Here is a 455,060-nt window from a genome sequence, read left to right as displayed (position 1 = left end):
AGTCCAGGTACTGGTCAGGGTGCTGCATGTAGCCCTTGTAGTGATCCAGGCCGTCGTCCCTGGTCAGCTGCTTGGCCTTCTTGAACGCCTCGTCGTAGGTCATCCCGGGCGAGGGGTACTTGACGCGGAACTTGTCGAAGATCTTCTTGTTGTAGAGCAGCACGTGCTCGTCGATGAACAGCGGCACGCCGTAGATCCCGCCGTCGGAGCGCGACTTCGTCAGCTCCACGGCGGCCTGGTTCAGCGTGTTCAGGTCGATGCCGGCCTTCTGGAGGTCGGCGGTGAGGTCGCCGACCCAGCCCATCGGCTCCAGGTCGCGGTCGATGCGGTTCTTCGGGTCCTCGATGACGATGTCGGGCGTGACGCCGGCCTTCTTGAGGTCCTCGTACCGTACGGGGTAGTCCCACGTGGCGTACTTGATCTTCACGTCGGGGAACGCGGCCCGCAGCTTGTTGCCGATGATCTCGTCGAAGACCCTGGTCGCGGCGCCCTGCTCGTCCTCGACGGTCGCCTCGAACGGCTTGTAGTTGGCCGCGAAGATGAACAACTCGTCGTCACAGACCTGGAACGGCAGGTTGTACTTGTTCCCCACGTCCTTGCAGGCCGCCGCCGAGGCGTCGGCGGGGACGGCGGTCACGGACAGAGCGAGCGCCAGCAGCGCGATCCCACGAACCTTGCTCATCATTCACTCTCCTTGACGGGGGAATAACTGCACTGACGCACGACATTGCGCCGGACGCCGTTCTTGAATTCGGTGATCGTGTGCTCGGGCCAGTTCGAGAGCAGGCCCACGGCGTTGCGCAGGAATTCCTCGTTGAAGACCACGTGCCGGATGTTGTTGCGGTTGTAGGAATAGACCAGGTGAATGAATCCGTCGGCGCTCTGGGTGAGCACCGGGTAGGTGAACTGCGGGCCCGACTGGGCCTCCACGTCCACCGTGTTCTCCCACGTGCGCCCCTTGTCGGGAGAGAGCGACAGGCGCATGGGGGAGCGGTGCTCGACCCACGGGTTGTAGGCCAGCACGAGCTTGCCGTTGTCCAGCTTCAGCGCGGCGACGCGGGAGTTCGGGTTGCCGATCGGCTCGGCCACGGGAGCGCTCCACGTGCGGCCGAAGTCGGTCGACTCGCTCTTGTAGATCGCCTTGTCGCCGGTCCGCATGTACGCGGCCAGCCGCCCGGGCTCCACCTCCACCACGGTCGGCTGGATCGAGCCCCCCGGCGTGCGGATCCAGGCCCCGGTGTCCTCCGGGTACGCCTTCCACGTGCTCAGGTCCTGGCTGAAGACGTAGAAGCCGGACCTGGACTCGGACTCGTCGTAGATGGGCAGCAGCACCTCGCCGTTCGACATGCGGATCGGGTTGGTGCCGACCATCCAGCCCCACTCGGAGCGGATGACGGTGGGCTCGCTCCAGGTGCGGCCCCCGTCGTCGGAGGACTTGAGCCGGATGGAGGCCTGCTCCCAGCCGTGCCCCTCGATGACGACGTAGAACAGGTGGACCCGCTTGCCGTCCGACCACAGCACGGGGTTGCCGTCGGCCTTGCCCGGCTCGTCGACCACGACCTCGGGCTTGGACCAGGTCTTCTTTCCGGGCGCCAGCCGTGACAGGTAGAGCGCCTGGTTGGCGGCGCCCTCCGACGTGCCGCCGTAGTAGACGGTCAGCATGTCACCCGTCGGGGCCTGCGTGATGGCCGCCGCGTGCACCTTGGGGACGTTCGGGTCGGGCGCCGCCACGTCCTGGCGGCAGGCGTACGCGCCGGTGGGCGCCACCTGCACGTCGTCGTCACCGTGCGCGCCCGTCACGTACGAGGGCACGCCGACGGCCACCGCCAGGGCGCCGTATAAAAGGCTCTGCCGTATTTTCATGAAGCGTCGATCTCCAGATACTTGATGGTCTTCCGCAAATAGGAGAAGGCGACGTCCAGCCGTCCTTCTCGGCCGTCGATGACGCTCGGATAGGAATAGCCGAGCTCGTTCTGCCAATATTCGGAGTCGGAATCCTGCAGTACGCGCCGGTGCGGCCAGTTCGCGCCGCCGTCCTCGGAGACGGCGACGGCCAAGGGGGTGCGCAGCGCCTTTCTGCGCCGCTCCCCGTTCTTGGTCACCCACCTGAACTGGTCGCGCTCCAGGCTCGCGTCGTTGTAGACGAGCGCGAGCCGGCCGTCGCCGAGCCTCGTGAGCTGGACGGAGGAGTCGTTGTTCGGCAGCCCGGTCCGCGTCGGAGCGGACCAGGTGCGGCCGTCGGAGGAGGTGGAGGCGTAGATCTGCCCCGCCCGCCGGTCGCGGAACATCGCCAGCAGCCGCCTGTCGGGCCGCCGCGCGATCGTCATCTGGACCAGGTCCGCGCTCGCGGGAACCTGGTGCTCGGTCCACGTGCGGCCGCCGTCCGCGCTGACCTCGACCACGCTGTGGTCGCCGTCGGCGGTGCAGTGGTAGGCGGGCAGCACCCACGCGCCGTCGTCCAGGACGACCGGCGGGTGCCGCACGAAGAGGCCCGGCTCGGACAGCAGCACGCGCGGCTCGCTCCACGTGCGGCCAGCGTCGGCCGAGGTGCGGGCCACCACGTGCGCGGTGGTCTGGTCGTGCGGCTCCATGGAGGTGTGCAGCAGCCACACCAGCCCGTCTCCGTCCTCGAACAGCACCGGGTTCTGCTCGCTGCGCGCCGGGTCGGCCGCCACGAGCAGCGGCTCCTCCCAGCGGTCGCCGCTCAGGCGCGAGACCACCACGTTCGTGCCGGGATCGCCTTCCTGGGGGCCGCTGAACCAGGCGCACAGCAGCTCGCCGCCGCGCGTGCGCAGCAGGTTGGCCGCGTGGTTGTCGGGGCCGTGCGGCGCCGGCAGCAGCGCCTCGCGGGCGCCGGGCAGCACGGCCGAGGGCCGTACCAGCCCGTCGAAGCGGGGGTCGATGCTCATGCGGTCACCTCTCGCACGTCGGGGTCGGGGACGCCACGCAGGTCCAGCTCCTCGGCGAAGTGGCAGGCCACGCGCCGGCCCTGGACCTCGCGCAGGGGCGGCCGCTCGGTGCGGCACTCGTCCCTGGCGTACACGCAGCGGGGGTTGAACGGGCATCCGGCCGGCACGTGCGCCGGGTCGGCGATGTCGCCCAGCAGCTTGATCCGCTCGCGGTGCCGCTTGGCCGCCGGGTCCGGGTCGGGCACGGCCGACAGCAGCGCCTCGGTGTAGGGGTGCAGGGGCCGCGTGTACAGCTCCTCGGTCGGCCCCTGCTCGACGACCCGGCCCAGGTACATGACCGCGACGACGTCCGCGACGTGCTCGATGATGCCCAGGTCGTGGCTGACGAACAGGAAGCCGAGGTCCGACTCCTCCTGCAGATCCATGAGCAGGTTGAGGATCTGGGCGCGGACCGACACGTCCAGCGCGCTGACCGCCTCGTCGGCGACGACCAGGCGGGGCGACAGCGCCAGCGCCCGCGCGATGCCGACCCGCTGCCGCTGGCCGCCGCTGAACGCGTGGGGGTAGCGGTCGGCGTACTCGGGGCGCAGGCCGACGCGTTCGAGCAGCTCGCCGACCCGGGCGTCGATCTCCTCCTTGGTGCCGACCTGGTGCACCCGCATCGGCTCGCCGATGATCTCGCGCAGCGTCTTGCGCGGGTTGAGCGACGAGTGCGGGTCCTGGAAGATCATCCGCACCTCGGCCCGGTACGGCTTGAGCTCCTTCTCCTTCAGCCCCGCCACGTCGATCACCGAGCCGTCGGGCCGCCGGTAGAGCATGCGCCCGCCGGTCGGGTCGTGCGCCCGCACGATGCACCGGCCCAGCGTGGTCTTGCCGCAGCCGGACTCCCCGACCAGGCCGAGCGTGGTGCCCGCGGCGATGTCCAGATCGACCTCGTCCACGGCCTTCACGGTGCCGACCTGCCGGCCCAGCAGGCCGCTGCGGATGGGGAAGTGCTTGGCCAGGCCTTCCAGCTTGAGCAGGGGTTCCTTGCTCACTTGTCCTCCTCGTAGAGCAGGCAGGACACCTCGCGGTCGCCCACGGGCAGCAGGCGCGGCTCGACCGCGTCGCACCGCCCGGCCACCACGTGGTCGCAGCGCGGGTGGAAGAAGCACCCGTCCGGCCGCGCGTACGGGGGAGGCACCATGCCCTTGATCGCCGTCAGGCGCCGCTGCCTGGCCCGCCCCAACCGGGGCATCGAGCGCAGCAGCGCCTGCGCGTAGGGGTGGCGGGGCGCGGCCAGCACCTGCTCGGCGGAGCCGTACTCGACCACCCGCCCCAGGTACATGACGGCCATGCTGTCGGCCACCTGCGCCGCCACCCCGAGGTCGTGCGTGATCAGCATGATGGCCATGCCGAACTCGCTCTGAAGGTCCCGCAGCAGCTCCAGGATCTGCGCCTGGGTGGTGACGTCCAGCGCGGTCGTCGGCTCGTCGGCGATCAGCAGGCTCGGGTTGCACGACAGCGCCATCGCGATCATGGCCCGCTGCCGCATGCCGCCGCTCAGCTCGAACGGGTAGGCGTCCACCCGCCGTTGCGGCATGGGGATGCCGACCCGGTCGAGCATCTCGATCGCGCGCCTGCGGGCCGCGGTCTTGCCGACGTTCTCGTGCAGGCGCACGGCCTCGACGATCTGGCTGCCGATGGTGTGCACCAGGCTGAGCGAGGCCATCGGCTCCTGGAAGACCATCGCGATGTCGTTCCACCTGATCTGGCGCAGCAGCTTCGGGTCCGCGCCGACCAGCTCGACCGGGCCGCTCCCGCGGTGCAGGGTGATCTTCCCGCCCTCGATCTGCCCCGGCGGGTCCACCAGGCGCAGGATCGAGCGGGCCATGACGCTCTTGCCGCAGCCGGACTCGCCGACGATGGCCAGCGTCTCACCCCTGCGGACCTTCAGGTCCACGCCGTCCACGGCGCACACGACGCCGTCGTCCAAGAGGAAGTGCGTGCGCAGGTCCTCGATCTCAAGCAGCACGTCGTCTGCGGGCACGCCTGCTCACCTTCCTGTCGCTGTGTTGATGGTCGCGCTCGCTCGTCGCCCTGCGCGGTCACGCCAGAAGGGCTTCCTTCTCCGGGCTCGGCTCGCCGCTCCGTACGGGTCGGCGGCGTCACGAAGCCCGTCACCGAAGAAGTTCATGGCGACCACGACGACCACCACCGCGACGCCCGGAGCCAGCAGCCACGGCGCGTTCGCGACGACGCGCACGTTCTGCGCGCCCTCCAGCAGCACGCCCCAGCTCACGGCGGGGGCCTGCAGGCCCAGGCCGAGGAAGCTCAGGCTGGTCTCGCCGAGGATCATGGCCGGAATGGCCAGCGACAACGAGGCGATGATGTGGCTGGCGAAGGACGGGATCATGTGCCGGAAGATGATCGACAGCCGGCCCACGCCGTCCAGCCGGGCGGCCGTGACGAAGTCCTCCTCGCGCAGCGACAGGAACCGCCCGCGCACGTCCCGGGCCAGGCCGGTCCACCCGATCAGCGACAGCAGCACCGTGATGGCGAAATATCGGGTCAGCGGCCCCCAGTCGGTGGGCAGCGCGGCCGACAGCGCCATCCACAGGGGCAGCGTCGGGATCGCCATCAGGAACTCGATGATCCGCTGCACGACGTTGTCGACGCCGCCGCCGAAGTATCCGGAGATGCCGCCGATGAGCATGCCGAGCAGGAAGCTGGCCGCCACCCCGACCAGGCCGATCGACAACGACACCCTGGCGCCGTGGATCAGTCTGGACAGCAGGTCCCGCCCGTTCTGGTCGGAGCCCAGCAGGAAGAACGGCTCACCCTTCTGCACGGGCCCGATCAGGTGGATGTCGGACGGGATCAGGCCGAGCAGCTTGTACTCGTCGCCGTGCACGAACAGCCCGACCTCGATCACCTGCGTCGGATCCTCGGTGTAGCGCTGCTCGAAGGTGTTCGGGTCGCGCTCGGTCGTGTACCCGTACACGTGCAGGCCGTGCTCGCCGGACAGGTGCAGCACCTGCGGCGGCGCGTACGTCATCGACGTGTTCGCGGTCGAGCTGGACATCGGCGCGAAGAACTCCGCGAAGATCGCCACGAAGTACACCGGGATGAGGATCGCCGCGCCGGCCATCGCGAGCCGGTGCCGCCGGAACTGCCGCCACATCAGCCGCGACTGCGGCAGCGTCCCTGCTTCCTTCGTCGTGGGTCGCCTGAGAAACATGCGGCGCTACTCTCTCTTGTACCGTTTGCGAATTCGCGGGTCCCACCACGCCAGCGCCAGGTCGCTCAGCACGGTGCCGACCACGGTGAGCAGGCTGAGGATCATGATGAAGCTGCCGACCAGGTACATGTCCTGGTTCATGACCCCGCTGAGCAGCAGCGGGCCGCCGGTCGGCAGGCTCATCACGACCGAGACGATGGTCTCGCCGCCGATCAGCCCCGGCAGCAGCCAGCCCACCGTGCTGAAGAACGGGCTGAGCGACATCCGCACCGGGTACCTCAGCAGCAGCTTCCACTCCGGCAGCCCCTTGGCCCTGGCCGTGTGCACGTAGGGCCGGTAGAGCTCGTCGAGCAGGTTCGCCCTGGTCACCCGGATCATGCCGGCCGTTCCGGAGACCGCGATGACCGCGATCGGCACCCAGAGATGGCCGAGCAGGTCGAGGACCTTGCCCAGGTTCCAGGCCGCGTCCTGGAACTCCGGTGAGAACAGCCCGCCGACGCTCTGCCCGAAGTAGCGGAACCCGACGTACATGAGGACCAGCGCCAGCATGAACTCGGGGATCGCCATCCCGATGAAGCCGAGGAAGGAGAAGCCGTAGTCGCCCCAGGAGTACTGCTTGACCGCGCTGTAGATCCCGATCGGGAACGCGATCGCCCAGACCAGGAGCAGCGAGGCGATCGACAGCACCGCTGACAGGAAGACCCGCTCGCCGATCAGCGTGGCGACCGGCTGGTTCCAGGCAAACGATTGACCGAAATCGCCGTGCAGCACGATGGCGGAGATCCAGCGCCAGTACTGGACGAAGATCGGGTCATCCAGGCCGTAGCGCTGCCTGAGGTTGGCGGCCTCCGCGGGAGTGATGCCCTCGCCGCCCGACTCCGCGTTCGCGACCAGGGTCGAGACGTAGTCGCCCGGCGGCAGGTTGATGATGACGAACGTGACGATCGAGATCGCCCAGAGCGTCACCACCACGTAGAGGAGGCGGCGGCCGAAGTAACCCAGCACGTCGGCCCCTCAGAGGGAGTACTGCTCGGGCATGGTCGGCCCGGGGTTCACCGGGGCGGCGGCCATGGACTCGGGCACGTTCTTGAAGCTGTTGGAGACGATGCCGTACTCGTTCGGGTACGAGCTGATCCCGATCGAGTAGAACTGCTCCCTGGAGATGCGCACGACCTCCTTGGCGTGCTCCAGCGCCTTGGTGAAGTCGGGCTCGGTGCGCATGGTGGTGAACGCCTCCAGCTGCTTGCGCACCTCCTCCGGCGGCTCGTCGCCGCTCTTGCCCTTGCTGCCGTACCACTGGGCCCAGCGGATCGCGTAGCGGGCGCTGCCGGAGTTGCTCGGCACGTAGTAGTGGTCGCCGCCGGTGCCGGTGATCACGTCGAAGTCGCTGCACGTGTACGCGGACGCCTGCGGGTTGTTGCCCATCGTGCGCTCGTCGTACAGCGTGGACGACACCGGATCGACCCGCAGCCCGACCCCGACCGCCTCCCAGTCCTTCTTGACGAACTCCAGCGCCTGGACGTGGTGGGGGAACTCGGTGTCGGCCATGATCGTGATCATCAGCGGCTTGCCGTCGGGGCCGAGCCGCTTGCCGTCCGCGTCCTTGTCGGTCAGCCCGGCCTTGTCCAGGAACTCGTTGGCCCTGGCGACGTCGTACTCGGTGTACTGCTTGGCGAAGTCCGCGTCGTACAGGGCGTTGGCCTTGGAGGGCGCGCCCTGCCAGGGCTCGCCCTGGCCCGCGTACACGCCGTCGATGATCTGCTTGCGGTTGATCGCGTACGACAGCCCGACCCGGAAGTCCTTCTTCCTGAACAGCTCGCGCAGGCCCTCGTCGGAGATGGTCTGGTTGAACTGGATGATCATCGTGTTGCTCAGCCGGCTCTGCACCTCGAACAGCCGGTACTTGCCCTTGCCTGCGTTCTGCGCGACCAGCGGCTTGTTCTCCGGCGTGTTGAAGTTGCGGAGCTGCATGTGGAGCTCGCCGTTCATGATCTTCAGCAGCTCCACCTCGACGTCGCCGAGGATCTCCGACCTGAACCGGTCGATGTAGGGGAGCTGGCGCCCCTGCTGGTCGACCTTCCAGTAGTACGGGTTGCGCTCGGCCACCACGGCCGTGCCCGTGCCGATCGCGTTACTGATCTTCCAGGCGTGCAGCGTGGGGATGTCGGCGTTGTGCGGGACGTCGTTCTTCTGCATGAACAGCTGGGTCCAGTCCTCCAGCTGCTGCTCCTTGGCGAGCTTGTCGGCGTCCGGGTTGTACTTCTTGTGGAACTGCTTGAGGTAGTGCTTGGGCAGCAGGAACCCGCTCGCCCCGCCCCGCTCGAACGTGGCGACCGCGATCTGGAACAGCAGGCCGGCCTTCGGCTCCTTGTAGACGTAGCGGACGGTCCGCTCGTCCACCTTCTCGACCTTGACCCGCTCGGTGGTGCTGCCGTTCTCCAGGTAGAGGTCGTAGATGCCGGTCGTGTGCAGGTCGTGGTAGGTGGCCACGTCCTCGAAGGCGAACAGCAGGTCGTCGGCCGTGCAGGGCTGCCCGTCGGACCACTTCAGGCCCTCGCGCAGCCGGAAGACGTATTCCCGGCCGCCGTCCTTGACCTCGAACTCGGCGACGTTGGGGATGATGTCGTCCGGGCCCTTCTGGCCGTTCGTGCCGGGCTTGAGCCGTACGAGGGGCTCGTAGAGCGTGAAGATCAGCCAGTCCCAGTCGTCCTCGCCGACCAGGGCCGAGCTCCACGTGCCGCCGTACTTGCCCGGCTCCTGCAGCGGGGTGACGGTCAGGGGGTTCTTCGGCAGGCGCTGCTCCAGCGGGGGCAGCTTGCCGGCCTTGACCAGCTCCGCCAGCGCCGGCGCCTCCTTGGCGGACAGGTCGGCGGCCTGGGCCGTGCCGGCGGCGGCGCCCGTGTCCGGGCTGGTGTCGAAGAAGCTGCAGCCGCTCACCGTGGCGAGCGCGAGCAGTCCCCCGCCGCGGAGCAGGCTCCTCCTCGTCAACGCTTGCTCTGTCATGGGTGGTGCTCCGTTCTGGGGGTCTAACGATTGACCTTGACCTGGCTGAAGGTCGCGGTGGTGTAGACGTGGACGCCGTTCGCCTCCTGGTTGCCGTCCACGGCCAGGCCGACGTAGAAGCGGCCGGTCCGCATGACGATGCGCTCGTAGCCGATGCGCTCCCAGTTGAGCGAGTTCTCCGAGAGGAAGGCCTCGAACTCGGTGTCCCCGCCGGTCGGCAGGCTGCGGCAGACCAGGCGCAGCCAGTACGGCTTCTCGTCCAGCGGGTCCTCGCTGGTCGGCGGGTACACGCCGACGCTCGGCGCCGTGCCGTGGGAAGCGACCCTGATCGCCTTGGCGCGCTTGCGGGACCCGTCCTCGTTGCTGGCCGAGTATCCGATGCCGGCCATCATGAACGGCGAGTCGGGCTCCAGGTCCTGCCGCACCATGATGCCGGCGACGGCGTCGACGTGGTTCTTGCTCACGCCGTCCAGCCGGGCGGTGATCTCCAGGACCTCGCCGCGCTTGCTGAACCCGACCGCCTTGTAGGCGAAGTGGAAGGCGTCCTTCCAGCCGGCGATCTTGCCGGACCCCTTGATGGTGAACACGCCGTCCTTGAGCGCCGTGTTGCCGGGGATCGGCACCTCGCCGATGTCCTTGACCTGCCAGCCCGGGTGCGTCCTGGTGCGGTTGACGTGGATCGGCACCAGCGAGGAGGTGGTGGCCGAGCCCGTGCTGTCGGTGGCCCTGGCCGTCAGGAAGTAGGTGCCGTCGGTCACGCCCTTCCAGGTCGCCTGGTACGGCGCCGCCGCCGACTCGCCGATCTTCTCGTCGCCGTGGAAGAACTCGACGAGGGCGATGCTCGCCCCGTCGAGGGCCTTGGCGTCGGCCGTGATCGCGACCGGCTGCTTGTCCTTGCCGGCCGCGAACACCTGGTCGATCCTGGGGGAGGTGATCGTCACCTCGGGGTTGCGGGCCCCGGCCCGCTGGATCGAGTTCAGGTACCGCTCCAGGTTCGTGTACCCGTCGGCGCCCGCCGTCCTGGCGTCCTCGGCGTTGTTCGGGTCCAGGCCCTGCGCGCTCTCCCACTCGTCCGGGATGCCGTCCTTGTCGGTGTCGGCCGGCGCGGGCACCTCGGTGGGTAAGGGGAGGAAGCCGCCCACGTCCTTCTGGGAGTTGATGTGCCGGCCCGTGCCGGTGCGCGCCTCGCCGACCAGCCGGGCGTCGATGGCGTCCCGCCGCGGCAGGGTGGCCCCCGCCTGCTCCAGGACGGCCGCGTACGCCTGCTGCGCCGTCTGCTCGGTGACGCCGTTCTCGAACTCCACCGGCTTGGGCAGCAGCGTGATGCCGCCGATCGGGTAGGTGATGCCGAGCGTGTTGTCGGCCGTGACGTCGGCGTGGCCCTCGATCTCGTTGCCGCTGAGGTGCCACTGGCCGAACCGGCCAGGGGCGACGATCTCCCTGGCGGTCTTCGGCAGCGTGTTGGGGCCGGGCTTGTAGTAGTTGCCGACCAGGTTGATGCCGTTGGACCACTCGCCGCCGTAGCAGGAGGTGATGCCGTGGTTGTAGATCACGTTGTTGCGGTGGTCCACCACCAGGGCCATGCCCTCTTCGAAGCTGAAGCGCGGGTTGCGCGCGTTCTCGTGGATCAGCAGGTTGTGGTGGTAGGTGACGTTGTCGCCGCCCCACAGCCCGCCCATGCCGTGCCGGCCCTTGTCGTGCACCGAGTTGGTCAGGCCCTCGGAGATGATGCACCACTGCACGGTCACGTTGGTGTTGCCGTAGACCGAGAAGCACTCGTCCACGCCCCAGGAGAAGGAGCAGTGGTCGATGATCAGGTCCTTGACGCCGCGGGCGGCGAACGTGTCGATCGGGGTGCCCATCTCGTCACCGCCGCGGAAGCGCAGGTGGCGCAGGATGATGTTGTCGCCCTTGATCGCCGTCTCGTTGCCGGCGACGGTGACGCCGTGACCCGGGGCGGTCTGGCCGGCGATCGTGAGGTTGGACCCGGTGATGTCGAGCCCGCCCTTGATCCTGATGGTGCCGGCGACCCGGAAGACGATCGTGCCGTCGGACTTGGCGGCCGCCTCGCGCAGCGAGCCCGGGCCGTCGTCGGCCAGGGTGGTCACCTCGTACACGGCGCCGCCCCGGCCGCCGGTCGTGTACTTCCCCGCGCCCTCGGCGCCGGGGAAGGCCGGGATCTTCGGCTTGGCCGCCGTGGTCGCCTGCGTGCTCGGACTCGGCGACGGTGACGGCGTGGGCGCCGAGGCGGCGGCGGCCGTGCCGGCCTGCCCGGCCAGGGCCACGGCCGGCGTGGCCAGCGCCGCCGAGCGCACGAATGCGCGGCGGCTGAATTCTGATTGCTGGGGATCGAAGCCAGGGGCCTCGGTCATCGAAACGCTCTCTTTCCGCCCCGGGAATAGGCAGGGCTGTGCCGTGGATCGGCACACTCCGGACCACGCTGTCGATAGGTGAGAATTTTTATTCAGCCATGAATGGAGTGGATTGCATCACATCGTGAACGACACGGATGTGACTGTCAAGAGCGGTTTCTCGGCCAGATGACGCGCCGGTAAATTCTCAGGACTCGTCCAGGAACGGCGAAGGCCGCCGTGCGGCGTGCGCACGGCGGCCCTGTCCTGGGGGTGGGGCTAGTCCTTCAGCAGCTCCTCGGCCACGCCCACGTCCGTGATGAGCGTGTTGACCCAGCCGCCCCTGAGCGCGGCCCTGATGGCGGCGGTCTTGCGCCGCCCGCCGGCGATCGCGATGCGCCGCGGCACGCGCAGCAGGTCGGCAGCCGTGATGCCGAGGATGCGCTCCTCCAGCGGCGAGTCGACCAGCCGCCCCTCGGCGTCGAAGAAGCGCAGGCACACGTCGCCCACGGCGCCGAGCCCGCGCAGCGTCTCCATCTCCTCCTCGCCGATCGCGTTGCCGCTCTCCTGCAGCAACGGCGACGGGTTGAGGCTGCCGATGCCGACCAGCACCGTCGTCAGCCGCGACCAGGCGTCCACCACCTGCCGCACCACGTGGTCGTCGGACAGCGCCTGCCGCGCCACCGCCGAGCCGACCAGCCCCGGCGCGGGCAGGAAGACCGGCTCGGCGCCGGTCAGGTCGGCCAGGTGGGCTGCCAGCCGGGTGGCCTGCACCTGCGCCGAGCCCTTGCCCACGCCGCCGATGAGCTGCACGACCTCCTCGGCCACCCGCACCGGGCGGCGCTGCATGGCCTCCACCGTGGCCAGCAGGCTCGCGCTCCACGAGGAGATGCCGAGGTGCTCGCCGCCGATCAGCGTGGCGTCGAGGTACGTCGCGCCCGCCGAGCCCAGCGCGGCCACCACGTCGTGGCTGTCGCCCGAGGCGTCCACGACGATGATCTGCTCCACGCCGTACTTGCGCTCCAGGTCCTCCTCCAGCAGCGCGTGCACGCCGCTGGGCACCACGACCACCGTGCGCACGATGCCGATCTCCGCGGCCTCCTTCAGCAGCCGGGACACGCGCGGCTGCGAGATGCGCAGCTGGGCGGCGATCTGCGGCTGCCGCACGCCGTGCTCGTGGTAGAGCCGGGCCACGCGGACGAGCAGCCGCATGCGCTCGGACTCCTGGCTGAGCCGGCGCCCGCCGAACCGCACGGACTCCGCGCGGTTCTTCTCGAACTGACTGTCAGCTCCCACGATCGCTGGCCTCCGCTTCGGCTCCGCCGCTCCTGCTGGTCCGGTGGCGAGCCCGGGCCACTGCCGAGTGCCATTCTGCTAGGGCGCGACGCCGTTCGCACACCGGCAGAACGGGGGTGTAGCGCCGGCCATGGCGGGGCAGCCCGGACAGCTCCCGGCCGGACCATACACCGGATGCGGCCCCGGCGAGGTGCGCTGCGCCGAGCGCCGACAGCTCGGGCCGGCGCGCCACGAGCACGTCGTGACCGGTCACGTCGGCCTGCCACTGCATGAGGTCGGCGTTGGCGGTGGGCCCGCCGTCGGCCAGCAGCTCCGCCACCGGCCCCGCCGCGCGCTCCATGGCCGCCACGACATCACCGACCTGCAGGCCGACCGAGTCGACCGCCGCCCTCGCCATGTCCTCCCGCCGGCTGTCCAGGCCGAAACCCGTCATGATCGCCTCTGCCCGGTCGTCCCACCACGGCGCCCCGAGGCCGCCGAACGCCGGAACGATCTGCAGCCTACCCCGGCGGCCGGCGGCCGCGAGCCGCGCAAGCTCCTCGGCCTCCGTGCCCAGAACCCCGGCCAGCCAGGCGATCGTGGCCCCGGTGGACAGGATGTTGCCCTCCAGCGCGTACGCGGGCACGCCGTCGTCCCAGCCGATCGTCAGGCACAGCCCCTCGTCGCTCGCCGTCTCCGGCCCCGAGGTCAGCCCCATCACCGACGAGCCGGTGCCGTACGTGACCTTGACCCGCCCAGGCTGCCCCGCCGCGTGCGCGAACAGGGCGGCGTGCGAGTCGCCGAGCACCGCCGCGACCGGCACCCCGGCCAGGGCGGGATGCAGGCCCTTTGCTTCGGCGTGGGTCCCGGTGGAGGCCACCACGCGCGGCAGCGACTCCACCGGCACGCCGAACAGGTCGAGCAACTCGGGGCTCCACGCCCGCCGCCGCACGTCCAGCAGTTGCGTGCGGGAGGCGCACCCCACCTCGACGACGTGCCCGCCGCCCAGCCGGTGCAGCAGCCACGAGTCCACCGTGCCCAGGCACAGCTCGCCCCTCAGGGACCGCGTCCGCCCGGGGTCGTGGCGGTCGAGCAGCCAGGCCGCCTTGGCCGCGGAGAACATCGGGTCCAGGGGCAGGCCGCTGGTCCGGCGTACCAGGGAGGCGGCGCCCTCGGCGGCCAGGCGGGCGCACAGGGCGGTGCCCCGGCGGTCCTGCCAGCTCACCAGCGGTCCCAGCGGGGCGCCCGTGGCCCGGTCCCAGAGGATCACCGACTCGCGCTGCACGCTCAGCCCGACGGCGGCGATCCGCCCCGGGGGCGCCTGCGCGAGGCAGCCGGCCACGGCGTCGAGGACGCCGCGCCACAGCTCCTCGCCGTCCTGCTCGACCAGGCCAGGCTCGGGGTGCCGCCTGGACAGCGGCGCCGAGGCCCGCGCCACCGGCTCGCCCGCCGCGTCCACCAGGATCGCCTTGGTCGCGCTCGTGCCCTGGTCGACCCCCAGGACGAACCGTCGTTCAGCCGTGGTCAAGCCCCAGCACCTCCAACGCGGACCTGGCGATGCCGTCGGCGGTGAGCCCGAAGTGCTCCAGCAGGAAGCCCGTCTCCCCGGTCGGCGCGAACGTGCGGGTGCCGAGCAGCCGCATCGGCACCGGCCGCGTCTCCAGCACGACCTCCGCCACCGCCGCCCCGAGCCCGCCGGTCGGCACCGCCTCCTCGGCCGTCACGACCGCGCCCGTCTGCCGGGCCGCCGCCACGATCTCCTCCCGGTCGAGAGGCGAGACGGTGGACACGTTCACCACCCTGGCCTGCACCCCGCGCTCCTCCAGCAGCGCCGCGGCCTGCATCGCCCGGCTCACCATCGTGCCCGTCGCCACGATCGTCGCGTCCACGCCCTCGCGCAGCCGCACCGCCCGCCCGTACGTGAAGGCGGGGGCGCCGGGCGGCGACACGTCCGGCACGGGGAACCGGCCGATCCGCAGGAACACCGGCCCGTCCGTCTCCGCCGCCCACCTGATCGCCGCGCGGGTCTGCGCGGGGTCGGCGGGCACGATCACCGGCAGGTCGGCGATGGCCCGCAGCCACGACAGGTCCTCCGTCGAGTGGTGCGTCGGCCCCAGCGCCCCGTACGCCAGCCCGGGGCTCATCCCGCACAGCTTGACGTTCGCCAGGCTGTAGGCCACGTCGGCCTTGATCTGCTCCAGTGCCCTGGCCGTCAGGAACGTCGCCGCCCCGCACACGAACGGCACCAGCCCCGCGTTGGCCAGCCCGGCGCCGATCCCGACCATGTCCTGCTCGGCGATGCCCACGTTGACCAGCCGGTCGGGGAACTCGGCGGCGAACGTGCCCAGCTTGCTGGAGCCCACCGAGTCGTTGCAGACGGCCACGACGCGACTGTCGGCGCGTGCCAGCCTGACCAGCTCGTCGGCGAAGGCGTCCCGGCAGTCGTGTGTCTCTTCCAGGATCAACGCAGTTCCTCTAGTGCCAGGCGGGCCTGCTCGGCGTCCGGCACCTTGTGATGCCACTCCACCCGATCCTCCATGAACGAAACCCCTCGGCCCTTGACGGTCCTGGCGATCACGCAGCGCGGCCGGCCCGCGTCGTGCGGCGCGGTCATGGCGTCCAGCAGCGCCAGGTGGTCGTGGCCGTCCACCTCGACCGCCTCCCAGCCGAACGCCCGCCACTTGTCGGCCAGCGGCTCCAGCTCGTTGGTCGCGCTGGTCCTGGCCCCCTGCTGGAGGCCGTTCCTGTCGATCACGGCCGTGAGCGACGTGAGCCCCCGATGCCCCGCCGTCATGGCGGCCTCCCAGTTGCTGCCCTCCTGCAGCTCGCCGTCGCCCAGCACCACCACGGTCCTGGCCGCCGAGCCGCGCAGCCGCAGGCCGACCGCGATGCCGACGCCCACCGGCAGGCCGTGCCCGAGCGGGCCGGTGCTGGTCTCGACGCCGGGCACCGACCTGCGGCTCGGGTGGCCGTTGAGCGGCGACAGCGGGGCCGCGAACGTGCTCAGCCGCTCCGCGGGGAAGTAGCCGCACGTGGCGAGCGTGGTGTAGAGGGCGACCGAGCAGTGGCCCTTGCTCAGGACCAGCCGGTCGCGTTCCGGCCAGCCGGGGTCGGCCGGATCGACGCGGAGCACCGCGCCGTACAGGGTGGTGAGGATGTCGGTCACCGACAGGTCGCCGCCCGCGTGGCCGAGGCCCGCCGCCGCGATCGTGCTGATCACGGTGCGGCGGATGCCGCCGGCCAGGGCCGCCAGCGTGGCGGCCGAGTCGTCCCTGCCGGCGCGCGCCAGCCGCTCGCGCAGCCGCCGCCACTCGGCGATGGCGTCGTGGTCGGGCAGGAGGCCGGTGACGTCCGGTCCGGGCGGGGCGGCGGTGATCGTCGTCTGGCTAGGTCGCACGTGCCATCCCGATCGCCGACCAGAGGATCGCCTGCGCCGCGAGCGCGTCCTGGCGCTCCTGCGCGTCCGCCAGCTCTTCCAGGTCGATCCGGTCGCACACCTGCTCCAGCGCCCGGATGGTCCTGATGCTCTCGGACAGGGCCCGCACCGGGTCCTCCCTGAACGGGAACTGGTCGAGCAGGACCGGCTTGTCCCAGCCGATCCGGCGCACGGCCAGCAGGTACTCGACGGTCTCGAACAGGTGCACCGAGGCCACCGGCAGGTCGTCGTCCCAGCCGCGCCAGTTGTCGTTCAGCTCGACCGAGACGAGCCTGCCGCGCCGGTGCACGAGCTGCACCGCCTCGGCCGGCGTCTCGCCGGCCAGCAGCGAGTGGCCGAAGTCCATGACGATGCCGACGTTCGGCTGCCCGGCCTCGTCGATGGCCAGCAGCGTACGGGCCGCGTCGGCGAGCGTGATGCGCACCCGCGGCTCCTTGGCCTTGTACTCGATGGCGAACTGCACGTCGGGATGCGCCGAGGCGAGGTCGCGGATCGCGCTCACCGTCAGCTCCCACAGCCGCGCGTAGTCGGCCTGCCCCGGCAGGTCGAACCCGTCCTGACCAGGCCAGAACTTCACGTAGTCGGCGCCCAGCTCCCTGGCCACGGCGACGGCCTCGTGCACGCGCTCGGCGGCGCGGCGGCGCACCTCGGGCTCGGGGTTGGTGAAAGCTCCTCTGGCGAACTCCCTGGTGTAGAGGTGCGGCGTGATCGCCCTGGCCCGCAGCCCGCGCTCGGCCAGCGCCGGAGCCAGCTCCGACGCCTTGGAGATCCCCTCGGCGAACGGCACGTTGATGTCCAGGCACTCCAGCCCGTCCACGGCCGCCGCCAGGTCAAGCATCTGCGTCATCGTCCTGGCCGGGCCGTAACCGTCGGTCGCGTACCGGTCGACGATCTGCCCGAACGCCCATATTCCGGCGCCGAACGTCAGCATGGTCCTCGTCCCTCCCTGTCAGCGGTGATCCGCGAAGGCGCGTAGCTTCGCGAAGAAGTCCTCATGGATGAAGCGCGCGTCGATCGAGCCGTACGTGCGGATCGGCCGGTTGGCGGCGGAGAAGTCGTGCGTGCCGTCGTGACGGAAGTTCGGCGCCGGCCGCTCCACCCAGGTCCCGCAGTCGGGGTGCAGCATCAGCCCGATCGCGGGGGAGTCGCCGAGCACGCGGAACTCGATCGACCCGCCGTGCTGCCGCTCGTTCCACTCCACGAGCTGGCGGACGAGGTAGTCGCCGAGCTCGCCGCACGGCGCGACCTTCGCGTCGAGCTCGGCGTAGCCGACGGCCGTCATGCGGTACGTCGGCGCCGGGATCTGCCACACCTTCAGCGCCGAGGAGAAGACGATGTTGGCCGCCACGATGTCGTTGGACAGGTTGAACTCCGGCCTGCCGTTCTGCGGCCCGGCGCCGTCGTACCCGCCGCCGCCGATCCAGATCACGGTCACGTCCCGCTCGGCGATGCGCGGCTCCAGCATCAGGGCCGAGGCCATGTCGGTCAGCGGGCCGAGGAAGGCCACGTAGAGCGGCTCGGCCACGTCGCGCATGGCCTCCTCGACGATCAGCTCGACGCCCGGGGCCGGGACCGGGGTGCCGGCGTCGGGCAGCGCGTACGGCGCGCCGTCCGCCACCGGCACCCGGCCGTCGAGCTTCATGAGCCGCAGCAGCAGCTCGATCTCCGCCCGGCTTTCCTCAAGACTCGACCGGGTGCGCCGGCTGCCGAAATGCGCGGCCACCAGACCGCGGATGTCCAGGCTCGGGGAGAGCAGGGCGTGCACGATGGCGAATTGGTCGTCCGCCTCGTTTTTCGCATCGGTGTTGACGATCACTCGGCGCCGATGGGAAAACGTTCTGTCCGCCATGCGACCTCCGCCTGAATATCTATTCAGCAATGTATCTATATTCCGATATTATGTTGTGACATTTGTTGTGTCAAGATCCCAGAGGATCACGGAAAGCGCGTGCGGCGAGATGGTGTGGTCGTCGTGCGTGGCGTCCTCCAGCAGGTCCCACCGCCCGCGCTCGGGCCGCCCGCCGGCGAGCAGCGCCACCCGGTCGCGCACCGCGGCCTGGTAGACGCGGTGGCTCACGCCGTTGAAGCAGCAGTCGTCGAAGCGGTTGAGTATCTGGAGCTGCCCCCTGTTCTCGCCGATGGAGGCCATCACGTACATCTCGAGGTAGTCGTCGGCCGTGCCCGCCGTGATGGAGGAGTAGAAGCCGGGGAACGACGCCCTGGTCTGCTCCCAGTCGCCCGTGGTGGGGCTGGGCTTGGGGGAGGCGGCCCGCAGGAAGAACGGCAGCGAGCCGGCCGTGGGGTAGCTGTGGTTGATCCTGGGGTCCAGCGCCGCGTACACCGTGGTCGTCCAGCCGCCGCCGGACAGGCCCAGCATCTCGACCGACGCCGGGCGGTAGGCGGCCTGGGCGTGGTTCAGCGTGACGACCAGCGGCTCCAGGAAGAACGTCAGCGTGGAGAAGGCGTCGCTCTCCCACGGCACGAGCTCGCGGTGCGAGGGGCTGGGCAGCATCGTGCCCGGGCTCTCCGGGTCCTCGATCTGCTGGCCACCGTTCCAGTGGTGGAACGGCATCGCGTACGCCATCACGCGGTAACCCCGGTCGAGCAGGGCCTGGACGGTGCGGAGCATGGTGTCGAGCGGCTCGCCGTGGCCGTTGTGGTAGAGGGCCAGGCGGCGGTTCCACGCCTTGCGGGGCAGGATGTCGTACACCTTGGCGGTGATCCTGTACTTCAGGGGGACCGTGAGCCGGTCGATCCTGCGTACGCCGGTGAGCGAGGCGAACTCGGGGGCGCTCACCCCCGTCTCGACGGTCGGGACCGTCCTCGGCAGTCCTTCGCCCTTCCAGATGAAGTCCACCATCTTCTGCCGGCGGGCCGCGATGTCCGCGCCGCTCGTGATGCCGATCAGCGGCTCGATGTCCACGCCCGCCACGGCCTGGGGCAGCGTCCTGTACTCGGGACCGAACCTGGCCGCCGCCTCCTGGTTCACCGGCGCGACCGGGCGCGGCGGACGCCTGCCGCCGTGCCGCGTGACGTCGCTCCCGCCGGCGGCGGTTTCTGCCGCGCCGTTCCCGCCGGAAACCGCCGCCGCCGCGGCGCCCGCCGGCACGCCGGCGGCCAGCGCGACGCCGAGGCCGCCCAGCACGCCCCCGAGCACCCTGCGCCTGCTCGTCTCGTTCTCCGTCATCGCGTCGTCACTCCATCCAGAGGATTCCAGCCGCCCAGCACGAACGAGGGGTCGCTCCACTGCTTCGCCTCCTCGGGCGTGAGCTGGCGGGAGCAGGCCAGCCGCTGCGAGGTGTCGATCGGGCGGCCGTCCAGATCGGTGCTGCCGTACTCCCAGAACGAGGCGGACCCTGCCTGCGCGCAGTCGTTCGGATCGATCTGCCAGCCCACCGGCGCCACGTGGGCGTCCATCTTCGTGTCGATGAACACCGCCTGGCTGTGGGTGAACCGCCACACCGCGGTGCGCCCCAGCACCACGGACGCGTCCGGCACCCCGGGCGCCCGCGTCAACCTGGTGCGCACGAAGACGTAGCCCGGCCGCGTCGCGTCACTGCGGCTCTGCGAGATGTAGCCGCGGTCGGTGGACTCCAGCACCGAGTCCTGGATGAACACCGTGCCCGTGCCCCACACGAAGTCGGTGTCGCCGCGGATGTGGCTGTCGGTGACGAAGCCCTTGCCCTGCAGCCGCAGCGTGTCCTGGTTGCTGAAGAGATTCACGCGCTCCAGCGCGATGCGGTCGTTGTTGCCGCGGAACGCCTCGGCCTGAGAGCCCCCGTCCGGCGTGGTGTTGTGCACGGTGAGGTCGGCGAGCCGGAAGTCGGCCGCGTCCACGCCGAACGTCTGCCGCCAGCAGTTGTGCAGGTCGGAGGTCTCCAGCACGCGGCGCGGGCACACGTCGGCCGGGCCGCCGTTCGCCAGCGCCTTGTCGCCGTTGCGCAGGTCGTTGTTGGGATACCGGATCACGGTACGGCCCTGGCCCGCGCCCTTCACCGTCAGATGCGGCCGGTCCTCGCGGACGTACACCATCTCGGTGTAGACACCGCGCTTGACATCGATGGTGACCGGCCGCGTGTTGCCGGTGGGCACGGCGTCGATGGCGCCCTGCACGGTGCAGAAGTCACCGGACCCTTCGGCGGAGACGGTCAGGTGGCGCAGGTTGCGCGGCTTGTGCTTCCTGGTCGTGAACTGCCGGCTCGCCGCGCCGTGCCCGGGGAAGACGCCGGCGTCGACGGTGACGGTGTACCGCCGGCCGTACTCGAGCTGACGGTGGGGATAAACGGTGGCGGTGTTTCCCTCCATCATGATCGATTCGTACGAGAAGTCGTGCGGCAGCCCCGTGTCCGAGATCGCCTGGCCGATGTTCTTCTTGTCCGTCTTGGCGGTGGCCGCCTCGATGCGGTCGGCGAGCGTGCCGTCCGCGCGCCGGATCTCGATCGCTCCCGAGGATCCCAGGGTGACGGGCTCGGGGAAGGTGATCGTCAGGGGAGCGTCCACGCAGGTCCCGCCGCGTCCCGGCGCCGAGATGACCGGGGCGGTCTCCGCGGCGGCGGGGGTGGTGACCAAGACGAGCGCTGTGACGAGAACGGGGATCGATACCTTCACATTCGGCCTCTCTGTGCGCGAATGGATAATGGAGGGTGAATATATATGTAGACCGGTTAACAGGTCCGGTCAAGAGTTGTGAGCCATGTCCTCGCGCATGACGGCTATCGCCTGCCCCTGGCCGCCGGCGGCTTCTACGCCGGATGATCGATCGCGCGGACGGCGAGATGACGGAAGCGCGGCGACTGGCCGAAACTCGGCCCAAGGGCCGGCGACCGCGTCGGAACACTCAGGAGTAGAGCCGCTCCGGCGTGACCAGCATGAGCTCGCTGCTCTTCGCCGCCAGCAGATCGGCGGTGAACCCCGCGGCCTAGAGCAGCCGTAGAGCGTCAGGCTCGGCGCCCTTGTGCCGGCTCAGCTCGACGATGGCCGTCCACATGCCGGCCGTCCCGATGACCATGAGGGATGGATCGTCGGGAAACCTCTTCTGCAGGAGCTGGGCCCCTGATCGACCATGGCCCGTAGCCCTTGGCTGTCGGCCGCGGCCACGAAAAAAGGTGAAAAGAAATCCGCGGGCCGTGTCGAAATCGGCCTCGCTCGTTCGCTGCCTGGTCAGAGGGCCGGATGAGCCGGCCCCGCGACGCAAGGTGGACGACCATGGCTCAGCTCGCCCAGACCTCCTCCCGCCCGATCTCCCGCCCCCGCCTGCTGCTCGGCTGCGGCATCCTGGCCGGCCCCCTGTACGTGACCGTCGCCCTGGCCCAGGCGCTCACGAGGGAGGACTTCGACCTGGCGCGACACCCCTGGAGCTTCCTGGCCAACGGCGACCTCGGCTGGATCCAGACCCTCAACTTCGTCCTCACCGCCCTGGCCACCATCGCCGCCGCGGCCGGCATGCGGCACGCCCTGGCGCCGGGACGCGGCGCGCGGTGGGCCCCCGTCCTGGTCGGCGCGTTCGGCGCCAGCATGATCGGCGCCGCCCTCTTCCCCGCCGACCCCGCCATGGGCTTCCCCGCCGGAACCCCGGAGGGCCCCGGCGCCATCACCCTCTCCGGCACCCTGCACATGGCCGTCGGCGGCGTGGGCTTCCTGTGCGCGGTCGCGGCCTGCTACGTCCTCGCCTCCCGCTACGCCCGCGACGGCCGCAAGGGCTGGGCCTGGTACTCCCGCGTCACCGGCACCCTGTTCCTCGGCTCGTTCGCCGGCATCGCGAGTGGTGGTGGGATCACCTGGTTCAACCTGGCGTTCGTCGTCGGCATCCTGGCCCTCTGGAGCTGGATGTCGCTAGTGTCGCTGGACCTGTCCCGCTCCGCCTGAAATCCCTCCCTCACCGAAAGGCATCGCAACCATGCGTTACCTCGTCACCCTCAAAGTCACCGCCCAGCCCGACGGCCCGCCCCCGGCCGACCTCATGGAGGCCATCATGAAGCTCGGCCAGGAGGCCACCGAGTCCGGCGCCCTGCTCGACACCAGCGGCCTGGCGCCCAGCTCGGAGGGGGCGCGCGTCGAGGTCGGCGGCGGCCGGCTGATCGTCAGCGACGGCCCGTTCGCCGAGGCCAAGGAGATGATCAGCTACGCCCTGTACGAGGTCAGGACCAAGGAGGAGGCCGTGGAATGGGCCTCCCGCTTCGTCAGGCTGCACCGCGACCTGTGGCCCGGCTGGGAGGGCGAGGCCGACGTGCTCCGGCTCTTCGGCCCCGCGGACTTCGCCCCGCCCGCCTGATCGCGATAATCAGGACGCATGACGGTAGCCGATTCCCACCGGGCGGTCGAGGCGGTCTGGCGCATCGAGTCCGCCCGGGTCATCGCGGCGCTGGCCCGCATGGTCAACGACATCGGGCTGGCGGAGGAGCTGGCCCAGGACGCCCTGGTGGCGGCGCTCGAAGAATGGCCGCGTAACGGCGTACCGGACAATCCCGGCGCCTGGCTGACGCTGACCGCCAGGCACCGCGCCATCGACCAGTTCCGCCGCCGCGACACCTACCAGCGCAAGCTGCAACAGATCGGCCGCGACATGGAGCTCCGCCAGGAATGGGCAGAAGCCGACCTCGACGACGCCCTCGACGACCACATCGGCGACGACCTGCTACGTCTCGTCTTCACCGCCTGCCACCCGGAGCTCCCGGTCGAGGGGCGCCTCGCCCTCACCCTCCGGCTGCTCGGCGGCCTGTCCACCGCCGAGATCGCCCGGGCGTTCCTCGCCCCCGAGCCCACCGTCGGCCAGCGCATCTCCCGCGCCAAGCGCACGCTCGCCGACAAGAGGATCCCCATCGAGCTGCCGTCGCCCGCCGAACTGCCCGCCCGGCTGGCCTCCGTCCTGGAGGTCATCTACCTGATCTTCAACGAGGGGTACGCGGCCAGCGCGGGCGAGGACTGGATCCGCCCGACGCTCTGCCAGGAGGCGATGCGGCTCGGCCGGGTGCTGGCCGGGCTCATGCCGGCCGAGCCCGAGGTGCACGGCCTGCTGGCCCTCATGGAGATCCAGGCGTCCCGAATTCCGGCCAGGACCGCCCCCGACGGCTCCCCGATCCTGCTGCCCGACCAGGACCGCAGCCGCTGGGACCGCCTGCTCGTCCGCCGCGGCCTGGACGGGCTGCGCCGCGCCGAGCATCTGGGCACACTCGGCCCGTACGGCCTCCAGGCCGCCATCGCCGCCTGCCACGCCCGCGCCCTCACCCCGCAGGCCACCGACTGGCCCCGGATCGCCGCCCTCTACCGGCTGCTGGTCCACCTCACACCCTCACCCGTCGTCGAGCTGAACCGGGCGGTGGCGGTCGGCATGGCCGAGGGGCCGGAGCGCGGGCTGGAGATCGCCGACGCCCTCCTGGACGAGCGCGCGCTACGCGACTACGCGCACCTGCCTGCCGTTCGCGGCGACCTGCTGGCCAGGCTCGGCCGTGACGAGGAAGCGGCGGCCGAGTTCCGCCGCGCGGCCGGGCTGACTCGCAACGTTCGTGAGCGCGAGCTGTTCCTCCAGCGCGCCACCGGGCTTGATTGACCGACCCTCACGTGCGGCTGAACAGGTCCTGGAGCGTGTCGGCGGTCGCCGCGCGGATGAGCCATGTGTGGAGTTGAGCGAGGTCGGTACAGGTGGTGATCATGGTGCGGATGTCGTCCGAGATATCGAAACCACGAGCGCCCAAGACCAGCAGCACCGACTTGGCAGCCTCTTCCGCCTTGCCTTCTTCCCGGCCACGGCCGAAGTGCTCGCGGGCGAAGGGGCTGTAAACCGGCCAGGCAGTGGACGCCATGATCTCCTCCAAGAGCTGCCGGATCTCGTGCCCGGACATGCTGTACGCGTATTCATAGTACTTCGTAGCGTGTTCATCGGAAGCTCTGTTCAGCGCGGCGGCGAACGCCTCGACGACCTTGCGGTCCCGGCCTTGAGTCATGACGGACATGACAGCGAGTGGCAGGTCCGCCGCAGCTTCCTGGGGGTCGATGATGGCTGGAATGTCCCGCGGCCCCACCACCCGAGGCTGGAAGCGGTAGCCGTTGAGTCCTGATTCAACTGGTTTCGCGTAATGGTCGGCGTCTGATTGGTTCGGACAGACGACCAGAACTGTGACGTCGCACTTCAACAGCAGCCAAGCGGCGGCGGCGTAGCGGGCAAGCTGCCGGGCCTCCTTCTTGTTGTCCTGCTGAACTTCCACGATGATCGCGTGCAGCGGGCTCTGTCGCGGCCCCAGGGTGAAGACCAGGTCAGGCTCGATGTCGTCGGAGATGCGTGTGTTGAAGGTGCGCTCCTCCTCTTGGATGATCGAGGTGGCAGGCAGCTCGACGTGCAGGAGGTCGCGCAGAATCTCCGTCACCAGTTCGGGGCGGTCGGAGAACAGTTGGACGAGAGCGTCATGCGGAGGGGACGGCATGGCGCATAGCGTATCGGTGTGCTCACCATCGGTGATGACATTTCGTGGTGGGGGCAAGCTCGCTACTTCGGCCCATCGGCCGTTGCCGTGGCTGATTCCGCGGACGCGCTCGAAGGCTCGGGGCCGGTCGGGCGGGTGGTCCAGATCAGTACGGCCAGCCCGGCGAAGATGACCGCCGCGACACCCCCGTTGACATGCACGCCCACGGTGAACGCCTCCCGCGCGGTGTGCAGCAGCTCCGCGGCCTCGGCCGACGGCAGGTGCCCGCTTGTGGCGATCGCGCCGGCCAGCGAGTCGGACGCGCCGTCCATCCGGATGCGGTAGACCACCGTGGCCGTCAGCCCGAGCAGCGCGAAGCCGAGCGAGCCGCCGAAGTAGTTGCCCGTCTCCGACAGCGACGCCGCCGACCCGGCGCGCTGCGGCGGGACCGATCCGACGACCAGGCCGGTGCCGAGCGCGAAGAGCGGGCCGGTGCCCAGTGCCAGCACGGTGATGCCGATCATCACCTGCGGCAGGGCGCTCGCCTCGACGGCGACGCCGACCAGCAGCAGGCTGCCCAGCGCCGACACCACCAGCCCGCCGGCGATCGCGGCCGGCTGCCTCATGTGCCGGGCCAGCGCGGGTGCCGCCATGGTGCCGGCCGCCGTGCCCAGGCCCATGGGGGCGAACAGCAGCGCCGACGCCACGGGCGAGAAGCCCAGCACGCTCTGCAGGTACTGCGTCACCAGCAGGCCCGTACCGGCCATCACGACGCCCGCGAAGACCAGCGCGACGATCACGGCCGTGAACGGGCGGTTGCGGAACAGGCGCAGGTCCAGCAGCGGTGACTCCAGGCGCAGTTGCCGGCGTACGAACACGAACCCGATGACCGCCCCGGCGGCGACCGCCATCGCCGGCACGACCGCGACGCTCCCGACCGTCAGCTGCTTGATGCCGTAGACCATCAGGAGCACGGCGGCGAGGGACAGCCCGACGCTGGCCGGGTCCAGCCGTCCGGCCTGGTCGCCGCGGTACTCGGGAGGCAGGGCCGCCCCGGCGAGCAGCAGCGCCGCCATCGCCGGCACGGCCACCAGGAACACCGATCCCCACCAGAAGTGCTGCAGCAGGAATCCGGCGAGCACGGGCCCGAGCGCGCCGCCGGTGAACTGGCAGGTCGCACAGATGGCGATGGCCCGCCCGCGCTGACGGCCGTCCGGGAACATGTTGGTGATCAGGGCCAGGGTGGACGGCATCAGGGTCGCGCCGGCGACGCCCAGCAGGGCCCGCGCGACGATCAGCATCAGCGGGCTCGCCGAGAAGGCGGCCACGGCCGACAGCGCCGCGAACGCCGCCGCCCCGATCATCATCAGCAGCCGCCGGCGGCCGATCCGGTCGCCGAGCGTGCCCATCGTGATGACCAGACCGGCCACCATGAAGCCGTGGCCGTCACTGATCCACAACTGTTCGACGCCGGTGGCGCCCAGCTCGGCGCTCAGCTGCGGGAGCGCCAGGAACAACGCCGTCATGTCCATCGCGACGAGCGGGGTCGGCAGCAGGAGAACGACCAGCCCCCACCACGCTCGATTGCTTCGCATACTCGAAAACTCCCTGTTCTCTCGACATTTCGGGAGTTGGTCGGAGTGGGCGGGAGCTTTCGACATCGGTACGGAGGGGCGGCGGCCGCAGGGATTCGCGTCGTCAGCGGGTGATGAGCACGACCAGCAGGCCCAGGCCGAGCACCAGGTCCACCATGCCGCACCACTCGGCGAACGTCCGGGCGACGATCTTGCCGGCCCGCCAGTGGAAGCCGTCCCAGACGGCGTGACCCACCAGCCCCGCCGCCACCAGATAGCCTCCGATCGCGGGAGGAACCGACAGCACCAGCAGGCCGGCGGCCATGAAGGCGATCGCGCCCGGCGCCTGCACGGCGTGGACGCGCGGCCCGCGCAGCCGGCCGTTGACGAGGCCGAGCGCGGCGAGGGCGATCACGACGAGCGCCAGCGGCGGCCACGGGTCGATGTCCAGCGCGCGCAGGATCACGACCGTCGCCAGCAGGGCGAGCACCACCGCCCACGTGATGCGGGGCCGGTCGGCCACCGCGAGGAACAGGTAGCCCGCGGCCGGCAGGACGAACAGGATCATGTACTCCAGGCCGTCGCCGACGTCGGAGAGGCTGTAGACGGCCCAGGCGAGCGCCAGCAGGCTGGGCCAGCGGCGGCCCACAGCGGTCAGCGCGCGCAGCCACGGGGGCCGGGGTGCGGCGGGCCGGGTCTCGGCCGGGTCGTCGGCCGCGCCGGGAGCGGGGGCAGCAGAGTCAGTCATGGCCATCACTGTGGTCCGGGCCGCGCGGCGCATCGCCGTCTGGCCCGCAGGCGGTCCGGAATCCTGGGCTGCCGGTCCTTCGCCGCCCTCGCGGCCGGCGGATCCAGGCGTGCCGGCGGGCCGCCCCTTCCCGAGCCTCCTGCCCGGCGGGCCCGATCGCGGCGGGCCTGGTGCCGGCGGGCCCGGTTCCGGCGGGCCCGTTTCCGGCAGTTCGGGTCAGTACGTCACGCGGCCCACGGCGTCGCCGGTCTCCGTGCCGAGGTAGAGCGTGCCGTCCCGTTCGGTGACCGCGCTCACCGCCGTGAACGCACCCTCGCCCGAGTCCTGGAGGTTCGCGGTCACCGAGCCCCGCGCGTCGAGCCTGATCACGAAGCCGATCGGCGCCGGCTCCGGCAGCCACGTGTACGGCAGCCGCGTGATGGCTCTCCGCACCCCCGGCCAGGCGCCGAGCCCGTCGAGCAGCGGCGAGCGCAGCGACATGAGCGCCACCCAGTGACCGCCACCGGCGGCCGGGGAGATGTCGTTCGGGTAGCCGGGCAGGTTGGCGGCGAGCGTCTCCGTGGCCCCCGCCCGCGGCCCCGACAACCAGTGCCTGATGACGCGGTACGCGCCGGTCTCCGACACGAGCAGGTGCCCGCCGTCGTCCGACAGCACGATGCCGTTGGGCAGGTGCAGCCCGTCGCGCACGACGCCCGTGCGCCGGGTGCGCGGGTCGTAGGCGTGCACGGCGCCGTCGCCCGCGTGCTCCAGCACGATCCAGCGGGAGCGGTCGTAGTGGAAGCGGGAGGAGGACTCGGTGAGGTAGACGGTCCCGTCGGCCGCCACCGTCACGTCGTTGACCAGGCGAAGCCGCCGCCCGTTCACGCTGTCGGCGAGGGTTTCCGGCGGCCCGCCGCCGGGCGGGATCCGCAGGAGGGCGCCGCGCGGCTCGTCGGCCGCGATCAGCGCGCCGTCGGGTGCGAAGGCCATCCCGGTGGGCCGGCCGCCGGTGTCGGAGAACACCTCGGCCCCCGTCCCGTCGGCGGCCATGCGGGAGATCCTGCCGTCGGCCGAGCTCGTGTACAGCCTGCCCGCGCCGTCGAAGGCCACGGCGTCGGGGGCGCGCACGTGGCCCTGTGCCAAGCGGGTCACGCCCGCCAGCCGGTCGTTCGGTGCGTACGCGCCGGTCAGGCCCTGATCGGCGGGCGGATCCCAGGCCATCGGATCGACCGGAGTGGGCCAGAACGTGAGATAGCCGGCCAGCAGCACGACCACCGCCAGCCCTGCCTGGAAGAACCTGCGCACCCCAACTCCCTTAACTCGATATCGGTTATATCTAGTTATGGCGAAAAAAATCAGGTGGCGCGGTGGAGGTCGGCGATCGTGGTGCCGGCCAGGCTGGCCTTCATCGCCTCCTCCGCCTGCCGCAGGTTCGCGGCGACGCGCCGGCGGATCACCTCAGGCCGCCCGCCGGGCAGCGAATGGTCGAGGTCCGTCCTGAACAGCGGCCGATCCTGCTCGCCCGCGCGCAGCACGTCGAGCAGCGTGATCCTGTCGGACGGCCTGGCCAGCCTGATGCCGCCCCTGGCGCCCTCCCTGGTCTCGACGAGCCCGGCGCGCGTCAGGCTCTGCACGATCTTCGTCGCGGTCGGCGGCGCGATGCCGAGCGCCGCCGCGAGCTCTCTCGTGGAGATGAAGTCGGTGAAGCCCTCCTCGACCTTCACGGCGATGTAGACGACCACGGCGATCGCCTGCGTGAGGGTGAGGGGATACGTCACAAACTCACTATCTAGTGCATCCAGTTGGAGATCGTCAACAGCTTGACGATGTGACAATCTTGCTTAAGATTGTCACGATGTCACAGAGTACAGAGAAGCAGCAGCAGATCCTTGATGCCGCGCTCCAGGTGTTCGGCCGCTACGGCTTCCGCCGTACGTCGATGGAGCTGATCGCGCAGGCCGCCGGGGTCTCCCGTCCCGCCCTCTACAAGCACTACGCGGGCAAGGAGGAGATCTTCCGTGCCGTGGCGGAGGGGGCCATCGACCGGCTCGTCGGCCAGGCGGCGGAGATCGGCAAGGAGGGCGGCGACGTCGCCGACCGGGTGTTCCGTGCCCTGAACCTGAAGCTGGAGTTCGTCACGGGCAGCGTCGAGGCGGGGTTCCGGGGGGAGATGCTCGCGGAGGTGAGCGTGCTCGCCCCCGACCTGACGCGCTCGTTCAAGGATCGGCACGCCGCCGTCATCAAGTCCGTCCTGCTCGCCGCCGGGGACGACCTGCCGCAGCTCGGCACCGTCCTGTCGGCCGACGACGCCGCCGAGTTGCTGCTGGCGGCCCTGACCGGCATCTCCCAGCAGGAGGACGAGGCGCACGTGCTGCGCACCCGGCTGCGGCAGCTCGTCGACATCACCGTCCGAAGCCTCACCTGATCACAGGAGTCCTCATGACGCAGACGATCCTGCTCAGCTTCGTCGCGGGCGTTCTCGCCGGCAACGCCACACCGCACTTCGTCAAGGGCATCACGAAGGAGGAGTTCCCCACGCTCTTCGGCCCCAGCCCGCTGATCAACCTGGTCGCCGGCTGGTTCATGTACGTGCTGGCCGCGATCCTGACGATCCTGGCCGACGTCGGCGCCCACCCGATCGCCGCGCTGGCCGCGGGGGCGGTGGGCGTGCTGGGCATGGGCGTCTTCCACGCCCAGGTCGGCGCCGCCCGCCTCGCCAGGCAGCCGCGTGCCGCCCATGGCCGTACGACGTGAGGCCGGCGCCGGCCATGCCCACGATCGTGATCACCCCACCTGCCGGCCAGCGGTACGCGTCGCTGGTGCGGGGCCGGCTGACCTGGCCGCGACCGTCGAGGACGGCATGCGATCCCGCGGCCGGCGAGGCACTCTGGCAGGACAGCGCCGCCTTGACCGCGGAGGCGTGATGCCGGTGCGAGAGGTGCGCATCCCGTTGCCGGACGGCGCTGCGCTGGCCGCGACGCTGGCGCTGCCAGAGGGGGCCGCACCGGTCTCCGGCTGGCCCGGAGTGGTGGTCGTGCACGAAATCTATGGCGTCGAACCGGACATGCTGGACGTGGTGCGATCGTTCGCCGAACACGGGTACGCGGCGGTCCTGCCCGATCTCTACAGCCACGGCTCCAGGGTCAGGTGCCTGGCCCGAGCCCTCCACCAGCTCGCCACGGGAAGGCCGGGCGGCCCCGCCGCCGACCTCGACGTCACCCGGCGATGGCTCGCCGGCCGGGAAGAGATCGACGGCGGGAGACTGGGCGTGATCGGGTTCTGCATGGGAGGAGGCTTCGCCCTGGCCTACGCGGCCGGCGCACCGCCCGGCGTGCGGGCGGCGTCGGTGAACTACGGCGCGGTGCCCCGCCGCCAGGAGGAGCTCAGCTCCGTATGCCCGGTCGTGGCCTCCTACGGCGGTCGCGACCAGGGCTTCCGCGCGCACGGCAGCCGGCTGCGCGAGCACCTGCGGGCACTCGGCATCGACCACGACGTCACCGTCTACCAGGAGGCCGGCCACTCCTTCATGACCGACGGGCACCACCCGATCGCCGGGCTCGCGCTGTTCCCGCTCCGGCACGGCCTGGTCCGGCCGGCGGCGGACGACGCCTGGCGACGCACCTTCGCCTTCTTCGACCGGTACGTCGCCGGCCAGGGGGTCACCGGATCGGCGCCTCCCGGTACGGAACCAGCCTGACCGGCCCGACCAGCCCGTACGGCTGCCGCGCCAGCCCGCCGTACACGGCCGGGTCCGCCACCCTGAGCCGGTTGCCCAGCGGGGTCGCCACCTCCACCTGGATGGTGTTGGGCCCGCGCCCGAGGTGCGGGCCGAGGTCGAGGACGGGGTGGATCTGGTCCACCGGGTCCAGGCGCCGGCCGTTGACGCTCACCCGGCAGGTGTCGCTCACCTCGCCCAGCTCCAGGTAGGCGGGACCGTCCGCCTCGACGGTGGTCGTGTACGTCCCGACGCCGGACACGTCGGCCAGGCCGGGGATCTGCGACCAGGGCACGAGCCGGTCGAGCCGCAGGGAGTGCACGGCCGGCTCGGGGCCCCGGTCCTCGACCCGGAGGTGCCAGGCGCCGAGCTCGACCGGTGCGGGGACGGGGCCGATCTCGGAGGCCAGCGTGCGGCCGTCGGACAGGGTGGTGGTGTAGACGCCCGCCCCGGCGGCCCGCACGACCAGCCGGCCGCCGGCGTACCTCACCAGGTCGGCGTCCGTGCTGGTGGCGTGCGCGCGCCGGCCCGTGCGGTCGCCGAACAGGCCGGGCCGGCCGAGGGCCACGATCCTGGCCTGGCCGGGCTGGAGGGTGACGCGCAGGCGGATGGTGTCGCCGTCCGCCACGTACCGGGCGATGCGGGAGGCGCGGCCCGTCCACGGGTCGAGGAGGTACGGGACGCTGTCCCGGTTGCCGCGGGTCAGCGTCACCTCGTGGTCGATCGTGGTCACGGGCGGTTTGGCGTTCTCCTGGTGCTTGCCGTTGCACAGGTAGTAGTAGTCCACGTCGCCGTCCACGCGGCGCATGGTGAGCAGGGTGGACGGGACCGCGTACCGGATGTCGGGGTGGACGCCGAGGGAGGCGAGGGCGGCGGGCACCTCCGCGGCGGTCGCGATCATCCGCGTGGCGGGCCGCGCGAGCAGGTCCGACAGGACCGCGCGGAGCCGCTCGTTCGCGCCGTCCGCGTCCTGCCGGCCGCCGTCGTGCGGGATGCCCGGCACCGAGGCGTTGCGCCAGTCGCCGAGCAGGACGATGGGCAGGCCGGCGTCCGCGTACTCGAGCAGGCGCCGCGCCACGCCGACCGTCATCGTGCACTCGCCCGAGTAGAACTTGTCACCCTCGACGAACAGCGCCTTGTACGCGGGCCGGCCCAGCCGCCCGCCCGTGACCCGCGCGGCGGGCAGGCCGAGCAGCGGACCGCTGACGAACTGGTGAGTCCAGCCGCCCGGGACACCGCTCGCGGTGAACCAGGAGGCCCCGATGCCGGTCTTGGTGTATCCGGTCTGCCGGAACACCGCCACGTCAGCACGAGGCACGCCCTGTCGCATGATCAGGTGAATGCGCGCGAGATAGGTGGAGATGTCGTCGATGTGGTCCCAGGTCGGCTGGCGGGGGCCCCACGACTCCGCGTACCCCACCGTCCCGTTGTACGGCGTGAACGCCGCGAACCCCGGCCACGCGGCGCCGGGCGCCTGCGCGTACGAGAAGCCGTGCAGCACTGTCTGGTTGAGGCCCGCCGCGTACGCCCCGCCCATCGTGCGCAGCAGCTTCTTCCACGTCGTCGTGTACGCCCCGCCCTGGTACGCCCCCGCCTCGCAGGACAGCACCTCCCGCCCGGCCAGGTCCCGGCCGCCGGCCAGGCAGCGGTAGTCGTCCAGGTTCCTGAACCCCAGCGACTCGCCTTCCGGCACGTCGAGAATGGCCGCGGCCTCGATGGCGTCCGTCCGCAGCCCGTACGGCTGCGCCCGCAACCGCAGGCCGATCGAGTGCGCCCAGTCGCGCAGCGCGGTGAAGTGGTGCTCGTTGAACAGCTCGGACACCGTGTCCCAGAAGTCCTTGCGGGCGTGCCGGGTGCGGACGGGGTCGAAGGCGAAGACCGGGTCCTCGTTGGCGAGCATGACCACCGGCAGGATGGACGCCAGCGGGTAGCCGCGCCGCCGCTCGAACTCGGCGGGCAGGTCCGGCGTCCACGGCAGGGCGTCGGTCTCGATCTCGATGGAGTCCTCGAACAGCGCTCCGCCCGCGCGCCTGAGCAGCCTGCGGACGGCGGGGGTGAGCAGCTCCGACTCCCAGTAGTCGATCACCGCCTGGGTGCCGGCGCGGCTGAAGTGGTCCACGACGTACGCCTCGGGGGCGGTGTGCGGGCCGGACTCGGGGCGCTGGCCGGACCCGCGCTGCCAGGAGGAGATGAGCAGCCAGTCGCCGTCGGCGGGGGCGGTCCAGGTGATCGTCTGGTCGTCGGTGACGCTGATGGTCCGGAGGGAGGCGGGGTCGAGGCCGGTCTCGTCGCGGGTCGAGTGGGCGGGGTCGATCCTGGCCGCCTGGACGAGCAGCAGCTCACGGTCCGCGACGGTGGCCGGGGCCTCGGTGGGGCGGGCGGCCGCGGCGATGGCGGCGCGGGCGGTCGGAGAGATGGCGGGATGGGCGGCCGGGGCGATGGCGGGTGGCGGGATCGGGCCGGAGTAGGTGGTGCCGGCGGGGACGGTGACGGAGCCGTGGGCCAGCTCCTTGGCCGCCGCCGCGCTGCCGGGCGTGATCGTGGGGACGGCGGCGGGCCAGGCGGGGCCGATCGTGAGGTCGATCGTGATGCCGCGCTCGGCCGCCTGTTCGAGTGCGGCCTCGACGGCGGTGTTCCAGGCGGGGGTGCCCCAGCCGTGGCCGGCCGGGTCGAGCACGGACTTGTCGCGGATGCTGTGGTGCACGGCCGCGATCTCCGCGCCGCCGAAGCCGGCGTCGGCGAGCTGGTCCACCTCCCGCCGGATCTGGGCGGGGTCGACGTGGGCGTCGGGCCACCACCAGCGCACCATCGGGCGCACCTCGCGCCGGGGGCGGGCGAACCAGGCGGCCGAGGGCGGTGCGGAGGCCGCGACGGCGGGGGAGGGGCCGTCGAAGGCCAGCGCGGCGGTGGTGGCGGCGCCGAGCGCGAGAAAACCCCGCCGCGTCACCGCGAGCACACCGGCCGCGGGCGGGTGGTGACGGAGCGTGGGGGATGAGGCGTCGGGTGTCGTAGGAATGCCGTGCTGCGTCAGATCGTTCACGGGCGCTCCAGGAAGCCGGTCCTGTGGGGGTCGCCGGCCGGAAGGGGCGCCGGGCAGGCCCGGCGCCCCGGCCGGCTAACTCGGGATCGGGTACGGGAACGCGCTCGTCACGCCGATCTTGTCGTACTCCATCTTCGAGGCGTCGAACCCGTCGACCCAGTTCGCGTTCGTCACCTCGTTGCACTGATAACTCTGGTAGGACTGGTCGGTCGTCCTGCCCACCTCGATGTTGTCGAAGGCGAAGCCGCACCCGCCGGCGTCCATGTGCACCCCGCGGGTCCCGCTGTCGGGCATGGACGCGTCGGGGATGACGTCCCCGATGACGACCTGGGAGACGTGGTTGGTGATCTCGTGCGGGTCGAGGTTGGAGACGCCGTAGGTGTAGAAGGCGCCCATGTCGCCGCTGTCCAGCCCCGTCTCCTCCAGCCGCAGGTACTTGAACACGTTCCCGTGCGCGTACCCGTCGCCGTCCTTCACCTCGGGCCGGACCTCCAGGCTCACCCCGTACCGGGCGCTGTGCTTGACGACGGTGTGGCTGACCTCGTTGTTCCCGGTGTTCATGAGCTCGACCCCGGACGCGTCCCCGGGCACCAGCTCGCCGATGTGATGGATGTAGTTGTTGGTGAACACGTTCTGCCCGGCGATGTCGCCCTCGCCCGGGTACGGGCCCTCGACCTTGATCCCGTCGGCTCCGACGTTCTCCAGGAGGCTGTCGGAGATCCGTACGTGGTCGTTGGCGAACAGCAGGTAGAACCCTGTGAACCCGGTGTCCGACAGGTGCAGCCGGGTCAGGTCGATGCCGCTGGTGTTGGTGAGCGTCACCGCGCCGAAGCGGTTGCGCGGCATCTCGATCTGCCGGTCGTACTCGGGGTACTTGTGCGGCTCACCGGCGTCGCCCGCGCTGATCCAGCCGTTGCGGTACCAGCTCACGAAGTCGCTGTACTGCAGGGCGAGCCCGTCGAAGGACACGTTGCGCACCCGCTTGGAGGGGGAGCTGCCCTTGAGGGAGAGGATCGTCTTCACGGTCGGCGCCATGACCTTGTCGATCGAGCCGCGCGGCCAGTAGTAGACCTCGCTCTTGTCGAAGTCGAAGTAGTACTCGCCGGCCTGGTCGAGGAAGTCCAGCGAGTTCTGCAGGAAGTAGCGCGAGCCGCCTCGGCTGTTGACCAGGGCGTAGCGCGTCCAGTGTTCGAGGGTGAGCTGGTTGTCGTCCCACGACGGGTTCTGGATCGGCACCGTGTCGGTGAACCAGCTCCACGAGCCGCCCGACCAGACCATGACCTGCGCGTTGTCGAGGTTCCAGCTCTTGTCCCAGTCACCGGGCTTGGAGTACAGCCACTGGTAGACCGCCTCCTTCTCCGGCTCCTTCAGCACCGAGGTGAGGTACGGCGCCCACACGTCGTCCGAGCGGCGGTTGGGGTAGCGGGCGGTGGTGGCCCGCTTGCCGTCCTCGAACAGGGTGTAGAAGGCGCGGTCGACCTTCGTCTTGTAGATGTCGCCCTTGTACTTCTCCCACCCGGTCACCGGCCGCGCGCCCAGCAGGCGGGCCTTGCCGGGGCCGTCCGCGCTGCGGTAGACGACGCGGTGGCCGTTTTTGCCGGAGTCGGCCTCGGTGAACTCGATGGTCTTGTCGACGACGTAGTCGCCGGCCTTCACGTTCACCACGATGTCGCAGCTCTGGTGCCTGATGGCCCTGATCTGGTCGCGGGCGTGCTCGATGGTCTTCCACGGGCGCTGGGCGCTGTTGCCGGGGCCCCGGTCGGCGCCGTTGGGCGCGACGTGGAAGTCGATCGGCTTGCACGGCGCCTGGGCGGAGGCGGTGGGGGCGACGAGCAGCGCGCCGAGGGTCACCGCCACCGTGATCACCGCCTTCACTGCGCGGCCCCGGGGATCGGGTACGGGAACGCGCTGGTCACGCCGATCTTGTCGTACTCCATCTTGGAGGCGTCGAACCCGTCCGCCCAGTTGGCGTTGGTCACCTGGTTGCACTGGTAGCTCTGGTACTTGTCGTCGCTGACCTTGCCCACCTCGATGTTGTCGAAGGTGAAGCCGCAGCCGCCGGCGTCCATGTGCACGCCGCGGGTGCCGCTGTCCGGCATCGCGCCGGCCGGGTCGTTGATGACGTCCGTGATCACCATCTGCTTGACGTGGTTGTCCATGGGATGCGGCTCGACGTTGCTGACGCCGTAGGTGTAGAAGGCGCCCATGTCACCGCTGTCCAGGCCGGTCTCCTCCAGCTTGATGTAGGAGAAGGTGTTGTTGCGGGCGTAGTTGTCCTCCGGCTTGATCTCCGGGCGGACCTCCAGGCTGATGCCGTACCGCGCGCTGTGCCTGACGTTGATGTTGCTGACGGTGTTGTTGCCGGTGCTCAGCAGCTCGATGCCGGCCGCGTCGCCGGGCACCAGCTCGCCGACGTGGTAGATGTAGTTGTTCGTGATCGTGTGGTGGCCGGAGATGTCGCCCTCGCCGGGGTAGCCGCCCTCGACCTTGATGCCGTCGGCGCCGATGTTCTCCAGCAGGCTGTCCGACACCTTGACCCGCTCGTTGGCGAAGAGCAGGTAGACGCCCATGAAGCCGCTGTCGGAGAGGCGCAGCCTGGTCAGGTCGATGTCGCGGGTGTTCTCCAGCGTGACCATGCCGAACCGGTTGCGCGGCATCTCGATCTGCCGGTCGTAGACGGGGTACTTGTGCTCGTAGCCCGAGTCGCCCTCGCTGATCCAGCCGGCCCGGTACCAGTCGACGAAGTCGCTGTACTGCAGGGCCAGGCCGTCGAAGGACAGGTTCTGCACCCGCGCCTCGGGAGTGCTGCCCTTGAGCGACAGGATGGTCTTGACGGTCGGGGCCATGACCTTGTCGATCGAGCCCTTGGGCCAGTAGTAGACCTCGCTGTTGGCGAAGTCGAAGTAGTACTCACCGGGCTGGTCGAGGAAGCGCAGCGTGTTCTGCAGGAAGTAACGCGAGCCGCTGCGGCTGTTCATGAACGCGTAGCGCGCCCAGTGGTTGAGCGTGAAGAAGCCCTTGCGGAAGTCGGCCCCGCCCAGCGGCACCGTGTCGGTGAACCAGCTCCACGAGCCGCCCGACCAGACCACGATCTGCGAGTTCCTGTCGAAGTCGGCGTCCCACTCGGCGGGCACGTCCTCAGGCTTGAAGTACAGCCACTGGCGCACCGCCTCCTTCTCCGGCTCCCCGAGCCGCGAGAACAGGTACGGCGACCACAGGTCGTCGCTGGTCCGGTTGGGGTAGCGGGCGGTCGTGGCGCGTTTGCCGTCCTCGAACAGCGTGTAGAAGGTACGATCGACCTTGGTCTTGTAAATGTTGTCCTTGTAGAGCTGCCATCCCGTCACCGGCTTGGCACCCAGCAGGCGGGCCTTGCCCGGGCCGTCCGCGCTGCGATAGGTGATCCTGTGGCCGTCCCTGCCCGAGTCGGCCTCGGTGAACTCGATGGTCCTGTCCACGACGTAGTCGCCGGCCTTGACGTTGACGACGATGTCGCAGCTCTGCCTGCCCTTCTTCGCCCGGAGGGCGTCGCGGGCCTGCTCGATGCTCTTCCACGGGCTGCGGGCGCTGCCGTCGCCCTGGTCGCCGCCCTGGGTGGACACGTAGTAGTCGCAGTTCGGTCTGGCCGCCGTCGCCGGCGTGGGGGTGGTCAAGCCGCCCACGAGTAAGACGATCGCGCCCACGGACCTGAGTATCACTGGCTCTCCTTTACGTCCCGCCACCGCTCGTACTCGGCGCGGGTCTCGGGGGTGAGTGGGTAGTAGTCGGAAAGCGCCCCGCCCTCCTCGATGCGGGCGCGGCTGTAGCGCTCCCACTGCTCGTGGTCGGCGGCGGCCTCGAGCACCTGGCCGGCCCGGCGCAGCGGCACCACCACGGCGCCGTCGTCGTCGGCCACGCACAGGTCGCCGGGCAGCGCGAGCGCGCCGCCGACGGCCACCGGCACGTCGTAGGCCCAGGGGAACAGCTCCGCCTGCGAGGCGTAGTGCGGGGTGGCGCCGGTGGACCAGATGGGCAGGCCGATGCCGCTCACGCGGGGCAGGTCCCTGATCCGGCCGTCGACGACGATGCCGGCGCCGCCCTTGCCCTTGAAGTAGCGCACCAGCATGTCGCCGAAGCAGCCGGTGTACGCGCTGCCGTACGCCTGCACGACGAGCACGTCGCCGGGCTCGATGTCCTCCAGCACGTGCCACAGGGCCGTGTGCCGCTCGACGTACTCCTGGCCGAGGCCGGAGGCGATGTCCTCGCGCTGCGGCATGAACTGCAGCGTGCGGACCCGGCCGGCGATCTTCTGCCCCGGCGCGATGGGCCGAGGCCCCTCGACGAAGGTCCGCCGGATGCCCTGCGCGTGCAGCTTGGCGCAGGCGGTGGCCGAGCTGATCCGGGACAGCCCCGCCACGAGGGCGGGATCGGGTGCGGCGGGCAGTTTCCCGCGTACGGGCAGCTCCCAGATGGCGTCGTCCATGAAACTCCTCTTGCGACTCAGTAGTGCTGGTGCGACGGCGTGCGGACGCGCGCGGTCGTGTGCAGGTCGAGGCGGATGCGGCGGCCGGGAGGTAGCTCCACGAGCAGGCGCGGGCCGTTCACCGTCACCTCCTGCTCGCTCTGCGGGATGGGGGGTGAGGTGTAGGAGCGGGGGTCGCCCGGATAGTCGTCGCCGTCGCCGCGGCTGACGGTGGCGCGGTCGATGCGGTCCTCGCCGAACTGGCCGGCCTGCACCACGACGCGCCGCGTGTGGGTGAGGCTCAGGTTGACCAGCTCGACGCCGGCGCCGTCGGGGCGTACGGAGTCGACCAGCGCGGCCACGTCGCGGGGCAGCCCGGGGCGGGCGCGGTCGGCGTCGAAGTAGGCCAGCCGCGTCGGCAGCAGGCCGCCGTTGTAGAGCACCTGAGGGGTGCCGGTGACGAGTTGCAGCAGCGCCTCCGTGAGCACGGGGTTGAGCCGCTGCCAGTGGTGCACGTGGATGGTGGCCAGGTCCGCCTCGTCGGCGTCGATGAGCGCCATGCGGCGCTGCACCTGCCCGAGCGCGGTGGCGAGCATCTGCTCGGGGAAGCCGGGGTTGGCGCCGCGCAGGAACTCCAGCCACGGCGCCTCGTGCCCGGCCTCCTCCTTGTTGCGGAACGGCCGCACCGTCGCCCAGTCGTAGCCGGACGCCTTGCGCAGCCGGTCGAGCCGGTCCGCGTCGCCCCGGCTCCGCGAGAGGTGCCAGAGCCACACGGGCAGGCCGAGCTGCGGCGGCTGGAAGTCGAACCAGCCGCTGTCGTCGTGCCGGTTCGGCACCAGCATGGTGGGCTTGGCGGCCTCGTCGCCCAGCTCCGCCAGCCAGCGGTCGCTGATGCTCATCTCGGTCTCGGTGACGGCGGCCTGGACGGCGCGGCCGTACACGGCTTCGAGGGGGTCGCGCCCGATGGCGAGCGCGGCGTCGTCGCCGGTCAGCAGGTGCGCGTTGACCGCGGCGATCGCGGCGGCGGCGCCGACGCTGTAGAGGCCGTGCGGCCACTGCCAGCCGTAGTTGCCGCCGTACCAGCGGCCTCCGTGCAACTCGCCGACCACGCCCGAGGGGCCGACGTTGTCGGGGATGACGCCGTCGTTGGCCTCGGCCCTGCGCTGCCAGGCGCCGATGTAGCGCAACGCCCAGTCGCGGTAGCGGTCGTCGCCGTCGTACAGCCAGGCGTTGACGGCCAGGCTGGTCGCGGCCAGGTTGACGGCCACGTCGCCGCGGCCGATGCGCTCGCTCATCGCCGCGCCCATCCGGGCGGCGTTGCTCGGGTCGCCCAGGTCCTCCCAGCGTTCGATGCCGGGCAGGTCGCGCAGCGGCAGGCCGAACGGCCGCATGCTGGTCAGGTCGGTGTGGTAGGAGGCCCACTCCCACTGCAGGCCGTAGCGGGGGCCGACGGCGCCGTTGTGCGGGGCGCGGATGATGTCGTGCTCGGCGTCGTAGTTGGCCGAGCCGGGCAGGTACAGGTCGGCGAAGCGGCGGGCCCGCTCGCGGAAGAGCTCGTCGCGCGGGTCGGCCGCGCAGATGCCGTAGAACAGCAGCATCGACTCGCCCTGGTGGAACCAGTCGTAGCCGCGCTCGTACTCCTCCACCAGGTAGCCCAGCTCGGTGAGCTGCCTGGTGATGCCCTCCCAGTGGTGCTTGGCGGCGTCGAGCAGGTCGTCGGCGCCGCCGAGCTGGTAGAGCGTCGGCCAGTTGAAGAACGCCTCGTAGAAGTCGTCGGCCCCGTCCCGGTCGGCCGCCGGGCCGTGGTAGATCAGCCGGCCGTCGGGCCCGCAGTAGCGGGCGGCGAAGCCGCGCCACGCCTCGTCGAGGGCGTCGAACAGCCTGCGCTCGAGCACCGCCCACGCCGGCGGCTCGCCGAGCGGCACCGTCGCTTTGATCTCGCGCATGGTCAACCTTTCGTTGCTCCTGCCGTGAGGCCGCTGATGATGTGCCGTTGCATGAAGACGAAGAAGATCAGCAGGGGCGCGATGGCCAGCAGCAGCGTCGGGAAGACCACCGTGTAGTCGGTGGAGTACTGGCTGACCGCCGCGTACACGCCGGTGGTGACCGTGTAGAGGCCGCTGCCGGGGCCCAGGATGATCTGCGGGTTCACGAAGTCGTTCCACACCGAGAAGGTGTTGAGGATGACCATCGTGGCGACCGCGGGCCGCATCAGCGGGAAGACGATCTGCCAGAACGTGCGCAGCCTGCCCGCCCCGTCCACCGCCGCCGCCTGGTCGAGCACGGCCGGGACGGTGGCGATGTAGCCCGCGTACAGGAAGATCGAGAACGGCAGCGTGAGCGTGGTCTCGAACAGCACGAAGCCCTGGATGGTGCCCATCAGGCCGAAGGTCTTGAGCACGTACACGACGGGGATGACCAGCACCTGGCCGGGGATGAACGTGCCGGCCAGGAAGAACAGCATGAGGACACGGAAGCGGCGCTTGGGGCTGCGGGCGATCACGTACGCCGCGGGGGCGGCCAGGCCCACCGACAGCACGTTGACCGCCACCACGAACAGCAGCGTGATCGCGTAGCCCTTGAACACGTTGAAGTTCGGGTTCGTCAGCGCCCTGCCGAGCGGTTCGAGGGTCAGCCCGCCCAGGCCGAACGGGTTGGACAGGATGTCCTGCTGGCCCTTGAACGCGTTGACGGTCAGCACGTACAGGGGGATGAGCATGAAGGCGACGGTGGCCCACAGGAAGGTCTTCTTGGTCATTGGTGCACCGCCAGCTCGCCGCGTCTGCGCAGCTTGGTCACCACGAACGCCAGCGCCGCCGTCACCAGCATGAGCAGGACCGACTGGGCGGAGCCGAAGCCGAGGCGGGCGTCGTGGAAGGAGTTCCACAGGATGAGGTAGGCGACGGTCTGCGTCTGACCGGCCGGGCCGCCCGCCGTCAGCGAGACCACCAGGTCGTACGTCTTGAGCAGCGTCACCAGCGACAGCACGATGTTGATGGTCACCGAGGGGCCGAGCGCGGGCAGCGTCACGTTCCTGAACACCTGCCAGCGGGTGGCGCCGTCGATGCGGGCCGCCTCGATCAGCGAGTGCGGCACCGCCTGCAGGCCCGCCAGGTACAGCACCACGTTGACGCCGAACCCGGCCCACACCAGCACCGCGATCATGGAAACCGTGGCCCACGCCGGGTCCGACAGGAACGGGATGACCTCGCCGCCCCAGGTCGTGACCAGGTTGTTGACCGCGCCGCCGGTGCCGAGGATGGCCGACCAGAGGAAGCCGACCACCAGGGCGCTGAGCACGTGCGGGTAGAACAGCACGATCCGGAAGAACGTGTTGGCCCTGGAGTTGCCGTTGACCAGGAGGGCGAAGCCGAGGCCGAGCAGGTTCAGCCCCGCGGTGCCGGCCGCCGCGACCAGCAGCGTGACGAGGGAGGCGCGCTGCAGCTCGGGGTCGTCCAGCAGGTCGAGGTAGTTGGCGGCGCCGACGAAGGCGGGGTCGGCGCTGAAGCCGTCCCAGTCGGTCAGGCTCAGGTAGAGGGCCAGGCCGACCGGGACGATCAGGAGCACGGTGTAGAGGATGGTGGCGGGGGCCACCATGAGGGTGGTGGCCAGCCCGTCGTGATTCCTGCGCTTCGGAACGGGCGCCTTCACGGCGACCGGAGGTGCCTGCTCGCGGGTGAGCGTCATGAGCGTCCGGCCAGCCAGCGGTCCACGCCTTCGGCGACCTCCTTGGGCGACTTGCCCACGTACAGGCCCTGGACCTCGGTGTTCCACGCGGAGTTGAAGCCCTTGGGCAGGGTGGCGTCACCGTAGCCCTCGCCCTGCGGCACCCCGGAGGGGGCCTGGTCGAGGATCTCCTGCACCTGCTTCTCCAGCGGGGTGAACTCGCGCTCCACGCCGGTGCGGAAGTTGCCGTCCTGGGCGAGCTGGCTCTTGACCGCCCCCGGGTCGGTGACCAGCCACTGGACCAGCTTGAGCGCCGCGTCCTTGTTCGGCGTGGACTTGAGGATCATGTACGGGGCCGCGAGCGTGGCGCCCTGCGGGCCCGGGTAGGCCTGGCCCTTGTCCACCGGGGCCGGGAAGACGCCGACCTCGAAGTCCTTGTCGGCCTTGGCCTCGGTGGCGGTGAACCAGCTTCCCATGACGTACATGGCCGACTTGCCGGACAGGAACTGGGTCTCGGCGTCGGCGTACTTCAGGCCGAGGGCGTTCTTGTCGACGTACCCCTTGTCGATCCAGCCCTGGTAGCGCTCCAGGTAGGGCAGCAGCGACTCGCCCGCCTTGGTCTTGCCGGCCTTGACGTCCTGCTGCCAGGCGGGGTGCGTCTGGGCGCGGCTGGGGTTGGACAGCTGCAGGAGCTGCAGGCCGGTCAGGAAGTCGCCGCCGGTCTGCAGCGGCAGGTACCCGGCCTTCTTGAGCTCGCCCATCGCGGTCTCGAGCTCGTCGAACGTCTGCGGCGGCTGCTCGATGCCCGCCTTGTCGAAGGCGGCCTTGTTGTAGAAGACCAGCGACTGGGCCTGCACGCCGACGCCGACCTGGTAGAGCTTGCCGCCCAGCTTGGCCTGCTCGGCCAGCGGGGTGTCCTTGGTCCACGCCTGGTCGGTCAGGTCGAGCATCTGCTTGGCCAGCGTCTCGTCGGCCATCAGCGTCTCCACCACGTCGGGCGCGTTGCCGGCGGCGAGCTGCTGCGGCAGCGTGTCGGCCACGCCCTTGCCGGTCGGGGCCTCGATCTTGACGTCGATGCCGGGGTTGGCCTGCTCGAACGGCTTGACCAGGCCGTCCCAGTAGGTCTGGGTGAGGTTCGGGCTGATGTTGACCAGCATCCGGACGGTGACCGGGCCGCCCTCGCTCTGCTGTGCCTGGGATTCGCCGGCGAAGCCGCCCCCGCCGCAGCCGGTGACGAGGAACAGGCAGCCGAGGGCTGAAAGGGCGAGGGATGAACGGGGGGAACGCATCGCACCTCCAAGGGGGCGAGATCTGCGACGCCTTTTAATGGGTCGATACTCGATTAGCGATTATTTAATACGTTGGTCACATGGGCCCGTCAAGGGCAAACGTGACGCTACAAATACGTGTCCTGCGAGTAGCTGAGTCATAAGTACGTTAAAGTTGCTGCGTGGCAGGACATGAGGACGACAAACGGCTGGTATTGGGGGCGGAGGAGCTCGCCACCCTGCGCGAGTGGGCCGGCCGCGAGCCCCGCGGCGGGCTGGCGCTGCGCAGCAGCATCGTGCTGGCGTGCGCGGAGGGGCTGCCCCGCAAGGACATCGCGAGCCGGCTGTCGGTGAGCCCGGCGACCGTGGCGAAGTGGCGCGCCCGCTTCGTCGAGCGCGGACTCGACGGCCTGGCCGACGCGCCCAGGCCGGGGCGCCCGCGCAGCGCCGAACGGCAGGAGGCCGAGCGGGTGATCGCCGCCGCGGCCGGAGGCGGCGCCGTGCCGTCCACCCGCACGATGGCCACCCAGCTCGGGCTGTCGCAGTCGACGGTGGCCCGCATCTGGCAGGAGCAGCAGATCGCGCCGGACGCGGCCCAGGTGCTGCCCAGGGAGCTGCTGTCGGACCGCGTCTACGCGCTGCTGCGCGGCTGGATCGTCTCGGGCGAGCTGGTGGCCGGGCAGCGGCTGGTCGAGGCGGAGATCGCGCGCCGGGTGGGCACCAGCCAGGCCCCGGCCCGGGAGGCGATCAAACGGTTGGCGCACGAGGGGCTGGTCATCTCCTATCCCAACCGGGGGAGCTACGTCGCGGAGATCTCGGACGAGCAGGCTCGCGAGGTGCGCGACATCAGGGTGTTGCTGGAGGAGTATGCCGCACGCGGCGCCGCCGCCCGCATCCAGCCCGACACGTTGCGGCAGCTCTCGGCCGACGTGATGGCCATGCGGCAGGCGGCCCGCGACGGTGACATCGGCGCCTTCCGCGACGCGGACCTCGCCTTCCACCGCCGGGTGTGCGCGGCCTGCGGCAACTCCTTCCTGCTGCGGTTGTGGCGGACGATCGAGTCGAACCTGTGGAGCCTGCACGTGGTCGGCAACCCGCTCTACGCCGGTGACTGGTCGGCCATGGCGGGTCACCATGACGACCTGGTGGCGGCGCTGGCGGCGGGCGACCCGGAGGAGGCGGCGCGGTTGTTCGCCGCGCACGCCCGGGGCGAAGCCTCCCGCACCCGGCCCCGCGCTCCACGCCCCGCCTGAGGTCCTTCCGGCACGTCAGGTGGACGGCGCGACGTCGTAGACCGCCCCCTTCCGCGTGTCGAGGACGACCACGCCCGCCTCCGGCCGCTCCACCCTGACCGCCCGCCCGCGTTCCGTGACGGTGACGGGCACGGCCGTGCGGAGGGTCAGCCTGCGCCCCAGCCGGGACCGCACGCGCCCGCGCCGCAGCGCCCCCGCGGCCCACTCCACGTCCACCTCGAACCCGCCGCGAGCCAGCAGCCCCCGGTACGACCCGGCGGGCCAGGCGGCGGGCAGGGTGGGCAGCAGGTGCACCTGGTCCCCGTGGCTCTGCAGCAGCATCTCGGTGATGCCCGAGGTGCCGCCGAAGTTGCCGTCGATCTGGAACGGCGGGTGCAGGTCGAACATGTTCGGCGCCGTCCGCGCGGGCACCAGCAGGTTGCTCAGCCGCTTGTAGGCCTCGACGGAGTCCAGCAGCCGCGCCCAGAAGTTGATCTTCCAGGCCAGCGACCACCCGGCCCCCGCCTCGCCCCGCAGCTCCAGCGTCCGCCGTGCCGCCGAGGCCAGCTCGGGCGAGAGCCGGGGGTCGATCTGGTGGCTGGGGAACAGACCCCACAGGTGGGAGATGTGCCGGCTGCGCGACAGCGCCGCGTCGCCCCGGTAGTCCTCCTGCCACTCCTGGATCTGCCCGAGATGCCCCACCTGGTTGGGCACCAGCCGCGAGCGGGCCGCCGCGGCCTCGGCCCGCATGCCCTCCTCGACGCCGAGCACCTGTGACGCCTCCTCGAAGGCGGTGAACAGGTCCCGCAGGATCTGCATGTCCATGGTGGGCCCGGCGCAGATGGAGACGTTCTCGCCGTTGTCCTCGTGGTGGCCGACCTCGGGGGAGTGCGACGGGTTGGTGACCAGGTAGCCGGTGCGGGGGTCGGTCTGCAGGGTGGCCAGGAAGTACTCCACCGAGCCCTTGATCAGCGGGAAGTGCTCGCGCAGCCGCCGCTCGTCCCCGGTGTACTGGTAGTGCTCCCAGAGCGTCAGGCACAACCACGCCCCGCCGGTCGGCCACACCCCGTAGAAGGCGAAGTCCACGGGGGCGGTGCCGCGCCAGCCGTCGGTGTTGTGATGGGCGACCCAGCCGGGCGCCCCGTAGGTGTCCCTGGCCGTGCGGGCGCCGGTCTCCGACAGGTCCTTGATCAGGTCGAAGAGCGGGTCCATGCACTCGATGAGGTTGCCGGGCGCGGCGGGCCAGTAGTTCATCTGGCAGTTGATGTTGATGGTGTACTTCGACTGCCACGCCGGTTCTAGCGAGTCGTTCCAGACGCCCTGGAGGTTGGCGGCGTAGCCGGGGGCGCGCGAGCAGGAGATCAGCAGGTAACGGCCGTACTGGAAGTACAGGGTGGCGAGCTGCGGGTCGGTGTCGAGCTGCTTGCGCTGGATGCGCTCGTCCGTGGGCAGCGCCGCCGCCTCCGAGGTGCCCAGGTCGATCGAGACCCGGCCGAACAGCCGCTGGTAGTCCTGTACGTGCCTGCGCCTCAGCACCTCGTACGGCCGCTCGGCCGCCTTCGTCAGATGCCGGCCCGCGACCTGCGCCGGGTCGCCGCCGACATCCTGGTAGCTGCGGTAGCTGCTGCCCATGGAGATCAGCAGCGTGACCTCGTCCGCGCCCTCGACGATCAGCGTGCCGCCGTCCACGCGCACGGTGCCGCCCTTGGCCTCGGCCCTGGCCAGGGCCTGGAAACGCACCTCTCCTGCCATGCCCTCGGTCTGGCCGCTGACGCCGTTCAGCGCGATCGTGGCCCGCCCGGCGCCGGCCGAGCCGGACTGCTGCGGGCTGGAGAAGGCCGCCGTGAACGAGATCGAGCCGGGCTGGTCCGCGGTGTGCCGCAGCACGATGACCTGGTCGGGGTTGCTGGCGAAGACCTCGCGCTCGTGCCGCACGCCGTCGCGGGTGAACCGCACGGTGGTGACGGCGTCGGTCAGGTCGAGCTCGCGCCGGTAGCCGGTGAACTCGGCCGAGCCGGGATAGGTCAGCGTGAGGTCGCCGAGCACCTGGTACCACGCCTGTTCGCTGGGCGTGCCGAGCAGCTTCTCGTCCGCCAGGTTCTGGGCGGCCTGCCACTTGTCCTCCCAGACCAGCCGCCTGATCTCCGGCAGCGCCTCCAGCGCGCCCGGGTTGTCGTAGTTGTGTGGCCCGCCGGCCCAGATGCTGTCCTCGTTGAGCTGCAGCCGCTCGGTGGCCACGCCGCCGAACACCATCGCGCCCAGCCGCCCGCAGCCGACCGGCAGCGCCTCCAGCCAGACCTCGGCCGGGCGGGTGTACCAGAGGGTCAGCGGCGCGGCCTGCTCGTCGTCAGCCCATGCCGGGAGGGCGTCGGCACCGCTCACGATCAAGGAACCGGCCGCCGCGCCTAACCCGGTGGCGAGCACTCCGCGCCGCGTGTATCCGTTGCTGGTCACTGTTGATCACTCCTGTCGCATACATAGGATGTCTGTCGTGAATCGCATCGATGCCCACCATCACGTCTGGGACCTGTCCGCCCGCTCCCACGCTTGGCTCGACTCCGCCAAGATGGCCCCGGTACGTCGCACGTTCACCCTCGATGACCTCGCAGAGCACGCTGCCGCCAACGGTGTGGGCGCAACCGTGCTGGTGCAGGTGCTGCCCGATCTCGACGAGACCAGAGACTTCCTGACGCTGGCCGCCGAGTCAAGACTTGTGTCGGGAGTCGTCGGATGGATCGACCTGACCGAGCCCGGCGTCTCCGACACGCTGGCCGCCCTGCCGGAGGGGCTGGTGGGCGTGCGCCACGGCGTGCAGTCCGAGGCCGACCCCGCCTGGCTCAACCGGCCCGACGTGCGCCGGGGGCTGGCCGCCGTGGCGGAGGCGGGGCTGGCCTACGACCTGCTGACGCTGCCCCACCAGCTCCAGGCCGCCATCGACACGGTGAGCGCGCTGCCGGAGCTGACGTTCGTGCTCGACCACCTGTCCAAGCCGCCGATCGCCTCGGGGGAGCTGGAGCCGTGGCGCGGCCGGATCCAGGAGCTGGCCGCGCGGCCCAACGTCTTCTGCAAGCTGTCGGGGATGGTCACCGAGGCCGACTGGGGTTCGTGGCGCACGTCCGACCTGCGGCCGTACGCCGGGACGGTGCTGGAGGCGTTCGGCCCCGAGCGGGTCATGTTCGGCTCCGACTGGCCGGTGTGCCTGCTCGCGGCCGGGTACGACCAGGTCGTTTCGGCCGCGGACGAGCTGTGCGCCGGGTTGTCGGAGGGTGAGCGGGGGGAGGTGTTCGCCGGGACGGCGCGGCGGGCGTACAGGCTAGGAGGCTGATTCCACCCGGAACGTCGTGTGGTAGCTGCGCGACTCCTGCGGCCCGAGCCAGATCATGCTGCCGTCCTGCCGGGCCGCGGCGTCGCCGGACACGTGGTGGGTGGAGGGCTCCAGGCCGACCGCGTAGTTGCCCGAGCGCAGGTTCAGCCACTCGAAGAAGTGCGGGAACTCCTCCGCCCGCCACTCCACGGCCACCCGCATGCCCAGGCGGTCGTTGACCACGGCCACCCGGTGCAGCCCGTCGGGCCGGGGGACGAGCGCGTGCTCGTACACCTGCTCCACGAACCCCGGCACCGGGCCGGGGAAGGTGATGTGGTCGGCCTTCTGCTCGGCCACGCTGTCGCTCTGCCACAGCGTCTCCCGGATGTCGGCCTCCAACCTGGCGCCCTCGTCGAGCAGCGGCCAGCCCAGATTGATGTGGTAGAGGTACATGTGCGGCGTCGGCTCGAACCCGGCGTTCGTCACCGTGTCGATCAGCCTGATCTCGTCGCCGCCCAGGTCGGCCTCGATCCGCCGCACCAGCCGCAGGTTCTCGGCGAAGACCGCCGCCTGCCGTACCTCGCCCTCGGCCCACAGCACGCACCGCTCGCCGTCCCACCGCTCGCCGTAGCCGGTCAGCCTGGCGGGCAGGTTGCCGGCGCGGCCGTGCAGGCCGTGCCGTACGGACTCGCGCGGCGGATACCGGTAGGCGTCCGCCGGCACGTCACCGCCGAACAGCGTGTGGTCCAGCCCGGCCGTCACGATCAGCCCGGAGAACGAGCGCAGCCACGACAGCCCGTCCTCGTCGTCGTTCTCGTGCAGCCCCGGATGCCGGAAGCCGGTGGGGGAGCGCCAGCCGAACGCGCGCCCGGCGTGCTCGGCGTGCCCGATGTCCATGCACCGGTCGACCAGCACCTCGAACGCCAGCCCTGAGCCGGTCCTGAACTCCAGCGCCCTGATCCCGCGCTCCACGCCGTCGCCCAGCGTGACCAGGCGGACCCCGCCGGCCGCGCTCAGGTCACCCGTCAGCTCGGCCAGCCGCCTGCGGTCCGGCATCATGCCATCACCCACCCTCCGTTGACTTCGATGCACTGGCCCGTGACGAACGAGGCGTCCGGGCCGGTCAGGAACGACACCACGCCGGCCAGCTCGTCCGGCGTGCCGCGCCGCTGCAGCGCCTGCCGCTCCAGCACCATCCGGTTGTACGCCTCCAGGTCCTCGTGGATCTCCTCGGCGGCCGTCGGGAACGCGCCCGGTGAGACGCAGTTGACCCGGATCTCCCTCGGGCCCAGCTCGCGGGCCAGCGCCCTGGTGAGGGCCGCCGCCGCGCCCTTGGTGGACACGTACGCGGCCAGGTCCGACCAGCCGCCGTGCATGGTGATCGAGGCGACGTTGACGATCGCCCCGCCGCCCAGCTCCGCCATCTGGCGGGCCGCGTGCTGCGCGCACAGCCAGTAGGCGCGCTGGTTGACCGCGATCACGTGGTCGTACTCGTCCAGCGGCACCTCGAGGAACGGCCGGGCCGGGTAGACGGCGGCGTTGTTGACCAGGACGCCGACCGGGCCGAGCCGCGCGGCCGTCTCCTCGAACGCGGCCTCGATCGCCGCCGGGTCGCGCAGGTCGGTCTTGAGGTTGAGCGCGCCTTCCAGCCCGCCCGCCTCCACGTCGAGTGCCGCCACCTGATGGCCGTCGGCGGCCAGGCGGCGCACGATCGCGCGGCCGAGCGCCCCGGCGGCGCCTGTGACGAGCGCCGTGGTCATGGTGTCCTCCATTCCTCGTGCAGGGTCTTGAGCAGGTCGCGGGCGGGCGTCGCGGCGAGCAGGCCCTCGCGGATCAGCGCGGACGACCGCTCCTGCAAGGCGATGTAGCCGGGGAAGCGCGGCCTGATCCAGGCGGCCTCCATGGTGGCGAGGGTGTCGCGGTAGAAGGCGGGCGGGCCCACGGTCGCGCCGGGTGCCCGCCGGCCGGGCCCGCCCGTCCACACCGACCGCGCGGCCGGCTGCCCGCCGGTCGCCGGAAAGAGCGTGCCCTGCACCGGCTCCGACGTCAGCCGCAGCAGGTGCGCGCGCACCGCGTCGCATATCTCCCCGATGCGCCGCCGGGAGACGACCAGCCCGGTGCCGCCGAGCACGCTGCCCGGCTTGCGGCCCGGCCAGGCGGGCGCGTCGCTGAAGGTCAGCGGATAGGTGACGTAGCCGTACAGCAGCGGGCAGAAGTCCACCTCGCCCGCCGCCATCGCGTCCAGCACCCCGATCGGGTTGCGCAGCGACAGCGCGGGGTCCGCGAGCGCGAGCAGCCCGGCCATCAGCTCTAGCGCGCGCTCCCCGGCCTCCTCGTCGAGGAAGTCCCCGCACGTCACCGCGCAGAACATGAGGAACGCGTGCGGCCCGCCCAGGCACAGCGCCATCCGCCCGGACCGCGCCGCCTCGACCACCCCGGGCCACGATCCGGGCACCACCACACCGGGACGGGCGGCGGCGACCTGCGTGGCGGCGTCCAGCGGCAGCGCCCACTGCCGCCCGTCCAGGTGGTAACTCTCGTAGGAGCGCCCGGCGAACCGCAGCCCGGCCAGCTCCTCCGCGGTGAACAGCTCCTCCATCGGCACCAGCGCGCCCGTCGCCGCGCCCAGCCCAGGGTGATCGATCACCATCACGTCGTACGTCCGGCACAGCTTCGCGATCGGCTCCGACTCGAAGCCTTCGAGGGGCTGCCGGTCCCACTCGATCGGCTCAGGGACGTCCCCGTACGGGTTCGCCCCCGCGAGGTCGAGCCGCGTGAGCTCGTCCAGCGGCGCGTACCCGCGCGGATGGTCCCAGGTCAGTCCTCGCATGCCAGCACGCCCTCCGCCGCCAGCTCGGCGGTGCGCTCCGCGGAGTAGCCCAGCTCCGCCAGCAGCTCCGCGGTGTGCTCGCCGACCAGCGGCGCGCCCCTGCGCACCCCGGGCGGGGTGGCGCTGAAGCGGTAGGGGAAGCCGGGCGTGGTGACCGTGCCCTCGGTGCGGTGCTCGTAGGTGACGAACGAGCCGTTGTGCTCGACCTGCGGATCCTTCACCAGGTCCGCGTAGCCGTAGACCGGCCCCGCCCACAGGTCGTGGCGGGCCAGGATCTCCAGCCACTCGTCCGTCGTGCGCTCGGGCAGGCGGCCGGCCACCAGGGCGGTGATCTCGTCGCGCCGGGTGTGGCCGTCGGCGTCGCCGTCCATCTCGGCCAGCGCCGGCAGGTCCAGCGCCACGGCCAGGCCGTCCAGGCGGGGCATGCCGAGCGCGATGAAGCCGTCCTTGGTGGCGAAGACGCCGTACGGGGCGCGGATGTAGGTGTGGCCGTGCGGCTCGCGCCCGCGCCGCTGCGGCACCTTGCCGACCGTGAAGATCGACAGCTCCTGCATCTGCACGGCGACGGCCGCGTCGAGCATGTTCACGCTCACCCGCTGGCCCTCGCCGGTGCGCTCGCGGTGCAGCAGCGCGGCCAGCGCGCCCTCGAACGCGCTGTAGGCGGTGATGGCGTCGATCGCGTAGGAGCCGGCGGGCGCGGGCGGGTCGCCCTCGCGGCCGGTGCTCAGCATGGCGCCGCTCATGGCCTGCAGCAGCAGGTCCTGGCCCGGGCGGGAGATGTAGGGGCCGGTCTCGCCGTAGCCGGACATCGAGACGTACACGATGGACGGGTTCAGCCCGCTGATCGTGTCGTAGTCCATGCCGAGCCGCTCGGCCACGCCGGGCCGGTAGTTCTGCAGGAACACGTCGGCCGTCGCCGCCAGCCGGTGCACGATCTCGCGGCCCTCGCCGGACTTGAGGTTCACGGCGAGGCTGCGCTTGTTGCGGTTCAGCGACAGGAACGAGGCGTTGACCCGGTTGCCGTTGGCGCCGCCCGCCGGGGCGTGCCGCTGCCACTCGCCGGTGACCGGCTCCACCTTGACCACGTCGGCGCCCAGGTCGCCCAGCCGCATGGCGGCCAGCGGGCCCGCCATCGCGATGGACAGGTCCACGACGCGGTAGCCGTCGAGCACTCCCATGTCAGCGCCCCTCGAAGACGGGCTCGCGGCGCTCGGCGAAGGCGGCCCTGCCCTCGGCCGCGTCGGCGGTGGCGAAGCAGACGGTCTGCAGGTCGCGCTCGTACTGGATGGCCTGGTCGAGCGGCATCGAGTAGGCGGCCTTCAGGTTGGCCTTGGCGGTCTGGGCGGCGATCGGCGGGCGCTTGGCGATGGTGTGCGCCAGCGTCCTGGCCGCCTTCAGCAGCTCGTCCCGCGGATGGACGTCGGTGACCAGCCCCCACGCCTGGGCGCGGGCGGCGTCGATCGGGTCGCCGGTGAGCAGCATCGTGGCCGCGTTGCCCGGGCCGACGGCGTGGGCCAGCAGCGCCGACTGGCCGCTGCCGCCGATCCAGCCCAGCTTGATCTCCGGGGCCGCGAACGTCGCCGTCTCGGCGGCCAGCCGGATGTCGCAGGCCATGGCAAGCTCCAGGCCGCCGCCGTAGGCGTAGCCGTTGACGGCCGCGATGATCGGCTTGCGCAGGGCGCGGACGGCGTCGCCGTAGTCGCCGCGGTTGCGGAACTCCCACGGGGTGGCGTACTCGTCGAGCTCGCGGATGTCGCTGCCGACGCAGAACGAGCGCTCGCCCGCGCCGGTCAGCACGGCCACGCGGAGGTCGGGGTCGGCGTCCACCCGGGTCAGGCAGGCACGCAGCGCGGCGGCCATGTCGGGGGTGATCGCGTTCAGCTTGGCGGGTCTGTTGAGGGTGACGACGGCCACGGGGCCGTCGACCTCGAGGAGGACGTCCAAGGGGAGCCTTTCCAGCTAACAGCAGAGACGTACGTGCTGCTCGGCGTCGGCGCGGGCCACCTCGACCACCGTGCGCATGGCCTCCTCGGCCTTGCGGTGGTGCCGGCGCCTGATCGCCTGGGCCACGCGTTCGTGGCCCGGCAGCGTTTCCTTGTTGTGCGCCACCGAGCGGGTGTGCACCTGGCGCACGGACCGCAGGGCGATGCTGATCATGTCGTAGACGTAGAGCAGCAGGTCGTTGTCGGCGGCGGCGAAGATCGCCTGGTGGAAGGCCAGGTCGGCCTCGATGAACGGCTCGGGGTCGTCGGCCGTGGCGTACAGCGCGGCCATGGCCTCGTCGATGCGCCGCACGGCCGCCGCGTCGGCCCGCTCGGCGGCCACCCTGGCCGCCCCGGGCTCCAGCGCGACCCGCAGGTCGGCCAGCACCCTGATGTCCTCAGGCCGGGGCTCGGGCTCGAAGCGCCAGCTCAGCACGTCGGCGTCGAGCAGGTTCCAGGACTCGCGGGGGCGCACGATCGTGCCCGCGCTCCTCCTGGTCTCCAGCAGGCCCTTGCCGGCCAGCACCTTGACGCCCTCCCGCACCGCGGAGCGGCCCACGCCGAGCTCGCCGACGAGCTCCTCCTCGATGGGGATGGACGTGCCGGGGGCCAGCGAGCCGCCGACGATGCGGGCGCCGAGGGCGTGCACGACCTGGACGTTCCTGGCCGAGTCCCTCTGGGGATCAGTTGCCACGGCTCCGCACGCTATCCCGCGCGCGCCCGTTTTCATAGACTTTCATCAGATGAAGTTAGTTTTTCATCTGATGAAGTGACATTGAAGCATTTTGGTCGTACCATTCACCAGAATGGTACGACCAATCGAGGTGATCGCCGTCGACCCCGTCTCCGACGCGCTGTCCGGGCTGATCAGGGAGCTCGGCGAGGGCGCCAGGCTGCCTCCCGAGCGCGAGCTGGCCGAACGCCTCGGCGTCAGCCGCACCGCGCTGCGCGACCGCCTGCGGCTGCTCGACGCGTTCGGCGTGCTGAGCAGGCGCCAGGGCTCCGGCACGTACGTCCAGCGGCTCGACCCCCAGGGGCTGGAGACCGCGCTCGACCTCGCCCTGTCAGCCAGCCACCTGACCATCGAGTCCCTGCACTCCGTACGCGTCGCGCTCGAACGCCAGGCCGCCAGGGAGGCCGCCCGCAGGGGCGACCCGGTCGCCATCGCCCACGTCGGCAAGGCCCTGGCCGAGATGGAGGCCGCCGCGGACGCCGAGGGCATCGACCGCGCCGACTTCGCCTTCCACCAGGCGCTGCTGCATGCCACGGGCAACCCCGCGCTCACCTTCTTCGCCGACGCGATGACCGGCGTGCTCTTCCGCGCCGTACGCCAGCGCCGCGACCGGCTCAAGACCCACCCCCGCGACAAGGAGGTGTCGGTGGCCGCCCACCGGCCCCTGTACGAGGCACTGCTCGCCGGCGACGCGGACGCCGCCGGGCAGGCCAGCGACGACCACTTCCAGGTCTGGCACGACCTGTTCACCCACCCCCGGATGGAGCGGCCTTGACGGCAACCCTCGGACTCGTCCACACCTCGGCCACGCTGGTGCCGGTGTTCGCCGAGCTGTGCGCGCGACACCTGCCCGGCGTCGAGACGTTCAACATCGTCGACGACAGCCTGATCAAGAACACCATCGCCGCCGGCCGCCTCACCCCCGGGACGGCCCGCCGCGTCGCCGGCCACATCGGCTCGGCGGAGGCCGCCGGCGCCTCCCACATCCTCGTCACCTGCTCCTCCATCGGCCCGGCCGTGGAGGCGTCCGAGCCGCTGACCGGCGTGCCCGTGCTCCGCGTGGACCGGCCGATGGCCGACCGCGCCGTCGCGCTCGGCCGCCGCGTCGGCGTGCTCGCCACCCTGTCCACCACCCTGGAACCCACCGCCGACCTCGTACGGCGCCGCGCCCTCGCCGCCGGGGCCGAGATCTCGCTGGAGGCGCGGCTGTGCGAGGGCGCGTTCGAGGCGCTGATGAGCGGCGACGCCGCCGCCCACGACACCCGCGTGGCCGAGGCGCTGAGCGAGCTGGGCGGGCAGGTGGACGTGGTCGTGCTGGCCCAGGCGTCGATGGCGCGGGTGGCCGGGACGGTCGCGGTGCCCGTTCCCGTCCTGGCCAGCCCGCCCCTGGCCATGGAGCACCTGGCGAAGGAGCTGCATGCGTGAGCTGACCGTGGCCACGTACCAGGTGGTGACCCGCCTCCCCCTGGAGCAGGCCGTGAGCGCCATCGCGGGCGAGCAGAGCACCGGGACGTTCGTCAGCGTCGCCGGCGAGACCGACGACCTACGGGCCCGGCACAGCGCGGTCGTGCTCGACATGACCGAGATCCCCGCCCCGATCACCGAGGCCCTGCCCGGCGCGCGCGGAGACAAGCCGCTGCACGCCGCCCTCGTCCGCATCGGCTTCCCGCTGGACAACACCGGCCCTTCCCTGACGAACCTCTTCCCCGTGGTCGCGGGCAACCTCTACGAGCTGCGCGAGCTGGCCGGGCTCAAGCTGGTGGACCTGGAGCTGCCCGCCGCGTTCGGGCGGGCGTACCTGCCGGCGGGGTTCGCCGTGGAGGGCACCCGGCGGCTCGTCGGGCGGCCCTCCGGGGTGCTGATCGGCACCATCGTCAAGCCCAACGTCGGCCTGCGCCCGTCCGACTACGTGGACCTGGTGCTGGAGCTGGGGCTGGCCGGAGCCGACTTCATCAAGGACGACGAGGTGAACGCCGACTGCCCGCCCGCGCCGCTGCCGCAGCGCGTCCGGGCCGTGACGGGGGCGCTCGACGAGGTGGAGCGGCGTACGGGGCGGCGGCCGATGTACGCCTTCAACATCAGCGACGAGCCCGACCGCATGCTGCGCAACCACGACCTGGTCGTGGCCGTCGGCGGGACCTGCGTCATGGTCAACCTCAACGTCGTCGGCTTCCCCGCCGTGGCCATGCTGCGCCGGCACGCCAGGGTGCCCATCCACGCGCACGTCACCGGCATCGGAGCGCTGGCCAGGCACGCGGGGCTGGGGATCGGGCACGCCGCCTACCAGAAGCTGGCCCGGCTCACCGGGATCGACCACCTGCACTGCGGGGGCTTCCACAGCAAGTTCTACGTCACCGACGACGACGTGGCGGCGATGGTGGCGGCCGTGCGCACGCCGCTGCTCGGCGGCTTCGACTGCCTGCCGGTGCTGTCGTCGGCGCAGTGGGCGGGGACCGCGCCGGTCACCCTGGAGCGCACGGGGACGGACGACCTGCTGGTGCTGGCCGGCGGGGGAGTGCTCGGCCACCCGGACGGGCCGGCGGCCGGGATCACGAGCATCCGCCAGGCGTGGGCGGCGACGGTGGCGGGCGTGCCGCTGTCCGAGGTGGACTCGCCGGAGCTGCTCAGGGCGCTGGAGCACTTCGGCGGGGCGGTGCCACGGTGAGGGCCGCGTCCGGGAGGGGCGGGGCCTCGGGGCGTGGCGCGGTGGTGCCGTCGTGACGCTCGTCGCCTTCGTGGCCGACGACTTCACCGGCGCGACGGACGCGCTGTGGCAGTTCCGGCGGTTCGGGCTGAGCGGGTCGCTCGTCACGGACGTCGCCCACCTGCACGACCGGGACGACGTCATCGGCGTCGCCACCACCGCGCGGGCGTCGGCCGATCCGGTGGCGTCGGCGCTGCCCGCCCTCAGGGCCGTGGCGGCGCTCGGGCCGCTGGCCGTGCAGTACAAGATCTGCTCGACGTTCGACTCCTCGCCCTCGCACGGCAGCATCGGCGCGGTCGTCGCCGCGCTGCACCGCGAGGGGCTGGCTCGCGGCGCGGTGCCGGTGCTGGCCGCGCAGCCGGAGTTCGGGCGCTACACGTGGTTCGCCAACCACTTCGTCCGGGCGGGGGAGGAGGTGGTCAGGCTCGACCGCCACCCGCCTGCCCGCGACCATCCGGTCACCCCGGCGACCGAGGCCGATCTGCGGGTGCGGCTGGCCGAGCAGGGGGCGGGCCGTACGGGGTGGCTGCCCGCGGGGGCGTCGCGGGAGGCGTACCGGGCGCGGGGCGGCGACGCGGCCTTCGTCGCGGACGCCCTCACCGAGGAGCACCTGCGTGCCCTCGGCGCCCTCATGATCGCCGACGCGCGGCGCCCGGGCCCTCTGTACTGCGTGGGCTCGGGCGGCCTCAGCTACGCCCTCGCCTCGGCCCTGGCCCCCGACCGCCCCTCACCCGCGGATCGCCCTTCGCCGCGCGACCGCCTCTCGCCCGCCGATCGACCTTCGCCGTGCGACGGCCTCTCGCCCGCGGATGCCCCTTCGCCGCGCGACCGCCTCGCGCCCGCGGGCCTTGTGTCGCCGGACGCGGGCGGCGTGGTGCTCGGGGCGGCCGCGCCGGTGCTGGTGGTGTCCGGGAGCCGGTCGCCGGTCACCGCCCGGCAGATCGACGCGGCCGAGCGTGCCGGATGGGCGGTGCTGGACGCCGGCGGGCCCGACGCGATCGCGCACGCCGAGGCGAGCCTGCGCCAGGGCCGGCACACCATCGTGCAGACCACGCGCGGGCCGTCCCGCGACCCGGCGGGCGTCGGCGAGCTGCTCGGCCGGGTGGCCGCCGCGGCGGTGCGGGCAGGGCTGGCGCGGCGGCTGGTGGTGGCGGGCGGCGACACCTCCGGCCAGGTCGTGTCGGCGCTCGGGGCCCGCGCCCTGGACGTGGTCGGCACGCTGGCGGTCGGCGGCCCCGTGTGCGTGCTGGCGTCGGACGACCCCGCCTGCGACGGGCTGCAGGTGGCGCTCAAGGGCGGCCAGGTGGGCGGCGAGGACTTCTTCCTGAGCGCCGCCTCGGGGATCGGGCCGGCCCGGTGAGATCATCCGGCCCCGCGTAACGGTAACCCGAGCGGATATGATATAGAGGCTTTGTCCGCTCGGCGATTTATGTTCGGATTCTGTGACACAGGGCCTTATGGGCCGGTCTTGCGGAGTCACCGGTAAGCAGTATTTCCGCAGGTCGGCAGCAGCCTTGAGGCCCCTGAGCTGGCTTGTCGATCTATTGTAGGTGACCTTACCGTTATATATCGCCGTTTCTAGCTGTTATATTTTTGCTTATATTCTGCGCCCTGATCGCCATCCCGACATCGCGTTGACATTTCACGATGCGAGATGGGTTTTCGTTGCGGGGGGTGCCTCTCCGTCAAGGAAGGTTGTGCCCCCGGTCAGCGCGAACGGAGAGTGATGGGCAAGTACCTGCTCCGCAGGTTGGCAATAAACGTGATATTGGTCGCCATCGCGGCCAGTCTGGCGTACATCCTCGCGGCCTCCACCATGAGCCCGCGCGGCGCGTACGAGGGGCGCCAGCCCCCGGTGGCCGAGGAGGTCATCGACGCCACACTTGATGCCTACAACCTGAACGACAAGACCCCGGTGCTGGAGCGCTACGCGACCTGGGCCAAGGGTGTCGTCACCGGAGACTTCGGCAGGACCTGGAACGGCGGCTCGGTCAACGACGAGATGGGCCGCCGGATCATGGTCAGCGCTCGCCTGCTGCTCATCGGCACGCTCCTCGGCTTCGCCGTGGGTGTGGCGCTGGGCGCGTTCTCGGCGGTGAAGCAGTACAAGCTCAGTGACCGGTTAATAGGTGTCACCTCCTTCGTGATCATGGCGATTCCCGTGTTCGTGCTCGCCACGCTGCTGGCGATCGGCACGTACAACCTGAACAGGGGGCTCGGGTTCACGCTGATCGAGTACACCGGCGAGTACAACCCGCAGTTGTCGGGCTGGGACCAGTTCCTCAACCGGCTGAACCACCTCATCCTGCCGACGATCTCGCTCAGCCTCGGCTCCATCGCCTTCTACAGCCGGATCCAGCGCAACATGATGCTCGACGTGCTGAACCAGGACTTCGTGCGGACCGCGATCGCCAAGGGCCTGCCACGCAGGAAGGCGCTGATCAAGCACGCGCTGCGGACCGCGCTGATCCCGTCGGCCACCTACTTCGCGTTCGCGTTCGGGACGATGTTCACGGGCGCCACGTTCACCGAGAAGATCTTCGCCTGGCACGGCATGGGCGCCTGGCTGGTCGACTCGATCAACCAGAACGACGTCAACTCCGTCGCCGCCGTGACGTTCTTCGCCGCCGTGTGCGTGCTGGCCGCGTCGTTCCTGTCGGACCTGCTGGTGGCGGCCCTCGATCCTCGGGTGCGGGTGAGCTGAGATGCGATCGAAAGTCGTCTTCAAGCGCCTGCTGGCCAACAAGCAGGCCCGTTACGGGTTCCTCGCGCTGATCCTGCTGGTGGCGCTGGCCTACATCGGCCCCTTCTTCGGCCCGTACGACTGGACCGAGAAGGACTTCATGGCCTTCCTGTCCGCCCCCGGCCCCGACCACTGGTGGGGAACCACCTCCATCGGCGCCGACATGTACGCGGTGACGCTGCGCGGCATGCAGAAGTCGATCATCATCGGCCTGCTGGTGGCGCTGATCTCCACCGGCCTGGCCGCGATCGTGGGCGCCTTCGCCGGCTACTTCGGCGGCTGGATCGACAAGATGCTCATGTGGGGCGTCGACCTGCTGCTCGTCCTGCCGAGCTTCCTCATCATCGCCATCGTCTCGCCCCGGCTCAGGGAAGGCGCGTCGTGGTTGTGGTTCGTGGCGCTGCTGGCCGCGTTCTCCTGGATGATCACCTCCCGGGTGGTCCGGAGCATGACGCTGTCGCTGCGCGAGCGGGAGTACGTGCTGGCCGCGGTCTACATGGGCATCCCGCGCTGGAAGATCATCTTCCGGCACATCGTGCCCAACCTGTCCTCCTTGCTGATCATCGACGCCACGCTCAACGTCAGCGGCGCGATCATCGGTGAGGCGGCGCTGTCCTTCTTCGGCTTCGGCATCCAGCCGCCGGACGTCTCGCTCGGCACGCTGATCGCGGAGGGCTCCCGCAACGCCACCGGCTACCCGTGGCTGTTCGCCTTCCCCGCAGGTCTCCTGGTCGCGCTGGTGCTCAGCGTGAACCTGATCGGCGACGGCCTGCGTGACGCACTCGACCCGGGGAGCAACTCGTGAGCATCCTGGAGGTCAAGGACCTCACCGTCACCTTCCCGGGCGGCATCCAGGCCGTGCGCGGCGTCAGCTACGAGGTCGAGCGCGGCGAGGTGCTCGGCATCGTGGGCGAGTCCGGCTCGGGCAAGTCCGTCACCTCGCTCGCCGTCATGGGGCTGCTGCCACGCAACGCCCAGGTCAGCGGCTCGGTCAGGCTGCACGGCCAAGAGCTGCTCGGCATGAAGGAAGACGACCTGGTCAAGGTGCGCGGCAAGGCCATCAGCATGATCTTCCAGGATCCGCTGTCGGCCTTCACGCCCGTCTACACGATCGGCGAGCAGATCGCCGAGGCCGTCCGCATCCACCAGAAGATCGGCAAGGACAAGGCGGCCAGGCGCGCCGTCGAGCTGCTCGACCTCGTCGGCATCCCGAACCCGAATCTGCGGGCCAAGTCGTTCCCGCACGAGTTCTCCGGCGGCATGCGGCAGCGCGCCATGATCGCCATGGCCGTCGCCAACGACCCCGACCTGCTGATCTGTGACGAGCCGACCACCGCGCTCGACGTCACCATCCAGGCGCAGGTCCTGGAGGTGCTCAAGACCGCGCAGCGGGAGACGGGCGCGGGCATCGTGATGATCACCCACGACCTGGGCGTCATCGCCGGCATGGCCGACCGGGTGCTCGTCATGTACGCGGGCCGCCCGGTCGAGCAGGGGCCCGTGGACGACATCTACTACCGGCCGCGCATGCCGTACACGATGGGGCTGCTCGCCTCGATCCCCAGGATCGACGGCGAGGAGGGGCCGCTCGTGCCCATCGAGGGCAACCCGCCCTCGCCCGCCTCGCTGCCGCCCGGCTGCCCGTTCGCACCGCGCTGCCCGATGAAGGTGGACATGTGCGACGACGAGGAGCCGCCGCTGACGCCGTTCGGCGGCGGGCGTCACGTCGCCTGCATCCGCGCGCACGAGATCGAGCACAAGGGCCTGACCGGCGCCGACGTGTTCCCGGTGCCGGTGATCCCGCCGAGCGACGTCGTACGCGTGCCGCGCGCCGAGCGCGCCACCGTGCTGGAGCTCGACGACATGAAGCGGCACTACCCGCTGATGAAGGGCGCGGTCTTCAAGCGCCGCGTCGGCACCGTGTTCGCCGTGGACGGCATCAGCTTCGACATCGCCGAGGGCGAGACGCTCGCCCTGGTCGGCGAGTCGGGATGCGGCAAGACCACCACGCTGCAGCAGATCATGCAGCTCGAGCCGCCGCAGGGCGGCCGGGTGGTGGTGCTCGGCAAGGACAGCGCCAAGCTGGACAAGGCCGCGCGCAAGGCGCTGCGCGGGGACCTGCAGATCGTCTTCCAGGACCCGATGGCCGCGCTCGACCCGCGCATGCCGATCGGCGACATCATCGCCGAGCCGCTGCGCGCGCACGGCAAGACGGGCGACGTGCGGGCCAAGGTCGCCGAGCTGCTGCAGCTCGTCGGGCTGGCCGCCGAGCACGCCGAGCGGTACCCGCAGCAGTTCTCCGGCGGTCAGCGTCAGCGCATCGGCATCGCCCGCGCGCTGGCCCTGGAGCCGAAGGTGCTGGTGCTGGACGAGCCGGTGTCCGCGCTCGACGTCTCCATCCAGGCAGGTGTGATCAACCTGCTGGAGGAGCTGAAGAACAGGCTCGGCCTGTCGTACCTGTTCGTGGCCCACGACCTGGCCGTGGTGCGGCACCTGGCCGACCGTGTGGCCGTCATGTACCTGGGCAGGATCGCCGAGATCGGGACGGTCGAGAACGTCTACGACCACCCGGCGCACCCCTACACGCAGGCGTTGCTGTCGGCGATCCCACTGCCCGACCCCGAGATGGAGCGCACCCGCAAGCGGATCCTGCTCGAGGGCGATCTGCCGAGCCCGGCGGATCCGCCGTCGGGGTGCCGGTTCCGTACTCGCTGCCCCAAGTTCGCCCGGCTCAGCGAGGCGGAGCGGCGGCGGTGTGTGGACGAGGAGCCCTCGGTTGCCCGGCTGGCGAACCGCGTCGACCACGGCGCCGCCTGCCATTACGCGGAGGAGATCGAGGTCATCACGGCCTCGGACAATCAGGAGGAAGAGTGAAGGTTCGTTACCGTGCGGCCGCTGGGCTGGCGGTCCTGGCCCTGGCCGCCTCGGCCTGCGGCGGAGGCGGCGGCTCCACCGACAACAGCCAGCCGAACGCCCAGCAGTCCCAGCAGGCGCAGCAGCAGATGGCGGAGACCCCGGCCATCAGCATCAACCCCGTCCCCTACGAGCAGGTCAAGGACGGCGGCACCCTCACCCTCAGCATCGGCCAGTGGCCGAGCCAGTGGAACCCGATCCACGTGGACGGCAACCAGCGGGACACGGCGGACATGCTCGACCCGGTCCTGCCGATCCTGATGAGGTCCGACCAGGAAGCGACCTTCACCCCGAACCCCGACTACCTGGCCGACATCAAGAACGACCTGTCGTCGGGCAAGCAGGTCGTCACCTACACGCTGAACGACAAGGCCGTGTGGTCCGACGGCACGCCGATCACGTGGAAGGACATCGAGGCCCAGTGGAAGGCCCAGAACGGCGAGAACAAGAAGTTCAAGCCGGCCTCCACCGAGGGCTGGGACCAGGTCGAGTCGGTCACCAAGGGTGACACCGACAAGGTCGCGATCCTCACCTTCAAGAAGCCGTACCCCGAGTGGAACAGCATGCTGTCCCGCTCGCCGCACCTGATGCCGGCCAAGTACATCACGGAGCCGGACGCCTTCGACAAGGACTACCTGCAGAAGATCCCGGTCACGTCCGGGCCCTTCAAGGTCGAGAGCATCGACGAGGGCACCAAGACGCTCACGCTCGTGCGTGACGACAAGTGGTGGGGCAAGAAGGCCAAGCTCGACAAGATCATCTTCCGTGCCATCGAGACGCCCGCCGCGCAGGTCAACGCCTTCGCCAACGGCGAGCTCGACATGGTGGAGATCCCGCCGGGCAGCCCGGCCGACCTCAAGAGGGCCAAGGAAGTCCCGAACGTGGACATCCGCAAGGCGCTCAGCCCGAACTGGCGGCACATCACGGTCAACAACCAGAGCGACTTCCTGAAGGACAAGTCGGTCCGGCAGGCCGTGCAGTACGCGATCAACCGTGACGTGATCACGCAGTCGGACCTGAAGGACATGGACTGGCCGCTGCAGACGCTCGGCAACCACGTCTTCATGAACAACCACAAGGGCTACGTCGACAACTCCGGCGACCTTGGCAAGTACAACCTGGACAAGGCCAAGCAGCTCCTCGACGCCGCCGGCTGGAAGCAGGAAGGCGAGTACCGCAAGAAGGACGGCAAGGAGTTCGAGCTGAGCTTCGTCGTCCCGTCGGGCCTGCCGTACGCCAAGACCGAGGGCGAGCTCACCCAGGCCATGCTCAAGGAGGCCGGCGTCAAGGTGACGATCCGGCCGGTGCCCGATGACAAGTTCTTCACCGACTACATCATCAAGGGCGACTTCGACCTGGTGCCGTTCTCCTGGATCGGCGACCCGCAGCCGATCAGCAGCCTGCAGCAGATCTACAAGTCCGGCTCCGAGAGCAACTTCCCGAAGGCGAGCGACCCGGCCGTGGACGCCGCCATCGAGGACGCCGTGGGCGAGATGGACCCTGTCAAGGCGATCGAGAAGGCCAACGCCGCTGACAAGCTCGTCTGGGACATGGTGCACACCATCCCGCTGTACCAGCGCCCGGACATCCAGGCGGCCAAGAAGACCCTGGCCAACCTCGGCGCCAAGGGTTACTCCTTCTACGACTGGACGGCGGTCGGCTTCACCGGCTGATCCCCGCTGACTGACCGAGACCCCCGGCCCACCGGCCGGGGGTCTCGTCGTTCCGGGATCAGTTCACGGCGCGATGTTGTCATGAAAGGGGCGGTTCCAGCCGGCGGCGAACTCCCGCAGGGTCATGGGAGGCCGGCCGCCGTGCCGCTCGATGGTGTCGGTGACGCGGTAGAGCGGATGGTCGCCGGCGCCGATGGCGCGGAAGATCGCCCACAGGTGGGTGAGGTGCTCGACCGCGTACGGATCCCCGTACACGTCCATCGCCCCCGCCTCCCACTCCTCGGGCGGCAGGTCCGCGTACTCCACGCCGAGCGCCTGCGCCGCCTCCCCGGCGGTGGACATCTGCCCGGTCAGCAGGCACACCGGATCGGCCGGAGCCGGGTCCAGCAGCAGCCCCGCACCCACCGCGGCCACGTCGGCGGCCGCGATCAGCGGGATGCGCGTGGCGGGCGGGCCCAGCGGCAGCGCCAGCCGGCCGGCGGCGGCCGCGACGACGGCCAGGTTCTCGAAGAACACCGCCGCGCGCAGGTGCACCGCGCCCACCCCGGCCCAGTCGAAGACCTCCTCCGACAGCCAGTGCCGGCGCATGCGCGGCGTGCCGGCCTCGGGCTGGGCGTCGAGCTGCGACACCTCGACGACGCGCTCCACCCCCTCCTGCCTGGCGGCGGCGGCGAACGCGGCGGTCGCGTCCAGCAGGCCCGCCGTCACCGGATAGGTGAAGAACGCCCGCGTGACCCCGCGCATGGCGGGGCGGACCGCGGAGATCTCGCGCAGGTCGCCCACCACCACCTCCGCGCCGAGCTTGCGCAGCTCGGCGGCCCGCTCGTCGTCGGCGCGCACGAAGGCCCGCACCTCCTCGCCGCGCTCCAGCAGCAACTCCGTGACGAGCCGCCCGGTCGAGCCCTGCTGCCCGCCGGCCGCTCCGGTGACCAGAATCATCTCTCCTCCTGAAGGGTGAGCCTGAACAGGCCGAGGCGCTCCAGGTCGCGCAGGAACGGCTCGGCGGGGAACGCCTCGGCCGGGCCGAAGACGCCGGGCCCCGGGCCCCGGCCGCCGGCCAGCCGGACGGCGGCCTCGACCGACGCCAGCGCGCTCATCCGCCACAGGTCGTGCCCGCGCGCCTGGCCGGCCCGGTTGCCGTCCGGCGTGATCACCTGCGCGGCGACCGTGAAGTGGGAGCCCGCTCTGGTGGCAGCGTCCACGTGCTCGCTGGTGAACGCCTGCTCCTCCTCGAACGTGTGCGCCGTGAGCTGTGCCTCGACCTGCCGCGCCGCGACGTGCCTGGGCACCGTGACGACCTCGGGGAACGGCACGGGCGCGATCATCGTGCGCGGCCCCAGCGGCGGCGGGAACGGGAAGACGGCGTTGCGCGGCTCGACGTAGCCGACGTGCTCGGCGCCGTCGGTGTAGGTGATCCGCCGGGTGTCGGCGAACAGCAGCTCGGCGGTCTTCCTGGCCCCCGTGGTCAGGCGCCAGCCCGTCACCGAGTACGCGGTGATCACCCGGTCGACGCCCGTCATGCCGGCGGCCGCCGCGCCGGCGAGCAGGTCGCCGAGCCCGCCGTAGAAGCTCATGGCGGTGACCATGGTGATGCCCGCCTCGCGTGCGGGCCGCCCCATCGTGTCGAACATCCACTTCGTGTGATGCTGTTCCAGTGCGTGGTCCACGTAGTGGCAGCCGGCCTGCGCGGCGGCCGTGGCCAGGGCCCTGCCGGTGTCCGTGAAGGGGCCCGCGCAGTGGATCAGCACGTCCGCCGAGCCCGCCAGATCGCGCAGCGAGGCGGGCTCGTCGAGCGCGGCCTCGTGCACGAGGGCGCCGCTCAGCTCCTCGGACATGGCCTTGAGCGCGTTGCCGTCGCGGCCGGCCAGGATGACCTCCGCGCCCCGGTCGCGCAGGTCGGCCGCCACCAGGCGGCCGGTGTGCCCGGTCGCGCCGTAGACGGCGATGTGCGGTGGTGACATGAGTGCTCCTCGTTGGGATACTCGGAGTACGTAACTATGTTCGAAGTTACGTACTCCGAGTATGTAAGTCAATGGGAGCAGGATGATTCGCCGTACCCAGGCAGAGCGCTCGGACGAGACCACCGGGCGGCTGGTGGGCGCCGCGCGGGAGCGGTTCGGAGCCACCGGATACGCGCTGACCTCGATCGACGCCGTCGCCGCCGCGGCCGGGGTGACCAAGGGGGCCGCCTACCACCACTTCGGCGGCAAGGCGGAGCTGTTCCGCGCGGCCTTCGTGGCCGAGCTGGAGGCGGTGGACGCCAAGCTGCTGGGCATCGCCGCCGAGGAGGCCGAGGTGTGGGCCGCGTTGCGGCGGGGCTGCCGCACCTTCCTGGAGCACTGCCTGGACCCCGGGTTCCGGCAGATCGTGCTGCTGGACGCGCCGGCGGTGCTCGGGTGGGAGACCGTACGCGAGATCGAGCACGACCACATGCTGCGCATCCTGCGCGACGGGCTGCGCATGGCCGTGGCCGCCGGCCAGGCGCCGGACGGCGACCTGGACGCCCGCGCGCAGCTCGTCTTCGGCGCGCTGTGCGAGGGCGGCATGCTGCTGGCCAGGTCGAAGGAGCCGGCGGCCGACCTGCCGGGCATCGCCGCGGAGGCCGACCGCCTGCTGTCGGCGCTGGTCACGCCCCCGCGGTGAGTGCGCCGCCGGTCAGGCGCAGCGACCCGCCCGTGCCGGCCGAGGCGATGGACGGGGACGCGGAGACCGGGGCGGCGCCGTGGTGCGCGTCCGTCCACCAGACATGAGGTCCCCCGAGGCCGGTCGTGCTGCTTGGACCTCGGGGACGACAGAGGGCGCTCAGGCGGGTGACCGGGGCGACTTCAGCGGGGTTGATCAGATGCTGACCGCTTCATGCCCCTATCCGATCTTGCCGACGCCGGCGCCCGCCCGGACCGCTGACGGGACGGTCTGTGGCGCATCGAGCGTGTAGGCGTAGTACGTCCGGGGCTCGGTCACGGTGCCCGCCACCTCGGGGGTGCCGGAGTTGACGAAGACGTTGTTGCGCTGCACCGCCCTGCCGGGGCCGCTGTCGGCGTACCCGCCGGCCGAGTGGAGCGGGTGCGGCACGTTCTCGAAGTAGTTGCCCTCGACCACGGCCCCGGCGTTCTCGGTCGAGGCCACCCCGTACAGCTCGTTGCCCAGGAAGTAGTTGTTGTAGATGTGCACCGGCTCGCCGAAGCGGATGCGCGGGTGCCGCTGCCTGCTGTGGTCGAAGAAGTTGTGGTGGATCGTCACCTTGAGGTGGCCGATGTCGGTGCCGCCCGCGCCGTCGGAGTGGCTGATCAGCATCGACTTGTCGGAGTGGTCGAAGTGGTTCCAGGAGACGGTGACGTAGTCGGCGCCCCGCACGACGTCCACCGAGCCGTCCACCGCGCCGGAGAAGGTGTTGTGGTCGATCCAGATGTGGTGGGAGTTCTGGCCGATGTTGACCGCGTCGTCCTCGGCGTCGGTGAACCGGAGGTTGCGCACGATCACGTTGTACGACCGGTAGAAGTCCAGGCCGCCGCCGGTGATGTGGCCCGAGGCGCCGACGCCGACGATGGTCTTGTTCGGGCGGACGCCCTGCTTGCTGGTGATCGCAATGGTGCCGGGGACCTGGATGATCAGGGGTTCGAGGCTGTCGATGTACTCCAGGAACTGGTCGGCGTTCGTGGCGGTGACGGTCCTGCCGTCGGCGCCGCCCGTGGTGCCGTTCTGGCCGAGCGCGTTGACGGCGGCGAAGCCGGCAGGGGTGTCCGCCGCAGCCTGGGCTTCCGTGGCGGCCGGTGGCAGCAGGAGGATCGCCGCGAGGACGGCGGCCAGGAGCGAGGGGCGTGACGCGGTCAAGGGCATGGTGCTCTCCGGTGGACGTCGGTCGAGGTCGGAAAGCGCTTTCCTGTGTGTATTATCGGCACCGCCTCACAGGCGGTAAAGCGGCGATGAAAGTTTCACCGGATCGCGCCCCGTTTTCCCTGGTGCCCGGGGATCGGCGGGGCGCCGGTCGCCGCGGCCCCGGGAAACTCGGCAGATGTGACCTAGAGTGCGTTTGGGAGCGCTCCCAAAACCACCCTTCGAGCCGAGCGCGGAGCAGCGTGCCATGAGCAACCCGAGCAGAAGATGGACGAGCAGGGCCGCCGCGCTGGTGCTCGTCGCCGCGAGCCTGGTGACGGCGCCGCCCGCGGCGGCCGTCGCGGCCTTCCCCTACCAGGATCCCACCCTCCCCGTCGCCACCCGCGTCACCGACCTCATGTCCCGGATGTCGCTGGATGAGAAGCTCGGCCAGATGACCCAGGCCGAGCGCGGCTCGGTCAGCGAGGCGGACGTCACCACGTACCGGCTCGGCTCGGTGCTGTCGGGCGGCGGCTCCGCGCCCTCCCCGAACACGGCGACGGGCTGGGCCGACATGTACGACAGGTACCAGAACGCCGCCCTGGCCACGCCCCTCGGCATTCCCATGATCTATGGCGTGGACGCCGTGCACGGGCACAACAACGTGCACGGCGCCACGATCTTCCCGCACAACATCGGCCTCGGCGCCACCCGTGACCCCGCCCTCGTCGAGCGGATCGGCCGGGCCGTGGCCGAGGAGGTGTCCGGCACCGGCATCGACTGGAACTTCGCGCCCTGCCTGTGCGTGGCCCGCAACGACCGGTGGGGCCGCACGTACGAGTCGTTCGGCGAGACCCCCGACCTGCCCTCCTCGATGGCGTCGATGATCACCGGCCTGCAGGGCGGCACGCTGAACGGCCCCGCCTCCGTGCTGGCCACCGCCAAGCACTACGTCGGCGACGGCGGCACGACGAACGGCACCGACCAGGGCAACACACAGCTCACCGAGGCCGAACTGCGGGCGATCCACCTGCCGCCGTTCGAGGCGGCCGTGGAGCGCGGGGTCGGCTCGGTGATGATCTCCTTCAGCAGCTGGAACGGCGCCAAGCTGCACGGCCACCAGTACCTGATCACCACGGTCCTCAAGGGCGAGCTGGGCTTCGACGGGTTCGTGGTCTCCGACTGGAACGGCGTCGACCAGATCGACGGCGCTCCCGGAACCTCCGCGCAGGACGTGCGCACCGCCGTGAACGCCGGCATCGACATGGTCATGGTGCCCGTCGAGTGGCGGCGCTTCATCGACCTGCTGCGGGCCGAGGTGCAGGCCGGGCGGGTCACCACGGCGCGCGTGGACGACGCCGTACGCCGCGTCCTGACCAAGAAGTTCGAGCTGGGGCTGTTCGAGCAGCCGCGCACGGACCGGTCGTACACCTCCACCGTGGGCAGCGCGGCGCACCGGGCGCTGGCCCGCGAGGCGGTCGCCAAGTCGCAGGTCGTGCTGAAGAACGCGGGCGGGGTGCTGCCGCTCGCCAGGACCGGCGGCAAGCTCTTCGTGGCCGGCAAGAGCGCGGACGACATCGGCAACCAGAGCGGCGGCTGGACGATCTCCTGGCAGGGCTCGTCGGGCAACATCACGACCGGCACCACCATCCTTCAGGGCATCAGGAACACCGTGGGCTCCGGCACCACCGTCACCTACAGCCGCGACGGCAGCGGCATCGACGGCAGCTACCGGGCCGCCATCGCCGTCGTCGGCGAGACCCCGTACGCCGAGACCCAGGGCGACCGCCCCGGCGGCCTCGGCCTGGACACCGCCGACCTGAACACCATCAACACCCTGCGCGCCTCCGGCGTCCCGGTCGTCGTGGTGCTCGTCTCCGGCCGTCCCATGGACGTCGCCTCCCAGCTGTCCGGCTGGAACGCGCTGGTGGCCGCCTGGCTGCCGGGCACCGAGGGGCAGGGCGTGGCCGACGTGCTGTTCGGCGCCGCGCAGCCCGCGGGGAAGCTGCCGATGACCTGGATGAGCAGCGCCTCCCAGCAGCCGATCAACGCGGGTGACGGCAAGGCGCCGCTGTTCGCGCAGGGGTTCGGCCTGACGTACGAGCCGTCCGGCGAGGACGACACCAGCCCGCCCACCGCGCCGGGCACGCCCGCCGCCTCCGCCGTCACCTCCACCTCGGCCACCCTGACCTGGCCGGCCGCCACCGACGACGTGGGCGTGACCGGGTACGACGTCGTCCGCTTACAGGGCACGGCCGAGACGGTGGCGACCACCTCCACCACCGCCTCCGCCTCGCTCACCGGCCTGACCGCGAACACCTCCTACACGTTCGCCGTCTACGCCAGGGACGCGGCCGGCAACCGCTCGCCGCGCTCGGGCACGGTCACGCTGACCACCACGGGCGGCACGGGCGGTGGTTGCACGGCGGCCCCGTCCACGCAGAGCCAGTGGAGCACCGGGTACGTCATCCAGGTCACGGTGACCAACACCGGCACGGCGCCCCGCAACGGCTGGACCGTCACCTTCACCCTGCCCGCCGGCCACGCGATCAGCGGCGGCTGGAACGGCACGTTCACCACGTCCGGCCGGACGGTCACGGTCCGCGACGTGGGGCACAACGGCTCGCTGGGCCCGGGCGCGAGCACGTCGTTCGGCTTCCAGGGCACCCGCCCGAACGGCGACACCTCCCTGCCGTCCGGATACACCTGCGCCTGAGCGCGGCCCCGGCCGGTGGTGCGAGCCCCGCACCACCGGCCGGCCGGCCTCTTACCGTTCCTCGTACAGCCGCCCGAACTCCACCTGCGGCGTGCCACCGGCGAAGTTCCGGTCCACCGCGGCTCGCTCGGCGGCGCTGGGCGTCGCGTTCCTGCAGCTCACGGGCGCGCTGGAGCCCGACATCAGATCGCTGCAGAGCCCGGTGCGCCGGTCGGGCAGTCCGAGGATGTGCCCGATCTCGTGGGTGGCGATCCGCAGCGGGTAGTAGCCCTGGTTGACGGCCTGCCGGCCCATCCAGATCGTGCCCCGGCCCAGGCTGGTGGGCAGGGCCCGGGGCCAGCCGTTGTCGGCGTACACGACGAAGTGGGCGGGCGTGCCGCGGACGAGCCGGACGTTCACCACGTTGGCGTTCCAGACCTGGGCCGCCTGGTCGATCGTGGCGCTGAACTCGGCGGCCCGGCCGGCGTCGTACCTGAGCACCGTGACCAGGGCGGTGGCTTGAGCGGGCGCGTTGACCAGCAGGAACGCCAGGCTGAGGACGACGGAGAGCATGATGCGGAGAGGTCTTGACACGGGGCCTCCTCCAGGAGTTGGGGGTGTTGTGACGGTATGCGCACCCCCTCGTCCTGGAGACGTAGCAAATTGCCCCTATCGCCGTGATATGGCCGCTCAGCAGATCGTCTGTCGGCTGTTGACCAGCGTGTTGTTCCTGAAGGTGGTGTTGACGCCGCACGGGTTCTCCGTGATGGCGGAGTTCGTCACCGTCAGGTTCTGGATGACGATGTCGGAGGTGTTGGGGAACTCCGAGCGGGCCGCCAGCCGGATGTCGCCGGGGCCCGTCACCGTGCCGCCCTGGGCGGCGATGTTCACGTTGTGGCAGTTCTCGATGAGGATCGCGTTGTTGCCGGTCTGCGCGAGGTCCACCCGGTCGATCACCGCGCCGCCGCTCTCCGAGACGCAGAAGACGCCGCGCCCGCCGCCGCGCGCGATCACCTGGCCGACGCGGATGTTGGTGGGGTAGGAGCTGCCGATCCGGCCGTTCCTGTTGGCCATGCGGAAGGCCGCGTAGCCGGTGCCGGTGCCGGCGCCCTGGGCGTCGACCGTGCTCACCGTGGCGTTGATGGTGTCGTTCAGCAGCAGGCCGGAGTGGCCGGTGTTGCGGGCCGTGACGGTGCCGACGGTCAGGCCGTCCACGCCGTACGTCTCCACGCCGTGGGTGCTGGTGCCGGAGACGTAGACGTTGCCGATGCGCACGTTCCTGGTGCGCACGCTGCGGTCGCCGTGGTTGTCGACGCGGATGCCCAGGCCGCCGGACAGGCGCAGGTCGATCTGGCCGAGCGTGACGTTGACGCCGTTGCGCACGAAGATGCCGTAGAGCGGGGCGCCGGTGACGTTGAGGTGCTGCACCTCGACGTCGGTGACGCCTCTGGCGTACACGACGGCCTGGTCGCCGGAGCCCGAGCCGGTCACGTTCACGGTGCCGCAGACGTCCAGCACCGTGTAGCTCGGCAGGGACAGCCGCGAGCCGGCGCTCATCGAGCCGGAGCCGCGGACCACGACCCGCTGCTTCGACGTGCGGCCGGCGGTGAGGCTGCCGACGGCGGCCTGCATGGCCGACAGCATGCTGGTCCCGGTGTAGACCGTCCTGCTGCCGTTGCGCGCGGTCCAGGTGCTGCCGCTGAGCACCGCCTCCGCGTTGTACGAGCCGTCGCCGCACGCGAGCGCGGACGTCGTGGCGCCGGCCGGGGCGGACAGGGGAGCCGCCACGAGCGCCATCGCGGTGAGCCCGGCCGCCAGGCCGAAGGTCCTGGGCTTGCTACTGCTTCGCATACTCAGCTCCTGGAGGTGGGGGATTCCGGAGGAGAATGAATCGATTCATCACCCTGCAAGCCTCTCAACTGCGCGGATATCCGGCGAGAGGAAGGCTTGCGGCGGAAGAACCGTGGGGAGTATTGCAACGTTCAAATCGGCCGTCAACAAGCCGTGAAAGTTACATGACTCCGCCAGTCATCCGCCATCGGAAACTGTCGGTGGTCGCGTGCACACTCAATGCATGCAGAACGAGCCACTCGAACTCGGCGAGATCTCCTTCTCCTCCTGGTACGCCCACACCGACAAGATGGCGGAGGTCGGCTTCCTGACCATCGCCAGAAGGCTCCCCTCGCTCGTCGGCCAGGCGATGCGGATGGCCTGGCAGGCCAGCCCGCGCGACGCGCTGGCCACGGTCGCGCTCAACCTGCTCGGCGGGGTGTTCACCGCGTTCGGTCTCCTGGCCACCACCGGCGTGCTGACCGCCCTGTTCAGCGAGGGCCCCACCCCCGGCCGCGTCATGGCCGCCCTGCCCGGCCTGGCCCTCGTCGCCGGCGCCGCGGTGCTGCGCACGGCGACGCAGGCCGGCGCGGGCTGGGCGCAGTCACGCCTCACCCCGCAGATCGCCCGCCTCACCGAGGAGCGCCTGTACGGCCTGACCAGCCAGGTGGAGCTCGTCGCCTACGACGACCCCGACTTCCACGACGCCATGGAACGCGCCGGCAGCCGCGGCGTGTCCATGGCGAGCTCGGTGGTGACGTCGGCCGTCGACACGGTCACCGCCGCCGTCGGCATCGTGGCCGCCGCGGGCGTGCTCGGCGTGCTGCACCCGGTGCTGCTCCCGCTCCTCCTGCTGGCCGTGCTCCCCGACGCCTGGGCCGCCGTCCGCAGCGCGCGGATGCGCTACTCCACGATGTACGCGCTCATCCCGGCCCGCCGCCGCAAGTGGATCATCGGCCAGCTCCTGGCGGAGCGGGAGCCGGCCGCCGAGGTGCGCGCGTTCACCATGCGCGGCTTCCTGCTGCGCATGTACGACGCGGTGGCCAGGGCCGAGCAGGACGTCATGCTCGGCCTGGCCCGCCGGCAGATGGCGGCCAGGCTCGTGGGTGAGGCGCTCGGCGGCCTCGGCACGGCGCTCGTCTACGTCGCGCTCGGCGTCCTGCTCGCCGTCGCCGCCATCCCCCTGGCCGTGGCCGGCACCGCCGTCCTGGCCATCCGCTCGGGCCAGACCTCCCTCGGCAACCTCATGTACGCCACCAACCGCCTCTACGAGGAGGGCCTCTACTTCACCGACTTCCTCGACTTCTGCGCCGAGGCCGAGCGCCGCCTGACCGTGCCGCGCCCGGCCCCCGCCCCCGAGGGCTTCGAGTGCGTCACCGCGTCGGAGGTGACCTTCACCTATCCGGGCGCCTCCGCTCCGGCCCTGCGCGGGGTGTCGATCGAGATCAAGCAGGGCGAGGTGATCGCGTTCGTCGGCGAGAACGGCTCCGGCAAGACCACCCTGGCCAAGATCCTGTCCGGCCTGTACGAACCCGACACCGGCACCGTCCGCTGGGACGACACCGACCTGCGCCAGGTCAGCCCCGAAGCCCTGCGCCTGCGCACCGCCGTCATCGCCCAGGACCACACCCGCTGGCCCCTCACCGCCCGCTACAACATCACCATGGGCACCGGCAAGGGCGAGCCCGCCCTGCACGCCGCCGCCGCGGTCGCCGGCGCCGACGAGGTCATCGCCGGCCTCCCCCACGGCTACCGCACCCTGCTCGACCGCCGCTTCAAGGACGGCCACGAGCTGTCCGGCGGCCAATGGCAGCGCATCGCCGTCGCCCGCGGCTTCCACCGCGACGCCGACCTGCTCATCTGCGACGAACCCACCGCCGCCCTCGACGCCCGCGCCGAACACGCCCTCTTCGAACGCATCCGCCACCACGCCGACGGCCGCACCGTCCTGCTCATCACCCACCGCCTGGCCAGCGTCCGCTACGCCGACCGCATCTACGTCCTCGACCACGGCCGGATCACCGAACAAGGCGACCACGACACCCTCATGTCCCTCGACGGCCTCTACGCCGACCTCTACACCCTCCAGGCCACCGCCTACCGCTGAGCCGGCTGGGCGTGGGCGGTGCCGCCTCGCTCAGGCCACGCTGACGTCCAGGAAGATGGGCTTCTTGGCGGCCAGGAGCGGGGTGCCGTGTTCGTCGGTCATCTTCCAGAAGATCTTGCAGCGGCCGGGGGAGTCGGCGGCGCGCACGCGTACCGTGATGTCGACCGACTCGCCCGGCAGGACCGGGACGATCGCGACCCGCTTGGGGGCCTTGCAGGGAGTGTCGTTCATGCGGGTGAGGTAGCGGTCCTGCCAGTGGACGTTGCCCGCGTTGCGGATGCGCCAGGTCTTGTCGAAGGACGTGCCCGGCTGCACGACGGTGCCGTCGGGGTAGGTCACGTCCTGCTCGAAGACCGAGTCGTCGTGCGGGGTGATCGGCGGGGTGATCGGCAGGCTGATCGGCGGGGTGGGGCGGGCGGCGGGCTCGCTCGGCGCGTCGTCCGCGACGTACGGGAGGATCCAGCCGATGAGGACGGCTGCCGCGCCGGCCACCGCGCAGATCGCGGCCAGGACGGCGGCCCGCCTGCCGCGACGGGATCGGCCGCCACCGGGCGAAGGGGGGTCCTCTTCGGTGGAGGCGCGGTCGCCGTAGGGGTGGGCGTTTTCAGGTGAGGGGCGGTCGTCTCCAGGTGGCGGCGGTGAGGCCCCGGCGCCGGGGGCGCCGGACGTGGACATGTGCGTGTCGTCGCGTCTCGTGTCGTCGCGCGTCGTGTTCTCGCGCCTGGCGGCGGGGCCGCCGTGCGCGGCCTCCTCCCAGTACGCCCGCCACTCGCGCCTGACCTCGTCCGCGTCCCGGCCCAGCCGGTCGACGGCCAGCACGCGGACGAACTCCCAGGTCGTCTCCCAGCTCGGCAGCGTGCTGCCCCGGGCCGCCGCCGCGAGGGAGGACTTGGAGGCCGCGGCCCCGAGACGGGAGGCCATGTCCGCGAAGGACGGGTCGCCCGCCTGCTCCTTGAGCTCCCACAGCCGGTGTGCGAGGAGCGCGACGGGGCCGGAGCCCGGGTCGGGCCGGACGGGGCGGCGGCCACGCCGCGCCCCCGTGCCCTCGTCCTGCGATCCGGGCGACTGCGTCATCCCACCTCTGTTCCGCTCGGCCGCGCCGTGCGGCCCCGTGCCGCACGGCGTCAAGACCCATGGAGATTACCAAAACCGCTTCATTCGGCCCTGACGTTGTCGATGAGCACCTCGCCTCCGGTGTTGAGGAACACCCACACCGCGCGGACGTCGCTCCGGTCGAGGGTGACACCGGCGGGGCAGCTGAGCTGGTCGAACCGCTCGGTGACGGTCTTGCTGGAGTGCGGGTTCGTCCAGGTCCACAGGCCGCCCTGGCACCACGAGAAGCCCTCGCCGACCTGGACGGCGATCTCGCCGACGGTGCCGACGTCCCCGGCCTTCAGGTCGAACCTGAGCATCGTCGCGCCGGACAGGTCGAGCGGCGTGGACAGCGGCCTGCCGAACCAGTTGCCGGCGACCGGGGTGGACACCTTGAGGCCGTTCGCGCCCTCGGTGTGGAAGAGGGGTGACTGTGCCACGGTGCCGCCGTCGCCCGGGTTGGCGATGGTGAAGCCCTCGGTGCCGGTCTCGAAGGAGAACAGGGTCCGCGACTCCGGCAGGACCGGGCTGTCGTCCGGTACGCCGCCGCAGGTCAGCACGGGTGTTGCCCAGTCGGCGTGAGTGCCGGTCGCCGCGGACTCCGCCACCAGGCGCAGCCACGCCGCGCCGGTCAGGTCGGCGGTGAGGGTCTTCGGCGCCTCGCCGGCGGCCACGGGGCCGCTGGCCGCGGCGGCGGTGTCGTCGGCGTACACGGTGAACGTGGCGGGGCCGCCCGCCGCCTCGTCGTCGATGCCCACGTCGGTGACGAGGCGCGAGCACCGGCCGCCGAGGTAGTAGCGCAGCTCGCTGCCGGTCGTGGTGCCCAGGCCGCGGGTGTGCACCTGGCCGGCGATGGTGATGAGGTTGCCGTCGTTCTCCAGAGGGCCGCCGTTGCTCTGGTCGGCCTCCACGGGGCCGGTCGCGTTGGCCGAGGTGACGGGGGAGATCGTGCTCAGGTGGCGGCGGCCGTCCTCGGGGGCGGTCACGACCACGGCGATGATCTGGCTGGAGGTGGTGGCGGCGCGTTGCCGGGGGCCCCACCTGTAGGAGGCTGTGACGTCGATCGGGTAGCGGCCCGCGGGGGTGTCCGCGGGGACGCCGATCTGCCAGGTGGTCTCCAGCGTGGCGTCCGTGGCCAGCCGGGCGCGCCGCGCCGGGGTCGCCGGGGCGGCCGTCCAGCCCGCCGGCACCTCCGCCGCCACGGACAGGTCGCGGATGGCGCCGACCCCGCGGTTGGTCACGGTCGTCGTCAGCGCGCCACCACCGGCAGGTTCGGGCCCTGCCGTCGCCGGCGTGTCGTCGCCGGCGGGTTCGGATGCGGCGGTTGCCGGTGTGGCGCCGTCCGCTGACGCGGGCCCGGTCGTCGGCGGGGTGGTGTCGCTGGTGGGGCCGGGGACGACCGTGCCGAGTCCGGCGCCGACCGCGACCGCCGGCGCGACCGTGGCGGGGTCGCGCAGCGGGCGTACGCGGTAGACCACGGTGCCGTGCGCCGGGACGCCCGCCGAGATCGTGGAGCGGACCTGGGTCGTGGCGCCGGTCCAGACGTCCGTCAGCCGGTACGCGCCCGCGCGCCGCAACCCGGTCTCGCCCGTGGCGACGCCGACCGTGGCCAGCGTGTCGGTGGAGTTGTACAGGGCGATGGCCCGGTCGCCGCCGGCGAGGGGCTTGTCCAGCACCATGAGGCCGTTCTCGTCCGAGACGACCGCGCCCTGCACACCTAGCCGGTCCTGGTCGATGGCGATGAGCTCCCTGTTGCCGAGGATCGCCATCGTCTCGGCGGAGGCGGTGCGCAGGTCGGTGCCGATGATCAGCGGGGCGGCCATCATGGCCCACATGCTCATGTGGGTGCGGTACTCGGTGGCCGTCATCCCGCCGTTGCCGATCTCCAGCATGTCGGGGTCGTTCCAGTGGCCGGGCCCGGCGTACGGGGCCAGCGGCGCGTTCTGCCGGATGATGGAGCGCAGGCTCGCCCAGTTGTCGCTGATGTCACCCGTCGTACGCCACAGGTGCCCGATGCCCTTGGCCCACGTCCACGGCTGCGAGGTGCCCCACTCGCAGATCGAGTACACGATCGTCCGCCCGGTCCTGTCGAGCGCCTGGCGCATGGCGGTGTAGCGCCGGACGTAGTCCTCCTGCGAGCCGTCCGACTGGTTGTTGCAGTTGTCGTACTTCAGGTAGTCGACGCCCCAGTCCGCCCAGGTCTGCGCGTCGAGCTCCTCGTGGCCGAGGCTGCCGGGGTAGCCGGCGCACGTCTTGGTGCCGGCGTCGCCGTAGATGCCGAGCTTGAGCCCCTTGCTGTGGACGTAGTCGGCCACGCCCTCGATGCCGCTCGGGAACTTCGCCGGGTCCGGCACGAGCCGGCCGTCCGGGCCGCGCTCCCGCAGCGACCAGCAGTCGTCGATGTTGACGTACTGGTAGCCGGCGTCCTTGAGCCCGCTGGAGACGAGGACGTCGGCCGTCTCCTTGATCAGTGTCTCGTTGACGTCGCAGCCGAACGCGTTCCAGTTGTTGAAGCCCATGGGCGGCGTGGCCGCCAGGGGCGGGGGAGGGGGTGCCGCCTGGGCGGCGGGTGGGGTGAGGATCGGCCAGACGAGTGCCAGGGACAAGACGAGGGCCGCGACGGGCCGTCCCCGATTCCGCATCATGCGCCTCCAGGGTGACATGCGGTCAGCGACTGTGGACGCTATAGACGCGGCCAAGGGGCGTCAATACGTGGATTAACTGGTTCATCAAGGCGCTGCGGCGTTGTCGAACCATTTCGATGGGCGCGAGCAGGGCGGATCGCCGTGGGTGACGGAGCCGTACGCTGTGAATCGGTTAAGTGACGACCCGCCCAGGCGCGCTCAGACCACCGTGCCCGCGGGCCCGGTGAGCAGCGTGGCGCCCTTCCCGGCGAAGTTCGCCAGGTCGGCCACCGCCGCCTGGCCCTCCTCGCTGGTCGCGGCGGCCTCGAACGCCTGCTGGTCGTCGAAGGTCAGCACGGCGACGAGGTGGTACGGGGGCTGCTCGCCTCCGGTGGCGGCGGGCCGCATGGTCGTGTACGAGCGCACGCCCGGCATGCGGGACGCGAGCGGGGCGTGCGTCTCGTCGTAGTGCTTGTCGAACGCCGCGGCGTTGTCCGGCTGGTTGTACAGCACGATGAGCTGGTAAGCCACTGTCGCCTCCGGAGGCAGATGGATGTGCCCTCTGATCAAACCTCCGCTCCCGGCCTCGGCGATAGGGTCGGCGGCGGGGTCGTTCGCGCTCTACGGTGAACGCAGGAGTGCGTTCGAGGGAGGGGCCGCATGGACCGGATCGTGGTGGCGGCGGGCAGGGCCCTGGTGGCCGCCATGGCCGGCGACGACTGGCAGGCCGCGCGCGACGGCACGGTGTCGCTGTGGCGGCGGGCCCGTCCCGCGGAGGCCGAGGCCGTCGGCGCGGAGCTGGAGATCGTCCGCGAACAGGTGCTGGAGGCCCGCGCCGACGGCGACGAGGACACCGAGCGGGCGCTGGCCGGGCCCTGGCAGCTGCGGCTGCAGGCGATGCTGCGCGCGGACCCGGCGATGGCCGGGGAGATCCAGCGGGTGCTGGACGAGGTGCTGCGGCCCGCGCCGGCTCCGGCCGAGCAGGCCCGCGTCGGCTCCATCGTGATGGAGGCCAGGGCGAGCGGCCAGGGCCGGATCTACCAGGCGGGCCGGGACCTGCACATCAACGAGGGGTGATGGCGTTGCGGTCCAGGGTGAGCGGCTCGTCGCCTTCGGGCTGGGCGAACGGGCCCTCCAGGTCGTCGAAGGAGACGACCTCCTCCGCCGGCGGCGGCGTGATCTTCACCTTGGCGCCGTAGCCGGTGTAGCGGGTGTCGATCAGCGGGTGGGCGGAGTCCTTGACCGTGTTGCCGTCCATGTCCACGCCCACGCTCGTGTAGGAGTACTCCGTGATCAGGCGGACGGGCAGCCCGCGGCGGTCGAGGAAGAGCCGGTAGGAGACCTTCTTGAACCACGCGTGGTCGTACTTCTCGTACAGGTCGTCCCTGGTGACCACGCCGCGGTACTCGCCGCCCTCGCGGACCGTCGCCTTGGCCAGCAGCGTGCGCAGGATCCGGGGGTTGAAGACGTCCACGACCTGGTCGCCCCGCTGGCCGGTGTTGCCCCAGGACGCCACCCCCGGGCTGAACCGGATCCACGTCTTGCCCTCCGGCATCGGGCCCCACTCGAAGCCGCGCACGTACGTGTGGCGGCCGACCTTCACCGCCCGCAGCTCCTGCGATGACCGCTTGTCCCCGACGGTGATCCGCCACGACGTGGCGAGGTCGTAGTCCACGGCTCCCGACCTGCCGAAGCCGATCGTGCCGGTGGTTCTGGCCGGCTCCAGGTTCTTGTCCGAGGGGAGCTTGCTGACGGTGGTCTCCGAGACCCGGACGCCGCGGCCTTCGGCGAAGTACTCGCGCAGGCTCTTGACCGGGTCGGGGGGAGCGGGCGCGGCGTGGGCCTGGCCGCCGGTGAGCGTGGCGGCGGCCAGGCCCGTGGCGAGGAGCGCGGTCGTGAGGCGTCGGTGCATGGGGGATTCCTCCGCTGTCGATGGGGCGCAGGAGAATCCTGGCCGCATGCGATCACGGACGGATCTCACATGCCGCGAGGGCCGGGGGACGAGCTAGCCGAGCCAGCCGGGGACGACCAGGACGGCCCAGGCCGCCAGCGGGCCCACCAGGACGATCACGCCGCCGTAGGCCAGCAGCTTGCGGTAGAAGTCGTCGCGCTGCATGCCCCTGACGTTGGCCGTCAGCAGCGCCCCCGTCGTCGAGAACGGGCTGACGTCCACGATCGCCGACGACACCGACAGCGCCGCGATCATCGCGATCGGGCCCAGCGTGCCCTGCGACAGCAGCGGCACGGCGAGCGGCACCAGCGCGCCCCAGGATGCCCACGGTCGAGGCGAAGGCCGACGCGACGCCGCCCACGTAGCAGATGAGCAGCGCCACCAGCAGCGGGATGCCGATCGCGGCCACCGCCGAGCCGACGTAGTCCACGGTGCCGATCTCCTGGAGGACGCCGACGTACGTGACGACGCCGCAGATCAGCAGCACGGTCGGCCAGGCCACCTTCTCCACGGCGCCCTTGTTGGACCTGGGGGAGGTGAGCATGAGGACGACGGCCACGGTGACGGCGGTCAGGCCGACGTCCAGCTTGAAGGCCAGGACGGCCAGGCAGAGGGCGAGGATGCCGGTCAGCGTGAGGGCCTGGTGCGGGGTGAGGCGCAGGCTGCCGCCGGTCGCGGGCTCCGCCTCGACCTCGCCCCCGCCACCGGGGGTGGTCGCGGTCGCGGTGCCGCTTCGTGCGGCGCTCGCGGCCGGAGCGGGGGAGGGCGCGGGCTCTTCGGACGGCGTGCCGTTGCCGGTCGCGGTGGGGCCGGTGGCGGTGGGGCCGGTGGCGGTGGGGCCGGTGGCGGTGGGGCCGGTCGCGGTAGTGCCGGGGGTGCCGCCCTCGGGGGCGGCCGGGCTCAGGGCGTCGCGGCCCACGAGGTGGCGCCCGCCGAAGACGAAGAAGACGGCCACGGCCGCGGCGGCGTTGAAGGCGAAGCTCGACAGGAACAGCACCAGGTTGTTCCCGGGCAGGTTCGCCTCGCTGGTGACGCCGTTCACGATCCCGCCCAGCACGCTGATCGGCGAGAACGCGCCCGCCTGCGTCCCGTGCGCCACCATGAGCCCGATCAGCATCGGATGGATCCTGTAGTCGGCCGCGAACCCGAACGCGATCGGCGCCAGGATCGCCGCCACGGCCGGCGCGGGCGCGCCCACGGCCGTCAGCAGCGCCGAGATGACGAAGACGACCAGCGGGATCGCGGCCAGCCGCCCCCGCACGAGATGCACCGCGGCGCGGACGAGCCAGTCGACGGTCCCGTTGTTGGTGGCGATCGCGAACAGCAGCGTCACCCCGACCAGGATCACGAACAGGCTGCCGGGGAACGCGTCCAGGATGGCGTCGGTCTCCATGCCGGCGGCCAGCGTGCCGACCAGGAAGGCGCCGACGAGGGCCAGCGCCCCGAGGTTCACGGGGAAGATCGTGGCCACGACGAACATGGCGATGAGGGCGAGAATGGACAGGAGCTCTGCGGACACTGCGTACTCCGATCTCCCCCGAGGCGTTATGGCAGGCCGGCCGCCCAGCGGATGAGCTCGACCGGATGGCGGGCGGCGCGTCCCGCCCCGTGTGCGATCTGCTGGCGGCACGAGACCCCCGTGGCCGCGAGCAGCGTGTCGGGTGAGGATGCGGCGATCGCCGGGAAGAGCCGGAGAGCGCCGATCTTCATGGACAGGTCGTAGTGCTCGGTCTCGAAGCCGAACGATCCGGCCATGCCGCAGCAGCCGGCGTCGATCTCCGTCACCTCCGCTCCCGGGATCCTGGACAGCAGCTCGCGCGTGGCGGCGGTGCCGGTGACGGCCTTCTCGTGGCAGTGGCCGTGCAGGAGGATCCGCCGCCCGCGCAGCGCGTCGCCCAGCGCCAGCGAGCCGTCGTCGACGGCCTCGGCGAGCAGTTCGGGGACGAGCCTGGCGCGGGCCGCCACGGCCGCCACGCGCGGATCGCCGGGGAGCAGCGCGGCGTACTCGTCCTTGAGCGTCAGCAGGCAGGACGGCTCCAGGCCGACGATCGGCGCGTCGGAGCCGGACAGGCGGGCGACCATGTCCCCGGCCATCGCCCGCGCCCGGTCGAGCAGGCCCTTGGAGAGGCTGGAGCGGCCGCAGCAGCCCTCGGAGGCCAGGCGCACCCGGTAGCCGGCGCGCTCCAGCAGCTCGACGGCGGCGCGGCCGACGGCGGGCTCGGTGTAGGTGGTGAAGGAGTCCGCCAGCAGGATCACCTCCCGGCCGGTCCCCTTGACGGGCCGGCGGGCGTACCAGCGAAGGAGGTTGCCGCGCTGGAAGCGGGGCAGCGGGCGACGCCGGCTCAGGCCGAGCGGGCCGCGGGCGGCGCCGGCCAGCCAGTTCGACAGCGGCGCGGTGGCCGAGCCGAGCCGGTTGAGCGCCCTGATCGCGCCGAACGCGCGCGCCCGCAGCGGCACGCCGTGCTGCTGCTGGTACTGGTGGAGGAACTCGCTCTTCATCGCCGCCATGTCGACCCCGAGAGGGCACTCCGACTGGCACGCCTTGCACTCCAGGCAGAGGTCCAGGATGCCGTGCAGCCGCTCGTCGCCCAGCGCCTGCCGCGGATCCGGCGACGACAGCGCCTTGACCAGGGCGTTGGCCCGGCCGCGGGTGGAGTGCTCCTCCTCGCGGGTGGCCATGTACGACGGGCACATGACGCCCGTGTCGTCCTTGCGGCACACGCCGACGTTCATGCACCGGTCGGCGGCCCCGTGCAGGCCGCCCGTCCCGAACGAGAGGGTCGTGGCCAGCGGGGGCGGCGCGGGCATGGCCGGGTCGCGCAGGTGCTCGGTCATCGGCGGGGCGTCCACGATCTTGCCGGGGTTCAGCCGGCCGTGCGGGTCGAAGACGTGCTTGACCTGCCGCATCGCCTCGTAGACGGCGTCGCCGAACAGGCGCCGGTTGAACTCGGAGCGGGCCAGCCCGTCGCCGTGTTCGCTGGAGTTCACCCCGCCGTGCCGGGCGGCCAGGTCGGCGATCTCCTCGGCCACGGCCCGCATCGTGCCGATCTCGCCCGGCTGCCGCAGGTCCACGAACGGGCGGACGTGCAGGCAGCCGACCGAGCAGTGGCCGTAGAAGCCGGCCCGCAGCCCGTGGCGGCCGAGGATCCGCGCGAACTCCTCGACGTACGGCAGCAGCCGGTCCGGCGGCACGGCCGTGTCCTCGACGAACGCGAGCGGCCTGCGGCTGCCCACGCTGGAGGCCATCAGCAGCCCGAGCCCGGCCTTGCGCACCTTCAGCACGGCCGCCTGCTGCTGCGCGGTGACGGCGCGGAGCGTGTGGTAGCCGTGGCCGTTCGACTTCCAGATCGCGGCCAGCTTGTCCACCCGGTCGGCCACCTCGGCCGGGGTGTCGCCGAAGAACTCCACGAACAGCAGCGCCTCCGGCTCGCCCGCCAGGATGTCGCCGAGCCCGGCGTAGTCCACGCGCTGCTTGGACAGCTCCAGGATGGCCTTGTCGAGCAGCTCGACCGAGGCGGCCTCGAAGGCGAGGGCGTCGGCGGTGGCGGCGATGGCGGCCGGGGTGGAGGCGAAGTGGCCGACGGCGATGGCCTTGGCCTTCGGCAGGTCGACCAGCCCCACCGTGGCCTCGGTGACGACCGCCAGCGTGCCTTCCGAGCCGACGATCAGCTTGGTGAGGTCCCCCCGCGCGGCGGCGTCGAGGCGGTAGCCGCCCGAGTGGCGCCAGAAGCGGGGGAAGCCCGACAGGTCGAGGCCGCCCAGGATCCGCGCGACGGCCGCGTTCAGCCGGGCGTCGGTGGCCAGGTCGGGCGTGGTGGCGTCGGCCAGCACCACGCGCAGCGCCTGGACGTGGTCGATCGTGGAGCCGTACAGGATGGAGTGGCTGCCGGCCGAGTTGTTGCCGATCATCCCGCCGATCGTGGCCCGGTTGCTGGTGGAGGTGTCGGGCCCGAACATCAGCCCGTGCCTGCGGGCCGCCCGGTTGAGCTGGTCCTGCACGACGCCGGGCTGTACCCGCGCGGTCCTGCCGTCGATCTCCAGGATGCGGTTCATGTGCCGCGAGAAGTCGACGATGACGGCCGCGCCCACGGTCTGGCCGGCCAGGCTGGTGCCCGCGCCGCGCGGCAGCACCGGCACGCCCAGCTCGCCGCACGCCAGCACCAGGGCCTGCACGTCCTCCGCGTGCCGGGGGAAGGCGACGGCGAGCGGCTCGATGGCGTACATGCTGGCGTCGGAGGAGTACAGGTGCCTGGTGTAGGGGTCGTCCCGGACGTCGCCGGCGATCAGCGGGGCCAGCGTGCGGGCCAGACTCACGAAGAGACCTCCAGGTACGCCAGCGCCGCCCGCGCCCCGCCCTCCTTGATCGGCACCCCGGCCGCCGACAGCCCCATCTCGACGCCGCTCAGCGTGCCCGCGAGCATCAGATCGTTGAAGTGGCCGAGATGCCCGATGCGGAAGACCCTGCCGGCCAGCCGCCCGAGCCCGGTGCCGAGCGACATGTCGTACCGTTCCAGGATCAGCCGCCTGACCGCGTCGGCGTCGTGCCCGTCGGGCATCAGCACGGCGGTCAGCGAGCTGGAGTGCTCGCGCTCGTCGGCGCACAGCACCTCCAGCCCCCAGCCGCGCACGGCCCGCCTGGTCGCCTCGGCGTGCCGGTCGTGCCGGGCGAAGACCGCGTCCAGGCCCTCCTCCTCCAGCATGATCAGCGCCTCGCGCAGGCCGTACATGAGGTTGGTGGGCGGCGTGTACGGGAAGAAGCCCTGCCGGTTCGCGGCGATGATCGGCTCCCAGTCCCAGTACGACCGGGGCAGCCGCCCCCGATGGGCCAGGGCCTTCGCGCTCACCGCGTTGAACCCCATGCCGGGCGGCAGCATCAGCCCCTTCTGGGAGCACCCGACGGTGACGTCCACCCCCCACTCGTCGTGGCGGTGGTCCATCGAGCCGAGCGACGAGATCGTGTCCACCAGCAGCAGCGCCGGGTGCCCGGCCCGGTCGAGGGCCGCGCGGATCTCCGGGACGCGGCTGCGCACGCCGGTCGAGGTCTCGTTGTGCACCACCATGACGGCGGCGACGTCGGGCGTGAGCCGGCCTGCCAGCGCGTCCGGGTCGGCGCCGTGCCGCCAGTCGCCCGGCACGACGTCCACGACCAGCCCCAGCCTGGCGGCCAGCTCGCACCACAGCGCGGAGAAGTGCCCGGTCTCGAACGCCACCACCTTGTCACCCGGCGACAGCGTGTTGACCAGCGCCGCCTCCCACGCCCCCGTGCCCGAGGACGGGTAGACGACGACGGGCCCGGCGGTCTTGAACACGGTCTTCAGCCGTTCGAGCAGCTCTGCCGCCAGCCGGGCGAACGCGGGCCCCCGGTGGTCGATCGTGGGCTGGGCGATGGCCCGCAGCACCCGATCGGGGACGTTCGTCGGCCCGGGAATCTGCAAGAAGTGCCGGCCCACTGTCTGACCACCTCCGTGCCATCACACGGCACGGCGTGCCGCTGTGCGGTTCATTAACATTAAAATCGGTCCGCAGAGGAGTCAATGCATGCAGAACGTGATCAACGCCCTCCGTGTGCTCGAAGAGGTCGCCCACCGGCAGCCGATCGGCGTGGGGGAGCTGGCACGCGGGCTCGGCCTGCCCAAGAGCACCGTGCAGCGCTCGCTGAAGACGCTGCACGAGGCCGGGTGGATCAGGCCGGCCGGAGGCGAGGTCACGCGCTGGCAGGTGACCAGCAAGGCGCTCCAGGTGGCCCGCCGCACCGAGCTGGGGCTGCGTGACGCGGCCGTGCCGGTCATGGAGGAGCTGCGCCAGCGCACCGGCGAGACGATCCACCTCATGGTGCCCGAGGGCGACGCGGTCGTGCTGATCGAGCGGCTGGAGACCGACAAGCCGCTGCGCATCGTGCTGCCGCTGGGCATCCGGCTGCCGCTGCACGCCTCCGCCAACGGCAAGGCCGTGCTGGCCCACCTCGGCCGATCGCCCGACGAGCTGCCCGCCTACACCGGCACCACGATCACCGATCCGGGCGCGCTCCGCGCCGAGCTGGACGCCGTGCTGCGGCGCGGGTACGCCGACAACCGCGGCGAGTGGCGCGCCGACATCGCCGCCGTCGCCGCCGCGGTCCTCGGCCCCGGCGGCCCGATTGCCAGCCTCAGCGTCTCCATCCCGGCCAGCCGCATGACGGAGGAGCTGCGCGCGGAGTACGGCAAGCTCGTCACGCAGGCCGCCAGGACGCTGGGCCGGGAGCTCGTCAACGCGTAGGGCTGGGCGAGCCGGTGGGCGGCGCGGTGACCCCCGGCGACGGCGACGGCGGGCCCGCCGGCGCGGACGGCAGGTCGGCGAAGTGACCCGTCCGCGTCATGACCGGCACCATCAGGCGCACCGGCTCGGCCTCGCGGAAGGTGAACGTCATCGGCACCACGTTGCCGCGCACCCCGGTGGCCGTGCCGATCGGCTTGTTGCCGGTGCCGACGGCCTGGTCGGGCGGCAGAGCGAGCGGCTGCCCGGCGAGCTGCACCGTGCCGCCGCCCTCCATGGTGATCCGTTCGAGCTGGTCGGGCCGCTGGGCGTCGTTGACGATCACCCCGAAGAGCGCCTGCTGCGCGGGCGGCGAGGCCGAGTCGGTGCCGGCCAGGAGGAAGATGTTGCGCAGGCTCAGGCTGTCGCCCACGTTGGCGTTGGCCCCGTCGTTCTGCGGGACCCTGTTGGCCTCGTCGAAGCCGGCGATCGTGCAGCCGCTGACCGCCAGGGTCACGACCGCCACGACGGCGGCGATTGGACGCATCACGTCAGCTTCTCCCTCCGGACGGTAGTCGTTCCAATACCCCCGAACACCGCCCCGAACCAGCACTTTCAGCCTGGTGACCATCGATGATGCATCATGTACCGTCACCGTTAACGCGTGACCTACCCCAGGAGCGGTAGATGGTTGAGCAAGGACTCGACGCGACAGGTCAGCAGAAACGACGGCAACTGGTCCGCGCGGTGGTCGCCTCCGCCGTGGGCACCTCGATCGAGTGGTACGACTTCTTCCTCTACGGCTTCGCCGCCAGCACCATCTTCGCGGAGCTGTTCTTCCCCACCAGCGATCAGACGACGGGCCTCCTGCTCGCCCTCGGCACCTACTTCGGCGGCTTCGCCGCCCGCCCCATCGGCGCGGCGATCTTCGGACACTACGGTGACCGCATCGGGCGCAAGGCCACCCTCATCATCACCCTCATGACCATGGGCGTCGCCACCGCCCTCGTCGGCCTGGTGCCCACCTACGAGCAGATCGGCATCTGGGGCGGCATCCTGCTCACCCTCCTGCGCCTGCTCCAGGGCATCAGCGTCGGCGGCGAGTGGGGCGGGTCGGTGCTGCTGGCCACCGAGTGGGGCAAGTCGCGCGGCGGGCGGCGCGGCTTCCTCGGGAGCTGGCCGCAGTTCGGCGTGCCCGTCGGGCTCGTGCTCGGCTACCTGGCCCTGCAGGTGTTCGAGCCGCTGGACCCGTACTGGGGCTGGCGCATCCCGTTCCTGCTCAGCGTCGTGATGGCGGCCATCGGCCTGTACATCAGGCTCGGCATCCTGGAGACGCCGGTCTTCGCCAAGGTCGTCGCGGAGAACAAGGTCGAGCGGGTGCCCGTCCGGCAGGTCCTCGTCATGAACTGGCGGGAGATCGTGCTCAGCGCGCTGCTGCGCACCGGGCAGCAGGCGCCGTTCTACATCTTCACGGTCTTCATCCTCACCTATGCCACCAGGACGCTGGGCTTCGCGGCGAGCGACGTCTACACGTACGTGATCGTGGCCGGGATCGTGTCGCTGTTCACGGTGCCGTTCTGGGGTTACATCTCCGACCTGGTCGGGCGCAGGAGGCTCTACATCGTGGGCGCCCTGGCCATGCTGGCCTGGTCGTTCGTCTACTGGCCGCTGCTCGACACCCGCGTGCCCGCGCTGGTCTTCCTGGCCATCGTGCTGGCCGCGCCCATCCACGACATCCAGTACGGCCCGCAGGCCACGTTCATCGCCGAGAGCTTCACCGGGCGGCTGCGCTACAGCGGCGCCTCGCTCGGCTACCAGCTCGCCTCCATCACGGCGGGCGGGCCGGCGCCGCTCATCGCGGTCTGGCTCTACGCGACGTACCAGAGCTCCATGGCCATCGCGATCTACATGGCCATCTGCGCAGCGATCAGCGTCGTGGCGGCGTACCTGCTGAAGGACCGCTCGCAGCAGGACTACGCCGTCGAGTACGACGAGCCGCCGGCCAAGGCCGGTTAGGCGAGCCGTTCGAGGGCGGCCATGGTCGCGTCGAGGTGGCGCAGCACGATCTCCACCGCCTCCTCGGCGCGCCGCCCCCTGAAGGCCGTCACCAGCTCGCGGTGGTCGCGGTCGGCCTCCGCCCGGCGCGCCCGCTCCTGCCCGCGCAGGGACAGGCCCACGTAGACGGCGGCGCCGTCGCGCAGGCCCTTGAGGATCGCGCACAGCCGGGGCGAGCCGGCCGCGTCGCCGAAGACGGCGTGGAAGCGGCGGTTGAGCTCGACCCATTCGCCCGGGTCGAGCTCGTCGCGCATGCGCCGCCGCAGCCCCTCGGCGCGGTCGATCTCGTCGTCGGTGATACGTTCCACGGCCTTGCGGATCGAGACGGGCTCCAGCATGCGCCGCAGCTCGTAGATCTCCCTGACCTCGGACAGGTCGAACTCGCGCAGCATCGCGCCCTTGTGGGCGTCGATCCTGATCAGCCCCTCGCCGGCCAGGTCGCGCAGGGCCTCGCGGACGGGCGTGATGCTCACCTTGAGCTGGGCGGCGATGTCGGCCTGGACGAGCCGGTAGCCGAGGGGCAGATCGCCGCCGAGGATCGCCCGCCGGAGCGTTTCGTAGACGAAGGCGTGCGCGGTGCGCGCGGGCGGGCCGGGCTTGAGCACGACGGTCGTCACGATTGCCACTATATGGCGCGCTCCACCGCGGCGACCTGGCGGCACCCGGCGGTGTCACAGCGCTGTCACGGCTCCTCCGCCACCACCGGATTGCTCAGCTCGCCCAGCCCCTCCACCGCCACGGTCATCGTGTCGCCCGGCTGCACCGGGCGCACCCCCGGCGGGGTGCCGGTCATGATGACGTCGCCCGGCTCCAGCGTGGAGAAGGCCGACACGTACGCGATCAGCTCGGGGATGCCGAAGATGAAGTCCCTGGTGCGGCCGTCCTGGCGCAGCTCGCCGTTCACCGTGCAGGTGACGCGCACGTCCGACGGGTCGAACCCGGTGTCCACCCACGGGCCCAGCGGGCAGAAGGTGTCGAAGCCCTTGCCGCGCGTCCACTGCGGGTCGCTCTTCTGGATGTCGCGGGCCGTGACGTCGTTGCCGATGGTGTAGCCGAACACCACCGACATCGCGTCCTCGGGCCTGATCCGGCGCCCCGCGCGGCCGATCACCACGACCAGCTCCGCCTCCGGGTCGAGCCGCCCCGACAGCGACGGGTAGACGACCGCGTCGCCGGGGCCGGCGATCGACGACGGCGGCTTGAGGAAGATCAGCGGCTCCTTCGGCACGGGGTTGCCGAACTCGGCCGCGTGGTCGGCGTAGTTCCGGCCGACGCACAGGATCTTGCTCGGGGTGACGGGGGCGAGCAGCCGCACGTCGCCGCCCACGGGGTCGCCGGGGACCAGCGCCGTGTACGGGTCTCCGGCGGCGGCGCGCACCGTGCCGCCGGCCTCGATCACCCCCCACCGCGCCGTGCCCGCGTCGTCGTACCTGATGATGCGCATCTCGCTCCTCAGCAGCCGTTGTACTCGTTCGTCCAGAGGCGGCCCTCGGCCGCGTCCGCTCGGTCCTCGAGGATTCTCAGCCTGAGCATGACATCGAGCGTGCGCCGGACCACGGCCGGGTCGAAGCAGCCCCGGTCGGACAGCGCCGAGGTCATCGCCTTGACCGTGCGCAGCACCGTCGCCTGGTCGCTGCTGCCCAGGTCGTCCATGATCTGGGCGGCCACCGCGTCGGGCTGCTGCTTGACCTTGACGGTCGCCTGCGCCAGCACCCGGCTGAAGGCTGCCGCGGTCGCGGCGTTCTCAGCGGCCCACTGGCGCGAGGTGGCCCAGGCGGTGTAGTCGAACTTGTCCAGCTCCGGCACCTCGCCCTTGGGCCCGTCGATGAGGACCACGCCGAAGCCCTTCTCCGCGGCCACGTACGGGGTCGGCGGCGACAGGTGGTAGGCGTCGATCTGGCCCTGCTCCAGCGCGGCCAGCAGCGCGGACCCGCCGCCGAGCGGCACCAGCTCCACGTCGCGCTCCGGGTCCAGGCCGACCGAGCCCAGGTAGTAGCGCATGTACGTGTCGGTGGGGGAGCCCGGCGAGGTGATGCCGATCTTGAGCCCCTTGAGCGCGCCGAGCCGGTCGCGCAGCGGCGAGGCCGCGGTGACGTTCTTGCGCTCGGCGACCTCCTTGCGCATGACCAGCGTGAGCGTCACCCGGTTCAGGATGTCGTGGGCCATGACCACCGAGTCGTCGCCGGCCTTGCTCAGCTCGGCCAGGTCCTCGAAGCCGACGTCGGCGTACTGGGCCTGGCCGGAGGCGAGCGCGGCGATGCTGTCGTTGCCGCTCTCCACCTCCACGATCTCGACCGTGAGGCCCTCCTTGGCGAACAGGCCGTCGTCCTTGGCGACGTACAGGGCGGACAGGAACACGTTCGGCGCGGACGCGATCGTGATCCTCTTCGCCTCCTGCGCCGGCTCCCCGGCGCCGCCGCAGCCGGCGACCGCGGCGAGCAGCACCACGGCCGTTCCTGATCGGGCTCTCATGAGACCTCCTCACCGCGCAGCCGGACCTCCGGCCGCCAGCGCAGCACGCGGGACAGGGGACGCAGGGCCAGCGACAGGAGCAGGACGATCGCGGCCAGCACGATCGTGCCCGCGATCACCCCGGCGGTCTGGTAACGCCCGGCCGCCGCCCTGGTCAGGTAGCCGATGCCGCGGTTGGAGGCGATGAACTCGCCCACCACCGCGCCGATCATCGCGGCGGGCAGCGTGACGCGGAAGGCCGCCAGCACGTACGGCAACGCCCCCGGCAGCAGCACCGACCGCATCGTGACCCACCGGTCGCCGCCCAGCACGCGCGTGACGTCGATGAGGCCCTGCGGCACCTGCCTGATGCCCTCGACGGTGTTGATGAAGACGACGAAGAACACGAAGTACGCGGCCAGCACGACCTTGGGCGTGAGCCCGATGCCGAACCAGAGGATGAACACCGGCCCGAGCGCCACCGCCGGCACCGAGTACGCGATGAGGAAGTACGGCTCCACCACCCGGTAGGCCACCCGGCGCAGCGCCAGCGGCCAGGCCAGCAGCACCCCGAGCAGCGCGCCCGCGAGGAAGCCCAGCGCGGCCGAGGTGAGCGTGAAGCGGGCGTGCGCCCAGAAGCCGGGGGAGAGCGCCCACTCGGCCAGCCGCCCGGCCACGGCCGACGGGCTGCTGACGAAGAACGGCCGGATCAGGGTGCCGGAGGCCAGCTCCCAGGCCACGACGGCGCCCGCCGCCAGCCCGATCCGGCCCGCCCACACGATCGCCCGCCGGGTCGTGCGGCGGCGCGCGTGCCTGGCGACCTGATCAGCGAGCACCCGCTCACCCGCCGGCGCGGCCCCGGCGCGCTCCTCGGGCGCGCGCTCTTCGGGCGTCCGCTCGCTCATCCGTGCGGCCCTTGCGCGCACCACGGCAGGGCCCGTGACTCCACGGCCCTGATCACCGCGTTGACCAGCATCACCAGCACGGCCACCACCACGATCCCGGCGAACACGGTCGCCGTCTCGAACTGGCGCGACGACCGTACGATGAGGAAGCCCAGCCCCTGGGTCGCCGCGATGAACTCGCCGAGAACGGCGCCGACCATCGCCCGCGAGAACGTCAGCCGGATGCTCGCCACCACGGCGGGCGCCGCGCCGGGCAGCACGACCGTCCGCACCAGCCTCGCTCCCCGCGCCCCCATCACCCGTGACACCTCGACCAGGCCCGGGCTGATGCCGCGCACGCCCGCGACGGTGTTGGCCAGCACGATCAGGAACACCATCAACGCCGCCAGCAGCACCTTCGGCAGCAGCCCGAGCCCGAACCACATGATGAACATGGGTGCCAGCGCGATCTTCGGGATCGAGTAGAACGCCGCCAGGAACGGCCCCGCGATCTCGTCCAGCACCGGCACCGCCACCAGGATCAGCGCCGCCGCCAGCCCCACCGCGATGCCGATGAGGTAACCCGCGCCCGCCTCGCCCAGCGTCACCCCGATGTGCCCCCACAGCTCACCGTCGAGGACGAGCCCGGCGAGGCGGGCCGCCACCTCCGACGGGGAGCTGACGTAACGGCGCTCCACGACCAGCGGCGCCCCGAACTCCCAGAGCGCCAGCAGCGCCACCCCCAGCAGCACGATCCCGGACCGCACGAGCAGCCGCTCCCTGGCCGCGGCGGTCCGGGACCGGGCCGCGGCCTGCGCGAGCACCTGCGCCGTGGCGTGCTCCGTGGTCCCGCGGGCGTCCCTGAGCGTCATGTCGCCGCGATCTCCATGCGGATGTCGTCCCACAGCGCGTCGTAGAGCTGCCTGAACTGCGGGACGTCGTGGATGTGGAAGACGTCCCGGGGACGGGGGAGCCGCACCTCGTACTCCCGCTTGATGCGGCCGGGGCGGCAGGTGAAGGTGATGATCCGGTCGCTCAGCGCGATGGCCTCGACGAGGTCGTGGGTGACGAACAGGACCGTCGGCCGCTTCAGCTCCCACAGCTTGAGCAGCTCGTCCTGGAGGATCACCCGGGTCTGCGCGTCCAGCGGGCCGAACGGCTCGTCCATGAGGACGACGTCGCTGTCGTAGACGAGCGTGCGCACGATCCCGGCCCGCTTGCGCATGCCGCCTGACAGCTCGTGCGGGTAGTGGTCCTCGAAACCCGCGAGCCCGACCAGCTCGATGAACTCCCGAGCCCGGCGGCGCCGCTCGGCCTTGGGGACGCGGCGCAGCTCCAGGCCGTACTCGACGTTGCGCAGCATCGAGCGCCACGGCAGCAGGTTGTCGTCCTGGGTGATGTAGCCGACGTCGGTGTTGATGCCGGTGACCGGCCCGCCGTGGTGCACCACCCGCCCCGCGGACGGCTGGATCAGCCCGGCGAGGAGGTTGAGCACCGTGGACTTGCCGCACCCCGACGGGCCGACCAGGCTGACGAACTCGCCGGGCCGGGCCTCGAAGCTCACGTCCTCCAGGGCGAGCAGCGGCTGCGCGGAGCGCCCTCGCGGGACGAACGCCTTGTAGACGGCCTCCAGGCGGACGGCCGCTGCCTGATCTGCCATGCCTATCAGCTCCATACCGGATACCGAAGATGGTAGACCGTCTACCGGCGAGATCAAGGTGTCACATGGTGCACCGCGCGGCCGTAAAGCGACAGACTGCCCGCAACCGGGACTTAAACCCCACACCTGTAGTCTGCATGTCGACGCGGGACGCCGGAGGTGCCCGGTGCGGGCCACTCGAAGCGGTGTCCGTCATGGCGGCGCCTCACTCGTTGTTTCCGAAAGTTTCGGGAAATTTATCGCCCCGCTGAGCCGGGACGAGCCTGTGATCAGGACGGACCGGTCGCGGGCGGGATCTGCAACATAGCAGGTTGGCCCCACTCTTGACACGATTCAATGGGCCCCTTATGTTGCCGCAATATTAAAGAGATCTGCTTGAAAGTTTCGGCGTCACCCCCGCGTAACACCCCCCGCTCTCGCCGCGGACGGCGCCGTCATGGCCGAAGGGATGGCATGAGGGGCCAGGAACCAATCGACACGCGCTCGGCGCCCGGCGAGAGCGAGCCCTGGCGGGACGCCCGGCTGTCGCCCGCCGAACGGGCCGACGCGCTCATCCCGCTCATGACCCTTGAGGAGAAGATCGCCCAGCTCGTCGGGGTGTGGGTCGGCGCCGACTCATCGGGGGGCGGCGTCGCCCCGCACCAGACGGACATGGGCGCGGGCCCCGAGTGGGACGACGCCATCCGGCAGGGTCTGGGCCAGCTCACGCGCCCGTTCGGGACGGCGCCGGTCGATCCCGTCGCGGGGGCGCGCTCGCTGGCCGCCTCCCAGGCGGAGATCGTCCGGGCCAGCCGGTTCGGGATCCCGGCGCAGGTGCACGAGGAGTGCCTGACGGGCTTCGCCGCCTGGCGGGCGACGGTCTACCCGGCGCCGCTGAGCTGGGGCGCCTCCTTCGACCCCGAGCTGGTCGAGCAGGTGGCCGCGCAGATCGGCCGGTCCATGCGCCGCGCGGGCATCCACCAGGGCCTGGCCCCGGTGGTGGACGTGACCAGGGACTATCGCTGGGGCCGTACCGAGGAGACGATCGGCGAGGACCCGTACCTCGTCGGCACGCTCGGCGCCGCGTACGTGCGCGGCCTGGAGGGCGCCGGCATCGTCGCCACGCTCAAGCACTTCGCCGGCTACTCCAACTCGCGCGGCGGGCGCAACCTCGCGCCGGTCGCGATGGGCCGGCGGGAGCTGGCGGACGTGCTGCTGCCGCCGTTCGAGATGGCGCTGCGCCTGGGCGGCGCCCGCTCCGTCATGAACTCCTACGCCGAGATCGACGGCATGCCGGTGGCGGCCGACGAGAGCATCCTGACCGGGCTGCTGCGCGACGAGTGGGGCTTCGAGGGCACCGTGGTCGCCGACTACTTCTCGGTCCGGTTCCTGGAGCGCCTGCACAAGATCGCCGCCGACGGCGGGCAGGCCGCCGGGCTCGCGCTGAAGGCCGGGATCGACGTCGAGCTGCCCACGGTGGACACCTTCGGCGCGCCGCTGGTCGACGCGGTCAAGGCCGGGTCGGTGGACGAGGCGCTGATCGACCGCGCCCTGCGCCGCGTGCTCATCCAGAAGGCCGAGCAGGGCCTGCTCGACGAGGGCTGGCAGCCGCTGCCCGGCCCGGCCGAGGACGTGCGGCTCGACGACGAGGAGAGCCAGGAGCTGGCCCTGCGGCTGGCCCGCGAGGCCGTCGTGCTGCTGCGCAACGACGACGCCGTCCTGCCGCTGAACCCCGCGGCGAAGGTGGCGCTCATCGGCCCCGTCGCCGACGACCCGATGGCGATGCTGGGCTGCTACGCCTTCCCCAACCACGTCGGCCCGCACCCCGAGCAGGGCCTCGGGCTCGACCTGCCGACGCTGCGCGAGTCGCTCGGCGCGCTGGTCCCCGGCCTCGCCTACGCGCCCGGCTGCGCGATCACCGGCGCCGACACCGCCGGCTTCGCCGAGGCACTCGAGCTGGCGGGCGGCAGCGACGTGGTCGTGCTGGCCGTCGGCGACCGGGCCGGGCTGTTCGGGCGCGGCACCTCCGGCGAGGGCTGCGACGCCACCGACCTGCGCCTGCCCGGCGTCCAGGCCGACCTGGTGCAGGCCGTGCTCGCGACCGGCACCCCGGTGGTGCTGGTGCTGCTGGCGGGCCGCCCGTACGCGCTGGGCGACGAGGTGGCCGCGGCCAAGGCCGTGCTGTACGGCTTCTTCCCCGGCCAGCGCGGCGGCCAGGCCCTGGCCGAGGTGCTGACCGGCGCCGTGAACCCGACCGGCCGCCTGCCGGTCAGCGTGCCGCGCGACGCGGGCGGCCTGCCGGCGACGTACCTGGCCCCGCCGCTGGGCCGCCGCTCCGACGTGTCGTCGGTGGACCCGACGCCCGCGTACCCGTTCGGGCACGGCCTGAGCTACACCGCCTACGAGTGGAGCGACGCGAGCGCCGGTGCCACCGAATGGGCGGTGGACGGCGAGGTGAGCGTCGGGGTGACGGTCCGCAACACCGGCGAGCGCGACGGCGCGGAGGTCGTCCAGCTCTACCTGCACGACCCGGTCGCGCAGACGACCAGGCCGGTGGTCCGCCTGGTCGGCTACGCCCGCGTCCCGCTGGAGGCGGGCCAGGCCGCGCGGGTCACCTTCACCGTCCCGGCCGACGTCACGTCGTTCGCCGGGGCGAACGGCCGCCGCGTCGTCGAGCCGGGCGACGTCGAGCTGCGCCTCGGCCGCTCCTGCGCGGACGCCGTGGCGGCCCTGCCGCTGCGCCTGACCGGCCCCGAGCGCGAGGTCGGCCACGGGCGGCACCTCCTGGCGCCGGCGCACATCGACCGCAACCCCCCGGAGGGCCGAGGATGAGCACATCCGAGACGCTGAGTGTCGGCACGGCGCGCGAGCCCGAGGCCGAACCCGCCCCCAAGCGCCATCGGCGCGAGGGCGGCAGCTCCTGGGGGCGCGCGCTGCGCCGTGACTGGCAGCTCTACTCGCTGGCGGTGCTGCCGCTGCTGTTCTTCCTGGTCTTCCGGTACGCGCCGATGATCGGCAACGTCATCGCCTTCAGGAAGTTCGAGCCCGGCGGCAACATCTTCGGCGAAGAGTGGGTGGGCCTGCGCTACGTGAAGCTGTTCCTGAACGACCCGACGTTCTGGAACGTGTTCACCAACACGCTGGTCCTCGGCGGGCTGACCCTGCTCTTCTGCTTCCCGCTGCCGATCGTGCTGGCCCTGCTGCTCAACGAGGTGCGGCGGCGCGCGCTCAAGCGGTTCCTGCAGTCGGTGACGTACCTGCCGCACTTCCTGTCGATCGTCATCGTGGCCGGTCTCGTCATGCAGATCACCTCGATCGACGGGCCGATCAACGCGTTCCTGGGCTACATCGGCAGCGAGAAGATCTCGTTCATGCAGGACCCGGACTGGTTCCGGACGATCTACGTCGGCTCGGAGGTCTGGCAGACCGTCGGCTGGGGCACGATCCTCTACCTGGCCGCGCTGACCACCATCGACGACCAGCTCTACGAGGCCGCCAGGATGGACGGCGCCGGCCGGTGGCGGCAGATCTGGCACGTGACACTGCCGGGCATCCGGCCCACGGCGGTCACGCTGCTGATCCTCAACATCGGCACGTTCATGGCGGTGGGCTTCGAGAAGGTCTTCCTGCTGTACAACCCGCTGACGTACCCGACGGCCGACGTGATCTCGACGTACGTGTACCGGATGGGCCTGGAGGCGAGCAACTTCAGCTACGCCGCCGCGATCGGCCTGTTCGAGGCGCTGGTCGGCCTGGTGCTGATCCTCTCGGCCAATGTGATCTCCCGCCGCACAGTTGGGACGAGCCTGTGGTGACAACGCACGACATGACCCGGGGCTACCGCGTCTTCCAGTGGTTCAACGGCGTCGTCCTGGCGCTGGTCGTGGTGGTGACGCTCTACCCGTTCGCCAACATCCTGGCCCGCTCGTTCAGCTCGCAGAGCGCCATCGCCGCGGGTGAGGTGAACCTCGTTCCCAAGGGGTTCAACCTGACGACGTACAAGATCGTCGCGTCGGACCCGATGTTCTGGACGAACTACTGGAACACGGTCGTCTACACGGTCATCGCGACGCTCATCGCGATGGTGATGACCACGTGCTACGCGTACGTGCTGTCCAAGAAGCACCTCAAGGGCCGCAAGTTCCTCGTCGGCGTCGCGGTCTTCACCATGTTCTTCTCCGGCGGCCTGATCCCGAACTACGTGCTGATCACCAGCCTCGGCATGAAGAACTCGATCTGGGCGATCGTCCTGCCCAACGCCATCAGCGTGTTCAACCTCCTGGTCATGAAGGCGTTCTTCGAGAGCCTGCCGCAGGACCTGGAGGAGGCCGCCGCCATCGACGGGCTGAACACCTACGGCATCCTGTGGCGGATCGTGCTGCCGCTGTCGAAGGCGGTCATCGCCACGATGATCCTGTTCTACGCGGTCTCGTTCTGGAACTCCTGGTTCGGGGCGTTCCTGTACATGGACCGCTCTGACCTGTTCCCCGTGACGGTCTATTTGCGCAACCTCATCGCCGGCGCGACCGGCGCGGACTCCTACGGCGCGGCTGCCGCCGAGGTGACGCAGGTGGGGGCCAACATCCAGGCGGTGACGATCGTGCTCACCGTCCTGCCGATCCTGGTCATCTACCCGTTCGTCCAGCGCTTCTTCGTCTCCGGCGTCATGCTCGGCGCGGTCAAGGGCTGACCTCCCGGCGCCTCCCAACCCCCAGAAAGGATCCCCCCATGCGCGACATCTCGCGGCGTCAGGCGATCATCGGCCTCGGTGCCTTCGCCTCCCTCGCTCTGACCGCCTGCGGCAGCGACAGCGAGACCCCGGCCAAGGCCACGGACGCGGCCAACAAGGCGGGCTCGATGGCGTCGTACGGCGTCGGCCAGCAGTTCAAGGCCACCGAGCCGCTGTCGTTCGACGTGCTCTACAACAACCACTCGTTCTACCCGAACAAGCCCGACTGGCTGTTCTGGTCGGAGCTGACCAAGCGGACCAATGTCACGTTCAAGCCGGTCGAGGTGCCGCTCAGCGACTACGAGAAGAAGCGTGGCCTGCTCATCGCCGCCGGCGACGCCCCGCTGATCATCCCGAAGACCTACCACCCGCAGGAGGAGGCGTTCGTCTCCTCCGGCGCGATCCTTCCGGTCAGCGACTACTTCAACCTGATGCCCAACTTCCAGGACAAGGTCGCCAAGTGGCAGCTCCAGCCGGAGCTGAACTCGATCATGCAGACGGACGGCAAGATCTACCTGCTGCCCGGCCTGCACGAGGCCGCCTGGGCCGACTACTCCTTCGCGGTGCGCACCGACATCCTCGAGAAGCTGAAGCTGGAAGTCCCCAAGACGCTGGACGACTTCTACAACATGCTCAAGGCGATGAAGGCCGAGTACCCCGACCTCTACCCGATGACCGACCGCTGGGGCGTGCCCACGCCCGGCGGTAACCTGATCAAGCTCATCGCGCAGGCGTACGGCACCAAGGGCGGCTGGGAGTACCAGCACGCGACGTTCGACGCCGCCCAGGGCAAGTTCGTCTACACCGGCGCCATGCCGCAGTACAAGCAGGCGATCGAGTACCTGAACAAGCTGGTGAAGGAGAAGCTGCTCGACCCCGAGAGCTTCACCCAGCAGGACGAGGCCGCCAAGCAGAAGTTCATCTCCGGCAAGTCCTTCGTGATCAGCACCAACGCGCAGGTGCTGATCAACGACTACCGGGCGGCGCTGACCGAGAACATCAAGGACGCCAAGATCGTCAAGATTCCGGTGCCGACCGGCCCGGCGGGCGACGTCAAGGTCGCCACCCGCCTGGAGAACGGCATCATGATCTCCAAGAAGGCCCTGGAGAACAAGAACTTCGTTGCGATGATGCAGCTCATCGACTGGCTCTGGTACTCCGACGCGGGCCTGGAGTTCGCCAAGTGGGGCGTCGAGGGCACGACGTTCACCAAGGAAGGCGACAAGTACAAGCTGGCCGACGACATCGACTACGTCGGCCTGAACCCCGGCGCGCCGAAGCACCTGCAGAAGGACTTCGGTTTCGGCAACGGCGTGTTCGCCTACGGCGGCCCCACCAAGCTGCTCCAGTCCACGTTCTCGGACGAGGAGATGGAGTTCCAGAACGTGATGAACGCCAGGAAGACCTGGCCCGTCGAGCCGGCCGCGCCGCTCAGCGAGGAGGAGCGCGAGCAGGTCTCGCTCTGGGAGACGCCGCTGAAGGACCACGTCACCCAGAACACGCTGAAGTTCATCCTGGGCGAGCGTGACCTCGCCGAGTGGGACGCCTACGTCAAGGAGCTGGAGTCCAAGAACTCCACCCAGTACGTCACCCTCGTGAACGGCGCCTACGACCGCTTCAAGAAGGCACACGGCGGCTGACCCCCTGTCCCGGCCGGGCCGCCCCCAACCTGCCGAGGGGGCGGCCCGGCCGCCTATTTTCCAAGGACTGACCCATGCGCAACCTCGTCCCCGGCGAGCCCTCCGGGCGGCTGTCCGACGCCTGGCGCTTCTGCGTCGGCACCGGACGCTTCGACCTCGCGCTGCGGCGCGACTACCAGGACTCGCTGGCGCTCGTCCAGCGGGAGATCGGCTTCCGGCACATCCGCGGCCACGGCCTGTTCAGCGACGGCGTCGGCGTGCACCGGCCCTACGAGTACGGGGGCGAGCGGCACGTCCGGCACTCGTTCACCTACCTGGACCAGGTCGTCGACGCCTACCTGGAGCTGGGCATCGAGCCGTTCCTGGAGCTGGGCTTCATGCCCTCGGGGCTGGCCTCCGGCGAGCAGACCGTGTTCTGGTGGCGCGGCAACGTCACCCCGCCCAGCTCGTGGCAGGAGTGGGCCGAGCTGGTCAGGGCCACGCTCACCCACCTGATCGACCGCTACGGCCTCGACCGGGTGCGCCGCTGGCCGATCGAGGTCTGGAACGAGCCCAACCTCAAGGACTTCTGGCAGGGCGCCGACGAGGCCGCCTACCACCGCCTGTACGAGATCACCGCCCGCACGATCAAGGACGTGGACGCGTCGCTGCAGGTCGGCGGCCCGTCCATCTCACCCGGCTCCGACGAGTGGATGCCGCGCTTCGCCGACTTCGTCACCGCCCGCGACGTGCCGGTGGACTTCCTCAGCCGCCACGCCTACACCTCGGGCCCGGCCCAGCATGTGCCGTTCGGCGTGCACCAGACGATGGGCCCCGCCTCCGGCCTGCTGGAGCAGTTCGCCACCACGCGCCGGCAGCTCGCGGGCGGCCCGCTGGCGGAGCTGCCGGTGCACATCACCGAGTTCAACTCCTCCTACCGCCCCGACAACCCCGTCCACGACACGGCCTTCAACGCCGCCTACCTAGCGCCCGTGCTGGCCGAGGGCGGCGAGCTGGTGGACTCCTTCTCGTACTGGACGTTCAGCGACATGTTCGAGGAGGTCGGGATCCCGACCTCGATCTTCCACGGCGGCTTCGGCCTGCTGACGCACCGGCAGATCAAGAAGCCCACCTACCACCTGTACGCGTTCATGGCGCGCATGGGCGACCAGCTCCTGACCAGGGGCGAGGACCACCTCGTGACCAGGGACTCCGGCGGCCGGGTGACCGTGCTGGCGTGGGCTCCGGTGGACGTCACGGGCGGTCCGGCCGTCGCCGGGCACACCGTGCGCCTGGCCGTCCCGGTCCAGGGCGGCTCGGCGTTCATGCTGCGCTCGTCGGTGAGCGAGGAGATGGGCAACGCGTGGACGGCCTGGTCTGAAATGGGGCGCCCCCGGTCACCGCACCCCAAGCAGCTCGATATCCTCCGAGAAGCGGCGGAACCGGTCCGCCGCCACCGGAGCCTGCCGGTCACCGGCGGAATGGTCGAGCTCGACCTGACGCTCGACCGCCACGAGGTCACGCTCGTCGAGCTCAGCCCGGTGGTGGACGAGACCCCGCCGTGGTGGGACGACCGCCGGCTGCTCGGCCTGGCGGAGAGCACGTGACCGGCGACGGCCCGGGGCGCCTGGAGAGGGGCACGCGATGGGCGACGTGACGACCTCACGCCAGTTCGGCAGCGGCCCGCTCTCGCGGATCTCCGCCCTGATCTACACCCTGCTGGTCGTCGAACTGCTCGTCCTGCTCACCGCGGTGCCGGGCCTGGTGGCGCTGGTCCTGCTCGACCGCTCCGCCGGCAACGTGCCGCTGATGGCCGCCTGCCTGCTGCCCGCCGGCCCGGCGCTGTCCGCCGCCCTGTACGCGCTGCGCCATCGCGGCCGGGAGCTGACCGAGCTGCGCCCGGCGCCGGCGTTCTGGCGCGGTTACCGGCTCAACTTCGGCGCGGCCATGAAGATCTGGGTCCCCTGGCTGGTGGTGCTGGCCCTGGTCGGGACGAACCTGGGCAACTTCTCGGCCGCCGGGGTGCCCGGCTGGTGGGCGGCGCTGCTGGTCGTCCTGGCGGCGGGCGCCACGCTGTGGGTGGCCAACGCGCTGGTCATCACGTCACTGTTCGCGTTCAGGGCGGTGGACGTGGCCAAGCTGGCGGCGTACTCGCTGGGCCGCTTCCCGGGCGCCACCCTGGCCAACACGTGCCTGCTCATCGTGGCGGGCGGCGTCACGGTGCTCGCCACGGAGGCGGCGCCGGCGCTGCTGGCCTCGGTGCTCACGGCGACGCTCCTGTGGAACAGCCGCGCGATGATCACCGAGGTCCAGCAGCGCTTCACCCGTCAGTAGATCTGCCTGCCCCGGGCGTCGGGCACTCCGGACTTGCGCAGGAAATAGGTGTTGACCTGGTCGCGCCACTCCTCCGCGCACCGGACCTGCTCGTCGAGGCGCTCCTGGACCCGCGCGTACAGCGCCGGGTCCACGGAGCCCGCCAGCTTCTCCCACGCCAGCCGGATCCCGGCCGCCTCCTCGGCGCCCGCGAAGTGGGTGTCGTAGATGTGCTGGACGACCGTGACGCCGCTCTGCAGCACGTGCTCGTACGGCACGTGGTGGAAGAAGAGCAGCAGCTCGTCGGGGCACTCGGCGAGCGACTCGTACACCTCCGACCACGGCGCCGGGTACTGGCCGGTGTAGCCGGTGCCGGTCGCGCGGGTGCGGTCCACGCCCACGCCGTCGCGGTCGGCGAAGTGGTAGGTGCCCCACGGCGTGTACTCGTAGCCGTCCACGTCGGGGCCGTAGTGGTGGCCGGGGCGCACCATGAAGCCGACGCCGAGCGGCGCGGTGTAACGCTCGTAGGTCTCCCAGGAGCCGTCCATCATCTCGTGCAGCGTGTCGCGCACCAGGCCGGACGCGCCGGGGAAGGTCAGGCCGATCCACTCGTCCAGGATCGCCGCCGGGTCGAGCTCGGGGGACCAGGCGAGCCGGCCGAACGCGTACAGGTTGGCCTGGGCCAGCGGGTGACCCGTCCAGTACGGGTCGTCGCCCACATTGGAGACCGCCACCAGGCCGCCGCCCGCGGCCACGTCGGCGACCGCGCGCTCGCCCGGCCCCCAGAAGCGGAACCCGAGCACCTCGCTCCACATCGGGCCGAGGTAGCACACGTGCCGCTGCTGGCCGGTGTACTCCTGCGTCACCTGCAGCTCCACCGCGAGCCTGGTGGCCGGCATGGCGGCGATCACGGGGGAGACCGGCTCGCGCGTCTGGAAGTCCATGGGGCCGTACTTGACCTGGAGGATCGCGTTGTCCCTGAACCGGCCGTCCAGCGGGGCGAAGTGGTCGTGGGCCGCGCGGGCGCGGTCGGTGGAGCGGTCACGCCAGTCCTGGCGGTGGTTGTAGACGAACGCGCGCCAGAACACGACGCCGCCGTGCGGGGCCAGGGCGTCGGCCAGCATGTTCGCGCCGTCGGCGTGGCTGCGCCCGTACGCGAACGGTCCCGGCTGGCCCTCCGAGTCGGCCTTGACCACGTAGCCGCCGAAGTCGGGGATCGTCTCGTAGACCCGCCCGGTCGTGCGCGTCCACCACTCGCGCACGGCCTCGTCCAGCGGGTCGGCGCTGTCCAGGCCGCCGAGCGTGATCGGGGAGGCGAAGTTGACCGACAGGTGCACGCGGATGCCGTACGGGCGCAGCTCCGCCGCGACGGCGGCGACCTCGCCGAGCCGGTCGGTCAGCAGGTGGGCCTCGGCGGTGTGCACGTTCACGTTGTTGATCGCGACCGCGTTGACGCCGGTCGCGGCGAGCAGCCGGCCGTACGCGCGCACCCGGGTGAGGTCCGCGCGCAGGGCGCCGTCCAGCCAGAAGATCGAGCCGCCCGAGTAGCCGCGCTCGACCTGGCCCATCACCGGGTGCACGTCGATGTTGTCCCAATGGTCCAGCATGCGCCGGCGCAGCGCGGGGCGGTGCGCCCGGGCCGGTCGTGCCTCGCCGAACGCAGCCTCGCCCAGCCGGGCCACCTCGAACCAGCCGTACAACAGGCCCGCGGGGTCGTCGGCGAGCACCACCGTGACGCCGTCCCGCCGGGCCAGCACGAAGCCCTCGGCGCCGATCTCCGGCCCCAGCAGCGCCCGCGCCTCGGCCGGCAGGCCGGCGGCCGAGGAAAGGGCGAGCACCAGGTCGCACGCCTCGCCGGGCGCGGCCACGGCGCCGCCGTGCCGCTCGCAGGCGTCGGCCACCTCGGCCCGCACGGTCTCGGCCGGCGCCGAGTCGTCGCCGAGCACGAGCACGCGGCGCGCGCCGGCCGCGCGGAAGGCCTCAGGAGGCAGCCAGGCTGGATGCACGTCGGGCACATGGGGAACGGTCACGGGGGCTCCTTGGAATCGGCGAGCAGGCGGGACACGCCGCCTGGTCACGCGCGGCGGCGGAGGTGCACGCACGCAGCGGTTATGTGCCGAATCTATCGGTTCCCGCCGAGCCGCCCCGCACCGCCTCACACCCTCGCGCCCGACCGTGTGGGGCGGTCGGGAGGGGCGCCGGCGCCGGCACGGTGGCGCGCCCCCTGGCCCGGCCCTCAGGAGCCGGGGGGCGCGTCCGTTCTCACGGTGTCACGAGTAGAGGAAGTAGTAGCGATACTGGTTCATCCACTCGCACCGCCAGTCGTCCCACCAGCCTTGGTCGTCGCCGTAGCTGCCGACCCGCTGACATTCCGAGTAATCCCGGTAGATGCCGTTCAGCGTCTCCGCGTGCGCCGGGGCGGCGCCGAGGGACAACGACATTCCGGTGGCCAGAACGGCCGAGACGAGAACCGCGCGTGCCTTGCGCATCAATCCTCCTGCGACGCACCGGATCATGGCGTTCAAGATTATTGCTGACCGGGTGCCGGAAAAGATAGTCATCAGGCGCGCAAACCCTGTTTCATCGCGTCCGCGAGCTGATCCGTTCCCATTCACGCAACGCGGCCGGCGCCCACTTCGCGTGCTGCTCGCGGAAGAGCCGCGCGGCGCGGGCGCCGCGCCACTGCGCGGGCAGGAGCTCCGCGGGCAGCTCGGGATCGACGAGCGCGAGACGGCGCCAGTCGTGCACGAGCCTGGTGAGCCGGACCAGCGGATCGCTGAACGGCGGGCGGGCGAACGCCGCGAGGAACGCCTCGTACTCCCGCTCGACCTCGTCGAAGTCCCACGCCTGGCGGACGAGGGCCGAGGCTTCGCCGCCCGACAGGTGCTCCGTGACGAAGATCTGCGCCTGCCCGCGCACCCCGGCCTCGTCGAGGACGAGCCCGGCCTCCCCGGCCCGGTCGGTGTGCGTGTTGACCCAGGTCCCCGGCGCCGGGTTGCCGAACCCCGCCCACCGCAGCCGCGTGCGCAGCAGGTGGCGGCCCGGCCGGTTCGTCTCCGCGGCGCGCGCCAGGACCACCAGCCACCGGCCGTCCCAGTCGGGCTGGGTCGCGGTGAAGCGCAGGATCCGCTCGGCGCCCAGCCGCAGGAACTGCTCGAAGGCGGGGCTGAGGCGCCACCACGTGTACCGTCCCTCGCGGCTCGGGCGCAGCCAGCCGTCCGCGGTGGCGCGGGCCAGCGCCTGCCGGCAGGCGTCCTCCTTGACGCCGAAGCGGCCCAGCGCGTCGACGAAGGCCGAGGTGGGCGTGGCCTGCCCGGCCGAGCGCACGTAGCCGCCGAGCAGCGTGACCAGCAGCCCCCGCACGCCGCTCGTGCCCGCGGCGAACCGCCGGGAGCGGCCGGGCTCCGGCCCGCCGCCGCTGTTGACCGCCGGCGTGACGCCGCTGTCAGAGCGCATGTGGGGATTGTAGGACCGGTCACCAGGTCGTCGCTGTGCGTTCGGGAAGGCCCTTCATTTGACGAAACCTTTGACCGCCGTCACATCCCTGTCATATCGTCACGTCGGCCCGCGGCGATCATCCGAACACCGGAGGCGCACCATGCACGCTCGTAAGCGCACGGCCTCGATCCTCGGCATGGTCATGACGATGCTGGCCACCCTCGGTGTGTCGCTCGTCCTGTCGCCACCGGCTCGCGCGGCGGCGCAGGTGATCAGCGACATCGCCTACGCGCCCGCGCAACCGGCCGGCTCCAGGGGACACCTGCTGGACCTCTACCTGCCGGCCGGCGGCATCACCCCCCGGCCGCTGCTGATCTGGCACAGCGGCTCCGCCTGGTCGAGCGACGACGGCAAGAACGGCGCGGACGCGATCGCCGCCGTCTTCAACGCCAAGGGGTTCGCGGTGGCCGGCGTCAGCGTCCGCTCCAGCGCGCAGGCGGTCTTCCCCGCCCAGGTGCACGACGTCAAGGCGGCCATCCGGTGGCTGCGGGCGAACGCCGCCACGTACCAGCTCGACCCCAACCGCTTCGCGATGATGGGCGACTCCTCGGGCGGCTGGCTGACGGAGATGGCCACCCTGACCGGCGGCGTCGCGTCGCTGGAGGGCACCGTCGGCACCACCGGCGTCTCCAGCGCCGTGCAGACGGGGCTCGCCTTCTACAGCCCGACCGACTTCCTCCAGATGAACGCGCAGAACCTGCCGGGTGGAGGGCTGGACCACAACTCTCCCGTCTCGCCCGAATCCCTGCTGATCGGCTGCGCGATCCAGACCTGCCCCGACAAGGTGGCGCTGGCCAACCCGATCAACTACGTCGACGCCAACGACCCGCCGCTGATGTTCCTGCACGGCCAGGCCGACTTCCTGGTGCCGCACGGGCAGAGCGTCCTGCTCTACAACAAGATCAAGGCGAGCTGCGGCAACGCCCTGTTCATCTCGATCCCCGGCGCGGACCACGGCAAGAGCGACGTCATGGACCCCGCCCGCTTCGGCACCCAGACCAGCTACACCACCACCAACTGCTACGGGACCACCCAGGCCGGCACGCCCAACCCCACCTGGGACACCTTCGAGTGGTTCCTGCGCGGCGGGCTCAAGATGGGCACCTCCTGCCAGGTCTCCTACGCCACCACCACCTGGAGCGGCGGCTTCACCGGCAGCGTGACCATCAGGAACACCGGCACGACCCCCATCGACCGCTGGGTCGCGACGTGGACCTGGCCCGGCAACCAGCAGGTCACGACCGCCTGGAACGCCACGGTGACCCAGTCGGGCGCCCAGGTGACCGCACGCGACGCCGGCCACAACGCCGTCATCGGCGCCAGCTCCAGCACCAGCTTCGGCTTCGAGGCGACCTACAGCGGCACGAACGCCACACCGGCCGAGTTCAGGCTCAACGGCATCCCCTGCACCAAGGTGTCCGGCTGAGCCGGGCGCAATTTCGGAAACGCACTCTGGAACCATCCAGCCGGAGAAACCGCAGCTCGGCGCGGAAAAGTGCATTTCCTAACTCGACACGTTCCGCCGATCGCCGATCACGGAATGACGTCGTCCAGATTTCGGACGTTATATTGATTTACTCGGGGGGCCGCCCTATCCTTTCCTCTGTGCCGACCGATGAAAGAGCGGAATCCGTGACGGCCATTGGTTCCGGCTCTTCGCCGACCGGCGGAAATTGCAGAACCCACCAGCCGACCCTCGTCTGACCGCCGACTCCGTATTCACGAAATATTTCGTCGGCCCCTGCGTGCGCCTGGCCGAATTCCCCGTACATATCGCCTGGCGGCGAATTCTCCGGGATGTGCGTCGCCCATCCCGCCGCCGTCCTGTTCCACGCCGTTCTCCCTGGTGCTCCGTCGGATCGACGGCGCCCTTCCACGCCGTGCCCGCAGGCGCGGCGATCGTCGACGAGTTAGGGGACGTGTGCGTACAACCAACATGTTCGTCAGGAGCCTCGGCGTCTTCGTGCCGGACATCGTGAGCGTCGATCAGGCGGTTCGGGAGGGCCGGTACCCGGCCGAGGAGGTCGAGCGGTTCCAGCAGCTCGGCGCGGCGGTCGCCGGCGACGTGCCCGCGCCGGAGATGGCCCGGCGCGCGGTCCTGGACGCCTACGACCGCTGGGGCGAATCCTCCCCGCGGGAGCTCGACCTCCTGCTCTACCCGTCGGTCTGGCACCAGGGCCCCAACGGCTGGCAGCCCCAGCACTACCTGCAGATGCACCTCCTCGGCGGGCACGTGCCCGCGTTCGAGATCCGCAGCGGCTGCGTCGGCATGATCAGCTCGATGGAGCTGGCGGCCAGCTACCTCCAGGCCGACCCGCGGCGGGAGACCGCGATGGTGGTCTCCGCGGACAACCACGGCACCCCGCTGGTGGACCGCTGGCGCATGACGCCCGGAGCGGTCATCGGCGACGCCGCCTGCGCGCTCGTCCTCGGCAAGGAGTACGGCATGGCCGAGCTCCTCGCGGTCAACGCGACCACGATCCCTGAGGCCGACGCCGTCAACGACGGCGGCTACCCGCTGTTCCCCCCGGACGCCACCGTCGGCAGGGGCCTGAGCTTCGGGGACCGGCACGAGGAGTTCCGCCAGCGGCTGCTCAAGGCGCACGGGACCGGGATCCACCTGACCATCCAGAAGACGATGATGCAGCAGGTCGAACAGACCCTGGAGGAGGCCGGCATCGGGTTCGCCGACATCACGCGGGTGGCGTTCCCGCACGGCCGCCGCGAGGACCTGGACGGGCAGATGTCCTGGCTGGGCATCGAGGAGGAGCAGACGACGTGGGACTACGGGCGGCGCGTCGGCCACTGCGGCGCGGTGGACCAGTTCATCGCCTTCGAGCACCTGATCGCGACCGGCGGGCTCGTCGCCGGTGATCACCTGCTCATGGTCGGGTTCGGCTCGGGCACGTCGGTCGCCGCGGCCGCGTTCCGGGTCCTGTCCGGCGTTCCCGTCACGAGAGGAGCACGCGCATGACCGAGCTGACGCAGCGGCTGGTCGGCTTCATCCAGGACAACCTCGTCCTGGACGGCGACGACATCGAGGTGGACGAGACGACCCCGCTCCTCGTGTCGGGCCTGCTGGACTCCCTGCGGACGGCGCGGCTGCTGAACTTCCTCAGGAAGGACGTCGGCGTCCCGATCCCGGCCGCCAAGCTCGACCCCGAGAACTTCAGGGACGTGGTGACCATCGTGGCGATGGTCAGAGAGCTCGAATCCGTCTAGCCGGAGCGAGGGGCGCAGTCATGCAGTGGGCGGACACGTACATCAGCGGAGTGGGAGCCTTCATCCCCCGGACCGTCGTCAGCGTCGAGAAGGCCGTCGCCAAGGGCTGGTACCCGGCGGAGGAGGCGGAGCTGCACAACCTGGCCGGGGCGGCGGTGGCCGGCGACGTACCGGCTCCGGAGATGGCGCTGCACGCGGCGCAGAGCGCGCTCAAACGCAGTGGCCGGGCGCCGTCGGATCTCGACCTCCTCCTGTACGCCTCGACCTGGCACCAGGGCCCGGACGGCTGGCCGCCGCACTCCTACCTGCAGCGCCAGCTCGTCGGCGGGGACGTCGTGGCCACCGAGATCCGGCAGGGCTGCAACGGGATGTTCGTCGCGCTCGACCTCGCGGCGAGCTACCTCGACGCCGCGTCCGGCCGGCAGGCCGCCCTGCTCGTCGCCGCCGACAACTACGGCACCCCGCTGATGGACCGGTGGCGCATGGGCCCCGGCTACGTCGGCGGCGACGCCGCCAGCGCGCTCGTGCTCACCAAGGAGAACGGCTTCGCCCGACTGATGTCGGTCTGCACGGTGACCGTGGCCGAGGCCGAGGAGCTGCACCGCGGCACCGAGCCGCTGTTCCCGCCCGGCGTCACCGTCGGGCGCCGGATGAGCTTCGGGGCCAGGAACGACCAGTTCAGGCAGCAGGTCATGCCCAAGGGCGAGGCCACCGCCGCCCTGTTCAAGATCCAGCGGGCGCTGATGGACGTCGTCGAGCGCGTCCTGGCCGAGAGCGGGATCGAGGCCGGCGATCTCACCCGGGTGGCCTTCATGAACTACTCGGAAGAGATCGTCGAACAGCGCTGCATGGCCGTTCTCGACCTGCCCATGTCCCGATCGACCTGGGATTACGGCCGCACCATCGGCCACTGCGGGGCCAGTGACCAGGTCCTCGCCCTCGACCGGCTGCTGCTGACGGGGGAGCTGGGCCCCGGTGACCACCTGCTGATGCTCGGCACCGGCCCGGGAGTCACCGTCTCCGGCGCCGTGATCAAGATTCTCGACACGCCCGCATGGTCGTGAAACGTCGTCATCGAAGGGAAACGAACGCGATGGCCGATAGTCCGAGCGGAGTACGCGTGGAACCGGTGGCGGTGGTCGGGATCGGATGCCGCTTCCCCGGCGACGCCGGCTCACCGGACGCGTTCTGGGACCTGCTGGGCGCCGCCGGGAACACGACCCGGCCGCTGCCCGCCGAACGCTGGCGCCCGTACGAGAACCACAGCCCCGAGTACGCCGCCGCGCTGCGCGACGCCGTGCGCCACGGCAGCTTCCTGAACGACATCGAGGGCTTCGACGCGGAGTTCTTCGGCCTTTCGCCCCGCGAGGCCGAGCTGATGGACCCGCAGCAGCGGATCCTCATGGAGACCGCGTGGGAGGCGCTGGAGCACGCCGGCCTGCCGCCGCACGAGCTGGCCGGCACCGACGCCGGGGTGTTCGTCGGGGTCTGCACGGCCGACTACGGCGGCCGCCTGCTGGAGGACCTGCCCCAGATCGAGGCGTGGACCGGGATCGGCGCGGCCACCTGCGCCGTCGCCAACCGCATCTCCTACTCGCTGGACCTGCGCGGCCCCAGCATGGCCGTCGACACCGCCTGCTCGGCGTCGCTGGTCGCGCTGCACCTGGCCGCGCAGAGCCTGCGGCTCGGCGAGAGCGACGTCGCCCTCGCCGGCGGCGTCAACCTGCTGGTCACCCCCGGCCAGACCCTCACGCTCGGCACCGCCGGAGCCCTGGCCCCCGACGGGCGCTCGAAGTCGTTCGACGCCACGGCCGACGGCTACGGGCGCGGCGAGGGCTGCGGCGTCGTCGTGCTCAAGCGGCTGTCCGACGCGCAACGAGACGGCGACCGGATCCTCGCGCTCGTCATCGGCAGCGCCGTGAACCAGGACGGGCACACCAACGGCATCATGGCCCCGTGCGGCGCGGCCCAGGAACACGTGATGAACAGGGCCTGCCGGCAGGCGGGCGTCTCGCCCGCCACCGTGGACTACATCGAGGCGCACGGGACCGGCACCAGGCTGGGCGACCCGCTCGAAGCGGAGGCGCTGGCCGCCGTGTACGGCACGGGACGCGCCCCGGACGACCCCTGCCTGATCGGCTCGGTCAAGTCCAACATCGGCCACCTCGAAGGCGCCGCGGGCATCGCCGGCGTCATCAAGGCGGTGCTCGCCCTCCACCGCGGCGAGATCCCCCCGAGCGTGCTCACCACCCCCAACCCGGCCATCGCGTGGGAGACCTCGGGGCTTCGCGTGGTGACCGAACGGTCGGCCTGGCCGGACCGCGGCCACCCGCGCCGGGCGGGCGTCTCCAGCTTCGGCTACGGCGGCACCGTCGCGCACATCCTGCTCGAACAGGCTCCGCCGGCACCGGAGGCGCCGTCGGCCTCGCGCGCTCCCGGGCAGCGGCTGTTCCCGCTGTCGGCCGCCTCGCCCGCGGCTCTGCGGCGGTACGCGGGCATCCTGGCCGACCGGCTCGACGACGGCCTCGACCTCGCTTCGGCCGGGCACACGCTGGCGCTGCGGCGCACCCACCTGGCCCGCCGGGCCGTCGTCAGCGCGGCGGACCAGGGCGAGCTGTCCGCGAGCCTGCGCAGGCTCGCGGAGGACCTGCCGTCCGAGGACGTCCACACCGGGGACGTGCTGCCCGACCCCGGCCCCGGGCCGATCTGGGTGTTCGCCGGGCAGGGCTGCCAGTGGCGCGGCATGGGACGGGAGCTGCTCGCCACCGAGCCGGAGTTCGCGGCCCTGGTCGACGAGGTGGAGCCGATCTTCGCCGAGGAGATCGGCTTCTCTCCCCGGCAGGTCCTGACCGAGGGCGAGCTCGACGGGATCGACCGCGTACAGACCATGATCTTCGTGATGCAGCTCGGCCTCGCCCGGCTCTGGAACGCGTACGGGGTGACGCCCAAGGCCGTCATCGGGCACTCCGTCGGCGAGATCGCGGCGGCGGTGACGGCCGGCGCGATGTCGGTCGCCGACGGCGCGCGCCTGATCTGCCGCCGGTCCCGGCTGCTGCGCCAGGCCGAGGGCAAGGGGGCCATGGTCATGGTCGGCCTGCCCTTCGAGGAGGCGGCCGAGCGGCTGGCCGGCCGTACCGACCTGGTCGCCGCCATCTCGTCGGCGCCCGGCTCCACCGTGCTGTCCGGGGACGTCGCCGCGGTCGAGGCGGTGCTGAACGAGTGGCCGGCCGAGGGCATCGTGGCCCGCCGGGTGGCGTCGGACGTCGCCTTCCACAGCCCGCACATGGACCCCTTGGCCGTCGAACTGGCGGCGGCCACCGCCGATCTGGCGTTCGGCGCGCCCCGCATCCCCATGTACTCGACCGTGCTGGCCGACCCCCGCTCGACGTCCGTCCTGGACTCCGCGTACTGGGCGAAGAACCTGCGCGACCCCGTCCGGCTCCGCGCGGCGACCGAGGCCGCCGCCCAGGACGGTTACCGCGCGTTCCTGGAGATCTCGCCGCACCCCGTGGTCGCGCACTCCCTCAACGAGACGCTCTCGGAGAGCGGGTTCGAGGACGTGTTCATCGGCACGTCGCTGCGCAGGAACCAGCCGGAGCGATCCGCCCTCCTCGCAGCGGTGGGCCTGGCGCACTGCCACGGCGTCGAGGTGGACTGGACGCGCCTGCAGCCGTCCGGCGGCCTGGCCGACCTGCCGCCGTACGCCTGGCAGCACCGCCGCCACTGGCGTGACGGCTCCGGGGGCGACGACGAGAACCGCGGGCACGACGTGCGCTCCCACACCCTGCTCGGCGCCGGGACGAGCCTCGCGGGCAGCCGGACGCGGCTGTGGAAGACCAGCCTGGAGGACGCGAACCGGCCCTATCCCGGCAGCCACACGCTGAACGGGGTCGAGATCGTGCCCGCCGCTGTGCTGGTCAACAGCTTCCTGCGCGCCGGCGAGGACGGCGTCCTTCCCGTCCTCACCGATGTGGAGATGATGCATCCGCTGATGACCTCGGAGCGCAGGCAGATCCAGGTCGTCCACGAGCCTCCCTCGATCCGGCTCGCGGCGCGTACGCCGGCCGGGCCTGGAGAGCCGGAACCGGCCTGGTTGGTGCACGTCACGGCGTGCGTGGGGGGCGGCGGGGGTGCGGCGGGCAGGAGCAACGGGGCTGTTCCCGTCAAGGGAATCGCCCAGAGCAACGGAACCGCCCAGACGAACGGAGCCGCCCAGACGAACGGAGCCGCCCACACCACCGGAGCGGCACAGACGAACGGAGCGGCACAGACCAACGGGGCCGCACAGGCCACCGGGGCCGCCTCAGGCCATGGAGCCCCTCACAGCAACGGGGTTGCCCAGGGCAATGGAGTCGCTCAAGGCGATGGGGTGGCTCTGGACCACGTGCATGCGTTGCCCGAGGCGCTGCCTGACGCCGCTGCGGCCGGGCTCACCCCGCTCGACACCGGGTTCGTTCACCAGCGTCTGGCTGCGGTCGGCGTCCCCTCGACGGGCTTCGCTTGGACGATCCAGGCGCTGTCGGGCGGAGACGGCGTGCTACGCGCCACGGTCCGCACCGGGCACCCGGAGGGCGGGCACGCGGAGGACGGATACTCGGAGAGCGGGCAGCCGGGAGGCGGGCGCGCGGAGGACGGATACTCGCAGGGCGGGCAGCCGACGTGGGCGCCGGCGCTGGACGCGGTGATGTCCGTGGCTCCCTGCGTGTTCCCCGGCGACCCCGTGCTGCGCATGGTGGTGCACATCGACGAGGTGGTGCTGACCGGCCCGCCACCGGAGACCGTGATCATCCACACGGCCCTCGACCCGTCGCGCGACGACACCGTACTGGCACTCCTGGCCGACGCCGACGGCCGCGTGGTGGGACACCTGTCCGGACTCCGCTACCCGGTGATCGACGCCCCCGTGGCGGCCGAGGACGACCTCCGGGAACCCGCGGACTCGTTCGCCGGCCTGCCGCCGGAGGAACTGCGCGAACACGTCCAGACAGAGGTCCGCGCGGAGATCGCCGCCGTGATGAGGCTCGCCACGGAGGACCTGGCGATCCGGCGCCCCCTCATCGAACAGGGGCTGGATTCGGTGATGACGGTCATGGTCAGGCGGCGGTTGGAGAAGCGCTTCGGCTGCCGTCTCCCCGCGACCCTGCTGTGGCAGCAGCCCACCATCGCCGCGATCGCGGACCACCTGGTGGGCATGCTCACAACCCTGCCCCCGAAACAGGACACCGCGGCGACGGCCGTCCTCGATGGCGTCCCGGCCATCGGAGGCTGAGACCCGCACGCGCGGCGGCCGGCCGGGGGTGGCGATCCGCAGAGTGATCCGGCGCCCCCGGCCGCAAGCGCATTCCCCCGGCCCTGCGCCCTGCCCCCTGCCCAGGCCCTCGCTCCGGTCCCCGGTCTCCAGTCCCCAGTCCCCGGTTCTCGGTTCTCGGTTCTCGGTCAGAGGTACGCGGCGGCGTTCAGAGGAGCCGGTTGCGGGCGTAGTCGGCGGCCTCGGTGCGGTTGCGTACGCCGATCTTGGCGAAGGCGTTGTTGATGTGCGTCTTCACCGTCGTCGCGGCGATGAACAGGCGGGCGGCGATCTCGGCGTTGCTGAGCCCGCGGGCGATCAGCCGCAGCACCTCCACCTCCCGCACCGTCAGCCCGTCGGGGCAGACGGTCACCGGCTCAGCAGCGCTCCGCGACAGCACCTCGACCAGCCGCTTCGCCGCCGCGGGCGAGAACGTCGACTGCCCAGCGGCGGCCGAGCGCAGCGCCGCGGCGATCTCGGCCCGCCCCGCGTCCTTGGTCAGGTAACCGCGCGCCCCGGCCAGCAGCGCCGCGTCCACGGACCGATCGTCGTCGTACGTGGTCAGCACCACCACGGCCACCCCGGGATACTCGCGGACGATCCGCCGCGTCGCCTCCACGCCGTCCATGACCGGCATCCGCAGGTCCATCAGCACCACGTCCGGCCGCAGCTCCGCCACCAGCCCCAGCGCCTCCTCACCCTGCCCGGCATCCCCCACGACCTCGACGCCGTCCACCAGATCCAGCAACGCCACGAGCCCTTCACGCATCACCTGCTGGTCATCCACCACCAGCACCTTCACTCCGGCACCTCCGCCCGTACCTCCCACGTCTCGCCGACGGGTCCGGCGCCCAGCGTGCCACCCGCCAGCGCCACCCGCTCCCGCATCCCGGCGAGCCCGTAACCGGTGCGGTGCGCAGGCTGTTCTCCCACGTGCTCCGGGACCGCCGGAAGGGGATTGCGGACCGTCAGGTGGACGGAGTGCTCGCCGTACGACAGGTCGAGCGTGACCGGCCGGCCTGGCGCGTGCTTGGCGGCGTTGGTGAGTGCCTCGCGGGCCGTGCGCAGCAGGCAGACCTCGGCCGCCGGGGTGATCGGCCGCCGCGTCCCCGTGGTGTGCAGCTCAGCCTGTACGGAGTGGTCCCGGCGGTGCTCGGTCACCAGCAGGCCGAGGGCGTCCGGCAGCGGGGGCACGTCCTCGCGCAGCGCCGCCACCGCCGCTCGTGCCTCCACCAGCCCTTCCCTGGCGAGTCCGCGCGAGCGGCGGATGCGGGCCACCGCGCCCGCCACGTCCCCTCGCTCGGTCAGCAGCGCCTCGGCCACGTCGAGCTGCACCCCCAGGGCGCCCAGCGAATGCGCGAGCACGTCGTGCAACTCCCTGGCGATGCGGGCCCGCTCGTCCAGCGCCATGGCGCGGGCCCGGTCCTGGAGGGCGCGGCGGTACTGGCGGCGATGCAGCGCGAACAGCACCGCGCACACCATCACCACACCCTGGACCACGATCGACGTCCGCGGCCGGTCGAACCAGACGAGGCTCCCGGCCATCAACCCCAGGTCGGCCGCGGTGACCAGGCAGATGGTCGTCATGCTCGGCGTCATGTGCGCGGCGTACAGCAGCAGCATCGCGAACAGGAACACCGTGGGCGCCGCCGACTCCGACCCCGTCACCGCAGCCGCCACCGCGGACCCGACCGCGAGCAACACCGTGGGCGGCACAGAGAAACGCCGGACGAATGACGCCTTGCCGGCGGTCGCAGCGGAGACCCCGCCGGACGACGCCACGACGGAGGCGGTGAACGAGTCGTGTGCTGGCGTCTCGGCGGCAAGGGCGGGGAAGCCGTGGTCGGCTGGCGTTTCCTGCAGAACGGGAGAGCGACGATCGGCTGGTGGCGTCTCATCAAAGGCGAGAGGGCGGTGGTGGGATGGCACCTCGGTGAAGGCCGGAGAGTCGTCGTCGTCAACCAGTGCCTGATCAGGGGCGGGATCGTGGTTGTTGGACGGCGCCTTGGTCGGTGTAGGAGACCGGTCGCCGGGCGGTGCTTCGGTGGGTGCGGGAGATCGGTTGCCGGGCAGTGCCTCGGCGGGTGTGGGGAAGGGGGTGTCGAGTCGTGGCCTGGTGGGGGCGGGGTGGCGGCCGTCGAGCAGGACGAACGCCAGCCAGCAGACCATCGCCACGCCCAGCGCCGACCACACGGGCGCCGCCGCCCGGCCCGGCGAGGCGACCACCAGCGACCAGGCGAGGACCATGGTCAGCAGGGCCCTGGTCAGCCGCCCGGTCTCGGGGTCGTCGGCGGCCAGCAGCCGCGTGACCCGCCCCCACACCTCGCGCATGTGCTAGCGGGCGTCCCGCAGGCTGAGAATCATGTCCACCAAGATAAGGCGGAACGCGAGGAACCCGACGACCACGATCAGGGCCACGACGATGACCGCGATCAAGAACTTCCCGTTCACTTTGCCCCCATTGGCGTCCAGCAGGCGTTGCAGCAGTTCAAGCCGTTTGTCCATGCCAGGACGCTAAGCAGGCGGGTGGGTGGAGCGGCACCTCAGAAGGGTGGAACCGAGGGTGGAGCCAGCACCCGACCGCCCCGACCCGACCGCCCCGACCCGATCGCCTCGGCCGGCGGTCTCGTCCGGCCGCCTCGACTGCCGCGCAACACCCACGCCCTACCTCCGCACGGCTTCGCGCGTGCCGATCGTCGCGGAGTTCTGCGCCGCACGTGCCATGCGGGTTCGGGTATCGCGGCCTGCCTACCGGTTCACGTGCGCGCCGACGTGCGGCGGCGGGGCATCGGCGTGCCGTGCAGTGCTACTTGTTGTGTCCCGGTGGAGTGGCGGGGCCGCTGCCACGGATTCGGCCCGGCGGCTCGCGGGTCTGGCCAGGAGGGGCGTACTCCGGGCTGGGGGCGACGGCCGGGGTTCGGGCTGGGCGGGGCGGCCTTGTGTTGACGATGGTCGGCGGGATCGCTGGGGCGATCTTGGATGCCTCACGGACGCCTTCCGACGGTGGTACGGCGCCCGTCGCGCGTAGCCGACTGCGGCTGGGGGCGGGGGTGGCCTGTGAGGTGGAGGGAGCGGGGGCGGTGGCGGCCTGTGGGGCGGTCGAGGGGCGGGTGGCGGCGTGCGGGGTGGTGGGCGGGTGGGTGGAGGTGGTGGGGTCGGCGGGGGCGGAGGTCGAGCGGGGGTCGGTGGCGGCCACTGGGCGTCCGGTGCCGGGGGCGGCGGTGGTCTCCTCGTCGGCGTCAGGTGCCGGTAAGGGATGGAGGGACGGGGAGCTGCCGGGGAGGGCGATCAGGATGGCGGCGAGCACCAGGTGGAGGACGCCCACCAGCAGCGTGGAGATCCGCAGCGCCAGCCCGCGGCGGTGGCGCCGCCGCTCTTCGGCGTGGTCGTTCAGCATTCGCGGCACGTTCCTGCCGATGCCATGCGGGGGTGTCCTCCGGAGCAGGGGGCGGGTGAGTCTCTTGATCTAGGCATGGATGGTCTCGGGGGTCAAGCCCATCGTACGAAGATCACGATCCGGCATCCGCCGCACCCTCATCTCGCGGCACGCAGCCGCGCGCGGTACCACAGTAAGACGCCCGCCCCCGCCGCCAGCAGGACCCAGCCGGCCGGGCGGCCGACCGCCAGGAAGACTCCGGTGGGCAGCCGCAGGGCGAGCACCAGCAGGACGAGGGCGTGGACGGCCAGCGTGGCGCCGACGATCGTGGTCATGACGCTCGCGATCCGGTGGATGTCGGGGCGCCGCAGCGTGGCGGCGGCGCGGGCGTTGCGGGGTGCAAGCCGGTGCAGCAGCACCAGGTGGAGCGGCCTGCCCACTGCCACCGAGACGAGCCCGAGCACGCCCAGCGGCCCCGTCAGCACGGCCTCGTGGAGCTTGAGCACCAGCGGGTCCCCGCCGCTGAGCAGCAGCACCACCAGGGCCACGGCGTAGCCGAGCACGGCGGTCACGCCGATCGGGTCGAGCCGCCGGTGCCGGGCGAACTCGGCGGCCGTCCAGACGAGGGGGATGCCCGCCGCGACGGCCAGCGCGGTGGCGTCGGCGCCGGTGTGCGGGCGGATCAGCGCGTACGCCGCCGGCGGGACGAGGAAGCTCACCACCCCGCTGATCACCACTGAACTCTTCGAGCGCACCCTTGACTTCCCTTCGGCCGGGGCTGACGTGGACCTTCCACAGGGTGGCGTGGAGGGGGCCGGTGGGGCGTCGGAGCCAGGGTGGAATTTCTGGGTCCACCCACGGGTGGAGGTCAGAGCGGGGCATCACGGCGTGAACGGGCGCGCAGATCAGGACGATGATGCTGCCGGCGCACTGCATCGACGACGACCGGCAGTTCGGAGGCCAAGCCGCCGAAGGGCGAGGGCGGGGTGGAGCTGTTCGAGGCGGGCTGGACGGGCGACGAGACCGGCGTGCCCGCCGCCGGGCAGAGCATGAAGGAGCGTGCTCAAATCGTTCCAAACCCCTCTGAACGGCTGCGCTATGATCACAGCGACGAACACGCTCGCGCCGCTCACGGGACTCGAGGAACGATGTCGAGCATGAAAGAGGTCGCCCGGCTCGCCGGGGTCTCCGTCGGCACCGTGAGCAACGTGCTCAACCGGCCGGAGATGGTCGCGCCCGACACCCGGCGGCGGGTGCAGGAGGCGATCGAGCGGCTCGGCTACGTGCGCAACGGCTCCGCCCGCCAGTTGCGAGCGGGGCGCAGCCGGATCATCGGGGTGGTCGCGCTGGATCTCGCCAACCCGTTCTTCATCGACGTCCTGCGCGGCGTCGAGACCGCCGCCCAGCAGGCCGACGTCACCGTGATGGTGTTCAACAGCAACAAGGACGCCGGTCGCGAGGCGGGCCTGCTGGAGACGTTCGAGGAGCAGCGGCCCCTGGGCGTGCTCATCACGCCGGTGAACGACAGGGGCGAGGAGGAGCGGCTGAGCAGGCTCGTCGCGCGCGGCATCCCGGTGGTGCGCTTCGACAGCTCGGCGGGGCACAGCGGCGGCTGCTCCGTCGCGGTGGACGACGTGCTCGGGGGCCGGCTGGCCAGCCTGCACCTGCGCGAGCGGGGGCACCGCCGCATCGCGTTCGCCGGCGGCCCGTTCACCGTCCGGCAGGTACGCGAGCGGCGCGACGGCCTGGCCCGCGTGCTCGGCCCCGACGACACGCTGACCGTGATCCCCCTGCCCGACCTCACCGTCGCCACCGGCCGCACCGTCGGCAAGGAGATCGCCGGCCTGCCGCCCGGCGAGCGGCCCACCGCGGTCTTCTGCGCCAACGACCTGGTCGCGATCGGGGTGCTGCAGGAGATGACGCTGCGCGGGCTGCGGGTGCCCGCCGACCTGGCCATCATCGGGTACGACGACATCGACTTCGCGGCGGCGGCGGCCGTTCCGCTGTCGTCGATCAGGCAGCCGCGCGAGCAGCTCGGCCACACCGCCGCCACGCTCCTGCTGGAGGAGGCCAACCAGGCCGGCGACCACGAGCACCGCCAGGTCATCTTCCAGCCCGACCTGATGGCGCGCACCTCCACGACGGCCTGCCTGCGCGTGACCGAGGCCCCCGCGTGACGGTCAGGCGCGCGTGACCCAGGCTCCCGCGTGATCCAGGCTCCCGCGTGATCGCCAGGCGTCCTCGTGATCCAGGCCCACGCGTGACCGTCAGGCGCCGTGCCCGTGGTGCGGGGGAACGTCCAGCGCCGGGTTGCGGTCGAAGAAGCCGGCCGGCTTGAGCGTGAAGCCCGTGTGCTCCACCGGCATGACCGGCCAGTCCTCCGGCCGCGGAACGTGCGTGAGCCCGAAGACGTGCCAGACGACCAGCGAGCGGCCGTCGAGGTCGCGGTCGGCGGCGGCGAAGGCGGGCAGCCCGGCCCCGCCCGGGTGCTGGTTGACCAGGTAGCCGGCCGGGTACCGCTCGTCCGGGTCGTACGCGGTGACCCACAGGTGCCTGGTCGCGAACGCGGCCCGCGCCGCGATGGAGGAGCCGGGATCGGCCAGCAGCAGCGGCCTGCCCTCGGGGTGGAGCACGTAGGCGACGGGCCGGCCCAGCGCGTTGAGCGAGGCGGGGTTGGTGATGTGCCAGGTGCGCGCGGCGGACGGGTCCGCGTCGCGCTGGGCCTGGCTCTCCCTCGTCAGCGGGGTGCGCCGGTAGGTGAAGGCGTTGCCGCGCGGGTTGCCGTCGCCCATCGGGACCCGGACCACCTCGACCTCCTCCACCCGGTTGGCCGGCCCGTCGACCGCCATGTCCAGGCGGGCGCAGAACAGGTGCTGGTGGTAGGGGGCGGCCAGGCCGGGCGCGACCTCCGTCGCGTACGCGGAGCCGCCCCGCGGGTAGGCGGAGGTGAACAGCACGCCGGTCGCCTTGACCTCGAAGCCGATGGTGCCGTCGAGGTAGAGGTACCAGTAGAAGCCGTAGTCGTAGTTGCCGACCGTGGTGAAGAACGACAGCACCAGGCGGCGCTGGCGGCGGACCTCCGCCGAGCCCGTCCACAGGTCCGTGTGCTTCCACAGGATGCCGTGGTCCTCCTCGTGCAGGCAGATCGCGTTCGGCAGGGTGCGCGCGGCGCCGTGCTCGTCGGCGATGACGGCGTCGAGGTAGGTGATCTCGCCGACGCAGTCGCAGCCCCGCTCCAGGGCGTTGGCGTACTGGCCGAACAGGTACTCGCCGGCGTCGAAGTAGTTCTGCCAGGAGCGGATCGGGGAGGGGTCGGCGTAGGGCACGACCATCTCGGCGATCGAGGCCCGGTGCACGATCGGGCGCTCGCGGCCGGCGTCCCGGTCGTGGAAGGCGATCTGGTGCAGGACGAGCCCCTCGCGGACGTCGAAGCCGATCCGCAGCGACCAGTTCTCCCAGCGCAGCAGGCCGCCCTCCAGGGTGAAGCTGGGCCCCTCCGGCTGGGTGATCTCGATGGGCCGCTGCGTGGTGCGCGGGGGGCCCGTGACGGCGGGGTCGTCGAAGTTGCCCGAGACCGACGGGATCGGGACGGGACCCGAGTCGATCACCTGGTCCACGGTGCGGTTCAGCACGTCCACGTACGCGACGAGGCCGTCCACGGGGTGCGCCCAGGCATGGTCCTTCTCGTGCTCCTGCACGAAGGCCAGCCCGCGCAGGATGCGGCGGCCCGACTCGCCGGGGTACTCCTCGGCGTACACGCCGGCGGACAGCGGGGCCACCCTGACCTTGGAGACGTCCAGCCCGCGGCTCTTGAGCGCGGCGATCCACCGCTCGTCGGTCGCCAGCACCTCCTCGACGACCCCGAACTCCGCGTCCAGCACGGGCGGCTGGCCGTCGACCGCGGGGTCCAGCGTGCGGTCGGCGTCGATCGTCCCCCTGGTCAGGGAGACGACCACGTCGCGAGGCGCCGCCCCGGCGAGGTCGAGCAGCAGGACCCGGACCCTGCGGTCGAGCGGGACCCCCGGCGAGTGGGCGAGCACCGCGTCCTTGGGCGGCTCCTCCAGCCCGGTGTACGCGAAGCGGGTGGTGTCCTTGACCAGCCCGGCGGCGCTCAGCACGGTCCGGGCGGCGTCGATCTCGCCGGGCGTCAGCGGGTCGAGCGGGTGCGGCGTGGCGGTCATGGCTTCTCCCTCGACGCAAGGATCGTCGCCGTCAGCGAACACCACCACGGCCGCGATTACCAGGGGCCGGCCGCTTCACGGTTGCGGCGGCGGGGCCAGGGCGGTGACGATCCGGGACAGCAGCGCCGCCCACTCCTCGTCGCCGACCCCGTGCAGGTCCGGGGTGACCAGCGCACTGCCCATCCCGAGCAGCAGGCAGAAGTGCGCCACCGCGTCCGGCGACAGCTCCGGGTCCAGCTCGTCGTCGCCCTGCGCCACCCGTACGAGGTCGGCGATCCAGGCGGCCCGCTCGCCGACGTAGTCGCGCATCGGCCCGGCCACGTCCTCGTCCCTGCGCGCGGCGACCAGCGCCTCCACGATGAGATGGCCGAGGGGGTCGCGCCGGCGGGTCAGCGTGCGCCCGATGGCGAGCAGCAGCTCCGTGGCCGACCGGTCGGGGTCGGCGACGAACAGGCTCGCGAGCTGGTGGCGCCCGTGCGCGCGCAGGGCGGCCACCAGCAGCTCCGCCTTCGACCCGAAGTGCGCGTACAGGGCGCCGTTGCTCACCCCCGCGGCGGCGGCGATGTCCGCCACGCGCGTGCCGTCGTACCCGCGCTCGGCGAAGACCTCGGCGGCGGCGAGCAGCAACCGCTCGCGCGTCTCCGCGGCCGTGACTCCCGCGATGCGTCCCATGACCGAATTTAAAATTTTGTTCAATTGTCTCGTCAAGCGCGGACCGGGAGAGACCTCCGGGCGGCGGCACGTCCTCCCCTGATCTAGTCTGAACCCGGCGAGGGGAGTACTTCTCAAGAGCCGGCCCGGTCAGTACGGACGTCCCGCACGTCCCCGGACGGCCGCCCGCACGGGTGAAGGAGACCTCGAACGGCTGGAACTGTTCGAGGGGGTACTTCCCATGTCCGCGGGGACACTCGCGCATGCCGTCGAGCTGCGCACCATCGCTTCGCCGACGCTCTGGGCCGTCACGGTCGCGGCCCTGCTGCTGCTCCTGCTGGTGGACCTGCTGATCACCCGGCGCCCGCACGAGGAGAGCATGCGCGCGTCCGTCGGCTGGTCGGTCTTCTACCTGCTGCTTCCCGTGCTCTTCGGCTTCTACCTGTGGGCCGGGCACGGCGGCGGGGCGGCGGTCGAGTTCTTCACGGGCTTCGTGGTGGAGAAGTCGCTTTCGGTGGACAACCTGTTCGTGTTCATGCTGCTGCTCGCGGCCTTCGCGGTGCCGCCCGCGCTGGCCCGGCAGGTGCTGCTGTACGGCATCGTCGGGGCGCTCGTCCTGCGGGTCGTCTTCATCTGGCTCGGGGCCGCCGCGCTGCAGAGCGGCACGTGGGCGTTCCTGCTGTTCGGCGGGATCCTCATCGTGACCGCAGGCAAGATCATCAAGGGCGTGCTGAGCGGCGGCGAGCAGGAGGTGGACATCTCCTCCATGCGCACGGTGCGGCTCGTGCGCCGCTTCGTCCCCGTCACGGAGGACTACCGCGGCTCGCGGCTGGTCGTCCGTGACCGCGGCCGGCTCGCGCTCACCCCGCTGGCGCTGGCCGCCGTCGCCATCCTGGCCACGGACATCGTCTTCGCCGTGGACTCGGTGCCCGCCGTGTACGGGGTCACGGAGGATCCGTTCCTCGTCTTCGCCACCAACGCCTTCGCGCTGCTGGGGCTGCGGGCGCTGTACTTCGTCCTCAAGGGCGTGCTGACCAAGCTCCGCCACCTCAACCACGGGCTCAGCGTCATCCTCGCCTTCATCGGGGTGAAGCTCGTCCTGCACTGGGCGCACGGCATCTGGGCGTGGGTGCCGGAGATCCCGACCCTGGCCTCCCTCGGGATCATCGTGTCGGTCCTGGTCGTCGTCACGGTGACCAGCCTGCTCGCCAACCGCCGCGACCGTCTCCGCGCGGCCCCCGCGCGGCCGGAGCCGGTGGAGGAACCGGCGGGCGAGCGCTGATCCCGCGCCCGCGGGGCCCTTCCGGACGCCCCGCGGGCGCCCCGGCCGCCGCTCGATGCTCCGGCCGCGGCTACACGCCCCGGGATCGGGGAAACGTCAGTGGGGGAGATTAACCTGAGCGGTGTCGTCCCGCGATGGGGCGGCGCCGGGCTCGGGTCCGGCTCCTTGAGGTGAGACGTCCCAGCGACCGACCGGAGGGGGAGCGATCGTGGGGTCTTTCGAGGGCGGTGGGCTGCCCCCGGATGACGTCGTCGTCAGGGCCCTGCGCGCGGGCGACGAGGCGATGTTCGCGGCGCTGCTCGACACCTGGTCCAGGGGCATGCTCCGGGTCGCCAGGTCCTACGTGTCCACCGACCACTCCGCGGAGGAGGTGGTCCAGGACACCTGGCTGGCGGTGATCGACGGGATCGACGCCTTCGAGGCGCGTTCCTCGGTCAAGACGTGGGTCTTCCGCATCCTGGTCAACACCGCGAAGAAACGCGGCGTGCGGGAGAGCCGCACGCTGCCGTGGAGCGCGTTCGGGCAGGGCGGCGGCCCGTTCGGCGATTTCGGCGCGGCCCAGGGCGGCCAGGCCGGCTTCGCCGCGGCCTGGCCGACGCCCGAGGGCGAGGCGCTGGCGGCGGAGGTGCGCGTGCTGATCGCCGAGGCCCTCGGCCGGCTGCCACCCCGGCAGCGGGTCGTGATCACCCTGCGCGACGTGGAGGGCTGCACCTCCGACGAGGTCTGCGAGATCCTGGAGATCACCGCGGCCAACCAGCGGGTCCTGCTGCATCGCGCCCGCACCGCGGTGCGCGGCTGGCTGGCCGACTACTACGAGTCAGTCAAACAACCCGAATGACATCGTGCGGCCCCACCGGGCCCGCACAACGACGACAATGAGTGAAACGGTTCATCCCAGAGACGAGGGCGGTCAACGTCGTGAAGCGGTTCACCTGCGACGAGCTGGCGGAACTTCTCACCGCCTACCTGGAGGACGCCCTCGACCAGCCGTCCCGCGACGGCATGCGGGCGCACCTGTCCTGCTGCGAGGGGTGCGGGCGTTACTTCGAGCAGTTCCGCGCCACCATCAAGGTGCTGGGAGACCAGCCGCCGGAGAAGTTGTCGGCGCCCGTGCGCGACCGGCTCATGTCCGCCTTCCGCGAGCGCCACCGCCATCACTCCTGATCCCCCGTCCCGCGAAGCTCTCCCGCAACGCCGCCAGCACCGGCGGTGAGACGACCCCCTCGCGCAGGCAGCCCAGGGCCGCGATCGTCGCCAGCAGCTGCGCCAGCCACGCCGAGCACCCCGGGCACGCCTCCAGATGGCCCGCGACCGTCCGATGCCGCCCCGGCGGGAGCGCCGCGTCCAGGTAGTCCGTGACCAGGGCGAGCACCTCGGCGCAGCCCGGTGAACCCTCCTCCATGTCACACAGTGCCCGCCGCGCCCCGTCCGTTACGCGGAAATTCATGTGTAACGATCGCGCGCCTCCCGGGTCTGTAGTCCCGTGCGCACCCGCACGAGGGCGGCGAAGGGGAGACGATGATCGGGGTAACGGCCGAGAGCACGCCGCTGCGCGACGCCACGGAGGTGACGGACCACGCGCGCCGGTGCTTCCGTCCCGCCGGCGACCGGGTGGGCGTGGAGCTGGAGTTCCTGGTCTTCGACCGCGCGGACCCCGGCGCGCACGTCCCGATGGAGCGGACGCGGGAGGCCCTGCCCGCGGACCTGCCGGGCGGCAGCCGGGTGACGTTCGAGCCGGGCGGCCAGGTCGAGCTGTCCGGGCCCGCCGGCCCGCTGCCCGGCACGGTCGCCCGCCTGACCGCCGACGTGACGGCCGTGCGTGACGGGCTGCGCGCCGCCGGGCTGGCGCTGGGCGGGGTCGGGCTCGACCCGGTGCGTGCCCCGTGCCGCCAGCTCGGGCTGCCCCGCTACGAGGCGATGGCCGAGTTCCTGGGGGCGCCGTACGGGCCCCTCATGATGTGCTCCACCGCCTCCATCCAGGTCAACCTGGACTTCGGGCGCCGGCCGGCCGTCCGCTGGGAGCGGGCGCACGCGCTCGGGCCCGTGCTGCTCGCCGCCTTCGCCAACTCCCCGCTGAGCGGCGGCAGGCCGTACGGGTGGATGTCGGGGCGCCAGGACGTCTGGAACAACCTCGACCCCACCAGGACCGGGCCGGTCCCGGTCACGGGCGACCCCGTCGCCGACTGGGCCGCCTACCTGCTGGACTCCCGGCTGATGCTGGTGCGGGAGGCCGCCGAGCGCTACCGCCCGGTGCGCGACGGCTCGACGTTCCGCGACTGGCTGGCGGGCGGCGGCGGCAGACGGCCCACGCTGGACGACCTCGCCTACCACGCCACCACCCTCTTCCCACCGGTCCGGCCCAGGGGCTGGCTGGAGATCCGCTACCTGGACGCGCAACACCCGGCCGCCTGGCCGGTGTGCGTGGCCGTGACCCACGCCCTCATCACCGACGACCGCGCCGCCGACGCCGCGATGGCCGCCGTCGAGCCCCGCCGGGCAGTTCCGCACCAGGAGGAATGGGACAGGGCCGCGCGGTGCGGGCTGGCGGACCCGAGGCTCAGGAACGCCGCCGAGGCGTGCTTCCGCGCCGCGCTGGAGGCACTGCCGCGGCTCGGCGCCGACGCCGCCCTGACCGGCGCGGTGGCCGCGTTCGCCGACCGGCACGTGAGCACCGGCCGCTCGCCGGCCGCCGATCTGATCGACCCGGCGGCGCATCCGGCCCCGGCGTGGCTGGACCACCACGCCCCTGACGAGCCCAGGCACGACCAGCTCAGGCATGACCCCGACGAGCTCAGGCACGACCACGGACACGAAGGACGCGCATGAACGACATCAAGGAACGCATCGCCAAGGAGCTCATCGCGGTGCGCGACCGCTCGCTCGCCTACACGGCCGCCGAGGACGACCTCCTCGTGCGCCAGCACTCGCCCCTCATGTCCCCCCTCGTCTGGGACCTGGCCCATGTGGGCAACTACGAGGAGCTCTGGGTGCTGCGCGCCGCCGCCGGCATCACCCCGCTCCGCCCCGAGATCGACGACATCTACGACGCCTTCAAGACCCCGCGCAAGGACCGCCCCAGCCTGCCGTTCCTGCCCCCCGCCGAGGCGCGCGGCTACATCGAGGGCGTACGCGGCCGCGTGCTCGACGTCCTCGACGCGATCGACCTGGAGAGCCCGTCACCGCTGCACCGCGACGGGTTCGTGTTCGGCCTGGTGATCCAGCACGAGCACCAGCACGACGAGACCATGCTCGCCACCCTGCAGCTCTCCGGCCAGCCGGGCCTGGTCAGCGACGGCGACCTGCCGCCGGGCCGCGCCGGCGGCCCCGAGGAGGTGCACGTCCCGGCCGGGCCGTTCCTCATGGGCACCGACACGCTGCCGTGGGCCTACGACAACGAGCGCCCGGCCACCTGGGTCGACCTGCCCGGCTACCGGATCGACCGGCTCCCGGTCGGCAACCGCGCCTACCTGGCGTTCATCGAGGACGGCGGCTACGACGACCCGCGCTGGTGGACCCCCGAGGGCTGGCAGTGGCGCCAGCGCCGCGGCATCACCGCCCCGCTGTTCTGGACCAGGGACGGCGGCGCCTGGCACCGCACCCGCTTCGGCCGCGTCGAGCCCGTCCCGATGGACGAGCCCGTCCAGCACGTGAGCTGGTACGAGGCCGACGCCTACGCGCGCTGGGCGGGCAAGCGGCTGCCCACCGAGGCCGAGTGGGAGAAGGCCTGCGGCTGGGACCCGCGGGCGCGCCGGTCCAGGCGCTACCCGTGGGGCGAGGCCGACCCCGGCCCCTCCCTGGCCAACCTCGGCCACCGCTCCTCCCACCCCGCCCCGCTCGGCGCGTACCCGGCGGGGGCCAGCGCCTACGGGGCCGAGCAGATGGTGGGGGACGTGTGGGAGTGGACCGGCTCGTGGTTCCACGGGTATCCGGGGTTCCGCAGCTTCCCGTACAAGGAGTACAGCGAGGTGTTCTTCGGCGAGGAGTACCGCGTGCTGCGCGGCGGCTCCTGGGCGGCCGACCCGGCGGCGGTGCGCACCACGTTCAGGAACTGGGACTACCCGATCCGCAGGCAGATCTTCACCGGCTTCCGCTGCGCCCGGTCGGAGCTGGTGTAGATGTGCAGGCACGCCGCCTGGCTGGGCGCCGAGCGCCCGCTCACCTCGCTCATCGACGAGCCCGAGTACGGGCTGCTCAAGCAGTCGTACGCGCCCCGCCGCCAGCGGGCCGGGCTGATCAACGCCGACGGGTACGGCATGGGCTGGTACGCCCCCGGCCGCCCCGAGCCGGTGCGTTACCGACGTTCCGTGCCCATCTGGACCGACGCGAACCTGCCGGACCTGTCCTCGGTGGCCCGCTCGACGTGCCTGCTTGCCGCCGTGCGCTCGGCCACCGTGGGCATGCCGGTCGAGGAGAGCGCCACCGCGCCGTTCACCGACCGGACCTGGCTGCTCAGCCACAACGGCCGCGTGGCCCGCGACGCGGTCAAGGGCCTGTGCGACGGAGCCGAGAGCACCTGCGACGCCGCCTGGGTCGCCGGCGCCGTGTTCCAGCGCGGGCGCGCCGGCGCCGGCCTGGGCGAGGCGCTGTCCGAGGTCGTCGTCCAGGCCGGGGAGAAGGATCCCGTCGCCCGGCTGAACCTGCTCGCCACCGACGGCACGACCATCGTCGCGACCGTCTGGGGCGACACCCTGTTCCACCACCGATCCCACGACGGCGTGCTGGTGGCCAGCGAACCGCTCGACGACCTGCCCGGCTGGCAGGCCGTGCCCGAGCGGAGCCTGCTGACCGTCACCCGCGACGACGTGACCGTCCAGCCGCTGTGAACCCGTCTCCAGGAGGCCTCGTGCCCGTCACCCAGTCCACCGTGCGCGTCATCAGCCATCTTGACCGCGACTACCTGCGCCAGGCCCTCGAACACGACGTCACCGCCGGCCTGACGTCCAGCCCCAAGTGGCTGCCGCCCAAGTGGTTCTACGACGCCGCCGGCAGCGAGTTGTTCTCCCGTATCACCCGGTTGCCCGAGTACTACCCGACCCGGCGCGAGCTGACCATCCTGCGGTCGCGGGCCGCCGACGTGGCCGCCGTCTCCGGTGCGGACACGCTGGTCGAGCTGGGCTCGGGCACCAGCGAGAAGACCGTGCTGCTGCTGGACGCGCTGGCGGAGGCCGGCACGCTGCGCGGCTACACGCCCGTGGACGTGGACGCCGTCACCCTGGAGTCGGCGGCGCACCGGCTGGCCGGACGCTACCCCGGGCTGGCCGTACGGGCCGTGTGCGCCGACTTCGAACGCCACCTGGCGCTGCTGCCGCGCAACGGGCGGCGGATGGTGGCCTTCCTCGGCGGCACCATCGGCAACCTCGAACCGGGCGCCCGCGCGGTGTTCCTCAAGGAACTGCGGGCCACGCTGCGGGCCGGGGACACGTTCCTGCTCGGGGCCGACCTGGTGAAGGACAGGGGGCGGCTGGTGGCCGCCTACGACGACGCCGCGGGGGTGACGGCCGAGTTCAACAGGAACGTGCTGCGCGTGATCAACAGGGAGCTGGACGCGGACTTCGAGCCCGAGGCGTTCGAGCACGTGGCCCTGTACGACGAGCGGCACGACTGGATCGAGATGCGGCTGCGGGCCTCGCGGGAGATGCGGGTACGGGTCGGCGGGCTCGGGCTGGCGGTGTCGTTCGGGGCGGGGGAGGAGATGCGGACCGAGATCAGCGCCAAGTTCCGGCCGGAGGGGCTGCGGGCGGAGCTCGCGGCGGCGGGCTTCGAGGTGCGCCGCCACTACACCGACCCGTCGGAGGACTTCGCCCTGGTCCTGGCCGCGGCGTGATCCCCGGCGCGCCCCCCGGCCCCGCGTCCGGTGCCGGTCCCGCCCCCGCGCCTGGCCCCGCGCCTGGCCCCGCGTCCGGTGCCGGTCCCGTGCCCGAGGTCGGGTGCGGGGCCGCGTCCGAGGCCGTGGCCGGGAGGTGGCGGGCGGCGCGGGGTGTGGTGCCGCCCGGGCATCTCGACGCGGCCGGGTGCAACGTGCCCAGCGATCGGGTGCTCGGCGCGATGACGGCGCACCTGCGGCTGGAACGCGAACGTGGCGGCTACGGCGCCGTCCCCGACCTCACCGCCGCCCGCACGGCCCTGGCCGCCCTCGTCGGCCCCGCACCGGACGGCGGCCCTCCGCGCGAGGCGGCGGGCGCGGGGCAGGTGGCGTTCCTGGAGAGCGGGACGGCGGCGATGGCGGCGCTGCTGGGGGGATGGCGGCTCGGCCCGGGCACTCGCGTCGGCTGCGCGCGCACCGAGTACGGCAGCACGCTGATGCTGCTGCGCCGCCTGGCCGCCCGGCGCGGCTGGCGGCTCGTCGAACTGCCGGTGGACGGCGACGCCCGCATCGACCCCGACGGCGTACGGGCCCGGCTGGCGTCGGGGCTGGACCTCGTGATCGTCTCGCACGTCGGCTCCCACCACGGCGTCATCCAACCGGCGGCGCAGCTCGGCGCCCTGTGCCGGGCGGCGGGGGTGCCGTTCGTGCTGGACGTCTGCCAGTCGCTGGGCCACGTCGAGACACGGGGAACGGGGGCCACCGCCTACGTGGGCACCTCCCGCAAGTGGCTGGCGGGCCCACGCGGCGCCGGCTTCCTGATCGTGCCGGACCCGACCCCCGCCATGGACGCCCCGGCCCCCACCCTCAGCGGCCACCTCTGGAACGCCCACCCGCCGGAGCCCGGCGACGTGTGGGCCGAGCCGTGGGAGGACGGCGGGCCCACGAGTGCCGGGCGGGCGCCGGGCGGGCCCTGGCCGGAGGGCGGCGGGCCCACGACGGACGGGCGGGCGCCGGGCGGGCCGTGGCCGCAGGGCGGTGGTCGGGTGCGGGACGACGCGGTGCCGGTGGAGGGGGCGGCACGTTACGAGAGCTCGGAGGGCCCCATCGCCGCCAGGGCGGGCCTGGGCGTCGCGGTCCAGGAGCTGCACGCGCTCGGCCCGGCCGCCGTCCACGCCCACCTGGCCGACCTGGGCCGCACGGCCCGCGCCCTGCTGGACGGGGCGGGCGGCTGGCGGGTGGCGGAACCGCTAGACGAGCCCTCGGCCCTGGTCACGCTCACCCCACCGCCCGGCGACACGGCCGAGCGCGCCGCCGCCCGCGCCGCCGAGGCGTCCCTGCTGGTCGGCGTCGTGCCCACGGCCCGCGCCCCGCTGCACCTGCGCGAGCCCGTCCTGCGCGTCTCACCGCCACCCGGCACCGCCCCGGACGCGCTCCGGGCCCTGGCCCGTGTCCTCGCCGTCACCTGACCGCCCGGCTCAACGGGCGGCGGGCAGCCCCAGGGAGTCGATGAGGTCGCGGATCTCCTCCCGGTACAGCTTCTCCGGATGCCGGGCCTGCGTACGCAGATGCCCGTGCACCTCCAGCGCGACCAGCCCGTGCATGCGCCCCCACACCCGCAGCGCCAGCGCGACGGCGGCGGGCGGCAGCCCCGGATGCGACGCGCGGACCTCGTCGGCGAGCCCGGGCCCGAAGTCCGCCCAGTCGTAGCCGCCCTCGGGCCGCCGGCCGGCGGCGTGCGGCCAGGCCGCGGCCACGAGGGCGACGAGCCCGGCGCAGGCGCGGCGCTCCGCCTCCGGGGCGGGCCCGCCGGGCGGCGGCCGGTAGTCCGGGACCGGCTCGCCGTAGACCAGCCGGAACCCCTCGGGATGGGCGGAGGCCCAGCCGCGGAACGTCTCCGCCCACGCCAGCAGCCGCCCGGCGGCGTCCTCGGCGGGCAGGGCGCCGCACGCCTTGTCGATCTCGTCCATGAGCCCGGTGTACACGTCGTCGATGAGCGCGGTGAGCAGGTCGTCACGGGTGGCGTAGTAGCCGTAGAGAGCCCCGGCCGTCATCCCCATCCGGCGCGCGATGGCCCGCAGCGTGACCGCGCCGGGCCCGCCCTCGGCCAGCAACGCCATGGCGGTCTCCTTGATCTCCCGGGCCGTCTGGGCCCGGAGCCGTTCCCGCCTGCTCCCCTCGATCACGTTGACACCCTACCGCGTTCAGTGTCTAAGCTGTGTTCAGTAACTACACGGTGTTCAGTAAATGAACGCCGTTTATCAAAGGAGCTGGATATGCGCATCGGAGTGTTCGGCGCCACGGGGGTCATCGGGTCGCGGATCGTCGCGGAGGCGGTGCGGCGAGGGCAGCACGTCACCGCGTTCACCAGGGACGCCTCCCGTTTCCCCGCCGACGCGGGAGAGGTCGGGTGGCGCGTCGCCGACGTCCTGGACGTGCCGGGCGTGACGGCCGCCATCGCGGGCCTGGACGTCATCGTGAACGCCCTCAACGCCGGCCGCGGCGTCCCGGAGACGATCGCCAACGCCCACGTGCTGCCCGCCATCGCCCGGTCGCTGCTCCAGGCGCTGGAGCCGCACCCCGCCGCCCGGCTGATCGTCGTCGGCGGGGCGGGAAGCCTCGAAGTGCGCCCCGGGCTCCAGGTGGTGGACACCGAGGGCTTCGCCGAAGGGCTGCCGCAGCTCCTCGGCGTCCCGGAGGAGTACGTCAAGGTCGTGCTCGCCCACCGCGAGGCGCTGGCGCTCTACCGCCTGTCCGACCGCAACTGGACCTACCTCAGCCCCTCGGCGGCCCGCGTCGGCCCCGGCCCGCGTACCGGCAGGTTCCGGGTGGGCGGCGACCGGCTGCTGGTCCGCGAGGACGGCACCAGCGACATCTCCGCCGAGGACCTGGCCGTCGCCGTCGTCGACGAGGCCGAGCTGCCCCGCCACGTTCAGCGGCGGTTCACCGTGGGTTACTGATCCACGAGGTTGGCCGCGGCGCCCGCGTGGGGATCATCACTGCGAGATGGAGGCGATCATGCTGAGATTACGCACGCTGGGCGCCGCGATCGGCGCCGTCGTGGCCGTGGCGATCACCGCCTCGCCCGCCGCCGCCGCCCAGCCGCCCACCCGCACCTGGCACAAGCAGACCCTGTGGAGACAGTTCACCAGCACCGACTCTGCCACCGGGACGACGGTCACCACCTGCTACCGGCTCCCGGCCGTCGTGAGGTCCGCGAGGAACGTGCTGCTCGCCTTCGCGGAGCGGCGCAACCGGAACAACTGCGCCGACCACGGCGCGTTCGACGTCGTCATGCGCCGCTCCACCGACAACGGCGTCACCTGGGAGGCGAGCAGGACCGTCCTGGCGAGCACCGCGGGGGCGGCCCTCCAGGGGAACGCGACCGTGGTGGCTGACTCGGCCGGGCCGGTGTTCCTGTTCACGACCTCCGAGCCCACCGCGACCCAGACCACGCCCCGCACCCCGAAGGTCCAGGTCAGCACCGACGACGGGCGCACCTGGTCGGCGCCCGACGACCTGTCAGGCGAGATCAAGGCGCCGGCGGGGGCGGGCGACTGGTTCGCCACGGGCCCCGGGCACGGGATCCAGCTCACGCGCGGCGACCACGCCGGCCGGCTCGTCGTGCCCGTCTACTTCGCCGTGGGGAGCCGGCAGAGCGTACGGCTGGTCTACAGCGACGACCACGGCGGCTCGTGGCGGACCGGCGCGACCGCCACGTACGACAAGTCGGTGCTCAAGCTGGGCGAGCAGACGCTGGTCGAGCGGACCGACGGCAGCATCCTCGTGATCGCCCGCAACGGCGCCGTCCCCGACGACCAGACCTCCGTGCGCGGCCTGGCCCGCGGCGTCAGCAGGGACGGCGGGCTGACCTTCGACGGCGCCTTCCGCGCCGACGGCGCCATCATCGCCCCGCCCACCCACCCCGCCCTGCTCCGCCAGCGCTGGGACGGCGGCCCGTACACGCGCATCCTGCTGTCGGCGCCCGCCACCCCCAAGACGGACAACAACGCGGTGGGCATGAACGTGCGCTCCTCCTTCGACGAGGGCGCGACCTGGCGCGACCACGACGGCACCACGAACAACGCCGGGGTGCGGATCGACGACGACCACGCCGGGTACTCCGACCTGGCGCTGCTCGGCAACGGCGCGATCGGCGTGCTGTACGAGGCGGGGGCGAACCGCTTCCGCGACGAGATCCGGTGGAACTGGTTCTGGGAGAGCGCCATCGGCCTGCGCTGAGCGGCCGGCCCCGGCGCGGCTCATGCGGGGATGAAGAGGCGTTCGACGGCGGCCGACACCCGGCGCGTGAACGGCGACGCGGCCGCCGGGCCGTGGAAGGGCTGCGTGGCGCCGTCCGTGACGGCCTCCACGGTGGCGAGGTCCGCGCCCGGATGGCAGACCACGCCCGCGGGCGGCAGGTCGGCGAGCAGGAACTCGCCCTGGTCGGCGCGGGCGGCCGACGGGTGGGCGGCGCGGCGGACCCAGCGCGGGCGGTCGTCGCGGTCCAGCCGGTAGACGCCGGGCCCCTGACCGGCCGCGACCCGCACGGGAGCATGGCCGCGCAGCCGGACCCGCAGGGAGAACGGGCCGCCGCGCTCGGTCGCGCGCAGCAGGCTGACGTGGTTGAACCCCTGTGGGTCCGTCAGCCAGCTCACCCGCCCGCCCAGCATCACCACCAGGTGGGCCAGCAGGAACGGGGGCGTGCCGACGGCCTGCTGGTTGGCCGCCGACACCTCGGTGCTCTCGTCGCAGCGCCACCTGATCGCCGACAGGTAGACCCGCTCGCCCGGCGTGATCAGGCCGCGCAGGCCGAACAGCCCCGCGACGCCGTACCTGCGCCATCCCCAGACCGCGATGCGCTCGGCGCACTCGATGAGCAGCGCGGCGGCCGGCACCGGCCACGGGCGCGACCAGTCGTGGCCGGCGCTGCACAGCGGGCCCACGCCCAGCTCGGCGACGCCGGTCGTCTCGTGCGAGGGCCGGTCCACGTACACGATGACCCCGCCCGCGCCGTCCGGGACGCTGAGCACGGTGACGGCGCACGGCCAGCCGTCCACGTACGCGGCCACCCGGTACGGGCCCAGCAGCCGCGCCGCCCTGGCCATGTCGTCGTCGCTCGAGACGATCACGGTGCCGCGCCCGCCGGAGACCCCGCCCGCCTGCACCACGACCCGCTCGGCGCCGACCGCGCGCCGCAGCTCCGCCAGGCTCGGCAGCCGCTCCGCCGGCACGCAGCGGATCCGCGCCACGGCGGGCACCCCGGCCGCCCGCAGCAGGTCGTCGAACAGGTGCCTGGCCTCGATCGTGGCACGCACGCCCGCGTCGATCGCCGCGACCGTGCCGCCGGGGCCCGCCAGCTCCTGGAGCTGGGCGCCCGTGTGGCAGGTGGCGATGACGGGCGGGCGGTCCAGCTTGACCAGGTGCCGGGCGGCGTCGTGGCGCACCCGCCGCAGCCAGCCGCGCCGCTCGGGCACCGAACGGCTGCCGGTGTGCTCCTCCGCGGCGACGACCATGCCAGGCAGCGCCGGGTCCCACGCCGAGTAGCAGCCGATGCCCAGTGCCGGGCGCAGCGCCTCGATGGGCATCGGCCCGGTGTATCCGGCGCGCAGGGCGGTGCTGTACCGGTCGACGACGACCAGGGGCCTGCCCGCCAGCGCGGCCAGTAACTCGGCGTGGGCCACCTCGGCCGCCGCTCCGTCCATCCCTGCCATCCCGCCTCCTGCTCGTCCGCCGGTCAGGTCACCGTCCGCTCTCTTGACGGTGCGCTGCGTACGGCGCATCGTCGAGAGCACCGCGATGTGAAGCGATGTGAAGCTGAGATGCCGCCACGGCGCACCCGCCCCGTCGTGAACCGCGCCCTGGCCGCGCTGATCGAGCAGGCCGGCTGGACGCACGCGGCCACCGCGCAGCACGTCAACGCCGTCTCGGCGGAGAGCGGAGAGCGCATCCACTACGACCGCTCGGCGGTGGGGCACTGGCTGACCGGCACCGTGCCCAGGCCCGAGGCGGTGCACGCCGCCGTGGAGGCGTTCCGCCGCCGGCTCGGCCGTCCGGACCTCTCCCCGCGGCACCTCGGCTGGCCGGACCCCGCCGTCGCCGCCCCCGCCGACGACCCCTGGGGCGGAGACCCGGTCGCCCGGCTGGCCACGCTGGGCGAGGACGACCTGCTCAACCGCCGTACCGTGCTGACCGCCGGCACGTTCACGCTGGCCGCGCTGTCCGGCCTGACCACCAGGCGCGGCCTCCCGAAGCCGCCCGGCCACCCCTCCCGCGCGGGCGCCGGCGACGTGGTCCGCCTGCGCGCGGCCACCGCCGCCTTCGCCGACCTCGACGACCAGTACGGCGGCGGCCACGCCCGCGCCGCCGTCGCCGCCTACCTGTCGCGCGAGGTGACCCCGCTGCTGCGCCGGGCGAGCGGGCGCAGCCGCCCCGACCTGTTCACGGCGGCGGCCGAGCTCAGCTACCTGGCCGCCTACATGGCCATGGACGCGGGCGCGAACGCCCTGGCCCAGCGCTACTACATCAGCACCGTACGGCTCGCGGACGAGGCCGGCGACCTGGTGCTGCGCGCGACGGCCCTGCGCAGCATGGCCGTGCAGGCGGCCGAGCTGGGCCACGACGGCGAGGCGCTCGCGCTGGCCGACGCCGCCGCCTCGGCCCTCGGCGGGCGCGGCCCCCGGCGCACGCTGGCCTGGATCACCGGCATGCGGGCGGAGGCGCACGCGGCGGCCGGCACCCGCTGGGACGCGCTGAACCTGCTGCACCGCACCGAGACCCAGCTCGAACGGGCCGACTCCCCGCCGGAGACCGAGTGGCTGGGCAACTACCGGCGCGAATCCCTGGAGCACCAGATCGGCCTGACCCTCACCCAGCTCGGTGACCACGCCACCGCCGCCCGCCACTTCACCGCGTCCATGCAGGCGCGGCGGCCGGTGGAGCTGCGCACGCGGGTGCTGATCGGGCTGCGGGCGGCGCACGCCTGCCTCCGCGCCGGCGATCCGGAGCAGGCCGCCGTCACCGCCCTCGGCCTCAGCGACGACGTGCGGCTGATCGCGTCGGCCCGGGTGCACGACGAGCTGCGCCGCCTGCGGGCGGGCTGGCAGCGGTACCGCGCCAGCCCGCTCGTCGCCGAGGCGGACGGCGCGATCTCGGGCCGCGACCCCGCCTGATCCAGGCGGCCTGTTCGGGGTCGCGGCCGAAGCAGTAGAGCATGACCTCGTCCGCCCCGAGATCCCCGAGCTGCGCGATGGCGCCCCGGATCGCGCCAGGAGTGGTGAGCATCCCCGAGACCATGTAGTCGGCGACGCCGGACGAGGCGTAGTAGGCGGCCATCGCCGCCCGGGCCTCCTCGACCACGGGCTCGGGCCCGAGGGCGGCGCCGACCTGGGCGACGATCCGCGGCGAGCCGTCCCGCCCGTGCGCCGTCCAGGCGGTCCGCACGGTGTCGAACAGCCCGCCGGCCCAGGAGGGCGGCGCGGCGGCCAGGAAGCCGTCGCCCCAGCGGGCCACCCGCTCCAGCGCGCGGGGCTTGAAGCCGCCGATCAGCACCTCGGGGCCGCCGGGCCGGAAGGGCGCGGGCCCGATGGGGCCGGCGCCCGGTCCGTACGGCTCGCCGGACCACAGCCGCCGCATCGTGGCGAGCTGCTCGTCCATGCGGCGGCCACGGGTGCGCAGGTCGGTGCCGGCGGCCACGTGGTCGTCCGCCCGGCCGCCGACGCCGACGCCGAGGACGAACCGGCCGCCGCTGAGCCGGTCGAGGGTCGCCGCCTGCTTGGCGAGCAGCGCGGTCTCCCGCAGCGGCGGCAGGAGGACTTCGGTCTGGAGCCGGATCCTGGTGGTGGCGCCGGCGAGGACGGCGAGGGTGACCAGCGGCTCGGGGTTGTCGTAGACGAGACGGTCGAGCAGGCCCAGGGTGGTGAAGGGGCCCGCTTCGGCCCTGCTGGCCCAGTCGAGCAGCGACTCGGGGTCGGTGACGGGCAGGCCGAGGCCGACGTGCATGGAATTCCTCCGAACGAAGAGACGGCAAAGGACCGTGCCGCCCCTTCGGCACCCCGTGGCGCGGGGTGTGCGCTTCCGCTCTGCGGCGTACCTCTGGAAAGCGCTGATTCGAGTGGTGATCACCCTACAGCAGCCGCGGCGGGCCCCGCACGACGCGGGGCCCGCCGGACGGTCAGGGCCGCAGGATCGTCCGGGAGGCGACCAGCTCGCCGCCCTGGAACCCCTCCACCCGGATGACGTGCGCCGGCCCGGCACCCGGCACCGGCACCGTCGTGACCTGCTGCGTCACGTCCACCGACGCCGTGGGCCTGCCGTCGAGGTAGATGTCGGCCCGGTCCACGAGCGCGGTCGTGAGCGTCACCTGCGCGGCGGAGATCTGCACGTCGAGCCGCCGCACCGGCTGCCCGGCGAGGATCTCGCCGGCCCTGGCGAGCAGGTCCTCGTTGCCCTGCAGCACGTCCCTGCGGGTCATCCGGTGGCGGAAGTCGGGCACCACCCCGAGGTCCTCGACGGGCGTGCCTGCCAGGTCGTGCACGCGCAGCGTGCGCCTGATCGACACCCGCATGCCCGCCCCGCCGGGCAGCGGCTTGTACGGGCTTTCGGCGGCTGGGGAGGGCAGTTCGAGCAGGAGCTTGAGCAGCTCGTGCGTCCACACGTTGGCGCCGCCCGCGCCCGTGTTGTCGTCCGTGCCGAGGATCTTGCCGATCTTGTGGTCCTGGAAGCCGCCGGCGAAGATGTCGGTCGCCGAGTAGCAGAGCGCGTTGGTGATCAGCACGACGGGGCCGAAGTACTGCTGGCCGATCGCGTTCGCCCCGCCGGCCGGGGTGATGGAGAACGCGCCGGAGAACACGGCGCCCGTCTCCAGCGCCTGCTCCATGGACGGGCACCAGGGGCCGAGGTCGATGCCGGACGGGTTCTCCTGGTGCTGGCGGCAGATCCGCAGGTTCAGGTTCGAGGTGATGAACTGCGTCGGCTCCGGCACGATCGGGCGGGGCGTGAGCGTCTGCAGCAGGAACTCGCTGGCGAAGATGTGCCCGCCGCCGTTGTCGCGGACGTCCAGGATCAGCCCGTTCTGCGGCAGCAGCCCGATGAGCCTGCAGAACTCGCGGACGAACGCGTCCGGATCGTTGACGCCGAAGCTGAACACGCGGATGTGGCCGAACGTGCCCGACGGCGTGACGACGCTCCTGGCGCGGAAGAAGGCGGGCATGGACGTGGGGATGTCCGCGCCCTCCTCGGCGGGCTCGGCCGTCAGCTCGGCGCCGCCCAGACTCTCCTGCGGGGTGACGGCCTCGGGCACGTAGAGCAGCTTGATCGCCCGGGAGATCTCGTCCGCGCCGAGGTCGAGGCCCTGGGCCATGGCGGCGACGGACACCTCGTCGGCGTTGACGAACGGCGGCAGGTTGTCGCTGACGCGCCAGGTCTCGCTCAGCTCGCGGCGGATCCCGTCCTGGCCGACGTAGGTCAGCACCACCCACGACTCGTCCGGAGGCACGTGCACCCGCAGCGGCCTGATCGTCATCGACTGCAGGCCGCGCGCGTGCCGGGCCGCCGGGTTGCTGCCCGCGAACCTGCTCGCGTTGATGTCGACCGCCCGATCGATCGGGATGCCGTTCCAGTGCGTCACCTCGACGCCGGGGCCGAAACCGGGGGCGGAGAAGTCCTGCAGCGTCCTGGTCACCACGTAGTGGCGCCGGTCGCCGTCGTAGTGCTCCTCGATGAGGTACGGCAGGAAGGCGATCTTGCCGGAGAACGGCTGGGGCAGCAGGTAGTTGGTGTGCAGGTCGCGTACCCCGTGGAAGATCTCGGACAGCTCCGCGTGGAAGCGCCATTCCGGGCCCATGGTCTGCGGGGTCTGCCTGCTCAGGCGCACGGCGAGCAGGCGCAGCCGCTGCACGGGGTTCACCGCGTGCATCGCGGCCTTGAGCGGCAGGTGCACGTAGTTCTGCTCGATGAGCACCAGCGCCTGCTGGACCAGCAGTCTCCTGTCGTCGAGTGTGAGTTTGTCCGCCGCGCGCAGGAAGTCGTCCAGCTCCTGCTTCGCGACGCCGCTCGTGGGCTCGGTCATCTTCGTCCACCCGTTCCGTCGTCCGCGCGGAAATCGTTCCCGCGCTCGAATACCGGCACGCTCTCACCGAGGGTGCGCGTGCCGCCACGGGTGGCGTCCTAGGGGTTTCCCTAGCGTGCGGGGGCCGTGCGCAGCAGCGTGCGGCCGGGCCGGGCGCCGGTGGGCGTGCCGTCGCCGAGCACGAGCTCGCCCGCCACCAGGACGTGCCGCGCGCCCGACGCGTACCGCCACGGATCGCCGTAGGTGGCGTGGTCCGCCGTGCTCTCCGGGTCGAACACCGCCAGGTCCGCGACCTGCCCCGGCGCGACGGTGCCGCGCTCTCCCAGCGCGAGGCGGGTCGCGGGCAGCGCGGTCATCTTCCGTACGGCCTCGGCCGGCGGCACCACGCCCGCACCACGGACGCTGGGGCCCAGGACGCGGGCGAAGGTGCCGAAGTTGCGCGGATGCGGGTGCCCGTCGCCGGGGGCCCGCAGCACCCAGCCGTCGCTGGCCACGGCGCCGGCCGGGTGCCGCAGCACGTCCTGGACGTCCCGCTCGGCCATCGCGTGGTTGACGATCGTCACCGCGGCGTCGTGCGCCGCCAGCACGTCCAGCACGGCCTCGGCCGGCTCCACGCCCGTGTCCCGCGCGATGGCGGCGATGCTGTCGCCGACGCGGGCGCCGTACGGGCCGGGGGAGAGCTCGGCGATGATCACCCCTTCGGGCAGGAACGTCCGCCCTACGGCCGGCCGCAGGTCGGCCAGCACGCGCTCGCGGGTGGCGGGGTCGGCGAGGCGGGCGAGCAGGGCGCCGGTCCCGCCGTCCATGGCCCAGCCGGGCAGGCGGGAGGTCAGGGTGGTGGACGAGGCCGTGTACGGGTAGACGTCGCAGGCCACGTCGAGCCCCCGCGCGGCGGCGGCGTCCATCAGGGCCAGCGCCCGGGCCACCTTGCCGTGGTTGGCCGGGCCCATGGCCTTCAGGTGGGAGATCTGCAGGCGTACGCCCGAGGCGCGGGCCACGGCCAGCGCCTCCTCGACGGCCTCGATCAGCCGGTCGCCCTCGTCGCGCATGTGCGTCGCGTAGAGCAGGTCGTGCCGGGCGGCCACGGCGGCCAGCGCCTCGATCTCGTCGGTCGCCGCGAACGAGCCGGGCGCGTAGATCAGGCCCGTGGACAGGCCGAACGCCCCCTGCTCAGCCGCCGTGGCCAGCAGGCCGCGCATGCGGTCGAGCTCGTCCTGGTCCGGCGCGCGGCGTTGCTGGCCGAGCACGGCGGCGCGCAGGGCGCCGTGGCCGACGAGCGGGGCGAGGTTGACGGCGGGGCGCGCCGCGTCCACGGCGGCGGCGAACCCGGCCAGGTCGGGCCAGGGGCTGCCGCTGGGGCCCGGGAAGGGGGACATGCCGCAGTTGCCGGTGACCAGCGTGGTCACGCCCTGGTACAGGCAGGACTCGGCGGTGGGGGCACCGAGGACGGTGAAGTCGGCGTGGGAGTGCAGGTCGATGAGGCCGGGGGTGACGATGAGGCCGGTGGCGTCGATCACCCGGGAGGCCGTTCGCGGCCCGGAGCCGCCCACGTGGACGACGCGGCCGGATCGTACGGCGACGTCGGCGTGGCGGGGCGGGGCGCCGGTGCCGTCGATCAGCAGGCCGCCGGTGATCAGGACATCGTACGAGGGGTTCAGCGTCTCTCCTCCGCGCGTTCCGCACGATCATGCCACCGGACGCGGGCGCTGTCGTGGTGGGCGGGACACGTGCTATCTAAAGATCAGTAAGCGTGGCTTTGGGTGGTTAGGGGTGGGTATGGAAGTCGGCTTCAACGAGTTGTACGCGGCCTGCCAGCCGATCGTCTACGGGGACATGGCGCGGGGGCGGCAGGCACTGGCGGCGCTGCTGCCCGAGGCGTGGCGGCGGGGGCCGCGCTGGGGCCTGGCGATGATCCACGCGATGCTCGCCGACCTCCACGGCCGGGTCGGGGACGTGCAGGGCGGGATCGAGCACTTCCGGGCCGCGGTCGACCTGGGGTGGAACGACTGCCTGTCCATCTGGTCCGATCCCGGCTTCGCGTCCCTGTCCCGCAGCCCGCACTACGCCGGCATCTACGCTCGCGTGTGGATCTCACCCGCCGACCTGGAGGAACTGCGGTGGCTGCGCGCCGAGGCCACCACGATCTCCCAGCATCTCAGCTGGATCGCGGCCGAGAACATCGGCCGCGTCGACCACGGCTCCACCGACGTCTTCTACGCCCCCCTGCCCACCCGCGCCCCCGACGGCGCGGGCGTGCCGGCCGCCCGCATGTCGCTGGCCATCATGCAGCGCATCGGCCTCGACCTCGTCGCCTCCTCGGACATCACCCGCATCAGCGGCCAGATAGCCGTGGACGCCATCGGCGAGTCGTCCTACACGCAGGGGGCGATCTGGCGCTCCGCGGACCTCGCCGGGTCGCGCGCCGCCGCCCGCCACGCCTCCGCCCAGGCCCGCGCCTTCCGGCCCACCCCCGGCCTGTCCACCGTGCCGGTGCCCGCCTCCTCCCTCCCGCGCGGCGGCTGGTGAGGATTATTTTACGAGTAAAACACCTGGTAAGCTTTATGGGTGAGTGCCATCCCCTTCCACCCGTTCAGATCACGTGTCCGCATGCCCGTCCGAGCCGCGCTGCGCCTGGCGCCCCTCGGCGACATCTGGCACAAGCCCGCCCTCAGCGGGGTGGCCGCACTCGCCGTGGTGCTGCTCGCGCTGCTCCTGGCGGGACGGCTGGACCTGACCCTGTACGCCTCCGCCGGGGCGATGTGCGCCCTGTACGGGCACGGCCTGCCGTACGCGGCCCGGGCCAGGGCGCTGGGATGGGTCGTGCTGGGGATGCTGGCCGGCACCGCCGCCGCCCTCGTCACGGCGGCGCTCACCGACTCGGTCGCCGTCCGCGTGGCCGTGGCCGCGCTGCTGGCCGGGCTGCACAAGGCGGTCTGCGACGCGACCAGGATCGGGCCGCCCGGGAACGTCGTGCTCACCTTCATCGCGGCCAGCGCCGCCTTCGTGCCTGATCAGCGCCTCGCCGACGTGCCCGTGCACGTGGGGCTGGGGGTGCTCGGCGGGCTCGTGGCCTGGGCGGTGGGGATGGCGCCGGGCCTGCTCCGCCCCGACGGCCCGGAGCGCGTCGCGGTCGCCCGCGCCCTGGAGGCGACGGCCCGGCTCCTGCACGCCCGCGACGCGGACCCCGGCCGCGGGAAGGGCGGTGACGCTCAGCAGGAGCGCCACGCCGCGGCGACGGCCGTCAACGCCGCGTGGCAGACGTTGCTGCGCGCCGGCGATCAGCGCGCTGGGCTGCGGCGGCTGCTGGTGCGAGCCGAGTCGGTCGCCGTCACCGGCGTCGGCGGCCGAGGGGGCGATGCCGGCACGCTGCTGGCCTGGGCGCACGAGCTGCGCAAGGGCCGCCCGGTCCCGGAGGCGCCGGTCTGCGACGCGCCGACGCAGGCCGCCGAGCAGGCGGAGCTGGCCGGTATCGCCGCGGAGCAGGCGGAGCGGGCGGGGCCGGCCGGCGGCGCCGCCGAGCGCGTTGCACGGAAGAGGCTCGCACGGTCGCCGATCGCGCTGCTGGCCCGCTGGTGGCGGGTCGTGGTGATGGTGGCCGGAGGGGCGGCGCTGGCGGGGTGGGTGTCGATGGCGCTCGGCGTGGGCAGGCCGTACTGGGCCGTCGTGACGGCGGCGGCCGTGTTCGCCGCGAACACCACCATGTCGTGGAGCCGCGCGCTCCAGCGCGTGGTGGGAAACCTGCTCGGCGTCGCCCTGTTCACCCTGGTCGTCCTCGTGACGAGGTGGGGCGCGGTGGCACTCGTCGTGGCCGTGCTGGTCATGCAGTTCGTCACCGAGGCGGCGATCACCCGCAACTACTGGCTGGGCAGCGTGTTCGTCGCCCCCATGGCCATGCTGATGACCGAGTTCGCGGGGGCCGAGCCGGTGTCGGCGCTGGTGGCCGACCGCTGGCTGGACACCTGCCTCGGGGCCGCCGCCGGGTTGCTGGCCTGCGTGTTGCTGCCCGACCGGCGGGCCGCCGCCCGCGTACGGGACGGGCTGGAACGGCTGGAGCGGCTGGTCGGCGAGCCGCTCACCGGGGGCCGCGTGGCTCGCGACCGGTTGCGTGCCGCCCTGGTGGAGCTGCGCGAGGCGGCCGACATCGCGGCGGGCGAGTGGTGGAGCGCGGCGCTGCCGCAGGAACGCATCGCCGCCGCCGAGCGGGCGGGCCACCACCGGCTGGCGGAGCTGTCCACGTGACCCCGGCCGCCGGCGCGTACGATCGGAAGCCGTCGGACACCCCAGGCACAGGAGGGACAGCGCGCGTGGAGGACGCCGTGGCGATCGCGCTGCGCCAGTGGCGGAAGGTCCTGCCCGACGCCGACCTCGACACGATCGCCGTCATCGGCCGGCTCAACCGGTGCACCGCACTCCTCCACCAGGCCACCGACGCCCCGCTCGGCCGCGCCGGGGTCAACAGGGCGGAGTTCGACCTCCTGTGCGCACTGCTCAGGGTCGGCGGCGAGCTGACGCCGGGGCGGCTGGCGCGCGAGACGTTCGCCTCGGGGGCGGCGGTGACCAAGCGGGTGCGGCGGCTGGAGGAGGCCGGCCTGGTGGCCCGCCGCGTGGACGGCCGCGACCGCCGCGTGGCCCACCTGTCGCTCACCGAGCAGGGCAGGGAGTTCATCATGCGGTTGATGCCCGAGCAGCTCGAGTACGAGACCGCGCTGCTGTCGGGCCTGCCCGCCGAGAAGGAGCGGGAGCTCGCCGCCCTCCTGGCGGAGCTGCTGCTGATGCTGGAGGGCCGCCTGGGCGGGACGCTCGGCTAGCCGCCCCGAGCCGGGGCAGGCCCGCGCCGTACGTGTCGGCCGGGCGGGAACGACGCCGTCGCCACCACGCCCCGGCGAGCTCAGAAGGCGTAGTTGCGCAGCACGGCGAGCGCTTCGGCGCCGTGCGGGCCGGTGGCCTTGAGCGCCGAGCCGGCGGGGGTCAGGCGGCGTGCCCCCACGCGGCAGAAGTCGCCCGCCGGCCCGGTGATCATGGACGGCGCGCCGGGGTCGCCGAAGTGCCACAGCTCGCCGTCCGGCGCGGTGAGCTCGCAGTGCACGGGCCCGCCCGCCACCCCCTCCACGTCGAACGCGTACGGCAGCGTGCGGTGTCCCAGCCAGGCGATGTGCCGCAGCCGCGCGGTGTCGGGGTAGGGGATGCCGAGCGGGTCGGTGATGTCGAGGGCGTGGGCCCAGTGCTCGGCCAGCCGGGTGGTGGCCAGGGTGGCGGGCGACAGGCTGGCGGCGACCCAGGTCAGGCGGTTGCCCCTGGGGTGGGCGCGCAGCGCGGCGGGCATGAACGCGGTGGCCGCGCGCCAGCGGGCCAGCAGGTCGGCGGGGGCGATGTCGCGCTCGGCGGCCACGGCGCTGTCGGCCATGGCGTCCACCTCGCCGCGGGCGCGCGGGCCTGCCAGCTCGCCCCGGATCGAGGCGGCGGCGAGCTCCTCGGTCTGGGCGAGGTGGAGGACCACGTCGGAGACGGTCCAGCCGGCGGCGGCCGACGGGTGCGACCACTGCGCGGGCGTGAGGGCGGCCAGGACGGTGTCGAGTTGCTCGTACTCGGCCTGGAGGTCATCGAAGATGTCCGTCATGTCCCACCACACTACAGAACAAAGTTCGGGTTGGCGTGGTCTCAGGTGAGAAGCGGGAGCTCGGCGAACGGGTGCGACGCCCAGATGCGCCGGGAGGCCTCCTCCGGGTACGGCACGACGGCGGGCTCGACGTCGAACAGCCTCGTCAGGCGCCTTTCCGGCGTGTACGGCTCCCACCCGGGCCCCTCGCCCGCCGCGAAAGCGGTCCACGCGCGCCGGAAGGCGGCCGACACGGCGGCGGCCTCGGGCGGGGCGCTCTCGCCGAGGAAGAACGTGCCCATCCCGCTGCCCGGGTTCCCGAACACCAGCGGCACGTCCAGCCCGTGACAGGCCCCGCCCAGCGCCGGGCTCTCCCAGGTCAGCTCGTACGCGTGCACCCGCCCGCCCCCGGCGGCCTGCGCGTCGGCCATCCGCAGGGACGGCATGCGGAACAACCAGTCGGACTGGACCAGCTCGTCCAGCAGCTCGGGCCCCGCCGAAGGGAAGGCGTCGCGATAGGCCTGCTCCCGCCCCGGCGCGAACACCTCCAGGAGGTCGTGCCCCTCCACCCGCCCCGTCCGCGTGAACAGCCGGTACTCGTCCCTCGTGTGTCCCACGATCAGCTCGATCCCGCGGCCCGCCCCGTCGGCCAGCGCGCTCCAGGGGTCGCGCGGCAGCACGTCACCGTCCACGACCGGCGAGAACGGGGTGACGGTGTGCGCGACCGCGCCCCAGCGGTCCTCGTGCAGGCGCATCCTGGCCGTCGCCGCCTCGGCCGCCGCGACGAGCAGGCCGGGCTCGACGGCGGCCAGCGCGCCGGCGTCCGGCGGCAGGCCCAGCTCCGCGGCCAGGACGGCGGCGATGTCCGAGGCCAGCGGCGCGGAGAAGTACGTGCCGGGGACGCTCTGCGCGATCGCCCGCCCGAACAGCCCGGCGGCGCGCGGCATGGCCATGAGCGCGGCGATGCACCCGGCCCCGGCCGACTCCCCGAACACCGTCACCCGCCCGGGATCGCCGCCGAACGCGGCCACGTTGTCCCGCACCCACTCCAGCGCCGCCACCTGGTCGAGCAGCCCCCGGTTGGCCGGCGCCCCCTCGACGTGGGCGAACCCCTCCATGCCGACCCGGTAGTTGAGGGTGACGACGATCACGTGGCCCTCCCGGGCCAGCACCGCGCCGTCGTACACGGGCTCGCCGGACTCGCCGCCCCGGTACGCGCCCCCGTAGATCCACACCATCACCGGCAGCCGCGCCGTGCCGAGCGACGGTGACCAGACGTTGACCGTCAGCCAGCTCTCGCCGATGCGCCCCGCCACGGCGGAGGCGAGCGTGGACTGCTGGGGCGGCGGCGGGCCGAACGCCGCGCAGTCGCGCACCCCGTCCCAGGGCCCGGCGGGCTCGGGCGCGCCGAAGCGCCGCGGCGTGGCGAACGGGATGCCGCGGAAGACGGACAGGCCCTCTTCGGCGCGGCCCCGTACGGCCCCCGTCGCGATCCGGACCTCGGGCTCTGTGGACGTCCCCATGCTCAGCCGCCTTTCTCGAATACCACTCCAAGATTACGGGCCGTTCATCGACAGGATCTGACCGTTCGCCGTAAAGATCGTCCGCATGCCAAATACTGCATACCGTATGTGTGGTAGCCGTGTTCCGTGTCACTCAGCACGAGGTTCGCGAGTCCCTCCGGTTTCCTCAGTCGATCCCGTACCGTGGCGGCGCCCACCTGGAGCCGTTGGCTCGTGCCGCCCGCGGCGCTCTCCGTGCACCTGGCCATCGGGCAGGCGTACGCGTGGAGCGTCTTCAAACCCCCGCTCGAATCCGCGCTCGGGCTCTCCGGCACCCAGAGCGCGCTGCCCTTCCAGCTCGGCATCGTCATGCTGGGCCTGTCGGCCGCCTTCGGCGGCACGCTCGTCGAGCGCAACGGGCCCCGCTGGGCCATGTTCGTCTCGATGACCTGCTTCGCCTCCGGCTTCCTGCTGTCGGCGCTCGGCGTGTACACCCGGCAGTACTGGCTGGTCGTGCTCGGCTACGGCTTCGTGGGCGGCATCGGCCTCGGCATCGGATACATCTCGCCGGTCTCCACGCTGATCAAGTGGTTCCCCGACCGGCCCGGCATGGCGACCGGCATCGCGATCATGGGGTTCGGCGGCGGAGCGCTCATCGCCTCGCCGTGGTCGGCGCAGATGCTGGCCTCCTTCGGCCCGACCACGGACGGGATCGCCACGACCTTCCTCGTGCACGGCGTGGTCTACGCGGTGTTCATGACGATGGGCGTGCTGCTCGTGCGGGTGCCGCCGGACGGCTGGGCCCCGAAGGGCTGGAGCCCGCCCGCGGCCCGGTCCAGGCCGCTGATCACCTCGGCCGACGTCTCGGCGCGCAACGCCATCCGCACCCCGCAGTTCTACTGCCTGTGGGTCGTGCTGTGCTGCAACGTCACCGCCGGCATCGGCATCCTGGAGAAGGCCGCGCCGATGATCACGGACTTCTTCACCGGCACCCCGGCCGCCGTCGCGGTGGGGGCGGCGGCCGGCTTCGTCGCGCTGCTGTCGCTGGCCAACATGGCGGGCCGCTTCGTCTGGTCGTCCACCTCCGACCTGATCGGGCGCAAGAACATGTACCGCGTCTACCTGGGCGTCGGCGCGCTGCTGTATCTCGCCATCGCCCTGGCGGGCGACACCTCCAAGCCGCTGTTCATCGTGTGCGCGCTGGGCATCCTGTCCTTCTACGGCGGCGGTTTCGCCACCGTGCCCGCCTACCTCAAGGACCTCTTCGGCACCTACCAGGTCGGCGCCATCCACGGCCGCCTGCTCACGGCCTGGTCCACGGCGGGCGTGCTCGGGCCGCTGATCGTCAACGCCATCGCCGACGCGCAGAAGGCCGATGGGCGCTCGGGCCCCGAGCTCTACACGACCTCGCTGTTCATCATGATCGGGCTGCTCGCGGTGGGCTTCCTCGCCAACGAGCTGATCCGGCCCGTGCACGAGAGACACCACGAACGGCCCGTGCGGGCGGTGGAGGAAGGACAGGCCGTATGAGCACCAGGGAACGGCGCACCGGGCTGATGGCGCTGGCGTGGGTGTGGGTGGGGCTGCCCTTCGCGTACGGGGTGTACGAGCTCTTCCTCAAGCTCACCCAGCTCTTCTCGGGCTGAGTCGGTAAGCGAAAACTAAGCGGCGGCAGGAGTCCGCCCTCAGCGTCGGCTAAGCGGGGCGTGCCAGGTTGACGGGCACGCGGGACACTGAGCCCGCCCGACGCGAGGGGCAGATCAATGTCGATCACCGACGTGAGGACCGCCACGCACCAGCAGATCGCGGACCTCCAGCCGAACCAGGAAACCCGGGACCTGCTGGCGGACGACCGGATCCGGCAGGTCATGCGGGAGGCCGTGGCCGGCCTCGACCGTTACACGGCGCAGTACCGGCAGAAGTACCGCGAGCTGCAGGAGCGGGCGGCCCACGCCCAGTTCCAGGCCGCACCCGAGCAGCAGCGCGCGCACGACCCCGCCCGCGCGGCCGAGTACTCCCGCGGCCCCGAGTACTCCCGCGCGGCCGAGCAGATCCGCGCTCCCGAGCAGCAGCGCGCCGCCCAGCAGTTGCCCACGGCCGAGCAGCTCCGCGCGCCGGAGCAGCAGCAGCCGCGCATGGCCGAGCAGGCCCGCCCGCTCCAGCGCGGCGACCTCCAGGCCGCCACGCCGATGACGCCGACCAACCCGCCGTACCTCTGGTTCGACCTCATGGCCCTCGGCCCCTACCGGGAGCCCTACTTCGGCGGCCCGCTCCAGCCGGCCAGGGTCGTCCACTACGGCGAGAACGTCTACCTCTTCGCCGTGCTCTGGCGCAACCCCATGTCGCTGCTCGGCGGCCCCTCGGCGGCCGAGGTCATGGCGCCCTTCGTCTACCAGGTGCGCGGCGTCTCCGTCGAGCTCAACTCCGTCACCCCCGGGCCCACGCTCAGCCCGAGCCCGGCGGCGTTCGGCCCCGACTACATCAACATCATCCCGATGCGGATCCCGACCGACCCCAGGCCCGCCGAGGGCCGGCCGCGCCCGCTGGAGATCCACCTCACCGTGGACATCCTCGGCGTCGGCGTGGGCCTGCCGCCGTTCGCCGGGTTCGCCAGCCGGTGGTACCGGCCCGACCTGCAGCCGGGCTTCCTCGGGTTCCCCGACCTCCTGCCGGGGATCGTCGAGGAGACGCCGGTCAGGATGCTGATCTACTCCTGACCCCGGTGGCCGCACGATGAGGAACGCGCGGTGAGCCAGGAGGCGCGGAGGCCGGCGACGGGGCCGGCACGTCCATTCTCCGGCTCACCGCCGTCCGGCCGCGCCGCGCGCGACTCGCCGAGCCGCGCGCGGGCGGCATGAGGACGTACGCAGCAGGAGCCGCCGTCACCCGGCCGCCCCTGCGGACCGAGCCGTCCCGCTGGGGGCGCCAGGAGCAAGGGCAGGGAAGAGCATGACAACGCTGGACGCACGCCTGCGGCACCTCCTCGCGCGGGCCCGGGAGCAGGGCGGGATCGAGGGCACGGCGCTGGCGGAACGGGTGGGCTGGCAGCCAGGGCCCGGGGAGGACCCGGCTGAGGGCACTCCCGAGGGCGCTGTCGAGGGCGCTGCCGAGGGCACGGTCGAGGGCACGGTCGAGGTGCTGGTCAGCGGCGGCGACCGCCGGTGGCTCGACGACGTGCCCGGCGTGACCGTCCACCTGTTCCAGCCGGACACGAGCCCATCGGAGTCCGGCCCATCGGAGTCCGGCCCATCGGAGGCCGGCCCAGTGGCAGCGGGCTCAGTGGCAGCGGGCTCAGCGGAGGCCGGGCGGCCGTACCCGGGCGGCGGCCTTTACGCCGCGCGCGTGCCTGTCGCCAGGCTGGAGGAGCTGGCCGGGCACGAGTCGGTGCGGCGTGTCGAGTCGTCCAGGCCGCTGTTCCCCGAGCTGAACATCTCCCGCCGCGACGTACGCGCCGCCGTCGAGGCCCCGAACGGCTCGGGACCGCTCAACGGCGAGGGCGCGATCGTCGCGATCATCGACTCCGGCATCGACTACACGCACCCGGCCTTCCGCCACCCCGGAGGCGCCTCGCGCATCCTGCGCCTGTGGGACCAGTCAGCCCCCGCGACCGCCGGCGGCTCCGTGCCGTACGGCGTCGAGTACGCCAAGGAGGACCTCGACAAGGCGCTCGGCGACCCGCGCCCCACCGACATCGTGCCGCACGAGGACACCGCGGGCGGGCACGGCACCCACGTCGCCGGCATCGCCGCGGGCGACGACACCCAGCTCGGCGGCCTCTACCAGGGCATCGCGCCGCACGCCGACCTCATCGTGGTCGCGCTGGCGGGTGAGCCCGGCGGCACGCTCGGCCGCACCACGCAGCTCGTCGCCGCGGTGGACTACGTCGTGCGGCGGGCGGAGGGCCGTCCCGTCGCCGTCAACCTCAGCCTGGGCATGAACGGCGGCGGCCACTGCAGCGAGTCGCTCGCCGAGCGGGCGCTGGACGCCTACGCCCGCCGCCCCGGCGTGGTCGTCATCACGTCGGCGGGCAACGAGCGGGAGCGGCGCACCCACGCGGGCGGCACGATCGCGCAGGGCGAGGTCGTCGCGCTGGACCTGGTCGTCCCGCCGGGGGACGCCGAGGACGAGTTCGTGGAGGTGTGGTTCGACGGCGAGGACCGGGTCAGCGTGGCCGTGGCGCCGCCGAGCGGGCCCCAGTCGGCGTTCACCGCGCCGGGGGAGCAGCAGACGTTCACCACGCGGCACGGCGGCCGGGTCACGATCGACAGTGAGAACGACGCCTCGGCCAGCGGCGACACCGCGACCACGGTCATCATCTCGGGGCCGGCCGGGCAGGGGGCCGAGCCGGGGGTCTGGCGGCTGCTGCTGCGCGGCGGCCCCGTACGCCACGGGCGTTACGACGCGTGGATCGAGCGCGCGCCGCGCCGCGCCGGCGAGCAGAGCCGCTTCGCCGCCGCCTCGGCCGACCCGGCCCGCACGGTCACCGCGCCGGGCACCGCGCGGCGGCTCGTCACCGTCGGCTCGTACGCCACCCGCCCCGCCGACTGGAGCCTCGGCCACGGGGCGCTGTCCTCCTTCAGCGGCCACGGCCCCAACCGGCTGGGGGAGCCGAAGCCCGACCTGACCGCGCCCGGCGAGACCATCGCCGCCGCCCGCTCCACCGGCAGCGCCCTGCCGCCGCAACCCGATCTCCTGCACACGCTCATGGCCGGGACCAGCATGGCCGCGCCGCACGTCTGCGGCGCCGCGGCCCTCGTCATGGCCGCCCGCGCCATGAGCGGGCTCGGCCGGCTCACGGGCGAGCAGACCGGCCAGCTCCTGCGCCGCGCCGCCCGGCCCGCGGATCGAGCGACGGACGCGCCGGTCCCCGCCGGTGACCCGGCAAGCGCGCCGGTCGGCGCTCAGGCGTGGGACGCGGCGGGCGCGCCGGTCGGCGCTCACGGGTCTCAGGAGGCGGGCGCTGTCGCGTCCGATCACGCCTGGGGAGCCGGGAAGCTGGACGTGGCGCGCGCGGTCGAGTTCGCCGCCACCGCCGCCTTCCCGCGCGTGGTCAACCCGCGCGCCGAGGGCGCCACGCTGGTGTGGGAGACGGACGTGGACTGCTCGTGGCGCGTACGCTGCCACACCGTCCCGGCCCGGCTGGCCCTCGGCAAGCACGTGGCGGAGCGCACCGACACAGGCTTCGGCCGTACGCACCGGGCGGACCTGAGCGGGCTGCCACCCGGCCGGTACTGCTGCGAGATCCTCGTCACCGACCGCTCCGGCCTGTGGACGCGCGACGACGCCGGCGGGCCCGGCCACCAGGTGGCGGTGGAAGGCGCCCCGGCCGGCACCGTCCCGGCCGAGGACGACTTCCAGCGGGTCAAGGGAGTGGGGCCGAAGCTCTCGGCCCTGCTGCACCAGGCCGGGATCACCACGTTCGAGCAGCTCTCCGCCCTGTCGGCCGAGGAACTGGCAGGCGTCCTGCACCCGGCGGGCATCGGCGCGGAACGCGTGGCCAAGCAGGGCTGGATCGGCCAGGCCGCCGCGCTGGCCGCCGAGGGGCGGCGGGCCGTGCCCGAGCGGCACACGTTCACGCTGACGGTGACCGCGGACAGCGGGACCAGGGAGGTGCTCAACTGCGAGCTCCGCCACCACCAGACGGACGACGTCACGCGCGTGCGCGGCTGGGACGCCGAGCGCCTGCTCGCGTTCATCGGCGAACGCGCCCGCCTCCGGAACCGGTGACCGGCGCGGCGCGCGACCGGCCCGGGGAGGCGGTGACCGGCGCGGCGCGCGACCGGCCTGCGGAGCCGGTGACTCAGACGGCCAGGTGGCGGCGTACCGAGTCGTACAGGGTGTGCGTCTCCGGGCTGGGGGTCATGCCGAGGACGGCGTCGAGCTCCCTGCGGCAGGTCTCGTACTGGGCGAGCGCCTTGTGCGGCTGGTTCTGGCGGGCGTGGCAGCGCATGAGCAGGCGGTGGGTCTGCTCCCTGCACGAATCGCGCGCCAGGACCTGCCTGCAGGTGTCCACGCACTTGGCGTGCGCGCCCGTCTCCAGGTAGAGGGCGGCCAGCCCGTCCAGCAGGTCCACGTGCGCGGCGCTCAGCCGCTCCCGTTCCGGCACCACCCAGTCCAGGTAGGGGGCGTCCTCCAGGAGGTCGCCCGAGTACAGCGCCCTGGCGGCCTCGTGCCGCGCGATGGCACCCTCGCGGTCGTCGCGGTCCTCCGCCCTGAGCCGGGCCGCCGTGGCGCAGCCCTCGGCGAACTCCTTGATGTCCAGCCAGATCGACAGGTCCGGCGCCAGGGCGTAGGTCTCGCGTTCGTACACGACCACCTGCCGGTCGGGGCACGCCTTGCGCAGGTCGGCGCGCAGGGCGTGCATGGCCGCGTTGAGGCGGTTGCGCGCGGCGCCCTCGGGGACGCCCGGCCAGATCGCGTCGATCACGACGTCGCGGCGGATGGGCTTGGGGTGGGACAGGAGCAGGTACATCAGGACGGACCTGCCCAGCTTCCCCGACCACTCCACCACCGCCCGCCCACCCACCCGCACCCGGAACGTCCCCAGCAACCACGCCTCCACCTCGGCCCGCCCGCTCTCCCCGAGCGCCCCCGCCGGCCCCGACGTGCGGCTCCCGCCCCGCGGCCCCTCCGCCCAGGGGATGGGCGCCCGCTCCGGCGTGGCGTGCGCGGGCGCCCCGTCGTCCGGCCCGGAGGCCGCCGGAGTCGCGTGCGCGGGCGGCGCGCCCTCGGGCGCATGTGCCGTCGGTGGTTCCGGCGCGTTGCGCGCGGGGGTGCCCGACCGGCTTCGCGGTGTGCGCCTTGCCGCCCGGCCGCCTTCATCACCCCACCCGTCGCGCTCGGGTGGTGCCGTGCCGGGCGGGGGCCAGGCGGTGGCCTCCACGGCCTGGAGCAGCAGCGTCATGCGCTTGCGAGCCGAGCGCGCCCGCATCGTGCGGCGGATGAGGCGCAGCGCGTAGCGGCCCCGGACCGTGGGCTCCTGCCCGGAGGCGAGGTCACGGGCCCGCCGGCCGAGCTCCAACGCCTCGCCCAGCCGCCCCGTGACCAGCGCCGCCCTGGCCCGGCCCCACGCCTCCCGCTCCCCCCGCCGGACACCCCCGCCCTCCGCGTCCCCGCTCGCCGTGACGCCCGAGGACGTGTCCCCGCCCGCCGTGATTCGCAGGTCCTCGTCCAGGTCCGTCTCCGCCAGGAGCTCGGCCAGGAGGCCCGGGTCGTCCGCGCGGCGGGACAGCTCCACCGCCTCCCGTACCGCACGCGCCCCCACCAGCTCGCCCGCCAGCAGGGCCAGCCGCCGGCGAAAGGCAGGGGACCGTCCGGGCCGCAGGGCGCACAGCGCGGTGGACCAGAACGGGAGCATGCGGTACCAGCCGCCCGTGAGCGGCTCCCACCAGGGCTCCTTGCCCGGCTCGCGAAGCGCGGGCCGCAGCGCCGACAGGTCCTCGTGCGCGTATCCCAGCCGCGCCGCCAGCCCGAGCGCCTGGAGCCGGGCCGGCTCGGCGTCCCGGAGCAGGGCGACCGTGACGGAGGCGACGAGCTCGGACAGGCCGCTCGCCCGCATGACGCACCCGCCCACCCCGCCGTCCCGCAGGCAGGCGGCCCGCAGCACCGAGTCGATGACCGCCGGCCGCCCGCCCGTCACGGTCACCAGCCGGCCGACGACGTCGTTTCCCAGCGGGCAGTCGAGCTGCCCGGCCGCCGCGAGCGCGGTCGTCGCCCCCACCGCCAGCCCCCGATCGCCTGCGCACGGCGACAGGACGACCTCGCTGGCGGCCAGCGCCGGGGCGGGACCGCCGGGCTCGCCGGCGTCCGCGAACGGCCGCTGGATCACCACGGTGCCGGCGGGCTCGCTCGCCGCCGCCAGCCGCCGCAGGCCCGCGGCCCCCAGCTCGTACGGCTCGGGCCGCAGCCACCCCAGCCCCCCGCCCGCCCGCAGCAGGTCCGCGGCCAGCCGCCCCTCGACCAGGTACCCGTCGGGGACGAGCAGGTGCAGCCGAGCCCTGTCACCGAGCCCGTCGAGCGAGAACTGCGCCGGCCACCTCAGCTCCGGCATCGGCGCGGCCACCTTGGCGAGCAGCATCGTCGCACCTCCGGGGACGGAAGGTCCGCGCAGGACGATAGGCTCCGCCGCACCGGCCGGCAACAGGGTGACGGCCAGGGTTCTCCCTAGGGCGGACGGCCGGTGACATCAGGCTTACCGCCCAGGTCGCGAGCTCACTCCAGCCGCCGCTCCACCGCCTCGGCGATCAGGTCGAGGGCGGCGGCGCTGCCCGGCAGCACGTTCACCAGGGTGAAGAAGACGTGCATCTGCCCCTCGAACCGCCGCAGCTCGACCGGCACGCCCGCCTGCCGTAACCGTTCGGCGTACTCCTCGCCCTCGTCGCGCAGCACGTCGTGCTCGGCGGTCAGGACGAGCGCGGGCGGCAGGCCGGACAGGTCGGCGGCGCGCAGGGGAGCGACGTCGGGGTTGGCGCGCTGCGCGGGGTCGGGCACGTAGTGGTCCCAGAACCAGGTCATGGCGTCGCGGGTGAGCATGAGCTGGTTCTCGGGGGCGAGGTAGGAGGGCCTGTCGAAGTCGCAGTCGGTGACCGGGTACACGAGCACCTGCAGCGCGATGCCGGGGCCGTTCTCGTCCCTGGCGCGCTGGGCGATCACGGCGGACAGGTTGCCGCCCGCGCTGTCGCCCGCCACGATGATCGGCAGGCCGGGCATGCGGGCGGCGGCCCAGCGCAGCGTCGCGTAGGCGTCGCGGGCGGCGGCCGGGTAGCGGTGCTCGGGGGCGAGCCGGTAGTCGGGCAGGACGACGGTGCAGCCGGTGCGCGCGGCCAGCTCCCTGGCCAGGGTGTCGAACTCGTCGAGCGCGCCGAGCACCCAGCCGCCGCCGTGGAAGTAGAGCAGGACGCCGCGCGGCGTGCCGGCGGGGACCAGGACGCGGGCGGGGAACGTGGCGCCGTCCTCGGCGGGGATGGTGGCCTCCTCGACGCGGGCCATGTCGGGGCCCTTGCCGGACAGCTCGCCCAGGACGGTGCCGAGGGCGCGCGCCTCGGCCACGGTCATCTCGTGCAGCGGCTTGCCGCCCGTGTCGGCGAGCTGCTTGAGGAAATCGGTCGTCGCGTGGTCAAGTGCCATGGGACGTCACCTCGTGCGGGGGGTCGGTGGGTCACCCCGAACGTAGGATCCGCCGCGGCGGTTGTCGAGACCGGCGGGTGTGAAGCGGGTGAGCAGGGGCAACGCAATCGGGGTGAGGATGGTTACGGTGTCGTCCTGGAGGGAGCTGGACGACGCGGTCGGCGAGGCGGGCCGGAGCGATGAGGTCGGGCCCGCGCATTCGACGCTGGTCTTCCGCGGGCTGGCGCGCAGCACGTACACGCACATGTCGGGGCTGGCCCGGCTGTGCGGCGACTACGCGACCGTCGAGTCCCACCTCATCCGAAATTTCCGGAAATATGCGCACCGACAGGTCCCGGGGCCGACGGTCTGGGACTGGCTCGCCCTGGGCCAGCACCACGGACTGCCCACGCGCCTGCTCGACTGGACGTTCTCCCCGCTCGTCGCCCTGCACTTCGCCACCGCCTCCTGGCCCGAGGACGACGCCGTCCTCCTCGCGGTCGACTGCGCGGGCGCGCACGAGCTGCTGCCGGAGCCGCTGGGCGAGCTGCTGGCCGCCGAGGGCGCGCTGCTGTTCACCACCGAGATGCTCGCCAAGGTCGCGGCCGACCTGCCGTGCTTCGACGAGCTGGGCGGCGACCGGCCGTTCCTGGCCTTCTTCGAGCCGCCCTCGCTGGACGAGCGGGTGATCAACCAGTCCTCGGTGCTGTCGGTGCTCTCGGACCCCGCCTTCCAGCTGGAGCAGTGGCTGGAGGAGCATCCGGGGCTCGCCCGCGCGTGGCTGATCCCGCCCCCGGTCAAGGCCGAGATCAGGCAGCGGCTGGACCAGGCGAACATCACCGAGCGCGTCCTGCTGCCCGGCCTGGACGGGCTGGCCGACTGGCTGCGGCGCTACTACTCGCCCGGCTCCATCGAGTACGGCGGCGCCGGCGCGTCGATGGCGGGCCAGGAGGAGCGCCACCGCCAGGACGGCCGCATGGCGGGGTGAGGGTGCGTCAGGCCCGATGGGCGGCCGGGCGCAGGCGGCGGACGGCGAGCAGCCCGCCGATCACCGGGATCCAGGAGCGCCACCGGGCCCCGGTCGAGGCGCTGCCGGGGACGAGCACGGTGCAGGCGATGACGGCGAGGTAGGCCCCGCCGTGCAGCGGCCCCACGAGCGAGGCAAGGCCCGCGACGTGCACGGTGAACAGGTTGACCAGCAGGACCGCCAGCGAGACCGTCTCGACGGCGACCGCGATGCGCAGCGCGCGCATGCGCCGCTCACGCCCCTTCCGCGGCGCCGGGACGGACGATCATCAGCACGACGACGACCGTCCACAGCACGTTGTAGATCCCGGCGAACATGGACAGGGACCGCAGCCGGTCGCGGGCGCCGGGGGTGGCCAGGGCGTCGCGCTGCCGCGGGTAGATCTGCACGGCCAGCAGGAAACCCGCCGCCGCGGTCAGGATCATGGCCAGGACGACCCAGAACTCACCGGTACGGCCCTGCACGAACGCCAGCACGATGCCGGCCGCGGGCACGATCAGCCCGGCGATGCTGTAGCCGCGGGTGATGCGGTGCAGCGCCGCGGCCACGGCCCGGCTGCGCTCCTGGGACACGTCCTCGCCGGTGACCGGCACGTACCGGGGGAAGAGGCTCGTCGCGATGGCCGAGCCGCCCACGAACAGGATGCCGGCGACCACGTGGACGGACAGCAGCAGAGGCTCCACGAAGTACTCCCTCCAAACCTTCAGGTGGCCTGAAGCCTAACACGCAACCTTCAGGGTCCCTGAAGGAGGGAAGGCATGGCGGTACCCACGGAGCACCGTCGTCGCGGGCCTATCCGGAGAACGCGGCGCGGATCGTGTCGCCCACCTGCCGCTGGATCGGGTCGGCGGCCTCCCCGAACAGGCGCTCGTCCACCTCGGCCACCGCCGCGCGCGCCCGCTCCATCAGGCGCGCGCCGTCGGGAGTGACCTCGATGGCCGACGCCGACCCCGCGCGGGCGGTGTTGTCGCGCACCAGCCCGGCGCCGGCCAGCGCCTTCACCGCCGCGTGCACGCTCTGCACCGTGATGCCCGACATCCGCGCCAGCTCGCTGAACGACGTGCCCGGCATGGCCGCGATGTGCCCGAGCAGCCCGAGCCTGCTCACGGTGAGGTCGAGCGGCGCGAGGGCGGCGTTGAGCTCGGTCTCGACCGTGCGCGCCAGCGTGAGCACCACGATGGAGGCGCTGGTCGTCGGGGGAGCGGGGCGGTCGTTCTCAGAGCTCACCCCCCAAGTCTCCACTAGGGTCAGGCGTCATGGCGAACGACGACGGCGTGCCGGAGAAGGTGGCGTGGGTGCTGGTGCGCGATCACCGGGTGCTGATGACGCGCAGCCACGGCCGTGAGGTCTTCTACTTCCCCGGAGGGATGCGCGAGCCGGGGGAGTCCGACAGCCGGACCCTCGTCAGGGAGATCGACGAGGAGCTGCTGACGGCGATCGACGCGGACTCGATGGTGCACTTCGGCACGTTCGAGATCCCGGCCGGGCATCCGGAGCGCGGGCCGTTCCGGATGATCTGCTACACCGCCGACCACAGCGGGCCGCTGACGCCGTCCATGGAGATCGCGGAGAAGGCGTGGCTCGGCTACGCCGACCGGCACCGGGTGTCGTACGTCGACTCGCTGGTCCTCCAGGCGCTGCACGAGGCAGGGCTGCTGCGCTGAAACGGGCACTTCACCCGTACCAGACTGATCGCTAGGCTGGCCGCACCTCGGTGCAGGGAGACGACGCGTGAGTGCTGTTGAGCCGGACGTGCCCGGTGTTGACCCCACGGTTCCCAGCGTGGCCCGCATGTACGACTACTACCTGGGCGGAAAGGACCACTTCCCCTCGGACCGGGAGGCCGCGGAGAAGATCATCGCGATCGTTCCCGAGGTGCGCGAGACGGCCCGCGACAACCGCGCCTTCATCGGCAAGGCCGTACGGCTGATGGCCGAGCAGGGCGTGCGCCAGTTCCTCGACATCGGCGCCGGCCTGCCCACCCAGGAGAACGTCCACCAGGTCGCCCAGCGGATCGTCCCGGACGCCCGAGTGGTCTACGTCGACAACGATCCGATCGTCCTGAGCCATGCCCGCGCCCTGCTGGCGGACAACCCGCACACCGTCGCGGTCTGGGGCGACGTCACCGACCCCGCCGCGCTCCTGCGCGACCCCGAGGTGGCCGCGCACCTCGACTTCGGCCGGCCCGTCGGGCTGCTGATGTCGGCGGTGCTGCACTTCGTGCCGGGCGACCAGCAGACCAGCGACATCGTCAAGACGCTGCGCGCGCCGCTCGTACCGGGCAGCCACCTGCTCATCTCCCACTTCTACACGCCGGACACCGACGACCCCAAGGTCAAGGCGGGGCAGCAGGTGTACAGGGCGACCAGGCCGGGCGCGCTGATAGCCCGCTCGTTGCGGCAGATCGCCGCCTACTTCGACGGGCTGAGCCTGCTGGAGCCGGGCCTCGTCCCGGTCAAGTCGTGGCGGCCGGACTCCGAGCTGGACCGGGAGATCGCCGTCGATCTCGCCGTGCCCGGGCTCGTCGGAGCGGTGGGCCGGCTGGCTTAGGGACTTCCCTAGGCCGGGCCCTGAGGACAGGGCACGACCGGCTGCATAGTGTCGGCACCTCTCACCCCCTGTGAAGAAGGTGCCGGGCCATGACCACTCCCCGTCCCGAAGAGAGCGAATTCAGCTACGTCGACAAGACCAGCGGCCAGCTCACGTCCTTCGCCGCCAAGCCCGACGAGGCCATGGTGACGTTCGCCCCCCGGGCCCGGGCGGAGATCGACACGCTCAACCGGATCGTCGCGGATCCGGCGCTGCTGTCGGTCAGCCAGGGCTACGACCTGGAGCGGGGCTTCGCCGCCGTCTTCGTCAGCCCTGCCCGCATGGCCGACGTGGCGGCTCAGGACGAGGTCACGAACTCGCTCCCGGTGATGATCGACGAGTACGGCGCGTCCCGGTACTTCCTGCCGGACGAGCTCACCGTGCAGTTCAAGGCCGGCGTCGACCCGGCCCGCGCCGAGGAGATCATCGCCGCGCGCGGTAGCCGGGTCGTGGTCCGGCAGCGCACGCCCGGCTACTACACGGTGTCGGTGCCCGAGGGGCGGGGCCTGTTCGAGGCGATCCGCGAGCTGTCCGCGCTGGACGAGGTGGCCTTCGCCGAGCCCAGCGAGGTGGGCTTCAACAGCAAGCTGCTGTTCGTGCCCGGTGACGCGGACTTCGGCAGGTTGTGGGGCATGCGCAACACCGGGCAGACGGTGAACGGCGTGGCCGGGGCCGCGGGCGCCGACATCCACGCCTGCGAGGCATGGGAGATCACCAGGGGCGACCCCGAGGTGATCATCACGGTCATCGACACCGGCGCCGCGCTCACCCACCCCGACCTGCAGGCCAACCTCCTGCCCCGCGGTGCGGAGGACTGGGACTTCGGCGACCCGAACGACTCCGTGCCGGAGGACGAGGACGGGCACGGCTCGCACGTCTCCGGCACCTGCGCCGCCGTGAACGACGCGATCGGCGTCGTCGGCGTCGCCCCGTTCTGCCGCGTGATGCCGCTGCGCGTGGACCTGACCACCGGCATGAACCAGAACCGCGCCGACGCCATCAACTACGTGGCCGCCCAGGCGAACGCCCACGCCGAGCGCCGCTACGTCGTCAACTGCAGCTGGCGGATGAACGGTGACCACGCGGGCGTGCGGACCGCGATCCAGAACGCCGTGGCCGCGAACGTCGTCGTGGTGTTCGCCGCGGGCAACGCCGGCACCAACACCGACATCACCCCGCAGTTCCCCGGCGTCTACCCGGACGTGATCGCGGTCGCCGCGCTCGACCAGTCCGACCGCAAGGCCACGTTCTCCAACTTCGGCACGAACGTGGACGTCTCCGCGCCCGGCGTCAACATCTGGTCCACCTTCCCGGGCGGCGGCTACGCCTTCCTCGACGGCACGTCCATGGCCTCGCCGCACGTGGCCGGGGTCGCCGCGCTGATCTGGTCGCGCAACCGCAACCTGACGAACCTCCAGGTGCGCCGGATCCTGGAGAGCACCTGCGACAACATCGACGCGACGAACACCGGCTTCGTCGGCATGCTGGGCGGCGGCCGGGTCAACGCGATGAGCGCGGTCACCTCGCCGCTCCTGTTCGCCACGCACGTCGAGCACACCGCCGACCTGACGGGGGACAGGCGGGCCGACGTCGTCGGCTTCGGCGACGCGGGCATGTACGTCGCCAGGAACCAGGGCAACGGCAACTTCGACGCGCCGCAGCTCGCGATCGCCGACTTCGGCCACGAGGCGGGCGGGTGGCGCGTCGAGCGCCACCCGCGCTTCCTGGCGGACGTCACCGGCGACAGGCGGGCCGACGTCGTCGGTTTCGGCGACGGTGGCGTGTGGGTGTCGCGCAACAACGGCAACGGCACGTTCCAGGCCCCGCAGCTGGTGGTGCAGAACTTCGGGTACGAGGCGGGCGGCTGGCGGGTGGAGCGGCACCCGCGCTTCCTGGCGGACCTGACCGGGGACGGCCGGGTGGACATCGTCGGTTTCGGCGGCGCTGGCGTGTGGGTGTCGCGCAACAACGGCAACGGCACGTTCCAGGCCCCGCAGCTGGTGGTGCAGAACTTCGGGTACGAGGCGGGCGGCTGGCGGGTGGAGCGGCACCCGCGCTTCCTGGCGGACCTGACCGGGGACGGCCGGGCGGACATCGTCGGGTTCGGGCACGCGGGTGTGTGGGTCTCGCTCAACAACGGCAACGGCACCTTCCAGGCCCCCAAGCTCGTGGTCGGCAACTTCGGCCACGGCGCCGGCGGCTGGCGTGTCGACCGGCACCCGCGCTTCCTGGCCGACGTGACCGGCGACAGGCGGGCCGACATCGTCGGCTTCGGCGACGGCGGCGTGTGGGTCTCGCTGAACAACGGCAACGGCACCTTCCAGGCCCCGCAGCTCGTCGTGCAGAACTTCGGGTACGAGGCCGGCGGCTGGCGCGTCGAGCGGCACCCGCGCTTCCTGGCGGACCTGACCGGCGACGGCCGGGCGGACATCGTCGGGTTCGGGCACGCGGGTGTGTGGGTCTCGCTCAACAACGGCAACGGCACCTTCCAGGCCCCGCAGCTCGCGCTCGGCAACTTCGGCTACGACGCCGGCGGCTGGCGCGTCGAGCGGCACCCGCGCTTCGTCGCCGACCTCACCGGCGACGCCCAGGCCGACATCCTCGGCTTCGGGCACGCGGGCGCGTGGGTCTCGCTCAACAGCGGCAAGGGCGCGTTCGGCAACCCCGACCTGAAGATCGGCGACCTCGGCTACGGCGCCGGAGGCTGGCGCGTGCACAAGCACCCGCGCCACGTCGCCGGACCCCGCTGACTTCGCGCCGTCGCGACGGGGCCGCGGTGCCCCGTCGCGACCCGTGTCACGACCCGGCCGGCGTGCGGCAGAACCGCTTGTCCAGGCCGGTCATGTGCAGGAGCCGGGTGAGCCGCGGCTGGAGCCCGCTCAGCCGGATCGAGCCGCCGGCCGCCTCGACGGTGTTGGCGGCCCAGATCAGGGTGTTCAGCCCCGACGAGTCGCAGAAGGCGACCTCTTGCAGGTCGACGACCACGGACGGCGGTCTGAGGCAGGACATCGCCTCGGCCAGCCCGTTGCGGAACTCCTCCTTCGAGGCCAGATCCAGGTCGCCGGCAGGACGCAGGACAGCCGCGTCGTCACGCTGGGTGACGACCCAGGAGAAGCCGGTGCGGTCAGCGCTTCTCATTCCACCCCTCCGCTTTGCAACGGTTCGCACTTTTATAATTGCACAGTGCAATGGAACTCGGAAGTGACACTCAAGGGGCCCGGCGCGAGCGAGGGCCGGCTGCGGTGAGGTGACAGGTGAACCAGCTCGGCGGCGGCAACGACGCGGGCGCCTGCCGCGTGGGGGGCACCGTCAGGCGACCGGTACGCGACTGGACGGCGTCGGTGCACGAGCTGCTCCGGCACCTGGAGCGCGAGGGGTTCGAGGGGGCGCCGCGGGTCCTGGGCGTCGGCGCAGTCCCCTCCGCCGGAGCCCGCTGGCGCACCGGCGTGACGTGGACGCCGGGCACCGTCGTCGTGCACAACGACGCCACCCCGTTCAACGCCGCCTGGCACGAGGGCCGGCTGACCGGCTTCTTCGACTGGGACTTCGCCGGCCCCGTCACCGCCGGCTCGGACGTCGCCTGGATGGCGCACGCGTGGGTGCCGCTCTACGCGCGCCGCGTCACCGCGCTGGAGGGCCTCACCGACTTCGCCGCCCGGCCCGCGCGGCTGCGGCGGCGTCGCCGACGACCTCGACGAGGCCATCAGGGAACTCGACGACTTCCCTCGCTGAAACCCCCTCGCCCGAGGGAATCAATGCGTCCTCATGGGGTAGCCGAGCGCGGATGCGCAACAAGGGAGAGCAGCGTGGCCGGCCCGGGAGCCGCGGCCTGGGGCCGCGGCTGACCCTGGCCGGCCTCGCCGCATGGCTCATCCTGATCCCGTTCAGCCTGCTGCTCGTCGTGGCGAAGATGCCGCTGAACGACCTGGACGCGGGGGTCGCCGCCGAGCTGCACGCGTACGCCCTCGACAACCCCGCCGTGACCAGGGTGCTCATCGTATGGACGGACGTGTTCGGCCCGTGGCCGTGGCGGATCGCCGTCATCGCCTGCGCCGCCTGGCTGCTCCACAAGGGCGCGACCAGGGCGGCCGTCTGGGCCGTCACCACCGTGACCGTCGGAGGCCTGCTCGGGCTCGCGATCAAGGTGATCGTCGACCGGGCCAGGCCGCACCTGCCGGACCCGGTCGCGCTGGCCCCCGGCGACAGCTTCCCGTCCGGCCACACGGTCAACGCGACACTCGGCGCGGGCGTGATCGTCCTGATCCTGCTGCCCGTGCTGCCCCGCTGGGGGCGGCGCGTGGCCTGGGCCGTGGCGGCGTTCCTGGCGCTGTCGGTCGGTTACACCAGGGTCGCGCTCGGCGTGCACTGGGTGAGCGACGTGGTCGCGGGGCTCGTGCTGGGGGCGGCGGTGATCGCGGCGACGGCGGCGGCGTTCGAGACGTGGCGGCGGGACCAGGGCCGCAGGCCCTCCTCGCCGGTGGCCGAGGGAGTGGAGCCCGAGTCGGTGCGGGCGCTTCGTGAGTGAAGGAGTGCTTGGTGAGCAGAACCGAGAAGCTGAGATATTACGCGCTGACGATCTTATCGCCGATGTTGCTGATGGCGGCGGCGACGTACGGCGCGGGCCTTGCGGTCCTGGCCTGGCCCACAGGCGAGGCGGCGCTGAGCCGCGAGCTGGCCGCGGGCCGCGACCCGGCCTGGAACGCCGCGACGGACCTGGGCAGCAGCCTGTCCGACACCCCCTACATCGTGGCGCTCACCGCGGTGACCGCGATCGTCTTCAGGCTCTGGCTGGGGCGCTGGCGCGAGTCGGTCTTCCTCGTGGCGGCCGTGTGGAGCCAGTCGCTGGTCTTCCTGGCCACCACCGAGCTCGTCGGGCGGCACCGGCCGCCCGTGAAGCACCTCGATCCGGCGCCGCCCACCTCCAGCTTCCCGTCCGGGCACGTCAGCGCCGCCGTCGCGTTCTACTGCGGGGTCGCGGTCGTCCTGGCCACGCGCGTGCGCAGCACGGCGGCGCGGGTGGCGATCTGGACGCCCGCCGTCATCGCGCCCCTGGCCGTGAGCTTCTCCCGGCTCTACCGCGGCATGCACTTCCTCACCGACGTCGTCTGGGGCCTGCTCCTAGGCGCCGGCTGCGTCGTGATGGCCGCCTGGGCGATCCTGCGCCGGCCCTCCGCCCGCAGCTCGCCCTCCTCGAGGCCGGCGGTGCGGGCAGGGCTCGGGCAACGCTCCTCGTGAACGGCCGCGCGCGGGCCCGCGTTACAGCAGGTCCTCGATGCGGATCGGGAGGCGGCGCACGCGGCGGCCGGTGGCGTGGAAGACGGCGTTGGCGATGGCCGGGGCGACGCCCGCCAGGGCCACCTCGCCGAGGCTCTTCGCGCCCATCGGGTTGAGGGCGAAGTCGGGCTCGTCGATGAAGCCGACCTCGATCCCGCCCACGTCGGCGTTGACCGGGATGACGTAGTCGGCCAGGTCGGCGTTGACGAAGCCGCCGAAGCGGGGATCGACCTCGCTGTGCTCGCTCAGCGCCGCGCCGATGCCCCACACCACCGCGCCGCGCACCTGCGCGTCCGCGGTGACGGGGCTGGCCACGCGGCCGCAGTCGGCCACGCTGACCACCCGCGAGACCCGTACGCGCGGCGCGGCCCGCTCCACCCGCACCTCGACGAAGTGCGCGATGAAGCTGAACGCGACATGATCGGGATAGTCGGGGCCCGCGGGGGCGACCAGGCCCGCGCGCATGCGGCCGATCGCCTCGGGCGGCTGGCCGGCTCCCTGGGTGACGGCCTCGGCCACCACCTCCTCCGTGCCGGCCGCCCTGACGGCGGCGGCCACGTCCACGGGGCCCTCCGGCGGCACGCCCAGGCGTTCGCGCAGCTCGCGCAGGGCGGCGTGGACCGCCAGCAGCGTGCTGTTGGTGCCCCACGCACCCGCCGTCAGGTGGTGGGGCACGACCCGGGTGTCGCCGACGACGGCGCGCACGGCGTCCGTGCCGATCCCGAGGTCACCGGCGACGGCGCGGACGAGGGCGGTCGTGATCCCCTGACCCATCTCGTGCCCGCCCACCTCGGCCAGCACCCCGCCGTCCGCGCGGGCACGCAGGCGGGCGAGCACGGGCACCGTCATCGCCGGGTACGCTCCGGCCGCCACCCCCCAGCCCACCGGCGTGCCGTCGGGAGCGCGCATCGAGCACGGGTCCGGCGAGCGGCCCGCCCAGCCGAACAGCTCCGCGCCGCGCCGCAGGCACGCCGCCAGGTGCCGGGAGGAGAACGGCTTGCCCGTGACAGGGTCCACGCCGGCGTCGTTGGCCAGGCGCAGCTCGACCGGGTCCCGCCCGGCGGCGTGGGCGAGCTCGTCCACCGCCGACTCCAGCGCGAACGCGGCCGGATGCTCGAACGGCGCGCGCATGTAGCCCGGGGTCTGGGTGTCGGTCCTGACGTGGCGCTGGCGGCCGCGGAAGTTCCTGATGTCGTACAGGCGGGAGGTGATCTCCGTGTACGAGCAGGGCAGCAGGTCGTGGCGGGAGGCCTGCTGGTCCACCTCGTGGATCGCGGCCAGCAGCCGGCCCGACCGGTCGGCGCCCAGGCGCACGCGGTGCCGGCTCACCGGGCGGAAGCTGGCCGCGTGGAAGGTGTGGGCGCGCGGCAGGACCAGCTTGACCGGGCGGCCGAGCCGGCGGGCGGCCACCGCCAGCGGCGCGATGTGCGGCTGCAACGAGTTCTTCTGGCCGAACCCGCCTCCCACGTACGGCGCGATGACCTCGACGTTCTCCGGGGCGATGCCGAGCTGGCGGGCCAGGCCGCCGCGCAGCGCGCCGACGCTCTGGGAGCCCTCGTGGACGACGAGCGTGTCCCCGCGCCACGCCGCCACGCCGCCGATCAGCTCCATCGGCACCTGGTGCTGCGGGCCGGCCTCGTAGACGGCGTCCACGCGCAGCGGGCTGCGCTCGTACGCGCCGTCGGCGTCGCCCACCACGACGTCGGCCAGGAACGGCAGCGGCAGGGCCTCCTGCTGGAGCACGGTCTCGGTGCCGTCCGCGTCCAGCTCCACCGCGAAAGGCTCCTCCTCGTACGCGGCCCGCACCAGCCCGGCCGCCTCGGTGGCGGCGACCAGCGTGTCGGCCACGACCAGCGCGATCGGCTGCCCCCGGTAGGCGACGCGGTCGTCCAGCAGGGGCTGCAGGCTCTGGAAGGCGTAGCCGTCGGCCATGATGTAGCCGGCCGGGGTGATGTCCAGGTCGTCCAGGTGCGACAGGATGAGCAGGACGCCGGGGACGGCGGCGGCCTCGGCGGTGTCGAGGCCGGTGATGCGGCCCTTGCCGACGGTCGAGACGACCGGCATGGCGTAGGCGACGCCGGGCGGCGTGTGGTCGGCGCCGTAGGGGGCCGTCCCGGTGACCTTCTCCCGCGCTCCGACGCGCGGTGTTCCTGCGTGCGTCATCGTCCGGCTCGCTCTCCCGCGCGTGGTGTCCTTGAGCTCGTCATCGCGCGGCCGCTCTCGGCGCTCGTCATTGAACGGCCCGCTCTCCGGCGATCCGCAGCGCCTCGGCGACGGTGCGGATGCCCAGCTCGATCCGGAACGCGTTGTGCGTCCCCGGACGCGCGCCGGCGAACGCGGATTCCCCGGCCCGCCGCGCGCTGCGCCTGTCCAGCACCGCCCCCACCAGCTCCCGCTCGGCGTCGTGGCAGCGCCAGGGCCGGGTGGCGACGCCGCCGACGGCGACGCGGCACTCCCGCACCGTCCCGCCCTCGCCCAGCGTGACGGCCACGGCCGCCGAGGCCAGCGCGAACGCGTACGACTCCCGGTCCCTGACCTTGTGATACGTCGATCCGCGGCCGGCGGCGGTGACCGGCACGCGGATGCGGGTGATGATCTCGTCCCAGGCCAGCGTGTGCTCCTGGTCCGGCCTGTCCCCGGGCTCGACGTGCAGGCCGGCCAGGGGCAGCGTGCGCGGGCCGTGCGGCCCCGTGACGTCCACGGCGGCGTCGAACGCGATCAGCGCGACCGCCCAGTCACCCGGGTAGGTGGCGATGCACGCGTCGCTGCCGCCGAGCAGGGCGTGCCCGCGGTCCAGGCCGCCGATCGCCGCGCACCCGCTGCCCGGCCGCCGCTTGTTGCACGGGAACGCGGCGCCGCCGCGGAAGTAGGCGCAGCGGGTGCGCTGCAGCAGGTTCCCGCCCACGGTGGCCATGTTGCGCAACTGCTGCGACGCCGCCTTGGCCAGCGACTCGGCCAGCGCCGGGTAGTCGCGCCGCAAGACCGGGTCCGCCGCCACGTCGGCCATCAGCGCGCCCGCGCCGAACGACAGCTCGCTAGGCCCGGCCGTGTCGATGCCGGCCAGCTCGGGCAGCGCGCGGATGTCCACGACGGCGGGCGGGGTCTCGACGTCCAGCTTCATCAGGTCGTACAGCGTGGTGCCGCCGGCCAGCAGCCTGGTGCCGGGGCCGGACTCCGCCAGGGCCCGGACGGCGTCGTCGAGGGTGGCGGGCGCCGTGTAGGCGAACGGGCGCACGCCTCAGCCCTCCCGCCGCCCGGTGGCGCCGCTCTCCCGCGCCGCCTCTTCAGGACGCCCGGCCGCTGCGCGGATCGCCGCCAGGATGCCCGTGTACGCCCCGCACCGGCACAGGTTCCCGCTCATGTGCTCGCGGATCTCGTCGTCGTCACCGGCGTTGCCCTCGGCGATGCAGGCCAGCCCGGACATCACCTGCCCGGGCGTGCAGTAGCCGCACTGCAGCGCGTCGTGATCGACGAACGCCTGCTGGAGCGGGTGCAGGCCGCCGCCGGGGCCCGCCACGCCCTCGATCGTGCGTACCGACCTGTGGTTCGCCTGCACGGCGGGGAGCAGGCACGACACGACGCGGCGCCCGTCCACGTGGACCGTGCACGCGCCGCACTGGCCGTGATCGCAGCCCTTCTTCGACCCGGTCAGGCCCAGCCGCTCGCGCAGGACGTCGAGCAGCGACTCCCGTGGGTCGAGGTCCAGGCGCACGTCCTGGCCGTTGACCGTCAGCTCGGTCGCTACCTCCGAGGTCATACGCGCCACGCTAGTGCCGAATGCCGCTTTTATCCCCATATGGCCGGGTAAGGCCCGGTCAAGAATGACCCCATCGGCCTCATAGGGCAGGACACCTAGGGCAGCGCCGACCCCGTGAGCCGCCCGGCGCGGCGGTAGACGGCGCACATGATGTCGCGGTCGCCGTCCGCCCACGTCTCGGCCGTCGGCATGATCGGATAGTAGGGCAGGCCGGCCCGCTCCCGCCCCCACAGCCCGGCGTAGCGCTCGCCGCAGCTCTTCCAGGCGAACGCCGACAGCGCCGCCCGGTCGTACGGGCCGTCGGAGGCGTGGGTGAAGCCGTACGACTGGTTGTCCGCCCCGTCGGCGCACGGCGTGTAGAGCACGATCCGCTCGCCCGCTCCCGGCGAGTACGTCGGATCGCTGAAGCACTCGCCGCCCTCGATCAGCAGGATCCCGGTCGTCTCCGCCGTGATGAAGGCGTCCGTCTTGGTCACCGGCTGCGCGGGCGGCACCACGAACAGCGTGCCCAGCGCGGCCACGGCGGGCAGCAGCCCCCAGCGGCGGGTCGCCGCCATCCGTTCACCTCCCGCTCACACGCACGATCATCCGCGGCCGATCGTAGGCGGCGGCCGGAGAACGGCGGGCCAACGCCCGATGACGACCACATTTCCGATCCTGAATTCATCCGGCGGACAGTCCCGGGACAGATGAGCGTCAGCGATGCCTGGGTGAATGCGCTGGCGCCCATCTCGCACTCGCGGATGGGCGAATACCGCTTCTCGATGGAGTGAACCAGAAGTGAATCAGCCCAAGAAGCCGCGGGCCTTCGGCTCCCGGCAGACGAAGCTCGCCGCGACCGGCGCCGGCGTGCTGCTGGTCGGCGCGTTAGCGTTCGGCCCGGCGGCCGTCGGTGCGGCGGCGCCGCCCGTCTATCCGGCTGCCGAGGTGCACAAGCCCACCCCGATCCCCGACCGCGTCATCCTCATCCCGACGACCACGCCCGCCACCAGCCAGCGCGTGTCGTGGCGCGCCGAGGCCACGGCCGACACCGCGCAGGCCCAGATCCTGGAGGCGCCGCGGGCGCTCGGCCAGGTGCAGCCCGCCGCGGGCGCCGTCGCCACCGTCCAGGCGCTGGCCAGCACCCCGGTCAACACCACGCTCGGCTACGCCTCCACGTACCACACCGCCGAGTTCACCGGCCTCAAGCCCGGCACCCGCTACACCTACCGGGTCGGCGACGGCACGAACTGGAGCGCGTGGACCGACTTCACCACCGCCGCCGAGGGCTTCGAGCCGTTCTCGTTCATCTACTACGGTGACGCGCAGAACTATCTCGACTCGGCCGTGCCGCGCGTGTTCCGCCAGGCGTTCGCGGACCGGCCGCAGGCCAAGGCGATCGTCAACGCCGGCGACCTCATCGACTCCGCCAACAGCGAGGAGCAGTGGGGCCAGTGGTTCAAGGCCGGCGGCTTCATCGACGGCCAGGTCAACAACATCTCGATCCCGGGCAACCACGAGTACAGCGGCGGCCTGTCGACGTTCTGGCGGCCCCAGTTCCCGTATCCGGACAACGGCCCCGGTAACGCCGAGCTGAAGCAGACCGTCTACACGCTCGACTACCAGGGCGTCCGCTTCATCGGCCTGGACACCAACCACCAGAGCAACGCCACCCTCATGGCCGCGCAGACCGCGTGGCTGGAGAACCTGCTCAAGGACAACCCGAACAAGTGGACCGTGGTGACCTTCCACCACCCCGTCTACTCGACCACGGGCACCCGCAACAACCCGAACGTCCGCGCCCAGTGGGCGCCGCTCTTCGAGAAGTACGGCGTGGACCTGGTGCTTCAGGGCCACGACCACTCGTATGGGCGCGGCAACCCGGTCTCGGCCCGCAAGTCCGCGACGGTGCACAACGGCGTCGCGTACGTCGTGTCGGTCTCGGGCGGCAAGATGTACGCGCTCAACGGCGGCGAGAACTGGACCGGCAACGGCGCCGAGGTGCGCAGCACCAGCCAGAACACGCAGCTCTACCAGCTCGTCGACGTCACCGGCGACGCCGTCACGTTCGAGGCCCGCTACGCCAACGGCGAGCACCACGACGGGTTCGTGATCCGCAAGAACGACAAGGGCGAGCGCACCGTCAACGACCTGCGCACTCCCGAGAACACGGTCGGCGAGCAGGTCACCGTCGACAAGACCTCGGTCCGGCGGCTGGAGACCCTGAAGGTCTCGGCCTACGGGTACGACCCGGGGGAGAAGGTCGCCGTCTGGTGGCGCGAGAAGGACGGCGACGCGGCGCGCCGCGGCCGCAACGGCACGCTGATCGGCTACGAGAAGGCCGATGAGCTGGGACGCGTCGAGGAGAGCGTCCGCGTGCCCGCGCTGGTGAAGAAGGGCGGCGTCTACGAGGTCTACCTGGACAGCCAGAACCAGAAGATCACCAGCCCCGCCGTCACCGTGACCAAGTGATCCATCCTGGGTGGAGCCGCGACCGGCGCCTGACGCGGCGGGGCGGTGTCCCGTGCCGCGTCCACGGCCGGTCCCGCTGTGCGGTGTCCCATGCCGCGTTCGCGGCCGGCCCCGCCGTGCGGCGGCGCGGCTCCGCCCAGGCCATTGCGCACAGGAGCTTCCCCTTGACCTTCCCGCTCTCAGCGCGCCGCCTGTGCGTGCTGCTCATCACCGCCGCGTGCGCCGCCCTGGTGCCCGCGCACGCGGCCGTGGCGCATCCGTTCGGGCCGCCGTCCACGGCCAAGGTCGGCGCCGACGGCAACCGCGTGACCCTGGCCTGGCTGCCGGCCGAGGACGACTGGGTGGCGCTCGGCCGCTCGGTCGGCGCGTTCGAGGCCCCCACCACAGCCGCCGACACCTCCCTGACCGGTGAGCAGAAGCTGGCCCGCTCCACCGCCGTCCGCGACTACCTGCTGGCCCACGTCGGCGTGACCCAGGCGGGCCGGCCCTGCGCCGCCGAGCTCGCCCCGCTGGAGCGGCTGCTCGCCGAGGGCGCCCGGTTCAGCTTCGAGTGCCCGGAACGGGTGGTGGACGTGGACGTGCGCGTCGGCGCGCTGGCGGACCTGCACGAGGCGTACCGCACCATGCTCACCGCCGAGACGCCGGCCGAGCCCGCCAAGGCGCTGCTCACGGCGGAGGCCGACACCCGCAGGCTGCGCTTCGACCCGTCGGCGACCGGCGGCACGTCGCTCGTGGCGCCCGCCGTCGCGCTGGTGGCCGTGCTCGGCGTGCTGGCCGCCCTCCTCCTGCGCCGTCGGCGGTACTCGGACGTGCGCGCATGAGCGGCATCACCGGGCCCGAGAACTACCTGATCGGGTTGTTCGACGGGGCGGGCGCGTTCTGGCTCGCGCTGGTCGTGGCGCTCGGCGTGGGCGCGCTGCACGCCGTCGCGCCCGGGCACGGCAAGAGCGTGACGGCCGCGTACCTGATCGGCACGCACGGGCGCTATCGCGACGCGCTGCGGCTGGGGGTGGTCGTGGCGCTGATGCACACGGTGTCGGTGCTGGCGCTCGCGCTGGCGTGGGTCGGCCTGAGCAGCGCGGCGGCCGTCGGCACGGAGTCCGTCACGGCCTGGCTGCAGGTGGTGGCGGGGATGGTGGTGATCGGCGTCGGGGCGCACCTGACCTACCGCCACCTTCGCGACCGCAGGACGCACTCGCACGGTCACGGTCATGGGCACGGTCATGGGCACGGGCATGGGCATGGGCACGGGCATGGGCACGGGCATGGGCATGGCCACGGGCACGGTCACGGGGAGCCGGATGATCCGTGGTCGGCGCGCGGGCTCACCGCGCTCGCGCTGTCCGGCGGGCTGGTGCCCTCGCCGTCGGCGTTCATCGTGCTGGTCAGCGGCCTGCTCACCGGGCGGTCGCTGGACGCGGTCGTGCTGGTGCTGGCGTTCGGGGCCGGGATGGCCGTCACGCTGACCGCCGTAGGGGTCGTGACCGTGCGCGGGGCGGCGGTGCTGAGCAGCCGTGCGCCGCGCGTGCGCCTGCTGCGGACGGTGGCGGCCTGGACGCCTGCGCTGGCGGGCGTCGGTGTGGCGATCGGCGGCTGCCTCTACCTGGCGACCGCCGTCACGACCCTGGCGTCATGACCGTGATCACCACGTTGCCCGTCTTCTGCCCCGTCTCGACATAACGGTAGGCGGCCACGATCTCGTCCAGCGAGTAGTGCCGGTCGATGACGGGCCGGAACGCGCCGGACTCCATCAGCGCCTTGAGTTCCTGCGCCATTGCCGCGTCATGCCGGGGATAGGGGAACCGGACCCGCCTGCCGCCGAACAACGGCGTGATGAACGTCAGGGGCAGGTTCTGCCATAACGGCCCCACGTCGGAGGCGATATAGCTGCCGCGCGGCTTCAGCAGCCGCCGGCACCGCCCGAACGTGCTCTTGCCCACCGCGTCGATGACGACGTCATATCTCTGCTCGTCCGCGGTGAAATCCGTGGCCGTGTAGTCGACGACCTTGTCCGCCCCCAGCCGTCTGACCAGGTCGAGATGTTTCGTGCCGCAGACCGCGGTGACCTTCGCGCCGGCGTGTTTCAGCAGTTGCACCGCCGCCGAGCCGATGGCCCCGGTGGCGCCGTAGACGAGCACGTCGTGCCCGGCGCGGACCTTCGCCGACCTGATCAGCGACAGGGCGTAGTGCGCGCCCTCCGTGCCGGGAGCGGCCTCCTCGTGCGACAGGCCCTGCGGGAGCAGCGCCAGCGTGCCGCTCTGCGGGATCACCAGGTATTCCGCGTGGGCGCCGAATCGGGGGTCGTTGTAACCGAACACCGCGTCGCCCGGCTGGAACGCGGTGACGCCGCCGCCCACCTCCTCGACGTCCCCCGCGAATTCCGTGCCGAGAACGGGGACGTGCGGCCTGACGAGCCCGGTGAAGAACCGCCAGAGAAAGGGCTTGGCGGCCCGCATCGCGCAGTCCGTACGGTTGACGGTCGTCGCCCGCACCCTGACCAGGACGTCGCCGTCCTTGACGACCGGCCTTTCGGCCTCTGAAACGCTCACCACTTCCGGCGGGCCATATCTGGCGCGCACTGCGGCCTTCATGCCCGGATTCTAACCGCTGATCACCCGTCCACAGCGGCGTGCACGTGGACGAGATCGGCTTCCATGCGCGCGGCCGTCTCCCTGAGCGCCGGCAGGACGTCGTTCAGGAGCGCGGCGTTGGAGGCGCGGCCGGCGTGCGTGGCCACGTTCACCGCCGCCACCGTGCGCCCCGACCGGTCGCGGACCGGCACCGCGATGGACCGCACGCCCTCCTCCAGCTCCTGGTCGACCAGGGCGTACCCGTCGGTGGCGGCCTGCCGCAGCGCGGCCCGCAGCTCGGCCGCCGAGGTGACGGTCCTGGACGACAGGCGGCGCGGCACGATCGTGGCCAGCCGCTCCTCGGGCAGCTCGGCCAGCAGCACCCGGCCCATGGAGGTCGCGTACGCGGGGAACCGGGTGCCCACCGTGATGTTGATGCTCATCAGGCTGACCGTCTGCACCCTGGCCACGTACACCACGTCGTCGCCCGACAGCACGGCCACCGACGCCGACTCCCGCACGCGGGCCACCAGGTCGGCCAGGTGCGGCTGGACGACCTCACCGAACGTCAGCCCGGACAGCCGCGCGTGGCCGAGCTCCAGCACCCGGGGCAGCAGCACGAACCGCGGCCCGTCGGCGCCCGCGTAGCCGAGGCGCTCCAGCGTCTGCGCCGCCCGCCGCACCGTCGCCCTGGGCAGCCCGGTGACCTTGGCGCAGTCGGCGAGGGTCAGGCCGCCGCGTGCCGTGCCGAGCGCGACCATGACGGCCAGCCCGCGCGCCAGCGACTGCAGGAAGCCCATCCCCAGCTCCTGCTTGGCGCTGCGCGAGTGATCGACCGCGCGGGCCGCGCCCGGCTCCGCCGCGACCGGCACGGGCCGCGCCGCGCCCGGCTCCGCCGCCACGGGCCGCGCGCCGGCCGGCGTCGCCTCCATCTCGGCCACCGTCTTGCGCAGCGCGACCAGGCAGTGGTCACGCAGCTCGGCCACGGTGTGCCTGCTCGTGTGGCTGACCACGCTGACCGCGCAGACGGCCCGCCCCTGGTCGTCACGCACGGGCATCGCCACCGCGATCAGCCCCGGCTCGATGAGCTGATCGTCCTCGGCCCACCCCGCCTCCGGTTCGAGCAGCGCCAGGCCGGCCGCGCACCGATCGGCGGGCAGCAGGTCGCCGACCCGGAAGGTGACCGACATGGTGCGCCGGCGGGTGCACTGCACGATGAAGCGCACGCCGTCGCCGTCCCGCACGGCCAGCGACACGGACTCGTCCAGCTCGTCGGCCAGCCGCCCCGCCAGGGGCGCGAGCGCGTCACGCAGCCCGGCGCCCGCCAGGTACGCCTCGCCCAGCTCCATCAGGCGCGGCGCGGGCGACACGTCGCGGCCCTCCGCGCGTACGTAACCGAGGTGCGCGAGCGTCCCCAGCACGCGGTCGACGGTGGACCTGGCCAGGCCGGTGGCGCGCACCAGGTCCGTCGCCCGTACGGGCCGCCGGGGATCGGCGGCCAGCGCGCGCAGGACCGCCAGCCCGCGCTCCAGGGTTCCGGCCGCTTCCATCGGCTCCTCCTCCAGGCGGCGAGGCAGGTGCGCGGTGCCGCGCCCCGTCCCGACGTGTCACCTGACACCACCAGCGGGACCTTTGACAGCCCGCTCCTCGATACACATACTGAGACCACATAATAGTGAACTAAAGTTCGCAGAGCGAACACGTCCGAGGAACGGAGCGTCGTGCGCAAGGACAAGGTGGTCGCCACGGCCGAGGAGGCGCTGGCGGGCGTGCGCGACGGCGCGTCGTTCGCCGTCGGCGGCTTCGGCCTCAGCGGCATCCCCAACGTGCTGATCAAGGCCCTCTACGACACCGGCGCGACCGGCCTCGGCGTGGTGTCCAACAACTGCGGCGTGGACGGCGGCGGCCTGGGCATCCTGCTGGCGGCCGGGCGCATCGCCCACGTCACCGCCTCCTACATCGGCGACAACAAGGAGTTCGCCCGCCAGTACCTGGCCGGCGAGCTGGAGGTCGAGCTGACGCCGCAGGGCAGCCTGGCCGAGCGGCTGCGCGCCGGCGGCAGCGGCATCCCCGCGTTCTACACGCCCGCCGGGGTCGGCACGCCCATCGCCGACGGCGGCCTGCCGCTGCGCCACAACCCCGACGGCTCGATCGCGGTCGCCTCGCCGCCCAAGGAGGTGCGGGAGTTCGACGGCCGCGAGTACGTGCTCGAACACGGCATCCGCACGGACTTCGCGCTGGTCCGCGCGGCCAAGGGCGACCGCTTCGGCAACCTGGTCTTCAACAAGTCCAGCAGGAACTTCAACCCGCTGGCCGCCATGGCCGGGCGTGTCACGATCGCCGAGGTCGAGGAGCTGACCGAGCTCGACCCGGACGAGGTGCACCTGCCGGGCGTCTTCGTCCAGCGCGTGCTCGTTCTCACCCCGGAGCAGGCCACGGACAAGGGCATCGAACGGCGTACGATTTCTGCGCCTCCGGCACAAGGGACGATCACCGAATGAGCTGGACCCGTGACGAGATGGTCGCGCGGGCGGCGGCCGAGCTGCGCGACGGCGACTACGTCAACCTGGGCATCGGCCTGCCCACCCGCATCCCCTCCTTCCTGCCGCAGGGCGTGGACGTGGTCCTGCACTCGGAGAACGGCGTCCTCGGCGTCGGCCCGTACCCGAAGGCCGAGGACGTCGACCCCGACCTGATCAACGCCGGCAAGGAGACGGTCACCGTCCTGCCGGGCGCGTCGTTCTTCGACTCCTCGCTGTCGTTCGGCATGATCCGCGGCGGCCACATCGACGTGGCCGTGCTCGGCGCGATGCAGGTCTCCGCCCGCGGCGACCTGGCCAACTGGATGGTGCCCGGCAAGCTGGTCAAGGGCATGGGCGGCGCCATGGACCTGGTGCACGGCGCCCGCAAGGTCATCGTGATCACCGATCACAACGCCAAGGACGGCTCACCGAAGCTGGTCGCGGAGTGCTCGCTGCCGCTGACGGGCAAGGAGTGCGTCCACCGGGTCATCACCGACCTCGGCGTCTTCGACACCACCGAGCGGGGGTTCGCGCTGGTCGAGTGCGCGCCCGGAGTCGGCCTGGACGAGGTGCGCGAGCGCACCGGCGCGGAGGTGACCGCATGAGGGACGTCTACATCGTCGACGCCGTACGCACCCCGTTCGGCCGCTACGGCGGAGCCCTGGCCAAGATCCGCCCCGACGACCTGGCCGCGCACGTCGTCAGGGCGCTGGCCGAGCGCAACGGCCTGGAGACCGCCGACGAGGTCGTGCTCGGCAACGCCAACGGCGCGGGCGAGGAGAACCGCAACGTCGCCCGCATGGCCGCGATCCTGGCCGGCCTGCCCGTCACGACGCCCGGCGTGACGGTCAACCGCCTGTGCGGCTCCGGCATGGAGGCCGTCATCCACGCCTACCGCGCGATCGCGGTCGGTGACGCCTCCACCGTGATCGCGGGCGGCGTCGAGTCGATGACCCGCGCCCCGTGGGTGCTGCCCAAGCCGGAGCGGGCGTTCCCGGCCGGCGGGCAGGAGCTCGTCTCCACCACGCTCGGCTGGCGGCTGGTCAACCCGCGGATGCCCGCCGAGCACACCGTCGCGCTCGGCGAGGGGGCCGAGCTCATCGCCGACAAGCACCGCATCACGCGGGCGGAGCAGGACGCGTTCGCGCTGGCCAGCCATCAGAAGGCGGCCAAGGCGTCGTTCGAGCGCGAGATCGTGCCGATCGCCGGCGTGACCCGGGACGAGGGCATCCGCCACGACACCTCCCTGGAGGCGCTGGCCAAGCTCAAGCCCGCCTTCCGCCAGGACGGCGGCACCGTCACCGCGGGCAACTCCTCCCCGCTGAACGACGGGGCCTCGGCCCTGCTGCTGACCGACGAGGCCGGCCTTCGCGGGCGCGAGCCCCTGGCCAGGATCGTGGCGAGCGGCGTCAGCGCGCTGGAGCCCCGCTACTTCGGGCTCGGCCCCGTCGAGGCGGCGGGCAAGGCGCTGGCCAAGGCGGGCAAGCGGTTCGAGGACCTCGACACCGCCGAGCTGAACGAGGCGTTCGCCGCCCAGGTGCTGGGCTGCCTGGCCGAGCTGCCCGGCCTCGACCCCGCGATCGTCAACCCCGACGGCGGCGCCATCGCCATCGGCCACCCGCTCGGAGCCTCCGGCGCCCGCGTCACCGGCACGGTGGCACACCGGCTGGCCGCCGCCGGCTCCGGCACCGGTCTCGCCTGTCTCTGCATCGGCGTCGGCCAAGGGCTGGCCGTCGTACTCGAAAGGTAGCGTGATGTCCGAACCCCTCAAGCAGGCCGACATCGATCAGGAGATCGCGGCCCGCGCCGGCGAGCAGGGCGACCATCCCGCCCGCGATTACGCCCCCTACCGCAGCACCCTGCTCCGCCACCCCGTGCAGCCGCTGGTCGCGATCAAGGATCCGGAGGCGGCCGAGCTGGCGGGGCCGGTGTTCGGGGTCAGCGACGTGACGCCGTTCGACAACGACCTCACCAAGCAGCACCTGGGGGAGCCGCTGGGCGAGCGGATCACGGTGCGCGGGCGGGTGCTCGACCGCCAGGGCCGCCCCGTGCGCGGGCAGCTCGTCGAGGTCTGGCAGGCCAACTCCTCCGGACGCTACCTGCACCAGCGTGACGACCACCCCGCGCCGCTCGACCCCAACTTCTCCGGCGTGGGCCGCTGCCTGACCGACGACGACGGCAACTACCTCTTCACCACGATCAAGCCCGGCCCGTACCCGTGGCGCAACCACGTCAACGCCTGGCGCCCGGCGCACATCCACTTCTCGCTCTTCGGCACGTCCTTCACGCAGCGGCTGGTCACCCAGATGTACTTCCCCGGCGACCCGCTGTTCCCGTACGACCCGATCATGCAGTCGGTCACCGACGAGCGCGCCAGGCAGCGGCTGGTCGCCGACTACGTGCACGATCTGTCAGAGCCGGAGTTCTCGCTCGGCTACCGGTGGGACATCGTGCTCGACGGGCCCACCGCGACCTGGATGGAGGAAGGCCGTTGAACCCCACCCCTTCGCAGACCGTCGGCCCGTTCTACGGGTACGCGCTGCCGTTCCCCGGGGGCGGTGACCTGGCCTCCGGCGGGATCGCCGTGCACGGGTACGTCTACGACGGCGCCGGTGACGCCGTGCCGGACGCGCTCCTCGAATTCTGGCAGGCCGACGAGAACGGCTCCCTGGCGGGGGCGCCCGGCACCATGCGCCGCGACCCCACGAACGGGGCCGTCCTCGGGCGCGACGGCGTGCGTTTCACCGGCTTCGGGCGCGTGGCCACCGACCTCGACGGGCACTGGGCTTTGCGCACGGTCGTGCCGGGGAACGGGTACATCAGCGTGTGCGTCTTCGCCCGCGGGCTGCTGCACCACCTGTACACCCGCATCTACCTCGGGCAGGACGCCTTCCTCGACTCGCTCCCGGCGGAGCGGAGGCAGACGCTGGTGGCGGTCGAGGAGCGCGACGGGGTTCATCGGTTCGACATCCATCTGCAGGGCGAGAAGGAGACGGTCTTCCTTGACTTCGGCTGATCCCGAGCCGCAGTCCGACAGCACGGCGGACGCCGCTGGGCCGGCGAGCGCCTTCCGCCCGCCGGACACGGGCACGGCGCCCGCCGGCGGGCCGCCGTCCCCGGAGGCCGATCTGGGGCTGTTGTCCCCCATGCGGGGCGCCGCCGAGGCCACCGGCGACGTCGCCGTGCTGCAGGCCATGCTGGACGCCGAGGCCGCCCTGACCCGCGCCCAGGCGGCCCTCGGCCTCGTCCCGGCCGAGGCGGCGCAGGCGGTGTCGGCCGCCGCCCGCGCGGACGCGTTCGACCTGCCGGACCTCGTGGCGCGAGCCCGCTCCGGCGGGAACCCGGTCATCCCGCTGGTACGCGACCTGCGGGAGGCGGCCGGGCCCCACGGCGAGCACGTTCACCGCGGCGCGACCAGCCAGGACATCGTCGACACCGCCCTCATGCTCGTCGCCCGGCGCACGCTGGGCCCGGTCCTCGACGACCTCGGCCGGGTGATCGGCGGGCTCGCCGCGCTGGCGGCCGGGCACCGCGACACCCCGATGGCCGCCAGGACGCTCACGCAGCAGGCCGTTCCCACGACGTTCGGGCTCAAGGCGGCGGGCTGGCTGGAGCTGGCCGCCGTCGCCCGCACCCGCCTCGCCGCGGCCCGCGCCGCCCTCCCGGCCCAGCTCGGCGGCGCGGCCGGCACCCTGGCCGCCTTCCAACCGGCCCCACCTCGCGGCGCAGAGAGGGAAGCCCCCGCAGCCCGTGCGGCGGGGGAGGCGGTCGCGGTGGCGATGCGCCTGCCCGGGAGGTTCGCCGCCGAGCTTGGGCTGGCCGAGCCGGTGCTGCCCTGGCACGTCCTGCGCGTGCCCGTCGCCGACCTGGCCGGGGCGCTGGCCTTCACCGCCGGGGCGCTGGGCAAGATGGCGGCCGACGTGCTGGTGCTGTCACGTACCGAGATCGGGGAGCTGTCCGAGGGCGTCGGCGGCGGGTCGTCGTCCATGCCGCACAAGCACAACCCGGTCCGAGCCACGATGATCGCCATCGCCGCCCGCCAGGTGCCGCCGCTCGCGGCCCTCCTGTACGGCTCGCTCGCCGCCGAGGACGAGCGCCCGTCCGGCGCCTGGCACGCGGAATGGCAGCCGTTGCGCGAGGCCCTGCGCCTGGTGGCGGGCGCCGCCCGCGACGCCGCCGAGCTGGTCGCGGACCTGCGCGTGCACCCGGACCGCATGCGCGCCAACCTGTCCGTCCCCGGCGACCCCGGCCCCGCCCCCGCCCTCGTGGACCGCGCCCTCGACCACCATGAGAACGCGGACCACCACCAGGACGCGGACCACCACCAGGACGCGGACTGTCACCAGGACGCGGACCGCGCCCAAGACCATCACTGAGACAAGGCACCGCACTGATGCTGCTGCACTACCGGCTGGACGGCCCCGAGCAGGGGCAGCCGCTCGTCCTCGCCCCCTCACTCGGCACCTCCACCCGCCTGTGGGACCCCCAGATCACCGCCCTGGCCCGCACGTTCAGGGTGCTCAGGTTCGACCTGCCCGGCCACGGCGACTCGCCCACTCTCCCGGCGGCCACCCTGGACGACCTGGCCGCCCTGGTCCTGGACGTGGCCAGCGCCGAGGGCATGGACACCTTCCACTACGCGGGCGTCTCGATCGGCGGCGCGATCGGCGCCACGCTGGCCACCCGCCACCCCGGACGCCTGCGCTCCCTGGCCATGATCTGCTCCAGCGCCAGGTTCGGCGACCCCGAGGCGTGGCACGAGCGGGCGGAGCTGGTCCGCAGGCAGGGCACCGCGCCGCTGCTGGAGGCCACCGCCGGCCGCTGGTTCGCGCAGGCCCCCGTCCAGGCGCTGCTGGACGACCTGGCCGCCGCCGACCCGGCCGGGTACGCCGCCTGCTGCGACGCCCTGGCGGCGTACGATCTGCGCGCCGACCTCGCGAAGATCACCGTCCCCACCCTGGTCGTGGCCGGCCGCGAGGACCCGGCGACCCCGCCGGCCCACGCCAGGGAGCTGGCCGACGGCATCCCCGGCGCCACCCTCGTCGAGCTGCCCGGCGCCGCGCACCTGGCCCTCGCCGACCAGCCGGAGCGCGTCACGCAGGCGCTGCTGGCCCACCTGCCCGCCCTGCCCGGCATGCAGGTGCGGCGCGAGGTGCTCGGCGACGCCCACGTGGACCGCGCCGTGGCCCGTACCACGCCCTTCACCAGGGACTTCCAGGACTTCATCACGCGCTACGCCTGGGGCGAGATCTGGACCCGCCCCGGCCTCGACCGCCGCACCCGCAGCTGCATCACGCTCACCGCGCTCGTCGCCCACGGGCACCTCGACGAGCTGGCCATGCACGTACGCGCCGCCCTCCGCAACGGGCTGACCCCGGACGAGATCGGCGAGGTCCTGCTCCAGAGCGCCGTGTACTGCGGAGTCCCCGCGGCCAACGCCGCGTTCGCCGTCGCCCAGCGCGTGCTCGCCGAGGAGAATGACGCCTGACCCTCACCCGCCACCTGCTGATCGGCGGCAGGACCGGGCCGGCGGCGTCCGGGCGCACCACCGGGCGCACCACCGGGGGCGCCGGCTGCCGCGGGTGACCTTCTGAGCGCCGTCGCCGTGCAGGCTGCGGGCCAGCCTATGATGAGCCAATGACCTCGCCCCCCGCCACCACCGAACGCCAGCGGGACGCCGACCGTACCAAGGCGGAGATCCTCGAGGTCGCCCAGCGCGAGTTCGCCCGCTACGGCTACGCGGGGGCGCGCGTGGACGAGATCGCGGCCCGCATGCGCACGACCAAGCGCATGATCTACTACTACTTCGGCAGCAAGGAGCGGCTCTACATCGCCGTGCTGGAGAAGGCGTACGCCGAGGTGCGCGAGGTGGAGCGGACAGTCGACGTCGAGCACCTCGCGCCCGTCGAGGCGATCCGCACGCTGGCCGAGCTGACCTTCGACCACCACGACGCGCACCGGGAGTTCATCCAGCTCGTCGCGATCGAGAACATCCACCAGGCCGAGCACATCCGCAAGTCCGAGGTGCTGGGCAACCTCGGCACGCCGGTGCTCGACCTGATCTCCCGCATCCTCGACGCCGGGCAGGAGTCGGGCGATTTCGTCACCGAGGCCGACGCCATCGACGTGCACATGATGATCAGCGCGTTCTGCTTCTTCCGGGTGGCGAACCAGCACACGTTCGGGGCGCTGTTCGGGCGCGACATGACCGCGGCCGAGCACCGCGACCGCCAGCGCCGCATGGTCGGGGAGATGATCGTCGGCTATCTGTGCGGCCGGGGCGCGCCCCGCGCCTAGCCCGCCCTGCCGGTCAGGCGCCTGCCCAGCCGCTGGCCCGGCAGCTCGACCAGGCGGTAGGTCAGGGCGCTGAGCGGGATCAGGGCGAGGAAGAACGAGAGCAGGTCCGGCAGCACGTGCAGCAGGACCGGGTGCAGCAGGTAGACGGAGAAGCTGACCAGCCCGAGCCACTGCAGCCGGCGGGGGAAGGACCGGCCGCGCAGCGCGTACGCCAGCCCGAACACCGCGAACGCCAGCACGATCGCCGGCGCCCAGGCGGGATCGCCCTTGGCCGGGATCCCGCAGCCCGCCACCACCGCCAGCGTGATCCAGGCGGCCCGCCACGAGATCGTCCCCTGCTCGGCCCTGTACACCGCCGTCCCGGCGAACATCGTGGCCAGGATGATCACTCCCTGCCAGGTGCCGCCCCGGCTGCCCAGCACCACCAGCGCCAGGCCGAGCAGCCCGCCCGCGATCGCCGCCACCGTACGGGCCCTCTCCGGCGCCAGCACGGTCACCGCGATCGCCGCCACCACCGCCAGCCCGAGCAGCACGGCGACCAGGTCCGCCCGGCCGCCGATGCTCGCCCTGGGCAGCAGCAGGCCCACTGGCACGGCCGCGAGCGCCAGGGTGAGGGCGATCCCCGCCGACCTGTGCGCCTGCCGCACCGCGAACAGGGCCACGCTCAGCAGGTAGAACGCCATCTCGTACGACAACGTCCAGGTCACGCTGATCACCGCGGGGAGGTTGAGCAGCTCCTGGAGCATCGTCACGTTCCCGAGCGCGACCACCGGCCACGGGCGTTCGCCGAGCCCCTGCGGTAAGGGCAGCACGCCTGCCGTGGCGAGGAGCAGCGCCAGGCAGCAGGCGGCCAGGAGCAGCGGGAGGAGGCGGAAGGCGCGGCCGGTCCAGAAGGCCCTCAGGTCGCCGCGCCGTTCCAGGGAGGCCGGGATGATGTAGCCACTGACCAGGAAGAACACGAACACGCCCCACGAGCCGAGATCGATGCGGCGATCCACCTCGGCCCAGACGCCCGGGATGAACGTCCAGCCGGCGTGGTGCATGGTGACGGCCAGCGCTGCCGGTCCCCGGAGGGCGTCCAGCCAGGCCAGCCGGGCGGGGGCCGGGAACATCTGCCGCAGTCTAGGCCATGAGGGATATCAGCCGATCCGGCCCGGCATGATGCGAACGGCGCCCGCCTACCCCCGCCCGCCTACCCCCGCCCGCCTGCTCGGCGGCGCGTCCGTTGGCAGTGGCGTGGTCAGGCGTCGGCGCAGGACGGGCGCAGGCGGGTGAAGGCCGTGTCGACGAGCAGCATGCGGTCGCCGTCCGAGCCCGTCCGGAGCCACTCGCGGGAGGCGCAGTCGACGGCGGCGCCCGCGGCGGCGGTCAGCAGGTCGGCGGTGAAGGGATCCAGGCCGGTGCGGGCCGCCAGGGCCTCGGCGATGCGCGAGCGCGCCTCCTCGCGCTTGTGCTGGAAGCGGGCCCGCAGCGAGGGCGTGCGCTCGATCAGCCGCAGGGTGGCCCGGCTCTCGGCGTCGATGCGCGCCACCCACTCCCGCAGCACCGCGTGCAGCGAGTCCCACGGCCGCTCGTCCGCCGGGCGGGCGGCGAGCTGCTCGGCGATGTCGTCGCCCATCACCTGGACGCCGCCGAACACGGCGTCCTCCTTCGCCGGGAAGTAGCGGAAGAAGCTGCGCTTGGACACTCCCGCGGCGCGGGCGATGTCGTCGACCGTGACCTCGTCGAAGCCCCGCTCCGTGAACAGCTCCAGCGCCACCGTGGCCAGCTCGGCCTGTACGGCCCGCCGCGCCCGCTCTCTCAACCCAGCCATGCGCCCGAGTGTATCGCCAGGCATATAGTGCTGTTTATGACACCGAATGACATGAATGGCAGTGTGGCGCTCATCACCGGCGGCACCGGCGGGATCGGCATGGAGACCGCCCGCGGGCTGGCCGGGCGCGGAGCCTCGGTGATCCTCGCCGGGCTCGACCCGGCACGAGGCCCGCGGGCCGCGCAGGAGATCAGGAGCAGCGCCGGGCACGACCGCGTGCACGCCGTCCGCGCCGACGTCACCCGGCTCGACGGGCTGCGCCGCCTGGCCGAGGCGGTCGCCGAGCGCCACGACCGGCTCGACGTGCTGGTCAACAACGTCGGCGTGAACCCGCCCGACCGCGAGCTGACCGCCGACGGCGTGGAGAGGATGTTCGCCGCGCACGTGCTGGCCCCGTTCACGCTCACCCACCTCCTCCTGCCGCTGCTGCGACGCGCCCCCGCCGCCCGCGTGGTCAACCTCACCGGCGGCATCCCCGGCGGCCCCATCGACCGCGACGACCTCCAGGGCGAACGCCGCTACCGCGGGTGGACGTTCAGCCACTACAACCACACCAAGACCATGACGATGGCGATGACCCACCGGCTGGCCGGGCGGCTGCGCGGCTCCGGCGTGACGGCGAACGTGGTCTACCCGGGGCACGGCTACACGCCGATGAACCGGTCCACGCCGATCAGGGCGTTCCCGATCCTCTACCGGCCGATCGCGCCGCTGGTGCTGAAGGTCGTCGCGCCGCTGTTCCTGGCCGATCTCACCAGGTCCGCCCGGTCCAGCGTGTACGCGGCCACGAACGCCGAGCTGGAAGGCGTGAGCGGCGCGTACGTCGACGACAGGTGCCGCAGGAAGCCGCTGCCCGCCTCGGCGCTCGACCCCGGCAACCAGCAGGCGGTCTGGGAGCTGTGCGTCAGGCTGAGCGCGCCCGTCCTGGAGGCCGCGGGAGAGTCGTCCTCAGCCTGACGCCGGCAGGAGCTCCGCCAGGCGGGCCGGCGCCTTGCGGTAGCCGTCGGCGAAGGCGGAGTCGAAGCCTTCCCTCCCGAGCAGGTCACGCAGCGCCGTGACCGTCCCGGCGGCCGGGCCGAGGTCCAGCGAGTCCTCACTGATCGCGGGCGGAGTGCGGTCGCGCGTGTCCCCGGTGATCGCGGCCGGGCCGAGGTCGTGCGCGTCCTCGGTGATCGCGGGCGGAGTGCGGTCGCGCGGGCCGCCGGGTGCCTCGGCGCCCGGATCGGGGTCCCGCCGGCCCGTGGGCGCGAGCCGTTCGGCCGCGCCGAGCAGGGCGGCGGCGCGTTCGAAGTGGCCGACCGCGTGGTCGGCGCCGGCCAGCAGGCGCAGCCCCGACGCGGTGATGCGGGTGTCGCCCAGCCCGGCGGCGACCCGCACGCCGTCGGCGAGGTGACGGCGGGCCGCGTCGTGCTCGCCGGCGAAGGACGCCGCGCGGCCCAGGCCGAGCAGGCAGCGGGCCGCGCAGCGCAGGTCGCCGATCCGCCGGAACTCGGGCAGCAGGGCGCCGAAGCGGGCCCCCGCGACCGGGTGCTCGCCCAGGTGCTGGTCGAAGGTGGCACGGTAGACCTCGGCGTGCAGCCGCTCGTGCTCGTTGCCGCAGGCCCTGGCCAGCCGCGCCGCCTCCGCCAGCCAGCCCGGCACGTCGTCCAGGCGGATCCGCTCCTCGATCGCCCTGATCGCGAGCTGGTTGAGGCAGTTGGCCCGCTTGACGTGGTCGTCGAGCCGGCCGAACAGGTCGGCCGCCTGCGTGAGCCTGGACAGCATGGTCGCGCCGTCGGAGGCGTGGCTGCAGGCCGACATCGCCAGGGCCCGATGCCAGTCGTCGCCCAGCCGCTCGAACGCCTCCGCCGCCCGCAGCACGTGCTCGACCGCGATGGCGCGGCGCTCGCCGTACCGCATGGTCCAGCCGAGGGCGAGCCGGGCCAGCGCACGGTCGTGCGCGGAGCCGCCGGCCGCCATCCGGTGGGCCCGCTCGGCGAACTCGTGCGCGCGTTCCGTGTCCTGGTAGCAGAACACGACGGCGCAGGTGATCGCGACACGGAAGCCCAGCGGGCCGTCGGGCGGCGGGCGGCGCAGCAGCCTGCCGAGCCAGTCGAACAGCTCGCCGCTGCACCCCACGACCTCCCACGCCGTCCCGATGCCCGCGATGAACTCCCAGGCGGCAGTGGTGTCGTCGCGGTCGAGGGCCCAGCGCAGGGCGGCCGTCAGATCAGCCGAGCGCCGGTGCAGCCAGTGCAGCGCGCCCCCCTGGTCCCGGCCGCGCAGGTCGGGCACGGAGGCCACGGCGTGCCCCAGGTGGTGGCGGGCGTGCTGCTCCCTGGCCGTCCCCGCCTCGCCGCGCGCGGCCAGCCGCCGCTGCGCGAACTGCCGCACGCTCTCCAGCAGGCGGTACTCGGTGCTGTCCGCCCGCCGCAGCGACGAGATCAGCGACCGGTCCAGCAGCCGCGAGAAGATCCGCACCAGGCCGCCCGGCTCCAGCGGCGGGTACGCCACGACCCGCGCGGCCGTGTCGTAGTCGAACCCGCCGGGGAACACCGAGCAGCGCTCCAGCAGCAGCCGCTCCTCCTCGCTCAGCAGCTCGTAGCTCCAGGCGAGGGCCTCCTCCAGGGTGCGGTGCCGGCCCGGCGCGCCGCGCGCCCCGTCGGTCAGCAGCGCGAACCGGTCGTCCAGCCTGGCCAGCAGCTCGCCCGGCGTGAAGAACCGCACCCGGGCCGCGGCCAGCTCGATCGCCAGCGGGAGCCCGTCCAGGCGGCGGCAGAGCGTCGCGACCTGCCGGGCGTTGCCCGCCGTGACCTCGAACCCGGGCGACGCCGCGGCGGCGCGGTCGGCGAAGAGCCGCCCGGCGCCCGACCGCAGGATCTCGGCGGGCCCGCCGAGCTCGTCCGGCAGCGGCAGCGGCGGGATCTCGTACACCGCCTCCCCGTCGAGGTGCAGGGCGCCGTGGCTGGTGGCCAGCACGCGCAGGTGGGAGGTGGTGGCCAGCAGGTCGGCGAGCAGCGACGCCGCGGCGGTGGTCACGTGCTCGCAGTTGTCCACGACGAGCCAGTGCCCGCCCTCGGCGAGCGTCTGGCGGATCAGCGTCCGGAGCTGGTGCTCCTGCCCGACGACCCCCAGCGCGTCCGCGAAGGCCCGCTCCACCGCGGCGCCCGTGCCGTTCCGCGCGGAGGTCACGGGCGCCAGGTCGATCAGGACGGCGGGCGGCAGCCCGCTCGCCGCGTGCGCCAGGTGCAGGGCCAGGCGCGTCTTGCCGGTGCCGGGCGGCCCGGTCAGCGTCACCATCCGGTACGCCTCCAGCAGCCCCAGCACGTCGCCGGCCTCCCCGTCCCTGCCCACGAACGACGACAGCGGCCTGGGCAGCCCGTCCAGCGGCTCCCTGGCCGCGCGGAGCCGGGCCGCCGCCTCGACCAGGGCCAGCCGGTTGCTCCCGCCGAGCTTGCGCAGCAGCGACGACACGTGACTCTCCACGGTCCGCTCCGACACCCGCAGCCTGGCGGCGATCTCCTGATTCTGCAGGCGGTCGCCCACGAGCCACAGCACCTCTGACTCGCGCGCCGTCACGCCCGCACCCCGCAGCCCGGGGACGGCGTCCGAACCCATAACCGGAGTATGCCGCGCTCCGGCCGGATGCCCAGGGCCCTCCGTACCGGGATTCCGTACCGAGCACGGATGTGGCCGCACAGGGTGCCGGGGTGGAATGTCGCCTGGCACGTTCCACGCGAGATCCACACGAGTCAGATCGACTTCGAACGAGGAGAACACCCATGGCAGGCAAGGCCGTCATCAGCTTGACCACCGGACTGGAAGACCCCGAGCGGGTCACGGTGGCGCTCCTGGTCGCGGTCGGAGCGGCCGAGCAGGGCCGCCCGACGCTGATGTTCCTCACCAAGGAGGCGACCCGGCTGGCGCTGGACGGCGTCGCCACCGGGATCGCCTGCGACGGCTGCCCGCCGCTGGCCGACCTGATGACCCGCTACGCCAAGGCGGGCGGGACGTTCCTGGTCTGCCCCCTCTGCTTCGACTCCCGCAAGCTCGACCAGCGGCAGTTGATCGGCGGCGCGGAGCTGGGCGGCACCGTGCCCATGTGGCAGTGGATCGGCGACGAGGGCGCCACCACCTTCAGCTACTAGCGCGATCGGGCGGCGGTCGTACGATCGGGGCATGCTGCATGGCCGGGAGCGGGAGTGCGCTCTCATCGCGCGGCTGCTCGACGGCGCCCGCGAACGGCGCAGCGCCGTCCTGGTCGTCAGGGGAGAGGCGGGCATCGGCAAGTCCGCCCTGCTCGGCTACGCCGCCGGGCGGGCGGACGGCATGCGGGTGCTGAGGGGCGGCGGGGTCGAGTCGGAGTCCGAGCTCCCGTACGCCGCCGCGCACCAGCTCCTGCACCCCGTGGCGGACCGGCTCGCCGCGATCCCCGCCGGTCAGGCCGCCGCGCTGCGGGCGGCGTTCGGGCTGGGGGACCCCGTCGAGGGGGATCGGTTCCTGGTGTCGGTGGCGGTGCTGAGCCTGCTGTCGGAGGTGGCCGAGGAACGGCCGCTGCTGTGCCTGGTGGACGACGCCCACTGGCTGGACGGCGCGTCCGCCGACGCGCTGGCGTTCGTGGCCAGGCGGCTGGAGGCGGAGGGGGTCGTGCTGCTGTTCGCGGCACGCGACGAGGAACCGGGCCCGCCCCCGCCCTCCGGCCCTCCCGGGCCGGTCTCCCGCACCGGCGCTTCAGGGCCGCTCACCGGCACCGGCGCTTCGGGCACGCTCTCCCGCACCGGTACAGGGCCGCCGTTCGCGGGCACGGGAGCCCCTCGCCCGCTGGCGGGGCTGCCCGAGCTGCGGTTACGCGGGCTGGACGCCGGCGCGGCCCAGGCCCTGCTGGCCGAGCGCACCTCCGTGGCGCTCGCGCCCGGCGTGGCCGCCCTGCTCGTGACCAGTACCGCGGGCAACCCCCTCGGCCTGCTCGAACTGCCCGGCTCCCTCTCGGCCGAGCAGCTCGCCGGCACGCGCCCGCTGCCCGAACGGCTGCCCGTCGGCGAGGTGGTCGAGCAGGTCTTCCTCTCGCGGGTCCGGCGCCTGACACCCCCCGCACAGACCCTGCTGCTGATCGCCGCCGCCGAGGAGCGCGGCGACGTCGGTCTCGTGCTCAGGGCCGCCCGATCGCTCGCCCTGGCCCCGGACGCGCTGGACGAGGCCGAGCACGCCGGTCTCGTACGCGCCGACGGCGGGGCCCTCACCTTCCGCCACCCCCTCGTCCGATCGGCCGTCTACCGGGGCGCGACGTTCCTGCAACGCCAGGCCGTGGAGCAGGCCCTGGCGGCCGTGCTGGCGGACGAGGACGCCGACCGCCGGGCCTGGCACCTGGCCGCCGCCGCGACCGGCCCCGACGAGACGGTCGCGGCCGAGCTGGAGGCGTCGGCCGAACGCGCCACCCGCCGCGGCGGACACGCCTCCGCCGCCACCGCCCTGCGCCGCGCCGCCGACCTCACGGCACGCCCCGAGACCCGCGCCCGCCGCCTCACCCTTGCCGCCGAGACGGCCTGGCTGGCCGGCCGCTCCGACCACGCCCGCGCCCTGCTGGACGAAGCCGCCTCCCGCACGGCCGACCCCCGGCTCCGCGCCAGGGGCGAGCACGTCCGCGGCGCGATCGAGGGCCTCTGCGGCCGGCCCGACCTCGCGTACGCGATCCTCCTGGCAGGCGCCGAACTGACCACCCCACCAACCCCGTCCGCCACCCCACCGACCCCGGCCGGCGCTGCGCCGGACCCGGGTGCCGACGAGGCGTCCGGCGTGGGTGTGGGCGGGGCGGGCGGGGCCGCGGGTGGCGTACCCGGCGATGCCCGGCCGGCGCGACCGGCCGGCGATGGGCACCGCCAGGTGGAACGTCGGGACGCGTCGGCCGAGGACGTGAGGGAGGCCGGGCAGGCCGCGCGCATGCTGGTCGAGGCGGGCAGGCTGGCCTTCACCGCCGGCGACCTGCCCAGGCTGGCCGAGGCCGGGCGGCGGCTGGCCGGGCTGCCGCCGGTCGAGGAGGCCGTCACCGCGGGCGGCAAGCTGATGATCGGGCTGGCCGCGCTGCTGGAGGGCGACGCCGGGCGGGCCGCGACGCTGCTGCGCGAGGGCCGCGCGCTGGCGCAGGACTCGGCCGACCCCCAGAGCCTCACCATGGCGGCGGGGGCGGCGATGTTCGTGGGCGAGGACACGACGGCACTCGACCTGTTCACCGCCGCGGCCGTACGGGCCAGGACGGCCGCCGCCGTCAGCGTGCTGCCGCTGGTGCTCGCGCCGCTCGGCGCGCTGCAGATGTGGACGGGCCGGTTCGCCGCCGCCCGCGCCACCGCGACGGAGGGGCTGAGGCTGGCGCTCGACACCGGGCAGGACAACACGGCCGCGCACCACCGCGCCGTGCTCGCCTGGATCGCCGCCGTCCAGGGCCGCCCCGAGGAGTGCCGGGCGGAGGCGGAGGCCGCCCTGGCCCGCGCCATCGGCCAACGCCTCGGCCCGCCCGCCGGCATCGCGGCCTGGGCGCTGGCCCTGCTGGACCTGGGCGAGGGGCGGACGGGGGAGGCGTTCGACCGGCTGACGGCGCTGGCGGACGCCGCTCCCGGCGAGGGGCATCCCGTCGTGAAGATCTTCGCCGCCGCCGATCTCGTCGAGGTCGCCGTACGCGCGGACCGTCCCGAACGCGCCGCGGCGGCCCTCGACCTGCTCCAGCGCTGGGCGGGCCCGGCCCGCTCCCCATGGGCGCACGCGCTGGTGTCCCGCTGCCGCGGCCTGGTCGAGAGCGCCGACGACCACTTCACCGAGGCGCTGTCGCTGCACGCGCGGGCCGGCCGGCCGTTCGACACGGCCAGGACGGCGCTGCTGTTCGGCGAGACGCTGCGCCGGCGCCGGAGGCGTGCCGAGGCGCGGCGTCACCTGCGGGCGGCGCGTGAGATCTTCGAACGGCTGGACGCCGCGCCCTGGGCGGGGCTCGCCCGCGTGGAGCTGCAGGCCACCGGCGAGACGGCCCGCAAACGTGACCCCAGCACGAGTGCCGACCTCACTCCCCAGGAGTCGCAGATCGCGCGCATGGTGAGCGCGGGCGGCACGAACAGGGAGATCGCCGCGCACCTGTTCCTGAGCCCGCGCACCGTCGACTACCACCTGCACAAGGTGTTCGTGAAGCTGGGCCTCTCGTCCAGGGCCGAGCTGGTGCGCCTCTCCCTGGAACGACCCGGCCTCCTCGGCGGCGACCACTGAGGAAAGGACAGGGCTCACGGGGCGGTCATCGGTCGCGGATCGCGCGTGGGGACAGGAAGGCGGCCAGTTCCTCCGCATCCCGGCCGGGCGCGTCGCCCAGCACGAGCACCGGGCAGGCGACTCCGTCCAGCCGCCTGCCAATGAGCCGGGTACGCGCCCCGCACACCGCCACCCGGCTGACCCGGTCCGGCAGGTCGAGCGCCGCCCGCAGCGCGATCCGGCCGCCCAAGGACCGCCCGGCGATCCCGGCCCGCTCGATGCCGCACGCGTCGAGGAACGCGCCGAGCCAGGCCGCGTACCCGGCGAGCGTCGGCACGGTCGCGCCCAGCGGCGTGCCGCCGAACCCCGGCAGGTCGGGCGCCGTCACCCGCGCCCGCCCGGCCAGCACCGTCCACACCGGCTCCCAGGCCCGCCGCGCGTCGTCCGGCCCGCCACCGTGCAGGAGCACCAGCTCCGCGCCCGCGCCCGCGCGATAGGCCCGGACCAGGAAGCCGCCCACCGGGAGCACCGTCTCGTCATGCCGCACCGGACGAGCCTGCGTCCGGTCCGGACGGCTCGCATCCGTGATTCCACCGGTCCACCGGTCCAGCGTGCGCCGCCACAGTGCCGCTCAGTGCCGCTCAGTGCCGCCACCGTGCCGCCCGCCGCCGCCACCGTGCCGTGCGCTGCCCGCGCGCCGCCGCCCACGGCCCTCCAGACCCTGCGGTGGCGGCCGGAGGGTCCCGCGCACCGGCCGTCCCGACTGTGCACTTCACCGATTCGACGGCCCGGACCCCCGGCGCATGGTGGTGAACATCCAGACCCGGAGGGAATGTGATCCCCGATGACCCAGACAGACGTGATCGTCGTAGGCGCCGGCCCCACCGGCCTGATGCTGGCGTGCGAGCTGGCCCAGGCAGGCGTCCGCTGCCGGCTCCTGGAGCGGCGCGCCGAGCAGCCCAACATCACCCGCGCGTTCGCCGTGCACGCCCGCACGCTGGAGCTCCTCGACGCCCGGGGCCTGGCCGACGACCTGCTGGCGCGCGGCGTCCCCGTGCGCCAGGTCGCGCCCGCCCCCGGCGCCACGCTCGACCTGCGCAAGCTCAGGACCAGGTACCCGATGGTGCTGATCGTCCCGCAGAGCGGCACGGAGCACCTGCTGGAGGCCCGCGCCCGCGAGCTCGGCGTCGAGATCGTGCGCGGCGCCGAGGTCGTGGGGCTGCGCCAGGACGATCGGCGGGTGGTCGTGGAGCTGGCCGGCGGGCGCACGGAGACGGCGAGCTACGCCGTCGGCTGCGACGGCGCCCACAGCACGGTGCGCGGCCTGGCCGGCATCGACTTCGCCGGCAAGCAGTACCAGACGCACATCCTGCTCGCCGACGTGCGCGTCACCGAGCCGCCGCAGGACGCGCTGTTCGCCGAGGCGAGCGACGAGGGAGTGGTCCTCATGGTCCCGTTCGGCGACGGCTGGTTCCGCGCGATCGCCTGGGACCGGCTGCGCGAGCAGGTGCCCCTGGACGTGCCGCTGCCCATGGAGGAGATGCGCGACGCCTTCGTGCGCATCGCGGGCACCGACTTCGGCATGCGCGAGCAGCGGTGGAGCTCGCGCTTCCTGAGCGAGCGCCGGCAGGCCGCGCGGTACAGGGCCGGGCGCGTGTTCCTCGCGGGGGACTCGGCGCACGTGCACTCGCCGCTGGGCGCCCAGGGCATGAACACGGGCATCGGCGACGCGATGAACCTCGGCTGGAAGCTGGCCGCCGTCCTGCGCGGCCGGGCGCCCGGCGGCCTCCTCGACAGTTACGAACGCGAGCGGCACCGCGTGGGCGCCCAGGTGCTCACCCTGACCGACGCCTTCAACCGCCTCGTGCTCGGCCGCTCGGCCATCCGCCGCGCGCTGCGGAACGTGACGCTCCGGCTGGCGCTGCGGTACGGCCGCTCCCGCTCGTTCCTGGCCGGGCGGCTGACCGGCCTGGGCATCCACTACCCGCCGGCGACGCGCCGCGCCCACCCGTGGACCGGCCGCCGCATGCCCGACCTGCGGTGCGCGGAGGGCCGGCTGTACGAGCTGCTCAGGGACGGCCGCCCCCTGCTGGTGGACGCGACACCGTCGGGCGAGGTGGCGCGGGCGGTGGGGGACACCGTCAAGGTCGCCCGTCATGAGGACCCCGGCGTGCCGGGCGCGGTCCTGGTCCGTCCGGACGGTTACGTCGCCTGGGCCGCCGACCGCGGAGACCTGCCCGGCGAGGCGATGGCGGCGGTGGCCCAGTGGTGCGGCGCCCCTGCGCACGCGCACCCGGCCCGCCCCTGAAGGTCACCTATTCGGTATCGGATCAAAGCCTCTTTAATCTATCTTTACCGTGACCATGCGTCACGAAGGAGATGTTCTGTGAAGAGGCTTCTCGAAGGAACCACCACGCGCAGCGGTGTCGTCGTGGCCGCGGTCGCGCTGGCGGGCGGGCTGCTGACCGCGTCCCCGGCCGGCGCCACCACCGTGACCGGGGGCAGCGCCGCCACGACGGTGACGTTCACGGCCGACTCGTCGGCGCTGGCCCGCCCGCGCAACGGCACGATCCTCTACGACCGCATCAGCGGCGGCCAGGGGAGGCTGAAGATCAAGAACGGCCTCTCCCGGGACGGCGTCGTCGCCCTGGTCAGAGGCAAGACCAAGGCGATCAGCATCTACGTGCGCGCCAAGTCCACGGCCACCATCACCGACGTCAGGGACGGCACGTACCGGATCTACTTCACCACCGGCACCAGCTTCAACAGGTCGAAGGGCAGGTTCACGCGGAACGCCGTCTACCAGCGCTTCAGCGAGAAGCTGACGTACCGCACCACCGCCACCCGGATCCCCGGCTGGTCGCTGACCCTCAACCCGGTCAGGGGCGGCAACGCCAGGACGACCTCGGTCAACCCGAAGGACTTCCCGGCCTGACCCGCTGAGGCCGTCCGCGGTCGCGGCCCCCGCCGGGGCCGCGACCCATGCCCGATGGCCGGTCCGGCTTGACGGACGATCTTAGATGCACCAGATTGATCGCGTCTTTCCGGACCGTTCCCAAGGAAACCAATGAAGCGAACCATCGTGGGTGTCGCCGTGGTCGCGGGCATGGTGCAGCTCACCGCCGTGCCGGCGCAGGCCGCATCCGCATCCGACCCGGTCAGGGCGCTCCAGGCCGAGTTAGCGCCCGGCAGGGCCGTCAACCTGCGGGCGACCGCCAAGATCACCTACCCGGGCGACCGGGTCGTCACCTCCGCCGTGGACGGCACGGTCGGGTTCGGCTCGCGCGGCCCGGTGGCCTCCGACCTGGGCCAGACCGTCCAGTACAGCGACAAGCTGCTGCGCGAGATGAAGAAGTCCAGCCCGAAGGAGACCGAGGGCCTGCAGGCGGGCCCCGTCCGGCTGATCTCCTCGGGCAGCGTGAGCTACGTCTCCGGCCCGGTGGTGGAGCAGGCGCTGACGATCGCGGACGCGAGCCACGTGCGCTACGGCGGCGTGAAGCAGCCGCCGAGCAACCTGCTCGTCGAGGTCCTCGACCCGGCCACGCTCAAGGCCCTCGTGGCCGCCCGTACCTCCTGGAAGGACGGGATCCTCAAGGGCGCCATCAAGCCCGCCAAGCTCGCCGCCGCCTCCGCCCCGTTCGCCTCCCGGTACGGCACGCGGTTCAAGAGCGGCAAGATCTCCTACACGCTGTACTTCGGCGAGAGGGGCCTGGTGCGGCGGGTCGCGGTCAAGGCGACCCTGCCCGTCTCCAAGACCACGGTCCAGGTCGAGTCGGACACCCGGTTCACCGACTGGGGCCGCGAGGTCAGCGTGAACCTGCCGCTGCGGGGCGACGTGATCGACCGCGCGGAGGTCGAGGACGAGGTGCCCGCCGGCGTGCCCGGTATCTGGAACTAGCCGCCCGGCGGCGATCCCGCGCCGGCCTGATAATCGGTGGCAGGCCGGCGCGACCCTTTCCTACACTGGGCCCATGTCCACGCCCCGGACCTCTTAGCCAGGACACCAGCTTCCACGCCACCCTTGTGTCCCTGAGCTGTTCCGGAGCGTATTGCCATGCTTACCTTCCGCGGTGTCGAGCTGCGTGCCGGCGCCCGTCTCCTGATGTCCGGCGTCACCGCCCACATCGCCCCCGGCGACCGCGTCGGCCTGGTCGGCCGTAACGGCGCCGGCAAGACCACCCTGATGAAGACCCTCGCCGGGCGGCTCCAGCCCGCCGCCGGCGACATCGTGCGCACCGGCCCCGTCGGCTACCTGCCGCAGGACCCGTCCGCCGCCGACCCCGCCCTCACGGTCCTCGACCGCGTCCTGTCCGCCCGCGGCCTGGACCGGGCGCTGCGCGACCTGCGGGCCGCGGAGACCGCGCTCGCCGAGTCGGGCGACGAGCGGTCGATGAGCCGCTACGCCAGGGCCGAGGCCGAGTTCCAGGCCCGCGGCGGATACGCGGCCGAGGCGGAGGCGGCCCGCGTCGCCGCCGGGCTCGGCCTGCCCGACCGGGCGCTCGGCCAGCCGCTCGGCACCCTGTCCGGCGGGCAGCGGCGGCGCGTCGAGCTGGCCAGGGTGTTGTTCGCCGAGCCGGGCGTCATGCTGCTCGACGAGCCGACCAACCACCTCGACGGCGACTCCGTCGCCTGGCTGCGCTCGTTCCTGCTCGGCTACTCCGGCGGGCTCGTCGTGATCAGCCACGACACGGAGCTGCTCGCCGACGTGATCAACCGCGTCTGGCACGTGGCGGACGGCACGCTGGAGACGCACAACACCGGCTGGCACACCTACCTGGCCGACCGCGAAACCGACGACCGGCGCAGGGCCCGGCTGCGGGCCGCCGCCGAGCGCAAGGCCGCCGCGCTGCACGCCCAGGCCGACCGCATGCGCTCCAGGTCCTCGACCGCCGTCCGGGCCCGCGACATGGCCCGCCGCGCCGACCGCATGCTCGCCGGGACCCGCCCGGCCCGCCGTACGGACAAGGTGGCCCGCATCCGGCTGCCCGAGCCCGCCCCCAGCGGGCGCACGCCGCTCGGCGCGATCAGCCTGACCAAGTCGTACGGCGGCCTGCCCGTGCTGACCGGCGTGGACCTGGCCATCGACCGGGGCAGCAGGCTCGTGGTGCTCGGGCTCAACGGCGCGGGCAAGACCACGCTGCTGCGGCTGCTGGCCGGGCACGAGCGGCCCGACTCGGGCCGGGTCGTGCGCGGGCACGGGCTGCGGCTGGGCTACTTCGCCCAGGAGCACGACACGCTCGACCCGGCCACCACCGTCGGCGGCCACCTGGCCGCCGCCGCCCCGCACCTCACCGACGGCGAGGCCAGGGCGGTGCTCGGGTCGTTCCTGTTCGGCGGCGACGACGTGGACAAACCGGTCAGCGTGCTGTCGGGCGGGGAGAAGACCAGGCTGGCGCTGGCCGGGCTGGTCAGCTCCCGGGCCAACGTGCTGCTGCTCGACGAGCCGACCAACAACCTCGACCCCGCCTCCAAGGCGGAGGTGCTGGCGGCCGTGGAGGCGTACCAGGGGGCGATGGTCATGGTCACGCACGACCAGGAGGCCGTGCGGGCCCTGCGGCCCGAACGGGTGCTGCTACTGCCCGACGGGGCCGAGGACCTGTGGCACGACGGCTACGCCGACCTGGTCACCCTGGCCTGAGGCGCGGCTATTTCACGGCGCCGCCGGTGATGCCGGAGATGATCCTGCGCTGCGCGACCGCGAAGACGATCAGCAGCGGCAGGCTCATCAGGATGATGTAGGCGAAGATCAGGTGCCAGTTGTTGAGGTAGAGCCCCGCGTTGGCCACCTGGAACAGGTTCAGCGGCAACGTGTCCAGTCGCCCGCCGACCACGAAGAACGCGTAGAAGACGTCGTTCCACACGTACAGGCAGATGAGGATGGTCGCGGTGGCCAGCACGGGGCGCAGCAGCGGCAGGATCACCGAGCAGAACACCCGCACGGGCCCGGCGCCGTCCATGCGGGCCGCCTCCTCCAGCGACAGCGGCACCGTACGCACGAAGCCCGTCACGAAGAAGATCACCGTGGACAGGTAGATGCCGACGTAGACCCCGATCATGCCGGCCGGGCTGCCGGCCAGGCCGAGCTGGCGCAGCAGGAGCACGATGGTGACCACGGCGGGCGGCAGCACGATGCCGCTGATGGCCAGCGCGTACAGCACGGCGTTCAGCCGCGAGGCGCGGCGGGCCAGGATCCACGACGCCATCGAGCCGAACGTGAGCACCAGCAGCACCGACGGCGCGACCACCAGCAGGCTGCCCAGGAACGCCAGGGGCACCTCGCCCTGCTGCCACACCTGCGCCAGGTTCTCCCACAGCCGCCACTCGGCGGGCGGCGACAGGTTCGGCGACAGGGCCTCGCCCTGCGACTTGGCGGCCGTGACGACGACCAGCCACAGCGGCACCCCCATGACGGGGACGACCAGCGCGACGACCGCGAACGGGCGCAGCCGGGCGGCGAGCCCCCGCGCCACCGGAGAGACGGCACGGCGGCGGGCGACGGAACCGAAGGCGGGGACCGTCACAGGATCTCCTCCCTTCTGCGCAGCACGCGGATGACGGGGAAGGCCAGCAGCGCGACCATGAGGAACAACACCAGGCTCATGGCCGTGGCCTGGGCGAACAGCCCCTGGCCGAAGGTGCGGTAAATGAAGATGTTCAGGATCTCGGTGCTGCGGGCCGGGCCGCCGCCGGTCAGCGCCTGCACGATGTCGAAGCCGTTCATCGAGCCGAGCAGCGCCGTGGCCACGTTGAAGGTGACGGCGGGGGCCAGCAGCGGGAAGCGGATCGCCCAGAACGCCTGCCACGGCGTGGCGCCGTCGATGCGGGCGGCCTCGGTGACGTCCTCGGGGATCGTCTTGAGCCCCGCCAGGTAGATGAGCATCGACAGGCCCATCCACTTCCAGGCGTGGATGACCGCGGCCAGCACCAGCGTCCACGTCGTGCTGCCCAGCCAGGCCACGTCCACCTGCCGGCCGGTCAGCGCCGAGAGCAGGTCGTTGAGACTGCCGTCCGGCTTGAGCAGGGCCTGGAAGACGTACCCGACGGCCAGCGCCGACATCAGCACCGGGACGAGGAAGGCCAGGCGGGCGGCACGGTTGAGCCAGGTGTCCTTCTCCAGCAGCACGGCCAGGCCGAAGCCGAACAGGTTCTGGAACAGCGCCACCAGCGCGGCGTAGATCACCGTGACGCGCAGCGCGCTGAAGAGCGTGCCGTCCGACAGCAGGTAGGCGAAGTTGTCGAGGCCCGCGGGACGGATCTCGCTCTTGAAGCTGGACCAGTCGGTGAAGGCGTAGACGAAGTTGAACAGGGTCGGCAGGAAGAAGAAGACGAACAGGATCGCGAACGCCGGCAGGAGGAACCACATGGGGTGCGTCCGGCCGCGCGCCACGGTGGGGGCCGGGGCCCGCCGGGCGGCTCTCGCGGGGCGGGCGAGCGTCTGCTGCACGGATGACTCCTCGGCCTCAGAAGCCGGTCGCGCCGGCGGCCTTGGCGAGCTGGGCGAACTGCTTCTGCGTGGCGGCCGCCACCTGCTCAGGGGTCAGGCTGCCGGTGATCATGTCGGCCAGGTTCAGGTACAGGTCGGGGTTGGCCACGGCCAGCGCCTGCATCGACCCGACCGACCGGCCGAGCGAGGCGTGCACGTCCTTCAGCGCCTGCGGCACGCCGTCAGGGGCCGGCACGTCCGTACGCAGCGACACGGTCTTGCGGTCGGCCACGAAGCCGGCGTAACCCGGCCCCATCCAGTACGCCAGGAGCTGCCGCGCGGCCTGCTCCCGCTTGGCGTCGCCGGTGCGGAAGGCCACCAGCGCGTTCGACTGGTCGGGGATGAACGTGCCCACGTTCCCCGACGGCGAGATCGGGAAGAAGCCGATCCTCTCGTCCAGCTCGGCGGTGCCGGCCTTGGCCTGGAGCTGGCCGAAGAACGAGTTCACCTGCATCACCATGGCCGCCTTGCCGGACAGCAGCGCCTCGCCCTGGTCCTCGAACGTCGCGGTCCTGATGTCGGCGTTGAACAGCCCCTCGTCGATCAGCGCCCGGTACTTCTTGATCGCGCCCAGGATCGTGCCGTCCTCGAACGTCTCCTTGCCCGTGTTGACCCGCTCCCACAGGCCGTCCTTCGCGGCGTCGGCGAGCTGGACCTGCACCCACCACTGGGTGGCCCACTTGTCGCCGGCCATCTCGAAGAACGGGGTGACCCCCTTGCCCTTGAGCGCGCGCGCCACCTCGACCAGCTCGTCGAAGCTCTTCGGCGGCTCCTTGACGTGCTGCTTGTTGTAGTAGACGCCCTGGACCGCCGGGCTCGTGATCAGCGCGGCGTAGCGGGTGCCGTCCAGCAGGCCCGTCATGTCGCGCAGCTCGGGGGAGAGCGACGACAGCCAGGGGGCGCCGTCGAGCGGCTGGAGGTTGGCGCGGGCGTTGAGCGCGGTGAGCATGGACGCCGTCGGCTGCCAGAACGCCAGGTCGGGCTTGTCGCCGGTGGCCACCTTGGTCTGCACGCCCTGCTCGTACGGGTCGGGGATGGTGACGACCTCCACCTTGGCCCCGGTCGCCTGCGTGAAGGCGTCGGTCACGGCCTTGGGCACGGTGTTGCTGTTCTGGGCGGCCCAGATGGTGAGCGTCACCCCGTCCAGGCGGGCGGCCGGGGAAGGCCAGGCGGCCGGCGAGCCGCCGGTGGCGGGGGCCGTGGCGGGCCCCGCGGAGGGGTCGCTGCAGGCCGTGACGGCCAGGACGAGGGCCGACGCGGCGGCGACACGCTGTGCGAGCTTCACGGTTCGGCTTCCTTCGGTTGAGAGGGGGGTGTTCAGAGGGGGCGGACGTGCAGGATGCGGGCGGTGGGCGCGGTGACGGCGGCGGTGACGGTGAGCTCGGCCGCCCGCGGGTCCCAGGAGCAGGCCCAGCCGTCCGCCGCCGGGTAGGCGAGGTCGGCGACGACGTCGCGTCCGGCCAGGTGGGGGAGACGGAGGACGGTGGTCTCCGTGGCTCCGGGACGACGCCAGACGCCCAGGTGGGTCACCTCGCCGGCGCGCAGGCCGAGGGCGAGCCAGGGATCGTCCCAGCCGGGCAGGCCGAGCGGCCAGCACGGGGCGGCGCGCAGCAGGTCGGCGCGCAGGCTCCGGTGCAGCCGCACGCCCCGCTCGACCAGCCGGAACTGCTCCGGCGTCATCCGGTGCAGGTTGCCTGAGAGGTAGAGGCGGCCGAGGATGCCGGTGACCATGGTGAACGCGATCTCCTCGTCGCTCATCCCGGGCTGGGGGTAGGCCCAGCTGGCGGCCTGCTCGGGCAGGATCGACAGCGGCGCGGCGACCGCGATCGGCGGGTAGCGCAGGAAGTCCTGCTGGTCGCTGGTGGACTGCAACTGCAGGCGCGAGAGCATCGCGTAGTCCATGCGCATCGCGCCCGAGCCGCAGTTCTCCAGCACCAGGTGGGGGTGGCGGTCCAGCACGCCCTCCAGCCAGGCCAGGTGGGCCCGGTTGTGGGCGAGCAGCCCCGCGCCGGCGCTGGTGGCGTCCCTGTCGGTGCCGGCGCCCGGGTCGATGTTGTAGTCCAGCTTGAAGTAGCCGACGCCCAGCTCCTCCACCAGGCGGTCCACCACCTGGTCCAGATGGGCGACCGCGGCGGGGTGACGCAGGTCCAGGTGGTGGCGGCCGTGCTCGGCCAGCCGTACGCCGCCGCGTTGCAGGAACGCCTGCGCGGGCAGCTTGTCGGCCATCGGGCTGCGCACGCCGATCACTTCGGGCTCCAGCCACAGGCCCGGCGTCATGCCGTGGCCGGCGATGCGGGCCAGGACCTCCTCCAGGCCGTGGGGGAAGCGGGTCTGCGAAGGCTGCCACTCGCCGACGCTGTCCCACCAGTCGCCGCCGTCGTCGTACCAGCCGGCGTCCACGCAGAACACCTGCGCTCCCGCCGCGGCGGCGGCGTCGATCAGGGGGAGGAGCTTGGCCGTCGTGGGGTCGCCCATCAGCGTGTTCATGTAGTCGTTGAACACGACCGGCAGCGCGGCCCGGTCGGGGTGGGGGCGCACCAGCGCGCGGCGGTAGGCCGTCATCGCCGCCGCCGCACCCTCCACGCCGTCGCCCACGCCGTCGCCCGCGACGCCGGCCGCACCCGTGAGGCCCGAACCGCAGGGCGCGACGCGGGGCGCGCGCATGGGAGCCTTCGCGTCCGCCTGAGGACCTCCGTCCGAGACGGCGATGGCGACCGGCACGGTGGTGAACGACTCGCCGGGGGCGAGCAACTCGTTCCACTGGTGGTCGAGGTCGGTGGGGCCGGACAGGGCGACGTACGCGCCGTCCAGCCGCTCGCCCGTCTCCCAGCGCCACGGGCCGTTGTGCTCGATCTGCCACAGCCACGTGCGGCCGGTGCCGCGGTCGGTCAGGCCGCCCATGGGCACGTGCCGCCCGCTGGACCAGGTGCCCTGGCTGGTCAGAGCGAACGTGCCCTTGCCGTGCTGGCCGTGCCCGGGCAGGCCGAGACCGGGGACGTGCTCGGTGAGCGGGCGGGTGGTCCAGCGGTTCTCGCCGAGCCACTCGCTGTCGGCGTACAGGAGGTCGAGGCCGCGCACCTCGCTCGCGGGGAAGAGCGCGGCGAACGAGGTGACCGCCAGCAGGGGCACCGGGTGCTCGCCGGTGTTGGTCACCCGGACCCGTACCTGCACGGCCGGCACGCCGTCGGGCGAACGCATGGTCAGCTCGGCGGCCAGGCCCGAGACCTCGTCCCGCATCCGGATCCGCAGCTCGTGCCAGCCGCCCTCGCTCGACTGCTCGGAGCCCGCGTACCGCAACCGGCAGCCCACCGCCGTCTCCGACAGCCGCTTGGACGCCCTGGCCCGGCCCTCGCCCGGCACCAGCACCTCCACCAGCGGCTGGGACACGCGGGCCGCCGGGGCGGCCGGTGCTCCGGCCGACAGCTCGCGCAGCGCGACCGGGCGATCCGAATGGATCTCCACGACGGCGGTGAGGCCGGTGTGCCCCCAGCGCACGGTCTCGACGACGTCAGCAGGCATGGATGAACTCACTTTCCCGAGGCATGTGACCGGTCACATGCTTGAGCCTCAGTGTGAGCGGTCACATGCCAACGGGGGAACCCTCTTTGCTGGATCGTTACCCGCACGTTTCAGGAGCTCGCGTACCTGTCCCGGCCCGGGGGGCAAGGTCGGCGCCTGGCGTTACACCGCGAAGGCGGAACCGCGAGTGGGCGGAGCCCGGCCTGGGCGGGGCCGGGGCGTGGGCGGGGCCGGGGCGTGGGCGCGGGGCCGGGTGTGGAGTGCTGCTACGGCGTCGTCAGGCTCTTCAGGGCGGAGGCCGGGTCCTCGGCGTAGAAGCGGATCGTGGTGACGTGCTCCCGGCGGCCGAGCGGCCTCGTCACGGCGACCGGCCGCGTCAGGCGGACGATCAGGTTGGTCTGCGCGTCCACTCCGACCATGAGGCCGCCGTCCCGCACGCTGATCACACCCCGGGCGTCGAAGCTGCGGCTCTCCTTGACGGAGGCGATGAGCTCGCGCGGGACGCGCAGGTCGAAGTACGCGGCGTACCGGATGCGCAGCTCGTCCGAGGTGACGACGTGCGGCCGGGTGACGCACGCCGCGCCCAGGGCCAGCACGAACAGCAGGCTGTAGACGTCGGCCGCCATGACGACCGCGCGCAGCCCGGCCGGCGCGTCCATGGCCGCCACCATCCATTCGAGCGCGACCGCCTGCACGATCACGGCGAACAGCAGCATCAGCAGGAGCGGCCGCTGCTGCTTCGCGTACGGCAGCGCCGTACCGTCCTGCGGCACCCCGTCCACCCGGCGCCTGGCCCACTGCCCGACGCCGGCCAGGTTCGCGCTCTCCGCCCGCACCAGCCTGCGCACCGGCAGCGGCACCAGAGCCTCGCCGATCGCCCTCAGCGCGTCCCGGGGTGTGGCGCCGGCCTCACGGGCGGATCTGTACAGCCGGTACGCGGTCACGTACCCCACGAGGGAGAACGGCGTCACGACCGCCGCGGCCACCACTCCCGCCGGCGTGACGGCCAGGATGCCCGAGACCACCACCAACGCCACGAGCAGGTCCGCGGCCGCCACCGTCATGAGGGCTCTGCGGGAAAGGGTGGGCACCATCGTCATTCCCTCCGTCGGCGCCGCTTGTCAAGATCGTAATATGCCCCCGCCCCGCCCGGGCGGCTGGGCCGGCGGCACCGGGGCAAGCGGTGGCGAGGTAGGCGGGGGCCGTGGTGGCGGGGTCAGTGGTGGCGGGGTGGTGGGGCGGTGGATTCGCGTAGCACGAGGGCCGGTGGGGTGAGTGCGGGTGCCGGCTGCGGCCCTCCGGTCAGCTCGGCCACCGCCGCGTGGAAGCAGGCCCGCCCCAGACCCGCGAAGTCCATGCGCACGGTGGTCAGCGCCGGCGTCCAGTACGCCGATCCCGGGATGTCGTCGAAGCCGACGATGCTGACGTCACCCGGCACGTCCTTGCCCGCGTCGTACAGCGCCCTGCGCACCCCCTGGGCGATGTCGTCGTTGCCGCACAGGATCGCGGTGACGTCCGGTGCGGCGGCCAGCCGCTGCCCGGCCGCGTACGCCGAGCGGATGTCCCACCCGCAGCCGATCGGCTCGGGGATCCCGGCCCCCGCCGCCCGCAGCGCGTCGCGCCATCCGGCCAGCCGCCCGCCGGGCACCGCGCCCTCCCCTTCGGACGGGATGGCGACGTGGTGGACGGTGCGGTGGCCGAGGCCCAGGAGGTGCCGGGTGGCGTCGGCGGCGGCGCGGCGCTCGTCGAGCGCGATGGCGACGCGGCCCCGGTCGGGCGCGGCCGGCTCGGCGGCGGCCACGGCCGGGACCTGCTCGGGCAGCGCCTCCAGGACGGCGACGCCGAGCGGGTCGAACGCGATCACCACCACCCCGCCCGCGCTGGCGTCGGCCACGTGGTCGACGGTCTGCTTCACCTCGGCGGGCTCGGCCGACTCCACGACCCTGATGCCCATGGCCATGCCGTCGGCCCTGGCGGCCTCCTCCAGGCCCTGCAGCGTGGCCGCGTAGCCGTACAGGATGGTGTTGGAGGTGACCACGGTGATGGCGCGGGCGCGGCCCAGGCTCAGGGCGCGCGCCGTGCGGCTGGGGCGGAAGCCGAGGCTCTCGATCGCCGCCAGCACCGCCGTGCGGGTCTCCGGGCGCACGCGCGGGGACTCGTTCAGCACGCGCGAGACGGTCTGGTACGACACTCCCGCGGCGGCGGCGACATCCCGGATGCTGGGTGCGGCTGCGCCGCGAGCGGCGGTGCGGGGCGCGCGTCGAGGAGTCGGAGTCACGATCACATCGTAGGACGGGCAACGGGCCGCGCCGCTCGCCGACGCCTCCTACGTGCGTCGGACCGACGCCGCACACGCATGCGCCGGCGGGGCCGCACACGCACGCGCCGGCGGGGCCGCGCGTGCACGGGCCGGCGACGCCGCGCACGCACGCGCTACCGGCCCGCCCGGGTGCGCAGCTCCGGTTTGCGGATCTTGCCGGAGCCGGTGCGCGGCAGATCGTCCACGACGTCGAAGTAGCGCGGGATCTTGTACTTGGCCAGCCGGTCGAGCAGGAAGCCGCGCAGCCCGTCCCCGGTGACGCTGGCGCCGGGCCGGGGGATGACGAAGGCGTGCCCGACCTCGCCCCAGGTCCCGTCCGGCACGCCGACCACGGCGGCCTCCGCCACGCCGGGATGCTCGGCCAGCACGCTCTCCACCTCGGCCGGGTACACGTTCTCGCCGCCGGAGATGAACATGTCCTTGGCCCGGTCCACGATGTGGAGGTGGCCGTCGGCGTCCCTGGTGGCGATGTCGCCGGAGCGGAACCAGCCGCCCTCGGCGAACGCGGCGCGGGTGGCGGCGGGGTTGTTCCAGTAGCCGGGGGTGACGTTCGGGCCCTGGACGAGGACCTCGCCCGGCTCGCCAGGAGCGGTGTCGGCGAGGTCGGGCCGGACCACGCGCACGTTCGCGAAGAAGACCGGCACCCCCGCCGAGCCGGCCTTGCGGGCGCTCTGGCTCGGCTCCAGGAACGTGGCGCCCGGAGCGGTCTCGGTGAGGCCGTACCCCTGGCAGAACACCAGCCCGCGCTCCTGGTAGGTGCGGATCAGCGCCGGCGGCACGGGCGCGCCCCCCGCCATCAGCGTGCGCACGGAGGACAGGTCGGCGCCGGCCCAGCGCGGCGAGCGGGCGAGCGCCGCGAACATCGTGGTCACGCCGAACATCCAGGTGACGCGGTGCCCGGCGATGAGGTCGTAGCAGCGGTCCACGTCCCACGACGGCATGATCACCGAGCGGCCGCCCTTGAGGAACGTCGGCAGCAGCGTCTGGTTCAGCGCGGCCACGTGGAAGAGCGGGGCGCTGACCAGCGTCACCTCGTCGCTGCGCAGGTCCACGCCGACGAGCATGTTGTAGCAGTTCCACACCAGGTTGCCGTGGGTGAGCACGGCCCCCTTGGGCCGCCCGGTGGTGCCGGAGGTGTAGAGGATCAGGGCGGGGTCGTCGAGGGTGACCGGCACGTCGATCGCCTCGCCCGGGTCGCCCTGCGCGAGCCAGTCCTCGTACGCGTGCTCGCCCGGCCCCGGATCGGCCAGCGCCACCACGGTGGCGGGGGCGTCCTGGAGCCCGCGGACGGCGGCGGCGCACTCGGGGGCGTGGACGAGCACGGTCGCGCCCGAGTCCGCCAGCATGTACGCGATCTCGGGCGTGGCCAGGCGGAAGTTGAGCGGCACGAACACGGCCCCGAGCACGTGCGCGGCGAACAGGGTCTCGGCGAACGCGACGTGGTTGGGCCCCAGGTAGGCCACCCGGTCCCCGGCCGCCACCCCGGCCCGCCGCAGCCGGGAGGCGAGCCGGGTCGTGCGCTCGTGCACGCCGGCGAAGGTGACACTGCGCTCGCCGAGGACGAACGCCGTGCGGTCCGGGGTCATCAGGGCGCGGCGGGCGGGCCAGCCGCCCAGTCCGGCGTTGCGCATGCGGATCGCTCCTAGCGGGAGACGCTGCTGTGATCGGCGGCGGGCCCCAGATCGGTACGGCTCGTCTCCCGCAGCGCCGCCGTGCACACCACGGTCAGCAGGCAGAACCCGGCGATGACGGCGGAGATCAGCCCGGTGCCGCCGCCTCCGGTCGAGGCCTGGATCTGGGCGAACAGCAGCGGGGCCAGGCCCGCGCCGAGCCCGGCGATCTGGTAGCCGAGCGAGGCGCCGGTGTAGCGGCTGCGGGTGGCGAACAGCTCGGCGTACAGCGCGGCGAGCGGCCCGTACGTCATCGGGTGGATGATCGACTGCCCGAGCACGAGCGCGAGCGTGAGCAGCCCGACGCTGCCGGAGCCGGCCAGCGGGAAGATCGCGAACGCGTACGCGGCGGCGGCCACCGCGCCGGCCAGCACGATCGGGCGGCGGCCCACCCGGTCCGACAGCGCGGACCAGCCGACGATGCCGAGGACCGCGAGCCCGGACGACAGGGTGAGCGCGTTGAGCACCTGCTGCCGCGCGAACCCGGCCTGCACCCCGTACGAGACGAGGAACGTGGTCAGCGTGCCCTGCAGCACGAACGGCGACAGGCCGACCCCGATGCCGAGCAGCAGCGCCCTGGGGTGGTGGCGCAGCACGTCCAGCAGGGGAGCCGGGCGCGGCGCCGGGCTCGACGACGCCTCGGAGGCGAAGACGGGCGTCTCCTCCACCCGGGCCCGCACGAACAGGCCGATCGCCAGCAGCACGATGCTCAGCAGGAACGGGATGCGCCAGCCCCAGCTCAGGAACGCCTGCTCGTCCATCATGGCGGCGCTGCCGTTGAGCGCCGCCGTGGACAGCAGCATGCCGAACGGCGCTCCGGCGTTGGTGAAGCTGGCCCACAGGCCGCGGCGGCCGGTCGCGTGCTCGGCCGACATGAGCACCGCGCCGCCCCACTCGCCGCCGACCGCGACGCCCTGCGCCACGCGCAGCAGCACGAGCGCGACGGGAGCGAGCGTCCCGATCTGCTCGTACGTCGGCAGCACGCCGATGAGGGTGCTGGCCACGCCCATGAGCGTCATGGTCAGCACCAGCATGCGCTTGCGGCCGAGCCGGTCGCCGAAGTGGCCGAAGATGACGCCGCCGAGCGGCCGCGCCAGGTAGCCGGTGGCGAACGTGCCGAGGCTGGCGACCGTGGCGGCCAGCGGGCTCAGGTCGGAGAAGAAGACCTTGCCGAACACCAGGGCGGAGGCGGTGGCGTAGAGGAGGAAGTCGTAGTACTCGATGACGCTGCCGAGGAAGCTGGAGGCCACGGCGCGGCGTAGCTGGGTGGGGTTGGACATGCGTGATCCCGTTCGTGGGGGGCGTGGCGGGGAGTCAGGCGTAGTGGCGGTAGATGGCGCGGGCGACGCAGGCGGGCTTGGCCTCGCCGTCGATCTCGACGGTGAAGTCCATGTGCAGCTGGACGCCGTCGCCGGGCACGTCCTGGACCTCGGCGACCCGGCCGGCCAGGCGGATCCTGGCGCCGACCCGGACCGGGGCGGGGAAGCGCACCTTGTCCAGGCCGTAGTTGATGCCCATCCTGATGCCCCTGATCTCGAGCAGCTCGGTGAAGAGCGGGATGACCAGGGCGAGCGTGAGGTAGCCGTGCGCGATCGTGCCGCCGAACGGGCCGGCCTTCGCCCTCTCCTGGTCGGTGTGGATCCACTGGTGGTCGTCGGTGGCGTCGGCGAAGGTGTCGACCCGGTCCTGGCCGATCTCCAGCCAGGCGGTGTGCCCGAGGTCCTTGCCGGCCAGGGCCTTGATCCCGGCCAGGCCGTCGGCGGTGGTGGTCATCTCTGCGTCTCCTTCGATGCGAGGCCGAGCAGGCGGGCGGCGTTGTCCTTGAGGATCATGGGGCGGACCTCGGGCTTGATGTCGAGTGCGGCGAAGTCCTTGAGCCAGCGGTCGGGGGTGATCACGGGGTAGTCGGAGCCGAACAGGACCTTGTCCTTGAGCAGGGTGTTGGCGTAGCGGACGAGCTGGGGCGGGAAGTACTTGGGCGACCAGCCGGACAGGTCGATGTGCACGCCCGGCTTGTGGGTGGCCACGGCCAGGGCCTCGTCCTGCCAGGGGAACGACGGATGGGCGAGGATGATCTTCAGGTGGGGGAAGTCCACGGCCACGTCGTCGACCAGCATCGGGTTGGAGTGCCTGAGCCGCACCCCGGCCCCGCCGGGCACGCCCGCGCCGATGCCGGTCTGGCCGGTGTGGAAGAGCGCGATCGCGCCCAGCTCCTCGATCACCTCGTACAGCGGGTACGCGAGCCGGTCGTTGGGGTCGAAGCCCTGGAGGCTGGGGTGGAACTTGAACCCGCGCACCCCGTGCTCCTCGACGAGCCGGCGGGCCTCGCGGGCGCCCGCCCGGCCCTTGTGCGGGTCGACGCTGCCGAACGGGATCAGCACGTCGGCGTGCGCGGCGCAGCTCTCGGCGATCTCCACGTTGGAGATGCGCGGGTGACCGGTGGCGTGCTCGGCGTCCACGGTGAACACCACCGCCGCCATGCGCCGCTCCCGGTAGTAGGCGGCCATCCGGTCGATGGTGGGGCGCTCGTGCGAGCCGAAGTACTCCGCGGAGGCGCCGAACAGCTCGGGGCTGAGCGAGGTGTGGCCGTCCCTGGAGATCTCGGCGTGGGTGTGCACGTCGATGGCGGTGAGCTCGTCGAGGTTCATGACGCCGGCACCTCGGGCGCGGGGATGCCGTACGTCTCGGGCTCGAAGCCGCCCCAGGCGTCGGCGATGGCGCCGGCGCTCCAGCCGCCGCCGGCGTAGGCCACCGCCTTCTCGGCCGGGTGCGACCAGAGGGAGAGCCTGTCGCCGCCGATCCCGATCGCCTGCCCCGTCACCTCCTTCGACGCGTCGGAGGCCAGGTAGACGATCAGCCCGGCCACGTCCTGGACGGTGCCCAGGCCCTCGTCCCTGCGCAGCCAGGCGGGCAGCGGCCCGCCGGTCCGCTCGGCCTCCTCCAGGTACGGGGCGAAGGCGGGGATGGTCCTGGTCATCTCGGTGGCGGCCACCGGCACCACCGCGTTGACCGTGATGTTCGCCCTGGCCAGCTCCATCGCCCAGGTGCGGGCCATGGCGACGATGCCGGCCTTGGCCGCGGCGTAGTTCGTCTGGCCGAAGTTGCCGCGCTGCCCGGCGGGGGAGGAGATGAGGATCAGCCGCCCGCCCTCGCCCTGCTCGCGCATCCGGACGGCCGCCGCCCTGGCGCAGGTGAACGTGCCGCGCAGGTGGACGTCGATGACGGTGTCGAAGTCGTCGTCGGACATCTTCCACAACACCCGGTCACGCAGCACGCCGGCGTTGGTCACCAGCACGTCCAGCCGGCCGAACTCCGCCACCGCCGTGGCCACCAGGCTCTCGGCCACCTCCGTGCCGCCGACCGCCCCGGGCGCGGCCACCGCCCGGCCGCCCGCCTCCTGGAGGGCCGCGGCCGCCTGGCCGGCGGTCGCGGCGTCCACGTCGTTGACCACCACGGCCGCGCCGGCCGCGGCCAGCGCCTCGGCGTACGCGCGGCCGAGACCGCGTCCGGCGCCGGTGACCACAGCCACTTTTCCTGACAAGTCCATACACGTCACCTCGGGTCTGAAACGTGGGGCAAAGTTGCGACCTGCGTCAAAGTTTTGCCCAATATCTTGGATCCGTCTACCCTCGGCTTGTGACTTCTCGCGAGGGAGACGACCTGCCTCACGCCCCGTCCACGCGCCCCCAGTCGCTGATGTTCAGCTTCCTCGGCGTCCACGTGCTGGGCCGCGACGTCGCTGTCTACTCCGGCAGCGTCATCGACGTGTTCGCCCGCCTCGGCGTGACCGAGGAGGCGGTGCGCTCGACGCTCACCCGCATGGTCAAGCGGGGGCTGCTGGCGCGGCACCGCAGCGGGCGCAAGACGTACTTCGGGCTCACCGCGCACGCCACGGCCGTCCTGGAGGACGGGCGGCGGCGCATGTGGGAGACCGGCGCGGTCAACCGCGACTGGGACGGCGCCTGGACCCTGGTCGGCTTCTCGATGCCCGACGACCGCCGCGCCACCCGCCACGACCTGCGCTCCCAGCTCATCTGGGCGGGCTTCGGGCTGCTGCAGAGCGGCATGTGGATCGCTCCCGGCGTCAAGGACGTCCGCGCCATCGTGACCGGCCTCGGCCTGCGCGACCACGTCACCGTGCTGACCGCCTCCGCCGCCGAGCCGACGGAGTCGGCCGACCTCGTGCGCAAGGCGTTCGACACCGAGCAGATCGCCGCCCGCTACCACGCCTTCCTCGACCGCTGGGACACCCCCGGGCCGCAGGCAGCGCTGCCCGACGACCTGGCGCGCCAGCTTCTGCTGCACACCGACTGGCTGCAGCTCGTCCGGCAGGACCCGCACCTGCCCGCCGAGCACCTGCCGCCCGACTGGCCCGCCATCCGGGCCGAGCAGGTCACCCGCACCCTCGCCCGCGCCTACGAGGAGCCCGCCCGCGAGCTGGCCGCCAAGGTCCTGGACGAGCTGCCGCTGCCGCCTTGATCGCGTACCGGTGGCGTGAGCTGCGCGAACGTGGGCAGGAGCGTCATGACCGCGCTTTCGAGCGATCCGCGACCTCACAGGACGCCGACATGACACCACCAACCGGCCCGCACCCGCCGGACGGGCCCTCCGGTCCGCGCCCCACGTACGGGCCCTCGGGCCCGCGCTCATCGGACGGTCCGCCGAGGCCGCGCACGCCGGACGGCGCCACGCGCCCGTCCGACGGGCTGGGTGGCGACGGCGGCCCGGAGCCGGCCGCCGAGTCGGCCGTGGAGGTCGAGATCGGGCGGGTCAAGGAGCCGGCCCGGCTGCTGCGCGTGAGCACCATGGCGCGGTCGCTGCTCGACGAGGCCCGCGGGCTGACCCTGGACGAGCACGCCCGCGACACGTTGCAGCACATCCACGCGCGGGTCGTCGAGGAGATCGGTGACTCGGTCGCGCCCGAGCTGCGCGAGGAGCTGCAGCGGCTGCTGCCCTCCTCCTCCGGGACGCTCACCCAGTCCGAGATCCGGATCGCGCAGAGCCAGCTCGTCGGGTGGCTGGAAGGCGTCTTCCAGGGCATCAGGGTCGGCCTCACCCTCCAGCAGGCCGCCCACCCCGACCTTCCCCGCCCGCCCGGCCCCGCGTCCGGCCCGGGCGCAGGCCCCTACCTCTGACCGGGCCCGCTCCGGAAGGTCAGGCGCAGGCGGCGCGGTGCGTGGCCTCGATGAGGGGCCTGACCCGGTCGTCACCGCCCTCGATGAGCTCGGTCATGCGGTTGGGCACGTAGGCGAAGCCGAGCTCGTGATCCGGGTCGGCGTAGGCGAAGACGCCCGTGACGCCCGGGTGGCCGAAGGCCGTGGGCGAGCAGTCGCCCGGCCACATCGGCCCGCCGGGGAGCAGGAAGCCCCGCCCGTACGAGGTGCGGCAGCGCAGCACCAGATCCATGCCGCACGCCTCGACGGTGCGGGCCCGGTCGGCGGTCTCCGGGCGCAGCAGGCGGATGCCGTCCACCTCACCGACCAGGGCGGCGTACATGCGGGCGAGCCCCGACGCGTTGCCCGCGCCGCCGCAGGACGGGATCTCGGCCTGGGGCACGCTCGCGGCGGCCAGGGGGTTGCCCGCCAGGGCGATGCTGCCGAACGTCGAGCGGTGGAACAGGGACGCGGGGTCGCAGATGGCCCGGTTCAGCCCGGCCAGCTCGGGGTTGGCGCGCCCCTGGAGGAGCTGCTCCTCGGTGGGCGGCACGAGGCAGGCCAGCAGCCGTTCCCGCGTGTCGGGCAGGCCGATGTGCAGGTCGAGTCCCAGCGGGCCGGCGATCTCCTGGGCGAAGAAGCGCTGCACCGACAGCCCCGTCACCCGCCGGATCACCTCGCCGACCAGCCATCCCATGGTCAGGCAGTGATACCCGTGCGCCCGGCCCGGCTCCCACGCCGGCACGGCGGCCGCCAGGGCCTGGCCCACCGCCGTGCCCCCTTCGATGTCCACCATGGTCAGCGGCGGATCGACGGTCACCACCCCCGACCGGTGCCCCAGCACCCACCGCAGCGGGATGTCCGCCTTGCCTCCCGCCGCGAACTCGGGCCAGTACTCCGCGATCGGCGCGTCGAGGTCGAGCAGGCCGCGATCGACCAGCAACATCGCGGCCGTGGCGACCAGCCCCTTGGTGGCCGAGGCCAGGAGCGTGATCGTGTCCTGCCGCCAGGCCGCGTCCCGGCCCGCCTGCCCGCCCCACAGGTCCACGACGGCCCGCCCGCGCCGGTAGACGGCCACCGAGGCGCCCAGCTCCCGCCCCTCGTCGAAGTTGCGCGCGAACGCCTCGCGCACCGCGTGGAACCTGGGCTCGCACACCCCGTGGATCTCGCTCAATGCCCCCTCCTCACGACCCTCGTCGGCTGCTCCGGGCGCAGGGGGTCGCCGAGGGGGTGTGGTGGCACGGGGCCGCCGGTGTGTGACGCCTCCCGACTACCCGGCTGACCAGCGGCGAAACAGGAGGCCGGGCTTCTGCCCGCTACGCGGCAGGGCGCCAGGGCAGGGCCCTGCCGTACCGGACGAGCTCGCCGTAGTGGGCCGGGTCGATCGGGTTCAGGGCCAGGTCGAGGAGGGGGACGGCGGCCTCGGCGGGGGTGGCGGCGCCGGAGACGTCCCACCACAGGCCCGAGGTCGGCGTGTTGATCATGCCGGGGCAGACCGCGGCGAGCAGGATGCCGCGCCGCAGGTCCTCCGCGCGGCGCTCCCCGGCGAGCGCCCGCACCGCGGCGACCTGGGCGATCTTGGACGGGATGTTGACGAAAGCCGGCCACGCGCCGGCGGCGGCGCTGCCGTCCTGGACCGCGTCGCGCCAGGCCGCCACCTGCTTGTCCACCTCGTCGAGCGAGGCCGCCCGGTCGAAGCGGCCGTGCAGCACGGGCGCCAGGTGGTGCAGCGTGCCCAGCGAGCTGGCCACCACCAGGAACCGCCCGCCGTCGCGCACCAGCGGCGCGAACGCGCGCATCAGCCGGGTGGTGCCGAAGTTGTTCACCTGGGTGTACTCGTCCATCACCGCACGCGGGTCGTCATCGGGCCCGACCCGCATCACGGCGTTGCCGAACACGACGTCCACGCCGCCGTGCCGCTCCGCGATCACATCGGCGAGGCGGGCGGCGGCGGCAGGGTCGGCGACGTCGAAGAGCTCGCCGCGTACGCGGGCGCCCGTCCGCGGCATGCCCGCCACGGCGTCGGCGACGCGTCCGGCGTCGCGGCCGGTCAGGTAGACCGTGTCGGCCGCGTCCAGCCGCCTGGCCAGGCCCTCCACCAGGGCGAGGCCGAGGCCCTGGGTCGCACCGGTCACCAGGGCCACGCGAGGGGTTCGGTTCGTCATGGGGACGAGGCTAGGAACGCCCGTGGCCATGCGTCCAACGAGACTTCTTCATCTGTGGTATGCGTAAACGTCATGGCCCTCACCGACGCCTCGCTCACCGCGCTCCGGGTCTTCCGCGAGGTGGCCGAGCGGGGCACGCTCACCGCCGCCGCCACCGCGCTCGGCTACACGCAGTCGGCCGTCTCCCGCCAGATCGCCGCCCTCGAACGCGCGGCCGGCGCCACCCTCCTGGAACGGCGGCACGACGGCGTCCGGCTCACCCCGGCGGGCCGGATCGTGCTGTGCCGTGCCGCCGCCGTCGTGGATCAGGTGGACGCGGGCGCGCGCGAGCTGGCCGGCCTGCCCGACGAGCCCGGCACGGTGCGGCTCGGCTGGTTCGCCAGCGCGGGCGCCGACCTGGTGCCCCGGGCGCTGGCCGCCCTGCGCGCCACGCACCCCGCCATCACCGTCAACACGCGAGAGGGCCCCACGCCGGTGCTGGTCCGCGCGTTGCGCGCCGGCACGCTGGAGCTCGCGCTGCTCGGCTCGGCCCCGCCGTTCCGGCCGCCCGACACCGAGACGCCGGCGCTGGAGGTGCGCACCCTCACCGAGCGCGGCCTGCGCGTGGCCGTGCCGGCCGGCCACCCGCTCGCCCGCGGCGACTACCTCGACCTCGCCGACCTGCACGGGCAGCGCTGGATCGCCGGCCCGGGCAGCGCCGCGGCCGGGGGAGCGGGCGACAGCACGGGCATGGGCGCCTGGCCCGGCCTGGACGAACGCCCCGAGATCGCGCACTCCGCCCGCGACTGGCTGGCCAAGCTCGCCCTGGTGGCGGCCGGCTGCGGCCTGACCACCGTGCCCGCCATGCTGGAGACCGTCGTGCCGCCGGGCGTGCGCGTCCTCCCGGTGCGCGGCGGCCCCCAGGAGCAGCGCCGCCTCCTGCTGGCCCGGATGCCGGGCCCGATGACCGAGGCCGCCGCCGGTCTGGCACGGGCGCTGCGCGAGGCGGCGCTCACTCCTGGGCAGCAGGGTCCGCCGGGCTGATCGCCGCGCCGGTCAGACCCCCTTGACCGCGTACGTGACCAGCGTGGTGAGCACGTCCTTCACCGACGCGCGCCGCCGCACGTCGCACAGCACGATCGGGATGTGCTCGCCCAGCCCGAGCGCCCGCCGCACCTTCTCCGGCTCGTAGCGCCGGGCCCCGTCGAAGCAGTTCACCCCCACCACGAACGGGATGCCGCGCTGCTCGAAGTAGTCCACCGCCGGGAAGCAGTCCTGCAGGCGCCGCGTGTCGGCCAGCACGACGGCCCCGAGCGCGCCCAGGGCGAGCTCGTCCCACATGAACCAGAACCGGTCCTGCCCGGGCGTGCCGAACAGGTACAGCCACAACCCGTCGCGGATCGTGATGCGGCCGAAGTCCAGCGCCACGGTCGTGGTGGTCTTGGACTCCACGCCCGAGGTGTCGTCCACCCCGATGCCGCGATCGCTCAGCAGCTCCTCGGTGTGCAGCGGCCGGATCTCGCTGATCGTGCCGACCATGGTCGTCTTGCCGACCCCGAAGCCGCCCGCGATGAGAATCTTGATGGCCAGGGCCGAGGGAGCCCTGGTCGTACCAGGGTCAGAGACTGCGTAGCCCATCCAGCACTTCCCTGTAGATGCGTTCGTCGATCGTCTGCGCGACGGGGCGCGGGCGCTCGATGCTGACCAGGCCGTCCCGCCGCAGATCGCCGAGGATCACGCGGGTGATGTTGATCGGCAGCCTGAGGTGGGCCGCGACGTCCGCCACGGGGGTCGGCCTGCGGCACAGCGACAGCACGGCACGATGCTCGGGGAGCAGGTCCCCGGACTGGGGGGAGTCGCCGGCCGTCACGACGATGGCCATGAGGTCGAACGACTCGCCCTGCGGACGCGCCCGGCCGCCCGTCAGTCCGTACAGCCGGATGAGAGGGCCTGGATCCTCCCCTGTCACGGTCTCGCGCCGTTCCAGGCAGGCGCCGGTGCCGCTCCCCTCGGATGCGCGGACAGGTGCTCGCCGACCCGCTTGACCATCAGCGCCATCTCGTACGTGACCATGCCCAGCTCGGCGTCCGCCGTGGCCAGCACGGCCAGCCGCGCCCCCTGCCCCGCGGCCGTGACGAAGAGGAAGCCCTCCTCCATCTCGATGATCGTCTGCCGTACGCCGCCCAGCCCGAAGTGCCGGCCCGCTCCCATGGCGAGGCTGTGGCTGCCGGCGGAGATGGCGGACAGGTGCTCGGCGTCCTCCCTGGTCAGGCCGCGGGAGCTGCCCATGGACAGCCCGTCGGCGGACAGCACGATGGCATGCCGGATGCCGGGCACGCGCTGGATGAGGTCGTCGAGCAGCCAGCTCAGTTCGCTTCTGGGGTCAGGCATCGGGTCGGTCGTCCTTTCGATTCCACATGTCGGGCTCCTGCTCGGCCTGCTGGCGACCTTCCTGCCAGCCGCGTTGCATGGACGACATGAGCTGTGCGAGCTCTTCGGGCGAGCGCCCGCTCGGCCCGCGCCGCTCCGGCCGCGCGTCGACGCGCAACTGGGGAGCGAGGCTGGCCTGCGGGATCCGCATCGGCAGCCCGTCGAGATCCTCGTCCGCCTCCTGGGGCGGCACGGTGACGCTCCAGCCCGCGGGCGGGCCGGAGGTCGTGGCGGGGCCGGGCGTGGCCCCGGCGGCGGAGCCGCTCCCGAACCCGATCAACGGCTCGAGATCCGGGTGGCCCCGCAACGGGTCGAGGTCCGGGTGACCGCTCAGGGGCGAAGCGGACCTCGGCACAGGCTCGCCTTCGGGCGGGAGCGCCTGCGTGGGCTCGGGCACGGAATCGGCCCTGTTCCGTGCGGGGTCGGGCTCGAACCAGGTGCCGCGTACGGGCCGGGTCGCGCGGCCGTTGACGGCGTCGTGCCCTGTTTCGGCGGCGTTCTGAGCGAAGTTCCCGGCGGCGTGGCCGGCGGCGTGCCCGGCGGTGGCCGGACCCGCGGTGAGGGCCAGCGGCTCGGCCTCGGCCAGCAGGCCGGCGGGCAGCAGCACGATCGCGGTGGTCCCGTCGTACGGCGACCGCCGCAGCACGATCTTGATTCCGTGCCGCGCCGCGAGCCGCGCCACCACGAACAGCCCCAGCCGGTCGCTGTCGGCCAGGTCGAACTCGGGCACGTCGGCCAGCCGTTCGTTGAGCTCGCGCAGGGTTGCGTCGTTCAGGCCCAGACCGCGGTCCTCGACCTCCAGCGCCATCCCGTTGGCCGCCGTCACGCCGCGCACCTGCACGGTCGTGTTGGGCGGGGAGAACACCGCGGCGTTCTCCACCAGCTCGGCGACCAGGTGGATCACGTCGGTGACCGCGGCGCCGACCAGCAGCGGGGAGTTCGGCATCGGCGCGACCGTCACGCGGGTGTAGTCCTCGACCTCCAGCACCGCCGCCCGCACCACGTCGAACAGCGGCACCGGGTCCCGCCAGCGGCGCGCGGGGGAGGAGCCGGACAGGATGATCAGGTTCTCGGCGTGCCGCCGCATACGGGTGGTCAGGTGGTCGAGCTTGAACAGGTCCTCCAGGACCTCGGGCTCGTCCGCGCGCCGCTCCATGGTGTCCAGCAGCGCGAGCTGGCGGTGCAGCAGCGCCTGGTTGCGCCGGGCCAGGTTGAGGAACACCTGGCCGACGCCCTTGCGCAGGACCGCCTGGCCGACCGCGGCCTCGACCGCGGTGCGGCGTACCGCGGACAGCGCGTGCACCACGCGGTCCACCTCGGCGGTCTCGGCCCGGTCGAGGGCGGGAGCCTCGGTGGCCGGGTCCACGTCGTCGCCGCGGCGCAGCCGCTCGACCAGCCGGGGCAGCCGCTGCTCGGCCAGCTCCACCGCCGAGCCCTGCAGCCGCCGCAGCTCGACGACCAGCGACCGGCCGAACCGGTACGACAGCCACACCGACAGGATCACCATGGCCAGGCCGAACAGCAGCACGCCGCCGATCCGCCAGTACGCCGCGCTCTTCTGCGCCTCGCCCGAGGCCGCCGCGCGGGCCAGCTCGGCCTGGGTGTCCCGGTTGATCTGGGCCAGCACGGCCTCGGCGTCGCCGCGCCACTCGGCCGCCGACACCGGAGGCGGCCCGCCGGTGTCGTAGACGAACAGCTCGTCCTCGATCGCCATCACCCGCTTGTAGGGGGCGCCGGCCACGAGCCGGTCGTAGGCCGCGCGCAGCTCCGGGCTCGCGTCACGCTCGGCGTTGGCCAGGACCAGCCGCCGGGCGGTCATGGCGGCGACGAACGCGGCGCGGTCGGTCGGGGTCATGCTGCGGTGCACCAGCGTGGTGGTGAGCACGGCGTGCTCGCGCCACAGGTACTCGGCCGAGGTGCTGTAGGCGGTCATGCCGCGCACCGACTGGTAGACCGACGCGTCGCTCATCGCGTCGCGGTCGGTGAACTGCTGGTTGGCCACGGCGATCAGGTTGTTGTACGCCTCGATGATGGTCAGCGTGGGCGCCAGCACGCCACCGTCGGCCGAGGCGCGCAGCGACTGCAGCCCGTCGAGGGCCTGCACCATCACCTGCACCTGGGCCGGCGTCTCTCCGGCCGCGCCGGAGCCGAGGGTCGCGATGACCTCCCGCAGCCGCTTGACCTGGTTGTCGGTGAGCCGCCGCTGCTCGGTCAGCGGCTTGTACGCCGCGGTGCCGTCCGGCGCCTCCGCCGAGAGCTGCCGCTCCTTCTGTAACTCCACGATGAGCTGGAGCACCGGCGCGCCGATGGACTCCCACCGGTTCTGGATCTGCGAGACCGTGGAGATCTCGTCCACGCTGGAGTAGGCGATGAACCCCCAGAGGGCCACCATGGAGACCAGCGGAAGCAGGAGGATCCTGAGCAGCTTGGTGCGAAGAGGCGGGGGCGAGCTCATCCGTCAATGTCCAATTCCGCGCGTGGGGTTGCGCCGGGCAGTCGTGACCTGGCTACCGCCCCCGAGGTTGCCCGCCACGACCGGGTGCGCCTGTGGTCCGTCCACTATGCCGATGGGGCAGATGGACTTCAAGGTACGGATGCGAAGAAACATCCCGAAAGTAATGTTGACTCTTTGTCAGCACACGGTTCGTGACCGTGATCGTGCGGAGCTCACAGTGGGTAGTCAGACAAAGGCGCTCATTCCGGTCACCGCCCGGCCGACGATGAGCGTGTTGATCTCCCGGGTGCCCTCGTAGGAGTAGATCGCCTCGGCGTCGGCGACGAACCGGGCGATGTCGTAGTCCAGGATGATCCCGTTCCCGGCGAGCAGCTCGCGGGCCCAGCCGACGACCTCCCGCATCCGGCTCGTGCAGTACGCCTTGGCCAGCGCCGAGTGCTCGTCGCGGAAGACGTCCTCGTCCTGCAGCTGCGCCAGGCGCACCACCATGCCCAGGCAGGCGGTGGCGTTGCCGAGCATCCTGACCAGGAGGTCCTGCACGAGCTGGAACTTGGCGATGGGCCGGCCGAACTGCTCGCGCTCCCTGGCGTAGCGCAGCGCGATCTCGTACGCGGCGAGCATGATGCCGACCGCCTGCCAGGCCACCCCGCTGCGGGTCCTGCGCAGGATCCTGGCCGTGTCGCGGAACGAGCCCGCGTTCCGCAGCCGGTTCTCCTCCGGCACGCGGCAGCCGGACAGGGTGATGTCGGCGTTCTGCACCGTGCGCAGCGCCATCTTGTTCTCGATCTTCGTCGCGGTGAAGCCGGGCGTGCCCTTCTCCACCACGAACCCCTTGACGTGCTCGTCCTCCACGTCCCTGGCCCAGACCACGATCAGGTCGGCGAACGTGCCGTTGCCGATCCAGCGCTTGGCCCCGTCCAGCACCCACGCGTTACCCTCGCGCCTGGCCGTGGTCCGCATGCCGCCCGACACGTCCGAGCCGCCGGTCGGCTCGGTGAGCGCGAACGCCCCGATCTGCTCCATCCTGCTCATCCCCGGCAACCACCGCTCCCGCTGCTCCGCCGAGCCGCAGGCGGCGATGCTGCCCATGGCCAGGCCGGTGTGCACGCCGAAGAACGTCGCCATCGACGGATCGGCGCGGGCCATCTCCAGTGCCAGGAAGCCGCTCAGCAGGCCGCTCGGCTTCGGCCCCGGGCACTCGGGGTAGGCCAGGCCGGCGATGCCCAGCTCGGCGTACTCCTTCACCAGGTCGACGGGGAACTCGGCGCGCACCCAGCACTCGTTCGCGATGGGCACCACCTTCTCCGCGAGGAACTCGCGCACGCGCAGCAACGTCGCGCGCTCCTCGCCGGCGAGCAGGCTCTCGAACGCGTACAGGTCTCCGGTCAGCAGCTCGGACATGGCGGGACAGCTACCCGTGGCGGGTGCGATGACACGAAAAGCGGCACGGGTCACACCGGTCACGGCAGACTTTCGCATCACATGTCGCCTCCGAGAAGGGCAGGGAAACGCCGATGCTCGACGCGTTCGACAGATGCCGCCTCCACGACGACTTCCGGCCCGTGACCGAGCTGGGCGCCTACCCGTACTACCGGCCGGTCGAGGAGCGGCTGGCCACCGGCGAGGTGGTCGTCGGCGGGCGCGTGCTGGTGGCGGCCGGCTCCAACGACTACCTCGGCCTGTCGGCCGACCCGCGGCTGAAGGACGCGGCCTGCCGGGCGATCCGGTCCTTGGGCACGGGCACCTCCGGATCGCGCCTGGTCAACGGGTCGCTCGCGCTGCACGAGACGCTGGAGGGCCGGCTCGCCGCGTTCCTCGGCCAGGAGGCGGCCATGGTGACGCCGACGGGCTTCCTGGCCAACCTCGCGCTCAGCGCCCTGGCCGGGCCGCGCGACACCGTGCTGGCCGACCAGCTCATCCACGCCTCCCTCATCGACGCGGTCCGCCTCTCCCGCGCCCGCCTGCGCCGCTACCGGCACAACGACCTGGATCACCTGGAGCGGCTGCTGGCCGGATCCGACCCCGCCGCGGCCGGGCTGATCGTCACCGAGGGCATGTTCTCCACGACCGGCACGCTCTGCGACCTGCCGGGCACCGCCGCCCTGGCCCGCCGCCACGGCGCCCGCCTGGTCCTCGACGGCGCCCACGACATCGGCCTGCTCGGGCCCGGCGGCCGCGGGGCCGCCGAGCACCACGGGCTGTTGCCGGCGGTGGACCTGCACACGATGGCCTTCTCCAAATGTCTCGGCACGACGGGTGGCGCCGTGGCCGGGCCCGAGCAGATCATGGTCTACCTGCGGCACCACGCCCGGTCGATGGTGTTCTCCGCGGCGCTGTCGCCGTCGAGCACCGCGGCGGCGCTGGCCGCCCTGGACATCGTCGAGACCGAGCCGGAGCGCCGCCACCGCGCGCTGGCCGCCGCCGCCCGGCTCCGCGCCGACCTGGCGGGGCTGGGGTTCGGCACGGGCGCCTCGCCGACCACGATCATCCCCGTGCACGTGGGGGACGTCGTGCTGTGCTGCCGCTTGTGGCGGGAGCTGTTCGAGGAGGGCGTCTTCGCCACCGCCATGGTGCCGCCCGGCGTGCCGGACGGGCAGTCGCTGATCCGCGTCAGCACCACGGCCCTGCACACCGACGCCCAGCTCGACCGCATCGCCTCCGCCTTCGCCGCCGCGGGCCGCCGGCTCGGCATGATCCCCTAGACGAGGAGGAACAGGGTCACGGCCACGAGGATCACCAGGACGGCCAGCATCGCGACGATGACCAGCCACTTGGGGTCGAGCCAGTACGGCCGCCGGGGCTGTTGGTGGGCGTCCGGGTCGAGCAGGCCGCGCAGGACCGGGTTGATCTGGCCCTCCGGCAGGCGCCGCTCCAGGACGGGGATCAGGCGGGGCAGGCGCGAGCGCACCTCGGCCGGTTGCCGCCTGGCCGCCCAGGCGCGCATCTCCTGGAGGATGGTGGTCGCCTCCTTGGCGGAGGTGGCCTTGAGCAGGTCGGTGCAGAGCATCTCGAACGCGTCCTGCTCCGCATACTGCCGCACACCCGCCGCATCCCCGGCACGCGCTTCCGCCGCCCGCACCTGGGCGGTGGGCGTGCCCTGAGCCTGCACCGCTTGGCCCGCCGCCCGTGGCCGCTGCAACTCGGCGGTCTGTCCCGCCTGCGCGGCCGCCTCCGGGGACGCCTGCGCGGACGCCTGCGTGGACGCCTGCGCGGACGCCGCCTGCGAGGGCTGCGGCGCGTGCGCGGGCGGGGCCGCAGGAGGGGCCGGGGCGGCCTGGTAAGGCGGCTGGCCCTGCGCGGCGCGTTGCGCGGCGGGCTGTGCGGTGGGCTGTGTGGCGGGCTGCGCGGCGGGCTGCGGGGCAGGTTGTGCGGTGGGCTGGGAGCGGGCGGGAGGCTGGGGCGACCAGACCAGCTCGTCCCCGCCCTGCTCCGCCACCGCGGGCCGGGCCACGAGCGCGGTCGGGTCGCGCGTGACGGACGCGAGCCGCCGCAACCGCTCCTCCAGCGGCGTCTTGTCGCTGATCCGCAGCCGCTTGACCAGCCCCACGAGCTGATCCCGCGCGTACGCCTCCACCAGCATCGCCGCGATCCCGGCACACCGATCCCCCTGATCGGGAGAGCGCGGATCCACCCGCGTCCGGTACGAGCTCTGCGACGACGGCCCCGGCCACTGCCGCAGGAAGATGATCTCGGCCCCCTGCTTGAGATCATCGCTCTCGTACGTGGAGAACGTCTCCGGATAGTGCCCCAGCGCCAGATCCAGGATGTCCACCAGCCCCCAGAGCTGCACGATCGGATTCCCGCCCGAGGCCACCGACAACGGCGCCCCCGGCCGCCGCAGGCACTCCGAGACGATCGGCGCGAGCGCCGGGGCCGCCGCCCGCGACTCCCGGTCGAGCGCGGCCCGCGCGCCGTCGTACGAGCTGATCAGCCTGCCCAGGTCGAGCGGCTCGTCCCCGTCGGGCAGCCGCGCGGCCCAGCCGGAGGCCAGGGCGAGGGTCTGGCGCACGTTCGGCATGGCCATCGGCTGGGAGGCGGAGCCGCCCAGGTACGCCTGCACCCGGATGGTGCGCCGGCTGTCGGCGCCGCCGGTCCGCGTCCTGGCGAGCACCACCACGCGCCCGTCCACCAGCAGCCGGCAGAGGCTGACCCCCGGCTCGGGGCCGGGATCGAGCCACGGCCCGAGCTGGTGGTACCAGCCGCCGGTCCGCTCCAGCGAGGTGCGCCCGGGGCCGAGCCCGGTGCGCTGCTCGTCCCATTCGAACTGGATCCAGTCGACGCTGGCGTACCGTCCCATCAGAGCCCCACCTCCGGGTAGCCGCGCAGGACGCCGGTCATGGCGAAGAGCGAGATCAGCGGTTCGAGCACGCGCCGGGGCCGCACGCCCCGCCGGTAGCGGCCCTCGGTGGCGGCGGCGCCCGTCGCCGAGACGAAGTGCAGGGTGCACTTGCGGCACTTGTCGTACGGGCTCAGCCACGCCTGCGCCCCCCGCCGGTGCAGGTAGGCGTAGACGTCGCGGCTCTCCCGCAGGACCGCCGCCGGGTCCAGCCCGTCGGGCTCGGCGTACAGCCACGTGTCGACGGGGGCCTGGAAGCGCACCGCGTCGCTCTTGGTGACCGCGATGGCGGCGGGGATGTCCAGCCGCCCGCCGGTCTTGGGCAGCCGGTCCAGCACGGCCCGGAACGACTCGTCGCCCATCCGGGCCGACCTGGTGGCGGCGTCGATCACGAACAGCAGCCCGCCGAGGGCCGGCACGAACCTGGTGGCCTCGTGGGTGGCGCTGCGCAGCAGCTCGCCGGCGATGTCGAAGAAGGCCACCGCGGTGGTGTGCCGGCCGTCGTTGACGAGCAGCGCGTCCACGGGCTCGGCGGTGGCCCGGTGCGTGGTGCGGTTCAGCGCGGCCCGCTCGACCAGCAGCGGTCGCACGTACGCGTTGACGTACTCGGCGTGCCGCTCGATGTCCACCGCGTCGGTGGTCAGCCCGTACGGCCGCAGCCCGCCCTGCTCGATGGCGCCGATCATGGCGGCCAGCAGGTGCGTCTTGCCCGTCTCCGGCCCGCCGACCAGGCCGATCACCAGGGGGCGGCCGTGGCGCACGTAGGTGTAGGGCAGGTGGTGTTCGAGGCCGGCGTCCGGCACGGAGGCGGGGCAGCGGACGTGCGCGGCCCGCAGCAGGTCCTCCCGCCGGGGCCCGGTCACGTGGTCCAGGGAGAGCGGCTGGTACTGGCCCGCCGGGGTGCGCTCGTAGAGCTCGTCCTCGCTCCAGGCGAACTCGTGCAGGCAGATGGGGCAGAGGATCACCGGGTCACCACCCAGAGGACGATCAGCAGGACGAGCAGGACGGCCAGCGGCAACCACCGGGCCCACCCGGGCAGCGCCCTGCCCTCCTCCTCTTCGGCAACGGGCTGGATCCGGGTGACGTGCTCCTCGGCGGCGGGCGCCGGGTCGCGCCTGGCCTCGCGGGCCCGGTCGAAGGCGGCGCGGCCCTCCTCCAGCCCGAGGTCCCGCTCGACGGCGAGGCTCTGCATCGGATCGGGCACGCGCAGCCTGGCCAGCACCTCCTGCGCCGACGGGGGCGAGCCGGAGAAGACGTCCTTGAGCGGTTGCAGGGCGGGGGTGGCCGACAGGTCGGGCACGTCGGCGATCTCGCGGCCGGTGACCGTACGGTAGATCACCATGCCGGCGCCCCAGAGGTCGTCGGCCGTGGAGGCCGGGCCCTTGCCGGAGCGCTGGGCGGGGGAGGCGTAGGGCGCCTCGCCGAGCGCCGGCCGGCGGGAGCCGATCAGCGTGGCGTGGCTGAGGTCGGTGAGCTGCACGGTGGCGCCGTCCCAGCGCACGGTGGAGGGCTCGATGCGCCGGTGCACGACGTCGCAGGCCGACAGGATGCGGATGGCGCGGAAGAGGCTCGCCTGCAGCGTGCGCTGCTCGCTGATCAGCAGCGCGCCGAAGTAGCGGCTGACGGGATCGCCCCGGTAGTCGTAGAGCAGCACGAACGGCTCCTCCTCGTCGAGGCTGTAGCCGATCAGCCGGGGCAGCTCGGGCGGGTAGGCGCGGCGCAGCCGGGTGAGCAGCCTGGCGCCGATGCGGGCCTCGTTCTCCAGCAGGTCGTAGAGGTACTCGCGGTCGCGGCCCTCCGCGCGGGGCACCCGCCGCTGCACGAGCTTGGTGCCGGAGGCGAGGTGGGTGACCCGGCGTTCGGACAGGTCCTGCCACGGCTCGGCCTCGACCTCCCAGCTCACCGGGTCGCCTTCGGGGGAGTCGAAGTCCAGGGGCTCAGGCTCCATCACCACTCCAGTTCTCCTCCACCGTCCCGGGTCGCAGCGGCACCAGGCGAAGGGTGCCGGCGTACTGGCCCGACCGGGTCCACACGACTCCGGGCGGGTTGCCCTGACCCCGTACGGCCCTGGGCGCGAACCGCACCGCGTGCGCCTGCCGCAGCAGCAGCGACAGGTCACGATCACCGCAGAGCTGCAACATCTGCCCGCCGGGCGGGGCCTGCAGGGCCCGCACGACCTGCTGCGACTGCCGCCACACCGCGTCCACCAGCTCCTGGCGGCCGGCGTCGGCGGTGCCGAACTCGGGCTTCTCCTGCACGCCCCGGTGCGCCAGGTGGTAGCGGTACTGCCGGAGCGTCTCGTCGACCCGCCGCTCCAGGCCGGTCTGCACGTCGCGGTAGTCGCCGTGCTCCAGCGCCGGCCAGCCGGGCTCCAGCCAGCCGGTCACCGCGTCGAGCAGGTCGCCGGTGATGACCTCGCGGAGCTGGCCGCCGCGGTCGCGCAGGCGCACGGTGACCTCCTCGTCCAGCGCCTCGCTCGCGGCGGCCTGCCCGGCCTCGGCCCTGCTCCAGTCGGACAGCGTGGCCGACACCTGCGTGCAGATCTCGGCCAGCGCCGCCGCGATCGTGCGGGCCGCGTCGGAGGTGTGCATGCGGGCCTGGCCGAGCGTCCACTCGCTGGCGGCGACCCGTTCGAGCAGCGAGCGCAGCTCGTCGAGCGCGGTCCTGGCCGGGCCGAGGGAGAGCTGCTCGCGCCACCGGTCGCGCGAGTGCCGCCAGAGCACGAAGCGGTTCACCAGCCCCTGGGGGAACTCGGCGGGCGCGTGCAGCTCGTTGAGCAGCTCGTCGGGGCACCTGCGCCGGCAGCCGGGGACGAAGGCGGCGCTGCCGATGGGCGCGCTCTGGTCGGCCAGCGCGCGCAGCCGCGAGACCAGCCGCATCAGGCTCCTGCGCTCGGCCAGGGCCGCCTCCACGTCGGCGCGCAGCTCGGCGACGATCTCCGCGTGCCCCATGCCGGCCGGGGTGGCGAACTTGACGCCGCCGGCGGCCAGCACGTCCGGAGCGTCCTCGTCGCCGTGGTCGACCTCGGCGAACAGCCGCGCGACCGCGTCGCGGAACTCGGCCAGCGCCCGTCCGGCGGCGATCACCTCGTCCGCGATCGCCGCCCTGACCGGGGCGGTGCTGAAGTAGCCGAGGTCGTCCAGGGCCCGGGCGGCGCGGTCGAGCCGGTCGCGGGCCTGCCGGTGGAGCCGGTCCATCCGGCCGTCGGGGACGAGCGCGTCGAGGAGGTCGGCGGGCAGGTCGGCGGTGCCGCTGAGCACCGGCAGCGCGCTGGCCAGCGGCGAGCCGAAGATCGCCGTGTCCTGCTGCACCGGCCCGGCGAAGCGGTCCGCCACGTCGGTGAAGGCCTGCGCGAGCACCTCGGGGTCGATCCGGCCCGCCACGATGCGCCAGCCGGGCGAGGCGGTGCCGTACGGGATCTCGCCCAGCTCGCCGACCACCTGGTCGAACACCTCGGGCTGGGACAGCAGGTCGATCAGGATGGCCTCCGAGCTGGCCTCCGGCCCGTGGGCCGCCTCGCCGGTGTCGGCGTTCCAGAGGATGCCGCAGGGGTCGCCCACCCACAGCACCCTGCGGCTCTCGCCGTTCAGCGCGGGAGGCAGACGCGGCTCGGGCCCCAGCGCCACCACCAGCACCGACCTGACCAGGCGCGAGCTGAACACCTCCTGCAGCACCTGCTGCCCGGCGGCCAGCCGATCGGTGTCGGTCACCACCAGGACCCGGGGGCCGAGCCTGGTCACCTCCTCCTTGCGGAGGTCGAGCACCACGACCATGCTCACTCCCCGGCGAGCGCGTCCAGGTCGCGCAGGTTGTAGGCGACGGCCTCGGCGACCCGTTCGAACGGCAGGTCCAGCGCGGCGGGCAGGGTGTTCGCCCAGAACGCGACGAGCTGGTCGGCCCGGTTGCGGGCGCCGGACGGCAGCTTCGGCATCATGATCTCCAGCAGGCCGAGCTGGTCGGCCGCCATGCCGGTGACCTGCCGGTAGAGCGGGTGGGGGACGCTGAGCGTGCCCGCCAGGCCGTTCGGCAGGGCGTCCATGAGCTGCTCGCTCACCAGCCCGCGGAACTCCTCGTCGCCGCCGATCACCCATTGCTCGTAGGCCCGCAGGATGCTCGGCCACGAGGACGCCTTGCCGTAGCCGGTCAGCGGCAGCGTCATGGAGCCGCCCTCGACGTCGATCCTGATCCGCGCCGGCGAGTGGGGCTCGCCCTCGGCCACGCTGACCCGTCCGTTCCAGAGCAGGCAGAGCAGCCGGTGCAGGATGCGGACCCGGTGCTCCTCGGTGGTGGCCAGGTAGCCGAAGTCGTAGCCGAGCCGCTGGCGCCACTTCAGGTGGTCCTGGGGCCGCTCGTGCTGCAGGGCGTCGGCCCAGCTGTGCAGCACCTCGCGCAGCTCGCGGACCTGGGTGACGCTCATCGAGGTGCGGACCTGCACGACCGTCACCGAGTCGGCGTCGATGTTGCGGAAGTCGGGCACGCCGGGCAGGTCGATCCGCTCCTTCAGGAACCGTTCGAGCTCGGGGTCCTTGGCCGGGGCGGGGTAGGAGACGAGCACCTTCAGGTCGCCGGTGCCGTCGGGGGTGAAGCCGCCCGGCACCAGGTCGGCCAGCTTGAGCCGGAACTGCCGCACGTGCGGGTCGTCGCCGCCGCCCTTCGCGGCCTGGGCGAGGATGTCGGCCAGGGAGGGCAGCAGCGGCTGCTCGCCCAGCACGGCGGCCTCGTCGCGATCCTTGAAGAGCTTCTTGACCTCCAGCTTGAGCCGCTCGCGCACCCAGGCCAGCGCGTCGGCCGGCTTGCCCGTGCGCCAGGCCACGTCGTAGGCGTGCCGCCAGCCCTCCGGCCCGATCAGCGCGTTGACCACGCCGGCCTCGCCGTCGGTCGGCCGCAGGAGCTGCCGGGCCACGAAGACGTCCACGAAGCGGCGCACGACCGCGTCGTAGAAGGACTCGGCGCCCGCGGGCGGCAGCAGGTGGTAGACGCCGACACGGGTCTCGTACAGCTCGCCGGCGCGGCGCGCGAACCGCTCGGGGTCGGCGTCGGCGTGCTCGGCGAACACCTCGGTGAAGTCGCGCACCTCGCGGATGAGCTGCTTGCGCAGCGGCTCCCAGCGCGGCATCTGGTCGGCCCAGGCCCGGTGCCACAGCGCCTGGCTGCGCCACAGGTACCAGGCGTCCTGGTCGTGCAGCGACGACTGCACCTCCGAGTCGCTCCACTGCACCTTGCGGAACAACCGGTCGCGCATCGGCCGCGGCTGCGGCGGCGCCTCCGTCATGCTCTCGTACGTCCTGCGCGGCTGCGCCCTGCGCTGGTCGAGCAGCCCGGCGAAGCCCAGCTTGTCGGCCTCGTGCACGTCGCCGGTCAGGCCCGTCACCACCCGCCGCAGCCGGAACGGATCGACGTGGCCGAGCCCCTCCATCGCGCCGCGCCGCACGTCCATGTCCTTGGCCATGGCCGGCACGACGCGGCTGAGCTGCCGCTCCAGCGAGGCCAGATTGTCCTCCATCGCGCGCATCCGGTTGGCCAGCGACTTCTGGATCTCCGCCGCGCCGGTCGCGGTGCGCGCCTCGGGCAGCGGCAGCGGCTCGCGGGTGTTGAGCGGCTCCAGGTTGGTGGTGGTGAACAGGCGCCGGATCTCCTCCACGTTGCTCTCGGCCGAGCCCGGCGGCGCGGCCGAGAGCCGCGTCACCGCGCGGGCCAGCAGCCGCGAGCTGACCAGGTCGGCCAGCTCCTCCACCGGCACGGTCATCGAGGAGACGAACGCCGTGGACACGCCCCGGTTGCCGATCCCGGAGGCGGCCGGGACCTCGCGCTCCACGGCCCGGTTGATGAAGTCGTCGGCGAAGGTGGACTCGCCGCGGTCCTCCATGCCGCCGGCGGCCTCACCACCGCCGCTCGGCCGGGTGCCGGCCAGGGAGACGATCAGCGAGGCGATCGAGCGGTGCAGGTCGTCGCGCTCGACGCCGGGCGGCATGGTGAACAGGAACGCGGTCTGCACCGTGCCGGTGGCCAGGCGCACCTCACCCCGGACCGGGTAACGCACGCCGAGCTCGCCGACGATGCCCTGCTCGTCCACCTGCGTGCCCGCGTGCGGCGCGTTCTGGTCGTCGACCAGCCGGAACAGGTCGAGCAGGCTCGCCCCGGCGTTCAGCCGCGCCCGCCGCCCGCCGCCCTTGCCCTCGGCGAACGCCGACGGCATGACGACCAGCGGGTGGATGCGGGCCCTGATGTGGTTGCGGGCGAAGGCGTCGCCGATCAGGTGCAGGTAGTCGTAGAAGATGCCGCTGCCGGTGCCGCCCGCCACCGAGTAGGCCACGAACACGTCGCAGGTGCGCCGCAGCCGGCCGCCCAGCGCGGCCAGCTCGCTGCCGGAGTTGCTGATCGCGCCGATGGCGTCCTCGACGCCCTGCACCACCGGCCCGGTGCCGTGGCGCATGCGCTCGAACAGTGCCGCCCGGGCCACGGTCGGGAGCTGCCCGGCGCCCCGCATCAGCGGCGCGACCAGAGGCTCCTGCTCGCGCGGCGGCAGCCAGTCCTTGACGTGGTCGCCCAGCGTGGCCCGCAGGCTGCGGGCCACCTCCGGGTAGGAGTCGAACTTGGGCACCACGTCGTGGATCAGGTGCGCCGTACGGCCCGCCGCGGGCAGCTCCCGCTCGGTCGGCACCACCCGTCGGCGGGTGCGGTTCAGCTCGTCCTCGTTGAGGTCCACGTAGACGAACTGCAGGCAGGAGGGCAGCTCGTAGGGCTGGTAGTTCTGCCAGCTGAAGCTCCTGATCAGATCCATGCCGTCAGGACCGCACAGCTCGTCACGCAGCCAGCGCTCCAGCTCCACCCCGACCCGGCAGCCGGTGCCGCCGAGCCCCACGAACATCATCGGATCGAAGATCCTCATGCATCCCTCACAACAGGTCGTCGCCTGGCATCGGTCGGTGGGTCCTGCTCCGGTAAGGCTCGGCGGAGCCGTAGGCGGGCTGCTCGGCGCCGCCGCCCCTGGCCCTGCCGTCGTCCACGCCGAGGTACATGCCGTTCGGCAGGGCGATCGGCTGACCGGGCAGGAGCGGGTCGAGCTCCCGGCCCGACGGGTCGCGGACCAGCACGGTGCGGCCCTGGCCCCGGCGTACGGCGTAGCCCGTCCCGTACGTGCGCACCAGCCGGCCGTCGCTGACCTCGAACATGAACTCGGGGCCCTCGCCCAGCGGCGCCTGGAGCCGGCTGATGTACGGCTCGCCCGGCCGGTCGAACAGGTGCAGGGTCAGCTCGCTCGGATCGGCCGCCCGGCGCCGCGCCCGCCGCCTGGCCAGCAGGAACGGCAGCGCCACCGCCAGGATCGCGAGGAGGATCAGCAGGGCCTGCAGCGCCCGCTGCCACAGCGGTGTCGGCGGCCGCACGTCCACGTCCACGAACTCCTCGGCCACGACCTGCCCGGCCGGGTCGAGCACCTGGAGCACGCCGCTCACCGTGCCCTCGCCGGCGTCGGCGCTGACGCGCAGCTCGAAGCCCTGCTCGGAGCTGCCCGTGGGCGCCTGCACCTGCTGGGCGGACAGGCCGACGGTGCCGGGCACGTCCACGAGCCGCAGGCCGAGCTGCACGGGCTCGGCCTCGTTGGTGACGCGGACGGTGCCGGCGAGCGTGCCGCCGGGCTCGACGGTGGCCGAGCCGAGCTCGACCTGGGCGCGCAGCCGGTCGGCCGGCCCGGCGATGCGGGTCGCGTACGGCCGCTCGTCGCCGGCCACGCCGGGCCCGCTCACCTTGCCGACGAACGACAGCGCGCCGGTGGCCGTGGCCGGGATGACGATCTGGCCGGAGTACTCGCCGTCGCTCCGAGCCCGGTCGGCCCCCTCGCCCGTGTCGCCGAGCTCGACGGGGACCTCCTGGAAGCCCTCGCCGGACATCCGCGCGCTGAAGCGCAGGCCCTCCAGCGCCGCCGGGTCGGTGATGGTGCCCGTCCTGGTCTGCAGGCGCAGCCGCACGTTCACCTGCTCGCCGGGGCGCGGCCGGGGGTTGCTCAGCGAGATCGAGGCGCGCAGCGCGCCCTGCCAGACGACGGTGGCGCTGACCTCCTGGCGGCTCACGCCGGGCGGCGACTCGAGCCGGATGCGCCACTGGCCGGGCAGCGGGTTGCGGATGCGTAGAGACTCCACCGGGCCGGCCTCGCCGGCGGCCTGGAAGGTGGACTCCTTCAGCTCGCCCTGCTTGGGCACCTGCGTGCCCTCGGGGTCGAAGTAGGTGACCTGGATGCGCTTGTCGCGCTTGACCACCACGATCGAGCCGTCGGTGGCGATGATCGGGATGTTGACGTTCAGGTCGACGGTGGCGCCCGCGTCGAGCGAGTCGGTCACGGACTTCTCGATGCCGGCGCACCTGGCGTAGGCGAACGCCTCCAGCAGCGAGCGCTCCACGTCGGCCGAGGTGGCCACGACGCGGGCCTTCGGGGTGGAGGTCTGCTGGTCGCCACAGGGCTGGACCCAGCCGCCCGCCGCGAAGGCGTCGAGCGCGGACTTGTCGGCGGCGCCGAAGCCGAGCGGCCAGATCTGCACCTGCCCCCGCTCGGCGTCGGCGAGGCTGCGGGTGATCTGCGCCTGGGCGTTGGCGTTGCGGGCCTGGGCGTCGGCGCCGTACTGGGGGCTGTTGCGCACGTCGAGCACGCCGTCGGTCAGCAGGAACACGATCTTGGCGCGCTGCTGGTCGTCGGGCCTGCCCATGATGTCCAGCGCCTGCTCCAGGGCGGCGGCGTGGTCGGTGTCGTTGCCCTCTTCCGCGGTGCGCAGGCGCAGCTTCTCCACGCACCGGCTCAGCGACTCGCGGTCCTGCGCGGTCTGCACCCCGGTCAGCGGGCACACGATGTCGACCGCGGACTGGCCGGGGCCGTTGGAGCTGCCGAAGCCCACCACGGCCACCTGCGACTGCTCCGAGAGCTCGCTCAGCGCGATGAGCTGGGCGGCGGCCCGCTCGCGCGTGACGTCCTGGTCCTTGAGGCTGCCCGACTCGTCGACCAGGATGACGACGCGGACGGGCTTGACGTCGGAAGGCGGTGCGGCCTGCGCTGCCGTCGGGTGGAGCGCCACGGCTGTGGTCACGGCTGTGGTCACGGTCAGCGCGAAAAGAAACCTGAGGGATGAAGTGACGAGCACATTTCCTCGCAGTTGCCGTTTTTCTTATCCGCAGAACGGAGAGAAGCCCCGAGAAGTTTCAGCCCCACTTTTGGTCACGACGTCTGTCGGATTGTGCATGTCCGTAATCGCCGATGTCTACCCCGCATACCGGAATTCTATGAGGAAGGTCACGAGCGTGGGGCTGGTGAGTCAAGAGTTCAGTAAATACGGTTTATGTGCATTTATCCGTCAATAATGGCATCCGCCCCGGTTTTGGGCCGGGGCGGAGGAAAAGGATCCGGCTAGAAGTCGGTGGCGGACAGCCGGCCGTAGACGATCATGAGGACGGCCACCAGCGACGTCCACCCCGTCTGGTGCGCCGCGCCCAGCCCCGCGCCGTCGTCGCCGTGGAAGTACTCGTGGAACTGGATCAGGTCCCGCCAGTGCGGGTCCTCCTGGAAGACGCGCTGCCCGCCGTACACCGGCCGCCGCCCGTCCCGGCCGCGCAGGAACGTGCGGACGAGCCGGTCCGAGATCTCCTTGCTCACCTCGAACAGCGTCATCCGGTGGCCCGAGCCCGTCGGGCACTCCACGGTGAAGTCGTCGCCGTAGAAGGCGTACAGGTGCAGCAGCGCCCGGATGAGCAGCACGTTGACCGGGAACCAGACCGGCCCCCGCCAGTTGGAGTTGCCGCCGAACATGCGGCTGTCGGACTCGGCCGGCAGGTACGCCACCTTGTACTCGCGCCCCTGCACGTGGAACGTGTACGGATGCTCGGCGTGGTGCCGCGACAACGACCGGATCCCGTACGGGCCGAGGAACTCGTCCTCGTCGAGCATGCGCGCCAGCAGCCGCCGCAGCTTCCGCTCGTCCAGCAGCGACAACATGCGGCGGCCCGCCACGCCGGGCCGATCGGCCGCCGACATGCCCTCCGCCAGGTCGGGATGCCGGCTCGCGAACTCCCTGACCCGGTTGAACAGCCGGGCCTGCGACTCATCGGCGCGCGGCGTGAAGACCGTGGTCGCGCAGAGCGGCAGCAGGCCGACCAGCGAGCGCACCTTGAGCCGGGTGGCCTCGCCGTACGGCAGCCGCAGCACGTCGTAGAAGAACCCGTCGGTCTCGTCCCACATCTCCTCCTTCAGGTCGCCGACCCGGTCGGTCGAGGCGGAGATGCGCAGGAAGGCCTGGGCGAAGCGCACGGCCAGATCCTCGTACGCGGGCGCCCGGTCCGACAGCTCCGCGGCCATCTGCACCATCGTCTGCGTGTAGAACGCCATCCACGCCGTGCCGTCGGCCTGGTCGAGCGTGCCGCCGGTCGGCAGCGCGGCGCTGCGGTCGAAGACGCCGATGTTGTCCAGGCCGAGGAAGCCGCCCTGGAAGACGTTGCGCCCGTCGGGGTCCTTGCGGTTGACCCACCAGGTGTGGTTCACCAGCAGCTTCTGGAAGACCCGCTCGACGAAGTCCAGGTCGCCGCCGCCGTGGAGCCGTCTGTCGAGGCTGTCGACGAAGCGCGCCGCCCACGCCTGCACGGGCGGGTTGACGTCGCCGAACGCCCACTCGTACGCGGGCACCTGGCCGTTGGCGTGCAGGTACCGCTCGCTCAGCAGCACCTCGATCTGGTGCTTGGCCAGGTCCAGGTCCACCACCGACAGCGCGACCGCGTGGAAGGCCAGGTCCCACGCGGCGAACCACGGGTACTCCCACGTGTCCGGCATGAGGAGCACGTCGTCGGCGGTCATGTCGAACCAGCCGTGGTTGCGCTGCCCGGTGCGGGTCCACGGGTCGGCGCCGTGCTCGGCCAGCCAGGTCTCCACGTCGAAGTAGTAGTACTGCTTGCTCCACAGCAGGCCCGACAGCGCCTGCCGGAGCACCAGCGTCCCGTCCCGGCCGAGGTCCGGCGGGGCGAGCGCGGCGTAGAAGTCGTCCGCCTCGGCCCTGCGCCGCCGCAGCACCTCGTCGAAACCGGGCCCGAGCGGGTCGGGGCCCACGTCGCCGGCGGCCAGCCGGACCCGGACGGTCACCTCGCCGCCCGCCGGCACGGTCAGCGTGTGGTGCGCGGCGGCCTTGGTGCCCGCCATCTCCGGGTTCACCGCCCCGCTCTCCCCGCGCACGACGTGGCGGCCGATGCCGTCCTTGACGTACGGGGAGGCGTTCCTGCCGCCGGACAGGCGCTCGTGGTTCGTCTCGTTCTCGGTGAACAGCAGCGGCACGTCCGCCGCGCAGTACAGCCGGTACGTCCCCAGCCCGGGATGCTCGGCCTCGATCACCCCCGGCTCCACGGCCCGCAGCGCCGGCCTGGCCGCGCCGGCGCCCCACGACCAGGTGTTGCGGAACCACAGCGTCGGCAGCACGTGCACGGTGGCCGCCTCGGGGCCCCGGTTGGCCACGGTGACGAGCATGAGCAGGTCGTCGGGAGCGGCCTTGGCGTACTCGGCGAACACGTCGAAGTACCGGCCGCCCTCGAAGACGCCCGTGTCGAGCAGCTCGTACTCGAAGGCGCGCGCGTCCCTGGCCGCGTTCGTGGTGACCAGGTCGTCGTAGGGGAAGGCGGCCTGCGGGTACTTGTAGAGGTAGCGCAGGTAGGAGTGGGTGGGCGTGCTGTCGAGGTAGAAGTAGTACTCCTTGACGTCCTCGCCGTGGTTGCCCTCGCCGTTCGTCAGCCCGAACGGCCGCTCCTTCAGGATCGGGTCCCTGCCGTTCCACAGCGCCATCGACAGGCAGAGCCGCTGCTTGTCGTCGCTGACGCCGCCGAGCCCGTCCTCGCCCCACCGGTAGGCGCGGGAGCGGGCGTGGTCGTGGGGGAAGTGGTTCCACGCGTCGCCGGTCGCGCTGTAGTCCTCGCGCACCGTGCCCCACTGCCGCTCGCTCAGGTACGGCCCCCACCGGCGCCACGGGGCGTCGGGAGCGGCCGAGCGCGCCAGTCGTTCTCGTTCGGCATCCATGGGCGCAGCATCCTCCGTCGCCCGCCCGCTGCCTCCTCCCCGGGAAGTGAGGTTTGTCAGCCGCGTACCCGCTTGGTCAGCACCCGCCTCATCCGGCGGGCCAGGACGGCGCGCACCCCGTCGTCCCCCCGCTGGGCCACGTGGAGCTGGCGGCGCAGCGTGCCGACCTCGCGCCGCAGCTCCACGGTGCTCCTACGCCAGCGGGCCGCCTCCTCCCGCCACTTCGCGACCTGGGCGCGCAGCCGCTCGGCCTCACCGGCCAGCCGGGCCGCCTGCGCCTCGGCCTGGATCCTGGCCCGGTACGCGGCGCGCCGCCCGGCGATCTCCTGCGGCTCGTCGCTGAACCCGTACTCCTCCCCGACGACCCACCGGACCCCCGACACGTCGTCCACGGCGTCGTCGAGCGGCTCGCCGGGGCGGGCGACGAGGCGGGCGCGGGCCAGGGCGGACGCGCGTTCGAGCCTGGCCGTGACCGTCCCGCCGGGCGCCTCCGCCAGCAGCACCTGGATCAGGCCCAGCCCCTCGGCGCGGGCCAGGGCCAGCAGCCTGGCCAGGCTGTCCTCGCCCGGCACCCAGCCCGCCGGCAGGCGCAGCACGAACGGGACGGACGGATGCACCTCCTCCTCGGTCGCCAGCAGCACCCGGCTCTCGTGCTCGTAGTGGCCGTGTACCAGCACCAGGTCCAGCTTCGGGTCCTGGAGCGGGGCGCGGCGGTCGCGGTCGAGGGTGTCCCAGGGGCCGACCAGCACGACGGACAGGTCCGTCACGGTCGAGGCGAGCAGCGCGTCCACGCCGGCGCGCACGGCCTCGTAGCCGGCGGTGCCGTCCAGGACGGCGGTCACGTTCGGCACCTTCCAGCGCCTGGCGGGATGGGTGCGCAGCCACTGGTAGGCGGGGATGCGGTCGGCGACGAAGGCGTGGCTGACCCGGTCGATGCGCTGCTGGTCGCGCATGCGCATGGTCGGGCCCAGGTGGTAGGCGCGGGCCCGCGGCTCGGGCACGAACACCGCCCCCGCCTGGTAGAGCCGGTATCCCAGCTCGGTGTCCTGTCCGACGATCAGGTCGTCGTCCATGGGGCCCGCGGCCTCGATCAGGCGGGCGCTGACGGAGGTGGCGCCGCCGACGTGCAGGCTGAACGGCCGCACCGGGTTGTTCGTGAGCCCGTCCGTACGCTCCACCAGGCCGGCCAGCCAGGCGTGCGGCTCGGCCGGCTCGAACGCCGCCTCCAGGTCGTCCGGCAGGACGGCGGGCAGCGGGGCGCGGGTGAAGCGGAGGTAGCCGGTGACGGACAGGTAGGGCGCGGTGTGGTGCCAGCGCATGTGCGCCTCGACGGCGCCGGGCGTGAGCACCACGTCGGAGTCCAGCCAGTGGATGACGTCGCCGGTCGCCTCGGCCAGCCCGGCGTTGCGGGCGGCGGCCCGTCCGGGCCGCTCGCACCGGACCAGCCGCGCGGCCGTGCCCTCCGGCAGCCGCAGCGGCGGCGAGCTGCCGTTGTCCACGACGATGATCTCGGTCAGCTCCGGCGGGTACGTCTGCCGCGCCAGCCCCTGCAACACCAGATCCAGCTTGTCCTGGGCCCCGTAGGCCGGGACGATCACGCTGACCCGCAGCTCGGGCGTGCGGCGCTCGGGCGGTCGCAGCACGCGGTAGTCGTTGCCGCGCACCCGCTCGACGGACATGCTGGCGCCTCCTGGAGATCGGCCGGATCGGTGAGGAGGCTCACCTTAGGCTCGCTACCTGGGAGAAAGCTGTGCCCTCACTCGGAAATCGACATTTCCGCAGCTCAGACTTGACAGCCGTCACCCAGGAAGGGGCCTGGTGGTGACGGGGGCCGGCCACAGGCCCGCCAGCGCGTCGACGAGGCCCGCGGCGGTGGCCTCCCAGCCCGTGCCCGCCCGCTCTCCCGCGTGCAGGGCCCGCTCGCGCTCGGCCAGCGTGTGCACCACCAGCAGGCGGCTCATGTCGCCGCGCTCCTCGCGCACCTCCTGCGGCAGGCCGGGCAGCAGCCGGAACATGCCTTCCAGGACGCGCCCCATCGACGGCGTCGCCACCGACTCCTCCACGACGATCCGGCGCAGGGCGGGCACGGTGTCGAACTGCGCCAGGCAGCGGGCCCGCCAGCTCGGCACGCCCAGGGCGTCGAGCTGGCGGGTGGCGGGGCGTACCAGGCAGGAGATCCACGCGCGCAGGTCGCCCGGCTCGGCGATCCGCGCGAGCATGCGCACGCGGAGCTCCTCCGTCACGGCGGTGTGGCGGCGCACGATCGCCCGCACCAGGTCGGCCTTGGTGCCGAAGTGGTAGCCGACGGCGAAGTTGTTCGCCTGACCGGCCGCCTGGCCGATCTGCCGGTTGGAGACCTCGCCCACCCCGCGCTCGGCGAAGAGCCGCTCGGCGGCGTCGAGGATCGCCTCACGGGTGTCGTGGGCCCGCCCGGCCCTGCCGGGCGTTCGCCGCTTCCCGGCCCTGCCGGACCCCGCGCGCACGGTTTCGGTGGACGACATGCTCACCACCGTACGGGGAGCCGCTCCGGCCCGCCCGCGATCAGGGCCTCGCGGCGAGGTGACGGCCGTGAGCGCGGGAGGCCGGCCGCGCTCACGGCCCGGGGCGGTCAGATGGAGATGCGGCCCGCACCGGCGCCCGCCGTCACGATCGACTTGACGCTGGAGGCGCTGTCGAGCGAGTACGAGTACGGGATCGACCGGACGCTGCCGCCGCTCTGGCCGCTGCCGGAGTTGACGAAGTGGTTGTTGCGGGCCACCAGGCTGCCGGCGGGGGAGCTGCCCTCGCCCAGGTGGAACGGGTCGTCGGTGTTCTCGAAGTAGTTGCCCTCGACGAGCACGCCGGCCTCCTGGGTGGAGGCGACGCCGTAGCTGCCGACGCTGCCGTAGTAGTTGTTGAAGACGTGCACCGGGTTGCCGAAGCGGACGCGCGGGTGACGCTGGTTGGTGCCGTCGAACCAGTTGTGGTGGTACGTCACGCGCAGGCGGCCCCGGTCCTCGGAGGCGTTGCTGTCGCTGTGGCCCAGCAGCATGGTCTTGTCGTGGTCGAAGAACCGGTTCCAGGACACCGTGATGTAGTCGCTGGAGCGCTTGATGTCCAGGGCGCCGTCGCCGCCGTTGCTGAAGGAGTTGTGGTCGATGTAGACGCGGGTCGAGTACTGGACGTTGATGCCGTCGTCGCCCCAGTTCCTGAAGTTGAGGTTGCGGATGATGACGTTCGACGCCTGCGACACGTTGAAGCCGCACCCGGAGATGGTCGCGCCCGAGTTGCCGATGACGGTCTTGTTCGAGGTGACGCGGAGCATGCCGGAGCAGGAGATCGTGCCGGAGACCCTGATCACGGCGGCGGAGCCGGACGACAGGGCACTCGTCAGGGCGGAGGCAGAGGAGACGGTCGTGGCCGGCACGCTGCCGCCGCCGGTGGTGCCGCCGCCCTGCGTGGCCCAGCCGACCAGCGGGGTGTCGGCCGCGGCCGGCGCCGAGGCCGCCGCCGTCAGTCCGGCGGCCGCGGCGGCCACGCTGGTGAGGAGGATCAGGACACGTCGTGATGTGCGCATGAGTGTGCTCCTACCTACTGCGGGTTGTCTGTAGGTGCTGTCTGTGCCTGCCGTCCACGTATGTGAATGGCAGGCATGGTAGTGAACGACAGTGACACTAGGAAAGCGCTTTCCGGTCGTCAATGAAGGGCCGGGGATCCTTTTGGGCGCGATCGGCGTCGTGGCCGGTCAGGGCATAACAAGCCGGATTGACGGTTGTGAAACTTTCATGTCGGGGCCTGGCTGTCACGTCCGGCGAGGATCGTCCAGGCCGATCCGAGGGACAGGACCGTCCACGCGGTGAGCAGGAGCAGCCCGCCGGTTCGGTCCGCGCCGCTCGCGCCCGCGCGGCCGGGCAGGGCCAGCGCCGCCTCGTGCGGAAGGGAATCCCACCAGGTCGGGCAGGGCGGGGGAGATCACCATCGGGGTGATGGCGAGGGTGGCGAGTGCACGCTCCCGGCTCGCCGGGCTCCACCGGCAGCACCCCGTGCTCTGTCGTGTCTCGGTTCATGAGATGTCCGGAGATCGATCCCAGGCGGCGGTCAGCGCGGGCGGCGGGTCCGGTGCACGCTGGCGATGGCCGCCACGTCCGGATGCGATGACAGGGGCGGCACCGCCTTCGCCAGCTCGGCGAGCTCGCGCTTGGCGCGGGAGGCGATGCCCGGGCCGAGCGCGTACCGGGTGGGAGAGACGGCCCTGCGGGCGCCCGCGACCAGCGCGAGCGCGCCCCTGCTGGTGACGCCCGTGTCGCGGAGGATCAGGTGGGCGAGGCGATGGGGGGTGGAGGACAGGAGGTTCGCGATGGCCGACGTGGCGGGTTCGTCGAGACGGTTGCCGGGCGCGCCGAGCGCTCCCGCGGCGCGTACCCGGCCGAGGTCGAGCAGGGTGACGCCGGCCGCCACGGCGGCGGCGACCAGCTCCACCAGCGGCTGCGGGCCGATGCCGTTGCCGGCCAGCGACAGGTGGGTGAGCCCGGGCGGCGCCGCGCGCAGCGCCCGCGCGAGGAGGCGGGCCCCGGCGTCGCCCAGGCCGGCCGCCGACACGTAGAGCTCGTCCACCGCCCCGGTACGGACGATGCGCGCCGCCTGCTCCGCGCCGAGGGGGTTGCCGCCGAGGTAGAGCCGGCCGATGCGGTCGCCGCGTGCCGCCGCCGACTCCACCCCGTCCGCCAGGGCCGCCGCCGCGTCGAGGCCGGTCTGCACCAGGTCGAGCGTGGCCAGGCCGGTGCCCTGGGACATCAGCCGGCCGGCCACCCGGCCGCCCTCCCCGCCGAGCGGGTTGCGCTTGAGCCACAGGCCCCGTACGACTCCGGGCGAGGCGATGAGCTGGTCGGCGATCCGGCAGGCGCCCGCCGCGCCGATGCCGTTGCAGCCCAGGTACACGGTCTCCACCCCGGCGCCGATGGCGCCCTCCGTGGCGTCGGCCGCGCCCGCGTCGCCGAGCCCGTCCGTGCCGAGCAGCAGGTGCCGGACGGGGCCGTGCGGGCGCAGGGCGGACACGACCGCCCGCGCGCCGTCCGGGCCCAGCGCCTGCTTGCACAGGTCGAGCCGGCCGTCAGGCATGGCCGTGCCCGAGGGGAAGTCGGTGCGCTCCCCGACCTGGCGGCCGGTGCGCAGCCACGCCAGCAGGGGCGCGAGCTCGTCCACGGGGCGCGGGACGACGGGACCGATGCCCGCCCATTCCGTCACCACGGCACCTCCCGGTAGTCCTTGAGCAGAACGCCGTGCACGGGATCGCCCGCCTCCCCTCGCACGATCGGGTCGTACACGCGGGCGGCACCGTCCACCACGTCGAGGGGCGTGCGCCAGCCCGTCCTCGCGTGCCGGTCGCGCTCCGGCAGCGGCTTCTCGTCGGTGATCCAGCCCGTGTCCACGCTGCACATGTAGACGTGCCGCGCCGCGAGCTCGCCGGCGCTGGTCCTGGTGAGCATGTTGAGCGCCGCCTTGGCCATGTTGGTGTGCGGGTGGCCGCCGGTCTTGTACGCGGCGGCGAACTGGCCCTCCACGGCGGAGACGTTGACGACGTAGCGGCGGGGGTGCGGGGAGGCGAGCATCAGCGGAAGGAGACGGTCGGCCAGCAGGAACGGGGCGACCGCGTTGACGAGCTGCGCCTCCAGCAGGTCCACCGGCTCCACCCCGCCCAGCCGGGCCGACCAGGAGTTGGCGGCGGAGGGGTCGGGGAGCAGCCCGGCCACGTCCGGGAACAGGCCGGCCTTGCCGGGGAGCAAGCCGGCCACGTCCGGGAGCAGCCCGGCCGTGTCGGGGAGGGGGCCGTCCGCGCCGGGAAGCTCCGTAGGGGCAAGGGTCCCGTGCGGGTCTGCGTGTTCCCGCGTTCGCGCATGCCCGTGCGGGGGCTCGTGGGCGTCCGCGCCGGGAGCGGTGTGCAGTGCCGAGCGGAGGACGCCGGTGCCGGGCGGGACGAACCCGGGCGCCCGCCAGACCGGCAGGGCGGCGTCGTGCGGCGACGCCTCGCCGGCGGCCAGCAACACGTACGAGAAGGCGGGCCGCAGCAGGGTCTGGGCGGCGTTGTTGACGAGGATGTCGAGGGAAGCCCCGTCCGCGAGCAGCCGGTCGGTGAGCGCCACCACCTGCCGCGGATCCCGCAGGTCGAGCGTGGCCACGCTGAGCCGTCCCCACCACCGCCCGGCGTCCGGCGCGGCCCCGAACCGGCGCGCGGCGTCGGCGGGGAAGCGGGTGGTCACCATGACCTCGGCGCCGTCCCGCAACATCATCAGCGCCAGCTCGTGCCCGATCTTGACCCGCCCGCCGGTCAGCAGCACCCTGCGCCCCGCCAGGTCCGTACGGGCCGCCCGCCGGGCGAGGTTGTCCACCGCGCAGTCCGGGCAGAGCCGGTGGTAGAAGTGGTGCACCCGGCTGAAGAGCCGCTGGCACACGTAGCAGTGGCGAGGCCGGCGCAGGCTGCCCGGCAGGAAGCCGGCAGCGGGGGCGTTCGTCCCCGGCCCGGCGGTGGGCACTGGGGCCGAGGCCGCGGCGGTGGGCGCGGGGGTCGAGGCCGCGGCGGTGGGCGCGGGTGTCGGGAGCGGGACGTCCATCCGGCGGTCGGCGGCGCCCATGGCGGTCGCCGCCAGCAGTTCGCCGTCCAGGCGTGTGGCCTGCGCGCGGGCGGCGGCGCGGCGCTCGTGCCGTCCGTCCCTGATCAGCCCGGTGGCCGCGTGCTCGATCCTGCGGCGGTCGGGATGGTCGGCCGGTAACCGCTTGGCCAGCCCGAGGAGCCGCAGGCACGACTCCACCTGCTCCGCCTCCATCGCCGCTCCTCACCCCCGCCCCGGCTGTGGACCCGACCGGACTCGAACCGGCATCCTCCAGCATTTGAGTTGCGGCGCATCACCACTGTGCTACGGGCCCGTCCGCGTGCGGCAGGCCTTCGTGACCTTGCCCGCGCCCAGCAGCATACGGGACGGAAATCGGTAAGATCGCGACATTTTCCGCTACGGCTGGACGGTGACGGGCGGCACCAGCCGCCGGTTGCGCACGAGCCAGATGGCGCGCTCCAGGTCGGGTGTCTGGTAGCGGTCGTCGCCGAGCGTCGAGACGTACCGCCTGACCTCCGCCAGCAGGCCTTTCGTAGTGGCGGCCAGCGGCAGCCCCGCCATCTTCCCGGCGATGAGGTCGATGCCCTGGGCCGCCATCAGGTACTGGACGGCCAGGACGATCTCCAGCCGGTCGAGGTTCTCGTGCAGGTGGCGGGCCGAGGCCATGGCCATCGTGTTGTGGTCCTCCTGCCCGTCCTTGATCGGGCGTGACAGGGTGCCCGCCGGGGTGGCCCTGGCCTGCATCTCGGGGATCAGCGCGGCGGCCACCGTCTGCACCTGCACCAGGCCGGAGTTGAGGCCGACCGGCGGGCCGGCCAGGTTCGCCGGCAGGCCGTAGCTCCACCTGGGGGACAGCAGCCGGCCCGACAGCTCCTGCGACAGCACGCCGACGTCGGTGATCTCCGCGTTCAGGGTGTCGGCGAGGTGTCCCATGAGGGAGCCGTCCCAGTTGCCGCCCATCACGAACTCGTACCCCCGGCCCTGCTCACGCTTGAAGACCAGCGGGTTGGAGGTGGAGGAGTTGGCCTCCCGCGTCAGCGTGCGGCGGGCGTCGGCGAGGGCGTGCCGCAGCCCGGCCAGGATGTGCGGCGCCGCCCGCACCGACACCGCGTCCTGGACGCGCGGCTCGGAGCTGAGGCGGCGGCGGCCCTCCTCCGTCATCCAGCGTGAGCCCGCCACCATCGCCCGCAGCCGCGCGGCGACCGCGCTCTGCTCGGGGAGGTGCCGCTCGGCGTGCGTACGGGCGTCCAGCGAGCTCCGCTCGGCCCTGGTCGCCTCCATGAACAGGGCGAACGCCCCCTCCGCCTGGTCGGCCAGCGCGGTGGCGCGGTGCACCGCGTGCACCAGGGTGGCGGCCACCACGGTGCTGCCGCTGACGATCGGCAGCGCCTCCCCGGCCTGGAGGGTGAAGTCCCTGGTCAGCCCGGCCTGCGGAAGCAGCTCGGAGGCGGGGCCCTCCTGCCCGCGGAAGCGCACCGGCGCGTCCTCGCCGATCGCCGCCAGGCCGGCCGCGGCCTGGGGCTGCAGGTCTCCGGTGCCCAGGGAGCCGATCTGCGGCATTCGTGGGACGACGCCAGCGTTCACCAGGTCCAGCAGCCGCTGGGCCACCTCGGGGCGGACGCCGGAGGGGCCTCGGGCGAGCTGGTTCGCCTTGAGGACCAGGGCCAGCCTGGCCACGTCGTCGGGCAGCGGGTCGCCGACGCCCGCGGCGTGGGAGCGCAGGATGTTGCGCTGGAACGCCACCTGCTGATCGAGCGAGAGCGGGCGGTCCTTCAGCGGCCCGAGCGCCTGGTTCCAGCCGTAGACCCGCTGGCCGTCCAGGGCGGCCAGCGCGCCCGCGCGGGTCCTGGCCATGGTGGCGCGGGCGGACGGCGCGAGCCTGGCGGAGACGGGACGGCCGTCGAGGATCGCGAACGCGTCCCTGAGCGAGAACGAGCCGCCGTCCAGCACCAGGCTCAGCGGTCGCGGCGCGGGAGGAGGCGCGGGCTCCGCGACCGCCTGCGCCGGCACGCACAGGGCGGCGACCAGGCCGAGGCCGGTGGCGATGCGTCGGGTCACGGAACCTCCTTCGGTGAAGATCGGTGCCGTTTCGTTCTAGCCAGGCGGCGGGGTGCGGGGATGACGACCCGGCTTCGGCGGGAAGAGTGCTGACCCGATCTCGACCGTTTCCATGACAACTTCCTGGGAAAGCTCCCGTCGAGGTAGGACGGCGGGCGAACGGGCCGATACGGTCGTCTGCCATGGAGATCTGGATCAACCCCGCGTGCTCGAAGTGCTCTTCCGCGCTGTCCGTCCTGGACGCCGAGTCCGCCCAGTACAAGGTGCGCCACTACCTGGAGGATCCGCCGAACGAGCCCGAGCTGCGCGAGGTGCTGGCCAGGCTGGGCCTGGAGCCGTGGGACATCGCGCGGACGGGGGAGGCGCGGGCGGCCGAGCTGGGGCTGGACGATTGGCCGCGGGACGCCTCCGCGCGTGACCGGTGGATCAGGGCCCTGGCGCAGAACCCGATCCTGATCCAGCGCCCGATCATCACGGCCGACGACGGGTCGGCGGTCATCGGCCGGTCCGAGGACGCGGTGCGGTCGGTGTTGTGATCCGCCCGAAGCCGCCCGAAAGCAGCCCGGGGCAGCCCGGAGCCGCCCGGAGCCGTTCCGAGCCGCCTCGCAGCCGCCTCGCAGCCGCCCGGAGCCGCCCGGACAGGAGGAAGGCCGCGTCCCCGCGGGCGATACGGGGAACGCGGCCTTCCTGCTCGGGGGTCACGCGCGGGTGACGGCCTCCTCCTTGGCCGGCGACGCCGGCAGGTCGAGGCTGTCGCGGAGCCTGGCGGGCTTGAGGAAGGCGGCGGCCACGAGGCCGACGGCGGCGATGGCCGTCGAGATGAGGAAGATGTGGCCGGTCGCGTCGCCGTAGGCGGACCTGACGATCTCCTTGATCGGGTCGGGCAGGGCGGCGATGTTCAGGCTGCCGCCGGCAGCGGCGGCGTCACCGCCGGCCGGGATCCCGGCCTTGGCGAGCCCCTCGGAGATGCCGGTCGCGACCCGGTTGGCGAGCACCGCGCCGAGCACCGACACGCCGACGGTGCCGCCGAGTGAGCGGAAGAACGTGACCGCGCCGCTGGCGGCGCCGATCTCGCTGAGCGGGACGGTGTTCTGGATGACCAGGACGAGGTTCTGCATGGACATGCCGACGCCGATGCCGACGGCGAGCATGTAGACGGAGATCAGCACGAGCGAGGTCTCGTGGTCGATGGTGGCCAGGCCGCCGAAGCCCGCCAGCAGGACGACCAGGCCGATGAGGATGTACGGCTTGGTCCGCCCGGTGTTGGAGACCATCCGCCCGCTGATCGTGGACGACAGCAGCACGCCCGCCATCATGGGGATGGTCAGCAGGCCCGCCTCGGTGGGGCTGAACCCGCGGCCGATCTGGAAGTACTGGCCGAGGAAGACCGAGCCGCCGAACATCGCCATGCCGACCGCGAGGCTGGCCAGGATGGCCAGCGCGGGGGTGCGCCGCCGGATGACGTGCAGCGGCACGACCGGCTCCCTGACGACCGACTCGACCCACGTGGCCAGGGCGAGCAGCACCACGCCGCCGCCGGCCAGCGCCGCGGTCTGCCAGGACAGCCAGTCGAAGTCGTTGCCGACGAAGGTGACCCAGATGAGCAGGATGCTGACGCCGGCGGCGATGAGGGTGGCGCCCCAGTAGTCGATGCTCACGTTCGCCCGCCGCACGGTCGGCAGGTGCAGGGTCTTGGCCAGCAGCGCGAAGGCGGCGATGGTGAACGGGACGGCGATGAAGAAGCACCAGCGCCAGCCGAGCCAGGAGGTGTCGGCGATGAGGCCGCCGAGCAGCGGGCCGCCGACCGTCGCCACGGCCATGACGGCGCCGAGGTAGCCGTTGTAGCGGCCGCGCTCCTTGGGCGAGATCATGGCGGCGATCACGACCTGCGCGAGGATCTGCAGCGCGCCCATGCCCAGGCCCTGCACCGCGCGGAAGGCGATGAGCTGGCCGGTGTTCTGCGCGAACCCGCAGGCCAGCGAGCTGATCGCGAAGATCACGATGGAGATCTGGAGCAGCAGCTTCTTGTTGAACAGGTCGGCGAGCTTGCCCCAGATGGGCGTGGAGGCGGTCGAGGCCAGCAGGGATGCCGTGACGACCCAGGTGTACTGCGACTGGTTGCCGTCCAGCGCGCCGATGATCTGGGGCAGCGCCACCGAGACGATGGTGCCGCTGATCATGGCGACGAACAGGACCAGCAGCAGGCCGCTGAGAGCTTCGAGGATTTGGCGGTGGGTCATCGGCTCCGCCGCGGACGGCGCTGCCGGCTGTGCACTCACGCGCAACCTCCGTTTTCTAGGAAGGAGAGATCAACCCGGACACCTTACATGCACATGGGGCAACTTTGCGCATTGGGCATTTATTCCCGTTGGGTAAGCTAAGGGCTATCATGGGCAGCACAGCAGGTTTGCGGGAGCGCAAGAAGGCCGAGACCCGGCAGGCGGTGCACGAGGCCGCGCTGCGGCTCACCGTCGAGCACGGCCTCGACAACGTCACCGTCGAAGCCATCGCCGACGCCGCCAACATCTCGCGGCGCACGTTCTCCAACTACTTCGACGGCAAGGAGGACGCGCTGCTGTACGGCGACGAGGCGCGCCTGGACAGCCTGGTGCAGCGCGTACGCGAGCAACCGGCAGGAGGGACCGCCTGGCAGGCGCTGCGCGGGGCGCTGCAGCTCCTCTACGCCGAGACCGGCGGGCCCGACCGCGAGTGGCACCTGCGGGCCCGCCTGGCCATGAGGCACCCGTCGCTGCTGGCCAGGCAGCTCGCGGGGCGGCTACGGCTGGAGCGCGAGCTGAGCCGGGCGGTGGCCGAGCGCGAGCGGCCGGGCGGCGTCGATCCGGAGGTGATCACGGTCGCCTTCCTGGCCGCGATGCGGATCGCCACGCAGTGGTGGTGCGCCGAGTCGGAGACGCGGTCGCTGCACGACCTGACGGCGCTGGCACTGGACGAGATCGCCCGGCCCTTCACCTGAACGCCGGGCCGCCGGAACGTCGGGAACGCCGGGCCGGGAAGGCCGAGGGCACCGGGAACGCGGCGGGCCGGGTGCCGCGACGGTCGCGGCACCCGGCCAGGGGCGATGGCCCCGGCGCGCGACCTGCGCGCCGAGGCCTTCGGCGAAGGGTGATCAGGCGCGTGCCCGCCACAGCAGGTAGACGAAGTACGGCGTGCCGATCAACGCCGTCACCAGCCCCGCCGGCACCTGCGCCGGCGCGATCACGGTCCGTCCCAGCGTGTCGGCGAGGCTGACCAGCAGCGCCCCGAGCAGCGCCGCGACCGGCAGCACCCGGGAGTGGTGGGCGCCGACCAGGGCGCGGGCGGCGTGCGGGGCGACCAGGCCGACGAAGGCGACGACCCCGACCGCCGCGACGGCCGTGGAGGTGAGCAGCACGGCCCCGGCGAGCGCGCCCAGCCGTACCGGCTCCAGGGGCACGCCCAGGATGCGCGGCGTGTCCTCGTCCAGGGCCAGCAGATCGAGGTCGCGGCGCAGCCAGACCAGCAGCGGGGTGACGATGGCGAGGGCGAGCACGACGGGGATGAGCTGCTCGGGGACCCGCCCGTACGTGGAGCCGGACAGCCAGGTGAGGGCCTTGGCGGTGTTCCACGGGTCGGACAGCACGATGATCAGCACGGTGATGGCGGTGCAGGCGTTCTGCATGGCCACGCCGATGAGGACCAGCCGGTCGGAGCTCAGCCCGCCGCGCCACGCCAGCCCGTACACCACGGTGAACGCGATCAGCGCGCCCGCGCCTGCCGCGGCGGACATCGACCAGATGCCGGCCATCGGCGCCAGCGTGAGCAGCGAGATGGCGCCGACGCCCGCGCCGGTGGTGACGCCGAGCACGCCGGGCTCGGCCAGCGGGTTGCGGCACACGGCCTGCACGGCCGCGCCCGCCACGGCCAGCGCCGCGCCGGCCAGCAGGGCGGCGGCCACCCGCGGCCAGCGCTGGTCGAGCACGAACGTCAGAGCGCGCCCGCTGTGGCCCTGCAGCCAGTTGAGCACGTCGCCGGTGAGCAGCCACCGGTCGCCGCCCAGCATGCCGAGCACGGCGGCGCCCGCCACCAGGACGGCGAAGAGGGCGACCAGGGCGAGGAAGGCGGTGCGCGAGCGCGCCCCGCCCGTGCGCACGGCGGGCGGCTTGCGGGTGGGGCCGGCGTCGCGGTAGCGGCGGGCCAGCCAGATCATCACCGCGGCGCCGATCACGGTGGTCACCACGCCGGGCGGCACCTCGACGCCGGCCTGCGCGCCCAGCACCGCACGCAGCACGATGTCGGAGCCCAGCATGACCAGCACGCCCGCGATCCCGGACAGGGGCAGCAGCATGCGGTGCCGGTGCAGCCCGGGGATGGACCTGGGCAGCAGCCGCACGACGACCGGCGCGCACAGCCCGACGAACCCGATCGGCCCGGCGATCGTCACCGCCGCCGCCGACAGCAGCACGGCCAGCAGGGTGACCCACAGGCGCAGCCGCCGCACGTTCACGCCGAGGACCGTGGCGGTGTCGTCGCCGAGTCCGAGGATGTCGAGCCGGGGGCCGGCCACCACCGCGGCGGCCAGCGCGATCGCGATGAGCGGGCCGAGCTGGGTGACGGCGTCCAGGTCGCTCTGCACGAGCGAGCCGCTGCCCCAGGCGAACAGCCCGGTGGTCTCCTGCTCGAACAGGATCATGACGAGGTTCGTCAGCGAGCTGAGCGCCAGCGAGGTGGCCGTGCCGGCGAGGATCAGCCGGGTGGTGCCGGTGCGCCCGCCCGCCGACAGCGCCAGCACCAGGGCGGCGGCGGCCAGGCCGCCGGCCAGCGCGAGCCCGCCGGACACGGACACGGGCAGCGCCAGCCCGAACGCGGCCGCGGCGGCGACCGCCAGGTACGCGCCGGAGCTGACGGCCAGCGTGTCCGGCGAGGCCATCGCGTTGCGGGCGACGGACTGCAGCAGCGCGCCCGCCACGCCCAGCGCCACGCCGACGCAGACGCCGGCCAGCAGCCGGGGCAGCCGCGAGGCCAGCAGCACGCGCCCGGCCTCCTCGGAGTTGCCGGAGCCGCCGAACGGCAGCGCCAGCAGGTCGAGCGCGCCGATCGACGAGGTGCCCTGTGTGACGTGCACGGCCGCCACCAGGACGGTGGCGGCCAGCGCGAGAAGGAAGACCCCGGCGGTGCCCAGCCGTCGAAGCGGCGTGGTGGGCGGCGCCGGGGTCAGGACGTCCGTGCTCAACCGGTGAACGCCTTCACCAGCGCGTCGGCGTACTGCTGCGAGGACAGGGGCCCGCCGAAGGTCCAGATGCCGTTCGGCATCTTGGTGACCTGCTGCTTCTCCACGAACGGCAGCGACTTCCAGATGGCGTTGTCCGCGAGCCCGTCGGCGAAGACGTCGTCACCGTCGGAGGCGTTGTAGAAGAAGCGGGTCTCCGGGTCCTTGAGCACGCTCAGGCCCTCGACGTCGGTGGTGCCCAGGCCCCACTGGTCGTCGACCTTGCCCGTCCAGGCGTTCTTGAGGCCGAGTTGCGTGCCCACCTCGGAGACCAGCGAGCCCTTGCCGAACAGGCGGACGGAGATCGTGCTGCCCTGCTTCCACCCGTCGGCCATGATGAACGGCTTGCCGGCGCCGCCCGCGGCGGCGATCTTCGCCTTGCCGTCGGCCAGCGCCGCGTCGAAGTCGGACAGCAGCTTGGTGGCGGCGTCGGTCTTGCCGACGGCCGTGGCGATCATGTTGAGGTCGTCGCGCATGCGCTTGAGGTTGTCCTTGGCGTCGCTGCCCTTGGCCACGATCACCGGCACGAACTTCTCGAGCTGCGCGGCCAGCTCCTCGTCGTCGGACTCCATGACGACCAGGTCGGGCGACAGGGCGCTGATGGAGTCGATGCTCGGCTCCTGCCGCATGCCGACGTCCTTGACCGAGGAGTCGAGCTTGGCGGCGGTGACCCAGGTGGCGTACCCCTTCACGTCGGCCGCGCCCACCGGCATGACGCCCAGGCTGGCCAGCATCTCGGTCTCGGCCCATTCCAGGCTGACGACCTTGGTCGCCGGGGCGTCGAGCTTGACCTCCTTGCCGCGGGCGTCGGTCACGGTGATGGGGCCGGCGGTGCTGGCCGAGGCCGTGGCGCCGGCCGCGGGGGACTGCTCGGTCACGGGGGCCTCGGTCGTGCCGCAGGCGGCGAGGGCGACGATGGCGGCGATGGCGGTCAGGGGGGCCGTCAGGGCACTGCGCATGGATGTTCCTGTCATGTGGTTGCTGGGACGGTTCTGCTGTGGCGGCCGATGGGCCTGGTGGTCACGGCGCCCGTCCTCGGGTCGTGGCTGACCTCGATGCGGATGCCGTACGTGGCGGTGAGCAGGTCCTCGGTGAGGACCTCGGCGGGCGGGCCGTCCGCGCGGATGCGGCCCTGGTGCAGGAGCACGACGTGGTCGGCGATCTCGGCGGCCTGGTTGAGGTCGTGCAGGACCACGCCGATCGCCACTCCGTGCTCGTCGGCCAGGTCGCGGACGAGGTCGAGCAGCTCCACCTGGTAACGCAGGTCGAGGAACGTGGTGGGCTCGTCCAGCAGCAGGACGCCGGTGTCCTGGGCCAGGCAGGTGGCCAGCCAGACGCGCTGCAGCTCGCCGCCGGACAGCTCGTCCACCGCCCGCTCGGCCATCCGCGTCACGCCGGTGAGCTCCATCGCCCGCTCGACGTGGGCGGGACCGTCGGGGTCCGCGGCCCGCCAGCGCCGCCGGTAGGGGTGGCGGCCGTAGCCGACGACGTCGCGTACGCACACGCCGCCCGGGGTGGGGCGGCTCTGGGCGAGCAGCGTCACCCGGCAGGCGAAGTCGCGCGCGGACAGGGCCAGGGCGTCGGCGCCGTCACCGAGCGTCACGGCACCCGTGTCGGGGCGGTGCAGCCTGGACAGCGCGCGCAGCAGCGTCGACTTGCCGCTGCCGTTGGGGCCCACCAGCGCGGTCACGTGGCCCGGCCGCAGGGTGATGCGACCGTCCTCGACCACGGGGGTGCCGTGGTAGCTGAGGCAAAGCTCCGCGCCGCGGAGAGAGATCTCCTCGGTCATGGGCCTAAGGTTAGGCTAACCTTGCCAAAGGTGCCATGCCGGGGTCCTTTACGGGCTGTGATCAGGCCCTGTACAGCAGCGACAGCGGCTCCGGCGAGGCCTGACCGGCGGCCAGCCGGGTCGCGGTCCGCCCGACGTAACGGGACAACGACCGCGCCAGGTGCGGCTGGTCGAAGTAGCCGAGCCCGTGGATCACCTCGTGCGCCGGCACGCCCTCCTGGATCAGCACCGCGGCCTGCCGGGCGCGGCCGATCTGCCGGACCGCGCCCTGGGTGAGCCCGGTCACCGCCAGGAAGCGCCGCTGCACCGTACGCTCCGACACGTCCGGCGGCCTGCCGCCGAGCACCGCGGCCACGACCGGGTCGAGGACCAGGATCTCCTCGCGCACGAGCCGCCGCACGAACCACTCGACGTCGTCGTAGCCGGGCAGCCGCCAGGAGGAGCCCTTCAGGTGGAACGACGTGCGCGTCGCGCCGGGGATCTCCAGGTTGCCGTCGACCAGCCGCTCCATCGGGACGTGCGGCATCGAGGCGCCGACCGCGAAGCTGATGCCGAAGAACGTGGCGTGCTCGGGGACCGGCGCCGGGCTCGCCTTCGTCTCCGGCCCCTGCACGGCCGCGCTGACCTGCCCGCGGTGCTCCCAGAAGACCAGGTCCCAGGTCGCCGCCGCGATCGACGTCATGCGGGCGACGTCGTCGCTGCGGCTGCGCCACACCCGCTCGACGTACGGCGAGTCGGACGGCCGGCTCTCGACCTCCAAGCCCATCGGACTCCCTCGCTGGAAGCCGGGATCACTGAACGTCCACAGGATCGCACAGTTGACGGGCCGCGCGGTCCCTTCGTACCGTGCCACGGCACCGGCCGACAGCGACGCTCACGGAGGAGCTCAGGCATGTCCGCACCGGTCCGAGCCCGGATGGCCGTCTCCCTGCTCCACGTGATCATGAGCATGCCGATCGGCGGGTGGGCCGCCAGGGTTCCCGAGATCCGCCGGCAGGTCGGCGCCGACGACGCCCTCTGGGGCCTGGCGAACACCGTGCCGAGCCTCGGCAACCTCGTCGGTGTCTGCGCGGTCGTGCTGCTGATGGGCCGGGTCCCCAGCCGGTTGCTCGGCGTCGCCGGAGCCGCGCTCGTCCTGCTCACCGTGCCCCTGCTCGCCGCGTCGGGCAGCTTCGCCGCGATCGTGCTCGGCCTGTCGACGTGGGCCCTGGTCTCCTTCGTCATGGCCGTCCCCATGGGGGCGCTGGCGCTGGATGTGCAGCGCCGCTACGGCAGGCCCCTCATGGGTGGCTTCGACGCCTGCTTCAGCGCGGGCACGCTGGCCGGCGGGCTGACCGGCACCCTGGCGGCGGCGCTGGACGTGCGGCCGTGGGCGCAGTTCGCGCTGACGAGCGCGCTGCTCGGGCTCTGCCTGGCGGTGACGGCCCGCTGGCTGCCGCACGAGGCGGGCGGGAGGGCGGGAGCGCCCCGCGGGCGCTTCACCCGCAGGGCGCTCCCGCTGGTCACCATGGCGTTCCTGTCCGGGTACGTCTCGGAGTCGGCCGTCCTCTGGAACGCCGTCTACGTCTCCGACACCATGGGCGCGGGCCCGGTCGCCGGCGGCGTCGCCTACACCGTCGCCACCACGGCCGGCACGGTGGCGCTGCTGGCCGTGGACCGGGTCACCGCCCGGCTGGGCATCGTCCGCATGGTGCGGTCGTGCGCCCTGTTCGCGGCGGGCGGCTTCGGCCTGTGCCTGCTGCTCGGCACCCCGGTGGCGGCGGTGGCGGGATTCGTCCTGCTCGCGGTCGGCATGGCGGGCGTCAACCCCGCCCTCTACACGATGGCGGGCCACCAGGAGGGGCTGTCGCCGAGCGAGGGCGTGTCGATGGTCGAGTTCGGGCAGCTCCCGGGCGCCTCGATCGTCGCGCCCGCCCTGATCGGCGCGCTGAGCGGGCTGGCCGGCCTCCGCCTGGCGCTGACGTCCGTCGTCGTCGCGGTGCTGCTGCTCGGCGTGCTGGCCACCCGTCTGCGCCCGGTGGGCGGCGCGACCTGGTGAGCACCCGGCGGGCGAGCCGGGCTACAGGCCGAAGGCGCCGCCCTCGGCGAGGATGACCAGGCCGAGCCCGATCAGCACCACCGGCAGCAGCACGTGCCCCCACCGGCTGAGCGCCCTGGCGATCACCGGCCGGGTGGCGAGGAAGCGCCCCGCGGCGCACCACACGGCCACCAGGGCGAGGAAGACGGCGGCGTACACCGCCGTCCCGCCGTGGCCGGAGGTGGCGAAGACGGGCACGTACACGCCGATGTTGTCGCCGCCGTTGGCGAAGGTCACCGCGGCGACCTCCAGCGCTCCCGGCCCGCCCGCGCCCGGGCCCGCCGGGTCCCGCTCGTCGTCGTGGCGGCTTCGCCACGCCTGCCACCCGGCCTTAACCCCCAGAGCGAGCGGGAGCAGCCCGAGGTACGGGACGACCGCGGCGGGCAGCAGGGCGGCGCCGACACCGGCGGCCACCGCCACGGCGAGGATGGCCAGGAACCCCAGGTACTGCCCGGCCACGACCCTGGCGGCGGCCCCGCGCCGACCGGCTCCCTGGGCGAAGAAGAGCGCCAGGACGAGCAGGTCGTCGATGTTGGTGACGGCGAACAGCCCCGCGGCCTGCCCGACGATGCCCAGGTTCACGTGGCCCGTGCTTCCTTCCGTCCGATCCGTCCCGGGGTGACCCTAGCCCATCAGGGAGACCCTTGACGGTCGGCGTGTTCGCGTTAACACTCGTGCACATCTCCACGTGCTCGGTCGTTACCGGTCTTTCGCCCGACCGGATGTTAACGCTAACAAAGGAGCTCGTCGTGAACCTCCGCCGAAGAGCACTCGCCCTCCTGGCCGCCTTGTGCGCGGTGCCGGCCGTCAACGCCTCTCCGGCCTCGGCCGCGAACACCGCGTACGTGTTCGCGTACTTCACCGAGTCGCCGAACATGAACGGCGCCGACTACGGCCTGCACCTGGCGGTCAGCCAGGACGGCCTGAACTGGACGCCGCTGAACCAGAACAACCCGGTCGTCACCCCCACCGCCGGCACCCTCGGCCTGCGTGACCCGTTCGTCCTGCGCAAGCAGGACGGCACGTTCGTCATCCTCGCCACCGACCTCAACGGCACCGACTTCAGCCAGCACAACCAGTACCTGCACGTCTGGGACTCCACGGACCTGAGGAGCTTCACCGGCTACCGCCGCATCCGGATGCACAACCTGGCCACCCACACGTGGGCGCCGACCGCGTTCTGGGACGCCTCCCGCGGCCAGTACGGCATCGTCTACTCGGCGCACAACGGCTCCACCGACGTGTTCATGGTCAACTACACCACGGACTTCCGCACGGTCAGCGCCAACCAGGTGTACTTCAGCCCCGGCTTCCCCGTGCTGGACGGCGACATCGTGGTGGACGGCTCGACGTACTACCTGTACTACAAGAACCTGTCGAACGGCCTGCTGTACGGCGCCCGCTCCTCCACCGGCGCCCCCGGCAGCTACACGACCTACACCAGCGGCCTGCGCCAGGGCAACGCCATGGAGGCGCCGCTGCTGATCAGGAACAACGCGGGCACCGGCTGGTGGCTCTGGGGCGACTCGTTCAGCCCGGTCAACAACGACTACTACGCCTGGTCGTCCGCCAACGTCGGCGGCAACTCCTGGACGGCGCTCGACCAGCGCGCCTTCACGCCCCCGCTCAACGCCAAGCACGGCTCCATAGCCGGGATCAGCGCCGCCGAGTACAACGGCCTGGTCTCCCGGTGGGGGCTGCCGGGCTGGACCCGGCTGAAGTCGTCCAACTTCCCCGACCGGTACGTGCGCCACGCCGGCTACCTCGGACGCCTGGACGCCTACCCGTTCGACCCCTACCAGGACCAGCTCTGGCGGATGGTGCCGGGCCTGGCCGACAGCGCGGGGGTGTCGTTCGAGTCGGTGAACTTCCCCGGCCGTTACCTGCGGCACTACAACTACGAGATCCGGCTGGACGCCGCCGACAACACCGCGGCCTTCCGCGCCGACGCCACCTTCCACCGGGTCGCCGGCCTGGCGGACTCCGCCTGGTCGTCGTTCCGCTCGCACAACGCGCCCGACCGCTACCTGCGGCACGGCAACTACCTCCTGCGCGTCGACCCGATCAGCACCGCGACCGACCGGGCCGACGCCACGTTCCGCGTCACCCCGTGACGCACCCTTGACACGGGCATGTGTATCGATAAAGTTGCCTCGCATTTATCGATACACATCCCGTGCGAGAAATGGTGCCCCCGATGAGTGACGACGTCGTGCCCGCTGTCATCAACCTCGACGTGCCCGGCCCGGTGATCAACCGGCACCTGTACGGCCACTTCGCCGAGCACCTGGGCCGGTGTATCTACGGCGGCTTCTACGTGGGCGAGGACAGCGACCTGCCGAACGAGGGCGGCATCCGCCTCGACGTGGTGGAGGCGCTCAAGGCGCTGAACATCCCCAACCTGCGCTGGCCGGGCGGCTGCTTCGCCGACGAGTACCACTGGATGGACGGCATCGGGCCCAAGCGGGAGCGCCCGTCGATGGTCAACACCCACTGGGGCAACGTCGAGGAGAACAACCACTTCGGCACGCACGAGTTCATGGCTCTGTGCGAGCTGCTCGGCGCAGAGCCGTACATTTCCGGAAATGTGGGCTCCGGTACGGTCAAGGAGATGAGCGACTGGGTCGAGTATCTGACCCGCGACGGCGACTCCCCGATGGTCCGCCTGCGCAAGGCCAACGGCCGCGAGGAGCCGTGGAAGATCCGCTTCTGGGGGCTCGGCAACGAGGCGTGGGGCTGTGGCGGCCACATGAGCGCCCAGCAGTACGCCGCCGAGGCCCGCCGGTTCGGCACCTACTGCCGCGACCACGGCGGCAACCGGCTCTACCGCATCGCCGCCGGCGCCAACTCGGGCGACTACGCCTGGACCGAGACGCTGATGAAGCAGCTCGGCGAGCTGGGCTGCGCCTACCGGCCCGCGCCCTTCATGCAGGCGCTGTCGTTCCACTACTACACGATCCCCGGCACCTGGCAGGACAAGGGCGACGCCACGGTCTTCGACACCGACGACTACTACCGCACGATGGTCAAGGCCGCCCACGTGGACGAGCTGATCACCGGCCACTCCAACGTCATGGACTGCTACGACCCCGGCAAGAACGTGGGCCTGGTGCTGGACGAGTGGGGCACCTGGTGGAACGTCGAGCCGGGCACCGACCCGGGCTTCCTCTACCAGCAGAACACGCTGCGCGACGCCCTGGTCGCGAGCCTGCACTTCGACGTCTTCCACCGGCACGCCGACCGCCTGGTCATGGCCAACATCGCCCAGACGGTCAACGTGCTGCAGGCCATGATCCTCACCGACCCCGACACCAAGGCCCTCGTGCTCACGCCCACGTACCACGTGTTCGAGATGAACAAGGGCCACCAGGACGCCGCCTCGCTGCGGGTCGACCTCAAGGGCGCGCTCCCGTCGCGCGAGGTCGGCGGCACGAGCCTGGCGACCGTCTCCGTCTCGGCCAGCCGCAAGGACGGCCGGGTGCTGATCTCGCTGTCCAACCTGGACGCCGACCAGCAGGCCGACGTCGAGCTGGACCTGCGCGGCGGTACGGTGACCGACGTGCGCGCCCGCATTCTCACCGCCGGGAGCCTCCAGGCCCACAACACCCCGGACGCGCCGGACACCATCGCCCCGCGCACCCACGACCAGGTCACGGCCACGGCGAGCGGGCTGCGCGTGCACCTGCCCGCCCACTCCTTCGTCACGGTCGAGGGCCGGCTGGGCTGACCGGGCGCGCGGGCGGGGCGCGATAAGCTCGACGAGGAGCGCGGGAAGAGCGGAGCGTGGGGCACGGCATGGTGGCGGCGCGGTGACGGCATGGTGACCATGGGAGACGTCGCCCGGCTGGCCGGGGTGTCGAAGATGACCGTCTCCAACGTGGTCAACAACCGCGCCGGGGTCAGCGACCCGGTCCGCAGGCGCGTGCTGGAGGCCATCCGCCAGTCGGGCTACCGCGTCAACGTCTCCGCCCGCACGCTCAAGTCCGGGCGGACCGGCGTCATCGGCCTCGCCGTGCCCGACATCGAGGCCGCCTACTTCGGCCATCTCGCCTCCCACGTGATCGGTGAGGCGCGGCGGCGCGGCTTCCACGTCGCGATCGAGGAGTCGGGCGCCGACGCCGGCGGCGAGGCCGACGCCGTGGCCCGCTCCCGCACCCTGCAGTTCGACGGGCTGATCCTCAGCGCCGTCGAGCTCGACCGGCTGGAGGAGCCCGCCGACGCCCACTATCCCGTCGTGATGCTGGGCGAGCAGGACTTCGGCGGACGCTTCGACCACGTCGCCATGCCCAACGAGCAGGGCGCCCACGCCGCCACCGCGCACCTGGCCGACCAGGGCTGCCGCCGGATCGCCATCGTCACCGGCGGTGGCCTCGACGGCGTGAACGTGGTGACGCGCCGCTACCGGGGCTACCGCGCCGCGCTCGCCGAGCGCGGCCTCGACGTGGACCCGCCGCTGCTGTTCGCCCTCGACGGCATGGACATGGAGGCGGGCCGGGCCGCGGCCCACCGCCTGGCCGACTCCGGCCGCGAGGTGGACGGCGTGGTGACGGTGACCGACACCGTCGCCCTGGGCGTCCTGCGCGGCCTGGCCGACCGCGGCCTGCGCGTCCCCGGCGACGTGCGGGTCGCCGGCTTCGACGACATCCCGGCGGCGGCGTACGCGGTGCCGTCGCTGACCACGGTGGCGCCCGACCATCGGTGGATGGCCGCCAAGGCCGTCGAGCTGGTGACGCAGCGCATCGCCGCGCCGCTGCGCCCGACCGGCCGGTACGTCGCCCCGTTCGAGCTCGTGACCAGGGAATCGAGCCGCTGAGCAACCGGGAGGAAACGGTGGATCTCGGGGAGCTCGGCGCGTTCCTCAAGTCGCGCAGGGACCGGCTCGCCCCGCGGGCCGTCGGCCTGCCGCCCGGCACCCGGCGGCGGGTGCCCGGCCTGCGCAGGGACGAGGTGGCGGAGCTGGCCAGCCTGTCCGCCGACTACTACACCGAGCTGGAGCAGGGCCGCGGCCAGTGCCCGTCGGAGCCGGTGCTGCACGCGCTGGCCCGCGCCCTGCGCCTCGACCCGGACGAGACGGCCCACCTGTTCCACCTGGCCGGCCATCCCACGCCGCTCGGCGCCGAGCCGGTGCGGATGCAGGAGGCGCTGCGCCGGCTCATGGACCGCCTCCAGGACACCCCCGCCATGGTGATCACCGACCTGCACGAGGTGGTGGTGCAGAACCACGCCGCCCAGGTGCTCGTCGATCACCTGATGGGCGCGAGCGCCGAGTTCGCCGGGCTGTGGCGGGCGCGCGAGGTCAAGGTGCGCCACGAGGAGTACAAGCGGGTGGTCAACCCGGCGCTCGGCGTCCTCAAGGTCACCTGCAACAGCATCGTCACCGCCGACGCGGCCCAGCGGCTGCTCTGGTTCGTTCCCGACGACGCCGACGCCGTGCCGAAGCTGCACGCCCTCGACGCCGCCGAGGTCTGGCACGACACCCCCGGCCCCGCGTTCGGGCTGTTCAGAAGCTGGGGTTGAGCACCCCAGGCTGTTTCGCCGCCGGTGGGGCACGCTGATGACAGCGGTACGGGGGCGTCACCCGGGCCGCGGGAGGAACCGTCATGCGAGCTGCACTCGCCACCGGGGTCGACACCCCGCTGTCCCTGATCGAACGCGAGACGCCGGAGCCGGGCCCGGGCGAGGTCCTGGTCAAGGTCACCGCCTGCGGCCTGTGCTTCACGGACCTCAACCTGCTGCGCGGGCACTACCCCTTCGCCCGCTTCCCCGTCGTCCCCGGCCACGAGATCACCGGTACGGTCGCCGCGCTCGGCAGCGGCGTCACCGGCCTGTCCGCGGGCGACGCGGTCGGCGGCCAGTTCCTGTACGACTCGTGCGGCCACTGCGGCTACTGCGTGTCCGGCGACCAGATCCTCTGCCCGGCCAAGCGCGTCACCGGCATCGTCGCCGACGGCGGCTACGCCGAGTACGCCCTGCTCAAGGCCGGATACGTGACCCCGCTCCCGGCCGGGCTCGACCCGGTGGCCGCGGCGCCGCTCATGTGCGCGGGCCTGACCGCGTTCAACGGCCTGCGGCGGGCCGGCGCCGGGCCAGGCTCCCGGGTGGCGGTGATCGGCAGCGGCGGCATCGGTGCCCTGGCCGTCAGGTACGCCGCCGCCATGGGCGCCAGGGTCGCCGTGATCGGCCGCTCGGCCGGCGGCGAGGCGACCGCCAGGGAACTCGGCGCGGAGCTGTACGTGGCCACCCGCGACACCGACCCCGCCGCCGCGCTCAGGGCGTGGGACGGCGGCGCGAACGTCATCCTGAACGCCGCCCCCTCCAACGAGGCGGCCTCCGCCGTCCTGACCGGGCTCGCCCCCGACGGCACGCTCGTGCTCTGCGGCTACGACAACACGCCGCTCACCCTGGCCGCCCAGCCGATGGTGCTCAACCGGCTGCACGTCATGGCCTCGCCGTCGGGCTCGCCGCACGACCTGCGCGACACGCTGGCCTTCTCCGCGCAGCACGACATCCTGCCCCAGGTCACGCCGATCACCCTCGACGAGGCCCCGGCGGCCCTGGAGGCGATGGGCGGCGGCTCCGGCGGCGGCCGTCGCGTCATCACGTTCTGACGAGGAGATCTTCCCCATGAGCAAGACCATCCTGATCACCGGCGCCGGCTCTGGCTTCGGCGCGCTGTCGGCCCGCGCGCTGGCGCGGGCCGGGCACACCGTGTACGCGGCCATGCGCGCCACCGCCGGCCGCAACGCCGCCCGCGTCGCCGAGGCCGCGCGGTACGCCGGCGAACACGGCGTGGACCTGCGCACCGTCGAGCTGGACGTGCTCTCGCAGGAGTCCGTGACCGCGGCGGTCGAGACCGTGCTGGGCGAGGCGGGCGCCATCGACGTGGTCGTGCACAACGCGGGTCACATGGTGCTCGGCCCCGCCGAGGCGTTCACGCCCGAGGAACTGGCCGCCGTCTACGACACCAACGTGCTGGGCAGCCAGCGGCTCAACCGGGCGGTCCTGCCGCACCTGCGCGAGCGCGGACAGGGCCTGCTGCTGTGGATCGGCTCCAGCTCCACCAGGGGCGGCACCCCGCCGTACCTGGCGCCCTACTTCGCCGCCAAGGCGGCGGCCGACGCGCTCGCGGTGTCGTACGCGGCCGAGGTGGCCCGCTTCGGCATCGAGACCACGCTCGTCATCCCCGGCGCGTTCACCTCGGGCACCGACCACTTCGCCAACGCCGGCCACCCGGCCGACCAGCGCGTCCTGCCGGCCTACGACGAGCGGTACGGCGGGCTGATGGAGCAGGTGGGGGAGCGGCTGGCCGCGCTGCAGCCGCCCGGCGCCGACGTGTCCCTGGTCGCCGGCGCCGTCGTCGAGGTCGTGGACACCCCGCACGGCAAGCGGCCGTTCCGGGTGCACGTCGATCCGATCGACGACGGGTCGGCGGAGGTGAGCGAGGTCGCCGACCGCATACGGGCCCGCTTCCTGACCCGCATCGGCCTGGAGGACCTGCTCACGCCCGCCCCCGCCGCGTAACGTACGGAGGTATGACCCACACTCACGATGAGGACCCGGCGTGTGAGGTGGCCCACAGCGACGCTCCCGCCGCGGAGGGCGGGCGGACGCTGGTCGCGGTGTTCGCCTCCCCGGTGGCCGACTGCCTGCTGAGGTTCGGGGCCGAGCTCGGCTTCCGCCCGGTCCTGTACGAGCCCGACCCCGAGCGGCGCCCGGCGGGATTCACGCACGCGGAGCGGCTGGCCGACCACCTCGACGGCTCGGCGGACGTGGTGCTCACCGACCACCACCGCGACGAGATCGGCCCGATCCTGCGCGACGTGCTCAAGTTCCCCGTCCGCTGGGTCGGGATCATGGGCAGCGCCCGGCACAGCGCCTCGCACGTGCGGGCGCTGGCCGAGCTGGGGGTGCCGCCGGAGGAGGTCGCCCGGGTGCACCGGCCGATCGGGCTCAACATCGGCTCGCGCACCCCGCCCGAGATCGCCGTCGCGACCCTGGCCGGCCTGATCGCCGACCGCAACGGCCGCCCGGGCGGGTTCCTGTTCTGACGGCGCGCGGCTCAGCTCTGGAGGAGCGGCAGCCGCCGCACGCCGGTCAGGGTCGGCGTCGGGATGAACTGCACCGGGTCCTCAGGATCCGTGCGGAGCCGGTCGAACCGGTCGAGCAGGATGTTCAGCGCGACCCGCCCCTCCAGCCGGGCCAGAGGAGCGCCCAGGCAGAAGTGGATGCCGCGCCCGAACGCCAGATGCGGGCTGGGGTCGCGATGCGGGTCGAAGGCGTCAGGGTCGGGGAACTGCCGGGGATCCCGGTTGGCCGCCCCCAGCCAGCACATGACCATCTGGTCGGCCGGGATGCTCACGCCGCCGAGCTCCACCTCGCGGGTGGTGGCGCGGCCGAGCGCGGCGAACGGCGTGAACAGCCGCAGCGACTCCTCGATGACGGCCGGGATCGAGGCCCGGTCGGCGCGCGCCCGGTCCTGCTGCTCGGGGTAGGCGTCCAGGCACAACACCGTGTTGCCGAGCAGCATCGTCGTGGTGATGTGCCCCGCGAGCAGCAGCACGATCGCGAAGTTGACCACCTGGTCGTCGGGCAGGCGCTCGCCGTCCACCTCGGCCTCGACCAGCCTGGTGAGCAGGTCGGCGCGCGGCTGCCTGCGGCGCTGCGCGGCGTGACCCGCGAGGTAGCCGGACATCTCCTTCCACGGCTTCATCACCGCCTTGAGCTCCTCCTCCCGCTCGTCCGCCGGCCGGCTGACCGAGACCTTGGCATCGCGCTGGAACAGCGCGTCGGCCCACTGCTTGAACAGGGCGCGGTCGCTGCCGGGGATCCCCAGCAACTCGGCGATGACGATCACGGGCAGGGGATAGGCCAGGTCCGTCACGAGCTCGAACCGCTCCCGATCTCGCGCCGCGTCGAGCAGCTCGTGGGTGAGCGCGGCGATCCTGGGCTCGAGGTCCGCGACGACCTTGCGGGTGAAGGCGCTGCTGACCAGCTTGCGCAGCTTGCCGTGCTCGGGCGGGTCGATCTGGGTGATGAAGCCGTCCAGGGAGAAGTCGTCCTTGGGCGGCAGCATGGACTCGGGAACCACCCGCATGGTGTCGGAGGAGAACGCCGCCGGGTCACCGAGCACCTCGTGCAGCTCCGGGTGACCGTAGACGTTCCACATTCCGGCGTCGGCCGCGAACTCGACCGCCGGGCCCGATCGGGGCCCGTGCAGCCAGAAGTGTTGTACGGGGATGTCGTACCGTTCGACGATGTCGGCCATCGCCTCTCCTTGTTGTAGATCCCTCGATGGAGATGTACGTCAGGATGACGTGTCGCGGTACTTCTGCCAGCGGTGGAGCATCTCGTCCCCGTCCTGCACGGTGAAGGCGAAGAAGTCCCGGGTCTCCTCCAGCCGGACCCGCTGGGCGGCCCGGTCCTCGTCGAGGATCGACAGGCCGTACTCCAGCGTCTCCAGGCTCTGCTTCACCAGGTCGAGCTGGACCCGCAGGATCTGCGCCCACCCGCCGCCCACCGCGCGGTAGCGGTGCTCGCGGGTGGCCGCGGGGACACGCTCGATGATCCCGCCCGCCTCCAGCTGCCTGGCGACCGTGCTGACGGCGGTCTTGCTCAGGCTGAGCTCCGCCGCCAGGTCGGTGAGCGAGGGGTCGGGAGGGTCGCAGATCATGAGCCATGCCCACAGGCGGCCCATGCTGCGCGTCGCGCCCAGGCGCTCCATGACGAGCCCCATGCGATCGACGAACTCGCTCTCCGAAGCCTTCACGGGCGTCAACTCCGCAACGAACGTCAAGTACGTACTTTACGAAGTGTACGTCGCAGGGCGCGGAGAGGGAAGAACAGAGGTCCGGCCGGAATCAGCCCGCCTGGCCCGCGACCTGATCGATGCGGACGAACGTGGCCCCCTGGACGGCGGCGCGGGCGCCGAGGACGTGCCCGTCGCACATCCGCGTGACCGTCCCCGCCCGGTCGATCACCTTCCACGTGGCCGGCTCCTCGCACGGCCGGCCGGGCCGGTCGTAGCTCCAGGTGCGGTGGCACACGCGGCACTCGGACAGGCCCGCCCGGGAGGAGAGCGTGTTGCCGTGCTCGGGGCACACGGCCCACGGCAGGCCGCACGGCTGCACCCGAAGCCGGGCCAGCTCGGCCGCCGCGCGCTGCAGGTCCTCGGCGGCCCTGGCCAGCCAGCCGGCGGCCTGACGCGCCTCCACGAGCGGGTCGGGCTCGGGCGAACCGCCTGGGTAGCCGCCTGGGGAGCCGCCGCACAGCTCCCAGACCTCGGCAGTGAGCGCCTCGGCGCGGATCGCGAGGGCACGCAACTGCTCGGGAGTGACGGTCATGCGGGCTTCCCTCTCGCGAGGGCCGTCGCCGGTACGGCCGGGGAACTGGTCGCTGGAACGGACCCTACGTCCTGACGGCCGCCGCCGCGTCTAGGGTGTGGCCACGGCCTGGAGAATGCTGTAGCGCCCCGAGGTCGGGGTGACCTCCGCCGGCTCCCACCCGCCCGCGCGCAGCAGGTCGCCGTACTGCGACCGGGTGCGCTCGCGGCCGCCCAGCAGCACCAGCATGGCCAGGTCCGACATGTGCACGGACGACGGCGCCCACGGCTCGGGCAGCAGCATCTCGACCAGCAGCAACCGGGCGCCCGGAGCGGCGGCGCGGCGGCAGGTCGCGAGGATGCGGACCGCGTGCTCGTCGTCCCAGTCGTGCAGGATCCACTTCAGCAGGTACAGGTCGCCCTTCGGGACCTCCTCCAGGAAGTCGCCGCCGACCAGGTCGATCCGGCCCGCGAGAGGGGAGCCCCGCAGCCGCTGCCGGGCCGCCTCGATCACCGGCGGCCGGTCGAGCAGCACGCCGGTCGCCGACGGGGCCTTGTCCAGCAGGGCGGTGAGCAGGACGCCGTAGGCGCCGCCGACGTCCACCAGGCGCTGGTGCGCCGACGGGTCCACGGCGGCCGCCACGTCCGCGGCGACCTGTGCCGACTGCTCCCCCATGCCCAGGGCGAAGTGCTCCGCCTCCTCGGGATGGGTGGCGAGGTGCTCCCAGAACGAGTGTCCGAGCACCGCGGGCGCGACCGGCCCGCCGGTGCGGACCGACTGCTCGAAGTCCCCGACGAGCCGCCACACCGTCGGGGAGCCGTAGGCGACGGCCAGCTCGCGGATGGCGGTGGGGGAGTCGGAGCGCAGGCACTCGCCCGCCTCCGTCAGCCGGTAGTGGTCCGGCTCGGTCTCGGCCATCAGGCCGACCGTGGCGGCGGCCCGCAGCAGGCGCAGCAGGGCGCCGGGGTGGGCGCCGACGGCCGCTGCCAGCTCCCGCGCCGGGCGCGGCCCCGCGGCCAGCTCGTCGGCCACGCGCAGCCGGGCCAGGACGAAGATGATCTGGGAGTGCCAGAAGCCGCTCAGCAGGTGCTGGACGTGCTCCGCGGGTGTCTCGCGATCGTGCTTGCCGGTGCCGGCGTACGACATGGCCTCACTATGACATCTGGGGCGAATGGTGTCATCGGGACGCGGACGAGGTCCTGGCGGCATCCGGGCTCCAGCGGTTCACTGGCTTACGTGCGCCGATTTCCGCTCGTTCTCGCGTGCTTCCTGCTGACCGCCTGCGCCTCGTCGTACGGCGCCGGTGACACGGAACCCCTGACGGGTCCCACGGCGATCGATCACGCGGCCGTGAACACGTGGCGGGACTTCCCGGCGGGCGGGAAACCCCGCCCGCTGGTCGTCACGTCCGACCTGCCGCTCCGTAGCGCGGAGGCGAAGGCGGACGGCCCGTTCGAGCCGGCCGCCGAGCTGCCCGCGGAGACGCCGCCCCCGTCGGAGTGGGAGCTCCCGGACGGCTCCGCCACGGTCACCGCCGTCTCCGCGGCGGCCGCGTACAGCGCGATGACGCGGCTCATGCGCCCGGGGCAGGCCCGCCGGCCGGCGAAGGTCACCGGAGCCGTCTGGAGCACGGGCACGTTCACGACCGATCGCGGTCCCGTGGAACTGCCGGCCTGGCGATTCTCGACGGATTCCGGCGGCAGCGTCACCTGGCCGGGACTGGCTCCGGAGCATTTCTGGCGGCTCGGGGAACTACGGGCCTCCGCCGTCCTGCACGGGGTCCGGCTCGGGCAGGACGGCCGCACCCTCGTCGTCTCCGCCGTGGCGCCCCGCGCCTGCCCGGGAGATCGTGCTCCGGTGCTGGGCGCGCACGCGGTCGAGTCCCCGTCCGGCGTGGTCGTGGGGATGAAGGTCACGGAACCGGGCGAGGGCGGCTCGGGGTGCGTGATGGCGGCGTACGCGTCGGCCGCGGAGTATCCGGTCACCCTGGCGGAGGAGCTCGGCGGCCGGGTCGTGCTCGACCGCACCGGCGCCCCCGTCCCGGTGTCGCCGGAAGGCTTCCCCCCGACGCCGTCGTGACAGGCGCCTGCGGCGATTGTCAAAACCCCGTGACGGGAGATACTGCCTTCCGGAAAGCTGATCTTCAGGATCGAGCACGACGGAGGACTGGTGGACTTCGCGATACTGGGCACCATCCGCCTCAACGGCGCCGCGGGCCGGGTCCGTCTCAGCCGCAAGCAGCGGGCGGTCATCGCGGCACTCCTGCTCCATCCGAACGCGACCGTCTCCACGGAGCGGCTGATCTCCGCCCTCTGGGACGATCCGCCGCGCTCGGCCGTGGCCAACGTCCAGACGTACGTCCACCAGCTCCGCCGCCTGCTGGAGGGCAGCGGGCTGGAGGTGCGCACCGAGGGCTCGGGGTACGTCTGCGAGGTGCCGCCGGGGCGGCTGGACCTTCAGGCGTTCGAGGAGGGGCTGCGCCGGGCGCGCGAGCAGCGGGCGGGCGGCGACCTGGCGGCGGCGGAGCGCGAGTACGCGGTGGCGATCGGGCTGTGGCGGGGCGCGCCCGCCGAGGACGTGCCGCTCAGCGGGGCGATGGCGCCGCGGATCACCGAGCTGGAGGAACGCCTCGCGGTGGCCAGGTCGGAGTGGATCGACGTACGGCTCGCGCTCGGCCGCGAGGACCTGGTCGCCGAGCTGCGCGCCCTCGTCGCCGCGCACCCGCTGCGCGAGCGCCTGTGGGAGCAACTGGTGGTCGCCCTGCACCGCGGCGGCCGGCGCGACGAGGCCCTGGACGCCTTCCGCCAGGCCCGCGAGCTCCTGGTCGCCGAGCTGGGCATCGAGCCGGGCCCGGAGCTGCGCCGCCTGCACACCGCCCTGCTGGCCGGCGACGACGACCTCGACGCCCGGCCCGAGCTGCGCCGCCTGCGCGCGGCCTTGACGGGCGCCGACGGGGATCTCGACGCGCGGCCGGAGCCGCGCCGCCCGCGTGCCGCTTCGACGGGCGCGGACGGCGATCTCGACGGGTGGCCCGCCCCCCGCCTGCGTGCGGCGGGGGGCGGTGATCCCGGCGCGCGGGCGGAACCGCGACGCCGGCGTGCCGTTCCGCCGGCCGATGACGGCGAGCCCGGCGCGCCGCCGGAGGCGCGCCGGGCGCCGGGCGAGGAGGCGGAGGCGGGGGTCCGGGGCGAGGTGCCCGTGGCGTTCCGGCGGTTGTGCCAGTTGCCCGCCGACACCGCGGACTTCGTCGGGCGCGAGGCGGAGATCGCCGAGCTGACGGCGTTGCTGCGGGCGGGGGAGGAGCGGCTCAGCCCGCCGATCGTGATCGTGTCCGGGCTGCCCGGCATCGGCAAGACGACGCTCGCCGTGCACCTGGCGCACCTGCTGCGCGCCGACTACCCCGACGGGCAGCTCTTCGTCCGCCTCGGCCAGGACGAACGCGGCCCCCGCGAGCCCGGCGAGCTGCTCGACGTGCTCCTGCGCTCGCTCGGCATCGACGGCGCCGCCATCCCCGCCTCGGCCGACGAACGCGCCCGCCTGCTGCGCCAGCGGCTGGCCGACCGGGCGGTGCTCGTCGTGCTGGACGAGGCGGTCGAGGAGGCGCAGCTGCGCCACCTGCTGCCCGGCACGCCGCGCGGCGCCGTCCTGGTGACCTCCCGCTCGCGGCTGCCCGCCCTGGAGGGCGCCGTACGCCTCACGCTCGACCTGCCCGGCGAGCAGGACGCCCGGAGGTTGCTGGAACGTGTGGCGGGCCCCGACCGCATCGGCATGGCGCCCGGCGCGGCCGAGCAGATCCTGCGCTCCTGCGGACGCCTGCCGCTGGCCATCCGGGTCGCGGGCGCCCGCCTGGCCACCCGCCCCGTCTGGCCGGTCAGCGAGCTCGCCACCCGCCTGGCCGGGCGCGGCCTGGACGAGCTGGTCGTGGGCGGGCTGGACGTGCGGGCCACGTTCGAGCCGAGCTACGCGGCGCTGCCTGAGCCGGCCCGCCACGCGTTCCGGCTGCTGGGGCTGGCGGGGCTGGACAGCGTGGCCGAGTGGTCGGTCGCGGCCCTGCTCGGCCCGCCCGGCCCGGATCCGGGCACGGCCCTCTCCGGGCCGCCCGGACCGGGGACAGGCGCGGTGCCGGGCCGGCCGCGCGGGTCGGGCGAGCCGGGAGCGGCGGCGCACGGACGCGGGGCGGATGTGGCGGCGTACGGGCTGGAGGCGGATGCGGCGCTGGAGACGCTGGTCGCGCGGGGGATGCTCACCTCCACCGAGGTGGACGGCGCCGGGCAGCCCCGCTACCGGCTGCACGACCTGCTCAGGGTGTACGCGCGGGAACGGGCCGAGGCGGAGGAGTCCCCGGCGCGCCGGCGCGAGGCGCTCACCCGGCACGTGCTGGAATGCCTGCGCCGCACCAGGGCCGCGACGCGCCGCATGCCGATCCCGCTGTCCCCGCCGTACCCGCGCGAGCCGGACCCGGATGCGGTCCCCGACGTGCGGGCGAGTGCGGCGTGGATGGCGGCCGAGCGGCGCACGCTGATGCTCGCCCTGACCACGGCGGCCGGGCTCGGCCTGGTCGCCGCCGCCGCGGAGCTGGCGCACCACCTCACCGGCTACCTGCTCATGGACCGCTTCCTGGACGACGCCGAGCAGGTGCAGCGGATCGTGATCGGGATGGGCGACGAGTGCGCCACGCTGCGGGCCCGGTTGCTGCTGGCCACGGTGCACATCGAGCGGGGCCGCTACGAGCGGGGCGAGGCGGAGTGCGCCGCGCTGCTGGCGGACCTCGGCCGCGCCGGCGACCTGCACGGCGCCGCGTACGCGCTGATCAGCCGGGCCGCCGCCCGCCACGGGATGGGCCGGCTGGACGAGGCCCTGGCCGACGCGTACGCCTCGCTCGACCTGCTGGCCGCCCACGACGACACCGCGGGGCTGGCGTACGCGTGGACCTGGCCCGTCTGGATCCACATCGAGCGGGGCGAGCACGGCCGTGCCGCGGAGATCGCCAGGGCGCGGGTGGAGGTGACCCGCGACGAGGACCACACCATTCGCGGCAACCTGCTGCGCGCCCTCGGCACCGCCCTCTACCAGCGGGGCGAGACGGCCGAGGCCGTCGACTGCTACCGGGAGAGCCTGCTGACCGCGCAGGCGGCCGGCGACCGGGGCGAGATGAGCAAGGTGTTGCGCCGCCTGGGGGAGGCGCTGGGCGCGCTGGGCCGCTTCGACGAGGCGGCCGAGACGCTGGCGGCGAGCCTGCGGCTGTTCGTGGAGTGCGGCGACGGGCTCGGGGAGGCGCTGGCGGGGCACGCCCTGGGCGTCGTCCGCCTGCGCCAGGGCGAGGCCGGCCAGGCGCTCGGGCACCTGCGGGCCGCCCTGGAACGGCTCGGCGGCGACGGCCCCCCGGTGTGGCGGGCCCGGACCCTCAGGGAGCTCGGCCGGGCCCACGCCCTGCTGGGCCGCCCCGAGGAGTCCGCGGCGGCGTGGCGCGGCTCGCTCGCCCTGTTCGGCGACGCGGCGGAGGCCGGGCAGGTGGCGAAGTACCTGGCCGAGTGACCCACCCCGCGAACGCCCGGCCGGGTGGTTCTGCCGGCGGTCACTCCTGGAGGCGCCAGACGACGGGCGGCCCCTGCGCCCCGGCCGGCCGCGCCCCCGCCGGGCCGGCCCCGGCGTGGCGCCCCCGGCCGACGGGCGGGCGGGGAATGCCGAAACGGCGCAGGTAGCCGACGGCGAGTGCCACGGTCAGGGCGACCAGCGCGTACAAGGGCCAGCACGTTCGGGATCATCACAGTCCTCGCTCGAAGCTGAGCTCCAGCAGGTCGGCGCGCGGCCGGCAGGGCGCGGGCAGGTCCTCGGCGGTCTCGGCCAGGACGATGCCGGTCAGGGGCAGCCCGTGCGCGCGCTCCTCCAGCCGCCCGAGCAGGCCGGGGTCGTGCTTGCCCGCGACCACGTGGAGCAGGTGGCCGTCCAGCGCGTACCGGGTGGGCGGCGGCAGCGCGTGCTCGGCCTGCAGCAGGTCGAGCACGTCCCGCGTGGTGAGCCCGCAGGGTGACACGCGGCCGAGCACGCGGAAGGTCGAGTACGGCGTCACCACGATCGTGCCGACCTGCCCGGGAGCGGCCGGGGCCAGCGTGACGGGATCGAGTATCTCGATCAGGCCCGGTCGGGCGGCAGGTGCAGGTGACCGCCGGAGCAGACGCGGCCGGGGACGGGCGCGATCTCGGTCATGGAGTACCCGTCGTGGACCTCCGCGCCGAACACCTGCCCGGCCCGCTGCGAACCAGGATGTGAGCGGTCGCCGGAGACTTCCTGCACAGCCGCTGCAAAGGGCAGAATCTCCTCAGTGATCGGGGCCTGGACGCGGGGGAGCTGTGGCGGGATGAGCGCTGGGTCGTGGACGCGCCGGGACCGGGCGCTGCTTGCGGTGCTGGTCGTGGTCCTGGGGGCGGCGGCGTACGGGTGGAAGCACGAGCACGACCGGGCCTCGGCGTTCGAACGCGCCGCCCTGGCCCACACGCTGGCGCTGCGCGGCGCCGAGCTGCGTGACTCCGACCTCGCCCAGGCCCTGGCGTTCGGTACGGCCGCGGTCGCCGTCCACGACGACGACCGGACGCGCGCCGGGCTGCTCGACTCCGTGCTCATGAACGAGCGCACGGTGCTGGCGGAGCCCGTTCCCGAGGGAGGCCAGGACGTGGCGGTGAGCGCCGACGGGCGGTTCGCGCTCGCCGAGGATGAGGACGGGGTGGCGGTGTGGGATCTGCGGGACCGGCTCGGTGAGGAGGAGTTCGAGCCCGACCGGCTCGCCCTGCTGAGGGGGCACCGGCGGGAGGTGAGCGCGGTGGCGCTGGCGGCCGACGGGCGCACGGCACTGACCGGCGACGAGGACGGCGTCGTCCTGGTGTGGAACCTGACCCGCCCGGAGCGTCCCGTGCGCGAGGCCACGCTGACACCCGGGAGGAAGGGCGGCGAGATCCGGGCGCTGGCCCTGTCCGGGGACGCCCGTCTCGCGGTCGCCGCCGATGACGACGGGCGGATGAAGATCTGGGACCTGTCCGACCGGTCGCGCCCGGCCCGCCTGTCGGACACCAGGGCCGGTGGCGTGGGCGTCGAGGAGCTGGCGCTGAGCGCGGACGGCAGGACGGCCGCCGTCGTCGTCGGCGAGCACGGAGGTTGGACGACCCTCTGGGACCTCGCCGATCCCGCCCGTCCCGCCAGGCTGCCCAGCCCCGCGTTCCCGCGCGGCTCGGTCGCGGACCTGGCGATGAGCGCCGACGGGCGCAGCGCGCTCATCGCGGAGGCGGAACGGCTCGAGACCTGGGAGATCGGTGACCGCCTGAGCCCCGGCCGGATCGCTGCCATGGACCTTCCGCGCGTCAGCGAGCTCGCCGTGACGTCGGACGGCGGCATGGCCTTGGCCGCCGGCGAAGACGGAGCCGCTGCCCTCCTGGACCTCTCCCAGCCGTCCCGTCCCGCCCGGACGGCCTCGTTGCGCGGCGACATGGAGTACGTCGAGGCCGTGGCCCTGAGCGGGGACGGTCAGGTCGCCCTGATGGCGAGCCGGTACAGGGGGGTCTTCCTGTGGAATCTCACCCACCTGGACGACCTCGTCGCCGATCCGCTGGCCACGTACTGCGACCTGCCGGGCGGAGATCGCGGCCTCACCTGGGCGGCCTGGAAGGAGGCCACCGGCGGCGTGGACTGGGCCCGCTTCGGCGGGTACGGGTCGCACAGCGTGTCCCCCTGCTCCCTGGGGTGATCGGCGTCGGACCTTGACCGGCAGCCGCGCCTCGCCGATATTCGCGGTATCGAGCCGGGATGAGGGGGGCGCATGAGGATCGTGGAGCTCGTGTCCGTGGACGGTTACGTCGCCTTCGACCTCGACTGCCCGACGAGCGCGGGCGGCACGCGGCTCGCCCCTGACGTCACCCCCGGAGAGGCGGGGCTGCTGGCGCGGGCGATGACGTACAAGCTGGCCGTGCTGGGGGAGCGGATCGGCGGCGCCAAGGCGGTGCTGCGGGCCACGGACGAGGAACGGGAGATCACCCTGGCCCGCTACTGCCAGGAGATCGCCCCGCTGATCGAGAAGGGCGAGTTCCTCACCGCCTCCGACCTGGGCACCCGCACCCAGGACTTCGCCTCGCTGCCCGACTACCGCGCCGACTCGCTGATGCACCAGGAGGCCGGCGGCGAGCTGGTGGACACCATGGTCACCGGCCTGGGCGTGGTGGTGGCGGCCGAGAGCGCGCTGGGCGGGCTGGCGGGGCGGACGCTGGCGGTGGAGGGCTTCGGCAAGGTGGGCGGCGCCGTCGTCCGCGAGGCCGCGCTGCGCGGCGGGCGCGTCGTCGCGCTGTCCACCCTGTACGGCTGCGTCGCCGACCCGGCGGGGCTCGACGTGGCCGCCCTGACGCGCCTGCGCGCCCGGCACGGCGACGCCTGCGTGAGCCGGCTCGGGCTGCCCGTGCTCCCGCCGGAGGCGCTGTACGAGGTGGCCGCCGACGTGCTCGTGCCCGGCGCGCGCACCGGGACGCTGACCGCCGCGCGGGCCGCCCTGGTGCGCGCCCTGGTGATCGCGCCGGCGGCGAACGTGCCGTACACCGAGGCGGGGCTGCGTACCCTGCGGGAGCGGGGCGTGGTCACGCTGGCGGACTTCGTGTGCAGCGCCGGCGCCACCATCGGTTACCTCGCCGACCGCACCGGCCGGGTCCGCGACGCCGACGCGGCGCGCGCCGTGGTGGAGGAGCGGATCGCCCGGCTCACCGCCGGGGCGCTGGAGCATCCGGACGGGCCGTTCGCCGGGTCGTGCGCGGTGGCCGAGCGGTTCCTGGCCACCTGGCGCGACCCCGGCGGCCTCCCCGCCGGCCCGCCCCTCGCCCCCGACCCGGAGCCGTAGCCCGCCGCGCGCGCCTTCACGGCCCCCGGGTGCCGACCGCGGCCACCAGCGCGAACGTGCCGACCCCGACGAGGGCCGCCGTCGCGCCCGCGGGCCCGAGGTCGAAGAGCTGCCCGGCCAGGATCTCGCACACGAAGGAGAACATGCCGGCGCAGAACGCCAGCACCCCGTAGTACGACCCGAACCGCTCGGGCGGCGCGTGCCGGGTGACACGCTGGAAGATCGACGGCTGGATCAGCCCGTTGGCCACGCCGTTCAGCACGGCCGCGATCATCAGCGGCGCCACCTCGGTGCCGTCCAGCGGCGCGAGCACGAAGAACGCACCCGCCGCGCACAGCAGCCCGGCCCGCAGCACCCAGGGCCGCTCGCCCCGCCGCCCGGCGGCGACGAACGGCTGGGCGGCGGCGGCGATCGCGGCCAGCACGCAGAAGCAGAGCGTGGCCGCGACGGGCGTGAAGCCGAGCAGCGGCACGGCCGTCATGATGTGGTTGGCCAGCAGCGTCGTGGGCGCGGTCATCAGCGCGAAGAGCAGGAAGGAACGGTCGCCGAGCACGGCCCGCACGCCGGGCAGCACCCCGCGGAAGGGCACCGGCCGGCGCGGGGTCCTCGGCAGCAGGAGGAACAGCCCGCCGGAGACCGCCCACATGGCGCCGGCCGCCCCGGTCAGCAACGCGAACCCGGGCTGCAGCGAGATCAGGGCCAGCCCCACGGGCGGCCCCGCGACGGTCGCGACGTGCTGCGCGGTGACGTAGGCGGCGAAGCCTCCGGCCTGATGGGGCCCGGCGCCGGCCAGCAGGCTCTGGGCCGCGGGGTTGTAGAGCGCGCCGCCCACGGCGATCACGACGGCCGCGCAGAGCAGCGCGCCGACGCTCTCGGCGGTCCCGAGCAGGGCGAAGCCCGCCGCGCGCACGACGCAGGCGATCACCCCGGTACGCCGCGCGCCGATCAGGTCGGTGAGCGCCCCCACCGGCAGCAGCAGCGCGAACTGCAGGCCGGTCCGCGCCCCGAGGATCAGCCCCGCCGTGCCCGCCATCAGGCCGAGGTCGTGCCGCAGGTGCGCGACCAGGTGCGCCATCACCGAGAAGAAGCCCAGGCAGCAGGAGAGCTGGATCGCGACCACGGTGACGACAATCCGGCGGCCGGCGGGGTCCACGGAGGACGGAGGGGAGACGGGAGCGGCGACAGTCACGGGAACCGAGCACATCAGAGCCAGGACCAGCCGGTCCAATATCGAGAGGCGGCCGGACCGATATCCGAATCCTTATCCCGGCCTCCTCCGCGTAAACCGCTTGCAGGCGATGATGGCGCACGCGCCGTACCCCGTCAAACCGTCTGGGCCAGGCATGACACAGATCTTGACTTCACTCCGAGTTCATGGTCCTATCCCGTCTATGTAAACGCTTCAACTCTCTTGGGTTTCGACCGGGTTACGCGACCGCACCGGACGCCCGCCCGGCACCCCCCTCGTGACCAAGGAGGTCATCATGCACGCCCCGCACCGGTTACGGGCCGCCGCCGCCACGGCGCTGCTCCTGCTCGGCGCCGCCCCGGTCGCCGCCCCGCCCCCCGCGTCCGCCGCGGCGGCAGTCGCCGCCCGCCCGATGGAGAACCTCGACCGCGGGGTCGTGGCCGTGCGCAGGAGCGCCACCGAGGTCCTGGTCACGTGGCGGCTGCTGGGCCTGGACCCGGACGGGATCGCCTTCAACGTCTACCGGTCGACCGCCGGCGGCGCCGCAGTCAAGCTCAACACCGACCCGCTGACCGGCGGCACCAACTTCGTGGACGCCACGGCCGACCTCACGCGGCGCAACAGTTACTACGTCCGGCCGGTCATCGACGGCGTCTGGCAGCCCGCGAGCAGGTCCTTCATGCTGGCCGCGAACCACGCCGTCGAGCCGGTGGTGCGCGTGCCGCTGCGGCCCGGCGGCCCGATCAAGTTCGCCTGGGTCGGCGACCTCGACGGCGACGGCGCCTACGACTACGTGGTGGACCGGCAGACCAGCCCCCAGACGATCGAGGCCTACCGCGGCGACGGCACCTTCCTGTGGTCGGCGAACATGGGGCCGAACAGCACCGACCAGGACAACATCGAGGGCGGCTCGTCGGTCATCGACGTGGGCCACTGGGACGGCGTGACCGTCTACGACCTCGACAGCGACGGCCGCGCCGAGGTCGCGGTGCGCGTGGCCAACGGGGTCACGTTCGGCGACGGCACCCGGTACACCGCCTCCGACGACACCCGGCAGGCCATCGCCATCCTCGACGGCCGGACCGGCGCGCCCCGCGCCACCGCCCCGGTGCCCGCGGACTACCTGGCGGACGGGCCCATGCCGGCCCGCTTCGGCGTCGGCTACCTCGACGGCGTCACGCCCAGCCTGGTGGCGTACATGAAGAACCGGGTCGGCGACGGCGGCTTCAACCTCATGTTCACCGCCTGGAGGTTCGACGGGACCAGGCTGACCAACCAGTGGAAGTGGCTGCGCGGCGGCGCCGGCCACGCCGACGGGCACAACACCCGGATCATCGACGTGGACGGCGACGGCAGGGACGAGGTCGCCGAGATCGGGTTCGTGCTCAACGGTGACGGCACCCTGCGGTACTCCCTGGCCGACGAGGGCGTCGTGCACGGCGACCGCTTCCACCTCGCGGACCTGGACCCGTCCCGGCCCGGCCTGGAGGGCTACGGCGTCCAGCAGGACAACCCCAGCGGCCTGCGCGAGTACTACTACGGCGCGCAGCAGGGCACGATGCTCTGGCGGCACGTCGAGGACGGCGTCGGCGACGTCGGGCGGGGCATGGCGGGCGACATCGACCCACGCTTCCCCGGCATGGAGGTCTGGTCCTTCTCCGGCGTCTACAACGCCCGCGGCAACACGCTCACCCAGGCGACGGGGCCGTGGCCGCACCTGGGCGTGTTCTGGGACGGCGATCTCGGCATGGAGCTGTTCAACGACGGCAAGATCGAGAAGTGGGACCCGGCCACCGGCGGCGTGTCGCGGCAGGTGACCACCTGGAACCACGGCGCGGTCAACGTCGGCACCCAGTACCCCGCGCTGATCGGCGACATCCTCGGCGACTGGCGCGAGGAGGTGGTGATGCCCTCCTCCGACCACGACGAGCTGGTCGTCTTCACCACGGACCGGCCGGCCGCCACCCGGCTCTACACGCCGGCCCACAACCCGGCCTACCGCAACGACCTGACCGTCAAGGGCTACCTCCAGGACCACCACGTGGACTACTACCTCGGCAACGGCATGACCAGGCCGCCCCGGCCGAACATCACCTACGCCGGTAGCTGACCCCCCTTCCTTCTCAGACACAGCCGGGCCCGGCCCGCGCAAGGAGACGACCTGTGGTTGACATCAGCCGACGCACCATGCTCTCCACGACCGCCGCGGGAGCCGCGGCGGCGCTGACCTTACGCGGCGCGAGCCCGGCCGCCGCGCAGGCCGCCCCGACGCCGGCCGAGGTGAACGGCCACGACCCGATCCCGCTGACGTGGCTGGAAGGCGGCGCCCCCGCCGAGGTGACAGGCGGCACGACGTGGGGCGTGCCGTGGCCGCGCGGCGCGTTCGCGCCCGGCCAGCAGTTCACGCTGACCACCGAGGCGGGCACGCAGGTGCCGGTGCAGTCGTGGCCGATCGGCTACTGGCCGGACGGTTCGGTCAAGTGGACCGCCCACGCGATCAGCGGGGCCGAGCCGCGGGCCGGGAGCTACCGGCTCGGCGCCGGCACCGCTGCCCGGCCCGCCGCGCCGGTGGTCGTGAAGACCGACGGCGGGCAGGTCACCGTCGACACCGGAGTGATCACCGTGGCGTTCGTGCGCTCCGGCGAGCACGTCGTCGAATCCATCACACGAGGCACGACGGTCATCGCCAAGGACGGCCGCCTGGTCGCCTCCCGCCAGGACAAGCCCGAGGAGCCGGGCAAGAGCGAGTCGTTCACCAGCCACGTCTCCTCGGTGCACGTCGAGCAGGCCGGCCCCGTGCGGGCGGTGGTCAGGGTGGAGGGCAGGCACAAGAAGGGGCGGCGCGAGTGGCTGCCGTTCACGGTGCGCTGCTACCTGTACGCGGGCTCGGACGCCGTCCGCGTCGTGCACACCTTCGTCTACGACGGCAACGAGAACAAGGACTTCATCAACGGCCTCGGCGTGCGGTTCGCCGTGCCGATGCGCGGCGAGCCGCACGACCGGCACGTCCGCTTCGCCGGCGAGGGCGACGGCGTGCTGTCCGAGGCCGTACGCGGCATCACCGGCCTGCGCCGCGACCCGGGCCAGGCCGTCCGGCAGGCCCAGTACCAGGGCAAGGCCACCCCCGACCCGGCCACCTGGGACCAGCGCGTCACCACCCGCCTGCAGTGGATCCCCTCCTGGGGCGACTACCGGCTGAGCCAGCTCACCGCGCACGGCTTCGAGATCCACAAGCGCACCGGGCCCGGGCACTCGTGGATCCGCGTGGACGGGGGCCGCCGCGCGTCCGGGCTGGCCTACGTCGGCGGCCCGACCGGCGGGCTGGCGTTCGGCATGCGGAACTTCTGGCAGCTCCACCCGACGGAGCTGGAGATCACCGGCGCCGCCACCGGCGAGGCGCAGGCCACGGTGTGGTTGTGGTCGCCCCGCGCCGGCGCCATGGACCTGCGCTTCTACCACGACGGCATGGGCCAGGACACCTACCCCGAGCAGCTCGACGCCCTGGAGATCACCTACGAGGACTACGAGCCCGGGTTCGGCACCCCGTACGGGGTGGCCCGCACCACGGAGCTGACGTTCTGGGCGCTGGCCGCCACCCCGGACGCGCGGCGCTTCGCCGCGCTCGCCGCCGCCAACGCCACCCCGCCCCTGCTGACCAGCCCGCCGCGGCACAACCACGCGGCCGGCGTGTTCGGCTCCTGGTCGCCCGCCGACCGCTCGGTCCCGGCCAAGGCCGCGCTGGAGGACAAGCTCGACCTGATGCACAAGTACCACCGCGAGCAGGTGGACCAGCGTTCCTGGTACGGCTTCTGGGACTACGGCGACATCATGCACAGCTACGACGGCGACCGGCACGTGTGGCGCTACGACGTGGGCGGCTACGCCTGGGACAACTCGGAGCTGTCCACGGACCTGTGGCTCTGGTACCACTACCTGCGCACGGGCGACGCCAAGGCGTTCCGCTTCGCCGAGGCGATGACCCGCCACACCAGCGAGGTGGACATGTACCACCTCGGCAGGTGGCGCGGCCTGGGCACCCGGCACGGCATCCTGCACTGGGCCGACAGCGCCAAGCAGGTGCGCATCAGCAACGCCGGCTACAAGCGCTTCTACTACTTCCTGACCGCCGACGAGCGCATCGGCGACGTCATGCACGACCTGGTCGACTCCGACCGCACCTTCCTCGTCCTCGATCCCGGCCGCAAGATCAACGGCGGCGAGCCGTTCGACCCCGACCCGAAGGCGCTCGGCGTCGGGCAGACCACCGACTGGGGCTCCCTGGCCATGGCCTGGCTGGCCGAGTGGGAGCGGGGCGGCGACCCGATCGCCCGCACCAAGCTGATCAACGGCGCCACCACGATCGCCGCGCTGCCCAACGGCTGGGTGCAGGCCGGCGTCACGTACAACCTCGCCGACGGCCGCTTCAACCCGATGACGGAGAAGTCGGTGAGCGTCGGCAGCCTCAGCTCGGTCTTCGGCCTCATCGAGGTCATGACGGAGCTGATCGGCCTGATCGACGACCAGGCCGTGAAGGCCAAGTGGCTGGAGTTCTGCCGCCTCTACAACGCTACCAAGGCCGAGCAGAAGGAGGTCACCGGGGCCGACTGGGGCAACCTCAACCTGCGCCAGGCCTACTCGCGGGCCACCGCCTACGCGGCCAGGCAACTGGGCGACCAGGCCCTGGCCGAGCGGGCCTGGCAGGAGCTGCGCACCGGCCACGCCGGCTACCCGGACAACCACCCGTTCGGCTCCAGGCGCGTCGAGGGGCCCGCCGTGCTGAACCCCGTCGACGAGGCGGACCTGAGCACGAACGCCAGCGCGCAGTTCGGCCTGGCCGCCTTCCAGTGCCTCGCGCTCGTCGGCGAGCACATCTGAAAGCGAGCACGTCTGAAAGCGAGCACGTCTGAAGGCGAGCACGTCTGAAGGCGAGCACGTCTGAAGGCGAGCACGTCTGAAGGCGAGCACACCGTCGCCGCGCCCGAATCGTGGCAACAAGATCCTCCGGGTGTCGAAGCTGCCGCTCGCCCCGAACAACCCGCTGCGGATCGGGGCCCGCCTGGAGGGCGCGGGCACGCCCGTGCGCACCAAGGTCAGCGGCGGCCCCGGCCCCTCGCTCATCGACCTGCCGCGCGCGGGGTGCCGGCGGCTGGACCTGAGCCGGAGCTCGCACACCGACTCGATCGACCTGGAGTACGTGGCGCAGGGTGCGGGCCTGGCGGCGGGTGTCGTTTCTGTACAAGACCGCGGCGGCCGCTCGCGCCTAGCCTCCCAGCCAGCGAACTGAGAGAGCAGGGGCGGCAATGGCTAAGATCGTTTCGAGTTTCTTCATCTCGCTGGACGGCGTGGTGGAGTCGCCGGACCAGTGGCACTTCCCGTACTGGAACGACGAGATGGGCGCCATGGTCCAGGCGGGCATGGAGAGCGCGGCGGGCTTCCTCATGGGCCGGAAGCTGTACGACGAGTGGTCGTCGTACTGGACGGCGACGGACGCCGACCCGGAGATCGCCGCGAGGTTCAACGAGGCCCCCAAGTACGTCGTGACGAGCTCGCTGGAGCGCGCGGACTGGGCCAACACCACGATCGTCTCCGGTGACGTCGCGGCCCGGCTGCGCGAGATCAAGGAGCGGGTCGAGGGCGACCTCCAGATCTCCGGCTCGGCGACGACCGTGCGCTGGCTGCTGGCCAACGGGCTGCTCGACGAGCTGAACCTGCTGGTCCACCCGATCGTCGTCGGCCGCGGGCAGCACCTGTTCGAGGACACCCCGTCGCACCCGCTGAAGCTGGTCAGGAACGAGACGTGGAAGACCGGCGTGCTCCACCTGACCTACGTCCCCGAGCCCTGAGGGCCGCCGGGGGTCAGGCCGTGTAGGGGAGCTGCTCGGGCAGCACCTGGCCGCGCAGGGGGTCGCCGGCCAGGAGCCGTTCGAGTTCGGTGACGGCGAACTCGCCGAGGCGGCGCAGCTCGCGGCCCTGCGCCCCGGCCAGGTGCGGCGTGATGAGCACGTTGGGCAGCGCGAAGAGCGGATGGCCGGGCGGCAGCGGCTCGGGGTCGGTGACGTCGAGCACGGCGGACAGGCGGCCGGAGGCGCACGCGTCGGTGAGCGCCTGCGTGTCCACCAGCGAGCCGCGCGCGGTGTTGACCAGCACGGCGCCGTCCGGCAGCAGGGCGAGCCTGCGCCGGTCGAGCAGGTGGTGGGTCTCCGGCAGCGCGGGCGCGTGCACCGTGACCAGGTCGCTGCGCCGGCACAGGTCGTCGAGGTCCACCTTCTCGGCGCCCAGCAGCGCCGCCTCGGCGGGGGTGACCGTGGGGTCCGACAGCAGGACGCGTACGTCGAAGTCGCGCAGCCGCTGCAGGACGAGGCGGCCGATGCGGGAGGCGCCGATCACCCCGACCGTGCAGTCGTACAGCCCGGTGCCGTCGCCCGGCTGCCACAGCGCCCTGTCCTGCCCGCCCGCGTAGTGGCGGGCGCGGCTGAAGGCCAGCTTGGCGCCCAGGACGAGCGCGGCGACGGTGTAGTCGGCGACGGGCACGGCGTTGGCCTGCGCCGCGGAGGACACGGTGATCCCGAGCTCGAAGACGGCGGGGTCCACCAGGGTCTTGACGCTGCCGGCCGCGTGCAGGACGGCCCGCAGCCGGGGCGCGGCGGCGGTGATGCGCGGATCGATGCGCGGGCAGCCCCAGCCGGTGAGCAGGATCTCCGCCCCGGCCAGCGCCTCGGCCGCGGCGGGACCGTCGAAGGAGGTGAGCCGCACCGCGTCGGTCACGTCCGCGGAGCGGCGCAGCCGGGCGATGACGTCGGGCGGGAAGACGCCGGGGAAGGCCCAGGGCGCGATTGCGAAGACCGCGACGGGTCGCCGTGGCACGGAGGGGTCTCCTTCTGGTTGACGCGGGAAGCGATGTAAACGCTTCCCCGCATTCTGCCATGCCGCGGAGCGAGGTATCAGGGGAGTATGCAGCGTTTATGTGAAGAGGCTCTTGGTGGGGGCGCAGCTCCTGGTCGATCGCATGTAACCGTTTTATGTTCCGGACCGCGCGATCGCCGCTGACCTGCACTATCGTGGAGGCCGAGTCCGGCACACTGATCCTGTGCCGGACTCGACCCTCCAGCGCGGTGCCGGTTAGCCCCTGCTCCAGACCGACGCGATGACGCCGTCCTCGGCGCTCAGGATCTGCGGCCGGTAGCCCATCGTCTTGAGCTGCGCCGCCTTGACCGTGTACGTCACCTTCGACAGGCTCAGGTACTCCTTGACGCCCGTCGTGGCGCCCTTGCCCCACACCGTGGAGTACGACTTGCCGGGCCCGACGGCCATGAGCACCGGGCGCAGGCCCTGCTTCGCCTTGGCCAGCAGCTCCTGGCCGCGCTGCTCCACGGTCTGGCCCAGCGTCACCTGCAGGGTGCCCGTGGCCGCGCCCGCCACCCAGACGGCGGCGTAGAGCGGCTTCTCCACCGTGCCGTACACGTCCAGCGAGGCGATGCTGAGGCCGGCGGCGCTCAGCTCGGCGTTGACCTTGAGCAGGGTCTCCTTCGTCAGCGCCAGCTCGGACTTGACGAGCTGCGCCGTCTTCTCGAAGACCACCGCGAAGACCGCGCTCGCGCCCGTGCCCGTGCCGGAGACCAGCTTGGGACGGAAGCCCAGCTTCGCCTGCTCGGCGATGCGCTGCGGCAGCTCCGTGGCGGACAGTCCCTGCAGCACGTTCACCTTGCGGGCGGTGTCCTTGACCCACAGGGACGTGTACTGCGGGCTGGCGGCGTTGGTCACGCTCAGGGCCTGGGGCACGTACCCCTTGCCCAGCAGCTCCTTGACCCGCTGCACCAGCTTCGAGCCGCTGAGCGCGTCGAGGGAGAGCCAGTCGAGCGCCTGGTTCTGGACGGTCCGCGTGGCCGTGCTCGCGGCCGTCGCGGGGGCGGCCACGCCCAGCAGGGGAGCGGCGGCGAGCGCCACGGCCGCGGACAGGGTGATGGCTCTGTTCTTGCCCCTCATGTTCCTCCTATGTAGGTAAAGGTCATCCCAATTGCGGACAAGAGGGGACCATAACAGAGCATGAGGGGAAGGCGACCTACCGTTACGGTGATCGTGACAAGGCTGTGTCAAAGCCCCTTACGAGTGAGCGTCACTCATGTTCCACGAGGTCGCGCAGCAGGGTCTCGTACGCCCAGCGTTCGAACCGCTCGGGCGCCCAGCCGCGCTCGCGGACGAACAGCAGGTAGAGATCCGGGCTCAGCACCCCGTAGAGCAGGTCGGCGGCCTCCTCCACCGGCACCTCCCGGCGCGCGCCCGGCTTGGCCATGAGGCTGCGCGCCGCGGCCGTCGCCACGACGTGCCGCGGGTCCTCCGTCTCCGGCCACATCTGCGGCACCTCGGGATCGGTGGCGGCGGCCACCTCCAGCACCTTGGTGATCGGCGCCACCCGCTCCAGCACGGCCCGCGTGCCCGCCACGTGGCGCAGCAGGTGCTCCCCGGCGGTGCCGGCGGCCAGGGCCTCCTGGAACCAGGGCCGGTCGAGGGTCGCCACCGGCGCGTCGTCGCCCGCGATCGTGACGTCCACCAGCTCCTTGAGCAGGCGGCGCTTGTTGCCGAACACGAAGTACACCGTCTGCACGGCCACGCCCGCCCTGTCGGCGACCTCCTGCAACGTGGTCGCGCCGTACCCCTGTGCCACGAACAGGTCTCCGGCGGCGCCCAGCACCCGCCGCCGGGTCTCCGCGGACTTCTGCGCCTTCTTGCCGGGTCTCTTGCCGTCGCTCACGCGGGAAAGAGTAGTGCAACTCTAGAGTGGGGCTTCGAGAGGAGACTCATGTCACGCATCCTGATCACCGGGTCCGCCGACGGGCTCGGCCTGATGGCCGCGCAACTGCTCATCGGCGAGGGGCACGAGGTGGTGCTGCACGCCAGGAACGCGCGGCGGGCTTCCGACGCCAACGCCGCCGCGCCCGGGGCCGCCGGCGTGCTCACCGGCGACCTGTCGAGCATCGAGGAGATGCGGTCGGTGGCGCGGCAGGCGAACGAGACGGGGCCGTTCGACGCGGTGATCCACAACGTGGCCGTCGGGTACCGCGAGCACCGCAAGATCACGACAGCCGACGGGCTCAGCCACGTGTTCGCGATCAACGTGCTGGCGCCGTACCTGCTGACCGCGCTGATCACGCCGCCGCGGCGGCTGGTGCACCTCAGCTCCGGCATGCATCGCAGCGGCGACCCCGACCTGTCCGACCTGCAGTGGGAGAAGCGGGCCTGGATCCCGGCGCAGGCGTACGCGGACTCCAAGCTGCACGACGTCCTGCTGGCCTTCGCCATCGCCCGGCACTGGCCGCAGGTGCTGTCCAACGCGGTGACGCCGGGCTGGGTCCCGACGAAGATGGGCGGTCCCGGCGCGCCCGACGACCTGAGCCAGGCGCACCTGACCCAGGCCTGGCTGGCCGTGAGCGGCGAGCCTGCCGCCACGGTGAGCGGCGCGTACTTCTACCACAAGGCGCAGGCCGACACGCATCCCGCCGCCCGTGACCCGGACCTCCAGGACGGCCTGCTCGCCGCGTGCGCCGAGCTGACCGGGACACCCCTGCCGGGCGCGAACCCGGCCCGGTGATCAGGTCAGGCGAGCTGCCCGGCCGCGGTGCGCGCCGCCATCCGCCGCTCGAACCACAACGAGGTGAACGGCGGCACCGCGCAGGCCAGCCCGAGCACCACGGCGCCCCGGCTCCAGCCCGCCTCCCTGGCCGAGAGCAGCACCCCGGCCGCGTACAGGACGAACAGCGCCCCGTGGATCGGCCCGAAGATCTTCACGCCGAGCTCGCCCGTCTCGGTCACGTACTTGAAGAACATCCCGACGAGCAGCCCCGCCCACGAGCACGCCTCGGCCACTGCCAGGACCCGGAACCAACGCAGCACGATCCACCCTTTCGCCCGATATCGCGCATACTCTACAAGCTGTAGAGGGCCGTGGTGTCTACCCCACGGCCGCGCCGAGGCGTCCGGTCGCCTGGCCGCGTTCGAGCCGCCCGACGGCCTCGTGGATCTCCTCGAAGCCGGCCGTGGCGGCGTGGAGGTCAGGTCCCCGCGCTCCATCAGCGCGAGCACGGCCGGGACGGAGCCGGGCATGCCGAGCCCGCCCAGGCCGACGATGCCCACCCGCTCGCCCACCCGGCGGCCCGTGAGCCGTCATGGTGATCCCCGCGGCTCACCCCTGTCCAGAGAAACGTGCACGACATGCATTGATGCGCGTCGTGCATGTTACGCGTGTAGGGTGGCGGCGACCCTGGCAGCGACGGGCGGTCGCGTGACGCCGCTCGAGAGGAGGATGTGGCTGATGTCGATCTCCGGCGAGGAGAGCGAGGGCCGGCGGGTGACGGAGTCCCCGACGGGCATCCGGCGGATGTTGCCGGCGGACATGGTGGACCGGGGCGGCTGCCCGTTCGATCCGCCGTCCGGCGTGCGGGAGCGGCGCGGTCAGGGGGCGATCCAGCCGCTGCGGCTCCTCAACGGCGCTCCCACCTGGATGGTCACCGGCCTCCAGGAGGCCCGCGCCGTCCTGGCGGACCCCCGCTTCAGCTCCGACCGGGTGCGTTACCCCGACGTCACCAAGCTGCAGCCGCACGAGGTCGAGCAGCTCGCCGCCGCCGAGAGCGGCGAATCGGGCGCCGCCGTCGCGCCGAAGGTGGACAGCCGCGCCGATGGGATGTTCGTCTTCATGGACCCGCCCGAGCACACCCGCCTGCGGCGGCTGCTGACCGGCCAGTTCACCGTCCGGCGGATGCGCGCGCTGGAGTCACGGCTGCGCGAGATCGCCGTGGAGCACATCGAGGCCATGCGGGCGGCCGGCACCGAGGCCGACCTCGTGCCCGCGTACGCGCTGCCGATCCCCTCGCTGGCGATCTGCGAGCTGCTCGGCGTCGACTACGCCGACCGGGCCGAGTTCCAGGAACGCACCGCCATCGCGCTGAACTCCGACACCCCCGACGACGAGCGGATGCAGGCCGGTCTCGAGCTGTACGGCTTCATCCAGGGCCTGGTGACGGCCAAGCGGGAGAGCCCGGGCGACGACATCCTGTCGGGGCTCGTCCACGACGCCGACCCGCCGCTGACCGACGCCCAGCTCACGGACATGGCCCTGGTGCTGCTCGGCGCCGGGCACGAGACCACCGCCAACATGCTCGGCCTGGGCACCTTCGCGCTGCTGGAGCACCCCGACCAGCTCGCCGCGCTGCGCGCCGACCCGGCGCTGATGGACAACGCGATCGAGGAGCTGCTGCGCTACCTGTCCATCATCCAGATGGGCGTCAGCCGGGTGGCCGTCGAGGACGTCACGATCGCCGGGGTGAAGATCCCGGCGGGCGCCACGGTGATCATCGCCACGCCCGAGGCCAACCGCGACCCCCGCCACTGGGACGACCCCGACCGCCTGGACGTGCACCGGCCCCGCACCTCGCACCTGGCCTTCGGCCACGGCATCCACCAGTGCCTGGGCCAGCAGCTCGCCCGGGCGGAAATGAAGGTGGGCCTGAGCGAGCTGATCACCCGGATGCCGGACCTGCGCCTCACCGTGCCCGCCGACCAGGTGCCGCTGCGCAACGAGATGCTCATCTTCGGGGTGCACTCCCTGCCAGTCACGTGGGCCTGAACGGGCCTGCCGCAGGCCGGCTTGCCGGCCTGCGGCAGGCGGGGCGGGAACGGATGCCGCGCCGGCGGAAGGAGGAGCACCATGGTCGGCCCTGAGAGCACCGCCACGGCGGCGGACGCCGTCCCCGGCGCCGTGACCGGGCGCCGGGAGCGCAAGAAGCAGGCGACCAGGGCCGCCCTGCGCGAGGCGGCCCTGCGCCTGGCGCTGCGCCACGGCGTGGAGCACGTCACCGTCGAGCAGATCGCCTCCGAGGCCGACATCGCGCTGCGCACCTTCTTCAACTACTTCTCCAGCAAGGAGGAGGCGGTGGTGGCGGCCGCCGCGGCCGGGGCGGAGGCGCTCATCGCCGAGTTCCGCGCCAGGCCCGCCACCGAGTCGGTGCTGCGGGCGCTGCGCGAGGCGGTGCTCACCGTCTTCGACCAGGACCACGCGGCCAGCCGCGACTACATCCTGGCGAGCCGGCTCATCCGCCGGACGCCGGCGCTGCTGCCCCAGGAGCTGGCCGTGCTGGCCGCCCAGGAGAAGGCGCTCGCCGGCGCCATCACCGAGCGCCTGCGGCCCGCGCCGACCGGGATCTATCCCGCGCTGTGCGCGGCGACGGCGCTGACGGCGCTGCGCGTGGTGCTGAGCCGGTGGCTGGAGCACGGCGGCGACTCCGACGAGACGCCGCCCATGGCCATCCTGCGCCAGGAGATCGACCAGGCCATCGCCGACCTGGCCGCCGGCCTGGACCGCCCGGGAAGGGCACCCGCCGACGATCCGGCGTGACCCCGAGCGCCCGGTTCCGGCCCCGCGCGAGCGCCCGGTCACGGCCCCGCGCGAGCGCCCGCAGCTTGCCGTCCTCGCCCAGGTGGTGCGGCCACGGCCCCGCGTGAGCGCCCGCCGGCGATCGCGCGTGAGCCCGGGCGCTCGGTCCTGATCCCGCGTCAGGCCAGGGAGCCGGCGCGGCGGCCGAAGACGGCTCCTGAGGTGAGGCCCGTGCCGCCCGGGTAGTTGCCGCTGAACAGGCCGCCGAGCATCTCGCCGCACACCAGCAGGCCGGGGACGGGGTCGCCGGCGCCGTCGAGGACCCGGCCGTGGGTGTCGGCGCGCAGCCCGCCGAAGGTGAACGTGATGCCGCACGTCACCGGGAACGCGTGGAACGGCGGGCGCTCCAGCGGGACGGCCCAGTTAGACTTCGGCGGCGTCGTGGCGGCGGCCCGGCCGTCCAGCACGGACAGGTCGAGCGGGACCGACCGGTCGATCGAGGCGTTGAACTCCTCGACCGTCGCGCGCAGCGCCGCCGCGTCCACGCCCATCCCCGCGGCCAGGTCCTCGATCGTGTCCGCCGTCACGACGGACGCGCCCGGCATGTCGTACTCCTCGGCCCGCAGGCTCGGCCGGGTGGTGGCGTCGAAGAGCTGGAAGGCCACGCCGCCCGGCTGGGCGAGGATGCGCGCGCCGTACTTGGCGTAGGTGAGGTTGCGGAAGTCCGCGCCCTCGTCGAGGAAGCGCCGCCCGTCGGCGTTGACCACGATGCCCAGCGGGTACCCGCCGCGCGTGAGCCGGTTGGTGAGCTCGCGGTTGCTCTCGTTCTCCGCGTGCCAGGCGTCCCAGGCGACGCTGTGGCAGGTGCTCCAGTCGCCGTGCGTCCCCGCCCCGGCGGCGATCGCCGCCGCCAGCATGTCTCCGGTGTTGTACGGCGTGCCCCGCACCTTCGCCCGCTGCCAGCCCTCCCCGAGATGCTCGCGGCGCATGCCCGCGTCGGCCTCGAAACCCCCGGCCGCGAGCACCACCGACTCCGCGCGCGCCACGCCGCCGCGGCCCCGCGCGTCCTGCCAGGTCACCCCGGTCACGCGGCCCCCGTCGAGCGTGAGCTCGCGGGCCCGCACGCCGTAGCGGAGCTCCACCCCGGCCTGCCGCGCCGCCCGCGTGTGCTGCTCGATCAGCCCCTTGCCGCCGCCGGTGCTGCCGACGGCCAGCCCGCCCCAGAAGACCTGCCGCCCGTCGCCGGCGGGGTAGGCCTGCCGCTCGTACATCAGGCGGAAGCGCAGCCCCTTGCCGTGCAGCCAGCGCAGCGTCCTGGCGCTCTCGGCGATCAGCACCTCGGTGAGCGCCTTGTCGTTGCGGCCGCCGGTGACCTTGGCCATGTCCGCCGCGAACTCCGCCGCGGGGTAGGCGGGCAGCACGGTGCCGGCATGCCGGTCGTCGGGGTCGAGCAGGCCGGCGAGATCGGCGAGCCCGTCGTGCACGATGCGGAACGCTCCGGCGGTGTAGAAGCTGTTGCCGCCCGCCCCCTCCTCGGGGCCCTTCTCCAGCAGGAGAACGCGGCGGCCGCGCTCCGCGGCGGCGTGCGCGGCGCTGAGACCGGCGTTGCCGCCGCCGACCACCACCACGTCGAAGTCGTCGGATTGCATCGTGTCCTCCAAAGCCTTGTTCTCAATTGCATGTGAGTGTATACAGTCGTACACCATAAATTCTGACAACGGGATCCGGGGAGCGGTGAAGAGCTTGATGACTGCGATCAGGCGGTGGGCCCCGCTCGCGGCCGCGCTGCTCGCGACCGGTGCGCTCATCGTCACGGCACCGGCGGACGATCGGCGGGCGGGCTCCGCGGTGGCCCGCGCGCTTGACGGCAGACAGCTGCGCATCATGGCGCCCGCGGCGCCCGGCGGCGGCTGGGACCAGACCTCGCGGGAGATGCAGGCGGCCCTGCGCGATCTGGCCGGCCGCAGTGAGGTCTACAACGTCGCCGGCGCGGGCGGCACGATCGGCCTCAGCCAGTTCGTCCGCCTGAACGGCGACCCCAGCCAGCTCATGACGACCGGCCTCATCATGATCGGCGCGGTGGAGACCAACGACTCGCCGCACTCGCTCGCCGAGACCGTCCCGCTGGCCCGGCTCACCACCGACTACCAGGTCGTCGTCGCCGCCGCGGACTCCCCGCTCGAGGACATGAAGGCGGCGGCCGGCGCCATGCGCGACGACCTGCCGGCCGTGTCGATCTCCGGCGGCTCGGCCGGCGGCGTCGAGCAGATCCTGGCCGGGCTGATGGCCAAGGCCGTCGGCGCCGACCCCGCGAAGGTGAGCTACGTCGCCCACTCCGGCGGCGGCGAGGCGCTCACCACCCTGCTCTCCGGCCGCTCGACCCTTGGCATCTCCGGGGTCTCCGAGGTCATGCCGCAGATCAAGGCCGGGCAGGTGCGGGCGCTCGCGGTGTCCAGCCCGGAGCGGCTGCCCGCGCTGCCCGGCGTGCCCACGCTGCGCGAGTCGGGCCTCGACGTGGAGCTGCAGAACTGGCGCGGCGTGGTCGCGCCGAAGGGCATCACCGCCGAGCAGGAGCGCGCGCTGGAGCAGATGGTGCTCGACATGACCCGTACGGACGGCTGGCGTCAGGCGCTCGCCGAGCGAGGCTGGGGCGACGCCACCCTGGCCGGGCCGGAGTTCGAGGAGTTCGTCCGGTCCGAGCAGCGCCGGGTGGCGCAGATTCTCAAGGAGATCGGATTGTGACCACGCAGACGAACGAGCCCGCCCCGGCGCCCGCCGAGCCCGAGCCCGATCTGTCCTGCGACAGGAGGACCGCGATCAGCTCGGCGATCTTCGGCGGGCTCATGGTCGTGGCCGGGCCGGTGATGATCGTGGACGCGCGGCGGCTGCCCGGCGACGCCGGCGCGATGGGCCCCGCCGTGATGCCGCTGGCGCTGGGCGTGCTGCTCGCGCTCACCGGGTTCTGGCTGATGCTGCGCTCCCTGCGCGACCTGCGCACGGCCGTCCGCGGGCACCCGCTGCGCAGCCACGCCGCGCTCCGGGTGGGGGCGCTGGCCGCCGCGCTCGCCGCCTTCGCCCTGCTGCTGCCCGTCCTCGGGTACGTGCTCGGCTCGGCCGCCCTCTTCGTCGTCACGGCCCTGCTGCTCGGCGCGCCGCACGGCTGGCGGCTCTACGCCGGCGGCTGGACGCTGGCGGCGCTGGCCTTCCTGACCTTCGACCGCCTCATCGGGCTCACCCTGCCCGCCGGACCCTGGGGGTTCTGACATGGAGCAGCTCGGGCTCCTCCTGGAGGGCTTCGCCGGCGCGCTGACCCCGATGCACCTGCTGTGGGCGCTGATCGGGGTGACCATCGGCACGGCGGTCGGCGTGCTGCCCGGCATCGGCCCCGCCCTCACCGTGGCGCTGCTGCTGCCGATCACGTTCAGGCTGGAGGCCTCCGCCGCGCTCATCCTCTTCGCCGGCATCTACTACGGCGGCATGTACGGCGGATCCACCACCTCGATCCTGCTCAACACCCCCGGCGAGAGCGCCTCGATCATCGCGGCCATCGAGGGAAACAAGATGGCGCGGGCCGGCCGTGCCGCCGCGGCGCTGGCCACGGCGGCGATCGGCAGCTTCGTGGCCGGCACGATCGGCACCGTCGCCCTGACCTTCCTGGCCCCCGCCGTCGCCGGCTTCGCCACCAGCTTCGGCCCGCCCGAGTACGTCGCCCTGATGGCGGTCGCCTTCACCACCGTCAGCGCCCTCCTGGGGCCGAACCTGCTCAAGGGCCTGGCCGGCCTCCTCGTCGGCATCACCGTCGGGCTGATCGGCATCGACTCCCAGACCGGGCAGCCCAGGCTGGTGTTCGGGGTGGAGTCCCTGCTCGACGGCATCGACGTGGTGATCGTGGTGGTCGCCCTGTTCGCGCTCGGCGAGACGTTCGCCCGCGTCATGGCCGGCATCGGCCGCTCCACCGTGCAGCCGCTGCGCGAGCGCGCCGCGCTCACCCGCTCCGACCTGCGCCGCTCCTGGCCCGCCTGGCTGCGCGGCACCGCGCTGGGCTTCCCGATCGGCAGCCTGCCCGCGGGCGGCGCCGAGATCCCGACGTTCCTCAGCTACACGGTGGAGAAGCGCCTGTCGCGGCACCGGCAGGAGTTCGGCCGGGGCGCGATCGAAGGCGTCGCCGGGCCCGAGGCGGCCAACAACGCCGCCGCGGCCGGCGTGCTCGTGCCGCTGCTGACGATCGGGCTGCCGACCTCGGCCACCGCCGCGGTGATCCTCACCGCGTTCCAGTCGTACGGGCTGCAGCCGGGGCCCGCGCTGTTCGAGGAGTCGGGGCCGCTGGTGTGGACCCTGATCGCCAGCCTGTACGTCGGCAACGTGATGCTGCTGCTGCTCAACCTCCCGCTGGCGAAGGTGTGGGCCAGGCTGCTCACCATCCCGCCCTGCCTGATCTACGCCGCGGTGCTCATGTTCTCCGCCCTGGGCGCGTACGCGGCCGGCGGCACCGCGACGGACCTGCTCGTCCTGTGCGCGCTCGGCCTGCTCGGGCTGCTCATGCGGGAGGCGGGCATCCCGCCGGCTCCCGCCGTGGTGGGCCTGATCCTCGGGCCGATCGCCGAGCAGCAGCTGCGCCGCGCGCTCATCCTGTCGGAGGGCGACCCGTCCATCCTGGTGTCCGGGCCGATCACGATCGTGCTCTGGATCGCGGCGGCCCTGGCACTGCTCGTCCCGGTGCTGCTGCCGGTCGTCCGCCGGCGACGCAGCACGCCGGCGCGCGCGGGCGAGGAGAACGAGTGACTGCATACAACGGTATGCTCAGCTCCGGTACGGCAGCGAGGTGAGGAGGACGCCCTGTCCGAGGTCTACGACCGGTTGAGAGCCGAGATCGTCGACGGCACGCTGACTCCGGGGGCATCCCTCGTGGAGATCACGCTCGCCGAACGCTACGGCACCAGCCGCACCCCCGTACGAGAGGCACTGCGCAGGCTCCAGCAGGACGGTCTGGTCGAGCGCGCGGACCGCGGCATGCGGGTGCGCACCCGCAGCCCCGAGGAGATCCTGGAGATCTACGAGGCGCGGATCGCCCTGGAGGCCACCGCCGCCGCCGGTGCCGCCCAGCGCCGCAGCGACTTCGACCTCGTCCGCCTCGCCCGCGCCCACAAAGCCATGATCGCCACGCCGGCCTCCGACGCGGCCGCGATGGCCGAGGCCAACCGGGCCCTGCACGAGGCGATCTGGTCGGCCAGCCACAACGGCACCATCGTCGACCTGCTCACCCGGCTCAACAACCACCTCACCCGCTATCCGCAGACCACCCTGTCGGCGCCTGGGCGGTGGGACGAGGCCATCGCCGAGCACGCCGAGATCATCGAGGCCATCGGGGAGCGGGATGCCGATCGGGCTTACGGGCTGGCGCGTGAGCACATGACGAAGGCGCGGGAGCTCCGGCTGCGCATCTACGCGGACGACACCGACACCTGAGCCACCGCCGCTTCCGCGACCTCCCCGCCCTCGCGCCGCGCCTGCGCGTCACGCGCCCTCGTTCCACGCGCCATTGCGTCACGCGCCGTTGCGCCACGTGGTCCTGCGCCCCGCGACGCGCGCTCGCGCCTCGTACCCCTGTGCACCCCGCCCCCGCGCGTCCCGACGCGGGTTGTGGTGGCTCGGGGCGGTGGGTGGGTGTAAGGGGATGTGTTCGGGTATATCCGGCTGACCTGGGCACTTCTCAATACCTCTTAAGCAGAGCTAATATTTCGGGATATGGGGACGGAAGACCTGTCCGATGCCTTTGCGGGCGTCATAGCCGGGCTCAACCGGCTGATCCGGCGCAGGGTGCGCCGGCAGATGGCCGTGCCGCCGCTGCGTGGCGCGCAGGCCGAGCTGCTGCGGCTGGTCGAGTCGAGCCCAGGCATCAGCGTCTCGGCCGCGGCCAAGGAGCTCTACCTGGCCGGCAACTCGGTGTCCACGCTGGTCAACCAGCTCACGGCCGCCGGCCTGCTGCGTCGTGAGACCCGCAGTGACGACCGCCGTTCGGCCCGGTTGCTGCCCACGCCCCAGGCCGAGGCGCGGCTGCGGGCGTGGCAGGAGCGGCGGGCGGCGATCGTCCGCGAGCACGTGGAACTGCTCGGTGAGGACGACAGGGCCGCGTTGGCCGCCGCGCTCCCGGTACTGCGGAGGCTGGCCGACAGCCTGAGAGAGGAGGTGACGGCGGAATGAGCCACGACGACGAGCCGCGCGAGGGCGCAGCGGACGGTGATCGGCCGCGCGAGGATGCGGTGCACGGTGAGCGGCCGTGTGCGGTGATCGGTGATCGGCCGCGTGAGGGGGCGGCGAAGGGCGACCGCGAGGGCGGGGTGGATGGTGGCAGGGCGCCGGAGGAGGCGGTCACGGTGACGGGTCTGCGCTACGCGTTCGGGCGGTCCACGGCCGTCGACGGGCTCGATCTCACGGTGACGGCCGGGGAGGTGTTCGGGCTGCTCGGCCCCAACGGCGCCGGCAAGACCACCGCCATCCGCTGCGTGACCACGCTGCTGCCCGTCCCGGCCGGCATGGTCAAGGTCTTCGGGCACGACGTGAGCACCGACCGGATGGCGGTGCGCAGGTTGCTCGGCTACGTGCCCCAGCAGTTGTCCGCCGACAGCAGCCTGACCGGCCGCGAGAACGTCTCGCTCTTCGCCCGGGTCTTCGACGTCCCCCGCCGCGAGCGTGCCGAGCGCGTCGCCCAGGCGCTGGAGGCGGTCGGGCTCGCCGAGGCCGCCGACCGGATGGCGGGCACGTACTCGGGCGGCATGGTGCGCCGCCTGGAGCTGGCGCAGGCGCTGGTGAGCGCGCCGCGCCTGCTGATACTCGACGAGCCCACGATCGGGCTCGACCCCATCGCCCGCACCGGCGTGTGGGACCACATCATGGCGGTGCGCGCCGCCAGCGGGATGACCGTCCTGGTGACCACGCACTACATGGACGAGGCCGACCAGTACTGCGACCGGGTGGCGCTCATGCACCAGGGGCGGGTACGCGCGCTCGGCACGCCGCGCAGCCTCACCGACGACCTGCGCGCCCGCCTCGGCGACGGCTCGTCCCCGACGCTGGAGGACGTCTTCCGCGACGTCGCCGGCGGCAGCCTGGACGACCTCGACAAGGGAGGGGAGTTCCGCGATGTCCGCCGCACCCGCAACACCGCAGCCCGCGTCGGCTAGCGGGCCGGCGCCCGGAGGGCTCGGGCTGCTGCTCGTCCCGCCGCGCTCCCGGCCCGCGTGGCGGGTGATCCCGGCCAGGGTGGCCGCGATGTGCGTGGTGGAGCTGCAGAAGCTGCGCCACGACCGTACGGAGCTGTACACCCGAGCCGTCCAGCCGGCGCTGTGGCTGCTGATCTTCGGTGAGACGTTCACCCGCATCAACGTGATCCCGACGGGCGGCATCCCGTACCGCGACTACCTGGCGCCGGGGATCATCGCCCAGTCCACGATGTTCATCGCGATCTTCTACGGCATCCACATCATCTGGGAGCGCGACTCGGGCGTGCTGACCAAGCTGCTGGTCACGCCGACCCCGCGCGCCGCGCTCGTGGCGGGCAAGGCGTTCGCGGCGGGGGTGAAGGCGATCGTGCAGGCCGTGGTGGTCGTGCTCATCGCCGCCCTGCTGGGCGTGGCACTCGACCTCAACCCGCTGCACCTGCTGGGGGTGCTGGTGGCGGTGCTGCTCGGCTCGGCGTTCTTCGCCTGCCTGTCGGTGACGATCGCCGGCATCGTACGCACCCGCGACCGCCTGATGGGCATCGGCCAGGCCATCACGATGCCGCTGTTCTTCGCCTCCAACGCGCTCTACCCGACGACGGCCATGCCGGGCTGGCTGCAGACCGTCAGCGCGATCAACCCGCTCACCTACGAGGTGAACGCGCTGCGCGGACTGCTGCTGGGCGTCCCCGCGAACCTGCCGCTCGACTTCGCGGTGCTCGTCGTGGCCGCGGCCCTCGGCATCACGGCGGCCTCGGCCCTGCTGGGCCGCCTGGCCCGCTGACGCGTTCCCGCGAGACTGGCCCGCTGACGCGCTCCCGCGACCAGCCAGGCCCCCGAGTACGCTGCTGCCGAAGCGTTCCGGCTCCCCGAGGAGGTCTGGCCCTCATGACCACGACGTTCGGCGCGATCGGCAGCGGGCGGCGGACCCGGTTCTTCCTGCGGCTGGCCGCGGCCATGCCCGACCGGCTGCGCGTCAGCGGCGTCGTCACCCGCGGCGAGGAGCGGGGCAGGCAGATCACCGACGAGTGGGGCGTGCCGGCCTTCCGCACGGTCGGCGAGCTGCTGCGGCACGAGCGGCCCGACTACGTCACCGCGGCGGTGCCGTGGCCCGCGATGCCGGACGCGATCCGCGCGGTGGCCGAGCACGGGACACCGGTCCTGGCCGAGACGCCGCCCGCCCATGACCTGGCGGCGCTGCGCGAGCTGTGGCGCGACGTGGGCGCCACCGGCCTGGTGCAGGTGGCCGAGCAGTACCTGCTGATGCCCGGGCACGCGGCCCGGCTGGCGCTCGTGCGCGAGGGCGTGATCGGCGAGCCGACCTCCGTCCAGGTCTCCTCGACCCACCTCTACCACGCGGTGTCGATGATCCGCGGCCTGCTGGGCGTCGGGTTCGAGGCCGCCGAGGTGCGTGCGGGCGCGTTCGAGGCGCCGCTGGCGAACCCGCTGGGCCCCGGCGGCTGGACGGGCGACGGCACCCCGCAACGGCTCACCACCACCATCGCCACCCTCGACTTCGGCGGCCGCATGGGCCTGTACGACTTCACCGACAACCAGTGGTGGAACCCGCTGCGCATGCGCCGCATCGTGGTGCGCGGCTCGATCGGCGAGCTGGTCGACGACCGGGTGGTCCGGCTGCTGGACCCGGCGACGCCGGTGGAGTCGCACCTGGTGCGGCGCGACACCGGCGTGGACCTCAGCCTGGAGTTCCGCGACCTGAAGCACATCAGCTTCGACGGCCGCGTGCTCTACCGAAACCCGTTCGACGGCGCCGGCCTGTCCGACGACGACATCGCGGTCGCCGACATCCTGGAGCGCACGGGCGCCTGGGCCCGGCAGGAGGGCCCGGCCCCGTACCCCCTCGCCGAGGCCTGCCAGGATCATCTGATCAGCCTCGCCATTGGTGAGTCGGTCAGGACCGGCGGTCCGGTCACCACCGGCAAGGAGGCGTGGGCGGCGTGAGCGAGCGGATCTTCGGAACGGCGGAGGAACAACCGGAGGCGGAGCGGTATCTCGGCCGGGCGGCGCAGCACGAGGCGGCGCGCGCGTCACGGGCCTCGGCGCCGGACCTGCCGGCGGTGGCGAGCGGGCGCTCGACGCCGGGGGCGGCGGCGGTGACGTACGAGGTCGGGACGTCTGCGGGCTGGAAGCCGACGGGCCCGGCGAGGCGCTGACCGGGCGCGTGCTGCCCGCGTTCCGGCTCAAGGTGGCCCAGCCGGCGGCCGGCCGCACGCTGCGGCGCCTGCTCGTACGGGCGGGGCTGGACGTGCGGGGCCCTACGGTTTCCGCCGGACGTCGGCGGCCGAGCTCGTCCTGCCGCCGTTCTGAAAGGCCGGTACGCTGCAACGGCTGTCGGCACCTGATCATGGAGGACACCGGTGAAGAGGCTGATCGCCCGGCTCTGGCGCGGCATGCGCGGGTCGACGCAATGGCGGCTGCTCTACCTGTCCCAGGCCAAGTTCATGGTCGGCGTCACGGGCGTCGTCCGCGACCGTGACGGCAACGTGCTGCTGCTGCGGCACCGTTTCTGGCCCGAGCACCGGCAGTGGGGGCTGCCGACGGGCGGGACCAAGCGGGGGGAGACCTTCGAGCAGACGGTGGTGCGCGAGGTGCGCGAGGAGACCGGCCTGGAGGTGAGCGTGGGGGAGCTGGTGCACCTCAGGAGCGGGTTCCGGCTCAGGATCGAGGTCGCGTACGCGGCCGAGTACGCCGGCGGCGGCACGATGCGGCTGAACTCGATGGAGATCCTGGAGGCCCGCTGGTGCGCCCCCGGCGACCTCCCGGACGGCCTGCTGGAGCCGCACCGCCTGCTGATCGAGTCGTCAGGTGGGCAGCGCGGCCGTGGTGGAGAAGGCCCCGTCGAGGTGCGCGGTGTCGTTGAAGCGGCGCAGGATCCACCGGACCTCGGTCAGCACCAGGTGTGACACCGACGCGTTGTCGGCGCCGAGGAAGGCGAACGGCCGCGACCCGGTGGCCGCGGCCAGCGCCTCGGCGATCACCCCGCCGTGGGTTACCACGACGATCCGCTGGTCGGGGTGCGCGGCGGCGAGCCTGCCGAGCGCCTTGCGCACCCGCTCGGCGAACGCCTCGGCGGGCTCGGCGCCCGGGATCACGTCCCAGCGCTCCTCGGCGGACATGCGCTTGGCGGTCGGATGCCCCTCGGCGACCATGCGCCGGAACAGCCCGCCCTCCCACTCGCCCAGATGCACCTCGCGCAGCTCGGGGTCCATCACCGGCGTCAGGCCCAGCCGGGCGGCGAGCGGCGCGGCCGTCTGGGACGTGCGCCGCAGCGAGCTCACGTAGATCGCGTCGATGCGCTCCGCGGCGAGCCGCAGGGCCACCCGCGCCGCCTGCTCGTGCCCCTCGGGCGCGAGCTCCGGGTCGCCCTGGCCGTCGACCAGCGGGAACGGCCGGTCGGGGCGTGCGGGCTCGGACTCGCCGTGCCTCACCAGCAGGATCTCGGTGGCCCCTGGCGGCGTACGGAACCGGCTCTGCCGGTACTCGACCGGCTCGCCGTTCTCAGCTCCCACAATTACCGAACATTACTCTACTGCTGGCGGGCCGCTCGCCCCCGGGCCCCGGCCGGTCAGCCGCGGCTCGCCTCGGCGGCGTAGTCCCAGAGACGGTCGGCGGCGGCCGGGTCCACCGACCACGCGGCGACGCCGGTCATCACGCCGGGGCCGCCCTGCACGACCTCGGCCTCCTGGTTGTCGTGCGAGAAGTAGCGGCCGGTCACCCCCTCCACCAGCGGGGATGCGGCGAGCAGCACCGCGGTGGCCGCGCCCTGCTCCTGGGTGGTGAAGTGGTCCGGGGTCAGCAGGTTCCCCTCGTCGTCCATGATGCCCAGCGCGCGCTTGGCGTCGTCGTCGATGTGGCGCTGCAGGTTGGTGTGCACGTAGCCGGGCTCGAAGGAGTTGGCGGCGATGCCGTCGGCGGCCCAGCGCCGGGCCAGGCCGACCGCGAGCAGCACGTCGGCCGTCTTCGACTGGGCGTAGGCGTCCCACGGGTCGTACGGGCGCCGCTCGAAGTGCGGGTCGTCGAAGTCGAACGGCGCGCGGAGCTGGGCGCCCGAGCTGACCGTGACCACCCGCGCGCCGCCGGCCTGCCGGAGGTTGTCGCGCAGCCCGGTGATCAGCGCGAAGTGCCCGAGGAAGTTCGTCGCCAGTTGCAGCTCCCAGCCGTTGGCGGCGACCTGGAGGGCAGGCAGCGCCATGATGCCGGCGTTCGCCACGAGCGCGTGCACCGGCCCGCTCCACCCGGCCACGAACGAGCGCACCGACGCCAGATCACTGAGGTCCAGCGCCCGCTCGCCGTCGCCGGGGTTGCGGGTGGCGACCGTGACCTCGGCCCCGGCGCCTCGCAGCGCCCGCACGGTCTCCAGGCCGATCCCGGAGGCGCCGCCGGTGACGATGATCCTGCGTCCGGTCAGATCGACGCCGGCGAGGATCTCCGCAGCGGTGGTCTTGGCGTTGAAAGGAGTGGTGATGAGCGTCATGAACACCACCGTATGGACCCCGATTTGGACTTGGAATACTCGTGAGTCCACCATAGTTGCGTGAACGTCCATGGAGTCGATCCGCTCGAAGACATCCTCACGCTCATCGGCACGACCAGCCGCCTGTCCGTCGGGCTGGTCGCCGGCGGGCGGTGGGCACTGTCGTTCGAGCCTCCCGCGGGGGTCAAGTTCAACGCGGTGCTCCGCGGCCACTGCGTGCTCACCGTGGACGGCCTGCCGGAGCCGATCCCGCTCGCCGAGGGCGACTGCTTCCTGCTCATCCAGCCGCGCGCCTTCACCCTGGCCAGCGAGCCGGGGGTGCGCCCGCTCCCGGCGGGCCCGGTCTTCGCCGCGGCCACCGGCGGCGTGGCCCGCGTGGGCGAGGGCGAGGACGTGATCTTCGCCGGCGGCCGGTTCGGCTTCGGCGAGCGCGCCCAGGAGCTGCTGCTGGACCTGCTGCCGCCGGTGATGCACGTGCCCGGCGGCACCGCCGAGGCCGCGACCGTGCGCTGGGCGCTCGACCTGATCGACGCCGAGCTGCGCGAGCGCCCGCTCGCCGCCACCCTGGTCACCGAGCACCTCGCCCTGGTCATGCTGATCCACCTGCTGCGCCTGCACCTGGCCACCGCCGGGCCGGGGGAGACGTCCGGCTGGCTGGCCGGAATCGCCGACCCGGTCGTGGCGCCGGCGCTGCGCGCCATGCACGCCCGGCCCGCCCACGCCTGGACGGTCTCCGAGCTGGCCGCGGTGGCGGCGGTGTCCCGCTCGACGCTGGCCGCCCGGTTCAAGCAGGTCGTCGGGCAGGGGCCGCTGGAGTACCTGACCGGCTGGCGGATCGAGCTGGCCGCCGACCGCCTGCGCAGCGGCGACGACACGGTGGCGGCCATCGCCGATCAGGTGGGTTACGGCTCGGTGAGCGCGCTGAGCAACGCGTTCAAGCGGGTCGCCGGCGTGTCCCCGCGCGACTACCGCCTCTGGAAGCGCGGGAACGGGGCCCTGTCCCCGGGACGGCCGTGACCTCCGGTTGTCCGATATGTTCTGTTCGGCGCTGTCTTTACTCGGTCTTGGGGGTCGATGCCGGTGCGCGGCTCGTTGCTGATCGCGGCCTGCGCCGTGAGCCTGGCCGGCTGCGGCGCGATCCCCGGGCCGCCCGGCTGGCCCGTCAGCGTGGCCGCCCCCTCGCCGAGCCCTTCGCGCAGCCCCTCGCCGGCGGTCACGTCACCGTCCCCTGCGCCGAGCGCCACGACGGCGACCCCCACGAGGGCGGCGCTGACCGCCCCCCAGGCCAGGCAGGCCATGCGGGAGTGGGTGAGCAGGTACAACGCGACGATCAAGAAGCGCAAGTGGTGGCGCAAGAACAGCACGCTCGACGCGCTGTTCGTGGAGGGGGCGCTGCACGAGGGCGTGCTCGAACGCAACCACGAGGGCTTCGGCTGGAAGCCCGGGCACAAGCCGATCAACCCGACCGGCACCGCGGCGTTCTACCTGCCCAGGCCGGAGCGGCAGCCGCGGATCGGCGACTGGTTCATCGCGCGGGCGACCTACAAGGACGCCAAGGGCCACGCCCGCCCCCACGTGCTCGCCTTCCTCCGCACGCCCGGTCAGCCCTTCAGGCTGGCCGTCGCGACCCCGATCCACTGGGGCCAGCGCCTGCCCGAGCCCCGGCTCGACGCCGACGGCTACATCACCGACACGGACGACGCCATGGCGCGCGCCGTGGCCAAGGAGTACCAGAACTTCTGGAACAACGAGAAGAAGGAGGGCGCCTCCGGCTACCGCCTGGCCAAGGACAGCTACAGCCGCAAGGCGTTCCCCGCGGTGTACAAGGGGCTGTACGTCTCGTTCGCCGGCCACGGCTCGATCTTCGGCTTCCGCACGGCGGACGGCGGCTCCTTCTTCCTGTTCGCCATGATCAACGACCCCAAGAGCGTCAACCAGGTGCTGAGCGAGGCGCTGCTGGTGCCCAAGGGGAGCAGGACCATCCAGGAGCTCGGCGCCAACTGGTTCTCCTAGCCCTCCGGCTCGGCGGCGTGGTCCGCGCGGGCCGGCAGGAGCAGGGCGGCGATCACCACGGCCACGGACAGCACCGCGCCGATGACGAAGGCCAGCCGCATGCCGCCGAGGCTGGCGAGCGCCTCGGTGACGCCCGACGACTTCAGGGCGTCGGCCCGCGCGCTCATCACGGTGACCACGAGCGCGGTGCCGAAGGCCGCCGACACCTGCTGCAACGTGCTCAGGATCGAGCTGCCGTGGGAGTAGAGCCGCGGCGGGACCGCTCCGAGCCCGAGGGTGAACACCGGGGTGAAGGTGGCGGCCAGGCTCACCATCAGCAGCGCGTGCATGCCGAGGAGCTGCCAGAACGGCGTCGTCATCGAGACCTGGGTGAAGCCGGCCAGGGCGAGCATGATGCCGACCGCGCCCGGGACGACCAGCACCCGCCCGCCGAACTTGTCGAACAGCCGCCCGACGGACGGGCCGAGCAGCCCCATCGCCAGGCCGCCCGGCATCACCAGCAGCCCGGTCTCCAGGGCGCTGAGCTGGCGCACGTTCTGCAGGTACAGCGGCAGCAGGATCATCGAGCCGAGCATCGACATGAACGCCACCGACATCAGGATCAGCGCGACCGTGTAGGTGCGGTGGCGCAGGGTGCGCAGGTCCAGCAGGGGCGCGCCGCGCTTCTGCAGCGACATCTGCCGCACCACGAAGACCGCGATGGTGACCAGGCCGGCCGCCACGATCGCCGCGGCCACCCGCACGTCGCCGCCCTCGAACCGGCTCAGGCCGTAGACCAGGCCGCCGAACCCGGCCGCCGCGGTCACCACGCTGAACCAGTCGATCGTGCCGGTCCGCGGCTCCCCGACGTTCCTGAGCCGCCGCAGGCCGCCCCAGGTGATCAGGGCGGCGATGGGCAGCACCACGGCGAACAGCAGGCGCCACGACCCGAACTGGAGGATCACCCCCGAGACCGTCGGCCCCATCGCGGGCGCGACCGAGATGGCCAGGGTGACGTTGCCCATCACCCGGCCCCGGTCCGACTCGGGCACCACCTGCATCAGCGTGGTCATCAGCAGCGGCATCATCACGGCCGTGCCCGACGCCTGGATGATGCGGGCGCCGAGCAGCACCTCGAACGAGGGCGCCACGATGGCCAGGGCCGTGCCGAGCAGGAACAGGCTCATGGCGGTGACGTACGCGCCGCGGGTGGAGACCCGCTGCAGGAACCAGCCGGTGATCGGGATGACCGCGGCCATGGTCAGCATGAAGGCGGTCGAGAGCCACTGCGCGGTCTGCTCGGTGATGTGCAGCGCGCTCATCAGCCGCGGGATCGCGTTGATCATGATCGTCTCGTTGAGGATGACCACGAACGTGGCCAGCACCAGCAGCCGGATCACGGCTGGGGTGCGTCCCGCGACGGCGGCCTCGGGGTCGGCGGTGGAGTCGAGCTGGGAGCGGGACACGGCACCTCGATCGGGGCTGTCGGACACTATGCGGTCACGGCCGGTCTCGCGGCCTTCGGTCTCACATGAAGTCGTGGTCATACACAAACTGACCGGCACCGCTGACGAAACTCATCGACGACTCCCAACATTGCGGCAAGTGCTGCGAATTGTCACCTCCTTTTCACCCATAGTGAAAGTCGATCTTCCGGGTGCTCAGGTGAGATCCGAGGGGAGGTGGCCGTTGCGGAGGAAGCGGGCCTGCCTTCCGGCCAGCTCGGCTTCTTCGGCGGTGAGCCAGCGACGCAGGATGTGGTCGAAGAGATCGATGTCGATGGAGCTCGGACGGTGCCCGCCCGGGTCGTCCACGCGCCGGTAGCACACCTGGGGAAGCGCTGAGCTGACGGTCTCGGCTATCCGGGTGACCAGGCAGCGTGCGGGCCGTTCGCCATGTTCGGGGTCCGACTCCCATTCAAGGGCGTGTTCGAACCACTTGCCTCTTTCGGGGGATGCAGTGCTCACCTCCTGAGTATCTGTGCCAGGGATGTATGACGCAGGGTGAATGTGTCATTGCTCGCGTAGGGTCTTCGTCCTGCGCGCCGCGACGCTCCTCCGAGGACGCCCAAGCCCCCGCCGACGGGCGCCGACGAGAAGGTCACGCCGACATCCTCCGCGAGCAGCTCGACGGCTCCACCGGCCGCTGACGGCGCGATCGGGTTTCAAGGGCGGACGGCGAGCGCTTGCCGGTAAGCCGGGAGAATCGGTCGAACGCGCAGCACGGGGTAGAAACCGCCCGCAGGAGGGTCTACGGTGACCGCGAAGGAGGCACCATGGCCACCCCCACCAGGCCGGCGACGACCGGCACCGCCAGACGAGCGCGAGACGACACCCGGCTGGCGCTCCTGTTCATCCTTCCCGCGCTGATCGGCTTCCTGGTCTTCCTGCTCTGGCCGACGCTGCGGGGCATCTACCTGAGCTTCACCAGGTTCAACCTGCTCACCCCCGCGCGCTGGACCGGGTTCGACAACTACGTGCGCATGCTCCAGGACCCGGTGTTCTGGAACGCGCTGGCCGTGACCGTGTACTACGTGGTCGTCAACATCGCCGTCCAGACGGCGCTGGCGCTGGTCATCGCGGTCATGATGCAGCGGCTGACGCGCAAGACGTGGCTGCGCGGCATGGTGCTGACGCCGTACCTGGTCTCGAACGTCGTCGCGGCGCTGGTCTTCCTGTGGATCCTCGACTACCAGCTCGGCATCGGCAACAAGGTGCTGGAGCTGATCGGGATGGACCGGATCGGCTTCCTGGCCGACTCCGCCTGGGTCATCCCGACGATGGCGCTGATCAACGTGTGGCGGCACGTCGGCTACACCGCACTGCTGATCTTCGCCGGCCTGCAGACGATCCCGGAGACCCTGTACGAGGCCGGCCGCATGGACGGCGCCGGCGAGCTGCGCATGTTCCGCAGCATCACGCTGCCGCTGCTGAGGCCCGTCATGGCGGTGGTGCTGATCATCAGCGTGGTGGGCTCGTTCCAGGTGTTCGACACCGTCGCGATCACGACCAGGGGAGGGCCGGTCGACTCCTCCAGGGTGCTGCAGTACTACATCTACGAGGTCGCCTTCAGCCGCTTCCAGTTCGGTTACGCCTCGGCGATGTCCGTCGCGCTGCTGGTCGTCCTGATGATCATCACGTTCGTGCAGTACCGGCTGACCCGGGCCGGCACCTCCGACCTGGCGGGAGGGTGACATGGCGACCGTGACCGCGCCCGCCGCGAGCGACGCCCGCAAACCGCCGCCGAAGCCGCCGTTCAGCCCGCGCCGCGCCCTCGCCTGGGCGTTCATGATCCTGGTGATGATCGCCAGCCTGTTCCCGTTCTACTGGATGCTGCGGACCGCGCTGTCCGACAACAACGCGCTCTACGCGGGCGGCGACAGCCTGCTGCCCGTGCAATTCTCGTGGGGCGGCTTCGAGCGCGTCTTCGGCCTCCAGACCGGGCAGGAGGCGATCGACGCGGGCGGCGCGGGGCAGCCGATCGCGTTCTGGCGCTACCTGCTCAACTCGGTGCTGGTGGCGACGCTGGTCACCGCCGGGCAGGTGTTCTTCTCCGCGATGGCCGCCTACGCCTTCGCCCGGCTGCGCTGGCGTCACCGCGAGAAGGTCTTCGCCGTCTTCCTGGCCGGCCTGATGATCCCCGCGATCTTCACCCTGCTGCCCAACTTCGTGCTCATCAAGGAGCTCGGCCTGATCGACACCGTGCTCGGCATCGCGCTGCCCAGCATGCTGATGACGCCGTTCGCGGTGTTCTTCCTGCGCCAGTTCTTCCTCGGCATCTCGCGCGAGGTCGAGGAGGCCGCGTTGGTCGAGGGCGCCTCCAAGACGCGGATCTTCTTCCGGCTCATCCTGCCGATCTCGGCGGCGCCGATCTCCACGCTGTCGATCCTCACCTACATCACCTCCTGGAACGAGTACTTCTGGCCGCTCATGGTCAGCTACACCGACAACTCGCGCGTGCTCACCGTGGCCCTCGGCGTGTTCAAGTCGCAGAAGCCGCAGGCGGGGCCCGACTGGGCGGGCCTGATGGCGGCCACCCTGGTGGCGGCGCTGCCCATGCTGCTGCTGTTCTTCGTCTTCGCGCGCCGCATCGTCAACTCCATCGGCTTCAGCGGGATCAAGTGATGCTCAGACGACTCCTCCTGACCGCGCTCCTGCTGACGACCGCCTGCGGTGGCGGCGGCAGCGGCGGCGCCGGTGGCACCATCGAATACTGGCTCTGGGACTCCGCCCAGCAGCCCGGCTACCAGAAGTGCGCGGACGCCTTCCAGCAGCAGAACCCCGGCCTGCGCATCCACATCTCCCAGTACGGCTGGGACGAGTACTGGTCCAAGCTGACCGCCAGCTTCATCGCCGACACCGCCCCCGACGTCTTCACCGACCAGCTCGCGAAGTTCCCCCAGTTCGTCGACCTCCAGGTGCTGCGCCCGCTCGACGACCTCGGCCCCACCAGCGACATCAAGGACTCCGACTACCAGGAGGGCCTGGCCGCGCTGTGGAAGGGCAAGGACGGCAAGCGGTACGGCGCCCCGAAGGACTGGGACACCATCGCGATCTTCTACGACGCCGCCGCGCTCAGGGCCGCCGGCATCGACCCGGCCACCCTGGACGAGCTGACCTGGAACCCGCGCGACGGCGGCACCTTCGAGAAGACGATCGCCCGCCTGACCATCGACAGGAACGGCGTGCGCGGCGACGAGCCCGGCTTCGACCGGACGAAGGTCAAGACGTACGGGCTGGCCGCGAACGGCAGCGGCGGCGACAACTGGGGGCAGACGCAGTGGTCGGCCTTCACCGGCAGCGCCGGCTGGCAGGCCACCGACCAGAACCCCTGGGGCACCCGCTTCAACCTGGACGACCCGGTCGTGCAGGACACCCTGGGCTGGTACTTCGGCCTGGTGAGCAAGGGCTACATGGCGAACTTCGCCGCGATCGGCGGCAACAACGCGATCACCGCCGACACGCAGATCCAGTCCGGCATCGCCGCGATGGGCCTGAGCGGCTCGTGGACGATCTCGTCGTTCACCAGGCTCACCGACGCGAGCGGCAAGAGGCTCGACATCGGCGTGGCGCCGACCCCGATCGGGCCGACGGGGAAGCGGGCCTCCATGTTCAACGGCCTGGCCGACTCCATCACGACGTTCTCCAGGCAGCCGGAGAACGCCGCGAAGTGGGTGAAGTTCCTGTCAGGGGAGCAGTGCCAGAACATCATCGGCCGGACCGGCGTGGTGTTCCCCGCCCGGCCGGCGGGCACCGAGCTGGCGATCGAGTACAACAGGAACGAGCGGAACCTGGACGTGTCGGCCTTCACCGACCACATCAGGGACGGCACCACGTTCCCCCTGCCGGTGACCTCGAACGCGGCCGACATCACCGCCCTGATGCGGCCCGCCCTGGACGCCCTCTTCCTCGGCGAGGCCCCCGCCTCCTCGCTCACCCCTCTCAACCAGCAGCTCAACGCGCTGTTCGAGGTGGCCGGATGAGCCGGTCGGCTAGGGGGAGGCCGGGCCGAGGGTCCAGGCGGTGATGTTGCCGTCGCGGTCGCCGGCGGCCAGCCACGACTCCCCGTCGTCCTCGGCGACCGTGACCGAGTAGACGCGGGCGCCCGGGACCTTCAGCGGGTCGCCGAGCTGCTCGCCGCTGCGCAGGTCCCAGACGCGGATCGTCCCGTCGAAGGCGCCGGAGGCGACCACCGCGCGGCCCTTCACCCTGCCCACCGCCAGGCAGGCGACCTCGGCGGTGTGGCCGGAGAACGAGGTGAGCTCCTTGCCGTCGCGCAGGTCCCAGACGCGGACCTTGTGGTCGGCCCCTCCGCTGATCCCGACGGGGCCGCCGTCCATCACGGCGGTCGCCACGGCGAAGACGTCGTTGCCGTGGCCTCGGAAGGTGGCGCCCATGGCGCCGGTCTCCAGGTCCCACACCCGCGCGGTGTCGTCGGCCGCCGCGACCACCGCGAACGGATGCCCGTCCATCGTGCCGGTCGCGACGCCGAACACCGGGTCGCCGCCCGCCGCCTCGGGCTGGGGCCCGAAGTCCTTGCCCGTCTTCGGGTCCCATACATGGATTTTTCCGGCTTCGTCGCCGCTGACGACCACCGTCCTGCCCGACACCTGCACGGGCGCGAGCGCGTAGACGATCCGCTGGTGGCCCTGGTAGGTGGGGCCGAGCGGCTCGTCGCCCTCCGCGCCGGAGACGACGACCCCGCCGTTCTGCAGCCGCCTGAACGTGGCCGCCTCCCCGTCCACCTCGCCGACGTCGATGGCGGCGCCCGTCTCCTCGCCGCCGGAGTTCTGCACCTTGGCCAGCTCGGCGGCGCGCGTGTCGAACTTCCACACCTTGGCCACCCCCTTGGTGCTGCCGGCCAGCACCACGCGCTGCCCGTCGTAGGTGCTCACCGCCACCGTGTTGACCTCGCCGCCGAGCGTGGCCCTGCCGAACCTCCTGCCGTACGGCCGGGCGGTGGCGCTGGGGGTCACCGACGGCGCGACGGCCGTCGTCCCGGCCGAGGGTCTGGACGCCGTCGGAGCGCCGCCTTCTCCCCACCGCAGGGCCACCACGATCACGCTCACGAGCACCGCCACGGAGGCCGCCGCGCCCACCACCACGAGCTTGGACCGCCTGCGGGGGGCGGCGGACGGCGCCTCACCCGTGGGCGGCGTTCCTGGAGCGGCGGGACCTGCATAAGGAGGACCGGCCGGCGTCACAGCGGTGGGGCTCCACCCATGTGCCGCTCCACCCGGCGAAGCTCCGGCCGGTGCGGCCGCCGCCGCCGGGCACGACCCCGCCGCGCCCGGCGGGATTGCGCCCGGTGGGGCCGCGTTCGGCGGGCTTGCGCCCGGTGAGGCAGCCCCCGGTGGGGCTGGGTTCGGTGGGGCTGGGTTCGGTGGGGCTGGGTTCGGTGGGGCTGGGTTCGGTGGGGCTGGGTTCGGTGGGGCTGGGTTCGGTGCGGCAGTGCCCGGGCGGGCGGCCGAGGGCCAGCCGATGGGCCTGGTCGAGGTCTGGTCATGGCCGAGCAGGAGGTGCAGGGCCTCCGCCGCCGTGGGGCGCTCCTGCGGGGCCTTGGCCAGGCAGCGGGCGAGCAGGGCACGCAGCGCCTCGGGAACGCCGTCCAGATCCGGAGAGGCGTTGAGGATGCGGTACATCACCGCCGGCACCGTGTCCCGGCCGAAGGACGGCCGCCCGGTCGCGGCGAAGCCCACGGTCACGGCCCAGCTGAACACGTCGGACGCGGGCTGCGCCGGCTCTCCGGCGATCACCTCGGGCGCCATGTACGTCGGGGTGCCCACCGAGCCGCCGGTGAGTGTCATGTCGATCGCGCGCGCGATGCCGAAGTCGATCACGCGGGGGCCGTCGGGGCCCAGCAGGACGTTGGACGGCTTGAGGTCACGGTGCACGACCCCGGCCCGGTGAATGGCCGCCAGCGCGGTGGCCGTGCTGACCGCGATGCGGTCGAGCGCCCCTCCCGACCTGGGCCCGTGCTCGCGGACGGCGTCCTCCAGCGACGGGCCGTCGATGAACTCGGAGACGATGTACGGCCTGTCGCCGTCGACCGCCACGTCCAGCACGCGGGCCGTGCAGAACGCCGCCACCCGCATGGCCGCGTCGACCTCGCGTAAGAACCGCTCCCGCGCCTCGGTGTCGCCCGCCAGCCTGGCATGCAGCACCTTGATCGCCACCCGCTCGCCGGAGGTGTCCTCGGCCAGGTAGACGACGCCCTGCCCGCCCTCACCGAGCCCCGCGATGATGCGGTGGTCACCCAGCCGGGTCGGCTCGCCGGCACGGAGGGGGCGGAACATGGTTCCCGACGATACACGCTCGGCGATTCCACGGCGATCCCGCACGTACCGGGCCTCCCGGGCCGGATTCCACGGCGATCCAGGCACGCACGGGGGCCGCCCGGACCCGGCCTTCCCGGCCGTCCCGGCACGTGCCGGGCTCGGCCTTCTCGGCCGTTGCGGCACGGGCGGGCACCGGGCTCCGCGGGCCCGTATCAGGAAAGGCGGGCGAACCAGCGGTCGTGGGCGGTCCAGCAGTCGGCCCCGGCGAAGCCGGCGTCCGGAGCGACGCGCCGGACGTCGTCCGCCGAGACGGTCGCCCAGCCGAACCACGGCCCGACCAGCGGCCCGCGGCGCAGCCGGAGCCGGTCGACCCGGCTCCGGGTCCCGGGCGGCGCGACCTCGGCCAGGACGGCGCCGCCCGGCCGCAGGAGGTGCCTGACCCGGTGCAGCAGCGCCGCGGGGTTGCCGCCGATGCCGATGTTGCCGTCGGCGAGCAGCGCGGTGGCCCACCGGCCGCTGTGCGGGACGTCCTCGAAGACGTTCCTGAGCAGGGCGAACCCTCCGGCGCGGCGGGTCAGGGCGACGGCGCGCGGGGTGATGTCGATGCCGAGCGAGCGGATCCCGCGCCGGGTCAGCGCCACCGTGAGCCGCCCGGGGCCGGAGCCGACGTCCAGCGTGGGGCTGGAGCAGCGGCTCAGCAGCTCCTCGTCGCCGTCGATCGGCTCGGACCAGCGCGCGGCCTCCAGCGGCACGCGGGAGCCGTCGACGTACTCGATCTCGGCGCTCTCGCCGGCGAGAGCGTCGGCGTAGAGATCGCCGATCACCGGTCCACCTCCCACGGCGCGGCGGTGAAGCGGGTGGCGGGGGCCACGGCGATGATGGCGTCGGTGAAGCGGATCGCGGGTGCCGTAGGTGCGGCGGAGTGGTCGGCGGGTGCCGCGGCGGCCACGGCGTCGGCGGTGCGGGTGGTGGGTGCCATGGAGGCCACGGCGGCGGCGAAGCGGGTGGCGGGCGCGGCGGCGGCGACGGCGGCGGCGTCCGCCGCGGTGTCGACGTCGGTCAGCACGGGCAGGCGGTGCACGTCCAGCCCGGCGCGTTCGAGCCGGTCGAGCTGGCGCCTGCCGGTCTCCGGATGCGACATGGGCACCCCCAGCAGCAGCGCCGGGTCCGGACGGCGCAGGCCGAGCAGCCAGAAGCCGCCGTCGGCCGCCGGGCCGAACACCGCGTCGTGCCGCTCCAGCGCCCGCCCCGCCTCGCCCAGCAGCGCGGGCGTGACCTGCGGGGTGTCCATGCCGATCAGCACGACGGGCTCCTGACACAGCCGGTGGGCGTCGGCGAAGGCCGCCGCCAGGCGCTCGTCCAGCCCCGCGCCGCGCTGCGGCACCACCACGAATCCCGGCGGCAGCCAGCGGCCGGGCAGCCCGTCCAGGGCGAGCACCCTCTGGGCCGCCGGCGTCGCGGCCACGGCGCGCACGGTGTCACGCAGCGCCGCCTCGGCCAGCGCCGCGGCCCCGGCCGGGCTGTACGGCGGGGTCAGCCGGGTCTTGACCCGCCCGGGCAGCGGTTCCTTGGCGATGATCACGATCTGGTGGCTCAGTGTGCTCAGTCCTCAGAGGATGGGGGTCGGCAGGTGATCGGACGGCCCAGCCGATCAGCACGGCCAGGGCGGCGGCCGCGTAGAAGAGCGTTCCGGGGCCGGCGCTGTAGGCGACCGCGCCCGCCAGGGCCGCGCCCAGCCACTCCCACCGCCCGTCCATGGCGACCAGCGCGACGACCAGCAGCGCGTACCAGGAGTAGCCGGGGGTGAAGAGCAGCAGCAGCGAGCCGCTGACGAGCAGCGCGCCCCGCCAGGGCCGGTCGGGGTCGCCGTGGCGCAGGACGAGGAGGGCGATCAGGCCGAGCGACGCGATCGCCGCGTACGGCGCCCACGAGTCCGGCAGGACCAGCCGCAGGACCGCGTACCGGTCGTCGCCGCCGCCGTCGTAGCGCTCCTCCTCCAGGTAGCCGGGCAGGTAGCCCACCACGGAGCCGCCCGAGGCCAGGACGTACGGCAGGTAGGACAGCGTCACCACGAGCGCGGCGGGCACGACGGTGACGGCGGCGCGCCGCCACGCGACGCCGCCGGCGAGCACCCCGGACAGGGCGCCGGGCAGCGCCGTCGCGGGCAGCAGCTTGGCCGCCACGGCCGCGCCGAGCAGCGCCCCGCGGGCGCGGCCGGCCCGGGCGGCGCAGAAGGCCAGCACGACCAGCAGCACGCCCAGCATGTCCACGTGCGCGTTGTTCACCGCCTCGACCGGCACCGCCGGGCACCACGCCCAGTACGCCGCCCGCCGGGCGCCCGCCAGCCGGCACAGCGCCACCAGCGCCAGCACGGCCATCACCCAGCCGCCGGCCTGCAGGGCCTTGTGCCGCACGCCCTCCGGCGACAGCCAGTGGACCAGCAGGAAGTAGCCCTGCGCCACCGGCGGGTAGATGGTCGGCTCCGTGGGCCGGTTGATCCGCGTGCAGCCGCCGTCCGGCAGGGGATAGCGGTCGGCGCAGCCGGCCGGGAAGAGCCAGCCGTCGCGCAGCCCCGCGAGCTCCGGCGCGGACGGCGGATGATCGTAGGGGGAGACGCCCGCGGCCTGCACCCGGCCGTCCCAGGCGTACCTGAAGGAGTCGGTGCTGCTGCTCGGCGGCCCCGCCAGCCCGGTCGCGGCCAGCACGGTCCCCCCGGCCATGACCAGCGCGCCGATCCGTTCCGCGGGAACCCGCCGCGCCAGCCACAGGGCGCACGCGAACAGCGCCCAGGCCGCCAGGTGCGGGCCCGGCCCGGAGTGCCCGGCGGCCATCCCGATCAGGACGATCGCCAGGGCCGCGAGAACCCCGCCGACGGCGAGCAGGTACCGGCTCACAGGCGGCAGCCTCGCACGCCGGAGCCCGGCCGGGACCGCCGTGGCCGCCGCCGTTCGAGGTCCGTAACAACCCTTACGGAACGCTGACGTCGCTTCAGGCCGCCCCCGGCGGAGGCTTAGCGTCGGCGGCGTGAGAGTGATGGTCACCGGCTCGGCCGGTTTCATCGGCGGGCACGTGAGCCAGACCCTGCGTGCCGCTGGGCTCGACGTCGTCGGCCTGGACCTGCGGCACGGCGCCGACGTGCGCGACGCGGCCCTGCTGGACACGCTGCTGCCGGGCGCCGGCGCCGTCGTGCACCAGGCCGCCAAGGTGGGGCTCGGCGTGCACGTCGCCGACCTGCCCGACTACGCCTCGGTCAACGTCTACGGCACCGCCGTCCTGCTGGCCGCCATGGCCAGGCACGGAATCGCACGCCTGGTCCTGGCCTCCTCGATGGTCGTCTACGGCGAGGGCCGCTACGCCTGCGCCATGCACGGCCAGGCCAGGCCGGGGCCCCGGGCCGTCCACGACCTGGAGCGGGGCCGCTTCGACCCCGCCTGCCCGCGGTGCGGCGAGCCCCTGCTCTGGACCGCGATCGAGGAGGACGCGCCCGCCGACCCGCGCAACGCCTACGCCTCCAGCAAGCTCGCGCAGGAGCACCTGGCCGCCAACTGGGCCAGGGAGACGGGCGGAAGGGTGGCGGCGCTGCGCTACCACAACGTGTACGGCCCCCGCATGCCCCGCGACACCCCCTACGCGGGAGTGGCCGCGATCTTCCGCTCCGAGCTGGAGGCGGGCAGGGCGCCGAAGGTGTTCGAGGACGGCCGGCAGCTGCGCGACTTCGTCCACGTGCGCGACGTGGCCAGGGCGAACCTCACCGCCCTGGCCGCGCCCGTCCCGCCCGGTGAGCTGCGGGCCTGGAACATCGCCTCCGGCACGCCCCGCACCGTGGGCGAGATGGCCCGCGCGCTGGCCGCGGAACGGGGCGGGCCAGGACCGCTGATCACCGGCGAGTACCGGCTGGGCGACGTCCGGCACATCGTGGCCTCGCCCGGACGGGCCGCGGCCGAGCTCGGCTTCCGCGCCGAGGTCGGTTTCGAGGCGGGCATGAAGGAGTTCGCCCGGTCATGACGATCGACGTGATCCTGCCCTGCCTGGACGAGGAGGCCGCGCTCGGCTGGGTGCTCGGCCGCATGCCCGGCGGCTACCGCCCCATCGTGGTCGACAACGGCTCCACCGACCGCTCCGCGCGGGTCGCGCGCGACCTCGGGGCCGAGGTGGTCCACGAGCCCAGGCGCGGCTTCGGCGCCGCCTGCCACGCCGGGCTGCTGGCCGCCTCGGCCGAAACGGTCTGCTTCATGGACGCCGACGCCTCGCTCGACCCCGCCCAGCTGCCCCGGGTGACCGCGGCGGTGCTCGGCGGGCGCGCCGACCTCGTGCTCGGCCGGCGCGTCCCGAAGGCCGCGGGCGCCTGGCCGCCGCACGCCCGGCTGGGCAACGCCGTCCTCGCCGCGCAGCTGCGCCGCCGTACGGGGGCTCCGCTGCACGACCTCGGCCCCATGCGGGCGGCCGGCCGCTCGGCGCTGCTGGCGCTGGAGCTGACCGACCGCCGCTTCGGCTACCCGCTGGAGATGGTGCTGCGCGCCGCCGCCGCCGGGTGGCGGATCGCCGAGGTCGAGGTGGACTACCTGGCCAGGACGGGACGCTCCAAGGTGACCGGCACCGTGCGCGGGACGCTGCGCGCCGTCGCCGACATGCGGCGCGTCATCGGCTCGTAAGATCCGGGCCCCCCGTCCGTGCCTATGCTCGCGGCATGATGAGGATTCGTGCGGTGGCCGCCATGGTCGCGGCGGGGTTGCTGACGGCCGCGTGCGGCGCGGCAGGGCAGACCGGCAGCGGCGGCGCTGCGTCGGCTCCGGCCGGCACGACATCGGCCACCTCCGACGCCCCGGCCACCTCCGACGCCCCGGCCACTTCTGAGCCCGCGGCCTCCCGGGGCAGGCGGACGTTCCGCAGGCGCTGCGGTTCACCGCCACCACCCTGGACGGCCAGCGGTTCGACGGCTCCAGCCTGGCGGGCAAGCCCGTGGTGTTCTGGTTCTGGGCGCCGTGGTGCCCGAAGTGCCAGTCGGAGGCCCCGGCCGTCAAGGCCGCCGCCGCCAAGTACGCCGACGTGGCCTTCGTCGGTGTCGCCGGGCTGGACGGCGAGGCCGCCATGAAGGACTTCGTGCAGCGCACCGGGACCGGCGGCTTCGTCCACCTCTCGGACGAGAAGGGCGCGGTGTGGACCCGGCTCGGCGTCAGCCGGCAGTCCACGTTCGTGTTCATGAAACCGGACGGATCCACCCAGAAGGCCTCGGGGCCGCTCGGCTCCGACGACCTCGATCGCCATGTCGCCGGCCTGCGCGCCGCGTAGCGCACGCCGCCGGGGGCGGGCATGACCGGTGAGCTGCCGCTGGCGCTGGCCCTGACGGCGGGGCTGGTGGCCGCGTTCAACCCGTGCGGGTTCGCGCTGCTGCCCGCGTACCTCACGATGCTGGTCGCCGACGACCCCCGGCCAGGCGCGGGCGGCGCCTTCGCGCGCGGGCCGGTGGCGCGGGCGCTGCTGCTCGGGGCGGCCATGACCGCGGGGTTCGTCACGGTGTTCGGGCTGTTCGGGCTGGTGGTGACGCCGCTGGCGGTGTCGGTCGGCCGGTACCTGCCGTGGGTGACGATCCTGATCGGCGCCGCCCTGTGCGGGCTGGGGGTGTGGTTGCTGGCCGGCCGCGAGCTGCTGGTCCGCACCCCCCGGCTGGCCACCGGGCGGCCCGTCGCCTCGCTCCCCTCCCTGTACGGGTACGGCCTCAGCTACGCGGTGGCCTCCCTGTCGTGCACCATCGGCCCGTTCCTCGCCGTCACCTCCGCCTCGCTGGCCGCCGGCGGGATCCTGGGCGGGCTGCTGGTCTTCGTCGCCTACGCGCTCGGCATGGGGCTGGTCGTGGCCGTGCTGTCGCTGGTGGTGGCGCTGGCCCGGTCGGCGGTGGTGGCCAGGGCGCGGGTCATGCTGCCGTACGTGTCGCGGATCAGCGGCGGGCTGCTGGTGCCCGCGGGCCTGTACGTCGCCTACTACGGCTGGTACGAGCTGCGCGTCTACGCGGGCGCCGCCACCGATGACCCGATCGTCGGCGCGGCGACCGCCGTGCAGGCCGTCGTCGCGGGATGGCTGGAGTCCCTCGGCCCCGGCCTGGTCGCCCTCGCGTTCGCCGTGCTCGTCGTGATCGTCCTGGTGGCCCGCCTCGCCCGCTCCCGTCCACGGACGCGCGCGGACCGGTGAGCCCGGCCGTCAGGAGCCGGTCAGCACCCCGCGCAGCTTGTTGCGCGAGTCCACGTCGAGCTTGGCGAACACCTTGCGCAGGTGCCACTCGACGGTGCGCGGGCTGATGAACAGCTCGGCGCCGATCTCGGAGTTCGTCTTCCCGCCGGCCGCCAGCCGCGCGATCTGCGCCTCCTGCGCCGTGAGGACCTGCCGTTCCTCGGCCGCGTGCCGGCGTACGGACTCGCCGAGCGCCACGAGCTCGCGGCGGGCGCGGTCGGCGAAGGCCCTGGCGCCGAAGCCCTGCAACATCTCGTGGGCGGTGTGCAGGTGCTCGCGCGCCTCGGCCCGCCGGTTCTCGCGGCGCAGCCACTCGCCGTACACCAGGTGCGTGCGCGCGAGGTGGACGGCGACCCGGCTGCGCCGCAGGTGCTCGATGGCCTCGCGGTACAGCAGGTCGGCGGCCCGGCCCTCGGACACCAGCGCTCTCGACCGGGCCAGCAGGCCGAGCGCCCAGCCCGTGCCGCTGGCCAGGGTCCGTTCCTCGAGGTGGCGCAGCGCGGTCGAGGCCGCCTCGGGGGCGTTGCCGCGGGCTCCGGCCTCGACCAGCTCGATGAGGGAGAATCCGAAGAGCCCCAGGTCGTCGTACTCGTACGCCTGCTCCGCGCCGGCCAGGGCGTCCTGGTAGCGGCCGAAACCGTTGTAGACGACCGCGCGCAGGTAGGGGCGCGCGCCTATCGCCCGCCCCTCGTTCCAGGTGCTCGCCCACTCGGCGCCGGCGTCCACCACGCCCACCGCCTCGGTGTTCGCGCCACGCCACGACAGGAGCAGGACCGAGGCGTAACCGAGGTGCGAGTTGCCCGTCACCTTCAGCAGCGCGTCGGACTCCTCGATCAGGGTGGAGGCCGCGTCGAACTCGCCGGCGTGCACGTGCACGGCGGCGCGGTAGGTCAGGGCCAGCGGCAGGAAGTTGAGCGCGCCGGCCTCGCGAGCCGTGCGGACCGCGTGCGTGGTCAGCTCGTGCCACGTCTCGTCGTCGTACATGTCGCCGGCGGCCGGCCAGGCCAGCCAGAGCCAGCGCATGACGTCCTCGCCGTTGCGCCCGGCGTCCTGCCTGAACGCCTCCAGCGCGCGCTTCAGCAGCGGCGCGCCCGCGACGTAGCCGTCGGCGAACCGCGTCGCCAGGCCGTCGAGCAGCGCGTCGGCCAGCCGTGGCGGTTCGGGCCCGCGCGGCGCGGCGCGGGCGGCCTCGGCGACCCGCCGCAGCCCGCCGGGCTCGCCGAGGCGGCCGGCGAACATCGCCGACCCGATCGCGTCGAGGTACGCCTCGCGCGCCTGACCCTCGTCGGCCCGTTCGAGCCGGCCGGCCGCGTCGAGCAGCAACGGCGCCGCCTCGCCGCCGCGCCTGCGGGCGAAGAGGATCTGGGCGCGCAGCCGGGCCAGCCGCCCGCGCCGGAGCTCGTCCAGCGGGCACATCTCCGCGGCCGAGAGCAGCTCCAGCGCCGCGTCAGGAGCCCCGGCCTCGAACGTGGCCTGCGCCGCGGCCACCGCCCGGGCTCCGCGCCTGGCCGGATCGGGCGTCAGCTCGGTCGCGCGCTTGAGGAACGCGGCCGCCGCCGCCATGCCGCCGCGCGCCTGGGCCCGGTCGGCGGAGCGCTCCAGCTCGCCGGCCACGGCCTCGTCGGGCTCGACCGCCGCGTGCGCGCGATGCCAGGCCCTGCGGTCCGGGTCGGACTCCGGATCGGTCGCCTCGGCCAGCGTACGGTGCACGTCCTGGCGTTCCTCCAGGTCCGCCGCCCGGTAGGCCGCCGAGCGCACCAGCGGATGGCGGAACCGCGTCCGCGTGCCGAACTCGATCAGCTCCGCCGCCTCGGCCGCCGCCGTGGCGTCCGCCCTGATGCCGAGCCGCTCGGCCACCCGTCTCAGCAGCGAGATGTCCCCCACCGGCTCGGCGGCCGCGACCAGCAGCAGCCGTTGCGTCGCGGCCGGCAGCTCCCCGATCCGCCGCACGAAGCTCTGCTCGATCTTGCTAGCCAGCGGGCGCGCGTCAGGGCGGCCGAACCCGCCGGCCAGCTCGGCCACCGTCAGCCCTCGCGGCAGCTCCAGCAGCGCCAGCGGGTTGCCGCGGGTCTCGGCGACGATCCGGTCCCTGACCCGCTCGTCCAGCCGGCCGGGCACCACCGAGTCCAGCAGCGCGCGGGCGTCGTCGTAGCCCAGCCCCCGGATCGTCAGCTCCGGCAGCCCCCGCAACCGGTCCTCGCCCTGACCGGCCTCCGAGGTGCGCACCGCGAACACCAGCACCACCTGCTCGGCGAGCAGCCGGCGGGCGACGAAGGCCAGCGTCTGAGCGGAGACCTGGTCGAGCCACTGGGCGTCGTCCACGACGCAGACGAGCGGCTGCTTCTCCGCCACCTCGGCCAGCAGGCTGAGCACCGCCAGCCCGACCAGGAAACGGTCGGGCACGCTGCCCGCGCTGAGGCCGAACGCGACGGACAGGGCCTCCCGCTGCGGGCCGGGCAGCCGATCGAGCTGCCCCATCATCGGCAGGCACAACTGGTGCAGCCCGGCGAACGCCAGCTCCATCTCGGACTCGACGCCGGCCACCCGCAACGTCTGGCATCCCGCCGCGTTGCCCACCAGGTGGTCCGCCAGCGCGGACTTGCCCACCCCGGCCTCGCCGCGCAGCACCAGCACCTGGCTCCGGCCCGCCTTGGCCTCGGCGAGCAGCCGATCCAGCGCCTCGCACTCGCTGCGCCTGCCACGCAGGCCGAGCCGAGGAGCGCCGCTCGACATTCACCACCCCGCGCAGGTCAGGTGAGCCAGACTCTGGATGATTCGGCTCGTCCCAATTATGCACCGGACGGGTACGGTTCGGATGATCCGGTCATGGGGCCGCGAGTCGCCGGCCCCCGCGGCGCCCGTCCCGGGCACGCTCCTTCGCCGTCAGGATGAGGAGGTTCACGATGAAGTTCGCACTGCTGCTCTTCGATCCGGAGAACTACTGGGAGTCGGTCTCGGAGGAGGAGATGGAGGCGGCGCTGGCCGAGCACGCGGCGTTCGGCAGTCATCTGCGGGAGCGCGGCATCGCGTTCTCGGGGGAGGCGCTGAAGCCCGCCGCGCAGGCCAGGTCGCTGCGCCCCTCGGACCAGGGGCCGGTCTCGACCGGCGGGCCGTTCGTGGCGCTGAGCCAGGACCTGGCGGGCTACTACCTCATCGACTGCGCGGACCTGGACGAGGCCGAGGAGATCGCACGCCACTGCCCCCTGGGCGCGGGCATCGAGATCCGCCCCGTCTGGGACGGGCCGTCCTGACCGGGCGGTGCGGCTAGCGCTCGTCGGCGGGGTAGTCGGCCGAGCGGCTCACGCCGGCCCACTTCTCGGTCTCCGCGGCGCGGATCCCGGCCGCCTGCTGGGCGGCGGCGACGGCGTCGCTGCCCAGCAGGAGCCGCCGCGGCGGGTCGTCGTGGCCGACGACGTCGATGATGATCCTCGCCGCGCGGGCCGGGTCGCCGGGCTGGGCGCCGTCGGTCTCGCGCCGGTAGCGGTGGATGGCCCCCACGGTCTCCTCGTAGTCGGGGCCGACGGGGTGGATCTCCATGGAGGAGCCCTGCCAGTCGGTACGGAACGCGCCCGGCTCGACGATGACGACCTTGACGCCGAAGGGCGCGACCTCCCTGGCCAGGACCTCGGAGAAGCCCTCCACGGCGAACTTCGCGCTCTGGTAGGCGCCCATGCCCGGCGTGCCGCCGACGCGCCCTCCGATGGAGGAGAACTGCACGAACACCCCTGAGCGCTGGGTGCGCAGGACGGGCAGGGCGGCCCGGGTGACGTTCACGACGCCGAAGAAGTTCGTCTCGATCTGGGCGCGGAAGTCGTCCTCGGCCATCTCCTCGATCGGCGCGCTGTTGCCGTAACCGGCGTTGTTGACGACCACGTCGAGGCGGCCGAAGGCGGTGGTGGCCTCCTCGACGGCCCGGGAGGCCGCGGCGGCGTCGGTGACGTCGAGCGCGACCGCCCGGATCCGGTCGCCGTGCCGGGCCACCAGGTCGTCGAGCTGCTTGGGGCTGCGTGCGGTGGCGACGACCCGGTCGCCCGCGTCGAGGACGGCCTCGGTGAGGCGACGTCCGAAGCCGCGCGACGCTCCGGTGATGAGCCATGTCCTGGCCATGAGGGTTCCTCCGTACTCACGAACAACTGCCTCATCAATGTAGCACTTAGACTATGAACATCCGGCCTATTGTGACAGGAATCTCTCCATGTGCTACAGCGCAGCGCGCTGATCCCGGTACGTCTCCAGCAGCCGCAACCACACCTCGCTGATCGTGGGAAAGGGCGGAACGGCGTGCCAGAGGCGTTCCAGGGGGATCTCACCGGCGATCGCGACGGTGGCGGAGTGCAGGAGCTCGGCCACGCCCGGCCCGGCGAAGTGGCAGCCGACGACGGTGCGGCGATCGGGGTCGATGAGCGCGCGCGCCCTGCCCCGGTAACCCGGGTCGTGCTGGAGGGCGCCGGCGACGTGGCCGAGGTCGTAGTCCACGACGTCCACGTGCCGCCCGGTGCGCCGCGCCTCTGCGGTGGTGAGGCCGACACTGGCGATCTCGGGATCGGTGAAGACCACCTGAGGCACCGCCGCGAGGTCGGCGGTGCCCGCGTGGGTGCCCCACGGCGCGGTGTCGAGCGGCGTCCCGGAGGCGCGGGCGGCGATGACGGCGCCGGCGATGCGGGCCTGGTACTTGCCCTGGTGGGTGAGCAGGGCCCGCCGGTTGACGTCGCCGGCGGCGTAGAGCCAGTCACCTTGGACGGCGGTGACGGTGAAGGTGTCGTCGGTGGTGAGCCAGTCGCCGGGGGCCAGGCCGACGGTCTCGAGGCCGAGGTCGCCGGTCCTGGGCGCGCGGCCGGTGGCGAAGAGGATCTCGTCCGCGGTGAGCCTGCCGCCGTCGGACAGCAGGACGCCGACCCCGCCGCCCATGCGGACGGCGCTGCTCACGGTCACGCCGAACCGCAGGTCGGCGCCCGCCTCGCGCAGCCGCTCGGCGACGAGCTCGCCGGCGAAGGGCTCGAGCTGCGGCAGCAGCCGGTTGCCGCGGGCCAGGAGCACGACCTGGCTGCCGAGGGCCTGCCAGGCGGTGGCCATCTCGGCGGCCACGACGCCCGCGCCGACGACGACGAGGCGGCCGGGCGGCTTCGTGGCGCTGGTGGCCTCGCGGCTGGTCCAGGGGCGCAGCCCGGCGAGCCCGGGCAGGGCGGGCAGGGCGGCCGTGCTGCCGGTGCACACGGCCACGGCGTGCCTGGCCAGCAGGTGGACGGTGCCGCCGCCGGGGGTGCTCACGGCCACGCGCCGTGGCCCGTCGAGGCGGCCGTGGCCGCGCTGGAGGTCGACGCCGGCCGTCCTGAGCCATTCGACCTGGCCGTCGTCGTCCCAGTGGGCGGCCATGCGGTCGCGGTGCGCCAGCACGGCGTCGACGTCCAGGGGCGCGCCGCCCGCCTGCACCCCCGGCACGCGGGCGACCTCGGCGCGCAGGAGCGCGGGCCGCAGCAGGGCCTTGCTCGGCTCGCACGCCCAGTACGAGCATTCGCCGCCCACGAGCTCGCTCTCCACGATGACGGTGCTCAGGCCGGCGGCGGTGGTCCGGTCGGCGACGTTCTCGCCGACCGGGCCGGCCCCGATCACGACCACGTCATAGCTGCGGGTGTCTTCGGCGGTCACTGGTCCTCCATGGTGTGGCCGGGTCTCGGGAACGTCGCCGGTCAGCGGCCGGGCAGCCGTACGGTGATCTCCTGCAGGAACCAGCGGTTGCCGTCGGGGTCGGCGAACGCGGCGAACGAGCCGTAGCTGGCGCGCTCCGGGTGCGCGCCCATGACGCGGCCGGTCTCGCCGGCCTGGTGGAAGGCGCCCGTGGCGTCGTGGAACGGGCCGGTGACCTCGACGCCGCGGCCCGCCAGCTCCTCGCAGGCCTGCTCGATGTCGGACACGATCAGGTGCAGCCCCTGCGCCGTGCCGGGTGCGGCGTCGGTGAGACCTTCGCCGAAGATGATCGAGCAGGCCGAGCCCGGGGGAGTGACCTGGATGATCCGGTAGCCGTCCTTGATCGGGAAGTCCGCGTCGAGGCGGAAACCGAGCCGCCGGGTGTAGAAGTCCTGGGCGCGGTCGGCGTCGGTCACGGGCAGGACGACGACTTCGAGCTTCATGTCCATGGTGGTGGTCTTCCTTTCGGGGGTTGCGGGTTCTGTCACGTGCCGCTCAGAGGCGGTCGGCGTCCACCACGGCCTGGGCGAAGGCCGTGGGCGCCTCCTGCGGCAGGTTGTGGCCGATGCCCTTGAGCGTGCGGTGGTCGTAGGCGCCGGTGAACATGTCCCGGTAGGCCGAGCCGTCGCCCGGCGGGGCGGTGAAGGGGTCGAGCTCCGCGTCGAGGGTGATCGTCGGCACGTTGATGCGCGGCCGGGCCTGCAGCCGCCGCTCGACGGCGTCGTAGCGGCGCTCGCCCTCGGCCAGGCTCAGCCGCCAGCGGTAGTTGTGGATCACGATGGCGGCGTAGTCGGGGTTGTCGAAGGCCGCGGCCGTGCGCTCGAAGGTGGCGTCGTCGAAGTCCCACGTCGGCGAGACGGTGTCCCAGACGAGCCGGCTGAGGTCGTGCCGCTTGCCCTTGTCCCGCATGGCCTGGCGGCCCCGCTCGGTGGCGAAGTAGTACTGGTACCACCAGGCGTACTCGGCCTTCGGAGCCAGCGGGGCGAGGTTGGCCTCGAGGTTGGTGATGAGGTAGCCGCTCACCGACACCAGGGCCTTGCAGCGCTCCGGCCACAGGGCCGCGATGATGTCGGCGGTCCTCGACCCCCAGTCGAAGCCGGCGAGCACGGCCTGGTCGATCCTGAGCGCGTTCATCAGCGCGATGATGTCCAGCGCGATCGCCGACTGCTGGGCGTTGCGGAACGTCTTGGCGGACAGGAACCGCGTCGTGCCGTGACCGCGCAGGTAGGGCACGATCACCCGGTAACCCTGCGCCGCCAGCAGCGGGGCGACGTCCACGAAGCTGTGGATGTCGTACGGCCAGCCGTGCAGGCAGATCACCACCGGCCCCCCGGCCGGGCCCGCCTCGGCGTAACCGATGTCCAGCAGCCCGGCCTTGACCTGCTTCAGCGAGGCGAAGGACGTGTGCGTGCCGGGCGTGACCGCGGGCAACGCCGGGGCCGCCCCCCGGGCGGCGGCCGAGGCCGCCGGGAACGCCTGCAGGCCCGCCAGCGAGGCGACGGTCGCGCCGGTGGCCAGACCGACGACCTTGCCGAAGGTTCGCCTATCCATCATGAGGGGTCCTCCGTGTCGTTTCACAGGTGATGCGGCGTTCTTACTGTTTCGGGCGGCGGGCTCCGGCACATCAGTCAGATGACGGTGAGACACGACGTACGGCGTCCCCGCCGCCCAGCCGGCCGCGCGGGGCGGCGTTGGGTCATTCGACTGTCCCGCGTCATAACCGCCTCAGTAGCACCGCTCTTATAGCTGCAAACGCCTCACATGGATGGCGGTAAATGGCGTCATCTGCTACGGAACGGAGTATCTTTGGGCAGGTGAGAGCAGACGCGACGCGCAATCTCGAACGGGTCCTGAGCACGGGTGCCCGCATGCTCGCCGACGATCCCTCGGCCAGCATCGCCGCCATCGCCGCCGCGGCGGGAGTCGACCGCCGCACCGTCTACCGCCGCTTCGCCTCCCGCGAAGACCTGATGGCCGCCGTCTACGGGGCACGTTACGACGCGGTCGAGGAGGCCGTCGAGGCCGCCCGGCTGCGCGAGGCGCCGGTCGCGGTCGCGCTGCACCGTTACGTCGAAGGCATCATCGCGGTCAACCGCAAGTGGCCCGTGGAGACCAGCCGCATGCTCCGCGAGGAGACGCTGCGCGAGCGGCGCCGCCGGCTGGTCGAGGAGGTGGACGCCTTCCTGCGCCGCGCCACCGGCGAGGGCCTGCTGCGCGACGACCTGCCGCCCGGCTGGGTGGCGACGGTCCTGCCGCCGCTGATGGAGCACGCCGCGGGCAACCTGCCGGAGCTGAGCGCCGCACAGGCCGCCGACGTCGTGGTCGACACCCTGCTGCGCGGCGTCGGCGCGCCGCAATCGCGCTGAGCCGCCGGCTGCGTCACCGGGCCGTGGCCGAGACGAAGGTTGTCACCGCCCGGGCGAAGGCGTCCGGCTCCTCGACGTGGCCGAGGTGACCGCTGTTCTCCAGCACGACCAGGTCGGCGCGGGGGATCCCGGCGGCCAGTTCCCCGGCCCAGCGCGGGCCGCAGATGACGTCGTGGCGGCCCGCGACGACCAGGGCGGGCGCCCTGATCGAGCCGAGCGCGTCCCGGTCGTCGACGAGATCCGGGGCGAGCCGGTCGTCCAGGCCGGAGATGTAGGTGCCGGTGATGGCGAACAGGGGCGCGTACCTCTCCTGGTGGTCCCAGTAGTCGGCGAGGTAGGCGGGCAGGATGCCGCGGGCGGCGCGGGTGGTGCCCTCGTCGTCCGCGAGCGCGCCCAGCGACTCCCACGTGGCCAGGACGCCATCCAGCCCCGGCCTGCCCGCGTTGCGCCGGGCGAACTCCTCCATGTTGCGGGCCGCCTCGGCGTAGTGCTCGGGGCCCGTCACCGGGGCGCTGTCGTAGAGGATGACGCCGGCGAGCCGGTCGGGACGGGTCAGGGCGTAGTGCTGGGCGACGAAGCCGCCGTGGGAGTGGCCGAGCAGGTGCACGCGGTCCGCGCCGAGGTGGTCGATCAGCCCGTCCAGGGCCTGCGCGTAACGTTCGCGGGTGTAGCCGTGCGGGTGCGCCGGCAGCCGGCCGGAGGCGCCCGTGCCGATCGGCTCGACGTACACCATGGTGACGTGGCTCTCGGCGGCCGGCATCCGCAGGTACTCCCACGACAGGCCGGGCCCGCCCGGGTGGGCGAGCACGACGGGCCCGCTTCCCGCGACGTGGTAGCGCTGGGCGACGTTCCCGAGGTCGACAGTGTGCGTGCCGGGCGACAGCGCCGTCTGGTGGTTCGACATGGCGCCCACGCTAGGCACCGCCCGCATGCACGACGTTGAGGACGCGTATACGCGGGCATGCGGCGCACTCCCCGCCGGTCACGTGCCCCGGCGGCTGCTAGGGTGAAGGCCGATCAAGAGGCAGGAGAAGACCGGGCATGGCAGGTGACGACGACATCTCCGGGTGATACCGGAGGTTGACCGGCCCCGGCGGGCGCACCTGAGCGCCGCCGACGCGGCCCCGGTCGTCGTTCCCTGAATCCCTGTCCTCCCACCGGGCGGCCCCGGCGCGCGCCCGTGCTCTCCCCTGAGGTCTTCCCGCATGTCCGAGACGTTGATCGTCTGTTGCCGTCCCTCTTTTCCCTGCCGCCCGCTGGAGACGGGAGGGCCCGCCGATGAGTGACGCGCTGCTCGCCCGCGAGCTCGTACGGACGCTGGGCGCGCGGCGCGTGCTCGACGGCGTCTCCCTCACCGCCGCGCCCGGTCACCGGATCGGGCTGATCGGTGAGAACGGAGCGGGCAAGTCCACCCTGCTACGCCTGCTGGCCGGGCTGGACGAGCCGGACTCCGGCACCGTCGTGCGGCCCGCCGACCTGGGCTTCCTGCACCAGGAAACGCCGTTCGCCGGCGACACCACGGTCGGCGGCGTGCTCGACGACGCGCTGAGGGAGGCCCGTACGGACCTGGCCGAGCTCGACCGGCTCACCCGGGCGCTCGCCGCGGCCCCGGACGACGCCGCGCTGCTCGAAGCGTACGGGGCCAGGCTCGACCGGGCGCAACAGCGCGACTCCTGGGACGCCGGCCGCCGCGCGGAGATCGTCCTCGACCGGCTCGGTCTGGGCGGCGTGCCGCACGGGCGCGCGCTCGCGTCGTTGTCCGGCGGGCAGCGCGGGCGGCTCGCCCTGGCGGCGCTCCTGATCAGGCAACCCGCCGCGCTGCTGCTGGACGAGCCCACCAACCACCTGGACGACGCCGCCGCGGCGTTCGTGGAGGAGCGGCTGCGCGCGATGGCGGGGGCGGTGGTCGTGGCCAGCCACGACCGGGCGTTCCTGGACGCTGTCTGCACGGACCTGATCGATCTCGACCCGGCGGTGGACGGGCCCGTCCGGTACGGAGGCGGCTACGGCGCGTACCTGGCCGGGAAGCACGCGGAACGCGAGCGCTGGGAGCGGCGCCACGCCGAGGAGCAGGAGGAGCTCGGCGAGCTGCGCCGCGCCGTCGCGGTGACGTCACGGCAGGTGGCGCCGGACGGGTTGCGGCGCGACAACGAGAAGATGGGGTACGGGCACCGCGCGGGACGGGTGCAGCAGCAGATCTCGCGGCGGGTGCGCAACGCCGCCCGCCGGCTCGCCGAGCTGGAGCGCGAGCAGATCCCCGCGCCGCCGCCCCCGCTCCGCTTCCGTCCGCGCACCCTCGTCACGGCCGCCGCCGGTGCGGGGGAGGCGACCGCCACCGCCGATGCCGGCGACGACGAGGCCGTGCTGCTGTCGCTGCGGGACGTGCGCGTTCCCGGACGGCTCTCGATCGACCGGCTCGACGTGGCGCCGGGGGAGCGGCTGCTGGTCACCGGGCCGAACGGCGCGGGCAAGTCCACCCTCCTGGCGGTGCTGGCCGGCCGGCTGGAGGCGGAGGGAGCGGTGCGGCGGCGGCGCGGGCTGACCGTCGGGCTGCTGGCTCAGGACTCCGTGTTCGAGCGGCCGGACCGCACGGTGCGGGAGACGTACGAGCGGGCACTCGGCCGGGAGCGCGCCGAGTCCGTACCGCTGCTCTCGCTGGGCCTGATCGGCCGGCGTGACCTGGACCAGCGCGTGGGGGAGCTGTCGGCCGGCCAGCGCCGCCGCCTGGCGCTGGCCCTGCTGGTGGCCGATCCCCCCGGGGTGCTGCTGCTCGACGAGCCCACCAACCACCTGTCACCCCGGCTCGCGGACGAGCTGGAGGAGGCCCTCGGCGCCGGCGGGCCCGGCGGGCCCGGCGGGATCGGCGGGATCGTGGTGGCGAGCCACGACCGGTGGCTGCGCTCCCGCTGGCAGGGCCGCCGCCTCCACCTGCCATGAGACCCGTTCAGGCGCAGTCGGCCACGTGGCTCGCGCTGATGGACAGCTCCGGCCAGAACTCCCGGTAGCGGCCGGAGTGGAAGACGAGCGGCTCCCCTTCGGCCCGCTGGTAGCGCTCCACCGCCCCGACGAAGATGTGGTGGTCGCCGCCGTCGTGGACGCGCTCCGTCCGGCAGACGAAGCTGGCCAGCGTCCCGGCCAGGATCGGCAGGGGAGCGCCGAGCAGCTCCACCCCGGCGAACTTGTCGGCCGACGGCGTGGCGAAGCGCCTGGACAGGTGGTCCTGGCCGGCGGCCAGGACGTTGACGGCGAACCGCCCGGCCCGCAGGAAGAGCGGCGCGCTGGGCGCCCGGCTCGACAGGCACCAGAGCAGCAGCGGCGGATCGAGCGAGACCGAGGTGAAGGAGTTGACGGTCACGCCGGCCCGCTCCCCGCCCGGGGTGGCCGTCGTGATCACCGCCACCCCGGTCGCGAACTGCCCGAAGGCGTCACGCAGCGCTCTCATGCCGCGACCCTGCTCAGGTAGGCCTCGGCCCGGCCGGCGTCCATGAACCAGTCGGCGTAGTCGGCCGGGTCGTCGAAGCCGTTGACGAACCGGGAGGCGATCTCCGGGCGTTGCCCGGCGGCGCCCAGGAGCGCCAGGTGGTGCGGCTCGGCCGGCGCCAGCAGGGCGTTGGTCCAGCTCGTGACGTGCTGGGCCTGCGCCCAGAAGAGGTCGAAGGTCCGCCGCATCCACTCGGCGTCGAACGGCTGCCCGCCCCGTTCCACGATGGCCCGCAGGTAGGTGGCCGCGCACTTGGCGGCGTTGTTGCTGCCCTGCCCGGTGATCGGGTCGTTGAGCACCACCACGTCGGCGACCCCGAGCACCGGCGCGCCGGAGGGCAGGACGGCGACGGGCCGGCGCACCGTGGGGGCGAAGCGGCCGGTCAGGACCGCGTTGGCGTCGGTGAGCTCGATCCCGGCGCAGCGCTCGGCCTCCCACGGGAAGAAGGTCTCCAGGATCTGCCGGCTGCGCGCCAGGTGCTCGGCGGGGCCGCGCACGTCGCCCCAGCAGTCCATGGGGCCGCCCGGCACGCCCTCGAACACCATGATCTCGCAGGGGCCGGTGTGCGTGAGCGCGGGGAAGACGAAGAACTCGCCCACGCCGGGAAGCAGGTTGAAGCAGACCGCCGAGTGGCCGGGGCGGGGGGCCAGCCCGTTGACGTAGGTGACCGCCAGAGCCCGCTGCGGGGCCGCGTACGGCGAGCGCGCGGGGTCCCGCTCGAAGAGCGAGGCGATCTGCCCCTTGCCCGCGGCGACCAGGACCAGGTCGTACCGGGCCGCGTAGCCTTCCAGGTCTTCGGGCGTGGCGTCGTGCAGGACGAGCTTGCCGCCGAGCCGCTCGAACTCCTCCATCCACGCGGGCATCTTCAGCCGCTGGTCGACCGAGCGGGCCGGGACGTGCAGCCGCGCCGCCCAGTCGAGGGCCTTGCCGCCCTCCGGGCTCGGAACGGTGAGCGCGATGCCGTCGATGGGCGGGCAGACGTCCGCCCACCGGTCCAGGCCGAGCTCGCGCTCGTGGGCCTGCGCGGTGCCGAACATGGCCTGGCCGGACATCACCCGGCCGTCGCGGATGGACTCGGGGGTGCGGTTGGAGACCACGGTGACGTCGTAGCCGTGCTGGAGCAGGCCGATCGCCAGGTGGAGGCCGGCCTGGCCGGCGCCGACGATGAGGATGTCGCGCATGGTGGAGGTGTCCCTTCGCAGTCTTGGACGGAGGTGGTGATCGGCGCCTGACAAGAACGGTACGGCCGGCGCTCGCGCCGGAGCCATCCGCTGAGCGCGGATCTCATCCACCTGACGCGGAGCCTCCGCGCAGCGTCTCCGACGGCGTGCGCCCGTACCTGTCGCGGTACTGGGCGGCGAAGCGTCCCTGATGCAGGAATCCCCATCGGGCGGCCACCGTGGTCACCGTGGCCCTGGCCGGATCGGCCGTCCTGAGCTCGTCGTGCACCCGCGCCAGCCGTACCTGCCTGAGGTGGGCCATGGGCGTCAGGCCGAGGTGCGCGCGGAAACCCTCCTGGAGGGAGCGGCTGCTGACCGCGACGGCGCCGGCGATGTCGGTGGTGGTGAGCGGGAGGTGCGCGTGCCCTTCGATGAACTCCATCGCCCGGCGCACGACCTTCGGCAGGGCGGCCGGCCGGGGCGCCGTCAGCCGTTCGCGGTAGTTGGAGGGCTGCATGGTCAGCAGCAGGGTGATCAGGGCGTTCTCCAGGTGCGCGATGGCCAGCGGATGGCCGGCCAGCCCGTCGTCGCGCTCGGCCTCCCTGACGAGCAGGTCGGCCATGTCCCGCCAGGACCGGGTCCAGCCCGCCGTCAGGTCCATGCCGAGGCCGAAGACGACCGGATGGTCGAGCCGCTCGCCGAGCATCTGCTCCACCGAGCGCTCGATCGAGGCGCGCTCGAACTTGACCAGCAACTGGGGGCAGCCGGCGGCCCAGCGCATGTCGAGGTGACGGGTGGGCGAGGGCAGCGAGGCCAGCGACGGGGTGGACACGATCTCCTCGCCGCCGGCGCGGATCAGGCTGCGGCCGGCGAGCGGGATCATGACCAGGAAGAACGTGTCGAGGTCGCCCGGCTCGATGTGCACGTCGGCCCCGTAGTCCAGGTAACTGACGCGGACCGAGCCGAGCTGGACGGAGTTGAACCGGGCCGACAGCAGGTCCGCGTCCCCGGCCAGGTCCAGCCGGTGCGGGCAGAACACCTTGGCGACCTCGCCGCGGACCTCGTCGAGGTCGGAGCTGGCGAAGACGGCGCGATTGCTGAGGAGCACACCAGATGATCGTGGTCGTCGCTCCAGGCGTTCCAGGTAAAAGGACGCACACCGTCCGGCGAAGAAAATGGTGGCGGACTCCTATTTGAGAGCGTACTCTCAATATCGCTCGCGGCTCGGCGACGGCGACGGAAGGTGGCTCGTGATGGGTGACGATGTCAACGGCCTGCATCATGTGGGGCACATCGTGCGGGATCTGGACCAGGCGATGGAGCGGTATCGGCGGCTCGGCTTCACGGTGCCGGCGCCCGCCTGTCCCGTGCTGCCCCGCGTGGCGGGCGGCCCCGCCGAGCCGTTCGGGGTGGCCAACACCCACGTGTACTTCCCCGGCAACTTCGTCGAGCTGGTCGCCGTGCTGCCCGAGACCGGCCCCGCGCCCGGCGCGGTCCGCCCGATCCCGTTGCGGGTCCCCGGCGACAGGTTGCCCGGGCTGGTGGCCGCCATCCGCGCCACCGCCGGGAACATCGCCTCGTTCCTGCGGCGCTTCGAGGGGCTGCACATCATGATCGCGGACACGCCGGACCTCGACCGGGTCGCGGCGCGGCTGACCGCCGCCGGTGTCCGCCACGGTGGCGTGCACACCGTTCAGCGGCCGGTCGAGACGAGCGCGGGGACCAGGATGGAGCCCGCCCGCTACCTGGAGATCTCCGATCCCGGGCTGCCCGAGGGGCGCGTGCCGGAAGGCAGGATCGGGTTCGCCGAGAACACCGCGGCCGGGCCGCACGACGACCCGCCACGCACCGGCCATCCCAACGGTGCGACCGGGCTGGTCGAATGCGTGCTGTGCGCCCCCGACGCGGCGACGCCCGAGCTGAGGCGGCGCTACGGCGCGTACTTCGGCCGGCCACGCGACGGCTGGGCGCATGAGGACCGGGCGCGGGACGGCCGGGCGCGGGACGGCCGGGCGCATGACGGCCGGGCGCATGACGGCCGGGCGCCGGGCGCGGCCCGCTTCGAGCGGGCGGGCGTCACCGTCGTCCCCGCCTCGGAGCTCGCCGAGCTGCTGCCCGGCGAGCGTCCGGCGGCACTGCCGGCGTTCGTCGCGTACGCGGTGTCGGTGGGCGACCTCGCCGCGACCGAGCGGTTCCTGCGCCGCAACGACGTCCCCATCACCCGCACCGGCCCCGGAGAGCTGTTCGTGCCCGCGGACGCCGCCCTGGGCGTCGCGATCATCTTCCGCCAGGAGGGCTGAGGCGCGCGAGCCCGACGACGGACGCATCGCCGGGGCGCTGAACCCCCGCCACGCCCCGAGTTCACCATGCCCTGCCACCACGGGGCGTCGAGAGCCCCGATCCGGGGAGCAGCCGGCGCCTCTGGCGGCGAGAGGGTGAGACTGACGAACGCCGCCTGACGTGCGGAAACAAGGGCCGAGGCTGGGTCCGGGCGGCCCCTGCGCATTCCGGAGAATCACCTCCGTCCCGAGGCCTGAGCAAGATCTTGACCGGCTGTGGATCGCCGTGAGATATTTCCGACGATCATTCTGGTGGTGCCCGGCAAGGCGCCCGGCACGCATGCACCCCCCTCGCAGCTCGACGCCCATGCGGACGCCATTCCGGCGTGCCGTTTTCCCCTCGTGGAAGGCAACACCATGCAAGTGCGTGCACCGAACGGACAGAGTCTCGTCGTCGACGGCAACTCCCAGCCCTTCATCGGCGGCTGGGCCTACCTCATCTGGGCACACGGCCCCACCGAGGGCATCCGGTTCCAGGTGACTCCGGCCGGGTCTGCTGAAATCGTTTCCAAGCAGATGGGCGACTGGTCGCGCTACACCGTGCGTGAGGCCCAGTGGAACGGCGGCCGGCTGCTGTCCCTGGAGGACCCGGAGAGCGGCACCAACATGGTGTGGGTGGGGCCGCACAACGAGATCTCCACCTTCTTCACCGGCACGGGCGTCCCCTTCGAGACCTTCATGGACATCCTCGCCAAGTTCGACATCCAGGACACCCCGGAAGGCCTGACCATGCTGCCGCGGGCGGGCTCGGGCCTGACGCTCGCCAACCTGCTGGCGGTCAACACCATCGACCAGGTCTGCAACGTCCAGGTCAAGCCGCTCGCGGACGCCTCCGACTCGGTCCCGCGCGCCAAGGGCAAGCGCGTGCGCGGCGGCTCGATGTGGCGCGTGGACGAGCGGGACGGCGCCGGCGCCGTGCAGACCCGCTCGGCCTTCATGGTCAACGACACCACCGCGACGACCGTGATCGCCGCCCGCCCGGACGACGTGCGCTTCATCGACGTCGTGGAGTCCATCTCGTGCAGGCTGAGCTAGCTCGATGAGGGCGTTCCTCGACTCGCTGGCGGTGCTGTCCTTCCTGGGGACGGTGCTGCTGCTGTTCGCCTTCGCCGCGCTGCTGAACATGGTGCGCGAGCTGCAGGGCAAGCTGCTCCAGGCGCAGGCGGCCGTTCCGGCGGCGCCCGCCGTCAGATCGGTGGACCGGTTCGGCTCCGACGACGGCCTGCCGACGTTCGTGCTGGTCGTCTCCGAGCACTGCCCCAACTGCCGGGAGCGGGCCCACCGCCTGGCCGCCGTGGCCGGGCCGGACCTGCCCGGGCACGCCGTGCTGCTGGCCGCCGCCGAGCGGTGCGGCGAGTGGGTGGCCGGCAGCCACGTCCTGTCCCTCATCGACGCCGCCCTGCTCGGCAAGGTCGCCGTCGGCGCGACCCCGACGCTGGTCAAGTACTCCGCCGACGGGACGGAGGAATGGCGCAGGGTCGTCGGCTCCGACGACGACCTCGACGCCTTCCTCGCCGTCAGCCACTCAGAGAGGTCAAGCGCATGACAGTCGATGTCGACCGTTACTGGGCCGACGTGCCCTCCGTGGACGACGAGCCCGACACCGGCGGGCGCAGCCGCCTGACCTGGTCGGCGCCCTCCCGCCGCACCGTCTTCAAGACCATGGGCGCGCTGGGCGGCGCCCTGGCCCTGAACGTGCTGTCCGCCCTGCCGGGCAGGAACAACAGCGCCCACGCGGCGGTGGGCACCGAGTACACCAGCTGCGCCAACTACGGAAGCTGGACCGGCTACAACAACAACACCAAGGTCTGCGTCGGCGGCACCTACTCCAGGAGCTACTGCGGCTCCGACGGCTGGTTCCTGCGCTCCTCGGGCACCTGCTACAACAGCTACGCGGTCAAGGCGTGCGGCACGGGCGGCCTGGCCGCCAGGAACGCCTGGCGGTGGACGCACAGCGGCAGGAGCTACCGCTGCGCCGACGGAAACGTCGCCACCTGCGGCGGCACCTACTTCTACATCTGCTCCTGGGCTCTGTAGTTCCAGGATGGGCAACACCTACGCCGCCACCCGGGTCGCGCTCGGCATCGCGCTGAGCGCGGCTCTGGTGGCGGCCGCCCACCAACTCTGGACCCCGTCGTTCACCCCGCTCGCCTGGGCGCTGCTGGGGGTGACGGCCGGGTTCTCGCTGTCCGGCTCCGTTTGAAGCCTCAACTCAGCGGACCTGCTGACCTCGTCGGTCTGGCGAGGCAAGTTGCCGGTGTTCAGCACCGGACTCATGCTCGGCGCGCTGCTGGCCGGGCTCGTCACCGGAGCGCTCGGCGGGCTGGCGTCGATCATTCCGGAAACGGCGCGGTTGTGGCTGCTCGCCCCGATCGTCGTCGTCATCATGCTCTTCGAGCTGGCCGGGCGGCCGCTGTCGCTGCCGCAGAACCGCCGGCTCGTGCCGCAGGACGTCATCCCGCGCGCCGACTTCTCCGGGCCGCTGCAGTTCGGCTTCGAGATGGGCACCGGCGTGCGCACCTTCACCCCGACGGCGCTGCCCCAGCTGCTCGTCCTGGTGATCGTGCTGGCCGGAGGGCTGGGGCCGGGCCTGCTGGCCGGGCTGGGCTTCGGCGTGGGCAGGGCGCTCATGCCGCTCTCCCGCGCGCTCAGCGGCGACCCGCGCCGGTGGGACACGAAGTTGCTGGCCTCGACGGCATGGGTGGGGCGCCTGTGCGCCACCGGCTTCCTGCTGTCACTCGCGCTCCTCTGGACGTAGATGACGATCCTCGACACGTTGGCTGCCTGCTTCGCCCTGGCGGGCGCCGTGCTGCTGGTCGTCGCGGCGGTGCGCCGCCGCGGCGACCTGACGCGGGTGATCAGGTCGCACGGCCTGCTCCCCTCCTTCCTGGTACGGCTCACGCCGCTCATCGGGCCCGCCGAGGGCCTGGCCGGCGCGGCCGTCCTGGCCGGGTGGGCGACCGGGGAGGCCCGGCTGTTGCGGCCCGCCGCCGCGGCCGTGGCACTGTGGTACGTGGCGCTGGCCGGCTACCTGGCCGTACTGCTGCGGCGCAGGGGCGGGGTGCCGTGCGGATGCCTGGACGGCACCAGCCCGGTGTCGGCCGCCAAGGTAGGCCGCGCCGCGCTGCTCGCTCTGGCGACGGCGCCGCTCGTGGCAGGATGGCCGCCGGTACCGGCCGAGCCGGGCGCGCGGCTGGTCGCCTGCGGGCTGGCCGGCTTCGCGGCGGCGTTCGTGATCGTGGCGGGAAAGGTCGCCGACCTGCACGGAACCTCCACGGCCCACGGGCGGTAATCACTGCGACGAACCCCCGGGAGGACCAGACAATGAACCGCACGATCGCGATCGTCATCGCGCTGCTCTGCACCGCCTGCGGCACGGCGACGGCGCAGAAGACCGGGCCCGCCCCGCTCCTCCTGGAACCGGGCCAGCTCGACGACGGCCGCACGTGGACGGTCACGGGCACCTCGGAGGGGACCTGGCAGGACCTGGACGCGGCCCTGGTGCCCTGCGGGAAACCGGGCATCGCGCCGGCGGAGGCGGTGACCCGGTGGCGATCCTTCAAGGCGACGGACGGTGCCACGGTGACGCAGATCGTGGTGAGCGGGGTGGACGCCATGGACGCGTTCAAGTCCTTCCACGCGGAATGCGGCGCCGCGGGCAGCGTCGACTCGGTGGTGGGCCCCAAGAACGTCGCCCGCCACGACGGCGAGGTGGAGGTGGCGGCGATGTCGAAGGACAGGTTCATCGTGCTCGGCGGCACCGTGCCGGACACGCGGCTCCAGCAGTTCGCGGAGACCGCGCGCACCCATCTGGACACCCTGCCGTCCTAGCCCGCCGGGACGGCGCCCTCTCCGGGCCCGCGCGGCGCCGTGGGCCTGGCGGGGCGCACCGTCGGCAGGCCGGCCTCCACCCAGGCGCCGAACCCGCCGACGACATCGGTGGCGTCGTGCAGGCCGAGCTCGCGCAGCGCCGCCGCGGCCAGCGAGGACGAGTACCCCTCGGCGCAGATCACGATCCACTGGACGTGGCGGGAGGCCGCCTCGGGAATGCGGGACTCGCACGTGGGGTCGAGCCGCCACTCCAGGTGGTTGCGTTCGACCACGACGGCTCCGGGGATCTCGCCCGCGGCCCTGCGCTGGTGCTCGGGCCGGGTGTCGACGATCTTCGCGCCGCGGCCCACGGCGGCCCAGGCCTCCGCGGGCGGCAGGCGCCGCAGGCCCGCGCGGGCCCGGGCCAGCAGCCGGTCGACCTCAGGCGCGCGGGCGGAGGGCGCGCCGGTCGTCGTCGACGCGATGGGTGATTCCGCGGGCATCGAGACACTCCAGGACAGGCAGGGCGACGCGGCGGCTGGTGGCCAGGGCCACCCGCGCGTCGCTGACGGTGAAGGGCGAGGGCAGCGCCGCGAGCGCGTCCGCGGCCCGGTCCAGCGCGTCGGGCAGGAGCACGACGTTCTTTCCGATCGACAACACCGCGCCCGCGCGGATCGCGGCCGCCAGCGTCCTGCCCGTGAGGCCGAGCTCGTCCAGGCGTTCGGCGGTGGGCGCGGCGAAGGGGCGCCCGGCGAGGTCGGCGGCCAGCTTCGCGACCGCCGTGGCGATCGCGGGAGGCAGCGACCTGCCGGCGGGCAGGACACGCCCGCCCTCGATCACCAGCGGCGGCGCGACGAGCGCCTCGGCGAGCCGCCGGTCGGGCAGCCCCAGCAGCCGGGCCGCGGCGTCCACGGTGATCCCCGGATCGTGCGCGGGCCGTCGCGCGACGTGCTCGGCGAGCCGGCGTGCCAGCGACGACCAGTGCTCCGGGTCGGCGTGCCAGTCGCCGGCCACCGGAGTCCCGCCAGGAGGACAGCCCATCGCCGTGAGCTCGCCGGCCGTCAGCAGGCCGTGCCAGCGCAGCAGCGCCGCGGCGTCGGGCAGGCGCACCTCGCCGAGCGCGGCGGCTCTGGCCGCCGCGGCGCCCCGGCGCCGTAACGCGGGCGGGCGGACGTCCAGCACGAGGAGCCCGGCGACGATCTCCCGCCTGCCGGGGTCGCGGAGCAGGCCCCGATCGCCGGTCCTGAGCGGCAGCGGGCGGCCGAGGGTGAGCCGGGCGGTGTCGGGGCCGAGCACGCGGATCCTGACGGGAACGGCGGCCGATCCGACGTGGAGCACCGCCTCCTCCCGCCTGCGGCTCATCGCGGGATCGAGCCGTACGTCGATGACCCGGGCCGGCAGCCACGCCCGTGGTGTCACCAGCGCCATGCCGCGGGACAGGTCGCCGCGGCCGACGCCCCGCAGGTTGACGGCGACGCGGGCGGTCGCGCGGACCCGCTCCGCCTTCTCGCCGAGCGTCTGGAGCCCCCGGATCGCGACCCGGGCCCCGCCCGCCTCCAGCTCGTCGCCGACGCGCAGCGTTCCCCCGGTCAGGGTGCCGGTGACGACGGTCCCCGCCCCGGTGACGGTGAACACCCGGTCGATCCACAACCGGACGGCGCCGCCGGTGTCCGGCTCGGGTAACGCGGCGGCGAGCCGGGCCAGGGCGGTCTCCAGCTCGCCGAGCCCCTGCCGGGTCCGCCCGCTGACGACGACGCTGCCGATCCCCGCCAGCCCGGTCCCGCGGAGGTGATCGTGGACCTGGCTCAGGGCGGGCCCGGGATCCGCGAGGTCGGCGCGGGTGACGACCGCGAGCCCGTGCCGCACGCCCAGGGCCTCCAGGGCGGCCAGGTGCTCGGCCGACTGGGCCTGCCAGCCCTGGTCGGCCGCCACGACGAGCATCACCGCGGGGCAGGGCCCGACCCCGGCCAGCATGTTGGTGACGAACCGCTCGTGCCCGGGAACGTCGACGAACGCGATCCGCTCACCCGAGCCGAGCGTGGTCCAGGCGAACCCGAGGTCGATCGTCATGCCGCGGCGGCGTTCCTCGGCCCAGCGGTCCGGCTCCATGCCGGTCAGCGCCCGGACCAGCGTCGACTTGCCGTGGTCCACGTGCCCGGCCGTCGCGATCACGTGCACGCGTGCTCCACCGCGCCGCGTCGGTCTGCTCGCAAACGATGCCTCGATTTTCCGGATCAGCGGAGGCGGACGGGAATCGAACCCGCCGCGCCGAGATGCTCGGCGCCACTGGTTTTGAAGACCAGGAGGGTCACCAGACTCCTGAACGCCTCCGAAGCTGATCATAGACCCGCGAACGACCGCATTTCCCGCCGTTCACGGGCGGACGATGACAGTGTGCCCGGTGTGCTCGATCAGCTCGCCGATCACGGGGGCGCCGGGGATCTCGCCGGCGACGAGCAGCCCTCCTGAGGTCTGCGCGTCGGCGAGGAGCAGCAGCGTCTCCTCCGGGACGCCGCGGTGGTCGAGGTGGGGGGTCACCCAGTCGAGGTTGCGCTGCGAGCCGCCGGGCACGAACCCCTCCCGTACGGCCTGCGCCGCGCCGTCCAGCACCGGAACGGCCGGGGCGTGGATCACGGCGGTCACACCGGAGGCCCGGGCGAGCTTGTGGAGGTGACCCAGCAGGCCGAAGCCGGTGACGTCCGTGGCGCACCGGATCCCGGCGGCCAGGGCCGCGCGGGAGGCCTCCGCGTTGAGCCGGGTCATGGTCTCCACGGCGTGCGGGAACACCTCGCCGGTGCGCTTGTGCCGGTTGTTGAGCACGCCCAGGCCGAGCGGCTTGGTCAGCGACAGCGGCAGGCCGGGGCGGCCGGTGCTGTTCTGGAGCAGCCGGTCGGGGTCGGCGGCGCCGGTGACGGCCAGGCCGTACTTGGGCTCGGCGTCGACGACGCTGTGCCCGCCGGCCAGGTGGCAGCCCGCCTGCGCGGCCACCTCCGCGCCGCCCCGCAGCACCTCGGAGGCCAGCTCGTAGGGTAAGCGGTCGGGGGGCCAGCACAGCAGGTTGAGCGCGACCAGCGGGCGCCCGCCCATGGCGTAGACGTCGGAGAGCGCGTTGGCCGCGGCGATGCGGCCCCAGTCGTAGGGGTCGTCGACCACCGGGGTGAAGAAGTCGGCCGTGCTGATGATCACGGTGCCGTCCTGGGTGCGGACCACGGCGGCGTCGTCGCCGGATTCCAGACCCACCAGGAGCTCCGCTTCCGGGTGCCGCGGGAACGGCAGGCGCGAACTGCTCAGCAGCAGCTCCAGGTCCGCCGCGGGGATCTTGCAGGCGCAGCCGCCGCCTTGGGCGTACTGTGTGAGCCTCGTCATGATCGTACTCTAGGGTGATGGCAGACCATCGTCGCTCCATCCCGCGGACGGACGCGCTGCTCGCCGACCCCCGGCTGGTCGAGGCGCGCAGGCGGCTCGGCCACGCCCAGGTCAAGGGCGCGATCGTCGCGGCGCAGCGGCGCGCCAGGGAGGGCGAGCTGGCGCCGGAGGAAGTGCTGGCCGCGGTGCTGGCGGCGCTGCCCGCCTCCGCCTCCGGCCTGCGGCCGGTGATCAACGCCACGGGCGTGCTGCTGCACACCAACCTGGGCCGCGCCCCGCTGTCGGCCGCCGCCCGGCAGGCGGTGGAGCTGGCCGCCGGGGTCACCGACGTCGAGCTCGACCTCGGCACCGGCGGCCGGGGCAGGCGGGGGCGCACCGCGCTGGCCGCGCTGGCCGCCGCCGTCCCCGCTGCCGAGGCGGTCCACGTGGTGAACAACAACGCCGCCGCGCTCGTGCTGGCGGCCACCGCGCTGGCGGCCGGAGGCGAGATCGTGATCAGCCGGGGCGAGCTGATCGAGATCGGCGACGGGTTCCGCCTGCCCGACCTGCTCGTCTCCACGGGGGCGCGGCTGCGGGAGGTCGGCATGACCAACCGCACCGCCGTCGAGGACTACGCCGGCGCGATCGGGCCGCTGACGGGCATGGTGCTGAAGGTGCACCCGTCCAACTACCGGATCGAGGGCTTCACGGCCGACGTGCCGGTGGAGCGGCTGTCGGCGCTGTGCCGCGAGCGCGGCGTCCCGCTCGTCGCGGACGCCGGCTCCGGGCTGCTGGCTCCCGAGCCGCTGCTGCCCCGCGAGCCCGACGTCACGAGCTGGCTGAACGAGGGCGCCGACCTCGTCACCACCAGCGGCGACAAGCTGCTCGGCGGCCCCCAGTGCGGGCTGCTGTTCGGCCGGGCCGACCTCGTGGAGCGGTTGCGCCGCCATCCTCTCGCCCGCGCGCTGCGGGTGGACAAGATCACGCTGGCGGCCATGGAGGCCACGGTCGCCGGCCCGCCGACCCCCACCCGGGAGAGCCTGCACGCCGATCAGGCCGCGCTGAGGTCGCGCGCCGAGAGCCTGGCGGCCCGGCTGCGTGACAAGGGCGTCGGCGCCGAGGCCGTCGACAGCCGCAGCGTGGTCGGCGGCGGCGGGGCGCCGGGGGTGTCCCTGCCGAGCGCCGCCGTCGCGCTGGACGGGCGGGTGGCCGCCGCGTTACGCCGGGCGCGGCCGCCCGTCCTGGCCCGCGTGGAGAACGGCCGGTGCCTGCTCGACCTGCGCGCGGTGCCGGCCGAGCACGACGACACGCTGCTGGCCGGGGTCCTGGCCGTGCTGGCGGGGGAGTGACGCGCAGGTCAGTTGGTACGCGTGAAGTGCAGCAACCAGGGGCCCTCGTGCCCGATGTCGGCCAGCGGGCGGACCTCCTTGCCGTTCAGGTCCACGACGCCGGCGTGGCCGTCGCGATAGACGAGCAGGTGGTCCTCGTTCCACCAGCCCCACAGCACGCTCTTGTCCGGCAGCGCCACGCGCGCCTGCCGCGCGCCGGTGCCGGCGTCCAGGACGCACGCCGCCGTGGCCTTGCCGGGGCACACGGTGATGAGCCGCCGGCCGGAGGGGCTGAACCACTGGTCGCTGCTGTCGTTGGCGATCACGTCCTGGTAGCTGCGCAGCACGCGGCCGCCGAGGTCGTAGGCCCGCACGCCGGTCCTGCCGGAGCGGCGGATGACGCCGGACCCGTCAGGCAGCCACACGTAGGCCGCGGTGCCGGTGCCGGGCGCCGCCACGCGGACCAGCCGGCTGCCGCGCGCGGCGAGGTCCACGACGACGAACCCGACGGCCTCGTCGGAGTCGTCCTCGTCGAGCACCGCGGTGAGGAGCAGCCGCCGCCCGTCCGGGGACCACTGCGGCGTGCGCACCACGAGGGGCAGGTCCACGGTCGGGATGGTGTGGCGGGCGCCGGTCGCGCGGTCGGTGACCTCCACGTCGTTGTTGTTCTCGGAGGCGAACTTCGGGGCGCTGTAGACGGAGGCGATCGTGGCGCCGTCGGGGGAGACGACGGGGTCGCGGTACTCGGTCAGCCTGTGGAAGGTGCCGGCCCCGGGATCCCGGACGTACGCCGGCCTGCTGACCTTCCCCTTCTCCTCGAAGTGGAAGGAGGTCAGCCGGTACGGGTCGGAGGGGTGCTCGCGAAAGACGGCGTTCAATCCCGGGACGGACACGGTGGAGGCCGGGACGGCGGGGGCGCCGCTGAGTCTCGGTGGCGCGGGCGTGGTGGCCGCGGGCCGCGGCCTGGCGGCGGGCTCGGCCGGCGCGTACACCCGGACGACCGTGACGGTCGCGGTCAGCGCGACGGCCAGCGCGCCGGCGCCCATCGCCGCCCGCCGCCAGGCCCGTGCCCGGGACGGCCCGGACGGCCGCGTGGGGGAGCGCGCCTGCGCAGGCGCCGAGTCCTCCCCGGCCTCGGCGGCGCCCTCGGCGAGCAGCCGGTCGGAGGGCGGCGCCCCGGCGCCCTCGGCGAGCAGCCGGTCGGAGGGCGGCGCCCCGGCGGCCGTGCCGGGCAGCCGGCCGGAGTGGGGCGGGCCGGCGGGCCGGCCGAGCAGCCGCAGCAGCACCTCGCTGGCGCGCGGCCGGCGGGACGGGTCCTTGTCCAGGCACTCGGTGACGAGGTCGCGCAGGTCGCCGTCCAGCGTGCCCACGTCGGGCTCCCCGCTGAGGACGCGGCGCACCACGGCGGCGACGGCGTCCGCGCCGAACGGCGGGTGGCCGTTGGCGGCGAAGGCCATGGTGGCGCCCCAGGAGAACAGATCGGCCGCGGGCCCGGCCACGACGTCGTCGAACTGCTCGGGCGCCATGTACGACGGCGTGCCGACCGGCCCGCCGCCCGTGGCCTCGCCGCCCACGGCCCTGGCGATGCCGAAGTCGATGACGCGGGGCCCGTCGGCACCGAGCAGGACGTTGCCCGGCTTGAAGTCGCGGTGCACCACCCCCGCGCGGTGGATCGCGGCCAGGGCGGTGATCGTGCCGATGGCGAGCCGGCGCAGCTCGCGCCCGCGCAGCGGCCCCCGCTCGCGCACCGCCTGCTGCAGCGAGGGCCCCTCGATGTACTCGCTGACGATGTACGGGCGCCCGCCCGCCGTCCCGGTCGTCAGCACCTGCGCCGTGCAGAAGGACGCCACCCGGGGCAGCACCTCGGCCTCGCGCCGGAACCGGGCCGCGTCCACCTCGTCGGGCGGGCCGTGCAGCGTCTTGACCGCGACGAGGTCGCCCGCTTCGGTCTCGGCCAGGTAAACGACTCCCTGCCCGCCCGCGCCGAGCCTGCCCACGATCCGGTGCCCGCCGATGGACTCCGGGTCGCCGTCGCGCGGCGGCATGGCGGAGGGCGGCATCGGGCGTCACCTCCCGGCGAACGTCAGGTTGATGACCCGCTGGTCGTGGCTCCTCATCTCGGCGAGCAGGCGGACCTCCTTGCCGGCGAAGTCGTGCACGGTGATGCGGAAGGTGTTCTTGCCCGCCCAGGTCGCGCGGATGAGGTGCCGGTCGTCGTACCAGCCGACGGCGTACGCGGTGCGGCCCGCCGGCAGCGTCGCCTGCCGGTCGCCGGTCGCCGTGTCCCAGACGCACGTCGTGTACTGGCCGCAGCCGGTCGTCGTGAACAGTTTCCCGGACGGGGAGAACCACTCCTCCCCGATCGGCCGGCCCACCCAGTGCATGGTGCGCGTCTCCCGGCCGGTCAGGTCGCGCAGGCGCGCGCCGAGGGTCCCCTCGGGAGTCGTGTAGACCGACATGACGCCCGTCCCGTCCGGGAGCCAGTGGTAGACGGGAGCCGACCCGTCGGCGTCGGGCGCGTCCAGCGCGTCCGTGGTGGGGACGAACGTGGAGGTCCTGGCGGTGATGTCGAGGATCACGTAGCCGGCGGTGAGGCGGCGCTGCTTGCCGTCCTCGCCGAGCAGGTCGCGGAAGACGGTGAGGAGGGCGCGGCGGCTGTCGCGTGACCAGGTGAGGAACTGCCCGACCTGCGGCGCGTCCGCGGTGGGCAGGGAGAACCGCGCGCCGGTGGCGCGCTCGGTGATCGTCACCTCCTGGCGCTCGGTCACCGCGACCGACAGCTCGTTGACCACCGCGAGCCAGCGCCCGTCAGGGGAGACCACGGCGTCGGTGTTGTCGCCGGCCACGCGCTGGAAGGTGTCGGCGCCGGGCGTGCGCGCGTAGCCGGCGGTCTGGTCGGGCGCCACGCCCGTACGGTAGGACGCCAGCCGCACCGGGTCGTCGGGGTGCTCGTACAGGGTGCCGCCGCTGGGCAGGGCGATGCGCTTCGTGGGCTGCGGCGGCGACGCAGGCGGGCTGGCGGCGGGGGTCGTCCTCCCGGTGGCGGCGGGCGTCGCGCTCGTCGCGGGCGCCGCGCTCGCCGTGGGCGCGGCGGCGGGCTCGCGATCGCCCGTCAGGACGTAGGTGAGGCCGCCGGACAGCAGCGCCACGGCCACGGCGGCGGCCGTCATGATCAGGAGCCGGGAGCGCCGGCGCGCGGGCGGGGGCGGCGGGGGCTCGGCAGCCGGCGGCGGGTCGGTGGGGATGGCGGTGTCCAGTGCGCCGGAGTAGCCGAGCAGGCGTAACAGCGCGTCCTCGGCGGCGGGCCGGTCGCCCGGCTCGGCGGCCAGGCAGTCGGCGGCCAGCGTACGCAGCTCGCCGTCCAGGGGCCCCAGGTCGGCCGCGCCGTGCAGCAGCCGGTTCACCGTGTCGGTCATCGTGCCCCCGCCGAACGCCGACCGGCCCGTCGCGGCGTAGACCATGGTGGCCGCCCAGGCGAACAGGTCGGAGGCGGGAGCCGGCGGCAGGCCGTCGACCTGCTCGGGGGTGCTCCAGGCCAGGGCGCCCGCCTCGACGGTCTCCTCGTCGGGGGCGGGCGCCTCGGGAACGGGGTGGCGCAGCCGCGCGCCCTGCGGGCCGAGCAGCACCGTGTCCGGGCGGACCGCCCCGTGCACGACGCCGGCGCGGTGCAGGGCCGCCAGGCCGGTCATGGTGGCGATGGCCAGGCGGTGCAGGGCGGCGCCGCCGAACGGGCCGTGTCCCTGGACCTCCTGCTCCAGCGTGGGCCAGTCGGCTTCCTGTCCGACGACGTATCCGAGCCCGGCCGGTTCCTCGGACATCGCGCTCACCTCTCGGCCAGCGTGACGTAGAAGTCGCCGAAGTCCTTGCCGGGCAGGGTGAGCACGATCCGGCGCTCCTGGCTGCGCAGGTCCATGGCGACCAGTCTGTCGGGTTCCTGGCTGGGGTTGTAGATCAGCAGGTGGTTCTCGTCGTACCAGCCCCAGAACTCGCTGCCCTCGAAGAAGATCGCGACACTGGCGCGGCGCACGCCCTCGGCGGTGTCCCAGACGCACACCGTGCCGCCGCTGGGACAGTGGGTGAGGAAGAGCTTCCCCGAGGGGGAGAACATCCGGATGCCGCCGGTGTACCCGACCCAGTTCATGGCGCGCGTCTCGCGCCCGGTCAGGTCGGAGATCCGCATGCCGTAGTCGTCGCCGGACCTGTAGGAGAGGGCGACGCCGGCGCCGTCGGGCAGCCAGGCGTAGGAGCCGCGCCCCTGGCGGGTCTCGGCGTCGGTGTCGACCGGGGTGACCGCCTTGGTGGCCACGTCGACGATGGCGAACCCGCCGGGCACCGGGGTGCCGTCCTCGTCCTTGCCGGTGCCCTTGGTGGTGGTCAGGAGCAGGCGCTTGGCGTCGCGGGACCAGGTGGGCCGCCGCGCCGGACCGACCTCGACCTCGAAGCGGTCGCCGCCCGTCCGGCTCACGAAGGTCAGCCTGCCGCCGGTGAGCAGGGCCAGCCAGGCGCCGTCGGGGGAGGCGGCGACCTCCTCCGACCTCTTCTCCTGGCTCTTGGTGAAGCGGGCGGTGCCGGGGGCGCGCACGTACAGGTCGTCGCCCGTCTGGTAGGCGACGACGCGGAGCCTGTCGGCCGGGTGCTCGTGCAGGGCCAGCCCCAGGCCGGGGGCCGCGATCCGGGCGAGGGGCGTGGGCGGCGGTGAGGGCGGGGCCTGGGCGGCCAGCGAGCTGATGGCGGTCGCGGACGGGGACGGCGTGGGCGTCGCGACGGCGGCCGGGGTGCCCGTCCTGGACTGGAGGGTGTAGACCGCGCCGGCGGAGGCGAGCGCGATGACCAGCCCGCCCGCCACGGCGAGCGCCGCGAACCGCCCGGTACGCCTCGGCGGCGCGGCGGCGGGCTCCGGCGGGCCGGCGGGCGGCGGCACGACGGCGGTGAGGTCGCCCGTGCGGGCGGTGAGCAGGGAGTGGCCGACCAGCTTGAGCAGCGCGTCGCCCGCCGTGGGCCGGGCCCGCGGGTCCTTGGCCAGGCAGTCGGCGATCACGCCGCGCAGGTGGTCGTCCAGGGCGGACAGGTCGGGCTCGTGGCGCAGGACGCGGTTCATGGTCGCCGAGGTGGAGCCGCCGTCGAAGGGGGCCTCGCCGGTCGCGGCGAACACCATCGTGGCAGCCCAGGCGAACACGTCCGCCGGCCCGCCGGCGGGTTCGCCGCCCTCCTCCCGCTGCGGGGCGTCGCCGCCGAAGTGTTCGGGGGCGGTGTAGGCGAGGCCGCCGACGCGCTGGGTCGCGGTCGCGGTGGTGGCCTCCAGAGCGGGGGCGACGCCGGCGTTGATCAGGCGGGGCCCGTCGGGGCCGAGCAGCACGTCGCCGGGGCCGAAGGAGCCGTGCACCGCGCCCGCCTGGTGCACGGCCACCAGGGCGGCCATCGTCGCGATGGCCAGCCGGTGCAGGGCGGAGCCCTGGAGCGGGCCCCGGGCGGCCACGGTCGCCTGCAGCGTCTCGCCGTCGACGTACTCGGTGACGAGGTAGGGCAGCCCGTCGCCGGTCTCGCCGGAGTCGAGGACCGCAGCGGTGTAGTACGCGTCCTGGGCGCGCACCGCCCGCATGGCCCGCAGGAAGCTTGTGGCGTCGGACGGGTACACCTTGATCACGACGGGGTCGCCCGAGTCGTCGCGCGCCAGGTAGACACCGCTGTCGGCCAGCACTCCCTCGACGGTGTAGCCCCCGAGCCGCCGCGGATCGTCCGCGGATAACGGTGAAATGTCGGGCATCGGCGAGACCTCCACTCGGCACCACGATAGATCATCAGCCCTCTCCCCGGAGGAGTCTCATCGCTAACGTCTTTCTGTTAGCAACCCTTGACGCTTAAGAACGCTAACGTGATACTGCTATCAAAGCTATCGCCAGCCTTGCGAGGAAAAGGGGCGAGATGTTCCATCACGGCAGCCGGTTCACCTTCAGGCCGGACACACCCCCGCGACAGCGGGCGGAGGCTCCCGAAGGCCCGCGCGACAAGGGCAGGGCCATCCCGCCGGTCAGATCGTTCTTCGCCGGCCGGGATCATGACGGCGACGTGCGCTTCACCGCATGGCGGCGGCACGGCTGCGCACCCGGCGGGCACACCCGCCGTACGGTGCTCAAGGCCATCGCGGTGACGGCGGCCGGCACGGCCGTGGCCGGAACGGGCCTCACGGCCGCTCCCGCTGCCGCTCAGACGTACGCCGTCGCCCCCGGCGCCTCCGTGGAGGTCGCCCTGACGGTCAACGGGCGGCTGCGCAAGGTCGTCCTGGAGCCGAGGGTGACGCTGCTGGACGCGTTGCGCGAGCGGCTCGGCCTGACCGGCACCAAGAAGGGCTGCGACCGGGGCGAGTGCGGGGCGTGCACGGTGCTGGCCGACGGCGAGCGGGTCAAGTCGTGCCTGACGCTGGCGGTGATGCGGCAGGGCGCCGAGATCACCACGGTGGAGGGCCTGGCGCGGGGCGAGGAGCTGCATCCGGTGCAGGAGGCGTTCATCCGGCACGACGCGTTCCAGTGCGGGGCGTGCACTCCCGGCCAGATCATGTCCGCCGTGGCCTGCATCGACGAGGGGCATGCGGGTTCGGAGGCCGAGATCCGCGAGTGGATGAGCGGGAACCTGTGCCGGTGCGCGGCGTACCAGAACATCGTCGCCGCCGTCGCCGACGCCGCGAAGGGGGTGCGGCGGTGAGAGCGTTCGGCTACACGGTCGCGGGCAGCCCGGCCGACGCGGTGCGGATCGCCGCGAGCACCCCCGGGTCGGCCTTCGTGGCGGGCGGCACCGACCTGCTGAACCTGATGCGCGACGGCGCGCAGGCCCACGACCACCTCATCGACGTCAACCACCTCGGCATCGGCGAGATCACCGCCGGCGCCGCCCGGCTGCGCGTCGGCGCGGCGGCCCGCATGCGGCAGGTCGCCGAGCACCCCGGGGTGCGGCGGGAGTTCCCCGTGCTGTCGCAGGCGCTGCTGGCCTCGGCCTCCCCGCAGGTCCGCAACATGGCCTCGATCGGCGGGAACCTGCTGCAGCGCACCAGATGCGGGTACTTCCGCGACCAGGCCTCGCCGTGCAACAAACGATCCCCAGGCAGCGGCTGCCCGGCGATCGGCGGGCACAACCGGGGGCACGCCGTCCTCGGCGGCAGCGACCACTGCCTCGCCACGCACCCCTCCGACCTGGCGGTGGCGCTCACCGCCCTGGACGCCACCGTGCACCTGCTCGGCCCCGGCGGCGAGCGCGCCGTCCCCGTCGCCGACTTCTACCTCCTGCCCGGGGCCACCCCGGACCGGGAGACCGCGATGCGCCCGGGCGAGCTGATCACCCGGGTGGAGGTGCCGCGCACGGCCCTGGCCGGGCGGTCGCGCTACCTGAAGCTGCGCGACAGGGCCACGTTCGAGTTCGCGGTGGTGTCGGTGGCGGCCGCGCTGCGGACAAGGGGCCGCGTGGTGCAGGACGTGCGGCTGGCGTTCGGCGGCGTGGGCACCCGCCCGTGGCGGGACCCCGGGGTCGAGGCCGCGCTGCGCGGCCGGCCGCTGACCGCGCAGGCGATCGCCGAGGCGGGCCGGCTCCTGCTCCGGGACGCGCGGCCGCGCGAGGGGAACACGTTCAAGGCCGAGCTCGTCCAGCGGGCGCTGGCGAGCATCCTCGGCGAGCTGGGAGGGCTTCGATGAGCGAGCTGGTGGGGCAGGGCGTGGCGCGGGTGGACGGCCGGGCGAAGGTCACCGGCGCGGCCCGCTACGCCGCCGACCAGGAGGTGCCCGGCGCGCTGCACGGTCACCTGGTGATGAGCACGATCGCCCGTGGCGAGGTCGTGGAGATCGACACCGGGGCGGCGCTGGCCCACCCCGGCGTCGTCGCGGTCTACACCCACGCCGACATGCCGGAGCTGGGGCTGAAGCTGCCGGACTTCCCGTACAACAGGCCGTACATCCCCATGCTCGACACGCGCGTGCACCACCACGGGCAGCCCGTGGCCTACGTCCTGGCCCAGACCCTGGAGCAGGCGCAGGAGGCCGCCGGCCTGGTGAAGGTGCGCTACCGGGAGGAGGAGCCCGTCGCGCGGCTGGCGGACGCGCTCGACGAGGCGTTCCTGCCGAAGAAGTTCCGCAACCGGGACAACGAGACCGTCCGCGGCGACGCCGCCGCCGCGTTCGAACAGGCCGAGGTGCGCGTCGACCGGACCTACGGCAGCCCCATGCAGCACCACAACCCGATCGAGCCGCACACCACCATCGCCGTCTGGAAGGGCGAAGAGCTGACCCTGTACGAGAGCGCCCAGGGCGTCATGTTCGCCCGGAGCGTCGTGGCGACGGCGTTCGGCAAGGCGCCGGAGCAGGTCAGGGTCATCTCGCCCTACCTGGGCGGCGGTTTCGGCGCCAAGGGCCCCACCTACCCGCACACGCTGCTCACCGCCGCGGCGGCACGCCTGTCCGGCCGGCCGGTGAAGCTGGTGCTGTCCCGAGCGCAGATGTACACCTCCAACGGGCACCGCGCCGAGTACCGCCACCACCTCCGGCTCGGAGCCACCCGGCAGGGCGTGCTGACCGCGATCGCCGGCACCTCGACGGCCCAGGTGACCCGCCTCGACGAGAACGTCTACAACGGCAGCGACTCCACACTCCACCTGTACGCCTGCCCGAACGTCCACGTGCGGCAGCTCGGCGTGCGGCTGGACCTGCCGACGTCGAGCTACATGCGCTCACCGGAGACGACCGCGCACTTCGGCCTGGAGACCGCCATGGACGAGCTGAGCCACGAACTCGGCATCGACCCGGTCGAGCTGCGGATCCGCAACCACAACCCGATCGACCCGCACACCGGCGCCCCCTACGCCGGCAAGCACCTGCTGGAGTGCTACCGGGCGGCGGCCGAGGCGTTCGGCTGGTCGCGGCGCAACCCCAGGCCGGGGACGACCAGGGACGGCGACGAGTACGTCGGCTGGGGCATGGCCACCGAGACCCACACCTACGGCTGGATCAGGTCCGAGGCCGGTCTCACCGTCGGGACGGACGGGCGGGCCACCCTGCGGGCCGCCACCCAGGAGATCGGCACCGGCACGTACACCGTGCTCAGCCAGATCGTCGCCGACGGGCTCGGCCTTCCGCTCGGCCACGTCACGACGCTCCTCGGCGACACCGACTATCCCACCGCGTCCGTGTCGGCGGGCTCGTCCACGATGCCCAGCGTGGTCGGCCCGGTGTCCGCGGCGGCGGGGAGCGCGCGCAAGGCCGTGATCGACATCGCCGTCGCCGACCCGCGCTCCCCGCTGCACGGCGTGCCCGCCGGGGACGTCGTGACCGAGGCCGGACGCCTGTTCGCCCGCGGCGAGCGCGGCCGCGTGGACACCTACCGCGACGTCATGGCCCGCCACGGCAGCGCCGTCGAGGTCGTCGGGCGCGGGGACAACGCGCCCGGGCACTCGTTCGGCGCGGTGTTCGTGGAGGTCAGGATCCAGCCGAGGCTGGGCAGGGTGCGCGTGACCCGGGTCGTGACCGCGCACGACCCGGGGCGGGTGCTCAACCGGCGGACCGCTCGCGGGCAGGTCATCGGCGGGGTGACGTGGGGGATCGGGTTCGCGCTGATGGAGCACACGATGGTGGATCCGAACACGGCGCGGGTCGTCAACCCGAACCTGTCCACCTATCTGGTCCCGGTCTGCGCGGACACGCCGTCGGTGGAGGCGCTGTTCGTGGACCGGCCGGACCCGGACAGGCGGGTCGCGCTCGGCGCTCGCGGTTTCGGCGAGACACCGGGGACGGGCGTGCCCGCGGCCATCGGCAACGCCGTCCACCACGCCATCGGCCGCCGCCTCCGCGACGTCCCCTTCACCCGGGACAAGCTGCTGTGACCCGCGTCCGAGCTGTTCTGACCCGTGGCGCGTGACCTCAGCGGGCCGGCGCGTGGTCCGCGGCGCGGTCCAGGAGCTCGCCGAGGAGGGCCCGCTCGCCCGGCGTGTACAGGCCCGGCGCCTCGTCGAGCACCGCCTTCAGGCCCACGGCCCGCTGGGCCAGGCCCGGGTCGCCGGCCGGGGCCGCCGTGGTGATCGCCCCGAGGACGGCCTCGCGCAGGCGGTCGGGGAGGGCCGCGTCGCGCTCCTCGGGAGGGGTGCCGATGAGGGTGAGCGTGAGGCCGACGCCCGCGGCGTGCACCATGGCGGCGGCCGCCTCGACCCCGACGGAGAGCCGGCCGGCGACGGCGATGCGTTCGATCAGCAGGTGAAGCCGCTCCATCGCCTGCTCGGTGACGCGCCTGCGGGTGCCGGGAGTGGGCCGGCCGTAGATGAGAAGGTAGTGCGCCGGGTTCTCCAGGCCGAAGCCGACATGAGTGTCCCAGCCGCGGCGCAGGTCGTCCACGGGGTCGTCGGAGAGCTCCTGGCTGTGCTTGCGCTCCAGGTAGCGCGCGAGCCCGTCGGCCGCCACCGCTTCCAGCAGCCCGTCCATGTCGGTGAACAGGCGGTAGAGCGTGGGGGCCTGGACGCCGGCCGCCGCGCCGACGGTGCGCGTCGTCACTCCTTCGCGGCCCTTGTCGTGAAGCAGCCTGGTCGTGGCGTCGATGATGCGCCGGCGGACCTCTTCCCGATCACTCATGAAGCAACGATAACGCAGTTCTGATAACGGCTGTCATGGCCGTGCGACGAGCGCCGCCAGCGTCTCGGACTCGGGCCGGGCCGCCGCCGTCCTGTTCCACGGCAGGACCGACAGGGCCCGGGCCATGGCGCACGTGTCGGTGAGCGCGGAGAAGGCCAGGCCCGCGCCGACCGCCCCCGCCACCCACTTGGCCGGCTTCCAGACGACGCTGCCGGCGACCCCGGCGAGCACGATGCCGCCTGCCGCCATGCGGACCTGGCGTTCCATCGCCCAGGTGCCACGGCCGCGATTCACCGGCGCGCCCTGGCTCTCCCAGGCGTTCAGGCCGCCGTCGAGCACGCTCACGGCCGCGAGGCCGGCCGCGGCGGCGATCCGATGAGCGTCGCGGGCGCGCACGCCGGACCGGCAGACGAGCACGACCTGATCGTCGTGCTCGGCGCGAAGCCGCGCGGAGTGCCTGCGGAGCAGGTCGAGGGGGACGTTGGCCGAGCCGGGGATGTGGCCGGCCGCGAACTCCCCGGGGCTGCGGACGTCGATCAGCCGGATGCCCGCGCCGCTGTCGAGCAGAGCGCGGACCTGGGTCGTGGTGAGGGTGTTCATGTGCGGGTCCTTCTGGTCGGTCGGGTGGCGGGGTCAGGTGGCGGGGTCAGGAGACCATGGCCAGGCCGGAGGAGGCGGCGTCGGCGAACGCGTCGTTCACCAGCACGACCTGCCGCCCGGCCCTGGCCAGCAGCGAGGCCGCCGCGGTGGCCCGGTAGCCGCTGCCGCAGTGCACCCAGACGGCCCCCGCGGGGACGTCGCCGGCGCGGGCGGCGAGCTCGGGCAGCGGCACGTGCACGGCGCCGTCGATGTGGGAGGCCTCCCACTCGTTGCCGAGCCTGACGTCGAGGATCACGTCGGGGGCGGGCAGCCCGGCCGGCACGTCACCGGCCAGCGCGGCGGCCAGCCCGGCGAACGTCGTCGTGGGCAGCGACCTCACCTGCGCCGGATCGGTGGCGAGCCCCCGCGGCGTGCCGGTCGCCGCGGCGGCGACGCGGTCGACGCCGATGCGCACGAGCTCGCGCTGCGCCGCCGCGACCTGCTCGGGTGTCTCGCCGATCAGCGTCAGCGGCGCGCCCCAGTCGATCAGCCAGCCGAGCCAGGTGGCCATCAGCCCGTCCAGGCCCAGGCTGACGGTGCCGGCCAGGTGGGCCTCGGCGTAGGCGGTGCGGTGCCGCAGGTCGACCACCCACTCCCCGGCCTCCAGCCGCCCGCGCAGCTCGTCCGGATCGATGAGGGCGGGCCGGCGCAGATCGACCGGCGCGGGGCCGCGCAGGTTGAGCACGCCCATGTGCGCGTAGTAGGCGGGGTAGGCGTCGAGCCCGGCCAGGGTCTGCGTGACGAACGCGTCGGCGGCCAGCCGCAGCGCCGGGTTGACCTGCCGCTCGCGCTCGATCGTCGACTCGTCGCCGGAGGCCTGGGTGGCCGAGCAGAAGCTGCCGAAGCCGTGGGTCGGCCAGATCGCGGCGCCGCCGGGCAGCAGATCGGCCAGCCTGCGCGCGGAGGCGTGCTGCTCGCGCGCCAGCGTGGTGGCGTGCTCGGCGCCCAGCAGGTCGGTACGGCCGGTCGTGCCGAACAGCAGCGAGCCGCCGGTGAAGACGCCCTCGACCGCCTCGCCGCTCTCCAGCGCGTACGACAGGTGGTGGAAGGTGTGGCCGGGTGTGGCCAGAGCGCGCAGCCGCAGCGCGGGGGAGACCTCGACGACGTCCCCGTCGGACAGCGGCAGGTGCTGGAACGGCGCCTGGTCGGCGGACGCGACGCCGTAGTGCGCCCCCGTCAGCCTGGCCAGCTCCAGCCCGCCCGAGACGTAGTCGTTGTGCAGGTGCGTCTCGACGACGTGCGTGACGCGGACGCCGAGCCGGCCGGCCAGGGAGAGCACGCGATCGACATCCCGCTGGGGATCGACCACGACGGCCACCTGCCCGTCGGTGGCCAGATAGCTGCGGTCACCGAGCGACGAGGTCTCGATGACATGGACGTCAACACTCATGATATCTCTTACACCCCCAGGGGTATCCGGAGGCGACGCTACGATTTCCGCTCTCTTCCTGGCGCGGCTTCAGGCCAGCGCCAGGAACAGCTTCTCGAGCTCCTGCTCGGTCATGGGCGGCTCGTCGCCGCGCTCGCGGGCCGCCTGGCAGTGCCGCATCCCGGTGGCCACGATCTTGAATCCGGCCCGGTCGAGAGCCCGGGAGACGGCGGCGAGCTGGGTGAGCACGGCGGCGCACTCCTCGCCGTCCTCGATCATCGAGATCACTCCTGCCAGCTGCCCGTGTGCCCGTCGCAACCGCGTCAACGCGTCGCCCACCAGGGCGGGGGTCATCTCCATGTCCCTGACTATACCCCCCGCCGTATAGCGAGCCGCCGGCACCTGGCCCGTAGTCACTCTGTTCCCTCCAGATTTCACCGGTTTCAGCGGTTTGCAAGCGGCACATGACAGACTTCCCTCACAGATCACGCCGCCGTCCGTCTGGACGGCGAGAAGGGGAGATCATGCAGCTAGGCAAGAAGCTCACCGCCATGGCCGCCTGCGTCTTAATGGCGAGCGGGGCGCTGGCCACGGCGGTTCCCACGGCGGCTGCCGCGGCCACATCGGCCACCACGGCGGCGAGCCAGCGTTACTACTACGGGGCCATCGCCGTGTCGCCGACCGGCCGTACCGGCAGGTCCTGGGACTACGGGACGTTGTCCGCCGCCAAGCGGCGGGCACTGAAGGAATGCGGCCGTTCGAGCTGCAAAGTCCTGGTCACCTTCGCCAACGGGTGCGGCGCTGTCGCCTACAACGCCAGGAGGAACGTCTACTGGGGCGGCAGGGGAAGCACACCCGCCAAGGCGAAGCGGAACGCCGTCAACAACGCGGGCGGTGGCCGCTGGATCGTCTACCAGTGCACCAGGCGATAACGCCGGTACGGCAGCCGCCATTCGCGGTTGAGCCGGATGGACGCGGTCGTCAGGCGGCCCCGGTGACGGGACCGGCGGGCGTGTGCTCGATGACGGCGTCGCCGGCGTGACCAGTGGGCGGGGTGTTCCAGGGAAGTGCATGGCCGGTGACGGCGCACAACAGTGCGCCTGCCGATGAGTGTGTTCGCCCGGATGACGGGCATACGAGCTACCGCGGTGACCGGAACACCCCTGCTCACCGCGTCGAGCTCAACCGGCGTACGAGTCCCAGCCCAGCTTGATCGCGATCGCCAGCCCGCAGGCGGCGGCGAGGTAACGCAGGCTGTGGCCGGGCAGGCGGCGGGCGATCTTGGGCCCGACCCATCCGCCGAGCAGGAAGCCGGCCGCCAGCGGGGCCACCGCGCTCCAGTCCACCGGCCCGAAAAGCGCGAAGCCGACCGCGGCCACCGCGTTGGCCAGGCCGGACAGCACGTTCTTCATCGCGTTCAGCTTGGCGGCCGGCTGGTCGATCATCGCGGTCAGGAGCGCGAACAGCAGGATCCCGCCCGCTGCGCCGAAGTAGCCGGTGTAGCAGGTGACGACGAACAACACGATCCGCCCCAGCGTCCCGTGCTCGCCCCGCCCGCCGCCGGACGGCGGGCGGACCAGCAGGAGCGAGGCCATCGCGATCAGCCAGGGCGCGATGAGCTCGAACGTCCTGGCCGGCGTCACCAGCAGCAGGAGCGCGCCCGCCGCGCCGCCCAGCGCGGCGATCGGGCCGAGCCGGAGCATCCGCCGGCCCTCCCCGGCCAGCTCGGGCCGGGACCCGGCGGCCGCGCCGACGCCGGTGAAGAGGAGGGCGACGGTGTTGGTGACGTTCGCGGTGAGCGGGGGCAGGCCGAAGGCGAGCAGGGCGGGGTAGGAGACGATCGAGGCGAGGCTCACCACCGTGCTCACCACGCCCGCCACGACGCCCACGCCGAGCAGGCCGAGGATGGTTCCGACCGTCACCCGCGGGTCTTCCTGCGGGCGTCCTCGGGACAGATCCTGCCGGCGCGCGAGCGCCACACGTCGATGCCGCACGCGCAGTACGGCGAGCCGTCATCGACCACGAGGTGGTACGTCCCCGTGCACCCGGCCCCCTCGCCGTTCATGGGCGGCTCGTCCTGCTCGATGACCGCACCGGCATCGTGCTCGAACAGGCCGCGCATGCAGCCGGCCGGCCCGGCCTGGCCGCGGCGGGCGCGGCCCGGAGCGCCTCCCGCGTGGCGCGCGACGCGGCCTCGGCGACCTCCGCGGGAGGGATCACGGTGGCGAGGTCGGACATGAGGTGATCCTAGAGCGATCCGGGTGGGAACCGCAGCGCGGGGGAAGCCGCCCGCGCGAACGACAGGGCCTTGCGCCGGCCTGCCGGTCCTGCACGACGGTGCCGCTGGCCTCTTCGCGCGCGAACTTCACCGCGAGCGGCTTGGCAGCGTCGGGGAGGATGTGCTCCGCGGGCGGCCGACGCCACGGTGTGCGTGCCCGGTCACCGGCATACCGCCGGCATACCGCCGCGCCCTAACGTCTGTTCCCCTCAGATCACTGAAGGGAACTACGGATGCGAGTGGGTTCCGTGGGATGTGTCCTGCTGATGGTGGCAGGGCTGATCTGCTCAGCCGGCTCGGCGTCCGCCGCCGCGTTGCCGGGCAACAGGGCGAACTACGTCGTCTCCTTCGGGTCACTGCAGGAGCAGTCCGGGAGCAACTGGGTCCGCCTGGGCACGTACGCGTTCTCCTCCACGGGCAAGGTGCGCAGCGACACCTGGGCGTGGAGCCAGGGCAAGCCCGCCGCCCGCGTCGGGACGGGCACCGTTCCCAGCGGAAACTGCTCCGGCACGAACACCACCGTGCGGCCCTGCGAGATCAAGACGGCCGGCGGCTTCCTTTCCCCCGCGCCGGAGGTCAGAACCGGATCCTTCTCCCTGCACGCCACCGCCGGACGTCAGTACGTCAACATCACGTGGGACCAGACCACGTGGCGCACCGAGGAGTGGTGGGTCGACACCGCGCCCGACAGCACGTACACCCGTCTGACCTTCAAGTACTCGCGCAGGCTCACACACGGGTACGGGTACGGGAGCAACGCCGGGCTCGCGGTGCGGCGGCCGATGGAGGCGGTACGCGCCCACGACGCGCCGCTGACCATGACGTACGACCGCGCCACCAAGGGCGCCGTCGACCACGTCGACCGGACCTGGGACATGAGCGCGTACATCCGGTGCACGGGAACCACGTGGTGCATGGCGTACAAGACGCAGACGACAACGAACTGCGACTGCCCGGCACCCTACGACAAGGATCACAGCCTGCAGACCTACCTCCAGCAGATCACCGGCAAGGACCGCCGCGACACCCACTGGCACTGGTGCACCTGCCTGGCCAAGGGCAGCCAGTGCCACAAGGGCAACTCCCACGTCTACCCGCTGCTCCAGGTCATCGACGACCAGGGCGGTTGGCGGGGCTGGGTCGGCGTCGAGGCGTCCTTCTACCCGTACACGGACGTGACCGATCCTCGGCGGAACGACATGCTCTCGGTCTTCCGGGTCGCCGAGTGGGTGTGAGGCCTCGGGCCGGGGCCGTGCCGCTGAGACGGCCGGCCCCGGCGCGATCCGGGTGAGGAGCACCACCGCGAAGACCGGGCCTGCTCCAGGCCGGGAACGCATGCATGAGCCGAGCGACTCGCCACCCGCCAGGACGTCTCGGCCATTTCGACAGAGAGGGCTTAACCTGCAGAAACAGATCAAGCGGAGATCAACTCCTGAGCCACTCCACCGGCGCATTTGGAACGCTCCAAATGCGGTGGGAGCGATGAAAGGGCCCCGACATGTCCAACCACTTCACCGGCCTCAGCCTCGGGCCACCCCTCGGCGACCAGCGCCTCGACCTGTGCGACCTGTACGCCTTCACCGCACCCGGCGATCCCAGCAGGACCGCCATCATCCTCAACGCCAATCCCAACGCCGATGCCCTGCACCCCGACGCCGTCTACCGGCTGAACATCGACAACGACGGCGACTACCTGACCGACGTCGCCTTCAGCTGGGTCTTCAGCCCACCGGAGGCCGACGGCTCGCAGACCTACAGCGTCTTCATGGCGACCGGCGCGGAGTCCCGCAAGCCCGAGGCGGCCGGCACCAAGATCGTGTCGGATGCCGCCGTCTCCTTCGGCCCCCAGGCCAACGTGGTCGGCAGCGGCGACTACCAGGTGGCCGCCGGCAGCCGCAGCGACGCCTTCTTCTTCGACTTCGACGGGATCAAGAGCCTGTTCGACACCAGCGGCAAGCGGAACTTCACCGCCCCGCACCTGGGCGGGAAGTCCCCGTGGACCGGCGTCGACTCCAACCTCACGGCCAACGTCTTCTCCATGGCCGTCGAAGTGCCGACCGCGGAGCTGGCGCCCCAGCCCGAGCTGCACATCTGGGGCCGCTGCAGCGTCCTGCGCGACGGCGAGCTCGTCCACGCCGACCGGGCCGGGCACCCGTCGATGAGCAGCTTCTTCAACACCGACGACACCAAGGAGGACTACAACGCCGGCGAGCCGGTCAACGACCGGGACAACTGGACGGACCAGTTCGTCCACCTGCTGGGCCACACCGGCGGCTACTCGCGCGAGGAGGCGATCACCGCGATCAACGAGCACGGCCTCCTGCCGGACGTGCTGCGCTTCGACCCGTCGAAGCCGGCCGTGTACCCGAACGGCCGGACCTTCACCGAAGACGTCATCAACATCCGCGTCGCGTTCCTCACCAAGAACGAGGCCCCGCCCACCGGTCTGCAGCCGCACACCGACACCCTGGACCGGTTCCCGTACCTCGGCGACCCGCACCAGGCAACCGCCTCCTGACCGATCCGGGGAAGCGCGCCCTCGGGCGGCTCCCACGGCCATCCCGACCTGGTCGAGCCCCGGCTCGCCTCTCACCGGCCAGGGTGACGATCAGGTCGCGAGCAGCCTTGGGGGCCTTGCGGCGGTTCCTGGGCACGGTGGTCAGGGACACTCATGCCCGCCACGGCAGACCTCTCGCGTCAACAGCGCGGAGCGACGGCCTGACGTCTGCGAGTATGCGGCAAGGAAGATTTCCCGTTCGAAGGCTCGCCCTGAGCCGCTCCACCAGCAGATGCCTCCGCCGCCCGCCGCCCGCCGCCCGCCGCCCCGCCGCGCCGCCAAGGGAGTTTCATGCCGTTGCTGTCCGTGCACCACCAGCACCACGTCGGCGCGACCGTGTTCACGCTGGCCGGAGAGATCGACCTCGCCGGCGCTCCAGGCCTGCACCACTTCATCGCTCAGGTCCGCCGCCGGCCCACCGACCACCTGATCTTCGACATGGCCGAGGTCACCTTCATGGACAGCATGGGCCTGCGCGTGCTGCTGGACGCCTTCGCCCTCGCCGAGCGGCACGGCGCCGCCGTCCATCTGACCGCCCTGCACGGCGCTCCCGCCCGCCTGCTCGCGATCACCGGGCTGGACCAGCGGTTCCGTCTGCACCCCAGCACCGGCATCGCCCTGGCGGCCGTGGCCGGCCCGACCACGGAGGCGCCGCACCTGCGCGCCCCCGAAGAGGACGGCGAGGGCCTGGAACCCGGCGACCTGCATCACGACGGCCCCGGCGGCTCCAGCGGCGGCCCGATCACGGTGTAGCGCTCCGACCCCGCAAGCCCTATTCTCACCCCTCGTGAAGCCCTCCAAGATCGCGGCACTCGCCTGCGCCCTCATCACCCCCCTGACCGTCACGGCGGCCGCGCACGCCTCGGCATATCCTGTGAAGAACCCCGTGCTCGTCAAGAACGCGTTATACCAGGCCGGGCCGCTGCCCACGACGACCTGCGACGACCTGCCGGCCGAGCCCCTGACGCCCGCCGAGGCCCGCACCTACATCAACGAGGCCCTGCGCTGCCTGGAGAACACGTGGGGACAGCACCTGAAGAAGGCCGGCCTATGAGCCGGTCAAGGTGCAGTACGTGACCAGCCTGCCCAAGAACTACTGCGGGTCCGAGGACGGCGAGACGATCCAGTCGTCCGAGGTGTGGTACTGCGACTGGGACCGCACGCTGTCCTTCAAGATCGGCAAGTACTGGCTTCTCGGGTCAATGACCGGCCTCGATCTCTTCAACACGACCGCCGTCATGTACGGTTACCACGTGCAGAAGCAGGCCGGGCTCTACGACGCGAGTGAGGACCTCAGGGCCGGCAGCAAGGCCGAGCACCTCGAGCAGGGGCGGCGCATGTACCAGCAGGTCGAATGCCTGGGCGCGGCCTTCATGAAGAGCGTCTGGCCGCTGCCGGACAAGACCGCGAGGGACTGGAAGAGGGTCGAGTCGTCCTTCTACCGCGACTCTCCCGAGTACGGCAAGGCCGCCAACATCAAGCGGTGGGTCAAGGCCGGTTTCCGCACCGCCGACCCGGCCTCCTGCAACACCTGGGCGGCCCCCTCGTCCCAGGTCTCCTGACACGACCGGCCGGCCCGCACCCTCGCACGGCTGAGCCGCAGGTGGGAGAGCCCGCTCGGGCGCAGGATCGTCCAGTCGAGATCGCTCGCGCGGACCAGTGCCTCCATCCACCGCATGTGCGTCGTACATCGTCTTGCCCACCACCTGCGTCACATACGGCATCACCGACCCGGACGAAGCGGAGTACGGGGGCGGATCGACCCCGCTCGAACTCACCATCGCGAGCCGGCGCAGCCCGTGGCGCGCCCTGCGCGTGTTCTTCGGCACCTCCAGCAGATCTACGCCGACCGGCTCAAGACCTGGGCCGACTCGCACGGCCTCCCGGTGGAGGCCCAGGGGCCCAAGCCGGAGGAACGCCTCCGGCCAGGGTTCGCCCCGAACGCTCAACGGGACATGTCAGCCCTGGCGGGGGAGCGCCGTACACCACCTCCGTGGACGCAACCCGTTCGGCCCGCAAGGTCGCTACGGACGTGAATCCCTGCTGCTCCAGACCATCGTGTACCTGGAGGAGGCCGTGCCATGGAACCCGGTGGTGACAGGCTGTTCGAGGGAACCGGCCCCTCCGGGGCGCATGCTCGTTGGGGTGTTACAGCAGCCGTTCGCTTCGGAGAGCTGCTTCTTGCCGGACCGTGGTGAGGAAGGCCTGGTGGAGCTGGTCCTGCCGGGTGGCCTCGACGCCTGCGGGATGGGGGCACCGGCGGTTGTCGTGACGCTGGTAGAGGCGCCAGCAGGTGTGGATGCCGTACAGCAGGGTGTCGAGCAGGTCCGGGGCGGGCCGGGTGGGGTTGAGCGAGGTGAGCGGCAGGTGGATGGACTCGGGGCCGGGGCCGGGGCTGGGCCGGCTTCGGGCCGGGTGGCTTGGATGGACTCCTGGGCGGCGGTGATGCGATGGTGAACGTCGAGGATGCCGCGCAGGTGGCCGTCGGCGACGTGCAGGGCGTTGCGGATGAGGGGCATGACCACGTGCCGGGCGTGCGTGCCGGCGTCGATGGCGGCCGGGGTGGGATCGACCTCGGTGAAGAGGGCCTGACCGCCGAACGGATTGTCGTGCAGCAGGCGATCGGCTCGGGAGATCTGCAGGGGTGAGGCATCCTCGCGGCTGAGGGTGACGGCTTGCTGGGCGCGGTCGGACAGGTCGCCACGTTCGGCTTGTTCGATGGCGGCCAGTTCGGCGGCCACCTCGGTGATGACGTACGTGGTGAGCTGGGAGGCGTCGAGCAGGCGCAGGTACGGGCGAGGGCGTGGGTGGCTTGCTCGACCTTGGTGCCGATCGGCTGGTCGATGGGTCGTGGGGTGGAGCTCAGCGTAGCGAGGATCTTTCCGAAGGCGTCGCGTTCGTGCTGCCGGTACCGGCCGAGGCTGTGCGGGCCGTGCCGCTCGGCGGTGGTGGCGGGGTGCGTGTAGGAGCGCCAGCAGAGGTGCGACAGGCGGGTCAGCTCCGCGGCGAGCCGGCGGGTGTTCTGGTGGAGCTGGTCGTGGGTCAGCCGCGCCACGATGGTGGCGCTGGCCATGCCAGAATGCTGGATCGATCGCTCGCATGACGCCTCTTTGAGGTTGTCACGCGCCTCTGAACAGCGCTTTTGCGGGGATATGCGGCCCTAATTCCTTCCCCTGTGCCGGAGGGAGAGGACCGTCAGCTCTGTGCGACGGAGTCTCACCATGGGTGACGCGTCAAATACAGTACGGTCATGGGAAGTCGTGCACCCTGCGTCACTCTGCGGGGCGGCACTGTCGGGCTCCACTACTCGCGATCGGGCGCCCACCACCTCGAACTCGCCTGCGAAGGCGCATGCCTGATCGACCACGACGAACGGCGGCTGCGGCTGTTCTGTCACGGCGGCGGCGATCGGAGTCACCGGCTCGCCGCCCCGGCCCACGCTCGCCCGGACGTGGCCGGGATGGCGGATGCAGTGGGCCCATGACGGCCTTCAGCAGATCCAGGGTGGCAGCCGGCACGCCGCCGACATCACCGCACCATCCCCTCAAGCTCTATAGGCGTGCGAAGCACGGTGCGACGTGCTGGTCACCATGATCTGTCAAGGCCGGACCCCGGCCTGCCTCGTTGATTCGGCCGAATCGGTCGTCGCCGGTGTCCACCTCGACCTCGATGACCGTACCGCCGGCCTCTGGACCACTTCCGTGTTGCGCGGCGTCCTGCGGAACGTTGGACGGGAAGCCGACGTTCCTGATCCGCGACCGGGGCGGCCGGGGCCGGCACGGCAATGCCGGCCGCGCACGAACACCAGGACCGCAAGATCATGCCTAGCCGGCGCCGGCGGCGCTGACCGGAGCCGGCTGGGCGGCGACCGCGTTGGGCAGGAACAGCGCCCCGAGCGTCAGCCCGATCAGCCCCGCGATGATCGGCGCGCCGGTCCACAACTCGGGCACGGCAGGCAGCCCGCCTCCCACGGCCGAGGCGACCCCGAGGTAGAGCGTCCAGGTGGCGAACGCCGACAGCCCCGCGAACGCCCAGTACGCCCCACGCCGCTCACCCGACGGCCGAAGCCCGCGGATCAGCAGATCGCTCACCACCCCGGCGACCACGAACGCCAGCAGGATCGGCGCATCGCGGAAACCCGTCTGGGCCCCCGGCATCAGCGCGATGACGGCGTACATCACGGTGACCGACCCGAACGGCAGCATCCAGCGGCGCAGCAGGAACAGCACCGGGCTGAGCGTGACGACGTTGGTGACGACCATCGAAACGGCCACCCGATCGGCGCCCAACGCCACCGGCCTGGGGCCGGCGCCCGGCGGCGCAGCGGCCGGGCCTTCCCCCATGGACAACGCCTGGACGACGGCCTGGGGGCGGAGCTGCAACGCGCCGCCGTAGGACAGGAACAGTGACACCAGCGTGACGGCGAACGCGAGCCCGAGCAGCGCGGGCAGCAGCCGGCCGAGTCGCGGCGCGGCACCGATGTGGGGCGCGCTCCAGGCCGATCGCAGAGGTGTGGTGATGATGAGCAGCATCGTCACGACGAGGCCGAGGTGGGACGGGCTGAAGAAGATGTCGAGGCTCGTCTCGATGCCCAGGACGGTGTGCCACATCATGTCGGCGAGCCCGAAGGCCGCGAACGCGGGGATCGCCACCAGCCCGGCGAGATAACCGGTCGGCACCGCCGCCAGCCCCTGCCTCCCGGCGCGCACGTTCCGCCATACCTGCCAGCTGATCCAGCCGGAGACCACGACGAACCCGGAGTAGAACACCGCGTGCCACGGAGTGAAGAACGTCTCCAGCTCTGCCAGATTGGCATGCGCCCAGGCGTCGACCATCAGCCCGACCCCGAACCAGATGCCGAGCAGCGCCGTCACGAGATCCGCCCCGGGGGACACCCATCGGCGGGGCTCCGCCGTGTTCGCCATGAAACGCCAGGTGCCGGCGGGGTGCGATGCCACGTCGTGCTTCCTCTCTGTCGGTCAAGCCGATCCATGCGGGCGACCGAAGAGAGGACGCCGGGCAACCTGGCCACCCTCTAACGGTTAGCCAATAGATAGCGGTTAGCTGTAGGAAGTGTCAAAGGCGGTACCGGCCGGCGCCGACGACGATCTCTCGAACCGGCACCTTGGCTCCTGCATGACGTGTGACGCCGTTCGGAGGGGGACGGCGCCACCCCCACCACCCCGATGAAGAAGGACCACCGACATGTCCCGACGTTTGAAGACCACGTTCGCCGCCGCCCTGATGATCGCGTTGGCGGGGCTCACCACACAACCCGCGAGTGCGACGACCACTGGCCGCGGCACCAAACCCCACCATCGTCCTCGTGCACGGCGCCTGGGCCGACGCCTCCGGCTGGAACGGGGTCATCGCCCGGCTCAAGAGTGACGGCTACCCCGTGCTCGCCCCGGCGGTATCACCGGCCCGATCGTCCTGGTGGGCCACTCGTACGGCGGCGCGGTCGTGACCAACGCCGCGGCGGACCCGGACGTCAAGGCCCTGGTCTACGTCTCCGCCTTCATCCCCGACCAGAGCGAGACCGTCTTCGGCCTGGCCACCGAGAACGAAGGCAGCAAGATCAGCCCCGACACGATCAAGACGGTCCCCCTGCCCTCCGGCGACGCCGACGTCTACCTCAGGCCCGAGAACTTCACCGACATCTTCTCGGCCGACCTGCCCCGCTCCACCAGCGCACTGCTCGCCGTCACCCAGCGGCCGGTCACCTACAGCGCGCTGAACGAGCCCTCCGGCACACCGGCCTGGAAGACCGTCCCGTCCTGGGCGCTGGTCTCCCGCGACGACCACGCCATCCCGCTGCAGACGCAGCGCTTCATGACCGCCCGCGCCAAGTCCCGCACCGTCGAGGTCACCGGCTCGCACGCCGCGCTGATCTCCAAGCCCGGCACGGTCGCCTCGCTCGTCGAAACCGCGGCCCGCGCCACCGACTGACCGGGCTCACCCTGGCCGGCCCCTCGTACGGGGGCCGGCCTTTTCGCTGTCATCGGGCGAGCCAGGCCAGGCTGCAGTGGCGGCCCAGGCTGGTCGTCATCGACCCGGCCACGGAAGGGGCCAAGGATGAGCACATCAGCCCGCGGCGGGGAGGGAGTCCTTGCGGTGAGGGGTATTGACAGGGTCCCCCAGCCTGCCGATCGGGTGCCTAACCTGGGCTTATGGACAACCGGGACGAAGTCCGCGCGTTCTTGAAGTCGCGCCGGGACAAGATCACGCCCGAGCAGGCGGGCCTGCCCGCCTACGGGCAGCGGCGGGTGTCCGGGCTGCGCCGCAACGAGGTCGCGATGCTCGCAGGCGTGAGCGTCGAGTACTACACGCGGCTGGAGCGCGGCAATCTCGGCGGGGTCTCCGACAGCGTCCTGGACGCCCTAGCCCAGGCCCTGCGCCTGGACGACACCGAACGCGGCCACCTGTACGCCCTGGCCCGCGCGGCCAACGCCCGCCCTGCGCGGGTGCCACGCCGCCCGGCCAGGACCGCCGTGCGGCCCGGCGTGCTGCGCATCATCGAGGGCCTGCACGACCAGCCGGCGTACGTGCGCAACAACCGCATGGACATCCTGGCGGCCAACCCGCTGGCCCGCGCCCTGCACTTCGAGTGCTTCGAGCAGGAGCCGGCCAACACCTGCCGGTTCGTCTTCCTCGACCCGCGCGCCACGAGGCTGTATCCCGACTGGGAACGCGTGGCCCGTGACGGCGTGGGCGTGCTGCGCGTCGAGGCTGCCAGGAACCCCTACGATCGCGAGCTGTCGAACCTGATCGGAGAGCTGTCCACCCGCAGTGACGCCTTCCGCACCCTGTGGGGCGCGCACGACGTGCACGTCTATACAGGCGGGACCAAGCGGTTCCACCATCCGGTGGTGGGTGAGATGGAGCTGACGCACGAGTCGCTGGACCTGCCCGGCGACGACGGGCTGTCCATCACCGTCTACAGCGCCGATCCCGGCACCCCGGCCGCCGACGCACTGAAGCTGCTCGCCAGCTGGGCGGCCACCCAGCGCCAGGACGCGGCCACCGCACGCGCCGACACCGAACGCTGACCCTGGCGTCGGACGCGAGGGGGGCCCTGCCGTCACCCCTCATGAGCGTGACTGTTCCCGGGCAACCGGCGGTTGGTTTCCTGGATGACGGCGGGCTGAACGACTCCCGCCTGCACGTCTTCGCGGCGCTGCCTGTGCGCGTGCTGTCGCCTTCGGGGCGACCCGGGCGCGCCGCATTCGGAAAGGACCCCTTGTCGTGACTTCCTCTGCTTCCGTTTCGACCACTCAGCCTGGCGCGCCGGTCGCACCGGCCGGCGGTGACGGCGGCGTGGGAGGGCCTGCCGGGAAGGCCCAGCTGCCGCCGGTGGTGTGGCTGCGCCGCGGCGAGGTCGCCTCCGCCATCACCGGCGCCTCCCGGCCCGAGCAGGTGCACGCCAACGCCGCCGCCTCCGGCGTGAAGCTCTCCGACGACCTGCTGTCGGCCGTCGACCAGGCGCTCGGCGACGTCCCCGTCACGGAGCCCACCCTCGCCCCGGCGCCCTGCCCGGCCTCAAGCACCGCTGAACCTGCACCGCGCCGTCGTCCGATGCGGTGACACCAGGCGCCCACGGCCGTCCACGCACCTATGAGCAACCAACAACCAGCAAGGAGAGCTCACCCATGACCGCTCAGATTCCCCAGGTCACCCTGAACAACGGGGTGCGGATGCCGCTGCTCGGTTTCGGCGTCTTCCAGATCCCCGCCGAGCAGACCGAGCGGGCCGTCACCGACGCGCTGGCCGCCGGCTACCGTCTCTTCGACACCGCCACCGCCTACGAGAACGAGGCGGCCGTCGGCCGTGCACTCGCCGCCAGCGGCATCGCCCGCGAGGAACTGTTCATCACCACCAAGCTGTGGATTCAGGACTACGGCCAGGACAGCGCCATGCGCGCCTTCGATCGCTCCCTCGACCGGCTCGGTCTCGACCACCTCGACCTCTATCTGCTCCACCAGCCCTTCGGCGACTACTACGGTGCCTGGCGGGCGCTGGAGGAGCTCAACCGGGCCAGCCGTATCCGGGCGATCGGCGTCAGCAACTTCTACCCCGACCGGCTCGCCGATCTCATCACGCACAACGAGATCGTCCCCGCGGTCAATCAGATCGAGACGCACGTGTTCTTCCAGCGCCCCGACGACCACAAGCTGATGCGCGAGTACGGTGTCCAGCACGAGTCCTGGGGGCCGCTCGCCGAAGGCGGCCAGGGATTCTTCGACAACCCCGCACTCGTCGACATCGCCCGCGCCCACGACAAGTCCGTCGCCCAGATCGCCCTTCGCTGGCTCGTCCAGCGTGAGATCGTCGCGATCCCGAAGTCGGTACGCCCCGAACGCATGGCAGAAAACCTGGACGTGTTCGACTTCCAGCTCACCACCGACGACATGGCACGCATCGCCGCCCTGGACACGGGTCGCAGCCACATCTTCGACCACCACGACCCCGAGAAGGTCACGTGGCTCGGCGGGGTGCGGTTCGACACCTGATGCCGCGCCGCGTCAGTTGACACTCGCACTCTCCCGGCCAGCAGGGGCCGGCCGAGGAGCACGCCGTCGTCCTCGTAAGCGGGGCGCTGACAGCTCCGTCTTGGCGCAGCATTCTGGTCAGAGCCCGTATGCCGGAAGAACCCGCCGATGCTTCCGGCTGATGCGGGGAAGGGCCGGCCCTCGGACGTGGGGAACCCGTTTCGCCCGCACCTGCTCACGATGAACTTCGGCCACGAGGCCTCTGAGCAGGACGCCTTCGCGCAACTCGATGCCTCCCTGGCTGCGGGCGGCAACATGATCGAACCGTCAGCGTGTACAACGGCGGCACGTCGGAGACGATCACGGCCGGCGGCCGGCCGATCGCCCCGTTCGAGGTGACCGACCGCGTGGTGACCATCACCAAGGGGCGGGCCGGGGCCGTCAACGACATGGGGGCGTACCGGCGGCATCCGGACCGGGCGCTCACCAGGTCGCTGCGCCGGCTAGCTCAGCCGACGCGGCGGCACCACCTCGGGCTCGCCCTCGACACCTGTCCATCCCCGTCAGGCTTCGTGGCTGGTTTCGCGATCGCCATCCCTTCCTTCGTGGTGTCCGACGTGGTCACCGAGGTTACGCTCCGGTGGACGAGACGATCAGCAGGTACGTCAAGCTGCCCTACGGCTACCGTCATGCCCGAACTCGCCGCCGCGCGGCCCGGCCGGGGCCGTGGAGAAGCCGCGTCACCCACGTGAGGCCCGGTCGAGGGCGGCCCACACCAGGGACACGCAGGAGGTCTCGCCGAAGCGGCCGATCACCTTGATCCGGCGGCGGGTCTCGCCGAAGGTCTACTCGAGAAGCGCGCAGGTAGGTGGTCAGGCTGTGGCGGTCGGTCAGCAGGCAGCCCTCGCTCGTGATGGCCGCCACCAACATTCCGACCGCGACGCCAGACACGCCGCCGAACAGGCCCACCCCCATGAACAGCGCCCCACCCACCTTGTGTGGCCTGCAACGCTTCGCCGAAGCTCATCGACTTCACCTCGCCTCCACCGTGGGAGGAGACGCTCCGATCGCCCATCGGCGCTTACGACAGCTCCAAGGCCTTGACTGCCCGCCTTGGGGAAGCCCCCGCATCGGGCGTATCGAGCCGTAAGGTCGAAGCATGCGGTGGTACGGATACGTGCTGGCGGCGCTGGCCCCGCTTGCCGTCCCTGCGGTCATATTCGGCCTGGCCACACTGCAGGGGGACGCATCCTGGGACCTGCTCGGTAATCTCGCCCTGACCGGCCTGGCCATCTACACCTTGGCAGGGCTCGCTTGGTTGATCTTCCGGCGTGCACGAGGCGGTGATGAGTCGGGCGGTTCCTCGGGAGCCGACATCGGCGGCGGAAACGGTGGCTGGTAACCCTAGGTGAGGGGGCACACCGGTATGCGGTAGCTCAGCGTGGACGCCGCGGAGAAGGCCAAGCTGGTCGGGTCGCGTACGGGCTGCCCGAACGCGCCCTTGGCCCAGCCTTCCCTGAACCGGGCCGCCGGGCCCGCACCGCCTTCCACGCCGAAGCGCCGGTGTACGAGGCCGTCCAGGCCGTACACGCAGCACGACGGCCGGCGGCGCGCCGCCCAGCGGCCCGTGACCGGCTGAACCGCCTGCACGGGGGCCGACCGGTCAGGCTGGCCGGCGCACGATGTCTTCGTCTTGCAAGGGGCCGATGTCGGCGGGTGGCACGACCGGAGACCGTACGCTCAAACGCATACCCGACAAAGGCGGTAGCGAGAATGTCGGGTGATCCGGGCCGGTGTCGTCTCACGATGGGGGCATGGATGACACGACCTTGAAATCCCGTTTCCTCCGCGACGGCTTCGTGAAGTTGGAGGGTGCCGTCGCGCCGCGCGTGGCCGCGGACTGTGCGCGGCTGCTGTGGCGGGAGACGGGCTGCGACCCGGACGACCCGTCGACGTGGACGCAGCCCGTGCACTGGGTGGCCGGGATGGCGCAGGGACCGTTCGCGGCCGCACCCAATTCCCCGGCCCTGCACCATGCATACGACCTGCTCGTCGGCGCGGGACGCTGGGAGCCGCGCTACTCACTGGGCACGTTCCCGCTGCGCTTCCCCCACGAGGAGGAACCGAACGACGCGGGCTGGCACATCGAGGGGAGCTATCTGCCGGAGGGCGAGAGCTGGTACTTCACGAATCTGCGCTCCCAGGGGCGGGCGCTGCTGATGTTGTTCCTGTTCAGCGAAGTCGGTGAGGAGGACGCCCCGACCCGGATCCGGGTCGGCTCACACCTCGACGTGCCGAAGGTGCTGGAGAAGTACGGGGAGGACGGGGCGAGCGGGCTGACCCTCGCACCCGATCTGGTGGCGGCGTCCGACCACCGGCCGCTCGCCCTCGCCACCGGGTCCCCGGGCGACGTTTTCCTGTGCCATCCGTTCCTGGTGCACGCTGCGCAACCGCACCACGGGGTGCGGCCGCGCTTCATGGCCCAGCCGCCGCTCCTGCCGGCCGCGCCGTACGAACTGGATCGGGCCGACGGCGCGTACTCACTGGTGGAGATCGCGATCCGCCAGGGGCTGGGACGGGACGGGGGCGGCGCTGGATAGAGGTGCTTGCCGACTATCGTCGGCAAGGCGGCCGTGAAGGGGCTGCGGAAGGAGGGCATGCATGCTGGAGCGGCTGAACCAGGCCATGGAGCACATCGAGGGCCATCTCGACCAGGCCGTCGACGTGGAGGAGCTGGCGCGCATCGCGGCCACCTCGGAGCAGCACCTGCGCCGGATGTTCTCCGCGCTGGCGGGCATGCCGCTCGCGGAGTACGTCCGGCGCCGCCGGCTCACCCTGGCGGGCGCCGAAGTCCTCGCGGGGCGTGCAACGCTGCTGGATATCGCGGTGCGCTACGGCTACGGCTCCGGTGAGGCGTTCGCGCGGGCGTTTCGTGCCATGCACGGCATCGGACCAGGCGAGGCCCGGCGTACCGGCGCCGCGCTCACCTCCCAGCCCCGAATGGCCTTCCGCCTCACCATCGAAGGAAGCAGCAGCATGCGGTACCGCGTCGTGGACAAGGCGGACTTCACCGTCGTCGGGTTCAAGGCCCGGGTGCCGCTGGTGCACGCGGGCCCGAACCAGGCAATCATCGACTTTGTCCGTAAGATCGATCCACAGGCCCTGGACCGCCTGGAGAAGCTGTCGGACCAGGAACCGTACGGCGTCGTCGGGGTATGCGACGACGTGGATCCCAGCCGCGCCGAGGGTGATGAGCTCGACTACCACCACGGCGTGATCACCTCCGCGGCCGCTCCGGAAGGCGCGACCACGCTGGCCGTCCCAGCCGGCACCTGGGCGGTCTTCACCACCTCGGGGCCCGCGCCACGGGCCATCCAGGAGCTGTGGCGGGACGTGTTCACCGAGTGGTTCCCGTCGAACCCGTACCGCACCCGCACCGGCCCCGAGATCCTCCGTGTCCGGCTGTCGCCAGAGAAGACCGTGGCCGACGCCGAATTGTGGCTCCCGGTGGAGTCCGAGCACCGCTGAACACAGCGACCTGCCCCGGGGGGTAGACGCCGGCGGTTGACCCTTCACACCAACCGCAGCACTACGTCACACGAGACGAGGCCCCGGCCTTGTCGAGTTCGGGCCGGGTGGTGGCGCGGGTGGAGATCTTCTCGGAGAAGACGCGGGTGACGCCGGCGGCCTGGAGGGCGTCAAGCTGGGTGTCGGCCCGGAACTCCTTGGCTCCGGCGAGCCGCCACTCAGTTGATCGGTGGGTACGGCGGCGCGGTGCCAGGACCTCGGTGACCTTGGCGGCTTCGGCGCCGGGTTTGACGTAGCGCATGGCGGTGCGCGGATTCTTGTGCCGGGTCTTGCCCATGACGAGCTGCAGCGGCACGTTAGCGTCGCCGAGGTGGGTGGCGGCGCTGTGGCGCAGCTGGTGCAGGTCGAGTCCGGCGTAGGTGTCCAGCAGGACGCGGGCGCGGTCGTCGCCGAGGCGTGATCGAACCGGTGGCCGTCCTCCTGCAGGACCTGTCCGAGCAGGACCGGCAAGCCCTCGCCGACCTGATCCACCACTTCTCGCAGCAGGAAACCGACCCTGAGCGGCAGCTCACGGCCTGGGAGGCGCCCGAAACCCTGGGACTTCTGACCTGAGCGCTTCCTGCGCACCAAGGCCCGGCCGGGCACGATGGATGCTCTTGACCTCAAGTAAACTTAAGGTTCTATCGTTCATTGGCATGAGCACAACGAACCTTGCTGACCAGGCGAGCCAGACCGACATTGAAGCGATCAAGCAGGTGGTGGCCGCGGTTGAGCACTCCCAGAGCAACGAACTCCCTGACGAGTTCGTTGCTCTGTTCCGAGCTGACGCGATCTGGACAACGGGCCACGGCAAGCGCCTCTTCGGCCGTGATGCGATCTCGACGTTCACGCACCAGGTGCTTCCCGGAGCGATGCAGGACACCACGGTCATGTTCGAGGTCGAACACGTGCTGTTCATCCGTCCCGACGTCGCGGCCGTGAAGGTGCGCCAGGTCTATCGCAACCCGGACGGGACGGAGGAGGTGGGCACGCCACTGTTCGTCATGGCAAAGGAAGACGGGCAGTGGCGCCTGACCGCCTGCCAGAACACCAGCGTGCTCAGCAGCGACTGACCGCATTCGACCGCGACACGCCTTCAGCAACAAGACGCACCCAAGCCGCCAACCCGCAGATCAAGACCCAAGCACGTCCGGCGGGGTCTTTTCACGCGGCTGATGGACCAGTGGCTCTTCTTTGAGCTCGGGTCGAGACCAGGCCCGCATGGGCCTCGACCTGCGGTCAGCTTGCCCTACGTGAAAGAAGAGATCATCGGCCTCTGACCTGCTGGAAGGGTCCTGCAACCCTAGATGACTGATGCGGCGAGCGTGACGTGCCCACCGCGAAGGGCGGTGATCTTTGGTGCGGCAGTCATGCCGGCCGCCGGGCGGCGGCCACTGTGCCAACCTGGGTGATGTACCGGATGACGTGCCGGAGTCGCGCAGCGTCCCGGCGAGGGGTTCTCCTGGTCGACGTGCCGCCGTGATCGCTCATGTACGGGATATGGACCGTTATCACGTACCTGGTGTGCGGGCTCTCTTCAGCAGTATCGGCCCACAGCTCACCGCGAGTCTCGAAGTGCGTCGTCCTTCTGGTGACCGATCAGGCCGGGACGAGGCGCCGACATGAGGTCAGGCTGCCCAGCCGCGCAGCGCGGCGGGGATCGCCGAGCGGAAGGTGGCCTCGGCCGCGCCGGTGTCGAGGGCACCGGCCAGTTCGAGCGTCACCAGACCGTGCAGGGTCACCCACAGGGAGAGCGCGATCGAGGTCGCGTCACCCGAGAGCGCGGCGGCCGATCGAGCGCGGTCTATCGCCTCGATGAGCGGCCTGACGGGATCTGCGGCGCCCACTTCGCCGGACGGGTCGAAGCTCTGCACGCCGCCGAACAACACGGTGTAGAGGTGGCGGTGCTCGCGCCCCCATCGCCGGTACGCGACCGCCAGCGCATAGAGGTCGGCGAGGGGATCATCGGAGGTCGGCACCGCCGACAGCTCCCGGGACAGCCCGGCGACCGCCCTGTTGCGCACTTCGGCGATCAGCCCGTCCTTGCCGTCGAACAGCGAGTAGACCGCGGCGGTCGCGGTGCCGGCTGCGGCGGCCAGGGCGCGGATGGTGATCGACTCCCGTGGGCGGGTGGCGAACATCTCGGTCGCGGACTCGATGAGGCGGTCCCTCACGCTGTCGTCGTTGGTTCTCGGCCTTCCCACGACGACCAGCCTAGCCGAGCTGGTAGCGTTTCCAAACGTCGTTTCAAAACAGCGTTTGGAAACTCATATGTCTCTCCCCGCCGTCATCCGCCTCCTCGGCCGTCTGCTCCTGGCCCTGCTCGCCGTCGTGGGGCTGGCCGGGCTGTTCCTCGCCCTCGTCGTAGCGACGGACGGCGCGCGCTCCGGGCTCGCCGCCTGGCTGACCGCCCTCGCAGTCGGCATCATCGCCGCACTGTGGCGAGGCCGGGGCCGTACCTGGCCGGGCCGGCTGTGGCCCTTCGTCCCAGTGGTCGCCGCCGCCGCGCTCACCGCGTCAGTCTGCGTCCCCACCGTTCCCACGACCCGGCAGTACCCGCCCGGCCTGCCCTTCGTCGCGACGAAACACTGGAGCCTGAGCACGGGAAGCCGGGTCGCCGTCTACCACTATCCCCCCGAAGCCGGCGCCCCCCGCCGTGCCAAGCCGCTCGTCTACCTCCACGGCGGGCCCGTCCGCTCCATCTCCGTGCTCGACCACCGCTTCCTGCGGCTCCTGGCCGGACAGGGCTACGACGTGTACGCCTACGAGCACCCCGGCGGCGGGCGAAGCGACCTGCTGCCCATGCAGCAGTACACGATCTCCAGATCCGTACGCGACCTCGCCGCCTTCATCGACCGCCTGGACAAGGGCCCGGCCGACGTCCTCGGATTCTCCGCGGGCGCGATCGTGCTCACCCGGGCCCTGGCCACCCCGGACACCGCCGCCCGCGTGCACCGGGCGATCATCGCCGAACCCGGCCCCATGGACGGCCCCACCGCACAGATCAGCGGGCAACAAGGGCGGCCGTCCGCGCGTGGCCTCGCCCCGGCCCCGACCGGAGCGCGGGCGACGCACGTCCCCCGGTACGCCGTCGCACTCGGCCTCGTCCAACTCGGGCTCCTGCCGCCCGACACCGGCCTGATCACGCAGGCCGAAGGCGTCAACGCCTTCAAAGCCGCCGACCTCGGCAGCGACACCGCCTCCGCCTACTGCGCGCGCGACGCCGGCCGCATCCCCACCGAGGACACCGCGGAGAACTTCTCCTTCAATGCCGCCGCGAGCCTCCGCATCATGCAGACGATCAAAGACTCACCCTCCATCGCCCCCGGGCTGAGCCGCTCCCGAACCCCCGCGATGCTGATGATCGCCGAATGCTCCTCACAGACACGCCAATGGCAGACCAGCATCCTCGCCGCCGACCCCGCCATCGAGCGAACCCAATACATGCCCGGCGTCGGACACCGCATGTGGAACGGCCTCGACGACAACAACGAGCGCGCCGCCGCCGTCATCACAGCGTTCCTCCAGGGCGAGCCCTCGCCCCTGCCCGATTACCCAACCCGCACCGGCATCTCCGCCTTCCTCCACGACCACAGGTGAGGCCCGCAGCGGGCCGATGCGGTCAGCAGCAGCATGTCGCGGTTGAGCAGGTGCAGCAGTCGGGAGGCGTGGACGGTCTCGTGGGCATCGGGTGGGCCGAAGGTCGCTCCCAGCATGCCCCGAGTGCCGGTCTCCATCAGCGCCATCAGCGTCAGCGTGGGGTAGCCGGCCGGGCCCATTTTGTTACGGAGCTTGCCGAGCCGGCCGCGGTTACGTGCGTGGTCAGGGACTTTCAACGAGCTGCACCCGTCCATGGCGACGGTCCGCCATCGCCGGTATCGAGTCCCCGGTGTCAACGGATTCGCCAGCGGGACCGCGCCGGACCGGCCAGGCCACAGATCAGCTTCTGCCAAACCAAGCGGGCGCCTACCTGTCTGAACTTCGCGGCATCGGGTGGTCGCCTACGAAACGGCTAGAGACATCACCTCATGCACCGCGCCGTTGCGGGAATGGCCGATCCCGCAACGGCTGGACGGCTGGCGATCAGCTGGATGCCGGGCTGAGAATCGCGGTGGCTGTGCGGTGTGCGATCTTCCATCGACCATTCTCGGCCTGGTAGTGGTCGGTCAGTTCGACGATGTGCCCGGCGTTCTCGGCCGGATAGTGAGCGGGGCCCTCGCCGGTAGGGGCCGGGCCGGCATAGGCGATCACGCAGATGGTGGCCTGGGCGGTGGTGTCGGTGATGGTGTGGAAGTGCTGGCTGGTCACCAGGTGGCGGATGGTCAGCTCGGGTCCGGATCGGGCGTTGAGCACGTCGCGGATCTCGGCGTGGCCGCGCAGGCTCCGTCCGTGCACTTCGTACCGGGCGTCGGGGGTGAACAGGTCGAGCAGCGCGTCGTAGGCGTGGCGGTCGTAGTGGTGGAAGAAGGCGTGGTTCAGCCGGGCCAGCGACCAGGCTGTGGCGTCGGCGGGAGTCATGCCGCTTCCTTCGGGGCGGCGGTGTCGGGGCTGGTGCGGGTCTTGAGGATGAAGTCGAACTCGGCCGTCCGGTAGGGGCTCTGGAAGCCGTGCGCGGCGATGTCGGTGGGGTCCTCGTGCAGGACGGTGTCGGCCTGCAGGGCGGGGTGGGCCAGCTTGGGGCCGACGAAGTCGACGGGGATCACCGGGTCTCCGCGGAAGTAGATCTCGCCTCGCCAGGAGGTGACCAGATCGGGGTGGTGGAGTTCGTAGTGGATGTGAGCCGGGCGGTACAGGCTGCGTCCGACGGCCGCGGCGGCTTCGGCGACCCCGTCGACCGCTGCGACGTGGGGCTCGGCGTAGGCGACGGGGCTGATGGTGGTGAAGCGGTAGCGGCCGTCGGCGTCGGTGAGCAGGTGCCCGCGCAGGTTGTAGGTGGGCACGCTGTCGTCGAACACTCCGGAGTAGTTGCCGTTGTTGGCCGCGTGGTAGATGTCCAGCTTGGCGCCGGCGAGCGGCTGGCCGTTGCCGTCGAGGACGCGGCCGGAGGCGATCAGCGGGGTGCCGGGTTCGTCCGGTCGCATCGGCAGGGTGCCGGGGTTGTCGATGCGCGGGGAGCCGGGAACGAAGGTGGGGCTGTCGACGTCGTCGGAGGGCGTGTAGCCGTCCTGGCCACCTTGGAAGAGCTCGCTGTACAGCGGCATGGCCAGGAGTGCCAGCGGGGCACCGGTGGCCGCCTGCATCTGCTGCAGGAGACCGGCGACCGTGTTGAGGTCGTCGAAGGTCAGCCCCTCCTCATCGCGCAGGCGGGCCAGGGCGTCCTTGAACGCCTTGAGAAGACGCACAGCGCGGGGGTTGATCCGAGCCGGGTCGACGTAGGACGGATCGGTGATGGTGGTCATGGCGGTCTGCTCCTCGAAAAGTGGATCACCGGTGGAAGGCTTCAGCCGGCTGCGGCTGCCACCGTGGGAGTGGCTGTGGGGATGGGGCGCCGGTGGCTCCGGTCAGGCCGGTCCTGGCGGCAGGCCGAGTTCCTTGCGGATGGCGGGCGCGACCTCGGTGGCCAGCAGTTCGAGGGAGTCGCCCACCATGGGCGCCGGCATGCCGCCGAAGTCGACTTGTCCCATGAAGCGGTCGATGCCGAACAGTTCGCGTTCGGTGAGGATCTTGGCGATGACTTCCTGGGGGCTGCCGGTCATCAGCGCGCCGAAAGGGCCGGAGAGGGCCTGGTACTGCTCGGCACTGACCAGCCAACCGCGGCCGCCGGGGGTCTTGGGGCGCAGGTATTCGCGGTAGAAGGGGAACAGGTCGGCGCGGGCGTCCCGGGAGGCCTTTCCGCCGAGCCACAGCGGCAGCCGTGCCTGCTGGGGGCGGGACGGGACGGGCAGGTGGTTCAGGGCGGGGCGATGGCGGCCGGACCAGGTGACGTACTCGCTGTCGCGGATGGCGAGCAGCAGGTCGAGTTTCTCGGCGAACACCTCGTCGTAGTCGGCGGGGTCGATGCCGAACAGGGTGAAGGCGTCCAGTCCGGCCTGGTCGGCGGCGATGGCGTAGGAGACGATCTCGCGGGTGCGCCGGGCGGGGTCGTGGAGCGTGCCGGCGGCGGGGTCGGTCTTGCAGATCGGACAGGGACAGGATGCCGAGTTCCACGGGGGCTGGCTCCTTGCGGGCAGGGAGGGCGCCGGTCGGTGAGGACCGGCGCACGCGGTCAGTTGCTGATGGCGGGCATGGCCCGCCGGTAGCGGGTGTCGGCGAGCTGCGAGACGAGGAAGGCGGCGATGTCCGCGCGGCTCATCGCGGAGCCGACCTTGTCGTGGCCGAGGAAACCGGCGCGAATGCGGCCGGTGGCCGGCTTGTCGGTGGGGTTGGTGATGCGGGCGACGGTGTAGTCGAGGCCGGAGCCGGTGACGGCTGCGGTCATGCCGGTCAGGTCGGCCAGCGCGTTGGGGAAGGCCAGCCGGGCCATGACGGGCAGGACCTTGTGCTTCCAGTGCGGCTTGTCACGCGGGTCGGCCAGCGACGGGGTGGCCAGGCCGATGAAGCGGGCCACCTGTTCGGCTCGCATGGCGCCGACGATGGTGCGAGTGCCGTCGGTCAGCGGGGTGCCGGTGGCCGAGCGTTTCAGGGACGGACCGAGCGCGCTGATCACCGCGTCCGCGCCCTGGACGGCCTGCCGGACGGCGGCCGCATCGGAGAGCTGCCCGGCGATGACGATCAGGTCCGGGTGGGTGAGGGTGAGCTTGGCCGGGGTGCGGACCAGCGCGGTGACCTGGTGGCGCTCGTCCAGGAGTTGCTGGAGGAGCAGGCGGCCGATGCCGCCGGTCGCGCCGAAGACGGTGACACGCATGAGGTGAGTGGCTCCTTGCGGCAGAGGCCAGGGCAGAGGGAGAGCCAGGGCGGGGTCAGGGGTGGGGCCGCAGGGGTCAGAAGCTGTAGGGGCCGAAGCGGCCCCAGGCGACGAACGCGGCCAGCAGGAACAGGACCGCGTTGAAGGCGATCGCGGAGGGTTCCTTGCGGCGGAGGTGGGTGAGCGCGGCCAGCACCATCACCACGGCCAGGCCGGTGGCGGCCGGCGGGGTCAGGATGGGCGCGATGCCGGTGAGGGCGGGCAGGATCAGTCCGAGCGCGCCGGCCAGCTCGGCGACGCCGATCAGGCGGACGGTGCCCGCGGAGAAGTCCTCCACCCATGGCAGCTTGGCGGCGAGTTTGTCCTTGGGCTGGGTGGACTTCATCACTCCGGCGATGCCGAACATGACGGCCAGGACGGCCTGCACGATCCACAGGACGATGTTCATCGGAAGATCTCCTTGACGGTAGGGGGTGGGGCGGGAGTCCGGCTTGGTGCTCCCGCCTGGCAGGGCGCGCCTGCTCAGCCGTTGAAGACGAGCTCGGGCTGGTCGCGGTGCTCGTACAACTCCCAGTACAGGGGGGCGATCTGCTCGGGCGTGGCGCTCGGGATGCCCTCGGGGCCGCCTTCGCCGATCCACGCGGTGATCGCCACGTGCGCGGCGTGCACGCCGCTGCCGGCCAGCTCGTTGTGCAGGTTGAGCACCCAGTTGCGCAGCGCCGCGGCGGCGGCGTTGACGTTGCCGAGCATGGGGACGGGGTGCACCGAGCCGCCGCCGGTGGTGAACAGCAGCGTCCCGGCGCCGGCCTGCCGCATCGCGGGCAGCACCGCGGCGGCGGCGGCCAGCGCGCCGTAGACGTTGTACTCGATCTGCGGCTGCAGGTTGTCCACCGTGACCTCGCTGGGGACGGCCATGGACAGGCCGGGCACCGGCGAGTGCGGCGCGGGGGAGTACTCCAGCACGTCGATACCGCCGAAGCGGTCGGCCGCCGCTTCAAGAGCGGTGGTCAGGGAGGGGCGGTCCAGCACGTCGGCGGGGAACGCCTCAGCGGTGATGCCTTCCTTGCCGAGCTGGGCGACCAGCGTTTCCAGCTTGTCCTTGGTACGGGCGATCAGGGCGACGTCGAAGCCGCGGCTGCCGAAGGTGCGGGCGATGGCCAGGCCCAGGCCGGGACCGGCGCCGACGATGGCGATGGTGGGCACAATCAGATCTCTTTCGTCGTGGTGGACGGGGGTTCGGGCCGGGTCAGGAGCAGGTGACGGCGAGCTTGCCGAGCGCGCCCGCGCCGAAGGCGGCGAACGCCTGCGGTGCCTGCTCCAGCGGGTAGGTGGCGGTGACCGGGACCCGCAGCGCGCCCGAGGCGGCCTGGGCGGCCAGGGCGGTCAGGGTCCGCGCATTGGTGTCGGCCATGATCGAATGGACGGTGACGCCGGAACCCTCGACGGCATCGGCGGTCAGGCCGATGGTGGAGGCGAGCCGGCCGCCCGGACGCAGCAGGCTCGCGAGCCCGGCGCCGTCACCCGCCAGGTGCAGCACGGCGTCCACCCCTTCCGGGGCGAGCGCGCGGACCTGGGCCGGCAGGTCGCCGCTGAAGTCCACGACGTGAATCGCGGCGTCGGTGAGGCCGGTGACGAAGTCGGCCTCGGCGCCGGGCCGGGCGGTGGCGATGACGCGGGCGCCGCGGGCGGCGGCCAGTTGCACGGCCAGCGCGCCGACCCCGCCGGTGGCGCCGGAGATCAACACCGTCTCACCCCGCACGAGGGCGACGGCGTTGAGGCTGTCCAGCGCCGCGGTGCCGGCCAGGCCCAGCGCGCCCGCCTCCTCCACAGTGAGCCCATCGGGGATGGGGGCGATGCCGTAGCCGGCGGACACGGTGACGTACTGGGCCAGCGACCCGGTGCCCAGGAACGGCTTCATCACCACGCCGAAGACCGCCTGCCCGACCGTGAAGCCCTCGACACCCTCGCCGAGCGCCTCGACGGTGCCGGCGAAGTCCTTGCCCACCACCAGCGGGAAGCGGTGCTCCATCGCCCCTTGCAGGTAGCCGGCCGCGGTGGCGGCGTCGAAGCCGTTGATCGAGGAGACGGCCACCTTGACCAGCACCTCCCCGGCCTCAGGCTGCGGGGTGGGGACGTCGGCCACGGACGGGGTCTGCGGGACGGAGTTCAGCGTTACGGCACGCATGAGCTGCACCTTTCAAGAAGTGGAACGGCCTGCCCGATTCCATGATGCAGCTTAACAACGAAACTGGGCAGGTCGTTCCACTTGGGTAGGGTGACAATCATGACCTCCACCGCGGAGCCCGACTCGCCCGCCGACCGGCAGCCCGAACCGGGACTGCGTGCCGACGCCGAACGCAACCGCGAACGCATCCTGGCCGCCGCCCGCCGCCTGTACGCCGGCCACGGCCTCGGCGTGTCCATGGCCTGCATCGCCCGCGAAGCCGGTGTCGGCAAGGCCACCCTGTCGCGCCGGTTCACCACCCGCGAAGAGCTCATCAGCGCCGTCTTCGCCGACCGGATGGACGCCTACGCCGCGGCCGTCGCCGTCGCTCTGGCCGATCCCCACCCCTGGCACGGCTTCGTCGGCTACGTCGAGGCGGTCTGCGCCATGCAGTCCGCCGACCGCGGCTTCGCCGAGGTGCTGGCCATGACCTTCCCCGCCGCCAAAGCCCTGGAGGCCCGCCGCATCGAGGCCTACAGCGGTTTCCTCGAACTCATCGCCCGGGCCAAGGCCGGCGGTCACCTGCGCGCGACTTCACCGACCAGGACATGGTCGTCCTGCTGATGGCCAACGCCGGCGTCGTGGCCGCCACCGCCGACGCCGCGCCCAAGACCTGGCGGCGCCTGGTCGGCCAGATGCTGCGCGCCTGGGCCACCCCCGGCGCCGCGCTGCCCCCGATGGAGCCGGCGCCCGCCCCCACCGCGCTGTTTCGGGCCATGGTCCGCCTCACCCGTCGCTCCGCTGCCGACGGCAAGGACACCGGACAGGCAACCGGCCAGCCGACGGAGCCGCCGGCGGAGCGCTGAACAGAGCGGGCGGGCGGCGTTCACGCCGGGGCCTCGCGGAGACTGGTCCGGTTCTGGCGTTCGGAGGACCCCGGCAGGAACGCCGTCAGCGCGGCATGCGGCGCCGCCGGTGCGGCACGCCCCGGCGCAGCGGGGCCGGTCGCGCCGGCCTCACGACGTCGCCGCCCGCCATTGCCGAACATGCCGGAACCCGGCAGCCGCCACGCCGGCCGCGGGATCTGGCCCGCCGCTGGTGCCGCGCGACCATCACGTCCCCTCACCGTTCGTCTCGGGCGGCCTCCCCGCAGGGGCAGCGGTGTGGGCTGCAACCCAGGCGAGCAGGGCTTCGAACACCGGCCGAAGAGAGCGGGCCTTGTCGGTGAGGGTGTATTCCACGCGGGGCGGGACCTCGGCGTAGACCTTGCGCGTGATCAGGCCGTCGTCTTCGAGTTCCCGCAGCTGTTTGGTCAGCATGTGCTGGGTCACCTGGGGGATCTCGCGGCGTAGCTCGCCGAAGCGGTGCATCCGCTCATCCAGGAGCCAGAGGATCTCCAGCTTCCACTTACCGCTGATCATCGCCAGGAGCCGGCGCGTCTCGCGCCGTGTATCCATCGCCTCAGCCACGACACCCTCCATAGTATGGAAAACCATACTAACTGTCTCAAAAACATCGTACTTCAACCGATTCATGCAACCTCGTAAACTGATATCGGTCGCTACGGCAACAGGAGAACGACGATGAACACAGAGACGATCGTGCACCCGCGGCTGCACCACCTCGGGATCACCACCAGCAACATCGACGCCATGGTGAACTGGTACCGACTCGTGGTCGGGATGGACCTGGTCCACCGCACCGACTCGGCGACAGCCGGCACCGACGAGGCCGCGGTGATGAAGTCCGCGTGGGTGACCAATGACGAGGCCAACCACCGGCTGGCCTTCGTGCAGGTGCCCGGCCTGAGCGAGGATCCGGACAAGGCCCGGCACCACCGCGTGCAGCATTTCGCCTTCGCCTACAACACACTCGACGAGCTGCTCGGGAAGCCCATCGGCCACTTCGTCGACCCCGAGCAGCTGCTGCAGGCCCGGCAGGCCGGGGCGTCCCCCCTCGGAGCTGAGCAAGCGCGCCTGGCGCGACGAGTTCGCACCGGCCCAGCCGTATGACCCCAGGGTCCTTCTCTGACCCTGGCCTGCCTCAATGGCGGAGAACGTGCTGGAGTGCTGGTGAACAGTCCCGGCGCCCTGCGCGTGGCTCCCGCCCCGATGCGAAGCATCGCATGGCTCGTCGGGATCGGGCCATGACAGACGACGCGCCCGCGCCCGCCGCCGGGCCGGCCGGAACATCCGCTGATGCGTCGCGCACCGGTGTGCCCAGCGTGCGCCGGACCGGGGCGGGCACGGGGTGCCGACTCTTCCATCCCTTCTGATGACACCGACCGGCTGGCGTGATCTCCCTGAGCGTAAGGAGCGACAACGTGCCCACAGTGGCCGCCATCGGTGGCGGCTACGGCGGCATCACGCTGGCCAAGGCCCTCGACGAGCATCTCGACGTGGTGCTCATCGAGCCCAGGACGCCTTCGTGCACTCGGTCGCAGCGCTGCGCGGCCTGGTTGACCAGGAGTGGAGCGGCCGCTCCTTCTTCGACCACGCGAGCCTGCTCACCCGCGGCCGCGTGCCCCGCGACCGGGCCGTCAAGGCCGACGCCACCGGCGTGAGCACCGCGGCCGGCGGCCGGATCGACGCCGACCACATCGTCCTGGCCACCGGCTCGACCTAACCCCTACCCGGCCAAGTACGACCTCGACGACAGCGCCGCCGTGCTGGCCAAGCTCACCACCACCCGTCAAGCCCCGCACGAGGCCGGGCACGTGCTGCGGCTCGGGGCGGAACCGGTACGGCGTCGGCGTAGGGGAGGGGCCGGCGCAGACCGGAAGCGTCGTGGTGGACGGACAGGTCACCGGCTGCTTGATACATGGGGCTCTGCCCCGAGCTCTTGGCCTGCAGTTGTACGTTCCTCGCCTGGTCACCGGTGGCAGAGATGCCGGTGTTGTCGCCCGCGCTCGACATGCATCCAGCATGCTCCCCAACCGCATGCATCCGGACTGATAGTGACGAACGCGTGACCTGCCTGCGGCCCCACCTCCGTCACGTCCCACGCCGCGTACGCTCGGCTCTCTTCGAGGCCCGGGCCGGCTGGCCGCCGAGCTGTGGGTCGCATTCGGCCTCGTGGTCACGCCTCCAGAGGTAGGTGTCGCGCTCGGTGGAACGAGCATGGTGAACCAGCCGTCGTTGCTGTTTTCGCGGCAGGGTCGCAGGCAGTGTGGTGAAGGTTTCTGGAAGTACGGCGAGCGTGCTGCTGACCTGTTCGCCGTCGAACATCTGTAGCAGTCCCGTGCACTGCCACCAGCCGATCTTGCCGCCGCGACCGTCTGAGTTGCCTGGTCGAGGCCGGGCCGGGCCCGGTTGGTGCCGGTGAGTCCCTTGTCGAGACAGATCCGGTCGTCGCCGACGCCGAGTTCCAGGAGGATCTCGCGTTGGGCGGTGAGGTCTTGCAGGACGGTCGAGCATCGGGCGTAGCCGATGAGTTCCCCCGCCCGCCGACTGTATCGTTTAGCCTCCGGTCACCGGACACTTTCGCGGACTACCTCTCTGAGACGGCGTCGCCGCAGGTCGAGATCTCGCCTGAGGGTCGATCGTGGTTGTCCGGTGAGCGCTCCCCTAACGGGCACTGTGCGACTGTGATCGTTCCCAGCGATGACCCTGTTCCTGGCTTCCTCAACCCCGATACCCTGATCGCCCCTTTGGGAAGGAATCGGCATGGCTGACCATGGGGCCGTCTTCGAAGGCCCCTTCGACAGTGACGAGGCCGCCGATGCCATTGCGGAACTGGAAGAACGCGATGACATCGCGGCGGCGATGACTGAGGTACTCGACGAGTTCGTCCGCGACAACAAGGACTACGCCGAGGAGGGGCAAGTGGATGCCGCCCTGGCGGTCGCCTGCCTGGTCGCGGCCCGCATCTCAGGAATCGCTCCCGATGAGGACGCTCATCACTGGCTGGACCGCAACCCCTTCACCGTCTTTGATGACCTGCGTCGGCTGGCCGCCGTCGCGTTCGATCTGGCCACCCGTTTCGACGACAATTACCTCAGCGAGGTCCGGGCTGCGGACTGGCCGGTGTTCCTGGAACATCTGGAGCCCTACCGCAAGGCCCTGCACGGTGAACCGCAGGAGCCAGCGTCCCCGTTCGTTGCGGACCTCTCCCACTCCGGGAGGTGCTGGCTCCAGGTGTTCTGGAGCATCACCGACCAGAGTCTGCCGGATGACAGCGCCTACGCCGATGTCGCGGAACGCCTTGTCCGGGCCGTCAACATGGCCCCGGACTGGCTCGCTTGGTGGCGTCCGGCCGGCCTGCAGGAGCTGCTCGTCTTCGGAGAACTCGTGCCGGGCGCCTGCAGCGAGCGGATCTCTCGTGGTCGCACCACAGCCGAGGCTTGGATCGGCTTCGGCCACTCCCCTGAAGTCTCCGAGGCCTCCGCCGCCCAGCAGGTCGCCGACGATGTTCGTACGGCCCTGATCGCGGCGGGCCGCTATCTCGGCCTTGCCCCTGTTCCCCCGCTTCCCGCCCTTGACTAAGACGCCCCGAAACCATCGGCTCGGCAAGCGGAGCGACCAACCATGTCCCGTCGTGGACCTTTTTGGACAGCAGAACGTCCCCCGCAGGAGGAGGAACGAGGCGGAGCATCAACCGCACAGAGTTGCCGAACCGCGCTGATAATTTCTTCACCTACCTGGGGGTCGTCCCCAAACCCATCCCCTAACGGTGTCCCGCTCGAAAACACGGTTTCATGCTGTGAGCTGGGGTTTTGCTGCGTGATCAGAGCGACGGCTGCGACCATCGCAAGGTGTTGTTGTCGCTTGTCTACCGGTTGGTGAGGTGCTTGTTCGGCCTGCTGGCGGTGCTGGTCCGCTCCGATCTATCCAAGGACGTTGAGCTGCTGGTGCTCCGTCATGAGAATCAGGTGCTGCGTCGTCAGCTCGGTGACCGGCCGCGGTGGGGACACGTCGACCGGCTCTGGCTCACAGCGTTGTCGAGGCTGGTTCGCCGCCGCCGGTGGGCGGAGACGTACCCGGTCACGCCGGCGACGATCTTACGCTGGCATCGCAACCTGGTAGCGCGTAAGTGGACCTTCACCGACAGGCGGCGCCCTGGACGGCCATGCACCCGCCGACCAGTCAAGGCACTGATTGTGCGGATGGCGCGGGAGAACCCGACCTGGGGGCACAGGAGGATCCCAGGCGAGTTGGCTCGCCTGGGTTACCCGATCGCAGCCTCCACGGTGTGGGAGATCCTGCACACGGCCGGTATCGACCCGGTGCCCCGCCGGGCGGGGCCGAGCTGGCGGCAGTTCCTGGCCGCCCAGGCCCACGCGATCATCGCGTGTGACTTCCTGGTGGTCGAGACCATGCTGCTCAAACGGTTGTACGTGCTGGTCTTCATCGAGCACGGCACCCGGAGACTGCACCTTGCCGGAGTGACCGCGCACCCAACCGGGGCATGGACGGTGCAGCAGGCTCGCAATCTCGTGATGGACCTGGGCGATCGCATATCCGGGCTGCGGTTCGTGATCCACGACCGGGATCCTCTCTTCACCTCCGCCTTCCGGGAGGTCTTCACCGCCGAAGGGCTGCGGGACATCACCACCCTGCCGCGGACGCCGAGGATGAACGCCATCTGCGAGCGCGTCATCGGCACCCTACGCCGCGAACTCCTGGACCGCATCCTGATCCTCAACGAACGTCACCTGGTACTCGTGCTCGGCGAATATCTGATCCACTACAACGGGCACCGGCCGCACCAGTCACGGCAACAGCGTCCCCCGGACATCGCATCGCAGCCCGCCCGCGACCTGACCGACCTACGATCCATCCGCCGAAAACCCGTCGCCACAGGCACGATCAACGAATACCACCACGCCGCTTAACCGCAGCTCAGACCACGTAACTCAATATTCGAGCGGCACACGATCGGCGCGCCGCCGACCCGGCCGTTCCGGGTTGTGGACGGCCTTGGCCTCGGGAACGGTGACTTCCAGGTCGGCAGCACCATCGGGCTGCGGCCGGGCGTCCTCGTGCCCGGTGACCGCACGACCTGGAACATCACCGGACGACTCCGCAAGCTCGCCTTTCACGTGGCCTGGACTCTCCTCTTGATGAACTGAGTGGCGGCGATGACGGCTTCGGCTCTGAAATTCCCGCTGAAGGTAATCAATTAGTGATCATCTGCGCTTAAGATACCGCTTCTTGTCACGGTCCAAAACTTTCGGGAAGAGGGATCGCGTGTACGGTCAGCAGCCTCCCAGCTATCCCCCGCACTCGGGGCCTTACCATCATGAAGCCCCTTCTTATCAACCGTACGCGCCACCGCCCAGACGCGGGGTCAACGGGCCGGCGGTCGCGTCGCTCGTGCTCGGCCTGTTATGGATTTACGGCCTCGGCAGCCTGCTGGCCGTCGTGTTCGGCCACATAGGGCTGTCGGCCAGCCGCAGAACGCACGCCGCAGGAACCGGGCTGGCCATCGCAGGACTGATCCTTGGATATGCGGGCCTGGCGGTGGCCGTCGTGCTGCTCGGCCTCGGACTGCTCGCCGGACTGGTCGCATCGACGGAACCGCCGGCGAGCAGCGGTTCGACGGCAGCGCAGGTGGAACAGACACCCGAGCCGACCAAGAGTGCTTTTCGAGCCGCCGACTACCGGCCGCTCACCACGCGAGGTTTCGACAAACTGGTGAAGGATCCCGACGCCTACGCCGACCGTCAATACGTCATTTACGGCGAGGTCCGCCAGTTCGACGCGGCTACCGGGAATGACAGGTTCCTCGCGAACACCGGCCCGGTCAAACTGCAGGCGTCCTCCGGCTACACCGATTTCGAGCAGAACACGGAGCTGCGCGGCACGAAGTCACGCCTGGCGGATGTGGTGGAGGGTGATTTGTTCCAGGCTTATGTGACGGTCATCGGCAGTTTCAGCTATGAGACTCAGATGGGCGGAAGCACGACCGTGCCGGCGTTCACCATCGACCGCATCAAGGTGTACGGAAGCGTCAAATAGGAGCCGAGCGTCCGGCTCCGCTGCCTTGATACGGTCGGATGGAACCACTGCATCCCACGCCATCGCTGACTCACGGAAGGGTCCGCCATGAGTCTGCAGCGGATCGGGCGCCTGGGTTACTTGCCGAGCAAGTCGAGGGCGATGTCGACGATCATGTCTTCCTGACCGCCGACGAGCCGGCGGCGGCCGACTTCGAGCAGGATGGTGCGCACGTCGATGCCGTACTGGCGGGAGGCGGCCTCGGCGTGGCGCAGGAAGCTGGAGTAGGCGCCGGCGTAGCCGAGCGTGAGGGTCTCGCGGTCCACCTGGACGGGGCGGTCCTGGAGGGGGCGGACAATGTCGTCGGCGGCGTCCTGCAGGGCGAACAGGTCGCAGCCGTGCTTCCACTCGTTGAGGTTGGCGACGGCGATGAACGGCTCGATGGGGCAGTTGCCGGCGCCCGCGCCGTGCCCGGCCAGGGAGGCGTCCACGCGGGTGACGCCTTCCTCGACGGCGACGACGCTGTTGGCGACGGCCAGAGACAGGTTCTGGTGGGCGTGGATGCCGAGCTGGGTGTCCGGGTTCAGGACGTCGCGGTAGGCGCGGATGCGGTCGCGGACGCCGTCCATGGTGAGGCGGCCGCCGGAGTCGGTGACGTAGACGCAGTGGGCGCCGTAGGACTCCATCAGCTTGGCCTGCTTGGCCAGTTCGGCGGGGGGTGCCATGTGGCTGAGCATGAGGAAGCCGGCCACGTCCATGCCTATCTCGCGGGCGGTGGTGATGTGCTGGGCGGCGACGTCGGCCTCGGTGCAGTGGGTGGCGATGCGGATGGAGCGCACGCCGAGGGAGTAGGCGTGCTTGAGCTCGGCGATGGTGCCGATGCCGGGCAGCAGGAGAGTGGTGAGCGTGGCCCGGTTGAGGTTTTCGGCGGCGGCTTCGATCCATTCCCAGTCGGTGTTGCTGCCGGGGCCGTAGTTGATCGAGGCGCCGGCGAGGCCGTCGCCGTGGGCGACCTCGATGGCGTCCACGCCGGCGGTGTCGAGGGCGGCGACGATGCGGCCGACGTCGCGCGGGGTGATGCGGTGGCGGACGGCGTGCATGCCGTCCCTGAGGGTGACGTCCTGGATGTAGAGGCTCATGCGGTGGCTCCAGCGATGGCGATGCGTTCGGCGACGCGCAGCGCGGCCGAGGTCATGATGTCGAGGTTGCCGGCGTAGGCGGGCAGGTAGTGGGCGGCGCCCTCCACCTCCAGGAACACCGACACGCGGGTGGTGACCGGCTCGGGGGTGAGCGTGGTGACCGGCTCGTCGACCGGCGTGAACTGCACGTCCTGCTTGAGGCGGTAGCCGGGGACGTACTTCGCCACTTCGGCGACCATCTCTTCGATGGAGGCGCGGACGGCGTCGTGGTCGGCGTCGCCGGTCAGGCAGAAGACGGTGTCGCGCATGATGAGCGGTGGGTCGGCGGGGTTGAGCACGATGATCGCCTTGCCGCGGCCGGCGCCGCCGACGCTTTGGATGGCGGCCGAGGTGGTCTCGGTGAACTCGTCGATGTTGGCCCGGGTGCCGGGGCCGGCCGACTTGGAGGCGATGGAGGCGACGATCTCGGCGTAGGCGACGGGGGTGACGCGGGAGACGGCGTGCACGATGGGGATGGTGGCCTGGCCGCCGCAGGTGACCATGTTGAGGTTGGGCGCGCCGAGGTGGGCGTCCAGGTTGACCGGGGGGACGACGAACGGGCCGATCGCGGCGGGGGTCAGGTCGATGAGGGTCTTGCCGTACGGCTCCAGCTTGGCGGCGTTGGCGACGTGGGCCTTGGCGGAGGTGGCGTCGAAGACGATGCCGATGTCGGCGAAGCCGTCCATGGCGATCAGGCCGTCCACGCCCTCGTGGGTGGTGGGCACCTTGAGGCGGCGGGCGCGGGCCAGCCCGTCCGAGGAAGGGTCGATGCCGACCATGGCGCCCATCTCCAGAGTGCCGGAGAGGCGCAGTACCTTGATCATCAAGTCGGTGCCGATGTTGCCGGAGCCGATCACGGCCACTTTGGTCTTGTTCATGCCTTGTCCTCGAAGGTCACGGCCACCGTGCCGAGTCCTGAAATGTCGGCCTTTACGGTGGTGCCGGGGGAGATGGGGACCATCGGTCCCAGGGCACCGGACAGGATCACCTGGCCGGCGCGTAGCGGGTCGCCGTGGTCGGAGGCGGTGCGGGCCAGCCACAGCAGCGCGTTGAGCGGGTCGCCGAGGCAGGCGGTCCCGGTGCCCTCGGAGACGAGCCGGTCGTCGGCGTACATTCGCATGGTGGCTTCGACCGGCTCGAACGCGGTCAGCGGGAGCTGGTCGGTGCCCAGGACGTACAGGCCGCTGGAGGCGTTGTCGGCGACGGTGTCGATGATGGTGATGTCCCAGTCGGCGATGCGGCTGTCGACGATCTCCATGGCGGGGACGGCGTAGGCGACCGCCGCCCGCACCGCCGCCAGGTCGAGGTCGCCGGACAGGTCGGCGGCGAGTACGAAGGCGATCTCGGCCTCGATCTTGGGCTGCATCAGGAGGTCCGCACGCGTGGAACCGGTGACCTCCATGTCGGCGAAGAGCACGCCGAAGTCGGGCTGGTCCACGCCAAGCTGCTGCTGAACGGCGGGCGAGGTGAGGCCGATCTTCCGGCCGGTCACTGGGGCGGTGTGGCGGCGGGCGTTCAGCAGGCGCTGCACCTGGTAGGCGTCCGCGAGGTCAGTGATGAGGTCGCGGACCGGCCGGCACGGCTTGCCGGTAAGAGCCGCATCTGCCAGCCGGTCCACGGCCTCGTCCATGGCGGTCATCGCGTGGCCTCCTGTGTGGCGGTGGCGACGGCGAAGCCCGCGATCCATTCGGGGATGGCTCGGTAGAAGCGGGAGGTCATCCGGTATTTGCCGGTGGCGGCCAGGGAGGCGAACGCCGCGATCCACGTCCGCACCTCATGCGCGGAGCCGCCGCCCTCGGCGCCCATCCACTCCACGCTCCAGCCGTCCACGTCCTCCAGGCGTCCGCCGGCGAGGGTGTCGAGGACCAGGTTGTCCCACTCGGGGTTGATGGGGATCATCGCCGTCGAGCCTGCGGCGTAGTCGCGGCCGGCCTGGATCACCCGCTGCTCGCCACGCAGCCGCTGCTCGGGGGTGGGTGGGTGGCCCTCGATGAGGGCGTCGGCGACGCGGGGCGGCGCGCCGTCCAGCACGGGCACGGGCGGGTCGTGCGAGAGCCCGCCGGAGCCGAGGAACAGCACCCGCCGGTCCAACTCGGCGGCGGCCTCGCCGATGGCGGTGCCGAGCGCGCGGATGCGGCTGACCGGCCCGAGCGGGGTGGCGACGCCGTTGACGAAGACCGGGACGACGGGGACGCGGTCGATGCCGCCGAACAGCACCTCCAACGGCTGGACGAACCCGTGGTCCACGGTCATCCGGGCCGAGATCGTCAGATCGACGCCGTGATCGAGCACATCGCGGGCGATGGCGCGGGCGGCCTCGGTGTCCACTGACAGCGGCCCGGCCGCCGAGCCGAAGTCGCCGACCGCGTTCGCCTCGGTGGCGAGGCAGAACGGCGGCATCTCCTTGTAGAAGAAGCCGTTGTAGTGGTCGGGCGCGTACAGCACGACCAGCTCGGGATCGAAGGCACGTACGAAGGCGCGGGCCTCGTCCACCGCGGCGTCCACGGCCGCGAGCACGTCCGGGGCCGGATCGTTCTTGCCGATCAAGGGGGAGTGGGACAGGCCGACTGCTGCGGTGATCATGAGGTGATCTCCTTAATGACGAGCTTGCCGGTGAGCCGCCCGTCGAGCATGAGCTGGAAACCCTTGTGAATCTCGTCCAGCGGCAGCGTGCGGTCGATCACCGGGCGCAGGCCCGTCGCGTCCATCAGGTTGAGCAGCGCGACCAGCTCGCTGCGGGTGCAGCCGGTCGAGCCGAGGATGCGTTGTTGCAGATAGAAGATGCGGCCGAGGTCGGCGGGCGGGTTGGTGCCGCTGGTCGCGCCGGCGATGACGATCGTGCCGCCGGGGCGCAGCGCCTTCAGCGAGTGCGTCCAGGTGGCCTCGCCGACCGTCTCGATCACCACGTCGACGCGCTCGGGGAGCCGCTCCCCGGTCGGGACGGCGGCGCGAGCGCCCCAGGACAGGGCCTGGGCGAGCTTGTCCGCGCTGCGGCTGGTGGCGTACACGACGGCCCCGGCGGCGACGGCCAGCTTGATCGCGGCCGAGGCGACGCCGCCGCCCGCGCCCTGCACGAGCACCCGATCCCCGGCCCTGACCTGCGCCTGGGTGAATAGCATCCGGTACGCGGTCGTCCAGGCGACTGGGAGGCAGGCGGCCTCGTCGAACGACAGCCACGACGGCTTGGGGATCAGGTTGCGGGTCGGCACGGTCAGGTACTCGGCGAACGCGCCGTCGTGCTGCTCCGACAGCAGCGCCCGGTTCGGGTCCAGGGTCTCGTCGCCGCGCCCGGCGTCCGGGTCGGCGATGACCGGGTGCACGATGACCTCGTTGCCGTCCTCGTCGTAGCCGGCGGCGTCGCAGCCGAGGATGATCGGCAGCCGCTCGGGCGGGTGGCCGACACCGCGCAGCGTCCACAGGTCGTGCATGTTCAGCGAGGACGAGACGACCCGGACGATCGACCAGCCAGGCCGGGGTTCGGGCTTGGGGACGTCGCCCAGGACCAGCCCGGACAGCGGGTCGGTCGCGCTCTGGGAGACGGCGGTGGCGGCAAGCATGCTGCAACGTTGTCTGACCAGCACCGATCTCCGACAGCTTGTGTGCCGTTGTACGGAACGAGCGTTGGAAGAGCGAGCCCGGCGCCCTGTTGTCTTACGCCCATGACCATCGAACTCCCGCACGGGGCTCTGCGGCGCCCGGCCGAGCTGGCCCCGGCCATCGACGTCTCCGGGCTGGTGGACGCCGAGGGCGGGCTGGTGGATCGCGCCATCTTCACCGATCAGCAGATCTACCGGCAGGAGCTGCGCCGCGTGTTCGCGCCGAGCTGGCTGTTCCTGGCGCACGCCGACCAGTTCCACAAGCCCGGCGACTTCTTCACCACCTACATGGGCGAGGACCCGGTCATCGTCACCCTCGACCGCAACCGCCGCGTCCGCGCGTACCTGAACTCCTGCCGCCACCGCGGCGCCCGCGTGTGCCGCGCCGACTACGGCGCCACCCGCAACTTCACCTGCACCTACCACGGCTGGGCCTACGACCTGGACGGCAAGCTGGTCAGCGTGCCGAACAAGGCCGGCTACCCAGAGTCGTTCGACACGGGGGAATGGGGCCTGGTGGAGGTGCCGCACGTCGACAGCTACCGCGGCCTGATCTTCGGCACCTGGAACCCCGAACCGGTGCCGCTGCGCGAGTCGCTGGGCGACATGGCCTGGTACATGGACGCCATGCTCGACCACGACGAGCAGGGCACGGTCGTGGTCGGCGGCGTGCACAAATGGGTGCTGGAGGGCAACTGGAAGCTGGCCGCCGAACAGTTCGCCACCGACTGGTACCACGTCAACATGAGCCACGCCTCCGCGCTCATGGTCCTCTCGCCCACCGGCAAGGGCCCCAAGGACGAGATCGTGCACCGCACCGGCCGCCAGTACGCCGGCCCGAACGGTCACGGCGCCGGCTTCCCGGTGCACCCGAAGAACCGCTTCGACGCGAAAACCGTGCACCAGTGGACGGACTACCAAGCACTGCGTGAGCGCCTCGGTGACGCCCGGGTCGAGGGGCCGCTCACGAACGGCCACGCCACCGTCTTCCCGAACTTCTCCTACCTGCCGGTCAACGGCTCCATCCGCGTCTGGCACCCCAAGGGCCCGGACCGGATGGAGGTGTGGGCCTGGACGATCGTCGACAAGTCCATGCCGCCCGAGGTCCGAGAGGCCCAGCGGCTGTACAACCTGCGTACGTTCGGCCCCAGCGGCATCTTCGAGCAGGACGACGGCGAGAACTGGAGCGAGGTGCAGGCCGTCGCGCACGGGTTCATCACCAACAGCGTGCCGCTCAACTACCAGATGGGCCTCGGCTCCGAACGCGACGACGGCCGTCACCCCGGCACCACCAGTGAGCTGTACAGCGACGCCGCCGGCCGGGCCTTCTATGCGCGCTGGCGCGAGCTGATGACCACCCCCGCCTGGCACGAGGAGGACGGCAGATGAGCGAGGGCATCCGCGTCGCGGCGCTGGACGACATCCCCGAGGGCGAGGGCATCGCCATCGACAAGTCGATCATCGGCACCGACGACAACGTGGCGCTGCTGCGCGACACCGATGGCAGCCTGTGGGCGCTGGACGACACCTGCACCCACGAGGACGCCTCCCTGGCCGACGGCTGGGTCGAGGACGGCTACGTCGAGTGCCCCCTGCACTCCAGCAAGTTCTGCCTGAAGAACGGCGAGGTCCAGGGCCTGCCCGCCACTCGCAGCACCTGCCCGCACCGGGTCGAGGTCCGTGACGGCGAGGTCTACCTCTTTCCCAACCAGGCGCCATGAAGGTCGTCATCGTCGGCGGCGGCATCGCCGGCGTCAGCACCGCCGCCGCGTTGCGCGCGGGCGGCTTCGACGGCGACCTCACCCTGGTCGACGCGGGTGAGTTCCCCTACGACCGGCCGCCGCTGTCGAAGGAGTACCTGGCCGGATCGAAGGATTCCAAGCAGATCGCCCTGCAGCCGCCGCACTGGTACGACGAGCAGCGCGTCCGCCTCCTCAGCCGCACCAAGGTGACCGCCCTGCGTACCCGGGACGGCGGCGTAGAGCTGGCCGACGGCACCCTGGTGCCCGCCGACCGGGTGGTCCTGGCGACCGGTGGGGGAGCGGCTCGCCCGCCCATTCCTGGTGCCGGAAGTGACCGGGTGCACGTGTTGCGCACGGTCCGGGACGCCGACCGGCTGCGGGCCGCGCTCACCCCCGGGGCCCGCGTGCTCGTGGTCGGCGCCGGGCTGATCGGCGCGGAGGTGGCTTCCACCTGCGTGGATTTCGGGTGCGAGGTCGTCCTGGTGGATCCGGCGGCCACGCCGCTCACCGCCGCCCTCGGCGCGGAACTCGCCGCCTGGGTGCACGCCCTGCACGACGCCCGAGGCGTCACCGTCAAACGGACAGGTGTCGCGGCCTTCGCCGACGCCCCTCGCGGGATCAAGGCGACCTTCCTGACAAGCCTGGAGCCGCAGGAGTTCGACCTGGCCGTGCTCGGGGTGGGCATGCTGCCCAGCACCTCGCTGGCCGCGACGGCCGGGCTGGAAGTGGACCGCGGCATCGTCGTGGACGCTCATCAGGTGACCAGCAACCCCGCGGTGCTCGCCGTCGGCGACCCGGCCAGGATGCGCAGGAAAGGGCTGCTCCTGCCCCGCGCGGAGCACTGGGAGGCGGCCCAGCACGATGGCGCCCGCGCCGCGGCCACCATCCTCGGCATCCGGCCGCCCGCACCGACGGCACCGTGGTTCTGGACCGACCGGCACGGCTGCCACATCGAGGCCGTCGGACACATGGAGGCCGCCGAACAGATCGTCGTGCGCGGCTCGTTCGACCACCCGGCGTTCTCTGTCTTCGGACTGCGCGACGGCTGGGTCGTCGCGGCCGCCGCCGTGGACGACTCCATCGCCGTGCGAGCGGCCCGCCGCATGATCGACCGCCGGATTCCGGCCGATCCGGACCGGCTGTCCGACCCGTCCGTGAACCTGCGCACGCTGCTGCGCGCCTGAAGGGGAATCGATGACCACCGTGAGCACCGCCGGGGTGCGCGCAGACCGCGACACCCACTTCGAGGTGGAGCAGTTCTACTACGAGGAGGCCGAACTGCTCGACGCCGGCCGCTACGCCGACTGGCTCGACCTGCTCGCCGACGACCTCGACTACTGGATGCCTACCCGCACCAACCGGCTGCGCCGACAGCAGGCCCTGTCGGTGGCGGCGCGGGGCGAGGCCGCCTTCTACGACGAGAGCAAGGAGAGCCTGGCCTGGCGCATCCGCCGCTTCGACTCCGGCATGGCCTGGGCCGAGGACCCGCCCTCGCGCACCCGCCACCTGATCAGCAACGTGATGGCCCGCCACGTCGACCCCGGCGAGCATCCCGGCTTCACAGAAGACGACGTGCTGGTACGCAGCGCGTTCCTGGTCTACCGCAACCGTCTGGAACGCGAGGAGAACGTCTTCGCCGGCAGCCGCACCGACATCCTGCGCCGCGTCAGCGGCAGCTTCCAGGTCGCCCGCCGCACCATCCTGCTCGACCAGAACATCCTGCTGGCCAAGAACATCTCCACCTTCTTCTAAAGGACCTCCCGTGAAACAGCACGTAGTGACCACCACACTCGGCGACATCGCCGTCGCCGAGACCGGCGAGGGCCCCGTCCTGGTGATGCTGCACGGGGGCGGCCCCGGCGCCTCCGGCGTCAGCAACTACCACCAGAACCTGCCCGAGCTGTCGCGCCACTTCCGCGTCGTCCTGCCCGACCAGCCCGGCTTCGGCGGCAGCTACCGCCCGACCGAAGAGGACCTGGACAAGCGCTCCATCACCGAGATCACCGTCGATGCCCTTTTCCAGGCGCTCGACGCCCTCGGCATCGACACCTTCCACCTGCTGGGCAACAGCCTCGGAGGCGCCGCCGCCATCGCCATGGCCCAGCAACGCCCCGATCGGGTCGCCAAGCTGGTGCTGATGGCGCCCGGCGGCGGCTGGCTGCCGTTCGGCCCCACCCCGACCGAGGGGCAGAAGGAGATGTTCCGCTACTACAACGGCGGCGGGCCCAGCGAGAAGAAGATGGCCGCGTTCATCCGCACCATGGTCTTCGACCACAAGCAGTTCGGCGAGGACGTCGTCAAGGCCCGCTACGAGGCCTCTCTCGACGACAGCCACATCGCCTTCTACCACCGCTACAACGCCGCCTTCGCCAAGCGCGGCGGCATGGACCCGCTCTGGCGCGACCTGCACAAGATCAAGGCTCCGACGCTGCTCCTGTGGGGCCGCGACGACCGCACCATCACCCTCGACGGCGCCCAGCTCATGCTCAAGCAGATCCGAGACGTGCAACTGCACGTCTTCGGCCGCTGCGGGCACTGGGTACAGCTCGAACGGCAGCAAGAGTTCGAGAACCTCGTGACGGGCTTCCTGACGTGAGCGGCTGGCTGCAGGGCTACGTCGCCCTGATCACCGGCGGCGGCTCCGGCATCGGCCGCGCCGTCGCCGAACGGTTCCTGGCCGAGGGCGCGTCGGTGACCGTCCTCGGCCGCGACGCCGCCCAGCTCGACCAGGTCACCGGAGACAGGGTGCACCGGGTCACCGCCGACGTGCGCGACTCCGATGCGCTGCACGCGGCCGTCGCCGAAACCGTCGAATGCTTCGGCAAGCTCGACACCCTGGTCGCCAACGCCGGCGTGTGGGACTACCAGCGCCAGCTCACTCGCCTGTCCGGCAAGGACATCGACGCCGCCTTCGACGAGATCTTCTCCATCAACGTCAAGGGCTACCTGCTGGCCGCTGAGGCCGCCTGGCCGGAGCTGGTCAAGACACGCGGCAGCATCGTCATGACGCTGTCCAACTCCTCCTTCTACGTCAACGGCGGCGGCCCCCTCTACACCGCCAGCAAGCACGCCTGCCTCGGGCTGATGCGCGAACTGGCTTATGAGCTGGCGCCCAAGGTCCGGGTGAACGGCGTCGCGTGCGGCGGGATGAACACCGACCTGCGCGGCCCCGAGACCCTGGCGCTAGGAGACCGCTCGATTGCGGCCTCCTTCGCCAAGCAGCAGGGCACCCCGCCGATCCCGCTGCACGACTCCAGCACCGACCCGCGCGACTTCACCGCGCCCTACGTCCTGCTCGCCGCCCGCGAGCAGAGCGGCACCATCACCGGACACGCCATCTCGGCCGACGGCGGCATCGGCGTTCGGGGGTTCGCCCGCGCCGCCGGCGGCGACCACCTCTGAGGAGCCCCCGATGATCGACGTCAACCCCGCCTCCGCCGTGGCGCGTAACGCCCGCTACTTCCCCGACGTCACCGCCGTCCGCTACCCCGGCGGCGACCTCACCTACGCCCAGCTCGACGACAAGGCGGCCCGGTTGGCGACCGTCCTGGCCGAGGACGGTGTCGGCACCGGCGACCGGGTCGCCTACGCCGGCCTCAACAGCGCCGCGTTCCTGGTCACCATGCTGGCCACCTTCCGGCTGGGCGCGATCTTCGTCCCGGTCAACTTCCGGCTCGCCGAACCGGAGCTGCAGCGGGTGCTCGACAGGAGCGGCGCCCGTACCGTCATCTGCGAGGAAGGCCATCGCGGGCAGGTCGACAACGTGCGCGAGGCGACCGCGCTGACACGCTTCCTCCTGGTGGACGACGACGGCGAGGTGTCCGCCGCCACCGGATGGGAGCCCTGGGCGGGCCTGGTCTCCGCGGCCACTCCGGCGCCGTCCGTGGTGGCCAGGACGTTCGACGACCCGGCGATCCTCATGTTCACCTCCGGCACCACCGGCCTGCCCAAGGGCGTCATCCTCACCCACGGCAACGCGTGGTGGAACGCCGTCAACGTGGACACCATGCTGGACACCCGCCGTGGCGACGTCACCTACGCGGGCGCGCCGCTGTTCCACATCGGGGCGCTCAACAGCTTCGCGTTGCGGGCGCTCGTACGCGGCGGCACGGTGCTGGTCCGCAGGAGCTTCGACCCGGCGGGGTTCCTCGACGACCTGGCCACGTACCGGTTCAACTCGATGTTCGGCGTGGCAGCGATGTTCGCGGCGCTCGCCCGGGTGCCGGGCGTGTTCGAGCACGACTTCAACTCGTTGCGCTCCATCGTGGTGGCTGGCGCTCCGGTGCCGCCCGCGCTGATCGAGCAGTTCGCCGCGCACGGCGTGCTGCTGCAGCAGGCGTGGGGGCTGACCGAGACCGCGCCGTTCGCCACGCACCTGCCCGCCGAGCGCACGCTGACGAAGGTGGGCTCCGCGGGCATCCCGATGCCGTACACCGAGGTACGCGTCGTGGACGCCAACACCAACCAGCCGCTCAAGCCGGGCGAGGCCGGTGAGCTCGTCGTCCGCGGCCCCAACGTGACCCCCGGCTACTGGGAGAACCCCGAGGCCACCGCCGCCGCGTTCGACGAGGAGGGCTGGTTCCACTCCGGTGACATCGGTTACCTGGACGAGGACGGCTGCCTGTACATCGTGGACCGGCTCAAGGACATGATCATCAGTGGTGGCGAGAACGTCTATCCGGCCGAGGTCGAGCGGGTGTTGTCCGCAATGCCGGGCGTCGTGGACGTCGCGGTCGTCGGTGCGGTCGACGAGCAGTGGGGCGAGACCGTCGTCGCGGTGGTGTCCACGGCCGAAGGCGTGACGCTCACGCTGGAGGACGTCCGAGAGTACGCTGCGGCGCACTTGGCCCGGTACAAGCTGCCCCGGGTGCTCAGGATCGTGGCGAAGGTGCCGCGCAACGCCTCCGGCAAGCTGGAGAAGCTCGTCATCCGCCGCATGATCGAGGAGAATGCATGATCACCGTACCGTTCGATGGCCGGGTGCGCCTGGAGCGCTGCGCCGCCGGGCGGCTGCGCGACGCCTATCCCGTGGCCGCCCACGACCTCGAAGTGCAGGCGCCCGAAGCCGACGCCGGGCTCCTGCGTGCGGTGGTGGACGCCGTGGCGCAGGCAGACCCGCACTGCCGCCGTGTCGTCTACGCCGTCCCGGAGGGCGACCTGAACCGGATGGCCGTGGCCGAGTCCGCCGGGTTCCGCTACGTGGTGGACGTGGACCTGGCCGACGCCCAGCTCAGCCTCCTGGTGGCCGAGCCGGAGTGGGTGACCAGGACCGACATGGACCTCGACCACGTGCCGGGCAGTTAGCCGCGGTTCCGGCGTCCCAGCAGGGCGAGCTGCTGGGACGCCGCCGCGCCCACCCGCCGCAGCGAGCCGGCCTGGGCCCGGGTGTCGAAACGTCCGGTCGGGCCCGACACCGACATGGCCGCCACCACCTTGCCGCGCACGCCGAAGATCGGCACCGCGACGCAGCTCAGCCCGGGTGCGGCCTCCTGATCGTCGAACGCCACGCCCTCGTCGCGTACCCGGGCGATCTCCGCGGCCAGCCCGGCGGGGTCGGTGATGGTGCTCGCCGTGTACCGTCGAAGCTCGGTGCGGAGCACCCGGTCGAGGGCGTCGTGATCGTAGGCGAGCAGCACCTTGCCCACGGCCGTGCAGTGCGCGGGCGCCCGGCCGCCGACACGTGACGGCGAGGGGACGGGACGATGGCCGTGCAGCTTGGACAGGTAGACGACCTCGACGCCGTGCAGCACGGCCAGGTGCACCGTGCCGCGCGTCAGCTCGTACAGATCCATGGTGAACGGCAGGAGCACGTCGCGGACTTGCTCGTGGCCGGGCGCCAGCACCTGCCGCCCCAGCTCCTGCAGCCGCTCGCCCAGCCGGTACTTCTGGCCGACCTTCTCCACGACGCCGTTGCGTTCGAGCACGCCGAGCAGCCGGAACGCGGTGGACTTGCTCAGTTCCGCGCGCCGCGCCAGCTCGCTCACCCCAATGCCGGTGCTGCCCTGGCTGCCGAAGGACTCTAGGAGGTTCACCGCCTTCTCCACGGCGGCTCGGTCGTCCCTGGCTGACGATGGCCTCTCGACGACGATCTCGCTCATGCGCTGCTCCGCTGACTACCGATGTTGCGCAGGTCAACAGGGGGGTACTTATATATGACAGAATGTCCGTTAAAGTGGACGGACGTCAAGATAGACGACTAGTCACTTATAAGTGACGGAGGTGGCAGTGGACCACAACGAGCTCGTGGCGCGCAACGTGCGCAGGCTCCGGCGCGAGCAGGGCATCTCCATCGGCGAGCTGGCCCGCCGATCCGGGCTGTCCAAGCAGACCCTGTCCAAGGCGGAACAGGGCGTGGGCAACCCCACCGTGGACACTCTGGCCGCGCTGGGCAAGGCGCTCGACGTCGCGCCTCGGCAGCTCCTGACCGAGTGGGGCAGCACCGTCTACGTGCAACGCCAGGGTGATGCCGCATGGGAGGAGCGAAACGGCTGGTCCGAGCGCATGCTGGACCAGACCTACGGCTCTGGCTATGTGCACACGCTCGTTCTCAGGCTCGAACGCGGCAAGGCCGGCGGCCCCGTGCCCGGTCACACGCTCGGCGCGCTGCACCATGTCTACGTGATCAGCGGCAGGCTCCGTACCGGGCCTGTCGAGGACCAGGTCGAACTGGCGGCCGGAGACTTCGCCCGATTTCCCGGGGACGTCCCGCACCAGCACACCTGCCTCACCGACCGCGTCGTCCTGCATGTCACCACGACCATCCCGCAAGCCCGCCAGTTCGGGGCCCCGCGACCTTGAAATGCGAATGCATATTCCTGTTCGCTAGAGTGTGCGTCGAAGGGGGAGGCCTGTCAAGCTCCGGTGCGGGGCCGGGGCGGCAGGCCTATAACATGACGATCGTGAGCACCGAACCGGTCCGGGTGGAGGGTTTCCGGCAGCCCCAGCAGGCGCGGAGCCGGGAAGCTCTGCAGCGCATCCTCACTGCGGCTGAGGAGGTGTTGCACGCCGGTGGGTTCGACGACTTCACGATGGCGGCCGTGGCGGAGCGGGCCGGCGTGTCGATTGGCGCCATCTACCGGCGTTTCGACGGCCGGGAGCAACTGCTCGCGGCCCTGAAGGACCGGCTGCTGAGCGGCATGGAGAGGCGGGTGGGCGAGGGACTGGCCGGCGCTGACCCCAGCCTGGGCGGGGTGATGGACGCTTACGTGCACGCTCTCGCCGATGCCCTCAGCCTTGGCGGCAGGACGCTGGCCGACCTGCTGCGGGTGCAGAACATAGAGCTCGCAGACCGGGGTGTGCAGGCGCACACGGAGATGCGGCGGCTGGTCCGAGAGGCGGCGGCGCCGTACATGACCGAGGTCAGGCGCGCGGATCCCGCGGCGGCGGTCGACACCGCCGTCCGGACGGTCACCGCGTCGTGCATCTTCACGGCCGTGCAGGCCGACGGCTCCGAGGAGAATGTCATCTGGGCAGACCACGCGGACCAGTTGAGCGACATGGCGGTGGCCTATCTCCTGACCCCCGACCGGCGGAAGCGCGCGGACAAGTCCGCGCGCTGAGAGCCCGAAGCGGCACGATCAGTCGAGCTCGGGCCGTATGGCGAGGTCCGGCGTTCTGTCCGCGACCGGCCGTGCCTCAGGCTCGGGCGCCTCGATGTCAGGCAGATCACCGCCTGACCGGCGCCCGAGCCCCGGCTCCTTGCCCAGGAAGCCGCCGAGCAGCAGGGTCAGCGTAACGCCGAACGCGATGGCCACGTAGAACGTCCAGGTCAGCCCATAGGCGCCGACGAGCACGCCGACCAGCGGGCCCGCGCCGAAGCCGGCGAGGTAACGGACAGTCTGCGCGACGGAAACACCGGGCGCGGGCGTGGCCTGGGTGTCGGCGGCGGCGCTGATGCCCGCCGGGTAGACGAAGGCGATGCCGCCGCCGAGGGCGAAGAATCCCACAAGCGCGAACCAGGGATTTCCGGCAGCCAGCGCGCCCGCCATCACGGCGCCACCCACGACGACCGAGACGCGGGTGATCCTGGCGGCGCTGTACCGCCGCCGGAACCAGTCGCCGCTGAGCTGGACGACCGTCGTGCCCAGCGAATGAGCGGTCACGGCGAACGCGGCAAAGGCGGCAGTCGTTCCGAGGTCACGGGTCATGTAGAGGGTCGCCCAGGTGAGCGTGGCACCCTCGATCACCGAGACCAGGATGACCGCGCCGATGGCGGCGAGTCTCCAGGACGGTGTGGGCAGGTGGCGCACCTTGGCGCCGATCGTCCTGTCCGCCTTGCCGGCCAGCAGCCGCGGACAGGCGTAGAGTCCAGCGGCGAGGATGACGACGCCGATGGCGGACATGTGCGTCAGCGTCGATAGCCCGAGCGCGATCGAGCCGGCTCCGACGAGAGTACCCAGCACCATGCCCGCGCCCATCGAGCCGATGAACGACGACATCATGGGTTTGCGATAGGCGTGCTCCAGCCGTGAGCCGGAGGTGCTGGCAGCGATCTCGACGGCGGCCGAGCCGGCCCCGCCGAGAAGGAGGCCGAGGAAGAAGACGGGGAAGCCTGTGGCGAAGCCCAGCGTCGGCATCGCCAGGCCGTAGAAGGTGACAGCCAGCGTCGCGGCGGCTCTGGTTCCGTAGCGGGACAGCAGGAAGCCCGTCAGCACGATGAAGACGACGGAGCCGATGCCGACCGCGCTGGTCGCCAGTCCGATCTGGGCGTCGGACGAGCGGGTCTGCTGGGCGAGGTCCGGCAGGTGGACGACCCAGCTGGTCGTGGCCAGGCCGTTGACGAAGAGCAGCGTGTAGGTGGCCTTGCGGGCCGCGTGTACGGCATGGGGGATGGATGGAGCAGACACAGTGGCCCTCTCAGAGAGGTGAGAACGTGAAGGGGTAGGGCCGGAAAGTGAAGATTATGAGAACGCGTACTCGCGTTCCGGTTATCGTGTGGCCTGGCTCACCGCGTGTCAAGAGGTAACAAACCGCGCACATCACCCTGACCGGGCCTGTTAGGCCCACCCTCTTGACATGTGCACGAAATCGGACGGACACTCTGTGAACCGGAATATGCATTCGCATTTGGTCTCATGGAGAGGCTTCGATATGACGATGACCGAACCGCTCGCCTCCGCCACAGCTCTCGTTGCGGAGATCCGGGCCAGGCGGGCCGACCTCGCTGAAGGTGGTTTCCGCAGTGACCGCGACAACGCCGATCCCGCCGACAACTTCGTCGTCCTCTCCGAGGTCGGCGCCGCCCGGCTGTTCGTTCCCGCCGAGTACGGCGGCCTGTGGGACGGCACGGTCACCGGCGGCTGGGGCGACCTCATCCGCGCCATGGCGGAAGTCGGCGCGGGGGACGGTCCCACCTGCCAGAATTGGGGCACCACGGCGCTGGTCGCGCGGGAGGTGTTCGACTCGCACGCCGGCCTGCCCGAGGAGACCCGCCGCGAACTGGCGCGCCGACTTCTCGACGAAGGGCTCCGCCTGGTGGCCTCCAACGCCGAGACGGGCGTGAACGGCAAGGTCACGGCCCGGCCGGCGGAGGGCGGTGTGATCCTCAGTGGCACCAAGTCCTTCAACACCAACAGCGGCGGTCTCGGCATCGCCAACGTCGGTTGCGTCCTTGAAGGCACGCCCGGCCGTCACCACGTCCTGGTGGAGCTGAAGCATCCAGGCGTTGAGCTGCACGACGACTGGGACAACATGGGCCAGCGCGGCACCCGCAGCCAGACGATCACCTACCACGACGTCTTCGTGCCCGACGGCTGGCACTACGCCGCCTCGATGCCGTCCCCGCTGTTCTTCGGGGCCGCGCTGCTCCTGCACGCGTCCCTGATGCAGGGCATCGGCGATGGCGCCCTGGACGCGATGGTCGGGTACGTGCGCACGATGAAGCGCGGCATGCTTCCCCAGTTCGCGACGCCGGCAGAAGACCCGCTGATGATGCGGCGGGTGGGAGCGCAGTCGAGCCGTTTGGCCGCCTCCCGAGCGCTGCTGTTCGCCGCGGCCGACCGGATCGAGACGGCCGCCGAGTCAGAGGTCGCTGGCACCGTGGTGGAGTGCTTCCGCGCCAAGGTGGCCTGCGTCGACGCCTCCCTGGAGGCCGCTGGCGAGATCCATGAGCTGGCCGGGGCGCGCAGCACCTCGAACACGTACCGGCTCGACCGGTACTGGCGCAGCGCTCGCACGTTCGCCTCGCACGACCCCACCGACACCAAGAATGTGTACATCGGCATGTACGAGGTCACCGGTGAGCTGCCGTCGCCAGCCTCCATCATCCGCATCTGATGACCACGGCGACCGTCACCCCGCCGGTGCGCACCCGGGGGCCGGTGCTCAACTCCACGCTGATCGTGGTGTGTCAGAGCATGCAGGCCCTCGCCTTCGGTGGCATCGCCCTGTTCCTGCCGATCATCCGGCAGGACGTTGCCATCACCACCTCCCAGGCGGGCCTACTGGCCGCCATCGGCACGGCCACGTACGCGCTCATGCAGATCCCGTCCGGCTATCTGTCGGACCGGTTCGACCCCAAGCGCCTGTTCGTGTTCGGGCTGCTCGGCACCAACCTGCTTTCGCTCACATTCGCCCTGCTGGACTCCTACGGCTGGCTCCTGGCCAACCAAGCGGTCTCCGGGATCTTCCGGTCGCTCGTGTTCGCCCCCGGGCTGCTACTGATCAGTCGCCAGTTCCGGGAGGACCGTCGCGCCACCGCCATGGGCCTGTACGTGGCTGGCGGCTTCTCCTCCAACATCCTGCTCAACGCGCTCGGCCCGGTGTTGGTCGGCCCCCTGGGCTGGCGCTGGCTGATGATCCTCTTCTCCGTCAGCGGCGTCCTGGTGCTGCTGGCCTTCGCCAAACTGGGCGACTCGGCGCCGCACAAGGCGGACGCCAAGCCGCCCACCTGGGCCGATGCCAGGGAAATCCTGGCGCACCGCGCCGTGTGGCTGAGCGGGTTCGTGCAGTTCGTCCGGCTCGCGGTGGTCACCGGCATGGCGTTCTGGCTGCCCAGCCTCCTCGTCGAGGACAAAGGCTTCTCGCTCGGCATGGCCGGCGCTGTCGTGGCCATCGGCGCCACCGTCACAGCCCCGTCGAACTTCCTCGGCGGGTGGGTGGCCGACCGCCTCGGCCGGCCGCTGGCCGTCGTCGGGATCTCCCTGGCCATGCTGGCCGTCACGATCTTCCTCATCCCCTTCGTCGACGCCCTCCCCGCCCTCATCGCGGTGATCGCCGTCAACTCGATTTTCCTCCAGCTCTACTTCGGGCCGCTGTTCGCCGTGCCGCTGCGCTACGTCGGCACCGCGAACACCGGCCTGGTATCGGGGTTCGGCAATTTCTGCGCCAACCTCGGGGGAGTGGCCTTCTCCTACGGGCTGGGCGCCTTCAAGGACGCCACCGGCTCTTTTGACGCCGGCCTGTGGACGCTGGCCGGCTTGTGCGTCGCCGGTCTGGTGGCCACCTGGCTCATCTCCCGCCTGCCGACCGACGACCTTCCTGCGGAAAGGACACGCCAATGAGCGCCGCCCTCAGCTTGCCGCCGGACATGGACACCCGCCCGATGGCTCTGCCCGAGCTCGTCCAGGTCCCGCCGGTGACCCTCCTCAAGGGGGTGCGCAGCCACCTCAACCTCCAGTACGCCGCGCCCCCCGGCTTCCGCCCCCTCGTCCTCGACCTGCACATACCCGACGACGGCGACGGCAGCCCACGCCCCGCCGTTGTCTATGCGCACGGCGGCGGATTCTTCACCGGCACCAAATCCATGGGCCCCTGGAGGTTCCTGCTGGACGCCGGCTACGCCGTCGCCTCTATCGACTACCGGCTCAGCGGCGAATGCCGCTTCCCCGGTCCCGTCCATGATGCCGCGGCCGCCGTCCGCTGGGTGCGCGCCAACGCCGCCGCCTACGGGCTCGACCCCGGCCGGATCGCCGGCTTCGGATCGAGCGCGGGCGGCTACCTGCTTAACGCCGTGGCCCTGGCCTCCGGCGATGCAGGGCTGGTCGGCGCCCTCGGGCCTACGCCCGAAGTGTCATGCGCGTTGGCCGCAGTCGTGGACCACTACGCGCCCACCGACTTCCTGCACATCGACGAGGATGCGCCGGACGACGTCATCGAGCTGTCCAACGCTCCCGGCACCTCCGCATCCCGCCTTTTCGGCTTCATCCCCGCCGAACACCCGGAGCAGGCCGAGGTCTCCACCTTGTCCCGCTACACGAGCCCGGGCAGTCCGCCGTTCCTGATCGCGCACGGCGACGCCGATCGCCGTGTGGGCATCGGTCAGAGCCGCCGCCTGCACACCGCCCTGACGGAGGCTGGCGCCGACGCCGAGCTCATCGTCGTACCGGGTGCGGATCACGGCGGTCCTGAGTTCGATGAACGACCACTGCACGACGCTACGCTCGCCTTCCTGCGGCGGGTTTTGGGGGGATCATGAGACTGCATGCCAGCCCGGAATCTCTGCAGGACGCCTTCCGCGCCGCGATGGCCGCGGTGTGCACGCCGGTGTCCGTGGTGACGACCATGGAGGACGGGCTTCCGTACGGCACTACCGTCAGCGCGTTCGCGTCCCTGTCACTTGATCCGCCGATGATCCTGGTCTCGCTGGACCGCAGCTCGGACCTCCTGGAGATGATCAGGAGAACTGGCCGGTTTGGCCTCAACGTGCTCGCCCACTCGCAGTCTGAGCTCGCGTTGAACTTCGCCCGTAAGGGCGGGACTGCAAAATTCACAGGGGTGCGGTGGACGGAGGCCGCCGGGGTGCCGGCGCTGCCTGGCGCGGCGGGTTTTCTGGCGTGCGAGGTCGAGCGAGAAGTAGACGGCGGTGATCACGTCGTCCTCCTTGGCAACGTGACGCACACCGAGGTGGCCGACGGACGGCCGCTGACCTACCACGCTCGCGCTTTCGGCACGCACACTGCACTGGCTGGATAGCGGTGTCGGCGAGCGTGCGCGAACGCTCGCCGGCACCGGTCAGTCGTTGACGGCGGCCAGCGCCAGATCGTTGATGCGCTGCAGGCGGATCAGGTGGCTGAGCCCTTCGTTGAATCCCGCGGACAGAAAGATGACGGTCACATCCCGCCGAGGGTCGATCATCCATCCGGTCGAGGCGCCGCCGACGGCGGTGATGGCATCCGGGGAGGCGGTCTGTCCGGCGGTGGTCAGCATGTGCCCGGTTCCGCGAACGTAGCCGCCTAGGAGCGTGTAGTTGGCGCGCATGGGTTCGAGGCCTCTGGCCTCGGTCTCGAAGGTCACAGCCTCGTTGACGAGGTCGCCGGTGTGATTCTGGTGCGAGTAGTCGTACAGCGCCGGAGAGATCAGGCGATGACCGTTGGCGGTGCCCCGGCCACGCAAGGCCTCGGTGAATCGGAAGACGTCGTCGACGGTGGAGTAGGCGTTGCCCGAAGGGACCTCGGCGTCCGCGTCGAAAACCTGGTTGAACATGTGCAGTATCGCCGGTGTGGTCGGGCGGGTGTTCTGTGGCGTGAACGAGACCGGCACCCGCCGGGGATCATTCAATGGCGCGCCGAAGCTGCTGTCGCTCATGCCCAGAGGGACGAAGAGGTCGTCGTGCACGATCTGCCGGAAGCCGCGGCCTTGAGAGTCGGTGTTGACCAGGATCTGGCCTAGGAGGTCGAACCCGAGTCCCGAAGTGTAGATGCAACGCGTGCCAGGTGTGTAGACGGCGGGAAGGGCGTTGATCGCGGCGACCTTGCCGGGAAGGTCGCCGACCTGGTCGAACGTCAGCGGCGGAGGCACCAGACCGAAGGGCAGACCGGCGGTGTGGTTCAGCAACTGCCGGACGGTGGCGCGTGCCTTGCCCGCGACCTCGAATCCGGGGACGAGTTCGGTGACCCGCGTGTCCAGCCCGAACCGCCCGTGGTCGATCGCACGTAGGACAAGTGCTGCCGTGTAGGCCTTCGACATGGACATGAGCAGATACCGGTCGTCGTCGGCGGCGGGTCGCCCGGCGGCGACGGACCCGAGAACCTGCCGGTAGACGATGTTCCCGCCGCGGGCGATGAGAATCGAGGCGCCGTAGTGGCGGCCCGCGCCGATGTCCTCCTGTACCGCCGCGCCCACCCGGGCCAGGGCCGCTTCGTCCATGCCTGCCGAGGACGGCGTGACGACGGTTTTCATGAGACCTCCACTTATAGATACGATTCGTTTCTAAAATTTAGAGTACTCTCAAGAGTCTTAGAAACGCAACGTATTCATAGGGGTGTGATGGGGATGACAGCCCGCCGCAGGCAAGTGGAGGTCGATCAAGCGATCCTCGAGGCGGCCTACGGTGAGCTGCTGGATCGCGGCTATGCAGGGGTGACCTACGACGGCGTGGCCCGACGGGCCGAGACGAGTAAGCCCGTCCTGTATCGGCGCTACCCCACACGAGCCTCCCTCATCTTCGCCTCCCTCCGGCGCCGCCTCGGGGCGGTGCAGCCGCCGCCGGCCACCGGCAACCTCCGAGGCGACCTCATTGCCTGGCTGGATGCCGCCCAGGCCCGTGCCGCCGAGATCGGCGGAAGGACCTATCGAGCCCTGCTGGGCGAGGCCGACGATGACCTCCTCGATGCCATCGGCGCGCTGATAGGGATGGCAAGCGGCGACCTCGAGCGCCACGTCATCGAGCCCGCGCGGGCTCGGGGCGAACTGGGGCCGGAACCCCTGGTGGCTGAGATCGCCGCGATGCCGGTCATCCTGCTGCGCGACCGCATCGTCTTCGGTACGGCGACAGCAACGGACGTGGCCGAGATCGTCGATCGCATCTGCCTGCCCCTCTTTCGTGGTTGTGACGACGGCCGTCCGGCTTCCGCCCCGGCGGAATCAGCCACTCAAGAGGCGCAGTGAGGAGGGGCATCCCGGACGAGTCGGTGTGCCGCCCTTACCTACCACGCCAACCGCGCGGACAGTGAGGTCGCCCATCTGCTGGCAGCCCTGGCCGCGGTGACGTTTTCGCAGGCATGGAAGACCTCCGCTCCAGACGCCACTCTCACCTCAGTACGTGACGACTCAGATTTCACCCTGTCCATGGCCCTCGCCGACGGGAAGCAAAGGACGGTGGACTCGGACCGGTGCCCCGGCTCTTCTGGGTGACGGACACGCGCCCGAAGGAGATCCCAAGCCCACTCCGCAAGCGGCGAGAAAATCACCTGCAAGAAGCAGCGGATCTTTTATCTGCTGGTCACCAGCGGCCTGGTTGGCAGGACGAGCCGACTTGGACAAGGCTTGACCGTGCATGAGACGCCGTTGACCAGGGGTGCTGGGCAGACCTTCCGGCTTGATCTTCGGGTGGTGATCTCTGGGGTCTGGACTGACGGTGGCGACCTAAATGATCTACCGCGTCACACGGTTCGTACACGCGAGCAACCACCGAGCAACCAACCATGATCAACATCAAGATCCGAGGCCGGCGAAAACCGAGAAACCCCAGGTCGAACGCGGTATTGGTGAGTAGGGCGGGTGGGACTTGAACCCACGACCCACGGATTATGAGAATCCTCGGTGAGTATCACCAGGTGTCATCAGATGTTGTTTTGTAGTGCTGTGGTCGGGATCGTCCACGCCGGACGTTTCCGCCAGTGTCATCCCATGCCTAGTTGTAGGGCGTACGCGCGAGCAACCAGCGAGCAACCATTCATTCTTGACCATCGGCATTATGCGTAAATTTGTCGTTGCTGAGTAGGGCGGGTCCGCGGGATGAACTCGCATTTCACGGCAGAGCGATCGGCGTACGAGCAACCACTGAGCAGCCTTTCGCGGAAGTGGTGAACGGGCTTGACCGGGTCACAGGTGTGGCGCCATGAGCAGCTGACGGACTCGACCTCGTCGAGGTCTCGCGCGATTCCATCAGGCCGACGTCATCGCACACCCAAACCGGGTGCTATTCGAAGTGCACAACTTGAGCGCATCGCCAGACGGATGTGTCGGCGGACACGGCCACGCATCACATGAGGACCTCGGTCCTCACCCGGCACTCGCTTGTCGCCCATCGGATGATGCGTGTGGATAGACGATCAACCTCGCCCAGCGCGGTTGGTCGACCTCGGTGGCCAGGCGGGAGAACTCGGCAAGGAGCATCGTCAGTCCTGACAGGTCCAGCGGCACGTCAAGGTCCAGCACGCACCCCGTCACAGAGCCCTGCGGTCGCGGCGACAGCAGCCGGGTGAGCGCGCTTGGCCTGGGCGCGCCGACGAAACTCCATGGGTGTTCGCGACCTTCCCAAAGACCGGCCGGCTCGACCAGCCCGGCCTGGGCCATGGTGCGCAGGTGATAGGAGGCGTTGGAGGAGGACGTGCCGACCAGCACGGCCAGTTCGGACGATGTCATGGCGCCCCTCGCGCGCAGCAGTTGGGCCATCGCGACACGCAGGGGATGAGCCAGAGCCCGGACGGCGGCGTAGGCGTCGCGGTCCACTACCGGTGTCCCGGTACGGCCTCGATGAGGCTGCGGGTGTACGGGTGCTGCGGCGAGTCCAGGATCGTGGCGGTGGGGCCGCCTTCGGCGACCTCGCCGTGGCGCAGGACGATGGCTCGATCGGTCATCTGGCGCACCACCGACAGGTCGTGGGTGATGAACAGCATGCTGGTGCCGTGAGCGCGGCGCACCTCTCGCAGCAGCTCCAGGATCTGCGCCTGTACGGACACGTCCAGCGCGGCCACCGGCTCGTCGCAGATGAGCAGCTTGGGCCGGACGGCGATGGCGCGGGTGATGGCCACCCGCTGTCGTTCGCCGCCGGACAGGGCGCTCGGTCTGCGGCGGGCGTAGGAGGTGGGGAGCCCGACTTGTTCCAGCAGTTCGGCGGCGTTCTGGTGGTGGCCGCCGGCGGTGACCGCCTCTTCCAGCGCGGCGCCGATCGTGATCATGGGGTTGAGCGAGGCGTACGGGTCCTGGAAGACGACCTGGACCAGGCGGGCGGCCTGCCGGCGCTGCTTGGCGCTGAGCCGCCGGTGGTCGGAGACGTCGAGGTCGCCGAGGCGGATGGTGCCGCCGGTGGGGGTGGCGAGGCCGAGGATGCAGCGGGCGATGGTGGTCTTGCCCGAGCCGGTCTCGCCGACGAGGCCGAGCGCCTCGCCTTCGGAGATGGCGAAGGAGACGTTCCGCACGGCCTGCTTCTGCTTGGCGCGGGCGATCATGGAGGTGGTCCGGTACGTCATGCTGAGGCCGGACACGGTGAGGATGGGGGCGCCGTTCACCGGGGGCGGCTCGGTGGCGGGTGCGGCGGCCTGTTCCTTGCGCAGCAGCAGGTCAGCGCGGATTTCCGTACGACGGACGCAGGCGGAGGCGCGGTCCTGCCCGGCGGGCGCGAGTGGCGGACGGGCGGAGACGCATTCCGGGGCGTGCCAGTCGCAGCGGGCGGCGAACGCGCACTGGCCGGCCACGTCGTCGGCGCGCGGCACGCTGCCGGGGATGGCGGTGAGGGTCTCCACGACGTGGGTGACCGGAGGTTCGGCGAGCAGCAGCCCCAGCGAGTACGGATGCTCGGGCCTGTCCATGAGCGCGTGCGCGGGGGCGTCCTCCAGGACGGATCCGGCGTACATGACCAGGACGCGGTCGCAGACGGAGAAGGCCACCCGCAGGTCGTGGGTGATGAGCACGAGGGCCATGCCGCGGTCGTGCTGCAGTTTCTGCAGCAGGCGCAGCACGTCCGCCTGGGTGGTGGCGTCGAGGGCGGTGGTGGGCTCGTCGGCCACCAGGAGGTCGGGGTCCGCGGCGAGGGCGGCGGCGATGGCGACACGCTGGCGCATGCCGCCGGACAGCTGGAAGGGGTACTTGCCGGCCACCTCGCCCGCGTCCAGGCCCACTTCGGCCAGCCGCCGGGCGATTTCTGCGCGGTCGCGGCGGACCGGGCGGGGGAGGGACTCGCGCAGGTGCTCGGTGATGGTCTGCAAGGGGTTGAGCGCGGTGAACGGGTCCTGCATCACCATGCTCATGCGGGTGCCACGCAGGGGCCGCAACTCGCGTTCGCGCCGGCCGATCAGCGGGATCCCGCCGAAGGTGATCTCGCCGGAGGCGGTCACGCCCGGGGGCAGGGCGGCCAGGACGGCGCGGGCGGTCATCGTCTTGCCGCTGCCGGACTCGCCGACGATGCCCAGGGTCTGGCCGGGGCCGAGGGTGAAGCCGACGTCTCGTACCAGGGTCCTGGGGCCGGCGTTCACGTGCAGGCCGGCGACGGTGAGGAGAGGGGTCATCGCTGGTCACCGTCCGTGGAGTAGCGGTCGTAGATCCAGTCTCCGAGGAGCGTGAAGCTGGTCGCGGTGAGCGCGATCATGGCGCCGGGGGCCAGGGAGATCCAGGGGTTGTCGGCCAGCAGGTTCTGGCCGCTCTGCAGCAGGGTGCCCCAGTCCGGGGTGCCGGGAGGGGCGCCGAGACCGAGGTAGGACAGGCCGGACAGGCCGATCAGCGCGGTGACGAAGTCGAGCAGGAACGTCGCGATCACTGTCGGCATGATGTTGGGCAGGACGTGCCTGGCCATGATGCGGGCGGGGGGAAGCCCGAGCGTGCGGGCGGCGTCGATGTAGGGCAGGCGGGCCTGGGCGAGGGTCGCGCTGCGGCACAGCCGGATCTCGCTGGGCAGCGACAGCACGGTGAGCACGAGGACGGCGAACCAGTAGCCGCCGCCCAGGACTCCGATCAATACGATGATCACCAGCAGGCCGGGCAGCGCATACATGAGGTCGGCCAGCCGGTTGAGCAGCGTGTCGATCCAGCCACCGCGGTATCCGGCCAGCATGCCGAGCGCCGCGCCGACGATGACCGTGCCGAGCGCGACGACCAGCGGCCCGGCCAGAGCGGTACGGGCGCCGACGATGACCTGGGACAGCACGTCGGCGCCGAGCTGGTCGGTGCCCAGCCAGTGGGCACCGCTCGGGCCGGAGACGCTGAGCAGCAGGTCCTGGACGGTGGGGTCGTAGGGGGCCAGCCAGGGCCCGGCCAGCGCGAGGACGGCGACGAGCAGCAGAAAACCTGTGGCCAGCCGCACCATGAGCGGTGCTCTGCGCAAGATGGTGATCGCCGCCATCAGGCACCTGCCTTCGAGGTCGTACGGGTCCGCGGGTCGAGGGCCAGCCCGAGCAGGTCCACCACCAGGTTGACGAGCACCACCATCGCGCCCAGCAGGACGGCGAGTCCCTGCACCACCGGGATGTCCTTGTCGATCACCGCCTGGAGCAGCAGGGTGCCGATCCCTGGCAGGGAGAACACCTGCTCGACGAAGAGCGCTGCCGACAGCGAGGCGATGAGCAGCAGCCCGGCGCTGGTCACCACGGGCAGCGCGGAGTTGCGCAGCGCGTAGCGGATCAGGACGCGCGCCGGGCTGAGGCCGCGGATGCGCGCGAACGTGACGAAGTCCTGCTGCATCACGGTGAGGGTGGCCGCCCTGGTCTGCCGGATGACCACGGCCGACAGGAAGCCGGCCAACGCCACCGCGGGCATGGTCAGATGGACGATCCGCTCGCCGAGCCCCTCGCCGACGCCGTAGACGGGGAACCAGCCGAGCGCCACGCCGAACACGTACAGCAGCGCGATGGACAGCACGAACGGCGGCGCGCTGATGCAGAACGTGGACACGAACGACACCGCCCGGTCGGTGCGCCGGCCGCGCCGGATGCCTGCCGCCATGCCCAGCGGGATGCCGAAGCCGAGCACGAGAACCATCGCGTACAGCCCGAGCTGGAGGGTGATCGCGATCCGGTCGCCGATCAGGGCCAGCACGTCGCGGTCGGTCTGGATGGAGATCGACCGGCCGAGGTCCAGGTGCAGCGCGTCGGCGAGCCAGTACCCGTACTGGAGGAGGAAGGGCTCGTCCAGGTGGTACTTCGCCTGCAACGCCGCGAGCAGCTCCGGCGTGGGCGGCTTGGAGCCGATCAGGGTCTGCAGTGGCGAGCCGGGGCTGGCCGCCAGCAGGCCGAACACCAGGAAGCTCAGCACCAGCAGGAGCAGGAGCATGGCTCCCAGGCGCCGGGCGAGGAAGCGCAGGATCGTCATTTGGTCGAGCGCACCAGATCGATCCAGGTGCCGCCGATGAGGTCGTAGAACGTCGGGGGCCTGGTGTAGGTCAGCCCGTCCGACAAGGCGTACACGGTCTTCTGGGTGAAGATCGGCACGTACGGCACCTGCTCGGCGACCTCGGTGAGGATGGTCTTGACCCCGTCCCAGCGTTCCTGCTTGCCGTGCTCACCGGCGGTCTCGGGCGCGATGAGCGGGTAGTTCTGCTCGATCGTGGCGGTGGTGAAGTTGGCCGCGTTGGGGAAGTTGGGCTTCATGTTGGCCTTGCCGACGAAGCCGAACATCAACCCCGAGGGATCGGGGAGTGAGGTGGTGAACCCGGTGATGACCTGGATGCCGGAGGTCTGGTGGCTGAAGAAGGTCTGGAACCACTGGCCGGGCGGCACGGGCTTGGGGGTGACGGTCACGCCGAGGGGCTTCATGTTCTGCTGCAGGTTGAGCAGCAGCAGCCGTCCCCAGGTGCTGGAGTTGATGTAGGGGACCGTCACCTCGAAGCCGCCGGTGTGCGCCGACTGCGCGAGCTCGGCCTTGGCCTTGGCCAGGTCGAAGTCGTAGGACGGCAGGCCGTCGAGGAAGGCATGCAGCTCCGCCTCCGAGGGGGCGACGCCGGACAGTTGCCCGGCGGGCACGAGCGTCTTGAGCGGCTCGGCGTAGGTGCCGAAGGCCGCGGCCATCACGCCCTTGCGGTCGATGGCGTGGGCGACGGCCCGGCGCACGTGGATGTCGTCGAAGGGCGGCTTGCTCGTGTCCATCGAGACGAGATTGGTGTTGAAGTCGTCGGCCACGTGCAGGGTGGCGCCACTGCCCGTCCACTGGGACGTGGTCTTGAGGTCGGCCACTTCGGTGGCCTGAAGTGATCCGGAGCGCATCGCCAGTTGCGCGGCTGAGGGGTCGCTGATCACGGTGAACTTCACCGAGTCCGGCTTGGGGGCGGGGCCCCGGAAGGCGGGATTGCGGGCCAGAGTGATGTCCTGTGAGGTCTGCGCCTGGTAGGCGTAAGGGCCCGTGCCGATCGGCAGCGCGGCGGACGTGCCGAGCTCCTTGGCATGGGCCTTGGCGAAGGCGGCCTGCTGGATCTGGACCTGGGCGAGGCCGATGCGCAGGGCGACGGCCGGGTACTTCCAGGTCACCGTCACCTCGTCCGGTCCGGTGACCTCGGCGTTCTCGAATCCCTGCATGTTGCCGGCGGTCTCCGCGGTGGGCGCGGCGGCGGCGGAGATGCTCCAGGCGACGTCCTCGGCGGTGAGCGGCTTGCCGTCGGAGAACTTCATGCCCTGGCGCAGCTTGTAGACCACGGTGTCCGGTTCGGGCTCGGTGGCGGAGGCCGCCAGGTTCGGAGCGACCTTGGCCTGGCCCTGCTCGAACGACACCCGCTCCAGCGGCTCGGTGACCAGGCCGGTGATCATCTGCGTGTCCACCTTCGTGGACATGCTGTTCAGTGAGGTCGGCATCTGACCGATGCCGTAGGTGAACGAGGTGATCGTCCGCTCCGTCGCCGGACGAGCGCTCTGTCCGCCCTGCCCGCCTGCCGAACCGCAGGCGCTCGTCAGGACGAGGCCGGTCGCGGCTGCCAGGCCTGTCAGGGCACGCCGTCGGGTGTCCTTGTGCATAGCTGCTTCCCTTCACCAAGGTGACGGGAACTATACGGCTTGTTGCAAGGCTCTACAATGGTGAGAAGTTTCCGTCAGGTAACACCTCGTTCGGGTCGGCCACATCTGGACGTTTCATCGACATGCTGTTGATATCGATTCCCGGAGGACAGGGGTAGCCATGGCAGTCGCGCCCGAGGACGGCGAGCTGACGTTCACCACAGGAGAGCGGGCGCACGCCGCGCTGGTCGTGGACCTGCTGGGGCCGGTCGTCCCGGTGCTGGCCCAGGCGCTGGCGCCCAAGACCGAGGTCGTGCTGCACAACCTGACCACGATGCCCAACACGATCGCCGCCATCGGCGGCACGCTGACCGGCAGGGACATCGGCGGCCCGCCCACCGACCTGGGGTTGCGCACGTTCAAGGCCGGTTGGACCGACCATCTCGTCGGCTACCGCTCGGAGACCGCCGACGGGCTGGTCATGCGTTCGTCGAGCATCTTCTTCCACGCGCCCTCGGGCAAGTCCGTGGTGTGCCTGTGTATCAACACCGACATCGGCGACCTGCTGCGGGCCGAGGCGATCCTGCGCGCGCTGACCACCACGAACGAGGGTGCGGGGCCGCTGCTGGACGCGCGCCCGGGCCATCCGGCCGAGACCTTCCCGGTGTCGCTGGAAAGCCTGGGAGAAGGCGTCCTGGACGACGCGGTGAACGCCGCCGGCGTGCCGGTCGAGCTGATGAAGAAGCCGCACAAGATCGCGGTGGTCCAGGACCTGAACCGCCGGGGCTTCTTCACCCTGCGCGGCGCGGTCGAGCTGGCGGCCCAGCGGCTCAACGTCAGCCGCTTCACGATCTACAACTACCTCAACGAACTGCAAACCGAGCCTATTGACTAAAGGTTGAAATCCTCTACTGTGTGTTGAACTCGTTGCGCAGTGGAGGTTGCATGGAGCCGGCCGGATATCTCGACACCGCGTCCATCGGGCTGGTGCCCGACGGCGTGCGGCGCGCGGTTGACGACTGCTACACGGCGATGGCGCAGGGCACGCGCGGCTCCCGGCTGTGGCGGCCGGTGGTGGAGCGGGCGCATCAGGCGTACGCGGCCGAGTTCGGCGTGGCCGAGGACGAGATCGGCTTCATGGCCAGCACCGGCGAGGCGATCAACGCGATCGCCCGCGCCGTGCCGTGGAAACCCGGCGACGAGGTGCTCGTCCTGCACGACGACTTCCCGACGGTCATCCTGCCCTGGAAGGAGCTGGGCGGCGAGGTTCGCGTCGTGGAGATCGAGGCGCTGCCCGGCGAGGACCGGCTCGGCGCGCTACTGGCGGGCATCGGACCGCACACCCGCGTCGTGGCCGTCTCCCACGTCAGCTCCTTCACCGGCACCCTGGTGGACCTGGACGTGCTCGGCAGGGCCTGCTCCGCCGCCGGCGCGCTGCTGGTCGTGGACGGCGCCCAGGCGGCCGGCGCCGTCCCGGTCGATCTCGATCACGTCGGCTTCTACATCGCGACCGGCTACAAGTGGCTGCTGGCGGGGTTCGGCATCGCCGTGGTCGCGGGCAGGCGAACCGCTCTCGACACGCTGCGGCCCTCGCTGCTCGGGCACGGCAACCCCCCGCCCAGCCCGCGCCTGACCTACGGACATCTGAACCTGCCCGGCGTGTACGCGCTGGAGGCCGCGGCGGCCCACCGGCGCTCGATCGGGCTCCCGGAGATCCACACCCGCGTCGCTGCTCTGGCGCGGCGCATCCACCAGGAGACGGCGGCACTCGGCCTCGCCCCGGTGGCCCGGCCGGAGCGCATGGGGGGCATCGTCAGCCTCTCCGGAGTGCGCGACGTCCCCGAGGCGGTGGCCCACCTGGCGAAGGGCGGCCTGTCCGTGGCCGCCCGTGGGGGCTACCTGCGGATATCCCCGCACTTCTACACCACCGACACCGATATTGATCATTTGTTCGCTGAGCTGAAGTACCTGTGATGGGAGAGTCGATGCCGAAGAAGGTCGTCAACACCGGGTCCGCCCTCGGCCCTTACTCGTCGGCGGTCGTCGCCGGCGACACCTGCTACGTGGCCGGGACCGGCGGGTTCATCCCGGGGACGGCCCAGATCGTCGAGGGCGGCATCGAGGCCGAGATCCGGCAGACGATGAAGAACCTGGAGAGCACGATCACGCAGGCCGGATTCCGGTTGCAGGACGTCGTCTCGGCCACCTGCTACCTGCGCGACATCGCGCACTGGCCGCTGCTGAACGAGATCTACAGCGGCTACTTCGGCCAGGAGCCGCCCGCCCGGGCCGCCGTGGTGGTGCAGGACATGCCCGCCCAGTCGAACATCGAGATCACCTGCGTGGCCTGGCGCGGCAAGGATGACTGAGCGTTTCGCCGTTCTCGCGAGCGGCGAGGTGACCGGCCGCATTGCCGTCGAGCACGCGGACGGGGAACTGCTGGTCGACTACGCGGTCGACAACAACGGCCGCGGCGCCAAGCTCCGCGAGCGGATCCGGCTGAACCAGGATGGTGTGCCCGCCCTCTGGGAGATCGACGGCACCTCGCTCATGGGCGGCGCGGTACGGGAGAGGTACCACGACGGCCGCTGGGAGAGCCAGGCCGACTCGGGGCAGTCCGCCCCCGGCCGGCTGTACGTCGCCAACGACACCAGCCCGTACGCCTCCGGCATCTACGCCGGAGCGGCCCTGGCCCGCGGCGGCGCCGTGGACGCGCTGCCCGGCGGCCGGCTGACCGTCGAGTTCCTGCGGCAGGTGCAGCTGGCCGGGCTCACGCTGGACGCGTACGTGCTCGGCGGGGTCGGCCTGTTGCCCGAGTTCGTGCTGCTGGACAGCGAGCGGCGCCTGGTCGCCAGACTGGGCGGCAACCTCATGCTCCGCGACATCGTGGTCCGGGAAGATCTGACCGCGCTCGGTGGCGAGCTGGCGGCGCTGGACACGAAGTTGTCCATCGAACACCTGGCGCGGGTGGGCGGCCGCGTCCGCCACACCTTCGACGAGCCCGTCCGGATCCGGGACGTACGCGTCTTCGACCCCGCCACCCTCCAGCTCACCGATCGGCGATCAGTCGTGTTCTTCCGCGGCCTGATCACCGCCGTCGAACCGGACGCCCCCGGCGAGGGGATCGAGATCGACGGCAAGGACGGCACCCTGCTCGCCGGGCTGCACGACATGCACGCCCACAACTCCCCGGCCAGCGGCCTGTTCTACCTGGCCGCCGGCGTCACCACCACCCGCGACATGGGCAACGACAACGCCATGCTGCTCGGTCTGACCTCGCGGATCGACTCCGGCGAGCTGCCCGGGCCGTCCGTCGTCGCCTCGGGCCTCATCAAGGGGCGCAGCCCGTACTCGGCCCGGCTCGGCGTCATCGCCGAAGACCTTGACGAGGCGCTGAAGGCGGTGCGCTGGTATGCCGAGCGCGGCTACCACCAGATCAAGATCTACAACTCGGTGGACCCGGCCTGGGTCACCCCTCTGGCCGCCGAGGCGCACCGGCTCGGCCTGCGCGTGACCGGGCACGTCCCGGCCTTCGCCACCCCCGACGAGATGATCGAGGCCGGGTACGACGAGGTCACCCACATCAACCAGCTCATGCTCGGCTGGCTGCTCGACCCCGGCGAGGACACCAGGACACCGCTGCGCCTCACCGCGATGACCCGCGCCAAGGACCTGGACCTCTCCTCTCCGCAGGTCCGCCGCACCCTCGCTCTGATGCGCGAGCGCGGCATCGGGCTCGACACGACGACCGTCATCCTCGAACGGCTCATGCTCAGCCGCGCCGGCCAGGTGCAGGAGGGCGACCGGCCCTACCTCGACCACCTGCCGATCGGCTACCAGCGCTACCGCAGGCGCACCTTCGTCCCCGGCGACCTGGCCGACCACGAGGCGGCCTTCCCCAAACTGCTGGAGACGATGGCGCTGCTGCACGCCGAAGGCGTCCCGCTGTGGCCGGGCACCGACGACGGCAGCGGCTTCACCCTGCACCGCGAGCTGGAGCTGTACGCCGCGGCCGGCATCCCTCCCGCCGAGGTCCTACGCATCGCCACCCTCGACTGCGCCCGCCACCTCGGCCGCGAGCACCTCAGCGGCAGCGTGACGCGCGGCAAGCGAGCGGACCTCGTCCTGGTGGACGGCGACCCCACCCGCGACATCACCGCCATCCGCCGGGTCCGCATGACGGTCAAGAGTGGCGACGTCTACTTCCCCGCGGAGCTGTACCGCGAGCTGTCGATCACCCCGTTCTCGACGCCGCCCCAGGTGAACGGAGCTTCCACATGACGCACACCGGCGTGTTCGGCGGCCGGACGATGACCTACACCGCGCAAGCGCGGCAGACCACCATCCCCGGCGCCCGCATCGTCTCGTTCGACTACCTCGCCGAAGGGCCGGATCGGCCCGTCCTGTTCCTGTGCAACGGCGGCCCGATCGTGCCGTCGGCGTTCCTGCACATGGGCGCCTTCGGCCCGCGCCGGGTCGCCTTCCCCTACGACATCCACGCCCCCACGACCGGCGTCGTGGGCAACGAGCACTGCCTCCTCGACGCCGCCGACCTGGTCTTCTACGACCCGCCCGGAACCGGCTACAGCCGGGGCGACACCGAACTGGCCGGCGTGGACGAGGACGTCGATCGTATGGTCACCTGGGTGCGGCAGTGGCTGCACGACCACGACCGCGCCAACGCCCCCGTCCACCTGCTCGGCGAGAGCTACGGCACCATCCGCGTCGCACTCGCCGCCCGCGAGCTGGCCGAGGCGGGCGTACGGGTGGACGGCGTGTCGCTGCTCGGCCAGGCCACCAACATCATCGAAACCGCCGGCCGCACCGCCAACATCCTCAGCTACGTCTCCTCGCTGCCCACCCTCACCGCCGTCGCGCACTACCACGGCAAGGTCGAAGGGCCGCTGGAGCAGGCCGTGGACGAGGTCTTCGCGTTCGCCGCCACCGACTACGTCACTGCTCTGCTGCGCGGTCCCGCCCTGCCCGCGCAGGACCGCGACCGCCTGGCCCACCGCCTCGCCCGGCTCACCGGCGTCCCCGCCGCGGTCTGGATCGAGCGCAACCTGCGCCTGACCAAGCACGAGTTCCGTGCCGAACTGCTCCGCGAGGACGGCCTGGTGCTGGCGATGCACGACGGCCGCTACGCCGGCCCACCCGCAGGCTCCCCGTCCCCGGGCTCCATCGAAGCCCGCATGGTCGGCCCCCGCGCAAGCGGCACCGACACCGTCCCCCAGGCGATCGACGCCGCCATCGAGCCGCACCTGCGCGACTTCCTCAAGACCGACCTCGGCGAGGAGTACCGCAGGACGGGCGGCGACCTCGAACAGTGGCGCTGGGGACCGAGCACCTCACCCTTCGCCGACTGGCCCTACGGCCACGCGCTCACCGAGGCCATGACCCTGCTGCCCGGACTGCGGGTGTTCGTCGGCACCGGCATGTACGACCTGTCCACCACGATCGGCGCCGCCGAGCACGCCGCCGCCCAATGCGGCTGGCCCCCGGAGCGCGTACGCCTGCACCGGTACGAAGGCGGCCACCTCATGTACTCCGTCGAATCCACCCTCCGCCGGCTTGCCGCCGACCTGCGCGCCTTCATCGGAGGGCAGGCATGAGGCATACCATGACCATCGAAGACCGGTGCGTCGAGTACGAGGCACGGTGGGAGTCGCTCACGCTGACCGAAGCCGACGGCGAACCCGACGCGTCCATCTCCGGGACCGGCTATGTCGCCACCGATGGCGAAGCCGCACATCGTCCGGTGATGTTCCTGTTCAACGGCGGCCCAGGAGCATCGTCGTCACCGCTGCACATGTCGGCGTTCGGCCCACGGCGTTTCACCGGCCCCAGAACCAGCTTCGTGGCCTCGGGGCGGAGCATCACCCCCAACCCCTTCTCCCTCCTGGACGAGACCGACCTCGTCTTCGTCGACCCGGTCGGCACCGGCTTCAGCCGGGTGCTGCGCGACGGCGGCGCCGCCCCGTACCTGTCCGTCCACGGCGATGCGACGGCCACCGAACGGTTCATCCGCTGGTGGCTGGACCGGCACGACCGGCAGACCTCACCCGTCTACCTGGTGGGCGAGAGCTACGGCGGCCACCGGCTGGCCACGCTGTGCGCCCGCATCGGCGACCTCAACGTGGCCGGACTCGTGTTCATCTCGCCGATGCTGGACGCCTCAGCCGTCACGAACGCGCCCGGCAACGACCTGCCGCACGTGTTCGAGCTGCCGGCCATGGCCGTCGCCGCCTGGGCACACGGCCGCGCCTCGGCCGAAGCCGCCGACGCCGCCACCGTGTTCGAGCGGGCCCAGGCCTTCGCACAATCCGACTACCTCACAGCTCTGCACCTGGGCTCCGTACTGGACGACCAGAACCGGACCGCCCTGGCCGCACGCATCGCCGACCTGACCGGCCTGCCCGCCGACCAGGTCCTCGCGGCAGATCTGCGGGTCAGCAGCGAGGACTTCCTGCGCACCGTGCTCGCCGACCGAGACCTGCTGGTCGGACGGCTCGACACCAGGATCACCGGCCCGATGCCGCCGCCCGCCGAGGACGACAGACCCCCGGCAGCCGACGACCCCGCCCTCGGACTGGGCCGATCGAACGTCCGCCACAACGACGCCCTCGCCGACTATCTCAGACGCGAGGCTGACGCCACCGACGACGGACCGTACGTCACCCTCTCCCTGGAGCTCAACTTCGCCTTCGACTGGCGCAGCGAACACCCCAAACCTGACTTCTACCGCAACCCCACGGCCAACATCGCCGCATTGATGCGTGAACGTCCGCAGGTCCGCACACTCGTGCTCGGTGGCTATTTCGACCTGGCCACTCCACTGGCGGCAAGCCTCTTCGCCATCCGGCACGCCGGGGTCCCGGCGTCGCGCACCGAGGTCCTGCCGCTCGTGGCCGGCCACTCGCTGGACGACGAGGACACCCTGGCGACCGCGGCCTCGGCTCTGCGCGTTCTCATCCGTACCACGTCCCAAGGGCAGGCAGCGTGACTCTCCCCACCCTCTCCCTCACCTTGTCACCCGACGCCACGGGCATCGGCGTCGAGTACGTCCTGCAGGCACCGTCGATCCCGGCGGGCCAGGCCGTCTGCCGCCTGCCGATCGTCATCGCCGGCATCCCCGGCGCACCGCTGCGCACGACCGACCTCCACGTTGTCGACGACCTCGGCGACCTGCCCCTGCACGAGGAGGACGAACCCGCCACACCGTCGTTCACCTACCGCCGCTGGTGCGCCACCCGCGACACCGTCGGCGACGTCACCGTCTCCTACTTCGCGCCCGTACGCGTCGTGGACGCCGCCACCAGAAACGGCCCCCTGTTCGACCTGCGCGCCGAGAGCGGCGGCGTCAGCGGGGCAGGTGTCACCTTTCTCGCTCTGCCCGACACCACCCACGACTACGCCATCACCCTGCGCTGGACTGACCGGCCTGGCGTGACCAGCCATGGCGAAGGCGACCTCGAACTCACCGGCACGGCCGAAACCCTCGCGTACTGCTACTACATGGCCGGCCCGATGCACAGGCATCCGGCCGAGTCGACGGGGCCGTTCGCCATGTACTGGCTCACCGAGCCGGCCTTCGACGTGCTCGCCGTGGCCACCCGCATCGAGCGCATCTACCGCGCGATGTGCGACTTCTTCCGCGAACCCGAGCCCGGGCACCGCGTCTTCATCCGCAAGCACCCCTATCCCGGCAACGGCGGCACCGCGCTGCCGCGCTCGTTCATGTTCGGCTGGAGCGCCGCACAGACCCCCGCCCCCGACGACCTCGCCGACCTGCTCGCCCACGAAACCGCGCACAACTGGCCACGCCTGGACGGCGAGCACGCCGCAACCGCCTGGTACACCGAGGGCACCGCCGAGTACTACTCCATCGTCCTGTCCCACCGCGCCGGGCTCATCGACGACGACGCCTTCCTCAAGCTGATCAACGAGCGGGCCCGCGCCTACTACGCCAACCCCCTGCAGACCCTCACCAACGCCGAGGCGGGCGAGCTGTTCTGGAAGGACCAGCGCGCTCAGCGCGTGCCGTACGGTCGCGGCCTGTTCTACCTCATCGACCTCAACGCCAAGATCAGTTCCGCCAGCGGTGGCGGCCGCTCGCTCGACGACCTGGTCCTCGCGGTCCTCGACCGGCAGCGCGACGGGGAGAAGGTGGGCGTTCCCGAGTGGCTGGACCTGGTGGCGGCAGAGTTGGGAGAGACCGGTCGTGACGACTTCGCCGCCATGGAAGCCGGCCGGTGGATGATCCCGGCCCCGGACGCGCTCGGCCCGCGCTTCACCCGTGAACAGACCCAGGAGTACGTCACCGAACTGGGCTTCGACCTGTCCAGCCTCGAAACCCGCACGGTCACCGGGTTGATCCCCGGTTCAGCCGCGGAAGAGGCGGGCATCCGGGAGGGCGACGTGATACTTGAGGCGCCCGCCGGATCTCAGGTCGCCAAGAGTGCAGGAGAGGAAATCACTCTCACCCTTCAACGTGAAGACACGACCTTCCCGGTGAGCTATGCGCCTTGTGGCGATGCCGTGCCCTCCTTCCGCTGGAAACGCGTTTAGCGACGTTGCTCGTCTGGTCACGGCCAATGCGCGGCGAGTACCCTCGGCTGACTGCAAGGGCGCGGGGGAGAGCTTTATTTCGACGGGACTGCGAAGCCGTCGGCCTGGGCCGGAGGCACGGTGATCGGCGCTGCTGCACCCAGCTGCTCATCATGGACGGCACCTCGCCCGGCGAAGCTTGCCTGGGCCCGATCGAGCGATCTTGGCGTGCTGACGCGGCTCGTGGTGTCTGAACTGCATGGTCACCGGCTGGTCACCTCAGGCACTCCGCTGGCCTGGCACCGCGGGCCGGCTTGGCACCGATGGGCGTACCGAACCGGTCCGGCACCTTCGCGTTGCGTAGCGCCCCCGTCCACGGGAGAGCTTCTCAGGTGTGGATCACAGGTGGTCGGGCGGTGATGGCCTGGTGGAGTGCGTTCGCCACGGCGTGGACGAGCGTGACCTGAGAGGCGTCCCAGACGAGATTGAGGCCACTGTGGCTGCGGAGGGTGAGTCTGCCGTACAGCAGGATGGGCAGGCGGGCGTTGTTCTTGAAGCGGCGGTCGGGGCCGCCTTTGACGTTGACGTAGCGCCAGGTGGAGTCTGAACCGCCCCGGCTTTGATGGAGACGGCCTCCATCAAACCCGGCGCGGTTAATCGTGATCGTCGTCATGTCCCCTGCGCTGACGGTCGGATCGTGTCCCGCTCGGAAATACGGTTACATGCTGTGAGCTGCGGTTTTGCTGCGTGATCAGGGCGGCGGCTGCGACCATCTTGAGGTGTTGTTATCGCTTGTCTACCGGTTGGTGAGGGGCTTGTTCGGCCTGCTGACCGTGCTGATCCACTCTGATCTGTCCAAGGATGTTGAACTGCTGGTGCTCCGTCAGGAGAACCAGGTGCTCCGCCGTCAGCTTGGTGGTCAGCCGCGGTGGGGTCATGTCGACCGGCTCTGGCTTACAGCGTTGTCCCGGCTGATCCGCCGCTGCAGGTGGGCGGAGGTGTTCCCGGTCACTCCAGCGACGATCCTGCGTTGGCATCGCACCCTGGTGAGTCGTAAGTGGACCTTCACCGACAAGAGAAGCCCGGGACGCCCTTGCACTCGCCGACCGGTCAAGGCATTGATCGTGCGGATGGCGCAGCAAGATCCGACCTGGGGACACCGGAGAATCCAGGGCGAGCTGGCGCGCCTGGGCTACTCGATAGCGGCCTCCACGGTGTGGGAGATCCTGCACGCCGCCGGCATTAATCCCGCGCCCCCTGGTCCGACCTGGCGACAGTTCCTGACCGCCCAGGCCCACGCGATCATCGCCTGCGACTTCCTGGTGGTCGAGACGGTGCTGCTCAAACGGCTGTATGTGCTGGTCTTCATCGAGCACAGCACCCGGCGGCTGCACCTGGCCGGAGTAACCGCGCACCCGACCGGAGCATGGACCGTGCAGCAGGCCCGCAACTTGGCGATGGACCTGGGCGATCGCATCGCTGAGCTGCGGTTCTTGATCCACGATCGCGTCCGCTCTTCACTGCTGCCTGCAACGCGGTCTTCACAGCTGAAGGACTGCGGGTCATCACCACGCTGCCGCGGACACCGCGGATGAACGCCATCTGCGAGCGCATCATCGGCACCCTGCGCCGTGAGCTTCTGGACCGGATCCTGGTCCTCAACGAACGCCACCTGACCTTCGTGCTCCGCGAGTACCTGATCCACTACAACGGGCACCGGCCGCACTAGTCCCGGCAACAACGTCCCCCGGACATCGCCACGCAGCCTGCTTGCGACGTGACCGATCTCGACGACCTACGATCTATCCACCGAAAACCCGTTGTCACAGGCGTGATCAACGAATACCGCCACGCCGCATAACCGCAGCTCAAGCCACGTAACTCAATATTCGAGCGGCACACCCTGATCGAGGCAGGGTCGGCGCCCGGCTCTCCCACCGCCAGAGTGCGCCCGGCGACGGCGACCAGCGGAGGCTGCGTCGTGCCCGACTCGACCGGCACGAGGACGGGTGTCGGCCTCCACGTCTCGAGGGCGACGACGCCTCCTTCCCCCGCCTGGCCGCACCCGTACCCGACCCACACCCGCTCGTACGCCTGCGCCAGCGTGGACGGGCACGGGTAGGCGCTGAGGTCGATCCGCCTGGTGATGGCGAGCGTCGTGATGTCGATCTCGATCACTTCATGCGAATCGCGCAGCGCCGCGTACACATGCCTGCCGTTGTCCGCCACGGACAGGGCCACGGCGCTGGACAGGCCGCCGATCGTGTCGATGAGCGTGCCGTCGCTCTTGGTGACCACGATCCGATCGCCGGCGGCGACGAAGATCTTGCCGCTCTGCCCACCACGTCGCCGCCCCTGCCGGCGGCGATGCCGAGGTCGATGACGGTGTCGGCGGCCGAGGCGGCGGGCGCCTGAGCGACCAGCAGGACCGCTGCCAGGAACAGGGACCCTGCCAGGGCGACTAATCGGTGGGAAAGAGGAGCACGGCCGGAGCTTGAGGGGCGCACATGCACTCCATTCTGAAGGACGATTGTCGAACGTATGTCCGCCATGGGGTCATGTCGTCCAGGACGGCCTCGGAGAAGGTGGTCCCATCGCCCGCCGTCCGAGGTGGGCGTCGCCGATGGGATCCTGATCACGATGGGCATGGTGTGGGTGCGCCCTGAGAGGTGCGTCCACCGTCTTCTCGGCCGCCCGTCCAACGAGGTGCCACCCGAGATCCACCGTTATCGTCGGCGTGGTGTCGCCTCCGGAGCACTTGCCTGCAAGGCCGGCCACCATGCCTTACGTGCCTACTTTGGCCTGCTGGGCGGCCCGGCGCAGGCGTCCGAAGTCCTGGCGGCGCCTTGCTGCGGTGCCCGCCCGGGCCACCAGCTCGTCCCCGTCGGAGGTGACACGCCGGACGGTAATGCCCGACTCGCCGTAGCGCCCACAGCCGCTGGAGTAATGGTTCCACCGGACCAGGTCCGCGTACTCGATCTTCGAACCTCAGAACGGGTCGCTCTTCGCGGGCAGCGGGGACTGGACGTAGCTGCTGCCAGCGGACATCACCGCCGTTGGACCTGCCGACCAGGAGGCGGTCGAGGTTGAAGCTGGACCAGCTGTCGGGGTAGGTCGAGTCGGTGAGGAAGGTGTACATCGGCTCGCCGCCGTACGGCGCGTTCACCCCGTCGGGGCAGTACGTGCTGGACGGCGCGTCGATCTCGCACTCGTACCGGTCGTCATCGATGACGGCCATGGTCACCGGGTACGTCGACGCCGAGTCCGCGAGGAACGCCGGGTCCCGGGTTGTACACCAGGTTCGAGCCATCGAGGGCGACGGCCGCTGCGCCGACCTTGGCGGCCTCCAGGTCGCCGCTGGGGTCCGCCGTTCTCCGGCCTCTGGGGCCGGGACTTCGCCATCGGCGGCAACAGCGAGGCGCCCGGGTCGCCGAGATGGGCCATGGCGGTGCGGCTCAGCCACGCGCCGGCGTTCCCGACCGGCTGGGCCCCCGGTCTCAGAGGCGGGGGTACGGCACGCCGATGGTGGCGAAGAGGTGCTCGGCCCTTCTCAGATGCCGCTGCGCGTCCGGCCCTCTCAGAGCGCGGCCGAGGGTCAGGAGCGCGCGGGCGTACTCCAGGCGCTGCCCGGACCGGTGCGCGAGGTCCAGCGCGCGGGTGCAGGCCTCGGCGGCGCGCTGGTCGTCGCCCGTGGCCAGGTGGATGCCGGCGAGCAGGGTGTGCAGCCGTGGCAGGTTCAGCGGGTTGGAGGCCACGGCGAGTTCCAGCGACCGGTTCGCCTCGGACAGCGCCTCGGCGTGCCGTCCCTGACGGTGGTACGCCTCGGCGCTGCGCAGCAGCACTTCGTCCAGATCGGTGCCGGTGTGCTGGGCGAGCTCCAGCGCGGCGCCGAGACGGGTGAGGGCGTCGTCCGTACGGCCGAGCTCCAGCTCCGCGCTCGCCATGCCGGTGAGCGCGGCGATCCGGGAGCGCCGGTTGCCGACATCCTCCGCGATCTTCAGGCTCCGGGCGAAGGCGCCGATCGCCTCCGCGTGGCATCCGGCATCGAGGTGCGTCCAGCCGAATGTCTCGTACGTGACCGCTTCCGCGTACCGCAGACCGGCGCTCTCGGCCTCGGTCAGCGCCTCGGTGAGGGACTCCAGGGCTTCGCCGAAGCGGGCCTGCTTCTGGCGTACGAGCGCCAGATTGACCAGGGTCAGCGCCAGCAGATGGCGGTCACCCGTCTCCCTGGTCAGGGGGAGGCCGGCGAGCAGGCACCGCTCGGCCTGCCGGAGCTGGGCGAGCAGGATGTGCGCCGAGGCCAGGTTGTTCAGGCCGCGCGCCTCACCTCGCTGGTCGCCCAGCGTGCGGTGGATCAGTATGGCGCGCCGGTAGCGGGGGATGGCCCGGTCCGGTTCGCCGAGCTGCTTGAGCACGACACCGCAGCCCTGCAGCGCCATCGCCTCACCGTGCGGCCACAGCGCCCGGCGGGCGAGTACGAGAGCACTCTCGAAGTGGCTCATCGCGCCCTTGAGGTCGGTGGAGCGCCAGCGGTACTGCCCGACCAACTGGCACATGGCGGACTGCCCGCCCAGGTCGCCGTCCCGCTCGGCGGCGGCCAGCGCGATCTCCGCGAGCCGCAGCCCCTCGCTGGGCGCCCGCAGATGGTGCATGACGTCCGCCAACGCCGCCACGAGGAGCCAGGCGTACGCGTGCGGCCCCTCCGCGGCCGCGTGGGAGACCGTTGCGGCCAGGTTGTCCCATTCGGTGCCGAGCCAGTCGAGTGCATCGGCCGCGTCGCGGAAGGCCACCGTGGTCACCTCGGGGAGGGCCTGGTCGTGCGGCGGGTCCGCAGCAGGGAACCCGGCGGCCGCGGCGGCGGCGCGGGCCGTGCGCAGGTAGTGGGCGCGTAACCGCTCGACGGCGGCCCGGCGCTCCTCGGGGGAGTCCTCCGCGAGGCCGCGCTGCGTGGCGTACTCCAGCACCAGGTCGTGGGCGGCGTAGCGACGTAGGGCGGTCTCCTTGATCAGGTGGATCCGCGCCGCCGCGCCGAGCAGTCGCTCCGCGTCCTCGCTGCTCGTGCCCGTCAGGGCGGCGGTCGCCGCGACGGAGATGCTGCCGGCCGGTGCCAGGCCGAGCAGCCGGAACAGGCGCCTGGCCGCCGGCTGCAGCGCCCGGTACGACAGGTCGAGCGCCGCCTGCACGGCCACGTTGTCGTCACCCTCGACGCGCAGCCGCGCCAGCCCGCCATGGTCGGCGAGTTCGCGTACGTAATGGCCGATCTCCCGGTGCTCGTGGTCCCCGATCCAGGTCACCGCGATGCACAGGGCCAGCGGCAGGCCGCCGCAGAACGTCACGAGCCGCGCCGCCGCCTCGGGCTCGCGGCGCAGGCGATCCGCACCGACCCGCCGGGCGATCAGCTGCCGCGCCTCCTCGCCGTTCAGCACGTCCAGCGTGAGGCGTTCGACCCCGTCCAGCGCGACGAGGCCGTGCAGGCGGTCCCGGCTGGTGATGAGGACGCGGCAGCCGGGCGTTCCGGGCAGCAGGGCGCGTACCTGCTCCGGCTCGGCGACGTCATCCAGGACCACGAGCAGGCGCCGATCGGCCAGCAACGATCGGTACAGCGCGATCTGGGCGTCCAGTTCGACGGGGATGTCCTTCACCGCCTGACCGAGCCCTTGCAGCAGCAGCGGCAGCGCCTCGGCTGCTCGCATCGGCTCCCTCTGGTCGAAGCCGCGCATGTCGAGGAAGAGCTGCCCGTCGGGGAACCGCCCGCTCTCCTGGAAGGCCCAGTGGAGCACCAGGGCGGTCTTCCCGACTCCGGCGGGCCCCGTCACGACCAGCGCCTGGCCCTCGGCCATGCGCGTCAGCTCCGCCGCGCGGCCGACGAAGTGGCCGGTTACGGGCGGCAACTGGCGCGGGACGAGGGCCGATGCCGGCTCCTGCGACTCGCCCTGGAGCATTAGCTGGTGCAGCCGCTGCAGCTCCGCGCTCGGTTCCACTCCGAGCTCCCGTACGAGTCGCGCCCGTAACCCCCGGTAGACCTCCAGGCTCTCCGAGATCCGCCCGCCGTCGTGCAGCGCACGCATGAGCAGGCCGTGCGGGCGCTCGCGCAGCGGCTGCTCGGCGGTGAGCCGCATCAGGCCGGCACCGGCCTCCCGGCCGCGCCCCAGCTCCAGCAGTGCCGCGGCCCTGCCCTCGATCGCCTCGCACCGCAGCTCCTCGAGCCGGTAGCGCTCCGCCTGGACGACGGAGCCGCTCAGCTCCTGGAACGGTTCGCCGCGCCACAACGCCAGAGCCCGGTTATAGCGGGCGACGGCGTCATCTCCGCGCTCCTCGCGTGCTCGCTCTACCAGCGTGGCGAACTCCTCGGCGTCCACCCGGGCGGCCCCGGCCGGTATGAGGTAGCCGGGGCTGCGGGTGACGACGACGTCCACGCCGAGCGCCCGGCGCAACTCCGTGACCAGCCCGCGCACCCTGGCCGGGGCGCTGGGCGGGAAGTCCTCGCCCCAGAGGTGCTCGGCCAGGCGCTCGACGGACGCGACGTGGCCGAGATCCAGCAGCAGCGCCGCGAGCAGCGTGCGCTGCCTGCCCGTCAGGCGGACGGCCCGGCCCTCCACCGCGCTCTCCATGGGGCCGAGGAGGAGGAATCGGATGTCGGGGGAGGGCACGCGTCAGACGCTAGCCGAAGCCTTTCGCGCACCTCAAACTCCGCCCATGCGAGATCCACGCGGAAACCATGCCCGACACTGCCATAGTTTGCGCCATTCCTTCCCAGAGATTGGCGGATGCGGCGATGAGGCCACAACTCAAGAACACGGCCTGGGAGCGGGTCGGGGACGAGCTGCGGCTGGTGAACGACCCACGCGACCAGTTGATCGTCACCGACCCCGACGGGACCGTTGAGAAGCTGCTGCACCTGCTCAGCGAGGGCGGCAGGACCACCGTCGAGCTCGCCGGCGAGCTGGCGCTCGACGAGGCCGACGTACGGGCCGCCGTCGAGGCGTTCGACGCCCAGCGGCTGCTGGAGGACGGCGACCGGCTCGGCGGGCTGGAACCGGCCGACGCCGAGCGGTATTTCAGCAACCTGGCCTTCTTCGAGTCGTTCGGCACGCTGGAACGCAGCCGCGAGGATCTGCAGGAACGCCTGCGGCACGCGCACGTGCTCGTACTCGGCACCGGTGGGCTCAACTCCAACACGATCCCGCATCTGGCCGGGCTGGGCGTCGGTACGATGACCGTCCTCGATCGGGACACCGTGGAGGCGCGCAACTTCGCCCGCCAGTACCTCTACCGCTGGGCCGACATCGGCGCGCGCAAGGCCGAGCGGGCCGCGGAGTGGATCAGGGCGTTCGACCCGGGCATCGCGGTCGAGGCGATCGACGCGGACATCGAGGGGCCCGAGCAGGTCGCGGAGCTGATCCGCCGTACCGGCCCGGACGTGGTCGCCTCGGGCGTGGACCGGCCGAACCGGATCGACCTGTGGGTGAACGAGGCCTGCGTACGCGCCGGCGTGCCCTTCGTCCGCGGCGGCATGGCCGTCACCACCGGAACGGTGTGGTCGGTGCATCCGGGGGTGAGCGCCTGCCGCGCCTGCGTACCGGCCGACCCGTCGAACCCGGCAGACTTCGCCGATCCCGACGACCCGGCCATAGCGAGCGCCATCGCGGCGAACCGGTTGTTCGGCCGCCTGCCGCGGCCCAACCGCGGCATCGGTCCCGTGGCCGGGCTGCTGGGCGCGTTCGGCGCCTTCGAGGTTCTCCGCTACCTGACCGGTTTCGAGCCGCCGGCGTACGCCGGCCGGCCGCTCACCGTGGACTTCGCGCGCGGCTGCGCGACGAGCCAGAGCGAGTGGCCACGCGACCCCGACTGTGCCGTATGCGGAGGGAGGTGATCCTTGTGAAGATCGAGATCAAGCGGGTCGAGAACACCCGACTGACCCAGCTCATCCACCCGGATTCCTGACCCGGGCAAGGGCCGCGCTCCGGTGTCGCCGGAGCGCGGCCCCTTCCATGCCGGTGCCGTCATCGGCCGGTAGCACGCGATGGCCGCCTCTAGGGACGTTGGAGACAGACAATGGCCACCTCTACGGATGAGGACCTCCGGGCCCGGGCGGCCCGCCTGACGATCGCCCATGACGGCGAGACGTGGATCCTTGGGCGCCCGGAGCTGGGCGTATTCGTCGCGGTGCCGGAGCCGGGCGCCGTCTTCGTCACCACGCTCCAGGACACGGGCTCGCTCGAGCAGGCGATGGCGCGGGCCGGCGACGTCGCCGGGGAGCCGGTGGACGGCGCGGACTTCCTCGAAGGGCTCACCGCCGCGGGTCTCCTCGACCCGCCGGGCGAAGCACCCGACACGCGGGGCCGCGTCAAGTGGATCGAAGGGGTGAGCCCGCGGACCGCGGCCCGGCTGTTCGGGCGGGTCGCCTGGTCCTGTTATGGGGCGGCGGCGGTACTCGCCGTCGGGCTGCTCCTGTTCCGGCCTGATCTGCGCCCGTCGTGGGAGGACGCCTGGTTCCTGCCCAGCCCCGGGCTCTCCCTGCTCATCTGGCTGCTGCTCGCCATGGCGTGCGGCGCGCTGCACGAGGCCTGGCACTGGCTGGCGGGCCGGGCCATCGGCGTGCCGGCCGCGTTCCGGGTGAGCTATCGCGGCCTGTACGTGGTCTACGAGACCGACCTCACCCAGATCGTGACGGTGCCGCGCGACCGGCGCCACGGCGTCTACCTCGCCGGGATGGCCATCGACGTCGTCGTGCTGGCGGCGGCGCTGGGGGCGCGCCTCCTCGGCGTGGGCGGGGTCCTCGGCGATCTCCTCGCCGCCGTGTCGCTCCTCCTGGTCGTCAACCTGGTCTGGCAGTGGGCCGCGCTGCCGCTGCGCAGCGACGCGTACGCGCTGCTGGCCAACGCGCTGCGCTGTCACAACCTGTACCGGGCCACTTGGCTGATGGCCAAGTCCCGGCTCTTCCGGCTCACCGCGCCCGAAGCGGCCGAGCTGTCGGGGACATCAGAGCGCGACCAGAGCGTGGCACGCTGGTTCGTGATCCCCTACGTCGCCGGGATCGCCGTCATGGTCTGGATGTTCGCCACGATCGTGCTGCCACTGGCCGTCTCCCTGGGGGAGTGGGGGCTGGCGCAGCTCACGAGCGGCACGGTCACCTCGGCCGGCTTCTTGGAGGCGCTGGCCGTGGCGGTCTACCTCGCCGTACAGCTCTGCCTCCCACCCGCGCTCGCCCTGCGCGAACGCCGGCTCCGCCGCTCCGGTCGGCTCCTCTAGCCTGCGCGTCCCGACCGCCAGCGGCTGTCCGCAGGTTCCTCAACCCCGGTGTCGCTGGTCAGCTGGTTCGGTGCGGCGGTCCGTAGAGGTCGTCGAAGCGCAGCGGTGGTGCGGGCCGGGGCAAGGGTGGCGCGCCGTCTCTGGTCCGGCAGGGCTGGAGGAAGTAGGCGAGCAGACGGCGGGAGACGGTCAGGGACGTCTCCGGGGACTGCCGCACGACGCCGCTGTTCACCAGGAGCAGGAGGGTGACGTCGCTGGGATCGAAGTCCTTGCGCAACTGCCCTGTGTTCTTCGCTCGTTGGACCCGCTGGGCGAGTCCTGCCTTGGCACGGGCGCGCTCGCGACGGAGGTCGGGATCGTCGGGCGAGCCCACGAGGAACGCGGCGCTGAACCCGCGGTCTTCGGCCTGCATCCTACACACTTTGGCGAGGACGGAGCAGAGACCGCACCCGGGATCGTCGTCCCGTAGGGCCTCGTTCAAGGCTGCGACACACTTGGCGAGCTGCTCGGAGAACGCTGCGGCGATCAGCGAGCCCGGGTCGGGAAGTGCCGATGGAGGGTGACGGCGCCAACGCCGTGTACCGCGTCAAAAGTGCAGCCACGACGGCTCTGACCTGTGGTTTGACGAGCTTCGTACCTGCGGACAAGATCGCTTCTTGTGCTTTTCCGCCTGCTCTATCTGCTCGCGCTTCGGGTGTTCGGCTGGCTGATGTTGCTGGGCCGCGGCCAGGCGTCGAAGGACGTTGAGATCATGGTGTTGCGTCATGAGGTGGCGGTGCTGCGGCGCCAGGTCGGGCGCCCGAAGCCGGACTGGGCCGATCGGGCCGTTCTCGCGGCGCTGGCCCGATGGTTACCGGCGGTGCTGCGCGCTCATCGTCTGGTCACCCCGGCGACGTTGCTGGCGTGGCATCGTCGCCTCGCGCGACGGGCCTGGACCTACCCGCATTGGCCTGGGCGTCCAGAACGACTCCGGAGCTTCGGAACCTGATCGTGCGCCTGGCGCGGGAGAACCCCGGATGGGGCCATCGACGGGTGCACGGGGAGTTGGTGCGGCTTGGGTTCCAGGTCAGCGAGGCGACCGTGCGGCGCATCCTACGCGCGCACCATTTCGGTCCGGCACCCCGGCAGCTCGACACGTCCTGGCTCTCCTTCTTGCACTCCCAAGCCGAAGGGCTCCTGGCCTGCGATTTTTCCATGTTGACACGATCTTCTGAAGCGCTTGTACGTGTTGTTCGTGATGGAGGTCCGCACGCGACAGGTGCACATTCTGGGCGTGACCAGCCACCCGACCGGTGCATGGACCGCTCAGCAGGCTCGCAACCTCCTGATCGGCCTTGGCCAGCGAGCGGGGGCGTTTCGTTTCCTTATCCGCGATCGGGACGCCAAGTTCACCGCCGTCTTCGATGAGGTGTTCGCCGCCGTGGGTATCACGGTGTTGAAGACACCGCCGCGGACACCACGGGCGAACTGCTACGCCGAGCGCTGGATCCGGACGGTACGCGGCGAATGTACCGACCGAATGCTGATCTACGGCGAACGTCACCTGCGCGTGGTTCTGAACGAGTATCTCGATCACTACAACGCGCATCGGCCGCATCAGGGCCGTGGACAGCGACCACCCGCTCACGATGAGCATGTAGTGGTGCCGATGGAAGGCCGGATCGAACGCCACGCGATACTCGGGGGAGTGATCAACGAGTATCACCGAGCTGCGTAACTCGGTCGGAGAAACCCCAGCTCAAACCATGCACGAGGGTTTTGACGCCCTACAGGTTGCTGGAATGCATGACAAGGAGCCGGAAACGGCCACTGAACTCCCTCATGCGCGAGAGGAGCCTGGCATCACTGAACCCCTGGGGAGGGATGCCTTCGAAGCTCGCGTTCATCTATGGCACCTTGCTCTGCTTGACGAGCCGCGTCGCCGCGCTCGGCTTGACGAGCTGCGTCGCCGCTCCAACCACCGTGGTGATCAACAGCACGATCACCTCGGTCGCGATGCCCAGCGTGTGCGCCACGCTGGCGAAGATGAGCAGGATGATGACGAGAATCAGCCGCCACGCCGGAGAGTCGCCGGGGAGGGGAAGCGGGAAGCAGGGCCGTGCGCGCATGGCGCACCACCGCCTTTCATGCGCTGTTGCCTGGGCAGGCAGGGGGAATTGGTCGACAGCACGACCAAGGGGCTGCAACCCCACCAGGCCGTGCATGTAGGTCATCATGACGCACAAGCAGGGTTAAGCGCGCGATGATGCAGGACCCCAAAGCGGAAATACGTTCGAACGGGAAGCGTCGCGAATCCCGGACCGTCCGACGGCGCTCGCCGCCGTCCCGTCACCTCCGGACGCGTTCGATTCTGTTCAGGTCCGCTCCAAGGTGCCCGGCCTTCCGGGGAGCGCGTACTTGGACCCCCACAATGACTTAAGAGGCGAGGTCAATGAGGGAGAACGTGCCGGCAAAAGGGACTTTCCCGTCTATGTGCCTTACTCTTAGGAAAAGACCTTTAATGTCGCTTTTGTCTGGGCAGGCAGGGGATGTTGGAGGCATGGGGGTCTGCTGCTGCAACAGCGGGCCCCCCTTCTCATGCCCCGCTGTCGATGAGCCGGGTGGACCAGGTGCCCTGCGCTCCGTCAGCAGCGGCACGCGGCAGGCCCCTCGGCGGGCGTGGGGGCGTCCTTGGCTAGGCACGTCAGGTAGGTACGCCCCCCGGCAGGTCACGCGTTCGTCACTATCAGTCCGGCTGCATGCGGTTGGGGAGCATTCTGGATGCATGTCGAGCGCGGGCGACAACACCGGCATCTCCTCCACCGGTGACCAGGCGAGGAACGTACAGCTGCAGGCCAGGACCTCAGAGCAGGGCTCGGTGTTTCAAGCAGCCGGTGACCTGTCCGTCCACCACGACTCTTCCGGTCTGCGCCGGCCCCTTCCCCACGCCGAGCGCGTGCCGGTTCCGCCAGGGTTGAACGGTCTGCCGCGCCGTCCGGCCGCGGCCTTCGTCGGCCGCGACGCGGCCCTGACCGCCCTCCGCCAGGCCCTGGAGGACAAGCCGGGAGCTGGTGTGATCAGTCAGGCCGTGCTCGGGCTGGGCGGCGTCGGCAAGAGCGAGCTCGCGCTGCAGTACGCCCACCGCCACCGCCAGGACTACGAGCTGGTGTGGTGGATCGACGCCGACAGCCCCGATCGCATCCGCACCGGGCTGGCCGCCCTGGCCCAGGCCTTGACGTGCGGAATCGACTCGGTGGCCGCCGAGCAGGCGACCGTGGAAGAGGCCGCCGGCTGGGCGGTGAGCTGGCTGGCCGCGCACCCGGGCTGGCTGGTCATCTTCGACAACGTCGAGGAGGTCGCCGATGTCGAGCCATATCTGGCCGGTCTGGCGCATGGTCATGTGCTGATCACCACCCGACGTGACGTCGGCTGGCAGCACCTGGACATCGCCCCCGTCCGGCTGGAGCTGCTGTCCCGCCCGGCCGCGATCGCCCTGCTGGCCGGGCTGATCGGCCCTCCGGATTCGGCCAACGCCGGCGCGCTGGAGGACCTGGCCGAGCAGCTGGGGGATCTGCCGCTGGCCCTGACCCAGGCCGGCGCCTACATCGCCCGCACCCCCCGCATGACGCTGACCCGGTATCTGGACCTGCTGAAAAACGTTCCGGCCCGCGTGTACGCCACCGCCACCCCCGCCGGCGGCGACGCCGAACGCGTGGTGGCCAAGGTGCTCACCCTCAGCCACACCCGCATCCAGGCCATCAATCCGCTGGCCATCCGCGTGCTCAACCTGCTGGCCTGCTACGCCCCCGACAACCTGCCCTGCTCCGTCCTGGACACCCTGCCCGAGACCGACCCGATCCAGGCCGGCGAGGCACTGGCGCTGCTGGCCTCCTACAGCCTGATCACCCTCACCCCCAGCCCCGCCGATCTCCAGCACGGCGAGCCGGAGGATTTGGTCAGCGTGCACCGGCTCATCCAGGCCGTCACCCTGCACCAGCTCACCCCCGACCAGCGCGACCACAACCACCAGGTCGCTGCGGAGCTGATCCTGGACGCCCTCCCCGACGATCCGGACACGATCGATGACTGGCCCGCCTATCGAGCGCTTCTCCCGCACGCCCTCAGCGTGCTCCCGCCCGGCTCTCCCGGCCTACGCCGGCTGGCTGCCTACCTCGGTGCCAGCGGTGACTACAGCACTGCCGTCCAGCTCCAGCAGGACCTCTGCACCCACGCAGTGGCAACGCTGGGCGCCGAACACCCCGACACCCTGACCGCCCGGCACAACCTCGCGGTCTGGATGGGGGAGGCGGGGGACGCGGCCACCGCCCGCGACCAGCTCGCCGCCCTGCTCCCCATCCGCGAGAGCGTCCAAGGCGCCGAGCACCCGGGTACCTTGGCCGTCAGGCACCAACTCGCCTACTGGACAGGAAGAGCGGGGGACGCGGCCGCCGCCCGTGACCAACTCGCTGCCCTGCTCCCCATCCGCGAGAGCGTCCAAGGCGCCGAGCACCCGGGTACCTTGGCCGTCAGGCACCAACTCGCCTACTGGACAGGAAGAGCGGGGGACGCGGCCGCCGCCCGTGACCAATTCGCTGCCCTGCTCCCTCATCCGCGAGCGAGTCCTGGGCGTCGAACACGCCGAGACCCTGAGGGCCCGGGCCAACCTCATCTACTGGACGGGTGTGGCGGGGGACGCGACCGCCGCCCGCGACCAGTACGCCGCCCTGCTCCCCATCCAAGAGCGCGTGCTCGGCGTCGAACATCTCAACACTTTGATCACCCGGCACAACCTCGCCCGCTGGACGGAGAAGGCGGAGGGGAGGGAGCCGGCTGGTGAGTGATGGTTCTTCTTTCAACGATCGTTTCTGAAAGACCTGCCCCACCTGGCCCCGCGACTGCTCTGGGGCCCCGCTCGGGGCGCCCGCCGAAGCACACGTTCTCAAAGCTCTCGATACCGACGCCATCTGCGCCACGAAGAGGCCGGCAGGACAACCGTGCAAACGACTTCGGGACATGCTTCGAGAAGCGTTCATGCGGAAATGCTGGCGTCCGATTTGAGGCCGGAAGTGGACAGGTAACGCGTTCGTCACTATGGATCTCGCCCGTACCGGTTCTGGAGCACTCTGGAGGCATGTCGAAGACGTCTGGAGACAAGCGAGCGGCAAGTGCACGGCTGTGGCGGGTCGTGGCGATCGTCGCGCTCGTTGTGCTGACGGTCTGTCTGGTGGCCGTGCTGGTGTGGTTCTTCGCCGATCCGCTGCACCTGCCCGACAAGGTGTTGCAGGTGCTGGATCAGCGGGCCAGCGTGGCCGGCATGTTCACCGGCATGGCGCTGGGGGCGGCCGCCCTGGTGGTTGCGGTGGTGGCCTTGCGGGCGCAGCTGCGTGCCGAACCCGTCCCGGCACAGGCTGTCCAGGACACGCCGCCGGCGGTCTCCGCCTCCGGCGACAGGGCGGTCGCCCTCGGCGGCGGCAACTCCGGCATCATCTCGACCGGTGAAGGCGCGCGCCATGTGCGGATGGAGGGCACCGCCTCCGGACAGGGACGGGTGTATCAGGCCGGCGGCGACCAGACCATCAACGAACGATGACCACGCCTCCAGCGGCTGATTCCCCACAGCGGCAGCCGCCCGTCCAGATGGACGCCACCGCCTCAGGGCAGGGACACGTGTATCAGGCGGCCGGTGACCAGACCATCAACCACCACTACCCGCCCCGGCCGGAACCGGGCCAGATCGTCGAGGGCGACATCCCGCAACGCCCGCCAGGCTTCCAGCCGCGCCCGCAGCTGCGCCAGCGGCTGATCGACCTGCTGGGCGGGCTAGAGCCGGACGGGCAGGAAAGCGCTGACGGCGGAGCGGCGGTAATCTGCGCGCTGGCCGGCACTCCCGGGGTAGGCAAGACCCTTCTGGCCGCCTCCTACGCCTGGGCCTGCCAGGCCGCCCGCTGGCCGGTGATCGCCTGGATCGCCGCAGAGAGCACCGACCAGATCGTGACCGGGCTGGCCGCCTTGGCCGAGCGGCTCGGCGAACGCCGGCCCGACGACGACGCCGCCACAGCCGCGGCCCGGGCCAGATCCTGGCTGGCCGCCACCACCTGGCCCGCACTGCTGGTCTTCGACAACGCCATCGACGTCGCCGTGGTGCGCCGCTGGTGCCCGGCGACCGGCGCCACCCGCGTGCTCATCACCACCCGCAACCGCGCCTTCCTGCGCTCCTACCAGCCCCTGGAGGTCGGCGTGTTCACCCCCGACCAGGCGCAGGCTTTCCTGCACCGGCGCACCGGCCTGGACGACTCCGGCGGCGCCGCCGAACTCGCCACGGAGCTGGGATACCTGCCGCTGGCGCTGGCCCAGGCCGCCGCCGCGATCGCCCGCCTGCATCTGGACTACCCCGGCTACCTCGATCTGCTGCACGCCTTCCCCATGGGCGACTACCTGCCCGCCCACGACGGCGACGCCTACCCGGCCGGCATCGCTCAGGCCATCATGCTGTCGATCACCCAGGCGGAGGCGGCCCTGCCCTCGGCCCCGCACCTGCTGGCAATGCTCTCGGTGCTGTCGCCGGCGGGCATCCCCCTGACGGTGCTGTCGGCCGGGAGCAAGGCCGGGAGCCACCCGGTGCACCTGCGGGAAACGCTCGCCGCCCTGGCCGATACCTGCTTGATCTCCTTCAGCGAGGACGGCGCCACCGTCCTGATGCACCGCCTGGTGCAACGCGTGCTGCGCGAACGCGCCACCCACCACGGCCACCTGTCAGCCGTCCTCGCCCAGGCCATCGGCCTGCTCCATGCCTTCAACGCCACCCTGCCCTCTGGTGCCGGCAGCTGGGCGGCCCGCGCCCAGGTCGAGACGCTGATCGACCAGACCAACACCGTCTATCACAGGGCCCTCACCGGTGGCGACCTGCCCACCGAGCTGCTGACTCTGCGCGGCTGGTGCGGCCGGTATCTATACGACCTGGCCGACCTCACCCGCGCTATCGCCTTGTTCGAGGTGACGCTGGCCGACTGCGAGCGGGTGCTGGGCGCCGACCACCCCTCCACCCTGGCCACCCGCAACAACCTCGCCGGCACCTACCGGACGGCGGGGGACCTGGGCCGGGCCATCCCGCTGTTCGAGGCAGCCGTGGCCGACTGCGAGCGGATGCTGGGCACCGACCACCCCTCCACGCTGACCTCCCGAGGCAACCTCGCCGGCGCCTACCAGGCGGCGGGGAGTCTGGGCCGGGCCATCCCGCTGTACGAGGCCACCCTCGCCGATCGGGAGCGGGTGCTGGGCGCCGACCACCCCTCCACGCTGACCTGCCGTAACGACCTCGCCGGCGCCTACCGCGCGGCGGGGGGCCTGGGCCAGGCCATCCCCATGTACGAGCGGGCGCTGGCCGACTGCGAGCGGGTGCTGGGCGCCGACCACCCCTCCACCCTGGCCACCCGCAACAACCTCGCCCACGCCTACCAGGCGGCGGGGAGTCTGGGCCGGGCCATCCCGCTGTACGAAAGCACGCTGGCCGACTACGAGCGGGTGCTGGGCGCCGACCACCCCAACACTCTTGCCTCCCGCAGCAACCTCGCCCACGCCTACCGGACGGCGGGGGACCTGGGCCGGGCCATCCCGCTGTTCGAGGCAGCCCTGGCTGACTGCGAGCGGGTGCTGGGCGCCGACCATCCCTCCACCCTGTCCTTGCGCAACCACCTCGCCGGCGCCTACCAGGCGGCCGGGGACCTGGAGCGAGCGATCCCGCTGTTCGAGGCGACGCTGGCCGCCCGGGAGCGGGTGCTGGACGCCGACCACCCCGACACCCTGACCTCCCGCCACAACCTCGCCAGCGCCTACCAGGCAGCGGGGGACCTGGGCCGGGCCATCCCCATGTACGAGCGGGCGCTGGCCGACTGCGAACGGGTGCTGGACGCCGACCACCCCGACACCCTGACCTCCCGCAACAGCCTCGCCCACGCCTACCACGCGGCGGGCGATCTAGGCCGGGCCATCCCGCTGTACGAAAGCACGCTGGCCGACTGCCAGCGGGTCCTGGGCGCCAGCCACCCTTCCACGCTGACCTCCCGCAACAACCTCGCAGGCGCCTATGAGTCGGCGGGGGACCTGGGCAGGGCGATCCCGCTGTACGAGGCCACGCTGGCCGACTGCGAGCGGGTGCTCAGTGTCGACCATCCCGTTACTCGTACCGTACGGAGAAATCTTCAGGCGGCTGCCGCAGCCACACCGTGGCGTTGAAGGGCCGAGGCGAGTATTCCCGAGGCGGGGGAAGTACCCCTCATCGTGAAGTGGAAGGAAGGTCGGCTTCATTGAACGATCGTTAAATGAAGGCCGCTGGCTGGTCTCCTGCAAGACCAGTGAGCGGTTCGTCATCGCTGACGAAACAGCCGCCGCCATCCACGGGCTCGCTGAGGAACGGTCTCGGAGACGGCGGCCTCTAGATTCCCTCTGACAATACGCGCCATGGGAGTGGCCACTGCCCAGCACCCGCTCGCAGCGGCCAGCGTCGCCTCAAACAGCGGGACGGCCCGCCCCAGATCCCCCACCGACCGGTAGACGCAGGCGAGATTGTCGCGCGAGGCCAAGGTGTCGGGGTGATCGCCGCCCAGCATCCGCTCCCGATCGGCAACCTTCTCCGAGGAGGTGTTAGTGCGGGGCGGGATGGCTGGGCTGCAGGTCCTGTTCGGCGGCCCAGCCATCGAGGCGCTGGAGGGCGGTGTGATCGGGGCCGCCGGGTGGCGTGGTCATGAGCACGATGGCCTGTTCCTGGTCGTCCACGCTGGTCAGGACCTGCCAGTCCAGGCTGAAGCGGCCGGCGGCGGGATGGTGGACGGTGTTGTGGCCGAACGGGTTCAGGGTGACCAGGTGCCGGCTCCACCAGGTGCGGAAGTCGGTGTCGCGGACGGACAGTTCGCCGACGAGTTCTTGCAGGCGGGGCTGGTCGGGGTAGGCGCCGGCGGCCATGCGCAGGCTGGAGACGGCTTCGCGGGCGCGGGCGGGCCAGTCGGTTTGCAGGGCGCGGACGTGGTCGTCGAGGAAGATCATGCGGACATAGTTCCGGTGCTTGGGTGGCATGGCGGCCAGGTCGCCGAGCAGGGCGGCGGCGAGCCGGTTCCAGGCCAGGATGTCGAGGTAGCGGCCGAACACCAGGGCAGGGGTGTCGATGAGGTTGGCCAGCAACCGGGCTGTTGGCGTGGTGATGCGCTGCCGGCTCTCGCCGGACTGCTCGCCGGCGCAGGGGCGGGCGAGCTGGAACAGGTGCCGCTGCTGGTCGTCGTTCAGCAGCAGGGCGCGGGCGATGGCGGCCAGGACCGTGCGGGAGGCGGTCCGGACACGGCCCTGTTCCAGACGGCTGTAGTAGTCGGTGCTGATGCCGGCCAGCTGGGCCACTTCCTCACGCCGCAGCCCGGCGACCCGGCGGGGATAGCCCGGTTCGGGCAGGCCATGGTCGGCCGCGGTGACCACCGTGCGCCGGGCGGTCAGGAAATCGGCCAACGGCCCGCGCGGGGAGGAGATCACACCGCCGTCCATGTCCGCCCATGATGGCACTCGCGCGGCCAAAGTTCCCGGGAAAGCTGTTCCCTGGAACGCCAGATCCTTCCAGGTCACCGCCTTCTCAGCAAAGGTGAACGCAGGGGAGAGCCGGCCCCGCAGACACTGGAGGGGGGCTGCGGGGACGGCTTCCTCCGCCATTGAATCCGGCCCGGCGGCGCCACCGCCTGAGTTTCGAAACTTCTGCCAAGACCCCGCGCTGGCAGGGTCCACTGCCGCGCAACAGCCGCCGGCGGCGGTCGAGCGGCGCGGGCCCCATGCGCGAGAACGGCGAGGCCACCGACGCCGGGCCAGCGCTCATCAAGGCAGCGGCCGTGCGCGGGAGGCAGCCCAGGAGGCGCACAGCCTCCACGCGATGGGCGATGTGACCTGCAACGTACCTTGACCGGGAATCTGCAACATTATTTGGCCGGTACGTCACGATCCGTAAGGCTGCGCAGCCCAAGGACAACCCGGCCGATCTGATCAACGTGGCGTTGGAGGAGTTGGTTCGCGCCCGGTGCGAGTTGCCGGGCTACACCACGCTGGACGCGATGGCCTCGTCGATCCGCGCGGCGGTGAGCACGGGGTTCTTCCAGGTGGTGGCCGGGCGGCTGGACGCGTCCTGCGGGCGCCCAGGCCGCCGGCTTCGAGATCCCCGCCAACCTGGTCATCGAGTGGTACCCGTTCGACGACATCGCCGAGTACATGCGCGCCAAGCGCCGCTTGGCCTGGCGTCGGTTCGACCAAGCTGTACCGATACCACATCGCCATGGTGGTGGCGCGCTCCGCGCCGGCTGCTGATCCAACTCGACCGCCACCAGATCTCGGCCCGCCGGGGCGCGATCATCTGACGCGGCCACCATCGCCAGCGCCGTTGCGTTGCTTTCTGGACTTCCCGGTGGCGCCTGCGACCCCGTAGCCGATACTCGGGTTCGACGGTTCAGGAGTCGCGGCGGGTATTCCTTCGCGGCGCGATGAAGACGGCCCAGGCGGTTATGCCCAGGGCCGGACCGAAGGACGAACCTAGCGCGACACCGTAAGCGAGGTTGTCGAAAAAGCCTCCGACGACGACGCCGACGAGGAGGCCGAAGGCAGCGCCGAAGGCGATCCAGATCCCGAGATTTTCCCAGATCCCGAGACCTGGGGCGGGCGGGGGCGTGTTGTTGCTCGTCATTGCATCTCTCCTGAGGACGTGGGCGGACAGGGCTGACAATCTGGCGGCCCATCACGGCGGATGTTGGTGTTCGCGTTGTCCGGTGTCCGGAGCGGCCGAGTGCCCGCCGCGCCTACGCCGTGGCACGGCGGATGAGCCTGTACCCGCCGACCGCGAACGCGGCGGCCACCAGGACCGGCCAGCCGGCGAGCAGTGCCGTGGGGGACTGGTCGAGCAACCAGCGGCCGATCGCGTGCCATCGCCGGGTCCACGTGATCAGCGCGGCGGCCAGCCCGAGCGCTGTGAAGGCCAGGGTGAGGCTGGCGAGGACGCCGGTGGTGCCCCAGCGCAGGTGCACCGTGCCGAGCAGGATCCCGAGGTGGGTCACGACCAGCATGGGTACCGCGTACCCGAGCAGGAGCAGCACCGGGTGGGCGTCATCCATGAACGGCAGGCCGAAGAAGCGCATCCCCCACCCCCAGTAGCCGGTGGCCTGTTCCACGGCGCCCAGCAGGCAGAGCACCAGCGCGTAGAGCACCGACTGGACGACCGCGAGCAGCGACCAGGCCAGGTAGAACTCCCGGCGGGTCACGCTCATGCCCAGCGCGTACGGGAAGATCTGGGTGACCGAGACGGTGGCCATCCCGATCGCGACGCCGCACAGGCTGACCAGGCCACCGGTGTTCGTCACGCCGTCGCCCGGGTCGTGGTTCGCCATGACGCTCAACAGGTTGATGCCGAACGCGACGGCCGTCATGCCCCAGGTCCAGCCCAGGATCTGCGGCCAGGCCGGCATCTGGAGACGAGCCACCTGACGGATGCGGTTCATCGGGCGGCCTCCCGGTCCGCCGGCCCCGTTGTCGTCGGCGGCACGGTCAGGCGGACCACGAGTTGCTGCAACGACAGCGGCTCCAGCTCGACGTTCAGCGCCTGCGCGAGCGCCTTCGCGTGCGGTCCGAGCCCATCGAGGATGGTCGACCGGACCAGGCCGCTCAACCGCTCGCGGTGCAACTCGGTGCGTCCGGCGGCGAACCCGTCCACGGCCTCCGCCGGTCCGGTGGCCGCCACGGCCCGCCCGCGCAGGTCGTCGGCGTCCTCATCGAGCAGCAGCCGGCCACGGTCGATGAGCAGCACCCGCTCGACCAGATCGCTCACCTCGTCGATGAGATGGGTGGACAGCACCACGGTGCGGGGATGCCCGGCGTAGTCGGCGAGCAGGCGGTCGTAGAAAAGCTGCCGGGCGGCCGCGTCGAGCCCGAGGTACGGCTCGTCGAAGAACGTCAGGGGCGCCCGCGCGGCCAGCCCGACGGTCACGCCGAGGGCCGACAGCATGCCCCGCGAGAGCCTGCGGACCAGCCGCCCGGCCGGTAGCTGGAAGTCCGCGGCGAGGCCGTGCGCGAACGTGTCGTCCCAGTTCGCAAACAGCCGGCGTGCGGTGCGAAAGACGTGGCGCACGGTGTAGACGTGGGGGTAGCGCTGGCTCTCCCGGACGAAACAGACCTTCGACAGGACGGCCGGGTTCTCCACCGGTGGCGCGTCGAAGACCGACACGTTCCCCGACGACGCGAACGCCTGCCCGGTGAGGATCTGCATCAGGGTGGTCTTGCCCGCCCCGTTGCGCCCGAGCAGGCCGTAGATCGTGTGCTCGGCCAGCGCGAAGGTCACGTCGTCGAGCGCCGTGACGTCACCAAAGCGCTTGGTCACCCCGTGTGCGGTTACCACCGCCGTCATCCCAGGTCCCTCCCGACAACCGCACCGAATGAATCGATCATCTTCATCAGCTCGTCGTGGCCGATGCCGAGCTTGCGCGCCTCGGCGAGCAGGGGTTCCACGTACTGTTCGGCGAACCGTTCCCGTCGCCGCTCGCGCAGCCTGGCCCGGGCGCCACCGGCGACGAACATGCCGATGCCGCGTCGCTTGTAGAGCGTTCCCTCCGACACGAGTTGGTTGACGCCCTTGGCCGCGGTGGCCGGGTTGATCCGGTGAAAGGCGGCAAGCTCGTTGGTGGACGGGACCTGGGCCTCCTCTGCCAGCGACCCGTCGATGATCGAGTTCTCGATCAGCTCGGCGATCTGAAGGTAGATCGGTCGGTCGTCGTCCATCGTTGGCTTAGCCGCCCAACTGGTTAGCTACAGGTGTAGCTAACCATGCAACCTTGCGTCGCGGCTGTCAATGTTTTTCTCTGCCCGGCCAGCCGCGCGGCCGTGGAAAGATCGAGCGACTGTTCGCCACCGTGCACCAGATGTGCCTGTCCCGCTCGAAAACACGGTTTCATGCTGTGAGCTGGGGTTTTGCTGCGTGATCAGAGCGACGGCTGCGACCATCGCAAGGTGTTGTTGTCGCTTGTCTACCGGTTGGTGAGGTGCTTGTTCGGCCTGCTGGCGGTGCTGGTCCGCTCCGATCTATCCAAGGACGTTGAGCTGCTGGTGCTCCGTCATGAGAATCAGGTGCTGCGTCGTCAGCTCGGTGACCGGCCGCGGTGGGGACACGTCGACCGGCTCTGGCTCACAGCGTTGTCGAGGCTGGTTCGCCGCCGCCGGTGGGCGGAGACGTACCCGGTCACGCCGGCGACGATCTTACGCTGGCATCGCAACCTGGTAGCGCGTAAGTGGACCTTCACCGACAGGCGGCGCCCTGGACGGCCATGCACCCGCCGACCAGTCAAGGCACTGATTGTGCGGATGGCGCGGGAGAACCCGACCTGGGGGCACAGGAGGATCCCAGGCGAGTTGGCTCGCCTGGGTTACCCGATCGCAGCCTCCACGGTGTGGGAGATCCTGCACACGGCCGGTATCGACCCGGTGCCCCGCCGGGCGGGGCCGAGCTGGCGGCAGTTCCTGGCCGCCCAGGCCCACGCGATCATCGCGTGTGACTTCCTGGTGGTCGAGACCATGCTGCTCAAACGGTTGTACGTGCTGGTCTTCATCGAGCACGGCACCCGGAGACTGCACCTTGCCGGAGTGACCGCGCACCCAACCGGGGCATGGACGGTGCAGCAGGCTCGCAATCTCGTGATGGACCTGGGCGATCGCATATCCGGGCTGCGGTTCGTGATCCACGACCGGGATCCTCTCTTCACCTCCGCCTTCCGGGAGGTCTTCACCGCCGAAGGGCTGCGGGACATCACCACCCTGCCGCGGACGCCGAGGATGAACGCCATCTGCGAGCGCGTCATCGGCACCCTACGCCGCGAACTCCTGGACCGCATCCTGATCCTCAACGAACGTCACCTGGTACTCGTGCTCGGCGAATATCTGATCCACTACAACGGGCACCGGCCGCACCAGTCACGGCAACAGCGTCCCCCGGACATCGCATCGCAGCCCGCCCGCGACCTGACCGACCTACGATCCATCCGCCGAAAACCCGTCGCCACAGGCACGATCAACGAATACCACCACGCCGCTTAACCGCAGCTCAGACCACGTAACTCAATATTCGAGCGGCACAGCCTGCGGACTCCCGCGACGTTCACCTACGATCACATCTCCCTCGAAGCCTGTGAGCAGAAGCGCGATGAACGCACCGGAACCGGGATCAAAGTACGTGCCTGGGATCAGGCCACGCCATACAGTGCATGCTGGAGCCGCCACTCCTACTTCATGATGTACGACTGGAAAGTGACGACCACCAAGGGCCAGAACGGGACGACGCAAAAGAAGACCGCGTCGCCAACGGTGGACGGTCAGTTGCACTTCGACGCCACGGTCGTGATCCACACCTACCTCGGCAACCGCAGTGGTACCGGGATCATCGGTGGGGGCCAGCATCCGCGCGACATCAAGGTTTTCACGAAGATCGACGATCTCGATGGCGGCGCCGATGATGGGGCGCTCGGCTGGTTCGAGTGCCTGCTGACTGGGTGCGATGGCAAGTTCGACGACGACGACCTGGACCGGGTGCTGAGCCTGCAGGTGGACGTACAGGGCGGCACGAACGCCTGCACGCTCACTTCCGGGTCGGGCTACAACAACTCGCTGAAGCGGAGCAATAGCATCTCCCAGTGGGTAGCCGACGGGCGGGACGAGTTCCTCCTCCGGTCGCAGGCTGCGAGGGTGAGCAGTTGCACCGTTCGTCCATGGATCACGTTCGACGACCCCACCCCTCATACGGGTAAAAAGCAATCGGTCGCCTTGTGGGGGCCGCCTGGTGCGGTGTCGGGCGCCACTTCGGAATCCATGGCCAAACGGGCGAATTCGCCCGTCATGATGTGCGACAGTCTGCCCATGTGGGAGAACACCGGCGCGTGCATCATCAAGGGCACGAGCCGCATCTACAAGATGTACACCCACGATCCCGATATCGGGGCGGTACCTCAGCATATCCACCAGGCATGGACGAACCCGGCCAGCACCGTGCCGCTCAAGGCGGGCAAAATCGTTCCAGGGCAGTGGGGTTATGCGGCCAACGGCCAACCGCGGGAGACGCCGGCACGCGAGGCGTTGCACCGCATCACGACCGAGGTCAACGGCAGACCGACCGAGACGTACGCAGCCAACCTCGCCGCGAAGAATGCCGTGTGCGACGAGTTCTTCGACGACAGGCCGCGGCCGAAGAACGGCGTAACGGACGAGGACAAGGTCGAGGACTGCGATGAGTTCCCGTTCGCGTCTTCCAAGGAAGGAGGAGCCTATGTTCATGAGAACAACGGCTGGGGCAACTTCTCTGTCAAGGCGATCAATGCCAAGCAGAATCAGCTGGCGGGCTCGGAACTCAACATCTTCTTCTCGCGGTACCGTGTCCGGTCCGGCGACCCTTATTGGCTTCTGATCAACTAGCGAAAGCTGGCCGCCGGGCCTCCAGCCCGGCGGCCTCCGTATGAAAGGCGCGACATGCGACGGTCAGAGTATCTGTGGCACCGGTTGCACAGTTACGCACTCGCCACGGAATTCAGCGCGGTTTGGGTCGATAGGCTGGAACTCGACGAACTGGCGCAGCGCGTGGGTGCCGACTTCCGGCAGGCGCGCCGTTGCGACAGAAACGAACTGGCGGACGAGGTGTTCAACGTCCACGACGCAACGGTGATCTGGGCCGATCGGCTTACCGACGACTGGCTGCAGATCATCGAGTTCCGGGGATACGGGTGCAGCGGCGCCCTGAGCGAACTGTCGGCTCATGGAGGACGAGCGGTCAGTATGGGATGGGGGCTGAATGGCTTACGTGATCTGAGGTACGTGTCGGATGGGTACTACACCACCCTGTTCAGCGTCACCGTTCCCGGCGAGCGGTACGGAAACGCCCCGGACGCCCTCGACTCGCTGACCGAGGGCCTGATGTTCGATATCGACGACACGAGCTGGATGACGGATCCAGAGCTTTCGCCGGAATGGCTGGCCTTCGGGGAATGGTCAGCCTGGATGGAGGAGAATGGATACTCGGTGGGGGATGGCGAAGGTGAGCAACCGGTGCCGGAGGCGTTCGGCGATTTTTACGAGTTGTCCCTGAACGGATACTACCCGTCCTTGGCCACCTGCGTCACCTCGGCCTTGACCCTGGCCGGGCGGCTCACCGGCAGGGAGATCGACGAGGCGTGGCTTAGAGCGCCTAACGCAATGAAGTGAGGCGCCGCCAGCAGATAAGTGCGCAGGCCAGCTTGAGGAAGGCTTCGTGGATGTCGGCGCGGACTTCCCAGCGGATGCGCAGGCGGCGGAAGGCGTGCAGCAGGGCGAAGGTCTGCTCGACGACCCATCGCTGTTTGCCCAGGCCGGAGCCGTGTTCGGTGCCGCGTCGGGCGATCAGCGGGCGGATCTGCAGCTCGCGCACCAGGGCGCGGTACTTGTCGTGGTCGTAGCCGCGGTCGGCGAGCACCACGTCGGGACGCTGGCGAGGCCGGCCGCGCTTGCCGCGCACCTTCGGGATGGCCTCCAGCAGCGGGCGCAGTTGGGTGACGTCGTTGCGGTTGGCGCCGGTCAAGATGACGGCCAACGGGATGCCGGTGGCGTCGGTGATCAGGTGGTGCTTGCTGCCGGCCCGCCCTCGATCGACCGGGGATGGGCCGGTCTGCGCCCCCCTTTTAACGCTCTGATCTGCGAGGAGTCCACCGCGGCGCGGGAGAAGTCGAGCACGTCGGCGGCCCGCAGCCGATCGAGCAGTATCTCGTGCAGCCGCTGCCACACGCCGGAGGCGTTCCACTCGGCCAGCCGCCGCCAGCACGTCATGCCCGAGCCGTAGCCGAGTTCCTGCGGCAGGTGCTCCCAAGCGATCCCGGTGTGCAGCACGAACAAGATGCCCTGCAGCGCCAGCCGGTCATCCAGCCGCTTGCGTCCCGGATGCCGGAACCGCCGCTGACGCTGCGGCAACAACGGCTCGATCACCGCCCACAGCTCGTCGCTGACCTCCCACGGCTTCAGCCTGGCCACCCGCTCTCCTCCCGCTCGGCTACAGCGAGAGATCAAAGCACAACAAAGATCATTCTGTTAGGCGCTCTAAGCGGGTCGCATCCGCGGCTCACCATCCCCCATCGGTTGTGATGGTCGGCGCCGAACCGGTTTGGATGATGCCCAGGCCGGGCCTGGCGCCGAGACCGACGATGACGGCCTGGTAGATGCCGTACAAGACGAGGTGGCGCCCGATGGCAGGCGGTTGAGCTCGTCATCGGTGTCGAAGGGATCGCCCGGCCGGTCGGCACGTCCGATCCTGGACGCGGACGATGTCGTGCTTGTTGATGACGACGGTGTTCATCGTGATCGATATGGCTGCGTTCCCCGTAGACGCTGGAGACGCAGCCAGCGATGCGGCGCAGGTCGGGGGATGGGCCCTCCATCAAATGTCGATCGTCATCTCCGCTCCCGGGCTCGGCAGGGTGCGAGAGTGAACAGGCCTCGGTCATAGTCATTGGACTTGGCCGGGCCGATGCCGCGAAGGAGTCGTTTGGTGAACGCGGCTGCGTCGATGATGCCCAGCCGGCTCTCCAAGGTGGCGGTGTGCAGGACGACCGGCTTGCCACCGGCCTTCTCACCGTAGAAACGGCGTACGGGCAGTGATGCGTACCCCCGAGTCGAGGCGACTGTGCGTCGTCGGAGAGGCCAGGCCGGAATAGGCGGGTCGGTTCGCGCGGGCGGGACGTCGAACCCCATTCCGCACGGTGCGACAGGAACCAGCCGAAGTGCTGGTCCGCGATGGGACAGTGCTAAATGATTGCAGCACCCACGTGCGCAGGGTGCCCCGGCTTACGCCCAGGTCGGCGGCGATGCCTATGTAGGTCGCGCCGGGGGTGGACTCGTTCAAGGCCACGGCATCGGCCTTGAACTCATCCGAGTAGTCCTTCATGCCATCGGCGGTCTTCTCGCTTCCTCCGGATCAAGCAAGATCCAGTATCAGCGTGTCCACCAACCAGGGGGAAGTGCCGACTGTTGGACTGGACCGGTCAGGGCGTTGGGAGGTCGAACAGCGCGCTGGCTGCGGTGATGATGGATTGGACGGCGTTGAGGATGAGGGTGCGTTGGGCTGGGGTGTGGTGGCTGGAGTAGGTGGCGGTGGTTTGGTAGGAGGCGTGGCCGGCGATGAGTTGCATGATGCCGGGGGCGACGCCGCCGTCGCGGAGCATGGTGATCATGGTGTGGCGGAGGGCGTGTGGGGTGATGTGTTTGGCCAGGCCGCGTTCGCGGGCGAGGGTGAGTGTCGGTTTGAGGATGCGGTTGCGCTGGTTGTTGTAGTCGATGTAGCTGCCGGTACGACTCCGGAAGAGCGGCTGGTCGGCGTGGCAACCTTCTGTGCGCCGGGTAAGTAGGGCTGCGAGGGTCGGGCTGATAGGGACGCTGCGCTGTTTCTTGCCCTTGGGGTAGGGCTTGATCTGCCATCGGCGGCGGCCGGTGGTCTCATCGAGCAGGTAGGCGTAGGTCTGGACGATGTGGAGTTGGCGGCCTGCGGGGTCGAGGTGGGTGACGTGGAGGCCGGCGGTTTCGCCCCAGCGGAGGCCGGTGGCCATTTCGGTGATGATGAACAGGGCGGTGTCGGGGTCGATGTCGTGGACGGCCTTGAGGTAGAGGGCGACTTCGGGGCCGTAGAGGACGGCTCGGGCGGTGACCGCTGCGGTCGGTAGGCGGAAGGCGGTGCAGGGGGAGGAGGCGAGGAGCGGAGGTTCGCCGTCTTCGCCCTGATGGAGGGCTGCTTGAAAGACGGGTTTGATCGCTCCCCGGTACATCTTCGCCACCGTGGCGGCCGACAGCGTCCCTGCGTCCGGCGGTGCAGGCCGGGGTGAACCTGCTTCTTCCCACTGCCGCAGCATCTCGGGGGAGATACGGCCGGTCGCTTTGACCGCGATGTTGTTGGCTCGTGCCCACCGTCGTGCGGCTTGTTCGTCGGACAGGGCGGCGCGGGGTTGGTGTTGGTTGCCGGCGGAGGGTTTGGTGAGCATCCATTCGACCCATTCCCGCAGTACGCGGCGGGTGACCTGGTCGAGTGGCAGGTGGCCGAAGTGGGGGAAGATGTGGCGTTCGGCTTCGGCGAGGTAGGTGGCCCGTTGGGTGGGGGAGGCGCCGAGGCGGGTGGCGTAGTTGTGGCGGGCGTACTGCTCGAAGCTCGGCATCTCAAGGTCCTGCATAGGGTCGTAGTTCGGGTCTTCGATGCCGTGGCAGCCCTTGGGGTAGCCGTGCGGCCGATTCTCGCCGCTGAGTGTGACCAGCGAGGCGAAGTCATCGGCGACCTGGCGGTCATAGCAGGTCTCGAAGTCTTCCTTGCTGTTCCTGCCCCCGCCGATGCGCCATTTGACCAGCCAGGACTTCGCGCCGTTCTTGGCCGTGCGTTCGATGACTCTGGCCACCCGTGCCCCCCGTTGACGTACTGGTGGCATGGTGACGGACGCCGGGACTGGTGGGCGGCGGGGACGCGCGGAGATGATCGAACGCCGACTGCAGCATGGCGAGATGCGGGAACATCGGGGGAACATGATCTTGAAGTGATCATTAACGACCCACGAGCATCGACCAAACAGGCCCTCTGACCTGCGGTGATGTCGGTAGGGCGGGTGGGACTTGAACCCACGACCCACGGATTATGAGTCCGATGCTCTGACCGGCTGAGCTACCGCCCCTGGATGAAGTTGTCCAACGCACGGCAGACACCGAGCGGATCATGCCGAGCCCCGCGCAAGCTAAGGCTAGAGCATCGAACCCGATCGTGGCGCCCGGCCGGACGGGAGACAGGTCTCCGCCGACATCATTCCATGCTTGCAGGCGCTGTAGGAGTCCAAGCCGATCATATTCGCCCACGGAAGAAACAGGGGGGCGGCGAGTGCGGGTGCTCGGGCAGGGGTCCGCACTCGCCGCCGGGGACAGGGCCGGGGACAGGGCCGGGGACAGGGCCGGGGACAGGGCCGGGGACAGGGCTGGGGATGGGGGTGGGCTACGGTCGGTTGAGGCCGAGCGTGTACGAGCCCGCCCCGCTGTACGCGTGCACGCGGTACCGGTAATACCCCGCCGCGCCGTTGTAGGTGATGCTCTCGTCAGGGTTGGGGCTGTCGCCGCGGGCCACCACGGCCCAGGACGAGCCGTTCCACCGCTGCAGGTAGACGTCGAAGTCAACCCCGCTGGGCCCGTCGAGGCAGGCCGCGTGGGTGCCGGAGACGGTCGTCTGGTAGTAGGAGCCGTTCGGCTGGTAGACACTCTGGTTCGAGGTCAGCGATCCGCTGTACGTCTCCTCGTACCCCTGGCAGCCCGTCGGCGGCGGGTCGGTGCCGCCGGACGTGACGAGGGTGAGGCCGCCTGCGGAGAGGATCTCGCCGAGGGGCTGGAAGTACGTGGTGCCGCCCACCGAGCAGTTGCCGGAGCCGCCGGAGGTCATGCCCTGGGCCTGGTCGCCGGAGATGAACGAGCCGCCCGAGTCCCCGCCTTCGGCGCACACGTTGGTGCGTGTCAGGCCCGAGACCGTGCCCTCCGGGTAGTTGACGGTGGAGTTCAGGGCCTGGACGGTGCCGCAGTGCCACTGGGTGGTGGAGCCGGAGCGGCAGATGGAGCCCTGGGGCTGGGTGACGGCCGCGCCGCGGACGGGCAGGATGCCGGCGCTGTAGCCGTTGACGACGCCGGGGGCGGTCCAGTTGGTGTTCGTGGCGACCCAGGCGTAGTCGTTGCCGGGGAACGACGAGATCTGGAACGTGCCCTGCGCCACCCGGTTGTAGCCGGTCGTGGTGACGCCGGTGCCGCCGCAGTGGCCGGCGGTGGTGAAGCCGAGCTGGGTGCCGCGCCTGGTGGCGAAGCCGATCGAGCAGCGGTAGCCCTCGGAGGTGTAGTACGCGTCGCCGCCGCGGATGTCGTAGAAGAGGCGCGGGCGCTCGGCCGAGGCCTCGAAGGTCACGGCGGCGGGGTCGGAGATGCCGCTGGTGGCGACCCAGGCGCGGGCGGCCTGCTCGTCGCTGGTCAGGACGACGACGGAGTTGCTCTGCGGGGAGACGGCCCAGCTGTGCACGGAGGCCGGTGGCGCCGCCCGGTCGAGGCCCTCCTTGAGGGTGACGAGCTGGGCGAGGGAGCGCGGGACGACCCGGGCCCTAACGCCGGCGCGGGTGATGCCGGCCGTGTCGGCGGCGGAGGTGGTGGCCACGACGAGCGCGCTTTCCGCGCCTTCGTACCAGATTCCGGCAAAGCGGTCGCCGAGCTTCTTGCTCAGGCCGGGTGCGGCGGCGTTGCCGCGGGCCTCGTTGGCCAGGCGGTTGATCGCCTGGTCCTTGGTGATGCCGAGGTCGCGCTGCAGGGCGTCGACCACGCCCGAAGGCGGTTTCGCGGTGGCGGCGGCCGGGGTCGTCGTCACCAGTAACGCGCCGATCGCGATCCCGATCAGCGCCGGGGTTCGGAGCATGGGTGTCTCCTCGCTGCTGGGGGTGCCGTCACGGTAACGGCGGTCCCCGGCGCGGAGGAGTATTACTTTGCCCCTATCGCCGTGTTATGGAGCGGTGCCGTAACCCGGGTTTCGTACCAGCCAGTCGTAGTAGACCGGGCTCCGGCGTACGGCGTCCATGTGGGCCTGCTTCGCCTGCCCGACCACCCAGGCGGCCTCGGGCGCGGTGGGGTGGCGGCCGAGGAGCTGCCGCCAGCGCAGCGGCGCGCGGGCCAGCGGCACCATGATCAGCCCCTGGGCGGCCTGGTGGGTGGCCTGGCAGAGCACGACGGCCCGCCCGACCTGCGCGAGGTGGGCGCAGGTGGGCACGTCGGTCTCGTAGATCGTGCCCGGCGTGAACCCGGCCCGCGCGCACGCCATCGCGAAGCAGTCCGCGAAGCAGCCGTCGCCCGGCGTCACCGCCCACTGCTCGGCGGCGAGGTCGGCCAGCTCCACCTCCTTCTCCTTGGCGACGGGATGGCCCTCTCCGACCAGGCAGAAGACGGGGTCGAGGCTGATCGTCTCCCAGATGAGCGTGCCGGTGGGGGTGCCGGAGTCGCCGCAGGCTCCGGTCAGCACGTAGTCGAGGCGGCCGAGCTCGACCATGCTGTTCAGCTCGTGCGTCGACCAGGAGGTGTACGTGCTGACCTTGCGCTCCGCGGCGAGCCGGTCGACCAGGCCGCCGAGTATCGGCCCGTTCGTGGCGCCGATGCGGAAGCCGGGGGAGGGGGTGTGAGCGAAACGTACGGCTTCGTCCTGCAGTTCTTTGGCTGCGGGGAGAAGGACGCGTGCTCTGGCGAGCACGAGTTCGCCGAGGCGGGTGGGCCTGGCGCCGTGGCGGTCACGCTCGAAGAGGGCGCCGCCGAGCACCCTCTCGATGCGCTTGAGCTGTGCGGTCAGGGCCGGTTGTGCCAGCCCGAGCAGGGACGCGGCCTTGCTCACACTTCCCGCGTCCGCGACCGCGCGGACGATCCTGAGGTGCCTGAGCTCGAGGTCCATAACGGGAAGGTAAGGCGGCGATCTCTTACAAACAATGCCTCTATGTCAGGAATTGTGACAGATATTGTTCGGGGGTTCCTGGGGTAGGGGGAGCGCATGACGACGATGGGAATAGATCCGGCCCAGCTCAGCGACGATGACCTGGTACGCGAGCTGCGGCAGTTGCACACGACCCGGAGCGATACTTTTTTCCACGGGTCCGACGACGCGCTCGAGCACCACACCTCCCGCACGAACGAGCTGGAGGCCGAGTACCTCCGCCGCTGCCCCGACCGCGAGGTCGACCCGGCGCGGCTGAGGGAGGGAGCGAGGCAGCGGTCATGACGGAAGGTCACGACGTCCAGGCCCTGTCGGACCGGGACATTCACGTGTACGAGACCGTCGCCTCCCAGGCCGTCGAGTGGGCCGGCGGCGGCGCCGGGTTCGGCGGGATCGTGCGGGCATCGGGGCTGGCGGAGGAGGAGGTGCGCGAGAGCCTGGAGAAGCTGGTCGAGCAGGGGTACGTGGTGCCGTCCGGCGACCGGTACGGGCTCGGGCCGCACACGTTCGAAGTCGAGTACTGAACGTCCTAGGACGAGAGCGCACGAAGGACGGCCGCCTGCTCCGCCGTCACGCCCGACGCGCGCTGGCCGGCCGCCTCCTCGGGCGTGAGCCCGGCCGCGCACCAGGCCGCCACCTCCTCCAGCGGTACGGCGCCCCACCAGGAGGCCATGACCTCCACCGCGGGGAGCCCGGCCCTGGCCGCCTCGGCCGCCGTGAAACCGAGTGCCCTGAACACCCGCGCGTCCCCCTGGTCCACCCGCCGCCGCGCCCATTCCTCGGCCGCCGCCCCGTCCCAGCCCGCGTCGGCGTACGCGCGGGCCACGTCGGCCGGCACGCCCGCGCGCAACAGCCGTCGCAGCGTCCGAACGACCTCGGAGGCGGGCGCGGCGGGCTCGGGCGCAGCCAGCCGGGCGAACCAGGGCACCCGGCGCGGGCGCTCGCCGGCCAGGTGCCTGCGGGCGGCGTCGTGCGGGGCGATGCCCAGCTCGTGCCAGCGCACCGCGTCCTGGGGCGTCATGCCGGCGCGCTGCCAGGTGACGACCGTGCGGGGGGTGGCGGCGGCGGTGCTCCACAGGCGGGCGTCGGCGGGGACGGTCACGCCCGCCTCCCGCCACGCCACGGCCTCCCCGGGACCGAACCCGGCCCCTCTCCATCGGCGTACCTCACCCTGCGTGAGGTCTGTCCACTCCGTCACCCGGGGCTCCCCTCCTGGGCCACGCGTACCGTGCTCGACCAGGCCGGAGCCGCGTGGCGGGCGCCGAACAGGCAGGTCACGACGTACGGGCGGGGACGCCGCTCCGGCCACGGGGTGTCACCGTCGGTGAGCACGACGAGCACGTCGGCCCGCGGCGCAGCCGCCTCGAAGCCCGGCCGCAGGTCCGTGCCACCGCCGCCCACCAGCTCCACCTGGGCCGCGGCCCGGACCCGCTGGGCCGGATGCGCCTCGGTGTCGCAGCAGATCACGTCGAGCCGCCGGTGCCCGATGGCGCGCAACACCCCGTCCAGCTCGGCGAGGGCCTGTTCGAGTGCGGTACGGGGGACGCTGCCCGAGGTGTCGACCAGGACGGCGACGCGGGGGAGCGGGCGGATCAGGGCGGGCAGCACGATCGACGGCGCGGCGCCGGCACGCCTGGACGGGCGGCGGTAGCTGTAGTCCACCCGGCCCGCCGCCTGGGCCAGGCCCCTGCGGACCAGGCGGGCCAGCAGGATCCGCCAGTCCACCTCGGGGCGGAGCGTCGCCTCCGCCCAGCGCCGCCAGCCGCCCGGGGCCGTTCCTCTGGCCTCGATCTCGGCGGCCACGGCCCTGGCCAGGAGCTCGCGTTCCAGCGCCGTCGTCGCCTCCGGGCCGGTGAACGGCGGCTCGGCGCAGGGGAGCAGGCGGGGTGGGAGGTCGAGGAGATCGAGCAGCTCGGCGTACCGCTCGGCGAGCAGGCCGTCCGGCAGGCCGAGGGTCTCGGGGGAGATCGTGCCTGCGGGGGCGCCGGGCAGGTCGTCGTTGACCTCGGCGTCGGCGGCGCGGGCCCAGCGCAGCGGGTCGTCCTGGTGGGGCCGGGCGCGGGCGTGGTGGTCCCTGAGAAGGTGCCCCACCTGGTGGAGCAACCACCAGCCGAGCTCGGGCACGGGGATGGCGGGGGTGGTGGCCGGGTCGAGGTGCAGGTTCCAGTGCTCGTCGGCGGCGGGGCGGGGCGGAGCGGTCCCGTGAAGGAGCGGGGTGAGGGCGAACAGGGCCGAGGCGAGGTACGGCGCCTGCGCGGCCGCCCACAACCGGGCACTGGCGAAGCGATCGAGCGCCGCCCGCTCGTTCACGGCATCAGCTCCGCGCAGGGGAGAGTGCTCGTTCACAGCGTCTGCTCCGCGCAGGGGAGAGTGCTCGTTCACAGCGTCTGCTCCGCGCAGGGGAGAGTGCTCGTTCACGGCATCAGCCCCGCGGACCGCAGGATCGGGGCCAGCTCCAGCACCGTCCGCGGCAGGACCGCGCCGTGCGGGCGGCGGGCGGCGAGGGAGCGGGCCGCGGTGGCCGCCACGTCGGGGGTGCGCCGGGCCACCCGGCCGATCACCTGCCACGCCCGCTGCCAGGCGTCCGCGCTCCCGTCGGCGGCCACGTGCGCCACCACCGAGCCGAGCACGGCGTGCACCCGGTCCACCCGGTCGGGCAGCGGGGCGGTGGGGTCGGCGAGCAGGGCCGCGGGATCGGGCAGGTCCAGGTCGCGCAGCCAGGACAGCAGCTCGAACCCCGCGGCCTCCCCGACGGCCCCGGTCACCAGCTCGGCCTGCACCCGCCGCGGCCCGCCGTGGCCGGCGCCGCCGGTGAAGGCCAGGGCCGTGGCCGCCAGCTCCCACGTCCGCGGGCTCGGCCACGCCCGCGCCGGCCCGCCGGGCACCGCCAGCACCAGCTCCGGCCGTACCCGCAGGAACGCCCCCACCAGCGCCCGGGCCCGCCCCACCGACGCGCTGTCCACCTCCTCGTGAGCACCCGCCGGCGCGGGGAAGCCGCCGATGAACCCCTCCGCCACCGACTCGGCGCTGACCGTCCAGTCCAGGTGGACGAGCCGGTTGGCGAGCGGCGCCGACAGGTCCCAGCCGTCGGCGGCCTGCTCGGGCGGGTTCGCGGCGGCCACGATCCGCACCGCCGGGGGCAGTGCCAGGTCCCCGACCGCCCGCTCCAGCACCACCCGCAACATCGCGGCCTGTACGGCGGGCGGCGCCGTGGTGAGCTCGTCGAGGAACAGGATTCCTCTCCCTGCCGAGGCGAGCCGGGAGGCCCACCGAGGCGGCGCGAACCAGGTCTCCCCGTCACGCAGCACCGGCAGCCCGGCGAAGTCGCTCGGCTCCCTGATCGAGCCGACCACGACCTCCACCGGCAGCCCCAGCCGCTCCCCGAGGGCCAGCACGGCCGAGGTCTTGCCGGTCCCGGGCGACCCCCACAGCAGGACCGGCAGGTTCGCCGCCACCGCGACGGACAACGCGTCCACGAACAACATCCTCCTCGCGTCAACTTTGATTGACCTTCCTGTGGTCAACGTAGGTTGACGCGGGGCCGGATGTCAAATCTCCAGCACGAGCTTGCCGACGAAGTCTCCGCTCTCCATCAGCGCGTGCGCCTTGGCGGCCTCGGCCAGCGGGAAGACGCGGTCCACGTGCACGTTCAGCGAGCCCTCCGCCGCCAGCGCGGCCACCGCGGCCAGCCCCTCGTGGTCGGGCTCCACGACGAACAGCCCGTGCCGCAGCCCCGCCGCCGTGTACGCCTCGACGTCCCCGGGCGTCAGCCCGGCGACCGCGATGAGCGCGCCACCCGGCCGGATCACGGGGAGCGACCTGGCCGGATAGTCCCCGCCCACGATGTCGACCACGAGATCGACGTCGGACACGGCCGAGGCGAAGTCCGTGCCGGTGTAGTCGATCACCTCGTCGGCCCCCAGCCCCCGCACGAAGGAGTGCTTGGAGCCGCGCGCCGTGGCGATCACGTACGCCCCGCGCAGCTTGGCGACCTGCACCGCCAGGTGCCCGACCCCGCCCGCGGCGGCGTGGACCAGCACCCGCTGCCCCGGCGAGACGTCCACGATGTCGCCGAAGCCCTGCCACACCGTCAGCGCCGACATGGGCAGCGCCGCCGCCTGCACGTGCGTGATCCCGGCGGGCTTGAGCGCGAACTGCCGTGGCCTGGCCACCACGTACTCCGCGTACGCCCCGGCGTAGCGCGGGAAGTTCAGCATGCCGAACACCTCGTCGCCGGGCTTGAACCGGCCGACGTACTCGCCGACCTCCTCGACGACGCCCGACACGTCCCAGCCGGGGATCAGCGGCGGCTCGGTGTAGTCCGGCGGGTACGGGACGCGCCGCAGCTTCCAGTCCGGCGGGTTGACGCCGGCGGCCACGACCCGTACGAGCACCTCGTGCGCCTGCGGCTCGGGCCGGGCGACGTCGGCGAGCTCCAGCACCTCGGGCTCGCCGAAAGAGCGATAGACGATCGCACGCATGTTCTCAGTCACAAGGGACATGCTGGTCAGGCAAGGTACCCCTTGTGAAGAAGGCACCTGGTTGATATCCAGGTACCTGATGGATACCACCTTTCCCGATCTGCGCCGCTACGGCGGCGCCGAGGCGTTCCTGCGGGCGTGCAAGCCCAACACCGTGCTCGGCATCTTCACCGGCAAGTGGGCCGGCCTCGTCATGGGCGCCCTGCTCGACGGCCCGCGGCGCTTCAACGAGCTGCGCAGGATCCTCGACGGCCTCACCCAGAAGATGTTGTCGCAGACGCTGCGCGGCCTGGAGCGCGACGGCCTGGTCAGCCGCACCGTCTACCCGACGATCCCGCCCAGGGTCGACTACGAGCTCACCGACCTGGGCCGCAGCGCGATCGGCGTGCTGCAGGCCATCGGCGAGTGGGCGGGCGAGCACGCCGACGAGGTGATCGCCGCCAGGAACGCCTACGACGAGCGGGCCAAGGAGCCGGTCACACCCGTCTGATCCGCGCCCACACCAGGAACGCGCCGCCGAACACGGCCATGGCCAGCCCGGTCCACAGGTTGATCGCGCTGCCCACCACCCCGGCGACGATGAGGATCACGCCGTACAGCAGGAACAGCCCGCCGATCACCATTCTGATGTCACTCACAGGATCACTCCGTACGCCAGGACCGCCAGGACGAGCGCGCCGGTGCCGAGCAGGACGGGCGAGCGGTACCACCGCGCGTCCCCGGCCAGCGCGTCGTCCTCCAGGTTCACGTCGCTGAGCCCGTACACGAGCCCGCGCAGCTCCTCCTCCGGCTTCCGCGTGGTGACCAGCGTGACCACCACGGACACCGCGATGTCCACGGCGAACGCCAGCCCCGCGCCCCAGAAGCTGGCGTTCAGCTCGGTGCCGAAGTCCACCAGCCCCGCCTTGTACGCGATGTACGACGCGAAGGCCGCCAGCGTGCCCGAGAGCAGCCCCCAGAACCCGGCCCACGGCGTCATCCGCCGCCAGAACAGCCCGAGGATGAACGTCGCGAACAGCGGCGCGTTGAAGAAGGAGAAGAGCGTCTGCAGATAGTTCATGATGTTGGAGTAACCGGCCGCGATGAACGCCGTGCCGACCCCCATCGCCACGCCGGCCACGGTCGCCACCCGCCCCACCAGCAGGTAGTGCCGGTCCTCGCGCCCCGGCCGCAGGTGCGCCTGCCAGATGTCGTTGGTGAAGACCGTGTTGAACCCGCTGATGTTGGCCGCCATCCCCGCCATGAACGAG

The 455,060-nt window shown here is 72.2% G+C and carries 418 protein-coding genes, 2 tRNA genes and 2 pseudogenes (2 of these 422 cut by a window edge); 200 read left to right on the top strand and 222 right to left on the bottom strand.

Features of this window, described 5'->3' with window-relative positions:
- The 17 genes from HD597_RS36565 to HD597_RS36480 all read right to left on the bottom strand — a co-directional run.
- Positions 1-682: the 5' end (the start) of an ABC transporter substrate-binding protein gene (locus tag HD597_RS36565; protein ID WP_253748217.1), read on the bottom strand. The gene continues 749 nt to the left of window position 1, outside the view; only the first 682 of its 1,431 coding nucleotides appear in the window; the start codon lies at positions 680-682; its stop codon lies off the left edge, out of view.
- Positions 682-1,863, bottom strand: coding sequence for a sialidase family protein (locus tag HD597_RS36560; protein WP_253748215.1), 1,182 nt, complete (start codon positions 1,861-1,863; stop codon positions 682-684). The genes HD597_RS36565 and HD597_RS36560 overlap by 1 nt, the downstream gene beginning before the upstream one ends.
- Positions 1,860-2,909, bottom strand: a complete 1,050-nt coding sequence (locus HD597_RS36555; protein ID WP_253748213.1) for a sialidase family protein — start codon at positions 2,907-2,909, stop codon at positions 1,860-1,862. The genes HD597_RS36560 and HD597_RS36555 overlap by 4 nt, the downstream gene beginning before the upstream one ends.
- Positions 2,906-3,946 (bottom strand): ABC transporter ATP-binding protein, encoded by a 1,041-nt coding sequence (locus HD597_RS36550; RefSeq protein WP_253748211.1) that lies wholly within the window; start codon positions 3,944-3,946, stop codon positions 2,906-2,908. Before HD597_RS36550 ends, HD597_RS36555 begins: the two co-directional genes overlap by 4 nt.
- Positions 3,943-4,938 carry an ABC transporter ATP-binding protein gene (locus HD597_RS36545; RefSeq protein WP_253748209.1) on the bottom strand — a complete coding sequence of 332 codons (996 nt, stop codon included), beginning with the start codon at positions 4,936-4,938 and terminating at the stop codon, positions 3,943-3,945. Before HD597_RS36545 ends, HD597_RS36550 begins: the two co-directional genes overlap by 4 nt.
- Positions 4,939-4,944: 6 nt before the next feature.
- Positions 4,945-6,129 (bottom strand): ABC transporter permease, encoded by a 1,185-nt coding sequence (locus HD597_RS36540; protein WP_253748207.1) that lies wholly within the window; start codon positions 6,127-6,129, stop codon positions 4,945-4,947.
- Positions 6,130-6,135: 6 nt separating this feature from the next.
- Entirely contained in the window at positions 6,136-7,134 is a 999-nt protein-coding gene (locus tag HD597_RS36535; RefSeq protein WP_253748205.1) for an ABC transporter permease, read from the bottom strand.
- 9 nt (positions 7,135-7,143) lie between these two features.
- Positions 7,144-9,132 carry an ABC transporter substrate-binding protein gene (locus HD597_RS36530; RefSeq protein WP_253748203.1) on the bottom strand — a complete coding sequence of 663 codons (1,989 nt, stop codon included), beginning with the start codon at positions 9,130-9,132 and terminating at the stop codon, positions 7,144-7,146.
- Between the two features lie 23 nt (positions 9,133-9,155).
- Entirely contained in the window at positions 9,156-11,504 is a 2,349-nt protein-coding gene (locus HD597_RS36525) for an Ig-like domain-containing protein (protein WP_253748201.1), read from the bottom strand.
- A 258-nt stretch (positions 11,505-11,762) separates the two neighbouring features.
- The gene (locus HD597_RS36520) at positions 11,763-12,779 is read right to left on the bottom strand and encodes a sugar-binding transcriptional regulator (RefSeq protein ID WP_253748199.1); all 1,017 of its coding nucleotides are present in this window, start codon (positions 12,777-12,779) and stop codon (positions 11,763-11,765) included.
- The gene (locus tag HD597_RS36515; RefSeq protein ID WP_276083112.1) at positions 12,769-14,286 is read right to left on the bottom strand and encodes an FGGY family carbohydrate kinase; all 1,518 of its coding nucleotides are present in this window, start codon (positions 14,284-14,286) and stop codon (positions 12,769-12,771) included. Before HD597_RS36515 ends, HD597_RS36520 begins: the two co-directional genes overlap by 11 nt.
- Positions 14,273-15,223: a transketolase family protein gene (locus tag HD597_RS36505; protein WP_276083111.1), complete on the bottom strand. Its 951-nt coding sequence runs from the start codon at positions 15,221-15,223 to the stop codon at positions 14,273-14,275. The genes HD597_RS36515 and HD597_RS36505 overlap by 14 nt, the downstream gene beginning before the upstream one ends.
- The gene (locus tag HD597_RS36500) at positions 15,220-16,155 is read right to left on the bottom strand and encodes a transketolase (protein ID WP_253748195.1); all 936 of its coding nucleotides are present in this window, start codon (positions 16,153-16,155) and stop codon (positions 15,220-15,222) included. The genes HD597_RS36505 and HD597_RS36500 overlap by 4 nt, the downstream gene beginning before the upstream one ends.
- On the bottom strand, positions 16,145-17,125 hold the full coding sequence (locus tag HD597_RS36495) for a sugar phosphate isomerase/epimerase family protein (protein WP_253748193.1): 981 nt from the start codon (positions 17,123-17,125) through the stop codon (positions 16,145-16,147). The genes HD597_RS36500 and HD597_RS36495 overlap by 11 nt, the downstream gene beginning before the upstream one ends.
- 18 nt (positions 17,126-17,143) lie before the next feature.
- A complete protein-coding gene (locus HD597_RS36490; RefSeq protein ID WP_253748191.1) occupies positions 17,144-18,010 on the bottom strand; it encodes a nucleoside hydrolase in 867 nt (288 codons plus the stop codon).
- Positions 18,011-18,091: 81 nt separating this feature from the next.
- Positions 18,092-19,381, bottom strand: a complete 1,290-nt coding sequence (locus tag HD597_RS36485) for a hypothetical protein (protein WP_253748189.1) — start codon at positions 19,379-19,381, stop codon at positions 18,092-18,094.
- The gene (locus HD597_RS36480) at positions 19,378-20,802 is read right to left on the bottom strand and encodes a pectinesterase family protein (protein WP_253748187.1); all 1,425 of its coding nucleotides are present in this window, start codon (positions 20,800-20,802) and stop codon (positions 19,378-19,380) included. The genes HD597_RS36485 and HD597_RS36480 overlap by 4 nt, the downstream gene beginning before the upstream one ends.
- A gap of 597 nt (positions 20,803-21,399) precedes the next feature.
- On the opposite strand from HD597_RS36480, the gene HD597_RS36475 reads away from it, so the two are divergent.
- From HD597_RS36475 to HD597_RS36465, 3 genes are read left to right on the top strand one after another with little or no spacing between them, the layout of a single operon-like run.
- A complete protein-coding gene (locus tag HD597_RS36475) occupies positions 21,400-22,059 on the top strand; it encodes a DUF998 domain-containing protein (RefSeq protein ID WP_253748185.1) in 660 nt (219 codons plus the stop codon).
- A gap of 31 nt (positions 22,060-22,090) precedes the next feature.
- Entirely contained in the window at positions 22,091-22,465 is a 375-nt protein-coding gene (locus HD597_RS36470) for a YciI family protein (protein ID WP_253748183.1), read from the top strand.
- Between the two features lie 18 nt (positions 22,466-22,483).
- Entirely contained in the window at positions 22,484-23,740 is a 1,257-nt protein-coding gene (locus HD597_RS36465; protein WP_253748181.1) for an RNA polymerase sigma factor, read from the top strand.
- Between the two features lie 7 nt (positions 23,741-23,747).
- On the opposite strand, the gene HD597_RS36460 is transcribed toward HD597_RS36465, so the two are convergent.
- From HD597_RS36460 to HD597_RS36440, 5 genes are all read right to left on the bottom strand, one after another.
- Positions 23,748-24,611, bottom strand: a complete 864-nt coding sequence (locus tag HD597_RS36460; protein WP_253748178.1) for an RpnC/YadD family protein — start codon at positions 24,609-24,611, stop codon at positions 23,748-23,750.
- Between the two features lie 62 nt (positions 24,612-24,673).
- Positions 24,674-26,185, bottom strand: coding sequence for an MFS transporter (locus HD597_RS36455; protein WP_253748176.1), 1,512 nt, complete (start codon positions 26,183-26,185; stop codon positions 24,674-24,676).
- 103 nt (positions 26,186-26,288) lie between these two features.
- Positions 26,289-26,912: a hypothetical protein gene (locus tag HD597_RS36450; protein WP_253748174.1), complete on the bottom strand. Its 624-nt coding sequence runs from the start codon at positions 26,910-26,912 to the stop codon at positions 26,289-26,291.
- Between the two features lie 216 nt (positions 26,913-27,128).
- Positions 27,129-28,196: an SMP-30/gluconolactonase/LRE family protein gene (locus HD597_RS36445; protein WP_253748172.1), complete on the bottom strand. Its 1,068-nt coding sequence runs from the start codon at positions 28,194-28,196 to the stop codon at positions 27,129-27,131.
- A gap of 50 nt (positions 28,197-28,246) precedes the next feature.
- Positions 28,247-28,669, bottom strand: a complete 423-nt coding sequence (locus tag HD597_RS36440) for an RrF2 family transcriptional regulator (protein WP_253748170.1) — start codon at positions 28,667-28,669, stop codon at positions 28,247-28,249.
- Positions 28,670-28,746: 77 nt separating this feature from the next.
- Between HD597_RS36440 and HD597_RS36435 the strand changes: the two genes are divergently transcribed.
- The 3 genes from HD597_RS36435 (at position 28,747) to HD597_RS36425 (ending at position 30,588) form a co-directional block, all read left to right on the top strand.
- Complete coding sequence (locus HD597_RS36435) at positions 28,747-29,316, top strand: TetR/AcrR family transcriptional regulator (RefSeq protein WP_253748168.1); 570 nt, start codon at positions 28,747-28,749, stop codon at positions 29,314-29,316.
- 14 nt (positions 29,317-29,330) lie between these two features.
- Positions 29,331-29,645, top strand: coding sequence for a hypothetical protein (locus HD597_RS36430; protein WP_253748166.1), 315 nt, complete (start codon positions 29,331-29,333; stop codon positions 29,643-29,645).
- Positions 29,646-29,814: 169 nt separating this feature from the next.
- On the top strand, positions 29,815-30,588 hold the full coding sequence (locus tag HD597_RS36425; protein ID WP_253748164.1) for a dienelactone hydrolase family protein: 774 nt from the start codon (positions 29,815-29,817) through the stop codon (positions 30,586-30,588).
- Here the strand turns inward: HD597_RS36425 and HD597_RS36420 are convergent.
- The 8 genes from HD597_RS36420 to HD597_RS36385 form a co-directional block, all read right to left on the bottom strand.
- Positions 30,551-33,646, bottom strand: a complete 3,096-nt coding sequence (locus HD597_RS36420; RefSeq protein ID WP_253748162.1) for a glycosyl hydrolase — start codon at positions 33,644-33,646, stop codon at positions 30,551-30,553. The two genes, HD597_RS36425 and HD597_RS36420, sit on opposite strands and share 38 nt — an antisense overlap.
- 75 nt (positions 33,647-33,721) lie before the next feature.
- Positions 33,722-35,512, bottom strand: a complete 1,791-nt coding sequence (locus HD597_RS66135) for a right-handed parallel beta-helix repeat-containing protein (RefSeq protein WP_253748160.1) — start codon at positions 35,510-35,512, stop codon at positions 33,722-33,724.
- Positions 35,513-35,517: 5 nt separating this feature from the next.
- The gene (locus HD597_RS66130; RefSeq protein ID WP_253748158.1) at positions 35,518-37,326 is read right to left on the bottom strand and encodes a right-handed parallel beta-helix repeat-containing protein; all 1,809 of its coding nucleotides are present in this window, start codon (positions 37,324-37,326) and stop codon (positions 35,518-35,520) included.
- Between the two features lie 11 nt (positions 37,327-37,337).
- The gene (locus HD597_RS36405; RefSeq protein ID WP_253748156.1) at positions 37,338-38,105 is read right to left on the bottom strand and encodes an RraA family protein; all 768 of its coding nucleotides are present in this window, start codon (positions 38,103-38,105) and stop codon (positions 37,338-37,340) included.
- Positions 38,106-38,122: 17 nt separating this feature from the next.
- Positions 38,123-40,030, bottom strand: coding sequence for a DUF8034 domain-containing protein (locus HD597_RS36400; RefSeq protein WP_253748154.1), 1,908 nt, complete (start codon positions 40,028-40,030; stop codon positions 38,123-38,125).
- Positions 40,031-40,032: 2 nt separating this feature from the next.
- Positions 40,033-40,842 (bottom strand): carbohydrate ABC transporter permease, encoded by an 810-nt coding sequence (locus tag HD597_RS36395; RefSeq protein WP_148437655.1) that lies wholly within the window; start codon positions 40,840-40,842, stop codon positions 40,033-40,035.
- Positions 40,839-41,771, bottom strand: coding sequence for a carbohydrate ABC transporter permease (locus HD597_RS36390; protein WP_253748152.1), 933 nt, complete (start codon positions 41,769-41,771; stop codon positions 40,839-40,841). The genes HD597_RS36395 and HD597_RS36390 overlap by 4 nt, the downstream gene beginning before the upstream one ends.
- Entirely contained in the window at positions 41,768-43,039 is a 1,272-nt protein-coding gene (locus tag HD597_RS36385; RefSeq protein WP_253748150.1) for an ABC transporter substrate-binding protein, read from the bottom strand. The genes HD597_RS36390 and HD597_RS36385 overlap by 4 nt, the downstream gene beginning before the upstream one ends.
- A 161-nt stretch (positions 43,040-43,200) precedes the next feature.
- Here HD597_RS36385 and HD597_RS36380 point away from each other — a divergent pair, with 161 nt between their 5' ends.
- Complete coding sequence (locus HD597_RS36380) at positions 43,201-44,271, top strand: FCD domain-containing protein (RefSeq protein ID WP_253748148.1); 1,071 nt, start codon at positions 43,201-43,203, stop codon at positions 44,269-44,271.
- Positions 44,272-44,286: 15 nt separating this feature from the next.
- Here the strand turns inward: HD597_RS36380 and HD597_RS36375 are convergent, their stop codons facing one another.
- Positions 44,287-46,704: a glycoside hydrolase family 95 protein gene (locus HD597_RS36375; RefSeq protein ID WP_253748146.1), complete on the bottom strand. Its 2,418-nt coding sequence runs from the start codon at positions 46,702-46,704 to the stop codon at positions 44,287-44,289.
- A gap of 37 nt (positions 46,705-46,741) precedes the next feature.
- Here HD597_RS36375 and HD597_RS36370 point away from each other — a divergent pair, with 37 nt between their 5' ends.
- The gene (locus HD597_RS36370; RefSeq protein ID WP_253748145.1) at positions 46,742-47,575 is read left to right on the top strand and encodes an amidohydrolase family protein; all 834 of its coding nucleotides are present in this window, start codon (positions 46,742-46,744) and stop codon (positions 47,573-47,575) included.
- Here HD597_RS36370 and HD597_RS36365 read toward each other — a convergent pair.
- The 6 genes from HD597_RS36365 to HD597_RS36340 are packed head-to-tail and all read right to left on the bottom strand — an operon-like array spanning position 47,564 to position 53,060.
- A complete protein-coding gene (locus tag HD597_RS36365; RefSeq protein ID WP_253748144.1) occupies positions 47,564-48,613 on the bottom strand; it encodes an aldose 1-epimerase family protein in 1,050 nt (349 codons plus the stop codon). The two genes, HD597_RS36370 and HD597_RS36365, sit on opposite strands and share 12 nt — an antisense overlap.
- Complete coding sequence (locus tag HD597_RS36360; protein ID WP_253748143.1) at positions 48,610-49,314, bottom strand: SDR family NAD(P)-dependent oxidoreductase; 705 nt, start codon at positions 49,312-49,314, stop codon at positions 48,610-48,612. The genes HD597_RS36365 and HD597_RS36360 overlap by 4 nt, the downstream gene beginning before the upstream one ends.
- On the bottom strand, positions 49,311-50,384 hold the full coding sequence (locus HD597_RS36355; protein WP_253748142.1) for a type 2 periplasmic-binding domain-containing protein: 1,074 nt from the start codon (positions 50,382-50,384) through the stop codon (positions 49,311-49,313). Before HD597_RS36355 ends, HD597_RS36360 begins: the two co-directional genes overlap by 4 nt.
- Positions 50,372-51,562, bottom strand: coding sequence for a CaiB/BaiF CoA transferase family protein (locus HD597_RS36350; protein WP_253748141.1), 1,191 nt, complete (start codon positions 51,560-51,562; stop codon positions 50,372-50,374). The genes HD597_RS36355 and HD597_RS36350 overlap by 13 nt, the downstream gene beginning before the upstream one ends.
- A 1-nt stretch (position 51,563) precedes the next feature.
- Positions 51,564-52,328, bottom strand: coding sequence for an enoyl-CoA hydratase/isomerase family protein (locus tag HD597_RS36345; RefSeq protein WP_253748140.1), 765 nt, complete (start codon positions 52,326-52,328; stop codon positions 51,564-51,566).
- Between the two features lie 15 nt (positions 52,329-52,343).
- A complete protein-coding gene (locus HD597_RS36340) occupies positions 52,344-53,060 on the bottom strand; it encodes a FadR/GntR family transcriptional regulator (protein ID WP_253748139.1) in 717 nt (238 codons plus the stop codon).
- A gap of 112 nt (positions 53,061-53,172) precedes the next feature.
- On the opposite strand from HD597_RS36340, the gene HD597_RS36335 reads away from it, so the two are divergent.
- The 8 genes from HD597_RS36335 to HD597_RS36300 all read left to right on the top strand — a co-directional run bounded on the left by HD597_RS36335 (position 53,173) and on the right by HD597_RS36300 (position 63,132).
- Entirely contained in the window at positions 53,173-53,874 is a 702-nt protein-coding gene (locus HD597_RS36335; protein WP_253748138.1) for a FadR/GntR family transcriptional regulator, read from the top strand.
- Positions 53,871-54,524 (top strand): aspartate/glutamate racemase family protein, encoded by a 654-nt coding sequence (locus HD597_RS36330; protein ID WP_253748137.1) that lies wholly within the window; start codon positions 53,871-53,873, stop codon positions 54,522-54,524. Before HD597_RS36335 ends, HD597_RS36330 begins: the two co-directional genes overlap by 4 nt.
- Complete coding sequence (locus HD597_RS36325) at positions 54,517-55,764, top strand: RuBisCO large subunit C-terminal-like domain-containing protein (RefSeq protein ID WP_253748136.1); 1,248 nt, start codon at positions 54,517-54,519, stop codon at positions 55,762-55,764. The genes HD597_RS36330 and HD597_RS36325 overlap by 8 nt, the downstream gene beginning before the upstream one ends.
- A 52-nt stretch (positions 55,765-55,816) precedes the next feature.
- Complete coding sequence (locus tag HD597_RS66125; protein WP_253748134.1) at positions 55,817-57,163, top strand: four-carbon acid sugar kinase family protein; 1,347 nt, start codon at positions 55,817-55,819, stop codon at positions 57,161-57,163.
- Between the two features lie 366 nt (positions 57,164-57,529).
- Positions 57,530-58,507 carry an ABC transporter permease gene (locus HD597_RS36315; RefSeq protein WP_253748132.1) on the top strand — a complete coding sequence of 326 codons (978 nt, stop codon included), beginning with the start codon at positions 57,530-57,532 and terminating at the stop codon, positions 58,505-58,507.
- Position 58,508: 1 nt separating this feature from the next.
- Entirely contained in the window at positions 58,509-59,351 is an 843-nt protein-coding gene (locus HD597_RS36310) for an ABC transporter permease (RefSeq protein WP_253748130.1), read from the top strand.
- Positions 59,348-61,420, top strand: coding sequence for an ABC transporter ATP-binding protein (locus HD597_RS36305; RefSeq protein WP_253748128.1), 2,073 nt, complete (start codon positions 59,348-59,350; stop codon positions 61,418-61,420). Before HD597_RS36310 ends, HD597_RS36305 begins: the two co-directional genes overlap by 4 nt.
- A complete protein-coding gene (locus HD597_RS36300; RefSeq protein ID WP_253748126.1) occupies positions 61,417-63,132 on the top strand; it encodes an ABC transporter family substrate-binding protein in 1,716 nt (571 codons plus the stop codon). The genes HD597_RS36305 and HD597_RS36300 overlap by 4 nt, the downstream gene beginning before the upstream one ends.
- A 63-nt stretch (positions 63,133-63,195) precedes the next feature.
- On the opposite strand, the gene HD597_RS36295 is transcribed toward HD597_RS36300, so the two are convergent.
- Positions 63,196-64,071: an NAD(P)H-binding protein gene (locus tag HD597_RS36295; protein ID WP_253748124.1), complete on the bottom strand. Its 876-nt coding sequence runs from the start codon at positions 64,069-64,071 to the stop codon at positions 63,196-63,198.
- Positions 64,068-65,093, bottom strand: a complete 1,026-nt coding sequence (locus HD597_RS36290; protein ID WP_253748122.1) for a saccharopine dehydrogenase NADP-binding domain-containing protein — start codon at positions 65,091-65,093, stop codon at positions 64,068-64,070. The genes HD597_RS36295 and HD597_RS36290 overlap by 4 nt, the downstream gene beginning before the upstream one ends.
- 82 nt (positions 65,094-65,175) lie before the next feature.
- Here HD597_RS36290 and HD597_RS36285 point away from each other — a divergent pair, with 82 nt between their 5' ends.
- Positions 65,176-65,775 (top strand): TetR/AcrR family transcriptional regulator, encoded by a 600-nt coding sequence (locus tag HD597_RS36285; protein WP_253748120.1) that lies wholly within the window; start codon positions 65,176-65,178, stop codon positions 65,773-65,775.
- Positions 65,776-65,994: 219 nt separating this feature from the next.
- Here the strand turns inward: HD597_RS36285 and HD597_RS36280 are convergent, their stop codons facing one another.
- On the bottom strand, positions 65,995-66,969 hold the full coding sequence (locus HD597_RS36280; protein WP_253748118.1) for a pectate lyase family protein: 975 nt from the start codon (positions 66,967-66,969) through the stop codon (positions 65,995-65,997).
- Positions 66,970-67,213: 244 nt separating this feature from the next.
- Here HD597_RS36280 and HD597_RS36275 point away from each other — a divergent pair, with 244 nt between their 5' ends.
- On the top strand, positions 67,214-69,661 hold the full coding sequence (locus HD597_RS36275) for a glycoside hydrolase family 3 N-terminal domain-containing protein (protein ID WP_253748116.1): 2,448 nt from the start codon (positions 67,214-67,216) through the stop codon (positions 69,659-69,661).
- A gap of 51 nt (positions 69,662-69,712) precedes the next feature.
- Here HD597_RS36275 and HD597_RS36270 read toward each other — a convergent pair whose 3' ends face one another.
- Both HD597_RS36270 and HD597_RS36265 read right to left on the bottom strand, forming a co-directional pair.
- Positions 69,713-70,234, bottom strand: coding sequence for a snapalysin family zinc-dependent metalloprotease (locus HD597_RS36270; protein WP_253748114.1), 522 nt, complete (start codon positions 70,232-70,234; stop codon positions 69,713-69,715).
- Between the two features lie 96 nt (positions 70,235-70,330).
- A complete protein-coding gene (locus tag HD597_RS36265; RefSeq protein WP_253748112.1) occupies positions 70,331-71,491 on the bottom strand; it encodes a hypothetical protein in 1,161 nt (386 codons plus the stop codon).
- Positions 71,492-71,714: 223 nt separating this feature from the next.
- On the opposite strand from HD597_RS36265, the gene HD597_RS36260 reads away from it, so the two are divergent.
- A complete protein-coding gene (locus HD597_RS36260) occupies positions 71,715-73,577 on the top strand; it encodes an ABC transporter ATP-binding protein (protein ID WP_253748110.1) in 1,863 nt (620 codons plus the stop codon).
- Between the two features lie 30 nt (positions 73,578-73,607).
- On the opposite strand, the gene HD597_RS36255 is transcribed toward HD597_RS36260, so the two are convergent.
- The 3 genes from HD597_RS36255 to HD597_RS36245 form a co-directional block, all read right to left on the bottom strand.
- Positions 73,608-74,651 (bottom strand): NBR1-Ig-like domain-containing protein, encoded by a 1,044-nt coding sequence (locus HD597_RS36255; RefSeq protein WP_253748108.1) that lies wholly within the window; start codon positions 74,649-74,651, stop codon positions 73,608-73,610.
- An 80-nt stretch (positions 74,652-74,731) separates the two neighbouring features.
- Positions 74,732-77,314, bottom strand: coding sequence for an NPCBM/NEW2 domain-containing protein (locus HD597_RS36250; protein ID WP_253748106.1), 2,583 nt, complete (start codon positions 77,312-77,314; stop codon positions 74,732-74,734).
- 198 nt (positions 77,315-77,512) lie between these two features.
- On the bottom strand, positions 77,513-77,824 hold the full coding sequence (locus HD597_RS36245; RefSeq protein WP_253748104.1) for an EthD family reductase: 312 nt from the start codon (positions 77,822-77,824) through the stop codon (positions 77,513-77,515).
- Positions 77,825-77,953: 129 nt separating this feature from the next.
- On the opposite strand from HD597_RS36245, the gene HD597_RS36240 reads away from it, so the two are divergent.
- On the top strand, positions 77,954-78,370 hold the full coding sequence (locus tag HD597_RS36240) for a hypothetical protein (protein WP_253748102.1): 417 nt from the start codon (positions 77,954-77,956) through the stop codon (positions 78,368-78,370).
- Here HD597_RS36240 and HD597_RS36235 read toward each other — a convergent pair.
- Genes HD597_RS36235 through HD597_RS36220 form a run of 4 tightly spaced genes read right to left on the bottom strand, consistent with a single transcriptional unit; the run spans position 78,357 to position 84,694 of the window.
- Positions 78,357-79,205, bottom strand: a complete 849-nt coding sequence (locus HD597_RS36235) for a hypothetical protein (RefSeq protein ID WP_253748100.1) — start codon at positions 79,203-79,205, stop codon at positions 78,357-78,359. The genes HD597_RS36240 and HD597_RS36235 overlap by 14 nt on opposite strands.
- A 52-nt stretch (positions 79,206-79,257) precedes the next feature.
- The gene (locus HD597_RS36230) at positions 79,258-80,763 is read right to left on the bottom strand and encodes an SLC13 family permease (protein WP_253748098.1); all 1,506 of its coding nucleotides are present in this window, start codon (positions 80,761-80,763) and stop codon (positions 79,258-79,260) included.
- A 26-nt stretch (positions 80,764-80,789) separates the two neighbouring features.
- Positions 80,790-83,558 carry an FAD-binding and (Fe-S)-binding domain-containing protein gene (locus HD597_RS36225; protein ID WP_253748096.1) on the bottom strand — a complete coding sequence of 923 codons (2,769 nt, stop codon included), beginning with the start codon at positions 83,556-83,558 and terminating at the stop codon, positions 80,790-80,792.
- Positions 83,555-84,694 (bottom strand): pyridoxal-phosphate-dependent aminotransferase family protein, encoded by a 1,140-nt coding sequence (locus tag HD597_RS36220; RefSeq protein ID WP_253748094.1) that lies wholly within the window; start codon positions 84,692-84,694, stop codon positions 83,555-83,557. Before HD597_RS36220 ends, HD597_RS36225 begins: the two co-directional genes overlap by 4 nt.
- Positions 84,695-84,782: 88 nt before the next feature.
- Here HD597_RS36220 and HD597_RS36215 point away from each other — a divergent pair, with 88 nt between their 5' ends.
- Positions 84,783-85,499, top strand: a complete 717-nt coding sequence (locus HD597_RS36215) for an IclR family transcriptional regulator (RefSeq protein ID WP_253748092.1) — start codon at positions 84,783-84,785, stop codon at positions 85,497-85,499.
- Here HD597_RS36215 and HD597_RS36210 read toward each other — a convergent pair.
- Positions 85,489-86,025 carry a hypothetical protein gene (locus HD597_RS36210; RefSeq protein ID WP_253748090.1) on the bottom strand — a complete coding sequence of 179 codons (537 nt, stop codon included), beginning with the start codon at positions 86,023-86,025 and terminating at the stop codon, positions 85,489-85,491. The two genes, HD597_RS36215 and HD597_RS36210, sit on opposite strands and share 11 nt — an antisense overlap.
- Before the next feature lie 137 nt (positions 86,026-86,162).
- On the opposite strand from HD597_RS36210, the gene HD597_RS36205 reads away from it, so the two are divergent.
- Positions 86,163-87,491, top strand: a complete 1,329-nt coding sequence (locus HD597_RS36205; RefSeq protein WP_253748088.1) for an MFS transporter — start codon at positions 86,163-86,165, stop codon at positions 87,489-87,491.
- On the opposite strand, the gene HD597_RS36200 is transcribed toward HD597_RS36205, so the two are convergent.
- The 6 genes from HD597_RS36200 to HD597_RS36175 form a co-directional block, all read right to left on the bottom strand.
- A complete protein-coding gene (locus HD597_RS36200; RefSeq protein ID WP_253748086.1) occupies positions 87,488-88,147 on the bottom strand; it encodes a GntR family transcriptional regulator in 660 nt (219 codons plus the stop codon). The genes HD597_RS36205 and HD597_RS36200 overlap by 4 nt on opposite strands.
- A 65-nt stretch (positions 88,148-88,212) precedes the next feature.
- Entirely contained in the window at positions 88,213-88,974 is a 762-nt protein-coding gene (locus HD597_RS36195; RefSeq protein ID WP_253748084.1) for a fumarylacetoacetate hydrolase family protein, read from the bottom strand.
- A gap of 8 nt (positions 88,975-88,982) precedes the next feature.
- Positions 88,983-90,002: an ABC transporter substrate-binding protein gene (locus tag HD597_RS36190; protein ID WP_253748082.1), complete on the bottom strand. Its 1,020-nt coding sequence runs from the start codon at positions 90,000-90,002 to the stop codon at positions 88,983-88,985.
- The gene (locus HD597_RS36185) at positions 89,999-90,886 is read right to left on the bottom strand and encodes an ABC transporter permease (protein WP_253748080.1); all 888 of its coding nucleotides are present in this window, start codon (positions 90,884-90,886) and stop codon (positions 89,999-90,001) included. Before HD597_RS36185 ends, HD597_RS36190 begins: the two co-directional genes overlap by 4 nt.
- Complete coding sequence (locus HD597_RS36180; protein ID WP_253748078.1) at positions 90,883-91,737, bottom strand: ABC transporter permease; 855 nt, start codon at positions 91,735-91,737, stop codon at positions 90,883-90,885. The genes HD597_RS36185 and HD597_RS36180 overlap by 4 nt, the downstream gene beginning before the upstream one ends.
- A complete protein-coding gene (locus tag HD597_RS36175) occupies positions 91,734-92,525 on the bottom strand; it encodes an ABC transporter ATP-binding protein (protein ID WP_253748076.1) in 792 nt (263 codons plus the stop codon). The genes HD597_RS36180 and HD597_RS36175 overlap by 4 nt, the downstream gene beginning before the upstream one ends.
- A 453-nt stretch (positions 92,526-92,978) precedes the next feature.
- On the opposite strand from HD597_RS36175, the gene HD597_RS36170 reads away from it, so the two are divergent.
- The 6 genes from HD597_RS36170 to HD597_RS36145 all read left to right on the top strand — a co-directional run bounded on the left by HD597_RS36170 (position 92,979) and on the right by HD597_RS36145 (position 101,186).
- Positions 92,979-95,336 (top strand): beta-xylosidase/alpha-l-arabinosidase, encoded by a 2,358-nt coding sequence (locus tag HD597_RS36170; protein ID WP_253748074.1) that lies wholly within the window; start codon positions 92,979-92,981, stop codon positions 95,334-95,336.
- Complete coding sequence (locus HD597_RS36165; protein ID WP_253748072.1) at positions 95,333-96,319, top strand: ABC transporter permease; 987 nt, start codon at positions 95,333-95,335, stop codon at positions 96,317-96,319. Before HD597_RS36170 ends, HD597_RS36165 begins: the two co-directional genes overlap by 4 nt.
- Entirely contained in the window at positions 96,316-97,194 is an 879-nt protein-coding gene (locus HD597_RS36160; RefSeq protein ID WP_253748070.1) for a carbohydrate ABC transporter permease, read from the top strand. Before HD597_RS36165 ends, HD597_RS36160 begins: the two co-directional genes overlap by 4 nt.
- Before the next feature lie 38 nt (positions 97,195-97,232).
- Complete coding sequence (locus HD597_RS36155; protein WP_253748068.1) at positions 97,233-98,873, top strand: ABC transporter substrate-binding protein; 1,641 nt, start codon at positions 97,233-97,235, stop codon at positions 98,871-98,873.
- Positions 98,874-98,947: 74 nt separating this feature from the next.
- The gene (locus tag HD597_RS36150; protein ID WP_253748066.1) at positions 98,948-100,459 is read left to right on the top strand and encodes a GH39 family glycosyl hydrolase; all 1,512 of its coding nucleotides are present in this window, start codon (positions 98,948-98,950) and stop codon (positions 100,457-100,459) included.
- 37 nt (positions 100,460-100,496) lie between these two features.
- Positions 100,497-101,186: a DUF624 domain-containing protein gene (locus tag HD597_RS36145; RefSeq protein ID WP_253748064.1), complete on the top strand. Its 690-nt coding sequence runs from the start codon at positions 100,497-100,499 to the stop codon at positions 101,184-101,186.
- On the opposite strand, the gene HD597_RS36140 is transcribed toward HD597_RS36145, so the two are convergent.
- The 3 genes from HD597_RS36140 to HD597_RS36130 form a co-directional block, all read right to left on the bottom strand.
- Positions 101,180-103,195, bottom strand: coding sequence for an alpha-glucuronidase (locus HD597_RS36140; RefSeq protein ID WP_253748062.1), 2,016 nt, complete (start codon positions 103,193-103,195; stop codon positions 101,180-101,182). The genes HD597_RS36145 and HD597_RS36140 overlap by 7 nt on opposite strands.
- 240 nt (positions 103,196-103,435) lie before the next feature.
- A complete protein-coding gene (locus HD597_RS36135; RefSeq protein WP_253748060.1) occupies positions 103,436-103,654 on the bottom strand; it encodes a hypothetical protein in 219 nt (72 codons plus the stop codon).
- A gap of 91 nt (positions 103,655-103,745) precedes the next feature.
- The gene (locus tag HD597_RS36130; protein ID WP_253748058.1) at positions 103,746-104,621 is read right to left on the bottom strand and encodes a PaaX family transcriptional regulator; all 876 of its coding nucleotides are present in this window, start codon (positions 104,619-104,621) and stop codon (positions 103,746-103,748) included.
- A gap of 142 nt (positions 104,622-104,763) precedes the next feature.
- Between HD597_RS36130 and HD597_RS36125 the strand changes: the two genes are divergently transcribed.
- The 5 genes from HD597_RS36125 (at position 104,764) to HD597_RS36105 (ending at position 113,154) form a co-directional block, all read left to right on the top strand.
- Complete coding sequence (locus HD597_RS36125) at positions 104,764-106,089, top strand: cellulose binding domain-containing protein (protein WP_253748056.1); 1,326 nt, start codon at positions 104,764-104,766, stop codon at positions 106,087-106,089.
- Between the two features lie 495 nt (positions 106,090-106,584).
- Positions 106,585-107,637: a ketoacyl-ACP synthase III family protein gene (locus HD597_RS36120; protein ID WP_253748054.1), complete on the top strand. Its 1,053-nt coding sequence runs from the start codon at positions 106,585-106,587 to the stop codon at positions 107,635-107,637.
- On the top strand, positions 107,634-107,885 hold the full coding sequence (locus HD597_RS36115) for an acyl carrier protein (RefSeq protein ID WP_253748053.1): 252 nt from the start codon (positions 107,634-107,636) through the stop codon (positions 107,883-107,885). Before HD597_RS36120 ends, HD597_RS36115 begins: the two co-directional genes overlap by 4 nt.
- A 20-nt stretch (positions 107,886-107,905) precedes the next feature.
- Positions 107,906-108,949, top strand: a complete 1,044-nt coding sequence (locus tag HD597_RS36110; protein WP_253748051.1) for a ketoacyl-ACP synthase III family protein — start codon at positions 107,906-107,908, stop codon at positions 108,947-108,949.
- Positions 108,950-109,005: 56 nt separating this feature from the next.
- Positions 109,006-113,154, top strand: coding sequence for a type I polyketide synthase (locus HD597_RS36105; protein WP_253748049.1), 4,149 nt, complete (start codon positions 109,006-109,008; stop codon positions 113,152-113,154).
- Positions 113,155-113,341: 187 nt separating this feature from the next.
- Here HD597_RS36105 and HD597_RS36100 read toward each other — a convergent pair whose 3' ends face one another.
- The 5 genes from HD597_RS36100 to HD597_RS36080 all read right to left on the bottom strand — a co-directional run bounded on the left by HD597_RS36100 (position 113,342) and on the right by HD597_RS36080 (position 117,282).
- Positions 113,342-113,941, bottom strand: coding sequence for a response regulator (locus HD597_RS36100; protein WP_372513637.1), 600 nt, complete (start codon positions 113,939-113,941; stop codon positions 113,342-113,344).
- Between the two features lie 29 nt (positions 113,942-113,970).
- On the bottom strand, positions 113,971-115,503 hold the full coding sequence (locus HD597_RS36095) for a sensor histidine kinase (protein ID WP_253748045.1): 1,533 nt from the start codon (positions 115,501-115,503) through the stop codon (positions 113,971-113,973).
- Positions 115,504-115,506: 3 nt separating this feature from the next.
- Entirely contained in the window at positions 115,507-115,677 is a 171-nt protein-coding gene (locus HD597_RS36090; protein WP_253748043.1) for a hypothetical protein, read from the bottom strand.
- Positions 115,678-115,978: 301 nt separating this feature from the next.
- Complete coding sequence (locus HD597_RS36085; protein ID WP_253748042.1) at positions 115,979-116,569, bottom strand: hypothetical protein; 591 nt, start codon at positions 116,567-116,569, stop codon at positions 115,979-115,981.
- Between the two features lie 137 nt (positions 116,570-116,706).
- Complete coding sequence (locus HD597_RS36080) at positions 116,707-117,282, bottom strand: VC0807 family protein (protein WP_253748039.1); 576 nt, start codon at positions 117,280-117,282, stop codon at positions 116,707-116,709.
- Between the two features lie 423 nt (positions 117,283-117,705).
- On the opposite strand from HD597_RS36080, the gene HD597_RS36075 reads away from it, so the two are divergent.
- Positions 117,706-118,725 (top strand): LacI family DNA-binding transcriptional regulator, encoded by a 1,020-nt coding sequence (locus tag HD597_RS36075; protein ID WP_253748037.1) that lies wholly within the window; start codon positions 117,706-117,708, stop codon positions 118,723-118,725.
- A 90-nt stretch (positions 118,726-118,815) separates the two neighbouring features.
- On the opposite strand, the gene HD597_RS36070 is transcribed toward HD597_RS36075, so the two are convergent.
- Positions 118,816-120,729, bottom strand: a complete 1,914-nt coding sequence (locus HD597_RS36070; protein ID WP_253748035.1) for a primary-amine oxidase — start codon at positions 120,727-120,729, stop codon at positions 118,816-118,818.
- Between the two features lie 75 nt (positions 120,730-120,804).
- Positions 120,805-121,401 carry a TetR family transcriptional regulator gene (locus tag HD597_RS36065; RefSeq protein ID WP_253748033.1) on the bottom strand — a complete coding sequence of 199 codons (597 nt, stop codon included), beginning with the start codon at positions 121,399-121,401 and terminating at the stop codon, positions 120,805-120,807.
- A 220-nt stretch (positions 121,402-121,621) separates the two neighbouring features.
- On the opposite strand from HD597_RS36065, the gene HD597_RS36060 reads away from it, so the two are divergent.
- From HD597_RS36060 to HD597_RS36050, 3 genes are all read left to right on the top strand, one after another.
- Positions 121,622-122,662 (top strand): TerC/Alx family metal homeostasis membrane protein, encoded by a 1,041-nt coding sequence (locus HD597_RS36060; RefSeq protein ID WP_253748031.1) that lies wholly within the window; start codon positions 121,622-121,624, stop codon positions 122,660-122,662.
- A 208-nt stretch (positions 122,663-122,870) separates the two neighbouring features.
- Positions 122,871-123,500: an RNA polymerase sigma factor gene (locus tag HD597_RS36055; protein WP_253748029.1), complete on the top strand. Its 630-nt coding sequence runs from the start codon at positions 122,871-122,873 to the stop codon at positions 123,498-123,500.
- 41 nt (positions 123,501-123,541) lie between these two features.
- Positions 123,542-123,826, top strand: coding sequence for an anti-sigma factor family protein (locus tag HD597_RS36050; RefSeq protein WP_253748027.1), 285 nt, complete (start codon positions 123,542-123,544; stop codon positions 123,824-123,826).
- Here HD597_RS36050 and HD597_RS36045 read toward each other — a convergent pair.
- Positions 123,786-124,064, bottom strand: a complete 279-nt coding sequence (locus HD597_RS36045; protein WP_253748025.1) for an anti-sigma factor family protein — start codon at positions 124,062-124,064, stop codon at positions 123,786-123,788. The two genes, HD597_RS36050 and HD597_RS36045, sit on opposite strands and share 41 nt — an antisense overlap.
- Before the next feature lie 116 nt (positions 124,065-124,180).
- Between HD597_RS36045 and egtA the strand changes: the two genes are divergently transcribed.
- The 5 genes from egtA to HD597_RS36020 all read left to right on the top strand — a co-directional run bounded on the left by egtA (position 124,181) and on the right by HD597_RS36020 (position 129,934).
- On the top strand, positions 124,181-125,488 hold the full coding sequence (gene egtA / locus HD597_RS36040) for an ergothioneine biosynthesis glutamate--cysteine ligase EgtA (protein WP_253748023.1): 1,308 nt from the start codon (positions 124,181-124,183) through the stop codon (positions 125,486-125,488).
- Entirely contained in the window at positions 125,485-126,777 is a 1,293-nt protein-coding gene (gene egtB, locus HD597_RS36035; protein ID WP_253748021.1) for an ergothioneine biosynthesis protein EgtB, read from the top strand. Before egtA ends, egtB begins: the two co-directional genes overlap by 4 nt.
- Complete coding sequence (egtC, locus tag HD597_RS36030) at positions 126,778-127,485, top strand: ergothioneine biosynthesis protein EgtC (RefSeq protein ID WP_253748019.1); 708 nt, start codon at positions 126,778-126,780, stop codon at positions 127,483-127,485.
- 20 nt (positions 127,486-127,505) lie between these two features.
- Positions 127,506-128,486: an L-histidine N(alpha)-methyltransferase gene (egtD, locus tag HD597_RS36025; protein ID WP_253748017.1), complete on the top strand. Its 981-nt coding sequence runs from the start codon at positions 127,506-127,508 to the stop codon at positions 128,484-128,486.
- Between the two features lie 89 nt (positions 128,487-128,575).
- Positions 128,576-129,934, top strand: a complete 1,359-nt coding sequence (locus tag HD597_RS36020) for an aminotransferase class V-fold PLP-dependent enzyme (protein ID WP_253748014.1) — start codon at positions 128,576-128,578, stop codon at positions 129,932-129,934.
- 9 nt (positions 129,935-129,943) lie between these two features.
- Here the strand turns inward: HD597_RS36020 and HD597_RS36015 are convergent, their stop codons facing one another.
- Complete coding sequence (locus tag HD597_RS36015) at positions 129,944-130,651, bottom strand: TetR/AcrR family transcriptional regulator (protein WP_253748012.1); 708 nt, start codon at positions 130,649-130,651, stop codon at positions 129,944-129,946.
- Between the two features lie 90 nt (positions 130,652-130,741).
- Between HD597_RS36015 and HD597_RS36010 the strand changes: the two genes are divergently transcribed.
- Both HD597_RS36010 and HD597_RS36005 read left to right on the top strand, forming a co-directional pair.
- Positions 130,742-131,425 (top strand): NAD(P)-dependent oxidoreductase, encoded by a 684-nt coding sequence (locus HD597_RS36010; protein ID WP_253748010.1) that lies wholly within the window; start codon positions 130,742-130,744, stop codon positions 131,423-131,425.
- A gap of 58 nt (positions 131,426-131,483) precedes the next feature.
- A complete protein-coding gene (locus HD597_RS36005) occupies positions 131,484-132,707 on the top strand; it encodes a sialidase family protein (RefSeq protein ID WP_253748008.1) in 1,224 nt (407 codons plus the stop codon).
- Between the two features lie 20 nt (positions 132,708-132,727).
- Here the strand turns inward: HD597_RS36005 and HD597_RS36000 are convergent, their stop codons facing one another.
- A complete protein-coding gene (locus HD597_RS36000) occupies positions 132,728-134,179 on the bottom strand; it encodes a hypothetical protein (RefSeq protein WP_253748006.1) in 1,452 nt (483 codons plus the stop codon).
- A 108-nt stretch (positions 134,180-134,287) separates the two neighbouring features.
- Between HD597_RS36000 and HD597_RS67365 the strand changes: the two are divergent.
- Positions 134,288-135,547 (top strand): annotated as a pseudogene (locus tag HD597_RS67365) (NsdA family TPR-like regulatory protein); the annotation flags it as partial.
- Here HD597_RS67365 and HD597_RS35995 read toward each other — a convergent pair.
- The 3 genes from HD597_RS35995 to HD597_RS35985 form a co-directional block, all read right to left on the bottom strand.
- Entirely contained in the window at positions 135,498-136,466 is a 969-nt protein-coding gene (locus HD597_RS35995) for an LLM class flavin-dependent oxidoreductase (protein WP_253748004.1), read from the bottom strand. The pseudogene HD597_RS67365 and the gene HD597_RS35995 overlap by 50 nt on opposite strands.
- Positions 136,467-136,638: 172 nt before the next feature.
- Positions 136,639-138,534, bottom strand: a complete 1,896-nt coding sequence (locus HD597_RS35990) for a S41 family peptidase (RefSeq protein WP_253748002.1) — start codon at positions 138,532-138,534, stop codon at positions 136,639-136,641.
- 110 nt (positions 138,535-138,644) lie between these two features.
- A complete protein-coding gene (locus HD597_RS35985; RefSeq protein ID WP_253748001.1) occupies positions 138,645-140,051 on the bottom strand; it encodes an N-acyl-D-amino-acid deacylase family protein in 1,407 nt (468 codons plus the stop codon).
- A 259-nt stretch (positions 140,052-140,310) separates the two neighbouring features.
- Here HD597_RS35985 and HD597_RS35980 point away from each other — a divergent pair, with 259 nt between their 5' ends.
- The 3 genes from HD597_RS35980 (at position 140,311) to HD597_RS35970 (ending at position 143,342) form a co-directional block, all read left to right on the top strand.
- On the top strand, positions 140,311-141,060 hold the full coding sequence (locus HD597_RS35980) for a hypothetical protein (RefSeq protein ID WP_253747999.1): 750 nt from the start codon (positions 140,311-140,313) through the stop codon (positions 141,058-141,060).
- 39 nt (positions 141,061-141,099) lie between these two features.
- On the top strand, positions 141,100-142,773 hold the full coding sequence (locus HD597_RS35975) for an FUSC family protein (protein WP_253747997.1): 1,674 nt from the start codon (positions 141,100-141,102) through the stop codon (positions 142,771-142,773).
- Positions 142,774-142,838: 65 nt separating this feature from the next.
- A complete protein-coding gene (locus tag HD597_RS35970; protein ID WP_253747995.1) occupies positions 142,839-143,342 on the top strand; it encodes a MarR family winged helix-turn-helix transcriptional regulator in 504 nt (167 codons plus the stop codon).
- Between the two features lie 80 nt (positions 143,343-143,422).
- Here the strand turns inward: HD597_RS35970 and HD597_RS35965 are convergent, their stop codons facing one another.
- Both HD597_RS35965 and HD597_RS35960 read right to left on the bottom strand, forming a co-directional pair.
- Complete coding sequence (locus tag HD597_RS35965) at positions 143,423-144,151, bottom strand: maleylpyruvate isomerase family mycothiol-dependent enzyme (protein ID WP_253747993.1); 729 nt, start codon at positions 144,149-144,151, stop codon at positions 143,423-143,425.
- Between the two features lie 41 nt (positions 144,152-144,192).
- A complete protein-coding gene (locus HD597_RS35960; protein ID WP_253747991.1) occupies positions 144,193-145,653 on the bottom strand; it encodes a carboxylesterase/lipase family protein in 1,461 nt (486 codons plus the stop codon).
- A 213-nt stretch (positions 145,654-145,866) separates the two neighbouring features.
- Between HD597_RS35960 and HD597_RS35955 the strand changes: the two genes are divergently transcribed.
- From HD597_RS35955 to HD597_RS35945, 4 genes are all read left to right on the top strand, one after another.
- Positions 145,867-147,162 carry an L-lactate MFS transporter gene (locus tag HD597_RS35955; protein WP_253747989.1) on the top strand — a complete coding sequence of 432 codons (1,296 nt, stop codon included), beginning with the start codon at positions 145,867-145,869 and terminating at the stop codon, positions 147,160-147,162.
- Positions 147,159-147,278, top strand: coding sequence for an MFS transporter small subunit (locus HD597_RS67285; RefSeq protein WP_417629384.1), 120 nt, complete (start codon positions 147,159-147,161; stop codon positions 147,276-147,278). Before HD597_RS35955 ends, HD597_RS67285 begins: the two co-directional genes overlap by 4 nt.
- A 117-nt stretch (positions 147,279-147,395) precedes the next feature.
- A complete protein-coding gene (locus HD597_RS35950) occupies positions 147,396-148,349 on the top strand; it encodes a hypothetical protein (RefSeq protein ID WP_253747987.1) in 954 nt (317 codons plus the stop codon).
- 232 nt (positions 148,350-148,581) lie between these two features.
- Positions 148,582-151,359, top strand: coding sequence for a S8 family serine peptidase (locus HD597_RS35945; protein ID WP_253747985.1), 2,778 nt, complete (start codon positions 148,582-148,584; stop codon positions 151,357-151,359).
- 73 nt (positions 151,360-151,432) lie between these two features.
- Here the strand turns inward: HD597_RS35945 and HD597_RS35940 are convergent, their stop codons facing one another.
- Together HD597_RS35940 and HD597_RS35935 are read right to left on the bottom strand one after the other, a co-directional pair.
- The gene (locus HD597_RS35940; RefSeq protein WP_253747984.1) at positions 151,433-153,709 is read right to left on the bottom strand and encodes an AfsR/SARP family transcriptional regulator; all 2,277 of its coding nucleotides are present in this window, start codon (positions 153,707-153,709) and stop codon (positions 151,433-151,435) included.
- A 134-nt stretch (positions 153,710-153,843) separates the two neighbouring features.
- Positions 153,844-154,758, bottom strand: coding sequence for an alpha/beta hydrolase (locus tag HD597_RS35935; RefSeq protein ID WP_253747981.1), 915 nt, complete (start codon positions 154,756-154,758; stop codon positions 153,844-153,846).
- A gap of 127 nt (positions 154,759-154,885) precedes the next feature.
- Between HD597_RS35935 and HD597_RS35930 the strand changes: the two genes are divergently transcribed.
- Entirely contained in the window at positions 154,886-155,725 is an 840-nt protein-coding gene (locus HD597_RS35930; protein WP_253747979.1) for an FRG domain-containing protein, read from the top strand.
- Between the two features lie 7 nt (positions 155,726-155,732).
- Here HD597_RS35930 and HD597_RS35925 read toward each other — a convergent pair whose 3' ends face one another.
- The 3 genes from HD597_RS35925 to HD597_RS35915 all read right to left on the bottom strand — a co-directional run bounded on the left by HD597_RS35925 (position 155,733) and on the right by HD597_RS35915 (position 156,991).
- Positions 155,733-155,990 carry a hypothetical protein gene (locus HD597_RS35925; RefSeq protein WP_253747977.1) on the bottom strand — a complete coding sequence of 86 codons (258 nt, stop codon included), beginning with the start codon at positions 155,988-155,990 and terminating at the stop codon, positions 155,733-155,735.
- A 7-nt stretch (positions 155,991-155,997) separates the two neighbouring features.
- Entirely contained in the window at positions 155,998-156,447 is a 450-nt protein-coding gene (locus HD597_RS35920; protein ID WP_253747975.1) for a hypothetical protein, read from the bottom strand.
- Between the two features lie 109 nt (positions 156,448-156,556).
- On the bottom strand, positions 156,557-156,991 hold the full coding sequence (locus HD597_RS35915) for a MarR family winged helix-turn-helix transcriptional regulator (RefSeq protein WP_253747973.1): 435 nt from the start codon (positions 156,989-156,991) through the stop codon (positions 156,557-156,559).
- 29 nt (positions 156,992-157,020) lie between these two features.
- Here HD597_RS35915 and HD597_RS35910 point away from each other — a divergent pair, with 29 nt between their 5' ends.
- The 3 genes from HD597_RS35910 to HD597_RS35900 all read left to right on the top strand — a co-directional run bounded on the left by HD597_RS35910 (position 157,021) and on the right by HD597_RS35900 (position 161,103).
- Positions 157,021-157,428, top strand: a complete 408-nt coding sequence (locus HD597_RS35910) for an NUDIX hydrolase (protein WP_253747971.1) — start codon at positions 157,021-157,023, stop codon at positions 157,426-157,428.
- Between the two features lie 67 nt (positions 157,429-157,495).
- Positions 157,496-158,314 (top strand): SAM-dependent methyltransferase, encoded by an 819-nt coding sequence (locus HD597_RS35905; protein WP_253747969.1) that lies wholly within the window; start codon positions 157,496-157,498, stop codon positions 158,312-158,314.
- A gap of 89 nt (positions 158,315-158,403) precedes the next feature.
- Positions 158,404-161,103, top strand: coding sequence for a S8 family serine peptidase (locus HD597_RS35900; RefSeq protein WP_253747967.1), 2,700 nt, complete (start codon positions 158,404-158,406; stop codon positions 161,101-161,103).
- Positions 161,104-161,149: 46 nt separating this feature from the next.
- Here HD597_RS35900 and HD597_RS35895 read toward each other — a convergent pair whose 3' ends face one another.
- Complete coding sequence (locus HD597_RS35895; protein ID WP_253747965.1) at positions 161,150-161,491, bottom strand: STAS domain-containing protein; 342 nt, start codon at positions 161,489-161,491, stop codon at positions 161,150-161,152.
- A gap of 116 nt (positions 161,492-161,607) precedes the next feature.
- On the opposite strand from HD597_RS35895, the gene HD597_RS35890 reads away from it, so the two are divergent.
- Genes HD597_RS35890 through HD597_RS35880 form a run of 3 tightly spaced genes read left to right on the top strand, consistent with a single transcriptional unit; the run spans position 161,608 to position 163,588 of the window.
- The gene (locus HD597_RS35890; RefSeq protein ID WP_253747962.1) at positions 161,608-162,198 is read left to right on the top strand and encodes a phosphotransferase; all 591 of its coding nucleotides are present in this window, start codon (positions 161,608-161,610) and stop codon (positions 162,196-162,198) included.
- Positions 162,138-162,878 carry a phosphatase PAP2 family protein gene (locus HD597_RS35885; protein WP_253747960.1) on the top strand — a complete coding sequence of 247 codons (741 nt, stop codon included), beginning with the start codon at positions 162,138-162,140 and terminating at the stop codon, positions 162,876-162,878. Before HD597_RS35890 ends, HD597_RS35885 begins: the two co-directional genes overlap by 61 nt.
- 11 nt (positions 162,879-162,889) lie before the next feature.
- The gene (locus HD597_RS35880) at positions 162,890-163,588 is read left to right on the top strand and encodes a phosphatase PAP2 family protein (RefSeq protein ID WP_253747958.1); all 699 of its coding nucleotides are present in this window, start codon (positions 162,890-162,892) and stop codon (positions 163,586-163,588) included.
- Between the two features lie 21 nt (positions 163,589-163,609).
- On the opposite strand, the gene HD597_RS35875 is transcribed toward HD597_RS35880, so the two are convergent.
- From HD597_RS35875 to HD597_RS35860, 4 genes are all read right to left on the bottom strand, one after another.
- Positions 163,610-165,790 carry a xanthine dehydrogenase family protein molybdopterin-binding subunit gene (locus tag HD597_RS35875; protein WP_253747956.1) on the bottom strand — a complete coding sequence of 727 codons (2,181 nt, stop codon included), beginning with the start codon at positions 165,788-165,790 and terminating at the stop codon, positions 163,610-163,612.
- 67 nt (positions 165,791-165,857) lie between these two features.
- Positions 165,858-166,862, bottom strand: coding sequence for an FAD binding domain-containing protein (locus tag HD597_RS35870; protein ID WP_253747954.1), 1,005 nt, complete (start codon positions 166,860-166,862; stop codon positions 165,858-165,860).
- Positions 166,863-166,865: 3 nt separating this feature from the next.
- A complete protein-coding gene (locus HD597_RS35865) occupies positions 166,866-167,384 on the bottom strand; it encodes a (2Fe-2S)-binding protein (RefSeq protein WP_253747952.1) in 519 nt (172 codons plus the stop codon).
- 95 nt (positions 167,385-167,479) lie between these two features.
- Positions 167,480-167,941, bottom strand: coding sequence for a hypothetical protein (locus tag HD597_RS35860; RefSeq protein ID WP_253747950.1), 462 nt, complete (start codon positions 167,939-167,941; stop codon positions 167,480-167,482).
- Positions 167,942-168,164: 223 nt separating this feature from the next.
- Here HD597_RS35860 and HD597_RS35855 point away from each other — a divergent pair, with 223 nt between their 5' ends.
- The 3 genes from HD597_RS35855 to HD597_RS35845 all read left to right on the top strand — a co-directional run bounded on the left by HD597_RS35855 (position 168,165) and on the right by HD597_RS35845 (position 171,471).
- Complete coding sequence (locus HD597_RS35855) at positions 168,165-169,835, top strand: purple acid phosphatase family protein (protein WP_253747948.1); 1,671 nt, start codon at positions 168,165-168,167, stop codon at positions 169,833-169,835.
- A gap of 164 nt (positions 169,836-169,999) precedes the next feature.
- Positions 170,000-170,656, top strand: a complete 657-nt coding sequence (locus tag HD597_RS35850; RefSeq protein WP_253747946.1) for a hypothetical protein — start codon at positions 170,000-170,002, stop codon at positions 170,654-170,656.
- Positions 170,653-171,471 carry a nickel/cobalt transporter gene (locus HD597_RS35845; RefSeq protein ID WP_253747944.1) on the top strand — a complete coding sequence of 273 codons (819 nt, stop codon included), beginning with the start codon at positions 170,653-170,655 and terminating at the stop codon, positions 171,469-171,471. The genes HD597_RS35850 and HD597_RS35845 overlap by 4 nt, the downstream gene beginning before the upstream one ends.
- Here HD597_RS35845 and HD597_RS35840 read toward each other — a convergent pair.
- Both HD597_RS35840 and HD597_RS66120 read right to left on the bottom strand, forming a co-directional pair.
- Positions 171,452-172,426 (bottom strand): NAD(P)-dependent alcohol dehydrogenase, encoded by a 975-nt coding sequence (locus tag HD597_RS35840; RefSeq protein ID WP_253747942.1) that lies wholly within the window; start codon positions 172,424-172,426, stop codon positions 171,452-171,454. The genes HD597_RS35845 and HD597_RS35840 overlap by 20 nt on opposite strands.
- Positions 172,427-172,446: 20 nt before the next feature.
- On the bottom strand, positions 172,447-173,955 hold the full coding sequence (locus tag HD597_RS66120) for an IclR family transcriptional regulator domain-containing protein (RefSeq protein WP_308210759.1): 1,509 nt from the start codon (positions 173,953-173,955) through the stop codon (positions 172,447-172,449).
- 171 nt (positions 173,956-174,126) lie between these two features.
- Here HD597_RS66120 and HD597_RS35825 point away from each other — a divergent pair, with 171 nt between their 5' ends.
- The 8 genes from HD597_RS35825 (at position 174,127) to HD597_RS35790 (ending at position 181,224) form a co-directional block, all read left to right on the top strand.
- The gene (locus HD597_RS35825) at positions 174,127-174,906 is read left to right on the top strand and encodes a CoA transferase subunit A (RefSeq protein ID WP_253747940.1); all 780 of its coding nucleotides are present in this window, start codon (positions 174,127-174,129) and stop codon (positions 174,904-174,906) included.
- On the top strand, positions 174,903-175,532 hold the full coding sequence (locus HD597_RS35820) for a CoA transferase subunit B (RefSeq protein ID WP_253747938.1): 630 nt from the start codon (positions 174,903-174,905) through the stop codon (positions 175,530-175,532). Before HD597_RS35825 ends, HD597_RS35820 begins: the two co-directional genes overlap by 4 nt.
- Positions 175,529-176,677, top strand: coding sequence for a thiolase family protein (locus tag HD597_RS35815; protein ID WP_253747936.1), 1,149 nt, complete (start codon positions 175,529-175,531; stop codon positions 176,675-176,677). Before HD597_RS35820 ends, HD597_RS35815 begins: the two co-directional genes overlap by 4 nt.
- Positions 176,678-176,681: 4 nt before the next feature.
- Positions 176,682-177,422 (top strand): protocatechuate 3,4-dioxygenase subunit beta, encoded by a 741-nt coding sequence (pcaH, locus tag HD597_RS35810; protein ID WP_253747933.1) that lies wholly within the window; start codon positions 176,682-176,684, stop codon positions 177,420-177,422.
- Positions 177,419-177,943 (top strand): protocatechuate 3,4-dioxygenase subunit alpha, encoded by a 525-nt coding sequence (gene pcaG, locus HD597_RS35805; RefSeq protein WP_253747931.1) that lies wholly within the window; start codon positions 177,419-177,421, stop codon positions 177,941-177,943. Before pcaH ends, pcaG begins: the two co-directional genes overlap by 4 nt.
- Complete coding sequence (gene pcaB, locus HD597_RS35800) at positions 177,930-179,303, top strand: 3-carboxy-cis,cis-muconate cycloisomerase (protein ID WP_253747929.1); 1,374 nt, start codon at positions 177,930-177,932, stop codon at positions 179,301-179,303. Before pcaG ends, pcaB begins: the two co-directional genes overlap by 14 nt.
- A 17-nt stretch (positions 179,304-179,320) precedes the next feature.
- Positions 179,321-180,415 (top strand): bifunctional 3-oxoadipate enol-lactonase/4-carboxymuconolactone decarboxylase PcaDC, encoded by a 1,095-nt coding sequence (pcaDC, locus tag HD597_RS35795; RefSeq protein WP_253747927.1) that lies wholly within the window; start codon positions 179,321-179,323, stop codon positions 180,413-180,415.
- Between the two features lie 149 nt (positions 180,416-180,564).
- Positions 180,565-181,224, top strand: a complete 660-nt coding sequence (locus HD597_RS35790) for a TetR/AcrR family transcriptional regulator (RefSeq protein WP_253747925.1) — start codon at positions 180,565-180,567, stop codon at positions 181,222-181,224.
- On the opposite strand, the gene HD597_RS35785 is transcribed toward HD597_RS35790, so the two are convergent.
- Together HD597_RS35785 and HD597_RS35780 are read right to left on the bottom strand one after the other, a co-directional pair.
- The gene (locus tag HD597_RS35785; protein ID WP_253747923.1) at positions 181,221-182,336 is read right to left on the bottom strand and encodes an acyltransferase family protein; all 1,116 of its coding nucleotides are present in this window, start codon (positions 182,334-182,336) and stop codon (positions 181,221-181,223) included. The two genes, HD597_RS35790 and HD597_RS35785, sit on opposite strands and share 4 nt — an antisense overlap.
- A gap of 128 nt (positions 182,337-182,464) precedes the next feature.
- Positions 182,465-183,037 carry a TetR family transcriptional regulator gene (locus HD597_RS35780; RefSeq protein ID WP_253747921.1) on the bottom strand — a complete coding sequence of 191 codons (573 nt, stop codon included), beginning with the start codon at positions 183,035-183,037 and terminating at the stop codon, positions 182,465-182,467.
- A 51-nt stretch (positions 183,038-183,088) separates the two neighbouring features.
- Here HD597_RS35780 and HD597_RS35775 point away from each other — a divergent pair, with 51 nt between their 5' ends.
- Positions 183,089-183,994 (top strand): SDR family NAD(P)-dependent oxidoreductase, encoded by a 906-nt coding sequence (locus HD597_RS35775; RefSeq protein ID WP_253747919.1) that lies wholly within the window; start codon positions 183,089-183,091, stop codon positions 183,992-183,994.
- Here HD597_RS35775 and HD597_RS35770 read toward each other — a convergent pair.
- Positions 183,986-186,634 carry an ATP-binding protein gene (locus tag HD597_RS35770; RefSeq protein WP_253747917.1) on the bottom strand — a complete coding sequence of 883 codons (2,649 nt, stop codon included), beginning with the start codon at positions 186,632-186,634 and terminating at the stop codon, positions 183,986-183,988. The two genes, HD597_RS35775 and HD597_RS35770, sit on opposite strands and share 9 nt — an antisense overlap.
- Positions 186,635-186,798: 164 nt before the next feature.
- Here HD597_RS35770 and HD597_RS35765 point away from each other — a divergent pair, with 164 nt between their 5' ends.
- Complete coding sequence (locus HD597_RS35765) at positions 186,799-187,164, top strand: DsrE family protein (RefSeq protein WP_253747915.1); 366 nt, start codon at positions 186,799-186,801, stop codon at positions 187,162-187,164.
- A 31-nt stretch (positions 187,165-187,195) separates the two neighbouring features.
- Entirely contained in the window at positions 187,196-190,261 is a 3,066-nt protein-coding gene (locus HD597_RS35760) for a helix-turn-helix transcriptional regulator (protein ID WP_253747913.1), read from the top strand.
- Positions 190,262-190,286: 25 nt separating this feature from the next.
- Here HD597_RS35760 and HD597_RS35755 read toward each other — a convergent pair whose 3' ends face one another.
- The gene (locus HD597_RS35755; protein WP_253747911.1) at positions 190,287-190,787 is read right to left on the bottom strand and encodes an alpha/beta fold hydrolase; all 501 of its coding nucleotides are present in this window, start codon (positions 190,785-190,787) and stop codon (positions 190,287-190,289) included.
- A gap of 297 nt (positions 190,788-191,084) precedes the next feature.
- Here HD597_RS35755 and HD597_RS35750 point away from each other — a divergent pair, with 297 nt between their 5' ends.
- From HD597_RS35750 to HD597_RS35735, 4 genes are all read left to right on the top strand, one after another.
- Positions 191,085-192,548, top strand: coding sequence for an FAD-dependent monooxygenase (locus tag HD597_RS35750; protein ID WP_253747909.1), 1,464 nt, complete (start codon positions 191,085-191,087; stop codon positions 192,546-192,548).
- 78 nt (positions 192,549-192,626) lie between these two features.
- Entirely contained in the window at positions 192,627-193,175 is a 549-nt protein-coding gene (locus HD597_RS35745) for a hypothetical protein (protein WP_253747907.1), read from the top strand.
- 132 nt (positions 193,176-193,307) lie between these two features.
- On the top strand, positions 193,308-194,138 hold the full coding sequence (locus HD597_RS35740) for a hypothetical protein (RefSeq protein ID WP_253747905.1): 831 nt from the start codon (positions 193,308-193,310) through the stop codon (positions 194,136-194,138).
- 156 nt (positions 194,139-194,294) lie between these two features.
- On the top strand, positions 194,295-195,878 hold the full coding sequence (locus HD597_RS35735) for an ABC-F family ATP-binding cassette domain-containing protein (RefSeq protein ID WP_253747903.1): 1,584 nt from the start codon (positions 194,295-194,297) through the stop codon (positions 195,876-195,878).
- 7 nt (positions 195,879-195,885) lie between these two features.
- Here HD597_RS35735 and HD597_RS66115 read toward each other — a convergent pair whose 3' ends face one another.
- The 11 genes from HD597_RS66115 to HD597_RS35680 all read right to left on the bottom strand — a co-directional run bounded on the left by HD597_RS66115 (position 195,886) and on the right by HD597_RS35680 (position 208,761).
- Positions 195,886-196,761 carry a carbohydrate ABC transporter permease gene (locus HD597_RS66115; protein ID WP_253747901.1) on the bottom strand — a complete coding sequence of 292 codons (876 nt, stop codon included), beginning with the start codon at positions 196,759-196,761 and terminating at the stop codon, positions 195,886-195,888.
- Positions 196,758-197,684 carry a carbohydrate ABC transporter permease gene (locus HD597_RS35725; protein ID WP_253747899.1) on the bottom strand — a complete coding sequence of 309 codons (927 nt, stop codon included), beginning with the start codon at positions 197,682-197,684 and terminating at the stop codon, positions 196,758-196,760. Before HD597_RS35725 ends, HD597_RS66115 begins: the two co-directional genes overlap by 4 nt.
- A gap of 16 nt (positions 197,685-197,700) precedes the next feature.
- A complete protein-coding gene (locus HD597_RS35720) occupies positions 197,701-199,008 on the bottom strand; it encodes an ABC transporter substrate-binding protein (protein ID WP_253747897.1) in 1,308 nt (435 codons plus the stop codon).
- A 32-nt stretch (positions 199,009-199,040) separates the two neighbouring features.
- Positions 199,041-201,242, bottom strand: coding sequence for a glycoside hydrolase family 36 protein (locus HD597_RS35715; protein WP_253747895.1), 2,202 nt, complete (start codon positions 201,240-201,242; stop codon positions 199,041-199,043).
- A 266-nt stretch (positions 201,243-201,508) separates the two neighbouring features.
- Positions 201,509-202,336: a hypothetical protein gene (locus HD597_RS35710; protein WP_253747893.1), complete on the bottom strand. Its 828-nt coding sequence runs from the start codon at positions 202,334-202,336 to the stop codon at positions 201,509-201,511.
- A gap of 122 nt (positions 202,337-202,458) precedes the next feature.
- Positions 202,459-203,520 carry a LacI family DNA-binding transcriptional regulator gene (locus HD597_RS35705; RefSeq protein ID WP_253747891.1) on the bottom strand — a complete coding sequence of 354 codons (1,062 nt, stop codon included), beginning with the start codon at positions 203,518-203,520 and terminating at the stop codon, positions 202,459-202,461.
- A gap of 155 nt (positions 203,521-203,675) precedes the next feature.
- A complete protein-coding gene (locus tag HD597_RS35700) occupies positions 203,676-205,193 on the bottom strand; it encodes an acyl-CoA synthetase (protein ID WP_253747889.1) in 1,518 nt (505 codons plus the stop codon).
- Between the two features lie 11 nt (positions 205,194-205,204).
- Entirely contained in the window at positions 205,205-206,512 is a 1,308-nt protein-coding gene (locus HD597_RS35695) for an MFS transporter (RefSeq protein WP_253747887.1), read from the bottom strand.
- Between the two features lie 34 nt (positions 206,513-206,546).
- Positions 206,547-207,005 carry a MaoC family dehydratase gene (locus HD597_RS35690; RefSeq protein WP_253747885.1) on the bottom strand — a complete coding sequence of 153 codons (459 nt, stop codon included), beginning with the start codon at positions 207,003-207,005 and terminating at the stop codon, positions 206,547-206,549.
- Complete coding sequence (locus HD597_RS35685; protein WP_253747883.1) at positions 207,002-207,880, bottom strand: amidohydrolase family protein; 879 nt, start codon at positions 207,878-207,880, stop codon at positions 207,002-207,004. Before HD597_RS35685 ends, HD597_RS35690 begins: the two co-directional genes overlap by 4 nt.
- A complete protein-coding gene (locus HD597_RS35680) occupies positions 207,877-208,761 on the bottom strand; it encodes an SDR family oxidoreductase (RefSeq protein ID WP_308210757.1) in 885 nt (294 codons plus the stop codon). The genes HD597_RS35685 and HD597_RS35680 overlap by 4 nt, the downstream gene beginning before the upstream one ends.
- A gap of 107 nt (positions 208,762-208,868) precedes the next feature.
- Here HD597_RS35680 and HD597_RS35675 point away from each other — a divergent pair, with 107 nt between their 5' ends.
- Complete coding sequence (locus tag HD597_RS35675) at positions 208,869-209,711, top strand: PaaX family transcriptional regulator (RefSeq protein WP_253747879.1); 843 nt, start codon at positions 208,869-208,871, stop codon at positions 209,709-209,711.
- 89 nt (positions 209,712-209,800) lie between these two features.
- A complete protein-coding gene (locus HD597_RS35670) occupies positions 209,801-210,367 on the top strand; it encodes a proteasome activator (RefSeq protein WP_253747877.1) in 567 nt (188 codons plus the stop codon).
- Positions 210,368-210,386: 19 nt separating this feature from the next.
- Here the strand turns inward: HD597_RS35670 and HD597_RS35665 are convergent, their stop codons facing one another.
- Positions 210,387-211,559, bottom strand: coding sequence for a serine hydrolase domain-containing protein (locus tag HD597_RS35665; protein ID WP_253747874.1), 1,173 nt, complete (start codon positions 211,557-211,559; stop codon positions 210,387-210,389).
- A 142-nt stretch (positions 211,560-211,701) separates the two neighbouring features.
- Entirely contained in the window at positions 211,702-212,550 is an 849-nt protein-coding gene (locus HD597_RS35660; RefSeq protein WP_253747872.1) for an SDR family NAD(P)-dependent oxidoreductase, read from the bottom strand.
- A 72-nt stretch (positions 212,551-212,622) separates the two neighbouring features.
- Here HD597_RS35660 and HD597_RS35655 point away from each other — a divergent pair, with 72 nt between their 5' ends.
- Complete coding sequence (locus HD597_RS35655) at positions 212,623-213,573, top strand: LysR family transcriptional regulator (RefSeq protein ID WP_253747870.1); 951 nt, start codon at positions 212,623-212,625, stop codon at positions 213,571-213,573.
- Between the two features lie 12 nt (positions 213,574-213,585).
- On the opposite strand, the gene HD597_RS35650 is transcribed toward HD597_RS35655, so the two are convergent.
- The 5 genes from HD597_RS35650 to HD597_RS35630 all read right to left on the bottom strand — a co-directional run bounded on the left by HD597_RS35650 (position 213,586) and on the right by HD597_RS35630 (position 218,815).
- Positions 213,586-214,167, bottom strand: coding sequence for a GTP-binding protein (locus tag HD597_RS35650; protein ID WP_253747868.1), 582 nt, complete (start codon positions 214,165-214,167; stop codon positions 213,586-213,588).
- Positions 214,148-214,498, bottom strand: coding sequence for a DUF742 domain-containing protein (locus HD597_RS35645; protein ID WP_253747866.1), 351 nt, complete (start codon positions 214,496-214,498; stop codon positions 214,148-214,150). Before HD597_RS35645 ends, HD597_RS35650 begins: the two co-directional genes overlap by 20 nt.
- Positions 214,495-214,920 carry a roadblock/LC7 domain-containing protein gene (locus tag HD597_RS35640; protein WP_080041457.1) on the bottom strand — a complete coding sequence of 142 codons (426 nt, stop codon included), beginning with the start codon at positions 214,918-214,920 and terminating at the stop codon, positions 214,495-214,497. The genes HD597_RS35645 and HD597_RS35640 overlap by 4 nt, the downstream gene beginning before the upstream one ends.
- The gene (locus HD597_RS35635; RefSeq protein WP_253747864.1) at positions 214,913-217,414 is read right to left on the bottom strand and encodes a sensor histidine kinase; all 2,502 of its coding nucleotides are present in this window, start codon (positions 217,412-217,414) and stop codon (positions 214,913-214,915) included. Before HD597_RS35635 ends, HD597_RS35640 begins: the two co-directional genes overlap by 8 nt.
- A 225-nt stretch (positions 217,415-217,639) precedes the next feature.
- Positions 217,640-218,815 (bottom strand): acyl-CoA dehydrogenase family protein, encoded by a 1,176-nt coding sequence (locus HD597_RS35630; protein WP_253747862.1) that lies wholly within the window; start codon positions 218,813-218,815, stop codon positions 217,640-217,642.
- Between the two features lie 113 nt (positions 218,816-218,928).
- On the opposite strand from HD597_RS35630, the gene HD597_RS35625 reads away from it, so the two are divergent.
- Complete coding sequence (locus HD597_RS35625) at positions 218,929-220,116, top strand: aminotransferase class I/II-fold pyridoxal phosphate-dependent enzyme (RefSeq protein ID WP_253747860.1); 1,188 nt, start codon at positions 218,929-218,931, stop codon at positions 220,114-220,116.
- On the opposite strand, the gene HD597_RS35620 is transcribed toward HD597_RS35625, so the two are convergent.
- The 13 genes from HD597_RS35620 to HD597_RS35560 all read right to left on the bottom strand — a co-directional run bounded on the left by HD597_RS35620 (position 220,113) and on the right by HD597_RS35560 (position 242,426).
- On the bottom strand, positions 220,113-221,711 hold the full coding sequence (locus HD597_RS35620; protein WP_253747858.1) for a hypothetical protein: 1,599 nt from the start codon (positions 221,709-221,711) through the stop codon (positions 220,113-220,115). The two genes, HD597_RS35625 and HD597_RS35620, sit on opposite strands and share 4 nt — an antisense overlap.
- Positions 221,711-222,715 (bottom strand): hypothetical protein, encoded by a 1,005-nt coding sequence (locus HD597_RS35615; protein WP_253747856.1) that lies wholly within the window; start codon positions 222,713-222,715, stop codon positions 221,711-221,713. Before HD597_RS35615 ends, HD597_RS35620 begins: the two co-directional genes overlap by 1 nt.
- On the bottom strand, positions 222,712-223,698 hold the full coding sequence (locus HD597_RS35610; RefSeq protein WP_253747854.1) for a protein kinase family protein: 987 nt from the start codon (positions 223,696-223,698) through the stop codon (positions 222,712-222,714). The genes HD597_RS35615 and HD597_RS35610 overlap by 4 nt, the downstream gene beginning before the upstream one ends.
- Complete coding sequence (locus HD597_RS35605; RefSeq protein WP_253747852.1) at positions 223,688-225,523, bottom strand: hypothetical protein; 1,836 nt, start codon at positions 225,521-225,523, stop codon at positions 223,688-223,690. The genes HD597_RS35610 and HD597_RS35605 overlap by 11 nt, the downstream gene beginning before the upstream one ends.
- A 2-nt stretch (positions 225,524-225,525) precedes the next feature.
- Positions 225,526-228,639 carry a tubulin-like doman-containing protein gene (locus tag HD597_RS35600; protein WP_253747851.1) on the bottom strand — a complete coding sequence of 1,038 codons (3,114 nt, stop codon included), beginning with the start codon at positions 228,637-228,639 and terminating at the stop codon, positions 225,526-225,528.
- A gap of 7 nt (positions 228,640-228,646) precedes the next feature.
- Positions 228,647-230,824 carry a vWA domain-containing protein gene (locus HD597_RS35595; RefSeq protein ID WP_253747849.1) on the bottom strand — a complete coding sequence of 726 codons (2,178 nt, stop codon included), beginning with the start codon at positions 230,822-230,824 and terminating at the stop codon, positions 228,647-228,649.
- Positions 230,825-231,141: 317 nt separating this feature from the next.
- The gene (locus tag HD597_RS35590; RefSeq protein ID WP_253747847.1) at positions 231,142-233,781 is read right to left on the bottom strand and encodes an MGH1-like glycoside hydrolase domain-containing protein; all 2,640 of its coding nucleotides are present in this window, start codon (positions 233,779-233,781) and stop codon (positions 231,142-231,144) included.
- Between the two features lie 56 nt (positions 233,782-233,837).
- Positions 233,838-235,460, bottom strand: coding sequence for a glycosyltransferase family 2 protein (locus HD597_RS35585; protein WP_253747844.1), 1,623 nt, complete (start codon positions 235,458-235,460; stop codon positions 233,838-233,840).
- 120 nt (positions 235,461-235,580) lie between these two features.
- On the bottom strand, positions 235,581-236,282 hold the full coding sequence (locus tag HD597_RS35580) for a TetR/AcrR family transcriptional regulator (protein WP_276083103.1): 702 nt from the start codon (positions 236,280-236,282) through the stop codon (positions 235,581-235,583).
- A 107-nt stretch (positions 236,283-236,389) separates the two neighbouring features.
- On the bottom strand, positions 236,390-237,337 hold the full coding sequence (locus HD597_RS35575) for a pectate lyase family protein (protein ID WP_253747840.1): 948 nt from the start codon (positions 237,335-237,337) through the stop codon (positions 236,390-236,392).
- Positions 237,338-237,858: 521 nt separating this feature from the next.
- Positions 237,859-239,007 (bottom strand): leucine-rich repeat domain-containing protein, encoded by a 1,149-nt coding sequence (locus tag HD597_RS35570; protein ID WP_253747838.1) that lies wholly within the window; start codon positions 239,005-239,007, stop codon positions 237,859-237,861.
- The gene (locus tag HD597_RS35565; protein WP_253747836.1) at positions 239,001-240,581 is read right to left on the bottom strand and encodes an SDR family NAD(P)-dependent oxidoreductase; all 1,581 of its coding nucleotides are present in this window, start codon (positions 240,579-240,581) and stop codon (positions 239,001-239,003) included. The genes HD597_RS35570 and HD597_RS35565 overlap by 7 nt, the downstream gene beginning before the upstream one ends.
- Positions 240,582-240,764: 183 nt before the next feature.
- A complete protein-coding gene (locus tag HD597_RS35560; RefSeq protein ID WP_253747834.1) occupies positions 240,765-242,426 on the bottom strand; it encodes an HAL/PAL/TAL family ammonia-lyase in 1,662 nt (553 codons plus the stop codon).
- Between the two features lie 182 nt (positions 242,427-242,608).
- On the opposite strand from HD597_RS35560, the gene HD597_RS35555 reads away from it, so the two are divergent.
- Positions 242,609-242,962 (top strand): ArsC/Spx/MgsR family protein, encoded by a 354-nt coding sequence (locus HD597_RS35555; RefSeq protein ID WP_253747832.1) that lies wholly within the window; start codon positions 242,609-242,611, stop codon positions 242,960-242,962.
- 162 nt (positions 242,963-243,124) lie between these two features.
- On the opposite strand, the gene HD597_RS35550 is transcribed toward HD597_RS35555, so the two are convergent.
- Positions 243,125-244,705: an MDR family MFS transporter gene (locus HD597_RS35550; protein WP_465263879.1), complete on the bottom strand. Its 1,581-nt coding sequence runs from the start codon at positions 244,703-244,705 to the stop codon at positions 243,125-243,127.
- Between the two features lie 110 nt (positions 244,706-244,815).
- Here HD597_RS35550 and HD597_RS35545 point away from each other — a divergent pair, with 110 nt between their 5' ends.
- A complete protein-coding gene (locus HD597_RS35545) occupies positions 244,816-245,400 on the top strand; it encodes a TetR/AcrR family transcriptional regulator (protein WP_253747830.1) in 585 nt (194 codons plus the stop codon).
- A 153-nt stretch (positions 245,401-245,553) separates the two neighbouring features.
- On the opposite strand, the gene HD597_RS35540 is transcribed toward HD597_RS35545, so the two are convergent.
- From HD597_RS35540 to HD597_RS35525, 4 genes are all read right to left on the bottom strand, one after another.
- Positions 245,554-247,635 (bottom strand): iron ABC transporter permease, encoded by a 2,082-nt coding sequence (locus tag HD597_RS35540; RefSeq protein WP_253747828.1) that lies wholly within the window; start codon positions 247,633-247,635, stop codon positions 245,554-245,556.
- The gene (locus HD597_RS35535) at positions 247,632-248,630 is read right to left on the bottom strand and encodes an ABC transporter substrate-binding protein (protein ID WP_253747826.1); all 999 of its coding nucleotides are present in this window, start codon (positions 248,628-248,630) and stop codon (positions 247,632-247,634) included. The genes HD597_RS35540 and HD597_RS35535 overlap by 4 nt, the downstream gene beginning before the upstream one ends.
- Before the next feature lie 11 nt (positions 248,631-248,641).
- A complete protein-coding gene (locus HD597_RS35530; RefSeq protein ID WP_253747825.1) occupies positions 248,642-249,460 on the bottom strand; it encodes an ABC transporter ATP-binding protein in 819 nt (272 codons plus the stop codon).
- Positions 249,461-249,521: 61 nt separating this feature from the next.
- Entirely contained in the window at positions 249,522-250,226 is a 705-nt protein-coding gene (locus HD597_RS35525; protein WP_253747823.1) for a helix-turn-helix domain-containing protein, read from the bottom strand.
- Between the two features lie 126 nt (positions 250,227-250,352).
- Between HD597_RS35525 and HD597_RS35520 the strand changes: the two genes are divergently transcribed.
- On the top strand, positions 250,353-251,498 hold the full coding sequence (locus tag HD597_RS35520; RefSeq protein ID WP_253747821.1) for an MFS transporter: 1,146 nt from the start codon (positions 250,353-250,355) through the stop codon (positions 251,496-251,498).
- A 21-nt stretch (positions 251,499-251,519) separates the two neighbouring features.
- Here the strand turns inward: HD597_RS35520 and HD597_RS35515 are convergent, their stop codons facing one another.
- Positions 251,520-252,119, bottom strand: coding sequence for a cadmium resistance transporter (locus HD597_RS35515; RefSeq protein ID WP_253747819.1), 600 nt, complete (start codon positions 252,117-252,119; stop codon positions 251,520-251,522).
- Between the two features lie 167 nt (positions 252,120-252,286).
- On the opposite strand from HD597_RS35515, the gene HD597_RS35510 reads away from it, so the two are divergent.
- From HD597_RS35510 to HD597_RS35480, 7 genes are all read left to right on the top strand, one after another.
- Positions 252,287-253,651, top strand: coding sequence for a glycoside hydrolase family 43 protein (locus tag HD597_RS35510; RefSeq protein ID WP_253747817.1), 1,365 nt, complete (start codon positions 252,287-252,289; stop codon positions 253,649-253,651).
- A gap of 83 nt (positions 253,652-253,734) precedes the next feature.
- Complete coding sequence (locus HD597_RS35505; protein ID WP_253747815.1) at positions 253,735-255,264, top strand: alpha-N-arabinofuranosidase; 1,530 nt, start codon at positions 253,735-253,737, stop codon at positions 255,262-255,264.
- Positions 255,265-255,354: 90 nt separating this feature from the next.
- Positions 255,355-256,350, top strand: a complete 996-nt coding sequence (locus tag HD597_RS35500; protein WP_253747813.1) for a LacI family DNA-binding transcriptional regulator — start codon at positions 255,355-255,357, stop codon at positions 256,348-256,350.
- A gap of 17 nt (positions 256,351-256,367) precedes the next feature.
- A complete protein-coding gene (locus HD597_RS35495) occupies positions 256,368-257,054 on the top strand; it encodes an MmyB family transcriptional regulator (protein WP_253747811.1) in 687 nt (228 codons plus the stop codon).
- Between the two features lie 83 nt (positions 257,055-257,137).
- Positions 257,138-258,145, top strand: a complete 1,008-nt coding sequence (locus tag HD597_RS35490) for an alcohol dehydrogenase catalytic domain-containing protein (RefSeq protein ID WP_253747809.1) — start codon at positions 257,138-257,140, stop codon at positions 258,143-258,145.
- A gap of 16 nt (positions 258,146-258,161) precedes the next feature.
- Positions 258,162-259,058, top strand: coding sequence for an SDR family NAD(P)-dependent oxidoreductase (locus HD597_RS35485; protein WP_253747807.1), 897 nt, complete (start codon positions 258,162-258,164; stop codon positions 259,056-259,058).
- Positions 259,059-259,069: 11 nt separating this feature from the next.
- Positions 259,070-259,585 carry an XdhC family protein gene (locus HD597_RS35480; RefSeq protein WP_253747805.1) on the top strand — a complete coding sequence of 172 codons (516 nt, stop codon included), beginning with the start codon at positions 259,070-259,072 and terminating at the stop codon, positions 259,583-259,585.
- Between the two features lie 11 nt (positions 259,586-259,596).
- Here HD597_RS35480 and HD597_RS35475 read toward each other — a convergent pair whose 3' ends face one another.
- The 4 genes from HD597_RS35475 to HD597_RS35460 all read right to left on the bottom strand — a co-directional run bounded on the left by HD597_RS35475 (position 259,597) and on the right by HD597_RS35460 (position 263,002).
- A complete protein-coding gene (locus HD597_RS35475; RefSeq protein ID WP_253747803.1) occupies positions 259,597-260,802 on the bottom strand; it encodes a cytochrome P450 in 1,206 nt (401 codons plus the stop codon).
- Positions 260,803-260,841: 39 nt separating this feature from the next.
- Positions 260,842-261,330 carry a GbsR/MarR family transcriptional regulator gene (locus HD597_RS35470; protein WP_253747802.1) on the bottom strand — a complete coding sequence of 163 codons (489 nt, stop codon included), beginning with the start codon at positions 261,328-261,330 and terminating at the stop codon, positions 260,842-260,844.
- A gap of 64 nt (positions 261,331-261,394) precedes the next feature.
- Positions 261,395-261,877 (bottom strand): hypothetical protein, encoded by a 483-nt coding sequence (locus tag HD597_RS35465; RefSeq protein ID WP_253747800.1) that lies wholly within the window; start codon positions 261,875-261,877, stop codon positions 261,395-261,397.
- Between the two features lie 90 nt (positions 261,878-261,967).
- The gene (locus HD597_RS35460) at positions 261,968-263,002 is read right to left on the bottom strand and encodes a methyltransferase (protein WP_253747798.1); all 1,035 of its coding nucleotides are present in this window, start codon (positions 263,000-263,002) and stop codon (positions 261,968-261,970) included.
- A 90-nt stretch (positions 263,003-263,092) separates the two neighbouring features.
- Between HD597_RS35460 and HD597_RS35455 the strand changes: the two genes are divergently transcribed.
- Both HD597_RS35455 and HD597_RS64975 read left to right on the top strand, forming a co-directional pair.
- Complete coding sequence (locus HD597_RS35455; RefSeq protein WP_253747796.1) at positions 263,093-263,935, top strand: hypothetical protein; 843 nt, start codon at positions 263,093-263,095, stop codon at positions 263,933-263,935.
- A gap of 90 nt (positions 263,936-264,025) precedes the next feature.
- Entirely contained in the window at positions 264,026-267,391 is a 3,366-nt protein-coding gene (locus HD597_RS64975; protein ID WP_308210756.1) for an AfsR/SARP family transcriptional regulator, read from the top strand.
- A gap of 40 nt (positions 267,392-267,431) precedes the next feature.
- On the opposite strand, the gene HD597_RS35435 is transcribed toward HD597_RS64975, so the two are convergent.
- The 3 genes from HD597_RS35435 to HD597_RS35425 all read right to left on the bottom strand — a co-directional run bounded on the left by HD597_RS35435 (position 267,432) and on the right by HD597_RS35425 (position 268,150).
- Positions 267,432-267,599, bottom strand: coding sequence for a hypothetical protein (locus HD597_RS35435; protein ID WP_253747794.1), 168 nt, complete (start codon positions 267,597-267,599; stop codon positions 267,432-267,434).
- 21 nt (positions 267,600-267,620) lie between these two features.
- Complete coding sequence (locus HD597_RS35430) at positions 267,621-267,926, bottom strand: hypothetical protein (RefSeq protein ID WP_253747792.1); 306 nt, start codon at positions 267,924-267,926, stop codon at positions 267,621-267,623.
- A gap of 62 nt (positions 267,927-267,988) precedes the next feature.
- Positions 267,989-268,150, bottom strand: coding sequence for a hypothetical protein (locus HD597_RS35425; RefSeq protein WP_253747790.1), 162 nt, complete (start codon positions 268,148-268,150; stop codon positions 267,989-267,991).
- Positions 268,151-268,214: 64 nt separating this feature from the next.
- On the opposite strand from HD597_RS35425, the gene HD597_RS35420 reads away from it, so the two are divergent.
- Together HD597_RS35420 and HD597_RS35415 are read left to right on the top strand one after the other, a co-directional pair.
- Entirely contained in the window at positions 268,215-269,591 is a 1,377-nt protein-coding gene (locus HD597_RS35420) for a WD40 repeat domain-containing protein (RefSeq protein WP_253747788.1), read from the top strand.
- Between the two features lie 72 nt (positions 269,592-269,663).
- Positions 269,664-270,725, top strand: coding sequence for a Glu/Leu/Phe/Val dehydrogenase dimerization domain-containing protein (locus tag HD597_RS35415; RefSeq protein ID WP_253747786.1), 1,062 nt, complete (start codon positions 269,664-269,666; stop codon positions 270,723-270,725).
- A 16-nt stretch (positions 270,726-270,741) separates the two neighbouring features.
- Here HD597_RS35415 and HD597_RS35410 read toward each other — a convergent pair whose 3' ends face one another.
- Positions 270,742-271,914 carry an MFS transporter gene (locus HD597_RS35410; RefSeq protein WP_253747784.1) on the bottom strand — a complete coding sequence of 391 codons (1,173 nt, stop codon included), beginning with the start codon at positions 271,912-271,914 and terminating at the stop codon, positions 270,742-270,744.
- Between the two features lie 295 nt (positions 271,915-272,209).
- Between HD597_RS35410 and HD597_RS35405 the strand changes: the two genes are divergently transcribed.
- The 4 genes from HD597_RS35405 (at position 272,210) to HD597_RS35390 (ending at position 277,757) form a co-directional block, all read left to right on the top strand.
- Positions 272,210-274,024: a rhamnogalacturonan lyase family protein gene (locus HD597_RS35405; protein WP_253747782.1), complete on the top strand. Its 1,815-nt coding sequence runs from the start codon at positions 272,210-272,212 to the stop codon at positions 274,022-274,024.
- Between the two features lie 53 nt (positions 274,025-274,077).
- Positions 274,078-276,789 (top strand): exo-rhamnogalacturonan lyase family protein, encoded by a 2,712-nt coding sequence (locus tag HD597_RS35400; protein ID WP_253747780.1) that lies wholly within the window; start codon positions 274,078-274,080, stop codon positions 276,787-276,789.
- A gap of 130 nt (positions 276,790-276,919) precedes the next feature.
- Positions 276,920-277,198 carry a hypothetical protein gene (locus tag HD597_RS35395; RefSeq protein ID WP_253747778.1) on the top strand — a complete coding sequence of 93 codons (279 nt, stop codon included), beginning with the start codon at positions 276,920-276,922 and terminating at the stop codon, positions 277,196-277,198.
- 16 nt (positions 277,199-277,214) lie between these two features.
- Positions 277,215-277,757, top strand: coding sequence for a dihydrofolate reductase family protein (locus HD597_RS35390; protein WP_253747776.1), 543 nt, complete (start codon positions 277,215-277,217; stop codon positions 277,755-277,757).
- A 13-nt stretch (positions 277,758-277,770) separates the two neighbouring features.
- Here the strand turns inward: HD597_RS35390 and HD597_RS66110 are convergent, their stop codons facing one another.
- From HD597_RS66110 to HD597_RS35375, 3 genes are all read right to left on the bottom strand, one after another.
- Complete coding sequence (locus HD597_RS66110; protein ID WP_253747774.1) at positions 277,771-278,778, bottom strand: hydroxyacid dehydrogenase; 1,008 nt, start codon at positions 278,776-278,778, stop codon at positions 277,771-277,773.
- A gap of 255 nt (positions 278,779-279,033) precedes the next feature.
- On the bottom strand, positions 279,034-279,897 hold the full coding sequence (locus HD597_RS35380; protein WP_253747771.1) for a hypothetical protein: 864 nt from the start codon (positions 279,895-279,897) through the stop codon (positions 279,034-279,036).
- Positions 279,898-280,027: 130 nt separating this feature from the next.
- Entirely contained in the window at positions 280,028-280,663 is a 636-nt protein-coding gene (locus HD597_RS35375) for a TetR/AcrR family transcriptional regulator (protein WP_253747768.1), read from the bottom strand.
- A gap of 48 nt (positions 280,664-280,711) precedes the next feature.
- Here HD597_RS35375 and HD597_RS35370 point away from each other — a divergent pair, with 48 nt between their 5' ends.
- Entirely contained in the window at positions 280,712-281,500 is a 789-nt protein-coding gene (locus HD597_RS35370; RefSeq protein ID WP_253747765.1) for an SDR family NAD(P)-dependent oxidoreductase, read from the top strand.
- A gap of 5 nt (positions 281,501-281,505) precedes the next feature.
- Here the strand turns inward: HD597_RS35370 and HD597_RS35365 are convergent, their stop codons facing one another.
- Entirely contained in the window at positions 281,506-281,802 is a 297-nt protein-coding gene (locus HD597_RS35365) for a DUF3817 domain-containing protein (RefSeq protein WP_253747763.1), read from the bottom strand.
- Between the two features lie 418 nt (positions 281,803-282,220).
- On the opposite strand from HD597_RS35365, the gene HD597_RS35360 reads away from it, so the two are divergent.
- Positions 282,221-283,531 carry a cytochrome P450 gene (locus tag HD597_RS35360; protein ID WP_253747761.1) on the top strand — a complete coding sequence of 437 codons (1,311 nt, stop codon included), beginning with the start codon at positions 282,221-282,223 and terminating at the stop codon, positions 283,529-283,531.
- Between the two features lie 81 nt (positions 283,532-283,612).
- Positions 283,613-284,299: a TetR/AcrR family transcriptional regulator gene (locus HD597_RS35355; protein WP_253747758.1), complete on the top strand. Its 687-nt coding sequence runs from the start codon at positions 283,613-283,615 to the stop codon at positions 284,297-284,299.
- A gap of 158 nt (positions 284,300-284,457) precedes the next feature.
- On the opposite strand, the gene tcuA is transcribed toward HD597_RS35355, so the two are convergent.
- Positions 284,458-285,927, bottom strand: coding sequence for an FAD-dependent tricarballylate dehydrogenase TcuA (gene tcuA, locus HD597_RS35350; protein ID WP_253747755.1), 1,470 nt, complete (start codon positions 285,925-285,927; stop codon positions 284,458-284,460).
- A gap of 97 nt (positions 285,928-286,024) precedes the next feature.
- On the opposite strand from tcuA, the gene HD597_RS35345 reads away from it, so the two are divergent.
- From HD597_RS35345 to HD597_RS35300, 10 genes are all read left to right on the top strand, one after another.
- Positions 286,025-287,020 carry a tripartite tricarboxylate transporter substrate binding protein gene (locus tag HD597_RS35345; RefSeq protein WP_253747752.1) on the top strand — a complete coding sequence of 332 codons (996 nt, stop codon included), beginning with the start codon at positions 286,025-286,027 and terminating at the stop codon, positions 287,018-287,020.
- On the top strand, positions 287,017-287,541 hold the full coding sequence (locus tag HD597_RS35340; RefSeq protein ID WP_253747750.1) for a tripartite tricarboxylate transporter TctB family protein: 525 nt from the start codon (positions 287,017-287,019) through the stop codon (positions 287,539-287,541). The genes HD597_RS35345 and HD597_RS35340 overlap by 4 nt, the downstream gene beginning before the upstream one ends.
- Position 287,542: 1 nt before the next feature.
- Positions 287,543-289,060: a tripartite tricarboxylate transporter permease gene (locus HD597_RS35335; protein WP_253747747.1), complete on the top strand. Its 1,518-nt coding sequence runs from the start codon at positions 287,543-287,545 to the stop codon at positions 289,058-289,060.
- A complete protein-coding gene (locus HD597_RS35330) occupies positions 289,061-289,744 on the top strand; it encodes a GntR family transcriptional regulator (protein ID WP_308210981.1) in 684 nt (227 codons plus the stop codon).
- 279 nt (positions 289,745-290,023) lie between these two features.
- The gene (locus HD597_RS35325; protein ID WP_253747743.1) at positions 290,024-290,479 is read left to right on the top strand and encodes a MarR family winged helix-turn-helix transcriptional regulator; all 456 of its coding nucleotides are present in this window, start codon (positions 290,024-290,026) and stop codon (positions 290,477-290,479) included.
- Positions 290,476-291,459, top strand: a complete 984-nt coding sequence (locus tag HD597_RS35320) for an ABC transporter ATP-binding protein (RefSeq protein WP_253747740.1) — start codon at positions 290,476-290,478, stop codon at positions 291,457-291,459. Before HD597_RS35325 ends, HD597_RS35320 begins: the two co-directional genes overlap by 4 nt.
- Positions 291,419-292,279: an ABC transporter permease gene (locus HD597_RS35315; protein WP_253747738.1), complete on the top strand. Its 861-nt coding sequence runs from the start codon at positions 291,419-291,421 to the stop codon at positions 292,277-292,279. Before HD597_RS35320 ends, HD597_RS35315 begins: the two co-directional genes overlap by 41 nt.
- A gap of 104 nt (positions 292,280-292,383) precedes the next feature.
- Positions 292,384-293,457, top strand: coding sequence for a Gfo/Idh/MocA family protein (locus tag HD597_RS35310; protein ID WP_253747735.1), 1,074 nt, complete (start codon positions 292,384-292,386; stop codon positions 293,455-293,457).
- Positions 293,454-293,669 carry a hypothetical protein gene (locus HD597_RS35305; RefSeq protein ID WP_253747733.1) on the top strand — a complete coding sequence of 72 codons (216 nt, stop codon included), beginning with the start codon at positions 293,454-293,456 and terminating at the stop codon, positions 293,667-293,669. The genes HD597_RS35310 and HD597_RS35305 overlap by 4 nt, the downstream gene beginning before the upstream one ends.
- Before the next feature lie 204 nt (positions 293,670-293,873).
- Positions 293,874-294,419: an NUDIX hydrolase gene (locus HD597_RS35300; RefSeq protein WP_253747731.1), complete on the top strand. Its 546-nt coding sequence runs from the start codon at positions 293,874-293,876 to the stop codon at positions 294,417-294,419.
- Here HD597_RS35300 and HD597_RS35295 read toward each other — a convergent pair.
- Together HD597_RS35295 and HD597_RS35290 are read right to left on the bottom strand one after the other, a co-directional pair.
- The gene (locus HD597_RS35295) at positions 294,318-295,025 is read right to left on the bottom strand and encodes a histidine phosphatase family protein (RefSeq protein ID WP_253747729.1); all 708 of its coding nucleotides are present in this window, start codon (positions 295,023-295,025) and stop codon (positions 294,318-294,320) included. The genes HD597_RS35300 and HD597_RS35295 overlap by 102 nt on opposite strands.
- A gap of 56 nt (positions 295,026-295,081) precedes the next feature.
- On the bottom strand, positions 295,082-295,990 hold the full coding sequence (locus HD597_RS35290) for an SDR family NAD(P)-dependent oxidoreductase (RefSeq protein ID WP_253747727.1): 909 nt from the start codon (positions 295,988-295,990) through the stop codon (positions 295,082-295,084).
- Positions 295,991-296,050: 60 nt separating this feature from the next.
- On the opposite strand from HD597_RS35290, the gene HD597_RS66105 reads away from it, so the two are divergent.
- Positions 296,051-297,007 carry an AraC family transcriptional regulator gene (locus HD597_RS66105; RefSeq protein ID WP_253747725.1) on the top strand — a complete coding sequence of 319 codons (957 nt, stop codon included), beginning with the start codon at positions 296,051-296,053 and terminating at the stop codon, positions 297,005-297,007.
- 63 nt (positions 297,008-297,070) lie between these two features.
- A complete protein-coding gene (locus HD597_RS35280) occupies positions 297,071-298,003 on the top strand; it encodes a DUF8094 domain-containing protein (protein ID WP_253747723.1) in 933 nt (310 codons plus the stop codon).
- On the opposite strand, the gene HD597_RS35275 is transcribed toward HD597_RS35280, so the two are convergent.
- Positions 298,000-299,448: an MDR family MFS transporter gene (locus HD597_RS35275; RefSeq protein WP_253747721.1), complete on the bottom strand. Its 1,449-nt coding sequence runs from the start codon at positions 299,446-299,448 to the stop codon at positions 298,000-298,002. The genes HD597_RS35280 and HD597_RS35275 overlap by 4 nt on opposite strands.
- A gap of 195 nt (positions 299,449-299,643) precedes the next feature.
- Positions 299,644-299,949, bottom strand: coding sequence for a hypothetical protein (locus HD597_RS35270; RefSeq protein WP_253747719.1), 306 nt, complete (start codon positions 299,947-299,949; stop codon positions 299,644-299,646).
- 308 nt (positions 299,950-300,257) lie between these two features.
- Here HD597_RS35270 and HD597_RS35265 point away from each other — a divergent pair, with 308 nt between their 5' ends.
- From HD597_RS35265 to HD597_RS35255, 3 genes are read left to right on the top strand one after another with little or no spacing between them, the layout of a single operon-like run.
- Complete coding sequence (locus HD597_RS35265; protein ID WP_253747717.1) at positions 300,258-301,175, top strand: carbohydrate ABC transporter permease; 918 nt, start codon at positions 300,258-300,260, stop codon at positions 301,173-301,175.
- 1 nt (position 301,176) lies between these two features.
- On the top strand, positions 301,177-302,106 hold the full coding sequence (locus HD597_RS35260; protein ID WP_253747715.1) for a carbohydrate ABC transporter permease: 930 nt from the start codon (positions 301,177-301,179) through the stop codon (positions 302,104-302,106).
- On the top strand, positions 302,106-303,464 hold the full coding sequence (locus HD597_RS35255) for an ABC transporter substrate-binding protein (protein WP_253747713.1): 1,359 nt from the start codon (positions 302,106-302,108) through the stop codon (positions 303,462-303,464). Before HD597_RS35260 ends, HD597_RS35255 begins: the two co-directional genes overlap by 1 nt.
- A 9-nt stretch (positions 303,465-303,473) precedes the next feature.
- Here HD597_RS35255 and HD597_RS35250 read toward each other — a convergent pair whose 3' ends face one another.
- The 4 genes from HD597_RS35250 to HD597_RS35235 form a co-directional block, all read right to left on the bottom strand.
- Positions 303,474-305,777: a serine/threonine-protein kinase gene (locus HD597_RS35250; protein ID WP_253747711.1), complete on the bottom strand. Its 2,304-nt coding sequence runs from the start codon at positions 305,775-305,777 to the stop codon at positions 303,474-303,476.
- Between the two features lie 194 nt (positions 305,778-305,971).
- Positions 305,972-306,583, bottom strand: a complete 612-nt coding sequence (locus tag HD597_RS35245) for a class I SAM-dependent methyltransferase (RefSeq protein ID WP_253747709.1) — start codon at positions 306,581-306,583, stop codon at positions 305,972-305,974.
- Positions 306,580-307,341: a TIGR04282 family arsenosugar biosynthesis glycosyltransferase gene (locus HD597_RS64955; protein ID WP_308210754.1), complete on the bottom strand. Its 762-nt coding sequence runs from the start codon at positions 307,339-307,341 to the stop codon at positions 306,580-306,582. The genes HD597_RS35245 and HD597_RS64955 overlap by 4 nt, the downstream gene beginning before the upstream one ends.
- Positions 307,238-308,653 (bottom strand): glycosyltransferase 87 family protein, encoded by a 1,416-nt coding sequence (locus HD597_RS35235; RefSeq protein ID WP_253747707.1) that lies wholly within the window; start codon positions 308,651-308,653, stop codon positions 307,238-307,240. Before HD597_RS35235 ends, HD597_RS64955 begins: the two co-directional genes overlap by 104 nt.
- Positions 308,654-308,792: 139 nt before the next feature.
- Here HD597_RS35235 and HD597_RS35230 point away from each other — a divergent pair, with 139 nt between their 5' ends.
- From HD597_RS35230 to HD597_RS35215, 4 genes are all read left to right on the top strand, one after another.
- Positions 308,793-309,764, top strand: coding sequence for an NAD-dependent epimerase/dehydratase family protein (locus tag HD597_RS35230; protein ID WP_253759602.1), 972 nt, complete (start codon positions 308,793-308,795; stop codon positions 309,762-309,764).
- Positions 309,761-310,411 (top strand): glycosyltransferase family 2 protein, encoded by a 651-nt coding sequence (locus tag HD597_RS35225; RefSeq protein WP_253747705.1) that lies wholly within the window; start codon positions 309,761-309,763, stop codon positions 310,409-310,411. The genes HD597_RS35230 and HD597_RS35225 overlap by 4 nt, the downstream gene beginning before the upstream one ends.
- Before the next feature lie 241 nt (positions 310,412-310,652).
- Positions 310,653-311,048 (top strand): redoxin domain-containing protein, encoded by a 396-nt coding sequence (locus HD597_RS35220; protein WP_276084447.1) that lies wholly within the window; start codon positions 310,653-310,655, stop codon positions 311,046-311,048.
- 21 nt (positions 311,049-311,069) lie between these two features.
- On the top strand, positions 311,070-311,945 hold the full coding sequence (locus tag HD597_RS35215) for a cytochrome c biogenesis CcdA family protein (RefSeq protein WP_253747703.1): 876 nt from the start codon (positions 311,070-311,072) through the stop codon (positions 311,943-311,945).
- A gap of 9 nt (positions 311,946-311,954) precedes the next feature.
- On the opposite strand, the gene HD597_RS35210 is transcribed toward HD597_RS35215, so the two are convergent.
- A complete protein-coding gene (locus tag HD597_RS35210) occupies positions 311,955-314,717 on the bottom strand; it encodes a helix-turn-helix transcriptional regulator (RefSeq protein WP_253747701.1) in 2,763 nt (920 codons plus the stop codon).
- Positions 314,718-314,887: 170 nt separating this feature from the next.
- On the opposite strand from HD597_RS35210, the gene HD597_RS35205 reads away from it, so the two are divergent.
- Positions 314,888-315,235: a YciI family protein gene (locus HD597_RS35205; protein WP_253747699.1), complete on the top strand. Its 348-nt coding sequence runs from the start codon at positions 314,888-314,890 to the stop codon at positions 315,233-315,235.
- Between the two features lie 13 nt (positions 315,236-315,248).
- Here HD597_RS35205 and HD597_RS35200 read toward each other — a convergent pair whose 3' ends face one another.
- The 4 genes from HD597_RS35200 to HD597_RS35180 form a co-directional block, all read right to left on the bottom strand.
- Positions 315,249-316,091: an oxidoreductase gene (locus HD597_RS35200; protein WP_253747697.1), complete on the bottom strand. Its 843-nt coding sequence runs from the start codon at positions 316,089-316,091 to the stop codon at positions 315,249-315,251.
- A gap of 93 nt (positions 316,092-316,184) precedes the next feature.
- A complete protein-coding gene (locus tag HD597_RS64950) occupies positions 316,185-317,630 on the bottom strand; it encodes a dihydrolipoyl dehydrogenase family protein (protein ID WP_308210753.1) in 1,446 nt (481 codons plus the stop codon).
- Between the two features lie 41 nt (positions 317,631-317,671).
- The gene (locus HD597_RS35185; protein WP_253747695.1) at positions 317,672-318,112 is read right to left on the bottom strand and encodes a VOC family protein; all 441 of its coding nucleotides are present in this window, start codon (positions 318,110-318,112) and stop codon (positions 317,672-317,674) included.
- A 52-nt stretch (positions 318,113-318,164) separates the two neighbouring features.
- The gene (locus HD597_RS35180; RefSeq protein WP_253747693.1) at positions 318,165-319,223 is read right to left on the bottom strand and encodes an alpha/beta fold hydrolase; all 1,059 of its coding nucleotides are present in this window, start codon (positions 319,221-319,223) and stop codon (positions 318,165-318,167) included.
- Between the two features lie 260 nt (positions 319,224-319,483).
- Here HD597_RS35180 and HD597_RS35175 point away from each other — a divergent pair, with 260 nt between their 5' ends.
- Positions 319,484-320,035, top strand: coding sequence for a TetR/AcrR family transcriptional regulator (locus HD597_RS35175; protein WP_253747691.1), 552 nt, complete (start codon positions 319,484-319,486; stop codon positions 320,033-320,035).
- Between the two features lie 13 nt (positions 320,036-320,048).
- Here the strand turns inward: HD597_RS35175 and HD597_RS35170 are convergent, their stop codons facing one another.
- On the bottom strand, positions 320,049-320,939 hold the full coding sequence (locus HD597_RS35170; RefSeq protein WP_253747689.1) for an alpha/beta fold hydrolase: 891 nt from the start codon (positions 320,937-320,939) through the stop codon (positions 320,049-320,051).
- A 374-nt stretch (positions 320,940-321,313) separates the two neighbouring features.
- Here HD597_RS35170 and HD597_RS35165 point away from each other — a divergent pair, with 374 nt between their 5' ends.
- Entirely contained in the window at positions 321,314-322,972 is a 1,659-nt protein-coding gene (locus HD597_RS35165; protein WP_253747687.1) for an ABC-F family ATP-binding cassette domain-containing protein, read from the top strand.
- A 7-nt stretch (positions 322,973-322,979) separates the two neighbouring features.
- On the opposite strand, the gene HD597_RS35160 is transcribed toward HD597_RS35165, so the two are convergent.
- The 3 genes from HD597_RS35160 to HD597_RS35150 all read right to left on the bottom strand — a co-directional run bounded on the left by HD597_RS35160 (position 322,980) and on the right by HD597_RS35150 (position 325,784).
- Positions 322,980-323,477 (bottom strand): flavin reductase family protein, encoded by a 498-nt coding sequence (locus tag HD597_RS35160; RefSeq protein WP_253747685.1) that lies wholly within the window; start codon positions 323,475-323,477, stop codon positions 322,980-322,982.
- Positions 323,474-324,697 carry a styrene monooxygenase/indole monooxygenase family protein gene (locus HD597_RS35155; RefSeq protein ID WP_253747683.1) on the bottom strand — a complete coding sequence of 408 codons (1,224 nt, stop codon included), beginning with the start codon at positions 324,695-324,697 and terminating at the stop codon, positions 323,474-323,476. The genes HD597_RS35160 and HD597_RS35155 overlap by 4 nt, the downstream gene beginning before the upstream one ends.
- A gap of 103 nt (positions 324,698-324,800) precedes the next feature.
- Entirely contained in the window at positions 324,801-325,784 is a 984-nt protein-coding gene (locus HD597_RS35150) for an AraC family transcriptional regulator (RefSeq protein ID WP_253747681.1), read from the bottom strand.
- A gap of 145 nt (positions 325,785-325,929) precedes the next feature.
- Between HD597_RS35150 and HD597_RS35145 the strand changes: the two genes are divergently transcribed.
- The 8 genes from HD597_RS35145 to HD597_RS35110 all read left to right on the top strand — a co-directional run bounded on the left by HD597_RS35145 (position 325,930) and on the right by HD597_RS35110 (position 330,846).
- Entirely contained in the window at positions 325,930-326,976 is a 1,047-nt protein-coding gene (locus tag HD597_RS35145) for a VOC family protein (protein WP_253747679.1), read from the top strand.
- 402 nt (positions 326,977-327,378) lie between these two features.
- The gene (locus tag HD597_RS35140) at positions 327,379-328,050 is read left to right on the top strand and encodes a hypothetical protein (RefSeq protein WP_253747677.1); all 672 of its coding nucleotides are present in this window, start codon (positions 327,379-327,381) and stop codon (positions 328,048-328,050) included.
- Positions 328,051-328,054: 4 nt separating this feature from the next.
- On the top strand, positions 328,055-328,561 hold the full coding sequence (locus HD597_RS35135; RefSeq protein ID WP_253747675.1) for a hypothetical protein: 507 nt from the start codon (positions 328,055-328,057) through the stop codon (positions 328,559-328,561).
- The gene (locus tag HD597_RS35130) at positions 328,558-329,052 is read left to right on the top strand and encodes a hypothetical protein (RefSeq protein WP_253747673.1); all 495 of its coding nucleotides are present in this window, start codon (positions 328,558-328,560) and stop codon (positions 329,050-329,052) included. The genes HD597_RS35135 and HD597_RS35130 overlap by 4 nt, the downstream gene beginning before the upstream one ends.
- A gap of 7 nt (positions 329,053-329,059) precedes the next feature.
- Entirely contained in the window at positions 329,060-329,218 is a 159-nt protein-coding gene (locus HD597_RS35125) for a hypothetical protein (protein WP_253747671.1), read from the top strand.
- Between the two features lie 54 nt (positions 329,219-329,272).
- Positions 329,273-329,773 carry a hypothetical protein gene (locus tag HD597_RS35120; protein WP_253747669.1) on the top strand — a complete coding sequence of 167 codons (501 nt, stop codon included), beginning with the start codon at positions 329,273-329,275 and terminating at the stop codon, positions 329,771-329,773.
- The gene (locus HD597_RS35115; protein WP_253747667.1) at positions 329,774-330,307 is read left to right on the top strand and encodes a MauE/DoxX family redox-associated membrane protein; all 534 of its coding nucleotides are present in this window, start codon (positions 329,774-329,776) and stop codon (positions 330,305-330,307) included.
- A 32-nt stretch (positions 330,308-330,339) separates the two neighbouring features.
- Complete coding sequence (locus HD597_RS35110) at positions 330,340-330,846, top strand: hypothetical protein (RefSeq protein WP_253747665.1); 507 nt, start codon at positions 330,340-330,342, stop codon at positions 330,844-330,846.
- Here the strand turns inward: HD597_RS35110 and HD597_RS35105 are convergent.
- From HD597_RS35105 to selD, 4 genes are all read right to left on the bottom strand, one after another.
- Entirely contained in the window at positions 330,843-331,328 is a 486-nt protein-coding gene (locus HD597_RS35105; protein ID WP_253747663.1) for a rhodanese-like domain-containing protein, read from the bottom strand. The genes HD597_RS35110 and HD597_RS35105 overlap by 4 nt on opposite strands.
- Positions 331,267-333,003 carry a selenocysteine-specific translation elongation factor gene (gene selB / locus HD597_RS35100; protein WP_253747661.1) on the bottom strand — a complete coding sequence of 579 codons (1,737 nt, stop codon included), beginning with the start codon at positions 333,001-333,003 and terminating at the stop codon, positions 331,267-331,269. Before selB ends, HD597_RS35105 begins: the two co-directional genes overlap by 62 nt.
- 59 nt (positions 333,004-333,062) lie before the next feature.
- Positions 333,063-333,156 (bottom strand) — tRNA-Sec (locus HD597_RS35095).
- Positions 333,157-333,198: 42 nt separating this feature from the next.
- Positions 333,199-334,191, bottom strand: coding sequence for a selenide, water dikinase SelD (gene selD / locus HD597_RS35090; protein WP_253747659.1), 993 nt, complete (start codon positions 334,189-334,191; stop codon positions 333,199-333,201).
- 17 nt (positions 334,192-334,208) lie between these two features.
- Here selD and selA point away from each other — a divergent pair, with 17 nt between their 5' ends.
- A complete protein-coding gene (gene selA / locus HD597_RS35085; protein WP_253747657.1) occupies positions 334,209-335,519 on the top strand; it encodes an L-seryl-tRNA(Sec) selenium transferase in 1,311 nt (436 codons plus the stop codon).
- Between the two features lie 8 nt (positions 335,520-335,527).
- Here the strand turns inward: selA and HD597_RS64945 are convergent, their stop codons facing one another.
- Genes HD597_RS64945 through HD597_RS35065 form a run of 3 tightly spaced genes read right to left on the bottom strand, consistent with a single transcriptional unit; the run spans position 335,528 to position 341,262 of the window.
- A complete protein-coding gene (locus HD597_RS64945; RefSeq protein WP_276083101.1) occupies positions 335,528-337,558 on the bottom strand; it encodes a protein kinase domain-containing protein in 2,031 nt (676 codons plus the stop codon).
- 6 nt (positions 337,559-337,564) lie between these two features.
- Positions 337,565-339,316, bottom strand: coding sequence for a protein kinase family protein (locus HD597_RS35070; protein ID WP_253747652.1), 1,752 nt, complete (start codon positions 339,314-339,316; stop codon positions 337,565-337,567).
- Between the two features lie 5 nt (positions 339,317-339,321).
- A complete protein-coding gene (locus tag HD597_RS35065) occupies positions 339,322-341,262 on the bottom strand; it encodes a serine/threonine-protein kinase (protein WP_253747650.1) in 1,941 nt (646 codons plus the stop codon).
- A 470-nt stretch (positions 341,263-341,732) separates the two neighbouring features.
- Between HD597_RS35065 and HD597_RS67005 the strand changes: the two genes are divergently transcribed.
- From HD597_RS67005 to HD597_RS35050, 3 genes are read left to right on the top strand one after another with little or no spacing between them, the layout of a single operon-like run.
- Positions 341,733-342,197, top strand: coding sequence for a (2Fe-2S)-binding protein (locus HD597_RS67005; protein ID WP_253759595.1), 465 nt, complete (start codon positions 341,733-341,735; stop codon positions 342,195-342,197).
- The gene (locus HD597_RS66095) at positions 342,194-343,177 is read left to right on the top strand and encodes an FAD binding domain-containing protein (protein ID WP_253747648.1); all 984 of its coding nucleotides are present in this window, start codon (positions 342,194-342,196) and stop codon (positions 343,175-343,177) included. The genes HD597_RS67005 and HD597_RS66095 overlap by 4 nt, the downstream gene beginning before the upstream one ends.
- Entirely contained in the window at positions 343,174-345,354 is a 2,181-nt protein-coding gene (locus HD597_RS35050; protein ID WP_253747646.1) for a xanthine dehydrogenase family protein molybdopterin-binding subunit, read from the top strand. The genes HD597_RS66095 and HD597_RS35050 overlap by 4 nt, the downstream gene beginning before the upstream one ends.
- Positions 345,355-345,391: 37 nt before the next feature.
- Here the strand turns inward: HD597_RS35050 and HD597_RS35045 are convergent, their stop codons facing one another.
- The 4 genes from HD597_RS35045 to HD597_RS35030 form a co-directional block, all read right to left on the bottom strand.
- A complete protein-coding gene (locus tag HD597_RS35045; protein WP_253747644.1) occupies positions 345,392-346,093 on the bottom strand; it encodes a TetR/AcrR family transcriptional regulator in 702 nt (233 codons plus the stop codon).
- A 33-nt stretch (positions 346,094-346,126) separates the two neighbouring features.
- Entirely contained in the window at positions 346,127-346,693 is a 567-nt protein-coding gene (locus HD597_RS35040) for a rhodanese-like domain-containing protein (RefSeq protein ID WP_253747642.1), read from the bottom strand.
- Between the two features lie 46 nt (positions 346,694-346,739).
- Positions 346,740-348,122: an MBL fold metallo-hydrolase gene (locus HD597_RS35035; protein WP_253747640.1), complete on the bottom strand. Its 1,383-nt coding sequence runs from the start codon at positions 348,120-348,122 to the stop codon at positions 346,740-346,742.
- 69 nt (positions 348,123-348,191) lie between these two features.
- Positions 348,192-348,461, bottom strand: coding sequence for a metal-sensitive transcriptional regulator (locus tag HD597_RS35030; RefSeq protein ID WP_080039264.1), 270 nt, complete (start codon positions 348,459-348,461; stop codon positions 348,192-348,194).
- A 164-nt stretch (positions 348,462-348,625) separates the two neighbouring features.
- On the opposite strand from HD597_RS35030, the gene HD597_RS35025 reads away from it, so the two are divergent.
- The gene (locus HD597_RS35025) at positions 348,626-349,033 is read left to right on the top strand and encodes a DUF4189 domain-containing protein (protein ID WP_253747638.1); all 408 of its coding nucleotides are present in this window, start codon (positions 348,626-348,628) and stop codon (positions 349,031-349,033) included.
- A 249-nt stretch (positions 349,034-349,282) separates the two neighbouring features.
- Here the strand turns inward: HD597_RS35025 and HD597_RS35020 are convergent, their stop codons facing one another.
- Both HD597_RS35020 and HD597_RS35015 read right to left on the bottom strand, forming a co-directional pair.
- Entirely contained in the window at positions 349,283-350,023 is a 741-nt protein-coding gene (locus HD597_RS35020) for a sulfite exporter TauE/SafE family protein (RefSeq protein ID WP_253747636.1), read from the bottom strand.
- Positions 350,020-350,223: a hypothetical protein gene (locus tag HD597_RS35015; protein ID WP_253747634.1), complete on the bottom strand. Its 204-nt coding sequence runs from the start codon at positions 350,221-350,223 to the stop codon at positions 350,020-350,022. Before HD597_RS35015 ends, HD597_RS35020 begins: the two co-directional genes overlap by 4 nt.
- Positions 350,224-350,612: 389 nt before the next feature.
- Here HD597_RS35015 and HD597_RS35010 point away from each other — a divergent pair, with 389 nt between their 5' ends.
- From HD597_RS35010 to HD597_RS34985, 6 genes are all read left to right on the top strand, one after another.
- Positions 350,613-351,614, top strand: coding sequence for a hypothetical protein (locus HD597_RS35010; protein ID WP_253747632.1), 1,002 nt, complete (start codon positions 350,613-350,615; stop codon positions 351,612-351,614).
- A gap of 263 nt (positions 351,615-351,877) precedes the next feature.
- Positions 351,878-352,897 carry a DUF4331 family protein gene (locus HD597_RS35005; RefSeq protein WP_253747630.1) on the top strand — a complete coding sequence of 340 codons (1,020 nt, stop codon included), beginning with the start codon at positions 351,878-351,880 and terminating at the stop codon, positions 352,895-352,897.
- 330 nt (positions 352,898-353,227) lie between these two features.
- Positions 353,228-353,689: an STAS domain-containing protein gene (locus tag HD597_RS35000; RefSeq protein ID WP_253747628.1), complete on the top strand. Its 462-nt coding sequence runs from the start codon at positions 353,228-353,230 to the stop codon at positions 353,687-353,689.
- 34 nt (positions 353,690-353,723) lie between these two features.
- A complete protein-coding gene (locus tag HD597_RS34995; protein ID WP_253747626.1) occupies positions 353,724-353,990 on the top strand; it encodes a hypothetical protein in 267 nt (88 codons plus the stop codon).
- A 19-nt stretch (positions 353,991-354,009) separates the two neighbouring features.
- Positions 354,010-354,498, top strand: coding sequence for a neutral zinc metallopeptidase (locus HD597_RS34990; RefSeq protein WP_253747624.1), 489 nt, complete (start codon positions 354,010-354,012; stop codon positions 354,496-354,498).
- An 888-nt stretch (positions 354,499-355,386) separates the two neighbouring features.
- Entirely contained in the window at positions 355,387-355,584 is a 198-nt protein-coding gene (locus HD597_RS34985) for a hypothetical protein (RefSeq protein WP_253747621.1), read from the top strand.
- Positions 355,585-356,760: 1,176 nt separating this feature from the next.
- Here HD597_RS34985 and HD597_RS34980 read toward each other — a convergent pair.
- Positions 356,761-357,894, bottom strand: coding sequence for a hypothetical protein (locus tag HD597_RS34980; protein ID WP_253747619.1), 1,134 nt, complete (start codon positions 357,892-357,894; stop codon positions 356,761-356,763).
- Between the two features lie 323 nt (positions 357,895-358,217).
- Between HD597_RS34980 and HD597_RS34975 the strand changes: the two genes are divergently transcribed.
- The 6 genes from HD597_RS34975 to HD597_RS34950 all read left to right on the top strand — a co-directional run bounded on the left by HD597_RS34975 (position 358,218) and on the right by HD597_RS34950 (position 362,177).
- Positions 358,218-358,403 carry an esterase/lipase family protein gene (locus tag HD597_RS34975; protein WP_253747617.1) on the top strand — a complete coding sequence of 62 codons (186 nt, stop codon included), beginning with the start codon at positions 358,218-358,220 and terminating at the stop codon, positions 358,401-358,403.
- Positions 358,373-358,885, top strand: coding sequence for an alpha/beta hydrolase (locus tag HD597_RS34970; RefSeq protein WP_253747615.1), 513 nt, complete (start codon positions 358,373-358,375; stop codon positions 358,883-358,885). The genes HD597_RS34975 and HD597_RS34970 overlap by 31 nt, the downstream gene beginning before the upstream one ends.
- Before the next feature lie 221 nt (positions 358,886-359,106).
- A complete protein-coding gene (locus HD597_RS34965) occupies positions 359,107-359,985 on the top strand; it encodes a helix-turn-helix transcriptional regulator (RefSeq protein ID WP_253747613.1) in 879 nt (292 codons plus the stop codon).
- 268 nt (positions 359,986-360,253) lie between these two features.
- Positions 360,254-360,520 carry a hypothetical protein gene (locus HD597_RS34960; RefSeq protein ID WP_253747611.1) on the top strand — a complete coding sequence of 89 codons (267 nt, stop codon included), beginning with the start codon at positions 360,254-360,256 and terminating at the stop codon, positions 360,518-360,520.
- A gap of 65 nt (positions 360,521-360,585) precedes the next feature.
- On the top strand, positions 360,586-361,446 hold the full coding sequence (locus tag HD597_RS34955; protein ID WP_253747609.1) for an aldo/keto reductase: 861 nt from the start codon (positions 360,586-360,588) through the stop codon (positions 361,444-361,446).
- 311 nt (positions 361,447-361,757) lie between these two features.
- Positions 361,758-362,177, top strand: coding sequence for a hypothetical protein (locus tag HD597_RS34950; protein WP_253747607.1), 420 nt, complete (start codon positions 361,758-361,760; stop codon positions 362,175-362,177).
- On the opposite strand, the pseudogene HD597_RS67280 reads toward HD597_RS34950, so the two are convergent.
- A pseudogene (locus HD597_RS67280) lies at positions 362,169-362,325 on the bottom strand (IS256 family transposase); the annotation flags it as partial. The gene HD597_RS34950 and the pseudogene HD597_RS67280 overlap by 9 nt on opposite strands.
- A gap of 259 nt (positions 362,326-362,584) precedes the next feature.
- On the opposite strand from HD597_RS67280, the gene HD597_RS34945 reads away from it, so the two are divergent.
- Positions 362,585-362,827: a hypothetical protein gene (locus tag HD597_RS34945; protein WP_253747606.1), complete on the top strand. Its 243-nt coding sequence runs from the start codon at positions 362,585-362,587 to the stop codon at positions 362,825-362,827.
- Positions 362,828-362,829: 2 nt separating this feature from the next.
- On the opposite strand, the gene HD597_RS34940 is transcribed toward HD597_RS34945, so the two are convergent.
- Positions 362,830-363,075: a hypothetical protein gene (locus HD597_RS34940; protein ID WP_253747603.1), complete on the bottom strand. Its 246-nt coding sequence runs from the start codon at positions 363,073-363,075 to the stop codon at positions 362,830-362,832.
- Between the two features lie 164 nt (positions 363,076-363,239).
- On the opposite strand from HD597_RS34940, the gene HD597_RS34935 reads away from it, so the two are divergent.
- Positions 363,240-364,025, top strand: coding sequence for a phytanoyl-CoA dioxygenase family protein (locus HD597_RS34935; RefSeq protein ID WP_253747600.1), 786 nt, complete (start codon positions 363,240-363,242; stop codon positions 364,023-364,025).
- A 61-nt stretch (positions 364,026-364,086) separates the two neighbouring features.
- The gene (locus HD597_RS34930) at positions 364,087-364,953 is read left to right on the top strand and encodes an AraC family transcriptional regulator (protein WP_253747598.1); all 867 of its coding nucleotides are present in this window, start codon (positions 364,087-364,089) and stop codon (positions 364,951-364,953) included.
- A 61-nt stretch (positions 364,954-365,014) separates the two neighbouring features.
- Here HD597_RS34930 and HD597_RS34925 read toward each other — a convergent pair whose 3' ends face one another.
- Positions 365,015-365,308: a recombinase family protein gene (locus HD597_RS34925; protein WP_253747596.1), complete on the bottom strand. Its 294-nt coding sequence runs from the start codon at positions 365,306-365,308 to the stop codon at positions 365,015-365,017.
- A 101-nt stretch (positions 365,309-365,409) separates the two neighbouring features.
- Between HD597_RS34925 and HD597_RS34920 the strand changes: the two genes are divergently transcribed.
- Positions 365,410-365,565 (top strand): hypothetical protein, encoded by a 156-nt coding sequence (locus tag HD597_RS34920; RefSeq protein ID WP_253747594.1) that lies wholly within the window; start codon positions 365,410-365,412, stop codon positions 365,563-365,565.
- An 83-nt stretch (positions 365,566-365,648) separates the two neighbouring features.
- The gene (locus tag HD597_RS34915; RefSeq protein WP_253747592.1) at positions 365,649-366,065 is read left to right on the top strand and encodes an SgcJ/EcaC family oxidoreductase; all 417 of its coding nucleotides are present in this window, start codon (positions 365,649-365,651) and stop codon (positions 366,063-366,065) included.
- A 555-nt stretch (positions 366,066-366,620) separates the two neighbouring features.
- Here HD597_RS34915 and HD597_RS34910 read toward each other — a convergent pair.
- Positions 366,621-367,196 (bottom strand): TetR/AcrR family transcriptional regulator, encoded by a 576-nt coding sequence (locus HD597_RS34910; RefSeq protein ID WP_253747590.1) that lies wholly within the window; start codon positions 367,194-367,196, stop codon positions 366,621-366,623.
- Between the two features lie 67 nt (positions 367,197-367,263).
- Here HD597_RS34910 and HD597_RS34905 point away from each other — a divergent pair, with 67 nt between their 5' ends.
- A complete protein-coding gene (locus HD597_RS34905; protein WP_253747588.1) occupies positions 367,264-368,592 on the top strand; it encodes an alpha/beta hydrolase in 1,329 nt (442 codons plus the stop codon).
- A 483-nt stretch (positions 368,593-369,075) separates the two neighbouring features.
- On the opposite strand, the gene HD597_RS34900 is transcribed toward HD597_RS34905, so the two are convergent.
- The 7 genes from HD597_RS34900 to HD597_RS34870 all read right to left on the bottom strand — a co-directional run bounded on the left by HD597_RS34900 (position 369,076) and on the right by HD597_RS34870 (position 374,021).
- Positions 369,076-369,510 (bottom strand): nuclear transport factor 2 family protein, encoded by a 435-nt coding sequence (locus HD597_RS34900; RefSeq protein WP_253747586.1) that lies wholly within the window; start codon positions 369,508-369,510, stop codon positions 369,076-369,078.
- Positions 369,507-370,391: a dioxygenase family protein gene (locus tag HD597_RS34895; protein ID WP_253747584.1), complete on the bottom strand. Its 885-nt coding sequence runs from the start codon at positions 370,389-370,391 to the stop codon at positions 369,507-369,509. Before HD597_RS34895 ends, HD597_RS34900 begins: the two co-directional genes overlap by 4 nt.
- A gap of 102 nt (positions 370,392-370,493) precedes the next feature.
- Positions 370,494-371,000, bottom strand: coding sequence for an LLM class flavin-dependent oxidoreductase (locus HD597_RS34890; RefSeq protein WP_372513636.1), 507 nt, complete (start codon positions 370,998-371,000; stop codon positions 370,494-370,496).
- A 197-nt stretch (positions 371,001-371,197) separates the two neighbouring features.
- Positions 371,198-371,836, bottom strand: coding sequence for an NAD(P)-dependent oxidoreductase (locus tag HD597_RS34885; protein ID WP_253747580.1), 639 nt, complete (start codon positions 371,834-371,836; stop codon positions 371,198-371,200).
- Positions 371,837-371,912: 76 nt separating this feature from the next.
- Positions 371,913-372,284, bottom strand: coding sequence for a DoxX family protein (locus tag HD597_RS34880; RefSeq protein WP_253747578.1), 372 nt, complete (start codon positions 372,282-372,284; stop codon positions 371,913-371,915).
- 74 nt (positions 372,285-372,358) lie between these two features.
- On the bottom strand, positions 372,359-373,039 hold the full coding sequence (locus HD597_RS34875; protein WP_253747576.1) for an SDR family NAD(P)-dependent oxidoreductase: 681 nt from the start codon (positions 373,037-373,039) through the stop codon (positions 372,359-372,361).
- Between the two features lie 43 nt (positions 373,040-373,082).
- Entirely contained in the window at positions 373,083-374,021 is a 939-nt protein-coding gene (locus HD597_RS34870) for an NADP-dependent oxidoreductase (RefSeq protein ID WP_253747573.1), read from the bottom strand.
- 99 nt (positions 374,022-374,120) lie between these two features.
- On the opposite strand from HD597_RS34870, the gene HD597_RS34865 reads away from it, so the two are divergent.
- Positions 374,121-374,624, top strand: a complete 504-nt coding sequence (locus HD597_RS34865; RefSeq protein ID WP_253747571.1) for a TetR/AcrR family transcriptional regulator — start codon at positions 374,121-374,123, stop codon at positions 374,622-374,624.
- Positions 374,609-374,866 carry a hypothetical protein gene (locus HD597_RS34860; protein ID WP_253747570.1) on the top strand — a complete coding sequence of 86 codons (258 nt, stop codon included), beginning with the start codon at positions 374,609-374,611 and terminating at the stop codon, positions 374,864-374,866. Before HD597_RS34865 ends, HD597_RS34860 begins: the two co-directional genes overlap by 16 nt.
- Positions 374,867-375,112: 246 nt before the next feature.
- Here HD597_RS34860 and HD597_RS34855 read toward each other — a convergent pair whose 3' ends face one another.
- Positions 375,113-375,469 (bottom strand): winged helix-turn-helix transcriptional regulator, encoded by a 357-nt coding sequence (locus HD597_RS34855; RefSeq protein WP_253747568.1) that lies wholly within the window; start codon positions 375,467-375,469, stop codon positions 375,113-375,115.
- A 114-nt stretch (positions 375,470-375,583) separates the two neighbouring features.
- On the opposite strand from HD597_RS34855, the gene HD597_RS34850 reads away from it, so the two are divergent.
- Positions 375,584-376,012, top strand: coding sequence for a VOC family protein (locus HD597_RS34850; protein WP_253747566.1), 429 nt, complete (start codon positions 375,584-375,586; stop codon positions 376,010-376,012).
- A 415-nt stretch (positions 376,013-376,427) separates the two neighbouring features.
- Positions 376,428-376,625 (top strand): hypothetical protein, encoded by a 198-nt coding sequence (locus HD597_RS34845; protein ID WP_253747564.1) that lies wholly within the window; start codon positions 376,428-376,430, stop codon positions 376,623-376,625.
- Here HD597_RS34845 and HD597_RS67000 read toward each other — a convergent pair.
- Positions 376,540-377,430 (bottom strand): recombinase family protein, encoded by an 891-nt coding sequence (locus HD597_RS67000; RefSeq protein ID WP_372513635.1) that lies wholly within the window; start codon positions 377,428-377,430, stop codon positions 376,540-376,542. The two genes, HD597_RS34845 and HD597_RS67000, sit on opposite strands and share 86 nt — an antisense overlap.
- 235 nt (positions 377,431-377,665) lie before the next feature.
- Between HD597_RS67000 and HD597_RS34840 the strand changes: the two genes are divergently transcribed.
- Together HD597_RS34840 and HD597_RS34835 are read left to right on the top strand one after the other, a co-directional pair.
- Complete coding sequence (locus HD597_RS34840) at positions 377,666-378,484, top strand: DUF4259 domain-containing protein (RefSeq protein ID WP_253747562.1); 819 nt, start codon at positions 377,666-377,668, stop codon at positions 378,482-378,484.
- 305 nt (positions 378,485-378,789) lie between these two features.
- Positions 378,790-379,833 carry an integrase core domain-containing protein gene (locus HD597_RS34835; protein ID WP_253747449.1) on the top strand — a complete coding sequence of 348 codons (1,044 nt, stop codon included), beginning with the start codon at positions 378,790-378,792 and terminating at the stop codon, positions 379,831-379,833.
- A 21-nt stretch (positions 379,834-379,854) separates the two neighbouring features.
- On the opposite strand, the gene HD597_RS34830 is transcribed toward HD597_RS34835, so the two are convergent.
- On the bottom strand, positions 379,855-380,040 hold the full coding sequence (locus HD597_RS34830) for a hypothetical protein (protein ID WP_253747560.1): 186 nt from the start codon (positions 380,038-380,040) through the stop codon (positions 379,855-379,857).
- Positions 380,041-380,188: 148 nt separating this feature from the next.
- Between HD597_RS34830 and HD597_RS34825 the strand changes: the two genes are divergently transcribed.
- Positions 380,189-380,959, top strand: coding sequence for a DUF4190 domain-containing protein (locus HD597_RS34825; protein WP_308210750.1), 771 nt, complete (start codon positions 380,189-380,191; stop codon positions 380,957-380,959).
- Positions 380,960-381,075: 116 nt separating this feature from the next.
- On the opposite strand, the gene dmpG is transcribed toward HD597_RS34825, so the two are convergent.
- The 5 genes from dmpG to HD597_RS34800 are packed head-to-tail and all read right to left on the bottom strand — an operon-like array spanning position 381,076 to position 385,673.
- Positions 381,076-382,077, bottom strand: a complete 1,002-nt coding sequence (gene dmpG, locus HD597_RS34820) for a 4-hydroxy-2-oxovalerate aldolase (RefSeq protein WP_253747556.1) — start codon at positions 382,075-382,077, stop codon at positions 381,076-381,078.
- Positions 382,074-382,994: an acetaldehyde dehydrogenase (acetylating) gene (locus HD597_RS34815; RefSeq protein WP_253747554.1), complete on the bottom strand. Its 921-nt coding sequence runs from the start codon at positions 382,992-382,994 to the stop codon at positions 382,074-382,076. Before HD597_RS34815 ends, dmpG begins: the two co-directional genes overlap by 4 nt.
- Positions 382,991-383,755 (bottom strand): 2-keto-4-pentenoate hydratase, encoded by a 765-nt coding sequence (locus HD597_RS34810; RefSeq protein ID WP_253747552.1) that lies wholly within the window; start codon positions 383,753-383,755, stop codon positions 382,991-382,993. The genes HD597_RS34815 and HD597_RS34810 overlap by 4 nt, the downstream gene beginning before the upstream one ends.
- A complete protein-coding gene (locus HD597_RS34805; RefSeq protein ID WP_253747550.1) occupies positions 383,752-384,699 on the bottom strand; it encodes a 3-carboxyethylcatechol 2,3-dioxygenase in 948 nt (315 codons plus the stop codon). Before HD597_RS34805 ends, HD597_RS34810 begins: the two co-directional genes overlap by 4 nt.
- Positions 384,696-385,673 (bottom strand): zinc-binding dehydrogenase, encoded by a 978-nt coding sequence (locus HD597_RS34800; protein ID WP_253747548.1) that lies wholly within the window; start codon positions 385,671-385,673, stop codon positions 384,696-384,698. The genes HD597_RS34805 and HD597_RS34800 overlap by 4 nt, the downstream gene beginning before the upstream one ends.
- Before the next feature lie 102 nt (positions 385,674-385,775).
- On the opposite strand from HD597_RS34800, the gene HD597_RS34795 reads away from it, so the two are divergent.
- Genes HD597_RS34795 through HD597_RS34760 form a run of 8 tightly spaced genes read left to right on the top strand, consistent with a single transcriptional unit; the run spans position 385,776 to position 392,758 of the window.
- Complete coding sequence (locus tag HD597_RS34795; RefSeq protein WP_253747546.1) at positions 385,776-387,101, top strand: aromatic ring-hydroxylating dioxygenase subunit alpha; 1,326 nt, start codon at positions 385,776-385,778, stop codon at positions 387,099-387,101.
- A complete protein-coding gene (locus HD597_RS34790) occupies positions 387,098-387,433 on the top strand; it encodes a non-heme iron oxygenase ferredoxin subunit (protein ID WP_253747544.1) in 336 nt (111 codons plus the stop codon). Before HD597_RS34795 ends, HD597_RS34790 begins: the two co-directional genes overlap by 4 nt.
- Positions 387,430-388,638, top strand: a complete 1,209-nt coding sequence (locus HD597_RS34785) for an NAD(P)/FAD-dependent oxidoreductase (RefSeq protein WP_253747542.1) — start codon at positions 387,430-387,432, stop codon at positions 388,636-388,638. The genes HD597_RS34790 and HD597_RS34785 overlap by 4 nt, the downstream gene beginning before the upstream one ends.
- A 10-nt stretch (positions 388,639-388,648) precedes the next feature.
- Positions 388,649-389,206, top strand: a complete 558-nt coding sequence (locus tag HD597_RS34780; RefSeq protein WP_253747541.1) for a 3-phenylpropionate/cinnamic acid dioxygenase subunit beta — start codon at positions 388,649-388,651, stop codon at positions 389,204-389,206.
- Positions 389,207-389,216: 10 nt separating this feature from the next.
- A complete protein-coding gene (locus tag HD597_RS34775; protein ID WP_253747539.1) occupies positions 389,217-390,050 on the top strand; it encodes an alpha/beta fold hydrolase in 834 nt (277 codons plus the stop codon).
- Positions 390,047-390,856, top strand: coding sequence for a 3-(cis-5,6-dihydroxycyclohexa-1,3-dien-1-yl)propanoate dehydrogenase (hcaB, locus tag HD597_RS34770; RefSeq protein ID WP_253747537.1), 810 nt, complete (start codon positions 390,047-390,049; stop codon positions 390,854-390,856). The genes HD597_RS34775 and hcaB overlap by 4 nt, the downstream gene beginning before the upstream one ends.
- Before the next feature lie 10 nt (positions 390,857-390,866).
- Complete coding sequence (locus tag HD597_RS34765; RefSeq protein ID WP_253747535.1) at positions 390,867-392,411, top strand: AMP-binding protein; 1,545 nt, start codon at positions 390,867-390,869, stop codon at positions 392,409-392,411.
- A complete protein-coding gene (locus tag HD597_RS34760) occupies positions 392,408-392,758 on the top strand; it encodes a hypothetical protein (protein WP_253747533.1) in 351 nt (116 codons plus the stop codon). The genes HD597_RS34765 and HD597_RS34760 overlap by 4 nt, the downstream gene beginning before the upstream one ends.
- Here HD597_RS34760 and HD597_RS34755 read toward each other — a convergent pair.
- Positions 392,755-393,552: an IclR family transcriptional regulator gene (locus HD597_RS34755; RefSeq protein WP_253747531.1), complete on the bottom strand. Its 798-nt coding sequence runs from the start codon at positions 393,550-393,552 to the stop codon at positions 392,755-392,757. The genes HD597_RS34760 and HD597_RS34755 overlap by 4 nt on opposite strands.
- A 127-nt stretch (positions 393,553-393,679) precedes the next feature.
- Here HD597_RS34755 and HD597_RS66090 point away from each other — a divergent pair, with 127 nt between their 5' ends.
- Entirely contained in the window at positions 393,680-394,252 is a 573-nt protein-coding gene (locus HD597_RS66090; RefSeq protein ID WP_253747529.1) for a helix-turn-helix domain-containing protein, read from the top strand.
- Between the two features lie 101 nt (positions 394,253-394,353).
- Positions 394,354-395,013 (top strand): TetR/AcrR family transcriptional regulator, encoded by a 660-nt coding sequence (locus HD597_RS34745; protein ID WP_253747527.1) that lies wholly within the window; start codon positions 394,354-394,356, stop codon positions 395,011-395,013.
- Positions 395,014-395,031: 18 nt separating this feature from the next.
- Here the strand turns inward: HD597_RS34745 and HD597_RS34740 are convergent, their stop codons facing one another.
- Positions 395,032-396,300 (bottom strand): MFS transporter, encoded by a 1,269-nt coding sequence (locus HD597_RS34740; RefSeq protein WP_253747525.1) that lies wholly within the window; start codon positions 396,298-396,300, stop codon positions 395,032-395,034.
- Between the two features lie 244 nt (positions 396,301-396,544).
- On the opposite strand from HD597_RS34740, the gene HD597_RS34735 reads away from it, so the two are divergent.
- The 4 genes from HD597_RS34735 to HD597_RS34720 are packed head-to-tail and all read left to right on the top strand — an operon-like array spanning position 396,545 to position 400,366.
- A complete protein-coding gene (locus HD597_RS34735) occupies positions 396,545-397,729 on the top strand; it encodes an acyl-CoA dehydrogenase family protein (protein ID WP_253747523.1) in 1,185 nt (394 codons plus the stop codon).
- Entirely contained in the window at positions 397,729-398,955 is a 1,227-nt protein-coding gene (locus HD597_RS34730; protein WP_253747521.1) for an MFS transporter, read from the top strand. The genes HD597_RS34735 and HD597_RS34730 overlap by 1 nt, the downstream gene beginning before the upstream one ends.
- A complete protein-coding gene (locus tag HD597_RS34725; RefSeq protein WP_253747519.1) occupies positions 398,952-399,869 on the top strand; it encodes an alpha/beta hydrolase in 918 nt (305 codons plus the stop codon). Before HD597_RS34730 ends, HD597_RS34725 begins: the two co-directional genes overlap by 4 nt.
- Positions 399,866-400,366 carry a flavin reductase family protein gene (locus HD597_RS34720; protein ID WP_253747517.1) on the top strand — a complete coding sequence of 167 codons (501 nt, stop codon included), beginning with the start codon at positions 399,866-399,868 and terminating at the stop codon, positions 400,364-400,366. Before HD597_RS34725 ends, HD597_RS34720 begins: the two co-directional genes overlap by 4 nt.
- A gap of 39 nt (positions 400,367-400,405) precedes the next feature.
- Here the strand turns inward: HD597_RS34720 and HD597_RS34715 are convergent, their stop codons facing one another.
- Complete coding sequence (locus tag HD597_RS34715; protein ID WP_253747515.1) at positions 400,406-401,572, bottom strand: serine hydrolase domain-containing protein; 1,167 nt, start codon at positions 401,570-401,572, stop codon at positions 400,406-400,408.
- Between the two features lie 93 nt (positions 401,573-401,665).
- Here HD597_RS34715 and HD597_RS34710 point away from each other — a divergent pair, with 93 nt between their 5' ends.
- Positions 401,666-402,280, top strand: coding sequence for a TetR/AcrR family transcriptional regulator (locus HD597_RS34710; RefSeq protein WP_253747513.1), 615 nt, complete (start codon positions 401,666-401,668; stop codon positions 402,278-402,280).
- 1,116 nt (positions 402,281-403,396) lie between these two features.
- Here HD597_RS34710 and HD597_RS34705 read toward each other — a convergent pair.
- Genes HD597_RS34705 through HD597_RS34685 form a run of 5 tightly spaced genes read right to left on the bottom strand, consistent with a single transcriptional unit; the run spans position 403,397 to position 409,047 of the window.
- A complete protein-coding gene (locus HD597_RS34705; RefSeq protein WP_253747511.1) occupies positions 403,397-403,846 on the bottom strand; it encodes a winged helix-turn-helix domain-containing protein in 450 nt (149 codons plus the stop codon).
- Entirely contained in the window at positions 403,846-405,621 is a 1,776-nt protein-coding gene (locus HD597_RS34700) for an ABC transporter ATP-binding protein (protein ID WP_253747509.1), read from the bottom strand. The genes HD597_RS34705 and HD597_RS34700 overlap by 1 nt, the downstream gene beginning before the upstream one ends.
- The gene (locus HD597_RS34695) at positions 405,618-406,451 is read right to left on the bottom strand and encodes an ABC transporter permease (RefSeq protein WP_253747507.1); all 834 of its coding nucleotides are present in this window, start codon (positions 406,449-406,451) and stop codon (positions 405,618-405,620) included. The genes HD597_RS34700 and HD597_RS34695 overlap by 4 nt, the downstream gene beginning before the upstream one ends.
- Positions 406,451-407,416, bottom strand: coding sequence for an ABC transporter permease (locus tag HD597_RS34690; RefSeq protein ID WP_253747505.1), 966 nt, complete (start codon positions 407,414-407,416; stop codon positions 406,451-406,453). The genes HD597_RS34695 and HD597_RS34690 overlap by 1 nt, the downstream gene beginning before the upstream one ends.
- Positions 407,413-409,047, bottom strand: a complete 1,635-nt coding sequence (locus HD597_RS34685) for an ABC transporter substrate-binding protein (protein ID WP_253747503.1) — start codon at positions 409,045-409,047, stop codon at positions 407,413-407,415. The genes HD597_RS34690 and HD597_RS34685 overlap by 4 nt, the downstream gene beginning before the upstream one ends.
- 160 nt (positions 409,048-409,207) lie before the next feature.
- Here HD597_RS34685 and HD597_RS34680 point away from each other — a divergent pair, with 160 nt between their 5' ends.
- From HD597_RS34680 to HD597_RS66085, 7 genes are read left to right on the top strand one after another with little or no spacing between them, the layout of a single operon-like run.
- Entirely contained in the window at positions 409,208-409,921 is a 714-nt protein-coding gene (locus HD597_RS34680; RefSeq protein WP_253747501.1) for a helix-turn-helix transcriptional regulator, read from the top strand.
- 50 nt (positions 409,922-409,971) lie between these two features.
- A complete protein-coding gene (locus tag HD597_RS34675; RefSeq protein ID WP_253747499.1) occupies positions 409,972-411,000 on the top strand; it encodes an aminotransferase class V-fold PLP-dependent enzyme in 1,029 nt (342 codons plus the stop codon).
- 11 nt (positions 411,001-411,011) lie between these two features.
- Positions 411,012-411,395, top strand: a complete 384-nt coding sequence (locus HD597_RS34670) for a RidA family protein (protein WP_253747497.1) — start codon at positions 411,012-411,014, stop codon at positions 411,393-411,395.
- Positions 411,388-413,307, top strand: coding sequence for an amidohydrolase family protein (locus HD597_RS34665; RefSeq protein WP_253747495.1), 1,920 nt, complete (start codon positions 411,388-411,390; stop codon positions 413,305-413,307). Before HD597_RS34670 ends, HD597_RS34665 begins: the two co-directional genes overlap by 8 nt.
- Positions 413,304-414,638 (top strand): S10 family serine carboxypeptidase-like protein, encoded by a 1,335-nt coding sequence (locus HD597_RS34660; protein ID WP_253747493.1) that lies wholly within the window; start codon positions 413,304-413,306, stop codon positions 414,636-414,638. Before HD597_RS34665 ends, HD597_RS34660 begins: the two co-directional genes overlap by 4 nt.
- 8 nt (positions 414,639-414,646) lie before the next feature.
- Positions 414,647-416,029 carry a S10 family serine carboxypeptidase-like protein gene (locus HD597_RS34655; protein WP_253747491.1) on the top strand — a complete coding sequence of 461 codons (1,383 nt, stop codon included), beginning with the start codon at positions 414,647-414,649 and terminating at the stop codon, positions 416,027-416,029.
- Positions 416,026-417,594: a M61 family metallopeptidase gene (locus HD597_RS66085; protein ID WP_253747489.1), complete on the top strand. Its 1,569-nt coding sequence runs from the start codon at positions 416,026-416,028 to the stop codon at positions 417,592-417,594. Before HD597_RS34655 ends, HD597_RS66085 begins: the two co-directional genes overlap by 4 nt.
- 367 nt (positions 417,595-417,961) lie before the next feature.
- Here HD597_RS66085 and HD597_RS34645 read toward each other — a convergent pair whose 3' ends face one another.
- A complete protein-coding gene (locus tag HD597_RS34645; RefSeq protein WP_253747487.1) occupies positions 417,962-418,246 on the bottom strand; it encodes a hypothetical protein in 285 nt (94 codons plus the stop codon).
- A gap of 67 nt (positions 418,247-418,313) precedes the next feature.
- Here HD597_RS34645 and HD597_RS34640 point away from each other — a divergent pair, with 67 nt between their 5' ends.
- The gene (locus HD597_RS34640; RefSeq protein WP_253747485.1) at positions 418,314-419,168 is read left to right on the top strand and encodes a hypothetical protein; all 855 of its coding nucleotides are present in this window, start codon (positions 418,314-418,316) and stop codon (positions 419,166-419,168) included.
- A complete protein-coding gene (locus tag HD597_RS34635) occupies positions 419,165-419,302 on the top strand; it encodes an integrase core domain-containing protein (RefSeq protein WP_253747483.1) in 138 nt (45 codons plus the stop codon). The genes HD597_RS34640 and HD597_RS34635 overlap by 4 nt, the downstream gene beginning before the upstream one ends.
- Here HD597_RS34635 and HD597_RS34630 read toward each other — a convergent pair.
- Positions 419,299-419,871, bottom strand: a complete 573-nt coding sequence (locus HD597_RS34630; protein ID WP_253747481.1) for a YncE family protein — start codon at positions 419,869-419,871, stop codon at positions 419,299-419,301. The two genes, HD597_RS34635 and HD597_RS34630, sit on opposite strands and share 4 nt — an antisense overlap.
- Positions 419,872-421,070: 1,199 nt before the next feature.
- Positions 421,071-424,223 carry an AfsR/SARP family transcriptional regulator gene (locus tag HD597_RS34625; RefSeq protein ID WP_253747479.1) on the bottom strand — a complete coding sequence of 1,051 codons (3,153 nt, stop codon included), beginning with the start codon at positions 424,221-424,223 and terminating at the stop codon, positions 421,071-421,073.
- Positions 424,224-424,348: 125 nt separating this feature from the next.
- On the opposite strand from HD597_RS34625, the gene HD597_RS34620 reads away from it, so the two are divergent.
- Positions 424,349-425,446, top strand: coding sequence for a HesA/MoeB/ThiF family protein (locus HD597_RS34620; RefSeq protein WP_253747477.1), 1,098 nt, complete (start codon positions 424,349-424,351; stop codon positions 425,444-425,446).
- Between the two features lie 182 nt (positions 425,447-425,628).
- A complete protein-coding gene (locus tag HD597_RS34615) occupies positions 425,629-426,825 on the top strand; it encodes a hypothetical protein (RefSeq protein ID WP_253747475.1) in 1,197 nt (398 codons plus the stop codon).
- A 58-nt stretch (positions 426,826-426,883) separates the two neighbouring features.
- Here the strand turns inward: HD597_RS34615 and HD597_RS34610 are convergent, their stop codons facing one another.
- Positions 426,884-427,237, bottom strand: coding sequence for a hypothetical protein (locus HD597_RS34610; protein WP_253747473.1), 354 nt, complete (start codon positions 427,235-427,237; stop codon positions 426,884-426,886).
- Positions 427,238-427,483: 246 nt separating this feature from the next.
- On the opposite strand from HD597_RS34610, the gene HD597_RS34605 reads away from it, so the two are divergent.
- Together HD597_RS34605 and HD597_RS34600 are read left to right on the top strand one after the other, a co-directional pair.
- Positions 427,484-427,813, top strand: a complete 330-nt coding sequence (locus tag HD597_RS34605) for a hypothetical protein (protein ID WP_253747470.1) — start codon at positions 427,484-427,486, stop codon at positions 427,811-427,813.
- Between the two features lie 237 nt (positions 427,814-428,050).
- Positions 428,051-428,542 carry an integrase core domain-containing protein gene (locus HD597_RS34600; protein WP_253759593.1) on the top strand — a complete coding sequence of 164 codons (492 nt, stop codon included), beginning with the start codon at positions 428,051-428,053 and terminating at the stop codon, positions 428,540-428,542.
- 169 nt (positions 428,543-428,711) lie between these two features.
- Here the strand turns inward: HD597_RS34600 and HD597_RS34595 are convergent, their stop codons facing one another.
- Positions 428,712-429,029 (bottom strand): hypothetical protein, encoded by a 318-nt coding sequence (locus HD597_RS34595; RefSeq protein WP_253747468.1) that lies wholly within the window; start codon positions 429,027-429,029, stop codon positions 428,712-428,714.
- Between the two features lie 560 nt (positions 429,030-429,589).
- Here HD597_RS34595 and HD597_RS34590 point away from each other — a divergent pair.
- From HD597_RS34590 to HD597_RS34580, 3 genes are all read left to right on the top strand, one after another.
- Positions 429,590-431,641, top strand: a complete 2,052-nt coding sequence (locus HD597_RS34590; protein WP_253747466.1) for a tetratricopeptide repeat protein — start codon at positions 429,590-429,592, stop codon at positions 431,639-431,641.
- Between the two features lie 294 nt (positions 431,642-431,935).
- A complete protein-coding gene (locus HD597_RS34585) occupies positions 431,936-432,394 on the top strand; it encodes a hypothetical protein (RefSeq protein ID WP_253747464.1) in 459 nt (152 codons plus the stop codon).
- Entirely contained in the window at positions 432,391-435,036 is a 2,646-nt protein-coding gene (locus tag HD597_RS34580; protein WP_253747462.1) for a tetratricopeptide repeat protein, read from the top strand. Before HD597_RS34585 ends, HD597_RS34580 begins: the two co-directional genes overlap by 4 nt.
- A gap of 131 nt (positions 435,037-435,167) precedes the next feature.
- Here HD597_RS34580 and HD597_RS66995 read toward each other — a convergent pair whose 3' ends face one another.
- Positions 435,168-435,410, bottom strand: a complete 243-nt coding sequence (locus HD597_RS66995) for a hypothetical protein (RefSeq protein ID WP_372513439.1) — start codon at positions 435,408-435,410, stop codon at positions 435,168-435,170.
- 34 nt (positions 435,411-435,444) lie between these two features.
- Entirely contained in the window at positions 435,445-436,329 is an 885-nt protein-coding gene (locus tag HD597_RS34575; RefSeq protein WP_253747460.1) for a helix-turn-helix domain-containing protein, read from the bottom strand.
- A gap of 443 nt (positions 436,330-436,772) precedes the next feature.
- Here HD597_RS34575 and HD597_RS66990 point away from each other — a divergent pair, with 443 nt between their 5' ends.
- Positions 436,773-437,183 (top strand): DUF4158 domain-containing protein, encoded by a 411-nt coding sequence (locus tag HD597_RS66990; RefSeq protein WP_372513634.1) that lies wholly within the window; start codon positions 436,773-436,775, stop codon positions 437,181-437,183.
- Between the two features lie 89 nt (positions 437,184-437,272).
- Here the strand turns inward: HD597_RS66990 and HD597_RS34565 are convergent, their stop codons facing one another.
- From HD597_RS34565 to HD597_RS34550, 4 genes are all read right to left on the bottom strand, one after another.
- On the bottom strand, positions 437,273-437,506 hold the full coding sequence (locus tag HD597_RS34565; RefSeq protein ID WP_253747458.1) for a hypothetical protein: 234 nt from the start codon (positions 437,504-437,506) through the stop codon (positions 437,273-437,275).
- 112 nt (positions 437,507-437,618) lie between these two features.
- Positions 437,619-438,314 carry a hypothetical protein gene (locus tag HD597_RS34560; protein WP_253747456.1) on the bottom strand — a complete coding sequence of 232 codons (696 nt, stop codon included), beginning with the start codon at positions 438,312-438,314 and terminating at the stop codon, positions 437,619-437,621.
- Positions 438,311-439,216 (bottom strand): ATP-binding cassette domain-containing protein, encoded by a 906-nt coding sequence (locus HD597_RS34555; protein WP_253747454.1) that lies wholly within the window; start codon positions 439,214-439,216, stop codon positions 438,311-438,313. Before HD597_RS34555 ends, HD597_RS34560 begins: the two co-directional genes overlap by 4 nt.
- Positions 439,213-439,587, bottom strand: coding sequence for a GntR family transcriptional regulator (locus tag HD597_RS34550; protein WP_253747452.1), 375 nt, complete (start codon positions 439,585-439,587; stop codon positions 439,213-439,215). The genes HD597_RS34555 and HD597_RS34550 overlap by 4 nt, the downstream gene beginning before the upstream one ends.
- Positions 439,588-439,851: 264 nt before the next feature.
- Between HD597_RS34550 and HD597_RS34545 the strand changes: the two genes are divergently transcribed.
- The 3 genes from HD597_RS34545 (at position 439,852) to HD597_RS34535 (ending at position 443,046) form a co-directional block, all read left to right on the top strand.
- A complete protein-coding gene (locus HD597_RS34545; protein ID WP_253747449.1) occupies positions 439,852-440,895 on the top strand; it encodes an integrase core domain-containing protein in 1,044 nt (347 codons plus the stop codon).
- A gap of 192 nt (positions 440,896-441,087) precedes the next feature.
- Complete coding sequence (locus tag HD597_RS34540) at positions 441,088-442,263, top strand: NucA/NucB deoxyribonuclease domain-containing protein (RefSeq protein ID WP_253747447.1); 1,176 nt, start codon at positions 441,088-441,090, stop codon at positions 442,261-442,263.
- Between the two features lie 54 nt (positions 442,264-442,317).
- Complete coding sequence (locus HD597_RS34535) at positions 442,318-443,046, top strand: DUF6461 domain-containing protein (RefSeq protein WP_253747445.1); 729 nt, start codon at positions 442,318-442,320, stop codon at positions 443,044-443,046.
- Here HD597_RS34535 and HD597_RS34530 read toward each other — a convergent pair.
- From HD597_RS34530 to HD597_RS34505, 7 genes are all read right to left on the bottom strand, one after another.
- Positions 443,030-443,844, bottom strand: a protein-coding gene (locus HD597_RS34530) for an IS5 family transposase (protein WP_372513317.1) whose coding sequence is annotated in 2 segments (ribosomal slippage) — positions 443,030-443,490 and positions 443,490-443,844 — 816 coding nt in all. Because the reading frame shifts where the segments join, the coding sequence is not laid out codon by codon here. The two genes, HD597_RS34535 and HD597_RS34530, sit on opposite strands and share 17 nt — an antisense overlap.
- Before the next feature lie 417 nt (positions 443,845-444,261).
- Positions 444,262-444,465, bottom strand: a complete 204-nt coding sequence (locus tag HD597_RS66985) for a type I-E CRISPR-associated protein Cas6/Cse3/CasE (protein ID WP_372513633.1) — start codon at positions 444,463-444,465, stop codon at positions 444,262-444,264.
- Entirely contained in the window at positions 444,440-444,754 is a 315-nt protein-coding gene (locus HD597_RS66980; RefSeq protein WP_372513438.1) for a transposase, read from the bottom strand. Before HD597_RS66980 ends, HD597_RS66985 begins: the two co-directional genes overlap by 26 nt.
- A gap of 97 nt (positions 444,755-444,851) precedes the next feature.
- Entirely contained in the window at positions 444,852-446,246 is a 1,395-nt protein-coding gene (locus tag HD597_RS66080; protein WP_253747443.1) for a tyrosine-type recombinase/integrase, read from the bottom strand.
- A 196-nt stretch (positions 446,247-446,442) separates the two neighbouring features.
- Positions 446,443-446,516, bottom strand: a tRNA-Ile gene (locus HD597_RS34515).
- A 311-nt stretch (positions 446,517-446,827) separates the two neighbouring features.
- Positions 446,828-448,273 carry a S1 family peptidase gene (locus HD597_RS34510; protein WP_253747441.1) on the bottom strand — a complete coding sequence of 482 codons (1,446 nt, stop codon included), beginning with the start codon at positions 448,271-448,273 and terminating at the stop codon, positions 446,828-446,830.
- A gap of 84 nt (positions 448,274-448,357) precedes the next feature.
- Complete coding sequence (locus tag HD597_RS34505; protein ID WP_253747439.1) at positions 448,358-449,290, bottom strand: LysR family transcriptional regulator; 933 nt, start codon at positions 449,288-449,290, stop codon at positions 448,358-448,360.
- 96 nt (positions 449,291-449,386) lie between these two features.
- On the opposite strand from HD597_RS34505, the gene HD597_RS34500 reads away from it, so the two are divergent.
- Both HD597_RS34500 and HD597_RS34495 read left to right on the top strand, forming a co-directional pair.
- Complete coding sequence (locus HD597_RS34500) at positions 449,387-449,614, top strand: DUF6158 family protein (RefSeq protein ID WP_253747437.1); 228 nt, start codon at positions 449,387-449,389, stop codon at positions 449,612-449,614.
- Positions 449,611-449,853 carry a hypothetical protein gene (locus tag HD597_RS34495; protein WP_253747436.1) on the top strand — a complete coding sequence of 81 codons (243 nt, stop codon included), beginning with the start codon at positions 449,611-449,613 and terminating at the stop codon, positions 449,851-449,853. The genes HD597_RS34500 and HD597_RS34495 overlap by 4 nt, the downstream gene beginning before the upstream one ends.
- A 5-nt stretch (positions 449,854-449,858) precedes the next feature.
- On the opposite strand, the gene HD597_RS34490 is transcribed toward HD597_RS34495, so the two are convergent.
- From HD597_RS34490 to HD597_RS34475, 4 genes are all read right to left on the bottom strand, one after another.
- Positions 449,859-450,527 (bottom strand): hypothetical protein, encoded by a 669-nt coding sequence (locus HD597_RS34490; protein ID WP_253747434.1) that lies wholly within the window; start codon positions 450,525-450,527, stop codon positions 449,859-449,861.
- Entirely contained in the window at positions 450,524-451,675 is a 1,152-nt protein-coding gene (locus HD597_RS34485; RefSeq protein WP_253747432.1) for a vWA domain-containing protein, read from the bottom strand. The genes HD597_RS34490 and HD597_RS34485 overlap by 4 nt, the downstream gene beginning before the upstream one ends.
- A 68-nt stretch (positions 451,676-451,743) precedes the next feature.
- A complete protein-coding gene (locus HD597_RS34480; RefSeq protein WP_372513436.1) occupies positions 451,744-452,814 on the bottom strand; it encodes an AAA family ATPase in 1,071 nt (356 codons plus the stop codon).
- 63 nt (positions 452,815-452,877) lie between these two features.
- Positions 452,878-453,831 carry an NADP-dependent oxidoreductase gene (locus HD597_RS34475; protein WP_253747428.1) on the bottom strand — a complete coding sequence of 318 codons (954 nt, stop codon included), beginning with the start codon at positions 453,829-453,831 and terminating at the stop codon, positions 452,878-452,880.
- Between the two features lie 58 nt (positions 453,832-453,889).
- On the opposite strand from HD597_RS34475, the gene HD597_RS34470 reads away from it, so the two are divergent.
- Positions 453,890-454,300, top strand: coding sequence for a winged helix-turn-helix transcriptional regulator (locus tag HD597_RS34470; protein ID WP_253747426.1), 411 nt, complete (start codon positions 453,890-453,892; stop codon positions 454,298-454,300).
- Here the strand turns inward: HD597_RS34470 and HD597_RS34465 are convergent.
- Both HD597_RS34465 and HD597_RS34460 read right to left on the bottom strand, forming a co-directional pair.
- A complete protein-coding gene (locus HD597_RS34465; protein ID WP_253747424.1) occupies positions 454,287-454,448 on the bottom strand; it encodes a hypothetical protein in 162 nt (53 codons plus the stop codon). The two genes, HD597_RS34470 and HD597_RS34465, sit on opposite strands and share 14 nt — an antisense overlap.
- Positions 454,445-455,060, bottom strand: partial view of a sodium:solute symporter family protein gene (locus HD597_RS34460; RefSeq protein WP_253747422.1) — the 3' end only. Its footprint extends 1,016 nt past the window's final position; 616 of the gene's 1,632 nt are visible here — the last part of the coding sequence; its start codon lies beyond the right edge, outside the window; the stop codon is at positions 454,445-454,447. The genes HD597_RS34465 and HD597_RS34460 overlap by 4 nt, the downstream gene beginning before the upstream one ends.

It is taken from the genome of Nonomuraea thailandensis, from assembly GCF_024172165.1.
Classification (GTDB): domain Bacteria; phylum Actinomycetota; class Actinomycetes; order Streptosporangiales; family Streptosporangiaceae; genus Nonomuraea; species Nonomuraea thailandensis.
This window is presented reverse-complemented; position numbering and strand designations above follow the sequence as displayed.

Excerpts from the sequence above, each read along its gene's own strand:
- HD597_RS36560 (WP_253748215.1), bottom strand. The coding sequence starts at position 1,863 with ATGAAAATACGGCAGAGCCTTTTATACGGCGCCCTGGCGGTGGCCGTC.
- HD597_RS36555 (WP_253748213.1), bottom strand. The coding sequence starts at position 2,909 with ATGAGCATCGACCCCCGCTTCGACGGGCTGGTACGGCCCTCGGCCGTG.
- HD597_RS36540 (WP_253748207.1), bottom strand. The coding sequence starts at position 6,129 with ATGTTTCTCAGGCGACCCACGACGAAGGAAGCAGGGACGCTGCCGCAG.
- HD597_RS36530 (WP_253748203.1), bottom strand. The coding sequence starts at position 9,132 with ATGACAGAGCAAGCGTTGACGAGGAGGAGCCTGCTCCGCGGCGGGGGA.
- HD597_RS36525 (WP_253748201.1), bottom strand. The coding sequence starts at position 11,504 with ATGACCGAGGCCCCTGGCTTCGATCCCCAGCAATCAGAATTCAGCCGC.
- HD597_RS36495 (WP_253748193.1), bottom strand. The coding sequence starts at position 17,125 with ATGCTGACGTTCGGCGCCGGAATATGGGCGTTCGGGCAGATCGTCGAC.
- HD597_RS36485 (WP_253748189.1), bottom strand. The coding sequence starts at position 19,381 with ATGACGGAGAACGAGACGAGCAGGCGCAGGGTGCTCGGGGGCGTGCTG.
- HD597_RS36475 (WP_253748185.1), top strand. The coding sequence starts at position 21,400 with ATGGCTCAGCTCGCCCAGACCTCCTCCCGCCCGATCTCCCGCCCCCGC.
- HD597_RS36470 (WP_253748183.1), top strand. The coding sequence starts at position 22,091 with ATGCGTTACCTCGTCACCCTCAAAGTCACCGCCCAGCCCGACGGCCCG.
- HD597_RS36465 (WP_253748181.1), top strand. The coding sequence starts at position 22,484 with ATGACGGTAGCCGATTCCCACCGGGCGGTCGAGGCGGTCTGGCGCATC.
- HD597_RS36460 (WP_253748178.1), bottom strand. The coding sequence starts at position 24,611 with ATGCCGTCCCCTCCGCATGACGCTCTCGTCCAACTGTTCTCCGACCGC.
- HD597_RS36455 (WP_253748176.1), bottom strand. The coding sequence starts at position 26,185 with ATGCGAAGCAATCGAGCGTGGTGGGGGCTGGTCGTTCTCCTGCTGCCG.
- HD597_RS36450 (WP_253748174.1), bottom strand. The coding sequence starts at position 26,912 with ATGACTGACTCTGCTGCCCCCGCTCCCGGCGCGGCCGACGACCCGGCC.
- HD597_RS36435 (WP_253748168.1), top strand. The coding sequence starts at position 28,747 with ATGTCACAGAGTACAGAGAAGCAGCAGCAGATCCTTGATGCCGCGCTC.
- HD597_RS36430 (WP_253748166.1), top strand. The coding sequence starts at position 29,331 with ATGACGCAGACGATCCTGCTCAGCTTCGTCGCGGGCGTTCTCGCCGGC.
- HD597_RS36425 (WP_253748164.1), top strand. The coding sequence starts at position 29,815 with ATGCCGGTGCGAGAGGTGCGCATCCCGTTGCCGGACGGCGCTGCGCTG.
- HD597_RS36405 (WP_253748156.1), bottom strand. The coding sequence starts at position 38,105 with ATGGACGACGCCATCTGGGAGCTGCCCGTACGCGGGAAACTGCCCGCC.
- HD597_RS36400 (WP_253748154.1), bottom strand. The coding sequence starts at position 40,030 with ATGCGCGAGATCAAAGCGACGGTGCCGCTCGGCGAGCCGCCGGCGTGG.
- HD597_RS36395 (WP_148437655.1), bottom strand. The coding sequence starts at position 40,842 with ATGACCAAGAAGACCTTCCTGTGGGCCACCGTCGCCTTCATGCTCATC.
- HD597_RS36390 (WP_253748152.1), bottom strand. The coding sequence starts at position 41,771 with ATGACGCTCACCCGCGAGCAGGCACCTCCGGTCGCCGTGAAGGCGCCC.
- HD597_RS36385 (WP_253748150.1), bottom strand. The coding sequence starts at position 43,039 with ATGCGTTCCCCCCGTTCATCCCTCGCCCTTTCAGCCCTCGGCTGCCTG.
- HD597_RS36365 (WP_253748144.1), bottom strand. The coding sequence starts at position 48,613 with ATGATGCCGGACCGCAGGCGGCTGGCCGAGCTGACGGGTGACCTGAGC.
- HD597_RS36360 (WP_253748143.1), bottom strand. The coding sequence starts at position 49,314 with ATGACCACGGCGCTCGTCACAGGCGCCGCCGGGGCGCTCGGCCGCGCG.
- HD597_RS36355 (WP_253748142.1), bottom strand. The coding sequence starts at position 50,384 with ATGCGAGGACTGACCTGGGACCATCCGCGCGGGTACGCGCCGCTGGAC.
- HD597_RS36350 (WP_253748141.1), bottom strand. The coding sequence starts at position 51,562 with ATGGGAGTGCTCGACGGCTACCGCGTCGTGGACCTGTCCATCGCGATG.
- HD597_RS36335 (WP_253748138.1), top strand. The coding sequence starts at position 53,173 with ATGGTACGACCAATCGAGGTGATCGCCGTCGACCCCGTCTCCGACGCG.
- HD597_RS36325 (WP_253748136.1), top strand. The coding sequence starts at position 54,517 with ATGCGTGAGCTGACCGTGGCCACGTACCAGGTGGTGACCCGCCTCCCC.
- HD597_RS36315 (WP_253748132.1), top strand. The coding sequence starts at position 57,530 with ATGGGCAAGTACCTGCTCCGCAGGTTGGCAATAAACGTGATATTGGTC.
- HD597_RS36310 (WP_253748130.1), top strand. The coding sequence starts at position 58,509 with ATGCGATCGAAAGTCGTCTTCAAGCGCCTGCTGGCCAACAAGCAGGCC.
- HD597_RS36295 (WP_253748124.1), bottom strand. The coding sequence starts at position 64,071 with ATGATTCTGGTCACCGGAGCGGCCGGCGGGCAGCAGGGCTCGACCGGG.
- HD597_RS36290 (WP_253748122.1), bottom strand. The coding sequence starts at position 65,093 with ATGTCACCACCGCACATCGCCGTCTACGGCGCGACCGGGCACACCGGC.
- HD597_RS36285 (WP_253748120.1), top strand. The coding sequence starts at position 65,176 with ATGATTCGCCGTACCCAGGCAGAGCGCTCGGACGAGACCACCGGGCGG.
- HD597_RS36280 (WP_253748118.1), bottom strand. The coding sequence starts at position 66,969 with ATGCCCTTGACCGCGTCACGCCCCTCGCTCCTGGCCGCCGTCCTCGCG.
- HD597_RS36275 (WP_253748116.1), top strand. The coding sequence starts at position 67,214 with ATGAGCAACCCGAGCAGAAGATGGACGAGCAGGGCCGCCGCGCTGGTG.
- HD597_RS36265 (WP_253748112.1), bottom strand. The coding sequence starts at position 71,491 with ATGCGAAGCAGTAGCAAGCCCAGGACCTTCGGCCTGGCGGCCGGGCTC.
- HD597_RS36260 (WP_253748110.1), top strand. The coding sequence starts at position 71,715 with ATGCAGAACGAGCCACTCGAACTCGGCGAGATCTCCTTCTCCTCCTGG.
- HD597_RS36255 (WP_253748108.1), bottom strand. The coding sequence starts at position 74,651 with ATGACGCAGTCGCCCGGATCGCAGGACGAGGGCACGGGGGCGCGGCGT.
- HD597_RS36250 (WP_253748106.1), bottom strand. The coding sequence starts at position 77,314 with ATGATGCGGAATCGGGGACGGCCCGTCGCGGCCCTCGTCTTGTCCCTG.
- HD597_RS36240 (WP_253748102.1), top strand. The coding sequence starts at position 77,954 with ATGGACCGGATCGTGGTGGCGGCGGGCAGGGCCCTGGTGGCCGCCATG.
- HD597_RS36235 (WP_253748100.1), bottom strand. The coding sequence starts at position 79,205 with ATGCACCGACGCCTCACGACCGCGCTCCTCGCCACGGGCCTGGCCGCC.
- HD597_RS36215 (WP_253748092.1), top strand. The coding sequence starts at position 84,783 with ATGCAGAACGTGATCAACGCCCTCCGTGTGCTCGAAGAGGTCGCCCAC.
- HD597_RS36205 (WP_253748088.1), top strand. The coding sequence starts at position 86,163 with ATGGTTGAGCAAGGACTCGACGCGACAGGTCAGCAGAAACGACGGCAA.
- HD597_RS36195 (WP_253748084.1), bottom strand. The coding sequence starts at position 88,974 with ATGCGCATCATCAGGTACGACGACGCGGGCACGGCGCGGTGGGGGGTG.
- HD597_RS36190 (WP_253748082.1), bottom strand. The coding sequence starts at position 90,002 with ATGAGAGCCCGATCAGGAACGGCCGTGGTGCTGCTCGCCGCGGTCGCC.
- HD597_RS36185 (WP_253748080.1), bottom strand. The coding sequence starts at position 90,886 with ATGAGCGAGCGGACGCCCGAAGAGCGCGCGCCCGAGGAGCGCGCCGGG.
- HD597_RS36180 (WP_253748078.1), bottom strand. The coding sequence starts at position 91,737 with ATGACGCTCAGGGACGCCCGCGGGACCACGGAGCACGCCACGGCGCAG.
- HD597_RS36175 (WP_253748076.1), bottom strand. The coding sequence starts at position 92,525 with ATGGCAGATCAGGCAGCGGCCGTCCGCCTGGAGGCCGTCTACAAGGCG.
- HD597_RS36170 (WP_253748074.1), top strand. The coding sequence starts at position 92,979 with ATGAGGGGCCAGGAACCAATCGACACGCGCTCGGCGCCCGGCGAGAGC.
- HD597_RS36165 (WP_253748072.1), top strand. The coding sequence starts at position 95,333 with ATGAGCACATCCGAGACGCTGAGTGTCGGCACGGCGCGCGAGCCCGAG.
- HD597_RS36155 (WP_253748068.1), top strand. The coding sequence starts at position 97,233 with ATGCGCGACATCTCGCGGCGTCAGGCGATCATCGGCCTCGGTGCCTTC.
- HD597_RS36150 (WP_253748066.1), top strand. The coding sequence starts at position 98,948 with ATGCGCAACCTCGTCCCCGGCGAGCCCTCCGGGCGGCTGTCCGACGCC.
- HD597_RS36145 (WP_253748064.1), top strand. The coding sequence starts at position 100,497 with ATGGGCGACGTGACGACCTCACGCCAGTTCGGCAGCGGCCCGCTCTCG.
- HD597_RS36135 (WP_253748060.1), bottom strand. The coding sequence starts at position 103,654 with ATGCGCAAGGCACGCGCGGTTCTCGTCTCGGCCGTTCTGGCCACCGGA.
- HD597_RS36130 (WP_253748058.1), bottom strand. The coding sequence starts at position 104,621 with ATGCGCTCTGACAGCGGCGTCACGCCGGCGGTCAACAGCGGCGGCGGG.
- HD597_RS36125 (WP_253748056.1), top strand. The coding sequence starts at position 104,764 with ATGCACGCTCGTAAGCGCACGGCCTCGATCCTCGGCATGGTCATGACG.
- HD597_RS36115 (WP_253748053.1), top strand. The coding sequence starts at position 107,634 with ATGACCGAGCTGACGCAGCGGCTGGTCGGCTTCATCCAGGACAACCTC.
- HD597_RS36110 (WP_253748051.1), top strand. The coding sequence starts at position 107,906 with ATGCAGTGGGCGGACACGTACATCAGCGGAGTGGGAGCCTTCATCCCC.
- HD597_RS36100 (WP_372513637.1), bottom strand. The coding sequence starts at position 113,941 with ATGCGTGAAGGGCTCGTGGCGTTGCTGGATCTGGTGGACGGCGTCGAG.
- HD597_RS36095 (WP_253748045.1), bottom strand. The coding sequence starts at position 115,503 with ATGCGCGAGGTGTGGGGGCGGGTCACGCGGCTGCTGGCCGCCGACGAC.
- HD597_RS36090 (WP_253748043.1), bottom strand. The coding sequence starts at position 115,677 with ATGGACAAACGGCTTGAACTGCTGCAACGCCTGCTGGACGCCAATGGG.
- HD597_RS36085 (WP_253748042.1), bottom strand. The coding sequence starts at position 116,569 with ATGCTGAACGACCACGCCGAAGAGCGGCGGCGCCACCGCCGCGGGCTG.
- HD597_RS36075 (WP_253748037.1), top strand. The coding sequence starts at position 117,706 with ATGAAAGAGGTCGCCCGGCTCGCCGGGGTCTCCGTCGGCACCGTGAGC.
- HD597_RS36070 (WP_253748035.1), bottom strand. The coding sequence starts at position 120,729 with ATGACCGCCACGCCGCACCCGCTCGACCCGCTGACGCCCGGCGAGATC.
- HD597_RS36065 (WP_253748033.1), bottom strand. The coding sequence starts at position 121,401 with ATGGGACGCATCGCGGGAGTCACGGCCGCGGAGACGCGCGAGCGGTTG.
- HD597_RS36060 (WP_253748031.1), top strand. The coding sequence starts at position 121,622 with ATGTCCGCGGGGACACTCGCGCATGCCGTCGAGCTGCGCACCATCGCT.
- HD597_RS36045 (WP_253748025.1), bottom strand. The coding sequence starts at position 124,064 with ATGGAGGAGGGTTCACCGGGCTGCGCCGAGGTGCTCGCCCTGGTCACG.
- egtA (WP_253748023.1), top strand. The coding sequence starts at position 124,181 with ATGATCGGGGTAACGGCCGAGAGCACGCCGCTGCGCGACGCCACGGAG.
- egtB (WP_253748021.1), top strand. The coding sequence starts at position 125,485 with ATGAACGACATCAAGGAACGCATCGCCAAGGAGCTCATCGCGGTGCGC.
- egtC (WP_253748019.1), top strand. The coding sequence starts at position 126,778 with ATGTGCAGGCACGCCGCCTGGCTGGGCGCCGAGCGCCCGCTCACCTCG.
- HD597_RS36010 (WP_253748010.1), top strand. The coding sequence starts at position 130,742 with ATGCGCATCGGAGTGTTCGGCGCCACGGGGGTCATCGGGTCGCGGATC.
- HD597_RS36005 (WP_253748008.1), top strand. The coding sequence starts at position 131,484 with ATGCTGAGATTACGCACGCTGGGCGCCGCGATCGGCGCCGTCGTGGCC.
- HD597_RS36000 (WP_253748006.1), bottom strand. The coding sequence starts at position 134,179 with ATGGCAGGGATGGACGGAGCGGCGGCCGAGGTGGCCCACGCCGAGTTA.
- HD597_RS35995 (WP_253748004.1), bottom strand. The coding sequence starts at position 136,466 with ATGCACGTCGGCCTCGGCCTGCCCGTCACCGACCCCGAGTCGCTGCTC.
- HD597_RS35990 (WP_253748002.1), bottom strand. The coding sequence starts at position 138,534 with ATGACCGAGCCCACGAGCGGCGTCGCGAAGCAGGAGCTGGACGACTTC.
- HD597_RS35980 (WP_253747999.1), top strand. The coding sequence starts at position 140,311 with ATGGAAGTCGGCTTCAACGAGTTGTACGCGGCCTGCCAGCCGATCGTC.
- HD597_RS35965 (WP_253747993.1), bottom strand. The coding sequence starts at position 144,151 with ATGACGGACATCTTCGATGACCTCCAGGCCGAGTACGAGCAACTCGAC.
- HD597_RS35960 (WP_253747991.1), bottom strand. The coding sequence starts at position 145,653 with ATGGGGACGTCCACAGAGCCCGAGGTCCGGATCGCGACGGGGGCCGTA.
- HD597_RS67285 (WP_417629384.1), top strand. The coding sequence starts at position 147,159 with ATGAGCACCAGGGAACGGCGCACCGGGCTGATGGCGCTGGCGTGGGTG.
- HD597_RS35950 (WP_253747987.1), top strand. The coding sequence starts at position 147,396 with ATGTCGATCACCGACGTGAGGACCGCCACGCACCAGCAGATCGCGGAC.
- HD597_RS35945 (WP_253747985.1), top strand. The coding sequence starts at position 148,582 with ATGACAACGCTGGACGCACGCCTGCGGCACCTCCTCGCGCGGGCCCGG.
- HD597_RS35940 (WP_253747984.1), bottom strand. The coding sequence starts at position 153,709 with ATGCTGCTCGCCAAGGTGGCCGCGCCGATGCCGGAGCTGAGGTGGCCG.
- HD597_RS35935 (WP_253747981.1), bottom strand. The coding sequence starts at position 154,758 with ATGGCACTTGACCACGCGACGACCGATTTCCTCAAGCAGCTCGCCGAC.
- HD597_RS35925 (WP_253747977.1), bottom strand. The coding sequence starts at position 155,990 with ATGCGCGCGCTGCGCATCGCGGTCGCCGTCGAGACGGTCTCGCTGGCG.
- HD597_RS35910 (WP_253747971.1), top strand. The coding sequence starts at position 157,021 with ATGGCGAACGACGACGGCGTGCCGGAGAAGGTGGCGTGGGTGCTGGTG.
- HD597_RS35900 (WP_253747967.1), top strand. The coding sequence starts at position 158,404 with ATGACCACTCCCCGTCCCGAAGAGAGCGAATTCAGCTACGTCGACAAG.
- HD597_RS35895 (WP_253747965.1), bottom strand. The coding sequence starts at position 161,491 with ATGAGAAGCGCTGACCGCACCGGCTTCTCCTGGGTCGTCACCCAGCGT.
- HD597_RS35885 (WP_253747960.1), top strand. The coding sequence starts at position 162,138 with ATGCGCAACAAGGGAGAGCAGCGTGGCCGGCCCGGGAGCCGCGGCCTG.
- HD597_RS35875 (WP_253747956.1), bottom strand. The coding sequence starts at position 165,790 with ATGACGCACGCAGGAACACCGCGCGTCGGAGCGCGGGAGAAGGTCACC.
- HD597_RS35865 (WP_253747952.1), bottom strand. The coding sequence starts at position 167,384 with ATGACCTCGGAGGTAGCGACCGAGCTGACGGTCAACGGCCAGGACGTG.
- HD597_RS35860 (WP_253747950.1), bottom strand. The coding sequence starts at position 167,941 with ATGGCGGCGACCCGCCGCTGGGGGCTGCTGCCCGCCGTGGCCGCGCTG.
- HD597_RS35845 (WP_253747944.1), top strand. The coding sequence starts at position 170,653 with ATGAGCGGCATCACCGGGCCCGAGAACTACCTGATCGGGTTGTTCGAC.
- HD597_RS35840 (WP_253747942.1), bottom strand. The coding sequence starts at position 172,426 with ATGAAGGCCGCAGTGCGCGCCAGATATGGCCCGCCGGAAGTGGTGAGC.
- HD597_RS66120 (WP_308210759.1), bottom strand. The coding sequence starts at position 173,955 with ATGGAAGCGGCCGGAACCCTGGAGCGCGGGCTGGCGGTCCTGCGCGCG.
- HD597_RS35820 (WP_253747938.1), top strand. The coding sequence starts at position 174,903 with ATGAGCTGGACCCGTGACGAGATGGTCGCGCGGGCGGCGGCCGAGCTG.
- HD597_RS35815 (WP_253747936.1), top strand. The coding sequence starts at position 175,529 with ATGAGGGACGTCTACATCGTCGACGCCGTACGCACCCCGTTCGGCCGC.
- pcaH (WP_253747933.1), top strand. The coding sequence starts at position 176,682 with ATGTCCGAACCCCTCAAGCAGGCCGACATCGATCAGGAGATCGCGGCC.
- pcaDC (WP_253747927.1), top strand. The coding sequence starts at position 179,321 with ATGCTGCTGCACTACCGGCTGGACGGCCCCGAGCAGGGGCAGCCGCTC.
- HD597_RS35790 (WP_253747925.1), top strand. The coding sequence starts at position 180,565 with ATGACCTCGCCCCCCGCCACCACCGAACGCCAGCGGGACGCCGACCGT.
- HD597_RS35785 (WP_253747923.1), bottom strand. The coding sequence starts at position 182,336 with ATGTTCCCGGCCCCCGCCCGGCTGGCCTGGCTGGACGCCCTCCGGGGA.
- HD597_RS35780 (WP_253747921.1), bottom strand. The coding sequence starts at position 183,037 with ATGGCTGGGTTGAGAGAGCGGGCGCGGCGGGCCGTACAGGCCGAGCTG.
- HD597_RS35775 (WP_253747919.1), top strand. The coding sequence starts at position 183,089 with ATGAATGGCAGTGTGGCGCTCATCACCGGCGGCACCGGCGGGATCGGC.
- HD597_RS35770 (WP_253747917.1), bottom strand. The coding sequence starts at position 186,634 with ATGGGTTCGGACGCCGTCCCCGGGCTGCGGGGTGCGGGCGTGACGGCG.
- HD597_RS35765 (WP_253747915.1), top strand. The coding sequence starts at position 186,799 with ATGGCAGGCAAGGCCGTCATCAGCTTGACCACCGGACTGGAAGACCCC.
- HD597_RS35760 (WP_253747913.1), top strand. The coding sequence starts at position 187,196 with ATGCTGCATGGCCGGGAGCGGGAGTGCGCTCTCATCGCGCGGCTGCTC.
- HD597_RS35750 (WP_253747909.1), top strand. The coding sequence starts at position 191,085 with ATGACCCAGACAGACGTGATCGTCGTAGGCGCCGGCCCCACCGGCCTG.
- HD597_RS35740 (WP_253747905.1), top strand. The coding sequence starts at position 193,308 with ATGAAGCGAACCATCGTGGGTGTCGCCGTGGTCGCGGGCATGGTGCAG.
- HD597_RS35735 (WP_253747903.1), top strand. The coding sequence starts at position 194,295 with ATGCTTACCTTCCGCGGTGTCGAGCTGCGTGCCGGCGCCCGTCTCCTG.
- HD597_RS35715 (WP_253747895.1), bottom strand. The coding sequence starts at position 201,242 with ATGCCTGCTGACGTCGTCGAGACCGTGCGCTGGGGGCACACCGGCCTC.
- HD597_RS35710 (WP_253747893.1), bottom strand. The coding sequence starts at position 202,336 with ATGGTGCCCACCCTTTCCCGCAGAGCCCTCATGACGGTGGCGGCCGCG.
- HD597_RS35700 (WP_253747889.1), bottom strand. The coding sequence starts at position 205,193 with ATGCGCAACGCCGGACTGGGCGGCTGGCCCGCCCGCCGCGCCCTGATG.
- HD597_RS35695 (WP_253747887.1), bottom strand. The coding sequence starts at position 206,512 with ATGTCCAACCCCACCCAGCTACGCCGCGCCGTGGCCTCCAGCTTCCTC.
- HD597_RS35690 (WP_253747885.1), bottom strand. The coding sequence starts at position 207,005 with ATGACCACCACCGCCGACGGCCTGGCCGGGATCAAGGCCCTGGCCGGC.
- HD597_RS35685 (WP_253747883.1), bottom strand. The coding sequence starts at position 207,880 with ATGAACCTCGACGAGCTCACCGCCATCGACGTGCACACCCACGCCGAG.
- HD597_RS35670 (WP_253747877.1), top strand. The coding sequence starts at position 209,801 with ATGACACCACCAACCGGCCCGCACCCGCCGGACGGGCCCTCCGGTCCG.
- HD597_RS35660 (WP_253747872.1), bottom strand. The coding sequence starts at position 212,550 with ATGACGAACCGAACCCCTCGCGTGGCCCTGGTGACCGGTGCGACCCAG.
- HD597_RS35655 (WP_253747870.1), top strand. The coding sequence starts at position 212,623 with ATGGCCCTCACCGACGCCTCGCTCACCGCGCTCCGGGTCTTCCGCGAG.
- HD597_RS35650 (WP_253747868.1), bottom strand. The coding sequence starts at position 214,167 with ATGGGCTACGCAGTCTCTGACCCTGGTACGACCAGGGCTCCCTCGGCC.
- HD597_RS35640 (WP_080041457.1), bottom strand. The coding sequence starts at position 214,920 with ATGCCTGACCCCAGAAGCGAACTGAGCTGGCTGCTCGACGACCTCATC.
- HD597_RS35635 (WP_253747864.1), bottom strand. The coding sequence starts at position 217,414 with ATGAGCTCGCCCCCGCCTCTTCGCACCAAGCTGCTCAGGATCCTCCTG.
- HD597_RS35630 (WP_253747862.1), bottom strand. The coding sequence starts at position 218,815 with ATGTCCGAGCTGCTGACCGGAGACCTGTACGCGTTCGAGAGCCTGCTC.
- HD597_RS35625 (WP_253747860.1), top strand. The coding sequence starts at position 218,929 with ATGCTCGACGCGTTCGACAGATGCCGCCTCCACGACGACTTCCGGCCC.
- HD597_RS35620 (WP_253747858.1), bottom strand. The coding sequence starts at position 221,711 with ATGGGACGGTACGCCAGCGTCGACTGGATCCAGTTCGAATGGGACGAG.
- HD597_RS35610 (WP_253747854.1), bottom strand. The coding sequence starts at position 223,698 with ATGGAGCCTGAGCCCCTGGACTTCGACTCCCCCGAAGGCGACCCGGTG.
- HD597_RS35605 (WP_253747852.1), bottom strand. The coding sequence starts at position 225,523 with ATGGTCGTGGTGCTCGACCTCCGCAAGGAGGAGGTGACCAGGCTCGGC.
- HD597_RS35600 (WP_253747851.1), bottom strand. The coding sequence starts at position 228,639 with ATGAGGATCTTCGATCCGATGATGTTCGTGGGGCTCGGCGGCACCGGC.
- HD597_RS35590 (WP_253747847.1), bottom strand. The coding sequence starts at position 233,781 with ATGGATGCCGAACGAGAACGACTGGCGCGCTCGGCCGCTCCCGACGCC.
- HD597_RS35585 (WP_253747844.1), bottom strand. The coding sequence starts at position 235,460 with ATGTCCGTCGAGCGGGTGCGCGGCAACGACTACCGCGTGCTGCGACCG.
- HD597_RS35580 (WP_276083103.1), bottom strand. The coding sequence starts at position 236,282 with ATGTCGTCCACCGAAACCGTGCGCGCGGGGTCCGGCAGGGCCGGGAAG.
- HD597_RS35575 (WP_253747840.1), bottom strand. The coding sequence starts at position 237,337 with ATGCGCACATCACGACGTGTCCTGATCCTCCTCACCAGCGTGGCCGCC.
- HD597_RS35565 (WP_253747836.1), bottom strand. The coding sequence starts at position 240,581 with ATGGAGGCGGAGCAGGTGGAGTCGTGCCTGCGGCTCCTCGGGCTGGCC.
- HD597_RS35555 (WP_253747832.1), top strand. The coding sequence starts at position 242,609 with ATGGAGATCTGGATCAACCCCGCGTGCTCGAAGTGCTCTTCCGCGCTG.
- HD597_RS35545 (WP_253747830.1), top strand. The coding sequence starts at position 244,816 with ATGGGCAGCACAGCAGGTTTGCGGGAGCGCAAGAAGGCCGAGACCCGG.
- HD597_RS35535 (WP_253747826.1), bottom strand. The coding sequence starts at position 248,630 with ATGCGCAGTGCCCTGACGGCCCCCCTGACCGCCATCGCCGCCATCGTC.
- HD597_RS35530 (WP_253747825.1), bottom strand. The coding sequence starts at position 249,460 with ATGACCGAGGAGATCTCTCTCCGCGGCGCGGAGCTTTGCCTCAGCTAC.
- HD597_RS35525 (WP_253747823.1), bottom strand. The coding sequence starts at position 250,226 with ATGGGCTTGGAGGTCGAGAGCCGGCCGTCCGACTCGCCGTACGTCGAG.
- HD597_RS35520 (WP_253747821.1), top strand. The coding sequence starts at position 250,353 with ATGTCCGCACCGGTCCGAGCCCGGATGGCCGTCTCCCTGCTCCACGTG.
- HD597_RS35505 (WP_253747815.1), top strand. The coding sequence starts at position 253,735 with ATGAGTGACGACGTCGTGCCCGCTGTCATCAACCTCGACGTGCCCGGC.
- HD597_RS35500 (WP_253747813.1), top strand. The coding sequence starts at position 255,355 with ATGGTGACCATGGGAGACGTCGCCCGGCTGGCCGGGGTGTCGAAGATG.
- HD597_RS35490 (WP_253747809.1), top strand. The coding sequence starts at position 257,138 with ATGCGAGCTGCACTCGCCACCGGGGTCGACACCCCGCTGTCCCTGATC.
- HD597_RS35485 (WP_253747807.1), top strand. The coding sequence starts at position 258,162 with ATGAGCAAGACCATCCTGATCACCGGCGCCGGCTCTGGCTTCGGCGCG.
- HD597_RS35480 (WP_253747805.1), top strand. The coding sequence starts at position 259,070 with ATGACCCACACTCACGATGAGGACCCGGCGTGTGAGGTGGCCCACAGC.
- HD597_RS35475 (WP_253747803.1), bottom strand. The coding sequence starts at position 260,802 with ATGGCCGACATCGTCGAACGGTACGACATCCCCGTACAACACTTCTGG.
- HD597_RS35465 (WP_253747800.1), bottom strand. The coding sequence starts at position 261,877 with ATGACCGTCACTCCCGAGCAGTTGCGTGCCCTCGCGATCCGCGCCGAG.
- HD597_RS35460 (WP_253747798.1), bottom strand. The coding sequence starts at position 263,002 with ATGTCGTACGCCGGCACCGGCAAGCACGATCGCGAGACACCCGCGGAG.
- HD597_RS35420 (WP_253747788.1), top strand. The coding sequence starts at position 268,215 with ATGAGCGCTGGGTCGTGGACGCGCCGGGACCGGGCGCTGCTTGCGGTG.
- HD597_RS35415 (WP_253747786.1), top strand. The coding sequence starts at position 269,664 with ATGAGGATCGTGGAGCTCGTGTCCGTGGACGGTTACGTCGCCTTCGAC.
- HD597_RS35405 (WP_253747782.1), top strand. The coding sequence starts at position 272,210 with ATGCACGCCCCGCACCGGTTACGGGCCGCCGCCGCCACGGCGCTGCTC.
- HD597_RS35390 (WP_253747776.1), top strand. The coding sequence starts at position 277,215 with ATGGCTAAGATCGTTTCGAGTTTCTTCATCTCGCTGGACGGCGTGGTG.
- HD597_RS35380 (WP_253747771.1), bottom strand. The coding sequence starts at position 279,897 with ATGAGGGGCAAGAACAGAGCCATCACCCTGTCCGCGGCCGTGGCGCTC.
- HD597_RS35370 (WP_253747765.1), top strand. The coding sequence starts at position 280,712 with ATGTCACGCATCCTGATCACCGGGTCCGCCGACGGGCTCGGCCTGATG.
- HD597_RS35360 (WP_253747761.1), top strand. The coding sequence starts at position 282,221 with ATGTCGATCTCCGGCGAGGAGAGCGAGGGCCGGCGGGTGACGGAGTCC.
- HD597_RS35355 (WP_253747758.1), top strand. The coding sequence starts at position 283,613 with ATGGTCGGCCCTGAGAGCACCGCCACGGCGGCGGACGCCGTCCCCGGC.
- tcuA (WP_253747755.1), bottom strand. The coding sequence starts at position 285,927 with ATGCAATCCGACGACTTCGACGTGGTGGTGGTCGGCGGCGGCAACGCC.
- HD597_RS35345 (WP_253747752.1), top strand. The coding sequence starts at position 286,025 with ATGACTGCGATCAGGCGGTGGGCCCCGCTCGCGGCCGCGCTGCTCGCG.
- HD597_RS35335 (WP_253747747.1), top strand. The coding sequence starts at position 287,543 with ATGGAGCAGCTCGGGCTCCTCCTGGAGGGCTTCGCCGGCGCGCTGACC.
- HD597_RS35325 (WP_253747743.1), top strand. The coding sequence starts at position 290,024 with ATGGGGACGGAAGACCTGTCCGATGCCTTTGCGGGCGTCATAGCCGGG.
- HD597_RS35320 (WP_253747740.1), top strand. The coding sequence starts at position 290,476 with ATGAGCCACGACGACGAGCCGCGCGAGGGCGCAGCGGACGGTGATCGG.
- HD597_RS35315 (WP_253747738.1), top strand. The coding sequence starts at position 291,419 with ATGTCCGCCGCACCCGCAACACCGCAGCCCGCGTCGGCTAGCGGGCCG.
- HD597_RS35310 (WP_253747735.1), top strand. The coding sequence starts at position 292,384 with ATGACCACGACGTTCGGCGCGATCGGCAGCGGGCGGCGGACCCGGTTC.
- HD597_RS35290 (WP_253747727.1), bottom strand. The coding sequence starts at position 295,990 with ATGACGCTCATCACCACTCCTTTCAACGCCAAGACCACCGCTGCGGAG.
- HD597_RS35265 (WP_253747717.1), top strand. The coding sequence starts at position 300,258 with ATGGCCACCCCCACCAGGCCGGCGACGACCGGCACCGCCAGACGAGCG.
- HD597_RS35260 (WP_253747715.1), top strand. The coding sequence starts at position 301,177 with ATGGCGACCGTGACCGCGCCCGCCGCGAGCGACGCCCGCAAACCGCCG.
- HD597_RS35255 (WP_253747713.1), top strand. The coding sequence starts at position 302,106 with ATGCTCAGACGACTCCTCCTGACCGCGCTCCTGCTGACGACCGCCTGC.
- HD597_RS35250 (WP_253747711.1), bottom strand. The coding sequence starts at position 305,777 with ATGTTCCGCCCCCTCCGTGCCGGCGAGCCGACCCGGCTGGGTGACCAC.
- HD597_RS35230 (WP_253759602.1), top strand. The coding sequence starts at position 308,793 with ATGGTCACCGGCTCGGCCGGTTTCATCGGCGGGCACGTGAGCCAGACC.
- HD597_RS35225 (WP_253747705.1), top strand. The coding sequence starts at position 309,761 with ATGACGATCGACGTGATCCTGCCCTGCCTGGACGAGGAGGCCGCGCTC.
- HD597_RS35215 (WP_253747703.1), top strand. The coding sequence starts at position 311,070 with ATGACCGGTGAGCTGCCGCTGGCGCTGGCCCTGACGGCGGGGCTGGTG.
- HD597_RS35210 (WP_253747701.1), bottom strand. The coding sequence starts at position 314,717 with ATGTCGAGCGGCGCTCCTCGGCTCGGCCTGCGTGGCAGGCGCAGCGAG.
- HD597_RS35205 (WP_253747699.1), top strand. The coding sequence starts at position 314,888 with ATGAAGTTCGCACTGCTGCTCTTCGATCCGGAGAACTACTGGGAGTCG.
- HD597_RS35200 (WP_253747697.1), bottom strand. The coding sequence starts at position 316,091 with ATGGCCAGGACATGGCTCATCACCGGAGCGTCGCGCGGCTTCGGACGT.
- HD597_RS35185 (WP_253747695.1), bottom strand. The coding sequence starts at position 318,112 with ATGAAGCTCGAAGTCGTCGTCCTGCCCGTGACCGACGCCGACCGCGCC.
- HD597_RS35180 (WP_253747693.1), bottom strand. The coding sequence starts at position 319,223 with ATGATGGATAGGCGAACCTTCGGCAAGGTCGTCGGTCTGGCCACCGGC.
- HD597_RS35170 (WP_253747689.1), bottom strand. The coding sequence starts at position 320,939 with ATGTCGAACCACCAGACGGCGCTGTCGCCCGGCACGCACACTGTCGAC.
- HD597_RS35165 (WP_253747687.1), top strand. The coding sequence starts at position 321,314 with ATGAGTGACGCGCTGCTCGCCCGCGAGCTCGTACGGACGCTGGGCGCG.
- HD597_RS35160 (WP_253747685.1), bottom strand. The coding sequence starts at position 323,477 with ATGAGAGCGCTGCGTGACGCCTTCGGGCAGTTCGCGACCGGGGTGGCG.
- HD597_RS35155 (WP_253747683.1), bottom strand. The coding sequence starts at position 324,697 with ATGCGCGACATCCTCATCGTCGGCGCCGGCCAGGCCGGCCTCCACCTG.
- HD597_RS35145 (WP_253747679.1), top strand. The coding sequence starts at position 325,930 with ATGGGTGACGATGTCAACGGCCTGCATCATGTGGGGCACATCGTGCGG.
- HD597_RS35135 (WP_253747675.1), top strand. The coding sequence starts at position 328,055 with ATGAGGGCGTTCCTCGACTCGCTGGCGGTGCTGTCCTTCCTGGGGACG.
- HD597_RS35130 (WP_253747673.1), top strand. The coding sequence starts at position 328,558 with ATGACAGTCGATGTCGACCGTTACTGGGCCGACGTGCCCTCCGTGGAC.
- HD597_RS35125 (WP_253747671.1), top strand. The coding sequence starts at position 329,060 with ATGGGCAACACCTACGCCGCCACCCGGGTCGCGCTCGGCATCGCGCTG.
- HD597_RS35115 (WP_253747667.1), top strand. The coding sequence starts at position 329,774 with ATGACGATCCTCGACACGTTGGCTGCCTGCTTCGCCCTGGCGGGCGCC.
- HD597_RS35110 (WP_253747665.1), top strand. The coding sequence starts at position 330,340 with ATGAACCGCACGATCGCGATCGTCATCGCGCTGCTCTGCACCGCCTGC.
- HD597_RS35105 (WP_253747663.1), bottom strand. The coding sequence starts at position 331,328 with ATGCCCGCGGAATCACCCATCGCGTCGACGACGACCGGCGCGCCCTCC.
- selD (WP_253747659.1), bottom strand. The coding sequence starts at position 334,191 with ATGACGAGGCTCACACAGTACGCCCAAGGCGGCGGCTGCGCCTGCAAG.
- selA (WP_253747657.1), top strand. The coding sequence starts at position 334,209 with ATGGCAGACCATCGTCGCTCCATCCCGCGGACGGACGCGCTGCTCGCC.
- HD597_RS64945 (WP_276083101.1), bottom strand. The coding sequence starts at position 337,558 with ATGCCGCCCTCCGCCATGCCGCCGCGCGACGGCGACCCGGAGTCCATC.
- HD597_RS35070 (WP_253747652.1), bottom strand. The coding sequence starts at position 339,316 with ATGTCCGAGGAACCGGCCGGGCTCGGATACGTCGTCGGACAGGAAGCC.
- HD597_RS35065 (WP_253747650.1), bottom strand. The coding sequence starts at position 341,262 with ATGCCCGACATTTCACCGTTATCCGCGGACGATCCGCGGCGGCTCGGG.
- HD597_RS35050 (WP_253747646.1), top strand. The coding sequence starts at position 343,174 with ATGAGCGAGCTGGTGGGGCAGGGCGTGGCGCGGGTGGACGGCCGGGCG.
- HD597_RS35045 (WP_253747644.1), bottom strand. The coding sequence starts at position 346,093 with ATGAGTGATCGGGAAGAGGTCCGCCGGCGCATCATCGACGCCACGACC.
- HD597_RS35040 (WP_253747642.1), bottom strand. The coding sequence starts at position 346,693 with ATGAACACCCTCACCACGACCCAGGTCCGCGCTCTGCTCGACAGCGGC.
- HD597_RS35035 (WP_253747640.1), bottom strand. The coding sequence starts at position 348,122 with ATGAGTGTTGACGTCCATGTCATCGAGACCTCGTCGCTCGGTGACCGC.
- HD597_RS35030 (WP_080039264.1), bottom strand. The coding sequence starts at position 348,461 with ATGGAGATGACCCCCGCCCTGGTGGGCGACGCGTTGACGCGGTTGCGA.
- HD597_RS35025 (WP_253747638.1), top strand. The coding sequence starts at position 348,626 with ATGCAGCTAGGCAAGAAGCTCACCGCCATGGCCGCCTGCGTCTTAATG.
- HD597_RS35015 (WP_253747634.1), bottom strand. The coding sequence starts at position 350,223 with ATGCGCGGCCTGTTCGAGCACGATGCCGGTGCGGTCATCGAGCAGGAC.
- HD597_RS35010 (WP_253747632.1), top strand. The coding sequence starts at position 350,613 with ATGCGAGTGGGTTCCGTGGGATGTGTCCTGCTGATGGTGGCAGGGCTG.
- HD597_RS35005 (WP_253747630.1), top strand. The coding sequence starts at position 351,878 with ATGTCCAACCACTTCACCGGCCTCAGCCTCGGGCCACCCCTCGGCGAC.
- HD597_RS35000 (WP_253747628.1), top strand. The coding sequence starts at position 353,228 with ATGCCGTTGCTGTCCGTGCACCACCAGCACCACGTCGGCGCGACCGTG.
- HD597_RS34985 (WP_253747621.1), top strand. The coding sequence starts at position 355,387 with ATGGTGAACGTCGAGGATGCCGCGCAGGTGGCCGTCGGCGACGTGCAG.
- HD597_RS34965 (WP_253747613.1), top strand. The coding sequence starts at position 359,107 with ATGGACAACCGGGACGAAGTCCGCGCGTTCTTGAAGTCGCGCCGGGAC.
- HD597_RS34955 (WP_253747609.1), top strand. The coding sequence starts at position 360,586 with ATGACCGCTCAGATTCCCCAGGTCACCCTGAACAACGGGGTGCGGATG.
- HD597_RS34945 (WP_253747606.1), top strand. The coding sequence starts at position 362,585 with ATGCGGTGGTACGGATACGTGCTGGCGGCGCTGGCCCCGCTTGCCGTC.
- HD597_RS34935 (WP_253747600.1), top strand. The coding sequence starts at position 363,240 with ATGGATGACACGACCTTGAAATCCCGTTTCCTCCGCGACGGCTTCGTG.
- HD597_RS34930 (WP_253747598.1), top strand. The coding sequence starts at position 364,087 with ATGCTGGAGCGGCTGAACCAGGCCATGGAGCACATCGAGGGCCATCTC.
- HD597_RS34915 (WP_253747592.1), top strand. The coding sequence starts at position 365,649 with ATGAGCACAACGAACCTTGCTGACCAGGCGAGCCAGACCGACATTGAA.
- HD597_RS34905 (WP_253747588.1), top strand. The coding sequence starts at position 367,264 with ATGTCTCTCCCCGCCGTCATCCGCCTCCTCGGCCGTCTGCTCCTGGCC.
- HD597_RS34900 (WP_253747586.1), bottom strand. The coding sequence starts at position 369,510 with ATGACTCCCGCCGACGCCACAGCCTGGTCGCTGGCCCGGCTGAACCAC.
- HD597_RS34895 (WP_253747584.1), bottom strand. The coding sequence starts at position 370,391 with ATGACCACCATCACCGATCCGTCCTACGTCGACCCGGCTCGGATCAAC.
- HD597_RS34885 (WP_253747580.1), bottom strand. The coding sequence starts at position 371,836 with ATGCGTGTCACCGTCTTCGGCGCGACCGGCGGCATCGGCCGCCTGCTC.
- HD597_RS34880 (WP_253747578.1), bottom strand. The coding sequence starts at position 372,284 with ATGAACATCGTCCTGTGGATCGTGCAGGCCGTCCTGGCCGTCATGTTC.
- HD597_RS34870 (WP_253747573.1), bottom strand. The coding sequence starts at position 374,021 with ATGCGTGCCGTAACGCTGAACTCCGTCCCGCAGACCCCGTCCGTGGCC.
- HD597_RS34865 (WP_253747571.1), top strand. The coding sequence starts at position 374,121 with ATGACCTCCACCGCGGAGCCCGACTCGCCCGCCGACCGGCAGCCCGAA.
- HD597_RS34860 (WP_253747570.1), top strand. The coding sequence starts at position 374,609 with ATGGTCGTCCTGCTGATGGCCAACGCCGGCGTCGTGGCCGCCACCGCC.
- HD597_RS34850 (WP_253747566.1), top strand. The coding sequence starts at position 375,584 with ATGAACACAGAGACGATCGTGCACCCGCGGCTGCACCACCTCGGGATC.
- HD597_RS34840 (WP_253747562.1), top strand. The coding sequence starts at position 377,666 with ATGGCTGACCATGGGGCCGTCTTCGAAGGCCCCTTCGACAGTGACGAG.
- dmpG (WP_253747556.1), bottom strand. The coding sequence starts at position 382,077 with ATGAGCCTCTACATCCAGGACGTCACCCTCAGGGACGGCATGCACGCC.
- HD597_RS34815 (WP_253747554.1), bottom strand. The coding sequence starts at position 382,994 with ATGAACAAGACCAAAGTGGCCGTGATCGGCTCCGGCAACATCGGCACC.
- HD597_RS34810 (WP_253747552.1), bottom strand. The coding sequence starts at position 383,755 with ATGACCGCCATGGACGAGGCCGTGGACCGGCTGGCAGATGCGGCTCTT.
- HD597_RS34805 (WP_253747550.1), bottom strand. The coding sequence starts at position 384,699 with ATGATCACCGCAGCAGTCGGCCTGTCCCACTCCCCCTTGATCGGCAAG.
- HD597_RS34800 (WP_253747548.1), bottom strand. The coding sequence starts at position 385,673 with ATGCTTGCCGCCACCGCCGTCTCCCAGAGCGCGACCGACCCGCTGTCC.
- HD597_RS34795 (WP_253747546.1), top strand. The coding sequence starts at position 385,776 with ATGACCATCGAACTCCCGCACGGGGCTCTGCGGCGCCCGGCCGAGCTG.
- HD597_RS34790 (WP_253747544.1), top strand. The coding sequence starts at position 387,098 with ATGAGCGAGGGCATCCGCGTCGCGGCGCTGGACGACATCCCCGAGGGC.
- HD597_RS34785 (WP_253747542.1), top strand. The coding sequence starts at position 387,430 with ATGAAGGTCGTCATCGTCGGCGGCGGCATCGCCGGCGTCAGCACCGCC.
- HD597_RS34780 (WP_253747541.1), top strand. The coding sequence starts at position 388,649 with ATGACCACCGTGAGCACCGCCGGGGTGCGCGCAGACCGCGACACCCAC.
- HD597_RS34765 (WP_253747535.1), top strand. The coding sequence starts at position 390,867 with ATGATCGACGTCAACCCCGCCTCCGCCGTGGCGCGTAACGCCCGCTAC.
- HD597_RS34760 (WP_253747533.1), top strand. The coding sequence starts at position 392,408 with ATGATCACCGTACCGTTCGATGGCCGGGTGCGCCTGGAGCGCTGCGCC.
- HD597_RS34755 (WP_253747531.1), bottom strand. The coding sequence starts at position 393,552 with ATGAGCGAGATCGTCGTCGAGAGGCCATCGTCAGCCAGGGACGACCGA.
- HD597_RS34735 (WP_253747523.1), top strand. The coding sequence starts at position 396,545 with ATGACGATGACCGAACCGCTCGCCTCCGCCACAGCTCTCGTTGCGGAG.
- HD597_RS34730 (WP_253747521.1), top strand. The coding sequence starts at position 397,729 with ATGACCACGGCGACCGTCACCCCGCCGGTGCGCACCCGGGGGCCGGTG.
- HD597_RS34725 (WP_253747519.1), top strand. The coding sequence starts at position 398,952 with ATGAGCGCCGCCCTCAGCTTGCCGCCGGACATGGACACCCGCCCGATG.
- HD597_RS34720 (WP_253747517.1), top strand. The coding sequence starts at position 399,866 with ATGAGACTGCATGCCAGCCCGGAATCTCTGCAGGACGCCTTCCGCGCC.
- HD597_RS34715 (WP_253747515.1), bottom strand. The coding sequence starts at position 401,572 with ATGAAAACCGTCGTCACGCCGTCCTCGGCAGGCATGGACGAAGCGGCC.
- HD597_RS34710 (WP_253747513.1), top strand. The coding sequence starts at position 401,666 with ATGACAGCCCGCCGCAGGCAAGTGGAGGTCGATCAAGCGATCCTCGAG.
- HD597_RS34700 (WP_253747509.1), bottom strand. The coding sequence starts at position 405,621 with ATGACCCCTCTCCTCACCGTCGCCGGCCTGCACGTGAACGCCGGCCCC.
- HD597_RS34695 (WP_253747507.1), bottom strand. The coding sequence starts at position 406,451 with ATGGCGGCGATCACCATCTTGCGCAGAGCACCGCTCATGGTGCGGCTG.
- HD597_RS34690 (WP_253747505.1), bottom strand. The coding sequence starts at position 407,416 with ATGACGATCCTGCGCTTCCTCGCCCGGCGCCTGGGAGCCATGCTCCTG.
- HD597_RS34685 (WP_253747503.1), bottom strand. The coding sequence starts at position 409,047 with ATGCACAAGGACACCCGACGGCGTGCCCTGACAGGCCTGGCAGCCGCG.
- HD597_RS34680 (WP_253747501.1), top strand. The coding sequence starts at position 409,208 with ATGGCAGTCGCGCCCGAGGACGGCGAGCTGACGTTCACCACAGGAGAG.
- HD597_RS34675 (WP_253747499.1), top strand. The coding sequence starts at position 409,972 with ATGGAGCCGGCCGGATATCTCGACACCGCGTCCATCGGGCTGGTGCCC.
- HD597_RS34670 (WP_253747497.1), top strand. The coding sequence starts at position 411,012 with ATGCCGAAGAAGGTCGTCAACACCGGGTCCGCCCTCGGCCCTTACTCG.
- HD597_RS34665 (WP_253747495.1), top strand. The coding sequence starts at position 411,388 with ATGACTGAGCGTTTCGCCGTTCTCGCGAGCGGCGAGGTGACCGGCCGC.
- HD597_RS34660 (WP_253747493.1), top strand. The coding sequence starts at position 413,304 with ATGACGCACACCGGCGTGTTCGGCGGCCGGACGATGACCTACACCGCG.
- HD597_RS34655 (WP_253747491.1), top strand. The coding sequence starts at position 414,647 with ATGACCATCGAAGACCGGTGCGTCGAGTACGAGGCACGGTGGGAGTCG.
- HD597_RS34645 (WP_253747487.1), bottom strand. The coding sequence starts at position 418,246 with ATGACGACGATCACGATTAACCGCGCCGGGTTTGATGGAGGCCGTCTC.
- HD597_RS34635 (WP_253747483.1), top strand. The coding sequence starts at position 419,165 with ATGAACGCCATCTGCGAGCGCATCATCGGCACCCTGCGCCGTGAGCTT.
- HD597_RS34620 (WP_253747477.1), top strand. The coding sequence starts at position 424,349 with ATGAGGCCACAACTCAAGAACACGGCCTGGGAGCGGGTCGGGGACGAG.
- HD597_RS34615 (WP_253747475.1), top strand. The coding sequence starts at position 425,629 with ATGGCCACCTCTACGGATGAGGACCTCCGGGCCCGGGCGGCCCGCCTG.
- HD597_RS34610 (WP_253747473.1), bottom strand. The coding sequence starts at position 427,237 with ATGCAGGCCGAAGACCGCGGGTTCAGCGCCGCGTTCCTCGTGGGCTCG.
- HD597_RS34595 (WP_253747468.1), bottom strand. The coding sequence starts at position 429,029 with ATGCACGGCCTGGTGGGGTTGCAGCCCCTTGGTCGTGCTGTCGACCAA.
- HD597_RS34590 (WP_253747466.1), top strand. The coding sequence starts at position 429,590 with ATGTCGAGCGCGGGCGACAACACCGGCATCTCCTCCACCGGTGACCAG.
- HD597_RS34585 (WP_253747464.1), top strand. The coding sequence starts at position 431,936 with ATGTCGAAGACGTCTGGAGACAAGCGAGCGGCAAGTGCACGGCTGTGG.
- HD597_RS34580 (WP_253747462.1), top strand. The coding sequence starts at position 432,391 with ATGACCACGCCTCCAGCGGCTGATTCCCCACAGCGGCAGCCGCCCGTC.
- HD597_RS66995 (WP_372513439.1), bottom strand. The coding sequence starts at position 435,410 with ATGCTGGGCGGCGATCACCCCGACACCTTGGCCTCGCGCGACAATCTC.
- HD597_RS34575 (WP_253747460.1), bottom strand. The coding sequence starts at position 436,329 with ATGGACGGCGGTGTGATCTCCTCCCCGCGCGGGCCGTTGGCCGATTTC.
- HD597_RS34565 (WP_253747458.1), bottom strand. The coding sequence starts at position 437,506 with ATGACGAGCAACAACACGCCCCCGCCCGCCCCAGGTCTCGGGATCTGG.
- HD597_RS34560 (WP_253747456.1), bottom strand. The coding sequence starts at position 438,314 with ATGAACCGCATCCGTCAGGTGGCTCGTCTCCAGATGCCGGCCTGGCCG.
- HD597_RS34555 (WP_253747454.1), bottom strand. The coding sequence starts at position 439,216 with ATGACGGCGGTGGTAACCGCACACGGGGTGACCAAGCGCTTTGGTGAC.
- HD597_RS34550 (WP_253747452.1), bottom strand. The coding sequence starts at position 439,587 with ATGGACGACGACCGACCGATCTACCTTCAGATCGCCGAGCTGATCGAG.
- HD597_RS34540 (WP_253747447.1), top strand. The coding sequence starts at position 441,088 with ATGATGTACGACTGGAAAGTGACGACCACCAAGGGCCAGAACGGGACG.
- HD597_RS34535 (WP_253747445.1), top strand. The coding sequence starts at position 442,318 with ATGCGACGGTCAGAGTATCTGTGGCACCGGTTGCACAGTTACGCACTC.
- HD597_RS66980 (WP_372513438.1), bottom strand. The coding sequence starts at position 444,754 with ATGAAGGACTACTCGGATGAGTTCAAGGCCGATGCCGTGGCCTTGAAC.
- HD597_RS34510 (WP_253747441.1), bottom strand. The coding sequence starts at position 448,273 with ATGCTCCGAACCCCGGCGCTGATCGGGATCGCGATCGGCGCGTTACTG.
- HD597_RS34505 (WP_253747439.1), bottom strand. The coding sequence starts at position 449,290 with ATGGACCTCGAGCTCAGGCACCTCAGGATCGTCCGCGCGGTCGCGGAC.
- HD597_RS34500 (WP_253747437.1), top strand. The coding sequence starts at position 449,387 with ATGACGACGATGGGAATAGATCCGGCCCAGCTCAGCGACGATGACCTG.
- HD597_RS34495 (WP_253747436.1), top strand. The coding sequence starts at position 449,611 with ATGACGGAAGGTCACGACGTCCAGGCCCTGTCGGACCGGGACATTCAC.
- HD597_RS34480 (WP_372513436.1), bottom strand. The coding sequence starts at position 452,814 with ATGTTGTTCGTGGACGCGTTGTCCGTCGCGGTGGCGGCGAACCTGCCG.
- HD597_RS34475 (WP_253747428.1), bottom strand. The coding sequence starts at position 453,831 with ATGTCCCTTGTGACTGAGAACATGCGTGCGATCGTCTATCGCTCTTTC.
- HD597_RS34470 (WP_253747426.1), top strand. The coding sequence starts at position 453,890 with ATGGATACCACCTTTCCCGATCTGCGCCGCTACGGCGGCGCCGAGGCG.